Below are 461,373 nucleotides of genomic sequence, written 5' to 3'. Positions count from 1 at the left end.
ACCGATCCCGCTGCACGTGGTGGCCACCGACGTCATCTCCGGCACCGACGAATTGCTGTCCTCCGGCGACGCCGTCGATGCGATCGCAGCCAGCGCAGCCATTCCCGGGATATTCCCCCCGGTCAGCATCAACGGGCGCGGGCTCATCGATGGCGGTGTGGTGAACAACACCCCGGTGTCGCACGCGGTCGCGCTGGGGGCCGACAAGATCTGGGTATTGCCGACCGGCTATTCGTGCGATCTGCAGACCTTGCCGGCCTCGGCGGTCACGATGGTCCTGCACGCGATGACGCTGGCAGTCAACCATCGCCTCGCCGTCGATATCGAGCGCTTCGAGCAGACCGTCGATCTGCGCGTCATTCGGCCGCTTTGTCCGGTATCCATATCCGGAGCCGACTTCTCGCAATCGGCAACCCTTATCCCGCGCTCGCACCAGGCCACCCGCGAGTGGCTGGCGACGAATCCGGCGCGCATCGGACAGGCCGCATTACTCAAGCCGCACCTGCACTAGCCAAGCGGTGTTAACCCGACTGGGGTATGAAAGCAGTAATGCCCGACGATCTGGATCAACCCGATGACCCGCAACCCGTGGGACCCAGCCGCCGCAAGTTGCTGACGACGGGCCTCGCGTCGGCCGCCGTCGGAGCGGGCATCGGCCTGGGCGGGGCGGCACTGCTACGGCCCGGGCACGGTCCCAGTGTCTGGTATCAGCCCGATCGCACCAGCGCGCAACCGGTTGGCGGTCTGCATCTGCAATATGGCAAGAACGCCGCCACCGAGGTCGTCGTGTCGTGGCACAGCGTTGACGCGGTCCAGAATCCGCGAGTCATGCTGGGAACCCCCGCGTCCGGGTTCGGCCGCGTCGTCAGCGCCGAGACCCGAACCTATCGGGATGCGAAGTCCAATACCGAGGTTCGCGTCAACCACGCCCGGCTGACCAACCTGACACCAGATAGCGACTACGTATACGCCGCGGTCCACGACGGCGCGGATCCACAACTGGGCACCGTGCGAACCGCCCCATTGGGGCGAAAACCGCTGCACTTCACCAGCTTCGGGGATCAGGGCACGCCAACACTGGGCAGATTCTCCGACGGTCGATACGTGAGCGACAACGGCGGAACGCCTGCCGCGGGCGACATCACCATCGCGATCGAGCGCATGGCCCCGTTATTCAACCTGGTCAACGGCGACCTGTGCTACGCGAACATGGCACACGACCGCATTCGCACCTGGTCGGACTGGCTGGAAACCAACAGCCGTTCAGCGCGTTACCGGCCATGGATGCCCGCGGCCGGCAATCACGAGAATGAATTGGGCAATGCGCCAATCGGTTACGGCGCCTACCAAACCTATTTCTCGGTGCCCGACTCTGGGGCCAGCCAGGAGTTGCGCGGGCTGTGGTACTCCTTCACCGCCGGCTCGGTGCGGGTGATCAGCCTGAGCAACGATGATGTGTGTTTTCAGGACGCCGGCAGCTCCTACGTACACGGCTATTCGGGTGGCGAGCAAAGACGTTGGCTGCAAACCGAACTCGCCGCGGCGCGCCGCGACCCGGCGGTCGACTGGGTGATCGTGTGCATGCACCAGACGGCCATCTCGACCGCCGATCATTTCAACGGCGCCGACCTGGGCATCCGGCAGGAGTGGCTGCCGTTGTTCGACCAATACGAGGTCGATCTCGTGTTGTGCGGCCATGAGCACCACTACGAGCGGTCACATCCGCTGCGCGGCGCGATGGACACCCAGACCCGAACGCCGATCCCCGTGGACACCCTCGGCGACGTGATCGACGCGACCCGGGGAACGGTGCGCCTGGTCATCGGTTGCGGGGGGCGGTCGCTGACCAGCAACCAGTTGTTCTTCCCCGAACCCCGCTGCCGGGTCGTGACCGCGGTCGGCCCATACGATCCCGGCGAGCGGTCCCGGCCATCGATCTACGTGCTCGAGGACGCACCATGGTCGGCGTTCCGTGACCACGACAACCCCTACGGCTTTGCGGCCTTCGATGTCGATCCCGGCCAACCCGGCGGCCACACATCGATCAAGGCGACGCACTACGCGGTGACCGGGTTGTTCGGGGCGACCACGCTTGTCGACGAATTCACGCTGACCAAGCCGCGCGGTGATTAACGCCGCGTCAAAATAGGGTCGCCTGCTCGGGAACGGGCATCACCTCCGCTTCGGCGACCGGCGAGGACGGGCGCGCGGTACCGCCCAGCCGATGCTTGGCGACCAGTGGCGCCACGCGTTGCCTGAGCATGTCGCGGTAGTACGGCGGCAAGTAGGCACCGCGCCGGTACAGCTCCCGATACGTGCCGACGAGGTCCGGGTGCGCCCGGGCCAGCCAGGACATGAACCAACCGCGCGTCGCTCCGCGCAGATGCAGCCCGAAAGCCGTGACACCGGTAGCACCGGCCGCCGCGATCTGGCCGAGCAAGAGATCGAGGTGCGCAGCGGAGTCGGTGAGGTGCGGTAGCACCGGGGCGACCATCACATGACAATCCAGACCGGCGTCGCGGATTGCGGCGATCAGACCCAGCCGGGCCTGCGGGGCCGGCGTGCCGGGCTCGACCTCCTTGTGCAGGTCCGGGTCGGCGATGGCCAGCGACACGGCCACCGACACCGGCACCTGCCCGGATGCCTCCGCCAGCAGTGGCAGATCCCGGCGCAGCAGTGTGCCCTTGGTCAGGATGGACAGCGGGGTTCCCCATCCGGCGAGCGCGCCAATGATTCCCGGCATCAGCGCGTAACGGCCCTCCGCGCGCTGGTAGGGATCGGTGTTGGTGCCGAGCGCGACGGTCTCGCGCCGCCACGATGGCCGGCGTAACTCACGGCGCAGCACTTCGGCGACATTGGTCTTGACCACGATCTGGGTATCGAAATCCGCACCCGAGTCGAAGTCGAGGTACTCATGGGTGGGACGGGCGAAACAGTAACGACAGGCATGCGTGCAGCCGCGGTAGCCGTTGACGGTGTAGCGGAAAGGCAACGCGGCGGCGTTGGGCACCTTGTTCAGCGCGGACTTGCAGAGCACTTCATGGAACGTCATGCCCTCGAAGTGCGGCGAGCGGACGCTTCGAACCAACCCGATGCGCTGCAGCCCGGGTAACGCTCCGTCATCGACGGGTTCCCCGTTGACCGCCAGGGCCTGGGCACACCAGCGCATACCACATATTCGAACACTAGTTCGATTTCTAGTCAAGCGCCTGACTAGCTGGCAGGGCCGCGGTTCCTCGACAGAGGCGCAGGTGCGGGTCTGCAAGTTGTCCGTGGCCATGAAAAAGTAGCCACTGGTGGCCAAGTCGAGGTATCCAGTTTTGGCCAGATAAAAGTATCCACCCCGTGTTCGTCGTGTCGATCAGGAACTGTGGGCCCCGATGGTGACGGTGAAGGCGCCAACCAATGGCCATCACCACCGGGGAGTTCCATTGAAGTCTGTGAAGGACCGCATGGACATCATTTCTGCCGATCAACAGCTCGGGTCGTACCGGGCCGCCGCCGACGCGTGCGGCACCACGCATCGCACCGTCAAGAAGATCATCGACAAATTCGAGGCCGACCAGGCCGGCATACCGCCGGCACGGCGGGCCGAACGAGGGCACAACTACGATTCGGTGGCCGAGCTGGTCGCCGAACGTGTCGAGAAATCTGGAGGCCGGATCTCGGCCAAGCGGCTGCTGCCGATCGCCCGCACCGCAGGCTACCAAGGCTCGGATCGCAACTTCCGGCGTCTTGTTGCCGAGGCGAAGACGTTGTGGCGCAGCGCCAATCACTGCGGGCGCCGTCCAGCGGTATGGTCACCAGGGCAGTACCTGGTGATCGACTGGGCCCAAGCGGCACCGGGATTGTTCCTGTTCTGCGCGGTGCTGGCATTCTCCCGGTGGCGATTCGTGCGTTTCGCCGCCGACCAGAAGGCCTCGACCACGCTGGCGTTGATCGCCGAAACCCTGTCGGCGATCGGCGGGGTCCCGGCGTGGGTGCTGGCTGATCGGATGGCCTGCCTCAAAGGCGGGGTAGTCGCCAATGTGGTCGTCCCGACCCCGGATTACATCCGACTGGCCACCCATTACGGGTTCGCCCCGGACTTCTGTCACGCCAACGACCCACAATCCAAGGGCATCGTGGAGAACCTGTGCGGCTATGCCCAACGCGACCTGGCGGTGCCGCTGCTGACCCAGTCCGCTGTCGACGGCGTGCCGATCGACATCCGGGCCGCCAACGCCGCTGCGGCGGCGTGGTGCGACGAGGTCAATGCCCTGGCGCACTCGGAGATTCAGGCGATTCCCGACGAACGGTTGGTCTCCGAACGCCAAGTACTGCAACCACTTCCATCGTTGCGCTTACAGATCGGGGCGCCCACGGTGCTGCGCAAGGTCGACCGACTCTCCTGTGTGCGCTACGGCTCGGCCCGCTACTCGGTACCCACCCGGCTGATCGGCACCACCGTGGCGGTGGTGGTCGATCACGGCGCGGTCTGCCTGGTCGAACCGGCTACCGGGATGATCGTGGCCGAACACGAACTGGTCGCCCCAGGCTCAGCGTCGATCCTCGATGAGCACTACGACGGGCCAAGGCTGGCACCGAGTCGGGGCCCGCGGCCCAAGACCAGCGTGGAGAAGCAGTTCTGCGCCCTCGGCGCGGACGCCGAGGCATTCCTCGTCGGCGCCGCGGCGATCGGCAACACCCGACTAGGTCCTGTCTGCTAATTGCGGACGCGGTGGTAGGTGATGATGGCGGCCAGGGTGACACCGCCGAGGTAGGTCAGGGCGTATTTGTCGTAGCAGGTGGCGACCGCGCGCCAGTGTTTGAGCCGGTTGAAGCTTCGCTCGACGGTGTTGCGGTGCTTGTAGATTCGGCCTGAGAACCCCGGAGGCCGTCCTCTGTTGCGGCCTTTGGCTTTGCGGCGGGTGATCTGGTCGCTGCGCTCGGGGATGGTGTGGGCGATCTTGAGCCGGCGCAGCTGTGCCCGCGTCGAGTCATGGGAGTACGCCTTGTCCGCCAGCAGGTGAAACGGGGCGTCTGAGTTGCTGCACCGGGCGGCCAGCAGTGGCCAAAGCATCGGATTATCACCGGCTTGACCGGCCGACAGTGCCAGGGTGACCGGACTGCACAGCTGGTCGGTCAAGGCGTGGATCTTGGTAGTCAGCCCGCCGCGGGAACGCCCAATGGCGTGGTCATCGGGCTCATCGAGATATTTCTTGTAATTCGACAGATCCCCCTGTGCGGCGCCCGGGGCGCTCCGGCTGCGTGTTGGTGGGCGCGCACACTGGTCGAATCGACCGACAACAGTGCGCCCAGGTCGGCGTCCTCGGCGTCGAGGTCAGAGGCGATCGCCGCGAAGATCCGCGCGTAGATGCCATCGACCGACCAGCGTAGATGCCTCTCGGCCACCGATTGCCAGGGACCGAAGTGCTCGGGCAGGTCACACCACGGAGATCCCGTACGGTAACGCCAGATAATGCCCTCCAGAGTACGTCGATGATCGTTCCACGGCCGGCCACGCCGCCGCCCCGCAGGCAACACCGCCACGATCAGCGACCACAAATCATCAGAAATCGCATGCGTCCGCATCACCCAAACAGCATCAGCCAAAACACCATTCACATTAAGCAGACAGGACCTAGCCGCAGAGCTGGAGATCCTGCTCGCCCTGGGGGCCGCCCACGGCACCGACGCGCTGATCGCGGCGCTGCACCGGGCGGTGGCGTTTCGCCGGTTCCGGGCCGCCGACGTGCGCTCCATCCTGGCCGCGGGCACCGGAACCCCACAACCCCGCCCTGCCGGGGATGCGCTGATTCTGGACCTACCGGTCGCCCCGATGCGTTCCCTGGACGCCTACAAGATCGGACCCGTCGGAGCCGATGACGAGGTGATCTCATGACCACGACATCACCAACGACTGCCGTCGAACCCGTGGCGCCGCCGTCGGTGCCGCCGCTGGCCGCTGATCTGGATGCCGGGCTGCGGCGGTTGAAGTTGGCCGCGGTGCGGCGCAGCGCACCCGAGGTCTTGCTGACCGCCAAGACCCAACGCTGGACTCCTGAGGAAGTGCTGCGCACGCTCGTCGAGACCGAACTGGCCGCCCGGGATGCCTCCAACATCGTCAACCGGCTCAAGGCCGCCGCGTTCCCCGTCTCGAAAACGTTGGAGTCCTTCGACGTGGCCGCCTCGTCGATCCCGCCGAAGGTTTTCGACTACCTGTCAAGTCTGGAATGGATACGGGCCCAACAGAACCTGGCGATCATCGGCCCGGCCGGCACCGGCAAATCCCACACCCTGATCGGGTTGGGGACCGCGGCGATCCACGCCGGGCTCAGGGTCCGCTACTTCACCGCCGCTGATCTCGTCGAGACCCTCTACCGCGGCCTGGCCGACAACACCGTCGGCAAGATCATCGAATCGCTGCTGCGGGTCGACCTGATCATCTTGGACGAACTCGGCTTCGCCCCACTCGATGACACCGGTACCCAACTGCTGTTCCGCTTGGTCGCCGGCGCCTACGAACGCCGCAGCCTGGCCATCGGGTCACACTGGCCCTTCGAACAATGGGGCCGGTTCCTGCCCGAGCAGACCACCGCAGTCAGCATCCTCAACCGCCTGCTACACCACGCCACCCTCGTCATCACCGACGGCGACTCCTACCGCATGAAGGACGCCCAGCACCGGAAGGAGCAACCCACACCAACCTAGGAACTACCGCCCGGGGTGGATACTTCTATCTGGCCACCAGCGGATACTTCAACTTGGCCATTGACATGGGTTCGCCTTGACGCCGTCCGGGCCAAGAATCATGTACTAGAGCGCGCCAGGCGGTGGGCCTGACGTCGAGAACGAGTGGGTGCAATCCGCTCACCGCGGGTGCCCACCCCAAGACAGTCGAGTTCTTCAACACCGCTACGCACTTAGGTCCTGTCTGCTAATTGCGGACGCGGTGGTAGGTGATGATGGCGGCCAGGGTGACACCGCCGAGGTAGGTCAGGGCGTATTTGTCGTAGCGGGTGGCGACCGCGCGCCAGTGTTTGAGCCGGTTGAAGCTTCGCTCGACGGTGTTGCGGTGCTTGTAGATTCGGCCTGAGAACCCCGGAGGCCGTCCTCTGTTGCGGCCTTTGGCTTTGCGGCGGGTGATCTGGTCGCTGCGCTCGGGGATGGTATGGGCGATCTTGAGCCGGCGCAGCTGTGCCCGCGTCGAGTCATGGGAGTACGCCTTGTCCGCCAGCAGGTGATACGGGGCGTATGAGTTGCTGCACCGGGCGGCCAGCAGTGGCCAAAGCATCGGATTATCACCGGCTTGACCGGCCGACAGTGCCAGGGTGACCGGACTGCACAGCTGGTCGGTCAAGGCGTGGATCTTGGTAGTCAGCCCGCCGCGGGAACGCCCAATGGCGTGGTCATCGGGCTCATCGAGATATTTCTTGTAATTCGACAGATCCCCCTGTGCGGCGCCCGGGGCGCTCCGGCTGCGTGTTGGTGGGCGCGCACACTGGTCGAATCGACCGACAACAGTGCGCCCAGGTCGGCGTCCTCGGCGTCGAGGTCAGAGGCGATCGCCGCGAAGATCCGCGCGTAGATGCCATCGACCGACCAGCGTAGATGCCTCTCGGCCACCGATTGCCAGGGACCGAAGTGCTCGGGCAGGTCACACCACGGAGATCCCGCACGGTAACGCCAGATAATGCCCTCCAGAGTACGTCGATGATCGTTCCACGGCCGGCCACGCCGCCGCCCCGCAGGCAACACCGCCACGATCAGCGACCACAAATCATCAGAAATCGCATGCGTCCGCATCACCCAAACAGCATCAGCCAAAACACCATTCACATTAAGCAGACACGCCCTAGAAGATCCCAAGGTCCTATTCGCTGGAATTTCTCTAAACCAGAAGCCGAATTGCTCGCTGTCGCCGTTGGCGAGCTGCCGCCCAGAACGGGCCTGAGTAACTACTTCATGCGATCGGTGATCGCATCAACTACAGCATTCGCTGTCTGCTCAGACTGCGGAAGACCCAACACCGCCACATCAATCAGTACCGAAGATTGCAGGCGATACATCACATTCCATCGATCCGACTTAAGGGCCACGGTCGAGGGATTCGGCTGAGCGATTGTGAAATCGTAGTGTTTAGCCTGCATATCGGAACATGCTGTCAGCGCCGGAACAAGTCGATCGAACGCGTCGCGCGCCGCACCATCATCCGGATAGATGCCGATCCCTGTGTGACAACCGCAGCCATATGAGGTTGCCCCGGCCCGGTGTTGATTGTTCCGTTGTATGTCACCGACCGAAACTGTGCCCAGCCGCTGCCGAACACAACGTTCTGGTCGAAGACCGCACGGCATGGCCCCGGAGCGTCCGAGTCCGTGTGGCGCGGTGAGCGCACGTCTGATCCCTGCTCTGACGTGAGGCCATCGAAGCTAGCGATACGGCGCACGTCATCGATGCCGACGATCAAGGAGTCGGTAGTCACGCCCGGTGCGGCTTCGGCACTTGTGTTGACACATGCGGATATCGCGGCGACACAACAGCCGATGACCGCCGAGTTGCCCACCGCAGCCACCACCGAGCGAATCGCGGACAGAGACCCACCCGCCGATCGCCGTCGCCAAAGGAATTGCGAATTCATCGGATTGAAGATCGCAGAACTCCTATCCCAGGTCAATCTGCTCTTCACAGCCCGAAGCGACTAGCGGCTCGCGCGCCGGAACGCTGGCGAGTCCATTGAGTCGTATGGCACGACACGCGCGCAGTTCTCCGCTGGCGCGCAGAACGACGATTGCCCCGGATTGGCGGCATCGGTAGCCATCGTCTCACCGGTTGCACACTTGGCGGCACCCGGTATCCCCGGGAGGATAGGTCGCGGCTTCTGGTAGCTACTCCGGCGGTGCCTCGTTGAGGGTGTCGCTGTCGGCGGTGACGCCCGCGGTGACATCGAGCCGCATGGCTTCCAGTTCCGAGTCCGGTACCAGATCTTCAATGCAGGCTTGCGAGGCGCCGAGGTAGGTGCTGTCAAAGTCGATTTCGGTGGCTAGGCACCAGGTGTGGTCGTCTGGCCAGCACAGGTTGGCGGAGAGGTGCCACGAGTGGCCGCTGTCGGTGCTCAATGACTGGGTGAGTGCGGCGAGGGGGCCGTGAGCAAGATGGTAGTCGCGGTTGGGGAGCGCGAAGGTCGGTCTGTCATGAAAGGCCTGGTAGAGTTCGCCGCGGCCGGCCCACACCGCAAACCAGCAGTGGTCAGCGATCGTGGTGTGGTGCGACAGAACGCGGGCGAGCGAGGCAGCGGTGCCGGGAGGCAGCGTTCCTACCGTTGGTGCTTCGTCGAAGAGACCGGGTTGACTATCGGAGTACCCCGAGACATATCGAGACCGGTAGCCGATCAATCGGGTGAACTGCATCTGCGGATGGACGATTTTTCGGTTAGCTCGGGCGATCTGAGCCCAGCTCACGGCGTCACCGTGGTTGTCGGCGGGTGGAACACTCGAGCGTAGGCGGCAAAGGTGTCCGGGACTACCGACCCGACGTTCTCAGCAAAGCTGCGCATGCTTTCGGTCAACCACCGCGCCGAGCCGAGATCATCGACAACCTCCAAACCACCCACCGCAACCACGTCATCTACCGTAAAGCGCCCGGTACAAAGTCGCACGTGCTTCGTTTCAGGAAACTCGAGAGTGATCCGATCCCTCTCGCAGAATGTTGTAGACGTGTCTCTTCAGGTTGTGGTCGTCAGGCTCTCGCCAGTGTCAGTGCAACTGGGTACACCGGGAAAGCCCGACGTGCAATGGGCCTTTCTTGATCGGCACCTCATAGACCAGGGCTCCACCTTGACTTCTTACCGGACGAGAATGCGAAATCGGGTTCCTGACTGCGTTCGGGTCGATCAGCCACGTTGTCCAGTGCTGATCGCGCGCCCCCGGTGAATCAGTGGGACCGACTATCGGGGACCTCCCACGCCCAGGCGAGATTGGCTGCGGTGCAGCGCAATCCGTCAGGTGCGGATCGGCAGCAGCCGAGACGGTCAGCCGTTCCCGTCCGGTTCGCCGATCACCCGGCCGAGATCACTGATCTTCGTCAGGCCGTAGTGCGCCGCGGTCGAGGCGGTCACGACGATGCCGTTCTTGTTCTGCGCTGGCGCCGGCTGCAGAGCGACTAGGGCGTGTCTGCTTAATGTGAATGGTGTTTTGGCTGATGCTGTTTGGGTGATGCGGACGCATGCGATTTCTGATGATTTGTGGTCGCTGATCGTGGCGGTGTTGCCTGCGGGGCGGCGGCGTGGCCGGCCGTGGAACGATCATCGACGTACTCTGGAGGGCATTATCTGGCGTTACCGTACGGGATCTCCGTGGTGTGACCTGCCCGAGCACTTCGGTCCCTGGCAATCGGTGGCCGAGAGGCATCTACGCTGGTCGGTCGATGGCATCTACGCGCGGATCTTCGCGGCGATCGCCTCTGACCTCGACGCCGAGGACGCCGACCTGGGCGCACTGTTGTCGGTCGATTCGACCAGTGTGCGCGCCCACCAACACGCAGCCGGAGCGCCCCGGGCGCCGCACAGGGGGATCTGTCGAATTACAAGAAATATCTCGATGAGCCCGATGACCACGCCATTGGGCATTCCCGCGGCGGGCTGACTACCAAGATCCACGCCTTGACCGACCAGCTGTGCAGTCCGGTCACCCTGGCACTGTCGGCCGGTCAAGCCGGTGATAATCCGATGCTTTGGCCATTGCTGGCCGCCCGGTGCAGCAACTCATACGCCCCGTTTCGCCTGCTGGCGGACAAGGCGTACTCCCATGACTCGACGCGGGCACAGCTGCGCCGGCTCAAGATCGCCCACACCATCCCCGAGCGCAGCGACCAGATCACCCGCCGCAAAGCCAAAGGCCGCAACAGAGGACGGCCTCCGGGGTTCTCAGGCCGAATCTACAAGCACCGCAACACCGTCGAGCGAAGCTTCAACCGGCTCAAACACTGGCGCGCGGTCGCCACCCGCTACGACAAATACGCCCTGACCTACCTCGGCGGTGTCACCCTGGCCGCCATCATCACCTACCACCGCGTCCGCAATTAGCAGACAGGACCTAGTCGCAGCGCCCACTCTGGACGAATTCCGTCGTCTCCCGGGGCGCTGCCATGAGCTCGACGGGAACCGCCGCGGGCAGCTCGCGCTCGATGTGGAGGGCGGAAGGCGCCTCATCTTTTCGCCGAACGGATCCAACATCCGCCGCGCCGATGGCGGATTGGACTGGGCTCTAGTGGAATCGGTGTGCGTACTGGAGGTCGTGGACTATCACGATTGACATGCGTGGAAACGGACGCCAATGCCGAACCATATGAATCCTACGCGGGCATTTCAACCCGACTATGCCAGCGCTCCAGGTGCGACAGTCGCCGACATGCTTGATCAGGTGGGTATGACGCAGATGGAGCTCGCACAGCGCTTGGGCGTATCACCGAAGCACATCAACCAGGTCGTGAAGGGCGTAGCGTCGATCTCAGCTGAACTGGCGCTTGGGCTCGAGAAGGTGTTCGGAGTCTCAACAGCCTTCTGGCTAAACAGACAATCGCTCTATCGAGCGGACATCGCACGGCAGAAAGAGAGTCGCGAACTCGCGTCCGCGCTGGACTGGGCGAAGAGCTTTCCTGTGGCCGAGCTCCGAAAGCGTCGCCTCATCTCGAGCAGCACCGGACCGGATCTTGTCAACGAGCTGCTGCATTTCTTCGCCATAGCGAGTCCAAAGCTGTGGTCCGATCCTGTCGCCGCGTATAGGAAGTCACAGCGATTCGAAAGCGATGAGAAGGCCCTTGCGACGTGGCTGCGCCTGGGCGAGATCGAGGCGGCGGCGATCGAATGCGCGCCCTTTGACAACGAGCGCTTTCATGAAGCAGTCCGCGAAGCCCGGGGGCTGACAAGACTGAATCCCGCCGAATGGGAACCGGCGCTCATTCGTATTTGCGCCCACGCAGGCGTCGCCGTAGTCATTGTTGATACGTTCCGCGGCACCCGGGCGAATGGCGCAACAAGATGGCTCTCCCCCACGAAAGCGCTGATCCAGATGAGCCTTCGTCACCGCTGGGAGGACATCTTCTGGTTCAGCTTCTTCCATGAAGCTGCGCATGTACTCCTCCATGGCAAGAAACGCATCTTCATTGAGGGAACCGGCCTTCCGCGTGACCACAGCTTGCAGCAATGGGAAGAGGAGGCCGACCGTTTCGCCTCCCGCACGCTGGTTCCTCCCGAACACGATCATGAACTTCGGCGACTAACGCTCACTGACATCCCGACGTTCGCTGAGCAAATCGGGGTCGATCCCGGAATCGTAGTTGGCCGCCTGCAACACGAGCGCCTAATCCCCAACCAGCGCGGAAACGAGCTCCGTCACCGTCTAGCCTTCGCCGAGCAAGAACCGCAGTAACACGTCAAATTCCGTGGGAAATCGGCCTCGACTCGCATTGGCCTGACCCCGATCGGTTGATCCACGGCTTGTGAGAGTCTTGTGGCCCACGTTGTGGGCAGGAAGGCTCGACAAGATCATGGCGACGAGGAAACGGCACAGTCCGGAGCAGATTGTGCGCAAGCTGATGACCGCGGACGGGCTGTTGGCCGAGTGCAAGGACACCGCGGCGGTCTGCCGCGAGCTGGGGGTCTCTGAGGCTACCTACCACCGGTGGCGCAACCAGTTCGGCGGCCTGAAGGCCGAGGACGCTAAACGGCTCAAGGACCTCGAACGCGAGAACGCCGCACTCAAAAGGTTGTTGGCCGATGCCGAGTTGGAGAAGGACGCGCTGTGGGAGATCGCCCGGGGAAACTTTTAGGCCCGGAGCGCCGGCGGGCGGCCGTTCGTCATCTCCAGCGCGTGCTGGGGGTCAGCGAGCGGTTTGCCTGCCGCGTCACCGGACAGCACCGCGCCACCCAACGCCACGAACCGGTTGCGGGCACGCCGGCCGATCCGGACGCCGCTCTGAGGGAGTGGCTACGCGACTACGCCAACAAGCATCCTCGTCGCGGGTTCCGACCGGCCTACCACGATGCCCGCGGCGAAGGCTGGGAAGTGAACCATAAGAAGGTGCAACGGCTTTGGCGTGAGGAAGGACTGCGGGTCCCGCAGCGTCGCAAGTGCAAACGGCACGGCACCTCCACCGCCCCGCCAGAGGTAGTCGCCGATGCACCCGATCGGGTGTGGGCGGTGGACTTCCAGTTCGACGTGACCACCGATGGGCGGCCGATCAAGATCGTGTCGATCATCGACGAGCACACCCGCCAATGCCTCGGCGGTATGGTCGAGCGCAGCATCACCGGTGATCACCTCACCGAGGAGTTGGGCCGCATAGCCGCCGGGCGCGGGGCCTTACCCGCGGTGCTGCGGTGTGACAACGGACCCGAATGGCTTGCAGCGCAATGGCAGACTGGGCCGAGGGCCAGGTCGGACTCCACTTCATCCCGCCCGGCGAGCCATGGCGCAACGGCTATGTTGAGTCGTTCAACTCCCGCATCCGCGACGAGTGCCTCAACATCAATAGCTTCTGGTCACTGGCCCAGGCCCGTGTCGTCATCGGCGACTGGAAGCACGAGTACAACCATCATCGGCGGCATTCATCGCTGGGCTACCTACCGCCTGCCCGCTATGCTGCCGCCTGTACCCACCGATGAATGACTCTCGTTCGCCGCGGACCAGTTCACGGGGTCAGGCCAGCATCGGACGACTCGGTGCGCGCCGATGTCCTCTGCCTAGCACGCTAGCGGCAAGAAGCCCTGCTGGTCCCAACTACGCGGCTCATTGTCGTCGAACTTCTCTGAGGCCGTCTCCGCTCCCAGCACGGAGAATTTCCCTGCAGCGAATTCATAGGCCTGCCTGGTAGCCGACGTACTGACCTCGGCTGCGGTCGATGTGCTGATCAAGTGTGTACCCGTCGGTGATGTTCATTCCTGCAACGGCGTTACGCCATTGCTGGTAAGTGGTGCATCTTTGCCGGATCGCGTCGGAGCGCCGGCGAAGAAGGCTACGAACGCGTTCAGGTAGCGCCGAAGCGTCAGCGTCTTGTGCGATCTGGTGAGCGGTGCGGGCTTGTTCGTCGTGGTTGGCGACGAGTGTGCGGGCCAGCTGTGCGGCTTCTTTGGCGGTGCCGCGCCGCGGGATATGGGCACCGTCAGATTGGCTGTGCTCGTTTTCACCGGCCATCCGCTCGTGCAGGTAGGCGGTGTTGGTGTCGCGGCCGCGGGTCATGGCGACATAGAACAGTGCGCGGGTGGTGTTTTCGCCAAGAACGGCGTGGGTGGTGTCGGCTGTAACTCCCTGTGCGGAGTGCACGGTGATGGCGTAGCCGTAGGTGATGTGCTCGCGCAGGTATTGCCCGGTGAACGCGGCGCGAGCGCCATCGAGGAGGCGGCGGGCGGCGATGCGATTGTTGTCGGGGTCGACGGCGTAGACGCGCCAGCGGTTTCCGTTGCGCACCGGGTCGGCGTGCTTGTTGATGTCGGTGGCGTCGAAGACGGGCAGGGTGGGGTCGTTGCGGCGGCTGATGATCAGGTCACCGACCGCGATGCGGTGCCCGCGTGCGGCAATGATGGTGGGTCGGTCAGCGGCAATGGTGTCGTGGTGGATGCGGCGATTGAGGGCATCAGTCATCTCGGTGGTATCGCAGATCAGCAAGGCGTTTCTGCCAGCGGCGGTGTCGTGTTTGTAGGCCGTCAGGGCGTCGGCGGCCATGGCGATGGCATCACCCGTGTGCAGCCGGTCGTGGGTGCGGTACCACTCGACGGCGCGGCGCACCGGGGCGGGTCCGCCGTCGCGCAGGGCCAGCGAGGCGGTGCGCTCTTCGGGGTCGCGCATGCGCCAGACTTCGGAGAGTTCCTGGGTCCAGGGCAGATCGGCGCACAGTTGGGCGAACATGCCGCCGCGGGCCTTGACCGGGGCCAGTTGGTGGGCATCTCCGACGAGCACCGTCTTGGTTCTGGCTGTTGTTGTGGCGGTGAGCAGTCGACGTAGATCGTCGGTGCCGACCATGGCGGCTTCGTCGACCACGACCAGGTCGAGGTGGCCCAGCGTGAGGGTGCCGTTATCCAATTCGCGGAGAGCTTTGGCGATGGTGTAGCCGACATCGCCGGCGCCTTCGCGGATGGCGACGTCGACGGCGTTGCCGGTCGGGGCCAGCACGAAGACGCGGCCGCTGTGGCGGCGGCGCACCATCGCCGCCAGCGCTCATAGGGAGGTCGTCTTCCCGGCGCCCGCCGGGGCACTGAGCGGCTGCACCAACCAAGGCGAGATGGCGATGTTTTCCACGGCGCGCTTTTGATCCGGTGACAGCCCGTCGGTGTCGCGTTCCTTCACCCACAATTCCGACCGGGCGTCCCGTGCGTCGACAAGCTCCAGCAGAACGGCTTCTTCGGCCAAGATGCGGCCGAGGGTGAAGCGTTCTTGGCCCTCGCGCTGATGGGGTTGCCGCGCCGCGGTGAGCCGGATCCCTATCTCATCGACGGCGGCCTCGACGAGCCGGCGTGGGCTGTGCTCGGTGTCGACGGGCAGTTGTGCGGCGACGATCTCCACCAGGTCGGCGCGGGTGAACGCGGCCTTGTCGATCTGCTCGGCGGCCGCGGCCAGGCGGCGCCGATCCAACGGCTGCCGTGACGCCTAGCGGCGGGCTTGGCGGGCCGCCCGCCGGGCCGCATCGTCGAGGCGCAGTCCCCGTTCATCGGTGCGCCAGGTGGCCCGCAGCTCGGCGAAAGAAAGTTGTTCGGGTTTGGTCGGGCGGGTGGCTCTTTGGGCGGCGCCCAGCTGTGCGGGCGAAAGGTTTTCGCCGTCAGCCAGCGCCAGATTTCCGGCCGCCCACTCGCGCAACTGGGTGGAGCGTTGGGACCAGCCGGTGATGCTTTCGGGGGCGATGCCGGCGACTTCGGCCATGCCGGTGGCGGGTTCCACCGGCAGCCACTCAAAGCCCAGAGACTGGTGGAGTTCGCGGCGCAACGTGGCCTGGTAGATGACCCCGGCGGCTTTGGCTTCGTGATACAGCGACGTGCCATCAATCGACACCAGCTGGCCATCGGCACGGGCCTGCCGGTTTGGGACGATGACGTGCGTGTGCAGGTGCGGATCGCCCGCACGGGAGGTCTCGTGCTGGTAGGCGATCGCCGCCAAACCGGGCAACCGCACAAGGTCTTTCTCACCCGTCTCCGGGTTGTGTACTCGGGTGTATCCGGCATGGACCGCGAGGTATTCCAGGGCCTCCGAGACCGCGGTCGCGTGCGCGTCAGCGATGGCTTTGTCGGCCACATCGCCGGCCCGAAGCGCGCGGATCAACGACACGCTTTTCGGGGCGCAGAAGGTCAGGTCGAAGCCATGCACGCCCCGCTTGCCGAACGCCCGCCCGCACTGGCCATTGGGTGCCGTGCCGTCGTCGAGCCAGCGCTGAACCGTCTCGGGATCGGCCGGGCCTCCCGCGCGCTGCACGTCGGTCAGGCCGACGAGTTTGGCCGCGGCGTGAGTGTCGCCTGCGCACAGCCAGACCGGAGTGCGGGTGTCGTGCTCGGCGTAGTACTCCCCCAGCCCGCCACCGGCGCGCTGGGCATCTAAGGCGGCCGCGCCAGCGGCACGGGCGGCGTCGTTGTAGTAGTTGATCGACCACCGCGACAGCTTGGCAATCGTCAACACGTCGTACGCCCAGGACCCGAAACCGCCTGGCAAACAACCGCGGCGGTAGCACACGATGTGTGTGCTACCGCTAATCTCGCACACCGGTGTGCAAATGTGCCATAGCAATTGGCGGGTTTCTGGATCTGTTTGCGGTGCAGCAAAAGGCGATCGGGATGAGCGAGAGTCGACGAGAACTATCGGGAAAGACGTTGGACAACAGTATGTCTGAAGCAGGATCGATGGACAACAGAGCAAGGATGCAGACGGGTAGCCGCGTGCGCTCTAAAAAGCGGGTGCACCGCCGCCTCGGCGACCGCGCGCCGCGGCCCCAGGGGCACGCTCGTTCGCTTTGACCGTGGCATAAGCCCGAGGCAGAGCGGATGATGTCCATGTGGGCCAGCCTTCCGGGCAGCCAACGGAGGAAAGAGTCGCCATGGAGGAGATCACCGACGACAGATGGATAACCCGGCAGGAGCTGGCCGACCGCTACGGCGTGCCCGTGAAGACACCTGCCGAGTGGGCATCGAAAGGCACGGGCCCGCCCTATGCCAAGTTCGGCCGCTACGTCCGGTATCGAATGAGCGATGTCATCGCCTGGGAGACAACGCAAATGAACCAACGCCGGCGAAGCTCCGCATAGCGGTTCCCGTGTCGGTGCTGCGCGATACAGTGAATGCAAACGGGCGATTCGCAACGCTGGAACCACGCGCGGGCTGCTAAGTCATGGCTCGCGGCGTCCAGCCTCGCGGGAGTAGGAACCATGGCAGGACGGCCACAACTCCGCATCGGTGCACACGGGCAGATCAAACGGATCTACACCGGTGGTGGCGTGTGGCTGGCGCGTTGCCGTTACCGTGACACCGATGGCGTAACCCGCATCGTCCAAAGTCTGGGCCCCGTTGACGAATACGACCAGCACGGCAAGCTGGCCGAGGATGCCTTGATCGCCGCGCTCGCAGAACGCAGACCCTCGGCCAACCACGGCGAGATCGGCCCGGACACCAAAGTGGCCGACCTCGTCGAGCAGCATCTGTCTCGGCTCACCGAAGACGGCCGCTCACCGGTCACCCTGTCGACGTACCGTTTCGCCACCAAAAACCTCAAGAAATTCATCGGCGGGTTACGGGTGAGCGAGGCAACACCTGCCCGCATGGATGCGACCCTGCGCTCCATGCGCAGCGCGCACGGCGCGACGATGGCCCGCCAATCGAAGTCGATCCTGCGCGGCGCGCTGCAGCTCGCGGTGATGGCCAGCGTCCTGGGCGCCAACCCCGTGCGCGACGTGCAACCGCTGCGGTCCAAGAGCCAGCCCAAAGGCGCGGTCGCGCTCACCGCCGACCAGCTGCGCGAACTTCTCGCCAAGCTGCAGAGCTCCGACTTCTGCAAAAAGCACGACCTCGTCGATCCGATCACCTTGCTCATCGCCACCGGCCTTCGGCGCTCGGAGCTCCTCGGCCTGCGCTGGGTCGACTTCGACGAGAAGGCGAGCGTGCTTGCCATCACCGGCAAGGTCATCCGCGTGCCCGGTGAGGGCCTGCTGCGCGTCGACGAGACCAAGTCGGCCGCCGGCCGGCGAACCATCCCGCTCCCCAAGTTCGCCGTCGGCGTGCTCGACAAGCGCCGGCACCTGCCCTACCTCGGCGAGCAAGTGGTCATTTTCCCCTCGACGGCCGGGACGCTTCGCGACCCGAACAACTTCGGCAAGGAGTGGCGCTCGGCGCGAGAAGAACTCGGGGTGGCCGAGGTGACCACCCACAGCTTCCGCAAGACGGTGGCGACCCTCATCGACGACGAGGGGCTCTCGGCCCGGATCGGCGCCGATCATCTCGGCCACAGCCACGTCAGCATGACGCAGGACCGCTACATGACCCGAGGTCGTATCCACACGCAGGTAGCGGACCTGCTGGACAGCGCCGTCCGCATAAGCGATGAATAAACGATGACTTGGCGAGACTGATCTTGAAAAATAGCCTCTGGCGTGGGGCGGGCGGGGCTCGAACCCGCGACCAACGGATTATGAGTCCGCGGCTCTAACCAACTGAGCTACCGCCCCTGGCGCTATCTAGCTACGGACATGATCTCCGATCTCGTGGTTTCGGCTTCCGGATACCCCGGCGCTTCCGATCGCTTGCCTACGACACCCGCTGCGCGGCCAGGCGGTGGCTGTGAAGGTGCCTGAGGCGATCAAGCGTCTTGACCACTCTCGGGTGCCCTAGAAGCCTCTGCACAATTTTGACATTAGTGCTCACGCCGGTCGCCATCGGCACCCTGGGCAGTCGCGGCCCGTGCGGCGCCGCCCCGCAACCCCAGCGCTTCACCGAAGGAGCGTTGGCGCGCCCCGGCATAGATCGAAATGCCCTCCGTGACGCACCCAGCCAAACCGACGGCGCAAAACACAACAGCCAGGAAACCCAAAACAACAAGCACCTAGCCCCACCAAATCCACCCGAGTGGCACATATTATTTGAAACCAAAGCACCCCTGTCAAGAACTTTCGTAAATTGAGAAACTCTCCACCTCCGCTCTCCCGAAAATGCTTCTCACGCCAACGCCGCGACCTGCACGAATACCCGCGCGGAGATAAATACATTTCTCACCAACAAGGCGAATGAAACACCGCGCAGTACAATGAGCCAGCACTAGCAGAATCGATCATCAACGCGCTAACTCGGAGAACGATTCGGCCACCTCATAAGTCCCATTTCTGACACTTGACCCGCCGCCGGTAAGATCGCATAATCTTGCGAAACTCAACGACTACACAGAAGCCAAGCTGAGGAGAACTCCGGCATGGATCGATCAATTCTCCGACGCGACGAATTCAAATATCTTCATTTCACCGAGGCCCAGCAGTCCGGCCTTGTTCACCTTGCGCGTCGCATTCATGCACAGAGCTACGTCGCATCCCAATTTGTCACGGTGGACTCGCTGGTGGACGGAGCCTTGCCTGCAGAGCTCGATCATGCACGCGGCCAGCACGTCACCTACTCCATTGCCTACGTGGCAGACTCGCAGATCGAGGAAGAGTCACTCGGGTCCTCGGACCCTACCGGTCACGCGATGGCGACATGGCGGATTCGAGATATTGCCCCCGATGACGACTTCACCTCCCTTCCGGCGTACACCTCGACGGCCGGCGCCCTATCATCAGACGGACTCGATTTCCTGCGCTCAGTAGATGGCGATCCGAAATCGATACTGCGAGAAATCGGCGCCCTTGCAAAACACCGATGTGCCCGCCCGGTGGGGTACTCGAAATCATTCGGGACGCGCTCCATCGTGCGCTTGTCCGTGACGTCGACGAGGTCTGGTTATTTAGCATCGTCCAATCGACGTATGAGACATTCGTAAAGCATCTTGGATGCCCGACAATCCGGCCGATCGGCAATGCGGTTCGCTTACGGAAATCCGGGGTGCGGTCTCATGTGCGGCTTGTACCGGTGATTGTCGAGCCGCGCCGATTCATTGAGCGCCTCTACCGGTGCGCAACCACGCCGGCGAACCCCCGCGCAAGAACGCAGCTGACAAGCTTTGAGTTCTTTGCAGAAGGGCTGCCCGAAGACTACGTCAGCAAACAGATAGTCGCCGCCTCGGTAAACCAGGAAGAAGCAGTGTCCTCGAGCGCAAGATGTCTCGCATGAATCGTGTCGGTTCGTTGGGCTGAATGCATCGACCATCGAGGGCCACCAAGGCCGACCAAGTCAGCATGACGGACCACAAACGCAGCGCAGCGCACCCGACTGGGCTCGGGAATCTGCGGTCCGGGGACAACATCCAGCACGCGATCGGCGGCAGCCCGCCGACCGGGGCGCACCGTTGGACAGGTCGGCACCACCATCGCGTTGGGCCTGCTGTTCGACACCTTGATTGTGCGCTCGTTCATGACGCCAGCGATCGCGGCGCTGCTTGGTCGCTGGTTCTGGTGGCCCCAGACTCCACCGCGGAAGCGGCTTGCGCTGAAACCATGAACACCCCAGTCGGCCAGGCCGCACACCCCGTCATTTCCCCTCAGGGTGAGACTGATTTCCGCAGTGGAGAAGAATTTGCCCAGGTCAAACGGCCCCGCTGAGACAGCCAGAGCTATGGCGCGGCCGGCTCGCTGCTCAAGTCAGTCCATTTGCTTGACAGTGCGCACCGCCATTTCAAAGATGATGGTGGACAGCATGATTCGATATGCCTTGTTGCCGGTGCAGTCGCGTCGGCCAGTGGCTTGTCGCATCGGGTCGACTTCGCCCGGCACGCCGGCCAACCGCTCTAACGCTTCGTCGAATCCACAACTTCCATAACGACTGCCGGGGGCGACTCGTATGAACAACGACACCGTCACTGCCGCGGACGTCATGCGAGCGCTATCGCTGGCTCGCGAGGTGCTAAACAGGCAACCCGAGCTGGCCAAGGGCCAACCTTTCACATGGACTGCGGGGCGCCCGTGCCTGTCCATCCACGCGGCCATTGTCTTCGCCAGTCCCAACCCACGGGTCCGCGATGCCGTGAGCGAAGCGACCCTGCAAGCACTGCAGGGCCAGTTCCGGGGTCGCCGTATCGAGGATTTCAACGACCACCAGCACACCACCGTCAGCGACGCACAAAGGCTGCTACAGCGGGCGAAAGCCAATGCTCTGGCGGTGGCTGCCGTTGATGCCGAAACGATTTGGATTCCCGCCCGGTCATCGGCGACCCCGCTGCACCGCACCCCTTGGCACCGCCCCACCCACCTGTCTGATGTGCCGTGGAATTCGCCGGGCTGCGAGTGGAAGGATCGCCGCTCCGGATGAGGCGACCTCGCCACGACAGACGCAAGACCCCCGGCTCAACGGTCCGCGGGAAACCGTGCCCCACGGCCGATGAGCCCCGTCGACGGGACAGCGCAGCAAGATCAGCGTGGCGTTCGCCCCGGCAGGCTGCGCATGGCTTCGCGCGCAACGGAACGCTTCCACTCCGGATGGTCCGCCGAAACAGCGCGCAGGGCGCGATAGGACTTCCAGAAATCACGCGGGGACGGAACCGACGGCAGCCGCGCCAACTCCCAGTGGATGCCGTTGATCGGATCGTCGAAGAACACCGCGTAGTAGCCGGGTGTGTAGATGGGATATTCCCTGGGCGGGTCGGTGACGGGGATTGCCCGCGGGAGCAGAAAGTCTCGATGGAAGCGATCGATTTCCGCCCGGCTTCTGGCCCACAGCGCGATGTGGTTGATGCCGACCTTCTGGTCCCGATGCCGTAGCTGCCCGCCACCGTCGGCGGGCTGAATGCCAATGTAGCTGTGCGGCAACGGGAACCGAGCCATGTAGTACGTCGACCGATATTCGATATCGAGCGTCCAGAAGCTCATGTAGCCTAGCCAGCCAAACATCGCGTCATAGAAGGCGATCGACTTGTCGTAGTCCACAACATTGAATTCCACGTGGTGAACACCGCGCCAGCGCATCGCGCCTCCCTACCTCACCGGGCCAGACCGCGTGAGCACCACCGGGCCCCAGACCCGTGCACCCGACAACTATCACCGTAGGCGTCGGGTAAGGCCACCGCTTCGGTGGACTTCTCCGCTGCCCAACGACCGCGCCGGATATAGCATTTCGGCTGGTGACAGTGGTGGGTCCGAGCACGGGGCACCGCGCGCCCTCGGCGCCGAGCCCGGCACCGGTTGAGAGGAGGGCCGATGGCCGACGTCCTGCCACCCGGGCTGAGCACGGCGCAAGCCTCCGAACGGCTCGCCCACGATGGCGCCAACCGACTTCCGGCCGCCAAACGGCCCTCGGTGGGCCGGCGCCTGATCGGGGAGCTGACTCATTTCTTCGCCCTGCTGCTGTGGGCCGCCGCGGTGCTGGCATTATTAGCCGATCTTCCCGAATTGAGCATCGCGATCGTTGCCGTGATCGTGCTCAATGGCGTCTTCGCCCTGATTCAGCAGGCCCGCGCCGACCGGGCCGCCGACCGGCTTCAACAGATGCTGCCGACGCGGATCACGGTCTGGCGTGATGGCCGCCGGCAGGTGATCGAAGCCGAAGATGTGGTGGTCGACGACATCGCGCTGCTGGAAAGCGGCGACCGCGTGCCGGCCGACGCCGTGGTGCTCACCGAAAACCGGCTGCTCGTCGACTCCTCGATGCTCACCGGTGAAAGCGAGGCCGGCGGCGTGGCCAGCGGTGAACCGCTGTTCGCGGGCACGTTCGTGGTCGAGGGAGACACGTGCGCACGAGTCACCGCGATCGGCCAGCACACCCGCCTGGCCGGGATTGCCCGGCTGACGACCTCGACCACCAAACCCGACACCCCGCTGACCCGCGGCCTGCGCGGCGTGGTGCGCCTGACCGCGACGATCGCGGTCAGCGTCGGCGCGATCTTCCTGCTCGTCTCGGTGCTGGTGGGCAACCCGACCCAACAGGCCTTCGTGTTCGCGATCGGTGTCACGGTGGACCTGGTCCCCGAGGCGCTGCTGCCCACCGTCACCCTGTCGCTGGCCTGGGGATCCGAACAGATGGCCAAACGTCAGATCCTGGTCCGCAACCTCGAGGCCGTCGAGACGCTGGGCTCGACGACGTTCATCTGCACCGACAAGACCGGCACCCTGACCCGCAACCAGATGACCGTCGTGCAGGCCTGGACCCCTGCGGGCTCGCTGAGCGTCGAGGGCGCCGGCTATGGTCCAACGGCGCAGCTGGCGTGGTCGTCTTCCGGGGCAGTGGATCCGGTGCGCGAACTGGCCCTGGCGGCCCAGCGCTGTTCCACCGGGTACGCCGAAGAGGTCGACGGACGGTGGCGCGCCCACGGGGATCCCATGGAAGCGGCGTTGGACACCCTGGCCCGCCGGGTGGGCATCCACACCGCCGACGACCGTCGCACCAGCTCCGTGGCGCTGCGCTTGCCCTTCGATCCCCGACTGCGCCGCATGGCCGTGGTCGCGGCGGACCAGATTCTGGTCAAGGGAGCACCCGACAGCGTGCTCCCGCACTGCGGGGACAACCCGGCAGCCCGGCAAGAGGTGGAGACGTTCACCGGCCGGGGGCTGCGGGTGCTCGCCGTCGCGGCGGCCCCACGCGACGGCCGCACCCCCCGCAACCTCGAAGAGTGCGACCAGGGGCTGCGGCTGCTGAGCTTGGTGGCGTTGGAAGATCCCCCGCGCGAGGGCATCGGCGACTCGCTCCGGGCCTGTCGGGGGGCCGGCGTGAAGGTGGCGATGGTCACCGGCGATCATCCGGCCACGGCCACGGCCATCGCCAACGAGGTGGGTCTGCGTTCCCCCGACGCGCCGGTGCTGTCGGGGACGGACTTGCCCACCGACGAACAACACCTGGCGGTGCTGCTCGACCACGACGGCATCGTCATCGCCCGGGTCTCCCCGGAGGACAAACTGCGCATCGCCCGAGCCCTTCGTTCCAGGGGCCACGTGGTGGCGATGACCGGGGACGGGGTCAACGACGCCCCCGCGCTGCACGAAGCCGACATCGGCGTGGCCATGGGCGAATCCGGCACCGACGTCGCCCGCGAGGCCGCCGACCTGGTGTTGCTCGACGACTCCTTCGCCGGCATCGTGGCCGGGATCGAGCAGGGCCGCGCCACCTTCGTCAATATCCGGCGATTTCTGACCTACCACCTGACCGACAATGTCGCCGAACTCGCGCCGTTTCTGGTCTGGGCGCTGTCCGGCGGCCTGTTTCCGCTGGCTCTGGGCGTGCTGCAGATTCTGGCGCTCGACCTGGGCACCGACACCTTGTCCGCGGTTGCGCTGGGGGCCGAGCCGCCGGCCAAGCACCTGCTCGAGGGACCGCCGGTGCATGGCCGGCTGATGAATCGCACCGTGTTGCGCCGGGCCTTCGGGCTGCTGGGGCCCCTCGAAGCCGTCCTCACCCTTACGGCTTTCCTGGTGTCGCTGATGGCGCTGGGCTGGCGCGTTGGTGATCCGTTTCCCACCGGCGCGCACCTGGCCGCGGCATCGGGCGCGACGTTTATGACGGTGGTCCTGGCTCAGACGGCGAACGTCTTCGCCTGCCGGTCCTCCTCGCGCTGGCCTGGATCGCTCGGTTGGTTCACCAACCGGCTCTTGGTGCCGGCGGTGCTCATCGAGCTGGCCTTCTCGCTCATCGTGATGTGGGTGCCGCCCGTGGCGAGGCTGCTCGGCCAGTGGAACCCGCCGCTGTGGGGCTGGGCCGTCGCGCTGGCCTCCATGCCGATCCTGCTCGCCGTCGACGCATTGGATAAGCGGGTACGGTCACGGCGGCGGCGGGCCGGAATACCACCAAACGGTCTATCCCGCTGAAGGTTTGGGCTGACCGCATCGGGGCCGTCCGCGGCATCGGCTGCTGCGATCAATGCCCGCGCCAACCCGCGAGTCCGGTGTGCCGTGAGGGGCTGGTCAGGTAGCAGCCCGCCGACCGCTACTCGGGACACGACACGCCCGTCCGCGTACTGCATGCCGCGGATGCACACGGTGATGTCGTGAGTTTCGTGCGGGCTTTCGACCGTCCATCTGCGGCCGTCGAAGAGACGAATCCCGCCTTCCCCGGTGGCGACCTCCTTCGGGCTCGCGGGACGCTCAACATCAGGATGACCGGCCATGGTCACTTTGCTCCCTTGCGATGTCCTGCATAGCGCCCCAAACCTACGTCGACTCGGCGCCATGACACAAGCGAACATTGCAGTGCTACAACATAATTCACACACATACGGCAGGCGAATGTCAGCTGGCGAGAAGGTGAACGGCACCGCCCGCGGGCCGCACCGCGATGGCGCTAGTAGAGGTAGACGACCGCGCCGTCACCGCCGCTGCACGTCACCAGCGGCCCGTTGGCGGTGCAGGTCATCGAGTAGGACTGACCGGTCACCGGGCTGACCACCTCCACCTGTCGAGGTGCGGCACCGGCGGGGGCGCCGGCTCCGTAGGCGAGCCGAACCTGCTCGGCGAAGGGACAGGAGGTCGCCGGCGTTCCCGCGGCCGACTGGGCGAATCCGCCCGCGGGCCCGGACACGTTCGGGCAGGCTTGGGCGCCTTCCGGCAACGTCACGGGCGTGGTCGACGTCGTGGTGGCTGTCGTGGTCGTGGTCGTGGTGGCGCTCGAATCCAGGGTCCAGGGTGGACAGTGTTGGGTCTTGAAGGCCGCATCGCTCGGCCTGATCTGGACCACTTGGGGGCCGGTACCGGCGCCGTTGGCGATGACCTCGTCGAGGGTTCCGCCGACCCCCCTCAGCCGTTCCCAATAGCAGGAGTCGCCACCCGCGGAGCGATAGGTGCCGGCCTTGATGTCCACTCCCACCCGAAAGGTGCCGTCCCCCGGAATGCCGCTGGCCGGACCCGCGGAGGTGGTCGTCGGCGGAATCGACACCGTCGTGCCCGGATAGATCGGGGGTAACCGTGATTCTTCGTTGCCCCCGGTGGGCAACCTCGGTGCCGCTGACCTTCCGCCGGATCCAAAACAGCCCGTCAGCCCGCACGCCGACGCCACCCCCACGACGATGGCGACAACCGCCTTCGCCGCGATGACCCGTCGCCCGCGGCCGCTAGCCACACCCGTCAAATGAACACCGTCTGACCATCCGCACCGATGCGATAACGCTCGGTGCCCCGTTCGACCCTGGGCGCATCGGCACCCAGCGACACAGCGATCTTGTTGCTGGCATTACGCATGATGTCAAGAGTCAGCTCGATGGCCTCTGCCTCGGAGAACCGGGAGCGCACCTCGGCGGCATCGTCGACGGCGAGGTGCGCAGGGGTCCAAATTAACGTATCGGTATACCTCAGCGCTGCTTTTGCGCGGTCATCGAGCACAACAGAATGCTCGAAACCCTCGATCTCGCCGTAGAGCGGCTCGGAGCCACCCGCGTCCAGCGCGGTGCTCTCCCGCAGTGGTTTGCACAGCAGACAGTTGTGCTGGGCCGCACCGCGCAGCCGCACCAGCTCGGAGATCACCGGGTCCAGGGCGCGCATTCGGGCCACTGCGGGCAGAAATTCGTTGAACACCACCTGGGACGGATCGGTGCCGTGATCCCACTCGATGGGCGCCCCCACCCAGCCCAGATAGTCCCGCCCCACCCCCAGTGCTTGCAGCCCGGCCCGCACCCGCGGCACGAAGTCGGCGATGAAGATCGATACGACGGCACCCAATGTGGAGTCGCCCAGCTGCTTGAACAATCGAGACCGTTGTTCGGCGCTGATCGAAGAAACGTCCGCGCTGAATTGTTAGGCGAACTCCGCGACAACGGCCTCGGCTGCTGACTGCGGTTCGGCAACGACGACCTCCGCGGGCAACGCGGGCAACCCGAGCGTGCGCGCACAGACCTGCCGAACCAGCCCCGCGATGCGACCGTCGCCCGGGGACACCACAACCAGTCGGGCCAGCGCATCACCGACTGGAGCCGCAGCCGCCATCGATCACACGCTAGAGCGCGCCATCACCCACAGCAATCACTTACTGCGCCTGACTGACCGACGACATGTGAAAGTCCGGAATCCGCAGCGACGGCATCGCCGTGCGGGTAGCCCAGTCGGACCATTCCCGCGGCAGCGTCACCTCGCTGACCCCGGCTTCGGTGGCCCGTCGAAGCAGGTCAAGCGGGCTTTCGTTGAAACGGAAGTTGTTGACCGCCGCGGTCACCTCGCCGTCTTCGACCAGGTACACGCCGTCGCGGGTCAGCCCGGTGAGTAGCAGCGTGGTGGGGTCGACCTCACGGATGTACCACAGCGTGGTCAGCAACAGGCCGCGTTCGGTGCCCGCGATCATGTCGGCCAGATCGTTGGAGCCACCCGTCATCAGCAGGTTGTCGGCCGCAACGGCCACCGGAGCGTCGAACTTGGCGGCCGTGGCTCGTGGATAGGCCAGCGCGTTGATCGCCCCGTTGCGGATCCAGTCCACCTGATCGATGGCCATACCGTTGTCGAACACCGAGACCGTCTCGGTGGAGTTGCTCACCGCGACGAACGGGGCACACGCCAACCCCGGCGCCATCGGATCGGAGAACAGGGTCAGCGGCAGGTCGGTGAGCCGCTCCCCTACTCGCGTGCCGCCGCCCGGCGCGGACAGCGCGGTGCGGCCCTCCTGTGCGCCGCGGCCGGCCATGGACCACGCCAGATAGAGCATCATGTCGGCCACCGTGGACGGCGGCATGATCGTCTCGTAGCGTCCCGCGGGTAGCTCGACCCGGCGCTGGGCCCAGCCCAGTCTGATCGACAGCTGCTCGAGCAGCAGGTCGGTGGGCACGTTGACGAAGTTGGGTGTCCCGACGCCCGCCCATGCGCTGGCATCGCCGTGTTTGAGGTTGATTTCCACCGCTCCGGCCGGCTGGGTATAGCGCCGCCGCAGGCCCGTCGATGACGCCAGGAATGTCGTCGAGACGCTGTGGTGGGCGTAGCCGTACAGCCGGTCGGCGCCCCGGAACTCCCGGCTGAGCGAGGCGGCGACGTCGGCGAACACTTCGGGACCGGTGCCGGCCACCGGCGCATCCCAGTCCACCGGCACCCCGGCATCGGCCAGCAACGGTGCGACATCGCCGGCCTCGGGGGCCGAACACGCCGCGTCCTGCGATGCCGCCACCAGCCCGGGCAGCGCCGATGGGTCTACCTCGCCGGATACCACCGCGCCGACGAAGGCGCTATCGCCCTGGCGCACAATCGAAATCACCGTGATGTGCCGCTGGGTCGACAGGCCGTTGGTGGTCATCGAATTGTTCGCCCAGCGCAGCGTGGCCTCGGTTTTGTCGACGACGAGCACCATGGTCTCGTCGGCGCGGCCACGCTGTGCCGCCTCGTCCAACACGATGTTGACGACGTGCTGCGCAGTGATCATCGTCCGCCCTCGGTACGGGTGTTGAGTATGTTGACGCCACGGAACAGGGCCGACGGACAGCCGTGACTGACCGGGGCAACCTGACCGGGCTGGGCCTTGCCGCAGTTGATCGCACCGCCCAGCCGCCAGGTCGACGGGCCTCCCACCGCCTCCATGGAATTCCAGAATTCGGTGGTAGTGGCCTGATAGGCGATATCGCGTAGCTGACCGTCCAGACGGCCATCCCGGATGCGGAAGAACCGCTGGCCGGTGAACTGGAAGTTGTAGCGCTGCATGTCAATCGACCAGGACTTGTCTCCGACGATGTAAATCCCGTCTTCGACGCGGCCGATCAGATCGGCCGTGCTCAGGTCCTCGGCTCCGGGTTGCAGTGACACATTGGCCATCCGCTGGATCGGGACGTGATGTGGCGAGTCGGCGTAGGAGCAGCCGTTGGAGCGCGGCTGGCCCAGCCGCGGGGCGAACACCCGATCCAGTTGGTATCCGACGAACACCCCGTCGCGCACCAGATCCCAACTCTGTGACGCCACCCCTTCGTCGTCGTAACCGATGCTGGCCAAGCCGAATTCGACGGTGCGATCGGCGGTCACGTTCATGACCGGTGAACCGTAGCGCATGCTCCCGAGCTTGTCCGGGGTGGCGAACGAGGTGCCGGCATAGGCGGCTTCATAACCGATGGCCCGATCGTATTCGGTGGCGTGGCCAATGGATTCGTGGATCGTCAACCACAGATTGGTTGGGTCGATCACCAGATCCGTGGGTCCCGCAGTCACGCTGGGTGCCTTGGTCTTCTCGGCCAACAGCGACGGCAGCTGGGCCAGCTCGTCGGTCCAGTTCCAGATCTCGTCGCCGGCGACCACTTCCCAACCGCGCGCCGTCGGTGCCGCCAGGGTGCGCATGGAATCGAAAATGCCCGCCCCGGAGTCGACGGTCACCGCCTCGAGCGACGGGTGCAACCGCACCCGCTGCTGTGTGATCGACGACCCGTAGGTGTCGGCATAAAAGGTCTGTTCCTTGACCGCGTTGAGGCTCGCCGATGCGTGATCGACGCCGTCAGCGCTCAACAATCGCCCCGAGTAGTCCTCCAGCACCGCGATCTTCTCGCTGGCCGGCAAGCTGAACGGGTCGATCTGATAGTTGGAGACCCATACGGCGTCGGTGTACACCGGTTCGGGTGCGAGTTCGACCCGCTCGGTGTTCAGCGCCGCCAGCGTGCTGGCCACTCGCACCGCCCGCCGTGCCGTGCCGGCCGCGGCCGACGCCGACAATTCGGCGTGCGAGGCGAATCCCCAGGTGCCGTTGACGATCACCCGGACCGCGAAGCCAAGCTCACGACTGAGGATCGCGGTCTCTAGCTCCCCGTCGCGCAGGTGGATGATTTCGGTGCCGATGCGCTGAATACGCAGGTCGGCGTGGCTGGCCCCAGCCGCGGTGGCCGCCGACAGCGCAGCGTCGGCCAGTGCAAGGCGCGGCAGGTCCAGGAATTCGGCATCGATTCCCCGGTTCGGTGTCACGACTCCACCGTAACGATCACGCTTTAATACACCCATGCGCGCCACGCCACGCCGAACCACCGCGTTGGCCTATGCCCTGCTGGCACCCAGCCTGTTCGGGGTTCTCGCCTTCCTGTTGCTGCCCATCCTGGTGGTGATCTGGCTGAGTCTGTACCGCTGGGACCTGCTGGGACCGCTGCGCTACGTCGGGCTGGCCAACTGGTGTTCGGTGCTGCGCGACGGCGACTTCGGTAACTCGTTGGTGGTCACCGCCATCTTCGTGGCAATCGTGGTGCCAGCCCAGACGGTGTTGGGCTTGCTCGCGGCGATGATGCTGACCCGCCGGCTGCCGGGCACCAACTTTTTCCGCACCCTCTATGTGTTGCCCTGGATCTGTGCGCCGCTGGCGATCGCGGTGATGTGGCGCTGGATTCTGGCGCCCACCGACGGCGCCATCAGCTCCTTGCTCGGACGCCGCATCGAATGGCTCACCGATCCCGACCTCGCCCTACCGGTGGTTGCCGCGGTGGTCATCTGGACCAACGTCGGCTACGTCTCGCTGTCCTTCCTCGCAGGCCTGCTGGCCATCCCGGACGATATCCACGCGGCGGCACGCACCGACGGCGCCAATGCCTGGCAGCGGTTCTGGCGCATCACGCTGCCGATGCTGCGCCCGACCACGTTCTTCGTCTTGGTCACCGGAATCGTGAGCGCCGCAAATATTTTCGATATCGTCTACGCGCTCACCGGCGGAGGCCCGGAGGGCAGCACCGAGCTGGTGGCGCACCAAATCTATGCCGAGGCATTTGGTTCGGCGGCCATCGGACGGGCGTCGGTGATGGCCGTGGTGCTGTTCGTCATTCTCATCGGCGTCACCTTTGTTCAGCACATGTATTTTCGGCGGCGGATCAGCTATGATCTCACTTAGCCGCCGCCTGTCCCGCCGAGTGCCCACCACGGTGATCTACGCCGGGCTGGTGCTCGGCGCGCTGATCACGCTGCTGCCCTTTGCGCTGGGCCTGCTCACCTCGTTCACCTCCGCACATCAATTCGCCACGGGTACGCCGCTACAGTTGCCCCACCCACCGACGTTGGCCAATTACGCCGACTTGGGCGGTGCCGGGTTCGGCCGGGCGGCGCTGGTGACCGCCCTGATGACGACGGTGATCCTGCTGGGCCAGATGACCTTTTCGGTGTTGGCCGCCTACGCCTTCGCCCGGTTGGAGTTTCCCGGACGCGACGGGTTGTTCTGGGTCTACATCGCGACCCTGATGGTGCCGGCGACGGTCACCGTGGTGCCGCTGTATTTGATGATGGCCCAGCTGGGTTTGCGCAACACCTTCTGGGCCTTGGTGCTGCCCTTCCTGTTCGGGTCGCCGTACGCGATCTTCTTGCTGCGTGAGCATTTCCGCATCATCCCCAACGACATGATCAACGCCGCACGCCTGGACGGAGCCAACACCCTGGATGTCCTGGTACACGTGGTGATTCCGTCCAGCCGCCCGCTCCTGGCCGCCATGACGCTGATCACGGTGGTCTCGCAATGGAACAACTTCATGTGGCCGTTGGTGATCACCAGCGGCCACAAGTGGCGGGTGCTCACGGTGGCCACGGCTGATCTGCAGTCACGGTTCAACGCCCAGTGGACGCTGGTGATGGCGGCGACGACGGTTGCGATCGTTCCGCTGATCGTGCTGTTCGTCGCCGCGCAGCGCCACATCGTCTCGTCAATCGTGGTGTCGGGGCTCAAGTGAGTCGGCCCCGCTTTTCCACCCTGGTCGCTGTGGCGGTCACGCTCATCGCGGCATTGTTGGGCGTCACCGCGGTGGCGCTGGACCGCATCGACGCACCCCCCGGCGGCAAGATCGTGGTCACGGTCCGGCTGTGGGCGGCGCCGATCGCCGCGGCATATCAACAGTCCTTTGCGGCGTTCAGCCGCACCCATCCCAATATCGAAGTGCACACGAATCTGGTCTCCTTTTCGACCTATTTCGATACGCTGCGCACCGATGTGGCCGGCGGCAGCGCTGACGACATCTTCTGGCTGTCCAACGCTTACCTGGCCGCCTACGCCGATAGCGGCCGGTTGATGAAGATCGACACGGCCGTCGATCCCGGCGAGTGGGAGCCGGCGGTGGTCGACCAGTTCACCCGCAATGGTGTGTTGTGGGGAGTGCCGCAGCTGACCGACGCCGGGATTGCGGTGTTCTACAACGCGGATCTACTGGCCGCGGCGGGCGTGGATCCGGCCGAGCTGGACGGCCTGCGGTGGAGTCCCGGTCCCGACGACACGCTGCGTGCACTGCTGGCCAGGCTCACCGTCGACGCCGACGGGCATGTTGGCGGCACACCGGGTTTCGACCCCGGGCGAGTCCGCCGGTGGGGATACAACGCCGCTAACGACCCGCAGGCCATCTACCTCAACTACATCGGCTCGGCCGGCGGCGTGTTCATGCGCGACAACGAGTTTGCCTTCGACAATCCACCCGCCATCGATGCGTTCCGCTATCTCGTCGGCCTGATCAACAACGATCACGTCGCGCCGCCCGCCTCAGACACCAACGACAACGGTGACTTTTCCCGCAACCAATTCCTGGCCGGCCGGATGGCGCTGTTCCAGTCCGGCACCTACAGTCTGGCTCCGGTGGCCCGCGATGCCTCCTTCCGCTGGGGGGTGGCGATGCTGCCGATCGGCCCCGCGGGCCGGGTCAGCGTCACCAACGGTATTGCCGCTGCCGGAAATTCCGCGTCCCAGCATCCAGACGCCGTGCGTCAGGTGCTGGCCTGGATGGGGAGCAGCGCCGGCAACGAGTATCTGGGCCGCGACGGTGTTGCCATTCCCGCGGTGCGGTCCGCCCAGCCCTCCTACTTCGCCTTCTGGGAAGCCAAGGGCGTCAACGTTGAACCGTTTTTCGCGGTGCTGTCCGGGTCACGCATTCCCGCACCGGGGGGCGCGGGGTTCGCCGCCGGCAACGATGCGCTCAAGCCCTATTTCGATGAGATGTTCCTCGGCCGTGGCCAAGTCGCGACAATTCTGCGCGAGGCGCAGGCGGCGGCCAACGCCGCCGCACGGCGGTAGTTGGAACAAACCGACGCGGCCGGTCTGAGACTAGCCGGGTAACACCAGCACCGGCACCGGACTGTGCCGAATGATCTTGCCGCTGTTGGAACCCAGGAAAACTCTGGCGATGTCACCGCGCGGTGAGGTGCCTACCGCCAGGATCTCGCCGTCTTCCCAGTCCGCCGCATCCAGCGCATGCTGCCAACCGTTGCCCGTGATCACCTCGAGCCCAGCGTCTTCCTCGACGACACCGTCCTTCTGCAGCATTTCCAGCATTCCGCGCGCTTGCTCGGCCCAAGCCTCCAATACCAGTGCCTCCGCATGCAGCCCCACCTCGGGTGGATACATGGTTCGGCCGCGGACCGCAAAGGTGATGACCCGCAGCGGAACCCCGTACTGCCTGGCCAGCTCGGCGCAGCGACGCACCACCTCGACCGAGTCGGTGGTCGCGGCGTAACCGCAGGTGATCCTGGTCAGCCGGTCGGTGCGGGAGTGGTACTGCCGGGGACTGATGGCCACCGGCACCGGCGAGGAATGCAACACCCAGTCGGCGGTCGAGCCGATCAGCACCCGGGCCCTTCGCCCGTTCGGAAAGGAACCCAGGATCAGCATCTCGGCATCGAGTTCCTCGACCACCTCGATCAATCCACCCGACACCGACCGGTGCTCACGATGGCAGTAACTGACCTCGACCCCGGTTGCCACGGTGCGCAGATACCGGTGCGCCTCCTTCTCCGAGTCTTCGGCGACCTGCCCGGCCCACTCCGAATAGTCGCCCTTGGCCAGCGGAGGCGTCAGCCACGGCTTGGTCAGGATGGTCGCCACCGTCAGCGAGGTGTCCAATGTCCGCGCGGCCCGAACGGCTAGATGCAACGCCGAGGGACCCAACCGGCCGGCCAGATAGCCGACGACGACGGTCACCGTTCCTCCCCGGTCGGATTGTCATGCAACGCGGGAGTATTGAGCCTACTGTGGTGCCGCCCCCAGAACAGGTAGAAAATTAGCGCGATCCCGACCCAACCGCCAAACGCGATCCAGGTGTACCAATGCAGGCTGTACAGTAGGTAGCCGCAGGCCAGTATCGAAAGGATCGGGGTCACGGGATAACCCGGGACCCAAAAGCCGCGCGGCAGGGCCGGCTCGCGCACCCGCAGGATGATCACACCGACCGACACCACGATGAACGCTGTCAGCGTGCCGATGGACACCATGTCGGCGAGCCGGTTCAGCGGCACCAGCGCCGCCAGCACTGCCGCCGCGATGGCCACGACCACCGTGTTGCTCACCGGAGTCTGGAAGCGCGGATGCACGGCCGCAAACCGGGCCGGAAGCAGACCATCGCGGCCCATCGCGAACAGAATCCGCGTCTGGCCGTACATCGTGACCAATGTGACGGTGAAAATCGAGATCACCGCACCCATCGCCAAAACGGTGCTGGCCCACACACTGTGCGTGACGTTGTCGAGAATCGTCGCCAGCCCGGCCTCCTCCTGGCCGGCGAACATCTGCCACGGCTGGGTTCCCAACGCGGCGAACGCAACCAGCACGTAGACCCCGGTGACCACGAACAGCGCGGCGATCAGCGCGCGTGGCACGCTCTGCTGCGGATTCCGCACCTCCTCACCGGCGGTAGACACCGCGTCGAGGCCGATGAACGAGAAGAAGATGGTGCCCGCGGCAGCGCCGACACCGGCAACACCGAAGGGAGCGAAGTCCTTCAAGTGGTTGGTGTCGTAGGCGGTGAGCGCAAGGATCACGAACATGCCCAGCACGCCGAGTTTGATCAACACCATGATCGCGTTGACCTTGGCCGATTCGCTGACTCCCCGAATCAACAGCAATGCGCAGAGTCCGATCAGGATGATCGCCGGCAGGTTTAGATAGCCGGCCGCTTCACCAGGCTGCTCATCCCAGGGCGCCTCGGACAACGCTTGGGGTAATTGGAATCCGAACACGTTGTGTAACAGCTTGTTTACATAGCCGCTCCAGCCCACCGCGACGGCGGCGGTGGCCACGCCGTATTCCAGCAGCAGGCATGACGCCACCCCCATGGCGACCGCCTCCCCCAGGGTGGCATACGCATACGAGTACGACGAACCGGAAACGGGCACCGCCGATGCCAGTTCGGCATAGCAGATGGCGGCAAGACCGGCCGCGACACCAGCGATGATGAACGAGACGATGACGGCGGGCCCCGCTTCGGGCACCGCCTCCGCCAGCACGAAGAAGATTCCGGTACCCACCGTCGAGCCGACCCCGAACATGGTTAGCTCGAAGGCGCCGAAACTCCGTTTTAGGCTGCCTGCCGCACCTTCTGCGACAGGGGCGCCGCCCACCGGGCGGCGCCGCAGCATCTGTTCTCTTAGCCTGATCGAAGTGGCCGGCAATTGCGCCTCCTGTTGCGGGGTCAGGCTGATTATGAGCCTGCTTCCCGCAATACCGCAGCGAACTGCCGAACGGCCCAGTCGATTTCCTGGGCAGTGATCACCAGCGGCGGCGCAAACCGCAGCGTGGAGCCGTGGGTGTCCTTGACCAACACGCAGCGGTCGGCGAGGCGCAAACTGATCTCCTTGCCGGTGGCCAACGCCGGGTCGACGTCGACACCGGCCCACAAGCCAAGGCCCCGCACCTCGAGCACACCCTCACCGATCAGCGCACCCAGCCGCGCGTGCAACCGGGCCCCCAACTCGGCCGAACGGGATTGGAAGTCACCGCGCTCCAGCATCGAGACCACCGTGGTACCGATCGCCGCGGCCAACGGGTTGCCGCCGAATGTCGAGCCGTGTTCGCCAGGATTGAGCACCCCGAGGACATCACGGTCGGCGACCACCGCCGACAGCGGAACCACCCCACCGCCAAGCGCCTTGCCCAGCAAGAACACATCGGGTACCACATCCCAATAGTCACAAGCGAAGGTGTAACCCGTGCGGCCCAGTCCGGACTGGATCTCGTCGGCGATCATCAGCACGTTGTGCTCCGAGCACAGCGCACGAACGTCGGGCAGATAGTCATCCGGAGGAACGACGATGCCCGCCTCCCCTTGGATCGGCTCGAGCAGCACCGCTACGGTGTTCTCATCGATCGCCCGCGCCAGTGCGGTGGAATCGCCGAACGGCACCGAACGAAAACCCGGCGTGAACGGCCCGAATCCACCACGGGCAACGGGATCGGACGAGAAACTCACAATGCTGATGGTGCGCCCATGAAAATTGTTGTCAGCCACGACGATGTTGGCCTGGCCCTCGGGAACGCCTTTGACGTCGGCTCCCCATTTGCGAGCAACCTTCAGGCCGCTCTCCACGGCCTCGGCACCCGAGTTCATCGGCAACACCATGTCTTTACCGCACAGCTCGGACAGCGCCGCGCAGAACGGCCCGAGGCGGTCGGAATGAAAAGCACGACTCACCAGCGTCACGGTGTCGAGTTGGGCATGCGCCGTTGCGATGATCTCGGGATTGCAGTGCCCGAAATTGACCGCGGAGTACGCAGACAGACAATCCAGGTAACGTCGGCCCTCGACATCGGTGATCCAGGCACCCTCGGCACTGGCCGCCACCACCGGCAGCGGCGAGTAATTGTGCGCGGCATGCTTTTCGACCAACGCAATCGCGTCGCCGGTTTCATCGACCTCCACCGAAACCGGAGCGTCGAGAATCGTCATGGATGTACCTCCAATGTGCAGCACTTCACGGAACCGCCGCCCTTGAGCAGCTCGGACAAATCGACGCCGATTGGCTCGAAACCGGCCTCACTAAGCTGCAGCGCAAAGCCTGTCGCCGCAGCGGGTATTACGACGTTGCACCCATCCGACACTGCATTGAGGCCGAAGGCGTAGGCGTCTGCACTGCTAACCAGGATCGCGTCGGGGAACAGCGCCTGCAGCTGGTCGCGTGCCGCCGCACTGAAGGCCGGCGGGTAATACGCGATGGTGTGGTCGTCCAGCACAGCCAGCACCGTATCCAGGTGATAGAAACGGGGATCGACGAGCTCGAGCGAGATCACCGGCATGCGCAGTGCGGCTGCGATTTCGGCGTGCGAGCGCGGATCGGTGCGAAAGCCATATCCCGCCAACACCATTTCGCCGACCCGCAGCAGGTCCCCTTGACCTTCGTTGACGTGCCGAGTCGACACCGGCCGATATCCCATGGCGGACATCCAGCGGGCGTAGGCCTTGGACTCACCGGCCCGCTCGGCGAACCGCAACTTGGCGACGATGGCGATGTCGTTGCCGATGAACCCGCCGTTGGCGGCGTACACCATGTCCGGCAGCCCGGGCTCGGGCTCGACCAACTCCACCTGGTGGCCCAGCCGCAGATAGGTCTGGCGCAGTTGCTCCCACTGTGCGAGCGCGACCCCCGCGTCAACCGGTGTCGTGGTGTCCATCCACGGGTTGATCGCATATTCGACCGCGAAAAACGATGGGGGGGTCATGGCATAGCGCCGCGGGCTGGCCGCCCGGGTGCGCTTACTGGACTCTTGCCGTGCCGGCGCGCCCGCCGGTGTGCCCGCCGCAGCGACATAGTAATCCGTCATGAAACAAAGATATTTGCCCTTTCTTGCACAATCAAACGATGATCATTGCGCGTCGACCATCAATATGTTGCGCTAGATTCCGATGTATAGCGATCTGCTGCGCGCCGAGACGAGAGGGGTGACATGGATCACCTGGACGACACCGACGACCGCATTCTGGTCGAGCTGACCGACCATGCCCGGGCCACTTTCGCCGAGATCGGACAGAAGGTGAATCTGTCCGCACCGGCGGTGAAACGCCGGGTCGACCGGATGATCGACAACGGCGTGATCAAGGGCTTCACCACCATCGTCGATCGCAACGCGCTCGGCTGGCATACCGAGGCTTATGTCCAGGTGTTCTGCCACGGCAGGATTGCGCCCGATCAGCTGCAGGCGGCGTGGATAGATATCCACGAGGTGGTCAGCGCGGCCACCGTGACCGGCACGTCGGATGCCATCCTGCACGTACTGGCCCGCGACATGGGCCACCTCGAGACCGCCCTCGAACGCATCAGATCGAGTGCCGACATCGAACGCAGCGAAAGCGTCGTCGTGCTGTCGAACCTGATCGACCGGATGAGGCCCCAACCCTAAGCGGCGTGCAGCATCGTCTCGATGACCACTGCCGCGCCGCTGGTGGCGGCCGTGATCGCCAGCGTCACCCAGTCCCCCAGTTTCGGCCGCGTGGGGTTCGCCGACAGCTGACCGGTGCCACCGCGCGCGGTGATCGCGTCGCCCATCTCGTCCGCGCGGCGCAACGTCACGGTGATCGCCGCCGCCAGCAGGTCGATCACTTCCATCCCGCGCCGCTGCCGGCGCGCCTTGCGCGTCACCGGCATCGGTCTGGGCCTCAGCCGGCGGGCAGCGTAGAGCACCTGAAATTCGTCGATGAGCATCGGAAAAGCGCGCAGCGCCAGCGCCAGAACTACCGCCCATTCGTCAACCGGGATCCGCAGCAGCCGCAGGGGCCGGCCCAGAGTCGCTACGGCGGGCCCGATTTCGGCGACATTGGTGGTCCAGGAAACCATCGCCCCCAACGCGAGCAGCACGATCGACAGCGCGGTGATCCGCAAGAAATTCAACGCTCCGCCCAGGCCGAGCTCGACGCCGCCGACCGAGACCATCGGATCACCGCCGGCCAACGCAGCCGTCAGCCCACCAAACGCGAGGACGACAAAAAGCCAGCGCGGCATCGATGGCACCGCACCGCGAGGAATGTGCGCGATCCAGGCCGCCACCAGCACCAGCGCCGCCATCAACCCGATGGTGACCCATCCCGGATAAAACGTCAGCAGCACCGAGATTGCGAATACCACCAGCAGCTTGGTGCCGGCCCACAGGTCGTGGATGGCAGACCCGCGCGGCACCGGCACCAGCAATACCACCGGCCGCGCGGCGCGCCGGGAGCCAGGTTCTGGGGTGGCCGAGGCGCTCGGCGACGGAACAGTCATGGCTTGCCCCCTGCCCCTGTTCGGCCCCCGAGTCCTCCGGCGGCGGTCGTCGAGACCGGTTCCATGACACCGTTGTTCAGATGCAACGTCCGCGGGCAAAGCTCATCCATGCCGGCGAAATCGTGCGAAATAACCACCACCGTCAGACCCTGTTCCCGGCGCAGGTCTTCCAGCAGGCGCAGCAACCCGCGCTGGCTGGTGGCGTCCAACCCGGCCAGCGGCTCATCAAGGATCAACGCCCGCGGCGAGCACGCCAGAAGTCCGGCCAGCACCACGCGGCGCATCTGCCCGCCACTGAGCTGATCAATGCTGCGTTTGGCCAGTGTGGTATCGAGCCCAACCACGCTCAGCGCCGCGGCCACCCGGTCCTCGTCGCGGGCCGAGAAGCCGGCCGCCGAAGCGACTTCCAGATCGACCCGGCTACGCATCAGCTGCAGGCGCGCCGCCTGGAACGACAACGCGACCGCACCCACCTGCTCGTGGGTGGGCCGACCATCCAGCAGGCAGGCGCCGTTGGCGGGGACGGTCAGCCCGGCCATCACCCAGGCCAGCGTCGACTTGCCAGAGCCGTTACCGCCATGGATCAGCACACCGTCGCCCTGCTCCACCACGAAGTTGAGATCGCGCAGCGCGGTCTTGGCCCACGGGGTGCCGATATTGTACTCGTGGCCGACGCCGATGAGTTCGAGCGCCGGCCGCTGCACTCCGACGCTCACCGCGACAGCCGGCGCGGGCACCGGCGCGGTCTCGACCATCTCGGCGTTATCCGGTGATTCGCTCAAGTCGACCGTGCGGTCGGCGGAATCGGCCTCGTTGTTGTAGTGCGTGATATGCACCAGGGCGGTGCGGTGCCGTTTCGTCAGACCGGACAGCACCCGCAGCAGCGCTTCGCGGCCTTGCTGGTCGACCATGGTGGTGACCTCATCGGCGATCAGTATCGCCGGCTCCCTGGCCAGCGCCGCCGCCAAGGCCAGTCGCTGCAGTTCACCGCCGGACAAACTGCCGGTCTCGCGTTCCGCGAGCCCCTCTAGGCCCACCTCCGCAAGTTGCTGGTCGACATCGATCTTGGTGCCCGGCGGCAGACCCCACACCACGTCGTCGGCCACCCGGGTACCCAGCACCTGACTTTCCGGATGCTGCAGGACCACCGCCGTGCCGCCGAGCTTGCCCAGACCCACCGCGCCCGGCCGCTCCACAGTGCCCAACGTCGGCTCTCGCCCCGCCAGGATCAGCATCAGCGTGGTCTTCCCGGAACCATTGGCCCCGGTGATCGCGATGTGTTCGCCGACGCGAACGTCGAGGCTGACCTCACGCAGCGCGTCTTGTCCGGCACCGGGATAGCGAAAGCGCACCTTGTCCAACCGCACCGGGACCGGCTCGATCGAGGTCGCTTCGCCGGCCACAGGCGCGTCCAACTTGTGCACATCGGGGATGCCGCGCATCCGCTCCAGCAAGCGCGACAGCGCCCACCACCCGATGAGCGAGACCACCATGATCGCGACGGTGAAGTAACCCAGCAGCACCCACGGCCAGTAATGCAGCCCCTCGGCGAAGTAGCGCTTCAGATCCTCGGCGGCGCCCTCCATGCCCATCCGCGCCATGAACGAGGAGAGCCCCTCCACGTTGGCGGTCATCACCTTGAAAATCAGGTGCCGCAACCGCGTCAGCGCCGCCAACATGCCAACCATGGCCGAGCCGAACACCAATCCGGCGATCAGGGACGAGACGATCACCGTCGGTGTGCCGCGCCCCTTGCGTTTCACGATTCCGGTCAGGCCACCGATGTAGGCGCTGTGCACCACCCCCATGAATCCGCCCAGTCCGGCGATCAGAAAAGCGATCACCCCCGCAGCGACCGTGGCCGCAACCAGCACCCGCAAGCGGTAACGGTAGGCCAGCAATCCGGTGGGGACGGTGCCCAGCAACGCCAGTCCGGCGGCAAACGGAACGACGACAGAAATGATCGCGGTCACCGCGCACAGCGCGGCCATCACCGAGGCCTGCGCCAATTCGCCCGGTCGGAGCGGCCCTCCTCGGTGGGGCGGCGCAAGCGGGGCTGACGCGGTCATTTCATCGATTCTGCCAGCCTCGGGCCGGCGGGGCGCCGCAGCACACCGCCATACGCTGGTTTGATGTGATGGCACCCACGATTGGCGGCACTTAGCAAAGCTATGAAACGATAGGAACATGACCTCATCAGCCACAGCCAACCAAGCCCAGGTTGCGCACGGCCTTGGAGCGGATCTGCTGGCCGTCGTCGCGCGGCTGAATCGGCTGGCAACGCAGCGCATCCAGATGCCGCTGCCCTCCGCTCAGGCACGGCTGCTCGCGACCATCGAGGCCCAGGGCGAAGCCCGCATCGGCGACCTGGCCGCCGTCGACCACTGCTCTCAGCCCACGATGACCACTCAGGTGCGTCGGCTCGAAGACGCCGGAATGGTGACCCGAACCGTCGACCCGGGCGACGCCCGCGCCGTCCGGATTCGTATTACGCCAGAGGGAATGCGCACATTGAGCGCGGTGCGAACCGACCGGGCCGCCGCTATCGAACCGCAGCTGGCCCGGCTCGAGCCGTCGGACCGCCAGGTGCTCGCGGATGCGGTCGAGGTGCTGCGCCGCCTGCTGGACAATGCGGCCGCCACGCCAGGCCGCAACACCCTCTGACCGACGCGGTGCATCCTGGATGGATAGACCCGTCCAGCGGGTACACACTTAGTTCCAGACCGGTTGGCCGGGAAGCTGGACGCGATCGGTGACGGAAGGTGGCGGGCATGCGGACCGAGGCATCTTGATACCGAACGGTTTCCCTCTGACCGTGTGGCTCGGATCGATGCGCTACGTCTTTACTCCGGGCCGCGACGCATTGGTGGGTTACGGCGACAAGTTCGATATCCGCCTGGATGGCCCGGCCCCCTTTGACACCTTTGACCGGCCAACCCCGGAACTGGCACTGCGATTCGCGGGCAATCGTTGGGTGGCCATCGATCAAAGCCGCAACGGCATGTTCGTTGACGGAGCGCGGTTGGCGACCGTCGACATCCGTGACGGCCTCACGATCACCGTCGGCGATCCCCACCATGGAACGCCGCTGCGCTTCCAGGTCACCGCTGCCGCCGGAGCGCGATCGGTACCTGCCGATCCGCCACGAGGCCCGGGGCATCCGCCGCCGCGTCCCGCCCGGGCCGAGCCCGCCCCGCCGCAGCCCGTCCCCCCGAGTAAACCGACGGAGTCGGTCACCCAGCAACTTCCCACCGCATCGGCGACCCAACGAATCGCCACGCCACCGCCGGCACCGTCGACGTTCGAGGGGGCGACCCGGCCAATCCGGTTGGCACCGCCGGGCGCACCCGCGGCCCCTCCCCCGATGCCACCGCACCCACCAGCACCGCCATCACCACCGCGTCCGCCATCACAGTCCTCTCCGACGCCGCCGACCCCCGAGTTACCCGCGGCGTCGGCACCAGCTGCGTCCGAGGGCGCGGAACAGCCCAAGAGCCGGGGCCTGGTGGAGCGGATGATCGACGCCACCCGCAAGCTGCTGCCCGGCCGTGCCGAAACCGACTCCGCCTCCGACTCCGACTCCGGTTCCAGCACCGGCACCGGCACCGGCACCGGCGAGTTGCCGTCGACCAACCGATTGCCGCTCAAGCCCGGCGCACGCACGATCGGCGTGGCGGCATATCAATTGGGGCTCACCGTCGACGGGCACGAGCTGATCTCGGACGTCTCATTCACGACGCGCCCAGGCTCTTTGATCGCCGTGGTCGGCCCGTCGCGAGCCCGTAACTCCAGCCTGGCCGGGCTACTGGCCCGCACCCGACCGCTCAGCGACGGTGTCCTGACCGTCGATGGTCACGACGTCGCGGCCGAACCGGAATCGATGCGGTCGCGCATTGGGGTGGTAACGCGGGACAACCGGGTACACCCGCGGCTGACCGTCGAACAGGCGCTGAGTTATGCCGCCAGGATGCGGCTGCCACCAGACACCTCGGCCGACAATCGCCGGCGCGTGGTGAACCAGGTTCTCGACGAAGTCGAGTTGACCGCGCAACGCGCCACCCGGGTGGCCAAACTGACACCCGACGAGCGACGGTGCGCGGCGATGGCAATCGAGCTCATCACCCGACCGTCGTTGCTGGTGGTCGACGAACCGAGCGCCGGGCTGAACCCGGCGCAGGAGATGCATGTGCTGGCCATGCTGCGCCGCCAGGCCGATCTCGGGTGCGTCGTCGTGGTCACATCCATGCCGCTGGCCCACCTGAACATGTGTGACCAGGTGCTGCTGCTTACCCCGGCCGGGACCTTGGCGTTCGCCGGGCCTCCCGTCCAGATCGAATCGACGATGGGCACCGCCAGCTGGCCGGATATCTTCGCGCGCGTCAGTGCCGATCCGCAGGCCGCGCATCAATCGTTTCAGAACCGGCTACGCGCGTCGGTGTCACCGACACCACCGTCGGTGCTCGAACCCGAACGGCGCCCCGCCGAACTCACCTTCGGCGCGCAAGTCCGCCTGATACTTCGCCGCCAGGTGCGGGTTTTCCTCGCCAGCCGGCTGTACTTGGTTTTCCTGGCGCTGCTGCCATTTGCGTTGGGTGCCCTGACGTTACTGATTCCCGGCAATTCCGGCTTGGATAGACCGCCCCCGGGCAGCGGCAACCCCCACGAAGCCGTCGAGATCCTGGCGGCCCTCAACTTCGCCGCGGTGCTCATGGGCACCGCCCTGACCGTTCGCGATCTGGTCAGCGAGCGCCAGATTTTCCGCCGTGAACAGGCCGTTGGGCTATCAGCTTCGGCCTACCTGATCGGGAAGATCATCATGTTCGGCCTGGTCGCGGCCGTTCAGGCCGCGATCCTCACCGCCATCGTTCTGCTCATCAAAGGCCAGCCGGTGCACGGCGCGGCGCTGCTCCCCAACCCCGGTGTCGAGATCTATGCCAGCGTGGCGGCCACGACCATCGTGTCCGCCATCATCGGGCTGACGCTCTCGACGTTGGGCAGTTCGCTGCGCGAGGTCTTGCCGCTGTTGGTACCGGTGATCCTGGCGTCCTTACTATTTGCCGGCGGCCTGGTGCCGCTGGTGGGAACCTGGGGATTCGACCAGATCGCGTGGTTTATCGCCGCCCACTGGGGATTTGCGGCGACCGCATCCACGGTTGATCTGCACCGCGTCGACGTGCTTGCCACCCACAATGAAGTGTGCGCGCACTATGCGGGCTGGTGGGCCTTCGACATCGGCATGCTGGTCACCTTCGGTGTCGTGGGAGCCGGACTTGCCCGCTACCGGCTACGGGCTCCCGGCGTCCCGGCAGATCACGGCATCGCCCACAGCAGGAGTTGAGTGACCTTGGCGGGTGAGAAGTCGTTGTCACTCACCAGCACCACCGATTGACGGCCGTCCGCCAATTTCGGTCCCAGCGTGATTCCTTCGATGTTGTTCAGCGGTGACAATGCCGCGGCCGCCGCCGTGCCGGCTAGGGCGTGTCTGCTTAATGTGAATGGTGTTTTGGCTGATGCTGTTTGGGTGATGCGGACGCATGCGATTTCTGATGATTTGTGGTCGCTGATCGTGGCGGTGTTGCCTGCGGGGCGGCGGCGTGGCCGGCCGTGGAACGATCATCGACGTACTCTGGAGGGCATTATCTGGCGTTACCGTACGTGATCTCCGTGGTGTGACCTGCCCGAGCACTTCGGTCCCTGGCAATCGGTGGCCGAGAGGCATCTACGCTGGTCGGTCGATGGCATCTACGCGCGGATCTTCGCGGCGATCGCCTCTGACCTCGACGCCGAGGACGCCGACCTGGGCGCACTGTTGTCGGTCGATTCGACCAGTGTGCGCGCCCACCAACACGCAGCCGGAGCGCCCCGGGCGCCGCACAGGGGGATCTGTCGAATTACAAGAAATATCTCGATGAGCCCGATGACCACGCCATTGGGCGTTCCCGCGGCGGGCTGACTACCAAGATCCACGCCTTGACCGACCAGCTGTGCAGTCCGGTCACCCTGGCACTGTCGGCCGGTCAAGCCGGTGATAATCCGATGCTTTGGCCACTGCTGGCCGCCCGGCGCAGCAACTCATACGCCCCGTATCGCCTGCTGGCGGACAAGGCGTACTCCCATGACTCGACGCGGGCACAGCTGCGCCGGCTCAAGATCGCCCATACCATCCCCGAGCGCAGCGACCAGATCACCCGCCGCAAAGCCAAAGGCCGCAACAGAGGACGGCCTCCGGGGTTCTCAGGCCGAATCTACAAGCACCGCAACACCGTCGAGCGAAGCTTCAACCGGCTCAAACACTGGCGCGCGGTCGCCACCCGCTACGACAAATACGCCCTGACCTACCTCGGCGGTGTCACCCTGGCCGCCATCATCACCTACCACCGCGTCCGCAATTAGCAGACAGGACCTAGGGCGGGCAGGTCGGCGGCCAGCGTCTTGCGCATCGGGGTCAACGGCGTCCCGTGAATCGTTGGCATGGACAGCACGTCCGTCGCGGCACCGATCTCGGCGCGGAAGATGCGGATGACCGGAGGCACCGTCGCCGTTCGTTCCACCACCAAGAACGTCGTATCCGACAGGGCGACCAGATCTGAGACGCCGTTGCGGACCGCGGGCGATGCAGCCGGCTCCATGGGGTAGGCGTACTGGGCGGTGGGCGCGGCCGTCTCCACGTCGAATTTGGTGAAACGCGTCAGCACTTGGCGGCCGGTGTTGGCCGGCGGCTCGTCCTGCAAACCCGGTTCTTCCATCGCGGCGTACAGCGACCGACCGTCGGGTGTCAGCGCCAGACCCTCGAGCGCCTGATTGTTGCGCGGCCCGCTGCGTTGGGCGGACACCGCCAGATTCGGCGGCAAGGTGAACTGTCCCAGATATCGGCCGTCCAGATCCGCTATCCGGATCCACGGGTCCAACAGCCCCGATTGCCGATCGGTGAGTCGCTCACCTTCGGAGCTCCAATACAGTCGCCGCCGGGCGGTGTCCACGGCGATGCCTTCCGGGTCAGGGGAAATCACCGGTGGCGTGCTGCTGCGATTCAGCGGCCCGAACGGCTTACCGTCGCGATCCAGCAAGGAATACGCGCCGGTGACGGTGATGTCGCTGATGCCGATGTCCGACAGCGCCAGCCGCATTGTGAAGAACCGGCCGGGTCCCCGGTCGGAACGATCATCGCTGATCACGTAGTAGACCTGACGGTCGGCGTCGTAACTGATGCCCGAGAGTCCGCCGATCACGGCGCCATCGACGCTGGCTCCGAACGGGATCTGCGCCTGGCCGAGATAGCTCAGCAACGCAGCTGGGGTGTGCACCCCGCCCCGCTGATGTGTCGGGGCGCAACCGAAGACCGCGGGGCACAACACGCACCCCACTAGCAAGCAGGCCAGCAGCCGGCCGAGAAACGGTTTCACATCACCGAAGCGATAAGCAGCCCAACCAGATAGGTCGCGGCGACCGCGACCGAGCCGAATAGCAATTGCCGAAAAGCGCTCCACCAAATCGCTTTACGGGTGAACCTCGCGGTCACACCACCGGCGATAAACAGGCCGGCTCCACCGAAAATCAACCCAGCCGACAACGAGCCGAATCCCAGCAAGTAGGGAATCAACGGCATGACCGCACCGATGGCGAACATTGCGAAAGACGATATCGCGGCCGCCGATGCGGATGGCTTCTCGGCCGGGTGCACACCGATTTCTCCGACCATATGGAAGTTGACCGCCCGGTTCTCGTCGCGATGGATCTCGTCGGTGGCGGTCTGGGCGGTCTTTTCGGTCATCCCCATGTCCACCAACATCGCGACCAGCTCGGCCCGTTCTGCTTGCGGACGGGCACGCAACGCGCGACGTTCCACATGCACCTCGGAGTCGATCTGTTCGTTGGCCGTGGTCACCGAGGTGAATTCCCCCAGTGCCATGGAGAACGCGCCCGCCAGCAATCCGGCGATGCCACTGACGATGGTGGCGTGAACGCTCTCGGCCGCCGCGACACCGGCGATCAGGCTGGTATTGCTGACCAGACCATCCATCGCGCCGAAAGCTGCGGCTCGCAACCAGCCTCCGCTCACATCGGAGTGCGCGTGCACAACGTCGAGAGCCGATTCGGGGTTGTGATTGGAATCGGTTGGTTCTGCGGTCGACATCGCAATATCTAAACCCACCGCGGCCTCCGCTGATCGGTCAGGATGGGCCCCCGACGGCCTCCGATGGACCAAACCCGAGACGCTGGTGTCTCCCACACCCCGGTTTAGCGAGCTACGGTTCGGGTATGGCGCCGGACATGACCAACACAGCCAAACATCTGCGCGACGCCCTCGACGGCCGGTTCCGCGACGTGAAAATCGAGATGCGGCAGCAACTGACCCTGGAGATATTCCGGCCGCACTACACACCGAACACCGTCATCGCGCGCGCCAAAGTTGCCGAACAGATGAAATTCATGGCCGGGGCGGGAGCGGCCGAGGACAGCTTCCGCAAAGAACATGGCGGCACCGGCAATGTGGGTGCGGCCATCACCATGATCGAGATGCTGGCGATGTCAGACCTGTCGCTGATGGTCAAGGCGGGCGTCCAATGGGGACTGTTCGGCGGCGCGGTCGAAAATCTGGGCACCGAGCGCCACCACGAACAGTACGTCCCAAAGATCATTGACCTGCAGCTGCGCGGCTGCTTCGCGATGACCGAGACCGGACACGGCAGCGATGTCCAGTCACTGGAAACCATGGCGACCTACGACGCCGATACCGAGGAGTTCATCATCGACTCCCCGACCCCTACCGCCCGCAAGGACTACATCGGCGGCGCGGCCGAAACCGCAACCATAGCAGCGGTTTTCGCGCAGCTGATCACTCAGATCGACGGCGAACAAGCCAATCACGGGGTGCACTGTTTCTTGGTTCCGATCCGCGACGAGGACGGCAACGATCTGCCAGGTGTGACGACCTCGGACTGCCACTACAAGGGTGGGCTGCCGGGCGTCGACAACGGCCGCATCACCTTTGATCACGTTCGGATTCCCCGGGTGAACCTGCTGAACAGGTACGGCGACGTGGCCACCGACGGCACCTACAGCTCGCCGATCGACAATCCCAACCGCAGGTTCTTCACCATGATCGGCACGCTGATCCGTGGCCGGGTCACCGTTGGCGGCAGCGCGGCTGCGGCCGCTCGGGTTGCACTGGACATTGCCACCCGATATGCGTTGCAGCGCAGGCAGTTCAGTGCACCCGATGACGACGACAGCGAAGTGCTGATCATGGACTACCTGATGCACCAGCGCAGGCTGTTCCCGCTGATCGCGCGATCGTATGCGCTGCAGTTCGCACAGAACGAACTGGTGTCGAAATGTCATGACCTGCAGACAACGGACTCCCCCGACGCCGAAGAGCAGCGCGAACTGGAGGCTCGCGCCGCCGGCCTGAAGGCCGCCAACACCTGGCACGCCAGCCGTGCCATTCAGGAAGCGCGCGAAGCGTGCGGCGGCGCCGGCTACATGGCCGAGAATCGGCTGATCGCGTTGCGGGCCGACACCGACGTGTTCACCACATTCGAAGGCGACAACCACGTGCTGACCCAACTGGTCGCCAAGGAGCTGCTCACCGCGTACGCCGACGACATCCGCAGTATGAGCCCGGTCGAGTGGGTGCGTTTCGCGGCCAACGCGGTCGGCGACCGGGTGATGAAGCGCACCGCGGCCGAAGCGATCATGCAGCGGATCGTCGACGCCCGCCAGGACAACGAAGAAGAAGGCAGCCTGTTCAACCGCGGCACCCAAGTCAAGATGTTCGAAGATCGCGAAGACTATCTGTTGTCCTCGGTGGCTCGGCGGCTGCAGAACAAATCCAACGAAATGTCGGCGTTTGATGCCTTCAACGCGGTCCAGGACCACGTGCTCCATGCCGCACAGGCCCATATCGACCGGGTGGTTCTCGAGGCTTTCGTCGCCGGCATCGAGTAATGCACCGACGAGCAGGCCCGCGAGCTATTGGGGGTCGTCTGCGACTTGTACGCGTTGTCGGTAATCGAGGAAGACAAGGCGTGGTACATCGAGCACCGGTACCTCTCGACCGAACGCGCCAAGGCAGTCACCCGAGGCATCAACGATCGATGCCGGGTGCTGCGCCCGCACGCCAGGACGCTGGTGGACGGTTTCGGCATCCCGAAGCCCCTGCGTTACGCCGAGATGCTGCATCCCGAGAATCTTCCCGACTGAGATCGGCCCGCTCAGCGTCCGCCTCGGTCCCCCGACCCGGGTAAGGGGGCCGAGGCCGAACGCCTCGCACCGACCAGCCATTTGGTCGTTGGCCAGCGGGCTGCTCAGGCGACGAACGTGACTTCTGGCTCCATCGGATCGTTGGGCTCCATGTCCTTGCCGTGGAGCTTGAGCAGATATTCGTAGTTGGAGGGCAACGTTTCAACCAGATGCCGCTGCTTTTGCTTCACATCCAGGAACAGCGCATCCGCTTCGTGGATAGCCTCCGACTGGTAGTTGATCGCCGGCAGTGTGTGATCAGGCAGCACCCCCAAGCCGGCGAAAATGCAGTAGTAGCTGCCGTTGGTCCAGAAGTTCTCGAACTCCGCGTCGAAGTTCGAGTAGTACGACGACTCCGTGGCAATTGGCGGGTTGACCGGCACGCCTGCCTTGTACATCGCAACCTTCTCCTTGATGGAATCGGTCAACGTGAGTTCCTTGTTGGCGCGCCAGAATTCGGTATCGGTGCGAGGAGAGAAGTAGAAGTGGGCCTGCAGGAAATCGCGGGTCTCGTCGAATAGGGTATCGATCTTTCGGTTGAACCGATCGATGAGCACCGGGTCAAAGCGGCAGTCCGGGAAGTGCTTGGCCAACTGGTATAGGGCCGCGTAGATCAAAAAGATTCCGGTCGACTCCAACGGCTCCAGGAAGCACGAGGAGAGGCCGACGCTCACCACGTTCTTCACCCATGACCGGCGGTTGCGTCCCACCCGGAACCGAATCTTGTTCAGCGGCGTGTCTTCCGGGTCGAGTTGCCACAAGGTGCAGAAGTCGCGAATGGCCTCGTCTTGTGATGCGAATTGACTGGAGTACACGTATCCCGACCCGAAGCGACCGAGCAACGGCGTGCGCCACGTCCAACCGGACTTCATTGCGATCGCCGAGGTGTAGGGCTCAATACCGTTGGCCGCATCGTCATGGCGGATCGGTGTGGCGACCGCACTGTCACACAGCAGGTGGTCGTTCATGTCGATGAACGGCTCGTTCATCGCTTCATTGATCAGCAATCCGCGAAAGCCTGAGCAGTCGACAAACAGGTCTCCATCGAGTCGGTGACCTTCCTCGGTTCGCAGCGCGGTGATGTACCCGTTGCTGTCCTTTTCAGCCGAGGTCATCTTTTCCTGCACGTGCACGACACCAAGGTTCTTGGTGGCGAAGCGTCGCAAGAAGTCCGCTACCAGTGCCGCGTCGAAGTGCCAGGCGTAGTAGGTGGCCTGAGTCCCGTCCAGGTACCGAGGCGCCTTCATGGCGTCCATGATCGCGGGCTCACGGAAGCACGCATAGTCGAAAGGCTCGTAGGTTCCCCCCTTTAGCTGATTGCGGGCCCAATAGTGCGATAGTGGAATGTGCTGCGGGGACGGCAGCAGTCCGAACGGGTGGTAGAAGTGGTCCGGCCGCCCCTGCCATTGACGGGCGACAGGTGATCCCTCACCCGGGGTGCGCCAGTTGATGAACTTGACCGCCGTCTTGAAGCTGGCGTTGCACTCGCGCATCCACTCGTCCTCGGGGATGCGGAGGAAGTCAAACACCACCCGCTGCAGATTCGGGACGGTGGCCTCGCCGACCCCGATACGCGGAACGGAGGGCGCCTCCAGGACGGTGATTTCTACATTGCCCTGCAGCGCTTTCCCAAGATATGCAGCCGTCATCAGATATGCAGCCGTCATCCATCCAGCGGTGCCACCGCCGAGAACTACGACCTTCTTGATCAGGTTGTCATCCACAGACTTCAATTCCTTTCCGATTGGTCGGCCGATCGCATAGGTGCGGTCTGGTCCAGGTGCTCTGACGTTGCTGGCGTGTCGCTCCAGCCGGTGCGGGCGACGGCGCCGTCCCGAGTCCGATCACGGAGCGGCAGCAATACAGCTGCCGCGGGAAGGACCGACTTCCACACTTTCGCGGCGCTGCTGGACGCCGCGAAAAATCCACTGAGCTTGACTAATTCGTCTCCCGGCCAGACATCCAAGCCGGCTAGCTGGCCGCCCGGACTCGAGACAGCGCGCGGCAAGGCACACCCGGGGGGAAGCAAGGGCCGTGCCGCGGGCCGAGTCCAGGACGTGGGTGGCACTACGGTCGAGCCGTGCGACCGCCGATTCGGCCACCCGACCCAGCATATATAGCTTGTCTGCGTTATTAACCATTGACCGCGCTTCAGGGATAGAGGCCGACCAGATGGCAAATCGATAACAACCCGCTCTTGGCATGGCGAACTTTCGCTGTGGGCTCAGTAGACGCCGCCCAACAGTAGGACCGCATCTCCGGTAAAGTCAACCAATTAAATAGTAGTTTTGTTGACTAGTTACTACCATGTCTATTCATGTTTAACACAGTCGCCAACCGGCCGGCGCCAACCGAATCGAGAGAACGCGGATGACGGCTACTGTCCAGGACGAGACAGCGGACGACGGCGCCAGCCAGCCTGAAGGCAAACATCAAGCGGGCGCGGATTCACCCACCCCGCCAAGTGCAGATTGCACCTTGGGCAGAGGCCGCGCTGACGCTCGACAGTTCGGCAATGCGCGCACCACAGCCGACGGCGACCGGGTCGACCTGCCGAGCCTAGTCGCGGACGCCGAACAGATGGGCGGCACAACACCAGTTCAAGCGGATCTTCTGGTCGTGCACCACGCGGCTCTGCAAGCTGTACTCCGATACGGAAGCCAACATCTACAGTCACGTCACATCGAACATATGCGCTCCGGAAATATGGTAGGCGCGCTCGCCATCACTGAGCCCGATGTGTCGGGGTCCAATCTGCACTGCCTCACCAGCAAATCAGTCAGAGATGGCGACGATTGGGTGATGTCCGGGGCGAAGTCCGCCATCACCGGAGCACCGTTGGCCGCATTCTTCGTCACTCTGATCCCGTTCATCGTTGACGGCGGCGTGGCGTTGACGACCGTGTTGGTGCCATCCGACAGTCCGGGAGTCACCATCCAGCCTCCCGAGGACATGTATGGATTGTGGTCCGTGCCGGTCTCCGGCGTTCGCTACGAGAACGTGTGCATACAGAGCTGGCAAATTCTTGGGGAGGTCGGCTGCGGAGTGGACGTCATCAGTGAGAGTTTGCTAGTTGGACGAATCTGCGCGGGTGCGATCAGCCTTGGCGTGCTCAAACGCTGCGCTCAATTGATGTACCGCTTCGCGTCACGTCGGCAGGTGAGCACCGGCCGCCTTGCCGACGACCCGGTGTTCCAGCGCCGGATCTCTCGTATCACGGCCGAAATTGCCGCTGTGGAGGCCCTACTCTCCACCATCACAATGGAATTCGAGGTACCCCAAGAGATAGCTCTGGCATTGAAGGTGGCCTCCTCGGAGTTCGCCCACCGCGCCACCGACGATGCGATGCAAACGCTCGGCTGGAGAGGCTACATGGAGGCCAGCGGCGTGGCCGAACTGATGCGCGATGTCCGCTTCCTGCGGATCGGCGAGGGGCCCTCTGAGGCCCTCTTGACCGAGTTGGGTAGCCGGTTGGCCGCGCACGACGACACCATCTACGACTGGATCGCCGACCGTGACCCCTCGTCGGATGCAACTGGTCGGCTCCGCGAGACGGTCAGCGAGCTCACCGCAGAAAGCTCGACTGGCCTCTTCTGCGACCTTGGCTGGTTTGGCGTGTGGGCGATCCTGGATGCGGTGGTACCGCGGGGATCCGCGGCCAGCGCCCTCATTGAGAATGCTTGGCATCTGGCCCGTGCCAACGCGACGGCGCGACCGGCAACGGGCAGCGATTTTCTGCAGTCAATACCAAACTTTGCCGATTCGGTCGGCGCGCTTGACGAGTTTCTGTCCTGCCACGCAACGGAAATCGACCCGACACTGCACCCCACACGGGGCAAAGGCAGACAAGGCGAGCCACTCGTCGGACCCGAAACTCCAGGTTGGCAAGAGACCGTGCACAACCTGGTCTACGCCCAAATCGCACGAACCCCTGATGCAATCGCCCTACAGGATGCCAGCGGGCACCGGATCACGTACGCCGAGCTCGGAGAGCACGCGGACGCGCTCGCCAATCGCCTTCGCACGCAGGGAGTGCGAAACGGCGATGTGATCGGGGTCTTCCTCAGCCGCGACGCTCGGATGGCCATCGCCGCAATCGCCGTTTTGCGGGTCGGCGCGGTATTGCTCATGCTCAATCCTGCCCACCCAACTCGCCGGGTGGGCGACATGGTCGCTGACGCGGACGTCGGCTGCATCGTCGCGGACGAGCAGACCCGCGCGCTGCTTCCAGCGAATGCGCCAGAGTTGATCATCGCCGATGGCAGCGGTGAGCCCGGCCCGGCAATTTCGCGATTGGACCCCCGTGCTCCCGCGTACATCTATTTCACATCCGGCTCGACCGGGCGCCCCAAGCCGGTGCTCATCTCGCACCGTTCGCTGGCCAATCAACTGCTTTGTCGACGTGACGAACTCGGCCTAGGTGTCGGTGATGCGGTGCTGCAGACAACCGAACCAACCTTCGACATCTTTCTGTGGGAGATCTTTGGCCCACTTTCTGTCGGTGGCCGACTGGTGTTCCCCGCGCTGGGCCCCGGCGAGTGGAATGCCCATCAGATAGTCGAACACATCCGGCGACTAGGCATCACGGCGATGCAGTTCGTGCCGTCCCAACTGGACGTAGTACTCGAGGAGCCAAGGCTGCGCGAGTGCCGCAGCTTGCGGTATGTGTTCTGTGGCGGCGAGCCACTACCAATAGCGCTGTGCCGCAGGGTAGCCGAAGCGCTCCCCCATGCGGAGATGGTCAATTACTACGGGGCTACCGAGACCACCTTCGATGCCTCCTTCTGGCGAGTCGACGTCACTGACACGGCCACCTGGGCACCCATCGGTCGCCCAATCGCCAACGTTCGCCTATACGTTGTGGACAAGGAAGGTGCTCTCGTTCCCGAGGAGCAGGCGGGCGAGCTGTGGATCGGCGGAGCCTGCGTGGGGATGGGCTATCGCGGCCTACCGGCTTTGACCGCGGAGCGCTTTCGTCCGGATGTACGCTCCGCGGAACCGGATGCGAAGGTGTATCGCACCGGCGATCGGGTGCGCCAGCGAGCGGACGGGACGCTGGAATTCCTGGGGCGGATGGACCGCCAACTCAAGTTGCGCGGTGTGCGAATCGAGCCGACCGAGGTGGAGCGGGCCCTGTGCGGGCACCCCGGCGTCCAGCAAGCGGTAGTCGATATCAAGGAACGCGGCTCCGGCGAAAGAGTCCTCGCAGCATACATCGTTGCCCGTGCCCCGGAAGCCGTCGTCGACCCCGATGCTGTGCTCGAGACCGCGCGCAGAAGGCTTCCCAGCACCATGGTGCCCGGCGCAGTGATTGTGCTCGATGCTCTACCCCGCACGCCGGCGGGCAAAGTCGACACCTCGGCACTGCCACCGGTCCCAGCCATAGCCGGCACCGCCGGCTCTGGTGGGTTACCCGAACGACTCGTCCCGCTGGCCAACATCTGGGAGGAGATACTCGGTACCCCGGTGACCAATCAGGAAGCGGACTTCTTCCGGATCGGCGGGCACTCCCTGGCGGCATCACGGGTGATCATCCGGGTTCGCGAGCGGATGGGCGTGACGCTTCAGTTGCGCGACTTTGTGCACGCCGGAACCCTCACCGCCCTCGGTGATCTCATCGAACAGCGATCCGGGCAGGTATCACCCGCCGATGAAGCCGCGATGAGCGGACCCACTCCGGCCGACAGATCCACGCCTCTGCCGTTGGCGCCCATGCAGGCAAATCTGTGGTACTTGCAACAGCTGGTGCCGACGATGACGGCTTACAACATTCCCGCCGCCGTCCGAATCCGAGGCCCCGTGGACGTCGCCCGCATCGAAGGCGCGTTCGCGTCGGTAGCGGCCCGGCATGAAGCGCTACGGACGATCTTCCCGGAGCACAACGGGCAGCCGACTCAGATCATCCTCCCACCAGGCCCAATCCCACTGCAGCAAGCCGACCTTCGTGATCTTCCCGAGGACGACCGCGAAGCGGCCGCCATCGGGCGGATCCAGGAGATGCTGGCCGTCCCGTTCGACTTGTCGGAAGCACCGCCGGTGCGGGTGCTGCTCATTGCCGTCGCCGAGGATGACCACTACCTGGCCTGGAGCATGCACCACATCGTCGCCGACGGCTGGTCGGCCGCGGGATTGTTGAACAGCGAGTTGAGCAAGGCCTACGGGAATTCGCGCGATGACCAGGCCCTGCCGCGCTTGCCCATTCAGCCGATTGACTACGAGCAGTGGATGGTGCGCTGGCTGACGGCGCAGCGGCGCGCAGCGCTGGAAGGGTATTGGCGCGATCATCTATGTGACGCCCCGCCCGAAATCGACCTCCCGCGAGATTTCGTCCGCCCCTCCGTCGGGAAGTTCCGAGGCGCACGCGTTCCGATCTCGATCGGCGATGGTGACCGGGCTGCGTTGCGGGACATGGCGCGCCGGCATGGCGCCACGCCATACAGTGTGCTGGTCGCGGCATTCACGACTTGGGTCGCCGGCCGGGGCCAGCAGCGCGACATCGTCGTCGGCGGAGTCACCGCAGGCCGCAACCACTCCAGCATCGAACACGTGATTGGCAATTTCGCCAGCATCCTCCCGTTGCGCTGCCGATTGGGTGACAACCCGACATTCGCGGAGCTGGTGGTGCGCACCCGCGACGAGATCCGGGCGATGGTCGACCACAGTGCGCTGTCGTTTCCCGACATCGTCAATGTCGTCCGGCCAGAACGACTCGGTACTCGCAACCCGATCTTCCAAGCTGCCGTGTCGCTATTCGACGGTGACATCTCGCCGCTGCGCATCGACGGCGCGCAGGTCAACGCCATCAGTGTCGATCCCGGATCGGCCAAGTTCGACTTGCTGGCCTCGTTCACCGACGACGGTGCGGCGCTGTGGGGTTTCCTGGAATACGACGTCGAGCTGTTCTCACAGTCGACAGCTGGGCGGCTGGCCGCCGAATTCGTCGAGGCGCTGGGCTTGCTTGCCCGGACGCCCGGATGCCGCATCGAAGACTACGTGGACCGCCTCCGATCTGCCCCAGACGTTGGGCCCGCACCCCTGACCCTTGCCCAACAGCGGATTTGGCTGCTCGACCGGTTGAACCTTGGCGGCCCCGAGTTGTGCTCCCAGCGATACTTCGACCTGAGCGGCGAGATTGACGTGACGGCACTATGCCAAGCACTCGACCTTCTCGTACAGCGCCACCCAGCCCTACGAACAGCGTTTCCCTCGGATGAGCGCGGTGCGCACCAGATCATCGGGAAGCCCGCCGATGTCGCAGTGCACGACCTGCGCGACCACAATCCTGCGGAGCGCGAAGCATTGCTGACAACGCTGATCGAATCCGATGCCGCCACGCCGATAGACATCACAACGACCCCTCCACTGCGGGCGACGGTATTCGTGGTCGACGACGGCCATGTCGTCCTCGGCTTGAACTGTCACCACATTGGCGCGGATGTGTGGGCGGAGGCGACGATGTTCGCCGAGCTATCCAACATCTATGCCGAATTGGACGAGGACGGCGAGAATTCCAAGACCGCCATGAGCCCGGGAACACCGTTGGCGGAGGTCGCTGCGACAAGGACCATGGGGGAACTGGCGCACGCCGAGATCGCCAATGCGTCCCGCCCGCCGAACGCCGCGAGCGTGGAGTTCTGGACAGCCGCCTTGACCGATGTTCCAGGGCGGATCGAGCTTCCCACCGACCTTCCGCAACCGCCCGCCCTGTCGTTTCGGGGTGCCCGAGTCGAGGTCCGGTTGCCCGGCGACATTCTTCGGCGCCTTGACGACTTCGCCATGGCGTCAGGCGTGGATCGCTCGACCGTCGTGCTCGGGATGTGGCAGCACCTCCTGCACCGCTACAGCGGTCAAGAGACGGTGCTGGTGGGCGTGCCAGTGCCGAACCGGCCATCCGAGGTGCCCCCGGCAACGATCGGCTATTTCTCGAACCTGCTGCCGGTGCGCTCAGACCTGGTACCCGAGTTGACACTACGGACCCAACCAACCCGTACGGCCGCCCAGCTCGCCGAGGTGACCGCCCACGGCGAAATTCCATTCGCCTACTTGCTGGAACGCTTTGGCTCACGGCTGCAAAAGTCAGCGTCGCTGACTGAGGTGTCCTTCGTACCCGAAATTGCCCTCGCCCGCGGTCCACGGTTCGACCGGGTGCAAACCACTCCGGTGGCACATGATCCCAAGCGCGCCCAATTCAAGCTCGGACTGGTCCTGCAGTCCGACGACAAGGATCTGTATATGACCTTCGATTTCAGCACCGCGCTGTGGGCCCCCCGGACCATCGAGCGGATGGCCCAACACCTGGTCACCCTGCTCACCCGTGGGTTGGCTGAGCCGGACGTCCCGTTGAGAAGCCTCGCCATGCTGAGCGCTCATGAAATCGAAGAGTTGCGTTCTGTCGACGGGCGTCGTGATATCCCCCATCGGCACCGAACGTTGCACCTGGGCTTCGAAGCCCAGGTGGACGCGGCTCCGAAGGCGGAGGCCGTACGGTTCGACGGGAGCGGCCTGACCTACACGGAGCTCGACGCGGCAGCCAATCGGTTGGCCAGGTTGTTGATGTCCAACGGGGTAGTCCGCGGGGACAAGGTGGCGCTCTTGCTCGAGCGCACCCATCTCATTCCGATCGCTGTGCTGGCCATCGTCAAGACCGGCGCGGCCTATGTCCCAATCGACGCCAGCTGGCCGGCAAGCCGGGCGGAGCTGGTACTTGCGGACTCCGCTCCCTCGGCCATTCTGACCGAATCCTCGTTGCGGCACGTGGTGTCCGGATACGACACCACGATCCTCGAGTTGGACTCGATGGAGATCTCCGATCAACCCGCGCAACGGGTCCAGGTCGAGGTCGACTCCGAAGACGTCGCCTATGTCATCTATACGTCGGGGTCCACTGGCCGCCCCAAGGGTGTCGAGGTGACCCATCACAACGTGATGCGTCTGTTCAGTGCGACCGAGGAACTATTCACCTTCACCAACAAAGACCGTTGGTCGATGTTTCACTCCATCGCGTTCGACTTCTCGGTCTGGGAGCTCTGGGGGGCATTGCTTCACGGCGGGTGCGTGGTGGTGGTGCCTTATCTGGTGACCCGAAACCCGGTCGCCTTCCGCGAGTTGCTCACCGCCGAGCGGATCACCGTCCTCAATCAAACCCCCTCGGCATTTCGGATTTTGCGCGACGCGGACGCCAACGCCAACGCCAACGCCAACGACGGACTCTTCTTGCGCTACGTGATCTTCGGCGGGGAGAGCCTGAATTTTGCTGATCTGCTCCCCTGGATCGATGCGCACGGCGACGCACGCCCCGAACTGATCAACATGTACGGCATCACCGAGACAACGGTGCATGTGACGTTCCGCCGGGTGCGTCGCGAAGATGTCCTCGGCGCCAACGGTTCCAACATCGGCCGCCCGCTGCCGGACCTGGAGTGCCTGCTAACCGACCCGGCGGGCAATCTGGTCCCCTACGGAGTGCGGGGAGAGATCTGCGTTGGCGGTCACGGGTTGGCCAATGGGTACCTGGGCCAGCCGGAGTTGACTAGCCAGCGTTTCATTCCACACCCGTTTCGCGGCGGGGAGCGCCTCTACCGATCCGGTGATGCCGGGCGACGCTTGCCCAGTGGCGAAATCGAGTACCTGGGCCGTCTCGACAACCAGGTTCAGCTCCGGGGCTTTCGCATCGAACTCGGCGAGGTGGAAACCGCACTCCTCGCGCTCGACGGAGTAACGGCCTGCCATGCGATGGTACGCGCCGATGGAGGCGAATCCCGTTTGGTGGCATACGTTGTCACTCGCTCCGGCGAACAGCCGAAAATCGGCCCGACCCGCCGGAGCCTGGCAGCGCGCCTACCTGACTACATGTTGCCGGCAGCCATCGTCGCCGTGGAGTCCCTGCCGCTCACCGTGAACGGCAAGATCGACCAGCAGGCGTTGCCGGAGCCGACGGGGGCTTCCACATCGACGGACGTTGACCCGCCCGGGGCCAGCGACGGTGCTGCGCAAACCAACGCCACTGTATTACGCACCTCGGCGAAACATCGTGGCGGCGCCGTGCTCGATCAGATCCGGCACATCTTCGCTCAGGCCCTGGACCTGGACTCCATTGCTTCATCGGACAACTTCTTCGAGATTGGTGGCGACTCGATGCGCGCGGTGCGGGTCTCGGTCAAGGCCAAAGAACTCGGCCTCGCGGTATCGGTGCAAGATTTGTTCCAGTATCAAACGCCGGAAGAGCTCGCCGCAGGGCTGACGTCTGCCGAGTCAGCCGAGAGCGACACTTCAGGCGTTGAATCCTGCTCAGCAGCAATGTTGTTGGAGTCCGGGGCGGAGAGCGACCTCCCCACAACCGCGACAGACGCCTATCCATTGGCAGCCTTGCAGGCGGGGATGCTCTTTCACAGTCGGGTCGACGGGCCCAGTGTCTATCACGACGTGTTCAACTACCTGGTTCGGGCGCAGTGGGACGAGACCGCCTTCCGCGCCGCCCTGGACGAGATCACGGCCAGAAACCCGATTCTGCGCACGACCTTCGAGCTCGCCGCATACTCGCAGCCACTGCAGATAGTGCACGAATCGGTGGCAACACCGCTCACAATTGTTGATCTGTCTGGTCTTTCGGAATCCGATCAAGAGGCTGCACTATCGAGGTGGATGGACAACGAGGCCCACTCCCCCATCGAATGACAGAGCTGCACCCCATTTGCGGTGGTAATCCATCTGCGTGATGGCAACCGGTTCGAACTTGGGCTAACTTTCCACCACGCACTGCTGGACGGCTGGAGCGTGGTTGAACTGCAACGAGACCTCCTGATCAGCTACGACACCTTTAGGAGACGTGGAGCGGCGCCGTTCCGCGCGCCGCTGCAGACCAGCTTTCGCGACTTTGTCGCACTCGAGCGTCAAGCGGAGCGCAGTTCCTCGAAAGTCTTCTGGCGCAAACAGCTTCAAGGGATCGAAACCGCGAATTTTGCCGGCGAACGATCCGGCCCTAGCCGCCTCGAGACCAGATGGTGGGAGTTTCCGCGTGATATCGAAGCGCGCCTGTCCGAGGTGGCCCGCAATCGCCGTGTACCGCTGAAGAGCACGCTGCTCGCCGCACACATGGTGGCCAACGCCCGACTCGCCGCTACCGACGATGTGGTCAGCGGCTTGGTCGTCAACGGCCGGCCGGAAACCGACGACTCCGCCCACGTACTCGGCATGTTCCTCAACACGGTCCCGCTGCGGATGCGATTGACCTCGACCGACTACACCGGGCTCATTGATGAGGTCTTCGCCGCAGAACGCGCTGTGCTGCCGCATCGTCGAGTCCCGTTGCGGACAATTCAGCGCGACATCGGAATCGGCGAACTCTTCCAGACAGCGTTCAATTTCGTCAGCCTGGACCACACCCAGGACACTGCGGATCTCCCCGCGGAGCGGTCCACGATCGTACGGCGAAAACTGATAGAACACACCAACCTTCCCCTGGTAACCGTGTTCGTGAAAGAGAACGACACGCTTGGCATCGGAATCGAATTCGATCCGCGCATCCTCCAAACCGAACAAGTCAGCGCGATCGTCGATGCCTACCGTGATGCGGTTGCTGCCATCGCGAACGGGGGGTCGGCACTGGCCTGACCCCGTGAACTGGTCCGCGGCGAACGAGAGTCATTCATCGGTGGGTACAGGCGGCAGCATAGCGGGCAGGCGGTAGGTAGCCCAGCGATGAATGCCGCCGATGATGGTTGTACTCGTGCTTCCAGTCGCCGATGACGACACGGGCCTGGGCCAGTGACCAGAAGCTATTGATGTTGAGGCACTCGTCGCGGATGCGGGAGTTGAACGACTCAACATAGCCGTTGCGCCACGGCTCGCCGGGCGGGATGAAGTGGAGTCCGACCTGGCCCTCGGCCCAGTCTGCCATTGCGCTGCAAGCCAATTCGGGTCCGTTGTCACACCGCAGCACCGCGGGTAAGGCCCCGCGCCCGGCGGCTATGCGGCCCAACTCCTCGGTGAGGTGATCACCGGTGATGCTGCGCTCGACCATACCGCCGAGGCATTGGCGGGTGTGCTCGTCGATGATCGACACGATCTTGATCGGCCGCCCATCGGTGGTCACGTCGAACTGGAAGTCCACCGCCCACACCCGATCGGGTGCATCGGCGACTACCCTGGCGGGGCGGTGGAGGTGCCGTGCCGTTTGCACTTGCGACGCTGCGGGACCCGCAGTCCTTCCTCACGCCAAAGCCGTTGCACCTTCTTATGGTTCACTTCCCAGCCTTCGCCGCGGGCATCGTGGTAGGCCGGTCGGAACCCGCGACGAGGATGCTTGTTGGCGTAGTCGCGTAGCCACTCCCTCAGAGCGGCGTCCGGATCGGCCGGCGTGCCCGCAACCGGTTCGTGGCGTTGGGTGGCGCGGTGCTGCCCGGTGACGCGGCAGGCAAACCGCTCGCTGACCCCCAGCACGCGCTGGAGATGACGAACGGCCGCCCGCCGGCGCTCCGGGCCTAAAAGTTTCCCCGGGCGATCTCCCACAGCGCGTCCTTCTCCAACTCGGCATCGGCCAACAACCTTTTGAGTGCGACGTTCTCGCGTTCGAGGTCCTTGAGCCGTTTAGCGTCCTCGGCCTTCAGGCCGCCGAACTGGTTGCGCCACCGGTGGTAGGTAGCCTCAGAGACCCCCAGCTCGCGGCAGACCGCCGCGGTGTCCTTGCACTCGGCCAACAGCCCGTCCGCGGTCATCAGCTTGCGCACAATCTGCTCCGGACTGTGCCGTTTCCTCGTCGCCATGATCTTGTCGAGCCTTCCTGCCCACAACGTGGGCCACAAGACTCTCACAAGCCGTGGATCAACCGATCGGGGTCAGGCCAGCACCGTTGCCCAGGTTCGGGGCGGAAGCTGCGCTGAATCTTCTCCATCCCACTCGCCGTATCGCTGCACACATATCCGACGATGCGCGCTCCCGGGTTCGCGAGGACCTAAGGCGCATTTGGGAAGACGTTTTGGACCGGTCCGTGGACACCACTGACAGCGTGGGAGATAGCGGTGGCGACTCCATTCACGCCCTGGTACTCAGCGAGCGGATCGCAAAGGCATTCGCCTGTGATTCCCCCTCGTGCAACTCCTTCAGGGCGCCACGGTGGAGCAACTTGTCGCACTACTGACCAACTAACCAGGAAGACGAGTCCACGATGTCTGTTGACGCCACAAACACCGCGGCCGAACAGGGCCCGGAGATCCTTACACCGGACGTGTTTCGCGAGTTCATGAGCAGCTATCCCAGCGGCGTAACCATAGTCACCGCCTACGACCACGATGGCGCTCCCCGCGGATTCACCTGCTCCTCGATGTGCAGCGTGACCATGGAGCCTCCGACCTTGCTGCTGTGCGTGAACACCCGCAGTGCCACCCTGGATGCGGTTCAAGACTGCACGCGCTTCGCCGTGAATCTGTTGCACAGCGGCGGCGAGTCCGCCGCCCGCGTCTTTTCCTCCGTTCAAGAGGACCGCTTCAGCAAGGTTCGCTGGCGAGCGAGCACCGCAGGCGGACTGCCCATTTTGTACGAAGACGCCCACGCCATCGCTGAATGTCGCCTCACGGCCACCCGCAACGTGGGAACCCACACAGTTCTGTTCGGCGAGATCGACGCCATCATTCTGGATCACCAACCGCTTCACTACCGCGCAGATATGAAACCGCTGCTGTATTGCCGGCGACAGTTCACCGCGTTCACGACCCAGCAGCCGTAGGCCCGATCCCACCAGCCAGCTCTTCGCATCAGAAAGCGAAGGCGTCGCCCAGCACGAGAAAAGGGAGAAGCACGTGCGCGCCGACGAACTCTTGGATTTCTTTCTACAGTTCGGACTGCTGTTACTCGCCGCCACGATTCTTGGCAGAGTGGCCATTCGGCTGGGAATGCCCGCAATCGCTGGTGAGTTGTTCGCCGGGGTGTCAATGGCCAAGTTGAAGTATCCGCTGGTGGCCAGATAGAAGTATCCACCCCGGGCGGTAGTTCCTAGGTTGGTGTGGGTTGCTCCTTCCGGTGCTGGGCGTCCTTCATGCGGTAGGAGTCGCCGTCGGTGATGACGAGGGTGGCGTGGTGTAGCAGGCGGTTGAGGATGCTGACTGCGGTGGTCTGCTCGGGCAGGAACCGGCCCCATTGTTCGAAGGGCCAGTGTGACCCGATGGCCAGGCTGCGGCGTTCGTAGGCGCCGGCGACCAAGCGGAACAGCAGTTGGGTACCGGTGTCATCGAGTGGGGCGAAGCCGAGTTCGTCCAAGATGATCAGGTCGACCCGCAGCAGCGATTCGATGATCTTGCCGACGGTGTTGTCGGCCAGGCCGCGGTAGAGGGTCTCGACGAGATCAGCGGCGGTGAAGTAGCGGACCCTGAGCCCGGCGTGGATCGCCGCGGTCCCCAACCCGATCAGGGTGTGGGATTTGCCGGTGCCGGCCGGGCCGATGATCGCCAGGTTCTGTTGGGCCCGTATCCATTCCAGACTTGACAGGTAGTCGAAAACCTTCGGCGGGATCGACGAGGCGGCCACGTCGAAGGACTCCAACGTTTTCGAGACGGGGAACGCGGCGGCCTTGAGCCGGTTGACGATGTTGGAGGCATCCCGGGCGGCCAGTTCGGTCTCGACGAGCGTGCGCAGCACTTCCTCAGGAGTCCAGCGTTGGGTCTTGGCGGTCAGCAAGACCTCGGTGCGCTGCGCCGCACCGCGGCCAACTTCAACCGCCGCAGCCCGGCATCCAGATCAGCGGCCAGCGGCGGCACCGACGGCGGCGCCACGGGTTCGACGGCAGTCGTTGGTGATGTCGTGGTCATGAGATCACCTCGTCATCGGCTCCGACGGGTCCGATCTTGTAGGCGTCCAGGGAACGCATCGGGGCGACCGGTAGGTCCAGAATCAGCGCATCCCCGGCAGGGCGGGGTTGTGGGGTTCCGGTGCCCGCGGCCAGGATGGAGCGCACGTCGGCGGCCCGGAACCGGCGAAACGCTACCGCCCGGTGCAGCGCCGCGATCAGCGCGTCGGTGCCGTGGGCGGCCCCCAGGGCGAGCAGGATCTCCAGCTCTGCGGCTAGGTCCTGTCTGCTAATTGCGGACGCGGTGGTAGGTTATGATGGCGGCCAGGGTGACACCGCCGAGGTAGGTCAGGGCGTATTTGTCGTAGCAGGTGGCGACCGCGCGCCAGTGTTTGAGCCGGTTGAAGCTTCGCTCGACGGTGTTACGGTGCTTGTAGATTCGGCCTGAGAACCCCGGAGGCCGTCCTCCGTTGCGGCCTTTGGCTTTGCGGCGGGTGATCTGGTCGCTGCGCTCGGGGATGGTATGGGCGATCTTGAGCCGGCGCAGCTGTGCCCGCGTCGAGTCATGGGAGTACGCCTTGTCCGCCAGCAGGCGAAACGGGGCGTATGAGTTGCTGCACCGGGCGGCCAGCAATGGCCAAAGCATCGGATTATCACCGGCTTGACCGGCCGACAGTGCCAGGGTGACCGGACTGCACAGCTGGTCGGTCAAGGCGTGGATCTTGGTAGTCAGCCCGCCGCGGGAACGCCCAATGGCGTGGTCATCGGGCTCATCGAGATATTTCTTGTAATTCGACAGATCCCCTGTGCGGCGCCCGGGCGCGCTCCGGCTGCGTGTTGGTGGGCGCGCACACTGGTCGAATCGACCGACAACAGTGCGCCCAGGTCGGCGTCCTCGGCGTCGAGGTCAGAGGCGATCGCCGCGAAGATCCGCGCGTAGATGCCATCGACCGACCAGCGTAGATGCCTCTCGGCCACCGATTGCCAGGGACCGAAGTGCTCGGGCAGGTCACACCACGGAGATCACGTACGGTAACGCCAGATAATGCCCTCCAGAGTATGTCGATGATCGTTCCACGGCCGGCCACGCCGCCGCCCCGCAGGCAACACCGCCACGATCAGCGACCACAAATCATCAGAAATCGCATGCGTCCGCATCACCCAAACAGCATCAGCCAAAACACCATTCACATTAAGCAGACACGCCCTAGGCGGGTGTTGCCGATCGCCGCGGCGCCGACGAGGAATGCCTCGGCGTCCGCGCCGAGGGCGCAGAACTGCTTCTCCACGCTGGTCTTGGGCCGCGGGCCCCGACTCGGTGCCAGCCTTGGCCCGTCGTAGTGCTCATCGAGGATCGACGCTGAGCCTGGGGCGACCAGTTCGTGTTCGGCCACGATCATCCCGGTAGCCGGTTCGACCAGGCAGACCGCGCCGTGATCGACCACCACTGCCACGGTGGTGCCGATCAGCCGGGTGGGTACCGAGTAGCGGGCCGAGCCGTAGCGCACACAGGAGAGTCGGTCGACCTTGCGCAGCACCGTGGGCGCCCCGATCTGTAAGCGCAACGATGGAAGTGGTTGCAGTACTTGGCGTTCGGAGACCAACCGTTCGTCGGGAATCGCCTGAATCTCCGAGTGCGCCAGGGCATTGACCTCGTCGCACCACGCCGCCGCAGCGGCGTTGGCGGCCCGGATGTCGATCGGCACGCCGTCGACAGCGGACTGGGTCAGCAGCGGCACCGCCAGGTCGCGTTGGGCATAGCCGCACAGGTTCTCCACGATGCCCTTGGATTGTGGGTCGTTGGCGTGACAGAAGTCCGGGGCGAACCCGTAATGGGTGGCCAGTCGGATGTAATCCGGGGTCGGGACGACCACATTGGCGACTACCCCGCCTTTGAGGCAGGCCATCCGATCAGCCAGCACCCACGCCGGGACCCCGCCGATCGCCGACAGGGTTTCGGCGATCAACGCCAGCGTGGTCGAGGCCTTCTGGTCGGCGGCGAAACGCACGAATCGCCACCGGGAGAATGCCAGCACCGCGCAGAACAGGAACAATCCCGGTGCCGCTTGGGCCCAGTCGATCACCAGGTACTGCCCTGGTGACCATACCGCTGGACGGCGCCCGCAGTGATTGGCGCTGCGCCACAACGTCTTCGCCTCGGCAACAAGACGCCGGAAGTTGCGATCCGAGCCTTGGTAGCCTGCGGTGCGGGCGATCGGCAGCAGCCGCTTGGCCGAGATCCGGCCTCCAGATTTCTCGACACGTTCGGCGACCAGCTCGGCCACCGAATCGTAGTTGTGCCCTCGTTCGGCCCGCCGTGCCGGCGGTATGCCGGCCTGGTCGGCCTCGAATTTGTCGATGATCTTCTTGACGGTGCGATGCGTGGTGCCGCACGCGTCGGCGGCGGCCCGGTACGACCCGAGCTGTTGATCGGCAGAAATGATGTCCATGCGGTCCTTCACAGACTTCAATGGAACTCCCCGGTGGTGATGGCCATTGGTTGGCGCCTTCACCGTCACCATCGGGGCCCACAGTTCCTGATCGACACGACGAACACGGGGTGGATACTTTTATCTGGCCAAAACTGGATACCTCGACTTGGCCACCAGTGGCTACTTTTTCATGGCCACGGACACGGGGTGCTGCTCGGACCATCGGTACTCGGTCAGATTGCACCCGGATTATCCAGTTGGCTGCTGCCCGAGCAAGTCAGCGAGCGGTTGGGCCTTGACGCGGTCGGCACCTTCGGGGTGCTACTGCTGATGGGCCTTAGCGGGATGCAGGTTGACTTGAATCTGCTGAAATCCAACCGGCTTGCCATCACCAAAATCAGCGCGGCTTGTCTACTCGTCCCGGTCGTGTTTGGCCTCGGTATCGGGTTACTGATGCCGAGCGTGCTGACAGGTGGCTCCAACCGCCTCGTCTTCGCGCTGTTCCTCGCCGTTGCGCTCTCGGTCAGCGCGATCGCGGTGATTGTCAAGACGCTCTCCGACCTTGGCTTGATGCACCGCGATATCGCTCAACTCATTTTGGCTACGGCGGTCATCGACAACGTAATAGCTTGGGTATTGCTGTCCGTCGTCTGCGCCATGGCAATCGCTCATCTATCCGTAGGCACCGTGCTGTTGACCGTCTTCTTGATCATTTCGGTTGTGGCGGCAACGATTATCGGCCGCAAAATAGTCGAAGTCTTCGTCAACAGTCGCCAGCAACCAGCAGCGGCCGAACATTCCGCTGGCCCACGGCCCATCCTGGCCTACGCAGTCGGGCTGGTAATGCTGGCGGCCGCCGCAACTCACGCCCTAAAACTGGAACCGGTCCTAGGTGCGTTTGCCGCAGGAATCGTGTTGGCAGCGTTGCCACCGGACCGCCGCAGCGGCCTTGATTCGCTACATCCGGTTGTCAACAATGTTCTCGCTCCGCTGTATTTCGCCACCGCCGGGCTGCAGGCGGACCTCACGGGGCTAGCGGACAGGACCACGCTTGCCGCGGCGCTCGTGGTACTTGCAGCCGCCGTGGCTAGCAAGTTTCTCGGAGCCTACATCGGCACCAAGAGCAGCGGGCGTAGTAGCGCCGAGGCCGTCGCGCTCGGTGCAGGACTAAACGCGCGAGGCGTTATTCAGATCATCATCGCCGATACCGCATACGACCTGGGAATATTCAACGACAGTTTCTATACGATTGTTTTACTCACCGCCATCGCAACATCCGTAATGGCCGCGCCGATCCTTCGATTTGCCACAGCACGCATTGCGGCCGATCCGGACGATGAAATTCGCCGACAGGATGCCCTCCCAGAAGGCCATTAGTCGACCTCTCAACAGTTCCGCTAGCGGAATCTAGCGGGCTATCAGCACCGCCAGCAAAGTAAGGAGCAACTGACCATGCACACCGATCGCCAGGAATTGACTCGCCAAAAATACAACAAAATTGCGGCACAATATGTCGCCGGCATGATAAACATGGCGCTCTACCATGATTTGTGCCAGAAGCCGGTCATCATGGACGCCCTCACCGAAGCTGCCGGCAAGAGCCTGCTCGACCTGGCCTGTGGGGACGGGTTCTACACGAGGCAGTTTCGCACTCTTGTCAAAGCGGGACCCGTCAGCGGCTCCGACCTGTCAGCTGAGCTCATCAGCCTCGCAGTGAGTCAGGAGAACCAGAAGCCACTGGGGATCAACTACCGGGTCGACGATATCTTGAATCTGCAGGAATCGCGGACCTTCAATACTGTGACAGCAATTCATCTTCTTCACTACATGCCGGATCCGGTGAGGCTGGAAACCGCAATGCGTAACGTTTATCGGTTGCTCGAGCCAGGCGGCCGCTTCGTCTCCTTCAGCTTCAACCCCGATTTCCGAATCGAACTCCATGACAGGAATGACTCGGAGGAGAAGTTCGGCTACTAAGTCTCCAAGGCCGAGGAAAAGAACGGCGGATTGGTTCATTTTCATCCAGCCCGAGTCGAGGGCTTGGTGTTCGAAGTGTATCGGTGGCATAAATCCTGCATCGAGGATATTGCATCGGTGGTCGGCTTCACCAATATTGAGTGGCGGTCTCCATTCGTAGCGAAAGTCGGGCTAGATGAATTTGGCGCCGACTTCTTCGAGAACCACATCAATAATCCACAAGGAAAGTTGCTGATCCTCACCCGCTAGATCGGACCCGGCCAGGTTGGCGACCGGCACCAGTGGGCGGGCCCTTGTTTGGGTGTCTGAGTTCCTTGGGCCCGCCGGGTTCCGACGCCAGCTGGCCGGGGCGATCACCGCTTTCGCACTAGAAACCCCATAGCACGCAGGCCGATCGAGCCGCACTGGGCGTTGCGCGTTGCGCAGCGCGACCTGGCCAGCGAACGTGCCGAGGCGGTCAACCGGGCATCCACCATCGATGCCCCGTGCCGCCCGCCAGCACTCCGGTTGATGGTCAGCCGCAGCCGCGCGTCGGGTGCGAGCCCTAGGATCCAAGCAGCTCCGCCGCCGCGGGTGCCGGCTGCGGTGCGATAGCCGGCGGCAGGGCCTGAATGCCAACCACCGGGCGGCGCACGTAGACCTTCCACGTCAACGCGGCCGCGCCGGCATAGAACACCATGAAGAGCCAGAACGCGTCGGTCGTCGTGCCCGTGGCGACGAAGGACTCGCGCAATGCAAGGTTGATCCCGACCCCGCCGAGGGCACCCAGCGCCGAGACGAACCCGATCACCACCCCGGATATGACGCGCGGCCGGTCGCGGTGATCGAGTCCTCCGACACTCGGGCCATGATCCAAGGAGCGCCCGCATGCCGCGAAAATCGTCGGAATCATCTTGTAGACAGACCCGTTGCCCAAGCCGGCCAAGACGAACAAAGCGATGAAGCAGCCGACGTAGCCGGTCATGGTGGCTCCGCGCATCGGGCCACTGTGCCGACCTTCCAGGCTGCTTGCGCTGATCAACAGCCCGGCAACGACTGTCATCGCAACGAATACCACGAGGGTGATCCGGCTCCCGCCCAGCCGGTCGGCCAGTCTGCCACCGTAGATGCGGGCCACCGCGGCAAGCAGCGGACCGAGGAAGGCCAGTTCGGCCGCGTGCAAGGTGGCCTGGGCAGCGTGTTCGCCAATCGCCATGAAGTTGGTCTGCAAGACCTGCCCGAAGGCGAACGAGAACCCGATGAACGAACCGAAGGTGCCCAGGTAGAGCAGCGACAGCAGGTAGGTGTCGCGGTTGGCCAGGACCGTGGTGACGATCGGGCGCATATGGCGGGCCTTAACCCGGTGCTGCACAACGTTGTTCATGGACAGCGCCACTCCGATTGCGGCGATCGCAAGGAACACCGAATACAGCGCGCAGATCAGGTACGGCTTGCCTTCGCCGGCAACGGCGATAATCAGCAGACCCATCAACTGGATTGCCGGAACGCCGAGATTTCCTATGCCGCCGGCAATTCCGAGCGCTGATCCTTTGAGTCGGTGGGGGTAGAAAGCGTTGGCGTTGTTCATCGAGGCCGCGAAGTTGCCACCGCCCAGCCCGCTTAGCGCCGCGCACACCAGATACGGCCAGAGCGGCAGGCCCGGGTGCAGCAAGAGCACCATGGTGCCAACGACGGGAAGCAACAGCACGGCCGCGGAGAAGGTGGCCCAGTTTCGGCCGCCGAAAACCGTGGTGGCAACCGAATAGGGGATCCGCAGGCCAGCCCCAACCAGTGTCGCGACCATGTCGAGCAGAAACTTGTCGCCGGCGGAAAAGCCATAGACATTCTCGGGCATGAACAACACCAGCACCGGCCACAGCGTCCACACCGAGTAGCCCAGGTGCACGGTCACCACCGACCAGAGCAGGTTGCGCCGTGCGATGCGCTTGTTGCCGGCCTCCCAGGCCACCAGATCCTCAGCGTCCCAATGGGAGATGTGACGGGAGCCACCCCAGCGCCTGGTTACAGCTTTCGAGCGGCCGGGACTGCTCTGCGACTCTTCGCGGTGCAGCAGCATCTGCTGTTCCATCACCCTCCTTAGACCCGCCTCCTGAGAAGCGACAACGATTTCCCAGCGTGCCAAAACTCGGGCTGCCAGGCACCTCGTAGGCAGCCTGAAACTGCTGGGGAACTGCTGTAAAACTGCTGTAGAGAGGGCAAATCCAGTGATGTCGAGCACACCACTGCCGGGTTGGGGGGTGCTTCACAGCGAGTAGTTGCTGAGGCGAGACGGAAACGACCGCTTAGCGCGGCTATTGGTGTGGTATCGGACCGAGCGCCTTGAGCTTGCCGTCCGGCCCGACCTGGAATCGCACGGTGCCGCTACCGGTCGGACAGCACTGCGGATCGCTACCCACCCGCCACTGGTACTGGACCGTCACGGTGTCCTGGCTGGAGGGAAGCACCCTTATATTGGGCTTCGGGTTGCGGGTTGGTGAGCCCAACGGGGTGTTGTGGTCGAAGAACAGCAGCTGTTGCGGAGTCGATTCGGAGGCGATGGTGGGGATTATCTGCACCCAGTACAAGCGGCAGTTCTTGGTGTGTCCCCGCGCGATTTCGACCCAAGTCGAGTTCGGCACCCCGACGGGAACCGCGGCAATGGCTTGACGCACCGTCTGGGAGGTCGGCCCATCGGAGTTCTTGCAGGTATCCGGCGCGGTAGTCGGCCGTGGCGCAGACTTGTGGCCGCAACCGGGGGCACCCAATCCCAGGACCAGCCCCAGGATCATCAGAATCACACGCAGGTGACGGTGCACTTCGCGAGCTTAGCGAAGTCTGTGAACCCCTTGGACAACGTCTGTAGACCCCGAAATACCAAGGTCAGGATCACGGCGCGGGAAGGCGCGTCTCGCGAGCTTGACGCAAACTGTGAATGTCCCCCGGATTTCGTTAAACCGCAGCTCAGGCGACTGATGATGGTGTCTTGGGCGGTAGCCTGGCGACAGATAGCCGGGTCGACGAAGACCTTGGGGATGACCGGAATCGGCTCAACTGCATAACCAAGGTTTTGGTGCCGTTTCCAACAACGCACCGGCAGGCCCGGCCCGCTGCGAGGAAACCGTAAAACGGCCGAAACCTTCGACATCCCGCGCTGAAACATCCTTATCGCAAGATTTCAGCGCATAACCCCTTGTGCAGCAGGGGAGAAAGGATGCAGGCGTGGCCAGGGAACTCATGGCGCCCAACAAGGACGCCGTGAAAACCGTGTGTGCGTACTGTGGCGTCGGCTGCGGAATAGTGCTGCAAACTACGACCGACCCGCAGACGGGAAAGCGCCGCGTCGCCAAGTCGACTGGGGACAAGTCGCATCCGGCCAACCTCGGCCGATTGTGCACCAAGGGAACGACCACCGCGGACCTGCTTGCCGCGCCCGGCCGGATGGAATCGGCGTACCTGCAGGCCCACCGAGCGGGGCACCTGGAATCCATCCCGATCGACGATGCCATCACCCAGTGCGCCATGCGGTTACGCGCCATCATCGATGAGCACGGGCCGGACGCCGTCGGCGTCTATGTGTCGGGACAAATGTCGATCGAGGCCCAGTACCTGGCCAACAAGCTGACTAAAGGGTTCATCGGCACCAACCAGATCGAATCCAACTCTCGGCTCTGCATGGCGGGTGCGAGCTCGGGCTACAAGCTGTCGTTGGGGGCGGATGGTCCGCCGGGCTCCTATCAGGACTTCGACCACGCCGACGTGTTTCTGGTAGTCGGCGCCAATATGGCCGACTGCCACCCGATTTTGTTCCTGCGGATGATGGAACGCGTCAAGTCCGGCGCCAAGCTGATCGTCGTCGACCCACGGCGCACGGCGACCGCCGACAAAGCCGATCTGTTCCTACAGATCGCGCCGGGCACCGACCTCGCACTACTCAACGGTCTGCTGCACCTCATCGTTGAGAACGAACAAACCGATCCGCAGTTCATCTCCGAGTTCACCGAGGGATGGGAGGTGATGCCGAGTTTCCTCGAGCAGTTCACCCCCGACCGGGTAAGCGAGATCACCGGCATTCCCAGCGAGGACATCCGCACCGCGGCACGCTGGATCGGTACGGCGGCGAACTGGATGAGCTGCTGGACAATGGGACTCAATCAGAGCACCCATGGCACTTGGAACACCAACGCGCTGTGCAACTTACATCTGGCTACGGGGGCGATCTGCAAGCTGGGTAGCGGCCCCTTCTCCCTCACCGGCCAGCCCAATGCAATGGGCGGACGCGAAATGGGCTACATGGGGCCGGGTCTGCCCGGACAACGCTCGGTGTTGTCGGCGCCGGACCGGGAGTTCGTCGAGGAGCAGTGGGGTCTACCCGGTGGGGCGCTGCGCACCGATGTCAGCGGCGGCGTCATCGACATGTTCTCCCGCATGGCCGACGGCGAGATCAAGGCGTGCTGGATCATCTGCAGCAATCCCGTTGCCACGGTGGCCAATCGCAAGACCGTCCTGGCCGGCTTGGAGAAAGCCGAATTGGTGATCAGCCAGGACGCGTTCTTTGAAACCGAGACCAACGAGTACGCGAACGTCTTGCTGCCGGCCGCATTATGGACCGAATCCGACGGCGTGATGGTCAACTGCGAACGCAACATGTCCTTGTTCCCGAAGGCCGTTGATCCGGTCGGTGACGCGCTACCGGACTGGCAGATCATCGCCCGGATCGCTTGCGAGATGGGTTTTTCGGAGTCGTTCAGCTATAGCTCCGCCGCGGAGGAATTCGAGGAGATCAAGCGCTTCTCCAATCCGGCGACCGGATACGACCTGCGCGGTATCAGCCACGACAGATTGCGCGAAACCCCGCTGCAGTGGCCGTGTCCGCCGGACGGCGCGAGCAGCCAAAGCCCGATCCGCTACCTCAACGACGGTGTCAGCCAGCTTCAGTTCGTTCGCGACGATGGCACAGTGCCGCGGCTGGCGTTCCCCACCGCAACGGGGCGTGCGGTGTTCTTCGCCCGCCCGCACCTGGTGCCCGATGAGATGCCCGACGGCGACTACCCATTCCTGCTCAATACCGGGCGCCTAGGGCGTGTCTGCTTAATGTGAATGGTGTTTTGGCTGATGCTGTTTGGGTGATGCGGACGCATGCGATTTCTGATGATTTGTGGTCGCTGATCGTGGCGGTGTTGCCTGCGGGGCGGCGGCGTGGCCGGCCGTGGAACGATCATCGACGTACTCTGGAGGGCATTATCTGGCGTTACCGTACGGGATCTCCGTGGTGTGACCTGCCCGAGCACTTCGGTCCCTGGCAATCGGTGGCCGAGAGGCATCTACGCTGGTCGGTCGATGGCATCTACGCGCGGATCTTCGCGGCGATCGCCTCTGACCTCGACGCCGAGGACGCCGACCTGGGCGCACTGTTGTCGGTCGATTCGACCAGTGTGCGCGCCCACCAACACGCAGCCGGAGCGCGCCCCCGGGCGCCGCACAGGGGGGATCTGTCGAATTACAAGAAATATCTCGATGAGCCCGATGACCACGCCATTGGGCGTTCCCGCGGCGGGCTGACTACCAAGATCCACGCCTTGACCGACCAGCTGTGCAGTCCGGTCACCCTGGCACTGTCGGCCGGTCAAGCCGGTGATAATCCGATGCTTTGGCCACTGCTGGCCGCCCGGCGCAGCAACTCATACGCCCCGTTTCACCTGCTGGCAGACAAGGCGTACTCCCATGACTCGACGCGGGCACAGCTGCGCCGGCTCAAGATCGCCCATACCATCCCCGAGCGCAGCGACCAGATCACCCGCCGCAAAGCCAAAGGCCGCAACAGAGGACGGCCTCCGGGGTTCTCAGGCCGAATCTACAAGCACCGCAACACCGTCGAGCGAAGCTTCAACCGGCTCAAACACTGGCGCGCGGTCGCCACCTGCTACGACAAATACGCCCTGACCTACCTCAGCGGTGCCACCCTGGCCGCCATCATCACCTACCACCGCGTCCGCAATTAGCAGACAGGACCTAGCCCTGGTTCCCGTGGTCTCGTGGACGATCGGTTCGGCACTGTTCGCCGTCCTTTACGGACGCGTCAGTTACGAGTACGTCCCCAAGATCATTCTGGGCACCAGCCTAAGTGGTATCGCACTGTCGGCTACGTGTTACTTCTTCGCCGAGCTGATGCTGCGGCCAGCGGCCACCATCGCGCTTGGCGGCGGGCAGCCCACACGGCGTCTTGCCCCCAGCGTCATGAGACGCGCCACGACGTCGTGGGTGTTGGGCTCGGGTGTTCCACTGGTGGGGATCATCCTCGCTGTCGCGTTCGCGATGTCGCAACAACACCTGACCAGGAACGATCTGGAGCTCGTGCTGCTGTTGCTGGCGCCGTCCGCGCTCGTCTCGGGCGTGCTGTGCAACATGATCGCGGCCTGGCTGACTGCGACGTCAGTGCGCGATCTACATTCAGCCCTCAAGCGTGTGGAATCTGGTGACCTTGATTGCCAGCTCGAGGTCTTCGACGGCACAGAGCTCGGCGAACTGCAGCGCGGCTTCAACGCAATGGTTGAGGGGCTGTGCCAGCGTGAACGGATCCGGGACCTGTTCGGCCGTCATGTCGGGCGTGACGTCGCCGCTGCCGCCGAGGACCAGAGTTTCGAACTTGGCGGCGAAGAGCGCTGCGTCGCGGTTCTTTTCGTGGACATCATCGGATCTACCCGTTTGGTGACCGCCCGCCCTCCCGCCGAGGTTGTGCGGCTATTCAATCAAATGTTTGCCGTCATCATCGACGAGGTGAGCCGACGCAACGGACTGATCAACAAGTTCCAGGGCGACGGAACTCTGGCGATCTTCGGCGCCCCGATACGGGCGCTTTCACCAGAAACCGACGCGCTGGGCGCCGCCCGCGCGATCGCTCATCGACTCGCCAACGAGGTACCCGAGTGCCAGGCCGCGATTGGAGTGGCCGCGGGAGCTGTCCTGGCGGGCAATGTAGGAGCATTCGAGCGGTTCGAATACACCGTCATCGGTGAACCGGTCAACATCGCGGCGCGATTGTGCGAATTGGCGAAATCGGATCCACACCGCGTCCTGAGTTCGGCTGAGACAGTGCAGGCGAGCGACCCCGACGAGAGCCAGCACTGGACATTGGGCGGGCATACGGTGCTGCGGGGCCTCGACCGGCTTACGCAACTGGCCAGCCCCAACGACTGTCCCACCGGCCCCTGTGACACACATGTGGTCGAGTCGTTGCCGGCGCAGATCCGCACATCCGGATTTCCGTCCAACATGGTTCGGTCATCGGACAGGGAGCAGCCGCGGTCCGCCACTGAGATCATGCGCGCGCTATTTGTGCCGCATGGACGGGTCCAGCAGGGTCATGTCGGCCAACCAAACCCGTGAGTTGCGGTTGGCATCAAGTGCGGTAGCTCCAAGATCCGCGAGCCACGTGCCCTGCGGGCAACGGAGATGGCGATGCGCCAGACCTCGCCCCGCGCCCTATCGCCCGCATCAACCGGTCCACCGTGCGGCGGATCACCAAAGCTGACTTCTATTTCATTGTCCCGCTTAGCGATCCGGCGCTACCTCAAGGAACCCAACTCAGCCTCCGCGGCGAACTAATATCGCTGTGGCTAAACATGTTTCGACAGTTCTCAGGCTTACCGATACAAGTCCGCCAAGGCTGGCGCATCAGCGGCCGGCGAAGATCGGTCACATTTTGTTGCGCCACAGCAGAGGGTGAGCAGTCACCACATTTACAAATGCCCCACCCATACCTCACGTAAATGTACTGTCCACCTTCTTTACATTCTCGCCCGCCAGTCGCTGAAATGCCCTTGATGTCAATCAATTTCACTGGACGGTCGATTTCGAAAGACCCGGCAACTATTTGCTACGCTCGGCCGCAAATGCGGATTTGCCTTCCCCGCGGCCAGCAGCCCTAGCCGCGGCTGTTCGCGACCAGGGGCAGCCTCAAGGCCGCATAGCTGTCAGGTATTGACGATCGGAGGAGCAGTGGTTCCTAAGGGTGCACGCCCGGTGGGCGCGGCGTCATTGAGTGCTCCGTTGTTGATCAGGCCCGGCGAGATGGTCTCGCCGGCTGCTTGGGCGGATCCGTTGTCGTCAGCTTTGGTAGAACCGCGCTCCGAGAGCACGGCACCCGCCCCGGACCGAGGGGGTATGACTTAAGGAGCGCCCTCATGACGGCGTCTGTATGGATGGCATCTCCGCCGGAGGTGCATTCGGCACTACTGAGCGCGGGCCCAGGCCCCGGCCCACTGCAAGAGGCCGCCGCAGCATGGACGGCACTTGCCGCCGAACACGCTTCCGTCCCGGAGGAACTCACCGCCACACTGAGCGGGGTGGCGGCTGCCGCGTGGCAGGGGTCGAGCGCGCAGAGCTATGTCGATGCGCACGTGCCCTATCTGGCCTGGTTGAATACCACCAGCGCCGACTACGCGGCGACTCCGGCCGAGCACGAGGTGGCGGCCGGGGCCTACACCAGCGCGCTGGCAACGATGCCGACACTGGCGGAGCTGGCCGCCACCCACACCACCCACACGGCGCTGTTGGCGACCAATTTCTTTGGGCTCAACACCATCCCAATCACACTCAACGAAGCCGACTACGCGCGGATGTGGATCCAAGCGGCCACCACCATGAGCGCCTATCAAGTCATCTCGGGCACGACACTGGCCTCGATGCCCCACACCACACCAGCCCCGCCGGTGCTCAAAGCCGAAATCGGTACCCTCGCGGGCGTGCTCTCGGACGCCCTCGCCCCTGCACCACTATTCCTATGGGAAACCATCGTGGCGATTTTCACGTTCATCGTGAGACTCATCGGCTTTATCTACCTCTTCCTGAGGGATCTGATCGCTCTGCTGATAGCGGGAGAGCTGCTAGCGGCTCTCATGTTCGTGATTTGGACGGTGGCGTTTGTCGTTTGGGCCCTGGCGACAGTCGTCATCGAAAACATCATCCCGATCATGATCGCGCTGCTCGTGGCAGCGATCGCTCCAGTGCCGCTGGCTTTGGCCGTGGCGGCTAGTACACCGTTCGCAGTTGCAACGGTATGCGCGTTGACCGGTACCGAGCGGGGTCTATCGGCTGCCTTCGATATCGGTATTGCCCAGAATCTTCCGTTTCTGCTCAGCCTCTACACACAGCCTGCGAGCGTGAGCGTGCCGCCCGCCGACGCCGGACTAGCGACTGCGAGCGCCAAGCCTGTCGCCGCACACACCGGAGCAAAGCCGCTGTGGGACGGTTCTTCTGCGGTAGCGTCGGCCGGCGATGTGCCGCCAAGTGTAGCGCCGGAAGCCAGGCTGGTGGCGTCCAGCACGCTCGCTCATCCAAATACAACGGGTTCGACGGTAGCTTGCCAGCAAGATTCAAGAGCACCGGGCTTTGCCGGAACCTTGTCCGGGAAGTCACACGCTTCCCCCGCGGGGGTGACGGTGCTCGAGAGCAACGCTTTCAGCGACAGCCCGCGATTGCCAATGTTGCCGACCAGTTGGGACACCGACTGGACCAACGCGACAAGCAGTGAGCCGGTACCCGCCTGATCGATACCTGCCACTCAGACACCCTCGCGGGGCAGATGAGGAGCACATCATCTGAGAAGTACTACGGCTCAAAGGAACTCGATTTTTTGGGGTCCTTGTTTTGCAGGGCGTTGGGACACAGCACGTCTGGTGTGCGGCAGGTAGCAGCGGAGTCCAGCGACGTGGTCAACCACGCCGGATTGGCGAAACGTGGCTACATCGTGCAGGTTTGGCCAGCTTTTGGCGCCGGAACGTCCCGCAGCTGGCGGGGCGTACTGCCCAGAGGTACCCCCGAGGGGCGTCGGGCCGGCCGACGTCTCGACTTTCCCTCGACGATTCAAAGACCGACGGCGTCCGCCTCGCGCTCGGCATCGCCGAGCATGCCTGCCCCGCCTCGGGGGAACCACCGCCAGCCCGCCAGAAACACGAAGCCTAGTGATGCCGTGGCGATGAAGAACGCCACGCGTATGCCTTCGATGAAGTCTTCCTCCGCGATCGCAACGGGATCGCGGTGCACGATTTCTCGCCGCGGCACGATCCCACCGACGTGGGCGCGCGGGTTGGCACTGTCGATGATGACTTCGGCAATGGTGTGTCGCTGGACCGGATCGGGCACCGCGGGTTCCAGGTGAGGTTCGAGCGTGGCCGACAGCCAGGCGGCCAATAACGATCCCAACACGGCGAAGCCGATCGTCGAGCCGATCGCCCGCTGTGCACTCATGATGCCCGAAGCCATGCCAGCCCGTTCCGGGGGAACCGCGGTCATGGCGACGGTGGTGATCGGTGTCAGACACAGCGCCACGCCGGTGCCACAAAATCCAAGGCCGACCAGTACCAAGGCCCAGCTCCGGTGCTCGCTGGCGATCAGCGTAAGCAGCCCCAGCATCAACAGACCGAGCCCGATGAGGATGAGCACGCGCGCGCCGACCCGCGCAACCAGGCTTCCCACCAGTGGCGAAACGACGGCGACGCCGGCGCTGAACGGGAGGATCATCAGGCCGGTCGCCCCCGGGGTGTAGCCCCGAACGTTCTGCAGGAACTGCGTGGTGAGCAGCAGCATCCCATAGACCGCGAAGAACACCGTGCAAATAGTCCCGATGGAAAGCGCATAAGAGCTGTCACGAAACAACGTCAGATCCATCATTGGATCCGCTGACCTTCCCTCGATCCAAAGGAAAAGGGCGCAGCCAACTACGGCGGTCATGAGCAGAGTAAGGATCAGCGGCGATGTCCAGCCGATCTGGGGGCCCTCAATTACGGCATAAACAAAGGCTCCCACGGTGACGATGAACAGCGCCTGGCCAGACAGATCCAACCGGCCGGCCCGGGCGTTGCGCGACTCCGCCACAAATCCGACGGTGAGCAGAATGACGAACACCCCCATGGGCACGTTCACGTAGAAGATGCTCCGCCACCCCCACGTATCCACCAGCAGACCGCCCAGCGTCGGGCCAGTAGCGGTGCCCACGCTGGCGACCGCGGTCCAGATCCCGATCGCTCGCGCTTTCTCCTTCGGGTTGGGAAATGCGGCGCTCACCAGTGCCAGTGAAGTGACGCTGACCGTTGCCGCGCCGAAACCCTGAACCCCCCGCGCAGCAGTGAGCATCGCGATCGAGGGCGCCAAACCGCAGGCGATCGATCCCAGCGTGAACAAGGCGATACCCATCAGGTACCAGCGACGGCGGCCGTAGCGGTCGGCAAGTGTGGCGGCCGACATGATGAAGACCGCCATGCCGAGGCTGTATGCCGCCACCACCCATTGCAGGCCGTCCTCCCCCACTCCAAACGTATTTTGGATGTCCGGTAGCGCCACATTCAAGATGAACGCGTCAAGGAAGATCATGAATAGGCCAAGCCCGGTGGCAAAGATGGTGAGGAGCTGAGTGCGGTTCATACCGGCCCAGTTCATCAGGCATTGGGAGCGCGTCCCGATTGCGTGAATTTCGGCAACGATCTGCGGTGAACTGTAAGCTTCGATAACCGTCGGTGTCCGCGAATTTGTAACTTGGCGTGAATAAATATGTGCCGGCAGCTTCCTTATGCCCGATTGCGGCGAGAAATCATTCACCATGGTCCCAGCCCGGCCCCAAACCCACCCGTAGCGTGCGCCCATGGCGCGGCTTGGCCAGCGCGGCGTCCGGGCCGACAACGCCGAAAACGCCTCAGCGACAGCGGTATGCGATACCGGAAGCCCGACCTGTCCGCCGGGAAATAGCCGGGAGGCGCAGGCGCCGATCATCCGTGATGCATCAAGTCAAGATGCCTGCGAAACCTGGTTCATGCATCACGTAAGGAATGCCCGCGAAATCGGGGTCAGCTGGTGGTCTTGCTTTTGATGCGGATGCCGGCTTTGAGGGCGGGTAGAGCGGCGGGTATGGCGGCGAGGTAGAGCTGTTCGGTCTTGTCTTTGGCGAGTCTGAGCAGGGCGGCTTGCAGGTCGGCGATCTGGTGGGCGATCGCGGCGGGGTTGAGGCTGTTGCGGTAGGTGAGCAGCTCTGTTTGTTGGGCCGCTGAGAGGACTCCGGCGGCCAGCAGCCGGTCCAGGGGTCTGGGGCTTGTCGTAGAGCCGGCGGCGGTGACCGTCGCGGCTGCAGCCGTAGCTGATGGGTTTGATGGTGGGGTCAGGTAGTTGAGCCGGTCGTTGACCAGGTGCCACAGCCGGTTGAGCACGGCGCGTTCTTCGTCGGTGTCGTAGCGGTAGTAGAACCCGTAGCGACGCACGAGGTGGTTGTTTTTGGACTCGATGGTGGCCTGGTCGTTCTTCTTGTAGGGTCGTGAGCGGGTGAAGAAGATCTCCATGTCCGCGGCCCACTTGATGACCGCCTTATTGAGGAATTCGGTGCCGTTGTCGAAGTCCAAACCCGTTACCTTATAGGGATTTTAGTAATTCCGGTTTTGAGGGCGCCCAGGATGTGGGGGTGGGCGTTGTTGCGCACCGTGCGGGTGAACACCCAGCCGATGTGCATGTCGGTGAGGTTGACCGTGCGGGCGAACTCACCTTTCAGTGTCGGGCCGCAGTGCGCCACGGTGTCGCCTTCGAAGAACCCCGGAGATTCTTCGGCCTCATCGCCTGCTTTGCAGATGGTGATCGAGGACCGCAGCAGCGGGGAGGGTTTCGTCGTCGACACACCCGAGATCTGGTCGCGGGCCTTGGCGCCGCGCAGGTAGCGGTCGATCGTGGCGCTGCTCATCGCCAACAGCTCGGCACGCACCGCCGGGCCGTAACGGTCACGGCCGTCCACCAGTTCGCCGTGGCGTTCTAGAGCATCCAACTGAAGTGCCATGGAAGCGGCCAGGTACCGGCCGCACTGCCCGCCTGAGGCCGCCCACACCTTCTGCAACACCTTGAGCGCATCCTAGGAGTACTTCGGATTGCGTTGCCGGCAAATCCGTTTGGCGACCTGCCGACCCGCTCCCGGCGGCGCGGCCGCCGCCCTCAACCGCCGCCGGGCGTTGTCACGCGACCAGCCGGTGACCGCCACCACCTGATCCAGAATCTGCCCCTTGCCCGCCTTCGGCGCCCCCACATACCCCCTGGCGAACTTCGCGGTGATCTCGGCCCGAGACGACATCGACAGCCCACTTCCCATGCCTGCCAAGGATCGACCGTTCCGCGGGCATTTTTACGTGATCCACCGAGGACGCTTCACGGGCATTTCTCGTGATGCTTGCCGTCATCTTCCCGGGGCCGCCGCGGGGCGTTACCGTGGCTTAACTCGTCAAGTCACGGATGGAGGCTATCGATGAGCGATGCCCGGGTGCCTCGGTTTCCGGATGCGTTGTCCACACCAAGTCTCAATCGCGGCGTCGGCTTTACCCACGAGCAGCGTCGAGCACTGGGCCTGACCGGACGACTGCCCGCCGCCGTGCTCACCCTGGACCAACAGTCCGAACGCGTATGGCATCAGCTGCAAAGCCTGGCCACTGACCTGGGCCGCAATCTGCTCCTGGAGCAGCTGCACTATCGCCACGAACTGCTGTACTACAAAGTGCTGACCGAGCACCTGGTCGAGCTCATGCCGGTGGTGTACACGCCCACCGTCGGAGAGGCCATCCAACGCTTCTCGGATGAATACCGTGGTCAACGGGGATTGTTTCTGAGCATCGATGAGCCCGATGAGATCGCTGCTGCCTTCGAAACGTTCGGTCTGGGTCCCGACGACGTCGACCTGATCGTCTGCACCGACGCCGAAACCATCCTTGGCATCGGAGACTGGGGCGTCGGGGGCATCCAGATCGCGGTGGGCAAGTTGGCCCTGTACACCGCGGGCGGCGGCATCGACCCTCGCCGCAGTCTGGCGGTGTCACTCGATGTCGGTACCGACAACGAACAGCTGTTGCAGGACCCGTTCTATCTGGGTAATCGCCATGCCCGGCGCCGCGGCGAGGAATACGACCAGTTCATCAAGCGCTACATCGAGATCGCCCACCGGCTGTTCCCCCGCGCGATGCTGCACTTCGAGGACTTCGGGCCGACCAACGCGCGGATGATCCTGCGGACATACGGTGCGGACTACTGCGTGTTCAACGATGACGTACAGGGCACCGGCGCGGTGGTGGTGGCGGCCATTGACGGCGGATCCCATGTCACCGGAGTCCCGGTGCGCGACAACACGGTGATTGTCTTCGGCGCCGGTACCGCCGGGGTTGGAGTCGCCGACCAGATCCGTGACGCGATGGTCGCCGATGGTGCCACCGTCGAGCAGGCAACGTCGCAGATCTGGGCCGTCGATAAACAAGGGCTGTTGTTCGACGACATGGCTGACCTGCGCGAGTTCCAGGTGCCCTACGCCAAGAACCGGGCCCGGCTAGGCGTCGGCGCCTCGGATCGGGTGGGCCTGGTCGACGCGATCAAGCTCGCCGCACCGACCGTCCTGCTCGGATCCTCGACCGTCTCCGGCGCATTCAACCAAGAGGTGGTCGAGACGATGATGCAATCGTGCGATCGCCCGATGATCTTTCCGCTGTCCAATCCGACCTCGCGGATGGAGGCCATGCCCGCCGACGTGCTGGCGTGGTCGGGAGGAAAGGCGTTGGTTACCACCGGCACCCCGGTCGCACCCGTCGAATACCACGACAACGCCTACACGATCGGCCAAGCCAACAACGTGCTGGTGTTCCCCGGCATCGGGCTGGGCGTGATCGTGGCCGGGGCCCGGTTGTTGACCCAGGGCATGCTGCGAGCGGCAGCGAAAGCCCTTGCGCACCAGGCGAGTCCGACAACGACCGGGGATTCCCTGCTGCCGGATGTCCAGGACCTGCGGGGGATTTCGAGAACGGTCGCGGCGGCCGTGTACCAAGCAGCCGTCGCAGACAACGTGGCCACCAGAATCCATGCTGACGTAGGTCAGGCCATTCGCGAAACCATGTGGCTGCCCGAATACGATTAGTGTCGGCGATCGCGCTACCGCTCCAGACCCGCCCCGCAGCCGTGAACCGGCACGAGCCAGCAGCCAAGCCCACTCGACGAGCATGCCGGGCCCTGCCGTCCGAACAGGCGGAATACCCGCATGCCTTATAGTAGAGCCATGCAACAGGCCTCACAGCTGAGCTTTGTCCTCACGCGCTGCCCCGCCGTGGACTGTTGTTGTTGCTGTTGATTCCTGACGCGTTCTGACCGTCCAGTAATCGTCGCCTCTGTCGCCTCATGGATTGTGACGCAGGCTGACCAAAGTCTTCAGGAAGACCAACCCCGCTATGACTGTGTTATCCGTACCCAACCGCAAAGCCCGGGCGGACCGGACACCGCGCTACCACCATCTGATGAGCCCGGCCGCCGCGCGAGTGGCGGTAAAACCGGGCAACGGCGTTGTCCGGCAGGATATCTCAGCGTTTACCGCCGTTAACCCGCGCACTTGTACCGGCCCGGACGTCGGCGAACTCGACCAGCCCACCACCGCTTCCGGCTCCGCTTTCTCGGACCAACCACGGGCGCCAATCCCCCTGAGCCTCAGCGGCACTGGCCGCGTCGGGCGCCCCGGTACCGAGGCGGCCGCCGGCGCCACGCACCGACTCCCAGTTTGGCCAACGACTCCTGCTCCCAACACAACCGAGTTCGACCGCACCCGGGTGGCCACCGCGGGCGACGCCGACACCGATGGAGACGGCCAATGACCATCGCCGAAAACATCACCCAGCTGATTGGGGGTACGCCGCTGGTCCGGTTGCGGCGGGTCACCGACGGCGCAGCGGCCGATGTCGTCGCCAAACTGGAATCGTTCAATCCAGCGGGAAGCATCAAAGACCGCATCGGGGTCGCGATGATCGATGCGGCCGAGAAAGCCGGTCTGATCAAACCCGACACCATCATCCTCGAACCGACCAGCGGCAACACCGGCATCGCGCTGGCCATGGTGTCCGCCGCACGCGGCTACAAGTGCGTGCTGACGATGCCGGACACGATGAGCATCGAGCGGCGCATGCTGTTGCGCGCCTACGGCGCCGAGCTCGTCCTCGCCCCCGGCGCGGAGGGCATGGCGGGCGCCATCGCCAAAGCCGAGGAGCTGGCCAAGACCGACGACCGATACTTCATCCCCCAGCAATTCGAAAATCCGGCGAATCCGGCGGTCCACGCCGTCACGACCGCAGAAGAAGTGTGGCGCGACACCGACGGCAAGGTCGACATCTTCGTATCCGGAGTCGGGACGGGCGGCACAATCACCGGAGTTGCCCAGGTCATCAAGCAGCGCAGGCCTTCGGCCCAGTTTGTTGCCGTGGAACCGGCGGCGTCCCCGGTGCTGTCCGGTGGACAGAAGGGACCGCACCCGATCCAGGGCATCGGTGCGGGATTCGTGCCCCCGGTGCTCGACCTCGCCCTGGTCGACGAGGTGATAACCGTCGGCAACGACGATGCGCTCGAGCTGGCCCGACGGATGGCAACCGAAGAAGGACTGCTGGTCGGCATCTCGTCGGGCGCGGCCGTGTGGGCGGCGCGCGAGCTAGCCCACCGGCCGGAGAACGCCGGGAAACTCATCGTCGTCGTCCTACCCGACTTTGGCGAGCGATATCTGAGCACGGTGTTGTTCGCGGATCTGAGCGAGTGACCATGCTGACCCAGATACGGCGCGACATCCAGGCCGCCAGACAGCGTGATCCGGCCCGGCCCACCACGCTGGAGGTCATCTTCTGCTACCCGGGCGTGCACGCGGTGTGGGGACACCGGATCAGCCACTGGTTGTGGCGTCGTAACGCCCGTCTGGTGGCGCGCGCGCTGGGCGAGATCAATCGCATCCTGACCGGTGTCGATATCCACCCCGGGGCCGTACTCGGTGGCGGGCTGTTCATCGATCACGCGACCGGGGTTGTCATCGGTGAGACCGCAGAGGTGGGCGACGACGTCACGCTGTACCACGGTGTCACCCTCGGCGGCACCGGCACCGACGTCGGCAAACGCCATCCCACTCTCGGCGACCGAGTGATCATCGGCGCGGGCGCCAAGATCCTGGGCCCGATCAAGATCGGCGACGACAGCCGCATCGGCGCCAACTCCGTCGTCGTCAAAGAAGTCCCGTCGAGTGCGGTGGTGGTGGGGGTGCCCGGACAGGTCATCAGCCGCCAGGGGCCGTCTGGAGACGACGACTCGCTACTACCCGATCTGGTGGGGGGCAGCCTGCAGTCGCTGCTGACCAGGGTGGCCAGGTTGGAGGCGCAGGTCGACGACCGCCCGCCCAACGCGCGGGTGATTCGGCCGCCGGAGGCCGGGGTGTGGCACGGCGAAGACTTCTCGATCTGAGGATTGGCCGATGAGCACCACTTTGATAGCCGCCTCCGCGATCGTCGCGGCCCTGACCGGGGCATCGGCGATCGGGCTGACGGTCAATCGCCGCGCGGGAGTGTTGCGCGAAACCGGCCCCTCGACCGACCGCGCGCACCAGGACACCTCGGATCTTGGCCTATCTGAAACCGGGCCCACCATCATGCACTTCAGCGCCAACTGGTGTGGGCCCTGCGCCGCGGTGCGCCGCGTGGTCGATCAGGTATGCGAGGAGCTACCCGATGTCGCACACGTGGAGGTCGACATCGACGCGAATCCGGTCGCGGCGAAACGGCTGTCTGTGCTCTCGTTACCCACTACCTTCATCTTCGACACCGACGGACAGCAGCGATACCGCACCGCGGGTGTCCCGAAGGTAGCTGACCTGCGGGCAACGCTGATCCCCTTGCTCAGCTAACCGCCACCGTCGGACAGGAGCGGCCAGATGCCCAGCCATCCAAGTTAAGTGGATGTACGAGGCCCGCGATTTGCCGCGTGGATCACCACGATGGTCCTGATCCTCACCCTGGTCGTCTCCATCGCCAGCCCCCGGGCCGCAGCGGTGATCCTGGGCGTCCAGACCATGATCTTCGCCGTCACCGCGCTGCGGGGTCCACGGCGCAGCCCCTATGGATTCCTGTTCGCCAAACTTGCCGCTGCGCGACTTGGACCGGCGCGGGAACTCGAACCGGTGCCGCCACTGCGGTTCGCCCAATTGGTCGGACTGGTTTTCGCCGCCGCCGGCGTCGTCGGTTTTGCCCTCGGGGTACCGCTGTGGGGCGTCGTCGCGACCTCGTTGGCGTTGTTCGCGGCCTTCCTCAACGCGGCATTCGGTATCTGCCTGGGCTACCAGCTCTACCCACTGGTCGCCCGCCTTCGCCGGGCACCCATTACCTGAACGGTGATTCTCGCAGCGGGTTAACGGGTAGCGGCGATGTCCGCGGAATGCCGGTCAATCGATCAAGCGACCCGTCTAACTATCTTGGCTCCCCCGGGAGGACTCGAACCTCCAACCCTTCGGTTAACAGCCGAATGCTCTGCCAATTGAGCTACAGGGGACTAACCGGTCCATGCGAACGGTGGTGCAGATCGCGGGACGACTATAGCGTACTGGTAGACCTGCGCCCAACTATCAGAGGGACCAGATACCCACCCGATCGTCGTTTTTTCGGTGCCGCGCACCCGACTGGAGGGATCGGGCGAGCGCACCGCCTTGCCCGTGAGGCAGGATAGAAGCAACCGCACCGTTAGTCGGAGGGACCGCATTGATCGGGTATGTCGCCCTGCTGGGACTGGGTTACGTGTTGGGCGCGAAGGCCGGGCGCCGCCGTTACGAGCAGATCGCCGGCACCTATCGCGCGCTTACCGGCAGCCCCGCCGCCAAAACGGTGATCGACGCCGGACGCCGCAAGATCGCCAACCGCGTCTCCCCCGATTCCGGGTTCGTCACGTTGACCGAGATCGACGCGCAGACGGTCGTCGTTGAACGCCAACCCAAGGCCGCACCCTGACCTGACGCCCCGTCTCACGCGGTGAGGTCATCGCCGCTGGCCTGTTCCAACAGGCTGCGTCGATAGGCCTCCATGGCGACCAGGTCGCCAAACAGCGCGTGATACTCGTCGCCTTGTTCAATCGGTGACATCCGCTGGAGCTTGGATTTCACCTCGGCGATCTGCCGGCCCATCCAGACCTCCTGCAGCCGGGCCAGGACACCACCGATGTAGCGGGGCAGTTTCTCCTCATCAACCTGGATCGTCTCTACCGTCAATTCACTGATCAGCCCTGAGGTCAACGGTGAAGTGGTCTGTTGGCACACCATGTCCATCCACTGCGCCCCGGTAACCCCGGTCGCCGTGCCGCCCGCCGCGTCAATGGCTGCTCGCACCGCGGCGTACCCGGGGTGGGTGAAACTCTCGACGGTCAGGGTGTCGAAGACCGGCCCGGCCAGCGCCGGGTACTGCAGCGCCGATTTGAGTGCCTCACGCTGCGGCCACAGCGTCGGATCACGCGGGTCGGGGCGAGCGGCGGCCGGCTCGGCAGAGCCCGTGTCAGTGGACTCGTGAGCGGCGCGACGAGGTGTCTTGGTCGCGGCACCACCCCGGTTCGGTCTGGTGGCGTTCTTCGCTTCGCCACGCACCCGGTCGATGACTTGAGCCACATCGTCCCAACCGACCCAACCGGCCAACTGCCGGGCGTACTCGTCGCGCAGCGTGGGGTCTTTGATCTGACCCACCATCGGTACGCAGCGGCGTAACGCGCCCACCCGGCCCTCGGCGCTCTCCAGGTCCGACTCGGCGAGGGCGGTGCGGATCGCGAACTCGAACAACGGGGTCCGTCGGGCCACTAAGTCACGCAGGGCGGTGTCGCCCGAGGCCAACCGCAGGTCACAAGGGTCCATCCCGTCCGGGGCGACCGCGACAAAGGACTGACCGGCCAAATTCTGTTCACCGTCGAAGGCCTTGAGCGCGGCGGCACGGCCCGCTTCGTCACCGTCGAAGACATAGATCAGCTCGCCCCGAAAGAAGCTGTCGTCCATCATCAGCCGGCGCAGCATCGCCAAGTGCTCGTCGCCGAACGCGGTGCCGCAGGATGCCACAGCCGTGGTGACACCGGCCAGATGCATGGCCATCACGTCGGTGTAGCCCTCGACCACCACGGCCTGATGCCCCCTGGCGATATCGCGCTTGGCCAGGTCGATGCCGAACAGCACCGAGGACTTCTTGTACAACAGCGTCTCGGGGGTGTTGACGTACTTGGCGTCCATCGGGTCGTCATCGAACAACCTCCGCGCCCCGAACCCGATCACCTCACTGGCCGAGGAGCGGATGGGCCACAACAGGCGCCGGTGAAACCGGTCGATCGGGCCACGTCGCCCCTGCCGGGACAACCCGGCCGCCTCCAGTTCCTTGAACTCAAAGCCCTTGCGCTGCAAATGCTTTGTCAAAGAGTCCCACCCCGACGGCGCAAAGCCGCAGCCGAAGTGGCGGGCGGCCGCAGCGTCAAAACTGCGCTCGGTCAGGTACTTGCGGGCCAGTGCCGCCTCGGGGGACTCGAGGGCCTCGGCGTAAAACGCCGCGGCCGCCGCATTGGCGGCAATCAGCCTGCTGCGGCTGCCGCGATCACGCTGCACACTGGTGGCCGCGCCGGTGTAGCTGATCGTGTGACCGATCCGGTCGGCGAGCAGTTCCACCGCCTCGACGAAGCTGACGTGTTCGATCTTCTGCACGAAGGCGTACACGTCGCCGCCCTCGCCGCAGCCGAAGCAATGGAAGTGACCGTGATTGGGTCGCACATGAAACGACGGCGACTTTTCGTTGTGAAACGGGCACAGGCCCTTAAGTGAGTCGGCGCCGGCGCGTCGGAGCTGGACGTAGTCGCCGACGACATCCTCGATGCGGGCGCCTTCGCGGATGGCGGCGATGTCACGATCAGAAATCCGGGACCGGCCTCCCGAACCGGGACGACCCGCATCTCTAGTACCCGCCGGACCCGACATCGGCTCAGTCTAAAGCGTGCACAGCTACGCCATCAGGCCGCTTACCCGACCCTCCCATCGCCCAGCTGCGCGGCGTCGATACGTTCCAAGCGGCCCTCGGTATAGGAGGCGATCTGATCGACGACGACCCGCATCCGAGCGCCGTCGTCCCCGGCGGCATTGAATGCCGCGGCAAAGATCGGATCGAGCGTGCGCGGCGCCCCCGCATACAGCAGCTGCGCCACCCGGTGGATTCGTTCGCGTTGCCGGGCCTGAGTCTCGAGATGCCGCGGATCGGACATGATGAACTGCAGCGCCAGTATTTTCAGCACCGCGACCTCGGCTCGCACCAACTCGGGCACGTGCAGATCCGCCTGGTAGCGCACCAGCGGCCCCGGACCGGCCGCGGCACGGGTAGTCGCGATCGCGGCGGACGCGAACCGGCCCACCAGCTCGCTGGTCAACTGCTTCAGCGCGACCGAGGCCGCTAACGTCGCGTCGTACTTGCCTACCGCCGCGACGACGGGAAGCCCCGACAGCCGACCGGCAGCCTCCATCAATTCGTCGGCACTGACCCGCGAGAATTCGCTCTCCCCCAGCTTGGCCAGGGCCGCCGCCTCGTCATGGTCGGCGAGCACCCGCAGATCGATGCGTTCGGAGACGACACCGTCCTCGACGTCATGCACCGAATAGGCGACATCATCGGCCCAGTCCATCACCTGGGCTTCCAGGCACGGCCGGCGCTGCGGTGCCCCCTGCCGAACCCAAAGCGCTGGTTGCAGATCTTGGTCGTAGAAACCGAACTTGCGCCGCGCGCCGCCACGAGGCCAGGGATATTTGGTGACCGCGTCCAGTGCTGCGCGGGTCAGGTTCAGACCCACGCTAAGGCCGCGTTCATCAAGGACTTTCGGCTCGAGGCTGGTCAGAATGCGGAAGTTTTGCGCGTTTCCCTCAAAGCCACCGCATCCGGTAGCGACTTCGTCCAGTGCCCGTTCACCGTTGTGCCCGTAGGGCGGGTGCCCGATGTCGTGGGCCAGACCCGCCAATTCGACCAGGTCCAAGTCGCAGCCCAGGCCGATCGCCATGCCCCGCCCGATCTGGGCCACTTCCAGTGAGTGAGTCAACCGGGTGCGGGGCGTATCGCCTTCGCGCGGTCCGACGACCTGGGTCTTGTCGGCAAGCCTGCGCAGCGCAGCACAGTGCAACACTCGAGCGCGGTCGCGGGCGAAGTCGGTGCGATGTTGACCTTCGGTGCCCGGCAGACCCGCGGTCTTGGGCGCTTCGACCACGCGCCTTTGGCGGTCGAAGTCGCCATACGGCTCCTGCTGCTTTGTGCTCACCGCCCCACAGTCTGCCAGGCAGATCGCCGCCGGGACCCACGGCCGGCGCTCGCGCCGACACTGTTTGCCTCCGGCGGCGAATCGCCCGGACATGCAAAGCCTTGCTCCGATGAGACTGTGTGCTTGCCAGGCTAAATTAGGCTATGCGCATCCCCCGCCTACTTGGCGTGATCTTGATGATCTTCACCACCGGGCTGCTGTTGGCGCCGCCTTCCGGCGCGCAACCGCCATTCCGGCTGGCGAGCTATGTCACCGACAACGCTGACGCGCTCACCAGTTCGGGTCGCGCGAAGGTGACAACCGCCGTCAACCAGCTCTACACCGAGCGACATGTGCGGCTCTGGGTGGTCTACGTCGACGATTTCTCCGGGCAGAGCGCCACGAACTGGGCACAGCGCACCATGCAAACCAGCGAGTTGGGTGACTACGACGCGATACTGGCCGTGGCCACCGTCGCCCGCTCCTATGCGTTCCTGGTGCCGTCCACCGTGGACGGGATCACCTCCAGCCAGGTCGAAAGTCTGCGCCGCAACAAGATCGAGCCCAAACTGCGCGACGGCGACTGGGCCGGCGCCGCCGTCGCCGCGGCGGACGGACTCAACAAATCGCCACGCCCGTCCGGCAGAATACCGCTGCTCGTCGTCCTGAGCGTCCTCGCCGTAGCCGTCGCGATCTTCTGGATTGTGATGCGCTACCGCGCAAGCCGGCGGCGCACCAACGCACTGGATGCGGCACGGCGGGTCGACCCCACCGATGCCCGAGCTCTCGCCGCGGTGCCGTTGGACGTCCTCGACGAACTGTCCCGGTCAATGGTGGTCGATGTCGACAACGCCGTGCGCACCAGTTCCAACGAGCTCGCCGTGGCGATCGACGAGTTCGGCGAACAACGGACCGCGCCGTTTTCCCAGGCGGTAAGCAACGCCAAAGCTGCGCTATCCCATGCGTTTAGCGTGCGTCAGCAGCTTGACGACAGCACACCCGAGACACCCGCGCAGCGGCGTGACCTACTAACCCGGGTGATCGTTTCGGCCGCCAACGCCGACCGCGAACTGGAGTCCCAGACCGAGGCCTTCGAAAAGCTGCGTGACTTGGTGATCAACGCGCCGGCCCGGCTGGACCTGCTCACCCAGCGATACATCGAACTCACCACCCGCATTGCCCCGACCGAACAGCGACTGGTCGAGCTGCACGACGAGTTCGGGGCCACCGCGCTGAGTTCGATCTCCGCCAATGTCACCTCCGCCCACGAACTGCTGGCTTTCGCCGATAGCAACATCAGCTCGGCACGTGAGTTGTCCGCAAAGGCAGTCAGCGGCCAACAGACGGGTCTGGTGGATGCGGTACGTGCCGCCGAGTCCGCGCTCGGACAGGCTCGTTCGCTGCTCGACGCAGTGGACAGCGCGGCCGGCGACATCGGACATGCGGTTGCCACCATGCCGTCGGTGCAGGCTGACATTCAGGCGGGCATCCAGCACGCCAACGAGCAATTGCAGAAGTCACCGGCCAACAAATCGGCCTACGCCGCAGAGCTGATCGCGGCCCGCGATGCCGCCGCTCGGGCCGTCGATAACGCTCGCGTCACCGGCGCCGCGGATCCGCTGAGTGCATTTGCCCAGCTCACCACGGCAGACGCCGATCTCGACCGACTCCTGGCCGCCATCGCCCAGGAGCAGGCAAACGCCGAACACCTCAGACGTTCACTCGAACAGGCACTGTTCACGGCCGAGTCGCGGATACGTGCGGTCTCGGACTACATCGATACCCGTCGCGGCAGTATCGGGCCGGAAGCCAGGACCCGGCTGGCCGAGGCCGGACGTAGACTCGACGCCGCACAGAGCTACCGATCGACCAATCCGACCGAAGCGATCGCCCAGGCCAACGCGGCCTCGACGCTGGCCGCGAACGCGCAGTCGCTGGCCAATTCCGACGTGCAGGCCGCCCAGCGCGCCTACACGCGCCAGGGCGGCAGCAACACCGGCGCAGTCCTTGGCGGCATCATCATCGGCGACCTCCTCAGCGGAGGCATGCGCGGTGGTTTCGGCGGGTGGAGCCCCACCTCGTTCGGCGGCTCCTCGGGCTCGTCCGGCGACTCATCCGGCGGCGGCTTCCTGGGCGGCGGCGGGCGGTTCTAGAGCCCACGCCCCCAGCCAACGCAACCGTCTCGACCGTCTCGGCTGGTTGCGGACAACGGGAACCATTAGGCACAGGGAACATCAGGCACAAAAATGTGCACGTCCACGTGCGGGCACTGGGTACCCGTACATGGACGTGCACATTTTCGGTAGGGCGAGCGCACCGGTCAGCGGTGCGCCGCCGCGAACCGAAACTTCTCCAGACCTATCAGGCCCAGCTGGAACCGACGGCGCTGTCCGTTTGCGCCATGTTGTTGCCGGCAGCCTGAACCTTCTGGCCGTGCGAGTTGGCCTGCTCGTAGATCACCTGGAAGTTGCGACCCAACTGGGTGATGAACTCCTGGCAAGCCACCGAACCGGCGCCACCCCAGAAGTCACCGGCAGCCAGCACATCGCGAACGACGGCCTGGTGCTCGGCCTCCAACGAAGCGGCCTGTGCGCGGATGAGGGCGCCGTGGGCGTCGACATCGCCGAACTGGTAGTTAATTGTCATTGAACCTGTTCTCCTTAGCTTGTAAAAGTGTATGGCTGCAACAGCTTTCGCTGCGGTGGACGTTAGCCGCGGAGGACCTGCTGGGAGGCCTGCTCTTGCTGCTCGTAGTTGTTCACGTCGCGAACGAGACCGTCACGCACGCCGTGCAGCATGTTGACGATGTTGCGGAAAGCGGTGTTCATCTGACCCATGGTGTCCAGCGAGGTTGCCGAAGCCATACCGCTCCAGCCCGCGCCGGCGATGTTCTGCGAGGACGCCCACATCTTGCGGGCCTCGTCCTCGACGGTCTGGGCGTGCATTTCGAAACGGCCCGCCATGTCCCGCATAGCGTGCGGGTCGGTCATAAAGCGTGTTGCCATCTTGCCTTTCTCCTAATTCTCTCGACTCAGTTACCTGGGACTACTCATGCAGATTGATTGTTGGTATTGCCGACTGCGGGATCCCCAAGCCGCCAATCAATCGTGAAGGAATGACTGTCTTCCCCCTCTCTCTCAACCGGCCGCCGGCGAATTCGGTATCACGCTGCTGGTACGGGGCATCTCGAAATGAGGTTCGGCATTTGCTGCCTCCCACTCCCTCCATTCCGCCCACTCGTCCCACTCGTCGGTACCGGCAGCTGCCGCATCCACGTTTTCTTCGACCACGGCCTCGGCGCCTTCTTCAGGCTCCGGTGCCCAATGGTCGTAGTCATCCGGCGGAACGGCCGTACCCCAGCTGAGCGGAACCGACAAGCCGCAGAGCAGCCCCGACTCACCCCGTTTAGCCGCCACAGCATCAGGTGGCAAGGGCGGACCAAGAGGCAATAGCACGCTGTCCCCTTCCAGTGCCGATCTCAAGACCCCAACTCTCAATGGCGAAATACAAACCACCAAGCACCCGCATCGTAAGCCAATATCGCGGGCCATATGCCCCGATTGATCGAATTTTCTGGGGGCCCAGACGGACACCGCTCGATGTGCGACTTGCACAGCGAACGGCTCACGACGGTCCGGCCGGCGCCGGCTCGACCTGCCCCTCGACCAGCGCCGCGTGGGCCCCATGCCGCCCGGCTGCGATGGCGGTGGGCTCCCTTTGGCATAGGCAGCTATTCAGCGACTAACAGATGCCGCTGGGGACGCCACGCACCGGTCCGGACTCCTGTGTGGGCGTCGTCTGGGGATAAGGCACCCGATACGGAAGCCCTTCGTTGAGAAATCCCAACACCGCATTCGGTACGCAGTTGATCAGCTTCGGCAGTTGTTTGGCCGGATGGTCGAGGTTGGGCGGCGAGGGGTTGGGCGGGACAGCGAAATTGAATGCAGAAGTCATGTCCCCGGTCACGCTGGCCCGCCATGGGGTCAGGTTGGGAACCGGCACCCCGAATCGCTTGCCGATCAGCTGCAGCTGCGAAGTGTGGTTGAACCGCTCGTGAGCCAGCAGTCCGCCGCGGCTGTAGGGAGAAATGACAAAGCAAGGCACTCGATAGCCCAGGCCAATCGGCCCGCGGATACCGCCGGACCCGTCGACCCTGTTGATGTCGACCGTTGGGGGGATCCATTCACCAGGCGTACCCTCCGGCGGCGTCGGCGGCGTCACGTGGTCGAAGAAGCCGCCGTGTTCGTCGTAGGCGATGATCAGCGCGGTCTTCTCCCACACGGCCGGGTTTCGCAGCAAGGCCCGGATCAAGTTGACGATGGTGACCGCACCGACCGCGACCGGGAACGAGGGATGCTCGGACTCGACGGTCAGGGGGACGACCCACTACACCTGCGGCAACCGGTTGTTCATGATGTCGAGCACAAAGTCGGCGGGATAACGCGGCGCAATGCCGTAGCGGGCCAGATCCGACCGCGGATCTCCCGCCTGCTTGAAGCTGCCCACATATCCGTTGCGGCTCAGCGATGTGTCGTTGAGCCCGCCGAGCAACTTGCTGTTGTAGACCTTCCAGCTGACACCGGCATCGCTGAGATTCTCTGGCATCAGACGCCAGCTGAATGTCAACTTCGGCTGAATAGTCGGCTCGACGATTTGAGGGCCGCCTTTGTCACCGTCAGGATTGACGGTTCCACTGATCCAGTACAGCCGATTGGGCATTGTCCCGCCCAACAGCGACGAGTGGTACTGGTCGCATATCGTGAAGGTGTCGGCCAGCAGGTAATGGATGGGTATGTCCGGGCGTGCGTAATAACCCATTACCACCGGCGTATTGGCTTGCGACCGCGTCCTGGCCTGCGCGGCCAACCAGCCGTCGTTGCCGCCCCCATTCCAAGACAGGTGGGCGGCGATCCACTGGTGATCGGGATCGTTGACGCACTCGCCAACTCCGTTGGGACCCCGGGTCGTATCGATGCGATAGGGCACCGTGGTACCGGCCGGATCGACCGATTGTGTCCGCGGGTCCCAACCCTTCTGCTGAAACAACGACGTTGGGGTGTCGAACCCGTCCACACTCGAGAGCGAGCCGAAACAGTGGTCAAAAGACCGGTTTTCCTGAAGACACAACACGATGTGCTCAATATCGGTCAGATGTCCGGAACACGGACCGGCCGCATAAGCCTTTTCAATCACCGGAGCGGCCCAGTCTGTGAGAAAAGCGCCGGCGCCAACCCCGGTGGCCTTAGCCATAAATTCTCGACGTGACATTCCGGCGAACGCGTCTCGGCTCACCATGCGCACTCCTTCGCGTGTCGTGGGTCACCTTATGTTGAGGACGCACACAGGCGACAAATGCCGACCGGCGTGTCATCCGGGGATTGTTGCCATGTCCAATAGCGCGCGTATGCGTGAACCGGGCCCAACCGTTGCATGGCGCCGCAATCTTGCGCGCGTGTTATCCCCGCCGCCGCGGTGGAAATGACGGGTTCTCGCGCATCGGCCCTGCCGCACAAGCATTTTCAGACATCGGAGCGACCGATGATGCGACTGCGCCGGTAGCGGCCAATTCCATTGCCCGCCAATCGAATCCACAGAACTTCGCCGGATCACGCCGGCCAGGGCGAACCCGCGGCGCACCATCAGGACGCGCCGGGTGTCGTCGGTACCGCGATCGCCTCAGTGCGCTCTGGTCACACACACAATCCGCTGGGAATCCCACGCACCGGGGTGCTTTCCTGGCCGGGCATCGACTGGGGATAGGGCACTCGATATGGGATGGCAGGGAAAGTTCCATCCGAGGTTCCCAGCACCACGTTCGGGATACATTGCGGGAGTTTTGGCACCGCCGCCAGAAGCGGATGACTCAAATTGGGCCGCGACGGATTTGGCGGGGTTGCGAAGTTGAACGTTGAGGTCATGTCGCCGACCACGCCATCTCGCCACGCGGTCAGGTTGGGCACTGGCACGTCGAATCGCTTGCTGATCAACTTCAGCTGCGAGGTGTGATCGAAGATGTCATGGACCATCAAGCCCCCGCGGCTGAACGGCGACACAACAATGCAGGGCACTCGGAAGCCCAGCCCCAGCGGTCCGCGGATTCCGCCCGACCCCGGGACTGAATTGATGTCCGGCACCGTTACCCATTCCCCGGGCGTCCCGGGGGGCGCCGGCGGCGGGGTCACGTGATCGAAAAAGCCACCATTCTCGTCATAACTGATGATCAAGGCCGTCTTCTCCCACACCGCGGGATTGGACAGCAGGATCCGCAGCGCCGTCACCATGGCCACAGCGCCCAACGCGACCGGAAGCGCGGGATGTTCGGACTGCAGGAAGTTCGGCACCAACCAAGAAACCTTCGGCAGTCTGTTGGCCTTGACGTCGGCGGCGAAGTCCACCGGGTAGCCCGGCACGATGCCGTACCTGGCCAGGTTCGACCGCGGATCACCGGACTGCTTGAAGGCCTGGACCAGGCCATTGTTGCTGATCGGGGTATTGATGAAGCGCCCCGCGTCTTTGTTCTGGTAGACCTTCCAACTCACGCCGGCGTCCTCGAGGTTCTCCGGCATGATGCGCCAGCTGTATTGATGCAGCGGCAGAAAGCCGGGTTCGACGAGTTGGGGCCCTCCGTTGGTGCCAGCCGGGTCATTCCAGGCGCTCATCCAGTACAACCTGTTGGGCAAAGTGCCGGTCAACAGCGAGCAGTGGTAGCCGTCGCAGATTGTGAACGTATCGGCCAGAAAATGGTGGATCGGTATGTCTTGGCGCGTGTAGTAGCCCATTGTCATCGGGACGTAGGGCCCCGTGCGGGTATTCGCCTGAGCGGGCAACCAGTTGTCGTTGGCGCCGCCGTTCCACGAGAGATGCATTGCGGTCCATTGGTGCTCCGGGTCGTTGACACACTCGCCGTCCAAGAAAGGGCCGCGGGTGGTGTCGAGCCGGAACGGAATGGTGGTCCCTGCTGGGTCCAGCGCCTGCGTCCTGGGGTTCCAATCTTTTTGCTGAAACGCCGGCGATGGGTCGCTGAAACCCCGAATGCTGGAGAGGGTGCCGAAGTAATGGTCAAATGACTGGTTCTCCTGCATCAACAGCACGATGTGCTCGATGTCAGTGAGCTGACCTGAGCACGGCCCGGCACCATATGCCTTTTCGATGACGGGCCCCGCATAGTCCATCAGCAATGCCGCGGCACCAGCGCCCGTCATCTTGGCGATGAACTCCCGGCGCGACATTCCTCGGAACGGGTTGCCGCTCATCTAATCGCCTCCCTGAAAACACTTCAGATCACGGTAGTGTTACGGAGGCGGTCAACAGCGGCAGGCCGACCGGCGTGTCGTTCTGGGTTTTGGTTACCGGCAACTATGTTCGCCGTTCGCTTCGGCAGCACAATGCGGCGTTTTTTGACAGATTTCGGGCAACTCACAGGTCGCCTGAATTGCATTCAAATGCCGTCAAAACCACCGCCGGGGTCGCGCCGTCGATCATCGGCAACCAGCTACCAACAACCGCAAGGCCCGGCGATCCTTCGAAGGATCACGGGGTTGATCCCCCGAGCGCAGGCCGGCGGGCCACGGTGGCATCGGCGCCCGCGGGCCGCTCGACGCAGCGATAGCCACTAACTGCGGAACGACATTTTTTAAAAGGCATCACGACAAAAATTTATCTAGTCTCACATTCCTAATCGATCCCTCATAGAGCCATTTCTCGCCCCGCCTCCGGCCCCAACAACACAGAGTTTCCCCTATTCAGAGGCTACCCATCCACACAAGTATCGACAAACTTGAGCAACTAGGATCTTATTCTGAAGCCAGAAAAGATTCGCGGCTCGAGTAATCCGGTCGTGATCGGAAAATCGATCATCGATATGGGTTTCGTAACCCACGCGGTCGTTGTAGCGTCCGTTCCCATGTGGTGCACGGTGCTGGTGTTAGCTCTTGTGGCGACAGCCGACCCGGTGCGGCTCGGGATCAGCGTCCTGCTGTCATCGCGCCCTCGCCCCCTGGGCCAGCTGATCGCGTTCTGGCTGGGCGGCATCACCACTTGCGTCACGCTGGCGCTAGATGTCCTGTTTGGACTGCGCGAGTTCACGCTGGAAACCATGCAGCGAGTTCAACATGCCACAGCCAGCTCGGCGGCCGGGCATATTCAGATCGCAATGGGCGTGCTGGCACTGCTGATCGCGGGACTTGCGGTCGGTATTTCACCGCGCCAACGCGCGCAATTCGGCGTGCCAGGCAGCAATTCATCCCACTGGCAGGTCCTGACATCGACCACGTTCGCACGCTTGTCGATGCGCGCCCAGTTTGCGCTGGAGGCGCGCCGGCTGCGGATGGCGTTCCTTCTCGGGGCGGCAATGCTGATCGATTTCAGATTCTTGGCGGCGCTCACCGCGATTCTGCCGTCCGGTGCTGCCGCAGGTACCCAAGTCAGTGCGGCCGGAATCTACACCCTTATCGCGCTGGCCTTCATCGAGCTTCCGCTGGCCAGCCAATTGGCCGCGCCAGCGAGCACCGGCCGAATCATGTCCTCGCTCCATAGCTACGTCAAAGCCCGACGGCAGCAGCTTGTTGGCGTCGTCATCGCCGTGCTCGGCGTATTCCTCATGACCAGCGGGATGGGCCACATCTGACTAGGGTTTGGCCCCGTGAAGGGCCCCCGACCATCAATTCACCGGGCCGGCGCGCACCGATACGTCAAGCTCGGAGGAACTTGAACCTATTGCAGTACAACGAATTTGGTGCGGGGTGCTGGTCTTGATAGGGCAGCGGCGCGGGTGCCGCAGCTCGCCTGCGTGTCACCCGCGCCCCTGATCGCCGACTGGTTGGCCGGCTATGCCCAGCTCGAACCCACCGCGGAGTCGGTGCTGGCCATGTTGTTACCGGCAGCCTGCACCTTCTGACCGTGAGCATTGGCCTGCTGGTAGATCACCTGGAAATTACGGCCCAACTGCGAGATGAACTCCTGGCACGCCACCGACCCGGCACCACCCCAGAAATCCCCAGCGGCCAACACATCACGCACAATCGCCTGATGCTCAGCCTCCAACGCCGCCGCCTGAGCCCGAATCAGCGCCCCATGGGCATCCACATCACCGAACTGGTAATTGATCGTCATCGCCCCAACCCCTCCTAGCTACCCAAAACCTGCTGCGAAGCCTGCTCTTGCTGCTCGTAGTTGTTCGCGTCGCGAACCAACCCGTCACGCACCCCATGCAGCATGTTCACAATGTTGCGGAAGGCCGTGTTCATCTGACCCATGGTGTCCAGCCAAGTCGCCGACGCCATACCGCTCCAGCCCGCGCCGGCGATGTTCTGCGACGACGCCCACATCTTGCGGGCCTCATCCTCAACCGTCTGCGCATGCATCTCAAAACGACCCGCCATGTCCCGCATCGTATGCGGGTCAGTCATAAACCGAGTAGTCACTGCCTATTCCCCTTTCCCAAAAGACATTCAGACCCGACCAAGTACCGCAAACCCGAAACCCCGACCAATCACCCCCCGCTTATCCGACACCGATCCGCGGCACCACACTCGGCCGCGACTGCACCACGTGCGGACTCGCGCCCCCACGACCCAACATCCCGCCAGGCATACCCGCCCCGGCACCACCCATACCCATCGGCATCGGCATCATCCCCATCGGAGCCCCGCCTGCCCCAGCCACCTCGGGCATCGCGCCCATCCCGGCCATCGCAGTCGTCGACAACCCCTTCGGAATCGACCCCTCCCAGGTCGGCGGCACCGACATCGCACCCACCAACCGAGCCTTACCCAAATCCGCGGCCATCCCCGCACCCAGACCCGCACCACCGAGGCCCTTCATCGGGCTGACGGCATCCACCATCTTGGGCATGTCAGCAGCGGCGAATCCCGCCGCCTGGGTACCGGCCAACCCCGCCGTATTCGCCGAACTGCCCAGCTGCATCATCGGCGACATCATCATGCTGGCCGGGTACATGCCAATCTGGGCAACTTGCATGACCGACTGCAACGGCACCGCCGCGGCCGCCGACTGCACTCCCGCCACCACACCGGGCAGCCCAGCGATCGCACCCTGCGCCGCCGGGGAAATCGCCGCCGTCATCGCCGTAGCCGCCCCAGCAACCTGCGCATTGATCCCCGCCGCCAGGCCCGCCAAATCCAACGGCGGAATGCTAAACGGCGTCAACGCCGCGGCCACCGAAGTCGCCCCCGCGTCATAACCAACCATCGCGCCCACATCCTGAGCCCACATCTCCACATAGTCGAACTCAGTAGCCGCAATCGCCGGCGTGTTCTGACCCAAGAAATTCGTCGTGATCAACGACACCAACGACGTCCGATTGGCAGTCACCGCCGCCGGATGCACCGTGGCCGACAACGCCATCTCAAACGCCGTCGCCGCCACCCGAGCCTGACTCGCAGCAGCCGCCGCCTGCCCGGCCGCCGCATCCAACCACCCCACATACGGCGCCGCCGCAGCCGCCATCGACACCGACGCCGGACCCGACCACGGCCCCGACGCCAACGACGAAATAACCGATTTAAACGACGCCGCCGACGCCGCCAAATCCGCAGCCAGCCCCTCCCACGCCGCCGCAGCCATATGCAACGGCCCAGAACCCGCACCCGAGAAAATCCGCGCCGAATTGATCTCCGGCGGCAACCACGCAAAGTCCAAAATCATCACAACCCCCAACCAATCAGCCGCACTAACGGCTCCGACAACCAACCAACCACAGCGACCCCCAATACGCACAGGAACCTACTGGCGGATCGTAATGTAAATCACAGCAAAAATCTCGCCGTTGCGCAAAGCGCCGCTGATGAATTACGGATATACGCAAGTGAACGGGTATGGCTGCATCACGGGACCATCTCATCGCAGCCGCCCACTCAGCCGACAACTGCCCGGACTAGCTGTGAATTCACTGTGCTATGAGTTTGATTCGCCGCCTGGGCGACGGCCATATCGGAGATGAATTCGTCCGCTCATCAAGTGCGGCAACATGCGCGCTGCTCTGTCGCCGCTGCGTCAGCCGAACAATTCACCGAACCCCAGCCGGGATTGCGGTTCCGCATGGACTACCCCTTAAGAGCCCTCAAGAACTCTCGAGAGCCGGGCGGCCTGTCCCGGAGGCGCCGACCAACCAGCGCCCCCGCCCCACCCATGCCCGAGCTCGTGAAGTGCGACAGCACAAGGCAACTGCGGCTCGCGTCGGCGCCGCCGACTAGGTCCTGTCTGCTAATTGCGGACGCGGTGGTAGGTGATGATGGCGGCCAGGGTGACACCGCCGAGGTAGGTCAGGGCGTATTCGTCGTAGCAGGTGGCGACCGCGCGCCAGTGTTTAAGCCGGTTGAAGCTTCGCTCGACGGTGTTGCGGTGCTTGTAGATTCGGCCTGAGAACCCCGGAGGCCGTCCTCTGTTGCGGCCTTTGGCTTTGCGGCGGGTGATCTGGTCGCTGCGCTCGGGGATGGTATGGGCGATCTTGAGCCGGCGCAGCTGTGCCCGCGTCGAGTCATGGGAGTACGCCTTGTCCGCCAGCAGGCGAAACGGGGCGTATGAGTTGCTGCACCGGGCGGCCAGCAATGGCCAAAGCATCGGATTATCACCGGCTTGACCGGCCGACAGTGCCAGGGTGACCAGACTGCACAGCTGGTCGGTCAAGGCGTGGATCTTGGTAGTCAGCCCGCCGCGGGAACGCCCAATGGCGTGGTCATCGGGCTCATCGAGATATTTCTTGTAATTCGACAGATCCCCCTGTGCGGCGCCCGGGGCGCTCCGGCTGCGTGTTGGTGGGCGCGCACACTGGTCGAATCGACCGACAACAGTGCGCCCAGGTCGGCGTCCTCGGCGTCGAGGTCAGAGGCGATCGCCGCGAAGATCCGCGCGTAGATGCCATCGACCGACCAGCGTAGATGCCTCTCGGCCACCGATTGCCAGGGACCGAAGTGCTCGGGCAGGTCACACCACGGAGATCCCGTACGGTAACGCCAGATAATGCCCTCCAGAGTACGTCGATGATCGTTCCACGGCCGGCCACGCCGCCGCCCCGCAGGCAACACCGCCACGATCAGCGACCACAAATCATCAGAAATCGCATGCGTCCGCATCACCCAAACAGCATCAGCCAAAACACCATTCACATTAAGCAGACACGCCCTAGGCCAAGGGCGCGCCGCTAAAGAACGTTTTTGAAGAAGCCCGACAGCCCGTCGCCAAAGACCACCAGACCTGAGCTAACTGTTCCGGAGCTGAGAATGCCCGAGGTGTTGACACCCGCGATGACAAAGCCCGCATTCTGAACAGCCGCATTGTAGAAGCCAGCATTTCCGTAACCCGTATCCAGCGCCCCGGAGTTACCACCGAAGGTGCTCGTGGTGCTGGTGTTCACGTACCCCGAATTACCGAAGCCTGAATTCTGTAGGCCCGAGTTCCCGGAGCCAGATGGGTCGTTGTGGCCAAAGCCCGAGTTTCCCGTACCGACATTGAAATAGCCAGAGTTGGGGCCAGCGTGGGTCGTCGCGCTAAAGAATCCGGTATTAAGGACGCCCCCGTTGAATCCGCCCGTATTGATGTCACCGGCATTTGCCCAGCCGGTGTTGACGTTGCCCGCATTACCGAAGCCAGAGTTGATGTTTCCCGCGTTGAGGAAGCCCGTGTTCACGTCGCCGGAGTTACCAAAGCTCGTGTTTGAGGTTCCAGCGTTGAAGCTGCCGGCGTTGTAGTTACCGGAATCGAAGAATCCGAAGTTGGTCGCACCGGCATGCCCGACGCCGGTATTGATGCTGCCACCGTTCCAGAAGCCGGTGTTCACGTCGCCCGCATTACCGAAACCGGTGTTCGAGTTCCCCGCATTCCCAAAGCCGAGGTTGCCCGAGCCCGAGTTGAAGAAGCCGATGTTGCCGCTACCGGAGTTCAATCCGCCGATCCCGAACTGACCATCACCCGTCAGCCCGAATCCGATGTTGTTGTTACCGGTGTTTCCGAAACCGAAATTACTGCTGCCGAAGTTGCCGAAGCCGATATTATTGCTACCGGAATTGCCGCTTCCGAAGTTGAGGCTGCCTTTGTTTCCGCTGCCGAAGTTCGTGTCGCCGATATTGCCGCTACCGATGTTGGTTTTGCCAATATTTCCGACACCGAAGTTGATGCTACCGATATTGCCGCTACCGAGGTTTTGGCTACCGAAGTTACCGCTACCGAGGTTCAAGTTGCCGATATTGCCGCTGCCCAGGTTGAAGTCACCCTGGTTGCCACCACCCAGGTTGGTGCCGCCGATATTTCCGCTACCGAAGTTGATGTTGCCGATATTGCCGCTGCCCAGGTTCCCGTCGCCGATGTTTCCGCTGCCCAAATTGAGAGAACCGATGTTGCCGAAACCGAGGTTGATGCCCTGAAGCGGCGCGGGCACCACGCTGGCCGCTTGGGACGCAACCGCTTGTGCGGCGCCGGCTAGCGGTGTGGTGACCGCCGCGGCCGCGGGCGCCGCGCCGCCGACCAACCCCGACACACCCGGCACACCCGACAAAACACCCGAGACCATCCCCTGCCACGAACTCAACTGCGCAGCAGCCGCCGAAGCCCCACCGTGATACCCCGCCATCGCCGCCACATCAGCGGCCCACATCTGTTCGTACACACCCTCCGCCGCCGCAATCGCCGGCGCATTCTCACCAAACAAATTCGACATCACCAACTGCACAAACCCATTGCGATTAGCCGCCACCGCCAACGGATGCACCATCGCCGCACGCGCCGCCTCAAACGCCGAGGCCACCACCTTCGCCGACGCCAACGCCCCCGCGGCCCGCGCCGCCGCCGCCCCCAGCCAACTCGCATACTGCCCCGCCGCAGCCACCATCGCCGAAGCCGCCGCACCCTGCCACGCCTAACCCGCACCCGCAAGACCCGAGGTCACCGACGCAAACGACTCCGCCGCCGCCAACTCCGCCGACAACCTATCCCAGGCCGCCGCCGCCGCCAACATCGGCTCAGACCCCGCACCAGAGAACATCCGCACCGAATTAATCTCCGGCGGCAACACCGCGAAATTCATCAGAATCGCCCCTCCTTCAACGGGATATTCTCAACCGCACACCCGAGCGTTACCGCGACCGACACGCACCGGCACCCACCGGCCACCAACCGGGCCGCGGGTCAGGTCACGATCCCGGGGCGACAGCCGGCCCGACATGCCATCGAGGGGCGATGGCAGATAGAACACCCAACCGGGTGCCGAGACTCCCGCCGCGGGTGCGCCGGCAAGCACACCAAACCGGCGACAGCGCCGACCGACCCGGCGTCTAGCAGCCCTTCAGACGCGGCGCCAGGTAGTCGGCGACCTTGGCGATCCCGATCCGCTCCTGGGTCATGCCATCACGCTCACGCACGGTGACGGCGTCGTCCTCGAGGGAGTCGAAGTCCACCGTCACACAGAACGGGGTGCCGATCTCGTCTTGGCGCCGGTAGCGCCGCCCAATGGCACCGGCATCGTCGAAATCGATGTTCCAGTACTTGCGCAGTTCGGCGGCCAAATCGCGCGCCTTGGGGCTCAGGTCGGCGTGCCGTGACAACGGCAGCACCGCTGCCTTGACCGGCGCCAGCCTCGGGTCCAGCCGCAGCACGGTTCTCTTGTCGACCCCGCCCTTGGCGTTCGGAGCTTCGTCCTCGGTGTAGGCGTCGATCAGGAATGCCATGAACGAACGGGTCAGCCCCGCTGCCGGCTCGATGACGTAGGGCGTGTAGCGAACGTCTTCGACCTGGTCGTAGAACGACAGTTCGGTACCGGAATGCTTGGAGTGGGTGGACAAGTCGAAGTCGGTCCGGTTGGCGACACCCTCCAGCTCTCCCCATGGATTGCCGACGAAGCCGAACTTGTATTCGATGTCGACAGTGCGGTCGGAGTAGTGCGACAACTTCTCCTTGGGGTGTTCGAATAGCCGCAGGTTCTCGGCATCGATACCGAGGTCGACGTACCACTGCAATCTGGTGTCGATCCAGTACTGGTGCCATTCCTTGGCCGTGGACGGCTCGACGAAGAACTCGATCTCCATCTGTTCGAACTCGCGTGTGCGGAAGATGAAGTTGCCCGGGGTGATCTCATTGCGGAAGCTCTTGCCGATCTGACCGATGCCAAACGGCGGCTTCTTACGCGACGTGGTCAGCACGTTGGCGAAGTTGACGAAGATACCCTGCGCCGTTTCCGGACGCAAGTAATGCAACCCCTCCTCGGTTTCGATGGGGCCGAGGTAGGTCTTGAGCATCATGTTGAATTCGCGTGGTTCGGTCCACTGGCCGGGCTCGCCGGTTTCGGGATCGCGAATGTCAGCGAGCCCGTTCGGCGGCGGCTGACCGTGTTTTGCCTCGTAGGCCTCGATGAGATGGTCGGCCCGGTATCGCTTGTGGGTGATCAGCGACTCCACCAGTGGATCGTGGAAGACCTCAACGTGGCCCGATGCCACCCAGACCTCGCGCGGCAGGATGATCGACGAGTCCAGTCCGACCACGTCGTCGCGGCCGGTAACCACCGACCGCCACCATTGCCGTTTGATGTTGTCCTTGAGTTCGACCCCCAGCGGACCGTAGTCCCACGCAGACTTCGTACCGCCGTAGATCTCACCGGACGGATAGACCAAGCCTCGCCGTTTTGCCAGGTTCACCACGGTGTCAATGACAGACGCCACGGGGCAACCCACTCCCTTCCCGATTGGGCAAACTCGTGCGCCGGTAAGCCACCGCGCACAAAAACCTCAGCCATGGTAGCGATCGGCACGGCGGTCTTTGACATGCATCATCATGCATGTGACAGTGGAAGTCAGCCGCACGCCGCTTCGGCAGCAGTCCGGCCCGGTCCGATTATGTGCTCTCATCGAGGCGGTGACTCAATACATGGCGACGTCGCCCTCACCTTCGACGGCCGCCCACGACGACTTCGTTTCCCGTCACGAACACGATGTTGGCGACTTCGCCGAGCATCCCGCGTTTCCCGCGCCGCCGCCGCGAGAAATCCTCGAGGGCGCCGGCGAGCTACTGCGCGCTCTGGCCGCACCCGTGCGAATCGCCATCGTGCTGCAGCTGCGTGAAGCCCAGCGCTGCGTTCACGAACTGGTTGATGCATTGGGCGTACCACAGCCACTGGTCAGCCAACATCTGAAGATCCTCAAGGCCGCCGGCGTGGTGACCGGCGAACGGTCCGGCCGCGAGGTGCTCTATCGGCTTGTCGATCAGCACCTGGCGCACATCGTCGTGGATGCGGTCGCCCACGCCGGTGAGGATTCGGCATGACCGGCACAAGCGTGCGTTCAACCCGGCAGCGAGCGGCGATTTCGACATTGCTCGAAACAGTCGATGACTTCCGTTCCGCCCAAGAACTGCACGACGAACTACGCCGTCGCGGCGAGAACATTGGCCTGACCACCGTCTATCGGACCCTGCAATCGATGGCATCCGCTGGAACGGTCGACACGCTGCGCACCGACACCGGTGAATCGGTCTACCGGCAGTGCTCGCAGCACCATCACCACCATCTGGTGTGCCGCGGCTGTGGGTCCACCATCGAGGTGGCCGACCATGAAGTCGAGACCTGGGCTGCCAACGTGGCCGACCGGCACGGCTTCTCCGACGTCAGCCACACCATCGAGATGTTCGGCACCTGCTCAGATTGCCGCCGGCACGGAGCCGCGGCGCTGCGCTAGGAAGTCAGCTTGCCGCGGATCTGGCCCCCACTGTCTAGGACCAGCAGAATCAGGGTTCGCAACGCGTTGTCGGTCAGGCCGGCGCCGGGGAAGTTGTAGCGCAGCATCACGTCCACGGTCTTCGGGAGCGTCTTCGCCGAACCCTTCCCGGCGTTGCGCTGCACAGCCTTGTCGGCGACCTTCTCAACCGTGGTGACGGCGCCGAAGTTGGTGTCACGCGCCTGGTTGGCCAGTAGATCGCCGATCTTCTTGGTCAGCGGCAGATCCCAGGCCAGTATCTGAGTCAGCGATACCAAATCAAGATCCTCGGCGATGTTGACCACTCGCAGCGAGGCGAACGTACCGTCGTGGCGCACCGTCAGCGCGCCGTCGGGTTCCTCCTCGACGGGGAGAACGTCGCGAAGTATCGATGCCAGTCGATCCTGCAGGGAGGGCACTAGGCGCTCCCGAACCGTCGATTGCGGGAGGCATATTCCTCGCAGGCCGCCCACAGGTCGCGCCGGTCGTAGTCGGGCCACAACTTGTCTTGGAAGATGTACTCGGCGTATGCCGATTCCCAGAGCATGAAATTGCTGGAGCGCTGCTCCCCCGAGGTCCGCAGAAAGAGGTCGACGTCGGGGATGTCGGGTCGCTGCATGTGACGGGCGATGGTGGACTCGGTGATCCGCTCCGGGTTCAATCTGCCCGCAGCGACTTCGCGGGCGATGTCTCGGGTAGCTTCGGCGATTTCGGTGCGGCCACCGTAGTTGACGCAATAGTTGATGGTGATGACGTCGTTGTTGTTGGTCATTGCTTCGGCTACCGCCAGTTCGTTGATGACGCTGCGCCACAGCCGCGGCCGCGAACCCACCCAGCGGATCCGAACACCCATTTGATTGAGGACGTCGCGGCGTCGCCGTACGACGTCGCGATTGAAGCCCATCAGGAAGCGGACTTCCTCGGCGGAGCGCTTCCAGTTCTCGGTGGAAAAGGCGTAGAGGCTTAGCCACTTGATCCCAAGTTCGACCGCACCGCAGGCGATGTCGATCACCACCGCCTCACCCATCTTGTGCCCCTCGGTGCGGCGCAGCCCACGTTCGGTGGCCCACCGCCCATTGCCGTCCATCACGATGGCGACGTGGTTGGGTAACCGGTCGGCCGGAATCCGTGGCGCGGCCGCTTTGGAGACGTGCTGCGGCGGCCGGCGCGGACCGCCATCGGGCGACAGCGGCAGCTCCGGGAAAACGACCGGCCAACTCGACGCATCGGGAAAGGTCGGATAGTCGTCCGGCGCCTGAGGCAGCTGTGGGAAGTCGGCGGACTTCAGTCGCCGGGCGCTCTTAGCCACATTCACTATCCTGCCCGATCAACGCAGCGCGACGTTCGGCAACCGATCGGTCAGCCTGGTAGAACCGCTCCACCAGCGGCAACGTCTTGAGCTGGCGTTCCAGATGCCATTGCAGGTGCGCGGCCACCAACCCGCTGACGTAGCTGCGGTGCGATTGCGGCGCCCCCTGGGCGGCCTCCCAGTCGCCGTCATGCAGCGCGGACATCAGGTCCAGCACACCCAGCGGCGGTGTCGTCGAGCCAGCCGGACGGCAATGCGGGCAGACGCTGCCCCCGGCCGCGATGTGAAAGGCCCGATGTGGACCGGGCGTGGCGCAGCGGGCGCATTCGGTCAGCGCCGGCGCCCAGCCTGCGATGCCCATGGCACGCAGCAGGTAGGCATCCAACAGCAGATCGCGAGGCCGGCTGCCGTCAGCCACCGCCCGCAACGCACCCACCGTCAGGCGGTGCAGGGCCGGGGCGGGCGCACGCTCCTCCCCGGCGAGGCGTTCGGCGGTTTCCAGCATCGCGCAGCCGCAGGTGTACCTGCCGTAGTCGTTGACGATGTCGGCGGCAAAGGCGTCGATGGAGACGACCTGGGTGACGATGTCGAGGTTGCGACCGGGGTGCAATTGCGCATCGATGTGCGCGAACGGTTCGAGTCTGGAACCGAATTTGCTGCGGGTACGCCGCACACCTTTGGCCACCGCTCGCACCAGCCCGTGGTCGCGGGTCAACAGGGTGACGATCCGGTCGGCTTCACCGAGCTTGTGCTGGCGCAGCACAACAGCCCGGTCTCGATACAGCCGCATCACAATAGTTTCGCACCCCACCGCGACATCGCCGGTATCCGCGCCGATAGTCTCGTACCCCGTGGTTGGCGCTTCTGGGTTCGCTTCCGGGGCCGTTTCCGGGTCCGGCGGCCCGCGCCTGCCTACCCTCACCGACCTGCTCTACCAGCTGGCCTCCGGTTCGGTGACCTCCGTTGAGCTGACGCGCAGGTCCCTGCGCGAGATCGAGGTGAGCCAGTCCACCCTGAACGCGTTTCGGGTGGTGCTTACCGAGTCCGCGCTGGCCGATGCCGCGGCGGCGGATCGGCGGCGAGCCGCCGGGGATGCCGCGCCGCTGCTGGGCATCCCGATCGCGGTCAAGGACGACGTCGACGTTGCCGGTGTGCCGACCGCGTTCGGCACCCAGGGATACGTCCGGCCAGCCGCCCACGACAGTGAGGTTGTTCGCCGTCTGAAGGCGGCCGGCGCGGTGATCATCGGCAAGACCAATACCTGCGAATTAGGCCAGTGGCCATTCACCAGTGGTCCCGGATTCGGGCACACCCGCAACCCGTGGGCACGACGGCACACACCGGGCGGCTCATCGGGTGGTAGTGCGGCGGCGGTGGCCGCGGGCCTGGTCACTGCTGCGATCGGCTCTGACGGCGCCGGAAGCATCCGCGTTCCCGCAGCCTGGACCCACTTGGTGGGCATCAAGCCGCAACGCGGTCGCATCTCGACCTGGCCGTGGCCCGAGACGTTCAACGGCATCACGGTCAACGGCGTGCTGGCCAGAACGGTTGCCGACGCCGCCCTGGTACTGGACGCGGCGTCGGGCAACGTCGAGGGAGATCTGCACAAGCCGGCACCTTTGACGGCATCCGACTACGTCGGTATTGCACCCGGGCCATTGAAGATCGCAATGTCAACCCGGTTCCCTTACACGGGTTTTCGAGCCAAGCTGCATCCGGAGATCCTGGCTGCGACGCGGCGAGTGGGCGAACAGCTCCAACTGCTCGGCCACACCGTGGAGCGGGGCAACCCCGACTACGGCCTGCGGCTGTCGTGGGACTTTCTCGCCCGCTCCACCGCAGGTCTGTGGGAATGGGCGGAGTGCCTGGGCGACGGTGTCACGCTGGACCCCCGCACGGTGACCAATATGCGCGCGGGGCACGCGCTTTCGCAGGCCATTCTGCGCAACGCGCGCCACCACGAAGCGGCCGCCCAACGGCGGGTGGGATCGATCTTCGACATCGTCGATGTGGTTTTGGCGCCGACGACCGCACAGCCACCGCCGCTGGCCCGCGCGTTCGACGATATGGGCGGGTTGGCCACCGATCGCGCCATCATTGCCGCATGCCCGTTGACCTGGCCGTGGAATCTGCTGGGCTGGCCCTCGATCAACGTGCCCGCGGGGTTCACCGTCGACGGTCTGCCGATCGGGGTTCAGTTGATGGGACCGGCCGAGAGCGAAGGCCTGCTCATCTCGCTGGCCGCCGAGTTGGAAGCGGTCAGCGGCTGGGCGACCAAGCAACCGAAGGTGTGGTGGAACACCGGGACCAGCACTCCCCCAATCCACAGTGTCCGGCCGCCGCGGCGCTAGAAACCAAGTCGGCCTAGCTGTTTGGGATCGCGCTGCCAGTTCTTGGCGACCTTGACGCGCAAGTCGAGGTAGATCTTTGTGCCTAGCAACTTCTCGATCTGACTTCGCGCCGCGGTGCCCACTTCACGCAACCGGGCACCGCCTTTGCCGATGATGATCCCCTTTTGGCTGTCCCGCTCGACGTACAGCACGGCATGGACGTCGATCAGGTCTTCCCGCCCTTCCCGCGGACTGACCTCGTCGATCACCACCGCCAGCGAATGGGGCAATTCGTCGTGCACGCCCTCGAGAGCCGCCTCACGAATCAGCTCGGCCATCAGAACCTCTTCGGGCTCATCGGTCAGCTCGCCGTCGGGGTAGTAGGCCGGCCCCTGCGGCAATGTGCGGGCCAGCACGTCGATCAACACCTCGACCTGGGCGCCGGTCACCGCCGATACCGGAACGATCTCCGCGGAGTTTGTCACCAATTCGCTGACCGCGACCAGCTGCGCGGCCACTTGGTCCTTGGGCACTTTGTCGATCTTGGTGACGATGACAACCAACTTCACCCTGGGCGCGGTGGCAGCGATCTGCTCGATGATCCAGCGGTCGCCCGGGCCGATCGATTCGTCAGCCGGGATGCACAGCCCAATCACGTCGACCTCGGAGTACGTGTCGCGCACCAAGTCGTTGAGCCGCTTGCCCAGCAGAGTCCGCGGCCGGTGCAGCCCCGGGGTGTCGACCAGGATGATCTGAAAGCTGTCCCGATGGACAATCCCGCGAATCGTATGCCGAGTGGTCTGCGGCCGCATCGAGGTAATCGCCACTTTGGTGCCAACCAGGGCATTGGTCAGCGTCGACTTGCCGGTGTTCGGTCGGCCGACCAAACACACGAAGCCGGAATGGAATTCAGACGTCATAACAGGGTTCCCCAGAACTATCGGTCATCATCAAGGCAATCGGCGACAACTCGGGTGGCGCCGTGAGTGTCGACAGGCCCACGGGCACAGCCACATAGGTGCGGCCGTCGACATCGCGCAGGGCGGCACCGCTGTCGGCCTCGGCGCGCGCCAGCGTCACCAGCGTGACGACTTGCGCATCCAGCGGCTCAGCCATCGGCACCGGTTTCCGCGGCGCCATCGCCCGCGCCGTCGGTCTCTTCGGTTTCCATCGGACTTACCAACACGGTGCCGATCCTTACCCGGCCCCGGTGGTCGGGGCCGCCCTCGGCACGCAGGCGCAGGCCGTGGAATATCACCTCAGCGCCTGGCAGGGGCACCCGGCCCAGCTCCAGAGCCAGCAGGCCACCTACGGTGTCGACATCGAGATCGCCGTCGAACTCGATCCCGTATAACTCCCCCACATCCTCGATCGGCAGTCGCGCCGATACGCGAAATCGTTTGTCGCCCAGAGCCTCTACGGGCGCCGTCTCCGCTTCGTCGTACTCGTCGGCGATCTCACCAACGATCTCCTCGAGCACGTCTTCGATGCTCACCAATCCCGCTATGGCCCCGTATTCGTCGACCAGCAGCGCCATGTGATTGCGGTCATGCTGCATTTCGCGCAACAAGGCATCCAGCGGTTTGGAGTCCGGCACGAACACCGCGGGACGCATGAGGTCTGATACGTCAATCTTGCGTCCCTGGTCGGGCGCGCAGAATGTCTGCTGCACAAGGTCTTTGAGATACACCACACCAAGAATGTCATCAACGTTCTCGCCGACCACCGGAATGCGGGAGTGTCCGCTTCGTACCGCCAGGGTCATCGCCTGGCTGGGCGACTTGTCACCTTCGATCCACACCATCTCGGTGCGCGGCACCATCACCTCCCGCGCCGGGGTGTCACCAAGCTCGAAGACCGATTCGATCATCCGGCGCTCGTCTGCGGCAACCACACCGCGCTGCTGCGCCAGGTCGACGACTTCACGCAACTCAACCTCGGATGCAAACGGCCCATTACGGAAACCCCGGCCCGGGGTCAGCGCGTTGCCCAAGAGCACCAGAAGCCGGCTGATCGGCATCAGCAGCCACGAAATCACCTGCAACGGAACAGCGGTACCCAGCGAGATGGAATACGCATTCTGGCGACCCAACGTGCGCGGACCCACCCCGATGACGACGAAGCTGGTCACCACCATGATGGCCGCCGCGAGGAACAATCCCCCGTTCATGCTGAGGTTGTGCCGGAAGAACACCACCAGAAGCGCGGTCGCGGTGATCTCACACACGATGCGCAGCAACACGACCAGATTGATGTAGCGCGGTCGATCTTCCATCACCTTGGACAGGGCCACCGCACCGGGGCGTGCCTCCCGCACCAGTTCCTGCACCCGGGCCAGTGACACCGTGCTGATAGCGGCATCAATGGCGGCGAACAATCCGCCCAGACCGACCAATGCGATCGCACCGAGCAGCTGAGGCAGACCTTTCACGGCTCGTCGAAATATCTTGACTTGTCCAGCAGGCGGCGATCCCGTTCGTCCTGACGGTCCTGCTGGTAGGCCTGCACCTGCTCGGCCACCCACTCTTCGAGCAACCGGTCCTGCAGGGCGAACATCTCCTTCTCCTCGTCTGGCTCACCGTGGTCGTAGCCGAGTAGATGCAGCACGCCGTGGATCGTCAGCAGCGCCAGCTCATGGCCCAGGCTGTGACCGGCCGCGGCCGCCTGCTCCGCGGCAAACTCCGGGCACAGCACGATATCGCCGAGCATCGCCGGGCCGGGCTCGGGGGCATCGGGGCGGCCGCCGGGCTCCAGCTCGTCCATGGGAAAGCTCATCACGTCTGTCGGCCCGGGAAGATCCATCCAGCGCATATGCAAGTCGGCCATCGCGGCGGTATCCAGCAGCACCATCGACAGCTCGGCGCCCGGATTTACGTCCATCTTGCCGATCACGAATCGTGCCACGCTGACGAGTTCTGTCTCGGAGACGTCAATGCCCGACTCGTTGGATACCTCGATGCTCATAAGAAGCTCACCGCACCATCATCGACGATTGCGGGTGCCCGACGCCCGCCGAGCCGCCCGGTTCATCCCCGAGCCCGGCTCCTCGTATCGCGCATACGCGTCGACGATCTCCGAGACCAGGCGATGGCGCACCACATCCGCGCTGGTCAGTTCGGCGATGTGAATGTCGTCGATATCGTCGAGGATGTCGACCGCCGCGCGCAGCCCAGACCTGGCGCCGCCCGGAAGGTCAACCTGGGTGACATCCCCGGTGACAACGACTTTGGATCCGAAACCCAGGCGGGTCAGGAACATCTTCATCTGCTCGGCAGTGGTGTTCTGCGCCTCGTCGAGGACGATGAAGGCGTCGTTCAAGGTCCTACCGCGCATATACGCCAGCGGCGCCACCTCGATGACGCCCGCCGACATCAGCTTCGCGATCAGCTCGGGATCCATCATGTCGTACAAAGCGTCATACAGCGGCCGCAGGTACGGGTCGATCTTTTCGCTCAGCGTGCCCGGCAGGAAGCCAAGGCGCTCACCGGCTTCCACGGCAGGACGGGTCAGGATGATGCGGTTGACCTGCTTGGTCTGCAGCGCATGGACCGCCTTGGCCATGGCCAGGTAGGTCTTTCCGGTGCCGGCCGGGCCGATCCCGAAGACGATGGTGTTGGCGTCGATGGCATCGACATACCGCTTATGGTTGAGCGTCTTGGGCCGGATCGTCTTTCCCCGGCGGGACAGAATGTCCAGAGTCAGCACCTCGGCCGGCGACTCGTTGCCGGCACCGACCAGCATCGCCACGCTGTGGCGCACCACCTCGGGAGTCAACGGCTGCCCATTGGCGACGATCGCCACCAGCTCGGAGACGGCCCGCTCGGCGACGGCGACGTCGGCGGGCTCGCCCGCCAGGGTGACCGTGTTGCCGCGCACGTGCAGGCTGGCGGTCAGGGTGCGTTCGAGTGCCCTCAAATTCTCGTCGGCCGAGCCGAGCAAGCCCACAACCAGGTCGGGCGGAACGTCGATGCTGCTGCGTACCTGAGGGTCGGCCGGTCGGGCTCCAACTGCGTCAGCAGCGCGGGTCTCGCGGGGCGTCACGTGGCTTCCGATGCCTGCTTTCTGGCCTATCGAAGTGGAGGGTGGGCGGGTGTGCTGAATTCACAGTCTAGCGCCGGTCGCGACGGCGTTCGAATGATTCGATGCCCGCCAGCAGGATGTCCAGTGCCCGTTCGAAGTCAGCCGCCGGCGTGGACCGTTGGCTGGCTTGCGCCAACGCGGCGATGTGCGGATGCTCGGTACCGGCCAGACCGCCGATCCGCGCCGCGACGGCCACCTGCTCCTTTTCCCGTCCGGTTCCGGCCAGCGGGCCGGCCAACTCCGCCTGCGCACTGCCCATGACGAATCCGAGCACCCCCCGAAAACTCGCCAACAGATCTGCATCGCCCACCCCGCTGCGCCGGAGCGCGGCGATCAACCGGTCCGCGACCACATAGCTGGACGCCGATACGGTACGGCGGGTCAGCACCAGCGGGATGGCGTTGGGATGCTGGCGCATCGTCTCCCAAATCGCTGTTGCGATCGCGTGTACGTCGGCGCGCCAATCATCGGTGGGTGCGGGGACTTTGACGTCTGCGACTACCGCGTCTGCCACCAGCGCTTCGAGTTCGCGCCGATCCCTGACGTAGTTGTACAGCGTCATCGGACCAGTGCCCAGAGCCGCGGCCAGCGAGCGCATGCTCAGCCCGCTGAGCCCGTCTTGGTCGACGATGGCCAGTGCCGCACTGGCGATGTCGGAAACCGTGAAGCGTGCTCGCACGTCGCCCTCCCAAACCGTTGACAGGTACATCGTACGTAAGGTAAACACGTACAACGTACGTATGGAGGTCACGCCATGGTTTCAACGTTGGGCACCGCCTTTGAATCGAGAGGCACCCGCTGCGCGGCTTGGTTCACCCGCCCCGCGGGGCCGGGCCCGTATCAGCTGGTGGTGCTCGCCCACGGGTTGGGCGCCAACCACACCATGGCCCTGGCCCGATATGAGCGGCACTTCGCCGCCGCCGGCATCGCCACTCTCGCGTTTGACTACCGGAATCTCGGCGCATCCGATGGCACGCCGCGACAACGACTCAGCCTGCGTCGGCACCGCCAAGACATCGCCGCGGCGCTTGAGTTCGCCCGCTCGCTGCCCGACGTCGACGCGAGTCGCGTAGCGCTGTGGGGCACCAGCCTCGGCGCGATGCATGTGCTGCTGATCGCGGCCCGCCGCCGGGACCTTTGCGCGGTCGTCGTGCAATGCCCCATCGTGGACGGCCCGGCAACGCTGCGCCGGCTAGGGCTGGCGGCGACGCTGCGGGCCGGGCCGGCAATTGTCGAAGATGCCCTGCGCTGTGCCGCCGGCCTGCGGCGGCGATACATCCCCATAGTCGGACCGCCGGGCAGTCTGGCGGCGGTGACGGCGGCCGGCGCCCTGCAGGGCTGGCGCTCCACCGTCGACCCGGGAGGGTCCTTCGATAACCGCATCGCCGCGTCAAATCTCCTCGGCATCGGCGTCACCAGCACCAAACGGGCGGCCCGCCAGATCAGCGCGCCGCTACTGGTGTGCGTTTCCCGCCGGGAGACACTGATGGATCCGCGTCATGCCGAGGTCGTGGCCGGGCGGGCGCCGCGCGGCATCGCGCGCCACTACGACGGTGACCATTTCGAGATTTATCATCGGCCCCTTATCGACAGCTTGCTTGCCGACCAGACCGCCTTCTTGCGGGAGCATCTCCATGTCGAAGACACGTAACATTCTGCACAACAACGATATTCGGTTCGTCGAATTCGCCTCCGGCCTGTCGGCGGCCGAGTGGGGCACCCCAAGCCTATGCGGCGAATGGAGCAACCACGACGTACTTGCCCACCTGGTGATCGGATATCGGGCCTCATTGCGCATGTTGGCGGCCGGCCTGTTCAGCCAGCGCGGTTCATTCGACCGCGCCAACGCCGCGCTCGCTATCGACTTGGCACGGCGACACAATCCGAATGAGTTGATCGCCGAATTCGCCGAGCTCGCGGTCCACCCACGCGGGATCGGACGGGTATTCCCTCGGCGACTCTTGCTGGGCGATCACGTGATTCACGAACTTGACATCGCGTTTGCGTTGGACCGAACCCCCACCGTCGGCATCGACGCCCTGGTAGCCGTGCTGAATACCCAAGTGCGGGTTCCGAACCCGTTCGTACCGGCGGCGCAACGGGCACGCGGACTGAGTCTGCGCGCTCACGATGTCGATTGGACCAGCGGCGAAGGCGATTGGGCGGTGACAGGCGGCGCCGCCCAGCTGGCCTCGGCACTGGCCGGTCGCCCATGGGCACTCGATCAGCTCAGCGGCAAGGGCGTCGACACGCTGCGAACACGAATGCTACTGCACTAGCGCAGTATTGGCCGCCAGAGGATCACAGGCTCGCAGCACTATCCCAGCGCTCGGTGAGCACGCCGAGCGCCCCCAGCGCCACCGCCGCTGCGGTCGACGTCCGCAGCACCGTCGGGCCCAGCCGAACCGAAACCGCTCCGGCGCCTGCTAATGCGTCCATCTCCTCGGGCGCAATTCCGCCTTCGGGACCGACCACGAGAACCAACGATTTGGCTTGTGCCACAGCAGTATCGACGAGCCGATCGGTTGCCGATTCATGCAATGCCAATACCATCGCACCCGCTTGCGCCTCAGCGGTGATTCGCCGTATCAGCGCCGCCGTGGATAGCACCCCCTCGACAGGTGGGATGTGCGCGCGGCGGGACTGCCGGCCCGCGGAGCGCGCGGCCGAGCGCCAGCGGCGCAGCCCCTTGTCGGCCCGGGCTCCTTCCCAGTTGGCCACGCAACGTGCGGCTTGCCAGGCCAGGAATGCGTCCGCACCGGCCTCGGTCGCCAATTCGACCGCCAATTCCGAACGTTCGGATTTGGGCAATGCCTGCACCACGGTGACCGCCGGACGCACCGGAGCCACGCTCCAGCGCTGCAGCACCCGTGCCGTCAACCCGTCCCGCGCTGCGTGCTCGACCACGCAGCGGGCCAGTTCGCCGGCGCCGTCCCCGAGGACGAGCTGCTCACCGGGACGGATACGGCGCACCGTGGCCGCGTGAAAGCCTTCGTCGCCGTCCAGTGCGGCCAGCTCTCCCGCCTCCGGCACTGTGTCGACATAGAACAGCGTTGCCACCATCTGCGGGCCCCGGCGACCTGAATCCGCGTCAGCGCCCGGAGAAGGTTTCGCGAAGCTTGCTGAACAAGCCGCCGCCGGCGGCATGCGACGAGCGAACCTCGGCGACGTCACGGCCACGGCGGTTCTTCAGCTCACGCAACAGTTCGGTGTCGCGGTGGTCCAGCCTGACCGGAACCATTACGTCGACGTGCACATGCAAATCGCCGCGCGCACTGGACCGCAGGTGCGGCATTCCGTGGCCGCGCAGCGTGATCACCGCGGCCGGTTGGGTGCCGGGCGGGATCACAATCTCGCTGGGCCCGTCCAGGATCGCGTCCAACGTCACGGTGACCCCAAGCGCCGCATCGACCATCGGCACCGAAACCGTGCAGTGCAAATCGTCACCTTCGCGCACGAAGATGTCGTGGGCCTGCTCATGAACCTCGACGTACAGGTCGCCCGACGGGCCTCCCCCGGGCCCAACCTCACCCTGGGCGGCGAGCCGGACGCGCATGCCGTCGCCGACACCGGCAGGAATCTTGACGCTGATCTCGCGGCGGGCCCGCACCCGGCCGTCACCCATGCACTGGTGGCACGGGTCGGGAATGACCACCCCGACGCCGCGACAAGTCGGACACGGCCGCGACGTCAGCATTTGGCCGAGCAACGAGCGCTGGACGGTCTGCACTTCCCCGCGGCCACCGCAGGTGTCACACGGAATCGGCGCGGAGTCGCCGTTGGTGCCCTTGCCCTGGCAGCGATCACAGAGCACCGCGGTATCGACGGTCACCTGCTTGGTGACACCGGTCGCGCACTCCTCGAGATGCAGCCGCATCCGCAGCAGCGAATCCGAGCCCGGACGAACCCGACCAATCGGACCTCGCGATGCCGAGCCACCACCGAAGAACGCCTCGAAAACATCGCCCAGCCCGCCGAAGCCGGAAAAGCCGTTGGCCGCCGCGCCGGCACCTTCCAGCGGGTCACCGCCCAGATCGACGATCCGGCGTTTCTCCGGATCGCTGAGCACCTCGTAGGCGACGCTGATCTCCTTGAACTTGGCCTGCGCCGCCTCATCGGGATTGACATCGGGATGCAGTTCGCGCGCCAACTTGCGATAGGCGCGTTTGATTTCTGCATCACTAGCGCCCTTGCTCACGCCAAGCAGGCCGTAGTAGTCGCGTGCCACGGTTGACTCTTTCCTATGCGAGGTCTTATGCCGCTGCTACGCGGCTGTCCACAAATTCTGTAGCGAGTGCGCGGTCATCGAGCACCCAGCACTTCGCCGATATACAGGGCAACCGCGGCAACACTGGCGATAGTTCCCGGATAGTCCATGCGGGTGGGCCCCAGCACACCCATCCCGCCGTAGACCGTGTGATTGCTGCCATAGGCGGTGGACACCATAGAGGTGCCGACGATCTGCTCGGCCTCGGTTTCATGGCCGATTCGCACCATCACCTTGCCGGCTTCCTGCTGTGCCGCCAGTAGCCGCAGCACCACAACCTGCTCTTCGAGGGCCTCGAGGATGGAGCGCAGCGACCCCCCGAAGTCCGCGGCGTTGCGGGTCAGGTTCGCGGTGCCGCCCATCAGCAACCGCTCCTCGGTGTGTTCCACCAGCGACTCCAGCAAGACCGTCGCCGATCGGCCCACCGCGTCGCCCAAGCCGCCGGCGCCGCTGAGTTGCCCGGCGAGGTCGGCGACCGCAACCGATGCCGCCGCCAGTTTCTTGCCCTCCAACGCCTGCCCCAGCAGCTCGCGCAGTTGCGATAGTTGGTGGTCATCGATGACGTCGCCGAGCTCGACGATGCGCTGATCCACCCGCCCGGAGTCGGTGATGACCACCATCAGCAGCCGGGCCGGGGTCAGCGCGATCACTTCCAGATGGCGAACCTTTGAGGTCGACAGGGTCGGGTACTGCACGACGGCAACCTGGCGGGTCAGCTGCGCCAGCAGCCGTACCGCACGGCGCAGCACATCATCGAGGTCGACCCCGGATTCCAGAAAGCCCTGGATGGCCCGCCGTTCGACCATCGACAGGGGCTTGACATCGTCGAGGCGGTCTACGAACTCGCGGTAGCCCTTCTCGGTGGGCACCCGGCCCGAGCTGGTGTGTGGCTGGGCGATGTAGCCCTCCGCCTCCAGCACTGCCATGTCGTTGCGTATGGTGGCGCTCGAGACACCGAGGTTGTGCCGCTCGACCAGCGATTTCGAACCGATCGGCTCGTGGTTGGCAACGAAGTCGGCGACGATGGCCCGCAGCACCTCGAAGCGGCGCTCGTCAGCAGTTCCCATCGACTTCTCACCTCCTTGCAGCTGGCCGGCCGCGTTCATTTTACGGTCTCACCAGTGGCTGACCGCCGACCCGCACAATCGCCGGGCGGCCGACGGCCTACCGCGCCGTGCAGTGCAGATCTGTGCGTCGTTGCGAACCTCCGGTGCGGCGCAGGCCAGATCGGAGTTTCGCAACCAGTCCATGGAGACTTCAATTCCATCGGACTTGTTGCGACTAGCCTATTGCGCATGATCCTGTCCGGCATAAACAACGCGTCAGGGACGATCCGCCCATGATTTTCAAGGGCGTGCGGGAAGGCAAGCCATATCCCGAACATGGACTGTCGTATCGGGATTGGTCCCAGATTCCGCCACAGCAGATACGGCTCGACGAATTGGTCACATCCACCACCGTGCTCGCGTTGGATCGCTTGCTGTCCGAGGACTCGACGTTCTATGGCGACTTATTCCCTCATGCGGTGCGGTGGCGGGGCGTCATCTACCTCGAGGACGGCTTACACCGAGCGGTACGCGCGGCGCTGCGTAACCGCACCGTGCTCCACGCGCGGATGTTCGACATGGACATACCGCCGGGCGGTCTGAGGTAGCCACGCCGGCAGCGGGGCTCAGGTCGGTTTAGTCACATTTTCGTGCCCCCCGGGGGTCATACCCAATAACGACCACCGACCCGTTAGGAGCCGCCATGTCCCGCCTTGTGGGGGTCAGCGACCACGACGCCGGCATAGCCGCCAAGATCGCGTTCTTCTTCACCAAGCGCAAGCTGGCAAGAATGGCCGGGCTCGCGACGGCCGACATGCTCGAACCGCTGCGGATGTATGCCCACATCCCCAGATTGCTCAACGCCTACGGCAGGCTGGAACAAGCCGAATCGAAACTGGATGTGCTCACTGCGCGGCACCGGGCCTTGGCCGAATTGAAAGCCGCGACCACGGTCGGCTGCCAATATTGCATCGACCTGGGTTCACAGATTGCCCGGGAGTTGGGAATCAGCGACCAGGAGCTCCTGGCGTTGGCCAACTACCGCGATGCTTCGTGCTTCTCCGAGGTCGACCGGTTGATCCTGGACTACGCCGCCGCGATAAGTCGCACGCCCGTCGCCGTGAGCGACGAGCTGTTCGCGGCTCTGCGCGCCCACTTCGACGCGGCTGCGCTGGTCGGGCTTACCCACATCATCACGCTGGGCAACCTGCGCGCCCGGTTCAACATCGCCCTCGGCATCGGGTCCTCGGGCTTCTCGTCCGACCGGGTCTGCGCGCTGCCCGAGGGGGCCTGGCCACCATGACCGATCCGGCATTGCTCGCCCGCTTCCAAGCGGCCAGGCCGCGGCTGGGTGCGCTGGCCTACCGGATGCTGGGCTCACTTGCCGACGCCGAGGACGTCGTTCAAGAGGCCTGGCTGCGGCTCAACGCCACCACCGACCGCGCCCAGGAGCTAGGGCGTGTCTGCTTAATGTGAATGGTGTTTTGGCTGATGCTGTTTGGGTGATGCGGACGCATGCGATTTCTGATGATTTGTGGTCGCTGATCGTGGCGGTGTTGCCTGCGGGGCGGCGGCGTGGCCGGCCGTGGAACGATCATCGACGTACTCTGGAGGGCATTATCTGGCGTTACCGTACGGGATCTCCGTGGCGTGACCTGCCCGAGCACTTCGGTCCCTGGCAATCGGTGGCCGAGAGGCATCTACGCTGGTCGGTCGATGGCATCTACGCGCGGATCTTCGCGGCGATCGCCTCTGACCTCGACGCCGAGGACGCCGACCTGGGCGCACTGTTGTCGGTCGATTCGACCAGTGTGCACGCCCACCAACACGCAGCCGGGAGCGCCCCGGGCGCCGCACAGGGGGATCTGTCGAATTACAAGAAATATCTCGATGAGCCCGATGACCACGCCATTGGGCATTCCCGCGGCGGGCTGACTACCAAGATCCACGCCTTGACCGACCAGCTGTGCAGTCCGGTCACCCTGGCACTGTCGGCCGGTCAAGCCGGTGATAATCCGATGCTTTGGCCATTGCTGGCCGCCCGGCGCAGCAACTCATACGCCCCGTTTCACCTGCTGGCGGACAAGGCGTACTCCCATGACTCGACGCGGGCACAGCTGCGCCGGCTCAAGATCGCCCATACCATCCCCGAGCGCAGCGACCAGATCACCCGCCGCAAAGCCAAAGGCCGCAACAGAGGACGGCCTCCGGGGTTCTCAGGCCGAATCTACAAGCACCGCAACACCGTCGAGCGAAGCTTCAACCGGCTCAAACACTGGCGCGCGGTCGCCACCCGCTACGACAAATACGCCCTGACCTACCTCGGCGGTGTCACCCTGGCCGCCATCATCACCTACCACCGCGTCCGCAATTAGCAGACAGGACCTAGTCGATCTCGATGTATGGCTGACCACCGTGGTGGCGCGACTATGCCTGAACCTAGTGCGGGATCGTCGCGGCCGGGGCCGAGAAGAGCTGGTCGGTCAGCTGCCGGATCCGATCGTGGATGGCGTCGCAGCGTTCGACCCCGAACACCACGCGATGCTGGCCGATGCGGTGGGCCTGGCGCTTTTTGTCGTGCTGGACACGCTGGCCCCGGCCGAGCGGTTGGCTTTCGTGCTTCATGACGTCTTCGCGGTCCCGTTTGACCAGATCGCACCCATCCTCGAGCGCACACCCGAGGCGACGCGCAAACTGGCCAGCCGGGCACCGCGCCGGATCGAGCGCGCGGAACCGTTTCCCGACCGCGACCTCTGCGCACAGCGTGAAGTCGTCGACGCGTTCTTTGCGGCCGGGCGCAGCGGCAACTTCGAGCGCCTGGTTTCGGTGCTACATCCGGACGTGGTGTTGCGCGGCGACTTCGGACCCAACACCCCGCGATTTCGAGCCCAGGGCGCAGCCACCGTGGCCAAGCTGGCCCGCAGCTACGCGGGCCCGGAGCGCACGGTGCTCAACGCCCTGGTCAACGGGGCCGCCGGCGCCGTCATCTCGATCTCCGAGCAGGCATCGGCGGTGATGGGATTTCTGGTGCGCAACGGACGCATCGCAGCGATCGACGTGCTGGCCGATCCGCAGCGGATCGCCACACTCGATATCAGCGGTCTGAGCGGGCCGGGCGGATAGCCGGTGCTGCGCCTGCGCTATCCGCCCGTGCGGCAGATCAGTGGCCCGCGGCCTGCAGCAGCTGCATCGCCGAGCTGCGGGACAGCACCCAGCTGCCTTGGTTGACGAACGTCACATTCTGGGTGATCGGCGCGGTGAACTTGGGTCCACTGACGGACACGTCGGCGGTCGCGGCGCCGGCGGCAGCCGGTGCAATGTTGGCCACGGTGAACGACAACGGCAGGTCCCCGTTCTTCGCCGCCTTCTTCAACTCGTGGTCGGCAAGGCGCGCCTCGGTCCCGCCAATGCCGCCCTCGACCAGACCGCTCTTGCTGGTGAACGAAACGTTGGGGTCAACGAGGCTGTTGAGCAAGCCGGTCAGCTCGGCGGCCGTCGGGACGTCGGTGGCCGGCGCCGGTGCCGGGTCCTGCGGCAGTGGCGCACCGAAGACGACTGGCTGCACCTGGTAGGAGGCCCCGGCGGCAGAGGTGACGACGGTCACCCCCGTGACCGCGGCTCCGATCGCGCCCGCCGCTGCCATACCCATGGTGATCGATTTCAGGGTCATGCTCTCCCCCTTGACTCATCTGTTCTGCGCATGTCGCGACTGTGGTCTCGTCTGTATTTCCCCGGGTCCGCCGCTTCCAAGCTAACCGCGAATACCAGGGCTAGGGTGTGGCACACCTGTGTGCTTGGCCTGACCCCGATCGGTTGATCCACGGCTTGTGAGAGTCTTGTGGCCCACGTTGTGGGCAGGAAGGCTCGACAAGATCATGGCGACGAGGAAACGGCACAGTCCGGAGCAGATTGTGCGCAAGCTGATGACCGCGGACGGGCTGTTGGCCGAGTGCAAGGACACCGCGGCGGTCTGCCGCGAGCTGGGGGTCTCTGAGGCTACCTACCACCGGTGGCGCAACCAGTTCGGCGGCCTGAAGGCCGAGGACGCTAAACGGCTCAAGGACCTCGAACGCGAGAACGCCGCACTCAAAAGGTTGTTGGCCGATGCCGAGTTGGAGAAGGACGCGCTGTGGGAGATCGCCCGGGAAACTTTTAGGCCCGGAGCGCCGGCGGGCGGCCGTTCGTCATCTCCAGCGCGTGCTGGGGGTCAGCGAGCGGTTTGCCTGCCGCGTCACCGGACAGCACCGCGCCACCCAACGCCACGAACCGGTTGCGGGCACGCCGGCCGATCCGGACGCCGCTCTGAGGGAGTGGCTACGCGACTACGCCAACAAGCATCCTCGTCGCGGGTTCCGACCGGCCTACCACGATGCCCGCGGCGAAGGCTGGGAAGTGAACCATAAGAAGGTGCAACGGCTTTGGCGTGAGGAAGGACTGCGGGTCCCGCAGCGTCGCAAGTGCAAACGGCACGGCACCTCCACCGCCCCGCCAGAGGTAGTCGCCGATGCACCCGATCGGGTGTGGGCGGTGGACTTCCAGTTCGACGTGACCACCGATGGGCGGCCGATCAAGATCGTGTCGATCATCGACGAGCACACCCGCCAATGCCTCGGCGGTATGGTCGAGCGCAGCATCACCGGTGATCACCTCACCGAGGAGTTGGGCCGCATAGCCGCCGGGCGCGGGGCCTTACCCGCGGTGCTGCGGTGTGACAACGGACCCGAATGGCTTGCAGCGCAATGGCAGACTGGGCCGAGGGCCAGGTCGGACTCCACTTCATCCCGCCCGGCGAGCCATGGCGCAACGGCTATGTCGAGTCGTTCAACTCCCGCATCCGCGACGAGTGCCTCAACATCAATAGCTTCTGGTCACTGGCCCAGGCCCGTGTCGTCATCGGCGACTGGAAGCACGAGTACAACCATCATCGGCGGCATTCATCGCTGGGCTACCTACCGCCTGCCCGCTATGCTGCCGCCTGTACCCACCGATGAATGACTCTCGTTCGCCGCGGACCAGTTCACGGGGTCAGGCCATGCCGGCTATGAGAGTCGCCCACCCGGACGAGAGGTCGGGTCGCCAGGATATCGGTATGACCGCCGAAATCGTTAATGCCGACCATCGCCGGTCCATGTTGAGGCGTCTTCATGGTGAATCGCAAAAGGTTTCATCGACACGCGGCCTGTGTCGATGAAGTACTAGCCTTCGGCGAGCACCTCTTCATCGGTCAAAGCCGCGACGTCAAGATAGTGGCGGGCAATCACCGATAGCCGTTCCGGCGTAGCGCGTGCCGCCTCCCGGTCTTGTAGGCGCTGCGCTAGGGCACCCACCGTTCTGGCCGCGAATAGGTCCGCGACCACGACGTGATCGATGTCCAGCCAGTCGCGGATCCGCGCGATCACGGCGGTGGCAAGCACCGAATCACCGCCTTGAGCAAAGAAATCGTCGCGCACGCCAATCGAGGCCTGATCGAGCACCTCGGCCACGATCTCGGCAAGCGCGGCCTCCACGTCGTTGCGTGGAGCCCGGTCTTCGGTTGTGCAGGCTTCGGGTTCCAGCAATGCGGTCACCGCTCGGCGGTCCAGCTTGCCGTTCGCGGTCAGCGGGAATCTTTCGAAAAATACCGTGCGGGTGGGCACCATGTAGCTCGGCAACAGATCCGCCAATACGGCGGTGATATCGTCGACCGTATTGGGATCCGCCGCGACGGCGGCAACCAACTTGGGTGCGCTCGCACCGACTACGGCCGCAACGGCGTGACGCACTCCGGAAACGGCACGTAGCGCGTTCTCCACCTCGCCGAGCTCGACCCGGTATCCACGAATCTGCACCTGATGGTCGGCACGCCCCAGGAACTCGATGGTGCCATCGGGCCAATACCTGGCCATGTCACCGGTCTTGTACCAGCGGATCCCCTGGTGCTCCACGAAACGCTCCGCGGTGCGCTGCGGATCATTGCGGTATCGCGCAGCGACATTCGCGCCGCCGACCCACAATTCGCCGGCTACCCAGTCCAGGCAATCGCGGCCCGACGGCGACACAATGCGACAACGTACGTTGCGCAGCGGACGCCCGAACGGCACGGTCGCCCAGTGCGCTGGTGGTTCGCCCACCACCTCACAGATGGTGTTGTGGATGGCGGTCTCTGTCGCACCGCCCAGACCGGAGAACCGGCATCCCGGAACCTGCCTGGCTAGCCTGCGGGCCAAGTCAGCGCCCACCCAGTCGCCACCGAGCGTGACGGCCCGCAAGGAGTTGCCCAGCCGATCACCACCGAGATCCAAGATCATGTCGAGCATGCTCGGCACACAGTTGAGGATTGACACGCGCCGGTGCACCAGCAATTCCACCCAGGTGGTCGGCGCCGACTTTTGCTCTGCGTCAACTGCGACCAGGGAGCCGCCGACCGCGAACATGCCGAAGATGTCATACACCGACGCATCGAACTCGAGCGCGGACAGCGCCAACACGCGATCGGCGCTGCCAACGCCGAACCACTCGTTGACAGCGTCAATCGTGTTCATCGCCGCGCTGTGCGGTACGTCGACTCCCTTGGGCAGGCCCGTGGAGCCGGAAGTGAAAATCACGTAGGCGATCTCGCCGATATCGGGAAACACCGGCTCCGGCAATGGCTTCGGATGATCGCGTGCCGTATCGATGGATACGCACGGGATTGCGTCGCCCATCCTCGCGCCCTCGACGGTCAGCGCCGCGACAACGTCGGCGGTCTGAAGAATCTTGGCGCGCCGCGCCTCCGGCTGGTCGAAGCCGATCGGAACATATGTACCCCCGGCGGCAAGAACTCCGAGCACAGCCGGGATCTGAGCACGCCCCTTGGGCAGTTGGACGGCGACCGCGTCGCCGGGTCGCACCCCGCACTCGTGCAGCGCTGCGGCGACGGCAAGCGACTGCCTGCGCAATTCTCGGTAGCTCCAGACACCCCCGTCATCGCCCACATCCCATACCACCGCCGGCGCGTCCGGATTGACCGCGGCGTGCTCGAAAAATCCTTGATGCAAGCATTTTTCGCTGGCTGGTCCATCGGTTGCATTGGTCGCTGCACGGGTCGCGGCCTGCGCGGCGGGCAACTGCACCGGGGCGGAGGCGTCCCAGCCAGCGTCGCCGTCGGCCAACCGCTTGACCGCATCGGTAAACCGGTTGAACATCGTGTCGATCAGTCCCGGCGGGAATGCTGACTCGCGGGCATCCCAGTTGACCAGCAACCCGCCACGTAACTCGGTGACCTGAGCATCCAGCAGGACTTGGGGCCCCTGCGAAATGATCCAGACCGGGTCTCCGAAGGTCTCGATCACTTCATCGGCAAACAACTCACCGAGATCGAGAGCGCTGGTAAACACCACCGGCGCCAGCACCGGTTCGCCGCGGTACCTCCCTAGATCGCGCAGCACTTCCAGACCGGAATAGGCAGCGTGCGAACCGCTTTCGTACATCCTGCGTTGAATGTCTCGAGCTCGTTGGGCAACCGAAACGTCTTCGGTGACGTCGACCTCGAGCATGATCGACGAGGTGAAGTCGCCAACCACTCGATCGATGTCCGGGTGCACCGATTCGCGTTGAAACAAAGGCACATTCAGCAGGAACTTACCTTGCTCCGACCAACCGCCGATGGTGTCGGCGAAGACCGCGGCCAACGCCATGGCCGGCGTGACCCCGCGCGCATGCGCCCCGGCCATCAGCTGCTGCTTGGCTTCCGGCGCCAGCCAGTGCTCGTAGCGCTCGGTCCGATGCGGCGCCCCGGGTTCTCGCACGGCCACGGTCGGCAGTTGCGGCGCGCCGGCCATCTCCGGCAACCGCCGCTTCCACCATTGCCTGTCCCGCTCGCGCGCCGCCCTGTCCGGTTCGTATTCGGTGCGATAACGCCGGTAGCTGAAGCCGGGAGACTGCAGCGTCGCGCCCCGGTACAGCTGCGCCAGGTCCGACACCAACACCCGATAGCTCATCGCGTCACCGGCCAGCATGTCGACGTCCAGATGAAGGCGACTGCGGTCGCCATCCCACAGCGTGAGCGTGAAGTCGATGACCTGACCGTCTTCAATTGCCAGGCGCTGGTGCCCGTTACGCTCACGCATCTGCAGTAGTGCGGACTCAACCTCGTCCGCACTCTGCCCCCGAAGGTCGACCAGGGCGAACACCGGCCTACCCGGGCTGGGCATCGTCTGCTGCGTCCCGTCGGCGAGAAATCGGGTACGCAGCATCGGATGCACCGCAACCAGGTCGGACACGGCACGTTCCAGCCGCTCGGGATCGATTCCGGTTCCGTCGAATTCAACGTAGAGATGGGCGGCAACGCCGCCGAGCTCTTGTTCGTCAGAGCGACCGATCCAGTAGGCGTGCTGCATCGTTGCCAACGGGAACGGGGCTTGTGGCGCCTCCGGTTCCAACAACAACTCGGGGCGGTCGGCCGGTGCAGTTACCGCACATCCGAGCTGGTCGGCGTTGAGCAGTTCGTGCCAGGACTGCACCGTCGCGGTGGCGGCGAGTTGCGCAAAGGTGATGTCGGCTCCGCGCTTGCGCCAGCGTCCGGCCATCGACATCATTCGGATCGAGTTCAGGCCTAGCTGAATGAGATCGTCGTCGTCGGCGACATCTGCCGCGGGGCAATCCAGTTGGGCCGCGATCGCGGCCCTGATCTCGTCCCGGCTAATCCACTCCGTGCTGAGCGGCTCCATCCCAGTCCTTTCCGACCAGTCTATTGACTCGGCGCCTAGTCCAACCCGGCCGCGAGCGCGGCAATGCCGCGCTGCCACAGGCCGGTTAGGTGGTCGATGTCGGAGCGTTCGAACACCGCGTCACTCCAGCGCCAGTTGCCGATCAGTTGGGTGCCCTCGGCGGTCACGCCGACAAACACACTTAGATTCAACGCAAAACGCAGGGGCAGATCCGGCTCCGGATCAATCGGAAGCGCGTCGAGGTAGGGCCCGGTCAGCAGCGACCACGGTTGATCGGCGACGCCGCCGAGGTCCAGGCGCCCCAGATAGCTGAACTGGATCTGCGGATCGACCGCGTCCACCAGTTCGGCAACGCCGTCCACGTACCGAAGCAAGCCATAGTCCAAACCGTCGTTCGGGATCGCTTCGAGGTGGCTGACGACGGAATGGACCAGGTCCTGGGCGGCCACCGGATCCCGCTCGGACTGCTCGATATCCACCGCCGCCGCGCCCGCGCCGAGGCGCACCGGGAATGCGTTGGTGAACCAGCCGACGGTGTTGGTGGTGTCGGTATCGAGTACGGCATCAGCGCGCCCGTGGCCCTCCAACGCGACCAGGACCCCCGCCGCCGGGTCCTGAGCACGGACCCGACGCCAGCTTGCCACCGCCATCGCAGTTGCGGCCAGCAATAGTTCGCGCACGCCTTGGTCGCGTCTGACCGCGCCCAGCACCCTCTCCGTGACATCGACCGGAATGGCTGCCCGCGTGAGTTGCAGCGTGGACCAGGTATCGCGAGTCGGGTCCGGGTAGCGCAGGCCCAACGCCGGATCGGGTTCGCGCACCAGGGCCGCCCAGTAGTCGCGCTGATCCTGTACTTGCGGCGCCGAAGCCCGGTGCCACATCAGCTCGCACCACCGGCGGTAGGAGGTGAACTCCGGCAATATCTTCGGTGGCGTGCCCGCCTGCAGCGAGCGCCACGCCGCGGCGAGGTCGCCCAGCATGATGTGCCAGGACACCACATCCACGGCCAGGTGATGAGCGGTGAGCAGCAACATATTCGCAGGGTCAGCCCGATGTTCGGTGCCGCGGAACCAGATGGCGCGCACCATCGCACCGGCGGATGGGTCGATCTGGTCGGTCACGACCCGCGCGGCGTGCGCGACGGCCGAGGCCAGTTCGTCATCGGAGCCTTCGGGCAACGTGATACGGGTCAGTACGTCTTCGGCACGCACCGCCGCGGGCTCGCGAGTGACCAGCCGCGGCCCCTCTGGGGTTTCGGTCAAAATTGACCGCAAGGTGTCGTGTCCATCGAGCAGCAGCTGCAGCATCAGTTCGATGGACGAGCGGTCGATGCCCGAGGGTAGCCGCAGCAACACGGTGTGGGTGAATCGGCGGTAGTTGCCGTATTCGTAGAGCCAGGACACCATCGGCAGCGGCCGCACCGCACCGCAGTCGGCGTCGGCCGGGGCGTCCTGCGAGTCCACCGCGGCATCGATTGCGGCACCGAGTTGGCGAATCGTCTTAGCGGTCAACACCATCCGCGGGTCCACTCGGAGTCCCTGCCGTCTCGCCTTGTGGACCAACGAGATTGCCACGATGCTGTCCATACCGAACAGGAACAGATCGTCATCGATGTGCGGAATAGCGTTGAGCTGCTCTTCGAACAGTTCGCACAACACGCGTTCGGTGTCAGTCGACGCCGATACCGCTGTGCCCCCGGAGACACTCGTCAATGCGTCTTCGGCCAGTCGATCCAATGCGTGACCATCCAGCTTGCCGTTGGCATTCACCGGTAGCCGCGGAAGCGTCACGATACGCGCTGGAACCATGTAGGACGGTAGGCGCTCGGTGAGACCGGCGCGCAGCTTGATCAGGTCATCGTGCGTATTGTCTTGCCAAACAACGAAACCGACCAGGCTGGTGCGGTCCTGCTGACGCAGCACCGAAACCGCCGCGTCATGCACGCCGGGCTGGCCGCGCAGTGCCGCCTCGATCTCGCCGACCTCGACGCGATAGCCGCGGATCTTGACCTGGGCGTCGGCGCGGCCCACATAGGCGTAGCCACCATGGGACAACCGGCGCACCAAGTCCCCGGTCCGATACATGCGCTGACCCGGACGCAGCGGGTCGGCCACGAAGCGAGCAGCCGTCATCCCAGGTCTGCCAACATAGCCCCGGGCCAGCTGCGCCCCCGACAGGTAGAGCTCCCCCACCACGCCGTCGGGCACCATCCGCAGCGCCGAATCGAAGACGTAACCGAAAGTCCCCGCGTTGGCAGTACCGATCGTCGGTTTCCGATAGTCCTTGACCGCGGCGACCACCGCCTCAACCGTCATCTCGGTCGGCCCGTAGCAGTTGTAGACCGCCATCTGCGATAGCCCACGAAGCTGATTCCACAGCCCGGTGTTGATCGCCTCGCCGCCCAGGGCAAGAACCGAGAGGTTGTGATCCAACAACCCGGCAGCACTTAGTTGGAAGAACATTGACGGGGTGGTGTCGATCATGTCGATCTGACCGATCGCGATGCCTTCCACCAGGCGATCCGCGTCGCGCATCTCTTCGGCGTCGAACAGATGGATCTCATGCCCGTCGAGCAGGCCGACCATGGGCTGCCACGAGGCGTCAAAACTCAGCGACCAGGCGTGGGCGATGCGCAACGGCCGGCCCAGGCGGGCGCGGGCTGCCCGGTATACGCGCTCGGCGTGGTCAGCGAAATAGCTCAACACCGCGGCGTTGGTACCGACGACACCCTTGGGTTCACCGGTTGATCCGGAGGTGAAGATGACATAGGCGGACTGTTCCGGTCGACGGTCGACGGTGGGCGCGGCAGCGCTGCGCCGCGAAATACTGTCCACCGCGGCGGGATCATCGAGCGCCAAGGTCGGCACGGCGGTGCCGACCAGCTGCGAATAGTCGGCTTCGGTGATGGCTAACGCTGGGCTAGCCTGACGCACAATAGATTCGACGCGCGCACTGGGAAGGGTGACGTCTACGGGTAGGTAGGCCCCACCGGCGGCCAGCACCCCCAGAATGGCGACGATGGATCGCTCCGAGCGCGGCAACACCAGCGCCACAACTGTTTCCGGGCCGACTCCGTGCTCGGCTAGCTCCCCCGCCAGCCGGCAGGCCCGCGCGTGTAGTTCGGCGTAGGTATGGCGCACACCGCCCGCGGCAGTCAGGGCGGCGGCATCCGGTGTGGCTTGCACCTGACGCTCGAACATTTCCCACACCGTCGTATCGAAGGTGGGCGCCGACCTCGCGGCAAGGAGGCCGTGTGCCTTCAACTCGGCCGCGGTCCGAATGTCCAGGTCGTCGGGAGTGCCGTCGCCGATATCGGGAAGTTGACGCAGCACGGTCAGCATTCGCTCGCCAATTTCGGCAGCCGGAAGATACGGCAGCGCCTCGGCTATGGCCTCGATCAGCACCAGCAACTCGTCCTCGCGCAGGTGCGAGACCACGGTCAGCGGGTAGTGCGTCAGGCTTTCCATCTCCACGGGAAGGAACTGGGCGCCGTCGGGTGTGGTGGCCGGGCGGATGGCGTCGTCGATCGGCGCATTCTCGAACACGAACAGGGAGTCGAAGAGGGGGCCGCGGCCATGTTCGCGTTGGATTTCCGACAAGCTCAGGTAACTGACGTCGCGCATCGCCGATGACTGGCGCTGCACCTGAGTGCATTGCGATACCACAGCTTCCGTACCGCTCACGTAGTGGACGACCGGTACGGCGTTGATGAACAGCCCGACCATGGTCTCCACCCCGGGCAGCTGGTCAGGACGGCCGGAGACGACGGTGCCGAACACGACATCACGACGGTCGGTCAGCCTGCTCAGCACGACTGCCCAGGCGAAAAGCACCGCGGTGTTCAGCGTGAGGCCATGGCGCCCCGCCCACTGTCGCAGGCGCGCAGTGTCGGCCGCCGGCAACAACAGTTCCGTTTTCCCCGGCTTGCTCTGCCCCGCCGTGGCCTCGTAGGCCACCATGAGCGGTTCGGACACCCCGCGCAGATAGTCCATCCAGCCGGCGAGCGCGGCCGCCCTGTCCTGTTTGGCGAGCCAGACGATGTAGTCGCGGTAGGGGCGCGCGGCCGGAAGCGCGTCGGCCGCTCCCCCCGCCCGGTACACCGCGAGTAGTTCGGTGAAGAACACCGCAAGTGACCAACCGTCCACCAGGATGTGGTGAGCGGTGAAGATCACCCGGCGCTTGGTCTCGCCAGGAACGCTGAGCACCACCACCCGCAGTGCCGGTCCACGGCTGAGATCAAACGGACGGCGTCGCTCCGAGCGTGCGATGGAGTCGAATTCCGCCGGTGTCGCCACCCGCTCGGACCACGGCAGCGTGGCATGGACGGGCACAATCTGCACCGGCTTGGGCACATCACGATCCCAGAAGGCGGCGCGCAGATTGGGATGGCGGTCCAGCATGGCTTGCGCGCTGCGACGGAGCAATTCGAGGTCAACCGGTCCGTCGATATCGACCACGAACTGCATGCTGTAGAGGTCGACGCCGTCCTCGGCCAGCTGGTGTAACGCGAACAGCCCCTCCTGCAGCGGGCTGAGGGCAAGGACGTCCTCGATCTGTGGGGCAGCCGCGGTCACGATGCGCTTCCCTGCTGCAGCCAGGATGCGCTCAGCTTGGCCAATGCATCGGGAGCCAAGCCGGATGCGCTCATCGGCGTATATTCCTGCGCCGGTGGCGGATCCGCCTCGACCACGGGCTCGCCGTTGGCCGCGTCGACGGCGGCGGCCAGCTCAGCGATGGTCATGTGCTCAAACACCATGGCCGGGGGAAACGGCAGCCCCAGCGCACCCGCTTGAGCCGACCATTTGATGGCGATGATGCTGTCGCCGCCCAACGCGAAGTAGTTCTCGTCGCGATCGATGCCGGTGATCTCGAGCAACTCCTCCAGCATGGCGGTCAGCCGCCGCTCGGTTTCCGCGGATCCAGCGGCGACCGGCTGCGACGCCGCGGGACCGGCCGGCAGCGGTGGGGCCAGCAGCTTTGCCAAGTCAGCGCCGGGCAGCAGCTGCACCGCCGACAGTGGGAGGTCCGGTGTCGTCGCGAACGCAGCGAGTGCGGCGTCCAATGCATCGGCGATCAGCGCAACCGTCGCGGGTTCGTAGAGGTCGGCGTTGGCGACGACCTGCACGTCGAGTTCTCCACTCGGTGTCACGCTCATCCCAATGGCCAGAAAGAGCAGGGCGACTTCGAAGTTCACCGGAAGTGGCACAACCGTGGTTTCGCCCCTTCCGGTGAGATCGCGCGGGACCAGCGCCCAGTCCTCGCCCCGGAAGTTGAGCATGTTCTGGAACAACGGATTGCGCGACAGCGCGCGTGGTGGGTTGAGAGCCTCCACCAACCGCTCGATGGGAAGCTCCTGGTGTGCCAACGCATCGAGCACCGTGTCGCGACTGCCGACGAGTACGGAGCGCAGCGTCGGATCACCGGATAGGTCGGTGCGCAGCACCACGACGTTGGCGAACAGACCGACCAGCTGCGCGGTGGCCGGTTCCACCCGGGCGGCCACCGGGCTGCCCAGCGCGATGTCGGTGCCGCCGCCGAGCTTGTGCAGGACGACGGCCAGAGCGGCCTGATAGAGCATGAACTCGGTCGCGCCGTTGCGCTCGGCGAGTTGGGTAAGTGCAGAACGACGGGCCGCCGGGACACTGAACTGCACTACCTCGCCGCGCTTGCCGAGCACACGTGGACGCGCGCGGTCAGTCGCCACCGAAATCTCGTCCGGCAGTCCGGCCAACGCATCGCGCCAGTAGTCGAGTTCGGTCTGTCCCCAGTTGGACTCGAACGTGTTTCGTTGCCACACCGCGTAGTCCGCAAACTGGATGGGCAGGATTTCCCACTGCGGCGCGTTGTGTTGCAGTCGGGCCCGGTAGGCAACGATCAGGTCGTCGAGAACAATCTCGAGCGACGCGTGATCGCTGACGATGTGGTGCACGATCAACAACAGCACGTGCGTATCCGGCCCCAGCACCAACAGGTTGGCTTGCAGCAACGGCCCGGACTCCGGGCTGAACACATGCCGACGTAGCTGAGTCGATACGTCGTCGAACTCGTCCTGGTCGATCGCTCGGACCGCTAGCTGCACCGTCCGGCTCGGGTGCACGATCTGATACGGAACGCCTTCGTGCTCATCGAAGTTGGTGCGCAGCGCCTCATGGCGGGCCACCACATCGTTGAGTGCCGCGGCGAGTGCGACCGGGTCCAGTGGACCTTCGAAGCGAAGCGCGAGAGGCATGTTGAACTCTTCGCGGGCGCCCTCGATCCGGTACTGAAACCAGGCGGCGAGCTGGGAGTGGGACAGTGGAAGCCGCTGTGGCCTGGCCGATTTGACGAATCCGGGGCGGGCCCGTTTCGGATCCAACGGCATGTCGTCGGCGGCCAAGTTATCAAGGTCGAGTTCGAAATCGTTGCGGAACCGTTCCACCAGGCGGGCCGCCAGCCCGGCCGGGGTCGGGGCGTCGAAGATGGTGCGCACAGTCAGGTCCACGCCGAACTCGGCCCGGATCTGGGCAACGAGTCGAGCCGCCAGCAGCGAATGGCCGCCCAGCCCGAAGAAGGAGTCTTCGGCGCCGACCCGCTGCCTGCCGAACAGCTGGGCGAAGATCGAGCATATCCACCGCTCGGTGGCCGTCTCTGGCTCGCGGTAGCGTCGGGTCGCGATCGGAGTTGGCGCGGGCAATGCCCGCCTGTCGAGTTTGCCGCTCACCGTCATCGGGATCTCTGGGATCACCGCGAACGCGCCGGGCACCATGTACTCCGGCACTGCCGCTGCGGTGTGTGCCCGGATCTCCTCGAGGTCGACCTGGGCCGCCGCCGGCACCAGGTACGCGGCAAGCATGGGTCCGGCCTCGGTTTCTTCCGCGACGACGAGGCAGTGCCGTACCGCTGGATGCGTGTTGATCACGGATTCGACCTCGCCAAGTTCGATGCGGAAGCCGCGGATCTTGACTTGCTCGTCGGCGCGGCCGACGAATTCCAGCTCACCGCAATGGTTGCGGCGAACCAGATCGCCCGTTCGGTACAGGCGCATGCCGGGATTGAACGGGTCGGCGATGAAGCGTTGCGCGGTCAGAGTTGGCCGTCCCAGATATCCACGCGCCAACTGACTGCCGCCCAGATACAGCTCACCGATCACCTGGTCCGGTACCGGATGGAGTTGCTCGTCAAGCACGTATGCGTAGACGTTGCGGTTTGGCACACCAATCGGCACCGCTCGGGCACCATGCGAGCCCGTGACCACCATGTGTGTGGAACAGACCACCGCCTCGGTCGGCCCGTAGTGATTGCGCAACTCCGCGGCGAAGTAGCCGGCGAATCTGTCCGCCACCTCACCGGGAAGCGCTTCTCCGCCGACGGGAACGTGGCGCAACTGCCGCCACTGCTGGACCTGGGGCAGCAGTAGCAGGGTGCTAAGCATGGAAGGCACCAGGTGTAACACCGTGACGCCGCGGCGGCTGATCAGATCCGCGACATAGCTGATGTCGCCGAAGGCATCCGGCTTGGGCACGATCAGCTGTGCTCCAAGGAATAACGTGACGAAGATATCCGCCAGCGAAGCATCGAAGCTGACCGACGAGAACTGCAGCCACCGGTCTTCGGCCGTCATGGTCCACTCGGCGACGAAACCCTGCACATGTTCGGCGATCGCGTGATGCGACACCGCCACCCCTTTGGGCCGGCCGGTGGAGCCGGATGTGTAGATCACATAGGCCAAATGCTCAGGGCGCAAGGGCCTTAGCCGGTCGCCATCAGAGAGTGGCAGATCCGAGTTATCGGCCGCGGCCCGCTCGGCAACGTCGAGTTCGGGCCGCCCGATGACCGTCTGCGGACGAGCGTCGGTGATGAGGTAGTCGATGCGTTCGTCGGGGTAGGCGGGATCGATCGGCAAGTAGGCCGCACCGGCCTTGAGCACCGCCAGCATTGCGACGATGAACTCGATCGAGTTAGCCATCCGCAGCCCGATGATGTCCTCAGGCCCGAAGCCTTGGCCGATAAACCAGCGCGCCAAACGATTCGCGCGCCGGTGTAGTTCGCTGTAGGTCAGTTCGGCCTCGTCGGAAACCAATGCCAGCGCTGTGGCCGTCCCGGCTGCCGACGCGGTCGCTTCCAGCAGCTTGACCATCGTGGTGGCAGGCATTTCAACAAGCTCGCCGTGCGACTGGGCCAGCACGCTATCGCGTTCGCCAGCGCCGAGGATGTCCAGGCTGGACAGCGGCCGCTCGGGCTCGGCCAGCGCTTTGTCCACCAGCTGTAGGTAATGGGCCAGCATCTGGTCGACCAGCACAGAGCTCAGCTGTTGCTGATACTCGAACTCGACCGAGAGATCATCGGGGTCGAGCGCGATCGTCAACGAGAGCGGAAGATGCGCGGCTACCGCACCGAGGCCGAGTTGGCGCACCACGACGCCGTCCAACGCAAGGCCACCGGCGCTCTTGCGCATGTTGAAACCGAGTCGGACCAGCAGGTCCATCCCGTCGCGTCCCATTCGCTCCGGGTTTGCTTCGCGTACCACCCGGTCGATGCCCACCGATTGATGGGCGAAGCCGGCCAGACAGGTTTCCCGTACCTCGTTGACGAATGAGGTGAAGGTGTCCTGCGACCGTGTCGTGATCCGCAGCAGCAACGTGTTGCCGAAGTATCCGAGGGCACCCGCGGCGGCACCACTGCGTTCGGTGACCGGGACCGAGACCAGAAAATCCGATGCTCCGGTGTAGCGGCGCACCAGCACGCCGTATGCCGCGAGCAACACCATGAACGGTGACGCGGAGCACTTCCTGGCGAAGTCCTCGACCCTGCTGAACAGGCCGGCGGGCAGCGGCCGAACTCGACGCTGCGCCCGCCTGCAGGGATTCGCACCGGACACACCGGGAAGCTCCGGCGGTTCCGGCAGCGGACGCAATGTCTCCGCCCAGTAGCCGACGTCGGCCACGCTAGGAGCCGCAGAGTGTTGCAGCACTTCAACGCTGAGGAACTGTGCTGCCGGGTCGTTGATCGGCAGATCGTTGTAGGCGGCGCTGAGCTCGCCGAAGAAGACCTCCCAGGAATCGTCATCCCAACAGATGTGATGCACGACCAGAAGCAACACCAATTCGTCCGCGCGGGTACCTATCACGGTGATCCGCAGCGGCAACTCGTTGGTCAAGTCGAAGGGACGGCCGAACTCGTCGGCCGCCAGACTCTCGATCTGCTGCTCATGTCCGGCCTCGGGCAGCCGGGTCAGATCCTCACGTCGCCACCCGACCTCAACGTCGTCGGAAAATACCTGGTATGGCTCCCCTTCGGTGTCCACCCCGTAGGTGGTGCGCAAAATGGCATGGCGCGCAACCACATCGTTGACGGCGGTATGCAAGCGATCCTCGTCCACCAGGCCAGTCAGCCGGTACGCGACGCAGATGTTCAACGTGACGTCATCGGGGTCCATCGTCTGCAGGAACCACATGCGGCGCTGGCCGTCCGACAGACGATAACGTTCTCCCGGGCAGATACCTGGCTGGTCGCTCGACTGCTCCGCCGCCAATCCGCTCTCGGCGATCCGCCGGCGCAACAGTTCCCGGCGGCGATCCTGCAAAGTCCTGACATCATCTGCCATGGTTAGCCTCACTCCTCACCGTCGCTGCGCCGGACCAATCAGAACCTGCGGGCCCCGGCTTCCCAGGTCTGAAATCAAGCGACACGACGCGCATCAAACCAACCCCTCCAACTCGCTAACGCCCGCGCGCTGTCCGGGGGCAAGCCCCTGCACGCCGAACAGCCTTCGCCAAACCAGGCTTATGTTAGCCTTCGCTAAGTTGAATGGCTGTTGCGGCCCGTCGCGGCTATCACGGCAAGACAGAGACCGGATCGATCCTGCGCCCCAGGCGGTGATGGCGGGCCATCCGGGCCAGATGGTCGGGAGGTACCTAGTGAACACGCTTGACCTGCAACAATGTCGCGCCGCGCTGGATCATGAGGCCTTCTCGGGCGAGTTCTCGCTGCGGCGGCTGGACCCCGAGGGCGACCTCGATTTGATGCATTCCTGGATGAACGATCCCGAAGTGGCGCGCTTCTGGCGCAAGCCGTGGCCACGGCCCCAGATCGCCTCGTATCTGTTCGACCAACACTGTAGCGCGCATTCCGTCCCTTATCTCGGCCTGCTAGACGGCGCCCCGATCAGCTATTGGGAGCTCTACCGTGCCGATCTGGATCCGCTCGCCCGCCACTACGCCGCGCGCGAGCACGATGCCGGCCTGCACAGTTTGCTAGGTCCCGCCGAATGCCGGGGACGGCGCCTCGCCGCGGATCTGCTGCGCATCGTCTCGACGTGGCAGCTGGATGCGGATCCGAGCGCAGACCGTGTCATCGCCGAGCCCGACGTCAACAACACCCGAATGATCCGGGCGCTCGAACGTGCCGGGTTCGAGCGCACCGCCGACCTTGATCTACCGGACAAGCGGGCCGCGCTGATGATCCGTGACCGGCAACGACGATGAGCCCAACCGCGGCGGCACCGAAACCGGCGGTCGGCGAGCTGGCACCGGTGCGCACAACAACGAGAACTTGTCGCAACGAGCGAAGTGGTCGAGTGAGAGGTAGTGCTGCATGGCGCGCAAACTAGGGTGGGTCAGGCAATTCCACGAACCGGATGCCCCCGAAAGCCTTCCGCTGCTCGTCTTTCCGCATGCCGGGGCGGGCGCGTCGGCATATCGCGAGTTCTCGAAGGTCCTCAGCGAGACGTTCAACGTCATTGTCTTTCAGTACCCGGGGCGCCAAGATCGGGCCGCTGAACCCTCGTGCGCCGCCATTTCCGAGATTGCTGCCGGCGCGTTCAGCGAGTTCGCGGCATCGGAGCACAATCGCGGACTCCCGATCATCACATTCGGTCACAGCATGGGGGCGCTGGTCGCGTTCGAGTTCGTCCGCCTGGCCGAAGCCAACGGTATCGATGTGCGGCACCTCAACGTCTCCGCCGCGGTGGCCCCCTGCAACGCGGCGGCCAAGCCGGCACATCCCAGCGACGACGAAGAAATCCTCAACCATCTGGGCGCGCTGGAGGGCACCGATACGGACGTGTTCAGCAACCGCGAACTCATGAGGCTGGCACTTCCCGTGATCAAGGCCGACTACCACGCTTTTGACACATACTCGTGCGCCGAGGACATCAAGGTGGCGACGCCGATTCACGCCATGGGCGGCGACCAGGACCCTTACATCACACTGGGCGATCTCTACGAGTGGGGCAAGCACACCGATACCGCCAAGGTCACCATGTTCGACGGGGGACACTTCTACTTGCGGTCACACATCGACGCCGTCGCGGCGTTGCTGGCCTCGAGCGCACAGTGCGGGCAGCAAGCATGAGCACCAACGGATCCGCCGGAGCAGCCGACCCGATCGTCATCTCCGGAATGGCCGTCGAGGCACCCGGCGGAATCGACAGCCCGGCTTCTTTGTGGGCAGCGCTTGCCGAATCCAGGGAACTACTGAGTCCCTTTCCCCGCGACCGCGGCTGGCCCGTCGATGATCTGTTGTCGGTATCCGACCTGGAAGGTTGGGGGCAGGTTTGCGATTCCGGCGGATTCCTGGATGGAGCAACCACATTCGACCCTGGCTTCTTCGGTATCAGCGCCCGCGAGGCCATCGTGTTGCATCCCCAGCAACGGGTTGCGATGCGAGTCGCGTGGAAGGCACTGGAGAATTCCGGAATCAACCCCGGCTCGACTGCCGGGGCAGAGGGCGGCTGTTTCGTCGGCATGTCGCCAATGGAGTACGGACCACGGGCATCGGTAGCCGATGCCTACAGCGGTCATCGGATCGCCTCGCTGGGCCAACTGGGGGGCGCCGCCCGAATTTCGCACAGTCTTGGCCTGATCGGTCCTTCGATCAGTGTCGACACGGCGTGCGCCTCGTCATTGTCCGCACTGCACCTGGCCGCCACGGCGGTGCGGGAGGACGAGTGCGAATGGGCGCTTGCCGGCGCCGTGTGCGTGATGGGTTCGCCCGGAGCGTTTTACGAATTCGCGAGGCTCAATGCCCTTTCCGAGGACGGGCATTGCCGCGCCTATTCCGATAACGCCACCGGCACCGTGTGGGGGGAAGGCGCGGGAATGGTTCTCGTCGAGCGGGAATCACGAGCACGGCGAGAGGGCCGGCGAATCTACGGACGTATCGCGGCCATCCGCACCAACCACAACGGTAAAGGCAAGCCAATCTTGGTTCCCCGGGTACGAGCGCAAGAGCAGGTTATTCGCAAGACGCTGGAGGTGGCGGGAATTGATCCCGTCGAGGTCGGAATGATCGAAGGACACGGCACTGCAACGCCTGCCGGCGACCCAGTCGAATTGATCGCGCTGTTCAAGACCTACGGCGCTGCGGGGTCGGAAGCCCTGCTCGGGTCGATCAAGTCCAACGCCGGACACTCGCAGGCGGCATCCGGAATCCTGGCGTTGATCAAGCTGCTGCTGGCCGGCCAACACGGTCAGATTCCGCCAACCCTTTTTGCGGACAACCCAACCAAAACGGTGGACTGGGATCTGACCGGCCTGCGGCTGGCGACGAAACTACATGAGTGGGAGCCCAAACACGGTGTTCGCTACGGTGCCGTGTCTTCGTTCGGTGCGGGCGGCGCCAATGCCCATGCCATCATTTCGATGCCGGCTGCCGGAGTCGGACAGTGAGCGCGGCCGCCTACCGCCTGCCGGACGGCACCATTCCCGTCCTGCTCTCGGCGGACACGCCCGAGCTACTGGACAGCGAGGCCACAGCGCTGCGTGACCATGTCGCAGCTCATCCCGACCTCACCCCCGGCCCGATCTCCGCCATGCTGTTTCGGACGCGGGCCGCTCGCCGGCACCGGGCCCTGGCCATGGTCAGGACGCGTGCGGAGTTGATCGACGCCCTGCAAGCGATGATCGACCGATACGAGAATCCCACCCTGATTCGTACCGACCCGGCGGCCATCCGCCGTCGCATCGGCTATGTCTTTCCCGGGCAGGGAGGCCAGCGCCCCGGGATGGGACAGCTCTTTTACGAATCGGTGCCCGCGTTTCGCGCCGAGGTAGATCGCTGCGCCCAGGCGTTCGAAGCACAATCCTGCGGGTCACCGCGAAACTATCTGCTCGACAAGAATTTTCAGGATGATGGTAGCGCCGGCATCGTCCAGCCGGCGCTGTTCACCCAGATGGCCGCACTGGCGGCGATGTGGCGATCATTCGGCATTGCGCCCAACGTCACCATCGGGCACAGCCAAGGGGAAGTCGCCGCGGCTTACGTTTCCGGCACGATTACCCTCGAGGACGCCGTGCGCGTCATCGGTATCCGCGCCCACGCCGCCGACGAGTTCGCTGCTGCTGACTACGCCATGGCCATCGTCGCCGCCGACCGGGAAACGTGCGAGGACCTACTCGCCCGATGCTCCGGCTGGGCGCAGCTCTCCGTGGTCAATTCCCCACGCATGGTCGGTATTTCGGGTGAACGGGAAACGGTTCAGGGCATCGTGGACACCTTGACCGAGGGCGGCACCTTCGCCCGGGTTATCCGGGTCCGCTATCCCGCACACACCAGCTTGATCCACGACGGTGCCGACAAACTTCGTGCAGCCATCCAAGACCAACTGCAGCACCCAAGTTTTGTCGACACCGACATCGACTGCCTCGGTGCCACTCTCGGCGCGCCCATCACGTCGGAGCTCCCGGTCGGCGACTATTGGTTTTGGAACCTACGCAACATCGTTCGGTTCGACAAGGCAATCGCCGCCGCCGTGCAACGTGACGTCGAAACGTTCGTCGAACTGGCCGAGCATCCGACGCTGCAGTTGGCGATTCACGAGAATCTGGCCGCCCTGCGCGACGAAGCCGATAACCGCCCCGCCATGGTGGTAGGAACCTCCGAACGCACCGCCACCGATCTGGGCGAATTCACCCGCAATCTGGCCCAGCTGGCCGTGCATGACCTGAACTACCCATGGGACTGTCTGCGCGCCGACCCGGACGGCGCCCAGGCCTTACCGTTGCTCGACTTTCCCAACACCCGGATGAACGAGATCCGGTTGTGGCTGCCCTATGACGAGGTGCTGCCCCGTCGTCAGCCGCCGGCCGTATCAGTTGCTCCCGCATCACCGTCGGTCCCCGACGCGACCGCGGACACCACACCGGCGCGTCTGCTGGTCGAAGAATGGGTGCGGCTCTCGCAGCGCTCACTTACGCCGCCACAGGTCGTCGGGATTGTTGACCCCACCGGAGCGTGCGCGCAGTTCGCCACCGCGATGACTGCCGCGGCCCACCAGGCCGGGGCCACGGCTCATGTGGTCAACGGCGAAAATGACGGCACCGGAGCGGATGTCAACACACTGGTCATTCTGCTTCCGGAAACACCGAAACTGGATGGCCGCGCCGCCGCCGCCGAGGTCGGAGGATTCTTTTCGAACCGGGCGTGGTGGCCCGGAGTCGACACCGGGATCACCGACTGCTGGCTGGTGACGGTGGGCGGTGAGGCGGCGACCGCCGCGGATGGGCCGCCAGATCCGGTGCACGCGGCGGCAAGCGCGGGCTTTCGCAGCATCGGCGCCGAACACCCGGGCGTGGGATTCCGCCACCTGGATCTGCCGGCCGGAGCGACGGCACAGGACTGGGCGCATCCCATTGTGGCGGCGCTGCACACAGCCAACGAACCGGAGCTGGCATATCGCGACGGCGCTTTCTATGCCAAACGGATCGTGGCGGGCGAGGGCGCGGTGGTGCACGGTGCGGGCGCGTGTCCAGAACACGTGCTCATCATCGGCGGGACCGGCAACCTCGGGCTCGAATTCTGCGACCACTTCGCCCACCGCGGCGCACGGAGAATCACTCTGGTGAGCAGATCAGGCGAGTCTGCTGCGGTGGCGGAGCGCCTGGCGCAGATCCGCTCGGCGACAGCCGCCCAGATCGCTGTCACCCGATGCGACGTGGGTAACCCCGCTGCGGTATCGCGGTTGGCAGCGCAGCACCGGTCCACACCGGCGGATCTGATCATCCATGCCGCCGTGGCTTATGCGTCGGTGGAGTTCTCCGACATCACCACCGATGACGCCGACAATGCGCTCTACGCCAAGGTTGTCGGCATTGGGCAGGTCCTGGACGCTTTCCCCAGGACTGATGGCTGTCGCATCGTTTTGTGCTCTTCGGCACGGGCCACCATCGGTGGTCGCGGACAGGTCATGTACGCCGCGGCCAACCGAATGCTGGACGCGATGGCCCACCGGCTGCGGGCCGAGGGGCTGGACTGCGTCTCCGTGCAGTGGGGCCAGTGGACCGTGCATTTCGATCTCGATGCCTCGAGCATGGCGCAGTTGGCCGCCATCGGTGTGATCCCGATGCCGCCCGCCGAGGCGATCGCGTTGGGAATGCAGCGGCTCGGCCGCAATGCCATCGTCGCGGCATTCGACTTCGATCGCGCCCGCCCGGTACTGGAAACCTTTGGCTACGGCCCGCTGGTATCAGAGCTGCTCTCGCCCGTCAGCGAGACCGCTGCGCCGGCCGAGCCGGCGGACCTACCGGGACGACTCAGCAACCTGCTGGCCGCAGCGATTGGCGCGGAGCGCGCCGAGCGGATCGACACGTCGGTGCCCATGGTCGCGCTCGGACTGGATTCGTTGCAGGCGCTGGAGCTACGTCGGCGCGTCAAGGACGAGTTTGATCACGAGCTAGAGGTCTCGGATCTGCTCGGCGGGGCGTCGATCGCCGACGTGCTTGCCCAGCTCGGTGCGCGGTGAACGGTTAGTTGCCAGCCATCGCGTCGCGCAGGCTCTTGGGCCGGATGTCGGCCCAGTGCTGCTCGACGTAGGACAGGCAGTCGGCGCGCGTTTCCGCGCCGAACGCTACCCGCCAGCCGGCGGGCACATCGGCGAATGTCGGCCACAGGCTGTGCTGTTCCTCGTCATTGATCAGCACATAAAACATGGCGTCTTCGTCATCAAACGGATTGGTACTCATCGCTTCTCCCCTTTGACCGATTGGTCCCAACCGGTGCGGGCGCTAGGCCGAGTTCGGCACTAAGGATGCGGTCGGACAGCAGACCCAGACAACTCAGATTCGGAAATCCCGGACCTTCGTTGAGGCCGGCCAGATTCGGCAGGAACAATTTCGGGGCAACGCCGGACACAGCCAGATCGGCACCGATGGATTCCTCGAGCCGCTGACAGGTCAGCGGCGCCTGCGGCCCCAGCTCCAGCAAGTCCACCGCATCCTGACTCAGCAACGATAGAAACCACAACGGGTCGGCGCCGGAACCGTCGATGACGAGGTCGAAGTCATGCAAGGTCTCGCGGGGTTCACCGCAGCAGTCGGTGGACAGCGTGAGCCAGATTCGGTTGTCGCGGTTGACCGCACGAGCAACCCGCCCGCGCATATGCCGGATTCGCTCGTCGGTGAGCAGGGATTCCTGTACGCGCGCCGAGAACACCCCACGGTCGGTGCGAGCGATGCAGTCGCGCCGTTCCGACAGGGCCAGATTGCGCCACCCGGCGGGATCGGAAAACAGAGAGTTTTCGAAGAAGCCCTCACCGCGGGTGAACAGGGTCGCCTGCGGCGAGAAGGCCGTGATCGCCGAAACCCGATGATGAAAAAGCTCATTGAGGATTGATGCGGCGGTCTCGCCACCGCCGATGACCGCGACGCGTTCGGCAACAATCCGCTCATGTTGTGCCGCGCGGTGCCAGAACTGGGCAATCGACAGCACCCGCGGATCGTGGGCAAGGATCGATCTTTCCGGCTGGCCAGGCCCGGTGAACATCACCATGTCTGCGGTCAGACTCGAGTCGGCCGTATGCACCACCCAGCGAGATTCGTCGACCGACAGCTGAACTACCTCGCCACCAACGACTTCCAGACCAGCCCGGTCGGCAACCCAGCGCAAGTACTGCGCCCACGTGTCGTGGGCCGGCGACGGCCTGCCCCGGTCCACCCAGCCGACAAATTGGTCGGTGTCGACCAGAAAAGACTGCCAGCTAAACCGAATCATCCGCTCGTCGATTTCGGCGTTGCGGCCCGGCCACAGCGCCGACCGATAGGGGAAACCGACGTCCTTTTCGGGGCTGGTACCCAGCCGCTGCCGGCCGTCGGTCCAGCCGCCGCCGGCTCGCCAGTTCGCGGCTACCCCGGTGGACTCGATGGCAACCAGGTCAGGAACCTCGACGCCCATCTCGCGTAGCACCGCCGCCTTCGCGGCCACCGCCGCCGCCTTCGCGCCGGCCCCGACAATCGCGAGCGTGGCGCTCATGCGGTGCCCAGCAATCGCACATGGCCGCGGGAGCACGTTGGGTAATAGCGCTGCCATTTCCGGTTCGCCAGCATCCCGGCGAGGGTGGCGCCGCCCACCAGCCACCTCCCATCCTTAGCCCAGGCTGTCCTAACTTCGAGTACGCTACCCTATGGTCCGAGGGGTGGGAAACGCACGCCCCAAGGGGAGTCGCCGAGTGCCTGTCACATCCGCTCAGCCGCCTCGACCGGGGCCGGTGGCCGGGTTCATTCCGTACCCACCCGAGCGAATGGCCAGCTACCGCTCCGCCGGTTATTGGACCGGTCGCAGCATCGGCTCGCTGTTGCGGCAAGCGGCCGCACGCTGGCCTGACCGAGTGGGCGTGGTCGACGCCGGCGCCAGCCATACGTTCTGCGAACTGGACAAACTGGCCGATCGAGCCGCCGCGGGCTTCGTTTCGCTGGGCATCGCACCGGGCGACCGGGTGCTGCTGCAGTTACCCAATTCGTGCCGGTTCGCGGTCGCCTTGTTCGGCCTGTTGCGCGCCGGAGCCATCCCGGTGATGTGCCTGCCCGGACACCGACTGGCAGAACTGCACCACTTCGCCGAGGTCAGCGGTGCGGTGGGTTTGATCGTCGCGCAGCACGCCGGCGGCTTCGACTACCGGTCGATGGCCGAGCGGTTGGTCGCCGCTCACCCCCAGTTGCGCCACGTCATCATCGACGGCGAGTCCGGGCCCTTTCTGCCGTGGTCGTCGCTGTCCGAAGGCGCCACACCCGACATCGATGTCGACACCACATCGCCCGCCTTGTTACTCGTCTCGGGTGGCACCACCGGCACTCCGAAACTGATCCCCCGAACACACGACGACTACGTCTACAACGCCACCGCGAGTGCGCAGTTGTGCCGGCTGACCGCTGACGACGTGTACCTCGTGTCGCTGCCGGCGGCGCACAACTTCCCGTTGGCATGTCCGGGCATACTCGGCTCGATGGCCGTCGGCGCCACCATCGTTTTCAGCACCGACCCCAGCCCGGAGGCCGCCTTCACCTTGATCGAGCGCCACGGCGTCACCGTCACGGCGCTGGTACCCGCGCTGGCCAAACTGTGGACCCAGGCCTGTGACTGGGAGCCGGTAACCCCGAAGTCTTTGCGGCTATTGCAGGTTGGTGGCTCCAGATTGGAGCCCGAGGATGCTCGCCAGGCACGAGAGGCATTGACCCCGGGGCTGCAACAGGTCTTCGGGATGGCCGAAGGACTGCTGAACTTCACCCGCCTCGAAGATCCGCCGGACCTCCTCGAGCACACCCAGGGCCGGCCCCTGTGCTCCGCTGACGAATTGCGCATTGTCGACGGCGCGGGCGCGCCGGTGGCTCCCGGCGCAGAGGGCGAGCTACTCGTGCGCGGTCCCTACACCATCAACGGCTACTTCTGCGCCGACCGAGACAACGAGCGCTGCTTCGATCCAGCCGGCTTCTATCGCAGCGGCGACTTGGTCCGACTCCGCGACGACGGCTACCTGCAGGTCACCGGGCGCGTCAAAGACGTCATCTGCCGCTGCGGTGAGACCATCTCGGCCCAGGACCTCGAAGAACAGTTGCTCAACCACCCGGCGATCTGCTCGGCCGCGGCGGTGCCACTGCCGGACCCGGATATGGGCGAGCTAATCTGCGCTGCAATTGTTTTCGCGGGGCCACCGCAGACGCCGCAGACCTTGTCGGGACTCAATGACTATCTCCAGCAGCGTGGCGTTGCCGCGCATATCCGCATCGATCGGCTGGTCGCGATGCCGTCGCTGCCGACGACACCGGTGGGAAAGATCGACAAGAAGGCGATCGCGAGCCAGATCCTGACAACCACGGCGACCTGAGCAGGGCAATCACGTCCGCCACCCCGCCATGCGGGTCCGCCGAGCCGACATAGCCGACCGACAAAAAGTGACATTGACTAATGTCACCATTTGGTATTGACTGCATTTTATGACGGACATCGTTCCGGTCCGCGGGTCATTGCGGTCCCGCACCGCGGTAGCGGTGAGCTCGATAATGATGCCGCCCATCACCGCGGCAATACCGCCGGAGCGCGCCTGGGGAATCTGGATGACGCGCCAGCTCATCGCGCGGCTGATGGGCACGCTCGGCCCATCACTGTCGGGCACCCACGTGAAACCGGTGAACTCTGTTCTGCCAGACGGGCGCCGGGTCGGCGGCGAATGGGTCCACGGGCCGCACCTGCCGACCGGGCCCGCACCGAATCGCAGCGGCGCAATCTATTTCGTGCACGGCAGCGGCTACACCATGTGTTCGCCCCGGACGCACCGGCGCCTAACGGCTTGGCTGTCCTCACTCACCGGACTGCCGGTGTTCAGCGTCGACTACCGATTGGCGCCACGACACCGCTTCCCCACCGCCGCCGACGACGTGCGGGCCGGGTGGGACTGGCTGCCGGGCGCATGCGGCTTGTCCCCGGAACGCATGGTCGTGATGGCCGATTCGGCGGGCGGTCACCTATCGGTTGATTTGCTTTTGCAGCCCGACGTCGCCGCCCGGCCGCCGGCCTCACTGGTGCTGTTCTCACCGCTGATCGACCTGACCTTCGGGCTCTCGGCCGCTCGGGAACGGACGAAGCCCGATCCCGCCGTCCGCGCGGCCACCGCCGCGCGCGTGGTCGGCCTCTACCACGCCGGGATCGATCCCACCCATCACCGCCTCAGCCTCGACGTCGCGGGCGGATCGCCACTTCCCAGCACGCTGATCCAGGCCGGCGCAGCCGAGATGCTGGAGGCGGATGCGCGTCAGCTGGCCGCCGACATTCGCACTGCCGCTGGCCGCTGCGAACTGCAGGTCTGGCCCGACCAGATGCACGTATTCCAGGCACTGCCGCGGATGACTCCGGAGGCCGCCAAAGCCATGGCCTACGCCTCCGCGTTCATCGCAGGCTCATTGCAGGACAACGCTACTGCCGAGGCGGTCTGACATGTTGGGTCCCTTGGACAAGCTGCTGGGCAAGTCCCGAAAGACCAGCCACGATGCCCTGGCGGTGGTCACCGGCGCAGGCAGCGGAATCGGCGCCGCATTCGCGCTCGAACTCGGTCGCCGCGGTAGCGCGGTAGTTTGCAGCGACATCGACGAAGTGGCCGCCCAGAACACGGTCGCAGCGCTGACCGAGGCGGGCGCCAGAGCCATCTCGATCGGCTGCGACGTCTCACGCATCGAAGACGTGGCGGCGCTGGCCGAACGCTCACAAGCCTGGTTCGATGGACCGCCGACATTGGTGATCAACAACGCCGGCGTCGGTGCTGGCGGCGCGGGTATCGGCGAAATCCCCCTTGATGATTGGTTATGGACCCTGGGCATCAATCACTGGGGCCCGATCCATGGCTGCCATGTTTTCACCCCCATCCTGCGGGAGGCCGGACGGGCGGTCGGCCCGCGGGGCATCATCAACGTCGCCTCGGCCGCCGCATTCGGCGCGGCTCCGGGCATGGCCGCCTATAACGTCAGCAAGGCTGGGGTGCTCTCACTATCGGAAACCCTGGCCGCCGAACTATCCGGCACCGGCATCAATGTCACCGTGCTGTGCCCGACCTTCGTCAAGACCAACATCGTCGAGTCCGGTCGGATCAGCGAGCAGTCCAGCGAGGTCGTCACCAAACTCATTCGCTGGACCGGATTTTCGCCCGACAAGGTGGCACGCATCTGTCTGGACGCCAACGACCGCGGCGATCTGTACTGCATGCCCCAGCTGGACGCCAAGATCGGGTGGAACATCAAGCGGATGGCGCCCGGCACATACACCAGGGCGGCCGGTCTGATTCTGCGGGCGACGATGCGCTAAGAGCCCGTTTCACCAACGGAAGGAGCTTCTGGTGACGATCGACATGGAAGCTATGCTCGCCAAGATCAAGGATCGTCAGTGGGCGCTCGCCGACATCGACTGAGAAGCACCGGGCGCCGATACCATTCGGCCCGAATTCCGGTCCAAGCTCAAGGCATTCATGGCGGACCTGTGCTGGATCGAGAACATCGGGGCGCGCGGCTTCGCCGCGCTGGCCAAGAAAGCCCCCGACCCGACAATCGCGGAAATCTACCGGTATTTTCACGCCGAAGAACAGCGCCACGCCAACGCCGAGCTAGCCCTGATGAAGCGCTGGGGCATGCTCGACGAGGGCGAACTTCCCAAACCCAACGTCAACATCCGGTTGGCTATCGATTGGCTGGACACCTACTCGGATGGCATGCCGCTGTCCGTGCTGGGCACCGTGATTCCGATGCTCGAAGTGGCGCTCGACGGGGCGCTGTTGAAGTTCCTCCTCGATACCGTCGAAGATCCGGTGTGCCACCAGGTGTTCGAGAAGATCAACAACGACGAATCCCGGCACATCGCCGTGGATTTCGAGGTGCTCGACATGATCGGGCACGCCACGGCGCGCCGGCTGGCGATCGAGTTCGTCGACAATATCGCCTCGCCGGGACTGATCATCGGCGCACTCATGTACATACCGCTGCTCAACCGGGTGCGCAATGAGATGGCCGGCATGGGCATGGAACCGGAGCGGTTGTACAACGCGGTCAAGCGCTTCAGGCAACTCGGCGAGCGCAGCGCGAAAACACCACGGGTTCCGGCGTACCGCGTCCTCAAGCGCCATGCCGCCATGGTGGTCAACCCGAGCCACCCCTATCACCTACTGGCCAACTCCATGGTGTGGCTGTCGGACTACTACCCCAAGCCCTTGTTGAAGCCGATACCCAGCTGGTTCAAAGAACTCACCTATCGGCCAGCGGCGTGACCATGGCGCCCGATCACGCCTACGCGACGCTGATTGTGGGAGCGGGCCTCACCGGACTGGGTGCGGCAATCCGACTCGCCGAGGCCGGTTTGAGCAACCCCGATGAGGTGGTGATTCTGGAGCGCGGCGACCGGGTCGGCGGAACCTGGCGCGACACCACCTATCCGGGCGCCAGCTGCGACATACCCTCACTGCTGTACTCGTTCTCGTTCGTCCGCAACCCCAAGTGGTCACGCACCTACTCCCCCGCCGCGGAGATCTACCGGCACATCGAGGCCATGGTGAACCGGTTCGGTATCGGTGATCGCATCCGGTTCGGCCAACGAGTCACTGGCCTCACATTCAACCAAGACACCGGCATCTGGACCGCGACAACGCAGGCGGGCGAAAGGTTTCGGGCCCGAACCGTCATCCTGGCTTCCCGTCCGCTCTCCGATGTCAGCTTTCCCGACATCCGGGGCCTGGATCGCTATGAAGGTCACAAGATCCACAGCGCGCGCTGGGACCACGACTACGACTTCAGCGGCAAGCGAGTCGCCGTTGTCGGCACCGGAGCCAGCGCCGTGCAAATCGTCCCGGAACTGGTGAATCAGGCCAGCTTCGTCAAGGTCTTCCAGCGCACCCCCTGTTGGGTCTTGCCACGGCTCGACGTCGCCACGCCACCCGCCGTGCAGGCCTTGTTCACCAAAGTCCCCGCTGCTCAACAACTCGCGCGACAAGCCCTGTTCTGGGGCCACGAGGCCACCGCGGGCGCGTTGGTGTGGAACACTCCGCTGACGTCGCTGGTGGCGTTACTGGGCCAGGCCCATCTTCGCGGTCAGGTCAAAGACCGGTGGTTACGCCGCCAACTGACGCCGGACTTCCGCCCGGGCTGCAAGCGCATACTGGTTTCCAGCGACTACTATCCCGCGCTGCAACGCCCGAACTGCAAACTCATCGACTGGCCGATCGCGACGCTGAGCCCGGTTGGCATCCGGACCAGCGATGGTCTAGAGCATCACCTGGACTGCATCGTGTTCGCGACCGGCTACGACGTCCATCTGACGGGACCTCCCTTCCCGATCACCGGCATCGGCGGCCGGTCGCTGGCCGATGAATGGGCCCACGGCGCACAGGCTTACAAGAGCATCAACGCACACGGATATCCCAATCTGTTCTTCATGACCGGACCGAACTCCGGGCCCGGGCACAATTCGTTGCTGGTCTACATCGAAAGCCAACTCGACTACGCGGTGCGCGCCATCACCACGATCCTCGACGAACGCCTGCGCTATCTCGATGTGCGTGCAGACGTCCAGCGCCGCTACAACGAGCGAATCCAGCGTCGGCTTGCCAAGACGACGTGGATGTCGGGTTGCCGTAGTTGGTACCTCACCAAAGAGGGGTTCAACGGGTCGATGTTTCCCGGGTTTCCCACCGAGTACCTTTGCCAAATGCGGGATTTCCGCCATGGCCACTACCATGCGGTCGCCCAAGACGCCGGCAGCATGGTGACCTCGACGGCATGATCCGCAACGGTGACATGACCAACGACCGATCGGCGCGACCCGACCCCGGCACCATAGCCAGCGTGCTGCACAACGTGCGGCGCGCGCCGAAACGTGTCCGGCGCCAATCGCGGGAGCTTGGCGAGTTCATCGAAGCCGCTGTGTCACAACTTTTCGATGCGGCCGTCCGGCACCCCAATGGTGGCGCGACCTCAGGTGAATACCGGATCGACGAACTGGCCAGACTGGCCGGCACCACCACCCGCAACATCCGGGTGTACCGAGACCGTGGCCTGCTGCCCCCGCCGCTGCGGGTCGGCCGAATCGCGTTGTTCAACGACACCCATTTGACCCGGCTTCGGCTGATCACGTCCATGCTCGACCGGGGGTACAACATCGCACATGTTCGCGAGATGCTCAGCGCCTGGGAGGAAGGCAGAAACCTCGGCGACGTCCTGGGCCTGGAGACGGCCATCGTCGGCAGCTGGACCACCGAGAAACCGCAAACCATGCCACTTGCCCAGGCTCAGCGGCGCGTCGACGATCCACTGGCATTCGAACGGCTGGTGGCGCTGCGACTGATCCGCATCGACGGCACCCAAGCGATCATTACCCGCCCCAAACTCATTGACGCGTTCAACGAGGTACGGGGCTATGGCATCAGCATGGACAAACTCATCGACCTACACGAGCAGATCCTTCCCAAGGTCGACGAGATCAGCGACCTGCTGGTGCGAGCCGGCGCTGAGCATGTTGTGGATCGGATCAAGCCGGGCGAGCCGCTGCCCGGTGACGCCGAGATCGCCGAGCTGATCACCATGCTGATCCGGTTCCGAACCCAGGCCGTCGCATCGATCACCGCGACGCTGGCTTCCTCGATCGAATCAACCATCGAATCACTGGTCAGCCGCCTCCTCTCGGACTACATCGAGCAATCCTCGGAGGCCCAACCCGCCCTGCGGCGCCAGCAGGCACCGTGAGCCACCGATGCCGGGCCAACCAGCTCGGTGATCACATTCTGCTGAGGGTAAGCGTCCCTTCGGTTTTGAGCACCCGGCTGGCGGTGATCTTCTCTGCCCTGCGCTCCTCGCGCTCGAGGTAGCGCTGCTTGGACTCGTCGAACTTGTCGCCGGCTTGTTCGAGTTCCTTGATCAGCACACCGAGATCGTCGCGCATCCACGCGGCTTCCCCGGTGAAGTCCTCCCGCTCGAAAATCCGCCACTTCTTCAGCACCGGCATCACCACCTCGTTGAGGTGGATCCGCGGGTCGTAGATGCCGCCGACGGCGATGATCACGGCCTTGCGACGGAACTCCGGGACGGTGAACCCGGGCATCTTGAAGTTGCGCAATATCCGGTGCACAGACTTCATCGCCTGGTTCGGTGCGATGTCCAGCCCGGCCGCGCTGACGTCACGATAGAAGATCATGTGCAAGTTCTCGTCGTGCGACACCCTAGCCATCAACTGCTCGGCGATCGGGTCGTTGCTGGCTTTACCGGTGTTGCGGTGCGAGACGCGGGTGGCCAACTCCTGAAACGACACGTACATGACCGAGTCGAACACACTTTCCGCAAACAGATCACCCTGTTGGTTCTGGCCCGGGCTGAAGCCTCTTGTCATTTGCTCCAGGCGCAGCTTCTCCAGCTCTACGGAGTCGACAGCACGTGTCACCACCAGATAGTCACGCAGCGCGGTGCTGTGTCGGTTCTCCTCGGCGGTCCACCGGTTGACCCACTGCCCCCATGGACCGTCCATGCTGAAGTTCATCGCGATCTCGCGGTGATACGACGGTAAGTTGTCCTCGGTCAACAGATTCTGCACCATCGCCACTTGAGCGACGTCGGTGAGCTGGCTCTGCCCAGGCTCCCAATCCTGGCCGTCGAGGGCGTAGTAGTTCTTGCCATCGGACCAGGGAACGTAGTCGTGCGGATTCCATTCTTTGAACATCGAGATGTGCCGGTTGAGCAGATTCTCCACCACGGGCTGAAGCTCGTGGAGTAGCTGCAGGTTGGTCATTTCCTTGGACACGTTGGTCTCCCAGCTATATGTTCCGTCCAGTTACAGGCAATATATCTGTAAACCGCGGTTACATTCAAGTCAGGCGCGCCGGGCGGGGCCGACCAATCCGAGATCGCCGTCGTAGCGGGGATAGAGCAACTGGCCGCGGCCAGTAGCCGAATCGGTGAAAAACAGCAGCTGAAGCACGTGTTCGCGGGCGCGGCGCAGCGCCTCCTCCTCGGTGAGGGCCAGCGTCGGGCGAGAATTCACGATCAGGGGTACCGGCGGCGCCGAATTGCTCGGCGACCAAGCCCATCCCGGCGGATACACGTGCCGCTGCCGAGCCAGCCGCAGCCCCGACGGGCCGGCCCGGTAGACCACCGCGTCCTCGCCCGTTTCTGCGTCGGTGAACACGTGCGCGTCGTAGTCCATCGCATCCATCACGGCCACCGCCGCCAGGGGCGTCGAGCACTGCAGCGAGACCGGCTTGCGACGCGCGATGGCCGCATCAGGCCGCACGAACAGCCGACGACGGGTCAGATCGGGCCAGGGCCGGGGACGCCACTGGTCATACATCCGCACGACATGACGGTCCAGCCTGAGCAATGCCGGCGCCAGATCATCGATGCCGCGCGTAACGGCAAGCACCCGAGCCGGAAGTTCCCCCACCCGCAGGTTCACCTGCACCACCATCGGGCCACGGCCACAAGCTCCCGTCTTGAGACGCACCCGGGCCCCTCCGACGATCTCGCGGTGCACCAGAATCTGGCCCACCGCGCGCGCCACCTGCTCACCATGAGCAGCCGACACCGACGCACTGGAAAGCACGGTCACATCAGGGAACTCCCGCACCGACCACGGCCTGAGTGCATACACGGCGCACCGACCCCGCTTTCTCGACATGTGTTGCTGCCGCTGAAAGGGAAGCCTGGCTGGCCAAATGCCTACTCTGCTAGGGCCGAAAGTCCTTGCGCACGGTGTGCGATTGATCACCGTTTGGTCAACGGCGTCCACTCACCCGGCGTACGGCGGGCGTCCTCGTGCCCTACCGCCATGTGAGCGCGCGGCGGCACTTACCGCCGGCGTTGCGAAAGCCTCGAGGGCTACTGACGCTCAACCAGATACGGCGCCAACGTGGAGAGCTTCTCGCAGGTCTCTTCGAATTCGCGCTCGGGCTGGGATGCCTCGATGATGCCGGCACCCGCCCGCAACCAGGTGCGCCCGTCACGCTCGTAGGCGGCGCGCAGTGTCAGGGCGGCATCGAGCCCACCATCGGCCGACAACATGACGACCGCCCCCGAATACAGTCCGCGCGGACCTTCGTCGAGACGCAAGATCGCGTCGACACCGTCGGCCTTGGGGATGCCCGATGCCGTCACGGCGGGAAAAAGCGCCTCCAACGCACTCATCCGATCGCTGGCCGCATCCAGGCGGGCGCTGATCGTCGAACCGAGGTGCTGCACGCTACCGCGCTCGCGCACCGACATGAAATCGATCACCGCTGCGGTTCCGGGCTCGGCCACCTCGGTGATCTCGTGCAACGACGTGCGCACCGAAATAGCATGCTCGACAATCTCTTTGGCATTGCTCTCCAGGTCGCCACGGGCCAGCCGATCATGGGCGGCACCCCGGCCCAGCGCGCGCGTGCCGGCCAACGGCTCGGTGACCACCACACCGCTGGGCGAAACCGCGGTGACGAGTTCCGGGCTAAAGCCGAGGGCGCGAATTCCACCAAGCCGCAGCAGGAATGACCGTACGGGTGTGTTGCGCTCACGGCCCCGCCGATACGTCGACGGAAAATCGAGCCGGAACGGCACCTCTACGCAGCGGGACAGGATCACCTTGTGGTACGCGCCGGACGCGATCTCACGAACCGCTACCGCCACGCGGTCGCGATAGCCCGACGGATCGGCGCTCAGATCGATGGTGCGAGATCGGGGCACCGTGGACAGCCCGTCGCGCAGCAGCCGCAGCACCGCCTCGCGCTCGTGCGGCTCCGCGCCGAACAGGCTTACGTCATCGCGGGTCACCACGATGCGGGTGCGCGGCCAGAAGACCCGAGCCAGCGGGGTGCCCGGGGCCAGGCGCGCCTGCAGACCGTAGCGGTACAGCCCGAATTCGAAAGCCACCCAGCCGAAGACCTGATCGGTCTCCAACAACAATCTGTCGATGGCCTCGCCCAGCACTTCCCCAGGTCGCCCCGACCACTGCTGACGCTGAGTCACACCGTCGCGGATGACCCGGACCTCGTCGCTGTCCAACTCCACCATCGCCTGCACACCCGACGCCAGGACCCACTGGCCGTCACGCTCGTAGAGCAGGTATTGGGTACCTTCGGGTCTCACCGCCTCGCACAGCACGGCGGCCAACTCGGCCGCAAGGTCGGCCGGATCGATATCGGCCGGCATCGGGATCGACGGTTCAGCGGTACTGACAGCACTCGCTTCGACACTGACCTCTACCACAGTAGGTAAATGTAGCCTAACCTACGTGAATTCGCGCTACCCGCTCCCGCAAGACGCGGCTACCGGCCAAGACTCAGCGGGAATCAATGGCGGGACACATGCGCGCCGGACTCCCCGGCCGGTGGCGCCAACGCATCCCACCTCAACCCGGAGCCACGCCAGCCCACCCGCCGCCACCGGCCCATCGCGCTCGCCTCGCCGACCTCCGGCTTGCGCAACAACCACAGATCGCCAACCATTTACCTGATCGACACACCGTGAGATGCTGCTGAGCGGGCAGTTCTCTTGCCATCACTGTCTAGCCAGCTAGCCAGTCGCAGAGATGCCCCGCCGGCGCTCATCCACCCCCGCCCAAGACCGCCTGCCGCAAGCATCAAGGAGGACCAGCACATGTTCGTAATCCGGCTTGCCGACGGAGAAGAAGTCACCGGCGAATGCGATGAGCTCACCATCAACCACGACACCGGCGTTTTGAAGGTCTGCAAAGTCGACGGCTTCGAGGAAACGACGACCCACTACTCGCCATACGCCTGGCGGTCGGTGACGTACCGAAAGCGCGACATCGGCGTCAGGCCGTCGCTGGTTTCTTCGGCGCGTTGAACGCCGCAACGCCCATCTCACAGTGGATTGCCAGATAACTCACACTAAACTGGCGGCCAGCTGACTTTTACGGCACGTTGCCAGCGCAATTGCCATCGCCGACTGTTACATAGCTGTTTCGGCCGCTGCCGTGTCGGCCAAAACGGCCCAAATCCAGCTACTTTAATAGGCGTACCAAGTGGCGATTTGGCAGCCGCCTCGCTAAATTCTCAGCGTTGTCTGGGGTGTGTTCCCGGTTGCTCCGCTGGCGGTGGATGCTTCCTGGATCGCGGCACGATGGGAGGCGTCAATGCTGCACGAGTTCTGGGAGAACTTCACCCATAACCTGTTCAAACCGCTCTTGTTGTTTTTCTATTTCGGGTTTTTGATTCCAATCCTGAAGGTGCGGTTCGAGTTCCCGTATGTGATCTATCAGGGCCTCACCATGTACCTGCTGCTGGCGATCGGCTGGCACGGCGGTGAGGAACTCGCCAAGATCAAACCGTCCAGCATCGGCAGCATCGTCGGCTTCATGGGTGTGGGCTTCGTCCTGAATTTCCTGATCGGCGGTCTGGCCTACCTGCTGCTGAGCCGCATGAGCCGAATGCGGCGAGTCGACCGAGCTACCGTCGCCGGCTATTACGGGTCGGACTCGGCGGGGACCTTTGCCACCTGCGTGGCCGTCCTCACCAGCGTGGGCATCGCCTTCAACGCCTACATGCCGGTCATGTTGGCCGTCATGGAGATCCCCGGCTGCCTGGTGGCCCTGTACCTGGTGGCGCGGCTGCGGCACCGCGGGATGGACGAGGCCGGATACATGCCCGACGAACCGGGCTACACGCCCCCGGCCAAGGTCTCGGTCGGACCGGGTACCGCCGCACGGCCCGCGCGCGGCGAGAGCCTGGAAAGCACACATGACCGCGAAATCGAGCAGGAGCTGGAGTTTTCGCTGGAAAAGCGGGAGCACACGGACCAGGACGAACCCGCCAAGGGCAGCGGCCGGCCGTCGCTGTTCTCCCGGGAGCTCTTCCAGGAGGTCTTCCTCAACCCCGGGCTGGCTCTGCTGCTCGGCGGCATCATCATCGGCCTGATCAGTGGGCTGCAAGGCGAGAAGGTCGTCCACGACGACGACACCTTCTTCGTTACCGCGTTCCAGGGTGTGCTGGCCCTGTTCCTGCTCGAGATGGGCATGACAGCGTCGCGCAAGTTGAAGGACCTCAAGACGGCCGGGCGCGGGTTCATCTTCTTCGGCCTACTGGCCCCAAACCTTTTTGCCACCATCGGCATCATCGTGGCGCACAGCTACGCCTACCTCACCAACAGCGACTTCAAGCCGGGCACCTACGTGTTGTTCGCGGTGTTGTGCGCTGCGGCGTCCTACATCGCGGTGCCGGCCGTGCAGCGACTGGCGATACCCGAAGCAAGCCCGACGCTGCCGCTGGCCGCATCGCTGGGTTTGACCTTCTCCTACAACGTGACGATCGGGATCCCGCTCTACATCGAGATCGCCCGCATGGTCGGGATCTGGTTTCACACCACGGGCTGAGCCGCCCGAAGCTACCCGAGCAGCGTGCGCACCACGGCGTCGGCCAGCAGCCGTCCCCGATCGGTGAGCACCACGCTGTCGCCCTCGGTGATCAGCAGCCCGTCGGCCACCGCGGCCTGAGCGCGCTCACGCTCGCCGGCATCGAGATGCGCCAGCGGCAACCCTTGCCGCAGCCGTAGCCGTAGCATCACCTCTTCGGTGTGCAAGGCGTCCTCTTCGAGCTGCTCGAGGCCGGCCACCGGCAGCGAAGAACCCGCCAGTATCTCCGCATAAGTGTTGGGGTGCTTGACATTCCACCAGCGGGTCGCGCCGACGTACCCGTGTGCGCCGGGGCCCGCACCCCACCATTGACCCCCATTCCAGTAGCCGAGGTTGTGCCGGCATTCACCGCCCGGCCGGGCCCAGTTGGACACCTCGTACCACGCCAACCCGGCCGCGGTCAGCCGCGCGTCGGCCAGTTCGTAACGATGTGCCAGCACGTCGTTATCGACGGGGGGCAACTCGCCTTGCCGCACTCGCCGCGCCATCGCGGTTCCGTCCTCAACGACCAGGGCGTAGGCCGAAACGTGGTCGACACCGGCTTCGATAGCGGCGTCTACCGAGCGCAGCAGGTCGTCGTCGGTCTCCCCGGGGGTTCCGTAGATCAAATCGAGGTTGACGTGTTCGAAACCCGCGGCAAAGGCCTCGCGCGCCGCCGCCGAGGCCCGGCCGGGCGAATGCACCCGGTCCAAGGTGGCGAGCACGCCGGGCGCTACCGACTGCATGCCCAGCGATACCCGGGTGTAGCCGGCCGAGCGGATGGCGTCGAAGAATTCCGGCCAGGTGGACTCGGGATTGGCCTCGGTGGTGATCTCGACGTCGGGCGCGAGCACAAAATGGTCGCGCACCATGTCCAGCAGCGTCGTCAGGCGCTGACCGCCCAGTAGCGAGGGTGTCCCACCGCCGACAAACACCGTGTTCACTGTCGGCGCGTTCAGCCGTGCCGCGGCCAGCTCCAGTTCGGTGCGTAGCGCCAGCAGCCACGCGTCGGGGTTGACGCCGCCCAGCTCAGCCGGTGTATAGGTGTTGAAGTCGCAATACCCGCAGCGGGTCACGCAGAACGGGACATGCAGGTACAGCCCAAACGGCCGTCCGGGGCTGGGCAACAGGGCGGGCAGGTCGACCGGTACCTCGCGAACAGTCATGCCAAATCTTCGCACGCCGGCCGAGACCCGGACTCCAGTGTGCACGCCGGCGGTCAGCGAGGGGCCCCCACCCCGGGAAGCGGGCCCGTCTGCAGCGGAGCCTGGATGTTCTCAGCCGCTTCGCGGCTTCGTCTATCCAAGCCCCCAGTCTCGCTCGGTAGTTTTGGTCACTGTGAGACAAAATCAGCCCTGTTCGCGCGACGACCGCGGTCCGTGGCAGAATGTCACGGTGCCCGCCAATTCGAACCCGCACATCGCGCTGGTTATGCGTCGGCACATCGACCTCAAGCGGGTCTGCAGCTGTTGCTGTCTTCCTTGATGTCGTAGGCCCGGCCCCCTTATACCTGTAGCTGGCCATCGGATCTGCGCACCCCGTCAGACTCGATGGTTTTGTGCGCCCCCAGCTTGGCATTTCTCGCGAAGGAGAACAGACCCAATGACCACGGCACGTCCCGCCAAGCCCCGCAATGAGGGCCAGTGGGCGCTGGGAAATCGCGAGCCGCTCAACGCCAACGAGGAACTCAAGAAGGCGGGCGACCCACTCGATGTGCGCGAGCGCATCGAGAACATCTACGCCAAGGCCGGATTCGACAGCATCGACAAGAGTGATCTGCGGGGGCTCTTCCGCTGGTGGGGACTTTACACCCAGCGCGAACAGGGCTACGACGGTTCCTGGACGGGCGACGAGAACATCGACAAACTCGAAGCCAAATACTTCATGCTGCGGGTGCGCTGCGACGGCGGTGCCCTTTCGACGGCCGCATTGCGTACTTTGGGCGCCATTTCTACCGAATTCGCCAGAGACACCGCCGACATCTCCGACCGGGAGTACCTGCAGTACCACTGGATCGAGGTCGAGAAAGTACCCGAGATCTGGCGGCGACTCGACGAAGTCGGGCTGCACACCACCGAGGCGTGCGGGGACTGCCCCCGCGTCGTGCTGGGCTCGCCACTGGCCGGCGAGTCACTCGACGAGGTGCTGGACCCGACTTGGGCGATCGACGAAATCGTGCGCCGCTACATCGGAAAGCCTGACTTCGCCGACCTGCCACGTAAGTACAAGACCGCCATTTCGGGCCTGCAGGACGTTGTGCACGAGGTCAACGATGTCGCGTTCATCGGCGTCAACCACCCCGAGCACGGGCCGGGACTGGATCTGTGGGTAGGCGGCGGTCTTTCCACCAACCCGATGCTGGCCAAACGGGTCGGGGCCTGGGTGCCGCTGGAAGAAGTGCCCGAAGTGTGGGCAGCGGTCACCTCGGTATTCCGCGACTACGGCTACCGGCGCCTACGGTCCAAGGCGCGGCTGAAGTTCCTGATCAAGGACTGGGGCATCGAGAAATTCCGGGAAGTTCTCGAAACCGAGTACCTCAAGCGGCCGTTGATCGACGGTCCCGCCCCCGAACCCGCCAAGCATCCGATCGACCACGTCGGCGTGCAACGGCTCAAGAACGGGCACAACGCGGTGGGGGTTTCCCCTATCGCCGGTCGGGTATCGGGCACCGTCTTGACGGCGGTGGCTGAGCTGGCCGAGCGGGCCGGGTCGGACCGGATCCGGTTCACGCCCTACCAGAAGTTGGTCATCCTCGACATTCCCGACGACAAGCTCGATGAGACCACCGCCGGCCTGCAGGCGCTGGGGCTGCGCGCGCAGCCATCGCATTGGCGCCGGAATCTCATGGCCTGCAGTGGCATTGAGTTCTGCAAGCTATCGTTCGCCGAAACCCGGGTCCGGGCTCAGTCTTTGGTGCCCGAACTCGAAGAGCGGCTGGACGACCTCAACTCCACGCTTGATGTCCCGGTCACCGTCAACATCAACGGATGCCCGAACTCCTGTGCGCGAATTCAAGTCGCTGACATCGGGTTCAAGGGCCAGATGGTCGACGATGGCGCCGGCGGCCAGGTCGAGGGTTTCCAGGTACATCTGGGCGGCAGCCTGGGCCTGGACAGTGGCTTCGGCCGCAAACTGCGTCAACACAAGGTCACCAGCGACGAGCTGGGTGACTACATCGATCGGGTGGTGCGCAACTTCGTCAAGAACCGCGCCGCCGGTGAACGCTTTGCCCAGTGGGCAATTCGGGCCGAGGAGGACGACCTGCGATGATCGAAACAAGCAACCTGACAGAAGCCGAGCTGCGCGAGCTGGCGGCACGCGGTGCGGCCGAACTCGAAGGGGCCAGTGCCACCGAACTGCTGCAGTGGACCGATGAGACCTTCGGCGGTGCCAATCGTGCCGCCGGTGTCGCTGGTGTCCAGACGGCTAACTACGTGGTGGCCTCCAACATGCAGGACGCCGTGTTGATCGACCTGGCGTCCAAGGTCCGCCCGGGCGTACCGGTGCTGTTTCTGGACACCGGATACCACTTCGCGGAAACCATCGGTTCCCGCGATGCGGTCGAATCCGTCTACGACGTCCAGGTGCTCACCATCACTCCCGAGCACACCGTTGCCGAGCAGGACAAGCTGCTGGGCAAAGACCTGTTCGCCCGCAATCCCGGCGAGTGCTGCCGGCTGCGCAAGGTGGTCCCGTTGCGTCAGGCCCTGAGCAACTTCTCCGCCTGGGTGACCGGACTGCGCCGGGTCGAGGCACCAACGCGGGCCAATGCACCCGTGATCAGCTTCGATGAGGCCTTCAAGCTGGTGAAGATCAACCCGCTGGCGGCCTGGTCTGATGACGAAGTCCAGGACTACATCGTGGCCAACAATGTTCTGGTCAATCCGCTTGTCGACGAGGGCTATCCGTCGATCGGCTGTGCCCCGTGCACGGTCAAGCCGGCCGCCGGCGCCGACCCGCGCAGCGGGCGCTGGCAGGGGCTGGCCAAGACCGAATGCGGGTTGCACGCTTCGTGACGGCGCTGGTACTCACGGCGCACGGCAGCAGGGATCCCCGGTCTTCGGCCAACGCACGAGCGGTGGCGGCCCGAGTCGCGCGCATGCGGCCCGATCTCGATGTGCAGTTGGCGTTTTGCGAGCTGAACTCGCCAGGCCTGGTCGAGGTGCTCAACGGATGTTCCGGTGATGCTGTGGTCACACCCCTACTGCTGGCCAACGGGTACCACGCCGGCATCGACATTCCCGCGCAGATCGCAAGCTGCCGGGAGAGTTTGCGGGTGCGCCAGGCCAACGTGCTCGGAACCGACGACCGGCTGGTGTCGGTGCTGCGGCAACGCGTGACGGCGTTGGGAGTTTCCCGATTCGACGACAGCCTCGGCGTACTCGTCGTGGCGATCGGCTCGTCAAACGCCGCGGTCAACTCCCATACCGCCCAGGTCGGGCCGAAACTGGCCGAGGGAACCCGCTGGGCCGCGGTAGCGACCGCGTTCGCCACCCACCCGCCGGCCGCCCTGGCCGAAGCCGTCAGCCGGCTGCGTCGGCGCGGTGCCCAACGGGTGGTCGTTGCACCGTGGTTCTTGGCCCATGGCAGACTGCCGGACCGGGTGCAGCGCTTTGCGGCCGATACTGGGCTCGCCATGGCCGCACCCCTGGGTGCGCACCGTTTGGTGGCCGAGACAGTACTAGATCGCTTCGCGCAGGCAACCGCTGGTCGCGTCGCGGCGTAACGGAGTTTCGTTCAATGACTTTTGTCAAGCGTTGTGGTGCAGTGCTAGCCGTAGCGGCCCTTGCGCTGGCCGCATGTGGCACTACCCACGTGGGGGCGCCGAACTCGGCGGGCCCGTGCGAGATCGTGCCCAACGGCACCCCGGCGCCGAAAACCTCGGTCGCCGCCGCGGCCCCGTCATCGAGAAACGTGGCGACAAACCCGGAGATCGCCACCGGCTATCGCACGGACATGACCCCGGTGCATACCGCGCACTATTCGGTGTCGGCCGCCAATCCACTGGCCACTCAGGCCGCCTGCCGAGTGCTGCGCGACGGTGGCACCGCCGCCGACGCTGTGGTGGCGGCCCAGGCGGTGCTGGGCCTGGTCGAACCCCAGTCCTCGGGCATCGGCGGCGGTGGGGTGCTGCTGTACTACGACGCCAGAACGCGGTCGGTGCAGGCCTATGACGGCCGCGAGGTCGCCCCGGCGGCGGCCACCGAGAACTACATGCGCTGGATCAGCGATGCCGACCACAGCGCACCCAAGCCCAATCCGCGTGCCTCAGGACGATCGATCGGAGTGCCGGGCATCCTGCGAATGCTCGAGATGGTGCACACCGAGCACGGCACCACACCGTGGCGTGACCTCTTCGGTCCCGCGGTGGCATTGGCCGACAACGGTTTCGACATCAGCCCGCGGATGGCCGCGGCCATCTCCGACTCGGCGCCGCAATTGGGCGCCGACCCACAAGCGCGCGGGTATTTCCTCACCCCCGACGGCACCCCCAAGGCCGTTGGCACCCGGCTGACCAATCCCGCCTACGCAAAGGCGTTGTCCGAGATCGCATCGGCCGGCGCGAGCGTCTTCTATACCGGCGATATTGCTCACGACATCGTGGCCGCCGCCGGCGACACCTCCGGTGGCCGCACGCCCAGCCTGATCACCCTTGAAGATCTGTCCGCCTATCCCGCCAAGAAGCGCGAACCGCTGTGCACGACTTACCGTGGCCGGCAGATCTGTGGGATGCCGACGCCGTCATCGGGTGGCGTCGCGGTGGCCGCCACTTTGGGAATCCTCGAGCACTTCCCCATGAGTGAGTACCGGCCCGACAACCTCGACCCCAACGGTGGTCGCCCGAGTGTTATGGGCGTGCACCTGGTCGCCGAGGCCGAGCAGCTGGCGTACGCCGACCGCGATAAATACGTGGCCGACGCGGATTTCGTCCCACCGCCCGGTGGGTCGCTGAGCACCCTGGTCGACCCCACGTATCTGGCCGGGCGCGCAGCGCTGATCTCGCCCCAGCACAGCATGGGGACCGCCAAGCCCGGCGACTTCGGCTTGCCGACCACCATCGCCGCGCCGGTTCCCGAACACGGCACCAGCCACGTCAGCGTCGTTGACTCATACGGAAACGCGGCCGCTTTGACCACAACAGTGGAATCGGCGTTCGGTTCCTTTCACATGGTCGACGGTTTCCTGCTCAACAACCAGCTCAGCGATTTCAACGCGCAGCCATACGACTCCGATGGTGCACCGGTGGCCAACCGCATCCAGCCCGGGAAGCGGCCGCGAAGTTCGATGGCACCCACCTTCGTCTTCGATGGCGCACCAGCAGAACACAGCTCGCTGTATGCGGTGGTGGGCTCCCCCGGCGGGTCAACGATCGTCCAGTTCGTTGTGAAAACACTTGTGGCGATGCTCGATTGGGGGCTGGATCCGCAGCAGGCGGTGTCAGCGGTCGATTTCGGCGCGGCAAACACGCCACGAACCAATGTCGGCGGCGAGCACCCCGACATCAACACCGCCGACAACGGCGCCCACGACCCGCTGGTGGAAGGCCTGCGCGCGCTGGGCCATCAGGTCAACCTGGCTGACCAGTCCAGCGGGCTGTCGGCGATCACCCGCAGCAAGTCGGGGTGGACCGGTGGCGCCGACCCGCGCCGCGAAGGTGTGGTGATGGGCGACACCAGCTAGCCCGGCGCGCGCGGCACCTGCCGTAGTCGGCCCGCCGGGGCCAGGTGGGCATTGCTGCGGATGGCGGCACTAGCGGATATGGTCTAGCCCCATGTCTGGTGCACTGGGCAGTACACGCGAGATCACCACCCGTGGGATCATCCTGGGTGGGCTGATCACGCTGGTGTTCACCGCGGCGAATGTCTATCTCGGCCTCAAGGTCGGGCTGACGTTTGCCACTTCCATACCGGCCGCGGTGATCTCGATGGGAGTCCTGAGGTTTTTCGCGAACCACTCGATCGTGGAAAACAACATCGTGCAAACCATCGCGTCGGCCGCAGGCACCCTGTCGGCGATCATCTTCGTGCTACCGGCACTGATCATGATCGGCTGGTGGAGCGGGTTCCCGTACTGGACGACGGTGGCCGTATGCGGATTCGGTGGCCTGCTCGGTGTCATGTACTCGATCCCACTGCGCCGCGCGCTGGTTACCGGTTCCGATCTGCCCTACCCCGAAGGCGTCGCGGGGGCAGAGGTTTTGAAGATCGGCGCATCGGCACGGGTGGCGGAGGAAAACCGGAGGGGACTTTCGGTCATCGCGCTGGGCGCGGTGACCGCGGCCGGATACTAGCTGTTGGACGCGCTCAAGGTGATCAGCAACTCGCTGGCGGTGACCTTCCGGTTGGGTTCGGGCGCGACGATGGCGGGTGCGAGCCTGTCGCTGGCGCTGGTCGGCGTGGGCCATCTCGTCGGGCTGGGCGTCGGTATCGCGATGATTGTGGGTGTGCTCATCAGCTACGGTGTGCTGCTGCCGATGCGCACCGCCGGTCAGCTGCCCCAGGATGGGGCGTTGGCCGATTTCGTCTCCAGGACCTTCTCGTCGGACGTGCGTTTCATCGGGGTGGGAGCCATTGCGGTGGCGGCGGTTTGGACGTTCCTGAAAATCGCCGGCCCCATCATGGCCGGTATCGCCGAGGCCGCGGTCTCCGCGCGCACCCGTCGCCGGGGCGAGGCCGTCGACCTGCACGAGCGCGACATCCCGATCCAGGTGGTCGGGCTGGTGGTGCTGGTCTCGCTGATCCCGATTGGGTTTCTGCTCGGCGACTTCACCGACCACACGCCGATCGCTGGGCGGGCCGGCAGCATCATCGCCGTCAGCTTGCTGCTGATCGTGACCATCGGTCTGGTGGTCGCATCGGTGTGTGGGTATATGGCCGGCCTGATCGGCTCGTCGAACAGTCCGATCTCCGGGGTCGGCATCCTGGTGGTGCTGCTGGCCGCGCTGCTGATCAAGTGGACCTATGGTCCGGCCAGCGATGCCCAGACCCCAGCTTTGGTGGCGTACGCCGTCTTTACCGCCGCGGTGATTTTTGGTGTGGCGACCATTTCCAACGACAATCTGCAAGACCTCAAGACCGGTCAACTGGTGGGAGCGACCCCCTGGAAGCAGCAGGTGGCCCTGGCGATCGGGATAACGATCGGCGCGGCGGTGATGGCTCCTGTTTTGCAGTTGATGCAAAGCGCGTTCGGCTTTCAAGGAGCCCCCGGCGCTACCGGAAATGCGCTGGCCGCTCCGCAGGCGGCACTGATCTCGGCACTGGCGAGGGGGGTCTTCGGCGGCTCGCTGAACTGGTCGCTGGTGGGATTGGGCGCGCTGATCGGCATCGTGGTGGTCGTGGTCGATGAAGTACTGACCAGGACCACCGCGACACTTCGGCTCCCCCCGCTCGCGGTGGGTATGGGCATGTACCTGCCGATCTCGCTGACGCTGGTTATCCCGGTCGGCGCGGTGCTCGGCCGGATCTATGACTCGTGGGCGCAGCGATCCGGTGATGAGGATGAAAGCAAGAGACGCATGGGCATCATGCTCGCCACCGGCCTGATCGTGGGCGAAAGTCTTTTCGGCGTGGCCTTCGCCGGCATCGTCGTGGCGACTGGCACGGAGGACCCCCTGGCCATCCTGGGCGACGGATTCACGCATTGGGCCGAGCTGTTGGGTCTGTTTGTCTTTGCAGCCATGATCGCGCTGCTCTACCGGTACGTCCGGGCGGCGGCGTCGTATCGCCCCACAACGCTTGGCCAGGAGCCTGAACCGCTATCCGGCCGGGCCGGATAGGACGCCCGCAACGGCTACGGGGTGACCGTTACTGTCCCCCCACACCGATCTGCGCTGCGCTGGGAGTGCTGCCGGCGCTGTCGTCCCCAACGGCCGGGGCAGCTCCGGCGATCGGGGGCACCCGGGTGGCGCGCACATAGACGGTGTCGCCTTCCTGCAGAGCCAGCGCCTCGGCGTCACCCCGGGTGATCTGGGCGGTGAAGGCTCCGCCGGTGGCCGCGCTGGTCAGCTCCACCCGCACCTCGAAGCCCAGCACCACGATCCGGTCCACGACGGCGCGCGTGACACCGGTGGATTCCCCCGTGCCGTCGGCCGCCGCGACGGCCATTTCGGGGGTGCGGCCGACCCGAATGTCGTGCGGGCGCACCAGCGCACCGTTGAGCGCGGACACCGCACCCAGGAAGGACATCACGAACGCATTCGCGGGGGCGTCGTACACCTCGGTGGGGGAACCAACCTGTTCGATCCGGCCCGAGTTGAGCACGGCGATCCGATCCGCCACATCCAGCGCTTCGGCCTGATCATGGGTGACCAGGACGGTGGTCACGTGCACCTCATCATGGAGTCGGCGCAGCCAGGCCCGCAGATCCTCCCGGACCTTGGCGTCCAACGCACCGAAAGGCTCGTCGAGGAGCAGCACTTCCGGGTCGACGGCCAGCGCGCGGGCCAGCGCCATCCGCTGCCGCTGACCACCGGAGAGCTGATTGGGGTAGCGGCCGTGAAATCCGCTCAATCCCACCACTTCTAGCAGATTGTCAACTTTGTCTCTGATCTCGGCTTTGGGCCGCTTGCGGATCTTCAAGCCGTAGGCCACATTGTCGCGAACGGTGAGGTGCTTGAAGGCGGCGTAGTGCTGGAACACGAAGCCGATGCCGCGTCGCTGGGGCGGCACCCGGGTCACATCGCGTCCATTGATCGTGATGGTGCCGCTGTCGGGCTGATCGAGCCCGGCGATGGTACGCAGCAGCGTCGACTTGCCCGAACCGCTGGGCCCCAGCAAGGCGGTCAGCGAACCGGCCGGCACCACGAAGTCCACGTGGTCCAGCGCGACGAAGTCCCCGTATTGCTTGAAGGCGTCCCGCACGACAATGGCGTGACCGCCGGTTCCCGGTCCAGTCAATGAAGTCTCCTTCTTCATGCCCGGCTGGTCGTTCGAGACCGGCGCACGTCAAGTGCCACCTGGACGATCAGGACCACCACCGCGACCGCCATCAGCAGCGTCGACAGCGCGTAGGCCCCGTACTCGGCCCCGCGGTGGTAGCGGTCCGAGACCAGCAACGTCAGCGTTTGCGATGTCCCTGGGAGATTGGACGACACCATCAGGACCGCACCGTATTCGCCCAGGGTACGGGCGACGGTCAGCACAATTCCGTAGGTCAGGCCCCACCGGATCGATGGCAGGGTGATGCGCCAGAACGTCTGCCACCAGCCAGAACCCAAGGTTGCGGCGGCCTGCTCTTGGTCGGTGCCCAATTCGTGCAACACGGGTTCGACCTCGCGTACGACGAACGGCAGGGTGACGAAGATGCTGGCCAGGACCATCCCGGGCAGGCCGAAGATGATTCGGATCCCGAGGTCTCGTTCGACGAAGCCCAGGGCACCCGCCGATCCCCACAACAAGATCAACGCGGTGCCCACGATGACGGGCGAGACCGCGAAGGGCAGGTCGATGATCGCCTGCAACACGCCCTTGCCCCGGAACCGGTTGCGGGCCAGCAGCAATGCGGTCGGAATGCCGAAAATCACGTTCAGCGGCACCACGATGGCCACCAACAACAGCGACAGATTCAGCGCCGAAATCGCCGCCGGGGTGCTGATCCAGTCATAGAACTGGCCCAAGCCGGGTTCGAAGGTGCGCCACAAGATCACCCCCACCGGAACCACCAGCAGCGCAAAAACATACGTGAGCGCGATGGCCCGGAGCAGGTAGCGAACCAGCGGGGACGAAGTCATGGTGCCAACTCCTCCCGCTTGGCCGTGCGCGCACCGAGGACCCGCAGCACCAGCAGTACCGCGAATGAGATCAACAGCAGGACAATGGAGATCGCTGCAGCCCCGGTGCGGTCATCGTTTTCGATCAAGGTGCGAATCCACTGCGAGGACACCTCGGTTTCACCCGGTACTGCGCCGCCGATCAACACCACCGACCCGAACTCGCCGATGGCACGGGAGAACGCCAGGCCCGCACCGGACAACAACGCCGGCAATAGCGACGGAAAGACGACGGAGGTAAAGACCTTCCAACCGGTGGCACCCAGCGATGCCGCCGCTTCCTCGGTCTCGCGATCGAGTTCCAGCAACACCGGTTGAACGGCACGCACCACAAACGGCAGGGTGACAAATGCCAGCGCCACCCCCACGCCCCACGCGGTGTGCTGCAGGTGCAGCCCCAGCGGGCTGTTATGCCCGTAGAGCGCCAGCATGACCAGGCTGGCGACAATGGTGGGCAAGGCAAACGGCAGATCGATGACGGCATCGACGAGTCGCTTACCCACGAACTCGTCCCGGATCAGCACCCAGGCGATCAACAGGCCGAACACCGTGTTGAGCAACGTGACGCCGGCGGAGACGGTCAACGTCACCCGCAACGACTCCAGCGCCGCGTGCGAGGAGACCGATAGCCAGAATGCGCGCCAGCCGCCGTCGGCGGCCTGCCAGGCGATGGCCGCCAACGGCAGCAGCACGATGACCGAAAGCCACACCATCGACACACCAACCTGCAGCGCCGTGGCACCCCTAAGGCCCGAGCGGCCGAGTCCGGATATCCATTGCGGACCGCCGTCGGCGCGCTGACCGGGATCCGGCGCCACCGCCGGCGGATCGGACTGCCCGGAATGTGCTGTCACCGTCATCCGGTGGCCTGCATGTAGATATTGGTGATGCTGCCGGTGCCCTTGTCGAATAGCTGCGGATCCACCGTGTCCCAACCGCCCAGGTCAGCGATCGTCCACAGCTTCTCCGGCAGGGGAAACTGATCGCGAAACTCGGCGACCACGGCGGGGTCGACCGGCCGGAATCCGGCCTGCGCCCAGAGCCGCTGCGCCTCGACGGTGTACTGGAAGTTCTTGAATGCCGTCGCCGTGGCCAGATGTGCGGTGGTGGTCACCACCGCCAGGGGGTTTTCGATCTGGAAGGACTGCGGCGGGGTGACGTGTTGAACGCGTTTGCCTTGCCGCTCGGTGGCGATCGCCTCGTTCTCGTAGCTGATCAAGACGTCGCCGCTGCCCTGGACGAAGACATCGGTGGCTTCGCGGCCCGAGCCGGGGCGCAGTTTGACGTGCTCGCGCACCAACCTGCTGACGAAGTCGATCCCGGCCTGGCTGTTTCTGCCGCCCTCGCTCTTGACCGCGTAGGGGGCGAGCAGGTTCCATTTGGCCGACCCCGAGCTCAACGGGCTGGGGGTGATGACCTCCACGCCGGGCCGCAACAGATCGTCCCAGTCCCTAATGTTCTTGGGATTGCCCTCCCGCACGACCAGCGTGACCACCGACTCGAACGGAATGCCCCTGGTGGCGTCGGCGTCCCAGTCCTTGGCGACCTTGCCGGCCCTGACCAGTCGAGCGATGTCCGGTTCGACCGAGAAATTCACCAGATCGGCCGGTTTGCCGTCGGCGACACCGCGAGATTGGTCGGCAGAGGCACCGTAGGAGGTGATCACCTGCACGTCCTTGCCTTCCTCGGAGGCGTTGAAGGCCGGGATCACCGTGCTCCAGCCGGGCTCCGGGGCCGAGTAGGCCACCAGCGTGATGCTGGTGCGCGCGTCGGTGGGTCCACCACCGCCCGCGATGTCGCTAGGACCTCCCTGACACGCCGAGGCCAGGACGGCGATCAGCGCGAAGATGACCCCGAACGTGCCGGGCCGCCGCGAGCGCGCCGCGCCCATGAACGTCTGCGGCATTGGTGGCCTTCCAGTGCGGGATTTGTGGACAACGTTTCCCGTGACTGCGGAAGGAGCGATCGGCTAGCAACTGAGGCATTGACGAACTCCGCACCAGACCGCGCACGGGATTGGCGTCAGCGACAACAGCGCACGTCAGCAGTGGCACAGATCACCACGGCTTCACTCACGCAGGCCACTGCAAACCCCAAGCACCCCAAAGCACTGGCCACTGCGTGCATGCCGCGAAGCCTAACAGAATCTGCCGGGGACAGACCGCGTCCACATTTCAGTGCGTGAGCAACCACATGGCGACCACCAACACCAGCAGGGCGACGAGAACCAACGTGACGTGCGACCGTGGCATCGCTTACCCCGACGCTTCGTCGCTATGGCGGACGCGTTGCATCAGCTCGATGCCCTTGCCCAGCAGGGCATCCAATATTGCCGCCGAGATAAGGGCCACACCCAGCACCACCGGCATCACCGTGAGCGCCTGCAGTGCGAACGGAAGCCCGGAGAGCCACAGCTCAACACCGTCCCACCAATTCAGGATGCCGCTCACCGGACTCACCCTATGCGGCGCGGCAGCCGAAACCAATGCGCCTGATCGGCCGGATGATCTGCCTAAGATCGCCCAGTGCCTCAGCCATCGGAAACGACAAGCGTTCTGGTAGCCGGCGGCGGACCGGCAGGCATGATGCTGGGCTTGTTGCTGGCCCGGGCCGGCGTTGACGTCACGGTGATGGAAAAGCACGCGGACTTCCTGCGCGACTTCCGCGGTGACACGGTGCACGCCAGCACCCTGCGTCTGCTTGACGAACTCGGTCTTGGATCCCAATTCGCTCAGATCCCGCATCGCCTGATCGACACCATCAGCATGAAGATGCAGGGCCAACCGGTCGACCTCGACCTCAAACACCTGCCCGGCGCCCACCAGCACATCGCCTTGGTGCCCCAGTGGGATTTCCTCGAGTTGCTGGCCGCCGCGGCTGCGGCTGAACCCACCTTCCGATTGCTGCGCAGCACCGAGGTGACCGGGGTGCTGTGGGGTGACGGACCCGACCGGGGCCGCGTCGTCGGTGTCACCTACCGCGCGCAATCCGGTGAAACAAAACACATGCACGCCGATCTGACCGTGGCCTGCGATGGCCGGGGCTCCACGGTGCGCTCGGCCTTGGGCATGGCGACCCGCAGCTTCGGCGCACCGATGGACGTCTGGTGGTTCCGACTACCACGTCGGCCCGATGATCCGACCGGTCTGGCCGGCATCTTCAACTCAGGTCACGGCGGAATTGCCATCGACCGCGGCGACTATTACCAGATCGCCTACATCATTCCCAAGGGCAGCGATGCCCAATTGCGCGCGCAGGTTATTGAGGCACTGCACCGGGCGCTAGCGGACATGATGCCCTGGCGCGCCGACCGCGTCGACGCACTGAAGACTTTCGACGACGTGAAATTGCTTGATGTGCAACTCAATCGGCTGCGGCGCTGGTTCTGCGACGGCGCGTTGTGCATCGGCGATGCGGCGCACGCGATGTCCCCGGTCGGTGGCGTCGGGATCAACCTGGCCCTGGCCGACGCGGTGGCCACCGCCCGGATGCTGGCGCCGTCGTTGCGCGTCGGGCGGGTGTCCACCGGCCAGCTGGCGCGGGTGCAGGCACGCCGTTGGGCCCCGACCGCCTTTCTGCAGGGCATCCAGCGGGCCATCCACGCCGCCATCGTCGCGGTGGCGGTAACTGGCGGGCCCCCGCAACCGCCGCCCGTGGTGCGCCTGGTGAGCCGTTCGGTGCCAGTGCGGCGGATCATGGGCTATCTGGTGGCGATCGGCCCACTGCCCGAACACGCCCCAAAGTACGCGAGGCGGGCACGGTAGACCCGACACCTTGGCGCCGCGCGGAGCGCAGTGGTGGACGCAGGGCAGGTCGACAGTCGATGATGGCGGCATGGTTTTGCACGCCGAACACGCAGACGAGGACGTCGAGCTCACCGTCGAGCCGACCGAGGCCCCGCACGCCGCGCCGGCTACCCAGATTCCCGCGTTGGACGGGGCCCCCGCAGCGTCGGTCGAACTCGGCCAGCACGGAATCTCCCCGTCCAGTGCATCGCTGCGCAATCCCTTTCCGCCGATTGCCGACTACGCGTTCCTGTCCGATTGGGAAACGACGTGCTTGATCTCTCCGGCCGGCTCGGTGGAGTGGATGTGTGTGCCCCGGCCGGACTCCCCCAGCGTGTTCGGCGCGATTTTGGATGTCAGCGCCGGTCATTTCCGGCTGGGCCCCTACGGGGTTTCGGTGCCGTCGGCGCGGCGCTACCTTCCCGGCAGCCTGATCATGGAGACCACGTGGCAGACCCACACCGGGTGGCTGATCGTGCGCGACGCGTTGGTGATGGGGCCCTGGCACGACATCGAACGGCGCTCGCGGACTCATCGGCGTACGCCGATGGATTGGGACGCCGAACACATCTTGCTGCGCACCGTGCGCTGCGTCAGCGGAACCGTCGAGCTGATGATGAGCTGCGAACCGGCGTTCGACTACCACCGTCTCGGGGCCACCTGGGAGTACTCGGCCAACGCCTACGGTGAGGCCATCGCCCGGGCCAGCAAGCAACCCGATGCTCACCCGACGCTGCGGCTGACCACCAACCTGCGGATCGGGTTGGAGGGCCGGGAGGCGCGGGCGCGCACCCGGATGAAAGAGGGCGACGACGTGTTCGTCGCGTTGAGCTGGACCAAGCACCCGGCGCCACAGACCTACCAAGAGGCCCCCCAGAAGATGTGGCAAACCACCGAATGCTGGCGGCAGTGGATCAACATCGGCAACTTCCCCGACCACCCGTGGCGGGCATACCTGCAGCGCAGCGCGCTCACACTCAAGGGGTTGACCTACTCGCCCACCGGCGCACTGCTGGCGGCCAGCACCACGTCGCTTCCAGAAACACCGCGCGGCGAACGTAACTGGGACTACCGATACGCCTGGGTTCGCGACTCCACCTTCGCGCTGTGGGGGCTCTACACCCTCGGGCTGGACCGCGGGCCGACGACTTCTTCGCCTTCATCGCTGATGTGTCCGGCGCCAACCACAACGAGCGCCACCCGTTGCAGGTGATGTACGGCGTGGGCGGCGAGCGCAGCCTGGTTGAAGAAGAGCTCAACCATCTGTCCGGCTACGACCATGCGCGACCGGTCCGGATCGGCAACGGCGCCTACAACCAGGACCAGCACGATATCTGGGGCTCGATTCTGGATTCGTTCTATCTGCACGCCAAGTCGCGCGAACAAGTCCCGGAAACATTGTGGCCGGTGCTGAAGCGACAAGTGGAAGAGGCGATCACGCACTGGCGTGAACCCGACCGCGGGATCTGGGAAGTGCGTGGGGAGCCGCAGCACTTCACATCGTCAAAGGTGATGTGCTGGGTGGCGCTGGACCGCGGGGCCAAACTCGCCGAGCGCCAGGGCGAGAAAAGCTATGCCCAGCAGTGGCACCAGATCCCCGACGAGATCAAGGCGGACATTCTCGAGCACGGGGTGGACTCGCGCGGGGTGTTCACCCAGCGCTACGGCGACGACGCGCTGGACGCCTCGCTGCTGCTGGTGGTGCTGACCCGCTTCTTGCCCCCGGATGACCCGCGCGTGCGCAATACCGTCTTGGCGATCGCCAACGAGCTCACCGAGGAGGGCCTGGTGCTGCGGTACCGGGTCGAGGAGACCGACGACGGACTCTCCGGCGAGGAGGGTACCTTCACCATCTGCTCGTTCTGGCTGGTCTCGGCCCTGGTTGAGATCGGCGAAGTGGCCCAGGCCAAACGGCTCTGCGAGCGGCTGCTGTCCTACGCCAGCCCGTTGCATCTGTACGCCGAAGAGATCGAGCCACGCACCGGGCGGCATCTGGGCAACTTCCCGCAGGCGTTCACCCACCTGGCGCTGATCAACGCGGTGGTCCACGTGATCCGCGCCGAGGAAGAGGCCGACAGTTCCGGGATGTTCCAGCCGGCCAACGCGCCGATGTAGCCCCGTCGATTCGGGGTCAGCTCATATCGCTGACTCTTTCCATCATGGCGTGGGCGATCTCGATAGCGCTGGTGTTGATGTCGGCGGACCCTTTGTCTGCGGGTCCTCGCACGCCGAAAAACGCGATCTCGACTTCGACCAGGCAATTACCCCGCAGGCCAATGGCCCGCGCCTCCGGTCTGGCCGCATTGAGCTGTTTACCGGATATTCGGGTGCCAATCGAAACGGTCGCCGCCAGCACGGAGTTGGTGATGCGCACGTCGGTGATCTTGTCCGCGAAGGCGACCTTGCCGCTATCGATGGTCACCATCGCGCCGTCACAGCTGTCCCATTGCTGGGTGAAGCTCTCGAACAGTTCGGCGGCCTCGTCGGGCCCCGACATGGCGACCACGCCCTCCGCCACGCTGATCACCTTCGCCGGTCCCGCGGAGTTCCACCAGGTCTCCCGCGCCACGTTCTCCACGCTGCCGGATCGACGCGCCGACTGATAGGCGCTCTTGGCCAGCATGGTCGTGATGCCCAGGCAGTCGACCCGCGACACCCGGCCGAAGGCTTCCTGCAACTTCTCCGGACCGCCGAAGCGCGGTGGCAATTCAGACTTGGCCGTGAAGTCCTGGCCGAGAATCTTTGCCAGCGCGGCGTTGTCCAACAGCACGTCCTTGATCGCTTCTCCGGTGACCAGCTGGGGGGCAAGCCCCGCCGCCGGGAGCGCGGTACCCGCAACAACAGACGTGCAGCCCGAAGCCAGACTGATGACCAACAGGCAGGCCAAGACCAATCGAGTTCTCATCAGTTCATGCTCGATACCTTGCGAAGCATCACCTTGACGAGTTCGATCGCTCTGGTCCCGGGTTGCGAGTGCGGCCTAAGCGCCACCTTGGCATCGGCGAGGACGTCGCCCTGGACGCCAACGGCCCGTTCGACCGGGGACTGCGGAGTGTGGTGGTTGTCCCAGCTGATGACGGTCGCCGAAAGTATCGGCCCGTCGGTTCGGACTTCGGTCACTTTCGAATACAACTCTGTATCGCTCCTGTCATGGGTGTACATCGTGACGGTGCGGCCCTCGCATTGTCGCCATTGCTGTGTGAAGGACGCGAATAGTCGTTGCGCGTCGTCTGAGGACGCCAGCTTGATCGCGGCCACCGTTGCGCTGGACGCCACCACACCGGAGTCGTAATTCCAATAATCCTGCAGTGCCGCCGCGCGGACCGGCGCCACCTCGTAGCTGATCCGCATCGCCGGCGCTATCGCCCCAAGACATTCGATGGGCGCGGCGGCAGAATTGTCGCGAATCCCGTTGGGCAACACGCCGATATCACCTACCATCGGCGGGCTGTGGGGCGGCAAATCGTTGCCGACCGCGGCCTTGACCTCCTCGCCGTCCGGCAATACGTGTTCGGGGGTAAGCGCATTCGCACCGGGCTGGCCGGCGTGGGTGGACACTCCCGCAACGGTGTTGGTGCACCCGGTGCCCAGCAGGCCGATGCCCAGCAGGGCAACGGCTCCCGCCCAGCCGGCTCGCCCCACGGTCACGGCTACTTCTTGCCCTTATCCCCCGCGGCATCGGTGGACAGTGCCGCGACAAACGCCTCCTGCGGCACCTCGACCCGGCCGATGGTCTTCATCCGCTTCTTGCCCTCTTTCTGCTTTTCCAGCAGCTTGCGTTTGCGGGTGATGTCACCGCCGTAGCACTTCGACAACACATCCTTGCGGATCGCGCGGATGTTCTCGCGCGCGATGATCTTGGAACCGATGGCCGCCTGCACCGGCACCTCGAACTGCTGACGCGGAATCAGCTCCTTGAGCTTGGTGGTCATCTTGTTGCCGTAGGCGAACGCCGAATCCTTGTGGACGATAGCGCTGAACGCATCGACGGCCTCGCCTTGTAGCAGGATGTCGACCTTGACCAGTTGGGCTTCCTGCTCGCCGGACTCCTCGTAATCGAGACTGGCGTAGCCACGGGTCCGCGACTTGAGCGAGTCGAAGAAGTCAAAGATGATCTCCCCCAGCGGCATTGTGTATCGCAGTTCCACCCGTTCGGGCGACAAATAGTCCATGCCCCCCAGCTCGCCGCGCCGTGACTGGCACAGCTCCATGATGGTGCCGATGAATTCGCTGGGCGCGATGATGGTGGTCTTCACCACCGGCTCGTAGACGGTGCGGATCTTGCCCTCGGGCCAGTCCGACGGGTTGGTCACCTGCATTTCGGTGCCGTCGTCCTTGATGACGCGGTACACGACGTTGGGCGAGGTCGAGATCAGGTCGAGGTCGAACTCGCGCTCCAGACGTTCCCGACTGATCTCCATGTGCAGCAGGCCCAGGAAGCCGAACCGGAATCCGAAACCCAGCGCCACCGACGTTTCGGGCTCATAGGTCAGGGCCGCGTCGTTGAGTTGCAGCTTGTCCAGGGCGTCCCGCAGGTTCGGATAGTCCGATCCGTCAACGGGATACAGTCCCGAATACACCATCGGCTTGGGTTCGCGGTAGCCGGTCAGTGCCTCGGTGGCACCTTTTCGGGCGGTCGTGACGGTGTCGCCGACCTTGGACTGCCGCACGTCCTTGACCCCGGTGATCAGATAACCCACCTCGCCGACGCCAAGGCCGTCGCTGGCCTTGGGTTCGGGTGAGACGATGCCGACCTCGAGCAGTTCGTGGGTGGCGCCGGTGGACATCATGGCGATGCGCTCGCGGGGGGTGATCTTGCCGTCGACGACGCGGACGTAGGTGACCACGCCGCGGTAGATGTCATAGACGGAGTCGAAGATCATTGCGCGAGTGGGTGCGTCGGCATCTCCCTGCGGTGGCGGCACCTCGCGCACCACGTGGTCGAGCAGGTCTGCGACGCCTTCCCCGGTTTTGCCGGAAACCCGCAGCACGTCGCCGGGCTCGCAGCCGATGATGTGAGCAATCTCGCCCACGTAGCGGTCCGGGTCGGCGGCCGGCAGGTCGATCTTGTTCAGCACCGGAATGATGTGCAGGTCGCGGTCCAGTGCCAGGTAGAGGTTGGCCAGCGTCTGGGCCTCGATACCCTGGGCGGCGTCAACCAGCAGCACCGCGCCCTCGCAGGCCTCCAGCGCACGTGACACCTCGTAGGTGAAGTCGACGTGTCCTGGCGTGTCGATGAGATGCAAGACGTACTCGGTTCCGTCGAGCTGCCAGGGCAGCCGCACATTCTGCGCCTTGATGGTGATCCCACGTTCGCGTTCGATATCCATCCGGTCCAGGTACTGGGCCCGCATCGAGCGCTCGTCAACGACCCCGGTTAACTGCAGCATTCGGTCCGCCAGCGTCGACTTTCCGTGGTCGATATGAGCGATAATGCAGAAGTTCCGAATCTGCGCCGGCGGGGTGAAGGTTTTGTCGGCGAAACTGCTGATGGGACTCTCCTGAAGCGGGGGTTTGCGGGTTTCCAGCCTATCTGTGCAGCGCCGCCCGGACCTACTCGAGGCCAATCGCGCTCGGCGGATCGCGTCTATGCTGGGAATATGACGTCTGCCGGGAAGTCCCAGCGGAAGACGTTCCAGCGCTTCGCGGAGAACCTCGTGTTCAACGAGGCGCCCAAGGTTGTCCATCGTCTGCAGAACACCCAGGAAACGCTGCGGACCATTCAGCAAGCCGTCAAGATCACCGCCAACATCGTGGCGATGGGGCTGCCGCCGCCGGCCGAGATCACCGCGGGCCGGCCGGTGACCGACACCAGCTCCCCGACCGCTGCGCGGGCGCGCAAGCTCACCTACTCTCCCGACCTCGATGGCCGTGCCGACCCGGGCGAAATCGTGTGGACCTGGGTGGTTTACGAAGACGATCCCACCCGGGGCCAAGACCGGCCGGTGCTTGTCGTGGGCCGTGAGCGCAACGTGTTGCTGGCATTGATGTTGTCCAGCCAGGAGCAGTACTCGGCCGATCCGGACTGGGTCGCAATCGGCACCGGCGACTGGGACTTCGAGGGCCAGCAAGGCTGGGTGCGGCTGGACCGGGTGCTCGATGTACCCGAGGAGAGCATCCGCCGCCAGGGTGCGATCCTGCAGCGCGACGTGTTCGACGTGGTGGCGGCGCGGCTGCGTGCCGAGTACAGCTGGCGCTAGCGACGAATGCGGCTATTGGCCGCCGCGGCACCGGGCAGTGATCACCCCTGGGTGATGTAGGACTGCAGCTGCTCCTGCTCGGCCTCGAGTTCTCCCATCCGCGACTTCACCACGTCGCCGATGCTGACGATGCCGATCAGCTTCTGGCCGTCAAGCACCGGCACGTGCCGCACCCGGTTCTGCGTCATCAGCACACTGATGCTGTCGACCGTGTCGGACTTTGTGCAGGTGGCGACGGCACTGGTCATGATTTTGGAGACCGGGCGAGTCAGCACGCTGGCGCCGTGCGTGTGTAGCTGGCGCACGACATCGCGCTCCGACACGATGCCGACCACACCTTCCACTCCGACCACCACCGTCGCGCCGATGTTCTGCTCAGCCAAACCGGCAAGCAATTCCCGGACCGTCGCATCGGGGTTGATGGTCGTCACCGCTGCCCCCTTGTTCCGCAAGACGTCCGCGATCCGCATTGAGGCCTCCCACAGCTTGTGACCCGACTCACACCCAGGCTACGACTAACTCGTGCGGCGGGAAAGCCAACACCCCAACCGGGCACAAACAGCCAAGTATCGATCCGGTCACCTGCACCTGGGCGCTTCCCGAGCCCCCTGACCGATAGAACCAATCCTGATACCCGCCAGCCGGATCGACCGGTTGAGCGATGACGCACCGACCCGGCTTGCAAGGATGGGCTCATGATTGAGATCACGTTGCTCGGAACGGGAAGTCCCATCCCCGACCCGGATCGTGCGGGGCCATCGACCCTGGTGCGAGCCGGCGGACAGGTCTTCCTGGTCGATTGTGGCCGCGGGGTGCTGCAGCGCGCGGCGGCCGTCGGGGTGGGTGCGGCCGGCTTGTCGGCAGTGCTGCTCACCCACCTGCACAGCGACCACATTGCCGAACTCGGCGACGTGCTCATCACCAGCTGGGTCACCAACTTCGCGGCCGATCCCGCGCCCCTCCAGGTCATCGGGCCGCCCGGCACCGCGGAAACTGTCGACGCGATGCTCAAAGCGTTCGGCCGCGACATCGGTTACCGGATCGCCCATCACGCCGACCTGAACGCTCCGCCGCCCATCGAGGTTCACGAATACACCGACAGTACGGTCTGGGACCGCGATGGTGTAGCGATCGGAGTGGCACCCACCGATCACCGCCCGGTGGCGCCGACGATCGGGTTCCGCGTCGAGTTCGACGGCGCGTCGGCGGTGCTGGCCGGGGACACCGTGCCCTGTCCCAGCCTGGACGAATTGGCCGCCGGCGCCGGTGCGTTGGTGCACACCGTGATCCGCAAGGACATCGTCACGAACTTCCCCCAACAGCGAGTCAAGGACATCTGCGACTACCACTCCTCGGTACAGGAGGCGGCCGCGACCGCCGCCCGCGCGGGGGTGGGCACGCTGGTCATGACGCACTACGTGCCAGCCATCATCGCGGGTCAGGAAGACCAGTGGCGGGCGTTGGCCGCGACCGAGTTCGGCGGGTGCATCGAACTGGGCAACGACCTGCATCGCGTCGAGGTGCACGCCCGCTAGCGGTCCTCCGGGCACGCCCCACTGACTGTTCACCGCCGACACGAATTGCCCTTTTGTCGGTGCGGTGCGGGTTTCGTGGAAACGCAAATCCGCCTGCTCACGCTGCGTAACATCCATATCGCCTGGTAATTGGTCAATGGTCGTGAAGTGGTGGTGGTCGTGATGTCGTTTGCGGTCGTAGCGCCAGAGCTAATGCGGGTGGCCGCTTCGGATCTGGCCAATATCGGCTCCACACTCAGCGCCGCCAACGCGGTCGCGGCGGCCCAAACGACCGCGGTGCAGGCGGCCGCGGCCGACGAAGTGTCTACCGCGATCGCGGCCCTGTTCGGCTGGCACGCGCAGACGTATCAGTCACTGAGCGCGCAGGCGACGTCATTTCATGACCAGTTTGTTCAGACCCTAGCGTCGAGCGGGACCTCGTATTGGTCCGCGGAAGCCACCAATGTCGAGCAGACGCTGCTCAACGCGATCAACGCACCCACCGAGGCCCTGTTCGGACGCCCGCTGATCGGCGACGGCGCCGACGGGCAAACCGTCAACGGGGTGGGACAGGCCGGCGGCGACGGGGGCTTCCTGTGGGGCAACGGCGGCAACGGCGGCGACAGTACCAGTGCCGGTGTGGCCGGCGGCGCCGGCGGTAGTGCCGGGCTCTTCGGCAATGGCGGCGCTGGCGGCACCGGCGCGGATGCTGATGTGAGCGCGACCAACGGTGGCGCCGGCGGGGCGGGCGGCAACGCCGGGCTGATATTCGGCTTCGGCGGAGCCGGCGGCACCGGCGGCAGCGGCATCAATTCCTTCGCCTCGTTCGGCGGCGACGGCGGAGCGGGTGGTAACAGCTACCTGTTAGGGGCCGCCGGCGCCGGCGGCAACGGCGAGGTGGGCCTGGGCACGTCCGGATTCGGCGGCACCGGCGGCGACGGCGGCCAGGGCGGGCTGTTCGGAAACGGCGCCGCGGGCGGGCCGGGCGGTCAGAGCACCGACGGTGACGGCGGCAGTGGTGGCAGCGGCGGTCGAGCCGGAATCCTCTATGGCGACGGCGACAACGGCGGCGATGGCGGCGCCGGCCGGTTCAGTTCAGGGTCCGGCGGCTCCGCCGGCACCGCCATCCTTGCCGGCAACGGCGGTAGCGGCGGCAACGGCGCTAGCAGCACAGCTACCAGCGGCGACGGGTTCGGCGGTTTCGGTGGGATCGGCGGCACCGGCGGCCTGTTCTTCGGCAACGGCGGCGACCGCGGCAACGGCGGCGACGGCGGCATCGGCGGCGCCGGCGATTCCGGTAACCCCGCCGGCGGTCAAGGTGGCAACGGCGGCGGCGCCTACCTGATTGGCAATGGCGGCTGGGGAGGCGTCGGCGGTGCCGGCGACGGCACCGGCGACGGCGGCGACGGCGGCAGCGGTGGCGACTGCGGGTGGCTGCTCGGCAACGGCGGTAACGGCGCCGAGGGCGGCACCAGCTCAGCAACCGGTGGGGCCGGCGGCAATGGCGGTGACGCTCGGTTCATCGGCAACGGCGGCGACGGCGCTCACGGAGGTGACGGTACCCCCGACGGTGCCAGCGGTACCGGCGGCAGCGGCGGCATCCTGTTCGGACAGAACGGCAGCGATGGCGGATAGCCCACCGCGTCGGGCGGACGCGGGCGAAATGTGCCCGGACTGCTGATCGCATCGCGATACGATCCGCACCTGGCCCAGTGGTCCTGACCCTCAGAGGTGCGCCATGGCATATGTGATCGCCGACCCGGAGGCAATGGCCGCGGCGGCCGCCGATTTGGCCGGGGTGAATTCGGCAATCGCGGCAGCCAACGGGATTGCCGCGGTCCGGACGACCGCCGTGCAGGCCTCCGCCGGCGATCAGGTGTCAGCGGCGGTCGCGGCGTTGTTCGCCACGCATGCCCAGGGCTATCAGAGCATCAGCGCACAGATGTCGGCAATGCATGACCAGCTCGTGCAGACCCTGTCCGCCAGCAGCGCGTCCTACGCCGGGGCCGAGGCCTCCAACGCCGCGCAAGCATTGCTAGATCTGATCAACGCTCCTACCCAAGCGCTGCTAGGGCGCCCGCTGATCGGTAACGGCGCCGACGGCGCGACCGTCGGCGGACTCGGGACGCCCGGCGGGGCGGGCGGGCTGCTGTACGGCAACGGCGGCCGGGGCGGTGACAGCACCCTTGCCGGTGTCTCGGGAGGCGGCGGTGGCGACGCCGGGCTGATCGGCAACGGCGGCGCCGGTGGCACCGGCGGCAACGGCGGCAGTGGCGGGCTCGGCGGCAATGCCTGGCTGCTCGGCAGCGGCGGTACCGGCGGCACCGGGGGTGCCGGTGTCTCATCCGGATTCGGGGGTACCGGCGGAAACGGCGGCCTCGGCGGGCTGCTCTACGGCAGCGGCGGTGCGGGTGGCACGGGTGGTGCCGGTGCCGCGGGCGCCGTGTTGGGCGGCATGGGCGGGCTGGGCGGCGACGCGCGGCTGTTCGGCACCGGCGGCGCCGGCGGGACTGGCGGCGACAACAGCCTGGGCCTGACCGGTCAGGGCGGCCAGGGCGGCGACGGCGGCTACGGAATCGGCAACGGCGGTGCCGGCGGTGCGGCCGGCTACGGTGGTGGTGCGGGCAGCCTCGGCACCGGCGGGAACGGCGGATCGGGCGGACGCGCCGCGTTGCTCTACGGCGTCGGTGGTGACGGCGGGGCCGGCGGCGCCGGTGGCGACGTCGTCGGCAGCGCTGGCGGCAGCGGCGGGCTCGGGGGCGCCGCCGGGTTGGTCGGCGTCGGCGGCGACGGCGGAGCCGGTGGGGCGGGCGGCGGCGCCGGGGGTGACGGCGGCGCCGGTGCTTATCTGATCGGCGACGGGGGTGATGGCGGGGCCGGCGGGGACGGCAACGCGGGCAGCCTCGCGGGCGGCACCGGCGGCAATGGCGGTGACGCCAAGCTCATCGGTAACGGCGGCACCGGCGGTGACGGTGGGATCGGCTTCGGCGGCGGTGCCAACGGCACCGGTGGTACCGGCGGCGCCGCGGGGCTGCTTGGCAGCCCCCGCAGCGACGGCACCACCGTTTAAGGCCCTAGGCCAGCCGGGTGATCTCCACGTCCACGTCGAGGTCGGTGACGCCAAGCCCGGAGTAGATGCCTTTCAGCGGAGGTACGTCGCTGTAATCGCGGCCGGCGCCGACGCTGATATACTGCTCGCTGATCTCGGTGTCGTTGGTCGGGTCGTAGTGCCACCAACCGCCGGTCCACGCCTGGATCCAGGCGTGACTGCGTCCGGCCACCGACTTCCCCACCACCGCGTTGCGCTTGGGATGCAGATAACCGGACACATAGCGCGCAGGAATTCCCATGCCCCGCAACACAATCAGCGACAAGTGCGCAAAGTCCTGGCAGACGCCTTTGCCCTGTTCCAGGGCATCGAGCCCGGAGGAGTGCACACCGGTGGTGCCGGGCAGGTAGTCCAATTCGCTGCGCGCCCAACGGGCCGCCGCGACGACCGCCTCCGCCGGGTCGTGATACTTCCTGATCCGGCGTCCCACGGCGGCGACACGTTTGCTTGTCGGGGTGTACGAGGTGGGGCGCAGCACCTCGTCGAAACGATCGATGACGGCCATCGACTCGAGTTCTTCCCAGGTGACCTTCGCCTCCGGCGGCTCCGGACGCTCGGTCTCGACGACCGAGGAGGACGTGACCGTCAGCTCGGTGTGCGGGGCGTGCAGGTCGAACGCCGTCACCGCGGTACCCCAATAGTCGACGTAGCGGTAGGACCGGGTAGCCGGAATGGTTTCGACCCGGTTGAGGATCACGTTCTGCCGGGAGTTGGACCGCGGCGTCAGTCGCGCCTCGTTAAACGACGCCGTGACCGGCGCCTCGTATGCGTACCCGGTGCTGTGCACCACCCGCATCCGCCACATCAGGATTCTCCCTTCCTGGCGACCATCTGGCCGCGGGGGCCGGCATCGGTCCAGGCTACCCATGGGGTTACGTGGAAATACTGCAGTGTCAAGGCTTCTCCGACGTCACGACAGGTTCGTTGCAGACCTGACAAGCGGCTGTCCAGGGACTCCAGCAAGACCCCGGGCTGGACGAACTCGAGTTTGCTGCGCGCCTGCCCAAGCAGCCGCTGCGCTTCGGTGGTCGCCCCGATGCGGCTCTGCGGATTATGCAGCAGCTCATCGAGGTTGTGCTCGGCCATGCGCAGCGAGTAGTAGACCGAGCGCGGGAACAGCCGGTCCAGCATCATGAACTCGACCACCCGGGCCGCGTCCAACACCCCGCGATAGGTGCGCAGATAGGTGTCATGGGCACCCACCGAACGCAGCAACGTGACCCAGGCCGGCGATGACGCGCTGTCCCCTACCCGGGACAGCAACAGGCGCACCGTCATGTCGACCCGTTCAATGGCGCGGCCCAGCAACATGAACCGGTATCCGTCGTCGCGCGACAGAGTGGAGTCGGCCAGCCCGGCGAACATGGCCGCACGCCCTTCGACGAATGACAGAAATTCATGCGGCCCAAGTCGTTTGGCTGCTCGCTCACGTTCCGGGAGAGCGTGGTAGGTGGTGTTCAGGCACTCCCAGGTCTCGATGGACGTCACTTCGCGAGCCGACTTGGCGTTTTCCCGCGCCGCTGAGATCGCCTCGACGATCGAACAGCCGCCTGAAGCGTTGGTGCTGAAGGCCACCAGGTCGGTCAACGACCAGACATCCAGCTCGTGATCGGGAGGGTCGATGCCGAGCACCCGCAACAGCAGCCGCGAGGCATGGTCGGGGTCGATGCTGGAATCCTCGAGCAGCTGGTGTATCGCGACATCGAGAATTCGGGCGGTGTCGTCGGCGCGCTCTACGTAGCGACCGATCCAGTACAGCGCTTCGGCGTTGCGGGCAAGCATCAGGTCTTCGCTTTCTGCTGCTGGTGCTGACCTTCTTGCGGCTGATTTTGCTGCGGCTGCTGCTGGTTGGGCCGCGTATCGTCGGGACTCTGCTCGGGCACGGTCCGCGGCAACGACCGCAGCACTTGGGCGCCACCCAGCTCACGGCCGGTAGCCAAGGAGCGCGGCGCCAGCACCCAGGTGTCCTTCGACCCGCCGCCCTGACTGGAATTGACCACCCGTGACCCCTCGACCTGGGCCACCCGGGTCAACCCACCCGGCAGCACCCACACGTCGTTGCCGTCATTGACCGCAAACGGCCTCAGGTCGACGTAGCGCGGCGCCAGCGAGTCCTCGATTCGTGTCGGCACGGTCGACAGTTCCATCATCGGCTGCGCGATCCAGCTACGCGGATCGTCACGAATCTTCTTGCCGACCGCGGCCAGCTCCTTGTCCGACGCGTCCGGGCCGAACACGATGCCGTAGCCCCCGGATCCCTCGACCGGCTTGAGCACCAGTTCCTTGAGCCGGTCCAGCACTTCTTCGCGTTCCTCGTCCAGCCAGCACCGATAGGTGTCCACATTGGCCAGCAACGGCTTTTCGCGCAGGTAGTACTCGATCATGGTGGGCACGTAGGTGTAGACGAGCTTGTCGTCACCGACACCGTTTCCGATCGAGCTCGAGATGACCACATTGCCCGCGCGGGCGGCATTGACCAGACCGGCCACTCCCAGCACCGAGTCGGCGCGGAACTGCAGCGGGTCCAGGAAGGCGTCGTCGATGCGCCGGTAGATGACGTCGACCTGGCACTCCCCCTCGGTGGTGCGCATGTACACCTGATTGTCGCGACAGAACAGGTCGCGGCCTTCGACCAACTCGACGCCCATCTGCCGGGCCAGCAGCGAATGTTCGAAATAGGCCGAGTTGTAGACACCTGGGGTCAGCACCACCACGGTGGGGTCGGCCTCGTTGGTGGCCGCCGAGTTGCGCAGCGCCCGCAGCAGGTGCGAAGGGTAGTCGTCGACCGCACGGACCCGATGGGTGGCGAACAGGTTCGGGAAGACCCGCGCCATGGTGCGCCGGTTCTCGATGACGTAGGACACCCCCGACGGCGAGCGCAGGTTGTCCTCGAGGACCCGGAAGTCGCCGCGCTCGTCGCGGATCAGGTCGATGCCGGCGACGTGGATGCGCACACCGTTGGGCGGAATGATCCCCACGGCCTCCCGGTGGAAGTGCTCGCAGGAGGTGATCAGTCGCCGCGGAATGACGCCGTCACGCAGGATCTCCTGGTCGCCATAGATGTCGTCCAGGTACATCTCGAGGGCCTTGACGCGTTGGATGATGCCGCGTTCCAACCGGGACCATTCGGCCGCCGAGATAACCCGGGGCACCAGGTCAAGCGGGAACGGCCGCTCCTGGCCCGACAGCGAAAACGTGATGCCCTGGTCTAGGAATGCGCGGTCCAACGCATCGGCGCGGGCCTTGAGCTCCGACGCATCCGACGGCGCAAGCTCGGCATAGATGCCCTTGTAGGGGCCGCGAACGTTGCCCTGGGCGTCGAACATTTCGTCAAAGGCTTGGGAATACACATCCGACGAGTTGTAGCCGCCGAATATGCGTTCCGGAAGCGCTTGTGACCGCCGCCTACTTGCTTGCATCGGTTCAGTAAGACTCACCTGGTTCATGGTGCCTCAATTCGACAATCCGCCGAGCTAACGGCTCCTCTTTTGGGTGAAAACGTAACCGACTGATAACCTGAGCACTCGCTGTCGGGTGTCAAGGTCACCCGAGCAACCACCGAGCAGACTTTAAGGAACTAACGCGTGGCCAACATCAAGTCGCAGCAAAAGCGCAACCGCACCAACGAGCGCGCCCGACTGCGCAACAAGTCGGTGAAGTCGTCGCTGCGTACGGCGGTCCGGTCGTTCCGCGACGCTGCTCACTCGGGCGACAAGGAAAAGGCCGCCGAGCTGCTGGTTTCGACCAACCGCAAGTTGGACAAGGCGGCCAGCAAGGGCGTCATTCACAAGAACCAGGCCGCCAACAAGAAGTCGGCTCTGGCGCGCGCCCTCAACAAGCTGGGCTGACCCCGTCAAACCTGAGACCCGGGCCTGGTCCAGGCCCGGTTCAAACGTTTCTCAGGCCTGGTTCACATCTGTTCAGGCCCGGTCGGCGACCAACTCGGCCACCGTTCTGACCGCGGATTCCAGCGCGTAGTCAGCGTCGGCCGCGGCTCCCTTGACGTCGGCGTTGAGTTGCGCGACCAACTGCATCGCCGTTGCGACCTTGTCGCGCGACCAGCGCCGCGCTTGTTTCTGGGCCTTTTGCACCCGCCACGGCGGCATGCCCAGCTGGCTTGCCATGCGGTACGGGTCTCCCGACAACGGCCCCACCCGACCGATCGTGTGTATGGCTTCGGCCAGGGCATCGGCCAGTACCACCAGCGGTTCTCCGCGCATCATCGCCCAGCGCAGCGCCTCGGTGGCGCCGGCCACGTCGCCGGCCACCGCCTTGTCGGCGATATCAAAACCTTTCACCTCGGCCTTGCCGCTGTGATAGCGACGGACCGCGACGGCATCAACATCTCCGCCGGTGTCGGCAACCAGCTGTGAGCAGGCCGAGGCCAGTTCGCGGATATCGGATCCGACGGCATCGAGCAGGGCCGTCACAGTGTCCTCGCCGACCTTGACCCGCAGCGCGCGGAACTCGCCACGGACAAAGTCGACACGCTCGCTGGCCTTGCTGATCCGCGCACACGGGTGCACCTGTGCACCCAGCGACTTCAGCTCACCGGCGAGCGCCTTGGCCCGCCCACCGCCGGAATGCACCACCACCAGCACCGTGCCCGGTGGAATGTCGGCGGCGGTCGAGGCGATCAACGCGACCGCGTCTTTGCCGGCCTCGGCAGCGGCCTCCAAAACGACTATCCGCTCCTCGGCGAACAGCGAGGGGCTCAGCAGTTCGGCCAGCTCGTAGGTGCTGACGTCGCCCGCGCGCATTCGGTTGACCGGCACGTCGTCGGTGCCCGCAGCCTGGCGTGCCCGCTCACGCGCTGCCCGCACGATGTCGCCCACCGCCCGCTCGACCAACAGTTCCTCATCACCCAGGACCAAGTGCAACGGCGAAATCTCGCTCACCCCCTGATGGTGTCACGAGGGGCCGACCAGGCCCGGCACCGACCACGCCAGCCCACAACCGAGGGTGGCCAGCAGAGCTGAAATCATCGCGAGCCGAAACCACCGAAATCGCCACAGCGCCACCACCAACACGGTGACTCCCCCCACAATCAGCACCCCGGCAAGCCCTTCCGGGACGGCCACGGTCGCCCCTGGCACATCGGCGGCCCACCGCGCCACATGCAACACCCACCACACCTGCGGCCCGGTGAAGCGGATCAGCAGCTGCGCGCCGGCCGGCCACGGGATGACCAGCACGGCCGCCGCACTGCCCAGCACGGTGATCGGCGCGATCACGGCGGCTACCGCGAGGTTGGCAACCACGGCGACCACACTGAACCGGCCGGAGATCGCGGCGACCAGCGGTGCCGTCACCACCTGTGCCGCGGTCGCGACGGCAAGCCCGTCCGCCAGCACTTTGGGCCAGCCCCGCGCCACCAGGCCGTCCGACCACCCCGGAGCGACGACGACCAGGGCGGCGGTAGCCACCACGGACAACGCGAAACCCACGTCAACGGCCAGGTGCGGCGCCGCGACCAGCAACACGAGCACGGTGGTCGACAGCGCCGGAATCGCCTGCCGTCGACGCGACGACAACATCGCGGCCAGCGCGATGGATGCCACCAGCGCCGCCCGCAACACACTCGCCGTCGGCTGCACCACGACCACAAACGCCACCAGCGCGATCCCGGCCAGTGCCACCGCGGCCCGCGGTCCGACCCAACGCGCCGAGAACAGCACCGCACCGCACCGCAGACGATGGTGACGTTGGCTCCCGACACCGCCGTCAGATGGGTCATCCCCGCTGACCGGAACGCGCGGCCGGTCTCGGTGCCGACCGTCGAGGTGTCACCGAGGACCAAGGCGGGCAGCATCGCGGCCTGGTCGGCGGGCAGAACGCGCCGTGCCGCCGCGGCAAACCGGCCGCGCACCTGGTGAGCGGCCCGCTGCAACGCACCGGCACGACCAGCCTTGACCGCACCCGCCGAGTTGAGCACCGCGACCGTGAGATCGTGGCGGGCGGGACCGCTGATGCGGGCCGTGAAGCGCACCGGCCGCCCGACCGTCAGCTCTCCCGTCTCCTCGAACTCGGAGGCACGCGCGAACACCACGACACGACCGGAGATCTCGTCATCACGCAGCCGCTGGATCGTCGCCCGAAACATCAATCGGTCAGACCCCAGCGACAAGGCACTTTCACTGGGTGTGACGGTCACCGCGGCTGAGGTTCCGAACGCGGCGCTGATCGGATGGCGCGCCAGGGCCTCGGTCCGCAGCGCGATCGCCATTCCAAAGCCCGCGCCCACCACCCCGACCGTGACCAGGCCGGCGCTGGCTGCGCACGGCCACCGCTTCGACCGCGGCCGGCGATCGGTGATCCACCACAACACCCCGGCCCCGAGCGCGAGCAGCAGGCACCCGGATGCGCACGCGCGACCGACGGGCCAGACGATTCCCGCCGCGGTCACGATCCAGCTGGTCAGCGCACCCGGAACCAGGCGCACGTCCAGTCGCTCCGCCACGTCGCGGCCGGCGCCGGCCATCCCGCTATGCACCGGCGTCAGACGCGAACCAGGGACCGCAGCTTCTGCAGTCGCGCCGGGCCGATGCCGTCAACTTCAGCAAGCTGGTCCACGCTGGTGAACTTGCCGTTTGCCGCTCGCCACGACACGATCGCAGCGGCGGTGACCGGCCCCACCCCGGGCAGCGAATCCAGTTGTTCCACCGTCGCGGTGTTGAGGTCGAGGACCTCGGCCGGATTGGGGCCCGGGGCCCTCGTGCCCGACGTCGCCGCCGGCGCTGGGCTTGGTGTGGCGGCGCCGATCGAGCTGCCGAATCTTTTGGGCTGCCCCGCGACGGGTGCGAGCCCCACCACAATCTGTTCGCCATCGGCCAGCTGACGGGCCATGTTGAGGCCGATGGTGTCCGCAGCGGCCAGCGCGCCGCCGGCGGCCTGCAACGCATCGGCTACCCGGGCGCCCGGTGCCAGCGTGAACAGTCCCGGCGTGTGGACCAGGCCAACGACACTGACCACCACCGGCCGATCCGGGCCGGCAGCCGCGGCGGGACTTGCCGAGGATCCAGGGCTGGCTCCCGAGCTCTCCGAAACATGTTCCACCGCGGGTAATTTCGCCGACATCACCGGCGCAGGGCGATCGTGCAGCAACGTGAAAGCGGTGACCAGCACCGCAAGCGCGGCGACGACGGCCAACGCGATGGCACCGGCACGCCCGGGGTCGGCGCGCACCCTGCTCAGCAAGCCGCTGCCATCCCCTGCCTCCGGCAGCCAGCGCGGGAGCAGCGAGTTCGGGTCGTCATCGCGATCGTCGTGCGGATCCGCACCGGATTCGGCGGCACCGGAATCGGCGTGCAATCGGAGGTCGGGGGCGGTGCTGAGCCGTCGCTGCAGTCGCTCGGCGGGAAGCTCTGTTCGCATGGGCCGACGGTAAATGCGCCGACCGCCACACCAACTCGAAGCGACGGCGCCAAGCCGGGTGCTTGTGGATGAACCCGACACTGTGCACCAGGCAGGTGCAGCAGGACCGGCCCAACACCGGTGTCGAGGCACCCGATTAACAGGTGGGCCCGCGATGCGCCTAACGTGCAAGGCAGGACTGCCGGTTTCCGGCACGCGCAGTCCCTGCGCGGGAAGCAAACCCAACGGTGGTCACCTGAAACAGGAGGCTGCCGATGAAGCTGGCTCTCACCCCCGACGAAGCCGCCTTCCGCGACGAGCTTCGCACCTTCTACACCACCCAGATACCCGAAGACCTGCGCGAGCTGGTGCGCCAGGGCCAGTCGCCGAGCCGCGACGAGATCGTCACGTGCCACAAGATCCTCCACGATCGCGGGCTGGCGGTGCCGAACTGGCCGGTGGAATGGGGCGGTAAGGACTGGACACCGACTCAGCACCAGATCTGGGCCAACGAGATGCAGCTGGCCAGCGTCCCGGAGCCGTTGAACTTCAACACCAAGATGGTCGGTCCGGTGATCGCCGAATTCGGATCCCAGGAGATCAAGCAGCGCTTCCTGCCTCCGACGGCCAGCCTCGACATCTGGTGGTGTCAAGGCTTCTCCGAACCTGAGGCCGGTTCGGATCTCGCATCACTGCGCACCACAGCCGTGCGCGATGGCGACAGCTACGTCGTCAATGGCCAGAAGACATGGACGACGCTGGGCCAGTATGCCGACTGGATTTTCTGCCTGGTGCGCACCGACCCCCAGGCGCCCAAGCGGCAAGCCGGCATTTCGTTTCTGCTCATCGACATGGCCACCCCCGGCATCACGCTGCGGCCGATCAAGACCATCGATGGTGGTCACGAAGTCAACGAGGTATTTTTCTCCGACGTTCGAGTACCGGCCGATCAACTCGTCGGCCAGGAGAACCAGGGCTGGACCTACGCGAAGTTCCTGCTGGGCAACGAGCGCACCGGGATCGCCGGGGTGGGCCGCACCAAGGTGCGCCTGGCCGAGGTGAAAAAGCACGCCGCTGACAACGGCCTGCTCAACGATCCACTGTTCGCGGCGCGCCTTGCTGAAGCCGAAAACGAGCTGCTGGCATTGGAACTCACCCAGGCTCGGGTGGTTACCGACTCGGCAGACGGTAAGCCCAACCCGGCTTCGTCGGTACTCAAGTTGCGCGGCAGCCAATTGCAGCAGGTCGCCACCGAATTGCTCGTCAAGGTAGCCGGGCCCGACGCGCTACCGGTGGGCGGTGCCCAGGCGGCAGGGATCGCGTCACCGCAGTGGGCCCAGAGCAGCGCCCCGCGCTACCTGAACTACCGCAAGACATCGATTTACGGCGGCAGCAACGAAGTGCAGCGCAACATCATCGCGTCCACCATCTTGGGATTGTGAGGCAGTCATGGACTTTCAGTACAGCGACGAGCAAACGCTGCTCCGCGACACCACCCGTGATCTGTTGTCTCGCAGCTATGACGCGGAGAGCCGCAACAAGATCATCGACACCGATCTCGGCTGGAGCCGCGACGTTTGGAGTCACCTGGCCGACACCGGGATCTTGGGGCTCGGATTCGAGCCGGCCGAGGCCGGCCAGATCGAGATCATGCTGGTGATGACCGAAGTCGGTCGCCGGCTGGCCCCGGAACCCATCGTGCACGCCGCGCTGGCACCCGGCGCGATCATCGCCGAGTTGGGCAACGACGCACAGCTGCAGCTACTCGACGAAGTCGCCGCCGGATAGCGACTGCTGGCGTTCGCACACCTGGAACCGGGCCAGCGCAGCCCGGCGGCCACCGTGTCGACTCGTGCTGCGCGGCAAGGTGATTCATGGCACCTGAGCGGAACGAAGAATCCGGTCCTGGCTGGTGACTGCGCCGACACACTGGTGGTCAGCGCCGCCCTGCCCGATGGTGGGGTCGGGTTGTTCCTGGTGGATGCCGGCCCCGAGGGCGGTGGGGTCGACAAGCACCCGTACCCGACGTTCGACAGTCAGCGCGGTGCGCAGATCGACCTGGACCAGGCGCCCGCGGCACCGCTGGGCGACGCCGTCGACGCGTCAGCCGCCATTCGCAACGCCATCATCCGGATCCAGTCGGCGATGTGCGCCGAAGCGGTCGGTACGATGGAAGAAGCCCTTCGCCTGACCACCGATTACCTCAAGACGCGCAAGCAGTTCGGCGTCACACTGAACAAGTTCCAGGCGCTCACCCAGCGTGCGGCCGACATGTACGTGTCGCTGGAGCTGGCCCGCAGCATGAGCTTCTACGCCGCGATGTCCATTGCCGACGGCAACCTCGACCCGCTGATCGCCTCCCGGTCCAAGCTTCAGATTGGCAGGTCGGGCCGCCACATCGCGCAAGAGTCGATCCAGCTGCACGGCGGCATCGGGGTGACCGCGGAGTATCCGGTGGGCCACTACGCGGCCCGGCTCACCGCGATCGACCACACCCTGGGTTCCACCCAGGATCAGCTTCGGGTTCTCATCGATCACATCGCCGACTACGACCTGGTCAGGCTCTAACTCCGAGCCGCCGATCGCCTGCCCGCGGCGCCCAGCCCGGCGGCGATCCGCCGAACCGTTTGACCGGCACCCGATCGGGACGCCCGGCGCGCAAACACCCGCCCGTGGTCACAACCATTGGTTGTAACCACTCAAAGAAGTGCCCTCTGCCCAGGCGCGGCTGCCGCCGAAATACTAGAAATGTCGGCGCGTCAACGTGCGCCGGCAAGACGACACAAACCGACAAACGTATGCGAACAAGCCTCAAGAGGAGACATGACTCACTACACGTGGACCGTCATCGGAGCCGGACCCGCAGGGATCGCCAGTGTTGGCAGACTGCTCGACCACAGCGTGCGGCCCAATGAAATCGCTTGGATAGATACGCAGTTCGCGGCAGGAGACCTGGGCGAAAAGTGGGGTGCCGTCCCGAGCAACACCCAAGTATCACTGTTCCTGGACTACTTCAACGCCTCACCCGCGTTCGACTTCGCCGCGGCACCGCATTTCGACCTGCACGACATCGACCCCCAGCACACCTGCCAACTAGGCGTAGTCGCCGGGCCGTTGCGTTGGGTCACCGAGCACCTGCGGGCCAAGGTGGCAGCATTTCAAAGCACTGCAACCGAACTCTCACTGCGCAACCAGCATTGGCAGATCACCACACTCGACGGTGAAATCTCTTCCAAGAACGTCATTCTGGCGGTTGGCTCGACACCCAAGAAGCTGACCTACCCCGAGCTGAAAGAGATACCGGTCGAAGTTGCCCTCAACCCTGAGAAGCTGGCGCAGCAACAACTGGACGGGGCAACCGTTGCCGTATTCGGCTCGTCCCACTCGACGATGATCGCATTGCCGAACCTGCTCGAACATCCCGTGCACAAGGTGATCAACTTCTACCGCAGCCCGCACAGATACGCTGTCCCCTTCCAGGATTGGACCCTCTTCGACGACACCGGCCTCAAAGGCGACGCGGCTCGGTGGGCGCGGGAGAACATCAACGGGCGCCATCCCGAACGGCTGCACAGGTGTTTGGTCGACGGCCCGGAATTCGCCAGACTGCTTCGCGAATGCGACCAGGCCGTCTACACCGTCGGGTTCGAACGCAGGCACCTTCCCCTGACCCCGCAGTGGGGACCGCTGGAGCACGACGGCGCCAACGGGATTCTCGCGCCCGGGTTGTTCGGGATCGGCATTGCGTTCCCCGAGTACCGGACCGATCCGCTGGGATTCGGCGAGTACCGGGTGGGAATGGCCAAGTTCATGCAACGCCTCAAAAGTGTCCTGCCGCTGTGGCTGCAGTACGGCGGATCGCCGACCCAGTCGGCGGCTCTTTGCCCGGACGGCGTCGGGCTGCTCGCGGGCGCACCCGCCTAGGGTGTGTCTGCTTAATGTGAATGGTGTTTTGGCTGATGCTGTTTGGGTGATGCGGACGCATGCGATTTCTGATGATTTGTGGTCGCTGATCGTGGCGGTGTTGCCTGCGGGGCGGCGGCGTGGCCGGCCGTGGAACGATCATCGACGTACTCTGGAGGGCATTATCTGGCGTTACCGTACGGGATCTCCGTGGCGTGACCTGCCCGAGCACTTCGGTCCCTGGCAATCGGTGGCCGAGAGGCATCTACGCTGGTCGGTCGATGGCATCTACGCGCGGATCTTCGCGGCGATCGCCTCTGACCTCGACGCCGAGGACGCCGACCTGGGCGCACTGTTGTCGGTCGATTCGACCAGTGTGCGCGCCCACCAACACGCAGCCGGAGCGCCCCGGGCGCCGCACAGGGGGATCTGTCGAATTACAAGAAATATCTCGATGAGCCCGATGACCACGCCATTGGGCGTTCCCGCGGCGGGCTGACTACCAAGATCCACGCCTTGACCGACCAGCTGTGCAGTCCGGTCACCCTGGCACTGTCGGCCGGTCAAGCCGGTGATAATCCGATGCTTTGGCCACTGCTGGCCGCCCGGTGCAGCAACTCATACGCCCCGTTTCGCCTGCTGGCGGACAAGGCGTACTCCCATGACTCGACGCGGGCACAGCTGCGCCGGCTCAAGATCGCCCATACCATCCCCGAGCGCAGCGACCAGATCACCCGCCGCAAAGCCAAAGGCCGCAACGGAGGACGGCCTCCGGGGTTCTCAGGCCGAATCTACAAGCACCGCAACACCGTCGAGCGAAGCTTCAACCGGCTCAAACACTGGCGCGCGGTCGCCACCCGCTACGACAAATACGCCCTGACCTACCTCGGCGGTGCCACCCTGGCCGCCATCATCACCTACCACCGCGTCCGCAATTAGCAGACAGGACCTAGGGAGCCAGCGCACACGGCTACCTCGAGCTGGGGTCAGCCCGCGGCGAGGCCGTCTCCCGCCCCGCGCCCGGATGCCGCTATGGCGACCGGGTGCGGGGCGGGCCGGCAGCACCGAAGGACCCCAGACGTTGCCGCTGGCGGGGCCCGTGCACAACCCCAACGGTCCGCGTCCGGCGGGTGGCAGCGGCGGTGCCGCGCGGCCACCGGGCAGCGCGGCGGAACCTAGAACTCGAAAGCCGTCTCGGCGGGGACCTCGCTGGAAAACGCCGCATCGAGCCGGGCAATCACGCCAGCATCCTTGGCCTGCAACCGGTTGGCCGCGGCCAGTGTGGACGCGCGGTGGACACCCAGGTAGAGACTGCCCAGCACGTCGCGATCCATCTCGACATCCGCCGGTGCGTCGGTCGGGGTGCAGGCCGCGCGTCCGTCACGGATCTGCAGCGCGAACCGGCCACCGCCGGTGATGGCGATCACCGTGGTGAGGTCGCCGAAATAGGCGCGGGCCTCGAGGGCGGGCGCAACGTCCATGATGCGCAGCCACAGGCCGTCTTGCCGCCAGGTCGTGCGGGCCAGTCGGGTGTTGGTGAGCAGGAACGGCATCGGCTCAGCCGGATGGCTGACGATGCTGATCCGCTCCATCGAGTCCAGCCCGAGCAGTGTTCGCCACAGGGCTGCCCGCGCTTCCGGGGTCACAGCGCGCAGCTCGTCGACGCGGGTCAGCTTGGGGTCGGACCTGTCCGCCCCGTAGAGCGCGTAGCCGTCGGCATGCAGCAGCGCAAACGATTCGCGCTCGCCCCCGGGCGAGGCTTTGCATTCGGCCATCAGCTGGTCCCAGAACACCGGCGGGCGCACCAGGCCGCCTGGCAAGCGTTGGCGCCAGCGCTCGTAGATCGCTTCGAACTCAGCGCGATGGCGCGCGGGGCTGACCAACCTGACCGTCCCTCCGTCGGGCACCGCGGCGTGCAGTCGGGCGAAGCGTCTGTCGACGGTCAGCTCCTGCAGAATCGTCGCCGGGCCGTAGCCGAATCGGCCGTAGATGCCGCCCTCGCTGGCATGGAGCGCGGCCATGGCATACCCGGAATCGGCCATCCGCCGGCGCAGTTCGCCGCACATCGCGCGCAGCAGCCCGCGCCGGCGGTGCGTTGGCGCGACGGCGACAAAGCTCATGCCGGCGGTGGAAAGCATGTTGCCGCCGGGCACCGTCAGCTGCAGATCAATGAACAGCGGCATCCCGACGACATCACGGCCGTGACGGGCCACCACCGCCCCATCGGCAGGTATCAGCCCCCGCCAGGCGTCGGCCGACTCCGCACCGATGAAATCGGTGAAACTTGCCGCGGCCAAAAGGTACATCCCGGCCCAGTCGTCCTCGGCCGGAGTAGTCAATGTCACCGATGCGGGCAGTACTGCAGTCACGGGCTCCGACTCTGGCACACGGCGGCGCCGGCCCGCATCCCATTTACCGGCTCCGCCCGGGAGGCAGTCCGAGCCCACCAAAGCTCGGTGCACATAATGGGTCCAATCGCAACGGCAAAGGAGCCTTCGATGAGCACAGAACGCCCGCTTCGGGTTATCCAGTGGACCACCGGAAATATCGGGCGGCGGTCGCTGCACGCCATCATCGGGCGACCCGACCTGGAACTGGTGGGGGTGTACGCACACGGCCCGGACAAGGTTGGTGTCGACGCCGCCGAGCTGGCGGGCTGGCCGGACCCCACCGGGGTGCGGGCGACCAGCGACATCGACGCGCTGCTCGCGCTGGGCGCCGACGCGTGTTGCTATAACCCATTGTGGCCCAACATCGATGAGCTGGTGGGATTGCTCGAGTCGGGCGTGAATGTGTGCACCAGCGCCGCCTGGATCACCGGGGGCAAGCAGACACCGCGGGACCGCGAACGCATCCTGGCCGCCTGCGAACGCGGCGGCGCGACGATCTTCGGCAGCGGCGCACATCCGGGGATGACCAACATGGTCGGCATGGTGCTCAGCGGCTCCTGCGAGCGAGTCGACGAAATCCGGATCACCGAATCCGTCGACTGCTCGACCTACGAATCGGCGGCCACCCAGACGGCGATGGGGTTCTCCCAGCATCCCGACACCCCCGGCCTGGCCGAGAGCGTGCGGGTCGAAAGCGAGGTCTTCGCCGAATCGGCGGCGATGATGGCCGACGCGATCGGCGCAACGTTGGACAAGATGACCTTCGACGTCGCCTTCACCGCGGCCACCGCGGACACCGATTTGGGGTTCATGAAGATCCCTGCCGGCACCGTCGGCAGCGTATACGGCTACCACCGCGGCTGGGTCGGTGATCGCAACGTCGTCAGCGTCGGATTCAACTGGACGATGGGCAATCATGTGGTTCCGCCCAAGCCACTCGAGCACGGCCATGTCATCCAGGTGTTCGGGTTGCCCAACATGCGCACGGTGCTGCACTGTCTGCCGCCGAAGGACTGGACGGAGCCCGGCTTCATGGGCCTGGGCATGATCTACACCGCGATGCCGGTAACCAATGCAGTTCCGGCGGTGGTGGCCGCCAAACCGGGGATCGTGACGCTTGCCGATCTGCCGCCGATCACCGGGCGGGCGGCCCTCTGACGATGGCTGCCTACGCCAGGGCCCTGCTCAGTGTCATTGCCATCAGCATCACTTTGGAGGTCTTGTGGACCGGCGGCATCTCCCGCCCACCCACGGTCCTCTACCACCTGTGGCATATCGGACTGATGCTCTTCGTCCTGGCGGTGCGGCTCGCATATCAGCGACAGCTTTCTCCAAAAGTGGCGAAGTATTCCCTGGTCTTGATCGTGAGGATGGCATTCGCCACGGTCGGAGATGTGGTCAACAGCGCGATCTCCGGCATCGAGCAAATCAGCCGCAAACTGTCGGCCGCGGTGATTCTTTTCGGCATCGCCTACGGCCTATATGCCATTGTGCTGTACAAGTTTGCCGCGCCCAGGCTGCGCGCGTACGGCGGCTTCGCATATCGGGCTCGCTGGCTTATCGTCGCCGTGGTTGCGGCGGCCAACACGGCGACTTGGGTCCTGCACATCCGGAACTCGGTGCAGGGCCATCACTTCCTCGAGGTGGGCAGCTTCCTCTTCAACCTGATCATCTACACGGCGCTGATCAGTTTCAGCATCTGGTGTTTCTGGGCCGACCGATTCAGCTTGCTGGCGCTAGCGGTACTGATTGGCGGATTGCTCATCCCCGTCTCAGACCTGTACCTATTTTTCACCTGGCTGCCCTCGGGCCAGGACTCGAATGTCCCTGGGTTCGATCTGTATGCGCTGAACTGGATTCTTTACTTTGGCGGGCAGGTGCTGTTTGCGTTCCTGCCGGTGGCGCAAGACAGCGATTCGCTCCCGCAGCGCACGTGACTCGAACGGCTGAACAACACTGCCGAGAGCGGTCCCCCGGCGAAAGCCAGATCAATAACGGCCGATAAGGCGGCGCCTCGATGCGTCGATTAAGCGAGTTTGAGAGCGCTCATTGTGGCGGTCGGCCATGCCGATCCGATGCGATCACCCACCGCCCCGCGCGCCGGCGCCTGCCACGACCCACCCCGATCCCCCCGGAGGAACGAAGTCGTGCACTAAGAGTTAGACTGCTTAGCCAAGCAAATATTTTCTTGCCTACGCCGGAAAGTTGCTTACCCAGCAGGCCATGGCGAGCTGCATCGGCGAGCGGAGGGGCGGTCGGGTGCCTACGATTCCTGTTACCAGCGTGCTCAAACGAGCCTGGATCCCCTTGCTGATGGTGGTGGTACTGGCCATCTCGGGCTTGGTGGTGTCACGCCTGCACAAGATATTCGGTTCTGAGGACCTCAACGCCAACGCCGGTGCCGGGATCGACATCGTGCAGTTCAACCCCAAGGTCGTCATCTATGAAATCTCCGGCCCCACCGGATCCACCGCCAACATCAACTTCTGGGACGCCGACGCCAACACACACCAGGTAAACGCGGCTCCCCTGCCGTGGTCGTTCACGATCTCGACGACGCTGCCCTCGGTGAGCGCGAACATTATGGCTCAAGGCGACGGTAGTCAGATCGGCTGCCGTATCACCGTGGATGGTGTGGTCCGGGAAGAGAAGTCGGCCGCCGGGGTCAATCCGCAGACCTTTTGCTTAGTGAAATCGGCATGAGCGAGTCCAACAGCGGCGCCAGTATCAGCACCGAGGACACCGGCCCGATCGAAATCCGCGCGGCCACCGGCGACGCACCCAACCGCGAGCGCGGCCACCGCCCGGTCATTCCGCACACCATCCGGATCCTTGCCGTGCCGATCATCCTGGGCTGGGTGCTGCTGACGGTCCTGGTCAACGTGGTCGTCCCGTCGCTCGAGGTGGTCAGCGAACAACATTCCGCGCCGATGACCCCGATGGACGCGCCGTCGATGAAGGCGATGATGCGGCTGGGACACAACTTCCGGGAATTCGATTCCAACAGCACGGTCATGATCGTCCTGGAGGGCCAGCACAAGCTCGGCGATGACGCGCACCAGTACTACGACAGCCTGATTCGCCAGCTGCGCCAGGACCCCGAGCACATACAGCACATCCAGGATTTCTGGGGCGACCGGCTGACCGCCGCGGGGGCCCAAAGCGCCGATGGCAAAAGCGCCTACGTGATGGTGAACCTGGCCGGAAACCAGGGCACGACCCTAGCCAATGAATCGGTCGAAGCCGTGCGTGACGTCATCAACCGAACGGACGAACCCGCCGGGGTCAAGGCATATGTCACCGAGCCCGCCGCGCTCAGCGACGACATGCACCTGATCGGCAACGCCAGCTTGGCCAAGATCACCATGTTCACCCTGGGCGCCATCGCGGTGATGTTGCTGCTGGTCTACCGCTCCATCGTCACCACCGTGATCCAGCTGTTCATGACCGGAATCGCATTGGCCTCCTCGCGGGGAGTGGTGGCGGTATTGGGCTACCACAACGTATTCGGGCTCACAACGTTTGCCGCGAACATTCTGACGATGCTGGCGATCGCCGCCGGGACCGACTACGGGATCTTTCTGGTCGGCCGCTACCAAGAGGCGCGCCAAGCGGGCGAGGACCGAGAAGACGCCTACTACAAAACCTTTCGTGGGGTGGCCCCGGTGGTCTTGGGATCCGGCCTGACCATCGCCGGTGCCACCTACTGTCTGAGTTTCGCGCGGCTGCCCTGGTTCAACACGATGGGCGCACCCGTGGCAATCGGGATGTTGGTCGTCGTGTTGGCCGGGCTGACACTGGGTCCCGCAGTGGTATTCGTGGGCAGCCGATTCCACCTATTCGAATCCAAGCGGGCCGCCAATAGAGGCCGGCTGTGGCGGCGGGTCGGCACCGCGGTGGTGCGTTGGCCCGCACCGATTCTGGCGCTGAGCGGCGCGATCGTTCTGGTCGGCATGGTCGCCCTGCCCGGTTTCAAGACCAGCTACAACGACCGCTACTACCTACCGGCCTCGGCGCCGTCCAATCTCGGCGAGGCGGCTGCCGACCGGCACTTTTCGCACGCCCGGATGAACCCCGACATGTTGATGATCGAGGCCGAACACGACATGCGAAACCCGGCGGACATGCTTGTCCTGGACAAAGTGGCCAAAAACGTCATCCGCACCGTGGGCATCGCCATGATCCAGGACATCACCAGGCCGCTGGGCATCCCGATCCAGCACAGCTCCATACCGTTTCAGAACAGCATGCAAAGCCAGACCATGATGCAGAACATGGCGTTCCTGAAAGAGCGGATGGCCGACATGACCAAGATGGCCGACGAGATGCAGGTCCTGATCGACACCACAGAACGCATGTACGCCGTCATGCGCGAGCTCGACACCACCACGACCGACATGGCGCGCGTCACCGCCGAAACCTCGACCATCACCGACGAGCTGCGAGACCACCTCGCCGAGTTCGATGACTTCTGGCGACCGATGCGGTCCTACTTCTACTGGGAAAAAAACTGTTTCTACGTTCCGATCTGCTGGTCGTTCAGATCGCTGTTCGACTCTCTGGACGGGATCGACAAGCTTTCCGAGAAGTTCTCCGAACTCACCGAAGACATACAGCACACGGCCGGTCTCACGTCACAGATGCTGACTTTGATTCCCCCGATGATCGCCACCATGAAGACGACCAAAGCGCTGACGCTGACCATGCAGTCCACGTTCTCGGCGATGCTCGACCAGATGGACGAACTCAGCAACACCGCTATCGTCATGGGCCAGAGTTTCGACGCTTCCAAGAACGATGACTTGTTCTACCTGCCTCCGGAAGCCTTCGACAACCCGGACTTCCAGACGGGGCTTCGGATGTTCTTGTCTCCGGACGGAAAATCGGCCCGGTTTTTCATTACCCACCAGGGCGATCCGATGACCCCGGAGGGAATTTCGCGGGTCGACGCGGAACGCACAGCGGCGCAGGAGGGCCTGAAGCAATCGTCGCTCTCGGATGCGAAGGTCTATCTGGGCGGAACCGCCGCCACCTTCAAAGACATGGCCGACGGCGAAAAGTACGACCTGATGATCGCGGTGGTATCTGCGCTGACACTGATCTTCTTGATCATGTTGCTGCTCACCCGAAGCGTCGTCGCCGCCCTGGTGATCGTCGGCACCGCAGCCAGCTCGATCGCCGCGTCATTCGGTCTGTCCGTGCTCATTTGGCAGGATTTGTTCGGCATCAAGATCCACTGGATCGTGGCCGCGCTGTCGGTCATCATCCTGCTGGCCGTCGGGTCGGACTACAACCTGTTGCTGGTCTCGCGGTTCCGCGAAGAAATCCACGCCGGACTCAAGACCGGGATCATCCGGTCCATGACCGGAACCGGTGGGGTGGTGACCGCCGCAGGTCTGGTGTTCGCCTTCACCATGGCGTCCATGCTGGGCAGCGATCTGCGGGTGCTCGGACAGTTCGGGTCCACGGTGTGCATCGGCCTACTGCTGGACACGCTGATCGTACGCACCCTGCTGATGCCATCGATCGCGACGTTGCTGGGCCGCTCGTTCTGGTGGCCGCAGGTTGTGCACCCGCGCGGTGACAATGCCCGGCCCAGGGTCGCGGCGCCAACTCACTGAAAACCGCGCCCTGTCCGAACAACTCGGTGTTTGGGCTACCCTCGCGGCGAAGCAGCGCCGACTTGCACGCAAACCGCGACCGCTTCGGCGCCGACGTGCAACGCCAGCACCGGCCCCAGTGGGGTCACCAGCGCCGGCTCACATGCCGGAAGGCGGCGGCCCAGTTCCGCCGCGACGCTGTTGGCGCCCTCCACATTGGTGACATGATGCACGGCCAAGAGCACAGGTTCGCGCCCGACCACTTCACATACTCGGTCGACCAGCGCCGCCATTGCATGCTTGACGGTGCGAACCCGTTGGGCTAGCACGAGTTTTCCGTCCTCAACCCGCAACAGCGGCTTGAGGGCCAATGCGGTGCCCAGCCATGCCTTGGCACCGCCGATTCGTCCGCTGCGGCGCAAGTTGTCCAGCCGGTGGACGACGACGAACTCGTGCGTCCGGCTCGCGGCGGCATCGGCAGCGCGCCCAACGGATTCGAGATCTTCTCCGGCCGCAGCGGCCCGCGCCGCCGCGAGCGCGACGAACCCGGTTCCCATCGCGGCCGACTTCGAGTCGATGACGCGCACGTCGGGCCCCAGATCCGCCGCGGCCAGTTTGGCGGCGCGGTAGGTTCCCGACAGTCCCGCCGAAATATGCACCGCCACTACCCCATCACCGGCACTATCGGCCAGCGCTGCGCGATAGGCGGCACGCAGCTCGGCCGGGGTGGCCGCGGCAGTGGTGGCATGACACTTGTGAATATCGTCGGGGACCTCATCCACACCGTCACGCAGGTCGACGCCGTCGAGCAGGATATGCAGCGGGACCTCGCGTATCGCCCACCGTTCTCGGATATCGGCGGGCAGGCGCGCCGATGTATCCGTGACCACCACAACGGCCATGGATTAGCTGCGCGGCTTCTCGCTGGGCACCCCGGCTTCGGCCAGCGCCTTGAGCATCAGCTCCGCGACCCCCTGGTGAGCCTCGAAATTCCAGTGGATGCCGTCCGGGTTGCCGCGCCCGCTCATGATCTCTTCGGCAACTGCGGCTTTGAGATCTACCAGCGGGACATCGTGGCGCTGTGCCCATCGTGTTATCGCGGACACGGTGCCGGGGCGGCCGTGATGCGCCTTGCCGTAGGTCTCGGCTATGTGCACTGACGGTAGGGACGCCACAACGGGAATGCCCGGGCGGTTGAAATCGATTGCGCTACGAGTCTGTTCGAGGTATTCAGCGCTCAGATCCGCCGGCAGGGCCGAGGGAGCCACCGGTGACAGCCGTGGCTGCACCCAGGCGTACCCGTCGCGCACCCACCGTCGCAACCACGGTGGACGCACATAGCGAATGAGCTCGCGCAACGCCGTCGGCAACACCGAGGGCAGTGAGTCCATCCCGCTGGTGGCAAAGATCACCGCGCCGGCTCGGGGTAGCGCCGCCCACGACCGCGGATCCTGGGTGGCCGCCCACCAGACGTCGCGGCATGTCCAGCCGATCCGCCCGATCAGTTCCAGATCCCACCCTAGTTGTGCTGCAACGATATTCGGCCATATGCGGGGATCGTCGGCGGGCAGTCCGCCGGTCGGACCGTAGTAGGACAGCGAGTCGGCGAAAACCAGCAGCAGGGGCCGTTGGCTGGGGCTTGCCCCGCGCTCAGAGGACATCGTTGGCGACCTGCGCCGAAGCGTTCCACACGTCCAGACGCCACCGGATCGCGTCGAAATCGCTGCCGGCAGCGTCGGAATGGCCGGACAGCTGCACCCAGCTGGCGTTGCCCATGCCCCCCAACGCGGGCCAGTTGGAAACCGGCAGCCTCAGCAGCGCGGCCGACAACGCAGCGATCAGACCGCCATGTGCGACGAGCACCACCGGGCGGTCCGCCTGGATGGGGCCACCCCATTCCGGCTCGGCGGAGACCAGCTCGGTGACCAACGGCACACTGCGCGCGGCCACATCGATTCTGCTTTCTCCGCCGTGCGGAGCCCACTCGGCATTTTCGCGCCATGCCAGCCGGGCGCCTGGCGCCTCGGCGTCAATCTGGGTGTGGGTCAGTCCCTGCCAATCACCGAGGTGGGTCTCACGCAGCCGGGGGTCCACCCGCACCTGCTGGCCGGTGCGCTCCCCCAGCCTGGTCGCGGTGTCGTACGCGCGCCGCAGATCCGACGAGACGATCAGCAGCGGCTGCAGTTTGCCCAGCACCTCTGCGGCGGCCACGGCCTGGGCGCGGCCCAGGTCGCTTAGATCGGTGTCCAGTTGCCCCTGCATCCGGCTACCCAGGTTGTAGTCGGTCTGCCCATGCCGCAACATCACCAGCCGGCGCACGGTCATGGCGCCTCCGCCGGGTCATCGGAGCGCTCCGCCAAGTCCACCGCCACTACCGGGCAGTCGGCCCACAACCGGTCGAGTGCGTAAAAGCTGCGGTCATCCTGATGCTGGACGTGGACCACGATGTCGCGATAGTCCAACAACGTCCAGCGGCCCTCGCGGGCCCCCTCGCGGCGCGCCAACTTATAGCCGGCTCGGCGCATCTTCTCCTCGACCTCGTCGACGATGGCGTTGACCTGGCGCTCGTTGGACGCCGAAGCAATCACGAAGCAGTCGGTGATGACCAGCTGTCCGGACACGTCGATGACCAGCACGTCGTCGGCCAGTTTGGCCGACGCAGCGCCGGCAGCCACCGTCGCCATGTCGATGGCTTCCTGAGTAGCGCTCATGTGTTGTTCCCCGCGGGCAGAATGGTCGTGGTGTCCAGGGTCTCGCCGCCCCCCGAGTCCGGTGGCGTGCGGTAGAGCCTGCGTTTTGAGACATACTGCACGACGCCGTCGGGCATCAGGTACCACAGGGGTCGACCATGCGCGGCGCGCCGACGGCAATCCGTCGATGAGATCGCCAGCGCCGGGATCTCCACCAGGGACAAGGCGTCCTCGGCGAGCCCGTCCAGCGCGGCGGTGACATGGTCGTGGCGCAGTTCGTAGCCCGGCCGACTCACTCCGACGAACCGGGCCGACTCAAACATCTGCTCCCAGCCCTGCCAGGACATGATCGAGGCCAGGGCGTCGGCACCGGTGATGAAGTACAGCTCCGCAGCCGGGTTGAGGGCATGCAGATCCCGCAGCGTGTCCTTGGTGTAGGTAGGACCGCCCCGGTCGATGTCGACCCGGCTGACCGAAAAGCGAGGGTTGGAAGCGGTCGCGATGACCGTCATCAGATAGCGGTCTTCGGCAGGCGAAACACGCCGTCCCTTCTGCCACGGCTGTCCGCTGGGCACGAACACGACCTCGTCGAGTTCGTAGCGGTCGGCTACCTCACTGGCGGCGACCAGGTGACCGTAATGGATGGGATCGAAAGTCCCACCCATGACACCTAGCCTGCGACGGTGCTTTTGCACGGTTTGCCAGCTTACTTGAGCGCACGGCGCCGCTCAGATCGTGCGGGAAACGGCCCGGACGGGGCAAACGACAGGCACTGGGCCGCTGGTCCGCCTGGCCCAGCCCGGACCTGCGGGAGCCGCTTCGCGTTTTGCGAATCATGAGCCTTTGAGCAATGGCGCCGCATCGAGCCGCCCGGTCAGGTAAAAGGGGTCTGTGGAAAACATGCCGCTGGGCTCCGTGGACTCCCAGCAGTCGCTGAAAAATTCGATGACCCGGCGGTTTTATAGCCGATCGGAGGTCACCGGCAAGATCACGCTGCCGGCGGTGCCGGCCATGATCGACGAGTACGTGAAGATGTGCGATGGCATGTTCGCCGATGTGGGACGAAAGTTCTCCGAGGAGGAGCTTGCCCATCTGCGTTCGGTGCTCGAAGGCCAGTTGGCTCAGGCCTACTCGGCCTCGCCCCGTTCCAGCATCATCATCTCGTTCAACGCGCCCGTCGGCCCAACGCTGAACTACGAGGTCAATGCGCGCTGGTGGACCGTGGAGGCCGCCTACGAAAACTGGATCGACACCCGCAAGCCCCCGCTGTTCGGTACCGAACCCGACGCTCGGGTGTGGGCGCTGGCTAACGAGACGGCCGATCCCAGCACGCATCGGGTGCTCGAGATCGGTGCGGGGACCAGGCGCAATGCCCTTGCCCTGGCGCGACGGGGGCATCCGGTCGACGTCGTGGAACTGACGCCGAAATTCGCCGAGATGATCCGGGCCGACGCCGAGAAGGAGGGCCTCGACGTACGCGTCATCGTGCGCGACGTCTTCACGACCATTGCGGACCTGCGGCGCGATTATCAGCTGATCGTGCTCTCGGAGGTGGTGTCGGACTTTCGAACCACCCAGCAGTTGCGCGAGCTCTTCGAACTAGCCGCACAATGCCTTGCTCCCGGTGCGCGCTCGGTCTTCAACGCCTTCCTGGCCTGCGGCGGCTACACGCCGGACCAGGCGGCACGCGAGTTCGGCCAACAGGCCTACACGACCATTTTCACCCGGCACGAGCTATCGGTTGCGGCGGCCGGACTACCCGTCGAACTCATCGCCGACGACTCCGTGTACGAATACGAGAAGGCGCATCTGCCGGCCGACGCCTGGCCTCCCACCAGCTGGTACGCCGACTGGGTCAGCGGCCTCGACGTGTTTCCGATAGCCCGCGAGATGAGCCCGATCGAGCTGCGCTGGCTGGTCTTTCGCAAGACGCACTGAAGTGCCCCGGTCACACCGGCAGTAGTTCGTCGATCACGGTGGCCAGCTGCTTTGCCGATCGGCATTCGTGCATCGCGATGACCTCCTGATAGCGCGGCACCGCCGAGTCTCCGCTGCCCCACAGGTGTTGGGGCTCGGGGTTGAGCCAGTGCGCGTGCCTACTCGCGGTCACCATGTCGGCCAGCACGTCGGTGGCCGGATTCCGGTAGTTGGTGCGACCGTCACCGAGCACCAGAAGCGAGCTGCGCGGGGACAGCACGTTGGGGAAACCCTGCATGAAAGAGACAAACGCGTTGCCGTAGTCGGAATGGCCGTCTCGGCTGTAAACCCCGGCCTCCCTGGTGATCCGCTGGATCGCCACAGCCAAGTCAGCATCCGGCCCGAACATGTGCGTCACTTCGTCGGTGGTGTCGATAAACGCAAAGACCCGCACCCGCGAAAACTGTTGGCGTAGCGCATGTACCAACAGCAACGTGAAGTGACTGAACCCCGCCACCGAACCGGAGACGTCGCACAGCACAACCAGTTCCGGGCGCGCCGGGCGCGGCTTGCGCAACACCACGTCGATCGGCACCCCACCGGTGGACATCGATTTGCGCAGCGTCTTGCGCAGATCGATGGAACCCGCCCGAGCGCGGCGCCGCCGAGCCGCCAACCGGGTCGCCAGCGTGCGCGCCAGTGGGGCAACCACCCGGCGCATCTGACACAGTTGCTCACCGGAGGCTCGCAGGAACTCGACATTTTCGGAAAGCCGCGGAATGCCGTACATCTGGACGTGGTCACGCCCAAGCTGCTCGGCGGTGCGCCGCTTGGTCTCCGCGTCGACCATCTTGCGGAGCTGAGAAACCCTCTGCGCTGCAATCGCTTTAGCGATCTGCTCTTGGGTGGGGGTGGGCTCGTCACCATAGGGGGCAAGCAGGCCGGCCAACAGCTTGCCCTCGAGTTCGTCCAGCGCCATCGCCTTGAGCGCCTGATACGACGAGAACGACGGCCCCCGGCTGGAGTTGTACTTGCCGTAGGTCTCCACGATCCGCGCAATCATCCCCACCAGCCGCTGGTCCATGTCGGCCAGATCCGGGTTGTCGGTGAGCAAATCCAGCAGCATCTGCCGCATCGCCTCGACGTCGTCGGGCGGCAAGCCCTCGGACTGCCCGGCTTGCTCCTCGGTGATGACCGCCCGCGCGCCCAGGGCGGCCGGGAACCACAGGTCGAACATGGCGTCGTAGGTGTCGCGGTGGTCGGGCCGGCGCAGCACCGCGCAAGCGATGCCCTCGCGCAGCACCTCACGATCCTCGAACCCAAGGGCCGCCATCACTCGGCCGGCGTCCACCGTCTCCGAGGGGCCCACCGAAATTCCGCTGCCGCGAAGCGCTTCCACGAAACCAACCAGATGGCCGGGCAACCCGTGCGGGGCGAGCGGGTAGCTAGGTCGGATACGGCGAGTGGCCATCAGCGCAATCCCCTCAGTTCAACCGGAGTTCCCCGGTTGCGCGTTGCTGATCGGACTGATGTTTGAGCACCACACCGAGGGTGGCAGCAACGACCGCATCGTCGATGGTGTCCAGCCCCAGCGCCAGCACGGTGCGGCCCCAGTCGATGGTCTCGGCAATCGACGGCAGCTTCTTGAGCTGCATCCCGCGCAGGACCCCGATGATGCGCACCAGCTCCTCGGCGATGTGCTCGGGCAGCTCGGGAACCCGCGACAACAGAATGCGGCGTTCCATTTCGGGAGTCGGGAAGTCGATGTGCAGGAATAGGCAGCGCCGCTTGAGCGCCTCGGACAGCTCTCGGGTGGCGTTAGAGGTCAGCAGCACGAACGGCGCCCGGGTTGCGGTCAGCGTGCCCAGCTCGGGGACGGTGACCGCAAAGTCGGACAGCACCTCCAGCAGCAGGCCTTCAATCTCGATGTCGGCCTTGTCGGTTTCATCGATCAGCAGCACCGTCGGTTCCGTGCGTCGAATAGCGGTCAGCAGCGGGCGCTGCAGCAAGAATTCCTCGCTGAAGACGTCATCCTTTGTCGCCTCCCAGTCACCCGAGCCGGACTGGATGCGCAGGATCTGTTTGGCGTGGTTCCACTCGTACAACGCGCGGGCCTCGTCCACGCCCTCGTAGCACTGCAGCCGGACCAGCCCGGAGCCGGTGGCTTGCGCGACGGCGCGGGCCAGTTCGGTCTTGCCCACCCCGGCGGGGCCTTCTACCAGCAGCGGCTTGCCGAGCCGGTCGGCGAGAAAGACCGCGGTCGCGGTGGCGGTGTCCGGCAGATAGCCGGTCTGCGCCAACCTGCGTGAGACATCGGCGATGTCGGCGAACAGCGGTACGGACCGTGCTGGCACGCTCACAATGGTTCTCCTTACAGGTCCTAACGGGGGCCGTCAGGCCGGACGCGTGTGACCCTCACCCCACACGATCCACTTGGTCGAGGTCAGTTCCGGCAAGCCCATCGGACCGCGGGCGTGCAGCTTCTGAGTCGAGATACCGATCTCGGCGCCGAAGCCGAACTGCTCACCGTCGGTGAAGGCCGTCGATGCGTTGACCATCACCGCAGCGGCATCAATCCGCTCGGTAAACCGTTGGACCGCAGCAAGATTAGTGGTCACGATGGCCTCGGTGTGACCGGTGCCGTACTCGTTGATGTGGGCAATGGCGCCGTCCACACCGTCCACCACCGCCACCGCGATCTCCATCGCCAGGTATTCACGACGCAGGTCCTGCTCATCCGCATCGAGATGCACGGTGACACCGGCGTCCTGCAGAGCGCCAATCAGCCGGGGCATGGCATGCTCGGCGATCGCCGCGTCGACCAACAGCGTCTCGGCCGCGTTGCAGACGCTGGGTCGGCGGGTCTTGGAGTTGAGCAGGATTCGTTCGGCGACGTCGAGGTCGGCGGCTTCATGCACGTAGACATGGCAGTTGCCGACGCCGGTCTCGATGGTTGGAACCTGCGCATCACGCACCACCGCGTCGATCAGGCCCGCACCGCCACGCGGAATTGCCACGTCGACCAGGCCGCGGGCCTGGATGAGATGGGTGACCGTGGACCGGTCGGCGCTGGAGAGCAGCTGGACCGCGTCGGCGGGCAGCTGCTCGCTGTCGAGGGCCGACCGCAACACGTTGACCAGGGCTTCGTTGGACCGTGCCGCCGACGAACTGCCGCGCAGCAATGCCGCGTTACCCGACTTGAGGGTGAGTCCGAAAGCATCCACGGTGACGTTCGGACGCCCCTCGTAGATCATGCCGACCACCCCGAGCGGGACACGCTGCTGGCGCAGCTGCAGACCGTTGGGCAAGGTGTAGCCGCGCAACACTTCGCCAACCGGGTCGGGCAGGCCCGCGACCTGACGCAGGCCCGCGGCGATCCCATCGACCCGTTGCGGGTTGAGGGCCAGCCGGTCGAGCATCGCGGCGGGGGTATCGGCGGCCCGTGCCGCGTCGAGGTCTTCGGCGTTGGCCGACAGAATCTGGTCGACGTGGGCCAATATCGCATCGGCGGCCGCATGCAGCGCGCGGTCTTTGACCCCGGTCGGCACCACGGCCAACAGTCGAGCGGCGACCCGCGCCCGGCGCGCGGCGTCATGCACCTCTTGGCGCAAGTCCGGCTCGCGCTGCTGGGCCGCTGCACTCCTGGGTGCTGCTTGCACAGTCATTACCCCAGGGTAACGGGCGTTAGCCGGACGAGTAAGACGGCCCGTTCGGGTGGCAGCCCGGCCGCGCGGGGCCGGGCTGCCAGGGGGGCTAATTGAGGCCACCCACCCGTCGCACCTTGCTTTGCCGCTCCTCGAGGATGTGACCAAAATCCTGCAGCAGCAGTGGTTCACGCATCACCAGATGTTCGAGGTGCTCGCGGTCGACCTCGAGCGCGGTGACCTCGTCGAGCGCATGTGCGCCGGCCAGGTTGGGTTGGCGGGTCAGCGCCGTGAGCCCCAGGAATCCGCCTTCATGCAACGTGGTGACCGGCACGACCGACCCGTCTTCGGCCGTCGCGGTCAGCCGCACGCGTCCGGTGATCAAGAACGTCATCCCGGCCGGCACCTGTCCGGCGTACTCCATGGTTTCACCGGCCGCGAACCGAATGATCCTGGCGCTGGACAACAACGCCTGCTGGTCGGTATCGCTGAGCCTCATCACCGGTGCCACCACCGTCTTGAGCGCGTGCTGGACGCGTTCGGTGGTCGAGAAATCGTCATCGGCCCCGTTGAGGTGCAGCCCCTCCCGCCGCGCGGCGTACCAGATCCAGCGCAGAAATGTTGCGCGCGCGGCACTCTCCTCGGCCGGCGACCGCAGCCCGATGGTGGTGCAGTATTCGGTGCCGCCGACCGGCTCGGTGGTGACTAGGAACCCGCTGTCGAGCTGCGGCAGCGCGGCGGCAACCCGGGACAGCAGCGCGCACACCCGATCGGGGGCGTCCGCATCGGAAAACTTGGTCGGTATCGCCAACTGGTAGGCGCCGGCCAGGCGGCTCAGGTTGGTGAACGGTGTGCTGGCCAGTACCGAGTTCGGGGTGATTCGCAGTCCGCTGCCGGTCTCGATGTGGACTGCACGCCAGTTCACCTCGACAATTCGTCCCCGCGTGGTGGTCGTATCGAGCCAGTCGTCGATCTGGAACGGTTGCTCGAACAGCATGAACAGGCCGGAAACGATCTGGCTGACGGAGTTCTGCAACATCAGACCGATGACGACCGATGTCACCCCCAGCGCGGTGAACAGGCCGCCGATTCGAACGCCCCAAACGAACGAGAGGATCACCGCCGGTCCGGCGCCGATCAGTACGAACCGTGCGACGTCGACGAAGATGACCGGTAGCCGTCGGCGCCACGAACCCTGCGGGGCCCCGGAGAAGACCGCGGCATTGAGCCCGGACAACAGCAGGACCAAGACCAGGAAGCCGAATACGGTGGCCAGCAGCCGCACCGCGGTGTCGTGGGCCGGCACTCCCGTCGCATTGACCATCAGCAGCAACAGCGCGCCCAGCGGCAGCACATAGTTGCGCAGCAGGCCGACTTGGCGGGCCAGCGCGCTTTGCCTGCGGCGCAACAGCCGCTGGACTTCGGTGAGAATTACGACCAGCACGGGCAGAGCCGCCGCGATTCCGACGGCCCAGTAGAACCAGGCCGAGCCGAACACGCTCATCGCCGCTCCGACACTTGCCAGATCTGCTGCTGTGATCCCCGGACCGAGATGGCGCCGGCCGGTGTGAACGTCCATATTTCGCGCATCGCGTCGTGTACCCGGGCGCTGACGTAGATGCCCGGATCCGACAGGTGGCCGTGCATTCGGTAGGCCATCTGCACCGCGCCACCCCACATGTCGTAGGCCAGGTTCGATCGGCCCACCAGACCACTGACGACTCTGCCGGTGGTGACCCCGACCCGCACCCGCAGCGGATGCTGTGACTGGTTGGCGAACCTGTTCACGATGAGCTCGATCTCGAGGGCAAACTCGATGCCCCGGTGCACGTTGTCCAGTCGCGGCGTGGTGGCGCCGCAGGCGGCGAGGTAGCCATTGTGAAATGTGCGGATCGGTTCCACGCCCAGGAATTGGGCCGCCGAATCGAACTGTCGGAACAGCTCGTCGACGATCCCGACCAATTCGTCACCAGAGAGCCCGTCGGAGATCTCTTCGAGCCCGATGAGCTCGGCGAAGATGACCGTGACATCCTGATGCTCTTCGGCGATGACCTCGCCGCCCGCTCGGTAGCGCTGCACCACCGGTTCTGGCATCAGTGCGAGCAGCAGCTGCTCGTTTTGGCTGCGTTGCTCGGTGAGCAGCTGATCTTTGACTTTCAAATTGCTGCTCATCTCGTTGAAAGCCGCAGTGAGATCACCAAGTTCGTCGCGCGACTTGACCGGCACGGTGACCTCGTAGTCGCCGGAGCGGATCTTCTCGGTGCCCGCCTCCAGCCGACGGATCGGGCGCACCAGCAGCTTGGCCAGCACCATGGACACCACGCAGATGAATAGGGTGATGCCCGCGACCGCCAACACCACCGTCCGGCCAAACGACGACAATCGCTCGTAGGCATCCCAGTCGTCTCGAGTCGCCAGAATCGCCCACCGCAGATCGGAATTGGGCACGTCCAGTGGGGCGTAGGCCTCCAACTCTCGATTGCCCAGATAGTCGGTGTCCTTGGTGATGCCGGACTGTCCACGCAGGGCAGCGCGCAAGCCCGCGCTGGGCACCGGTTGGACCAGCACCGTGGTCCCCAACCGGATCGCCTTGTTCACGACGTCTTCTCGGGTACCGCCAGCCAGCGCCTCGCGGCGGTATTCGTCCGGGCTTTCCAGGAAAAGCCGTGAGTCCGAACGCATCAGGTTGTCCGAGCCCGCCTGATACGTTTCGGTCGATCGACCCATGCCAACGGCTTCCCACTTCTCGTTGGCGTTCATGATCTGGTTCAAGTTGGTGGGCGGCAACGCCAGGGCCATCACTCCCTGCAGCTTGCCGTCCACCCCGACCGGCGACACCAGCCACGCGGTGGGGGCGTCAACTTCGGGCTGATAGCGCTGGAAGTCTGTGATCCACACGAAGTCGATCTCATTGGACGCCAGCGCCTTTTGATACGCGGTACGCAGGTTGGTCTCGCGATACGGGCCGGTAAAGAGGTTGGTCCCCAGATCGGGTCCCTTGTTGACCGAGTAGACGACGTTGCCTTGCAGGTCGAGCAGCAACGCGTCGCGGTACTGGAATCGGGTGACGATGCCGCGGAAAAAGTCGTTGAAACGGGCGTTGGCCGCCGACCATGCGCTGCCATCACCGGCGTTGTTGAAGCGCATCGACTCACTCGACGAACTGAACGGTGCGGTGTAGTACGTCTGTGCGGGCGATGCAGGCAGCACCGCCTCGAGATCGAGTTCGTGTCCGGTCGCCTGGTCGATCGGCTTGATCAGCTCGTTAACGTAGTAGTCGACGATCGCCTGCTGCTGGACCGGGTCGACGGTCGCGTTGGCCAGTCGCGCGAAGCCGTCGGTGAACGCCGCGGTGGCTTCGTTGGCGCTCATCCCGTTGCTGTACACCATCACAGACTTGGTCAACTCGAAGAAGAGTGCCTCGACCTGCCGCTTCTGGGCCTCCCGCAGCTGGAGTAGCCGCTCAACGGCAACGCGCTGCAACGCGTTGCGACCGCTGACGTAGCCGATGACCCCGACCACCGCGACCGAAAGGATGCTGCAGACCAGCAGCGTCACCAACAACTTGGCCTGGATGCCGACCCGGAGAAATCGCAGCAACCGACGACCTCGACTGTCGGTTCTGCCGGTCTGACCGGACGCGGCTGCTGTGACGGGTGCCGTTGGCTGCCCCGATGTCACCCGGCTTCCTTTCGCCTATGGCCGCGGGACCGGCAGATCCCGCAGCAGACTAACGCGGAAACGCAGACAAAACGGCGTTTGCGCGAAACACGCGATCGCACATGAGCCAGCAGTTGATCTCAAATCTCACCGGCCGATGGGCCCACGTCGCGACCGCGGTTGCTGTCAAGCGACCCGTTCGCGCTGGGTTACTTGCCGCACCTTCAGCTGCCGCTCGTCGATCAGTCGCCCCAGCTCCTGCAACAGCGCCGGCTTGCTCATCACGATGCGCTCGAGATACTCGCGATCGATGTCGAGCACGGTCACCTCTTCCAGCGCCACCGCACCGCCCGGGTTGGGTTGCCGAGTCAACGCGGTCACCCCCAGGAAGGCACCCTTACCGAGGGTGCCGACCGCGACGGCGGGACCGTCCGCCGGCGTCACCATCAGACGGACGCTGCCGGCGATGATGAAGGACATGCCTTTGGGCACAACGCCGGCTTGCTGGACGGTTTCATCGGTGCCGTAGCGCACCACCTTGGCGTATGGGGCCAGCGACTGCTGATCGAGCAGACTGAGCTTGAGTTCCGGGCTCACCGCGCGCAACGCGTCCTGGACTCGTTGGGGGGTCGAGTAGCTGTCACCGGCCCCGTCCAGCGCAAGCCCCTCGCGACGGGCGGCGTACCAGACCCACCGCAAAAACGTATCGTGGGCAGCACCGTCTTCGGCGGGAGACTTGATGCGGACAGTGGTGCGGTACTCGGCGCCGCCCAGGGCAACCGTGGCCGGCATCACCCCGCTCTTGAGATTGGGCAATGCGCTGGCGACCCTGGTCAGCATCGCGCATACCTTGTCCGGCGCATCGTCCGCCGCGAATTTGGTTGTGCCGTGATGCATCAAGTCAAGATGCCTGCGAAACCTGGTTCATGCATCAGGTAAGGAATGCCCGCGAAATCGGGGTCAGGTGGTGGTCTTGCTTTTGATGCGGATGCCGGCTTTGAGGGCGGGTAGAGCGGCGGGTATGGCGGCGAGGTAGAGCTGTTCGGTCTTGTCTTTGGCGAGTCTGAGCAGGGCGGCTTGCAGGTCGGCGATCTGGTGGGCGATCGCGGCGGGGTTGAGGCTGTTGCGGTAGGTGAGCAGCTCTGTTTGTTGGGCCGCTGAGAGGACTCCGGCGGCCAGCAGCCGGTCCAGGGGGGTCTGGGGCTTGTCGTAGAGCCGGCGGCGGTGACCGTCGCGGCTGCAGCCGTAGCTGATGGGTTTGATGGTGGGGGTCAGGTAGTTGAGCCGGTCGTTGACCAGGTGCCACAGCCGGTTGAGCACGGCGCGTTCTTCGTCGGTGTCGTAGCGGTAGTAGAACCCGTAGCGACGCACGAGGTGGTTGTTTTTGGACTCGATGGTGGCCTGGTCGTTCTTCTTGTAGGGTCGTGAGCGGGTGAAGAAGATCTCCATGTCCGCGGCCCACTTGATGACCGCCTTATTGAGGAATTCGGTGCCGTTGTCGAAGTCCAAACCCGTTACCTTATAGGGATTTTAGTAATTCCGGTTTTGAGGGCGCCCAGGATGTGGGGGTGGGCGTTGTTGCGCACCGTGCGGGTGAACACCCAGCCGATGTGCATGTCGGTGAGGTTGACCGTGCGGGCGAACTCACCTTTCAGTGTCGGGCCGCAGTGCGCCACGGTGTCGCCTTCGAAGAACCCCGGAGATTCTTCGGCCTCATCGCCTGCTTTGCAGATGGTGATCGAGGACCGCAGCAGCGGGGAGGGTTTCGTCGTCGACACACCCGAGATCTGGTCGCGGGCCTTGGCGCCGCGCAGGTAGCGGTCGATCGTGGCGCTGCTCATCGCCAACAGCTCGGCACGCACCGCCGGGCCGTAACGGTCACGGCCGTCCACCAGTTCGCCGTGGCGTTCTAGAGCATCCAACTGAAGTGCCATGGAAGCGGCCAGATACCGGCCGCACTGCCCGCCTGAGGCCGCCCACACCTTCTGCAACACCTTGAGCGCATCCTAGAGTACTTCGGATTGCGTTGCCGGCGAGTCCGTTTGGCGACCTGCCGACCCGCTCCCGGCGGCGCGGCCGCCGCCCTCAACCGCCGCCGGGCGTTGTCACGCGACCAGCCGGTGACCGCCACCACCTGATCCAGAATCTGCCCCTTGTCCGCCTTCGGCGCCCCCACATACGCCCTGGCGAACTTCGCGGTGATCTCGGCCCGAGACGACATCGACAGCCCACTTCCCATGCCTGCTGAGGATCGACCGTTTCGCGGGCATTTTTACGTGATGCACCGAGGACGCTTCACGGGCATTTCTCGTGATGCTTGCCGTGCACTTGTGCGAACCACCCGGGCGACTAAGGTTGGTGAAAGCCGTCGTCGCCAGCACTGAGTTTGGGGTGATTCGCAGCCCGGTTCCGGTTTCGATGTGTACGGCACGCCAGTTGACCTCCACCACTCGCCCTCGCGCAGTGGGCGTGTCCAACCAGTCGTCGATCCGGAATGGCTGCTCGAACAGCATGAACAAGCCCGACACGATCTGGCCGACGGAGTTCTGCAGCATCAGGCCGATCACGACCGACGTCACGCCCAAGGCGGTGAAGATGCCTCCGACCCGAACCCCCCAGACGTAGGACAGGATCATCGCCAGCCCGATACCGATCAGCGCAAACCGGGCCACATCGAGAAAGATGGTGGGCAACCGCTTGAGCCAACTGTCCTGCGGCGCGCTGGCAAATACCGTAGCGTTGAGCGCAGAGAGCAGCAACACCAGCACCAGGAAGCCGAACACCGTGGTCAGGATTCGTACCGTGCCTTCTCCTGCCGGCACTTGTGAGGCTTTGACCAGGAACAGCAGCAACGCACCGAGCGGGAGCAGGAAGTTGCGCAGCAGGGTGACCTGACGGGCCAGGTGGCTGTTCCTGCGGGCCAGCGAATTGTGCAGCTCGGTGAGCAGGATCAGGCCAACCGGCACTCCGATCGCGATGCCGATGGCCCAGTGGAACCACGAGGCGCCCAGGACGTTCATGACTGCTCCGACATCCGGTAGATCTGCTCTTCCGCACCGCCGACCGAGATGGTCCCTGCCGGTGCGAACTGCCGCTCGTCTCGCATCGCTTCATACACCTGCGAGGTGACGTAGATACCGGGTTGCGGTGAGCCACTATGCATTTGGTAGGCGGTGCTGACCGCCGCACCCCACATGTCGTAGACAACGCTGGTTCGACCGACCAGCCCGCTGATGACGTTGCCGGTGTTGATTCCGGCCCGCAGCCGTAGTTGGTGGCCGCTTTGGTGGTTGAACCGCTCGATGATGCGCTGCATCTCCAGCGCGAATGCGACCGTGCGGGCGACGTTGTCCAAACGTGGCGTGGTGACCCCGCAGCTGGCCAGATAGCCGTTGTGTAGCGTGCGGATCCGTTCCACCCCAAGGGATTCAGCCGCCGAGGCGAACTGGCGGAACAGGTCATCGACGATGGCGACCAACTCGTTGCCCGACAGCGATCGGGAGACCTCGTCCAAGCCCAGGATGTCAGCGAAGATCACGGTCACGTCCTGGTGTTCCTGGGCAATGGTCTGCTCGCCCTCGCGATACCGCTGCACCACCGGCTCGGGCATCATCGACAGCAGCAGCCGATCGTTTTCCCGGCGCTGCTCGTTGAGTAGATCCTCCTTGATATTCAGGCTTCGGCTCATCTCATTGAAAGCGGCGGTCAGATCGCCGATCTCGTCACGCGACTTCACCGGAATCGCGACGTCGTAGTCACCGCCGCTGATCTTCTCGGTGCCCGCCTCCAGGCGTCTGATCGGCCGCACCATCAGTTGGGCGATCAACATCGAGAAGACACAGATGATCACGATCATCGCCACGGTCACCAATACCAGCGCCTTGCTGAACGCGGCCGCGGCGGCGAATGCCGCAGAATCGTCGTTGGTCGCCAGGATCGACCAATGCAGATCCGAGTTGGGAATATTCAGCGGCGCAAAAGCTTCCAGCTCGCGGTTACCCGTATAGTCGACCGCGCTGACCGTTCCGGTCTGGCCCCGCTGCGCCTCACGGAGACCCGCGGTCGCCACCGGTTGCAGCAACACCGTGCTCCCGAGTTGGATCGCCCGGTTCACCACCTCCGGTGAGGTCCCGGCCGCCACCGCCTGGCGGCGATACTCTTCGGGATCCTGCAGGAACAACCTCGAATCCGATCGCATGAGGTTGTCCGGCCTGGCAAGATAGGTCTCGGTCCCGGTACCCATCCCGGCCGCTTGCCAGTTCTTGTCGGCGGTCATCATCTTGTTGATCTTGGCGATGGGCAGCGGTAACGCCAGCACACCTTCGGTTCTGCCGCCCTGCAGTACCGGGGACACCAGCCAAGCCGTCGGCGCGTCCAGCTGTGGTTGATACGGCTCGAAATCGGTGATCCAGGTGAAGTCGACGGCGTTGGCGCCCAGCACCCTGAGATAAGCATCACGCAGGTTGGATTCGCGATACGGCCCGGTCAGTATGTTGGTGCCGAAATCGGGGTCCTTACTCAAGCTGTAGACGATGTTGCCACGGGTATCGAGTAGAACCGCGTCGTCGTAATCGAATCGGGTGACGATCTCGCGAAAGTAGCCGTTGAATTCCGCGTTGGGGGCCGACCACGCGCTGCCATCGCCGGCGTCGTCCAGCCGCATCGAATCCTGATCGGACGTGAACGGCGCGGTGTAGTACGCCTGCAGGTATTTCTGCGCCGGCGATGTCGGCAGCAGCGCTTCGAGGTCGAGTTTGGTTCCAGTCAGGTGTTCGACCGGTTTGATGAGCTGGTCGTTGTAGTAGTTGACGAGCGACTCTTGCTGCGCCGGACTTATCGTCGCGTCCGCCAGTTGGTCGAATCCGGCGGTGAACTGCGCGACCGCGTCTATCACGGTCAGCCCGCGGGCGTAGATGACCAGCGAATTGGTCAGGTCGGAGAACAGCGTTTCCACCGCGCGCAGCTGCGATTCGCGTAGCTGGGTCAGACGTCCGTACGCGGCAGCGCTGAGCGAACTACGGCCGGTGTGAAAACCGACCGCCACGATCGCGGCCACCGAAACGATGCTCGACGGCAGCAACAGCACCATGAGCTTGGACTGGATGCTCACCCGGAAGCGCGGCCGGCGGCGGCGCTTGCCCTTCGCACCATCGTGAGCCGGGGCACCCTCCACCACCGGCTCCGGATCTTTCGCCTCGGCCGCCGTCAAAAGACTTCCTTTCTGTAATTTGCCGCCCAACCGCTCTACGATGCACCGATTGCGCGCCAGACGAGCGCCGACACGCAGCGCGGGCGCGGTTTGCTGTGTTTGTTGTGCGACCGACTGGTGACCACCGCGTCACCTTCGCCGTCGTTGCCGCGGCCGCTACCCGCCTGCCGGGGTGCACCAATTCACCGACGAGACAATTATGGGCGGAACGAAAATTCGTTCAATAGTGAATTATCAATTCGCTCGATAATGAATTAATAGAATTTTTAAATGGCCTCAATTAGACCGGCCATTAACGTAACGTGCCTTCCGCCCGGACCAATTCCCCACGGCACCTAAGGCGGATAGCAAGCGATGGCCGACTCCTGTGGTTCCAACGATCAAGGTCGCGATGTCGCCAAGCCGGGACACCGGTTGACCAGTGCACCGCCAGTCACCGCACGACGTTGCCGAAATCTTCATCCAGGTAACCCTTTTGACCGGAAACCGGCCCTGGGTTCGCGAGCCGTCGAACAACGCCGACGGGGCCGTGATCACGGTTGCCCGCCATCGGCCCATCCCGCCTCAATTGCTCGGCCCGCTGGGGCTGGCGTGAAAGGCCCGACAGTCGATGCAGCCCTTACCGCACACGCAATAGCCGGTGGCGCTGCCCGGATCGGTTGGCCTCGGCGCGAAACCCCTCCGTCATTGTTCGAGGCTAGCTAAAGGAGCAATTTGATGTCCTACGTTTTGGTTACGCCCGAGATGGTAGCCACTGCGGCCGCGGATGCGGCTGCGATCGGCTCGACGGTCAGCGCGGCCAATGCCGCCGCGGCGATCCCGACCACCGCGATAGCCACTGCCGCCGCCGATGACGTGTCTGCGGCCATCGCGGCGCTGTTCAACGCCCACGCCGAGCAGTACCAGGCCCTCAGTGTTCGCGTGGCCGAGTTTCATGAGTCCTTCACCCGCGCCCTGACCGCCCGCAGCACCGCCTACGCGACCGCCGAAGCCGCCAACGCCGGGCCCCTGCAGCCGCTGCTCGACCTGATCAATGCGCCGACCCAGGCACTGCTGGCACGCCCGCTGATCGGCGACGGTACCAACGGGGCACCGGGCACCGGGCACCGGGCACCGGGCAAGCCGGCGGCAACGGAGGCCTGCTTGTCGGCAACGGCGGCGCCGGCGGGTCCGGAGCGCCCGGTCAACGCGGCGGGGCCGGCGGGCTTCTGCTCGGCAACGGCGGGGCCGGTGGAGCCGGTGGGGTCGGCGCGCTCGGCCAGGCCGGCGGCACCGGCGGCAATGGCGGGGCCGGCGGGCTGTTGTTCGGCCAGGGCGGGGCCGGTGGTGCCGGTGGGGTCGGCGGGCTTGGCCAGGCCGGCGGCACCGGCGGCAATGGCGGGGCCGGCGGTCTGTTGTTCGGCAATGGCGGTGCCGGTGGGGTCGGTGGGGCCGGGGGTGTCGGTGGAGTCGGCTCGGCGGGCGGCACCGGCGGGACCGGCGGGACCGGCGGCTCCAATGGGCTGTTCGGGGCGGCCGGTTCCGGTGGCAGCGGCGGGGCCGGCGGCGATGGCGCTCCCGGTGACACCGGTCCCGCCGGTGTCACCGGCGGGGTCGGCGGGGCCAATCAGTTCTTCGGCCACGCCGGGGACGGTGGCCATGGCGGTACCGGCGGTACCGGCGGCACGGGCGGGGCCGGTGGCTCGGGTGTCGGATCAGGCCTGGCCGGCGGTACCGGCGGGGACGGTGGCGTGGGCGGCGCCGCGGGCCGCGGTGGCGCGGCGGGTGCCGGTGGTCCACTGGTTACCCCAGGGCATGCGGGCAACACCGGCACCGGCGGCACCGGCGGTACCGGCGGCACCGGCGGAGACGGCGATCTCCACACCGACGGCGGCAACGGCGGCACCGGCGGAAGCGGCGGCGCTGGCATCGCCGGTGTCGGCGGCGGCACCGGCGGCGACGGCGGCAAGGGCGGCACCGGCGCCAACGGCGCCCCGTTGGGTGCCAGCGGCGGCACCGGAGGCGACGGCGGCAAGGGCGGCGGCGGCGGCAACGCTACCGACGGCGGCCACGGCGGTAACGGAGGTACCGGCGGCACCGCCGGTGACGGCGGCAACGGCCAATCCGGTGACCTGAATGCGAACGGGGGCGGCGGCGGCCGTGGCGGCACTGGCGGTGCCGGGGGTATCGGCGGGACTACCACCGGCGGCGGTGATGCCGGGGCCGGTGGCGGCGGGGGTGCCGGTGGGACCGGAGGCTCTGGCGGAGAAGGCGGTGCCGGCGGCTTTGGTGGTGATGGCGGGGCCGGCGGCACCGGCGGCAAGGCTGGCGCCGGTGGGGACGGCGGCAACGCAACCGACGGCGGAAACGCCGGTGCCGGTGGGGACGGCGGAAACGCCGGTGCCGGTGGGGACGGCGGAACCGGCGGCGCCGGCGGCACCGGGGGCGGCATCGTGACCGGGATCAATGGCGGTGCCGGCGGGGCAGGTGGTGACGGCGGCGATAGCGGCAACGGCGGCAACGCAACCGGCGGCGGCAACGGCGGCAACGGCGGGACGGCCGGCACAGGCGGCGCCGGTGGTTTGGGTGGCGGTGGCTTCCGGGTCGGACATGGTGGTGGCGGCGGCAACGGCGGCAATGGCGGCGTCGGCGGCACCGCAACCGCGGGCGGCGACGCCGGTAGCGGCGGCACCGGCGGCGTCGGTGGCGACGGCAGCGTCGGAGGCGACGCCTCCGATGCCGTCGCCGGTGGCGACGGTGGCACCGGCGGTCGGGGCGGCAGCGGCGGTGCTGGCGGTATCGCAACGGGCGGCGGCAGCGCCGGCCACGGCGGCGTTGGCGGCGGGGGCGGCAACGGCGGCCACAGCACCGACGGCACCGCCGGTGTGGCCGGTCATGGTGGTGGTGCCGGTGGCGCCGGCAGCGACGCCGGCGACGGCGGCAAAGGTGGTGACGCTCTCGACGGCGGCACCGCCGGTGCCGGTGGTGCCGGCGGCAAGGCCGGCAACGGGGGCGGCGCCGGTTCCGGCGGCAAAGGTACCTTCGACGGCGGCGCGGGCGGCGCTGGAGGCGACGGCGGCAAGGCCGGCAACGGAGGCGCTGGCGGCATCGACAGCAACGGTCAGGTCGCCGACGGCGGCGACGGCGGTGACGGCGGCAACGGCGGTGACGGCGGCAACGGCGGTGACGGCGGCAACGGCGGTGACGGCGGCAACGGCGGCAACGGCGGCAACGGCGGTGACGGCGGCAACGGCGGTGACGGTTCACCCGTCGGTGCCGACGGGACGGGCGGTATCGGCACCGCCGGTGGTGTCGGGGGCGGAGGCGGCGCGGTGTCCGGCCGCCCCGGCCAGAACGGCAGCGAGGGCCAGCCTGGGTGAACCCCGCGCGTCGAGGCGGCCGTTCTTCCGGTCGCGGAAAATTTTAGGGGCCCAACGGTGTTCGCGGACCTATGGAACTAGCAGACGTGGCCGCTACGGCCGGTCCGTCTGGCTAGTCGCGCGGCACGGTGGTTTCGATCTCGTCGAGCCAGACTCGCGCCGACATGTCCGACGGAGCCCGCCAATCGCCGCGCGGAGACAGCGCACCTCCGTGGGACACCTTGGGGCCATTGGGCAGTGCCGACCGCTTGAACTGGCTGAACGAATAGAAGCGCTGGGCGAAGACCATCAGCCAGTGCCGGATCTCGGATAGCGAGTACGACGGCCTCTTGTCGTCGGGGAAACCGGGTGGCCAGTTGCCACGTTGTGAGTCGCTCCACGCGTGCCAGGCCAGAAAGGCAATCTTCGAGGGGCGAAATCCGTACCGCAGCACATGAAACAGCGAGAAGTCTTGCAACGCGAAGGGGCCCACCTTGGACTCGCTGCTCTGCAATTCTTCTTCCTCGCGGGTGGGCACCAGTTCGGGAGTGATCTCGGTGTCCAGCACCGACTGCAATACCTCGTCCACATGCTCGTCGAACTGACCCGATGAGATAACCCAGCGCATCAGGTGCTGAATCAATGTCTTGGGGACCCCGGCGTTGACGTTGTAGTGCGACATCTGGTCGCCGACACCATATGTCGACCAGCCCAGCCCGAGTTCGGACAGGTCACCGGTGCCAAGCACGATTCCGCCGCGATGGTTTGCGATGCGGAATAGATAGTCGGTGCGCAGCCCGGCCTGAACGTTCTCGAAAGTGACGTCGTAGACCTTCTCCCCGCTGGAGAACGGGTGCCCGATGGTGTCGAGCATCAACCGGGCCGTCTCGGTGATGTCGATTTCCTCGAAGCTGACCCCCAGCGCCTTGGCCAGCTTGATCGCGTTGTTCTTGGTGCGATCACCGGTGGCGAATCCGGGCAGGGTGAACGCCAGAATGTCGCTGCGCGGACGGCCTTCGCGGTCCATCGCGCGAGCGGCGACGATCAGCGCGTGGGTGGAGTCGAGCCCGCCGGAGACCCCGATGACCACCTTCGGATAGTTGAGCGCCCGCAGCCGCTGTTCGAGGCCGGACACCTGGATGTTGTAGGCCTCGTAGCAATCCTGTTGCAGCCGTTGCGGATCAGCTGGGACGAAGGGGAAGCGTTCGAGCTCGCGCCGCAACCCGATGTCTCCGGCCGGTGGATCCAGCCGGAACACGACGGGCCGGAATGAGTCCGCCAATGACCGGTGATGGCGGCGGTTGTCGTCAAAGGTGCCCATCCGCAGCCGCTCCGATCGGAGCAACTCGGTGTCCACGTCGGCCACGCAGCGGCGTTCTCCGCGGGGAAACCGCTCGGATTCGGCCAGTAGCGCCCCGTTTTCCCAAATCATGGTCTGGCCGTCCCAGGCCAGGTCCGTCGTCGACTCGCCCTCCCCCGCCGCGGCATAGACATAGGCGGCCAGACACCGTGCCGACGCCGAGCGGGCCAGCAGCGCACGGTCCTCGGCGCGCCCGATGGTGATCGGGCTCCCGGACAGGTTGGCAAGTATCGTCGCGCCCGCCAACGCTGCCTCAGCACTGGGCGGTATGGGGACGAACATGTCCTCACAGATCTCGACGTGCAGCACGAAGCCGGGCAGGTCGGAGGCGGCGAAGAGCAGGTCGGGGCCGAACGGCACGTCCGCGCCGCAGACCCGAATGGTGCCCCGCTCGTCGTCTCCGGCCGCGACCTGACGGCGTTCGTAGAACTCGCGATAGGTGGGCAGATAGGACTTCGGCACCACCCCCAGAACGGCTCCGCGATGAATGACGACGGCGGTGTTGTAGATGCGATGCTGATACCGCAGTGGCGCGCCGATCACCAAAACGGGCAACAGATTGGCCGACGCCGTCACCACATCGAGCAGCGCGTCCTGCACGGCGTCGAGAAGAGCGTCCTGCAACAGGATGTCCTCGATCGAGTAGCCCGACAGCGTCAGCTCAGGGAACACCACCAGCGCGACACCGTCGTCGTGGCACTGGCGGGCCAACCCCAGTACCGACGCGGCATTGGCCGCCGGGTCACCAAGCGTGGTGTGGTGGGTGCACGCGGCAACGCGCACAAAGCCCTGGCCGTATGCGTTGTAGAAGTCCATCGTCGTTCCATTATCGGCTTCCCACCGCCGAAGACCGAAACGACGGGCGGAAACCGATCAACGAGCCTTGTCTAGGGGTCCGGGTGGGCGCCTAGATCGCAGGCAAGATGTCCCGCTCGGTGCGTTGTCGCGGCGCCCATGCCCCACCCGCCCCTGGGCCTGAACGGCTTCGGTCTGCTCACCGAATTCGGCAACACTGCCGCCCATCGCGTCGGCGCCGGGCAGCACGACAGCAGTCCGAGCCGGCGCCGCTACCGGGTCGGATAACCGCGTCACGAAACCGCTCGATTGTCCGACGGCCGATTGGCAGGCAAGCTGATTCGTGCCTACTCTCAAGGCTGTGGAGTCCCCGGAACTCGTCGCGGCGCTGACCGGTCACCGGATAGCCGTGCTCACCGGCGCCGGGATTTCCACCGATTCCGGCATACCGGACTATCGCGGACCCGATTCGCCGCCGAGCAATCCAATGACAATCCGCCAGTTCACGTCGGACCCGGTTTTCCGGCAGCGGTACTGGGCGCGCAATCATGTTGGCTGGCGGCACATGGATGACACCGCGCCCAATGCCGGCCATCGCGCGCTGGCCGCGCTCGAACGTGCCGGCGTGGTGACCGGAGTGATCACCCAGAACGTCGATCTGCTGCACACCAAGGCGGGCAGCAAGAATGTGGTCAACCTGCATGGCACCTATGCCCAGGTGACGTGCCTGGGCTGTGGTCACACGATCAGCCGCTCGACGCTGGCCGCCGAACTCGAGTCGCTCAACCCGGGATTCATCGAGCGCGCCGAGGCCGTCGGCGGCCTGGCCGTGGCTCCTGACGCGGACGCTGTTATCGCCGATACCGAGTCGTTTCGCTACATCGACTGCCGTTGCTGCGGGGGGATGCTCAAGCCCGATATCGTCTACTTCGGCGAGAGCGTCCCCAAAGAACGTGTGGATCAAGCATTTTCACTGGTCGATCAGTCCGACGCGCTGCTTGTGGCCGGTTCGTCACTGACCGTGTTCTCGGGCTATCGGTTTCTACGTCACGCCGCGGCACGGGGCATTCCGGTCGCGATCATCAACCGGGGCCACACCCGCGGAGACGATCTGGCCGACGTCAAAGTCGACGGCGGTTGTTCTGAACTGCTGGTCTTGCTGGCTTCCGAACTAGGTCCTGTCTGCTAATTGCGGACGCGGTGGTAGGTGATGATGGCGGCCAGGGTGACACCGCCGAGGTAGGTCAGGGCGTATTTGTCGTAGCAGGTGGCGACCGCGCGCCAGTGTTTGAGCCCGTTGAAGCTTCGCTCGACGGTGTTGCGGTGCTTGTAGATTCGGCCTGAGAACCCCGGAGGCCGTCCTCTGTTGCGGCCTTTGGCTTTGCGGCGGGTGATCTGGTCGCTGCGCTCGGGGATGGTATGGGCGATCTTGAGCCGGCGCAGCTGTGCCCGCGTCGAGTCATGGGAGTACGCCTTGTCCGCCAGCAGGCGAAACGGGGCGTATGAGTTGCTGCACCGGGCGGCCAGCAATGGCCAAAGCATCGGATTATCACCGGCTTGACCGGCCGACAGTGCCAGGGTGACCGGACTGCACAGCTGGTCGGTCAAGGCGTGGATCTTGGTAGTCAGCCCGCCGCGGGAACGCCCAATGGCGTGGTCATCGGGCTCATCGAGATATTTCTTGTAATTCGACAGATCCCCCTGTGCGGCGCCCGGCGCGCTCCGGCTGCGTGTTGGTGGGCGCGCACACTGGTCGAATCGACCGACAACAGTGCGCCCAGGTCGGCGTCCTCGGCGTCGAGGTCAGAGGCGATCGCCGCGAAGATCCGCGCGTAGATGCCATCGACCGACCAGCGTAGATGCCTCTCGGCCACCGATTGCCAGGGACCGAAGTGCTCGGGCAGGTCACACCACGGAGATCCCGTACGGTAACGCCAGATAATGCCCTCCAGAGTACGTCGATGATCGTTCCACGGCCGGCCACGCCGCCGCCCCGCAGGCAACACCGCCACGATCAGCGACCACAAATCATCAGAAATCGCATGCGTCCGCATCACCCAAACAGCATCAGCCAAAACACCATTCACATTAAGCAGACACGCCCTAGCCGCCGCGGTTTACGTGGAACCGATAACCGTTTGCTAGCAGTGCCTTTGATCGCCAGCTTGACCAGCGGATGCCCCTGCGCAAAGGCCGATGGCCCAGTTTGGCCGATGCCATGTCCCCCACCGTCAGAAGGTGCAGGGCATGCTGCGGATGGCGTGTACGAAGTTGCCGGGCACGTAGACCGGATCACCGGCCTGGATATCGGGAAGTTGCACAAGTAGCTCGCCGAAGATGGCACGCAGTTGCGCGCGGGCCAGATGCGCGCCGAGACAGAAGTGCACTCCACCGCCTCCGAAGCCCACGTGGGGATTTGGACTGCGGCTCAGATCCAGGCGTTCGGGATGACAGAACGCATCCTCATCCCAGTTTCCGGAGGCATAGAACATCACCACCTTCTCCCCCACGCGAATCAGTTGTCCGCCCAGCTCGAAATCCGCGGCCGCAGTGCGGCGAAATGTCATCACCGGCGTCGCCCACCGAACGAGTTCCTCGACCGCTGTACCAATCCGAGTGCCGAAATCGGCTAGCAACCAAGCCTTCTCGCCGGGAAAGTCGGTAAGCGCCTTCAGGCCATGACTGATGGTCTGGCGGGTGGTGTCATTACCGGCCACCGCAAGCAGCACAAAAAACGCCGCCACATCCGCATCGGCGAGCCTGTCGCCGTCCACCTCGGCGTTGACCAGAGCGCTGAACAGGTCATCGCCGGGCCGGTCCCGCCGCTCGGCGGCCAAAGAGGCGGCGACCTGATGCAGATACATCTGATTTTCGAAGAGCACGGCCAGCGGTTCTCGACCATTCAGGTAGCGGGGGTCCGCCCAGGAGACCAGCGCATCGGCGGCATGTGCCACCCGCTCACGGTCGGCTTCGGGAATTCCCACCATGTCCGACAGGGTGCGGATGGGCAGTTCCTTGGCGCAGTGCTCGACGAAATCGACACCACCGCCGGCCATCCGGAGCTCTTAGACAATGCCCTTGGCGTTGATCTTGATCGAGTCCTCGATGCGACGGACTTGCCTGGGCGTGAATGCCGCGCTGACCAACTTGCGCAGCTTGGTGTGTCGCGGTGGGTCCATCGCCAGAAATGACTGTGACGCTTCCAGCAGTTCGGCGGGAACATTCTCGAACAGCACGCCATTGCCGGACAAGAACACCTCGTTAGTGCGGCTGACCGCAACGATGTCAGCGCGCCGGGTGACCGCCCAGAACCCCGGGTCGTTGGGATCCTGGATGAGCGCGTCTTCGACCGGAGGGTGCCAGCTCACCGGGCGTTCGGCCCGCAACACCGAAAATGAGCTTTCCCGCTGCGACGCACTCGATGCCCAGAACGCACGCGATGACAGATCGATCGTGTCGTAGGGCCGCACGCTCGCCGAAATTGCCGTCATCGCCGCTCTCCTTCATCAACTAGGACCCCGGTCACAGACTGACGATGCTATGTCTAGACACTATGTCTAGTCAATATGTCTCGCGGTTGGCTATGCTCATCCGAAGACCAGGAGGTGCCCGGGCAAACATGGCGTCCATCACCCGAAATGCGCAGGCCAACCGCCGGCAGCGGCGCGAGCAGATGGAATGCCGCCTGCTAGAGGCCACCGAGCGACTCATGAACAATGGCGCCAGCTTCACCGAGCTCAGCGTCGATCGGCTGGCGACCGAGGCCGGCATTTCACGCGCCAGCTTCTACATCTACTTCGATGACAAGGGCTACCTGCTGCGCCTTCTGGCCGGTCAGGTGTTCGACGACCTGGCCACCGGCGCGCAGCATTGGTGGGACGTGGCCTGGCGCCACGATCCGGACGACGTCAGAGCCGCGATGCGCGCCATCATCGCCCGCTATCGCCGTCATCAACCGATCCTCATCGCCCTCAACGAGATGGCCGGCTATGACCCCCACACGGCACAAACGTATCGGGACATCCTGACTGCCATCTCCGCGCGATTGGCCCAGGTCATCGAGGACGGCCAGGCCGATGGCTCAATCCGCCCCGAACTATCCGCGACCACCACGGCCAACGCGCTCACATGGATGGTCGAGCGAACCTGCCATCAGAACCTACCGAGCAGACCGCCCGAATTCGACGCCGAACTGGCCGATACGCTTTCTGAAATCGTATGGGGTGCCCTGTATCTCACGTCAACGTCGCTGCGATGACGCACGGGGATTGGCCTACCACGACCTCGGCAGGCAGGTCGCTGATCTGAGCGCAGGCATTCCGGTGCGATTAGTGTGCGCCGGTTCCGCCGGATCCGCCGGCGCCGCCCACGCCGCCGTCGACCAGTGCCGGCCCGGTCGGCCCGCCGCCGGTCGCGCCACCATGGCCTACTCCGCCAATCCCAACAAGTTCGGTATCGACGAACCGGTCGCCGCCAGCGCCGCCGGTGCCGCCGGTGCCGCCGGTGCTGCCGCCGAACGGAGGGACGGGTGGGGATCCGTCACCGCCGTTGCCGCCTCGGCCGCCCTTGCCGCCCTGGCCGCCCTGGCCGCCCTGGCCGCCGGGAGCGTCCCAGCCGTCACCACCGTCACCGCCGTTGCCGACTGTCCCGCCGTTGCCGGCACCACCAATACCCTGGGCATCAACTCCGCTACCACCCTGGCCGCCAGTGCCGCCGCCGCCACCTATGCCCCCGAAGCCCATACCGCCGTCACCGCCAGCCCCGCCGGTGCCACCGGTACCCACGCTGGAGTAGCCACCTTCGCCACCGGTTCCCCCCCAGCCGCCAAAAGCCCCGTTGCCGCCGTCGCCGCCGGCGCCGCCGGTACCGGGTGCGTTGAAACCAGTGGCATTTCCGCCGATGCCACCCATTCCGCCGGAGCCGCCGTTGCCGAAAGTGCCGAGCTCGCCGGCTGCGCCCGTACTTGATCCGTCCCCACTCAGGCCGCCTTGACCGCCAAGCCCGCCCGGGCCCCCACCGCCGCCGTCACCGCCCTTGGCGCCATTCTGTGGCGGACCAGAGATGCTCCCGTCAGCTCCGTCACCACCATCGCCTCCCCTGGCACCAAGGCCGCCGGTACCCCCCTGTCCGCCGTCGCCACCGGCCCCGGTGGCACCGTCAGTGAACCCCGCGGCGTGAGCCTGACCACCGACGCCGCCAGTACCACCGGCACCTCCGACACCACCAAAACCGCCGTAGCCGCCATAGCCGCCGTTAGCGCCGCTGCCAGAAGCCATGTCTGCTCCATGCACACCATCGCCACCGGTACCGCCCATGCCACCGGTACCGCCGGACCCGCCGAGGCCACCGTTGCCGCCTTTGGCACCGCCGTCGCCACCGGCCCCGCCGACACCACCGGTCGCGCCCGCCCCGCCCCTTTCACCGTCCGCGGACAATGTGGCACCGCTGTCCCCGACGGTGCCCTTCCCGCCGGTTCCACCGTCACCGCCGTTTCCGCCATTGCCGTAGAGTCCGCCGTCGCCACCGGCCCCGCCGGCACCACCTTTGACGCCGATAGCACCACTGCCCCCGTTTCCGCCGTCACCGCCGTTACCACCGGTGGTGACGCCGGATCCGGCTTTGCCGTTTCCGCCAGATGTGGGACCGGCGCCGGCCTGGCCACCGGCCCCGGCGTTACCGGGGTCACCCCCATGTCCGCCGTCACCACCACGCTCACCGGAGCCCGCTACCGCGTTGGCGCCGTCACCGCCGTCCCCGCCGATTCCGGCGGTCCCACCGTCCCCGCCAGCACCACCAACGCCCTGCGTTCCATCGGAGTAACCCGCGGCTTGGGCCTGACCGCCCTGTCCACCGCGACGCCAGCTCCACCGGTCCCACCATTTCCGCCCTTACCGCCGGACCCGCCATCGATATCGGCCCCGGTGATCCCGTTCGCACCATTTCTGCCGGTACCGCCGGTACCCCCGGTACCCCCGTCTCCACCGCTACCGCCATCACCGCCGTGACCGGCCAACGCGCCCCCGCTGCCACCGGCACCGCCCTGACCGCCAGTTCCTCCGGTTCCGCCCGCGCTACCTGCCACAGGGCCGGTGGAGCCGACCTGGCCCTTGCCGCCGTTCCCGCCGTCACCACCGTCGCCGCCATTGCCGTAGAGCCCGCCGTCACCACCGGACCCGCCGGCACCGCCGTTCACGCCGGTAGCGCCGCTGGCGCCGTTGCCGCCGTCGCCGCCGTTACCGCCAGAGGTGGGAGCGACCCCGGCCGCACCCTCGACCCCTGCGATGTAACCGGCCCCGCCTTGCCCGCCGATGCCGCCGACGCCGGGGTCACCGCCGTCGCCGCCGTTGCCGCCGGCCTTCCCGGAGCCGACGTCCGCGTTTGCGCCGCGGCCGCCGTTGCCGGCGTTCCCGCCGGTCCCGCCCACGCCGCCCGCGCCGCCGACGCCCTGGGTGCCGTCCGCGAATCCCGCGGCCTGAGCCTGGCCGCCTAGGGCGTGTCTGCTTAATGTGAATGGTGTTTTGGCTGATGCTGTTTGGGTGATGCGGACGCATGCGATTTCTGATGATTTGTGGTCGCTGATCGTGGCGGTGTTGCCTGCGGGGCGGCGGCGTGGCCGGCCGTGGAACGATCATCGACGTACTCTGGAGGGCATTATCTGGCGTTACCGTACGGGATCTCCGTGGTGTGACCTGCCCGAGCACTTCGGTCCCTGGCAATCGGTGGCCGAGAGGCATCTACGCTGGTCGGTCGATGGCATCTACGCGCGGATCTTCGCGGCGATCGCCTCTGACCTCGACGCCGAGGACGCCGACCTGGGCGCACTGTTGTCGGTCGATTCGACCAGTGTGCGCGCCCACCAACACGCAGCCGGAGCGCCCCGGGCGCCGCACAGGGGGATCTGTCGAATTACAAGAAATATCTCCATGAGCCCGATGACCACGCCATTGGGCGTTCCCGCGGCGGGCTGACTACCAAGATCCACGCCTTGACCGACCAGCTGTGCAGTCCGGTCACCCTGGCACTGTCGGCCGGTCAAGCCGGTGATAATCCGATGCTTTGGCCACTGCTGGCCGCCCGGTGCAGCAACTCATACGCCCCGTTTCACCTGCTGGCGGACAAGGCGTACTCCCATGACTCGACGCGGGCACAGCTGCGCCGGCTCAAGATCGCCCACACCATCCCCGAGCGCAGCGACCAGATCACCCGCCGCAAAGCCAAAGGCCGCAACAGAGGACGGCCTCCGGGGTTCTCAGGCCGAATCTACAAGCACCGCAACACCGTCGAGCGAAGCTTCAACCGGCTCAAACACTGGCGCGCGGTCGCCACCTGCTACGACAAATACGCCCTGACCTACCTCGGCGGTGCCACCCTGGCCGCCATCATCACCTACCACCGCGTCCGCAATTAGCAGACAGGACCTAGGCCGCCGACACCACCGGTCCCGCCGGTACCACCGTCACCGCCGTTGCCACCGTCACCACCGTTTGCGGAGGAGAAAATGCCAGAGGTACCGGTACCACCGGTACCACCGTCACCGCCGTGGCCGGCCAAGGCACCACCCTTGCCCCCGGCGCCACCGTCACCACCGGTCAACCCGGTGTGGCCATTACCACCGTTGCCGCCTCCGATGGTGGTGCTGCCGTTGAAGCCGATGCCCCCGGTGCCCCCGGTGCCTCCGGTGCCGCCATTGCCATACAACCCGCCGTCACCGCCGACCCCGCCAGCACCACCTTTCACACCTTGAGAACCGCTGCCGCCGCTACCGCCGTCACCGCCGTTGCCGCCGGTGATGGGGCTGAACCCATCCGCCCCGTGGGCACCGACGGTGGGGCCGGCTCCGCCGGTGCCACCGGCGCCACCGGCACCGTTGTCGCCACCATGCCCACCGTTGCCTCCGGCCGCACCCGAGAACGCCGCCGCGTCGGCACCCTTGCCACCGTCATCGGCGACACCGCCAGCCCCGCCCTCACCACCGGCCCCGCCGACACCCTCGGTGCCGTCGGCGAATCCCGCGGCCTGAGCCTTACCGCCGGCGCCACCGTCACCACCGGCCCCGCCGATACCACCCTTGCCCCCACTGCCACCGTCGCCGCCATGAAGGTTGCCCCCGGTCACACCCTCAGCGCCGGTAGCACCAAGCCCGCCGGACCCGCCGGTCGCGCCGACACCACCGGCCCCGCCGGCGCCACCGTGACCGCCAAGGGCACCACCCATGCCACCGGCCCCGCCCATGCCGCCGGCCCCGCCATCGCCGCCGTTCTCCCCGGATACGCCAGCCGCGGTGGCATCCGCCCCCTGGCCACCGGCTACGCCATTACCGCCGTCCCCACCGGCGCCGCCATTGCCATACAACCCGCCATCACCGCCGGCACCACCGGCACCACCGGCAACCCCGGCAGAAGCGGCTGGACCGGAGGCGCCGTTTCCACCGTCACCGCCGTTACCGCCGGTGATGGGGCTGAACCCATCCGCCCCGTGGGCACCGACGGTGGAGCCGGCTCCGCCGGTCCCACCGGCGCCACCGGCACCGTTATCGCCACCATGCCCACCGTTGCCCCCGGCCGCACCCGAGAACGCCGCCGCGTCGGCACCCTTGCCACCGTCACCGGCGACACCGCCAGCCCCACCGGCCCCGCCGGCACCACCGTCACCCTGCCCGCCCAGGAACCGCAGGAAACCGCCGTGACCGCCAGAACCGCCCACCCCGCCGGCACTACCAACGCCGCCATTGCCGCCGTTGCCGCCATTGCTCCCGGGCGCGATCCCGGCAGCCCCGGCCCCGCCCGCACCACCGGCGCCACCAACACCGCCGAGGCCGCCGGCCCCGCCGGAGCCGATCAGCCAACCACCGAGCCCGCCGGCACCACCGTTGCCGGCACTGCCGCCCTCACCACCCGCCTCACCAACACCGCCTGCCAGACCGACAGCACCGTCGCCACCCGCTCCACCGTGACCGCCCAACCCCCACAGCCCCACGGCAGCGCCACCGGCGCCCCCGTCACCGCCGCTACCGGCGACCGCGCCGGTTCCGCCGGCCCCGCCCGGCGCCACCGCTACCGAACAGCCGTCCGCCATCACCGCCACCGCCACCAGCCCCACCATCGCCAGAGTCCGAATTGACTCCGCCGATACCGCCAGCCCCGCCTCGACCCCACAACCCGCCATGACCGCCATCGCCACCGGCCCAGGCACTACCGGAGCCCGCGCTGTCACCACCGGCACCGCCGGTGCCGCCGATGCCGAACAATCCGCCGTTTCCGCCGGCCCCTCCGGCACCCCCGCTTAGACCAAGCCCCTGCCCCCCCGGCACCGCCGGACCCGCCGGCGCCCAGCAACCAGGCCCGCCCGCCGGCACCTCCAACACCCCCGTTGACCGGCCCTCACCGCCAACTCCCCCGGTCCCACCGTTGCCGTACAGCCATCCGCCGGCGCCGCCGGCCCCACCGACACCGCCGGTACCGGAAGCCCCGGCCTGGCCTCCGGCGCCGCCGGCACCGCCATGGCCGAGCAACCCCGCCGACCCGCCCGCGCCACCGGATTGACCGAACGCGCCGGAGCCGCCGGCGCCGCCGTTACCCCACAGAATTCCGCCAGCCCCACCGGCTTGCCCGGTCCCCGCCACCCCATCGGCGCCATTGCCGATCAGCGGCCGCCCAAACCAGTTCTGGCTGGGTGCATTCACCAAACCCAGCACGTCTTGCTCCACGGCCTGCAACCACGAGACGCTGGCCGACTCGCTGGCCGCGTAGCTGTTGCTCCCCGCGGTCAACAGCGCGACAAAGCGCTCATTGAGGGCCGAGATTCGGGTGCTGATGGCCTGATATTCCTGGGCATGGGTGCCGAACAAGGCCGCGATCGCGACCGACACCTCATCGGCACCGGCGGCCAGCACCGTCGTCGTGGCGCCCGCCGCCGCTGCGTTGACCGCATGGATCGACAAACCAATGCGCGCCAAATCCGAAGCCGCCGTCGCCACTGCTTCCGGCGCCACACTCACGAATGACATCTGCTATCCCTCCCCGAGAAATCTCACGATAACTTGGGCGAACCGCGCACTGCCTGGACAGCGAAATCACCATAGAAAGTTGAAATCCCTACGGCCCCAACATCAACCGCAAAAATCTCAGCGCAAGACTTCTACCTGTGGACATAGACCGAGTACCCGGCGATGGTTATCTCACTGCTAAGAAAAGTGACCACGGCAATTCCACTTCAAAATCTTTGGCGCCGAACCACCGTCGACAGCAGCGACGACGCGGTCGGCCAATCAATGCCGACCGACACCACATCGGCCCGTCAAGGAAACGCTGGAACGGCCGTCCAGCCGCCTGGCAGGGGAAGGCCGAGGACACTCACTTATACCGCGACCAGGTCGTCGGCGCGGACCGCGGGCCGGCGCAGCTCACCGGGTAACTCTGAGGTGGACCGGCCCATCATGGTGGCCAACTCCGTCGCGTCATAGGCAACCACACCGCGGGCCACCATCGTCGCGTCGGGCCCACACAGATCAACGACATCGCCGCCAAAGAACTTGCCCGCCACTGCCATGATGCCCGCCGGCAGCAACGAGCGCCGATGCCCGACGACGGCCCGCACAGCACCTTCGTCGAGGGTCAGCGATCCGGCGGACTCGGCCGCATAGCGTACCCAGAATCGGCGGGCCGACATGCGTTCGGACCGCGCGGCGAAGACGGTGCCCACCGACGCGTCGGTGAGTGCGGCCGCCGCATCCGCCGCAGGAGCGAGCAACACCGGAACTCCGGCATCCGCGGCCAGCAGCGCCGACGACATTTTCGACGCCATGCCGCCGGTGCCCAGGTGGCTGCCTTGCCCGGCGACTACTCCATCGAGGTCGGCCGGACCGGACACCTCGGGAATGAATCTGGCGTTCTGGAATTTTCGTGGATCGGCATCGTAGAGGCCGTCGATGTCGGAGAGCAGCACCAAGGCGTCCGCACCTACTAGGTGCGCTACCAGCGCCGAAAGCCGATCGTTGTCGCCGAAGCGGATCTCGTTGGTAGCAACCGTATCGTTCTCGTTGACGATTCCCACCGCATGCAGCGCCCGCAGCCGGTCCAGTGTGCGCTGGGCATTGGTGTGTTGCACCCGCATCGCAATGTCGTGTGCCGTCAACAACACCTGCCCTACCGTGCGGCCGTAGCGGGCGAAGGCGGCACTCCACGAGTTCACCAACGCCACCTGACCGACGCTGGCCGCCGCCTGCTTTGTCGCCAGGTCCTTTGGCCGACGTGATAGTCCGAGCGGTTCGATGCCGGCAGCGATCGACCCCGAAGACACGATGACGACGTCGGTACCGGCCTTCATCCGCGACTCGATCGCGTCGGCCAGTTCAGCCAGCCTGCCGGCGTCGAACACCCCCGATGGCGTGGTCAGTGCCGTCGTCCCAACCTTGACCACGACACTGCGGGCGGTGCGAATGGCTTCGCGGTGCGGGCTGCCCATCAATCGTCATCGCGTTCGCGACGTTGGCGGCGGGCAGCCTTGCGCTCGGCCGCACCGACGCGGTCGCTGCGTTCCAGCCGCACATCGGTACCCCGACCGGACATTGCGACGTGACCACCCGCGGGCGTTTGCGGCTCCCAGTCGAAAGTCATCTCACCGATGGTGACCGCGCACCCCGGCTTTGCCCCCAACCGCAGCAGCTCCTCCTCGACCCCCAGCCGCGCCAGGCGGTCGGCCAGGTAGCCGACGGCCTCGTCGTTGTCGAAGTTGGTCTGGCCGATCCAACGCTCGGGTCGAGCGCCGGTCACCACGAAGCCCCCGTGTCCGTCCGCCTGCACGTCGAAGCCGCTGTCATCGACCGGAACCGGGCGGATCACCGGCCGTCGCGGCGCGGCTTGCGGCCGAGCCGCGTTGTACTCCGAGACCATCTGCCACAGCCCGAAGATCAACGGCTGCAAGTTTTCCCGGGTGACCGTGGATACGAGAAATACCGGCCAGCCGCGTTGCGCGAGCTCGTCCTCAACGAACTCGGCAAGCTCGCGGGCCTCGGGCACATCGATCTTGTTGAGCACCACCGCACGCGGCCGTTCGGCCAGGTCGTCGAGCACCGCATCGCCCTGCAGCGTGGGTTGGTAGGCCGCCAATTCGGCCTCCAGCGCGTCGATGTCGGAAATAGGGTCCCGGCCCGGTTCAGCGGTGGCGCAGTCCACGACATGCACCAGCACCGCGCAGCGCTCGATGTGCCGCAGAAAGTCCAGCCCCAGCCCCCGGCCCTGTGAGGCGCCCGGAATCAGACCGGGAACGTCGGCGACGGTGAATGAGTGACCACCGGCAGCGACCACGCCGAGGTTGGGAACCAGGGTGGTGAAGGGATAGTCGGCGATCTTGGGCTTGGCCGCCGAGATGACCGACACCAACGAGGATTTTCCGGCGGAGGGGAATCCAACCAGCCCCACATCGGCGACGGTCTTGAGTTCTAGGGTGAGGTCACGGGCCTGTCCCGGCTCACCAAGCAGGGCAAAGCCTGGCGCCTTGCGCGCCCGCGACGCCAGCGCTGCGTTGCCCAGCCCGCCGCGACCACCCGCGGCGGCTTCAAAGCGGGTGCCGGCTCCCACCAGGTCGGCAAGCAGCCGGCCGTTGTCGTCGAGCACGACGGTGCCGTCGGGAACTTTGACTTCCAAGTCGGCACCGGCGGCGCCGTCCCGGTTGCTGCCCATGCCCTGTTTGCCTGACGCCGCGGTGACGTGCGGGCGGAAATGGAAGTCGAGCAGGGTATGCACTTGTGGATCTACCACAAAGACGACGCTGCCGCCGCGCCCGCCGTTACCGCCGTCGGGACCACCTAGCGGCTTGAATTTCTCACGATGAACCGAGGCACAGCCATTACCACCGGAACCCGCTCGGGTGTGAATGACGACCCGATCGACGAACCGAGGCATCGGGCTTCCTTACATATCCTTTCCCGGACGAAATCCCGGACGAAATCTACGTTTTGCAGACTTTGTGCGAGAACTCAGCTGCAAAACGTCGATCTCGACCTGGAGGCGGACGCGACTAGGCGTCCTGTGTGGCCAGCTCCACGATGTTGATTGTCTTGCGTCCACGCTTGATGCCGAACTCGACCGCACCGGCCGCCTTGGCGAACAACGTGTCATCACCGCCGCGTCCGACATTCACACCGGGGTGGAACTTGGTACCGCGCTGGCGAACCAGGATTTCGCCGGCCTTGACGACCTGGCCGCCGAACCGCTTGACCCCCAGGCGCTGTGCGGCGGAATCACGACCGTTGCGCGAGCTGGACGCGCCCTTTTTGTGTGCCATGTGTCTGGTCTCCGCTACTACTTGATGCCAGTGACTTTAAGGACCGTCAACTGCTGACGGTGACCCTGCCGCTTGTGGTAGCCGGTCTTGTTCTTGAACTTGTGGATCCGGATCTTGGGGCCCTTGACGTGCTCCAGCACCTCGCCGGTCACCGCGACCTTGGCCAGGGCGTCGGCATCGGAGGTGACGGCGGCACCGTCAACGACCAGGGCGACCGGCAGCGATACCTTCGCACCGGGCTCAGATTCGAGCTTCTCGACCTTGACCACGTCTCCCACGGCAACCTTGTACTGTTTGCCGCCGGTCTTGACGATTGCGTAGGTCGCCATCGTGGGTGCACCTCTACTCGTTACTCGTTGTTGTGCTTGCTTCTCGTGGGCACGCGCAAAGACTGCTTACGCGTGCTGGTCTGGTTTGGGGACTTCATCTGTCCCGCTGTCACCGGCCGAGACGTCAACGCTCGGCAAACGCCTGATGACAACTGCCCCAGGGTACGTGACCAGCGGCTACAGGGTCAAACTGGCTCCTGGCGTCCAGCGGGTTGGTGCGTTGAACCTGTCATCAGCCCTCCCATAGCCCTGTCACCAGGTCTTTCACTCGCCCTGCCATCAGCCCAGATGGATGGGTGGACCGGCCGGCCGGCCGGCCGCACGCCGCCGGCGCGGGCGCTCGGCAATCGTGGTGAACTCGAGGGCTGCGGGACGGCCAGCAGCCGGCTCTGTGAGTTCGCTCTCACCATCCTCGTCGTCGCTATCCGAATCGTCGTCATCCAGCTCGTCCTCGTCTTCGTCGAGGTCGTCGTCGTCGAGATCGTCCTCGTCGAGGTCGTCGTCGAGTTCGTCGTCGTCTTCGGTGTCTTCGTCCTCGTCGGAGTCGTCGTCGGTGTCTTCGTCCTCATCGGCGTCAACGTCGGTGTCGTTGGTCTCGTCGGTGTCGTCGTCCTCGTCGGAGTCGTCCGAGTCATCATCAAAGTCGTCGGTCTCGTCGGTCTCGTCGGTCTCGTCGGTCTCGCCGAGATCAAGGGCCACCTGAACCGCGGCTTGGTCGTCGACCCCGGCGGTCAACTCCTCGCCGGACTCCTCGACTTCCCCGTCGCCGTGCTCGGCCTCCGATGACGAACTCGCGGCCATGGCTTTGAACATCGGGTGTTCGCCCGGGGCATGGGTGGGAGCCTTGGCCACGGCCTCCTTCTCGCTGGGCTCTTCGGCGCGGTTCTTCTTCGATCGGCGGTTCCGCCGACCACCCGAGTCAGCTTTGCGTCCAGTTGTCGGCGCCGAATCCACCGGGTCGGCATGCAGCAGAATCCCACGGCCGCTGCAGTGCGGACAGGAGGTTGAGAAGGCTTCGACCAGCCCGGTCCCCAACCGCTTGCGAGTCAGTTGGACCAGACCCAGCGAAGTCACTTCCGACACCTGGTGACGAGTCCGGTCGCGGGCCAACGCCTCGGTCAGCCGGCGCAGCACCAGGTCACGGTTGGACTCCAGCACCATATCGATGAAGTCGATCACCACGATGCCACCGATGTCGCGCAGCCTCAGCTGGCGCACGATCTCCTCGGCGGCCTCCAGGTTGTTCTTGGTCACCGTCTGCTCGAGGTTTCCGCCGGAACCGGTGAACTTGCCGGTATTGACGTCGACCACCGTCATCGCTTCGGTCCGGTCGATCACCAGGGTGCCGCCCGAGGGCAGCCACACCTTGCGATCCATTGCCTTGGCCAGCTGCTCGTCGATGCGATGCACCGCAAAGACATCCGGCCCGACCTGCCCCTCCGACCCGACGGCCGGTTCGTACTTGCTCAGCTTGGAAACCAAATCCGGGGCAACAGAACTCACGTGCTCGTTGATGGTGTCCCACGCGTCGTCCCCGGATACGACCAGCCCGGCGAAGTCTTCGTTGAACAGATCCCGGATGACCTTGACCAACACGTCGGGCTCTTCGTAGAGCGCTACCGCGGCGCCGGCGGCCTTCTGTTTGATCTCGACGGCCTTGGCCTCGATCTGGTTCCAGCGCTCCTGCAGCCGGGTGACGTCCGCACGGATGTCGTCCTCTTTGACACCCTCGGACGCGGTCCGAATGATCACGCCGGCGTCGGAGGGCACCACCTCACGCAGGATTTCCTTGAGCCGCTGGCGTTCGGTGTCGGGCAGCTTGCGGCTGATCCCGGTCGATGACGCACCCGGCACGTACACCAGGTAGCGGCCGGCCAGCGACACCTGTGTCGTCAGTCGGGCACCCTTGTGGCCGACCGGGTCCTTGCTGACCTGCACAACGATGTAGTCGCCGGGCTTGAGAGCCTGTTCGATCTTGCGGTCGGCCCCGCCGAGGCCCGCCGCGTCCCAGTTGACTTCACCGGCGTAAAGCACGCCGTTGCGGCCACGACCGATATCCACGAATGCCGCCTCCATCGAAGGCAGCACGTTCTGCACGATCCCCAGGTAGATGTTGCCCACCAAGGAGACAGAAGCAGCCGAGGTCACAAAGTGCTCAACGACGATGCCGTCTTCAAGCACCGCGATCTGGGTGTAACGCGCGCCCGGGTGGGGTGGCTCGGTGCGAACCCGGTCGCGCACCACCATCACCCGCTCGACCGCCTCGCGACGAGCCAAGAATTCGGCCTCACTCAACACCGGTGGGCGGCGCCGGCCGGCGTCACGCCCGTCACGGCGGCGCTGCCGCTTGGCTTCCAGCCGTGTCGAGCCGTCTATGCCCTTGATCTCGTTGCCACCGGAATCGTCACCGCTATCCGAGTTGCCCGACTTGCCGCCGGAGCGGGGGGCACGCTCGTGTACGACCGTGTTGGGCGGGTCATCCGGGGCCGGACCCTCGTCGCCGTCATCACCAGCACCCGACTTGCGGCGTCGGCGCCGGCGCCGACGCCGGTTCGCGCCGTCGGCCGAACCGTTGTCGTCGTCGCCGTTGTCCGACTCTTCGGAGTCCGCGCCGTCTTGCGCCTCGGTGTCGTCCGATGACGTGGAGTTACCCCCCGTCTTCTGCGGGGCCTCGTCACCATCGTCGCCGGTTTGGTCCTGACCGTCGTTTGCGCCCTGCTCGCCGCGCCCGCGGCCGCGCCCGCGCCGACCCCGGCGGCGGCGCCGGTTGGCCGGCCGGTCGGCCTGCTCTTCGTCATCGTCACCTTCGTCGCCCGACTCGTCATCGGCATCGTCGCCAGCGACGGGCTCCGAAATCGGCTGGGGTGCGACAAACAGCGGCATGTAGTGCGGCCGCTCCACCCAGGTCTCGACGACCTGCACCGTCTCCTGGGTTTCCAGCATCAGGCGCGATTCGGGTTCGTCGGGCTCGACAGCTTCACCGGGAGCATCGGGCACCTCAGCGGCCACGGCGTCGGGGGCTTGCTGGCCCTCCTCGGCCTGACCCTCCTCGGCAGGTTGCTCCGCCAGCAGGTCGCGCACCCGGACCGCATCGACGCGGTCCACACTGGAATGGGCGCTACGAATCCGCCCATCGAGCGCGCTCAACGCATCCAGCACCCTCCGGCTACTGGTTCCCAGCGTTCGCGCCAGTGAGTGAACTCTCAGGCGGTCCGGCAGGTCCTCACGCTGTGTCGGCTCGTTTTCCGGGTCTGAAGATGGGGCACCGTCTACCACGTATTCTCCTCAAGCCCCCGGGCGCGTCTAATCGACGCGGCCACGCGAGGGCTTCACTATGTGCCTGGGTCACTTCTCCCGGGCTTGTGATGGTCTCGCTCCGAGCAGCTCCGAAGGAACCCACTCGGCCCCGTACTGGATGACGGCTTGACACGCCGCGCCGCATCACGGGAACGCGATCGTCGCGCTTGTCGAAGTCTTCATCCGGGTGTCCGACGCTGGTACAGCGACGTTCACCCGAAGTCAGTATCCCATACCACCGGAGCGAGTCACCCTCGCCTGAGCAACCCGGTCCAAAACCAGCCCGCAAGCCCCGCGTCGCGGAGCTAGGCGCTGGGAAACCAGAGTGCGATCTCGCGCTGCGCTGATTCGGCCGAATCCGAGCCGTGCACCAAGTTGAACTGGGTTTCCAGGCCGAAGTCACCCCGGATGGTGCCCGGCGTGGCCTTCTCGACCGGATCGGTACCACCGGCGAGTTGGCGAAACGCCGCGATGGCTCGCGGTCCCTCCACGATCGCCGCTACCACCGGCGCCGAGGTGATGAACTCCAGCAACGAGCCGAAGAACGGCTTGCCCTCATGTTCGGCGTAGTGCTGGCTTGCCAGCTCCTCGGTCACGTTCCTGAGCTCTAGCGCCGCGATAGCGAGGCCTTTGCGCTCGATGCGGCTAATGATCTCGCCCACCAGTTGGCGTTGCACACCGTCTGGCTTGATCAGTACGAGGGTCCGTTCGGTCACGGGGGCTAACAGTAGATGGCCCGATTCTGCGGCCTAAACCTGGATGCCCCTAGGGCGTGTCTGCTTAATGTGAATGGTGTTTTGGCTGATGCTGTTTGGGTGATGCGGACGCATGCGATTTCTGATGATTTGTGGTCGCTGATCGTGGCGGTGTTGCCTGCGGGGCGGCGGCGTGGCCGGCCGTGGAACGATCATCGACATACTCTGGAGGGCATTATCTGGCGTTACCGTACGGGATCTCCGTGGCGTGACCTGCCCGAGCACTTCGGTCCCTGGCAATCAGTGGCCGAGAGGCATCTACGCTGGTCGGTCGATGGCATCTACGCGCGGATCTTCGCGGCGATCGCCTCTGACCTCGACGCCGAGGACGCCGACCTGGGCGCACTGTTGTCGGTCGATTCGACCAGTGTGCGCGCCCACCAACACGCAGCCGGAGCGCGCCCCGGGCGCCGCACAGGGGGATCTGTCGAATTACAAGAAATATCTCCATGAGCCCGATGACCACGCCATTGGGCGTTCCCGCGGCGGGCTGACTACCAAGATCCACGCCTTGACCGACCAGCTGTGCAGTCCGGTCACCCTGGCACTGTCGGCCGGTCAAGCCGGTGATAATCCGATGCTTTGGCCACTGCTGGCCGCCCGGCGCAGCAACTCATACGCCCCGTTTCACCTGCTGGCGGACAAGGCGAACTCCCATGACTCGACGCGGGCACAGCTGCGCCGGCTCAAGATCGCCCACACCATCCCCGAGCGCAGCGACCAGATCACCCGCCGCAAAGCCAAAGGCCGCAACAGAGGACGGCCTCCGGGGTTCTCAGGCCGAATCTACAAGCACCGCAACACCGTCGAGCGAAGCTTCAACCGGCTCAAACACTGGCGCGCGGTCGCCACCCGCTACGACAAATACGCCCTGACCTACCTCAGCGGTGCCACCCTGGCCGCCATCATCACCTACCACCGCGTCCGCAATTAGCAGACAGGACCTAGGCCGGTCAGATCAGCGCGACGGCGGAGGCCCCTGGCGCTCTCGACGCCTGACCTCGGCACGGAAGTACGCCATCATGGCCCATACCGCACCGAACACCACACCCAAAAACCCGACGGCCGGGTACACGAAAACGCCGGTAATAGGCACCAGCTGAATGCCGAGGTTCGCCCAGATCGCCCACGGTCTGCGCTGCACGCCGGCAAGCAACACCAGCGTCACGGCAAGCCCAATGAGGTAACCCAGCGACGCCGAAGTCAGCCCGCCACCGACCGCACCCACCACCGGGATAGCCAACAGCACCACGATCGCCTCGAGGATCAGTGTCGCTGCCATCACCGAGCCGAAGCTCTTCCATGGGTCTGACTGTGGTGCCGGATCCCCGTGGTTTGCCGGCTCTTGCGGCTGCCCGGTCATTGCGGATCACGACCGAACAAGGTGCGGGCGGCCCCGGCAGTGACCACCGAACCGGTAATGACGATCCCGGTTCCCGACAGCGAGCCCCCCTGCGCTTCCCAGTCGATGGCGGATTCATCGACCAGCGCGGTTGCCAAGTCGACGGCATCACGCAGGTTCTCTGCGGTGATCACCCGGTCGGGGCCGAAGTATTGCTCCGCCGCCAGGGCCAGTGACGCGACATCCAACGCCCGTGGCGAACCATTGTGAGTCACCACGATGGAGTCGAATGCGGGCTCGAGTGCGGCCAGAATGCCATTCACGTCCTTGTCGGCCATCACGGCGACCACCCCAACCAGGCTGCGGAAGTCGAACTCTGCGACCAGCGACTGCGCCAGCGCCGCCGACCCGGCCGGATTGTGGGCGGCATCGATAAAGACCGTCGGTGAGCTGCGCAGGCGCTCCAACCTGCCGGGGCTGGTGACCGCGGCGAAACCAGCACGCACCGCGTCGACATCGAGCTGACGCTGGGCGCCGGCACCGAAGAACGCCTCCACCGCCGCCAGCGCCACCACCGCGTTGTGCGCTTGATGTTCACCGTGCAGCGGCAGGTAGATGTCGGAGTAGACCCCACCGAGGCCCTGCAACTGCAGCAGCTGCCCGCCTACCGCCACCTGACGGCCCAGCACGGCGAACTCGGAGTCCTCCCGCGCGACGGCGGCGTCGGCCCGTACCGCCTGGGCCAACAGCACCTCCATGGCCTCAGGTACCTGACGCCCGATTACAGCGACCGTGTCAGGGGAACCGTCGGCGGCTTTGTGGATGATGCCTGCCTTTTCACCGGCGATAGACGCGATGTCATCACCGAGGTAGTCGACGTGATCAATGCTGATCGGGGTGATCACCGCCACCGGCGCGTTGATCACGTTGGTGGCATCCCACCGTCCCCCGAGGCCGACCTCGACCACCGCGACATCGACCGGCGCGTCCGCGAACACGGCGAACGCCATCGCGGTGAGCACCTCGAACTTGCTCATTGCCGGGCCGCCTGCGGCCTGTGACTGTTGGTCGATCATTTGCGCGAACGGCTCGATCTCGCGGTAGGTCTGGACGTATTGAGCCGGGGTGATCGGCTTTCCATCGATCGATATCCGTTCCACCGCCGACTGCAGATGTGGGCTGGTGGTCCTGCCGGTGCGTTGATGCACCGCGGTGATTAGCGCGTCAACCATGCGCGCCACCGACGTCTTGCCGTTGGTGCCCCCGATGTGGATCGACGGGTAGCTCAGCTGTGGTGAACCAAGCAGGTCCATCAGCGCACTGATCCGCGTCAGGCTCGGCTCGATGCGGGTTTCCGGCCAGCGCTGGTCCAGCAGGTGCTCGACCTGCAGCAGAGACGCGAGTTCGTCCGGGGTGGGTTCGGCGTCGCTCCCTTGAGCTAGCCCGGTCCAGTCAGGTGGATCGAAACTCATTGCAGCGCTGCCAACCTGGTCGTGATCCGGTCACTTTCCTCCTGCGCCAAACGTTGGCGATCGCGGATCTTGCCGACGACGGCCTCGGGCGCCTTGGCCAGGAAATCGGCGTTTGCCAATTTGGCCGCGGTCGATACCAATTCCTTTTCGGCTGCGGCCAAGTCCTTTTCGAGACGCCGCCGCTCGGCAGCCACGTCGATGGTGCCCGAGGTATCGAGCTCGACAACAACCGTGTGGTTCATGCTCGGGCCGAGCCGAACCTCCAGCGAGACCGACGGCGCAAAGCCTTCACCTGGCGCGGTAAGCCACGCCAGTGAGGTGACGGCCGCAACCTGAGCACCCAGATCGGATTCCTCGACACCGATCAGCCGAGCGGGCACCTTTTGCCGGTCGGCCAGCCCTTGGTCACTGCGGAAACGCCGGATCTCGGTGACCAGATTCTGCATATCACTGATCCGCTGCGCGGCAACCGGATCCAGGGTGATTCCGGAGGGCTGCGGCCAGTCGGCGATCACCAGCGATTCCTGCCCGGTCAGCGCCTGCCACAACGCCTCGGTGATGAACGGGATGACGGGGTGCAACAACCGCAACAGTGTGTCCAGCCCCGCCGCCAGCACCGCGGTGGTGGCCGAAAGGCCTTCGGCGAGCTGGGTTTTGGCTAGCTCGACGTACCAGTCGCAGAATTCGTCCCACGCGAAGTGGTAGAGCGCCTCGCAGGCCCGGCTGAATTCGTAACTGTCGAAGGCCGAATCAACTTCGGCCCGAACCTCTTCGAGCCGCCCCAGGATCCAGCGGTCGGCATCGGTCAGCTCCCCCAGCGGGGGCAGCGGGGCCAGCGCGGCACCGTTGAGCAGCGCGTAACGGGTCGCGTTGAACAACTTGGTACCGAAGTTTCGTGACGCCCGGACCGCGTCCTCGCCCACTGCCAGGTCACTGCCGGGGCTCGCCCCACGGGCCAGGGTGAAGCGCAATGCGTCGGCACCGAACGTGTCGATCCAATCCAGTGGGTCGATGACGTTGCCTTTGGACTTGCTCATCTTCCGGCCGAACTCGTCGCGGGTCAGGCCATGCAGAAAAACGTCGGTGAACGGCACCTGGGCGCCACGGCGGCCGTCCAGGGTGATCACCTCGTCTCCGCCGACGAAGGTGCCGAACATCATCATCCTGGCCACCCAGAAGAACAAGATGTCATATCCGGTGACCAAAACACTTGTGGGATAGAACTTTTCTAGCTCTGGAGTCAGTTCGGGCCAGCCCAGTGTGGAAAACGGCCAAAGCGCCGAGGAGAACCAGGTGTCCAGGACATCGGAGTCCTGTTCCCACCCCTGCGGCGGCGTCTCGTCCGGACCGACGCACACCTTCTCCCCGTTGGGGCCGTACCAAATCGGAATGCGGTGACCCCACCACAGTTGTCTCGAGATGCACCAGTCGTGCATGTCGTCGACCCAGGCGAACCAGCGTGGCTCCAGGCTTGCGGGGTGGACCACGGTGTCCCCATTGCGCACCGCATCACCCGCGGCCTTGGCCAGCGACTCCACCCGCACCCACCACTGCAACGAAAGCCGTGGCTCGATTGGCTCTCCACTGCGATCGGAATGCCCGACGCTGTGCAAGTAGGGACGTTTCTCCTCGACGACGCGCCCCTGGGCCGCGAGCGCCTCACGCACCGCGACCCGGGCTTCGAATCGGTCCATGCCGTCGAATTGCGTTCCGGTGTCCACGATCCGGCCCTTGGTATCCAGAATCGAAGGCATGGGCAATTGGTGGCGCATCCCGATCTCGAAGTCGTTCGGGTCGTGTGCCGGGGTGACTTTGACCGCACCCGTGCCGAATTCGGGATCCACGTGCCCATCGGCGACGATGATCAGCTGCCGGTCCACGAATGGGTGCGCCAAGGTGGTGCCGACCAGGTAGCGGTAGCGCTCATCGTCCGGGTGGACGGCGATCGCGGTATCGCCCAACATTGTTTCGACCCGGGTCGTGGCCACCACGATGTGGGGTTGGGAGTCCTCTAGTGAGCCGTACCGGAACGACACCAGCTCACCCTCCACCTCGAGGTAGTTCACCTCGAGGTCGGATATCGCCGTCTGCAGCAACGGCGACCAGTTGACCAACCGCTCGGCCTGATAGATCAGCCCGGCATCGTAGAGCCGCTTGAAGATCGTTCGCACCGCCCGCGACAGGCCCTCGTCCATGGTGAACCGGTCACGGCTCCAGTCCACCCCGTCACCGAGCCGGCGCATCTGGCCGCCGATCGCGCCGCCCGACTCGCGCTTCCAGTCCCAGACCTTGTCGACGAACAGCTCGCGACCGAAGTCTTCCTTGGTCTTAGCGTCGGCCGCGAGCTGCTTTTCCACCACGGTCTGGGTCGCGATGCCGGCATGGTCCATTCCCGGCTGCCACAGCACCTCATAGCCCTGCATCCGCTTGCGGCGGGTCAGGGCATCCATCATGGTGTGTTCCAGCGCATGGCCCATGTGCAGGCTGCCGGTCACATTGGGCGGCGGCAACACAATCGAGTACGGCGGTTTCGAGCTGGTCGGATCGGCGACGAAGTAGCCGGCATCCGCCCACTTCTGATAGATGTCGCCTTCCATCGCAGCTGGATCCCACGACTTGGGCAGCTGGTCGGCGGCAGAATCGGCGCTGGCGGTCACCGGTCAATTCTAGGAACCGCGCTCGGGCGGCCTGTAGGCACCCAAAACCTCAGTTGAACGCCGTTTAGCCGCGATCAGGGAATCGTGAGCACCTCGCCGGGGTGGATCAAGTCGGGATTAGCCACACCGCTGGCCTCGGCAATCACCTGATACTTGCTGCCGTCGCCGTAGAAGCGCTCCGCGATGGCCCACAGGGTGTCACCGGAGACCACGGTGTAGGTCCGCGGCGCGGGCTCGGCAGCAGGCTCCGGTGGCGCCGGTTCGGCGACCGCTGCCGCGACGGGCTCCGGGGTGGTGTCGACGCGCTGAGCCGTATCCGAGGCAGTGGCTTCGGCCGCGGCGGTGGGCTCGGGCGGCGGCGGGGCGTCGGTCTCGGTATGCGTCGACCAGGCCGGTCCGTCAGCGGCATAGAGCACCAGATTGCGATCGTCTTGCAGCACCAGCCAGACGTTCTTCTTGCCTTTGGTGTCGGTGTGCCAGAGCGGTTTGTCCGCCGTGTACACCACAAAGTTGCCGTCGCGCTGCACCTCGGCGCGCACCACCTGCTGGCCGTTGGTGGCGCTCGCCCACAGCGGGGTGCCGCGGGAGGCCAACACGAGATTGCCGTCGTCTTGCAAGGTCAGGGTGTAAGCCCCGTTCTTGGAAACCAGTGACTCCCCGGGCACCAGCTGCTGTCCTTCGGTCAGTGTGTCCGACATTGGCAATACCCCTCTCGTTACTTATCTTGAATCGGCTCGCGGTGGTCGAGCGAAACGGCAGCTACGCCGGCCGCCGACTGGCGCTACTTCTTACCACCCAGTAGGCCGCCCAGAATGTCACCCAGGGCGCCACCTTTGCCTCCCAGCACACTGCCGAGAATGCTCCCCAGGGACTTGTCAACGGATCCGCCCCCGAGGATGCTGCCCAGCACCTCGCCTAGCCCTCCGCGGGAGGCTGACTCGGAGTTCTGCTGCGATCCTTCCCCCGAGCCTAGCTGATTTCCGATGTAGGCCAACACAATCGGGAGCACGATCGGCAACAGCTGCTTGAGCAGATCGCGGTTGCCGGCGCCGCCCTTGGCCAACGCCGATGCGACTTGCTCGGCGTCGTTGCCACCGAAAAGTGTCGCAATCGTCTGATGTCCGTCGCCCCGGTCCGCCGCATCAAGGTTGTGGTCCAGACCCCCGCCGGCGTCGAGCAGGCCCCGGGCCGCCTGACGGTTGGCGGCGGATTCGATCCTGCTGGCATGGTCGTGATCTTGCGAAGTCTGGTGCAGACCGCTGACCAGCACCGGCACCAGCGTGTGAACCGCGCTGTCAACCTCGCCCTGGTCGACGCCTAGCCGACTCGCGATTTCCGAGGTAGGTATCCGAGCGTAAAGATCGTCGAGACCGGCCATCGATGCCACCTCTTTTGCGGCTCATTGGGTGCGCTGTGAACTTCTGTGGACCACTTTCGACACTAGACCGCCGCGCTCTTCACCGAAAGCCGTTGCGGCAGAACAGTTCAAGTTAACCGTTCGGTAGCCAGCGCGACACCCGCGGCCGGCAAGCGCGCTAGCAACGCGTCACCCATCGCGGCCGCCGGGGTGAGCACGCCATGCAGGCCCGAAAGCTGGTCACGATCGAAGGCCAGTGCCAGACCGCACTCCCCCAGCAACACCGACGTCGCTTTGTACCCGGGATCACCGTCCTGCTCCATCCGTGCCACGTACCTGTCACCCGAGGTCGTCGTGGTGTAGGTCTCGATGCGGTAGTAGCCGCGCTCCCGAGTTGCGGCGCTGGGGCCGGTGCCGGGTTTGGGAGCGATGCGCTCCACCAACCGTTGTGGCAGCAACCGGAAGTAGCGGCTGCCCAAGCCCGTCATCGCGTTGCCAACACCGCTGATCATGGCCGAGGCCACTCGCGCCACCGCCGACGAGCCCAGGCTCATGTGTTCGGTGTACTGGAAACGCTTGCCGTACGCCCAATCCAGCAGCGCGTTGCTGCGCCGCACGATGCGGGTGTTGGTGGGCGCCATCATGAATCCTGCCGTCCACAGCCCGGTCAGTTCTGGAGCGATTCGTCCACCACGACGCCAGGGCAGATCGGGCTGCGGTCCAAGTTCCGGCTCGGCGGCGCGGTCGGTGCTCAGCGTGTAGGGGTCGGTGAACTGGCGACGCAGATCGGGGTCGGCGGAGACGGCACGCAAAATTTCCAGCATCGACGCGACCGTGCCGCCCGATACCCCGCCGGCGAACGAACGGACGACGAAGTCGGTGCGACCCAGCTCACCGGCACCGTCGTCGCGGACAGCACGGTAGAGGGCGTACACGGTGAGGTCCGATGGAATCGAATCGAAGCCACAGGCGTGCACGATCCGGGCCCCGGTGTCGGCGGCCTGTTTGTGATATAGGTCGATGCTTTCGCGCACGAACGGCGGCTCGCCGGTCAGATCGGCATAGTCGGTGCCGGCAGCCGCGCACGCGGCCACCAGGGGCAGGCCATAGCGCATGTACGGCCCAACCGTGGTGACGACCACCCGGGTGCGGGCGGCCATCTCCTTGAGTGTCGCCGGTGCGCCGGCGTCGGCGCTGACCACGGGCCAGGACTGTGCGGCCTCCCCCAGCGTCTGACGGACCACCAACAATCGGTCGGTCGACCGGCCGGCCAGCGCGATTCGCGCGTCGCCGCCGGCCCGGGCCAGGTATTGCGCGGTCAGCTTGCCGACGAAGCCGGTCGCCCCGTAGCGGATGATGTCGAATTCACGCGGCGTTTCGCTCACCGACCCGACGCTACCGCGCGGTCAGGGGTTCGTGAGCAGACGAGGGCCAATGGCGCCCGGATTCACACCTGATAGGGCCGGGCTGGACCCGGCAAGACCCCAAACAAGATGAGAGCGCCGGGCCCGAAGGCCCGACACTCTCATCAAAAATCCAGCGTGGCGTCGGCTAGCCGCGTCGGCCGCAGACCGGCCACGCGCCGATGCCCTGGCTGCGCAGCACATTCTCGGCCACTCGGATCTGCTCTTCACGGCTCGCACCGGCGGCCGATCCCGAGCCACCGTTGGCCCGCCAAGTGCTCGCGGTGAACTGCAGGCCGCCGGAGTAGCCGTTGCCGGTGCTGATGCCCCAGTTACCGCCGGATTCGCACTGTGCGATGGCGTCCCAGTTCACGGTGTAGACCTTGGGAGCGGGCGGCGGCGCAACGTCCGGCGCCGGCGGCTCGAAACCGACTGGTTCCGGAGCTGGCTGAACATCCTCAGGGGCCGGCGGTGCGAAGGCGTCCGGGGCCGGCGGTGCATCCTCCGGAGCGGGACCGTCCGGCATGTCGACCGGCGCGATCATGGCCTCGGGGGCCGGCGGTGCGTCCTGCGGGGCCGGCGGTGCCTCCTCCGGAGCGGGGGCCTCCGGCATGTCGACGGGCGCGATCATGGCGTCCGGCGCCGGCGGCGGCAGGTCCGGGTCGGCATCGGCTAGCTCGGGGGCCGGCGGTGCGTCCTGCGGGGCGGGCGGCTCAAAGGCATCCGGGGCCGCAGGCAGGTTGGGGTCAAAGCCCGTCGTGTCGGCACCGACCGCATTCGGGTCCAGGCCGTCGTCGGCGTTGGCGGTGGCGGCGGTGGGCACAGTCACGAGCGTCCCTGTGATCGCCGCGACGATGAGCGTCTTGCGGACGTTCTTCAAGATTGTTCCTTTCGCGGTGCGCGCGCCAAAGCCAGCCAGCCCACGAGACGTGGGTTGGTTGCGATGTCCAGTTAGGAATTGCTGCTTTGAGACGTGCCGTCTCGTTTCGGCACGACAGCGGAGGGCCTGATCTGCCCGGCGGGCCTTGCCCGACCGCAGCGGCGGCTATGCGAAATTCGTGCCGCCCGCAGCTCCGCTCACACGCGGGTCCGTGGATTCAATTTTGTTCATTACTGTTGCCCGGTCTTTTGGGCTACGGGACCGTACGATAACGATTTGGATTCGTCATCTCCGCCACGCCGATATCTCAGTTCTATAACGCGCGAATCACGGCCGGATACCAGAAAAGTTCCTGCTGGTCAGACGCAAATTTGCGGCAATACACGAGCATTGACAGTTTGGGCGCCTTCGTGAGCCGAATCACGCACATTTTGTCAGCTGAGACACGAGTTTGCCCATGGACAACTCGGCCGGCGTACCGCACACCCACGCCAAAACCGCCGTGACCCAGGTCATAACCCTCGGGCAAAGGCGGTTGGAACGCACTCAGCTGCAGTTCACAAAAGGCTGCTGTCAATCAACTGAACACCAAGTGTCACAGCGCTGTTCATTGCATGGGCAGTTGGCAACGGTTAGCGACTGCAGTGTCGACGGCATACTAATTATCTTTCGCGGCCTTCGTATACGACCGGCCGCCAACCGACGAAGCAACCCCCAGTGCGCAGTGAGATCGTGGGCCTCTGATCACGACGCGGTTTACACGTGCCGATCAACGAGTCATGTTGCTCGCTAGTAGCTTTCGCCCTCTCCAACGCTACAGCGGTGTGGTTGGCGGCGATGACGGTGCGTAGATCCTCCATGGAGAAAACCGCAGACTTAGTGGCGGGATGCTTGCCACTACTACGGCTTCAAGGATCACCACAGCGTGCACAGACACAGGAAAACCGCGGTTTTGGAGAATTCGCCACGACACCAGCAGGCCCCGGCCCCTGCCGCAGTCCGCGGGTTGCACCCGAGATAGTGGTCAAACGACGCCGCACGTACCCGCGGCACCTTAGCCCGGCGATCAACGTGGGTGCTACCCACATTTGGGTCTGCTGCACAGATAGGTGACAGCGGTTAGGCCGCCTGTTCGGCGGTCTGGGTCATGATGGTCTCGAATTCGATGGGCGTCAATCGGCCGAGTGCTGTCTGACGGCGACGACGATGGTAGGTGCGTTCGATCCAGGTGATGATCGCGATCCTCAGCTGTTCGCGGGTGTCCCAGGTTCGGCGGTTCAGGACGTTTTCTGCAGCAGCGAGAAGAAGGACTCCATGGCGGCGTTGTCGCCGGCCGAGCCCACTTGGCCCATCGAGCCAAGCATGCGGTGACGAAACAGGCTCTGCTGCAACTTCCTTGACCGAAATTGACTACCGCTGTCGCTGTGTAGCACACAGCCGGCCACCTTCGCGGCGCGGCGAGCAACCGCGGAATCGATTGCGGCAACAGCGATGGAGGATTCCATCCGCTCAGCCATCGAATAGCCGACGATGCGGTTGGACCACACGTCCTTGATCGCGCACAGGTAGAGCTTGCCTTCCCGGGTCGGGTGCTCGGTGATGTCGGACAGCCACAGCTGGTTGGGGCCCGCGGCGGTGAAGTCCCGGCGCACGAGATCGTCATGCGCCGGAGCCCCCACTTTGGCCTTCTTCCCGCGTTTCTTCTTGCCGAAGACGCTGAACCAGCCGTTGGCGCTGCAGATCCGCCACACCGTGCGCTCCGCTACACAGAACCCGGCGGCCTTGGCTTCATCGGCCAGAAACCGGTAGCCGAATTCCGGGTCGTCGCGGTGGGCGTCGAACAGGGCGTTGGCCAGATGCGCCCGGTTCCACTCGGTGTCGGTCACGGGTTGGTCGAGCCAGCGGTAGTAGGGCGCGCGAGCGATGTTGAGGACCCGGCACGTCACCGTGACGGGGATACCGTCGGCGGCCAACTCACGGACGAACGGGTAGATCATTTTCCCGGAAGATGCGCCTGCGAGAGATAGGCCGCCGCCCGACGCAGCACTTCATTTTCATGCTCTAGCAAACGAATTCGCTTACGCGCTTCCCTCAGTTCGGCTGATTCGCTGGTGGTCGTCCCGGCCCGCTTACCGTCGTCGACATCGGCCTTCTTCAGCCACCCGTACAGCGTCGTGTAGTGGATCCCGAAATCCGAGGCAATCTGCTCCAACGGAACCTCGGGATCACGGTTGCGGGCGACCCGGACAACGTCGTCGCGGAACTCCTGAGGGTACGGCTTAGACACAGTGACATCCTTCCAGCCCAGCCCCGCAGGACTAGACACATCAGATGTCACCTATTCATGCAGCAGACCCTTTCAGCCCAAGTCCCCCAGCCAATTCGGCGAGCGCCGGAACTACATTCACTATTGGGATCAGCGCTTCACGGCGATATGGTTGGCGAGGGTTCAACGGGATATGTCGGTACGTGCGGTCAGCACGCAGGGGACGTCTTTTTCCGGTCTCCCATGTATGCGCTCGACCGGCGACGATGGTCGACTCGAACCGAATCTCGACTCACGATGGCGACCTGGATCGGGCCGATCTGCTACCGACGCCGCCGTCAACCTGCCCTCGACAAGGCTTACCCCAATAGCTTTCGAACTACTCCAGCTCAGGCGCAACCACGACCTAAGGTTCCCACCCGCAGAGTCAACTGAACTTCGGGCAGTCCAGTCCGATGATGGTTGCCAGCGGCCTTCATCCAGCAAGTTGCGCCATCGCCGACCACATCGAGTACGTCCTAGCGCAGAACGATTTCGGCGCAATAAGCCCGCATAGAGTTTAGGAGGGCTCGGGCATCCACCTATCCAATCCCACTGGCACTATCACCGATCAAAACCGTGGGCAAGGATCATGTGGATGAACCGATCCGGGCCAGACTAGACGGAGGTGGCCCGTTGCTGGCGGGGATGGCCAGGCGGGTCGGCCGGTCGCGGCCGCGAAGTGTCACCGTCTCCGCCAAATTCCAATGGGCACGTTCGGTTTCGGTCGCACCGGCTACCGTTTCCGAGGATGCCACTAGGGCGTGTCTGCTTAATGTGAATGGTGTTTTGGCTGATGCTGTTTGGGTGATGCGGACGCATGCGATTTCTGATGATTTGTGGTCGCTGATCGTGGCGGTGTTGCCTGCGGGGCGGCGGCGTGGCCGGCCGTGGAACGATCATCGACGTACTCTGGAGGGCATTATCTGGCGTTACCGTACGGGATCTCCGTGGTGTGACCTGCCCGAGCACTTCGGTCCCTGGCAATCGGTGGCCGAGAGGCATCTACGCTGGTCGGTCGATGGCATCTACGCGCGGATCTTCGCGGCGATCGCCTCTGACCTCGACGCCGAGGACGCCGACCTGGGCGCACTGTTGTCGGTCGATTCGACCAGTGTGCGCGCCCACCAACACGCAGCCGGAGCGCGCCCGGGCGCCGCACAGGGGGATCTGTCGAATTACAAGAAATATCTCGATGAGCCCGATGACCACGCCATTGGGCGTTCCCGCGGCGGGCTGACTACCAAGATCCACGCCTTGACCGACCAGCTGTGCAGTCCGGTCACCCTGGCACTGTCGGCCGGTCAAGCCGGTGATAATCCGATGCTTTGGCCATTGCTGGCCGCCCGGTGCAGCAACTCATACGCCCCGTTTCACCTGCTGGCGGACAAGGCGTACTCCCATGACTCGACGCGGGCACAGCTGCGCCGGCTCAAGATCGCCCATACCATCCCCGAGCGCAGCGACCAGATCACCCGCCGCAAAGCCAAAGGCCGCAACGGAGGACGGCCTCCGGGGTTCTCAGGCCGAATCTACAAGCACCGCAACACCGTCGAGCGAAGCTTCAACCGGCTCAAACACTGGCGCGCGGTCGCCACCCGCTACGACAAATACGCCCTGACCTACCTCGGCGGTGTCACCCTGGCCGCCATCATCACCTACCACCGCGTCCGCAATTAGCAGACAGGACCTAGGCGCCGACCGATGGTTGTCGAGCGGCTCCTGTCGATTCTCTTGGGTTCCACCGCCGGTGCCAGAACGATGGCCAACTCACGAATAGGTGAGTTTGCAGTTGTCAGTCCCGCCCCGTTCTCGGTGGTCTTATTGCGGCCGCCAGGACCTACGCGCAACCCGTTCCTGCAGGGTCGCGTAGATTCTTTGACGAGCAATCCGAGCACCTAACGCAGCATCCAACGAAGGCCATCATGTCCGACGATCAGAACACAGGCGTTCCACCGAATCACCTCTCCATCGATCCGCGCAGCGCCTTCTATAGCGAAGAGGTCCTCCGCCGCGACGTGGGTATTCGGTTTAATGGCGTCGAGAAAACCAATGTTCACGAATACAACGTGGCTGAGGGGTGGGTGCGTGTTGAAGTCCCTACCGCGAAGGATCGCCGCGGAAATCCAATGGTCGTCAAGCTCAGCGGCACGGTTGAACCCTATTTTCGCTGAGAGAAATAGCAGCCGCCGCGAATTCTCTGCCGGGGCCGTCGAACGGCCCCGGCGGTCAGCCCGTGGCTCGATCACGGAGCGAATCTGAGCTACGGCCCGACCCTGCCCGGACAGGCCCCAAGGGGGGGATGACCGATTCGGCAACCAGGCTGGTCGCGGCTGCCGCCGCGGCGGCCGACGACGAGTTGATCGCTGCCCGATGCGAACTGATCCGCGCAAAAATTGGATTTGCGGCCAGCCGCGGCTCCGACGCCCGGCCACTTCTGCTTGCCGCGGCCAAACGAATGCAACGCCTCGACCCGTTGTAGTCGCGGAAGGCTTACCTCGGAGGGGTGCTGGCGTCTATCCTGGTCGGCTGGATGTCGACCGACCAGCACAATTCGTCGCCCTCGGCCGCGAAGGCGGCCAGCAATGCGCCGGCCGCTCCGCACCCTGCGCGCGCGCTCGACGTATTACTGGACGGCCTGGTCATCAGATTGACCGAGGGCTACGTTGCGGCGGTCCCCATCTCCGCAGCGCGATCCGAGAGTACCTGCGCGAGCGGGACATCGGCGTGGCCGAACCGGGTTGGCACGATCTCACCGCCCGCGTCTGCTTGGACCTGTTCGACCAGGACGCCTACAACTTCCTGGCGGCCCGCCAGGTCGAAGATCTTCGGGCAGCCGGCGCGTTGACGATGCTTCCCGTCGCGCTTGTGACGTTAGCGGGAGTCTGTGTCTCGGCAGGCAATTTCGGGCAGGCCGATGCCTTGCTCGATGAGTCTGCCGCCATCATCGCCGCGACCGGCGCGCCCCCGCGTCCGGCGATAAAGACCTACCTCGCCGCATACCGCGGACAGGAACAGCTATGCCGCGATGGAGTGCAGCAAACGGTCGACAGTGCAGCGAGTCGTGGCGAGGGATATGACGTTTCGATCGCCATGTACGCGGCCGCGATCTTGCACAACGGGCTCGGTCAGTACCAGGAGGCGTTCCACGCCGCAGCATCGGGCGCACGCTACGACGACCTCGGAATGTGCGGCTACCTGCTGGGCGAACTGGTCGAAGCGGCTGTGCGATGCAAGGAGCACAATGCAGCAACAGAGGCGCTGGGACGACTCCTCAAACGGACCAAGGCCAGTGGCACTCCCACAGCCCTCGGCATAGGCGCCAGCGCCACTGCGCTCGTGTCCGACGGCTCAATCGCCGATGCCGCGTATCGCGAAGCCATCACACACTTGCAGAGCAGTCCGGTCGTGCGAGGTGGGCATCTTCGCGAACAGCAACCGTGGAGTGACCACCAACGTCGAACAAAATTCCACTAATGGCAGAGGACCGATCCCTCCGCGCTATCGGTTTGCCGGCCGGTGGCGGTGAGGCGGACGGTTCCTGACCTGACCGCCCGGCGGTGTCAGCCTCTGCGGGCGACGTCTTTGCTCAGGATCTGGGGCCAGGTCTCGACGTCGGCCGGGGTGTGCGCCACGATGAGCGTCGACTGCGGCAGCAATGCGGCAAGTGATTCCGCGGTCGACAGCGGATGCGCCGGGTCGTTGATCCAGGCCAGGATCGTGGTCGGCACATCGATTCGTGCTAGGGCTTCACTGGTGGGAAGGTCGCTGAGAGCCGCACCGCGAAACAGTGATGGCAGCAACGCATCGGCGACATCGGGAACTGTTTCGGGCGCGCCGACCGTGGCTGGTGGCGGAGTCGCCGCACGCCCCCAGGCGATGAATGCCCCGACTCCCTCGGTCTCGATGATTTCGGCCGCCACCCGGTAATTGGCGGCCTGCGCGGGCCGGGTGTGCCACGCGGTGGCCGGCACCATCAGCGTGAGACCGGCGAAGCGGTCCGGCTCGCGGGCGGCAGCGTGCAGCAGTGTGCCGGTACCCATGGATGGGCCGACCCCATGCACCTGTTCGCCGGGAAACCATTTGTCGAGCAGCCGTAGAAGATCCTCGGCAAGGCGTTCCCACCGGTAATCTTGGGGAACCTTGCGCCCGGTCGACTTGCCGTGGCCGCGTGCGTCGTAGCGCAGCAAGCGGGTCCCGCTGAGCCCCCTGCCGAGGTCAAGATTGAGCACCCGGTCACGCGCCCGGCTGGAGGTAAGTCCGTGCAGTTGAACTACCGGGTGACCACCTTCGTCGCTCAGCTCTACCGCAAGCTCTGCTCCCGGTACCACGAAAGTGGACATCGCGCGACTCTTTTCACGATCGGCCGACTCGTCCCGGAGCCGACCGCGCTGACTGAGCATTCAGGCTATCTGGGGCGTTAGGGTACCGCCATGCGGCTGACCAACGTGGCGCACTTGCGGCTACCGTTCGGACGACTCTGGGGTTATGACGTGTCGGTTTCTGACCTCGGTCGGCAGCTTCCGGTGTCTTTTGACCAGCGCATACACGTAGCCGCAGGTGCGCGACCCGGCTCCTGGATGGCTCTGTCCATTCGATTGCCGGCTGGGGTCAGCCGGCAATCGCTGGCCGATGCGTGGCTGGGCGTGATCGCCCGCCACGGCACTCTGCGAACGGCATTCACACTCGGGGCGGAAGGCGATCCGCAGCTGCATGAGATCGATGTTCAACCCGGCAAGTGGGTCGAGCATGAGATCGCCGCGGGCCAGGAGGTCAACGACGCACTGCGAATAGTTCTCAACGCGACGTGTTCGCCCTATCAGCGGCCCTCACATCGGCTCTGCGTGTTGGAGACTGCCGCCGGATTGACGGTGGTCATCGCTGCCGACCACGCACATGTGGACATGTGGTCGATGCTCGTGATTGCCCGGGACCTGTTGTCGATGCTCGCCGACGCGAGGACCGGACGTACGTCGTCTCTGCAGCCGCGGCCCGCGTTTGTGGTGCACACCCAAGCGCTACTGGACCGTCCCCCGGCGCCGGATCGCGTGCGTGCGCGGTGGGCCCAAATCATCAGCGACAGTGGTGGGGTCATGCCGCGGTTTCCGCTGCCGTTGGGTGAGTCTGGGCCGCATCCGGAACGCGTCGAAGTGCGTGATGTGTTCGATGTCGATGACGGCGCCGCGTTCGCCGCGCAGGCACGCAATGACGGCGTCTCGACGTTGGCACTCGCGGTGGTCGCCATGACTGCGGTAACCCGCGAGTTGGCGGGAGCGCCGCTGCGCGCAGTCTTCCCCGTGCACAGCCGATTTGAAGAAAAGTGGCACGACTCGGTCGGCTGGTTCATCACCAATTCGGTGCTGGAGTCCGCGGTCGTCGAGCCGAACGCCGCGGCCGCCGCCGTCAAAGAAGCGGTGCAGCTTGGTTCCTGGCCACTCGCCGACGTACTGGCTCCGTGGGGCGGAATGCCAATGGCGCCTGGCATGTTCGCCATCTCCTGGCTGGACCAACTTAGACTTCCGGTGCGCATCGACTCCGTCGGACTCGACGCCCAGTATGTGAGCGCGAGGATCCACACCGATGGCGTCATGCTCTGGTTCATTCAGGACGAATCCGGCCTGCATCTGCGATGCCGCTACCCAGATACCGCGGAGGCGCGAACCAACGTGGGGTCCTGGCTGGACCTGCTGGTGGCGCGCCTGCAGGCACTGGCGCAGTCCTCGGTGCGAGGACTGTTGCGGGTAGCAGGGCGCACCTTCCGGGTGCAGCGCGCGACGCGCGAACACGTGGGAGTGATCGCCGAGCTGCTCTCCGACGACGAATTCGGTCAGGATCGCGAAGGCGCCGGACTCGAACGCTACGAGGCGGCCTACGACATCCTCGTTCGCAACCGATCCAACTATCTCGGAGTCGTCCTGAACGGTTCCGACATGGTCGTCGCGACCATGCAATTGACCATCATTCCCGGCCTGTCCCGCGGCGGCGCCACTCGGCTGCAGATCGAGGGATTACGGGTCGCCAAAGCCGAACGCGCACAGGGCCTCGGTACCGCCCTCGTCGAGTGGGCACACAACTACGGCCGAGCTCACGGGGCGCAGTTGGCGCAGGTGACCACGGACGAGGCACGCGAAAGGGCTCGGGCGTTCTATCGCCGGCTCGGGTACCACGCCGCCCACGTCGGGCTGAAACGCACCATCTGAGTCCGGTTTATGCGCAGTGAACGTTTCAGCGGTGCCCAGGTCGTGCTCGGTGGGGTTCTTAGAGACACCGGTGCCGACCAGCGATTCTTCGTCGACAAGCGGCAGGACCTGTAGCGAGCCCGTGTCGCCGTGTCCGGGCGGGGTCTGCGCCGGGCGTCGAGGCGCAGCGAGACGACAAGGGCCGATTGATGTTCCCGGGATTTCTTCTCCTCGCGCACAAGGGCTGAGGATGACTGAGCCACCCGAGAACGCATTCACCTCGGACGCCCACGGGCCGCCATCTCAGGGAACTCCGGGTCTATGGGCTCACGCAATGGGGCCGACGTGATGGCGGCCCTCATGGGCAGAAACACCGCAGGGAGAAAAGTCACTAGCATGACCACGCTGGCGTATACGAACACCACGGTGTACGCCTGAGACAGGTCGTGCAACAGGTTGGCCCCAAAATCGGGATTGAGGGTTCGCGGCGGTATCTGCGAAGGGTCCAGGGGGATCCCCCGTCTGGTCGCGCTTTCGTTAAGGGCTTCGAGGCGGTTCGCCGCGGCAATGTTGGCGCTGCGATTGAACTGGCTGGTCAGTATGACCGACATCAGTGCGGTGCTTGCCGAGGCGGACAGCTGTTGATTGACGCTAACCAGGGTCGAACCCCGCGCGATTTGGTGCGGGGCCAGGGTCTGCACCGCCACCGTGGTGAGTTGCAGCATGATGGAGCCCATGCCCATACCCACGATCGTCAGCCCGATAAGCAGGGTGGGTACGTAAGCGGCGTGCTCGGCGGCGCCGAACGCGAGAGTGCCCATGCCAACGCTGATCAGCGTTACGCCGCCCAACACCACCTTGCCGGCGCCGTGTCTGTCCATCAAGACGCTGGAGGTCGGTATGGTCACCGCGGCACCGAGCCCAAGCGGAATCATGTGTATGCCGACCTGCAACGGTGTTTCACGCAACAGCTGCTGAAAGTAACTTGGCACCAGCAGCACGGCGCCGGAAAACCCGGCGGCGACAAAGACTATCGTCGCATTGGCGACGGTCACCACCCGGTTCCTGAACAGCCGCAGATCTATCAGCGGACGGTCGGCGCGATAGAGAGCGTGAAAGACGAAGGCCCCCATCAGAACCAGCCCGGCGGTCGCCGGTATCAAGACATGGCGATCAGCTACGGTCCCGCGGGCTGGAACAGTCGACAATCCGTAGAGAAATGTTGCCAGCCCGGGTGACAGTAGCAGCATGCCGACTAGGGCGTGTCTGCTTAATGTGAATGGTGTTTTGGCTGATGCTGTTTGGGTGATGCGGACGCATGCGATTTCTGATGATTTGTGGTCGCTGATCGTGGCGGTGTTGCCTGCGGGGCGGCGGCGTGGCCGGCCGTGGAACGATCATCGACGTACTCTGGAGGGCATTATCTGGCGTTACCGTACGGGATCTCCGTGGCGTGACCTGCCCGAGCACTTCGGTCCCTGGCAATCGGTGGCCGAGAGGCATCTACGCTGGTCGGTCGATGGCATCTACGCGCGGATCTTCGCGGCGATCGCCTCTGACCTCGACGCCGAGGACGCCGACCTGGGCGCACTGTTGTCGGTCGATTCGACCAGTGTGCGCGCCCACCAACACGCAGCCGGAGCGCGCCCCGGGCGCCGCACAGGGGGATCTGTCGAATTACAAGAAATATCTCGATGAGCCCGATGACCACGCCATTGGGCGTTCCCGCGGCGGGCTGACTACCAAGATCCACGCCTTGACCGACCAGCTGTGCAGTCCGGTCACCCTGGCACTGTCGGCCGGTCAAGCCGGTGATAATCCGATGCTTTGGCCACTGCTGGCCGCCCGGTGCAGCAACTCATACGCCCCGTTTCACCTGCTGGCGGACAAGGCGTACTCCCATGACTCGACGCGGGCACAGCTGCGCCGGCTCAAGATCGCCCATACCATCCCCGAGCGCAGCGACCAGATCACCCGCCGCAAAGCCAAAGGCCGCAACAGAGGACGGCCTCCGGGGTTCTCAGGCCGAATCTACAAGCACCGCAACACCGTCGAGCGAAGCTTCAACCGGCTCAAACACTGGCGCGCGGTCGCCACCCGCTACGACAAATACGCCCTGACCTACCTCGGCGGTGTCACCCTGGCCGCCATCATCACCTACCACCGCGTCCGCAATTAGCAGACAGGACCTAGGGCGTGTCTGCTTAATGTGAATGGTGTTTTGGCTGATGCTGTTTGGGTGATGCGGACGCATGCGATTTCTGATGATTTGTGGTCGCTGATCGTGGCGGTGTTGCCTGCGGGGCGGCGGCGTGGCCGGCCGTGGAACGATCATCGACGTACTCTGGAGGGCATTATCTGGCGTTACCGTACGGGATCTCCGTGGCGTGACCTGCCCGAGCACTTCGGTCCCTGGCAATCGGTGGCCGAGAGGCATCTACGCTGGTCGGTCGATGGCATCTACGCGCGGATCTTCGCGGCGATCGCCTCTGACCTCGACGCCGAGGACGCCGACCTGGGCGCACTGTTGTCGGTCGATTCGACCAGTGTGCGCGCCCACCAACACGCAGCCGGAGCGCGCCCCGGGCGCCGCACAGGGGGATCTGTCGAATTACAAGAAATATCTCGATGAGCCCGATGACCACGCCATTGGGCGTTCCCGCGGCGGGCTGACTACCAAGATCCACGCCTTGACCGACCAGCTGTGCAGTCCGGTCACCCTGGCACTGTCGGCCGGTCAAGCCGGTGATAATCCGATGCTTTGGCCATTGCTGGCCGCCCGGCGCAGCGACCAGATCACCCGCCGCAAAGCCAAAGGCCGCAACGGAGGACGGCCTCCGGGGTTCTCAGGCCGAATCTACAAGCACCGCAACACCGTCGAGCGAAGCTTCAACCGGCTCAAACACTGGCGCGCGGTCGCCACCCGCTACGACAAATACGCCCTGACCTACCTCGGCGGTGTCACCCTGGCCGCCATCATCACCTACCACCGCGTCCGCAATTAGCAGACAGGACCTAGGCCAGGCCGGTAAAACAGTGTTCGTTTTCCCCGGCCAGGGCAGCCAATACGCCGGCATGGGCGCACAGCTTTATCGTCAACACCCCGTTTTCACTACCGCTATCGATGCGTGCGACGCCGAGTTACGCCCCTATACGGGATGGTCTGTGCGCGATGTGATCTGCCTGGACCCCGACGCGCCCTCGCTTGAACTGGTAGAAGTGATCCAGCCAGTCTTGTTCGCGGTGATGATCGCGCTAGCCGAAACATTACGCGGCTACGGGATTGTGCCTGATGCAGTGATCGGGCATTCCCAAGGGGAAATCGCCGCCGCGTACATCGCTGGGGCGTTGTCCCTCGCCGAGGCCGCCAAAGTGGTGGCCCTACGCAGTGCGGCACTTGCGCAGCTGGCCGGCACCGGAACGATGGCTTCGGTCCTGCTCAGCCCCGAAGACCTACGCCCACTGCTGCAGCCATGGAACACCCAGATCAGCATCGCGGCGATCAACGGCCCGGCGCACACCATCATCAGCGGCGATACCGCCGCGGTCGACCAATTTATCGGTACCTGCGAGGACGGCGGCGTCCAGATACGACCCATAGCGGTGGACTACGCCTCGCACTCCGCTCACGTAGAGCGCCTGCGTGAACACCTGCTCCACGAATTAGGTCCTGTCTGCTAATTGCGGACGCGGTGGTAGGTGATGATGGCGGCCAGGGTGACACCGCCGAGGTAGGTCAGGGCGTATTTGTCGTAGCGGGTGGCGACCGCGCGCCAGTGTTTGAGCCGGTTGAAGCTTCGCTCGACGGTGTTGCGGTGCTTGTAGATTCGGCCTGAGAACCCCGGAGGCCGTCCTCTGTTGCGGCCTTTGGCTTTGCGGCGGGTGATCTGGTCGCTGCGCTCGGGGATGGTATGGGCGATCTTGAGCCGGCGCAGCTGTGCCCGCGTCGAGTCATGGGAGTACGCCTTGTCCGCCAGCAGGTGAAACGGGGCGTATGAGTTGCTGCACCGGGCGGCCAGCAGTGGCCAAAGCATCGGATTATCACCGGCTTGACCGGCCGACAGTGCCAGGGTGACCGGACTGCACAGCTGGTCGGTCAAGGCGTGGATCTTGGTAGTCAGCCCGCCGCGGGAACGCCCAATGGCGTGGTCATCGGGCTCATCGAGATATTTCTTGTAATTCGACAGATCCCCCTGTGCGGCGCCCGGGGCGCTCCGGCTGCGTGTTGGTGGGCGCGCACACTGGTCGAATCGACCGACAACAGTGCGCCCAGGTCGGCGTCCTCGGCGTCGAGGTCAGAGGCGATCGCCGCGAAGATCCGCGCGTAGATGCCATCGACCGACCAGCGTAGATGCCTCTCGGCCACCGATTGCCAGGGACCGAAGTGCTCGGGCAGGTCACACCACGGAGATCCCGTACGGTAACGCCAGATAATGCCCTCCAGAGTACGTCGATGATCGTTCCACGGCCGGCCACGCCGCCGCCCCGCAGGCAACACCGCCACGATCAGCGACCACAAATCATCAGAAATCGCATGCGTCCGCATCACCCAAACAGCATCAGCCAAAACACCATTCACATTAAGCAGACACGCCCTAGCTGACCTCAACCCCCAACCAGCACGCATCCCGCTGTACTCCACCGTCGCCAGCGAGCTATCCGAACACCCGCTAGACACCACCGCCATGGACGCCGACTACTGGTATCGCAACCTACGCGAACCAGTCGAGTTCTATAGCTGTGTAGCGCAACTGCTGGCCCACAGCGAGCGCGTGTTTGTGGAACTGTCCCCGCACCCGGTACTGGCATCAGCACTCACCGACGCATTAGCCGACACTGGCCAGCTCACTCAATCAGCGGTAGTGACAACGTTGCGTCGGGACCGTCCCGACATGGATATGGTGGCCAACGCAATCGCGAACTTGCACGTCCACGGCCACAGCCCGTCATGGCAAAAGATCTACCCCGGCGCTACCACGGTGGAATTACCCACCTACCCATTCCAGCGCCGCCGCTACTGGCTAGACCCCGCCCCCCGCGCAGATGTTGGCGCCGCCGGACTCGATCAACCTGAGCATCCCCTGCTGGGAGCGGTCACCGAACTAGCAGATCAAGACCAAATTGTGCTCAGCGGACGACTGTCCACCAGCGCGCACCGCTGGCTAACGGGCCACCAACTCGGCGATACGGGGGTACTGCCCGTGACCGCACTCATTGACATGGCCCTCTACGCCGGCGAACACACCGGCTGCCCCACCATCGACGAACTCGTCCTACAAACCCCACTCACCCTCACCCCCGACGCCGCCACCGATCTACAAATCAGCGTGACCGCCCCCGACGAACAAAACCGGCGAACATTTAGCGTCTGGCCTGACCCCGATCGGTTGATCCACGGCTTGTGAGAGTCTTGTGGCCCACGTTGTGGGCAGGAAGGCTCGACAAGATCATGGCGACGAGGAAACGGCACAGTCCGGAGCAGATTGTGCGCAAGCTGATGACCGCGGACGGGCTGTTGGCCGAGTGCAAGGACACCGCGGCGGTCTGCCGCGAGCTGGGGGTCTCTGAGGCTACCTACCACCGGTGGCGCAACCAGTTCGGCGGCCTGAAGGCCGAGGACGCTAAACGGCTCAAGGACCTCGAACGCGAGAACGCCGCACTCAAAAGGTTGTTGGCCGATGCCGAGTTGGAGAAGGACGCGCTGTGGGAGATCGCCCGGGGAAACTTTTAGGCCCGGAGCGCCGGCGGGCGGCCGTTCGTCATCTCCAGCGCGTGCTGGGGTCAGCGAGCGGTTTGCCTGCCGCGTCACCGGGCAGCACCGCGCCACCCAACGCCACGAACCGGTTGCGGGCACGCCGGCCGATCCTGACGCCGCTCTGAGGGAGTGGCTACGCGACTACGCCAACAAGCATCCTCGTCGCGGGTTCCGACCGGCCTACCACGATGCCCGCGGCGAAGGCTGGGAAGTGAACCATAAGAAGGTGCAACGGCTTTGGCGTGAGGAAGGACTGCGGGTCCCGCAGCGTCGCAAGTGCAAACGGCACGGCACCTCCACCGCCCCGCCAGAGGTAGTCGCCGATGCACCCGATCGGGTGTGGGCGGTGGACTTCCAGTTCGACGTGACCACCGATGGGCGGCCGATCAAGATCGTGTCGATCATCGACGAGCACACCCGCCAATGCCTCGGCGGTATGGTCGAGCGCAGCATCACCGGTGATCACCTCACCGAGGAGTTGGGCCGCATAGCCGCCGGGCGCGGGGCCTTACCCGCGGTGCTGCGGTGTGACAACGGACCCCGGTGGCTTGCAGCGCAATGGCAGACTGGGCCGAGGGCCAGGTCGGACTCCACTTCATCCCGCCCGGCGAGCCATGGCGCAACGGCTATGTTGAGTCGTTCAACTCCCGCATCCGCGACGAGTGCCTCAACATCAATAGCTTCTGGTCGCTGGCCCAGGCCCGTGTCGTCATCGGCGACTGGAAGCACGAGTACAACCATCATCGGCGGCATTCATCGCTGGGCTACCTACCGCCTGCCCGCTATGCTGCCGCCTGTACCCACCGATGAATGACTCTCGTTCGCCGCGGACCAGTTCACGGGGTCAGGCCACGTCCACGCCCGCACCAGTGAACACCCACACCAGCACAGCGCCTGGGTCTTGCACGCCAGCGGAACACTGAGCAACCACCGGTCCCGCATGCTTTCCCCGACAACACCCTTCACCGCGAGGCCAACCCTCAATGCTGTTGATCAAGAAGGCTTCTACGAGGAGCTCGCTCAACACGGCGTGTGCTACAACGGCGCGTTTCGCGCACTGCACAGTCTCGAAAAAGACCCCACCGATACCAACACCACTTGCGCGGAAGTCGCCCTACCCGCCGACACCGATGTCGACGGCTACGGCATCCACCCCGCCCTACTCGATGCCGCCTTGCAGCCTCTCGCTGCCGCCTTGACCGACACCGATGCCTCTCCCGCGCCAACCCCACGGATGCCCTTCGCGATTACCGGAGTGAACCTCCATGCGACCGGGGCTCGCCGGCTACTCGTCCAACTCACCGCGACTGGCGCCGACACCTTCAGCCTGCATGCCACTGACCCGGCCGGAGCGACGGTGATCACCATCAACGCGCTCACCCTACGTGCGCTACCCGATACTGGCAGCCTGCAACCCACCGGGATCTCACGCCGAGGGTTGCTCCAGCTGACCTGGCCTGTACTACCCCCCGACACACTCTCGACCGCGCCAGTATTGCCACCGTTAGCGCTCGTCAGCTCTTACCCCGACGACCTTGCCTCCACGTTGGGCCAATCGACTCAATGCGCCGTCTACACCGATCTAGCAGCAGTACAGCCCTGCCCACCAGTGGTGCTCTGGGACCTCACCACCTCCCAACCAACCCAGGGCGACCTCCTGCACCGGGTGCATACCCTGACCCAACACACCCTGGCCGGGCTACAAAACTGGCTGAACCGGCCCGACACCACCGACACCCATCTCGTCGTCCTGACCCGCCACGCCATCACCACCAGCCCCGATGACCTGGCCCCCGACCCCGCCCAAGCCGCAACCGCCGCCCTAATCCACACTACCCAAAACGAACACCCTAACCGCATCACCCTCATCGACATCGACAACACCCCCACCACCGCCCAGACGCTAACCAACGTCTTGGCCACCCTGACCAACCCCACCTCAGCCCCCACCGAACCCCAACTCGCCCTACGCCACGGCACCCCCCTCACCCCCCGACTCACCCCCACCACAGCCGAGACCACCACCACCTCACCCCCCGTGGAATTCGACCCCGCGGGCACGGTGCTCATTACCGGCGGCACCGGCATGTTGGGCGCCGTATTTGCCGAACACATGATTGCCCGATACGGGGCACGGCATCTGCTGCTGGTCTCTCGCAGCGGCCCAGACGCACCAGGAGCCGACAACCTTTACCAACGACTCACCCAACTCGGCGCCCAAATCACCATTACCGCGTGTGACACCAGCGACCCCACCCAACTCGCCACACTGTTGGCCAATATCCCCAGCGAACAACCGCTACGGGCGGTCATCCACACCGCCGCCGTCCTGCATGACGCTGTACTCACCGAACTAAGCCCCAACCAACTCGACACGGTATTAACCGCCAAAGCCGACACCGCCTGGCATCTCCATCAGCTCACCGCCCACATCGATCTCGACGCATTCGTCATGTTCTCCGCGGCCGCAGCGGTACTCGGCGCACCGGGGCTAGCGAATTACGCGGCGGCGAACGCCTTCCTCGACGCACTAGCCCACCACCGTCACCACCATGGCTTGCCCGCCACCAGCCTGGCCTGGGGCTACTGGCAAACACCCGGGATAGCAGCACACCTCGACACGGTGAATCAGGCCCGCTTCACCCGCAACCTGATCCCCATCACCACCGAACACGGCCTCGCCCTATTCGACGCTGCTCTCGTCTCCCGACAACCTCACTTGGTCCCAGCCCCCCTCAACACCCGAACCCTGGCCCGCCACGCCCGCCAAGGTGTCCTACCCGCAATTCTGTCGGCACTTACCAACATGCGCCGACACGCCACAATCGGCAGCGCGGAGACGTTGACCGCGCAACTCGCCACTCAAACCCCGGAACAACAGTTGGCCACACTGACCAGGTTGGTCACTACCGCAACCGCCGCGGTGTTGGCTCACCCCGACCCGGCCACACTCGAGCCCGACCTCCCCTTCAAAGATCTCGGAATTGACTCACTAACTGCCCTAGAACTAAGCAACACCTTGACCCGAGACACCGGCGCATCCCTACCCGCCACCTTGGTTTTCGATCACCCCACCCCTAGCGCTATCGCCCAATACCTGAACATTCAACTATCGGGAAACAGCACCATTAGCCGGGCCCAGGATCCAGAAGAGATCGAAATGCAGAACCTCATCGCAAAAATCCCAACACAACAACTCATAAGATCCGGGATTCTCAACGCTCTCCGTGAAATTGCGGATAGTGAGCATTCCTCACACACCAACGAAAGACACGACAACGTGGCGACGATGAACCTTGATCAACTACTCACCGCTCTAGGCGACCAAAAGGGAATACAAATATGACCACTGAACTTAACAGGGTGAGGTGAGCCCGTTGTAGTGGACCAGTCGTTGTGGGGCTTTGTTGCCCGGGTTTTCGGGCAGGAAGAATCAACGATGACCGGACCACAACAACAGGCTCACCACCATGTTGATTGGCGGTGGAGCAGGATGGCGATTCACTTGTTTGCTGATCCAAATCGTATGATCGGGATCTTCGCAGTTCAGAGTGCATCGACGGGTGAATGCAGAGCGCTGCTGCGCGTAGCGGCGCACACCGATGGTCGGACTTGGCTCGAATTAGCTTCTCCAGGGCGCGTCGCTCGCCACCGTGCTGATCGAAGACTCCGCGGGCCGGTTGAGGTTGGGAGTGCGCGAATGCCGGCTAAACTACATTGTGCGGCAGAATAGTACGGTGCTGCGAGGCACCGAAGGCCGCTCCTACCCCCGCTGCAGCGAGGAAGAAGAAATAGCGGAATGGGTTGCTACAGTTAGCGTCGCCTCGGTTGATTCCATTTTCTTCGAATCAAAACGGTTCCCCGGGCATTTTAGTTTTCGAAAAGCAGTCATAACCACCGGTGCACGCAGGCCACCCAACGACCGATACGGCAAGGGTCAGTGTCCGGGCCGCACCGGTCTGGGCAGGTCCGCGGCAGTGTTGACATTGGCCAGCGGCGCAGAATCCGACATCACGATCCGTTGCGTATCCGAACTGTCGGCCAGAGCGCTCATCTTGCGCTCACCCGCGGCGACGAGCGCGTCGACCCGCTCGGCGAGATCGGTCCGGTATATCGCCGCCAGATAGTGGCTGCGGCCGTCCCACGGCAGCACCACCTCGGCGTCGGTCTCAATAGCGCTGCGCACCAGATCATCGATCAGATCCACCGTCAGCTTGGGCATGTCGACGGCACACACGAAGGCAAACCGAACGCCGGCCTCTGCGGCCGCACGCAGGCCACGTCCGGTCGCCGGCAGCGGTCCCAACCCGCGCAATTCGTCGCGCAGCACGGGAACCTGCAGCGGCGGTAGCGGCTGCCCCTGGGCTGCCATCACAAAGACGGGCTCGCAGCGTTGCCCGACAATGCCGAGCACGTGCTCCACCATTGTCGTGCTGCCACCGGGCAGCACCAGTGTGGCTTTGTCACGTCCCATTCGCCGGGATTCTCCCCCGGCTAGGACGACCCCTGCCAACGACACGGCGTCCGACTCGCGTCCGGCCATCTCAGGAAACGGTCCAGGTGTCGCGGCCACGCAGCAGCGACTGCAGCGCGGCCGAATCCGAAGGCGTCGACTCCTGAGCGGCACTGATCTGGGAGCGAGCCGCGTCGTCGTAGGCCGGTCTGCTGATGCTTCGGAAGATCCCCAACACCGTGTGTTCGAGGTTTTGATCGGACAGCCGCGACAGTGCGAAGGCGTAGGCCGCGTCATCGGCGTGGGCATCATGCACCACGATCTCGTCGACGGCGACGTCGGCGGTCTTGGCCACGTCGAGGCCGAAACCGGATCGCACCACGCAGTATTCCCCGTTGGCGCCGAACACAATTGGTTCGCCGTGGTGGACGTTGATGACCCGCTCTTCGGAACCCTCCTTGCGCAGCGCGTCGAAGGAGCCGTCGTTGAAAATCGGGCAATCCTGCAGGATCTCGACCAACGCAGCGCCACGATGCTCGGTGGCGGCGCGCAGCACTTCAGAAAGCCCCGCACGATCGGAGTCCAGCGCGCGGCCGACGAACGTGGCCTCGGCCCCCAACGCCAATGACACCGGGTTGAACGGGGTGTCCAGCGAACCCATCGGCGTCGACTTGGTCACCTTGCCGACCTCCGACGTCGGCGAGTACTGGCCCTTGGTCAGCCCGTAGATCCGATTGTTGAACAGCAGGATCGTGATGTTGACGTTGCGCCGCAGCGCGTGAATCAGGTGGTTGCCCCCGATCGAAAGGGCATCGCCGTCACCGGTGACCACCCAAACCGAGAGGTCTTCGCGGGCCAGCGCGAGACCGGTCGCGATTGCCGGAGCGCGCCCGTGGATCGAGTGGAAGCCATAGGTCTCGAGGTAGTACGGGAAGCGGCTAGAGCAGCCGATCCCGCTGATGAACACGATGTTCTCGCGACGCAACCCCAGCTCCGGCAGGAAATTGCGGATGGTGTTGAGAATGACGTAGTCGCCACAGCCGGGGCACCAGCGGACCTCTTGGTCGCTGGTGAAGTCTTTGCCCTTTTGTGGCTGGTCGGTGGTGGGCACTCCGGTGTTCTTGGACAAAACAGGCGTTACACCCAGGTTTGTGCCAGCCAGATTGCCGATCACGCTAGTCATGAGCGCCGCTCCTCCTCATCGCCTCGCTCTGCGTCGTCGCGGCACGGGTCATGCGCCTACTCCCGCTTCAACCGTCGCCGCCGACAACTTGGCGACCATCATCTTGTCTTGCTCGAGTTCGGCCAGTCTGCCGGCCAGTGCGGCCCGGATGAAGCGCCCCACCTCGTCGGCCAGGAACGAGACACCCTTGACCTTGGTGACTGACTGCACGTCGACCAAATACTTCCCACGCAGCACCAACGCCAGCTGACCCAGGTTCATTTCCGGAGCCACCACCTGCGGGTAACGTCGCAACACCTCGCCCAGATTCGCCGGGAAGGGGTTGAGGTAGCGCAGATGAGCATGCGCCACTTTGGTCCCGCGCCGCCGCGCCCGCCGGCACGCTTCTCCGATGGGCCCGTAGGAACTGCCCCACCCGATGATCAGCAACTCGGCATCACCGGTCGGATCGTCGACTTCGAGATCGGGAACACTGATCCCCTCGATCTTGGCCTGCCGCAACCGCACCATCAGGTCATGATTGGTCGACTCATACGAGATGGCGCCCGTTCCATTGGCGGCCTCTAGTCCGCCGATGCGGTGTTCCAGCCCGGGAGTGCCGGGCACGGCAAACTGGCGGGCCAAGGTTTCCGGGTCGCGGGCGTAGGGCTGGAAGGGCTCGTCGGGCGTGGCGAAGGTGTGCTTGATCGGCGCCAGATCGGCGACGTTCGGGATGCGCCAGGGTTCCGATCCGTTGGCGATCGCACCGTCGGACAACAGGATCACCGGCGTGTGATACGACACCGCAATCCGCACCGCCTCGAGAGCGGTCTCAAAGCAGTCGGCAGGCGACCGCGGCGCCAGCACCGCCAATGGCGACTCACCGTTGCGGCCGTATAGGGCCTGCAGCAGGTCAGCCTGTTCGGTCTTGGTGGGCAGACCGGTCGACGGCCCTCCCCGCTGCACATCGATGACGATCAGCGGCAGCTCGGTCATCACGCCGAGCCCGAGCGCCTCCGACTTGAGTGAAATGCCGGGTCCCGATGTGCTGGTGACGCTCAACGCGCCCCCATAGGCGGCGCCGAGTGCGGCACAGATGCCACCGATCTCATCTTCGGCCTGGAAGGTGGTCACGTTGAAGTTCTTGTGCTTGGACAACTCGTGCAGGATGTCCGACGCCGGCGTGATGGGATAGCTGCCCAGCACCACGGGGAGGTCGGCCAGCTGCCCGGCCGCGACGATGCCGTAGGCCAGCGCGGTGTTCCCGGAGATCTGCCGGTAGTCGCCGGGCGGAAGCTTCGCCGGGGGTACTTCGTAGGTGGTGCCGAAAGCCTCGGTGGTTTCGCCGAAATTCCAGCCCGCCTTCAGGGCCAACACATTGGCTTCAGCGATCTCGGGCTTGCGGGCGAACTTCTCCCTGATGAACGTCTCGCTGGTCTGTATCGGCCGCCCGTACATCCAGGACACCAGGCCCAACGCGAACATGTTCTTGGCCCGCTGCCCGTCCTTCTTCGACGCGCCGATCGCTTCGACGGCTCCCAGCGTCAGCGTGGTCATCGGGACGGAGTGGACGACGTATTCCTCGAGCTCGTCAGACTCCAGCGGGTTCGTTACGTACCCCACCTTGGTCAGATTGCGCTTGGTGAACTCGTCCGAGTTGGCGATCACCATCCCGCCCAGCGGCAGGTCGCCGATATTGGCCTTCAGCGCGGCCGGATTCATCGCCACCAGCACGTCGGGCCGGTCACCGGCGGTCAGGATGTCGTAGTCGGCAATCTGAATCTGAAAAGACGAAACCCCGGGAAGCGTGCCTGCGGGGGCCCGGATCTCGGCGGGGTAGTTCGGCTGGGTCGCCAAGTCATTGCCGAAAAGCGCGGCCTCCGACGTGAATCGGTCGCCGGTCAGCTGCATGCCGTCGCCGGAGTCCCCGGCGAAACGGATAACCACATTCTCCAGGCGCTGCCGGTCAGGCCCGCCATGGGTCGCCGCGGTATGAGACTCTGGTCCGGCTTCGCTGCCGTTCGGATCCACGTCTCCGCCCTTCCGTCTACCTGGGGACAGGCACTCCGCGCCAAATCTCTAGATTACGCGTCGTCGGAGTGGCTCCCCGCCCTCACGATTTTGTGTCACTGGCAGTACCGATTATGGCACTTACATAAGGAGTGTATGGCAACCTCATGTCACCTCCTTAAGGGGACAATGACGCCGAAATGTCCCGTGTACATGGGACATACATCGCAAACCCGACGTCAGAGGGGGCGATAACGGCGGCCGAAGAAAAGTGTGGTATTGGTCACTTCTTCCGCCCCGGCCGCGCCGAGCGTGGCGCGCGACGCCAGCCCGCCGCGCACAGCCACCGCGGAGATCCACCGCAACTCAACGCCCGGCAAGTCTTGCGAAGCCGTCTCCGGCATCGCAAGCAAGTACAAGATGAAGCCCGCGCCAGCGATCGCACCCAGGGACATGAAGGCCACGTTGTAGCCCGCAGTGACGACCACCCAGCCGGAAGCAAAGTTGGACAACGCCGCGCCGACCCCCACCGCCGTGGTGATGGCGCCAAGGCTGATGTTGAAGTGACCCGTTCCGTGGGTGAGGTCCTGGACGATAAGCGGAAACAACGCTCCGAAGATGCCGGCGCCAATGCCGTCGAGCAACTGGACCCCAACCAGCCAGTACGAGTTGTCCGACAGCGTGTAGAGGAAGCCACGAGCGGTCAAGACGGCGAACGCCACCAGAAAGATCGGCTTTCGTCCCCAGGCATCGGCCCTGCTCCCGGTCACGTACGCCACGGACACCATCACCACCTGGGCCGCCACGATGCACCACGACATCAACGCCGTGCCCTCGTCCCTGTTGTGCAGGGCCAGCACCTGGCCAACCAGCGGCAGCATGGCCGCGTTGGCGAAGTGGAAAGCGACAATGGCCGCCGCGAAGATCATCAATGTGCGGTTGTGCAGCAGCACCCCAAAGCCCGATCGCTGAGCATGCGGTTCCCCGGGCGCGTGATCCATACCGCGGGCCAGGTCATGATCGATCGCATCATGCGGAATGCGCAGGGTTGCCACGACGCTCATCACCGCCATGCTGGCAAGCACCCAGAACACCACCACCGGCCCGAAGAAGAAGGCCAACCCACCGGTGATGGCGGCGGCCGTGGCGTTGCCAGCGTGATTGAAGGACTCGTTGCGCCCGATCCGCCTGGCGAACAGCTGCGGGCCTACGATGCCCAGCGTGATTGCGGCCAGCGCCGGAGCAAAGACCGAGCTGGCGATCCCGGTGAGCACCTGCAGCAACGAGATGGAGCGGAGTTCGGGAAACAGAGGCATCGCCAGCGCACTCGCGGTGACCGCCAAGGCGCCGGTGATGACCAACGCCCGCTTGGCCTTCGTCCGGTCCACGAACGCGCCCATCGGTGTCTGCGCCACGATGGCCGCGATGCCGCCGACGGCCATCACAAACCCGATCGAGGCTTGGTCCCAGTTGTTGGTCACCAACAGGTACACCGACAGGTAGGGACCCAAGCCATCGCGGACGTCAGCGAGCGAGAAGTTCACCAGGTCCAGGGCATGGACCACTCTGCGCGGCAGCGCATCGTAGGCCGCCATCGCATCAGATGAGGCTGCGTCACTCGACTCGGTCGAGGACGCCGGCTTGCGACCGGAAGCGCCCGGCATCAGCGCCGGTTAGGCACTCTTGTCGCGGCGCTCACTACGTGACGGCTTGCGCGGCACGATCGTCGGCAACACGTTGTCTTGCACGGTCTCCTTGGTGACCACCACTTTGGCGACGTCGTCACGGCTCGGGATGTCATACATCACCGGCAGTAAGACTTCTTCCATGATGGCCCGCAGCCCGCGAGCACCGGTGCCGCGGTGAATCGCCTGGTCGGCGATCGCTTCCAGCGCGTCATCGGTGAACTCCAGCTCCACACCGTCCATTTCGAAGAGCCGGGTGTACTGCTTGACCAACGCGTTCTTGGGTTCGGACAAGATCTTGACCAAGGACTCTTTGTCCAGGTTGGTGACGGAGGCAACGACCGGGAGCCGACCGATGAATTCGGGGATCAAACCGAACTTGATCAGATCCTCGGGCATCACATCGGCAAAGTGGTCGGTGGTGTCGATCTCGGCCTTGGAGCGCACTTCGGCGCCGAAGCCCAGACCGCGCTTGCCGACCCGCTCGTAAATGATCTTCTCCAGCCCGGCGAATGCACCCGCGACAATGAAAAGCACGTTCGTGGTGTCGATCTGGATGAATTCCTGGTGCGGATGCTTGCGGCCACCCTGCGGGGGCACCGAAGCTTGGGTGCCCTCGAGAATCTTCAACAGGGCCTGCTGAACACCCTCACCGGAGACGTCGCGCGTGATGGAGGGGTTCTCGCTCTTGCGAGCGATCTTGTCCACCTCGTCGATGTAGATGATGCCGGTCTCGGCACGCTTCACGTCATAGTCGGCGGCCTGAATGAGTTTGAGCAAGATGTTCTCGACGTCTTCACCCACATAACCCGCCTCGGTCAGCGCGGTGGCGTCGGCGATCGCGAACGGCACGTTCAGCATTTTGGCCAGGGTCTGGGCCAGGTAGGTCTTACCGCATCCGGTAGGCCCGAGCATCAAGATGTTGGACTTGGTCAGCTCCACGGGCTCGCACCTGGAATCGCGAGACTTCTCGCCGGCCTGGATCCGCTTGTAGTGGTTGTAGACCGCGACGGCGAGCGTGCGCTTCGCGGTGTCTTGGCCGATGACGTAGCCCTCGAGGAATTCCCGGATCTCGACCGGTTTGGGCAGTTCGTCGAGTTTCACATCGTCGGCGTCAGCGAGTTCCTCTTCGATGATCTCGTTGCACAGATCGATGCACTCATCACAGATGTACACACCGGGGCCAGCTATGAGCTTCTTGACCTGTTTCTGACTCTTTCCGCAGAACGAGCACTTCAGCAGGTCGCCGCCGTCTCCTATGCGCGCCATTTTGGGTGAGGGCCTACTTCCTGTTCGCCGTTCGTCTTGCCGTGCCGCGTGTATCCCCCGACGCTACCCGCTTGCTCCAGCCCACCGCGACCGTTAACACCGAATAGCGTCCTTGGTATTCGCTGGGTTATTCGTGCCTTTCGTCTGAATGCAACATATAGCCCAACAGCTCCCACCACTCGCCGAGACGCGCTGTACGTTTCTCTGGCGTGTCGTGGTCGTTACGCCACCGAGGCCCGTCAGCTGGCGAAACTCATGGCTACCAAGCCCCCAAGGCGACCACCCTACAGCGACGTTGCGCGGTTGGCTGATGTTTTCCGCACTGATCGAGGTCGGCGGCGCGCTGTCGGCCTCGCCCAGTCTCGCAGCGTCCACAGGTGACCCCTTCCCCCCTCCTCGCCGGGCCGGCGTTGGAAAAGCTGCGTAAAACGCCGTTGCCACTACGTCAGTTTCCCTAGTGTTGACCATTGTGAGAGCGATGCTCGGCAACGCATGGTTTAGCGGCGCCGGCCGCCGACCGGCCTCGTGGTCCGCCCTGGGGTCCTGGCCTGCTCCCCGATCCGCGGGCTGATCAAAGCCGTCAAACCCAGCCGACGAACTTCTAGCCGCATTCCCTGTCCACGCGAAAGGTCAAGGCGAGCTATGAGCAACCCAGGCGAAATCGGCGAACCCCCAACCACGTCAGGCAGCGCTGAGGTACCCGCCACTGCCCCCGCCGCGGACAACGTCGCCATGACCCGACGCCAGCGGCTGACCGTGGCGGCAACGGGGCTGGGGATCTTCATGGTGTTCGTGGACGTCAATATCGTCAACGTCGCATTGCCCAGTATCCAAAGGGTGTTTCACATCGGCGAGCAAGGTCTTCAGTGGGCAGTCGCCGGCTACAGCCTGGGGATGGCGGCCATGCTGATGAGCTGCGCCTTGCTGGGCGACCGCTACGGCCGCAGGCGGGGATTCTTTGTCGGACTGGCCCTGTTCGTCGCAAGCTCGGTGGTGTGCGTGCTCCCGATCAATCTCGGTATGTTCACCGCGGCCCGAGTGATCCAGGGCCTGGACGCATCGTTCATATCGGTGTTGTCACTTGCCCTGCTCAGCCACGCCTTTCCCGATCAGCGCATGAAGGCCCGGGCCATCGCGGACTGGATGGCCATTGGGATGGTCGGCGCCGCGTCGGCACCGGCGCTGGGCGGACTGATGGTGGAGACCCTTGGCTGGCGCAGCGTGTTCGCGGTCAACGTGCCGCTCGGCGCGATCGTGTTGGTGCTGACGCTGATCGGTGTCGACGAGTCCAGGGATCCCGACCCGACCGAGCTGGATTGGGTGGGACAGCTGACCTTCGTGCCCGGGATCGCGGTGTTGGCGTACACGATCATCGAGGCACCTCGGTTTCAGCAGCGGTCGGCCATCGTGCTGACCTCACTGCTTCTGATCATCGTCGCGTTGTTGTGGACTTTCATCCGGCATGAACGGCGCGCCCCGTTTCCGTTGATCGATCTCCAGCTGTTCACCGAGTCGGTCTATCGGTCCGTGCTGATCGTCTATTTCGTGGTGATGTCCTGCTTCTTTGGGACGCTGATGGTGATCACGCAGTTCTTCCAGAATGTGCGCGACCTGTCACCGCTGCACGCCGGCCTGATGATGTTGCCGGTGCCCGCGGGATTTGGGATGGCGAGCCTGCTGGCGGGCGCGGCGGTCAACAAATGGGGCCCGCGGCTGCCGGTGGTCACGTGTCTGGCTGCCATGGTCACCGGGCTGGTGCTGTTCGTCACCGCGATGGGCCATGTACCCGCGCTCGCCCTGATGGGACTGACCGTCTTCGGCGCGGGGGCCGGCGGCAGCGTCACACCGCTGCTACACCTTGGTATGACCAAGGTTGATGATCACCGCGCCGGCATGGCCGCCGGCCTGCTCAACCTACAAAGGTCCATGGGCGAAATTTTTGGCGTCGCCTTCTTGGGCTCGATTCTGGCCGCATGGTTGGGCGCCACACTGCCGGAAAGCATGGAAGATGACCTGCCCGATCCCGTCGTGCGCTCGATCGTTGTCGACACCATCGTGAACAGCGCCAATCCGCATGCGCACGCCGCCTTCATCGGGCCGCGACACCGCATCACGTCGGCGCAGGAAACCAATATCGTCAGCGCCGCCGATTCGGACTTCATGCAGGGCGTCCGAATCGCGCTGGGATGCGCCTCGGTGCTACTGGCGGCCGCGTTCGTCCTGGGCTTGCGGCGCTTTCCCCGCCCCGACTCTGACGAGAGCCCCGACCCCGACGAGAGCCAACTCGCCGGGTCAGACCTCGACTAAGACAACCGAGCGCGGCCGTATCGACCGTCGCCCGTCAACGAAATTCCGGCCGCCGCCTCAGGCGTTCTGGGCCGAGAGTTTCCGGTACTCCAGAACCGTGTCGATGATCCCGTAGTCCTTTGCCTCTTCGGCGGTCAAGATCTTGTCCCGGTCGGTGTCCTTGCGAATCACCGAGGGATCCTTGCCGGTGTGGCGGGCCAGCGTGGACTCCATCAGGGTGCGCATCCGTTCGATCTCGGCGGCCTGGATCTCCAGGTCGGAGAACTGTCCCTGGATGACACCCGACAACGACGGCTGGTGGATCAGCACTCGCGCATTGGGCAGCGCCATACGCTTGCCCGGGGTTCCCGCGGCCAGCAACACCGCCGCGGCCGAAGCGGCCTGTCCCAGACATACCGTCTGGATGTCCGCCCGCACGTACTGCATGGTGTCGTAGATCGCCATCAACGAGGTGAACCCGCCACCCGGCGAGTTGATGTACATGGTGATGTCACGATCGGGGTCCAGCGACTCCAGCACCAGCAGCTGCGCCATGATGTCGTTCGCCGACGCGTCGTCGACCTGGACGCCGAGGAAGATGATGCGTTCCTCGAACAGCTTGTTGTACGGGTTGGATTCCTTGACCCCGAAGGTGGAGTGCTCGATGAACGACGGCAGGATGTACCGCGCCTGGGGCTGGACCTGAGGATTCACTGTGCTTCTCCGTTGACGTGGGCGGCGCGGGTGATGATGTGATCGACGAAACCGTATTCCAGAGCTTCGGGGGCGGTGAACCAGCGGTCGCGATCCGAATCCGCCTCGATACGTTCGATCGACTGGCCGGTAAATTCGGCGTTGAGCCGGAACATCTCCTTCTTGATGACGGCGAACTGCTCGGCCTGAATCGCGATGTCGGCCGCACTACCGGTCACCCCACCCAGCGGCTGGTGCATCAGGATGCGGGCGTGTGGCAACGCGTAACGCTTGCCCTTGGTACCCGCTGCCAGCAGGAACTCGCCCATCGAGGCGGCCATGCCCATCGCATACGTCGCGATGTCGCAGGGGGCCAGCACCATGGTGTCGTAGATCGCCATGCCGGCGCTGATCGATCCACCCGGCGAGTTGATGTAGAGGTTGATGTCCTTGCTGGCGTCTTCGGCGGCGAGCAACAGAATCTGCGCGCACAGCCGGTTGGCGACTTCATCGTTCACCTCCGACCCCAGGAAGATGATGCGCTCGGAGAGCAAGCGCTCATAGACCGAGTCCGTGAGATTGAGACCCTGCGAGTTCGAACGCATGTCAGTCACGACTGGGTTACCTGCTTTCTCGAGTTCTTCTGTGTCCGACCCTAACCAACCGCACCCACTGTGTGGCGCCCACGCACCCCCTGAAGTCGGCGCGTTCGCTCACAGCGTCATGCCATGTGGCCTTAGCCGGCCCCCTGGGCCGCGTCGGCGCTGTCCGCGTCGACGGGCTCTGCTGAGTTTTCTGCATCCCCATCGGCGTCCACGCCGGCGTCTTCGTCAGCGTCGTCGTCCAACAAGTCCGTTACGTCGTTCTCCGGCGGCTTGCCGAAGAACTCACTGGTGTCGATCGTGTTGCCGTCGGTGTCGGTCACCGTCGCGGCCTGGGCCACGGCCTTGACCGCCAACTCGCGCCGAACGTCGGCGAACATCGACGGAAGCTGGTTGTTTTCCTGCAGGTAGGCAAACAGCTGTTGCGGTTCGATGCCGTACTGGCGCGACGTGAGGACCAGGCGTTCGGTCAGGTCGTCCTGACCGACCTGGACCTTGAGGTCATCGGCCAGGGCGTCCAGCAGCAACTGCCGCTTGACGTCCTTCTCCGAGGCGGTCCTGGCCTCAGCGTCGAACGCTTCACGCGAAGATCCTTGCTCAACGAGCAGTTCGTTGAACCTGGCCTCGTCGTTGTTGATGCCGCTGAGCGCGCTGTGCAGCACACCCTCGTACTGCGCCTGCACATACGACTCCGGCGTCGGCACGTCGACCCGCTCGAGCAGGGCGTCGATGGTGGCGTTGCGAATCTGCTCCGCCTGGCCGACCCGCTTGGCTTGCAGCACCTGCTCGCGAAGGCTTGCGCGCAGCTCGTCGATGGTGTCGAACTCACTGGCCAACTGCGCAAACTCGTCGTCGGGTTCGGGCAGCTCGCGCTCCTTGACCGACTTGACCGTGACAGTGACCTCGGCATCGCGCCCGGCGTGATCTCCGGCCGCCAGCTTGGCGGTGAATACCCGCGACTCGTCCACCGACAATCCGACCACCGCATCGTCGAGACCCGCGATAAGCCGGCCGGAGCCGACCTCGTGGGACAACCCTTCGGCGGCGGCGTTAGGCACGTCCTCGCCGTCGACAGCCGCCGACAAGTCGATCGAGATGAAATCCCCCGTGGCCACCGGGCGCTCCACTCCGGTCAGCGTGCCGAACCGGGCGCGCAACGACTCCAACTCGGCGTTGACCTCGTCGTCGGTGGCCTCGATCGCATCCACCGAAACCGACAGCCCGGTCAGGTCCGGCAGCGCAATTTCCGGTCGAACGTCCACCTCAGCGGTAAAGGCCAGGTCCTGGCCATACTCCTTTTGAGTCACCTCGATGTCCGGTCGGCCCAGCGGCTGGATCTCGGACTCTGCCAACGCCTGGCCGTACCGGCTGGGCACGGCATCGTTGACGATCTGGTCCAACATCGCTTCCCGGCCAAAGCGAGCCTCGAGAAGCTTGACCGGCGCCCTCCCCGGCCGGAAGCCGGGCAACCGCACCTGTTTGGCCAGCTCTTTGTAGGCCCGCTGGAAATCAGGCTCGAGTTCGGCGAAGGGCACCTCCACCTTGATGCGAACCCGGGTGGGGCTCAACTGCTCGACACTGCTCTTCACGGATCTGCTCCTTGGTGGTTGTTCGTCGCGGTGAGTTGGTCGGGGTGACAGGATTTGAACCTGCGGCCTTCCGCTCCCAAAGCGGATGCGCTACCAAGCTGCGCTACACCCCGGACTGAACTCGCGATCCTACGGCCCGGCGGCGGCGGGCCTGCAAGGACCTCCAGGGTCCGGCAGGGCCCTCGAGGAAGTCGCGCCGCGTCCCAAGCGGTCACATGACTGCGTCGATTAGATTTGATCTCAGCCACCACGTAGAGTTTCGATCGACTTACTACATGCGGGCGTAGCTCAATGGTAGAGCCCTAGTCTTCCAAACTAGCTACGCGGGTTCGATTCCCGTCGCCCGCTCCAAGCACGGCCTATGCACCACAGAAAGGCGCCATGAGCGACGTCGATATTTACGGCTCATGTGCGCGGAAGTTCCAAAGAGTGCGTGCTGCCTTTGAACGGAACTTCGCCCAGTGCATGGAGGTCGGAGCAGCCGTCGCGGTGTGGGTGGACGGTGATCTGGTCGTCAATCTCTGGGGCGGTTCGGCGGACGCCGCCGGTGCCCGGCCGTGGCGGCAGGACACCCTGACCACCGTGTTGTCCGGCAGCAAGGCACTCACGGCCACCTGCGTCCACCAGCTCGCCGACCGCGGTGAGCTGGACTTACACGCTCCGGTCGCCCGCTATTGGCCCGAATTCGGGCAGGCGGGCAAGGAAGCCATCACCGTGGCCATGGTGCTCAGCCACCGCTCCGGTGTGATCGGCCCCAACGCGCGAATGAGCTGGCAACAGGTCACCGACTGGGATTTCGTGTGCGAGCAATTGGCCTTGGCCGAGCCGCGGTGGGAGCCGGGTAGCGCCCAGGGCTACCACATGACCACGTTCGGTTTCATCCTCGGCGAGGTATTCCGCCGGATCACCGGGCGCACGGTCGGGCAGTATCTGCGCACCGAGATCGCCGAACCGATCGGCGCCGACGTCCACATCGGCCTGTCCCCCTTCGACCAGAGCCGCTGCGCCGAGCGGGTCAACAAGCCGCACGCCCGAGACCTGCTGGCCGATGTGCAAGCCCCCAGCGACCCCACCAGCCTCGACGACCACCCCAAGGCGGGGCTGTCGATTGCGATGGGGTTTGCCCCCGATGACGAACTTGGCTCCAACGACCTGCACCTGTGGCGCCAGCTGGAGTTCCCCGGCACCAACGCGCAGGTCTCCGCGCTGGGATTGGCAACGTTCTACAACGCACTGGCGCAGGAGAAACTGCTGAGCCGCGAGCACATGGATCTGGTCCGGGTCTCGCAGGGCGGCTTCGACACCGACCTGGTGCTGGGGCCGCGGGTCGCCGATCACGGCTGGGGCTTCGGGTACATGCTCAACCAGCGCGCCGTAAACGGTCCCAACCAGAAAATCTTCGGCCATGGCGGCCTGGGCGGGTCGTTCGGTTTCGTCGACCTCGAACACCGGATCGGCTACGCGTACGTAATGAACCGCTTCGACGCCAGCAAGGCCAACGCCGACCCGCGCAGCGTCGCGTTGAGCAACGAGGTCTACGCGGCACTTGACGTTGCCGCGGACTAGCTCGCCGCGGCCAACCCGAACGAACGCACCCTGCCGAACCGATGTCGGCAGGGTGCGGCCATTCGGCTGTGCGTCGTCAGGGATCAGTGCGGACCCCCCGGCGCTCCCGGCCCAACGCCCGGTCCCCCAGGCCCGCCGGGCCCGCCGGGCCGCCCGCCCGGCCCCCGGGACCACCCGGTCCCTGCTGCCCAGGTGCGGGCTCTCCCGGCCCTCCAGGACCTGCGTGACCAGGCTGCGGGTTGGGTCCTGGCCCACGCCAGTTGTCGTGACAGTGACCCATGTCCCAGTTTTCACCCCAGCCGGGATCCCAGAAGTCGCCCGGGCACCACTGCGTGGGGGCGCCGGGCTGCGCCGCAGCCTCGGACGCGACGCCTACTCCGGCTAGCCCCAGACCAAGGGCCATTGCCATACCTGTTGCAGCTAAACGCGGGTAAGTTTTCATAGGCACCAGGCTTACCCGGCCAACCTGTAGCCAATCTGAAGAATCGTGCCCAACCCGCGGCGGACAACCGAAGTGCCAGAACGCAAGTCAGGTGACGCCACGTTGCGCACCTAGACAGTGATCAAGATCACGCCTGACAGGAGGGGCACCAAAAGACGTTGCGGCCCTCGAGTACGGCCGTACCGACCGTGGCCCCACACACCCGGCATGGATCTCCCGCACGCCGATACACGTAGGTGCGAGGCCGTCCCGCCGCGTACGACGGTGCCCCGTGGTCATGTTCGGGACGCACCACAACGATCTTGCCGCCGCGCAAACCGACTTTCATCAGTGCCACCAGATCGGTCCAGGCCGCGCTGAACTCCGCTTCGGTGATCCGCTGACCGCTGCGGTACGGGTCGATGCGGTGCCGAAACAACAACTCGCTGCGATAGACGTTGCCGACCCCCGCCATCACCTTCTGGTCCATCAGAAGTGCACCGATCGGCCTGCGCGACTTGGCGATCCGAGCCCACGCCCACGACGGGTCGGCATCCTTACGCAAGGGGTCAGGTCCCAGCCGGGCGAGCACATCGGCGACCTGGGCGTCGTCGATCACCTCGCATACGGTGGGACCGCGCAGGTCGGTGCCGTATTCGGCACCAACCATCCGCATCCGCACCTGCCCGACCGGGTCGGGAAGAAGCTCACCGGCAGAACGTGCCCATTCGGTGAAAGCCCCGTAGAGACCGAGGTGCACGTGCACCACCGGACCGCCGGCATAGTGATGGAACAGATGCTTGCCCCATGCGCTGGCGGCGCGCAACACTCGGCCATCTACCGCGCCGGCCGAGTCCGCGAATTTGCCCTGCGGACTCGATACCACCACCGGCGCACCGGCGAACCGGCGCTGATGCAACCGCGCCAACCGGTGCAACGTATGCCCTTCGGGCATAGGAGCTATCAGTCCTGAGCGCCGGGCACCGGCGGCGCTTGGTGGGTCCGCTCGTACTCGGACAAGATGTCGATTCGACGTTGATGCCGCTCGGCTTTCGACCACGGTTTGGACAGGAAGGCGTCGACGATAGCCAGCGCCTCGGAAACGGTGTGCATCCGACCGCCGATGCCGATGAGCTGCGCGTTGTTGTGCTCGCGCGCCAACGATGCGGTCTGCTCGCTCCAGGCCAGGGCGCAGCGGGCACCGGGGACCTTGTTGGCGGCTATCTGCTCACCATTGCCCGATCCGCCCAGCACGATGCCCAGGCTGCCCGGGTCTGCCACGGTGCGTTGCGCCGCGGCGATGCAAAACGCCGGGTAGTCGTCCTCGGCGTCATAGGTGAATGCACCGCAGTCGATCGGCTCGTGCCCAGTTGCTTTCAGGTGCTCGATGATCTGCTGTTTGAGCTCCAGGCCGGCGTGGTCGGCCCCCAGGTAGACGCGCACGCCCGACATCCTTCCCTGGCGGAAGTCAGCTATGCAAAGCGCGGCGTGTCGCGCCACGTTGGGCGAACCGGCGGGCTCGGCCCGCTCAAGACTCGGCAACACCTCTCGGCGGCGCGTCGTCCCGATCGATCATGGTCCACTCGTCAAACGGATCGCGGCCGTGCAGTACCGCGTCGACCTTTGACCGGTCAATCGTCTTGGTCCACCAACCCACCAGGATCGTCGCGACCGCGTTGCCGGAAAAGTTCGTCAGCGAACGGGCCTCCTTCATGAAGGTGTCTGTTCCCGCGACCAGCGCGACACCACCGAGGAGCTCGGGACGATAGGCCTGCAAGCCGCTGGCCAACGCGGCCAGACCCGCACCACTCACCCCGGCGGCGCCCTTGGAGGCAAAGATCATGAACACCAGTAGCGAGATCTGCTCGCCCCACGCCAACGGCCGTCCGAGTGCGTCGGCGATGAACAGCGACGCCATGGTCAGATACAGCGCGGTGCCATCGAGGTTGAACGAATACCCGACGGGCACCACCACCCCGACGGTCGCGGGTTCGACGCCCAGGTGCTTCATCTTGGCGACAAGTCGCGGCAACACTGCCTCTGACGACGACGTGGCAAAGATCAGCAGATACTCCCGGGCCAGGTAGCGCACCAGCCGGAAGATCGACACCCCGGAAACCAGGTAGAGCAACACGCCCAGCACACCGAACACGAACACCGCACACGTGAGGTAGAAGTCGACCAACAGGATCAGCAGGTTGGCCACGGCACCCCAACCGGTGGCCCCGATGATGCTGGCGATCCAGCCGAATGCGCCGATGGGCGCCAGCCACAGCAGCATGCCAAGCACCTTGAAAACCAGCTTCTGCAGGTACTCGACGCTGCGCAGGATGGGCTCACCCGCAGCGCCCATGCCCTGGACCGCGAAGCCGACCAACAGCGCGACAAACAGTGCCTGCAGCACGTTGCCATTCGTCAGGCCCGACAACAACGAGGTGGGGATGACCTGATCGAGCAGGCCGTGCATCCAGCCCGACGGCGGCGCCGCGTCGGCCACCTCGACGCCGCTGCCCATTGACTCGACGGACAGATGCAGACCGCGAACCGTCCCAATCAGGTTGCCGACGAAAAGGCCGATCCCCAGCGCCGCCGTTGACATCACCAAGAAATAGAGGAACGCCAGTCCCCCGACCTTCCGAGCAGCGCGGCCCGGTTCAGCGAACCGATGCCCAACACAATGGTGCAGAAGATGACCGGCGCAACCATCATGGTGATCAGGTTGACGAATGTCGTCCCCAGTACCGCGACGTGTGGGCCGATCGACGGCACAGCCAGCCCGGCGATCACCCCGAGGATCACCGCGCCGATGACCGCGAAATACAGCCAGCGGGTGCGGTCGGGACGCTTCTTGCTCGCCCGTGGATCGGTAGCTGGGGGCTGATCCAGCGGGGTAGTCATCGACGACTACCTAGCGGGCCGCACAGTCATAATTCCGCACATCCGATCGGCCGGGAATCGACACTGGCCGGATTATAGATGCGCCTGACCGCCGTTGTTCAGCGCTTGGCCAAGCGGCGTCAGACCGTTACGCACCCGCGCTCAGTCGAATTCGGGTGGCTCGGTGCGGGTGCGCTTGAGCTCGAAAAAATGCGGGTAGGCGGCGAAGGTCACCGAGGCGTCCCACAGCTTGCCGGCTTGTTCGCCCCGCGGAATCCGCGACAGCACCGGCCCAAAAAAGGCCACACCGTTTACGTGGATGGTCGGGGTGCCGACGTCATCGCCCACCGCGTCCATCCCGGCATGGTGGCTCTTGCGCAGCGCATCGTCATAGGCGTCGCTGGTGGCGGCCGCAGCCAGATCGGCGGGCAGACCAGCGTCGGCCAGCGACAGCTTGATCACCTCATCGAGGTCCTTATTGCCCTCGTTGTGAATCCGGGTGCCCATCGCGGTGTAGAGCGAGGCCAGCGCACCGGCACCGTGCGCCTGCTCCGCCGCAATCGCTACCCGCACCGGTCCCCACGCCTTGGCCATGGCTTCGCGATATTGCTCGGGCAGACCTTCGCGATTCTCGTTCAGGATGGCAAGGCTCATCACCCGGAAGTTCACTTCGATGTCGCGGACCTTCTCCACCTCGAGGATCCAGCGCGAGGTGATCCAGCACCACGGGCACAGCGGGTCGAACCAGAAGTCGGCAATAGATTTTTCGGCGGCCTGATCGGGCATGGCGTGCGGTCCTCTCGTCAGTGGTCAATTCAGCGCAACCGGGGCCACCCGCTGATTGTTCCCGGATCGCCCCACCGAGGGAGATGCATTTTCTCCCCGGTCAGCCGGCCTGGCCGGAGTGGCCCGAGTTGCCGGTCGCACCGGTCGCACCGTTGGCACCGGCCGCAGCACCCCCACCCTCACCGAACCCACCGGCGCCGCCCAAGCCACCGGCCCCGCCGCTTCCGCCACCGCCCGCTGCACCGCCGAGCCCCGAACCACCGGAGTGACCGATCAGCCCGCCCGCACCACCGGCGCCGCCATTTCCGCCGTTGCCGCCATCACCGCCGGCACCGCCATCACCGCCATCGCCGCCATCGCCGCCGACACCACCCTGCCCCATATGGAACGGGCCACCGCCGAACGCGCCGTCGCCAGCGGCTCCGCCGGCACCACCCCCGCCACCGACAGCGCCGGTTCCACCGATACCGCCGCCACCACCGGCACCGCCGATGCCGCCATCTCCGAACAGCAGTCCACCCCGACCGCCGACACCACCCTTGCCGCCATCGCCGGCAAGGCCGGCAGCAACGCCATCACCGCCGCGTCCGCCCATACCCCCGTTGCCGCCGGTCGCGGATTGCCCGGGAAAGACATTCGCGTTCACATCCGCGCTGCCCCCCCGCGCCACCGATGCCACCCGCCCCGCCCGCCCGCCGGCCCCGCCGGCCCCGCCGTGGGCACTGCCGGTGCCGAGCACGGTACCGGCGGAACCGCCCGCTCCGCCGGCCCCGCCGATGGCTCCGGCGCCGCCGGCGCCGCCGCCGCCACCAGCACCACCAGTGGCAACCGCCCCGGTCCCTGCGGTGGCGTCGCCGCCCGCACCGCCACCGCCGCCCATCGCGCCGGAGCCCCCGTCACCGCCGCCGCCACCTGCACCACCGGTAACATTGGGGGTACCCGTTGGTGATTGGGCCCAGGCGGCGCCGCCGCGGCCACCCACGCCGCCGATCTCCCCGGCGGTAGTGCCGTCGGCGCCGGCGTGACCGCCAGCAGCGGTGCCATCGATGACGTCGTGACCCTGCTGGCCACTATCGGCGTAGCTGAATGGGGCGTCAGCCGGGACGGGATTGACGCCATCGGCCCCGGCCCCGCCTGCCCCGCCGATTCCGCCGTTGCCGCCGTGACCCCACAGCCCCGCACTGCCGCCGGCACCGCCGTTGCCACCTAGGCCCGCGGTGACACCAACGCCCCCCGCGCCGCCGTTGCCGCCATTGCCGAACAGCATCCCGCCCGCGCCACCGGTACCCCCTGCCGCACCAAACCCACCCGTGCCGCCGTTACCGCCATCACCGATGAGCCCGGCGCTACCGCCACTGCCGCCGGCCTGGCCGGCCACGCCGCTACCGATGAGCCACCCACCATTTCTGCCGTTGGCGCCCGAGGTCGTCGCATCGGCGCCATTGCCGAACAATGGCCGCCCGGTAAGTGTCTGAACTGGAGAGGTCACCAGATTCGCGGCCTGCTGCAGCGAAGTGTTGGCCGCCTCAACTGCGGAATAGCCGCCCGCACCCGCAGTCAACGCCCCCACGATCTGGTCGTGAAGTGCCGCCGTGTGGGCACCGAAGGCCTGATAGGCCTCAGCCTGCGCCTCGAAGCACGCGGCTACGGCCGCCGAGATCTCATCGCCCCCCGCGGCAAGCACCGCCCTCGTCGTAGCCGCCGCGGCACCATTGGCCGCACCGATCGTCGAACCGACATTGGCCAAATCCGCTGCCGTCGCCGCCACCAGCTCCGGGTCCACCACCACAAAGGACATTGCTCAGTCTCCTATCAGCCACGGCGCCGCTAGCACTTACCGACCATCAAAATTCGAGAGCATTGGCACCACACCCTAGCCGAGTCGGCACCCCATTTTCTCGTAAATGCGTTGTAGGGGAAGGTAATTCACCAGTGGATGATTATCGCGGGCAGACGAATCGAGTTAGGCCCGCTTGCCCAGGGCACCACTGACCACAGCGCCGGCCAGCCCTACCACGATCTTGCAGCGGGGCTGTCGTGTGCAGTGCCATCGCAGCCGATATCTTGGACGCCGTGGCTGTTCCAAACCTCACCCGGGATCAAGCTGTCGAACGCGCCGCCCTGATCACGGTCGACAGTTACCAGGTCAACCTCGATGTGACCGGCGAGCGCACGTTCCGCTCGACCACCACCGTGATGTTCGACGCGCTACCCGGCGCCGATACGGTGATCGACATCGCCGCCGAGGGCGTCCGCAGCGCCAGTCTCAACGGCCAAGAGCTCGATGTCTCTGGTTACGACGAATCCACCGGAATCCCCCTGCGCGGGCTGTCTCATCGCAATGTCGTCATCGTCGATGCCGACTGCAGGTACTCCAATACCGGCGAAGGCCTGCATCGTTTCGTCGACCCGGTTGACGGCGAGGCCTACCTGTACTCGCAGTTCGAGACCGCCGATGCCAAGCGCATGTTCGCCTGCTTCGATCAGCCCGATCTGAAGGCCACTTTCGAGATCCGGGTGACCGCGCCTCAACACTGGAAGGTGGTATCCAACGCCGCCGCGGTCGAGGTCTCACAGAGCCAGTCGGCCGCCGTGCACAGCTTCGGGGTCACCCCCCGGATGAGCACCTATCTGGTGGCGCTGGTCGCTGGACCGTACGCAGTCTGGAACGACACCTACAGCGACGAACACGGCGGCATTCCCCTGGGCATCTACTGCCGCGCGTCGCTGGCGCAGTACATGGACGCCGAGCGGTTGTTCACCCAAACCAAGCAGGGATTTGGCTTCTACCACAAGCACTTTGGCATTCCCTACGCGTTCGGCAAGTACGACCAGTTGTTCGTCCCGGAGTTCAATGCCGGTGCCATGGAGAACGCCGGCGCGGTGACTTTCCTCGAGGACTACGTGTTCCGCAGCAAGGTCACCCGGGCCTCCTACGAGCGGCGCGCCGAGACGGTGCTGCATGAGATGGCGCACATGTGGTTCGGCGACCTGGTCACCATGACCTGGTGGGACGACTTGTGGCTCAACGAATCCTTCGCGACTTTCGCTTCGGTGCTGTGCCAAAGCGAGGCCACGGAATTCACCGAGGCCTGGACAACCTTCGCCACGGTCGAGAAATCCTGGGCTTACCGGCAAGACCAGCTGCCCTCGACCCATCCGATCGCCGCGGACATTCCCGACCTGGCGGCGGTGGAGGTGAACTTCGATGGGATCACCTACGCCAAAGGCGCTTCGGTGCTCAAGCAGCTCGTCGCCTATGTCGGACTCGAGCACTTCCTGGCCGGGCTGCGCGACTACTTCCGTGCCCACGCATTCGGCAATGCGACATTCAGCGATCTGATCACCGCACTGGAAAAGGCATCCGGGCGCGACTTGTCCAATTGGGGTCAGCAGTGGCTCAAGACCACCGGTCTCAACACGCTGCGCCCAGACTTCGACGTCGATGCCGACGGCAGGTTTACCCGGTTTGTGGTGCAGCAAAGTGGCGCGGCGCCCGGTGCGGGCGAGACCCGGGTGCATCGGCTGGCGGTGGGCATCTACGACGACGATGTCGCCGGCGGGTCTGGAAAGTTGGTGCGAGTTCATCGAGAAGAACTCGACGTCGCCGGGACGGAGTCGGAAGTCCCTGCCCTGGTTGGTGTGCCTCGCGGGAAACTCATCCTGGTCAACGATGACGACCTGACCTATTGCTCGCTGCGGCTCGACGGTGACTCGCTGCAAACGGCGTTGGGGCGCATCGGCGACATCGCCGAACCGTTGCCGCGCAGCCTGGTTTGGTCTGCGGCCTGGGAGATGACACGCGAGGCCGAGCTGCGTGCGCGTGACTTCGTGTCGCTGGTGTCAGGTGGCATTCACGCCGAGACGGAAGTCGGCGTGGCACAGCGACTGCTGCTGCATGCCCAGACGGCGCTGGGTTCCTACGCCGAACCGGGTTGGGCCAGCGAAACGGGTTGGCCGCAGTTCGCCGATCTGCTGGTGGAATTGGCCCGCGCGGCCGATGCCGGGTCCGATCATCAGCTGGCCTTCATCAACGCGCTGTGCACGTCGGTGCTCTCGCCCCGCCATGTGGAGACGCTGGCGGCGCTGCTGGACAATGACCCGGCCGAGTTGGGATTGGCCGGCCTAGAAGTCGATATGGACCTGCGCTGGCGCATCGTCACCGCGCTGGCGACCGCCGGCGTCATCGACAGCGATGGACCGGCGTCACCCCGCATCGACGCCGAGGAAAAGCGCGACCCGACCGCCACCGGCAAGCGCAGCAGTGCGCACGCCCGTGCGGCGCGGCCGCAGTTCCCGGTCAAAGACCGCGCGTTCACCACGGTGGTCGAGGATGACACGCTGGCCAACGCCACCGGCCGAGCCATCATCGCGGGAATCGGCGCCCGCGGACAAGGTGAGCTGCTCAAACCCTTCACCGCCCGCTATTTCGAGGTGATTCTCGGGGTATGGGAGCGCCGATCGAGCGAGGTCGCCCAATCGGTGGTGATCGGCTTGTACCCCTATTGGGACATCACCGAGGAAGGCGTTGCCGCCGCCGACCGATTCCTGTCCGACCCCGAGCTAGCACCCGCGCTGCGGCGGCTGGTGTCCGAGGGCCAGGCCGCGGTCAAGCGGTCGTTGCGAGCCCGACGGTCCGACGCCGCGCTCTAGCGCGGCCGTGTGCCCTCGCGAGGGTGCGCAACCGTACGCCGACACGCCGTGTTGGGCGTACAGCTGCGCACCCTCGCGGGCAGACGCGTGGCGACTAGGCCGGGGTGATTCCCGAGCTGAGCACGCGGATCGCGCTGACCAGCCCATCGATCAGGTTGCCCTGCTCGAACGCCGACGTGGCGGCGGCAACTCCCAACGGAGCCGCCGACTCGGCGCCGCGCCCCCGCAGGTTCGCGCCATAGACAACCTCGACGGCGCATTGGTCGGGTGAGACCGCAACCAGCACCGCGTCGTTGGGTATCGGCACCTTGGCCAAGATCGCGCGCGCACGAGCGGCGGTGTCACTACCCAGATCGCCGAGGTACACCGCGAAGCGCGCGTTGGACGCACGCGAGGCGTACTTCAGGGCGTCATCGACGGCCACGAGGTCGTCGATCGGGAACGGGTAGTGCACGGACAATTCCCCGGGTTCGGTCACCCTGGATATCCGTCCGCTGCTGGTGAATACCGAACCCCGCGGCAGGTCGGTGGGCTCGATCGTCGCTACGTCACCATGTGCCACTGGCGCCACCTCCAACTGAGAATTCCGAGGAACCATGCCCGCCGTGTCCGTGGGCGTCTCCGACAGCCTCATCGGTGGCGGCCCACAGGATCGGGGAATGCGTCCATTTCTCCGACAGTTCGTAGGTGGCCGGGTGCGGTCCCTTGCGGGTCAAGAAGATCGCTCCCAGGACAACCACCAAGAACAACGGTATTCCGACGAAAAAGAGATGAATCTCCATAACGCTCACGCCCCAAACCGTATCCCACCGAGGGTTCACCCGGCGCAGTTAGGACACGAATATGATCGCCGCGACGGTGTCGGCCAGTCGCGATGACAACGCTAGGCAGCGCCCTCGCCGAGGTACCGGGCCCAGGATGGGTCCAATTCCTTGATCGTCGAGAGCAGCCGCCAGTGCTGACCGGTCGGCGGCAGCGGCGTTCGGCGCAGTGACCAGCCAAGTTCGGTGAGCAGCTTGTCACCCTTGCGGTGATTGCACGCTGAGCAGCAGGCGACGCAGTTCTCCCACGAATGCTCACCCCCGCGACTGCGCGGCACGACGTGGTCGACGGTGTCGGCTTTCGCCCCGCAGTAGGCACAGCAGAAACGGTCACGGTGCATCAGCGCGGCACAGGTCATCGGAACCCGGGCGCGGTAGGGCACCCGAACGTAGGTCCGCAGTTGGATTACCGAAGGAACCACGATGGTGCGGGTCGCCGAGTGGATGACCGGCCCCGCCGGGTCGTCGTGCACCACGTCAGCCTTGCCACAGATCACCATGACGATCGCCCGGCGCATCGGCAAGGCGGTGAGCGGTTCGTAGGTGGAGTTCAGCAGCAGCACCCGCCGGCGACTCCAGATCGACGCGGTCTCGTGGCGGTTGGGCGGATGCGTATCGACACTGTGCAGACATGACGCGGTCCCAGTCATGCTGGCCGCGGCACCGTGGTTGCGGTGGCCGCGGCGCTTCTTGCCCTGCGCCATAGATCCTCCGGGCAACAGTCCACCACGATTCGCCGCCGACCGCACGCCTTTTGCCACGTCGACGCCGTGTCACTTGGGTGAACAACAGGGTCTAACGGGTCGCCCGCAACAGCCAGCCAAGACAAATGGCCCACAATGGAAGGGATGGATCAGATGACCGAGCCCTTCTACGACGCCGTCGGGGGGGCCAAAACCTTCGAAACAATCGTGTCCCGCTTCTACGAGCTGGTCGCCGAGGACGAGATATTGCGCCCGCTGTATCCCGAAGAGGACCTATCGGGCGCGGAAGAACGCCTGCGGATGTTCCTCGAGCAGTATTGGGGCGGCCCGCGCACCTATTCTGAGCAGCGCGGACACCCCAGGCTGAGGATGCGGCACATGCCTTTCCGGATCACGCCGATCGAGCGCGACGCCTGGCTGCGGTGCATGCACACGGCCGTCGCTGCCGTCGATTCGCAGACCCTGGACGACGATCATCGTCGCGAGTTGCTCGACTACCTGGAAATGGCCGCCCACTCACTGGTCAACTCACCATTTTGATGGCGGCCGACGGCGACGAAGCGAAGCCGTGGTGGTCCACCGCGGTTTTCTACCAGGTCTATCCCCGATCGTTCGCGGACAGCAGCGGCGACGGTGTTGGTGACTTGGGCGGGGTCGCGGCCCGGCTCGATCACCTGGCCCACCTCGGTGTCGACGGGATCTGGCTGAACCCCGTCACGGTGTCGCCGATGGCCGACCATGGCTATGACGTCTCCGATCCCCGCGACGTCGACACACTGTTCGGCGGCATGGCCGCACTCGAGCGGCTCATCGCGGCAGCGCACCGGCGCGGCATCAAGATCATCATGGACGTGGTGCCCAACCACACCAGTTCGGCGCATCCCTGGTTTCAGGCCGCGCTTGCCGCAGGACCAGGCAGCATCGACCGAGATCGGTACTTCTTCCGCGACGGGCGCGGCCCCGGCGGCGTGCGGCCGCCCAACAACTGGGAGTCAGTCTTCGGCGGACCGGCGTGGACCCGGGTGACCGATCCGAACGGCACGCCCGGCCAGTGGTATCTGCATCTGTTTGATACCGAGCAACCAGATCTGAACTGGGACAACCCCGACGTCTTCGACGACTTCGAGAAAACGCTGCGCTTCTGGCTGGAACGCGGGGTGGACGGCTTCCGAATCGACGTTGCGCACGGCATGGCCAAACCACCCGGGCTTCCGGATACATCGGACGTCGCAGAGGTATTGCGCCACACCGACGACGATCCGCGCTTCAACCACCCGAATGTGCACGCGATTCACCGCGATATCCGGACGGTCATCGATGAGTACCCGGCCGCGGTGACCGTCGGCGAGGTGTGGGTACACGACAACGCTCGCTGGGCGCAGTATCTGCGACCCGATGAGCTGCATCTGGGTTTCAATTTCCGGCTGGCGCGAACCGACTTCGATGCGGCCGAGATTCACACGGCGGTGCAGAACTCGCTTCAGGCCGCCGCGATGGCGAACGCCGCTCCCACCTGGACACTGGCCAATCACGATGTGGGCCGGGAGGTCACCCGCTACGGCGGCGGGACCACGGGGCTGCACCGGGCCCGTGCCATGGCGATGCTCATGCTCGCCCTGCCGGGCGCCGTGTTCCTCTACAACGGGGAGGAACTCGGGCTGCCGGATGTGGACCTGCCCGACGAGGTGTTGCAGGACCCGACCTGGGAACGTTCCGGACGTACCGAACGCGGCCGTGACCGGTGCCGGGTCCCGATGCCGTGGTCGGGTACGACTCCCCCGTTCGGGTTCTCCAGCTGCGCTGACACCTGGTTGCCGATGCCGCCCGAATGGGCGGAGCTGACCGTCGAAAAGCAGCTCGAGGATGCCGGTTCGACGTTGGCGTTTTCCGGCGTGCGATCGAATTACGCAGGGAGCGTAGGGAATTCAACGGAAACGAAATCCGGTGGCTGAGCGCCCCACGCGGCGCGCTGATATTTCGCCGCCCGGCTGGGTTGGTGTGCGCGCTCAACGCCGGCGACCGCCCGCTGACGCTCCCGGACGGCGAGCTGCTGCTGGCCAGCGCGCCACTGGTCGACGGCGCGTTGGCGCCCGATGCGGCGGCCTGGCTGGTGTAACGACGCGGCGGCCAAGCCCCGTTGGCTTCGAACAGCCAGGCGCCGTTGCCGCCGCTACGCCAGCATCATGAAACGCTCCCGGTCCCGCCGGTGCCGAACCGCATCGGCCGACAGCGAATCCGAGCTTGCCTCCAACACGCCGGTCGACTTGGCACAGCAAAGCATCGCCGGCGTATACCGTTCCTCCCACAAACGCACAGGGAAGGTAGGCGGTGAGCAAGAGCCCCGTCGATGCGATGTCGCGTCGCGAGTTTTTGGCCAAGGACGCCGCCGCCAGCGGGGCCGGTGCCTTCATGTCCTTGGCCGGCCCGGTCATCGAAAAGGCCTACGCAGCAGGGCCATGTTCGGGTCACCTGAGCGACATCGAGCACATCGTGTTGTTCATGCAGGAGAACCGGTCGTTCGACCACTACTTCGGCAAGCTTTCGGGCACCAACGGATTCGACAGCGGCTCACCGCTATTCGCCCAAAAAGGCTGGAACCCCCAAACACAGTCCAACGATCCGGCCGGAACCACGATCCCCTACCGCTTCGACACCACGCGGGGCCCGCTCGTTTCCGGTGAGTGTGTCAACGACCCAGGACACGACTGGATCGCCATGCACAACGCCTGGAACAACGGCGGCAACGACAACTGGCTGCCGGCCCAAGCCGCGGTCAGTGCGCTGCAGGGCAACACCCCGGTGACGATGGGCTATTACCAGCGCGAAGACATCCCGATCCACTACCTGCTGGCCGATACGTTCACGATTTGCGACGGCTACTTTTGCTCGCTCATCGAAGGGACGTCGCCGAACCGGCTCTATTGGATGAGCGGCACTATCGATCCCGATGGCGCCAACGGGGGGCCGCTGCTGGTAGACCCCAACATCCAACCCCAGGGGCGGTTCAGTTGGCGCACCATGCCCGACAATCTCGAGGATGCCGGGGTCAGCTGGAAGATCTACCAGAACAAGCTGCTGGTGGCGCTGAACAATACGGTCATCGGCTATGACGGGATGCTAAATGATTTCAAGCAGGCCCAAAATCCGCGGACGAATCTAGCCCGTTACGGCATCGCGCCGACCTACCCCAGAGACTTCGTTTCCGATGTCCGCAACAACCGGCTGCCCAAGGTCTCCTGGGTGCTGCCGGGGTTCCTGTTGTCCGAGCACCCGGCGTTCCCGGTGAATGTGGGCGCCGTGGCGATTGTGGACGTGCTGCGGATCCTGCTTTCCAATCCGGCGGTGTGGGAAAAGACGGCGCTCATCGTCAGCTACGACGAGAACGGCGGATTCTTCGACCATGTCACGCCGACCACGGCTCCCCCGGGAACTCCCGGCGAGTGGATCACCGTGCCCAACATCGACGCGGTCACCGGCTCCGGTGGCATACGTGGACCGATCGGTTTGGGTTATCGCGTGCCATGCTTTGTCATCTCGCCCTACAGCCGGGGCCCGCTGATGGTCCACGACACGTTCGACCACACCTCTCAACTGAAGTTGATCGAGACGCGGTTTGGCGTTCCGGTCCCCAACATCAGCGCCTGGCGCAACGGCCTGGTCGGTGACATGACCTCGACGTTCAACTTCGCGGTCCCGCCAAACTCATCGCGCCCCAACCTCAGCCACCCCGCGATCAACGCCGTCCAGAAGCTGCCCCAGTGCGTGCCCAACTATGTCCTGGGCACCGTGACGAAGACAGCGGTCCCCTACCGGGTGCCGTTCCCGCAGGTGATGCCCACCCAGGAGACCCAGCCGGCGCGCGGGATTCCCAGCGGCCTCTGCTAGGCCCGCGCAGCCACCCAGACGGACGGCTCAGACGCGGTCGTCGAGTTCGGTAACGGGGTCATAGCCGGGCAGGCCAAGTTCGCGACGCATCAGTTCGGCGGTGCGTTCGGCGAACATCGAGATGGTCAGAAACGGGTTCACCCCGATGGCTCGCGGGATGACCGACGCGTCACACACGTAGAGCCCGTCGTAGGTGCCGCCATCGGGGTGATACACGCGCCCGGCGTGGTCGACTACGCCGGCGTCGACGTTGTCGGCGGTGGCACACCCACCCATCGGATGGGCGGTGATCAGGTGCTTGCCGAGGAAACGCTTGTCCCATCGCGGATTCTTGATGTACGTCCCGCCAATCGCCTCGACAGCGGGTTTCATGATCGCGTCGACGTCGCGGTAGACCGCTTCGGTCGGGGCCCCCGGCCAGTCGACCTTGACGGTGCCGTTCTTGCGTAGCACCAGTTCGCCGTCGGAGTTGTCGTGCACCATGATCAAGAATCCGAGCGAGTGGTTCATCGCGCCGTCGGTGTTGAAGGTGACGTCACGACGCCAGCGGTCAAGTTTGGTCGGCCGCAGGTCGCGATAGCTGGCCGCGGCCAGCCCCATCAGCCCCAAGCGGAAGCTGTCGACGAGCGCGCGGGGCAGCGACAAGTCCTCCACGGTGAACCGCTTACGCACGTCGGATTGGTTGGCGCCGAAACGCATCACCGCGGTGATGCTCGGCCCGCAAGCCAGCTCGGATCGCGGCGGCCCATCGGTGGTCGCCCAGGTTTGGGTATCGGTGCGCATGTCCGTGTTGTAGGCGATCGCGAAGTTATCGCCGTTGCCGCTGAAGTTCTTACCCAGCCGCCCAGACAGTTTCAGTCCGGCATCTCTCGAGCGCATCAGGATTCCGTTGCTGCCCAGCGTGCCGGCACAGACCACGACATGACGGGCGGTGATGACGACATCGCCGTCTTGGCCCTTGCGCGAGCCTTGACCTTTGCGCCCGGTGCACCCAGCGATCACCCGCCAGCGGCCGTCGTCGGCGGCTTCGATGCGCTCCGCTTCGATGCCGCAAAACATCTGGGCGCCACGGTGTGCGGCCATCGGCAGATAGTCGGTCATCAGGGTGTTCTTCGAACCGGTGTTGTCACCGGTGCCATCGCCACCGTGGTTGGGGCAGCATCGCCGCTGTACGCCGTATCTGGTCACGCGGTCTTCGGCGCTGACCGTGATGTCCAGGATCTGCAGCTGGGCACCCGCGTTCTTGGCGATCTGGGTGAACGCTTCGACGCGACGCAGCGGCACGTTCTCCGCATAGGGCACGGCGCCGAGCATGCGGCGGGCTCGGCCGAAGTATTCGTCCAGGCCGCCAACACCCTCACGCTGCTGTTCGACCAACGCGCGGAACTCCCGCGGCCACGACGCCAGGAACACTTCCCGATCGGGGACGATCGCCACGTTGAAGTTGATCAACGAGGTGCCGCCAAGTCCACTGGCATGGATCACGTCGATGGTCTTGAAGCGTTCGATCTCGATAAGGCCCAAGGGATTCGAGCGCGAGCGAAGTTCGCCAAGCGCGGCCTTCTCGGTTTCGGGGAAGGTTCCGGTGGGGTGCTCGGCGCCCCGTTCCAGCACCGCGATGTCGAGTTTGCCGCCCGCTGCCGCGTTGGCGGTTGCCAGCCGCGCCGCGGTGATCGCGCCTCCATAGCCGGAGCCGAGGATCACAACGTCGTACTCGCTACGCAACGCATCGGTGTTGCAAGCCAGAACTGCAGCGGTGTCGGCCATGATAAAAACCTAGCGTCAATTTCTCCCCATCAAAACGGGTCCTCCGCTGCGGCCGCCGACCGGATCGGGAACCGGTGGTCCGCTCAACCCGGTTGGTCCGCTGCTTCGTGGCCAGTATCGGTCGATCCCGAGAAGCCCAGCATGAACAACCCGGCGGCCACGCCGCACAATGCCACGCACGCGGGCAGCAGTATCGACTGCGACATCGCGACCGAGAAGGGCTCACGCAGCACCCCGGGAAGTTGCACCGCTGTGCCGTCGCTGCCGCGCAGCGACGGCGAGTTCCCTGGCGACGGCGGCATCTCGGCGGCGATCCGCGCTGTCATGAACGCCGCCATGCCTGAGGCGCCAAGCACGGCCCCCAGCTGCCGAGCCGCTGTGTACACGCCGGCGCCCGTACCCGCCAACTGTGCCGGCAAGTCTCGCGAGCCAATGGCGGCCAGCGGCGCCCACACAAAGGGAATGGCCACGCCGAGCGCCGTGATGGGCAGCACCAGCCGCCAGATCGGCGTGCTCAAAGACATCTCGCTCAAAGACATCTCGATCGATAGCCAGGTGAGCGCGACCGCCAGCATCGTGAACGCCGAACTAACCACCAGCTTCGGGTGATATCTCTCGACGATCTTGCCAACCATGGGCGACACCACCCCACTCATGACCACCATCGGGGCAATCAATGCCGCCGAGCGGATCGGCGACAACCCCACGGCCGACTGCACGAAGAACATCGCCGGCACCATCATCGCTGTCGTCGCAAACGCGACGGCCGCCACCCCGATGCTGGACAGGCTGAAGTTGCGGTCGCTGAAGATCGTCAACGGGACCAGCGGGTCACCGCGATTGACCGACTGCCAATAGACGAACACCGCGATGACCCCGACGCCGCCGATCAGCATCATCGAGGTCCACGGCGCCCACCCCGCGTGCTGACCCTCTTGCAGCGCGAACACCACGAGAAAAACACCCAGCGCCGACAGTGCGGCCCCAAGCAGATCGAGCTGCGAGCGGTGCACCGGTAAGACCGGGAGCAGCAGGGCTGCCAGCACCAGCCCGGCGAGGCCGATAGGGACATTGAGGAAAAAGATCCACTGCCAGCCCAGCGCCTGGACCAACACACCACCGGCCAACGGTCCCACCAGAGTTGCGACGCCTCCGGTGGCTGTCCAGATGGCCAACACCACACCACGGCGCCGCGGCTCGAATATCCGGGTGATGATCGACAACGTCTGCGGAAATAGCAGCGAGGCGCCCAGGCCCTGCACCGCACGGGCAGTGATCAGCATCCCGATGTTGCCAGACAACCCACACCACAACGATGCCGCCGTGAACACCGCGAGGCCGATGACATAGATGTTCTTGGGACCGAATCGATCACCAAGGCGCCCGGCCACCAGCAACGGCGCCGCGTAGGTCAGTAGGTAGGCACTCGTCACCCAAATCACCAGGTAGTAACTGGTGTGCTGGTCGGCCATGATGCTCGGGTTGGCGAGCATCACCACCGTGGAGTCCAGGACAATCATGAAGTAGCCGACCAACATCGCCCACAGCGCGGGCCACGGGTTCAATGATCGCGCCCGACGGGTGCCCCGAGCTGTCCGCCTTCGCGCGTCCGGCGACGAGGCTGGCCCCGATCATGCGTCCGCGCCGCTCCGAACCCCCTTGCGCCACTCTGCTAACGGCCGGCGGCGGCTGCGAACTGACGGGCTCGGTGCGGTGCAGAACCGCAACAAGATGGCCGGCGACTCACCCGTGGCGGCGTCGGCCAGTTCGGCGAACTCCAGCTGCAGTCGCTGTAGCTGGGCACCGTAGCTCGAAGACAGGCCATGCAGCTCTTGATCGTTGTGAGCGTAGAGAAACAGCGGCGTTGTCGGTCCTACCGCCAGCCCCTCCTGCTGTGCGCGGATCCACACGGCTTGAGAGGCCGATCCGCCACGTGCGTAGTCGGCCAACGACCGGCCTTGCACGTACACCAGGGCCAGCGCCGAACTCGCAGAGAGCCGGGCGAAGCCGTCGAACCCCAAGGCCACTCCCCCATCCCACCGCGCGAGTTGGGCCGTGACCTCAGGGCGGCAAATCTGCTCGAGCATCATCAACCTGAACGCATCCAGCTCCAGACTGCGAACGTCGATGCCGCTGTTCGCGGCCGGGTCAGTTGGCCAGTGCAGCTCAGCGACCAGTTCGGCATGCAGCTCCGGAGTGAGATACCGGATGCGGTCACTGGCTCCGATAATCCTTGCCGCCCTGTCGATGTCGTCACGACTGCGCAAGACCTGCAGCCGCGCACCCTCGCCGCGAGCCACAAGTTCCAGCATCTCCACCGTCTCATCGGAGATCGGAGTGGGCGTCCCATAGTGCCGATTCGTCTGGCGCGCCAGCATCGGTTCGTAAAGTCGCGCCAGATCCGGGTCATCGCCGCTGCCCAGTCTTACCGTCGCGGTCAACGGAGACCGTTCGCTGATCGCACCGATCTCGACCCGCCCGAGAACGCCATGGGCAGCGGCCGCAACCCGCGCGTTGTACACCGCCGCGCCGATTCCTACCGCGCTGCAGCGCAAACCGATGTCCACCAAAGACGTGTGCTCGGGCGCGAGCTCGATGACGACACAATCCCGATCGGCTCGGATGTGCCACGGTTGGGAGTTGCCGACCGACGGTGCACGATTGGCGGCCGCGGCGACCACGTCAACGACGTCGCCCAGCTGCGCGGCTTCGGCCAGTGGGTCAGCGTCGGCATCAGACTGTGCGGTGCAAGCCTGCCCGGCCGTCTGCCGGTCGGTGGCGTGCGCGGCGGGATCGTCGATACGGTTGAGCATCTCTTCGACGTCCATACGGATGCGGCCCGATGAAAGCGGCTGTTGTAAGCCAATTTTACGAACGGCCTCAGCAACGCTGGCCGCCCCGAGTTGGACCTCGCTGGCCAGCTGCGGCCAGCCGGACAGCGTCGAACCAACTTCGATGAACGCCGCGGCCTCTCGCACCGTCACCTTCTCGGGAGAGGTAATGCGATAAAGGTGTGGAATCTTGTCCCAGTACGACAAGCCGCTCAGGGCTGCGGCGTCGATGTCGCCGAGCAGGCCGTGCAGGATCGGCCGCGTCGGTTCCAGGTCATATCGCTCGACATCCAACAGACCGCGGTAATCAGTGGCCATGATGACCGGTATCCGCCGTGCGCGCGCGGCCTCACGGACCATGACTTTCGTGTCCAGCGAGTCGCATTCCTCGACCACGATGTGCAGCCCGTCAAGAAAAGCGTCGATGTTATCTGCGGTGATGCCGGCCGTGACGACGGACACCTTCAGGTAGGGATCCAACTCAGCTATCCGGCGCGCGGCAGCGGTCGCTTTATTCACGCCGAGGTCGAGCACCGACAAAGGGACCCGATTGAGATTGGACAGCTCCAGGTGATCAAAGTCGGCGAGCCGCAGCTCACCGCAGAGCCCTTCGGCCGCGAGGGTGTACGCGAGGGTGTGTCCGACGCTCAACCCGACTACCCCGATACGTAGCTCGGCGAGCTGATCTTGTTCCTCCTCGGTGATCAGATGCCGGTTTCGGTCTAGCCGGACAGCGCGAAACGCGTGTGGCCCCAACACACCGACGACCGTTCGTCGCCACGGGTAGTGAACCCACCGGTGCCGTTCGGCAATGAGGTCGGCGTTACGGCCGGGGCGGATTCCACGAACAATTTCCGCCTGCCCGTCAGTGCGGTCCAAGAAATTAATCGATGGATCTGCGCGCAGGAATTCCAACCGATGAGAATCCTCGGAATCGTCCGGATTAAGAATCTGCGCCCCAGCATCGTCCCCATCGCCGCTCGCCCACATGCCAGCGATACTTTCACCCACCGAAGCGCTTCGCAAGGATTTCGAGGACGCAATAGCCGTCTTCGATCCCGGCCAACAGGATCCTATTTAATTGCCACTACAGGACCGCCGAAAAACAAAATTAGGCTCGCCGAATTTGCGCGGCTCAGCGCTGCCCCCAGCCGATCGGCCAGCCGGTCCAACCATCCGTACCAGAATTAAAGCACTTGTCCATCAACGGTATCCGCAATATCAAGACCCAGCTCGACTTCGCCACTATCCAGCCGATTGCGCACCGTTCAACACAGCGGAACGACCATTGCGACCGTCAAATACTCACGCTAGCCGACGCTGGCCACACGCGGACCGCAAGAATCGTAGAGTTACCACTCGAAACCCCACAACTGGGCTATCAGGAATTAAGACAATCGTTATGGGTCGGTAATAAAAAGACAAATGGCATTATCCACCCGGTGGGGAAATCCACTTTGCCGGTCACCGACCGCTTCCGGGCAAGCCGCGAGCCCGACTATCACCTCAACATCAAAGGCGGATGCCCGCGGCGCCGGTACACCGATCCGAATCGCGCATCCAGCCGCAACCACGTCGGCATTGCCCGCACCCGAACCATCTCATCGGCATCAATCGCTTCTGCCGACTGCGGCAGGAAACCCATTGCCGTCAAGGCGAATACGCAGCGCATCGGCAGGCTGACGGCGGCATCATCCGAGCTGACCCGGATGACCTCTTGGTCCATCAGTGAGACCGGTGGACCGTGAGAGCTGCTGTGTTCCTTGACAAGTCGTGCACCACTCTGCACCAGGTCCAGCACAACGCGCGCCGGCAGGTCTTCGAGGTGGACGAATCCGGACTCCGGCGGCAGCGCGCCCCGCCACGCCGAGTCCATCGGGTAGCCCGGATCCAGGTGGCCGGAACTGTCCGTCGCAGCAAGTCCGCGGGCCAGCGCGTCGGCGCCCACCGTTAAGTCATTGGGGCGCACTTCACCGACCACCACCCGGCTGGCCAGCACATCGAAACTGGTTGCCACCCAAGCCGTCAGCAATCCGGCGGATCGTGCCCGCAGTCGGATGATCGCGGCCGGGTCAAGCCGGATCGCACGCTCGACGAATGTGGACAGATCCGAACGATGAGCTGGGTCCGTCAACCACAGCCCGCGCTCGTCTGTCCCCATCATTCCCGCAGCCACCGCTGCAGGTACTCCCGATGCTGTGCCGACAACCGCACCAGCCGCTGCTCTTCGATGTGCACCGCAGCGAGCTGCGATTCCGCGATGACGGCCGGCTTGGACTCCGGGGCCGCGCCGATCGAGCGGACTTGGTAGCCCAGCGTGAAGTCGACCGCCCGAAGCCGCTTCGTCCACATCGTCACCTGCAAAGGCGAATCCGCAAGCCGCAGCTGATCCTTGTAGGTGACCCGGACATCGGCGATCAGCAGGCCGATGGTGGTGATATCGGCGCCGAACGGCTCCAGGAGGAATGGGACCCGAGCCTCTTCGAGGAGGGTGACCATGGTGGCGTGGTTGACGTGCTGGTACATGTCAATGTCCGACCAACGCACCGGCACCGCAGCGACGTACCCGACGGTCATCCCGAGATCCCTCGTCCGCTGGTGCGGGTCATTCGGCGGACCTGGCGGGCGGCCACCGACAACGTCGCGAGATCCTTTTGTCCGCTATCCCGAATCTCGTTGAGTGTCCGGCGTGCCCGGTCCACCCGGGAGGCGCTGAGCTGCTCCCACTCCAGGATCTTCTGCTCACTGCTCTCATCGGGCTCGCCCACGGCGATCACGTCGAAGCACAACGACCGCAGCGCACCGTAGATGTCGTCGCGAATCGCCAAGCGGGCCAATGAATGCCAGCGGTCCTTTCGCGGCAGCTCGGAGACGGCGGTGAGCAAACCGTCCGCACCCAGCCGATCCACCAGGGCAAAGTAGGTGTCGGCGACTTCGGCTGCGTCGACATCGGCGATGTCGGCGATATCGATGATGTCGAGCAGGCTGTAGCGATACAGGCCGACCACAACGCGGTACGCCAGGTCCTCAGGTGCGCCCTGGGCGATGTATTCCTCGGAGGTTTTGTCGACGATGGCCTTATCGTCGCCGCGCAACCACTCCGACATCCGCGGGGTCAACGCTTTGACCTGCGCGGCGAACCGGTTGATCTCGGCGCCAACGGCGAGCGGCTGAGGGCGGTAGTTGAGCAGCCAGCGACTGGCACGGTCGATGAGCCGGCGGGTATCCAGCGTCAACCGGTCGGACAGCGCCACCGGTAGCTCCGCCGCACGGATACGGCGCCAGATGTGACTCACGCCGAAGATGGCATCGGTGGCCATGTAGGTACGCACCGCGTCGATCGGTGAGACACCGACGTCTTCGGTGATCCGAAAGGCGTAGGTGATGCCGGCGGTGTCCACCAGGTCGTTGATCACCATGGTGGTGACGATCTCGCGACGTAGCTGGTGCGAGCGGATCTCGGGAGCGAACCTCTCGCGCAGGGGTTTCGGGAAATAGGAGGGCAACCTCGAGGCGAACACGTCCTGATCGGGCAGCTCGGTTGTCAGCATCTTCTCTTTGAGCGCCAGCTTGACGTGCGCCATCAGGGTTGCCAACTCGGGCGAGGTGAGCCCGATGCCCGTCTCCGAACGTCGCGCGATCTCCTTTTCGGAGGGCAGCGCCTCCAATTCCCGGCTGATTCCGCGCTCGGCCACCAAGTACCTGATCTGGTCGGCGTGCACCGGCAGCAGGCTGACCGGGTTGGCGCGGCTGGTACCCATCAAGTCGTTCTGATCAGAATTATCGGTGAGCACCAGCTGTGCCACCTCGTCGGTCATCGACTCGAGCAGTTGTTTGCGTTCGTCTGCTCTTAACTTGCCCGCGCTGACCAGCGAGTCGATCAGAATCTTGATGTTTACTTCGTGGTCGGAGCAATCCACACCGGCGGAGTTGTCCAGCGCGTCGGTGTTGATCCGCCCGCCGGACAGATCGAATTCGACGCGACCCAATGCCGTGACCCCAAGGTTGCCGCCTTCGCCAATGACCTTGGCGCGCACCTGGTTCGCGCTGACCCGCACGGGATTGTTGGCGCGGTCACCGACATCGGCATCCGACTCCGACTCGGCCTTGATATAGGTCCCGATGCCGCCGTTGAACAGCAGATCCACCGGGGCCTGCAAAATCGCCCGGATCAAGTTGGGCGGGGTCATCTCGGTGACGTCACCACCAATGCCAAGGGCATTGCGAACCTGGTCACTGACCGGGATGGACTTCTGCTCGCGGCTGTATACCCCCCCGCCTTCGCTGATCAATGACTTGTTGTAGTCATCCCAGCTGGATCGGGGCAGATCGAACATTCGCTGCCGTTCCTGCCACGAGGCAGCGGCATCCGGATTCGGGTCGAGGAAGACGTGGCGGTGATCGAAGGCAGCGATCAGCCTGATGTGCTTGCTCAACAGCATCCCATTGCCAAAGACGTCGCCGCTCATGTCGCCGACGCCCACGACGGTGAAGTCCTCGGTCTGGGTGTCGATCCCCATCTCTCGGAAATGCCGCTTGACGGCTTCCCAGGCGCCCTTGGCGGTGATCCCCATGGCCTTGTGGTCATAGCCCACCGACCCACCGGAGGCGAACGCGTCACCCAACCAGAATCCGTAGGAGTTGGCGACCTCGTTGGCGATGTCGGAGAACGTGGCGGTGCCCTTGTCCGCGGCCACCACCAGATAGGCGTCGTCACCGTCGCGCCGCAGCACCTCCGGCGGCGGGCTGACCACTCCGGTCGTGTGGTCGACGTTGTCCGTGACGTCAAGCAGCCCGGAGATGAACAGCTGATAGCAGGCAACACCTTCGGCGCGAGTGGCCTCGCGGTCGGCGGCCGCGTCGCCGGTGCTCAGCGGCGGCCGTTTGACGACGAATCCGCCTTTGGCTCCGACCGGCACGATGACGGCGTTCTTCACCGCCTGCGCCTTGACCAGACCGAGGATCTCGGTGCGGAAATCGTCGCGGCGGTCCGACCAACGCAGCCCGCCTCGCGCTACCGGGCCGAACCTCAAATGCACGCCTTCGACCCGGGGTGAATAAACGAAGATCTCGTACTTGGGCCGCGGCAGCGGGAGCTCGTCGATCAGCTGGGCATCCAGCTTGACTGACAAGACATCGCGGCTGCGGGCCGAACCTTCGCGTGAGACAAAGTAATTGGTCCGTAAGGTGGCCTGAACCAGCGACGCGAACGCCCGCAGAATCCGGTCGGTATCCAGACTCACCAGTGCGTCGATGTCAGCGGCAACGGCAGCGGCAGCGGCTTGCGCGTCAGAACTTACCGGTGAACCCGCCGGCCGCGGGTCGAACAGGGCCTCGAACAATAGGACCAGTGACCGCGCGGTGGAGGGGTGCTCGTTGAGAACTGATTCGATGTAGGACTGGCTGTAGGGAAAGCCCGCTTGCCGCAGGTACCTCGAATAGGCGCGCAGCAGGACCACCTGCTGCCATGTCAGCCCCGCCCGCATGACCAACTCGTTGAACCGGTCGATCTCGATCCTGCCCTGCCAGATCGCGGTGACCGCATCGGCGAATCGCTGTGCCGCCGCGGCCCGCTCGGCCGGAACCGTCGCCTTCGAGATGGTGGGATGCGGTGAGATCTTGAACTGATAGATCCAGACCGGCAACCCGTCCGGGCGGGTGACCGTGAACGGCCGCTCCTCGAGCACCACCACACCCATGCTCTGCAACATCGGCAATAGCCGACTTAGCGAGGCAGTGCATCCCCCCAGGAACCAGGTGAGCTGGGCGACACCGTCCTCGGTGCGATCGGAGAAGACCAATTTGACCGAGTCATCAGCTAGCTCGGTGATGATCGCGATGTGGTCGATGGCGTCGGCCGGGGCGACCGCCTGCTTGTAGGCCTCCGGAAAGGCGGCCGCGTAATGCTCGGCGTCGGCGTGCCGCACCGAAGCATCGGAGGCAGCGCCGATCAGGCGGTCAGCCCAGGTGCGCGCGGCCTCGCTCAACAGCGCCTGAATCCGGCTTCGGTTGGCCTCTGAAACATCGATCGAACCCGTCGCCACGTCTTCGGGCAACCGAACCATGAAATGCATGAGCGCCCAGGGGGATTCACTGACTCGGGCGGTGAACTCCAGCCGGGTGCCGCCGAACTCGCGGACCAGGATGTCCTCGATCTGCAGCCGCACGGCCGTCGTGTAGCGATCGCGCGGCAAGTAGACCAAACACGAGACAAAGAACTGCAGCCGATCGACCCGTAGGAACAGCAGCGCTCGCCGCTGGGAGCCCAGATCCACCACCGCTTTGGCCATCGCCAGCAACTGTTCGGACCTCAGGGTAAACAGCTCGGGACGAGGGACGGTCTGGATGACGTCCAGCAGAAGCTGGCCCGGGTGGCTCGGGTCGTTGCCGGCTAACTCCAGCGCGTCACGGACCCGATGCGAGATTGCCGGGATCTCCAAAACGTCGGCGTTCATGGCCGCCACTGTGAACAGACCGACGAAGCGATGCTCGACGATATTGCCGTCGCCGAGGCTCTCGCGTATCGCGATCGCGTACGGGTACGCGCCGTAACGCAGGTAACTGCCGACCCGCGCCTGCGCCAGGACCAGCAACTTGGTTTCGTCGGTAAGCCGGGGCCGCGTGCCGGTCCGCGCACGCAGCACGCCTAGGCCACTCGAGCCGTCGCCCAGGACCATCCCGTCGTCCACCTCGCAGGGCTGATAGCCGAGCAAGAGGAAGTTTCCATTCCCCAGCCACCGCAGCAACGCCGCCACCTCTTGGTGGTCCGGGGCCGCATAGTGGCCTTCGCGATCGCTGTCGACTGCGACCGCCAATTCGCTGAGGGTGGCAATCATTGCCGGCGCATCCTTGGCGACACGCTGAACATCAGCCAAGACCTTGCGCAGCAACTGTTCGACTTCGGCGAGGGCTTTGGCCTCGACCGTCGGCGAGAGTTGGACGTGTATCCAAGCCTCACCAACGTAGGGCGAGGCGTCCAGGGACTTCGGCTCGACGCGCTGCAGCTCACCGGTGGGGCCGCGGTGCACCTCGAACACCGGGGTCATGATGGTGGTGTAGCCAACGCCAAGCCGGTGCAGGAGCACCGTCACGGAATCCATCAGCATGCTGCCGTGCTCGGTGACCACTTGCAGCGCCGGCCCGAACCCGACCGGGTCGTCCGCCGGATACACGGCGACGCGACTCTCACCGATGGGGCGGTGCTGCCCGAGCCGATAGTGCGCACTCAGCATCGCCGGCGTCACCACGGAGGCAGCGGCTTCGGCGGCTCGTTGTGAAGCCTGCGAATCCTCCTCCCCCCGACGCTGGTAGCTGTCCAGGTAGGCCTGCGAGATCCAGTCAGGAATGTCGGCGGGTTGGGTGAACTCCGTCCACGCCCCGACATCCTGCTTGGCCCCGGGATCGATCGTCATGCCGACTGCTCCAAACTCACGACTGAAACCAGCGCGCTACTTGATCGGCCCCACTCCTGACCGGCCATAGGGGCCGCATCGTCGCGGGGCCTTCGCAGAGCTGACACTAGGTCCTGTCTGCTAATTGCGGACGCGGTGGTAGGTGATGATGGCGGCCAGGGTGACACCGCCGAGGTAGGTCAGGGCGTATTTGTCGTAGCAGGTGGCGACCGCGCGCCAGTGTTTGAGCCCGTTGAAGCTTCGCTCGACGGTGTTGCGGTGCTTGTAGATTCGGCCTGAGAACCCCGGAGGCCGTCCTCTGTTGCGGCCTTTAGCTTTGCGGCGGGTGATCTGGTCGCTGCGCTCGGGGATGGTATGGGCGATCTTGAGCCGGCGCAGCTGTGCCCGCGTCGAGTCATAGGAGTACGCCTTGTCCGCCAGCAGGTGAAACGGGGCGTATGAGTTGCTGCACCGGGCGGCCAGCAATGGCCAAAGCATCGGATTATCACCGGCTTGACCGGCCGACAGTGCCAGGGTGACCGGACTGCACAGCTGGTCGGTCAAGGCGTGGATCTTGGTAGTCAGCCCGCCGCGGGAACGCCCAATGGCGTGGTCATCGGGCTCATCGAGATATTTCTTGTAATTCGACAGATCCCCCTGTGCGGCGCCCGGAGCGCGCTCCGGCTGCGTGTTGGTGGGCGCGCACACTGGTCGAATCGACCGACAACAGTGCGCCCAGGTCGGCGTCCTCGGCGTCGAGGTCAGAGGCGATCGCCGCGAAGATCCGCGCGTAGATGCCATCGACCGACCAGCGTAGATGCCTCTCGGCCACCGATTGCCAGGGACCGAAGTGCTCGGGCAGGTCACACCACGGAGATCACGTACGGTAACGCCAGATAATGCCCTCCAGAGTACGTCGATGATCGTTCCACGGCCGGCCACGCCGCCGCCCCGCAGGCAACACCGCCACGATCAGCGACCACAAATCATCAGAAATCGCATGCGTCCGCATCACCCAAACAGCATCAGCCAAAACACCATTCACATTAAGCAGACACGCCCTAGTCGCGCGTCAACCTTCTATGAGTAACCCGGTGCGGCCGCGCAGCCTCGACGCCAAGCCGCTCCACCTTATTTTCTTCGTAGGCTCCGAAGTTCCCCTCGAACCAGAACCACTTGGCCTCGCTGTCGGCGTCGCCTTCCCACGCCAGGATGTGCGTGCACGTGCGGTCGAGGAACCAGCGGTCGTGCGAGATCACCACGGCACAGCCCGGGAAGTTGACCAGCGTATTCTCCAGCGAACTCAGTGTCTCGACATCCAGGTCGTTGGTCGGTTCGTCCAGCAGGATCAAGTTGCCGCCCTGCTTGAGCGTCAGCGCAAGGTTGAGCCTGTTGCGCTCGCCGCCCGACAACACACCCGCGGGCTTCTGCTGGTCTGGTCCCTTGAACCCAAAGGCCGACACGTAGGCGCGCGAGGGCACCTCAGATTGGCCCACTTCGATGTAGTCGAGCCCGTCCGAGACGACTTCCCACACGGTCTTCTTCGGATCAATGCCGGCGCGAGTCTGATCGACGTAGCTCAACTTGACCGTTTCGCCGACCTTGACCGTGCCGCTGTCCGGCTCCTCAAGCCCCACAATGGTTTTGAACAGGGTGGTCTTGCCCACTCCGTTGGGTCCAATAACGCCGACGATGCCGTTGCGGGGCAAGGTGAAGGACAGATCCTTGATCAGGGTGCGCCCGCCGAAGCCCTTGTCGAGGTGTTCGACCTCGACCACCACGGAGCCCAACCGGGGTCCGACCGGTATCTGGATCTCCTCGAAGTCAAGCTTGCGAGTCTTCTCCGCCTCGGCGACCATCTCCTCGTAGCGCTGCAAACGCGCCTTGCTCTTGGCTTGGCGCGCCTTTGCCCCCGACCGAACCCAGGCCAGCTCTTCCTGCAGCCGCTTTTGCAGCTTCGCGTCCTTTCGGCCCTGCACCGCCAGCCGATCGGCCTTCTTCTCGAGATAGGTCGAGTAGTTACCTTCGTACGGGTAGGCCCGGCCGCGATCCAATTCCAGGATCCATTCGGCGACATTGTCGAGGAAGTAGCGGTCGTGGGTGACCGCCAGTACCGCACCGGCATAGCTGGCAAGGTGCTGTTCGAGCCACTGCACGCTTACCGCGTCGAGGTGGTTGGTCGGCTCGTCGAGCAGCAGCAGGTCCGGTTTCGACAGCAGCAGCTTGCACAGCGCAACCCGCCGGCGTTCACCACCGGACAGGTTGGTCACCGGCTCCTCGGGCGGCGGGCAGCGCAGCGCGTCCATGGCCTGCTCCAGCTGCGAGTCGATGTCCCACGCGTCGGCGTGGTCCAAATCCTCCTGCAGCCGGCCCATTTCTTCCATCAGCTCGTCGCTGTAGTCGGTAGCCATCAACTCGGCGACTTCGTTGAATCGGTCGAGCTTGACCTTGATGTCGCCCAGACCCTCTTCGACGTTGCCCCGAACCGTCTTTTCCTCGTTCAACGGCGGCTCCTGCAAGAGGATGCCGACCGTGGCCCCGGTAGCCAAGAACGCGTCGCCGTTGTTCGGCTTGTCCAATCCGGCCATGATCCGCAAGACGCTCGATTTCCCGGCCCCGTTAGGGCCGACCACACCGATCTTGGCGCCCGGGTAGAAGCTCAACGTGACGTCGTCGAGGATCACCTTGTCGCCGTGCGCCTTGCGGACCTTCTTCATCGTGTAGATGAACTCAGCCATGCCGCGGTATTGCCTTTCTAGTCTTTGGAGTTACCCCGCCGACCATCCTAGGCACCACCGCGCAGCGCTAAGCCGACAGTGGTAGTGCACTGCGATCGGCGGCGTCCGCACCCGCCGCAACGTCCTCAGTGTCAGCAACGTCGCGGGCGCTGTGGTCGTCGTTGTCGGCGACGTCCTCGCACCGCGTTGTGGCTGCGGCCGCCGCTGCCTTTTCCGGGCTCGGACCCGTGTACCCGGGCTTCTCGATACGCACAATGACGCGCGAGAGATCTGGACCGACGGAGGTTACCCGCAGCTCGAGCGAGGAGCGGCGGTTGCCATCGCGGTCCTCGTACTCGCTGGTGTAGACGTGGCCCACGACAATCACCGGTGCACCTTTGCCCAACGCCGCCCCCACCGCGGTAACCAGCCTGCCCCAGCAGTTCACGGTGATGAACAGCGAGTTGCCCGGCTCCCAGCCGCCGTCTGCGGTCCGCCGGCGCGAATTGCTGGCGACCCGGAACTTGATGAACTCCTGATCGCCGACCTTCCGGCGCTGCGGGTCATTGACGATGTGACCGACCACGGTAAGAGGCGTTTCAAACATCTGCGCTATTCCCTTCGCTGGGTTGCTGTCGTTGGCTGTTTCGTGCCGCCCGCGGGTGGATCCGCGCGGTGCTGGCTGTTATTCACCTGCACCGCACCGACAGCCGCCCGAGGCGGGCGCGGTCCGTCCAACCCGCCTGTGGGCAAAGACGTGACTGTGGATCGAAGTCCCGAGCGTGGGGCCACGGCCGCAGACCTGAAACCAACTGTCACCAGAATCTGAAAACCACCCGTCTCAGCAGGTCAACGGCGATAGCATCCAAAGGTCGTCGCATTTGCCAGCCACGGCGACCGGACAGCAAATGGAGGATGCCACGGTGAACGCAAAGTTGAAGGGCCAGAAGATGGGCGTACGGGTGGCCTGGGTGGTCGGCACGCTGGTGGCGGCCGCTTATGCGCTGCTGGCGGTGGGCTGCTCATCGGATCTGAAAGGAACACCGGCCCCGGGCGACGACGGCATGACCGAAGGATGCTCAGGTCAGCTGGTACACGTCCCGGCCCCGACGTTTGTGGCACCCACACACATCGGTCTCTGAATCGGCTTCTGACCGCTCAGGGACCACGGCCTTGCTCAACAACGCGGCCGGGTGGGGTCTCACGATGCTAGGTGAGCAATGGAACGCGCCGTCCCGATATTTCTGACCGGGTTCATGGTGCTGGTGGGGCTGGACTTCCTCAGCTACCGGCTAGGCAAACAGCGCAACCGGTCACGCCCCAGCGTGTCCGCTCGCGATACCGCAGCCAATCTGTCGGTCTACGCCTTGGCCCGACTGACTCGATCGGTAGGCAGCGTCACCGCAGTGCCGCTAATCCTGATCGCCAGTGCCCTGACGCCGATCCACCTGCCGACCTCCCAGTGGTGGACCTGGGCGTGCGCACTGGTGCTGACCGACCTGGCCTACTACGGCAGGCACCGCATGACCCATCGGATTCGAGTGTTCTGGGCCGCGCATCATGTGCATCACTCGAGTCAGTACCTCAACCTGTCCACGGGGATGCGCACCCCCTGGCTAGTCCCCGGTTGGTTGTTCATATCAGCCGTCGTCTACGTGCCGCTGGCACTGATCGGCTTCCCCGTCTGGATGATCTTCGCCTGCCACGCAATCGTGATCTTCTATCAGTTCCCGATCCACACCGAGCGCATCAACCGACTGCCCAGACCGATCGAGTATCTGTTCAACACGCCTTCTCACCATCGTGTGCACCACGGCGCAAACAACCCCTACCTCAACAAGAACTACGGCGGCATTCTGATCGTGTGGGACCGACTGTTCGGTAGCTACGCCGAGGAAGACGAGCCGGTTCGGTACGGGTTGCAGCAGAACATCGCTACCCATAACCCGATCAAACTCAACTACTACGAATTCGTCGCAATGCTCAGCGACGTTGGGCGGGCAAAGACGTGGCGTGGCCGGGTCGGCTACCTGCTGCGCCCGCCCGGCTGGAGCGAAGTAGCCGAGACGCCAGCGCCCCGCTCACATGACAGCGATGATCACGCGGTTGCCGTCGATGGCCAGCACTGGGCGGCGGCAGGCAACGGCTAGCTGTTGAGGCGCCGGGCGGCGCCACTGGCACCGTCGATCGCCACACCATCGCGGCGACTACTGAGCCTGTTGCTCGAGTCGCTCCTGACGGGCCTTCAGCTCACGAGCCACGAACCGGTTTCGTGCGATCTTCCCCACGTAGTCGAAATCACGCAGGATATTGCGCAATTCGGCCAGGAACGCGCTCCGACGCTCGGTCAGGTCTGGCGCGGGCTCGATCAGGTGCTGGTCGTCGACCACCTGACGTGCGGTTGCGAAGAGCAGTGTTGACACCGGCTCGCTGCTGCGGACCCGCGCCTGGGCCACGTATTGGCGCCCGAGGCCCAGCGCCAAGTCCGTCAGGTCCTTCTGCTTGATGTTCGCCGGAGCATCGCGCAGCACGTCGGCAACGATTGCGTAGGCCTCGAAGAACACCCGCAGCATGGCGTCCGAAATCAACGGTCGCTTTGCATAAAGGATTGCGTCGATCTGATCGCCCCCGGCGGCCACCTGGCTTTCCCAGTCCTGGTACCACGCCATCTCTTCGGCGATGTTGGCGCGAAATGCCGCCGAGTCGGCGAAGTAGAAGTCGAATTTCAGCAGATCCCGCAACCGCATCACCTGGTCCCAGAAGGCGGCCATGCGATCGCCTTCGGCGTGGCGGGCATGGGCCAGCGCAAGCTCCACGATCGAGGTTTCCAGGAAGGCGTGGATCACCGAATTTCGGTAGAAGGCCGCGGCGAGTTCGTCCTCGGGAGCGATGTACCAGACCGGTTCGCGACCGCTGTCCACCCGGGTGACCGGGTGCGCGTTGGACAGTGCGTCCACGGCCGCCCGGACCCCCTCGCGCGAACGCAGCCGCAGCGCACTGGTCGACATCGGTGTCTGCTTGCGTTCGAGATAGTCAAGCGAGTCCTGCAACGTGTGGTGCAACTGGCCAAGGGTTAGTGCGGTACCGCGTGCGGTGAGCAGCAATGCACACACCAGACCGGTCGCGGTCATCGGCGTCGCTCGCAGAATCCGCCACGCGACCTCGAAGGACATCTTCTGCAGCGCAAGCCTTTTGGCCGCCAAATCATGGGTTATCGGACCATGCGGAACACCGAGGTACTGCCGCATGGAGACCGCTTCCGGGAAGCGCACATAGATCTTTCCGTAGTTGCGCTCGCCCTGTGCCTTGATGAAGTTGTAGAGCCAGCTGAAGCCCTCGGGTGTCTTTTCGGCGCCGCGCGCGTAGGCGGCGTATTCAGCGATCTCGTGCAGCTGGTCGAAACAGATCGAAACCCCTTGCAGCAGGATGTCGTCACTGCGCCCGTCGAGGTAGGCATCGGCGACATAGCTCATCAGGCCGAGCTTGGGTGGCAACATCTTTCCGGTGCGCGAGCGGGTGCCTTCGATGGACCAACTCAGGTTGAACCGCTTCTCGACGACATAGCCGACGTATTCCTTGAGCACGTACTTGTACAGCGGGTCGCCGGCGATGTTGCGCCGGATGAAGATCATCCCCGCGCGCCGCATGAGCGGCCCCATCACGCCGAACGACAGGTTGACGCCGCCGAACATGTGCACCGGCGGCAGCCGGTTGTCCTGCATCGCCACCGGTACCACCGCCCCGTCGATGTAGGACCGGTGGGAGAACAGCAAGACCGCTGGATGGGCTTCCAGCGCGGTGCGCATGGCCGCGACCTGATATTCGTCGTAGTCGAATTCGGGATCGAATCCGCGGCTGATCAGCCTGCCCAGGACGGAAAAAACATCGACCGATGCCTGACTCCAGCCGGTGGCGAGTTCGTCGAGCATCTTGCCGGCTTCCTCGACAGTGGCGCCGGGGATCCTTTCCAGGCCGGCACGAAATCGTGCGGACGCCAACATCTCTGGCTTCACCAGCCGCGGCGATTTGTATTGCGGCCCAAGGATCCGGTACTCGGCGCGGGCCAGCGCCAGGATCGCCCGGCGGGCAACGAAATGGGCGAAGTCGTGTTGGTCCTCGCCAACGGTGTTGTCACGCCACTGCTTGCGCAGCTCCGACACCGTGGCCGACTCCCCTGCCATCACCCTGGCACGCTGCGGGTCCGAACGCAGGATGCGGCGCTGCTGGCGGGGGTTGGGATGGTATGGATCGCGGCCCGGAAGAAGGCCGGCAACCTTTGCCAACCGGCTGCGATCCGCCGGCGGCTGCCAGAACACCTGGACCGGCACGATAGACCGATCTGCGCCGGCTTCGGAACCGGACTCGAGTTGCTCAACCAGCGCGGTCAGCGCGGCCGTCGGGGCATTTGGCGGCGGCAGCTTCAGGAAGTCGAACTTTGCCCCTGGCGTGCGGGCCCGCTGCTCGCCCAGCCAATCCATGATCAGCTGCATTTCGACCGGCGAACCCATCGAGGCCAGCACCAGCGTGTCTTCAGAGGTAAGGACTGCGCTGGTATCAGCGACCGGTTTGGTCACGGCCGTCCTTTGGGCCTAGAGCTCGATGACTCGGCCGCGTCGCTTCGGCCTGCACCGAGTTGTTGCGCGTCGCCATCATGGGCAACGGGTTCGAGTGCGATCTCGGTCGGGTTCGACGCCTCGCCCACCGGCTTGGGTGCGGGCAGCTCGGTGTCGGTGGCGGGCGTCGCAGCCTTTGCAGCCGCGCTCTTGGGCACCTTCTTCGCAGGCGCCTTCTTGGCGGGTGCCTTCTTGGCCGGTGTCTCCTTCTTGGCGGCAGCCTTCTTCGCGGGTGCCTTCTTGGCCGGTGTCTCCTTCGCGGACGCCTTGGCAAGCTGCGCCTTGGCTTTCTTGGCCGCCTTTTCCTCGGCGTAGAGATTGACCTCGGGCAGTTCGTCGACCGGCCAGTCCTTGAGTGTGTCCAGATAGAGCTGACGCACCTCGGCGATGCGGTCCGGAAGGGTGTCCAGCGTCCAGTCATCGACCGGGATCGGCGGAAACACTGCTATGTCGACGGTTCCCGGATTGATCGTGGTGGAGTTGCGGGAGGCGACGATCTCCGCATTGCGGATCACAATCGGCACGATCGGGATACCGGCCGCCATAGCGATGCGGAACGGCCCTTTCTTGAAGGGACCAACCTCGGTGGTGTCCAACCGGGTGCCTTCGGGGGCGATCACGATGGATAGCCCGTTCTTCGCGCGTTCCTCCACGGTATGCAGCGTCTCGACCGCTGAGGCCGGGTCATCGCGGTCAATGAACACACCGTCGAGGACCTTGCCCAACGTGCCCATAATCGGGTCGTTCTGCAGCTCCTTTTTGCCCACTCCAACCCAGTTGTCCCGTACCAGGGCACCAGCAATCACCGGGTCGACCTGGTTGCGGTGATTGAAGATGAAGACGGCTGGACGCTGCGCGGTCAGATTCTCCTTGCCGACGACATTGAGGTGCACACCGCTGGTCGCAAGCAACAGCTGGGAGAAGTTCGAGGTAAAGAAATTCACGCCACGTCGGCGATTACCCGTCAGCAGGCCGATTCCCACTGCCCCGGCCGCAACCGGGAACATGGTGCTGAAACCGGCAAGCGTTCGTATCTGCCGGCGCAGGCCCACCCCCCCGCGGCTGTTGAACTTCAGGATGGGCCAACCACGGCGATTGGCCACGGCGGACATCTTGCCTTCCGGGTTGGTCGGCCGCGGATTACCGACCAGGTACATCAGTGCGACGTCTTCGTCGCCGTCGGCGTAGAAGTAGCTGTCTTTGAGGTCAATGTCGTGCTCAGCCGCAAAACGCTGCACGGCGGCGGCTTTGCCGGGACCCCACAGGATCGGCTTCACCACGCCACCGGTGAGCAGCCCGTCCTCATTGGTCTCGAACTTGTTGGTGAGCATGTTCACGATGCCCAGGAAGCGGGCCACCGGATTGACCTGAATGGTCAGGGCCGACGAGCTGAGCACGACGGTATGACCGCGCGCCACGTGCGCCCGGACCAGCTCGCGCATCTCCGGATAGATCCGCGACTCGATGCGCTGGGCAAACAGCCGCTCGCCGATCTCCTCCAAGTCAACGAGCTGGCGTCCGCGCAACGCCGAGGAGGCCGTGTTGATGAGCTGTTCGAACTCGATTCGTCCCAACGTGTGGTTCAGGCCCGCCTGAACCATGCTGAGCAGCTCCCCCACCCCTATGTCGCGGCGCCGCAGCCGCTCCTGGGTGAGGATGACGGCCGTGAAACCGGCCACCAGCGTGCCGTCGAGGTCGAAAAACGCACCAACCTTTGGCCCCGCGGGGCTGGCCATGATCTCGGCGACCGAGCCGGGTAACCGCAGGTCCCCCGCCGCCTTGTCCTGCTCGCGCCCTCGTTCTTCGGCGGCGCTCATGAATTGGACACCGATCGAGACTCCGATCCGGAAACAGTGGTGAAAGAGGCAGGAATCGAGCGCGGTGCGGGATCGCCGGCGAGCGCCAGGATCTCGTCGAAGCCCTCGACCAGGCAGCGGGCGAACAACTCGTCATGTCGGACCGAGGCCCGGTCGTAGCGCACGGTGATGGTGGCCCATCCGCCCCGGGAAATCAGCACCACCATCATCGCCACTCCCGGCAAGGGGCCAATCCCGTACTGCCGCAATATCTTTGCTCCAGCGACGAAGGTGTCCCCGGGGTAGACCGGCACGTTGCTGGCCTGCACATCCGAGCCGATCACCGAACCGCTGATCCCCTCTAATACCGCCGTGGGCAGGACACTGAGCACCGGCGCCATGGACCCGACGACGTTCATCGCGGGCTCGTCGCGGCGCTGCGTCATCTGGGCTCGGATCTTTTTCATCCGCGCCACCGGATCGGCGGTGCCCACTGGCGCTGCCAGGTTGACGCCGGTGAACCGGTTGCCGCCGGCGCCATCCGCATCGGCCCGCAGATTGACTGGGACCGCCATGGGCAGCGTGCTGATCGGCATCCCGAGGGCCTCGTGGTAGCGCCGCAGCGCGCCACACAGGCCCGCAAGATATGCGTCGTTGATCGAGCCGCCACCAACCTTTGCGGCCTTGTGCAGCTCGGAGAGCCGAATGTCGATCGCCTCGGTGCGCGTGGTCAGGCTACGCCGGCGCAACAGCGGTGAGGGCTCAGCCGCGCGGTTCATCACCCGCACGCTCGACAACTCATAGCCGACAATCCCCGAGACGGTGGCGGCCGGATCCAGCACCGCGCGTCCGGCCACCGAGACCGCCCCGGCTATCGCTCCCGCCACGCCGCCAACGAGGGCGATGGGCAGGTGGCCGATGCCCTCGCGCATCAAGTCATTGGGTGACAAGTCCTGGGGAATCGGTAGCGGCGGTGTGGGTCTGGGCGCCGGATCCCGTTCCAGGTCATAGATCTGGGCGAACATCTCCACGCCACCGACGCCGTCGGTGACCGCATGGCTGACATGCAGCAGAGTCGCGGCCTTGCCGTCGGCCAAACCCTCGACCAGGGTGGCCGTCCATAGCGGGCGCGAGATATCCAGTGGCGATTGCAGGATCACCTCGGCCAAATCGAAGACGTCGCGTAGCGTGCCGGGCTCAGACACACGCACCCGGCGCACATGGAAGTCCAGGTTGAAGTCCGGATCCACCACCCAGCGCGGCGCCGCGGTCGGCAGCGTGGGAACAACCACCTTCTGCCGTAGCCGCAACACGCGTCGCGAGGCATTCTCAAACAGGGTCCGGAACCGCTCCCAGTCCGGCGTGGTATCGAGAAGCTCCAGGGCCGTGATCCCCGAACGCGTCCGCGGATTCGCCTCGCCCCGATGCATCAAATAATCGACGGGCCCCAGCTCATCGGACAACCCAACCGCCTCAGCCATGATCACGACCCACTCGGCCAACTCGACGCGCCATCCTCGTCACCGCCAATCAAGCCTCCTGCTCAGTCCCCGCCAACCAAAGTGCCAACACAACGCTAGTCCGGTTGACGCGGCGGTGAAAGTGAGGATCCGCTCAGCACGGCACGCGCCGCGGACAAGCCCGCAAGACGACGTGGCTGGCAATCGAGTCGGTAACTCGGCGGTTCTCGCGTTCTGGCCGGCGCCTGCCGATTCAGCTGGCCGAATTCGCTGAGAACGCCAACGAACCCAGTATCGAGCTGGTCCAGCGCCCGTAGACGACCCCCAGGAAGTCGGAGACCGCACTGGCGGCCAGCCGGGAGCGGACCGTTGGGGTGATGTCGAACGCGTGATGTGCGTTGGCGAGCTCGGCATAGGCCACGGTGTCGGCTCCGGCGCCCCGCAACGCTGCGCAGAACGCCCGCGCCTGCCCGCTTGGGACAAGCTCATCGCGCTCTCCGTGCAGCACGAAGAAGGGCGGCGCCTCCCGGTGCACGTAAGAAATCGGGGAAGCAGCGGTGAACGGCTCCGGGTCGTCGGCGTAGCGGCTCTTCATCACGAAGTGCTCCAGGAACGGCAGCATCAATTCATGCATGTTGTCGAAGTCGGTGAAGTCGTAGACGCCGTAATAGGGCGCGACCGCCTGAACCGTCGTGTCGGCGTGTTCGAAGCCAGGCTGAAAAGCCGGGTCGCACGGAGTCAGCGCCGCCAGGGAGGCCAGGTGCGCACCGGCTGAGCCGCCGGTCAGGGCGATGAAATCGGGGTTGCCGCCGTAGGCGGCGATGTTCTCCCGGACCCAAGCGATCGCCCTCTTGACGTCCACCACGTGTGCGGGGAACTTGCAGCGCGGACTCTTGCTGTAGTTGATGGAGACGCAAATCCAGCCCAGCTCCACCATTCGGCTCATCAGCGTGTAGGCCTGCGGACGCTTCCCGTTGACGCTCCACGCTCCCCCAGGCACCTGGATCAGCACCGGGGCCCGGCCTCCCGGCGCCAAGTCGGGGCGGCGCCAGACATCGAGCAGATGTTCACGACCACCCGGCCCGTAGGAGATGTCGGAGGTCTGCGCCGCGTAGCGGCGGCGGGGTCCCGACGGCAGCAGGCCGCCGCGCGTCGCACACGCCGAGCCATCACCGGAGGGGTGTGACACCAGGTCACGGAATTCCGATCCGAAGGACTCCTCGAGTGCCGCGGTGAGGGTCAGATCGGCCCGCTGGGCCGCCCACGCGGTGCCGTACCGGCCGATGGCTGGCGGAGAGACACGGGACAACGCGTGCCCGGTCAGCACGTGCGGCGGAAATTCCGCGGACACCCAACCGGCTACCCAGCCGAGGGCAAACGGAGAACCCCGAAGCAACAGAGCTCCGGAACGAACAGCGTCGCGCGCGTCGGCCGCAAGCTGCGCTCCTTCGCGCAACGCTTCGGCACCAGCCCGCGAGCACCGCGAAGTCACACTGGCCATGCACATAACAGAGCCCACCCCTCGACGTCAGGCACACGCGTCGTTGCGGTAAACGGCCGATTACTAGCCGGTGTTGTACGTGTGTCGAGGCTCACACAATAACCGATTTCTGGCCCAGGCGAAGAATTTTGGGGCGCGTCGCGTCACCCAATCTGATCTTGAATCCGGCTTGGATAGACTGACCTGCGCATTGCCTCCGTAGCTCAGGTGGATAGAGCAAGGGCCTTCTAATCCCTAGGTCGCACGTTCGAGTCGTGCCGGGGGCACCAACCAAGGTGTGTGACGTCGGCTGATGCTCGACGTTTTACCTTCGGTCGATGCCTGACGGTGGCTTCGGGCCAGTGCCCTCGCGGCCGGCGATTGGGCGGGGCAACGGACTCCCGGCCGCCAGCTGCGCCTCCTGGCGTCTCCGTGCAACACCGGACGCGTGAGCGCGATCGGTGGCCAGACCTGGTTTCCGCAGCGTTTCGCGGATGAGCGTCGCACAATTTGGGTGCTCCGTTTCGGCCGCGATGTGCCAGCATCAAAACGTGAACTCACGCCAATTCACTCGTTTGCTGGGTGTCGGGCTCGCGACAATCTGCGCGGCCCTGCTGAGTGCCCCCCTGATCATCGCCTCCGCGTCGGCCGCCGCCTGCCCCGATGCCGAAGTGACGTTCGCCCGCGGGACCGCCGAGCCACCCGGCGTCGGTGGGGTCGGACAGGCATTCATCGATTCCCTCCGCTCCCAGCTTGGCGGCCGGTCCCTGGGGGTGTATGCCGTGAACTACCCCGCCACCGAAGATTGGCCCCCGTCCGCATCCGCGGGCGCCACCGATGCCAGCACTCACGTTGAGTCCATGGCGGCCAGCTGCCCCAATACCAAGCTGGTGCTCGGCGGATATTCCCAAGGCGCGATGGTGATAGACCTGATCACCATCGCCCGAGCCCCCGTTGCCGGCTTCATCCCCCAAACGCTATCGGCGAGGTGGCTGATCACGTCGCCGCGGTCGCCGTCTTCGGGAATCCGACCGACAGATATCTTGGCGGGCCAATAAGCGAGATCAGCCCCTGGTATGGCCATAAAGCGATTGACTTGTGTGCGCCCAACGATCCGATTTGCACCCCCGGCGCCCTTGCGCTGCCTTCTCACGATGAGATGTTCTCCGCGGCACACCTGTCGTATGCGCAGTCCGGGATGCCCAGTCGGGCAGCGACTTTCGTGGTGAGCCAGCTCTAGCGCGCGAGTCGGGGGATCACTTGCCGGTGGGATCGGCACACCCGGCTAGATCATGGTGGCCACAGCGAACTCGGCGCCGACGGCGGCCAGGCGTGGCCGTGGAGCACACCGGAAAGCCAACGAGCACTCGGCTAACAATGCCGATTAAAGCAGCCGATCTCCGGCCCTCGAGGCAAAGTTAACTCCTCGGCGCAACCCGTCACCAAAAGCGCGTACAAACTGATGAATACCGCTCCGAGCAGCCATTTAAGCAGCATTCGCAGGTTGCCTGCCGTCATCTTGACCTCATTGTTCAGCAATCCATTATCAGTGATTTGTTCCGTACTTTCGCACCTACAGCAAATGACAGGTGCTACCGCCACCGCCCGGCACTTGGACCCGCTCAGCGTATATCAAGGGGAATGAAATAGCGCGGAATCCGACTTTTCTAATAACGGCGGCAACCAATGCATATCGGCGTGCCCGGATCGGCCCGAATTTAATGACGCGATCTAGAATTCAGCTCCAAAATAAAAACGCGATTGCCAATTGCCGGCGAAGCCAACGCCGGCGCCCACGAGCGCGGGGTGAGCGCGTCCGGCCCGGTCGGGTCGATGACTACCGCACGTTCGAGTTGTGTCGAGGGCCGTCGACCGCTCGGTGCGATCACGGCGCGCCGGGCGGGAGGAAGGGCAAGGCCGGCGCGCAACCGTGCCGAGCCAGGGCGAGCAGTGCATCGACGTCAAGGTGACGTTCGACCAGATCGCCGAGCAGGTCCAGGCGGCGCTCGCGTGCCGCCGAGAACGAAGTGCCCGACCCAGTGAGCCCGAGCGTCTCGCGCAGGAAGGCCTCGCGCAGGGCATCCCCTTCGAGCGAACCGTGCCACATCGTCCCGAATACTTGTCCGTCACGCGCGCCGCCGGGGAACTGCTGAGCGGCGTCACCGGCGGTAATCCTGCCGTGATGTATCTCATAGCCCGAAGCGGGCACTCCGAGTCCCTGCCCGCGCGGCAAGCGCAGCACCTTCTCGGCGCCGAACGTGGTCTCCACGTCGAGCAAGCCCAAACCGTCGGCCTCGGCTACCGGCCCTTCGACACCGTCTGGGTCGCGAATCACCCGCCCCAGCATCTGGAACCCGCCGCAGATGCCGAGCAGCGGCTTGCCCGCCGCCACATGCGCCATCAGCGCACGGTCCAAACCCCTCGCTCGTAGCCACGCCAGATCGGCGATCGTTGCACGGGTACCCGGGACCACGATCAGGTCGGCATCGCCCAGCCCTCGGGGGTCGGAAGCAAACACGACATCCAGGTCGGGTTCCAGACCCAGTGCGTCGACATCGGTGAAGTTGCTGATCCGTGGGAGTCGCACGACGGCCACCCGATGGGCCCCCGTGCTCGCCGCGCGCCGGCCGGTCAGGTCGAGGGCGTCCTCTGAGTCCAGCCAGAGGTCAGCGTGCCACGGCAGCGTGCCGAACACCTGTCTGCCCGTGACCCGCTCGAGGTCACGCAGACCTGGTGCCAGCAAGTCGAGATCGCCACGGAACTTGTTGACGACAAACCCCGCGACCAGCGCCTGGTCCTCGGCAGACAGCAGCGCGATGGTTCCGAATAATGCCGCGAACACCCCTCCGCGGTCGATGTCGCCGACGACGATGGTCGGCAGTTCCGCGTGACGGGCAAGCCCCATGTTGACGTAGTCGCCCGCACGGAGGTTGATTTCGGCTGGGCTGCCGGCACCTTCGGCGACGACGACGTCGTAGCGGGCCGCCAGGTCGTCGAAGGCTCGGTGCGCCGTCTCGGCGAGAACCTGCCGGCCCTCGAACCAGTTGGACGACGCCAGTTCGCCCCAGGATCTGCCCATCAACATCACGTGGCTGCGGTGGTCACTCCCCGGCTTGAGCAAGACCGGATTCACGGCCGCCTCAGGTGTCGCGTTGGCCGCGAGCGCCTGCACCCATTGCGCGCGACCGATCTCCACACCCGCGCCACCCGGGCCTTGGCAGACCATCGAGTTGTTGGACATGTTCTGCGCCTTGAAGGGCGCCACTCTGAGGCCGCGTCGGGCGAACGCACGACAAAGACCGGCGGTTAGGGTGCTCTTACCAGCGTCGCTGGTCGTACCGGCCACCAGCAAACCCGGCATCAGCCGTGCCTCGGTAGGTAGAGATCTATTGCCCAGCCCGCCTTCGCCTCGTGTTCGGGAAATCGTGGATCATCGACATTCGAAATCTGTTGCGATGCTGCTCCTTTAGGCGCTGACCGACACGGTGTCCGTATCCACACTAGAGCCTCGGCGGCGCCGCCATCAGGCGCCGGAGGGGATCTGGAGCCGGACCGGCTGGGCGTCCGCCTTCCCGGGTCGGCGCCGGGAGCGCGGTGATGCCGGCAGCAATCGCCATGACGATAGCCGGGTTGATCGAAATAGATTGCGCTCGTTGATCTTTGGTCGGCAGCCCGGCCACCGGTAACCATCCGGGGCGGCTCGTGGAGGTGCAGCGCCGGAGGTCGGCAACCCAGCCAGTGCCGAGTAAGACCGGCGCGGCATATGGACTCGAGGGCTACCTCACCCAGCATCGACGCGAGACCAGCCACCGGAAGGCAGGGGCCATCCGAAGTGAATCCGTCAACGATCAGCCGACTTTGAAGTCACGCGTCAGCACCAATTGGATGCCGCAGATCACCCGGCCAACCCAAGCCGACTTCGCCGATCGGCCGCGTCGGCAAGTGGCAATTATAGACATTCCCGAAGCCGGCGTTTCGGTGCTAGTTTTTGACCGGAACCTATCGGACAAGATTTTCGTTGGAAAGGTCGTGCACTTATGTATGCTGGGTCGCCGCGGCCCATCCGCAAGCTTTCACCAATGCTCGGAATCGGGCTGCATTCTTTCAACATTCCTAACGGAGTCAAAATGATGCTCAAGCTCAGTCGCCTTGGCGCTGCGATATTGGGTGGTGTCGCGGCGTTGATGTTTTCTACCGCGGTCGCCACCGCTGATCCGCCCGACCCACACCAGCCGGACATGACCAAGGGCTACTGCCCTGGCGCGGTCGATGGGGTTGGGGCGAATTGGCCGTGTGCGACGGCGAGAAATACCCCGACGGGTCGTTCTGGCACCAGTGGATGAGGACCTACATGACCGGCCCGCAGTTCTACTACGACTGCGTCGGCGGCGACGAACCACTCCCCGGCCCGCCGCCACCCGGTGGCTGCGACGGAGCTATTCCACCCGCGGATGCTCCCCCACCCGCAAACTGACCGCGACGACCAGCCAGTTCACCTTGCTTTCTGCAAGGTGAACTGGCTGACGTCGATGTAGCCCTCCCGAAACGGCTTGGAGCAGCCGGTGAGGCACCTCACAAAGCGCTCTTGGCCCCCATCGGACTGAATCTGGATGGCATCGCCTTGCCTCGTCCATTCGAAGTCCTTTTGAGGTCTATTTGGGCTTCCCAAGCCTGCCCCCCAGGTCGAGGTTCACCGCAAGTTCTGTTCATTGCTTGCAATCGGCTGTATTCATTAACTATTTCCAATGGAGTCAAAATGATGCTCAAGCTCAGTCGCCTTGGCGCTGCGATATTGGGTGGTATCGCAGCGTTCATGTTTTCCACCGCGGTCGCCACCGCCGGTCCGCCCGACCCACACCAGCCGGACATGACCAAGGGCTACTGCCCTGGCGCGGTCGATGGGGTTGGGGCGAATTGGCCGTGTGCGACGGCGAGAAATACCCCGACGGGTCGTTCTGGCACCAGTGGATGGAGACCTACATGACCGGCCCGCAGTTCTACTACGACTGCGTCGGCGGCGACGAACCACTCCCCGGCCCGCCGCCACCCGGTGGCTGCGACGGAGCTATCCCGCCCGCGGATGCTCCCCCGCCCGCAGACTGATCACGACGACCAGCCAGTTCACCTTGCTTTCTGCAAGGTGAACTGGTTGACGTCGATGTAACCCTCCTGGAACAGCTTGGAGCAGCCGGTGAGGTACCTCATATAGCGCTCATAGACCTCGTCGGACTGAATCTTGATGGCCTCGTCCTTACGGGCTTCCAAGGCCTGCGCCCACAGGTCCAGGGTTTTCGCATAATGCAGCTGCAACGGGTGGCGCCGAGTCAGGGTGAAACCGGGCTTGACCGACTGCTCCTCCACCATCTCGATGGTGGGCGGATGGCCGCCGGGGAAGATCTCGGTTTGAATGAACTTGAGGAAGCGCGCCAGCCACAGGGTGAGTGGCAGACCGTTCTCGACCATCTGCGACATCGTCAGCCCCGTGATCGTGTGCAGCAGCATCACCCCGTCGCTGGGCAGGATGTTGTGGGCCAGGGTAAAGAAGTCGTCGTAGCGGTCGTGACCGAAGTGTTCGAACGCGCCGATCGAGACGATGCGGTCGACGGGCTCATCGAACTGCTCCCAGCCCTCCAGCAGCACCCGCCGGGTGCGTGCGGTGTCCAGCTGGTCGAACGATTTCTGCACGTGGGCGGCCTGGTTCTTGGACAGGGTCAGGCCGACGACGTTGACGTCGTATTTCTCGATCGCGCGGCGCATGGTGGCGCCCCAGCCGCAGCCGACGTCCAGCAGTGTCATGCCGGGCTCCAAACCCAGCTTGCCCAGCGCCAGGTCGATCTTGGCGATCTGCGCCTCTTCCAGCGTCATGTCGTCGCGCTCGAAGTAGGCGCAGCTGTAGGTCTGGGTGGGGTCCAGAAAAAGCCGGAAGAAATCGTCGGATAGGTCGTAATGCGCCTGTACGTCATCGAAACGCGGCGCTAGATGTTTGGCCATGAAACTGGAGCCCTTTCTGCCCGAAGACTGCCATTGTGTGCTGATGCGAAGCGCGACAATGCGCTTCTCAAGCCATGCTGGACACGAGCAATCCGCGACGGCGCGATACCACTACATGGCTTTGTCAGGAACCCACGTTACGGGCTCGTGAATCGGCAAGCCAAAAGCCCAGGCCATGGGGCTGGGCGGGTGTCGCAACGATGTTGGCGTGCGGTTTCGCGCCGGTATTAGGCTCCGGCCGCCGCCAGTGCGATCAACAGGGCACCAGAGGACAGAAGTGAGAAGAAAATCACCGGCCGCCGCGGGGTGGACTGGCCCTACAGGTCCAACAGCGCGGTCTCCGGCGCCTCGATCAGACCGCGCAATTCACAGATGAACCGGGCGACTTGGGCGCCATCGGCGACGCGGTGGTCGAACACGCAGGTCAATGACATCGTCGGCCGCACAACAACCTCGTCACCGCGGACCACCGGCCGCGGCTTGATTGACCCCATCCCCAGGATGGCGGCTTCGGGATGGTTGATCACCGGCACTCCGTCATCGACGCCCAGCGCCCCGTAGTTCGACACGGTGAACGTCGAACCGCGTAGCTGCCCGGGTGCAAGGGTGCCTTCGCGCGCACCGGTGATCAGCTCTGCCGCGCGGCAAACCAATTCACGCGTGGTCATGCGATGAGCATCGGCGATCACCGGCACCAACAGTCCGCGCTCGGTAGCTACACCGAAACCCAAATGCACTCCCGGGTGCAGATGAACCTGCGGCCCTCCGGGCGAATCGACCCATGTCAAGTTGAGAATCTCGTTGTTCGTCAGAGCGATAACCAACATTCGCAGCGCCAGCGCGAACGGCGTCGCCGGCGGCACCGCCGTCCGGAACTGTTCGCTGAGCCTGAGCAGTTCGGTGCAGTCAACCTCGACGCCAGCTTTCGCAGCCGGAATTTCTTGGTGGGACAGGCTCATTTTCTCCGCCATGTGTGCCTGCACACCACGGACTTCCCGAACCCGCGCTGACGCTTCGGCGCCCTGGGCAGCGGCCAGTACGTCGGCCCGGGTGATCACCGTGCTACCCCGCTGCAGCGAAGCGAGATCAACCATGAGTTCCTTGGCCAGCTTGCGCACCGGCGGGGCCGCGCGCGGCCGGCCTGAGCGCCTGCTGGTGTCGATGGCCGCGTCGGCGCCGTAGCCCGCCAGCGTCGGGACCGCGATCTCACCGTTGGTCGGGGCCGGCAACTCCGGTGCCGTGTCGATGCGCACAAGTGCTGCAGCCACTTTGATGACATCGCCTTCGGCGCCACCGAGTTCAACGATGCGACCGGCGTAGGGGCTCGGGATCTCGACTTCGGCCTTCGCGGTCTCCACCGAACACAACACCTGATTGAGCTCGACATCATCACCAACCGCGACCACCCAACTCGTCACGGTGACTTCCTCGAGGCCCTCACCAAGGTCGGGCACCTGGAAGCACTTCAGCCGGTCGCCGGTGCTCATGGCTGCCCCAGCACCCGTTCGACACAATCCAGCAGCCGGTCGGGCCCGGGCAGCCACAGCCGCTCCAATCGTGCCGGCGGATACGGAGTGTCAAATCCGCAGGCGCGCAATACCGGAGCCTCCAGTTCGTAAAACAACTCCTCCTGTATCCGGGCGGCCAGCCCGGCGCCATAGCCCAGGCTGCGCGGCCCCTCGTGCAGCACCACACACCGTCCGGTCCGGCGGATCGAGGCGGCGATGGTTTCGAAGTCCAAGGGGATCAGCGACCTGAGGTCGATGACTTCTAGACTCCAACCCTGTTGGTGTGCAGCGTCTTCAGCGGCCGGCAATGCGGTCGAGATCAGGTTTCCGTAGGTGATGACGGTCACGTCGGCCCCGGCCCGGCGAATCACCGCCTGACCGATCGCAGGTTCCGGCCGGTTGGTGTCGACGGGTCCGCGAACCTGGTACCGGCGCTTGGGCTCCAGATACATGACGGGATCTGGGCAGGCGATGGCGTGGCGCAACAGCCAATAGGCATCGCCGGGGGTTGAGGGAACCACCACCTTCAAGCCCGCCGTGTGCGCCCAGTAGGACTCGGTGGAGTCCGAATGATGTTCCGCGGCGCCGATGCCGCCGAACGACGGGATCCGAACGGTTACCGCCATATTGACCTCGCCGCGGGTACGGGTCCGGTACTTGGCCAGGTGACTGACCACTTGATCGAAGGCCGGGTAAGAAAAGCCGTCAAACTGGATCTCGGGCACCGGCACGAAGCCGCGCAGCGCCAGCCCCACCGCGATGCCGCTCAAGGCCGACTCGGCTAGCGGGGTGTCAAAGCATCTGTGCTCACCAAAGGTTTCGGCCAACCCCTCAGTCACCCGGAACACACCGCCCGCAATCCCGACATCCTCGCCGAAGACCAGCACGCGATCATCAGCCGCCATCGCGTCATGCAAGGCCTGGTTGAGCGCTTGCACCATGGTCAATGACTGCATGGTGCCCACCACCGGCGCCGCCGGAGCCGGGCCGGGACGAGCTGGCGGATCAGCGATCTGTGTCATGAACGGCTCCTCAGTCGATCCGGTCCAGTTCGACCCGCAGCTGTTGGCGTTGCGTTTGCAGCCCGGGGGTGATCTCGGCGAATACGGTGGTGAACACGTCGTCGACGTCGAAGTCGGGCTCGCCGAATACCGCTTCACGCAGTTCCGCCCGCAGCCGACCAGACCGTGCCGCAACCCGTTCTTCCAGACGCTGCGACCACAGCCCCTGGGCCTGCAAGTAAGAGCGGTAACGCGAGATCGGATCCAGCGCCAGCCAGTGATCCACCTCCTCCTGGCTTCGATATCGGCCCGGATCATCGGCCGTCGTGTGAGCGCCGACTCGGTAGGTCACCGCCTCGATCAGGGTTGGCCCGTCGCCGCGTCTGGCCCGGGCAGCGGCCTCGGCCATCACGGCATAGCAGGCCAGCACGTCATTGCCGTCCACTCGAATGCCTGGCATCCCATATCCAATTGCCTTGTGCGCAATCGAGGGTGCGGCCGTCTGCTTGGACACCGGAACTGAGATCGCCCATTGGTTGTTCTGCACGTAGAACACGCACCCGGCGTCGAACACGGCCGCGAAATTCAGCGCCTCGTGCACGTCTCCCTCACTGGTGGCGCCGTCGCCCAAAAACGCGACCGTCACCGAGTCCTCGCCCAAGCGCTGTGCGGCCATTGCCGCGCCGACGGCGTGCAGGGCCTGGGTACCTATCGGAACCGAGATCGGGGCACAGCATTTCTTGGTGAACTCCAGCCCACCATGCCAGGTTACGCGCCACGCCGCTCCGACGTGCCCCGGCGGCATGCCGCGCACCAGATACGCGCCCAATTCACGATACTGCGGGAACAACCAGTCCGTCTTGCGCAGACACGCTGTCGCGCCGACCTGCGCGGCCTCTTGACCGCGGCAGGACGCAAACAGCGCCAATTCCCCCTGCCGCTTCAGATTGATGAACTCGGCGTCGAGCTCCCGGGTGACCACCATCATCTCGTAGAGCCAGCACAACGTCTCTTCGGGAAGATCGCGGCTGTAGCGGTGTTCGTCGGTGGGCTCGCCATCGGCGTTGACCAGCTGAACCGGCTCCAGGCCGACAGTCATCGGGATCCGAGGTCGATCTGCCATGCCGCCTCCTCAGCTCGAAGCCAAGGTCACTCCGTCAGACGATGCTGTCCTGCCGATCGCCGAACACCGACCAACGGCGTTGCATCCTTCGCCAGCGCCAGCGGCGCGGCACCCACAGCAAAACCCGAGCGGGAACCGCCGCGAGCCCAGAGCACATCGCCAGAGCCCCGATAGGCTCTGCTCGCCGCGACACCGACGCGCCATCCACTATGCCCTCAAACACGAAGACGCCGCGGCGATTGCGAAATCGCGCAGCCGTGTCGCCCTAGCGGCGATCGCCGAGTATCACTGGGCGGACCGCCGCACCGTCGAGCACGACTGGGGTGAAATCAGCAACCGTCACGCGGGGACGGATTCCCCGGCCCGCCGCAGCAGCATTTCCGCGTGCCTGAGCACCGGGGAGTCGACCATCTGCCCTTCGAACGCGAACACACCCCGCTCGGTGCGTGCTGCGACGAGCACACGCCGCGCCCAGGCCAGCTTCTCTTCGTCGGGGCGATACGCCTTGCGCACCACCTCGACCTGGCTGGGGTGGATGCACACCGTCACGTCGAAACCCACCGTTGCCGCATCGATCGCCTCGGCTTGCAGACCGTCGATATCGCCGATGTCCAGATGCACCGCGTCCAGCGCCAGCCGACCAAATGCTGACGCCGCGAGCAGAGTCGTCGAGCGCACGTGGCGAGCCACATCGCGGTAGGAGCCATCGCCGCGTCGGCTGGAGCTGCCACCCAGGGTTGCGATCAGATCCTCGGCGCCCCACATCATGCCGACGGTGTTGTCGGCGGCGGCGATTTCCGCGGCGAAAAGCGCACCGCGCGCGGTCTCCACCAGCGCAATGACGTCGCGAGGTGCAAGTAGCGCCAACTGTGCGGCCGACTCCGCCTTGGGCAGCATCACCGTCGTATAGGCGGTACCCGCCAAGGCTTCCAAATCGTGGGCTTGTTCATCGGTGTCGCCCGCGTTGATGCGCACGATGGTTCGATCCGGATCCAGCGGGGTGTCCAGCAGCGCCTGGCGCGCGGCAGGCTTCTGTGCTTCGGCCACACCGTCCTCGAGATCGAGGATCACCACGTCGGCGGCGGCCGCTGCCTTTGCGAAGCGTTCCGGGCGGTCTGCCGGGCAGAACAACCAAGCCGGACCAGCGGCACGCAGCGTCATTTCGCCTCCTCACTGGGCCGTTTCTGCACGAGTGTGGTCAGCACCGCGCGAGCGACGACATCGCCGTGCTGGTTGCGGCCAGTGTGTTCGAGGGTGACGATGCCTTCTCCGGGCCGGCTTTTCGATTCACGCTTGCCGGCGCAGACCGTCTCGGCGTACAGGGTGTCGCCGTGAAAGACCGGGTTGGGGAAAGACACCTCGGAGAAGCCGAGATTGGCCACAATGGTGCCCAGCGTCAGCTGGGCGACCGACAACCCCACCAGCGTTGACAGAGTGAACATCGAGTTCACCAGCCGCTCACCCCGGAAACCCGGCTGCTCGGCGGCCCAGGCCGCGTCCAGATGCAGCGACTGGGTGTTCATCGTCAGCGTGGTGAACAAGACGTTGTCCGCCTCGGTGACCGTACGGCCGGGCCGGTGCAGATATGTCGTACCGATCTCGAACTCTTCAAACCACAAGCCGCGCTGCACAACCGACTTGCCGGCGAGCGCCTGCTCGCTCACGACAGGCCAAGTGAACGGGCGATGAGCATCAGCTGCACCTCGGTGGTGCCCTCGCCAATCTCGAGGATCTTGCTGTCGCGATAGTGACGGGCCACCGGGTACTCGTTCATGAAGCCGTAGCCGCCGTGGACCTGCGTCGCATCGCGGGCGTTGTCCATCGCCGCCTCCGAGGAGATCATCTTGGCGATCGCCGCCTCCTTCTTGAAGGGCTTGCCCGCCAACATCTTTGCGGCAGCCTCGTAGTACGCGGTGCGGGCCACGTGCGCCCGAGCTTCCATGCGCGCGATCTTGAAGCTGATCGCCTGATAGGAACCGATCGGCTGGCCGAAGGACTGACGTTCCTTGGCATACTTGACGCTTTCGTCGACACAGCCCTGAGCGACACCTGTCGCCAAGGCAGCGATCGCGATTCGGCCCTCGTCGAGGATGGATAGGAAATTCGCGTAGCCCTTGCCGCGGATTCCGAGCAGATTCTCTTCCGGCACGCGCGCGTCATCGAAGCTCAGCGGGTGGGTGTCCGACGCGTTCCAGCCGACCTTGTTGTAGACCGGTTCCACGATGAATCCCGGCGTGCCGCTGGGCACGATGATCGTCGATATCTCCTTCTTGCCGTCGGCGATGTTCCCCGTGACGGCGGTGATGGTGACCAATGAGGTGATTTCGGTGCCCGAGTTGGTGATGAACTGCTTGCTGCCGTTGACGATCCATTCGCCGCCGTCGAGGCGTGCGGTGGTGCGGGTGCTGCCGGCGTCCGAGCCCGCGCCAGGCTCGGTGAGCCCGAAACCGGCCAGCGCACGGCCGGCCAGCAGATCCGGCAACCACTTGCTCTTCTGTTCCTCGTTGCCGAATCGGTAGATCGGGATGGCGCCCAGACCCACACCCGCTTCCAGGGTGATCGCCACCGATTGGTCAACCTTGCCGAGCTCCTCGAGCGCCAGGGCTAGCGCGAAGTAGTCCCCGCCCATTCCCCCGTATTCTTCGGGGAACGGCAGGCCGAACAACCCCATCTCACCCATCTTGGCCACGACTTCGTAGGGAAAGCTATGTTCCTCATCGTGTTTGGCCGATACCGGCGCAACCACCGACCGCGCGAAGTCGGCCACCGTGTCGCGCAGATCCTGATATTCCTTGGGTAATGTTCCTGCGGAGATCGCTGTCGTCATGATCTTTCAATCCTTGCTCTCGGCTGAATCCTTGCTGTGGGCTTGTTCGGTGTCGGGGATCAACCGCGCCAACACCTGCTCGACCTTGACCTGATCGCCGACGGCCACAAGCACCTCGACTCGGCCTGAAATCGGCGCGACCAGTGGGTGTTCCATCTTCATCGCCTCGATGATCACCACCACGTCGCCCTCGGACACCGCGGTGCCGGACTCGGCCTGCACCGCGATCACATTGCCGGGCATCGGGCTGACGACTTCGGCCGGGCGCTCCCCCGCCGCACGGTGCATCTTGTGCTCCTCGGCCTCGCGAATGTGCCAGGTCCCGCGATCGTCGGCGATCCACAGGTGCCGCTCCGCCTCCGCCCATCGATAGTCGCGACGCAGGCCATCCACCGTCACGCTCATCACGCCGGTCGCGAGCTGCACACTCGCTGAAAGTATCTCGCCATCGCCGACCTGGACCTGGGCCCCCTCCGGCAGACCGAACACCGATACCGTCTCGGTCCGCAACGGGGTCTGCATCGCGGTGCGCACCGGTGCCGTTACCCCACCGACACGCCACCCACTGGGCGCGCCCCAGAGACTGCCGGCGGCGCGGCGCGATAGCGCATGTTGGACATACAGGCCGGCAGCGGCGAACACATCATCGGGTGCCGCCAACGGCACGAAATCGGCCAGGCGTTCGTCCAGCAACGCGGTGTCGAGGTCTCCCGCCCGCACGCGCTCGTCAGCCAGCAGAAAACGCAGGAACTCAACATTGTTCTGCACACCCAGGATCGCGGTGTGGGCCAGCGCCCGGTCGAGCCGCTCCAACGCCTGCTCACGGTTGGCTCCGTGCGCGATCACCTTGGAGAGCATCGGGTCGTAGTCGCTGCCCACCACGGTGTCGGCCAGCAGCGACGAGTCCACCCGGATACCTGTGCCGCTCGGTTCGGCCACCTGCAGCACCCGGCCACCGGTGGGCAGGAATCCCCGTGCGGGGTCCTCCGCGTACACCCGTGCCTCGATCGCGTGCCCATTTAGCTCGATGTCGTCTTGGGCAAACCCGAGCTTTTCACCGGCGGCCACCCGCAGCTGCCACTCGACCAGGTCTAGCCTGGTCACCGCCTCGGTGACCGGATGTTCCACCTGCAGTCGGGTGTTCATCTCCATGAAGAAGAACTCATCCGGGCGATCTCCCGACACGATGAATTCCACGGTGCCGGCTCCGACGTAGTCGACGCTGCGGGCGGTGTTACACGCCGCGGCTCCGATCCGCGCCCGAGTTGGGGCGTCCAGCAGTGGCGACGGCGCCTCCTCGATGACTTTCTGGTGGCGCCGTTGCAGGCTGCACTCGCGCTCGCCGAGGTGCACCACGTTGCCGTGCGTGTCGGCAAGCACCTGCACCTCGATGTGCCTGGGACGCAACACGAACCGCTCCAGAAACAGGGTGTCGTCACCGAACGCGGATGCCGCTTCCCGCCGCGCGCTGACCAGCGCCTCACGCAGCCGCGCCGGCTCCTCCACCATGCGCATGCCCTTGCCACCGCCGCCGGCCGAGGGCTTGACCAGCACCGGGTATCCGACCTCGTCGGCTGCGGCGATCAGGTCATCGTCGGTCAGTCCGGGTCGCGCGATGCCCGGCACCACCGGAACGTCGAAGGCGCTGACCGCGTTCTTGGCGGCGATCTTGTCGCCCATCACCTCGATCGCGCCCGCGGGTGGCCCCAGGAAGACCACCCCGGCGCGATCACATGCCGCGGCGAATTCGGCGTTCTCGGACAGAAACCCGTAGCCCGGGTGGATCGCCTGGGCCCCGGTGCGTACCGCCGCATCGATCACCTTGCCGATGTCGAGGTAACTCTCCCGCGCCGCGGCGGGACCCAGCCGCACCGCGGTGTCGGCCTCGATCACGTGCCGGGCCCGGGCGTCGGCGTCGCTGTACACGGCAACCGAGCGGATCCCCAGCCGCCGCAGGGTGCGGATCACTCGCACCGCGATCTCGCCGCGGTTGGCCACTAAGACGGTGTCAAACATGAGTCACATCCGGAAGACGCCGTAGGAGACCGATTCCAGGGGTGCGTGAGCACAAACCGACAGAGCAAGTCCGACAATGGTTCTCGTGTCGGCCGGGTCGATGATGCCGTCATCCCATAGGCGTGCGGTCGAATAATAAGGATTGCCCTGGTTCTCGTACTGCTCGCGGATGGGCGCCTTGAACTGCTCTTCCTCGTCGGACGACCAAGGCTTGCCGGACGCGGAAAGTTGCTCGCCACGCACGGTGGCCAGCACCGAGGCAGCCTGCTCGCCGCCCATCACCGAAATCCGCGCGTTCGGCCACATCCACATGAAGCGCGGCGAGTACGCCCGCCCACACATCGAATAGTTACCCGCCCCATGGGATCCGCCGATCACCACGGTCAGCTTCGGCAGCCGGGCGCAGGCCACGGCGGTGACCATCTTTGCGCCGTGTTTGGCGATGCCCCCCGCTTCATAGTCGCGGCCGACCATGAAGCCCGCGATATTCTGCAGGAACAGCAGGGGGGTCTTGCGTTTGTCGCACAGCTCGATGAAGTGCGCTCCCTTGACCGCAGATTCGCCGAACAGGACGCCATTGTTGGCAATGATGCCGACCGGATGTCCGTGGATGCGCGCGAACCCCGTCACCAGCGACTTGCCGTAATTGGCTTTGAACTCGCTGAATTCGCCGCCGTCGATCAGCCGCACGATGACGTCGTGCACGTCGTAGGGCACCCGCGGATCCGGGGGCACGACGTCATAGAGCTCGGTCTGAGCGTGCTTGGGTTCAACGGATGGGCCGATCTCCCATTGCGCGGGTTCCCGTGGGCCGAAGGTGGCCGCGATCGCACGCACGATCCGCAGCGCGTCTTCGTCATCGTCGGCCAGATGATCGGTGACGCCGGATACCCGCGAGTGCAGGTCGCCGCCGCCGAGTTCCTCGGCCGTGACGATCTCGCCGGTGGCCGCCTTGACCAAAGGTGGGCCGCCCAGAAAGATCGTGCCCTGCTCGCGGACAATGACGGCTTCGTCGCTCATCGCCGGCACGTAGGCGCCGCCGGCCGTGCACGAACCAAGTACCGCGGCCACTTGCGGAATCCCCTTGGCGCTCATGGTCGCCTGGTTGTAGAAGATCCGTCCGAAGTGTTCGCGGTCCGGGAAAACCTCATCCTGGTGGGGCAGGAATGCCCCGCCGGAGTCGACCAGGTAGATGCACGGCAGCAGGTTCTGCAGTGCGACTTCCTGAGCACGCAGGTGCTTTTTCACCGTCATCGGGTAGTAGGTGCCGCCCTTGACCGTCGCGTCGTTGGCGACGATGACACACTCCCGCCCGGAGACCCGGCCGATCCCGGTAATGATCCCCGCGCCCGGAGATTCGTCGCCGTACATGCCGTTCGCCGCCAGCGCGGCCAACTCCAGAAAAGGGCTGCCCGGGTCCAGCAAGCGATACACCCGCTCGCGCGGCAACAGCTTGCCGCGACCGAAATGGCGTTCGCGGGCACGTTCATTGCCCCCCAGGGCCGCAGCCGCAAGCTTGGTGTTCAATTCGGCGACCAGCCGGCGATGCTCGTCGGCAAATGATGGCGCGGCGATGGTTGTCACCGGGCGACCAGATCATCGAGCACAAGGGGCGGTTGGGTTTTCGCGACGACTTCCTCCACCGAGACATCCGGTGCGGTCTCGATCAGGTGCAGGCCGTCGTGGCAAACGTCGATGACCGCGAGTTCGGTCACGATCCGGTTGACGCAACCCACCCCGGTCAGCGGCAACGTACATCTCTCCAAGATCTTCGGGCTGCCGTCCTTGGCGGTGTGCTCCATCATCACGATCACCTTGCGCGCGCCGTGCACCAAGTCCATCGCGCCGCCCATTCCTTTGACCATCTTGCCCGGGATCATCCAGTTGGCCAGATCGCCACTGACCGAAACCTGCATGGCCCCAAGCACCGCGACGTCCAAGTGGCCGCCCCGGATGATTCCGAACGAGGTGGACGAGCCGAAGAACGCCGCACCGGGCAGCGTGGTCACCGTCTCTTTGCCCGCATTGATCAGATCGGCGTCGAGTTCCTCGCGAATGGGATAGGGTCCGACACCCAGGATTCCGTTCTCCGAGTGCAGGACAACGGTGACGCCCTCGGGAATGTGGTTGGGGATTAGCGTGGGCATTCCGATACCGAGATTGATGTACTGCCCGTCCTCGAATTCGGTGGCCACCCGTGCGGCCATGCCGTCTCTGCTCCAGCTCATCTGGCGCCGCTCCTCCTCATCGCTTCGCTCTGCATCGTCGCCAGCGGGTTCACGGCCGCACCGTCTCTTTCTCGATCCGCTTGATGGGATTGGGCACATGCACCACCCGCTGCACGAACACGCCCGGGGTGTGGACTGTTGCCGGGTCGATCTCGCCGGGCTCGACAAGATGCTCGACCTCAGCAATCGTGATCCGGCCCGCCGGAGCGCACTCGGGGTTGAAGTTCGCCGCAGAGTAGCGATACAGAAGATTGCCGTGCCGGTCCCCCTTCCACGCATGAACCAGCGCGAAATCGGTGCGGATCCCGCGCTCGAGAACGTAAGTAACGCCATCGAATTCGCGAGTCTCCTTGGGAGGAGACACCACCGCGACCGCGCCCGAGGCGTCGTAGCGCCAGGGCAGGCCGCCGTCGGCTATTTGGGTACCAACACCGGCCGGTGTGTAGAAACCTGGGATGCCCATACCACCGGCGCGCAACCGCTCCGCCAACGTGCCCTGCGGGTTCAGTTCCACCTCGAGTTCGCCGGAAAGGAACTGACGCGCGAACTCCTTGTTCTCCCCCACATAGGAGGAAACTGTTCGGCGAATTCTCTTGTGCTGCAATAACACGCCCAGCCCGACGCCGTCGACACCGCAATTGTTCGACACCGTCTCGAGGTCAGTGACACCACTATCCACCAGCGCCGCGATCAACGCTTCCGGAATGCCGCACAGGCCGAATCCCCCGACCGCCAGCGACGCCCCATCGGTTATGTCTGCCACCGCCTCCGCGACGGTGGCCACTACCTTGTCCATTGCCGCAGAGTCTCCTCGCTATCGGCTCGGGCTGAGATTTTTTCAGTTAATCTTGATTAACCGAAGCTTGACAATACCACTGCCCCGCCCAGCACGTAAAGAGAGCGCGTACCCGCACGCTCAGTGCTGCCCACGGAGGTACTCGATCGCCTGTTGGCGCATTTCAACTTTGCGAACCTTGCCGGTCACAGTCATCGGGAACTCGTCGACGAGCCGCAAATATCGCGGGATCTTGAATTTGGCGATTTGGCCGGCGCAGTATTCGCGCAACAGGTCGGTGGTCAACTCTGGCGCCCCGGCACGCAGCTTGACCACCGCCATCAGCTCCTCGCCCATCCGCTCGTCGGGCACCCCGACAACGTGGGCGTCGACGATATCGGGATGGGAGTGGAGGAATTCCTCGATCTCACGCGGCGAAATGTTCTCCCCGCCTCGCACCACGATGTCCTTGATCCGGCCCGTGATCTGCACGTATCCGCATTCGTCCATCAGCGCCAGATCGCCGGTGTGCATCCAGCCCTCGGGGTCGATCACCTCCGCGGTCCGCTCCGGAGCCTTCCAGTACCCAGACATCACCGAGTAGCCCCGAGTACAGAACTCACCGGCGGTGCCGCGGGGCACGATCCGACCGGTCGCCGGGTCGACCACCTTGATCTCCAGGTGCGGGCCCACCCGCCCCACCGTCGCGACGCGTCGCTCAAGGGAATCGTTGCTGCGAGTCTGGGTCGCCACCGGCGATGTCTCGGTCATGCCGTAACAGATGGAGATCCCGGCCATGTGCATCTGGTCGATAACTTTGCGCATCACCTCGACCGGGCAGGTCGAGCCCGACATGATGCCGGTACGCAGGCTGCTCAGGTCATAAGTCGCGAAGTCCGCCAGTCCGAGCTCGGCGATGAACATCGTCGGGACGCCGTACAGGCTGGTGCACCGTTCGGCCTGCACGGCCCGCAAAGTCGCAGCCGGGTCGAACCCAGGTGCCGGAATCACCATGCAGGCGCCGTGGCTGGTAGCCGCCAGATTGCCCATCACCATGCCAAAGCAGTGATAGAACGGCACCGGGATACAGATGCGATCCTCGGCGGTGTATTCGAGCAGTTCACCCACCAAATAGCCGTTGTTGAGGATATTTTGATGGCTCAGCGTGACACCTTTGGGAAAGCCCGTTGTGCCAGAGGTGTACTGGATGTTGATGGGATCGTCGGCGCTGAGTGTGGTGGCAATCTCCTGCAGCGCAACCAAATCGGCACCGGATCCGGCCAGCTTCGCCCAGCCATCGCCGTCTAAGAACACGACATCGTGCAGTTCGGGACACCCCGGCGCTACCTCCGCGAGGATCGCCGCGTAGTCCGACCCCTTGAAACCCGAAGCGGCGATCACCATCGCGACGCCGGATTGGCGCAATGCATACTCCAACTCGCGCGCCTGGTAGGCAGGATTGATCGTGACCAGGATTGCTCCAATTTCCGCGGTCGCGTATTGGACCAGCACCCACTCCCAGCGGTTTGGCGCCCAGATCCCGACCCGATCGCCACGGCCGATCCCCGCCCTCACCAAGCCCGTCGCCAATTGGCGCACGTCGGTTAGAAGCTGGGCGTAGCTCCACCGACGGCCCGAACGGACATCGACGAGGGCGTCGCGGCTTTCACACTGGGACGCGGTAGCGGCGAGATTTGCGCCGATGGTCATCTCGAGTAGGGCGGGCACGATGGGACCACGGTCATAGGAGAGCTGATTTTGGTCTGCGGCAGCGGTGGTTGCCACGGCCCCTCCGTCTATTTGCATCACGCGGAGTTAATATCGACTAACTCGTGTTACGTTAGTGACGATTAACCGAAGTGTCCAGGACGAGTTGGACGGAGGCCGTCATGGCAGCGTCCGCCCCGGACGAGCAGACCGCGACCCCGAATCGTCGCAGCCAGCAAAAGTCCGATCGGCGTTTGCAGCTGTTATCGGCGGCCGAGCGACTGTTCGCCGAGCGCGGCTTTCTGGCCGTACGACTCGAAGACATCGGCGCCGCGGCCGGTATCAGCGGTCCTGCGATCTACCGGCACTTCCCCAACAAAGAGTCACTACTGGTCGAGTTGCTAGTCGGAATCAGCTCCCGGCTGCTCGCCGGTGCCCGTCAGCTGACCACCAACAGCAATGACGCTGCCGCCGCTCTGGACGGTTTGATCGATTTCCATCTCGACTTCGCCTTGGGCGAACCGGACCTCATCCGGATCCAGGACCGCGACCTCGGGCACCTGCCCGCGGCGGCCGAACGCCAGGTGCGCAAAGCCCAGCGGCAGTACGTGGAGATCTGGGTGGGCGTGCTGCGCCAACTGGATCCCGGCCTGGCCGAAGCCGACGCCCGGCTGATGGCGCACGCCGCGTTCGGCTTGCTCAATTCCACGCCACACAGCATGAAGTCAGCCGATACCAAGTCGGCGTGTGCACCCCATTCCCGCGCCGTGATGCGGGCGATGACCGTCGCCGCGCTAACGGTCGACGTGGGAGCCTAACGCCGGCCGCGCCGCGCAGCCACAATCGCCTTCACATCACGGGCCGCGCTGAGCGCGCGCTCGGCATCGGCACCTAAGCTCTTGGCGGAGTCGTGGTGAGCTAGGGAGGCAATGCCGCAGCGCTCGCTCGCGGACATGGCGAGCGGGGCGGCCCGGGGCAACCGGGTACAAAACCGGTCTGGCATCACGGCCACGTAAATCTTGGGTACCCTTCAATCCATGAGGTGGGGATGAACGATCCGCGTCGACCCCTGCGGTATGGTCCCCCGCAACCGGGGCCCGGGCCAGGCTGGCCGCAGGGTCCGGTAAACACGCCGCCCGCCGATCCGGCCTACGCCGACCAAGCGCCCTATGCGCCGACATACGGCGGTCACGTTCCGCAGTGGGCTCCGGGTCCTTACGACGAGGCCAACCCCACTCAGCAATTGCCGCCACAGTATTGGCAACAGAACCCGGGTCAGCCGGGCGAGGTGCTGCGCGACGGACCGCCACCGCCGGAAGGCCCGAAGACACCGCGCTGGCTGTGGATCGCGGCCGGCGCGGCGGTGGTCCTGGTGATCGGTTTGGTCATCGCGCTGGTGATCGCGAACATCTCAGTCAAGAACCAGACCGCCCTCGAGCCGCTGCCACCGATCGCTGGGCCAAGCTCGACAATCGCGCCTCCCACGACGCGAACCTCACCCACGCCCAGCAGCAGCCCGGCGCCCACAACGACCAGCGGTTCGGCGACACCGACCACGACGCCTACCGCCGGTGCGATGCAGACCGTCGTGTACACCGTCACCGGCGAAGGCCGCGCGATCAGCGTCACCTACATGGACACCGGGGACGTCATACAGACCGAATTCAATGTCGCGCTGCCCTGGAGCAAAGAGGTGAGCCTGTCGCGGTCGGCGAACCATCCGGCGAGCGTCACCATCGTCAACATCGGCCACAACGTGACCTGCTCGGTGACGGTGAGCGGTGTTCAGGTCCGCCAGCGCACCGGGGTCGGCTTGACCATCTGCGACGCCTCGGGCTAGGTCGTCTCGGTCACGACGACACCGCCGTGCCGCGGAACACGCACCACCAGCATTCCCACCAGTCCCACCGCCAGCACCAGACAGATGCCGCCCAGTCCGGCTCGGACCGCGCTGAAGATGTCGACAAAGATTGAAAACAGCCACGGCCCGAGGAACGCCACGGCGCGGCCTGTCATCGTGTACAAGCCGAAGGCCACCCCCTCCTTGCCGTGCGGTGCCATGCGCAGCAACAGAGCGCGCGCCGACGACTGCGACGGTCCGATGAACAGACACAGCAGCAGCCCGCACACCCAAAAAGCCGTCGCTCCCGACAGCACCATCAGAACGATCGCACTGATCAAGATCGAGGCCAGGGATGCGACGATGACCGGCTTGGATCCGACCCGATGGTCAACAAACCCACCGACCACCGCCCCGACCGCGGCCACCACGCTTGCGGCCACACCAAACAGCAGTACATCGGCTTGAGTCAGCCCGTAGACGTTGACGCCCAGTACCGCCCCGAAGGCGAACATCGCCGCCAGGCCGTCCCGGAAGATCGCGCTGGCGATCAGAAAGTAGACCAGATTGCGGTCGCGTCGCCATTCCGAACTGATGTCGGCCCACAGCTTTCGGTAGGCACTGAGCATTCTCGTCGCCGGCTGCGGCACCGTGCCGACATCGGGGAGTCGGTCGGCTACCAGCAACAGCGGCGAGGCCAGCACGGCTAACCAAGCCGCCGCGAGCAGCATCGCGACCCGGATGTTGAAGCCGTCATGCGCCGGCAACTGCAGCAAGCCGCGGTGGGCGCCGCTGCCCGCCACGAAGCCCAGATAGATCAATATCAGCAACACAACGCTGCCGACGTATCCCGATGCCCAGCCGAAACCCGAGATCCGGCTGGCGGTCGTCGGCGTGGAGAGCTGACGCAGCATCGAGTTGTACGGAACGCTCGCCAGGTCACTGCATGCCGCGGTCGCGGCCAGCAATGCCAACCCGGCCCACAGGTATCCGGGACTGTCATGGATCAAAAACATCGCGCAGGTCAGCGCCACCGTGACGCTGGTCAGTACGCCCAGGGCCACCCGGCGGCGGTGCGGGGATTCCACCCATACGCCGACCAGCGGAGCCAGCAACGCGATGGTCAGGGCAGCGGCGGCCGCGGCTCGACCCAGCCAACTGGCCGGGTCACTGCCTCCGGGCATCCCCTCTCCCACCATGCTGGTCAGGTAGACGGAAAACACAAAGGTCGTCACGATCGCGTTCAAACCGGTCGACCCGCAGTCCCACAGCGCCCATGCCACCACCCGGGATCGCACAAACGTTCCGGTGGCCGGGTTGGTCATGCCCGGCACTCTATCTCGCGATTGGCCGCGACCTGCTGCGTCGGCTCCGCTGCGCTTGTGGTCGTTGTGAAAAGGCCACTGTCTACGATTGGCTCATGCCGATACCTGCGCCCAGTCCCGACGCACGTGCCGTTGTTACCGGAGCTTCGCAAAACATCGGCGAAGCGCTGGCCACTGAGTTGGCCGCGCGGGGGCACAACCTGATCGTCACCGCGCGCCGCGAATCGCTGCTGAACGAGCTCGCCGCCCGGCTGACCGACAAGTACCGCGTCACCGTCGAAGTCCGGCCGGCAGATCTCGCCGACCCACAGGAACGCACCAAGCTGACCGACGAACTCGCCGCGCGACCCATCTCGATCCTGTGCGCCAACGCCGGCACCGCGACGTTCGGTCCGGTCGCATCGCTGGACCCGGCGGGCGAAAAGGCGCAGGTGCAGCTCAATGCCGTCGCCGTGCACGACCTCACCTTGGCGGTGCTGCCGGGCATGATCGAGCGCAGGGCCGGCGGGATCTTGATTTCCGGTTCGGCGGCCGGCAACTCGCCGATCCCCTACAACGCGACCTATGCCGCCACCAAAGCCTTCGCAAACACCTTCAGCGAATCGCTGCGCGGTGAGCTGCGCGGCTCCGGAGTGCACGTCACCTTGCTGGCCCCGGGGCCGGTACGCACCGACCTGCCCGACGCCAGTGAAGCCTCGCTGGTCGAACGGCTGGTACCCGATTTCTTGTGGATCTCCACCGAACACACCGCCCAGGTTTCAATGGACGCCTTGGCCCGCAACAAGATGCGCGTCGTTCCCGGCCTGACCTCGAAAGCCATGTCGGTGGCCAGTCAGTACGCTCCCCGGGCCATCGTGGCACCCATCGTGGGCGGCTTCTACAAGAAGCTCGGGGACGGCTAGGTGTTGTGACCTGACACGTTGTTGTCAGACAGCGAGTCGGCTGATTGGTGGTCGTCCGCCGAGGGCGGAGTGGCCTCGTCGAGTGTTGTAGCGGCGAAGGAATTGGTCAAGGCCGCGGCTACGTAGGGTGTTGTTGGTCCAGGGGCGGGCGTAGGCCCATTCGTTGATCAAGGTCCGGTTGAAACGTTCTGCTTTGCCGTTGGTCCAGGGACAGCCGGGCTTACTGAATCGGCGTTTAAGCTGCCAGGCCGAACAAACCCAGCCCCAGTCGGTGCCGTGTCGGTAGACCAACGCGTTGTCGGTCAGTAGCCGACGCACACGCACACTGTGGGCGGCGAACCAGGCCAGTGCCCGGTGAAGAAACCCAGCGCACGTCGGGTCCTTCTCGTCGGGGAGCACTTCGCTGTAGGCCAGCCGAGTGTAGTCATCGATGGCGGTGTGCACGTAGTCGTAGCCGATCTTGGTCTTCTTGTGCCGGTGGGCAACTGAGACTGCGGCGTCGCGGCCGTGCAGGCGCCATCCACCGCCTGGGGGAATGGCGCCAAGCTTCTTGACGTCGACATGAACCCCGGCTCCCGGGGTGGGGTATTCGTAGCGGTTGGGGCTGCGCCGCGATGAGCGCACCACCTCGCCGGTGATCGGGTCGATTGCACTCAGATGTGGCACCTGGTGGCGTGCCAGGATCCGTCCGACTGTCGAGGGATTCAGTTCGAGTTCGGCGGCGAGCACAACAGCGCCGCGCTTACGGCGTTGGCGGGCGGCGAGTACCTTCTGTTCGACCCGATGGCTCGTACGGTTGGGCATCCGGATCGGCCGCGACGAGCGGTCGGCCAGCGCGGCATCACCGCCCTCGGCATACCGGCGCAGCCACTTGTACACCGTTGCCCGCGAAATCCCCAGTTGCTCAGCCACATGCGCGGCCGGCCACCCGGCGGCGACGCGCTCAACGATCAACTGACGAGCGAACACATTGGTACGGGCGTTAGCGTGAGACACAAGGACCTCCTACGGGTGAATGCCAGACACATCCACTCCGTCAGGAGGTCCTCCCACTTTCAAGCAGGCACGCCGTTAACAACCTCCCAGGTCACGACAGCTAGCCGCGCGGCTAGCCGATCAGCACCGCGAACCGCGGCTTGATCACCTCGTCGATGATCTCCAGGCGCTCGTCAAAAGCAATGAACGCCGACTTCATGGCATTGATCGTGAAGCGTTGGATATCGCTCCACCCGTAGCCGAACGTCTCCACCAGGCGGTACATCTCCTGGCTCATCGACGTGTCGCTCATCAACCGGTTATCGGTGTTGACGGTGACCCGGAATCGGCTGCGAGCCAACAGATCAAAGGGGTGCTCGGCGATGCTGGCCACCGCTCCGGTCTGGACGTTGGAGCTGGGGCACAGCTCCAACGGAATCCGCTTGTCCCGCAGGATTGCGGCCAGCCGGCCCAACTTCACATCGCCGTCGGGACCCACCTCGATGTCGTCGACGATCCGCACCCCATGACCCAACCGGTCCGCTCCGCAAAACGCGATCGCCTCGTGGATGGACGGCAGACCGAACGCCTCACCAGCATGAATCGTGAAGCGCGCGTTGTTGTCCCTCATGTACTCGAATGCGTCCAAGTGCCTCGACGGCGGGTAGCCGGCTTCCGCGCCGGCGATGTCGAAGCCCACTACCCCTTTGTCGCGGAACCGGATCGCCAGCTCGGCAATCTCGCGCGACATGGCCGCGTGTCGCATCGCGGTGACCAGCAGGCGCACCTTGATGGGACACCCGGCACCGGCGCAGGCCCGTTCGCCGGCGGCAAAGCCCGCCAACACCGCGTCGACGATCTCGTCGAAGGTCAATCCCTGATTGATGTGTAGTTCTGGCGCAAAACGAATCTCGGCATAGACCACCGCGTCGGCGGCCAGATCTTCCACACACTCGTAGGCGACCCGATACAGCGCTTCGGGCGTCTGCATCACCGCGACGGTGTGCGAGAACGGCTCCAGGTAGCGCTCCAGCGAGCCGCTGTGCGACTGGGTGCGAAACCAACTCGCCAGCTCCCCGGCATCGGTGGAGGGCAAGCCGACGTACCCGACCTGGCCGGCTATGTCGAGCACGGTTTCCGGACGTAACCCGCCGTCGAGGTGGTCATGCAGCAGGGCCTTGGGCGCCTGCCGGATTGCGTCCAGCGTCGGCATGTCTGTCATCGGCTGATCCGATCAATGATGAGAGGCCGAGTGGCCGGCTCGCTGTCAGCGACGCTGAAGCCGGCGGCCAGCTCGGCTACCGCGGCGCCGAACCGCTCGGGGGTGTCGGTATAGAGCGTGAACAAGGGCTCACCGGCCGCCACCGGCTCCCCCGGTCGCCGATGGATCCGAATGCCAGCGCCGTGCTGGACCCGTGCGCCGGGGCGGGACCTGCCCGCGCCGAGCCGCCATGCCGCCAACCCCACCGCCATCGCATGGATGTCGCCCATTGTGCCGCCGCGGCCGGCCCGGACGGTTTCCGAATGCGCACCAATCGGCAACGGTTTGGCCAACTCTCCCCCCTGGGCCGCGATCAGCCGGCGAAACCGGTCCATCGCGGAGCCGTCGCGCAGCGTCTCGGCCGGGTCGCGGCCATCGATCCCGACCAGGTCGAGCATCTCGGCTGCCAACCGCACCGTCAGTTCCACCACGTCGGGCGGCCCACCGCCGTCGAGCACCTCCAGCGCCTCGGCCACCTCGAGCGCATTGCCGACGGTCGAGCCCAACGGACAGTTCATGTCGGTCAGCAGCGCTCGGGTGGGCACGCCGTGTGCCGCGCCCAGCTCGACCATGGTGTGTGCCAACTCACGTGATTGGGTTTCGGATTTCAGAAACGCTCCCGAGCCGACCTTCACGTCCAGCACCAGCGCGCCCGCCCCCTCGGCCAGCTTCTTGCTCATGATCGAGCTGGCAATCAACGGCAGCGATTCCACGGTGCCGGTGATGTCGCGCAGCGCGTACAGCTTGGCATCGGCGGGCGCCAGCTCGCCAGCGGCGAAGATCGCGGCGCCGACATCGCAAAGCTGTTCACGCACGCGCTGGTTGGACAGCGTCGCGGTGAATCCACTGATGGATTCCAGCTTGTCCAGGGTGCCGCCGGTGTGGCCAAGCCCACGACCCGTCGCCTGCGGGACAGTGCCCCCACAGGCGACGACGACAGGCACCAGCGGCAGCGTGATCTTGTCCCCCACCCCGCCGGTGGAGTGCTTGTCCACGGTCACCAACGGCGCACCGCCCGCGCGCAGATGGGAGAAGTCCAACCGCGGGCCCGACGCCAGCATCGCCGATGTCCACCGGGCGGTCTCACCTCGGTCCATGCCCTGCAAGACAATCGCCATCAGCAGCGCCGACATCTGTTCGGGCGCGACCCGGCCCTCGGTGTAGGCGTCGATCACCCAGTCGATAGCGGCATCGGACAGCCGACCGCCGTCACGTTTGATGCGGATCACCGTCGGTGCATCGAACTCGAAGTCGGTCAAGTTGGTTCCCCGGTAAGGTCGGCGTGGAAAGGTTCGGGCAGCAGATCGCCGAGCCGGCGAGGCCCGGCGAGATGGTCGACGAGCAGCTCCGGGCCGCCGTGCTCGAACAACAGCTGGCGACACCGGCCGCACGGCATCAGCGGTGCGCCGCGGCCGTCGACACACGCCAGCGCGACCAGCCGACCCCCACCCGTGGCATGCAGGGCGCACACCACACCGCATTCCGCGCACAGGGCAAGCCCGTATGAGACATTTTCCACATTGCACCCGGTAACGACCCTGCCGTCGTCGACCAGCGCGGCGGCACCGACCGGGAACCGCGAATAGGGTGCATAAGCCCCGGCCGCAACCTGGGTTGCTTTGTCGCGCAATTGTTTCCAATCAATATCGGGCATTCCCAACCCCGCTCGACGATGGCCTGTTTCAGGTAAGTCACCCTAACTCCCGATAGCCGAAACATGATCTGGATCGCCGAGTGCGGTATCGCGCGCATCGCGGTCAAGATAAGCTCGATTGCCCGACAAGAGCTGTTCGACCGTGGTTTTGAGGGGCTTTTAGGGGTGCTTGAAGGGCTTGGAAGGGGTCAGCAAAAGGTGAGCACAACGGCGACAAGCGTGGATCCGGCCGCCGCGAAAAAGGCGCCGGGATCTTCCCGTAAAAGGCGACCGCCACGCACCCTGTACCGGGGCGATCCCGCCATGTGGTCGTGGGTGCTGCACCGCATCACCGGCGCCGCCATTTTCTTTTTCTTGTTTGTCCACGTTCTGGACACCGCCCTGGTGCGGGTGAGCCCACAGGCTTACAACTCGGTAATCGACACTTACAAGACACCGATCGTCGGCCTGATGGAATTCGGGCTGGTGGTCGCGGTCTCCTACCACGCACTGAACGGGATCCGGATCATCTTGATCGACTTCTGGTCAGAGGGGCCGCGCCATCAGCGGCTGATGTTGGCGGTCGTCGGCGTGGCCTGGCTGCTGATCCTGGTGCCATCGGCGGTGGTGCTGGGCATTCACATGGCGGAGCACTTCCTATGAGCGCCCCAGACCACCAGCTCGGCCGGGGCGAGCACGCTCCGGTGTTGCAGCGCAGCCACGACCGGCCCGCCAGCCTGGACAATCCACGTTCGCCGCGCCGCCGCGCCGGCATGCCCAACTTCGAGAAATACGCCTGGCTGTTCATGCGATTCTCCGGCGTGGTGCTGGTGTTCCTGGCGCTGGGGCACTTGTTCATCGGGCTGATGTGGGAAAACGGGGTCTACCGAATCGACTTCAACTACGTGGCGCAGCGCTGGTCGTCCCCGTTCTGGCAGACCTGGGACCTGCTGCTGCTGTGGCTGGCTCAGTTGCACGGCGGCAACGGGCTACGAGTCATCATCGACGACTACAGCCGCAAGGATTCCACCCGATTCTGGCTGAATTCGCTGCTGGTGGTGTCGATCGTGTTCACGCTGGCCCTAGGCAGCTACGTGCTGTTGACGTTCGACGCGAACATCTCCTGAAAGTCCAGAAAGTCCGGAAAGGCAAGCCTTGATCCAGCAACACCGATACGACGTGGTGATCGTCGGCGCGGGCGGTGCCGGCATGCGTGCGGCGGTAGAAGCGGGTCCGCGGGTCCGCACCGCGGTGCTGACCAAGCTGTATCCGACCCGCAGTCACACCGGCGCGGCCCAGGGCGGCATGTGCGCCGCGCTGGCCAACGTCGAAGACGACAACTGGGAATGGCACACGTTCGACACCGTCAAGGGCGGCGACTACCTCGCCGACCAGGACGCCGTCGAGATCATGTGCAAAGAGGCCATCGACGCGGTGCTCGACCTGGAAAAGATGGGGATGCCGTTCAACCGCACTCCCGAGGGCCGCATCGACCAGCGCCGCTTCGGCGGGCACACGCGCGACCACGGTAAGGCTCCGGTGCGCCGGGCCTGCTACGCCGCCGACCGCACCGGGCACATGATCCTGCAGACGCTGTACCAAAACTGCGTCAAGCACGACGTGGAGTTCTTCAACGAGTTCTATGCGCTCGATCTCGCGCTCACCGAGACCCCGAGCGGTCCGGTCGCCACCGGAGTCATCGCCTACGAGCTGGCGACCGGCGACATTCACATCTTCCACGCCAAGGCCATCGTCCTGGCGACCGGCGGTTCGGGCCGGATGTACAAGACCACCTCCAACGCGCACACGCTGACCGGTGATGGCATCGGCATCGTCTTCCGCAAGGGACTCCCGTTGGAGGACATGGAGTTCCATCAGTTCCACCCGACCGGCCTGGCCGGCCTGGGCATCCTGATCTCCGAGGCGGTACGAGGCGAGGGCGGCCGGCTGCTCAACGGCGAAGGCGAGCGCTTCATGGAGCGCTACGCCCCCACCATCGTCGACCTGGCGCCCCGCGACATCGTCGCCCGCTCGATGGTGCTGGAAGTGCTGGAGGGCCGCGGCGCCGGTCCGCACAAGGACTACGTCTACATCGACGTCCGCCACCTGGGCGAGGACGTGCTGGAGGCCAAGCTGCCCGACATCACCGAGTTCGCCCGCACCTATCTGGGGGTGGACCCGGTGCACGAGCTGGTCCCGGTCTATCCGACCTGCCACTACGTGATGGGCGGCATCCCCACCACCGTCACCGGACAGGTACTGCGGGACAACACTCACGTCGTTCCCGGCCTGTTCGCCGCGGGTGAGTGCGCCTGCGTCTCGGTGCACGGCGCCAACCGGCTGGGCACCAACTCGCTGCTGGACATCAATGTGTTCGGCCGCCGGGCCGGTATCGCCGCGGCTGGCTACGCGCGCGGGCACGACTTTGTGGACATGCCGGCCGAGCCGGCCTCGATGGTGGTCGGCTGGGTAGCCGACATCCTGTCCGAGCACGGCAACGAGCGCGTCGCCGACATCCGCGGTGCCCTGCAGCAGACCATGGACAACAATGCCGCGGTGTTCCGCACCGAGGAAACCCTCAAACAGGCACTAACCGACATCCACGCGCTCAAGGAGCGGTATTCCCGCATCACCGTGCACGACAAGGGGAAGCGGTTCAACAGCGATCTACTGGAAGCCATCGAACTGGGCTTTTTGCTGGAGCTGGCCGAAGTCACCGTGGTCGGCGCATTGAACCGCAAGGAGTCCCGCGGCGGGCACGCCCGCGAGGACTACCCCAACCGCGATGACGTCAACTACATGCGCCACACCATGGCCTACAAAGAAGGCACCGACCTGCTCAGCGACATCCGGCTGGACTTCAAACCCGTCGTGCAGACCCGCTACGAACCCAAGGAACGGAAGTACTGATGTCTTTGGACACTGAGAGGGCCTCCTCCGACGACGTCACCGACTCGCTGGCCCCACCGTTGCCGCCGGTTCCGGACGGTGCGGTGATGGTGACGGTGAAGATCGCGCGGTTCAACCCGGATGACCCCGAGGCCTTCGCATCGACCGGCGGCTGGCAGAGCTTCCGGGTGCCGTGCCTGCCCAGTGACCGGCTGTTGAACCTGCTCATCTATATCAAGGGCTACCTGGACGGGACGCTGACCTTCCGACGTTCCTGCGCGCACGGAGTGTGTGGCTCCGACGCCATGCGGATCAACGGCGTGAACCGGCTGGCCTGCAAGGTGTTGATGCGTGACCTGCTGCCCAAGAAACCGGGCAAACAGCTCACCCTCACCGTCGAACCGATCCGTGGGCTGCCGGTGGAAAAAGACCTGGTGGTGGACATGGAGCCGTTCTTCGACGCCTATCGCGCGGTGAAGCCCTATCTGATCACCAGCGGCAACCCGCCCACCCGGGAGCGCATTCAGAGCCCCACCGACCGCGCCCGCTACGACGACACCACCAAGTGCATCTTGTGCGCGTGCTGCACCACCAGCTGCCCGGTGTTCTGGAACGAGGGCAGCTACTTCGGCCCGGCGGCGATCGTCAACGCGCACCGCTTCATCTTCGACAGCCGTGACGAAGCGGCCCCCGAGCGACTCGACATCCTCAACGAGGTCGACGGCGTCTGGCGCTGCCGTACCACGTTCAACTGTACCGAGGCCTGCCCACGCGGCATCGAGGTGACCAAGGCGATCCAGGAAGTCAAGCGGGCGCTGCTGTTCTCCCGCTGAGGCGGTCCGTCTCAGGATAGCGAGATGCCGAAGCCACCGGCACCGCCGGCGCCGCCATTGACGCCATTGGCAGCGCCGCCGTAGTCGCCTTGCGCACCCGGAAAGACCCCCAGAGCACCAGCGTCACCACCGTTACCGGGCAGGAAGTCTCCACTCCCGAATGGGGGCGGGGGTCCCGGTAAGCCGGTACCGCCGTCACCGCCCCTGCCGCCATCGCCCGAGTGGACGTTGCTGGCCCCGCCCTTCCCGCCGTTTCCACCGTTTCCGGCGTCGTGGCCAAGATAAGCGTTGCCGCCCCGGCCGCCGTTGCCGCCGTCGCCCGCTGTCCCGTACAAGCTGTCACCGCCACCACCGACTCCACCGGCCGCACCTGCGCCGCCGGCACCGCCGAGGCCACCGACGCCACCGGCACCGCCCACGCCGAGCAGCCATCCGCCGTTACCCCCGCTACCCCCATTGCCCCCGCTGCCCCCGGCAGCGCCGACACCGCCGTCACCCCCGCTGAGACCACTCCGGCCACCACCCACCGCCCCACCCCGCCCCGCTACCCCGGCCCCGCCAGCACCCCCGTCCCCCCCCACCACCGCACCCCACCACCGCCGTCACCGCCCACCCACCGCACCACCGAGGCCAAGCATCAACCCGCCGTTGCCCCCGCCGCCACCGTGTCCGTCAACACCACCAACACCGCCGGCACCGCCCTGGCCGATCAACCAACCACCGTTGCCACCGCGCCCCCCAGCGACTCCAGCGACATCGGAATCCCCACCCTGGCCGCCACTGCCGTACAGTCCTGCCGCGTTGCCCCCGTCGCCCCCGTTGGCGCCGCCGGCACCACCATTGCCGATCAGCCAGCCACCGTTACCGCCAGCACCACCTGCACCGGCCGCTCCGCTGAGCCAGTTCCCGCCGTTTCCGCCCAATCCGCCGTTGCCGAACAGTCCGGCGTTTCCACCGGCCCCGGCGTTTCCGCCAATACCGGTGGCGCTGTTCCCGCCCCACCCGCCGGACCCTCCGGAGCCGTAGAGCCACCCGCCGGAGCCGCCGGCACCGCCCGCGCCGCCCGGGCCGGCCGCACTCGCGCCACCGGCGCCGCCGGCACCGCCGTTGCCGATCAGTCCCGCGCCACCACCCATACCACCGGCTAGCCCACCCTCGGTTTGGCTGTAGCCGTTGCCACCGTTGCCATAGAGCAGCCCGCCGGCCTGGCCGTTCGGGCTGGCCGCTGTCCCGTCGGCACCATTGCCGATCAATGGGCGCCCGATCATGGCCTCGGTTTGCGCGTTGACCGCTCCCAGCAGGGTCTGCAGTGGCGACGCGTTGGCGACCTCGGTGGCCGAATACCACTCGGCGGCCGCGTTCACGGCCTGAACAAACTCGGCGTGAAACCCAGCCGCCTGTGCGCTGATGGGCTGATAGTCGCGGGCGTAGGTACCAAACAGCTCCGCAATGGCTTCCGATACCTCGTCGGCGGCCGCCGACAGCACCGAAACGGTCGGGGTTGTCGCGGCCGCGTTGGCCGCCTGAAGCGTCGACCCGATGTTTGCCAGATCAGACGCGGCGACGGACAAAATTTCCGGCGCGGCAACCACATACCCCATTCGGTACCTCCAGGAAGTGTTAGCTACTCACCGGAGCTATCCAGTCACTTTGTTGATTAATCAGTAGAGTAGACGCCAGCAGCCCCGCCCGCAGTACATTTTAGAATTCTATTCTAGAATGCTATGGATGGCGAGGCCAACGGGCGAATGACGCAACTGGCCCCGGGATTTCGGAGCCTTTCCGGCAAGCACCAACGCACGGCGCTGGTTACCTCATGCGTTCGACGTTTCAGACCTTAGGACGTCCCCGTCACACTCGCGCACCAACTCGTCGACCACCGACTGCCACCCCGGGCCGTCGATGCACAGTTGGCTGGCGGTGAGCACCAACCGCTCGGGTGCCCCGGGAAGTAGCGACGCGGCGAACAACCGGCCGGTGCACATGTCGAAGCTGGACCGATGCCGGGCGACCACCTCTGCCACCGCCGCGCCGGGGCGTTCCACCGCCCAACCCCAGCCGCCGCCGGGCCGAGACGTCCAGGTATCCACCCGGGGTTCGAACATGGCGCCTAGGGCGGGATGAGCGTCGAAGACCGTGTCGACCGCGGCTCGTATGCGCGACTGATCCACCCGCGAGTGTGCGACCAACACGTTGGTGTGTGCGCTGGGCTCGATGTCCTCGAGCCGGGGAAGCTCCGCGAAATACGAGTACGACATGACCCGAGGCTCCGGGACAGTCCTCGATGAATTCTTGGCAGATTCCTGGAGCGCCGCCGCGCCGGCCTGTCACATTCGGGCGGCCCGTCTCGTATGAGGGGCATGACACAGAAAACCCGTATCGAACCCTTGCCCCCAAAGCTAGCCGGCCTGCTGGTCGGCGTCCTTTATCGGATAGCCAAACGGCGCCTCGGCGAAGTTCCCGAGCCATTCAGCGTGGTGGCGCAGCACCGGCGTCTGCTGGTTGCCAATGCCGTGCACGAAACCATGGTCGAGCGAGCGTCGCGGACGCTGCCGGCCGGCGTGCGAGAACTGGCCGTGTTCTGGACCGCGCGCCAAATCGGCTGCTCATGGTGTGTTGACTTCGGATCGATGCTGCAGCGCCTCGACGGCCTGGACGTGCACCGGCTCGAGGACATCGACGAGTACGCGACGTCACCGCTGTTCAGCGACGATGAGCGCGCCGCTATCGCCTATGCCGAGGCGATAACCACCGACCCGCACACCGTCACCGACGAGCAGGTGGCCGAGCTGCGGAGCCGCTTCGGTGACGCCGGAGTGGTCGAGCTGACCTATCAGATCGGCTTGGAGAACATGCGGGCGCGGATGAACGCCGCGCTGGGCATCACCGAGCAGGGCTTCAATTCCGGTGGCGCCTGCCGTGTGCCATGGGCCACCGTCGAGCCGCAGCTCGGGAGTTAAGCGCAGTCAGACGCCGGCGGCACCCGGTGCGCCGGGGCTGCCGCCGCCGCGACTAGGGCGTGTCTGCTTAATGTGAATGGTGTTTTGGCTGATGCTGTTTGGGTGATGCGGACGCATGCGATTTCTGATGATTTGTGGTCGCTGATCGTGGCGGTGTTGCCTGCGGGGCGGCGGCGTGGCCGGCCGTGGAACGATCATCGACGTACTCTGGAGGGCATTATCTGGCGTTACCGTACGGGATCTCCGTGGTGTGACCTGCCCGAGCACTTCGGTCCCTGGCAATCGGTGGCCGAGAGGCATCTACGCTGGTCGGTCGATGGCATCTACGCGCGGATCTTCGCGGCGATCGCCTCTGACCTCGACGCCGAGGACGCCGACCTGGGCGCACTGTTGTCGGTCGATTCGACCAGTGTGCGCGCCCACCAACACGCAGCCGGAGCGCGCCCGGGCGCCGCACAGGGGATCTGTCGAATTACAAGAAATATCTCGATGAGCCCGATGACCACGCCATTGGGCGTTCCCGCGGCGGGCTGACTACCAAGATCCACGCCTTGACCGACCAGCTGTGCAGTCCGGTCACCCTGGCACTGTCGGCCGGTCAAGCCGGTGATAATCCGATGCTTTGGCCATTGCTGGCCGCCCGGTGCAGCAACTCATACGCCCCGTTTCGCCTGCTGGCGGACAAGGCGTACTCCCATGACTCGACGCGGGCACAGCTGCGCCGGCTCAAGATCGCCCATACCATCCCCGAGCGCAGCGACCAGATCACCCGCCGCAAAGCCAAAGGCCGCAACAGAGGACGGCCTCCGGGGTTCTCAGGCCGAATCTACAAGCACCGCAACACCGTCGAGCGAAGCTTCAACGGGCTCAAACACTGGCGCGCGGTCGCCACCTGCTACGACAAATACGCCCTGACCTACCTCGGCGGTGTCACCCTGGCCGCCATCATCACCTACCACCGCGTCCGCAATTAGCAGACAGGACCTAGCCGACGAGGTCGCGCAGGGGTGAACCGCTGAACTTGTCCGGGTTGGCGATATCCCAAAGGGCGCATACCTTTCCGTCGCGCACCGTCATCGCGGTGATGCGCGGCAAGATCGCCCAATGTCCACCGTCGCCGGCCGTGCCCAGTGTGTAGGAGCCCAATTCGCCGTTGACCAAGGCCAACTGATACACCGTGTAGAACGCTGGGCCGTAGCGCCGAGCCAGGCCGAGCATGAACCGGGCCACCTTGTCCGCGCCGCAGATCACCCGAGCCGCGGTGGGGGCGCGGCCATTTGCGTCACCGGTGAAGGTCACGTCCGGATGCAGCAGCGACACCACCGAATGCAGGTCACCGGAAGCCATGGCCGCCATGAGCCGACCAACCACCTCGTTGTGGGTGGGGTCGGGCCGAGGCGGGGGCGCCGCTGCCACGGCCTTGCGCGCCCGCGATGCCAGTTGGCGCGCGGCGGCCTCACTGGCCCCGATCACCCCGGCCACCTCGGCGAACGGCATGGCGAACCCGTCGTGCAACACGAACGCGACCCGCTGATCCGGGCTGAGCCGCTCCAACACCACCATGACCGCAAAGCGGGCATCCTCGGCGGCGACCACCGCCGACAGCGGATCAGCGCCCCCGCGTCCCCGAGCCCGGTGACCACCGGTTCGGGCAGCCAATGCCCGGTGTAGGTCTCGCGCCGGCGGGCCGCCGAACGCAACTTGTCCAGGCCAAGCCGGCTGACCACGGTGGTCAGCCAAGCACGCAGGTCGGCCACGTCGTCGCGGCCCGGTGCCGCGTCCCAGCGCAACCAGGCTTCCTGCACGATGTCCTCGGCGTCGGCGACGGTTCCAGTCAGCCGATAGGCGACCGACATGAGATGCGGTCGCAGCGACTCGAATGTCGACGCCGCCTGCGCCCCAAGCACAGCCATCACCCGAGCGTAACGCTCCCAGAACCCCGGCACTGGGCACCGCAACCGCCGGGCGACTCGGCGCGGGTTTCAACGCCGAGTCGAGGCCAGCACTGAGCTTCGTCCTGTTTGCCAGCCGCGCAATAGCCGGAACCTGCTGCCCCGCGGAGGGACATTGCGGTAGGCGCGAGCCGCCTCGCCGAGGACGAAGTCTGCACCGTGGTCCAGATGAAAAAAGGATCAAGACAATGACTTTGGCGATAGGCACGATCGGCGGCCCGGTCCGCTCTAGGGTGCTAATTAACGAAGATGTCACCGGTGACCGGCCGTTTGCTCGGTGGCGCTGACCCTGTCGGAGGTTTCGGGAATGTCGTTTGTGATCGCAGTACCTGAAGTGGTGGGCTCGGCCGCCAGCGAGGTGGCCGGGATCGGCTCGGCGCTGGGTGAGGCCACCGCGGCCGCGGCCGCCCCGACCGTGCAGGTCCTGGCCGCGGCCCAAGATGAGGTATCCCAAGCGATCGCGGCGGTGTTTTCCACCCACGCGCAGGCCTACCAGGCCGCCAGCGCGCAGGCTCAGTCGCTTGGGCAGCGATTCGCCCAGGCCCTGGCCGCCGGGGCGGGCTCTTATTCCAGCGCCGAGGCCGCCGCGGCGGCGGTGTTGGCCAATCCAGCCCAGGTGGTGTCTGGGGATCTGCTCGCGGCGATCAACGCACCCGTGTTGTCGTTGACCGGACGCCCATTGATCGGCAACGGCGCCAACGGCGCCCCGGGCACCGGGGCTAATGGCGCCGCGGGCGGCTGGCTGCTCGGTGGCGGCGGAGCCGGCGGCTCGGGAGCACCCGGCATGGCCGGAGGCAACGGCGGGGCGGCCGGGCTATGGGGTACCGGCGGCGCTGGCGGAGCCGGCGCCGAACCGTCAACGGGGACGGCGGAAACGGGGGTGCCGGTGGAGCCGGAGGCTGGCTGATGGGCACCGGCGGAGCCGGCGGCTCGGGAGCACCCGGCATGGCCGGAGGCAACGGCGGGGCGGCCGGGCTATGGGGTACCGGCGGCGCTGGCGGAGCCGGCGCCGAACCGTCAACGGGGACGGCGGAAACGGGGGTGCCGGTGGGACCGGAGGCTGGCTGATGGGCACCGGCGGAGCCGGCGGCTCGGGAGCACCCGGCATGGCCGGAGGCAACGGCGGGGCGGCCGGGCTATGGGGTACCGGCGGCGCTGGCGGAGCCGGCGCCGAACCGTCAACGGGGACGGCGGAAACGGGGGTGCCGGTGGGACCGGAGGCTGGCTGATGGGCACCGGCGGAGCCGGCGGCTCGGGAGCACCGGCATGGCCGGAGGCAACGGCGGGGCGGCCGGGCTATGGGGTACCGGCGGCGCTGGCGGAGCCGGCGCCGAACCGTCAACGGGGACGGCGGAAACGGGGGTGCCGGTGGGGCCGGAGGCTGGCTGATGGGCACCGGCGGAGCCGGCGGGTTCTCGGGCGCCGGGGATGGCGGGTCCGGCGGAGCCGGTGGCGCCGGCGGACTGTTGGGCGGTGGCGGAGCCGGCGGCGCTGGCGGATTTTCCAACGGCGGGACTGGCGGGGTGGGAGGAACCGGCGGGGCCGGCGGGGTGCTGTCCGGTGTCGTCGGTGCCGGTGGCGGCCATGGCGGTACCGGTGGGTACGGAGCGTTTGATGGTGGCGCTGGTGGAGTCGGCGGCCATGCCGGGTTGCTCGGCGGGCCGGGGGGCGCCGGCGGCGACGGTGGGGACACCTTCGGCGGTGGCGCCGGGGGCGCGGGAGGCGCCGGTGGTGATGGCGGGTGGGCATTCGGCAGCGGCGGCACCGGCGGCACCGGCGGGTACGGCGGTGCCGGTGGTGCGGGTGGGTCCGGTGGGGATGCGGGACTGTTGTTCTCCAACGGAGGCGCCGGCGGTACCGGCGGCTTCGGCGACACCGGGGGCGAGGGTGGTGCGGGGGGTGGTGCGGGCTGGCTGGGCAACGGCGGCGCCGGGGGTACCGGGGGAGCCGCCAACATCGGGAGTGGCGGTGACGGTGGTGGCGGCGACACCGGCGGGACACTGCTCGGCAATGACGGTGCCGGCGGCGCGGGCGGGTACGGCCCCACTGACGGAGGTGCCGGTGGCACCTGTGGCAATGCCGTGGTGGTCGGCAATGGCGGCAACGGCGGCATCGGAGGAACCGGCCCCACCACCGGCACTAACGGCGCCGGAGGCATCGGCGGGCTGCTATTGGGGCTGGACGGATACAACGCCACCACCAGCACCTCACCCATCCATGTCGCCCAGCAGCAGGCGCTGGTGGCGATCAACTCCCCCATCCAGGACCTGACCGGACGGCCACTAATCGGCAACGGCACCCCCGCACCCGCCGGCAGCGGCGCCGACGGCACCCCCGGCGGCTGGCTGCTCGGCGACGGCGGAGCGGGCGGCGCCGCCGTGGCAGGCTCGGACGGGGCCGGCGGCTCGGGCGGCGCCGCCGGACTATGGGGCACCGGCGGCACCGGCGGGGCCGCTGCGCGATCCCCACCGGTAATGGCGGAGCCGGCGGCTGGCTATTCGGAGACGGCGGCACCGGCGGCACCAACACCTTCAACGGAGCTACGGGCGGCAACGGCGGGGACGCGGGCAACGGCGGGCTGTTCGGGGCCGGCGGGAACCGCGGCGCCGGCGGGGCAGGCTTGGGCAATCCCGGGTTCGGGGGGCCGGCGGGAACGGCGGGGCAGGCGGGCTGTTGTCCGGGCTGGTCGGCGCCGGTGGAGGCCACGGTGGCGCCGGCGGACTCGGCGTAAGTCCTTCCACACCTGCCGTTGTCGCTGGCGGGGGGATTGGCGGCGCCGGCGGGGACGCCGGATTGCTCGGTGGGGCCGGCGGAGCCGGTGGCACCGGTGGATCTGGTGCTTTCGACGTCACATCCACCGGCGGGACGGGCGGGGCCGGCGGGAATGCCGGATTCTTGTTCGGTAGCGGCGGGATCGGCGGGCCCGGCGGGTTCGCCGTCGCCGCGAGCGGGGACGGGGGCCAGGGGGGTCACGCCGGGCTGCTGTGGTCCAGCGGCGGGGCCGGCGGCGCTGGCGCGTTTAGCGTCAGCGGCCCCGCCGGTGCCGGTGGACATGGTGGTGACGCCGGCTGGCTAGGCAACGGCGGTGCCGGGGGCACCGGCGGAATCTCCCGCAACGGCAGCGGGGGGATGGCGGGGCCGGCGGCAGCGGTGGAGAACTGTTGGGCGTCGGCGGAGCCGGCGGCCAGGGCGGCCAAGCCAATGCCGGCGGCGGCACAGGCACCGGTGGTGAGGGCGGCGACGGCGGCGACGCAGGCCTGATCGGTGACGGAGGCAACGGCGGTAACGCCGGCACCGACACCGACGGCACACCCACCGGCGACCCCGGCACCGGCGGCACCGGCGGCACCCTGCTGGGCGCCAATGGAAACGCCGGGCTGGGCTAGCAACCCCGCCACTGCCGCATCTACTCCCAGAACCGCAGCTTGCTCACCAGCCGGCCCCGATGCTTGGGATGGCGCGCATCGACAACCTGCGTGACCGCCTCGAGGGCGGTCTTCACCTGCTCGGCGTTTTCCTTCGTGGCGGTGCACAGGTAGCGGTTGAGGGCATCACAGAGCACCGTGAGCGCCGAAGCCAACACCGGATCGGTTGCCCGGTCGCGATGGACGGTCAACGCCGACCAAACGTCGTCGAGTTCCGGGTCGAGTTCGGCGCCGTCGCTACCGATGCCCATCTCCACCCGCCGCAGCAGATCCCGCAGCGAGGGCACCGGAGCAGACTCCGCGGTGGGCATCGGGGCGGCGGCCGGCAAGACCATCGGCGGTCCGGCGGCACCGCCGCGGGCAACGGCGGCGGCCGCCCCGACGAAGCCGCCAGTGACCGGCGCCCACCCAGACGGCAGCTCGACGGGCTGCATGACCTCGGCGATCGGCCCGGCCTCGGTCCGTTCGGGGTCGATGGCCACGAACGCGGTGAACCGCGACAACACCCCGAACCGGATGGAGTGCGCGACCAGCCGCTGTTCCAGCTCGTCGGTGCCGCGACCGCAGGCGTAGGCGTCCTCCAGATCACGGACCACCGAGCGAGCCCAGATCGTCTGTACCGCACGGGCATCCGTCACCGGCCTGGCGGTCACCGTCGCGGTGTAGTGACCGGTGGCCCCGTCGGCTTCCACGTGCAGCGCGGCGTCGGCGGCGGGCCCGCGATAGCGCCCGGAGATCACGCACGGCACGCCGGCGAAGGCGTCGGGAACCCGGTCTGGGGTGACGGTGTCCTCGATGGCCTCGAATCCTTCGGCGCGCACCCTGATCGAGGTCAGCGCCGGGCGCCCGATGGTGCGAGCCAGTCGGGCCATCACCTCGTCCAGGCGGTCTTCGGACTCGACCAGCTCGGCTCGACCGCTGCCCAATCCCGCCAGCCGCTCCAGGAAGCCGGCGTTGACGGCACGGTCGACACACACGCAGTAGATCCGGGTTCGCCCCACCACGGGCGCCAGCGACCGCAACAGGTGGTCTTCCCCGCTGATCTGGCCATCGGTCACCAAGACCACGCTGGCCTTCCGGTCTTCGCCGGAGTCGGCGAGCATCTCGACGACTTTGGTAAGGGGGTGCGCCATGACGGTGCCGCCGCGGCTGCGCAACGAACCCAGCCACGAGGACGCGGCGAACCGGTTGCGGTCACTGGCTGGCACCAGCCCATCCGGCATCGCCGGCGGCGTTTCGATCCGGTCGCCGAAGGCCAGCACACAAAACCGGTCACCGGCATCGAGCATGTCGACGATGCGCCCGGCCGCGCGCCGGGCGGCGACCATCTTCCAGCCGCCCATCGATCCGGAGCGATCCAGCACCACCACCACATCGCGCGGCGCGCTGGACGGTTCGGCCGGCGGCACCAGGGTCAGCGACCAGGTGCCTTCTTCGGCATTGGCAGCATCGGCACCGGCCGCGTCCGCAACCAGCAGCGCCGACGACGACAGCTGGCCCTGGTCCAGGCGGAAACGCAGCACGAAATCGCGGTCGGCCCGCGCGCCCGACTCGACGCGCAGCCGGGCCAGGCCGTCGGCCGCGGGCGCCAGCACGGCGGTCGGCAGCGAGGCCCGCAGGTCCGAGACGGGCAGGCCGGCACCGTCCACCGATAGGGAGATCTGCAGATCGGGACGCTCGTCGGCGTCGGTGAGCAGCGGCGGCGTCACCCGTGATGCGTCCGGTACGGCATCGGTATCGCGGGCCACCCCGGAACCGGTCTGGTCCCCGCCCACCGGGTGGCCGGTGGTGTAGCGCGGCGCGGCCACAAGCGGGAATCGGTAGGTGGCCTCGCCGTCCTCGAAGGCCAGCGGGCCGGTCAGGCACATCTCGATGGTGGCCTGCTCGCCCGGCCCGAGATTGCCGACCCGCACCGAAAAGACATCCGGGCGGTCCTCTTCCACGATCGCCGCGCGCTGCCCGGCGGCCAGCGCCTGCTCGTAGTCTTCGCGCGCCTGACCGCGTTCCTCGAGGACGCCGACCACGCGCCGTCCCGCCAGGTCGGCGACAAAGTCGGTGGCACCCGCGCGCGCCGGCAGCGGGAACACATAGGTGGCCTCGATCGCGGTGTCGCCGGTGTTCACGAAGCGCTGGCGCACGGTTGACGTCGCGGTCATACCGACCACGGCGGTCTGCACACTCACCGCCTGTAGTGGCAGCCGGCGGCCATCGGCCGCGCTGAGCTCACCGCAGGTGGGTGCACCCGTAGCTGCGGGCGCTGCGGGTTCGGAGGTGATCAGTGGCAGTAACTCAACGCTCATGGCGAATCCTTTCCTGGGCGTCGTTGGTGGCACCGTCGGCGCCGTTGGTGGTGGCGGTGAGCAGATCCAGCAGCGGAGCGGCCGCGCGACGCAGACTGTCCAACTCGGGCAACGAGTACGCATGGCCGTCGATCAGCAATGTGACGGTGTCGGAGAGCCGGATGGCCCGCAGATCGGTGACGCTCGGATGCTCGGCCGACCCGTCGGCGACGGCTTGGGTGGCGATGGGTTCGGGGACCTCTCGCCAGAATCGGCCGGCGGCGCGGCTGGACTCGGTGGTTGTCTTCAGGTCGCACAGGCCGGGCGGCATCGCGCTGGGCGGGATCGCCGCCAGCGATTCCAGCTCCGCCGGTGACAGCGCCTCCAGCCGCTCGGCGATCTCCCCGAGCGACAGGCCCTGGCCCTGCAGCCGTTTGATGGCCACCAGCCGCAACAGATGAGTCCGGCCATAGGTGAGCGCGCGTCCACGGGTTCCGGGACGGGGCAGCAACCCGCGTGCGGTGTAGTAGCGGATCATCCGTTCCGCCGGTATCGGCTTGGCCTGGCGATTGTCGGGCACGGCGCCAGATGCCTGCACGGCCAAGCCAGCCGCCGCGGCGAATTCGGAGAGAGTCAGTAGCGATTCCATAGTTATTTGACAGTGTCATACCATTTTCTGACACTGTCAAATAACTATTTATAACTTCCGTCACACCTGTAACAGCGCGGCTCCCCCGGATCGAGGCGGCGATCGCCTAACCTGCACAACGATGTACCTATTACGCGCCGCATCGTGCCTGGCCGCAGCCGTTTTCATGGCGGCCGGGCCGGCTGTGGTCGGCATGCCCGCCGCCCTGCCGTCGGCGTCGGCCGAGCCCAATGCCGAAGCGAACAGCGGAGCCCAGGAGTGCCCGTATCGGGTCACCACCCCGCCCGCGGTGGACTCGTCGGAGGTCCCCCAGGCCGGCGAACCTCCCCTGCCGCTAGCGGTGCCCTCGGCGCCGGTCGGCGGCAACGCGCTGGGAGGCTGCGGGATCATTGCGGCGCCGGACACCCCGCCGGTACCCGGCGATGTCTCCGCCGAAGCCTGGCTGGTGGGAGATTTGGATAGCGGCGCCATCATCGCCGCCCGCGATCCGCACGCCCGGCACCGCCCGGCCAGCATCATCAAGGTCCTGGTCGCGATGGTCTCCATCAAGGAGCTGAACCAGAACAAGGCCGTGCCCGGAACCAACGACGACTCGGCGGCCGAAGGCACCAAGGTCGGCGTCAACGCCGGCGGCATGTACACCGTCAACCAGTTGCTGCACGGTCTGCTGATGCATTCGGGCAACGACGCCGCACACGCACTGGCCATCCAACTCGGCGGCATGCAGACGGCGCTGGAAAAGATCAACATGCTGGCCGCCAAGCTGGGTGGCCGCGACACCCGCGTCGCCACCCCATCAGGCCTGGACGGGCCCGGCATGAGCACCTCGGCCTATGACATCGGCCTGTTCTACCGCTACGCCTGGCAGAACCCGATCTTCGCCGACATCGTCGCGACCCGCACCTTTGACTTCCCCGGCCATGGCGAACATCCCGGCTACGAGCTGGAGAACGACAACCACCTGCTGTACAACTACCCGGGCGCGCTGGGCGGCAAGACCGGCTACACCGATGACGCCGGCCAGACCTTCGTCGGTGCGGCAAACCACAACGGCCGGCGCCTGTTCGCGGTGCTGCTACACGGAACTCGCCAGCCGATCGCCCCCTGGGAACAGGCCGCGCACCTGCTGGACTACGGGTTCAGCACCGCCCAGGGCACCCAGATCGGTTCGCTGATCGAACCCGATCCCAGCCTGGTGGCCCCCAAGGAAACTCCCGAAGCGCGCCGCCTCGCCGACGCTAAGGCCGCCGGGCTGGTGTCATCGGCCGACGCCCTGCCGGTGCGAGTCGGTGTCGCGGTGATCGGTGCCATCATCGTGTTCGGTTTGATGCTGGTCGCGCGCTCGCTGAACAACCGGCCGCAGCACTGAAATTCACGGCCGACGGGTTGTTGATTAGCCGCGGCTGCTGTGTCACGGTATCGGGATGACTGCCCTTTGCGAGGATGCCGGCTCAAGCCGGGATGGCGAAGCAATCCGCACCGGCCGCCGCCAATTCGGCTTTGCTTTCACCGATCCGGGCAGCGTTGCTGAGCCGCCCACGGTCCAGGCCACAGCCGGCTGAGCACGGACGTGCAACGGAGCATCCTGGTCGCGCTGACCGCGGCCAGCGTCGGGCTCATCTACGGATACGACCTATCCATCATCGCCGGCGCGCAGCTGTTCATCACCGAAGAATTCGGCCTGAGCACCCACCAGCAGGAGCTGCTGACCACGATGGTGGTGATCGGTCAGATCGTGGGAGCGCTGGGCGCCGGCGTACTGGCCAATGCGATCGGGCGCAAAAAGTCTGTGGTGATGCTGCTCGTCGCCTACACGATGTTCGCGGTGCTGGGCTCGCTGTCGGTGTCGCTACCGATGCTGTTGGCGGCGCGCTTCTTGCTGGGTCTGGCCGTCGGCGTCTCGATTGTCGTGGTGCCGGTCTATGTCGCGGAATCCGCTCCGGCCGCGGTGCGCGGATCGCTGCTCACGGTCTACCAACTCACCACCGTCAGCGGACTCATCGTCGGCTATCTCACCGGGTACCTGCTGGCCGGTACGCACAGCTGGCGCTGGATGCTGGGACTGGCCACCGTCCCCGCAATGCTGTTGCTGCCCTTGTTGATCCGCATGCCCGATACGCCCCGGTGGTATGTGATGAAGGGCCGCATCCAGGAGGCCCGCGCGGCGCTGCTGCGGGTGGACCCCGCCGCCGATGTGGAGGAAGAACTGGCCGAGATCGGCACCGCGTTGAGTGAAGGTAGCGGCGGCGTGTCCGAAATGCTGCGACCGCCCTTTCTGCGGGCCACCATCTTTGTGATCACGCTGGGCTTCTTGATCCAGATCACCGGGATCAACGCCATCATCTACTACAGTCCGCGGATCTTCGAAGCCATGGGCTTCACTGGCGATTTCGCCCTCCTGGGATTGCCGGCGCTGGTTCAGATCGCCGGTGTGGCGGCCGTGATCACCTCCCTGCTGCTGGTGGACCGCGTGGGCCGTCGGCCAATCCTGTTGTCGGGCATCGCCATCATGATCGTTGCCGACGTCGCGCTGATGGCCGTGTTCGCCCGCGGACTGGGCGGAGCGGTGCTGGGGTTCGCCGCCATAGTGCTGTTCATCATCGGCTACACGATGGGCTTTGGCTCCCTGGGCTGGGTATACGCCAGCGAAAGCTTCCCCACCCGGCTACGTTCCATCGGGTCGAGCACCATGCTGACCGCCAACCTCATCGCGAATGCGATCGTTGCCGCCGTCTTCCTCACCATGTTGCATTCGCTCGGCGGTTCGGGAGCGTTCGCCGTATTCGGGGTGCTCGCGCTGGTGGCCTTCGGCGTCGTCTACCGCTACGCCCCGGAAACCAAGGGCCGCCAGCTCGAGGAGATTCGGCACTTCTGGGAGAACGGCGGACGCTGGCCGGAGAAGCTGACGGAAGCTCCGTGACCCTCATCTGTGCCGGGTCTGTGGTCATCGACGGAGAACTTTGCCAACCCGGCTGGATACAGACGGCGGGCCACAAAATCGCGGATTGCGGCACCGGCACAGTGCCTTTGGCCGACTTCGATTTCCCGGATTCGATCGTGGTGCCGGGGTTCGTCGACATCCACGTGCACGGCGGAGCGGGCGCGTCGTTCGCCGACGTCGACGCCGTTGGCCGGGCCTTTTTTCAAGCCAGCGAGTTTCACCTGCGCCACGGCACCACGACCATGCTGGCCAGTCTGGTCACCGCCGCACCCGCGCAACTGCTTTCGGCGGTAGCCAGGCTGGCCGAAGCCATCAGCTCAGGCCGCTCGGGCACCATCGCAGGCATTCATCTGGAGGGCCCTTGGCTGAGCCCCGCACGGTGCGGCGCACACGACCACACCCAAGTGCGTGCACCGGACCCCGCCGAAATCGATGCGCTGCTGGCGGCCGCCAACGGCACCATCCGCATGGTGACGCTGGCCCCGGAATTGCCCGGATCCGCCGACACGATAAGGCGCTTCTTGGCCGCCGATGTGGTGGTGGCCCTCGGGCACACCGATGCGACCTACGAGCAGACCTGCCAGGCCATCGGCCACGGTGCCACCGTCGCCACTCACCTGTTCAACGCGATAGCGCCCCTGGGCCACCGCGAGCCCGGGCCCGCCCTGGCATTGCTGAAGGACCCGGCGGTGACGCTCGAATTGATCGCCGACGGGGTACACGTCCATCCCGCCGTGGTGGCGGCCGTGATCGAGGCCGTCGGCCCCGACCGGGTCGCATTGGTCACCGACGCGATAGCCGCGGCCGGATGTGGCGATGGCACATATCGTCTGGGATCGGTGCCGATTGAGGTCGAGTCGAACGTGGCGCGGGTGCGTGGCACATCGACGATCGCGGGCAGCACGGCCACCATGGACCGGCTCTTTCGCGCCGCATTTCGGGCTGGGGCGGGGGCCGCACTCGATGCCGGGGCGCTGGCCGCCGCGGTGCAGATGACCTCGGCGACCCCGGCGCGTGCCGTCGGGCTGGCGCGACGGGGCAGCCTGCGGGCCGGCTTTGACGCCAATCTCGTTGTGCTCGATCGCGATCTGCGCGTGGCCGCGGTGATGGCCAACGGCGAGTGGCAGGCCGTCGACGACTAGCGGCGCCGGCGGAACAGCCGCGATATCGTCAGCGCTCCAACGGCGCCCGCGATCAGCGCGGCCACCGTCTGCCGCACCCCCAGGCCTTCCTCGACCTGTATGCGCGGGCTGATGATCGCGGGGCCGGGTGGCTCAATATGTTCGGAATGTGGATCTTTGGTGGCCGCCCACGCGGTGGCAAAGAGCACCAGATAGGCGGTGACATTGGCAAACACCATCAACCCCAACACCGGCCCGAATGCGGCGCCGGCCGGGCTGCGCAGCACCGTTCGCAGGTAGATCGACGCCACCTGTTTGAACAGTTCGAATCCGATGGCGGCCATCAGACCGGCCTGCATCGAGGTACCCAGACGGCCCGGCTGCCGCGGCAGCCGGGCGATCATCCAGGTGAACATCAACCAAGCCACCAGCACCGATATCAGTATCGAAATCAGTCGGAAGACCAGGTTGAAGATCGGGAGCTCAGGTATCCCAAACAAGCTCAGCACAGTGGCCATCGGCCTGAGGTGGCCCAGTGCGGTGAGCGCGATGGTCAGCATGGTCACCAGGAATGTGCCGATCATCGCGGTCAGATCGGAGAGCTTGGTGCGCACGTAGCCCACCCGATGGACCGGATGAGCCCACATCTCACTGAGTGCCACCCGCAGGTGCGACATCCAGGTCAAGCCCGCCCATGACGCGGTGGCCAGGCCGATCAGGCCGACGGATGCCCGCGCATCGATCGCCGAATTCATCAGCCCGACCAGCTGTTGGCTCAAGGCCCCTGAGACCGACTCCCGGATCTTGCCGTCAATCGTCTTGAGCAGGTCGGGATGGCTGGCCAGCACGAAGCCGAATACGGCGAAACCGACCATCAGCAAAGGAAACAACGCGAAAATCGTGTAGTAGGTCAGACCTCCGGCGAAGAAGCCGCCGCGCTGCTCATTGAATCGCTTGGCGGCGCGCATCGCGTGGTCGAACCACCCATACCGGGCTCGCAGCCTATCCAAAGTTCCTGGTTTGGCCGGCTCAGTCGTCGTGGTCAAACACTTACCCCCGTTGCGGAAGAAAACCCAACCGATCGTAGACACGCTGCACGGTCTTGCTCGCGATGTCGTGGGCCCGTTCGGCTCCTGCTGCGAGCACCGTCTCGAGTTCGCTGAGATCGGCAGTGAGTTCGTCGACGCGGGCTTTGATCGGGCTGACGTAGGCGACGACGGCCTCGGCGGTGTCCTTTTTCAGATCGCCGTAGCCCCGTCCCGCGTAGCCGTCCACCAGGGTGTCGATACTGACGCCGCTGACCGCGGACTGAATGCTCAGCAGGTTCGAAACGCCGGGTTTGGCCTCGGGGTCGTAGCGGATTTCGCGTTCGCTGTCGGTCATCGCCGAGCGAATCTTCTTGGCCGACACCGCCGGCGCGTCGAGCAGGCTGATCAACCCGGCGTCGGTGCTGGCCGACTTGCTCATCTTCGACGCCGGATCCTGCAGGTCGTAGATCTTGGCGGTGATCTTGGGGATGAGGACGTCGGGTACCACGAAGGTGTCCGGGAAGCGCCCGTTGAACCGCTGCGCGATGTCGCGCGCCAGTTCCAGGTGCTGACGTTGGTCCTCCCCCACCGGCACCAGCTCCGCGTCGTAGGCCAGCACATCAGCGGCCTGCAGCACCGGGTAGGTGAACAGGCCGACCGTCGCGGAATCGGCGCCCTGGCGCGTCGACTTGTCTTTGAACTGCGTCATCCGAGACGCCTGTCCGAAACCGGTGAAGCAGCCCAGCACCCAGGCCAGCTGGCTGTGGGCCGGTACGTGGCTTTGCACAAAGATGGTGGCGCGAGCGGGATCGATACCCAGCGCCAGGTATTGCGCGGCGGTGACCAGCGTGCGGCGCCGCAGCGCCTCGGGATCCTGCGGGAGGGTGATCGCATGCAGGTCGACGACGCAGAAGAACGCGTCGTGGTCGTCCTGCAGCGCAACCCACTGGGTGACGGCGCCCAGCGCATTACCGAGATGAAGTGAGTCAGAAGTTGGCTGCACGCCGGAGAAAATCCGGCGGGATCCGGTCGGGGTGCTCATGGTGTCCCCGATCCTTTCATGCGCAAATTTCGGCGATTCGCAGACACTTGCGATACCGCCGGTACCACCTTGTACTGTCGGTGATATGAGACGTCTGCTTGGCCTTTCACCCTCGGCGCCGACCCGTGCGCCGATCCACTTGGGCTCAGGAGAACCGGTGCTGCTGCTGCACCCCTTCCTGCTGTCCCAGGCGGTGTGGGAGCAAGTGGCCCAGAGATTGGCCGACACCGGCCGCTACGAGGTGTTTGCCCCGACCATGGCCAGCCACAACGGCGGGCCGCGGGCCGGCACCTGGTTCCTGTCGTCGGCGGTGCTGGCCGATCACGTCGAGCGTCAGATGGACGAATTGGGCTGGGACAGCGCCCACATCGTCGGCAATTCACTGGGCGGCTGGGTCGCATTCGAACTCGAGCGCCGGGGACGTGCGCGCAGTGTCACCGGCATCGCACCCGCCGGTGGCTGGACGCGGTGGAGCCCGGCCAAGTTCGAGGTGATCATCAAGTTCGTCATGGGCATCCCGCTGTTGGCGCTGGCTTGGCTGCTCGGGCCGCGGGTGATGCGCCTGCCGTTTAGCCGCCGGTTGGCGACCTACGCGATCAGCGCGTCGCCCGACGGCGTCAGCGACGCCGAACTGCTCGGCTGCATCGATGACGTCGCGCACTGCCCCGCCTACCTTCAGCTGCTGGTCAAGGCGCTACTGCTGCACGGTCTGCGCGAGCTCGCCGAAAATGCCGTCCCGGCGCATCTGGTGATCTGCGGGAAGGACCGCATCATTCCCGCTCCCCGGTACAGCCGCCATTTCACCACCCATCTACCCGACGACCACCGGGTCACCTTGCTCGACAATGTGGGACACGTCCCGATGTTCGAGGCGCCGGCCCGCGTCACCGCGCTGATCAGCGGCTTCATCGAAGAGTGCTGCCCGCACCTGCGCTCCGCCGAACCGCCGGCCAGCTAGCCGTTGCGGGTCAGCCCAGCTTCTTCGCCAAATTCTCGGCGATCGCTTCGAGGAACTCCTCGCTGTTGAGCCAGGCCTGCTGGGGACCGATCAGGATCGCCAGATCCTTGGTCATCTTTCCGCTCTCCACGGTCTTGATGACGACGTCTTCCAGCGTCTGCGCGAATTGAACGACCTCGGGGGTGTTGTCCAGTTTGCCGCGGTGCGCCAGGCCACGCGTCCAGGCGAAGATCGAGGCGATCGGATTGGTGGAGGTCGGCTGGCCGGCCTGGTACTGGCGGTAGTGGCGCGTGACGGTGCCGTGGGCGGCCTCGGCCTACACCGTCTTGCCGTCGGCCGTCATCAGCACCGACGTCATCAGTCCCAGCCATCCGTAGCCCTGCGCCACCGTGTCTGACTGGACGTCGCCGTCGTAGTTCTTACAGGCCCAGACGTAGCCGCCCTCCCATTTGAGGCAGGCAGCGACCATGTCGTCGATCAAGCGATGCTCGTAGGTCAGGCCTTCGGCATCGAACCGCTCCTTGAACTCATCTTCGTAGATTCGCTGGAATTCGTCTTTGAACATGCCGTCATAGGCCTTCAGGATGGTGTTCTTGGTGGACAAGTACACCGGCCATTTGGCGTTTAGGCCATAGGAAAAAGACGCCCGAGCGAAGTCCTGAATGGATTTTCTGAAGTTGTACATGCCCATCACCACCCCGCCGTCCTCTGGGATGGACACCATTTCGTGCACGATCGGCTCGCTGCCGTCAGCGGGTGTGAACGTCAGCGTCACGGTGCCCGGCCGGTCGACTTTGAAGTTCGTCGCGCGGTATTGGTCGCCGAACGCGTGGCGGCCGATGACGATTGGCTTGGTCCAGCCCGGAACCAGCCGCGGAACGTTGGAAATCACGATGGGCTCACGGAAAATCTTGCCCCCCAATATGTTTCGGATCGTCCCGTTCGGCGACAGCCACATCTTCTTGAGGTTGAATTCCCGGACCCTGGCCTCGTCGGGGGTGATGGTCGCGCACTTGACGCCCACACCGTGCTTCTTGATCGCATACGCCGCGTCGATGGTCACCTGGTCGTCGGTGCGGTCCCGGTGCTCGATACCCAAGTCGTAGTAGAGCAGCTTCACGTCCAGATGCGGGAGAATCAGCCGGTCTTTGATGAGCTTCCAGATAACGCGAGTCATCTCGTCGCCGTCGAGTTCCACGACCGGGCCGCTGACCGTGATCTTGGGTTCACCAGACATCTGAGCCCAAATCCTCCCCCGCTGTGAGTTTGGGCGAGCGGTTGCTCATCAGCCCAGATTACAAGGGCGGTTCGCAGGCTCGGGGCATGCGACGGCGATGCCGCCCGCCCAGAGAGTTGGCACGAGCAAGCCGCGATACGGTAGGCTTCAGATCGGTCATGAGCGCCAGCGTCAAGCCCCGGCTTGCTGGCCGGCAACCCTCCAACCGCGGTGGGGTGCCCCGGGTGATGACCAGGTTGAGTAGCCACAGTCGGCTACACGGCAAGCGCGGGTCCGCCATGACGGGCCCCTGAGCAGACAGGGAAAGTAGCCTCATGAGCGCCGAAAACACCAGCACTGACGCAGATCCGACCGCGCATTGGTCATTTGAAACCAAGCAGATCCACGCCGGCCAGCAGCCCGATTCCGCCACCAACGCGCGGGCGCTGCCGATCTACCAAACCACCTCGTACACCTTCGAAAACACGGCGCAAGCTGCCGCTTTGTTCGGCCTGGAGGTTCCCGGCAACATCTACACGCGGCTGGGCAACCCCACTACCGATGTGGTCGAGCAGCGCATCGCCGCGCTCGAAGGTGGGGTCGCCGCGCTGTTCCTGTCCTCCGGTCAGGCGGCGGAAACCTTCGCCATCCTCAACCTGGCCGGCGCGGGCGATCACATCGTGTCCAGCCCCCGCCTCTACGGCGGCACCTACAACCTGTTCCATTACTCGCTAGCAAAGCTGGGGATCGAGGTCAGCTTCGTCGACGACCCCGACAACCTGGACTCGTGGCAGGCGGCGGTGCGGCCCAACACCAAGGCGTTTTTTGGTGAGACCATCTCCAACCCGCAGATCGACCTGCTGGACACCCCCGGGGTTGCTGAAGTCGCCCACCGCAACGGGATACCGCTGATCGTCGACAACACCATCGCCACGCCGTACCTGATTCGGCCGTTCACGCAGGGCGCCGACATCGTCGTGCACTCGGCCACCAAGTACCTGGGCGGGCACGGCGCCGCGATCGCGGGTGTGATCGTCGATGGCGGCACATTCGACTGGACGCAGGGCCGTTTTCCCGAATTCACCACACCGGACCCCAGCTACCACGGCGTGGTGTTTGCCGAGTTGGGCGCGCCGGCCTATGCCCTCAAGGCTCGCGTCCAGCTGCTGCGCGACTTGGGGTCGGCGGCCTCGCCGTTCAACGCCTTCCTGGTGGCCCAGGGCCTGGAAACCCTGAGCCTGCGGATCGAACGGCACGTTTCCAACGCGCAGCGCGTCGCAGAGTTCCTGGCCGACCGCGAGGATGTTGTCACGGTCAACTACGCCGGACTACCCGGTTCGCCGTGGCATGAGCGGGCAAAGAAGCTGTCCCCCAAGGGAACCGGGGCAGTGCTGTCGTTCGAGTTGGCCGGCGGCGTCGAGGCCGGTAAAGCATTCGTGAATGCGCTCAAACTGCACAGCCACGTCGCCAACATCGGCGATGTGCGCTCGCTGGTGATCCATCCGGCATCGACCACCCACGCCCAGCTGAGCCCGGCCGAGCAGCTGTCCACCGGCGTCAGTCCGGGACTGGTGCGTTTAGCAGTGGGCATCGAGGGTATAGAAGACATCCTGGCCGACCTGGAGCTCGGGTTCGCCGCGGCACGCAAGTTCAGCGGCGATTCACAGGCAGTAGCAGCCATCTGAGGAGCACCGACGTGACGATCTCCGACGTGCCCACCCAAACACTGCCCGCCGAAGGCGAAGTGCGCCTGGTCGATATCGGGTCACTGCGCCTGGAGAGCGGTGCGGTCATCGACAACGTCTGCATCGCGTTGCAGCGCTGGGGCGAGTTGTCCCCCACCCGCGACAACGTGGTGATGGTGTTGCACGCGCTCACCGGTGATTCGCACGTCACCGGCCCCGCCGGCCCCGGGCATTCCACCCCGGGCTGGTGGGACGGGATGGTCGGCCCGGGCGCGCCGATCGACACCAACCGTTGGTGCGCGGTAGCCACCAACGTGCTGGGTGGTTGCCGCGGCTCCACCGGCCCCAGCTCACTAGCCCGGGACGGAAAACCCTGGGGCTCGAGATTTCCCTTGATCTCGGTGCGCGACCAGGTGGAAGCCGACATGGCCGCCCTGGCGGCGCTGGGCATCACCCAGGTTGCCGCCGTGGTCGGCGGATCCATGGGCGGCGCCCGCGCGCTGGAGTGGATTGTCGGCCATCCCGATCGGGTGCGCTCGGCGCTGCTGCTGGCGGTGGGTGCGCGCGCCACCGCTGACCAGATCGGCACTCAGACAACGCAAATCGCAGCCATCAAGGCTGACCCGAATTGGCGAAACGGCGACTATCACGAGACCGGCTGCAAGCCCGAAGCCGGGCTGAAGGTCGCCCGCCGTTTCGCACACCTGACCTACCGTGGCGAGATCGAACTCGACAGCCGCTTCGCCAACGACGGTCAGGGCGGCGAGGATCCCGCGGACGGCGGGCGCTACGCGATCCAGAGCTACCTGGAACATCAGGGCGACAAGCTGCTGGCCCGCTTCGATGCCGGTAGCTATGTGATCCTGACCGAGGCTCTCAACAGACACGATGTCGGCCGCGGCAGGGACGGGATACATGCTGCGCTGCGGGGGTGCCCGGTCCCGGTGGTCGTCGGTGGCATCACCTCCGATCGCCTCTACCCACTTCGGTTGCAGCAGGAGCTGGCCGATCTGTTGCCCGGATGCGCCGGGCTGGAGGTCGTCGATTCCATCCGTGGCCACGACGGGTTTCTGGTGGAGTCCGAGGCCGTCGGTGAATTGATCCACAAGACACTGCGATTGTCCGAAGACCGAAGCTCGCGTCCATGGTGAGCGGGTCCGCCCAGGACCCATCGCTGTCGTTCGGTTCGGCGGCGGCCGCATACGAGCGGGGCCGCCCGTCTTATCCACCCGAAGCGATCGACTGGCTGCTGCCGGCAGGGGCGCGCGATGTTCTCGATCTTGGTGCGGGGACCGGCAAGTTGACGACCCGCCTGGTCGAACGCGGTCTCGATGTGGTCGCCGTAGACCCCATTCCCGAGATGCTCGAGGTGCTGCGCGCGTCGCTGCCGAGAACGCTGGCGCTGCTGGGTACCGCCGAAGAGATACCGTTGGAAGACAACAGCGTTGATGCCGTTCTGGTCGCCCAGGCCTGGCATTGGGTGGATCCGGCGCGGGCGATCCCCGAGGTGGCCCGGGTGCTGCGGCCCGGCGGCCGGCTGGGACTGGTGTGGAACACCCGCGACGAGCGGCTCGGTTGGGTACGCGAGTTGGGCCGGATCATCGGGCGCGACAGCGACCCGGTGCGCGACAAGGTCACGCTGCCCGAACCGTTCACGGGTGTGGCGCGCCATCACGTGGAGTGGACCAGTTACCTGACCCCGCAAGCGTTGATCGACTTGGTCGCATCGCGCAGCTACTGCATCACCTCACCGGCCGAGGTCCGCACCAAGACCCTCGATCAGGTGCGTGAGCTGTTGGCCACGCATCCGGCGCTGGCCAACTCGGCCGGTCTGGCATTGCCGTACGTCACGGTGTGCGTGAGCGCGACCCTGGCCGCCTAGGTCCTGTCTGCTAATTGCGGACGCGGTGGTAGGTGATGATGGCGGCCAGGGTGACACCGCCGAGGTAGGTCAGGGCGTATTTGTCGTAGCAGGTGGCGACCGCGCGCCAGTGTTTGAGCCGGTTGAAGCTTCGCTCGACGGTGTTGCGGTGCTTGTAGATTCGGCCTGAGAACCCCGGAGGCCGTCCTCCGTTGCGGCCTTTGGCTTTGCGGCGGGTGATCTGGTCGCTGCGCTCGGGGATGGTATGGGCGATCTTGAGCCGGCGCAGCTGTGCCCGCGTCGAGTCATGGGAGTACGCCTTGTCCGCCAGCAGGCGAAACGGGGCGTATGAGTTGCTGCACCGGGCGGCCAGCAATGGCCAAAGCATCGGATTATCACCGGCTTGACCGGCCGACAGTGCCAGGGTGACCGGACTGCACAGCTGGTCGGTCAAGGCGTGGATCTTGGTAGTCAGCCCGCCGCGGGAACGCCCAATGGCGTGGTCATCGGGCTCATCGAGATATTTCTTGTAATTCGACAGATCCCCCTGTGCGGCGCCCGGGGCGCTCCGGCTGCGTGTTGGTGGGCGCGCACACTGGTCGAATCGACCGACAACAGTGCGCCCAGGTCGGCGTCCTCGGCGTCGAGGTCAGAGGCGATCGCCGCGAAGATCCGCGCGTAGATGCCATCGACCGACCAGCGTAGATGCCTCTCGGCCACCGATTGCCAGGGACCGAAGTGCTCGGGCAGGTCACACCACGGAGATCCCGTACGGTAACGCCAGATAATGCCCTCCAGAGTACGTCGATGATCGTTCCACGGCCGGCCACGCCGCCGCCCCGCAGGCAACACCGCCACGATCAGCGACCACAAATCATCAGAAATCGCATGCGTCCGCATCACCCAAACAGCATCAGCCAAAACACCATTCACATTAAGCAGACACGCCCTAGCCAGGCAGCACCGACACGAAGATCCCGGCCGCCTCCTCCGGCCGGCCTCGCGACCAGCATGGGACTTTCGGCCCTCGTCAGGCAGCTGGTCTGCGCGATGAACTTGGTCGCAGTGGTCGACAAACCCGAGGAGGCAGCCATGTCGCTCGCAGCCCCTACCGGATACCGCACGATCGCGGTTGGGATCGCAACCGGGGCGCTGGGCGCCGCAATGCTGCTGGGCAGCGCGGCGATCGCCGTCGCCGATCCCCCACCCAACTGCACGACCGCCGACCTGGCCGGCATCTCCGCCGGCGTTGCCGCCGCGAACTCGACCTATCTGTTCACCCATCCCGATGTCAACGAATTCTTCACCGGGCTCAGGGGGCAGGAACGCGATGCAATGCGTGAGAACGTGCAGAATTACCTCAATGCCAACCCGAACGTGAAAGCCGACCTGGACGGCATCCGTCAGCCCGTGGTCGACTTCAAGGACCGGTGCCAGTAAGCCGAGTCGCCCGTCGTCGCGAGCCGGCGCCCCAGCCCGGCCCCGTCGGAAGGAAACCGCCATGCAACTCGGGCGCATCCATCTCTGCACCATCCTCGCGGCCGCCGCCGCTGGCGTGGCGGTGACCCTGGCCGCCTTTCCCACCAGCTCACCGCACATCCAACCGAGCTCGGCCCCGATCCATGAACTGCCCCTCGATGACCTCGGCATCCCGGGCGTGTCGGTGGACGTCGACGCCAAGGTGCCAAACCTCAACTCGGTCGAACAAGTCGTGCCCAACGTCAGCGTGCCGAACATCAACCTGCCCAACGTCAAGGTGAACCCGGGGCATGTCGGTCTGCCGGGGCGTGGGCGCTAGCGTCAGCGGAGTTCCCAAGCCGCGCAATGGTCCCGCCCGCTAGCAGTCGATCTGCGCATTCAGACCGAATTCGGCGAAGGTACGTGAAACGACCTCGCGCAGTTCATCTTTAGTGTTGGAGTGACCGACAAGATACGCAGAGATTCCGATGCACATCTTGCCGCGGCCCCGCCCCGAAGCCAGCAGCATTCGTCCACCGGTGCCCTCCAGCACGCTTTTGGCGATATCGGGCTCGACCAGTCTGATGTAGGCGAAGTCGGCATCGGTGCCGTCGGGCCGGTTGGCGGCCGGAGGCACGTCACCGACATTGGAGCAAGTGACGGGGAGAGTGGGGCCACCCGCTGCCATCCCAACCAGCCTCCTGGCCACCCACCTCGGGGTTATCGCCGCCAGTGGCAGCGGCGCCAAGAACTCATTGTCGAGATCCTCCATCCCTTCCAGGATTGCCCGGGTGATCTTGGCGTGCATCTCCCTGAGGTCTGTCGCCGCGTGTGCCGGGTCGACCGCGACGTCAACGGCCGTCAGTGCGTTGCCACGGGTGTCGTCTTGGGTGCGAAGCGACACCACAATGCGCAGGGTGACCGTTCCGTCGCCCTGAACCCGCCCAACCCTCGCCGCAAGTCTGCAGGCAACCCCTCCCACAAGCGAGTTGCTCTTCGCACCAAGCCTTTTGGCGCACGCATCCCAGTCCGCCAGATCGATGTAGGCGGTCACGGCAGGCACCTCGACGGAATGGTCGCCGCCGGCCATCCGCGGCGGCGGCGGGGCCGCTTTGATCGAGGATTGCAGTTCCTGGCGATCGCGGCGAAGCCGACGAACCACACCGCCGAACGCGTGCGCGATCTTGGGCAGCTCATTGACGGTTTGCCGGAGATCCTCGCGCAGCGCCCGCCTGAGGATGCGCGAGCCCGCAGCCGGATAACCCAGATCCTGGGTCCTGCCCTCGGCCGCATTGACCACCGCCTGGCCGAAAGCGATCGCGTCGGCGATCGTGTGCGAAGCCACCAGGCTCACCGCGGTGCCGCCGTCATCGAGCCCAACGACGCCAAGATGCCAGCCCGGCCCCCACTCCGGATCGATGGGCAGGCGCGCCCGCTCATCGGCCCATGCGCCCACGTCAGCGCGCCGTCGTGGCGTTGTGGCGAAGTCGATCTGCTGCGACACCGGAGCCGAGACCCAGCGACCACGCGCGAACGGCAACGGAGACCGCTCGATCCGGCGTCCCAACAACCCGCATCCGAGATTGCGGTGGAAACGCCGCAACCCCTCGACATCGACGGCCCGGTCGTAGATCCAAATCATCTGGATCAGCGAGCCGTAGCCCGCCCGCAGCCCGAGGAATGCCGCTTGATCCAGGTAGGCGAGCCTATCGTCGGCCGACTCGGCGGCACGCTTGCCGACCTGAGCCGCCGCGGCCGCGGGCACCGCGGCGACGCTGAGCAGGTCGGCCAGGTGGACGGCAACGCTGGCCGGGCTGGGGTGGTCGAAGATGAGAGTGGCCGGCAGGTCCACGCCGGATTGGGCCGACAGGGCTCCGCGCAGTTCCAGCGCGCTGAGCGAGTCGATACCGAGGTCTTTGAACGGCTGGTCCGGGTCCATGGCGGCCGGGTCCGGGTGTGCCAGCAGCGCCGCGGTGGCGGTGAGGACCAGTTTGGTCAGCATGGCGTGTTGTTGCTCAGGGGTCAGTCCCGCCAGCCGGGCGCCGAGCGCTCGTGAGTCGGCCATGGCGGCTTGGCGCCGGGTGCTGATCAGCGCCGAGAAGACCGGGGGCAGGCTGCTCTCGCGGGCCAGGGCCGCCAGCGCTGGGGTGCTCAGCGGGGCCGGGATCAGATTGGGGTGCTGCACGCCAAGGGCAGCGTCGAAGAGAGCCAGACTCGCGCTGGTGGTGATCGGGACCATGCCGCTGCGGGTCAGGCGGGCTTGATCGCGGGCATCGAGGTGGCCGGTCATCCCCGAGGAGGGCTGCCAATACCCCCAGGCCAGACTGGTGGATCCCGGCCCGCGCTCGCGGGCCAGGGCGTCCAGGACGGCGTTGGCCGCGGCGTAGTTGGCCTGTCCCGGGGCCCCCAGGGCCCCGGCGGCAGAGGAGAACAACACGAACGCGGCCAGCTCGGTGTTGGCGGTTAGCTGGTGTGGGTGCCAGGCGCTATCGGCTTTGGCGGCCAGCACGGTGTCGAGCTGCTGTGCGGTGAGTTGGCTCGTCACCGCGTCGTCGAGCACTCCGGCAGCATGGATGACCGCGGTCAGCGGGTGCGCGGTGGGAATCGAGTCGATCAGGGCCGCCAACTGGGCGGGGTCGGCACAGTCGCAGGCGCTGATGGTGACCTGGGCACCCAACCCATTCAGGCGCTCAGCAAGCTCGGCCGCCCCGACGCCGCTGGGGCCGCGTCGGGACGTCAACAGCAGCCGGCGCACACCGTAGTGAGTGAGCAGGTGTTCGGCGAACAGGCCGCCGAGCATGCCGGTGCCCCCGGTGATCAACACGGTGCCCGCCGGGTCGAGTGCCGCAGGGGCGATGAGCACGATTTTCCCGGTAGGCCGGGCCTCGCTGATATCCCGAAACGCTTGGCGAGCGCGCAGCAGCCCGTAGGCCGTCACGGGCGGGGGCTCGATGACCTCGGCATTGATCAGCTCGCCCACCGCGGCCCAGGTGCGTTGCAGCTGTTCGGGCGTGGCCGTGCTGATGTCGTAGACGACGTATCTCAGGCCGGGATGGGTTTGTGCGACGTCGGTGGCTCCCCGGATGTCGCGTCTGGCGATCTCGACAAAGCACCCGGGCGCGGCCAGTAGCCGCAGCGACGCATCGACAAGATCGCCGCGCAGATCGTTGAGGACCACGTCCATCCCGCGCCCGCCGGTGGCAGCGGCCAAGGTGTCGCCGAAGTCCCGGGTACAGGAGGAAGCGATGTGATCCTCGGGAATGCCCAACCCGCGCAGGATGTGCTGCTCGGCGGGATCGGCGGTCGCGAACACCTCGGCACCCAGGTGCTGCGCAATGCGGATCGCGGCCCGGCCAACCGCACCGGCGCCGGAGTGGATGAGCACCCGCTGTCCGGCGCGGAGCGCCGCGATATCGATCAGAGCGCTGTATGCGGTCACAAACGCGACCGGGACCGAGGCCGCTTGGGGGCAGGACCAGCCCGGCGGGATCGCCACCACAGCGCGGTGATCGGTGGCCGCGGTGGGGGCGAATGCGTTATTGGGGAAGATCCCCATCACCGCATCCCCCGGCGCGAAGTCGTCGACATCGCCGGCGGTGTCGATGACGATCCCGGCGGCTTCCACGCCAAGCCCTTGGTGGTCTTGTCGGCCCTCACCACCAGCGTCGCGGTGGCTGGTCGCGGCTGACGCGACCGCCACATCATCGGAGTTCAAGCCCGCAGCGCGGATCTGCACTCGGATCTGGCCGGGCCCCAGTTCTGCTGGTGCGGGGGTGGGGGCCAGGGTCAGGTCGGCCAAATCCCCGCTACCGGTGGTGATTAGCCGCCAGTGCGGGGTGGGGGGTGGGGTCAACGCCCAGGCCGGGGCCAGCCGGGGCATGTGAGCGACACCGGCGCGCAGAGCCAGCTGGGGTTCACCGCCCGTACCCGTGCAGCTGCCCAGCAGTTGTAGCAGCGTGTCGGTACTGCTGGCGGCGTGGTCGGTGTCGACCAACCGGATCCGGCCCGGGTGCTCGCTTTGGGCGCTGTGCAGCAGCGCCCACACCGCTGCCTGAGCCGGATTCGGCGCCCGCTCGTAGGCGTTGATCGCCACCGCGCGACAGGTCAGAACCACCAGCACCGTCTCGGCCGTGTCGGGGCGGGCCAACCAGGCCGTAACCGCGGCCAACGCGTGTCGGGTCAGCGAATGCATGCTCGACACGACGGCATCGTCATCGCCGCGAAGATCCGGCGGGGACAAGGACCAAATCACCACCGGGGGGCATGGCCGCACGGCATCCAAATCAGGGCGCCTGACGCCGTTGCGCAGACCAGCCGGGACGGCATCGGGATCTTCGGCAACCACCACCCACGCCGGCGGCTCGGCCACGGCGGCGGCACCGGGCGCGCCGGCCGAGGACAGCGGTGGCTAGGCCAGCTCCCACAAGCCCCGCCCGGATGACGTCGCCGTCGTGGGTGGGGTGAGAGTCGCCAGGTCGGGTAGGGCCCGCACAACAATCGTGTCGATGCTGATCACCGGCGCGCCGGCGGGATCGCTGGCGTACAGGGTGAAGGTGTCGACACTGCTGCGGGTCAGCCACACCTGCAGCCGGGTGGCCGCGGTCGCATGCAGGGTGACCCCGCTCAAGACGAACGGAAGCCGGACCGCCGCCGACTCCGAGTCCGCCCCGGCGCCCAGGGCGGCGGCCATCGGGTGCAGCGCGGCGTCCAGCAGAGCCGGGTGGATTCCGTAGCCGGTGATGTCGGTTCCGGCGGGCAGGGCCACCTCGGCGTAGATGTGGTCGGGGTCGGCCGGCTCGTGGCCGATCCCGAGTACCGAGCAGAACGGAGGGCCATAGTGCAGACCGCGGTCGGCCAGCCGCTCGTAGAAGTCCGCGACATCGAATTCCGTCACCGGCAAGGCCGCCATGGGAGGTTGGCCGGCAGCGGCTGGTTCGGCGGCGAGGATTCCGCTGGCATGTAACACCCACACCGTCTCGCCGCGGTGGCCGGTACCGGTGCGGGCATGGACGTTGAACGCGCGTCGTGCACCCCCATCGGCGCCGGCCACGCCGATCTGGATATCGGTCGGCGTGTCTTCGGCAAGCACCAGGGGGGCGTGCAACACCAGTTCGGCAACGGCCGGGCACCCCACGTAATCCCCGAACGCCAACGCCATGTCGACGAAGAAGGTGCCCGGCAGCACCACCACATCGCCCACCCGGTGAGCGCCAAGCCAGCCCTGCACACCAAGAGCCAACCGGCAGTGGCGATCACCTCGTCTCGGTCCGCCAACGCGGTGATCGCCCCCAACAATGGATGCCCGACGCGATCAAGACCAAGACCAGCGGCGTCATTGCCCGGTCCCGTTGTGAGCCAATACCGATGGTGCTGGAACGGATACGTCGGCAGCGGCACCGGGCGGGCGTGCGGATACACCACCGGCCAGGCCGGGCTACGACCATGAACCTGCAACCGCGCCAGCGTCGTAGTCAGGGCGTCCAGGTCGGGTCGCTCGCGATGCAGGGCGGGAATCACCACCGAGCCGTGGCGTCGTCTGTTGCTGGCGGCCAAGGTGTCGGTGATGGCCGGGGCCAGCACCGGGTGCGGGGATATTTCCACAAACACCTGCTCGGCAGCGGCCAGCAGAACTTTGATGCTGTCGTAGAACCGGACCGGTTGTCGCAGGTTGGCGTACCAGTAGTCGGCGGTCATCGTGGTGGTGTCCAACGGCTGGTCCGACGTCACGCCATGCACGGTGGAATACAAGGCAATCCGTCCCGGCGCCGGGGTCAACCCGGCCAACTCGCCGAGTAGCCGCTCGCGCGCCGGCTCGACCTGTCCGCAGTGTGAGGCGTAATCGACGGTGATGGAACGGATCTGGATGCCATCGACCTCACCGGCGGCGACGAACGCCTCAATCGCGGGGGGGATCACCGCTGATGATGGTGTGGGTGGGGCCGTTGACCGCAGCGACTGTCAGCGCGTCACCGTAGGGCTGCAGCCGCGCAGCCACTTCGTCAGCGCCGAGCAACACCGACGCCATCCCCCGGTCCCGGACAGATCCGCGAGGGCGGCACCGCGCAGTGCCACGATTTTGGCGGCCTGCTCGAGGGTGAACACCCCGGCGACATAGGCCGCGGCAATCTCGCCCTGGGAATGTCCGATCACCGCGTCCGGTTCGATCCCGTAGCTGATCAGGGTGCGGGCCAAAGACACCATGACCGCGAACAACACCGGTTGGACCACATCGACCCGCTCCAGCGCCATGGCGCTGGGCTCACCGCGCACCACGGCACCTACCGACCAGCCCGTCCAGCCCGTCCAGCCGAACAAGGCCTGGTCACACTCGTCAAGCGCACGGGAGAACACCTGGTGACGGCTGTATAGCTCGGCGGCCATGCCCGGGTATTGGCCGCCCTGGCCGGGGAAGACGAATACGGTCTTTCCCGCCGATGCCGACCGTAGGTGGTGCTGGACGAGTTGAGGGTGCGGGTCGCCGGCGGCCAACGCCTGCAGTGCCGCCAACAGCTCGGCCCGGGGATCGGGGCTCGCGGCCGGCACCGTCACGACAGCCCGGTGCGGGTGGTGGGTGCGGGTGCAGCCCAGGCTGTAGCCCACGTCGGCGAGATCGAGGTCCCGATGGCAGAGCAGGTGTTGGTGCAGCCGTTCGGCTTGGGCAGCCAACCCTGCCGGGGTTCGCGCCGAAACGGGCCACATGGGCAGCCCGAGTTCGGCACCGTGCTGGGGCCGACCGGCCGGCTCAGGCGATCCGCTCGACGGGGTGGGGGCCTGTTGCAGGATCAGATGTGCGTTGGTGCCGCTGATTCCAAACGAGGACACCGCCGCGGTACGGGGATGATCGGTGACCGGCCAGGGCACCGGCTCGGTGAGGACGCGGACGGTACCGGCCGACCAGTCGACGTGCGGGCTGGGGCGATCAACGTTGAGGGTCGGCGGCAGACTGTCGTGGTTGAGGGCCGCGATCATTTTGATCAGTCCGGCGACACCAGCTGCGGCTTGGGTGTGGCCGATGTTCGATTTGATCGATCCCAGCCACAGTGGATGGTCTGGGTGATGTGCGGCGCCCTAAGTGGCGATCAAGGCTCCGGCCTCGATCGGGTCGCCCAGCGTGGTGCCGGTGCCGTGGGCCTCCACGGCATCAACCTCATCGAGCCCGACACCCGCGTTGGCGACGGCCTGGGTGATGACCCGTTGTTGAGCGGGCCCGCTGGGGGCGGTCAAACCGTTTGAGGCGCCATCTTGGTTGATCGCCGATCCGGCGATGACCGCCAACACCGGGTGGCCGTTGCGATTTGCATCGCTGAGCCGTTCCAGCACCAGCACCGCGGCCCCTTCGCCCCAGCCGGTGCCATCGGCGGCGGCGGAAAACGCTTTGCAGCGCCCATCTGCGGCCAGCCCGCGCTGCCTGGCGAACTCGGTAAACACCGCCGGCGTGGTCATCACGGTGACGCCCCCGGCGAGGGCAAGAGCCGACTCTCCGGTGTGCAAGGACTGACACGCCAAATGCGCGGCCACCAGCGACGAAGAGCACGCCGTGTCGATGGTGATGGCGGGCCCCTGCAAACCCAGCGCATAGGCGACACGACCGGACGCCACGCTGGTGGACAGACCGGTCAAGCCGTATCCCTCCGCGCCTTCGGACCCGCCGCCGTATTGCTGTGACCACGCTCCGACGAAGACCCCCGTCTTCGAGCGCAGCAACGCGGCCGGATCAATCTGGGCGGTTTCCAACGCTTCCCAACACACTTCCAGCAGCAACCGCTGCTGGGGATCCATGGTTTGGGCTTCCCGCGCCGAGATACCGAAGAACTCGGCGTCAAATCCGGCGACGTCGGCCACAAACGATCCAGCGCGGGCGTAGGTCTTGCCCACCGCATCCGGATCGGGATCAAACAACTCCGCCAGGTTCCAGCCCCGGTCCGCCGGAAACTCCCCCACCGCCTCGGTGCCGCCGGCAACCAGATCCCATAGCGCCGCAGCCGAATCCACGCCGCCCGGGAACCGACACGCCATTCCCACCACGGCCACCGGCTCATCGGTGCTCACCCGAGGCTGCACCGGCGCGGCCACCGCAACCGATCCGCTCAACAGCTGGCCCAGGTGGGTGGCCAAGGCGGCCGGCGTGGGGTAGTCGAAAGCCAGGGTTGGCGGCAATGTCAGGTCGGTGACCGTTTGCAAACGGTCAAGCAATTCGGTGGCCTTCACCGAATCGAATCCCAGGTCCTGGAACGCCCACTCGGGGTCGATGTCATTGGGGCTGGGATAGTCCAACACCGTCGCCGCCTGCGCGCGCACCACCCCCACCAGCAGGTCATGTTGCTGGTGGCGCAGCAGCCGCAGCCGTTGCACCAACCCTGAGTCGGCCCCGGCGTCCGCATCCGCAGCCGCGGCATCGGCCACCCGCGGCCCGGGCTCGCGGAGCTGCCCGTCCAAGCGGGTGAACTCGTCGTGCAGATACCGCTGCAGGCACTCCCGTCTTCTGACCTTGCCGCTTGTGGTCAGGGGAATCGAACCGGGCGGCACCAGAACGAGATCCGCCACATTGAGACCGTGTGTCTTCGATATCGCGGCGATGACGTCACGGCGGACGACGCCCATTCGGTGCATCGTGGCCTCGTGCGACGTCTCCCGCGTCTTGAATTCGACAATGACAACCAGCTTCTAGACGCCGCCGTCATCGGGAACCGCTATCGCCACGCAGCGGCCCCGAGTGACCTCCTGGATCGTCGCCTCGATGTCGTCGGGTGAGTGGTTGCGCCCGTAGATGATCAGCAGATCCTTGATGCGGCCGATGATGAACAGCTCTCCTTCGGAGAAGGCGCCCAAATCTCCGGTTCTCAGCCAGGGTCCCGGTGGTGTGCCCGGCGATGGGCCGACAAGCGTTGCGCCGAAGGTGCGTTCGGTCTCTTGGGGCCGGTGCCAGTAGCCGGCCGCGACGTTGTCGCCGTGCACCCAGATCTCTCCGGCCACGCCGGCCGGACACTCGGTGGCGGTCTGCGGGTCGACGATGCGTACCGTCGGCGATTGCGCTGCGCCGTAACTGATCAGCGCCGTACCGGTCCCGGTTGTGCACCGCTTCGCGTGGCCGGCGGTCAGTTCGTCGGAGTCGAAGTAAACGGTCACCGGCGGTTGGCCCCATTCGCGGGTTGCCACGAACACGGTGGCTTCCGCGAGCCCGTATGACGGCCGTAGTGCCCTGGGATGAAGGTGGAAGGGGGCGAACCGCTGCGCGAAGCGCGCCAGCGTCGCGGGTTGTAACCGCTCGGCACCACTGAGAATGTTGCGCACGCCGCCGAGGTCAAGCCCGGCCAGGTCGTCGTCTGATGTCTTTCGTGCCGCCAATTCGAAAGCGATGTTCGGTGCTGCCGAAAACACCTGACAGTTGCTGGCCAGCAACTGCATCCACCGGGCCGGGCGCTGCAAGAACGATATCGGGCTGGTGAGCACGCTGTGGAATCCCTCCAGCAGCGGCATGATGATTCCGAACATCAAGCCCATGTCGTGAAAAAAACGGCAGCCACGACACCACGGTCGTGTCGGGCGGGGCAGCGCGCCCGTGGTCGCCGAAATAGGCGGACATGCCCTGTTCGACATTGGCCAGAAGGTTTCTGTGCGAGACCACGACGCCCGCCGGCGTCCGGGTCGACCCAGAGGTGTACTGCAGATACGCAATGTCTGACCCGCTGTCGGACTCGGCGGCGGGTCCTTGCCCGGAGTCGGGGTCCAGCAGGTCAACCTCGATGACTGAGGGCGCGCGCTCCCCCGGCGTCAACGTGATGCACTCGGCGACGTCGCCGGCGATCGGGGACGTCGTGAGAATGGCCGAGGGCAACGCGTCGCGCAGCACCGAACCAACGCGCTCGTCGCTGGCGCCGCCCAGCGGAGCCGACAGCGGAACCGCGATCTGACCGGCCTGCAGTGCGCCGAGAAACTCAACAATGTAGTCAAGTCCCTGCGGCGCCAGCACCACGGCGCGGTCCCCGGTCGCCCCGCAGGCTTTGAGCTCCCGCGCGACGTTGCACGTCCGCCGATGCAGTTGTGACCACGTCAGAGTTTCCGCAATCCCCGCCCAGTCCCGTTCGTAATCGATGAAGGTGAATGCGGTCTCGCTGGGCCGCAGACTGGCACGTTCCCGCAACACTGCGGAAATCGAGTGGTCGAGCACAGCTAAGACGTTAGGGGATGATCCGACGGGTGGATAGACCGTTCGGAGAACCAAATCGGCCCAGCGAAAGCCGCCCGCGCACCGGGCGCGGCGCGCACCGCAGACCGGGCGTACGGCCACGACCGGCAAACCGCACCCAGCCAACCTCTACGGCTTCGCCGGTGAAACCCGTCCCCCCACCGGCGGCTACTGGGTCACCAACCCCGTCTGCTCCCCCCCGAGCGGCCCGATCCCGAGGGGGGTAGCCGTCAGAAGTTGAGTCCGGAGTACATCAACCGGCTGGGGTCGTATCGCTGGCGGATTTGGGTCAAACGAGACAGATTCGACCCGAAGTATCGCGAGGGCGCGGTGTTGGCTTCCAGATAGTTGACGTAGCCGCCGACCGAGAACTGTTGCACCGCTTGGTGTGCGGAGTTGATCCATTTGGTTGCAGCGGCCGTTTGCCCACTGCTGGGCGTCTCGACATACCACTGCACGACCGCCGACTGACGCCGCCATGGGAAGGCGGTAGCGGTCGGGTCGATGTCACCCACCGCTCCGGTAAGCGTGTCGACCAGCGCCGACGCCCGCCCCGACGCCGGCGGCCATTTCCCCACCGCCGCGACAATTGCTTGTGCTGCAGCGGAATTCACGGTGCCGATGAAATCGGATCCGGCCACGAAGCCACGCGGTGAACTCGCGGAGCTGCCGCCGGCCAGGTACTTCACCAATTCCATGTGGTTGAACGTCTTGGTCTCGATGCCGGTGGGCTGCGCACCGACAGCGGACTTGATCGCGTCGGCCACTCCCCGCCCCGCACCCGCCGGACATGTCGCCAGCACATGGCAATTGGCCTGTGCGGCACTTACCGACATGTCGACCAGGCCCCAGGTGTCGCGGTCGGCCGCTGCCAGCCAGGTCTGCCAGCCGGCCAGCACCTGCGCCGCCGACGATGGAGTGAAGTCGACGCGCACCACATCGGAGTCGGCGATCGGGAACGTCTCGAACGTCATCGCCGTGGTAACCCCGAAGTTCCCTCCCCCACCACCGCGCAACGCCCAGAACAAATCGGGATGATCCTCCGCGGAGGCGGTCACCGTTTCTCCGCTGGGCAACACGACGGTGGCCGATCGTAGCGCATCGCAGGTAAGGCCGGCGTGGCGGGAGTCGGCGCCCATTCCGCCGCCGAGCGCCAAGCCGCCCACACCCACGGTCGGGCAGCTGCCGGTCGGAATTGCCCGGCCGGCGCCGGCCAGCACCTGGTGCACGTCGGTCAGATTCACCCCGGCGGGCACCGTGACGGTTCCGCTGCCGGCATTGAAATTCACTCCGCCCGGCAGCCCACGCAGGTCGATCACCATCGCACCGACGGCGGTCGACGCGCCAATGTAGGAGTGTCCGCCGCCGCGCGGGGCGATCTTGAGCTTGTTGGCGGCCGCGAACGCGACCGCCTTCTCCACGTCGGCCTGCGACGTGACTGTCACCACCGCCGCCGGGTTCGAGTTGTTGTAGAGCGAGTTGAAAACCTGCTTGCCGGAAGTAAATGAGGCGCCGTTGCTCGGCAGCAGCACCCGGCCCCCGATGGAGGACGCCAGAGCGCTCCAACCACTGACCGGTTCGGCCACAGCACGTGCGGATCCGAATAGGGCCGAACCCAACCCGGCCGCCGTCGCTGCGGCGGCGCCGCGAAGAAACGTCTGGCGAGAAATCATGGGCCGCATTGTTATACACCGCGCGGCCAACCGCACTGCCGTATCACGTGTTGCGTCACGCCGTGACGGGATCGTGTCGTTTCAACACCATCACCTACCGGAAGGCTGGGATACCGGCCGAGATCCAATACACATAGAGCGCAAACTTTTACGGCATCGTGTTCGAAATGTGACAACGAGCGAGCAAGGTTCCTGAGGTTGCTTGAGTGTGCCCGGATGGCCCTGGTGCGCTCCAAATCCGATGGGAGCAAGCATGAGGGCATCGCGCTACCAACCATTGACCGTTCGGCTGCTGGCGGGGGCCGCGGGCTTGCTGACCGCTTCTGCCGCGCTCGCGGCGCCGGCTGAGGCCGACTCCGTCGACGACGCGTTCATCAACGCGTTGAACGCGGCCGGGGTCAACTACGGCGACGCGGGAGGTGCGTAGGCATTGGGCCGAAGTCTGTGCCCGGTCCTGTCCGAGCCGGGTGGATCCTTCAATTCGGCGGCGTCGAAGGTCGTCGCCGGCGGTAGCGGCATGTCTCCGGAGATGGCGGCTACCTTCACCAGTATCGCGATTTCCATGTACTGCCCGTCGGTGATGGCCAATGTGACCAGCGGCAATCTCCCCCTGCAGGGCATTCCGGGGGTGCCGGCCATACCCGGCGTACCGGGCGTACCCGGGTTCTAGGGCTCAGCCGGTACCAAGCGGATCGATCGTGGACGCGATGTAGACCATCGCGGCGCCGACCGAGGTCATGGTGATGAAGTCGGTCGCTTTGCTGCGCACCGTCAGCAGGCCGGCCCGGTCGTCGGACAACACCAACCGCAGCGCGGCGGCCACACCCACACCGATTCCGATCAACAACGAACCTCGGCGCCAGAAGTTTGCCCCGGCCAGCGCGAACGCCACCGCGAAGATCAGCCCGACCAGCAGGATTGGCCATTGAGCGCGCAGCGCGCGCCCGGCGAAATCCCGCACGGTCATCGCTGTTCGGCCAGCTCTACGACGTTGGTCAACAGAAACGCCCGGGTCAACGGTCCGACGCCGCCGGGATTGGGCGAGACGTGGCCGGCGACCTCCCATACGTCGGGATGCACATCACCGGTCAGTTTGCCGTCGACTCGGCTCACGCCCACGTCGACGACCGCGGCACCGGGGCGCACCATGTCGGCGGTCAACATGTGGGGCACCCCGACCGCGGCGACGATGATGTCGGCCTGCCTGGTCAGTGTGGGCAAATCGCGGGTTCCGGTATGGCACAGGGTGACCGTGGCGTTCTCCGAGCGGCGGGTGAGCAGCAGCCCCAAGGGGCGCCCGACCGTCACGCCCCGGCCGATCACCACCACATGTGCCCCCGCAATCGGGACGTCGTAGCGGCGCAGCAGGTGCACGATGCCGCGCGGGGTGCAGGGCAGCGGGGCCGGTGTGTTGAGCACCAGCCGGCCCAGGTTGGTGGGGTGCAGGCCGTCCGCGTCCTTGCCCGGGTCGATGCGCTCCAGTGCGGCGTTCTCGTCCAGATGCTTCGGCAGCGGCAACTGCACGATGTAGCCCGTGCAGTCCGGGTTGGCGTTGAGTTCGTCGATCGTCTCGTTGAGCGTGGCGGTCGAGATGTCGGCCGGCAGGTCGCGGCGGATCGATGTGATGCCCACCTTGGCGCAGTCGGAGTGTTTGCCGCGCACATAGGCCTGTGACCCCGGGTCCTCACCGACCAAGATGGTGGCCAGCCCGGGTGTGCGGCCCGATGCGTTCAGTTCCGAGACCCGCTGTTTGAGGTCGACGAAGATCTCGTCGCGGGTGGCCTTGCCATCCAGCGTTATTGCGCCCACGCCAGACAGTCTGGCATGAGCGCATCGGGGCCCGGTCAGGCTGACCCCGCGCCACCCGGCCGGCAAACCCGGGTGCGGCGCTTGCGATCGCCGTTACGCTCGCCCTTATGTCCCCCACGCCGGACGTGCTCAGCCCCGCCCAGCTCGGCCCGCTGACGCTGCGCAATCGCGTCATCAAAGCAGCGACCTTCGAGGCCCGGACACCCAATGCGCTGGTGACCGACGATCTGATCGAATATCACCGCCAACCCGCCGCGGGCGGGATCGCCATGACCACCGTCGCCTATTGCGCGGTCTCCCCCGGCGGGCGCACCAGCGGGGAACAGATCTGGATGCGCCGGGAAGCGGTGCCGGGGCTGCGCCGACTCACCGAGGCGATCCACGCCGAGGGCGCGGCGGTGAGCGCCCAGATCGGGCACGCCGGCCCGGTGGCCGACGCCCGTTCCAACAAGGCGACCGCCCTGGCCCCGGTGCGATTCTTCAATCCGATCGCGATGCGGTTTGCCAAGAGGGCGACCCGCGATGACATCGACGACGTGCTGGCCGCGCACGCCAACGCCGCCCGGTTGGCGGTCGAGGCGGGTTTCGACGCCGTGGAAATCCATTTGGGCCATAACTACCTGGCCAGTTCCTTTCTTTCTCCGCTGATCAACCGACGTGCGGACGAGTTCGGTGGTTCGCTGGAGAACCGGGCCAAGGTCGCGCGTGGATTGGTGCGGGCCGTCCGCGGCGCCCTGGACAAGGACGGGATCAGCCATGTCGCGGTGACCGCCAAGCTCAACATGGCCGACGGGGTTCGCGGCGGTATCAGCACCGAGGAGTCGCTGAGAACCGCCAAATGGCTCGAAGAAGACGGTGGGCTGGACGCGATCGAGCTGACCGCGGGCAGTTCGCTGGTCAACCCCATGTACCTGTTCCGCGGCGATGCGCCGGTCAAGGAGTTCGCCGCCGCTTTCAAACCCCCGATGCGCTGGGGGGTGCGCATGATGGGCAAGAAGTTCCTGCGGGAGTACCCCTATCGGGACGCCTATCTGCTGCGGGATGCGCGGCTGTTTCGCTCTGAGTTGTCGATGCCGTTGATCTTGCTGGGCGGCATCACCAACCGCGAGACCATGGATCTGGCCATGGCGGAGGGATTCGAGTTCGTCGCGATGGCACGTGCCCTGCTGGCCGAGCCGGATCTGATCAACCGGATCGCCGCCGAAGGCAACCGGGTGCATTCGGCTTGCACGCACTGCAACCAGTGCATGCCGACCATCTACAGCCGCACCCGCTGTGTGGTCACCGGGGCGCCGGACTGAGCCGATGACCCGATCCGTGTCGGGTGCCGGCAAGGAAATCGGTGCTGCTCGCCCTGCCCGCCGATCAACAGCCCACCGGCACCGACAATGCCCGCATTCCCATCTTCCCCGGGGCTTCCCGGCGGATTGCCGGCACTGGCGCCGCCGGTGCCGCCGATGAGACTGCCCGGCATGGGTGTGCCACCGCCGCTGCCGAACAACAAGCCGCCCTGTCCACCGCTGCCCGTCGAGGGTTGCGGTGAGCAAAGCGGCCAGGCGCCGGAAGGCTCGGTCGGCCGGCGACAACCCAGATCAGGCCCGTTGCGGCGCGGATGCTGGTGTTGCCGGTGAGCGCGACGGAGCAGGGTAACAAGGGAGCTTGGCTAAAGTTGATGCGATGCCTCAGCCTGCGCCGCCGGCACTGACCGTTCGCTGCGACGGATCAGAACGCACATTCGCAGCGGGCCACGACGTGGTGGTCGGACGAGACCTGCGCGCCGATATGCGGATCACCCATCCGCTGATCTCGCGTGCTCATCTCCTCCTGCGTTTCGATCAGGGCCGATGGCTGGCGATCGACAACAATTCGTTGAACGGGACGTTCGTCAGCGGCCGTCGCGTACCCATGGTCGAGATCTATGACGGCCAGAGCCTGAACATCGGAAACCCCGACGGTCCGCTCCTGAGCTTCGAGGTGGGGCGGCACGTGGGGATGGCGGGACGCCCACCCCAGACCGAGTCGATGCGGGTCACCCCTTCGATGGTCCGCCCCTCCGGTCAGCACCCCGTTGCGCTTGGGCCGACATCGACCGGAAGCCATACCAGCCACGAGGCGCCGCCGACCGCGCGGTTTCACCCCGGGGCTGCACCGCCCGGTCCGGCCAGAACGGGCCAGCCCATGTACCCGAGCAGTTCGGCCCCGTGGCGCCCCACCGGGTATCCCGCCAGCCCGGCACCCCCACCACCGTCGAACTCCCCGCCACCACCGCGTCCCGGACCGCAACCGCCGCAGCAGGCCACCAAGCCTCCCGAGGTGGCCAACCTCGCGACCAAGATGTTCCATGCGCTGCTGCCCAGGTCCGGAGGCGCCGAGCGGCCGGCCGGCTCGGTCACCATTGGCCGCGCCACCGATAACGACATCGTCATCCCGGACGTTCTGGCGTCGCGACATCACGCATTCCTGACCCTGACACCGTTGGGCACCGAGATCCGTGACGCGCACAGCGTCAACGGCACCTTCGTCAACGGGGTCCGGGTGGGTTCGGCGGTCTTGAGCGACGGCGACGTCGTCACCATCGGCAACGTCGACCTGGTGTTCACCGGCGGCACCCTGATCCGCCGCACCGAGGCGGCCACCCGCAGCGGCGGCCTGGAGGTCAAATCGGTCTGTTTCACCGTCGACGGCGGAAAACAGCTGCTCGACCACATCTCGCTGACCGCGCGCCCCGGCACGCTGACCGCCATCATCGGTGGGTCCGGGGGCGGCAAGACCACGCTGTCGCGGCTGATCGCCGGGTATACCAGTCCCAGCTCGGGCACGGTGACTTTCGAAGGCCACAACATCCATGCCGAATACGCGTCCATGCGCAGCCGGATCGGAATGGTTCCGCAAGACGATGTGGTGCATCGCCAGCTGACCGTCAGCCAGGCACTCGGCTACGCGGCCGAACTACGGCTTCCCCCCGACACCAGCAAAGAGGACCGCGCCCAGGTGGTCGCCCAGGTTCTCGAAGAGCTCGAACTGACCAGCACGCCGAAACCCGCGTCGACAAACTCTCCGGCGGCCAGCGCAAGCGTGCGTCGGTGGCACTGGAACTGCTCACTGGACCGTCACTGCTGATTCTCGACGAGCCGACCACCGGCTTGGACCCCGCACTGGACCGGCAGGTGATGTTGATGCTGCGCCAGTTGGCCGATGCCGGTCGGGTGGTACTCATCGTGACGCACTCGGTTGCCTACCTCGACGTGTGCGACCAGCTTCTGCTGGTGGCACCGGGGGGCAGGACGGCCTTTCTGGGCCCGCCCAGCGAAATCAGCCAGGCCATGGGCACCGCCAACTGGGCCGACATCTTCACCAACGTGGGCGCCGACCCCGACGAAGCCAACCGCCGTTTCCTGGAACAGAAGCAGGAGCAGCCGGCCTTTCCGTCCGAGGCCAGCCCGGCGGTCGACTTGGGCGAACCGGTGCACACCGACGTGCTGCACCAGTTCTCCACGGTGGCCCGTCGCCAGATTCGGCTGGTGATCTCCTACCGGGGTTACACGGTGTTCTTGGCGCTGTTGCCCTTCCTGATCGGCACACTGACCCTCACCGTGCGCGGCAAGACCGGGTACGGCATGTCGGACCCGATGGGCAACAATCCCGCCCAGCCCGACCAGATTCTGGTGATGCTCAATGTCGGCGCGGTGTTCATGGGTACCGCGCTGACCATCCGTGACCTCATCGGAGAGCGTCCCATCTTCCGACGAGAGCAGGCTGTCGGCTTGTCGACGGCGGCCTACATGGGCGCCAAGATCGTGGTCTTCTGCGCCTTTGCGGTCACTCAGGCGGCGATCGCCACCACGATTTCGGTGGTCGGCTGGGGCAAACCACTGTCGGACGCGGTGCTGCTGGGTGATGTCAGATGCGAGCTGTTCGTCACCGTCGCCGCCACCTGCGTCGCTTCGGCGCTGCTCGGTATGGCCCTGTCGTCGCTGGCTCAATCCCAGGACCAGATCATGCCGATGCTGGTGGTGTCGATCATGTCTCAGCTGGTGTTCTCCGGCGGCATGACCTGGGTGACCAACCGCTTCCTGCTCGACCAGTTGTCCTGGCTCACGCCGGCCCGGTGGGGTTTTGCGGCGTCGGCGTCGACGATCGACACCCACCGGCTGGTGCCGGGCCCGACCGACCCCAAGGACCAGCACTGGGACCACAAGGCCAGCGCATGGCTGTTCGACATGGCCATGCTCGCGGTGTTGTCGATCGCCTACACCGCCATCGTGTGGTGGAAGATTCGGCTCAAGCGGCGCTGACCCCCGCACAACTAGGGTGAAGTGATGACGCGAGCCCAGCGGCCGGTGCTGACGGTCCGGTCGGGCCCGTCGCAGCGCAGCTTTGCTGCCGGCCCCGACGTGATCGTCGGAAGTGATCTGCGCGCCGACCTGCGCGTCGCGCATCCGCTCATCGACCGCGCGCACCTGCTGCTGCGCTTCGAGCAGGGCAGCTGGGTCGCAATCGACAACAACTCGCAAAGCGGAATATATGTGGACGGGCGTCGAGTCCCGCTGATCGACATCCGCGACGGGCTGGCCATGAACCTGGGCCGACCCGACGGGCCGCGCATCACGTTCGAGGTGGGACATCACCAGGGGGTGATCGGGCTACTGCCGCCGCCGGAGACCATGCCCGGAGTCGACCCGGCCGACCGGCCGCCGTCGGGCGGCCCACCCCCCTGGGGGCCTGGGTACCGGCCGGGGCCGCCCAGCTATCCCAGCCGTCCCAGCTGGCCGTCCCCGCCGCCCGACCGTCCACCCGACCCGGTCGCCAGCGCCCAGCTCACCAGCGCCATACCGCTGCTCCCGCCGCCCGCCCACCCAGGTGCGCACACCACCGCCTCGCACTACCCGGACCGAACGGTCGACGTCCTGGGCGCCGACTCGGGCCTTGCGCCCGCGCTTGCCGACACCATCTCGATCGGCCGCGCTGCCAGCAACGACATCGTCGTCTCCGACGTGCTGGCGTCGCGCCATCACGCGTTTTTGACACCGACCCGGATCGGCACCGAGATCCGCGACGCGCACAGCATCAACGGCACCTTCGTGAACGGAATCCGCGTCGGGTCAGCGATCCTCAGCGACGGCGACATCGTCACCATCGGCAACATCGACCTCGCGTTCACCGGGGGCACCCTGGCGCGCCACACCCAGGTGGCCACCCGCGCCGGCGGACTCGAAGTCAACGCGGTCAACTTCAGCATCAACGGCAACGGGCTGCTCGAAAACATCTCGTTGACCGCCCGACCCGGTACCTTGACCGCCGTGATCGGCGGCTCCGGGGCCGGCAAGACCACCCTGTCGCGGCTCATCGCCGGGTATACCAGCCCCAGCTCGGGCACGGTCACCTTCGAGGGCCACAACATCCACGCCGACTACGCGTCCTTGCGCAGCCGGATCGGGATGGTCCCCCAGGACGACGTCGTGCACCGAAAGCTCACGGTCAACCAGGCCCTCGGTTATGCCGCCGAGCTTCGGTTGCCACCCGACACCAGCAAACAGGACCGCGCCCAGGTCGTCGCCGGTGTGCTCGACGAATTGGGGCTGACCCAGCACGCCGACACCCGAGTCGACAAGCTGTCCGGCGGACAGCGCAAGCGCGCGTCGGTGGCGCTCGAGCTGCTCACCGGACCATCGCTACTGATCCTCGACGAGCCGACCTCCGGCCTGGACCCGGCACTGGACCTGCAAGTCATGATGATGCTGCGGCAACTGGCCGACGCCGGGCGGGTGGTGCTGGTGGTAACCCACTCGCTGACCTATCTCGATATCTGCGATCAGGTGCTGTTGATGGCGCCCGGGGGCAAGACGGCGTTTCTCGGTCCTCCCGATCAGATCGGCCCAGCCATGGGCACCACCAACTGGGCCCACATCTTCGCCAAGGTGGGCGCCGATCCGGACGAGGCCAATCGCCGCTTCCTGGCCCAGCAGCGCGCCGCAGCACCCGCGCAGCCGCAGACGCCCACCGACCTCGGCGCGCCCGCCCACACCAGCGTGCCGCGCCAGTTCTCCACCATCACCCGCCGACAGGTTCGGCTGGTGATCGCCGACCGCGCCTACTTCGCCTTCCTGGCGATCCTGCCGTTCATTCTGGGTGCGCTGTCGCTGACGGTTCCGGGTGACACCGGGTTCGGCATTGCTGACGCGACCAGTCAGACACCCGACGAAGCCGCCCAAATTCTGAATCTGCTCAGCATTGCCGCGGTCTTCATGGGTACCGCGCTGACCATTCGCGACCTGATCGGTGAGCGCGCCATCTTCCGTCGCGAGCAGGCCGTGGGTTTGTCGACGTGGGCCTACCTCAGCGCCAAGGTGTCGGTGTTCTGTGCGTTTGCCGTCGCCCAGGCGGCGATCGCGACCGGCATCGTGTTGCTGGGCAAGGGCGCGCCGACGCAACCGGCGGTACTGCTCGGCAATCCGAGTTTCGAGTTGTTCACCGCCGTCGCGGCGACCTGCATGGCATCTGCGATTCTCGGACTGCTGCTGTCCTCGATCGCGCACTCGAATGAGCAGATCATGCCGCTGCTGGTGGTGTCGCTGATGCTCCAGTTGGTCCTCGCCGGCGGTGTCGTGCCGGTGACCGATCGGATCTTTCTTGACCAGCTGTCGTGGCTGACACCCGCCCGCTGGGGCTACGCCGCGTCGGCGGCCACGGTGAATCTGCGGGAACTGGTGCCCGGCTCGATGAGCCCCGAGGACAGCCACTGGACGCACTCGACGACGGCCTGGCTGTTCGATATGGCGATGCTTGCCGCGCTGTCGGTGGTCTACTCGGCGGTGGTGTGGTGGCGCATCCGGCTCAAGCGGTGAGCAGCACAGTCGCCTAGTGCATCAGCCCATCCGATGCAGATCCTCATCGGCGCAACTGCTTGATGGCCAGATCCGCCGCCATCTTTCCGGACAGGCACGCCGCGCCGGCGTGTTCGCCGGCGGGACCGACTGAGGTACCGATGAAATAGGTGTCGCGCGCCGCGTCGTAGCTGGGCAGGCCGGCAAAGCCGGTGGGCGGGACAAAGGGGCTCGGCGCGCTGCGCAGGCCGAGCCGGCTCGCGTACTCGCCTGGGCTCAGGAACCGCTGATAGATCAGCGCGTCCTTGAATCCGGGCAGATCTTTGTCGATCGTTGCCACCGCATGGGCGGACAAGTCCTTGCGTCGCCGCGCGGATGGATCACCCTCACCCCGTGGTAGTGGAATGAAGGCGTTGATCGTGTAGTGGTCGCGCGGTTGCGGCAGATCGGATCGAAAGATGTGAAAGCTTGGCCGCGAACTAGGTTGCCCGGCATCGAGTTTGCGGAGTTCTTCGCCGATGTCCTGCTGCAGCCAGGCGATGGTGTGATAACCCCGGGGATAGGTAAAGCCTTTGCGAACCGCAAAAAGCAGCAGCGCGAACTCCATCCCGGCCTTGGTGGTTTTCGGGAACTCGCTACACCGCCCGGCACTGGATAGGACGACTCGCGCAGAGACCAAGGCGTCCGAGGTATGAACGCGCTTTTGCGCCCCGACGCGCTCGACTTGCGTGCTGTGGCAACCAAGCCACAGCTCGCCTCCGAGCGCCTCGAAGCGTTGGACCATGGCCGCGATCATCGCGGCCGGTCCGCCGACCGGGGTATAGCTCTTCTGGTAGCGGTAGCCGAGTTCTTTGGAGTAGGCCTGGCCTACCTGCTCGACCGTCAGGTCGTCGGGGGAACGCAGCAGCGCATACGCGGGGATAGCAGCGGCCGCCATCAGAAGCCGGTCTTGAACTGCGCCGTCGATCAGTTCGCCAAGCGTTTGGCCCGGGTCCTTGCGTACGGTTCGGAATGCCGAGAAAAGCGCGGGCAGGCGCCGGGCCACCGTTGCCAGGGTTGGCAGGGTTGGCGGCATTTCAATGCGCTGCTCGCCGAGATGGAATCGCGCCGCGGGCGTGCGAAACTCCGTGCCGACGCCCAGCTCCTCGAGGTGACGGACCAATCCGCCACCGAAGTCGTTGCAACCGGTGACGAACTCATATCCGTCCAGGGTGAACGTCCCGCACAGCCCGCCGGGAACTTCCCGACGCTCGACGACGAGAGTGCGAATGCCATTGCGCTGCAAGTTGATGGCTGCGGTCAGACCAGAAATGCCACTACCAATCACCACGGCGTCGAATTGAGGGGGGCATCCGGATCTTGGCACGATATTACTGAGTAACCGCGGCCATCGCCGCCATTACATCCATGGCAAACGTGTCCCGGGTTTGATGGTAGGCCACCTTTTCCGTCTGATCCGCCCCGACCTTCTTTTTCTCTTCCTCGGACGACAGTCCCAAGCTGACGTGCTCGTATCCGAGCAATCTGGCGCGCCGCACCGCCTGGTACATGGCCTGGCGGTAAACGCCGAATTTGCGATTGTATTCGTAGTCGATTCCCACAATTACCCAGTGATAGCCCAGCTTGCCGCGGTAATTCCACGAAACAGCTACTGGAAGACGTTCCGCCCGGTCATCGTAGTCCGCCTTCAAACGTAGCACTACGAATTCCCAATTTTCTTGCGCCGCCAGCGATTTCAAGATGTCCGACGGATATTGGAATATCTTGATGCTCAAGTTGCGCTTCGCCACGTTCAGATACAGGCGGTATGCCCACTCCTGCTTCTCGGGCGACAACTCGGATTTCGTCTCCACTTCGTACATGTGCTCGTACGGAATGAACTCCTGCCGCATGTGCCGTCTTCTGCGCGTGCTCGGCAGCGCCTGCAGAAACTCGTCGCGGGTCTCCCATCGCATGTTTTCGATGGCGTTACTCAGGGGCATATCAATCTTCACGAAGCCTTCGTCGGTAAGCACTCGACGGATATCGTCGTCGGCAGCGTCGAAGTCGCGTAGCAGTAGTGCCGTAGCGTTGCGTTCCCGCTGCCGCACGAGCACGTGACCGAGCAGAAATCGGATTACCTCCGGCCAATCCTCGCGACTGCGATCCACGTAGAGATGCTGCCCCTCGGAGAGCAAGCACCCCATGCCCATTGTCCGGCTGGTGAGATACATCGGATCCTGTTTCCGCTTCTCCTCGATCTGGGCCGAGATCGAAGGCTGGGCGAAAATATCATCCTTATACACCGAGGTGGTAAAGAACGTCGCCAATAACGGCCGCCCCGAACCGTCCCGCACAATAAAGTAGTCAAAGTCCCAGCGTTCTTCTGGCCGTGTTCGGCCACCAAACGCCTGCTCCAATGCCAGGCAACCGGCGGCGTCAAAAATGCCCGCACTGCCGAGCAGGCTATTCCATTCGTCAGCATCAATTTCTCGGATGCTCGTGGCATGGTCCAGTCGATGCGTAGTTTGGCGCGTCGAATGGGGGTGGGATGCCCCATTGATCTTGTGCGTCGGCGGCTCCAGACCGAATTGTCTCCGAACGTCCGCTTCGCTCACGCACTCGTCCTTCAAAACGGCCCGAAAATTCCGTGCGACCGCCGCAACAAACTGCTCAATGTCATCGGGCTCCAGCTGCCGCTGGATGTTGAATCTCAGTCCGGTGTTCTTGACCGGAACCACGGGAAATGTGCTGAGGTTGCAGTAGTAGCCATCATCGAGCATCCGCTTGACCACATTAATGCCCAGCTTCGGGGTACCGAGACAGACAAAATTAATCGGCGTATGTGTATCGGAGAGAATCGGAAGGTCGTATTCTTGGAGCAGCGCACTGCAGCGGCTGATATTGTCCGCCAACGCCCGCTGCATATCGTAGATTTCGTCGCTGAGATGAATGCGGGCACAGGCGATCGCGGCCCCTGTCACCGGTGGTGACAACGGGTGTGAGTAGCTGAACGGCCCCCCGAACATCCGTACCTTACGTTGCGCCTCGGCATTGGGGAAGACCGCAAATCCCCCGGTACAGCCGAAACCGTTGGCCAGAGTGGAGACAAGGATGGTGCGCGGGTGCATGCCGAAGTCACCATAAACACGTCCGGACCCATGGGTGCCATACCAACTCATCCCGTGCGCATCATCGATGTAGAGATGCAGCTGTTCGTACTCTTGCATCAATTCATGAAGTTTCAGCATGGGCGCGACATCACCGTACATGGAATAGACGCCGTCGATCAGGTACCAGATTTGGCGGCGCTTGTTGCCAAATTCCTTGAGCTTGTCCTCGAGCATGTCGAGATTGCTATGCCGAATCATCTCGACCGGAACGCCTTTAGCGCACGCAATATTCGCCGCGTGCTGCACACTGAAGTGGACGCTTTGATCGAGGATTATCGCGTCGTTGGCGGTAAGAAGCGTCGGCAGAATGGAGATATGGCAGGCGGAGGTGGAAGAATAGACCAGGACGGGTTTGTCGTCATAGATTTTGCTCAGCTCGTGCTCTAGAACCTCATTGATACCCGCGGACAAATAGCCGCGTGATACCGAGAACTGCAGGCCATAGCGATCCAAGAAGGCGAACCCCGCCTCCTTTAGCCTCGGATCCTGCCCCAGGCTCATATAGCTGCAGGTGCCAAAGTTCAGGAATTTGCGTCCACCAATTTCGAGATGCCTCTCGATGGGAACGTCGGTGTCGGTGACAAAGTACATGACACCGCGATTTTTCGCATCCGTGAGTATTTCATCGACAACATCGTAGGGATCTTGGTGGCGGATCTGCGCCATCGATTCCTCCTGGAGAAGATGTGTGATTTCTAATTGATTAGTTGGCGAGCGTATCCACGAGATCTCTGATGGTCAGGAGCGGCAATATTTCCATCGGGACTTCAATGTCCCAGTCGGCCTTGATTTTCTTAGCCAAAGCTGCGCCATCGATGGAATCAAAACCGTCGGCGGCTAGATTGTTGCCGCTCTCCAGTTCTTCGGGGCTCAGATTCAACAGCTCGAGGAGGTACTGCTCCATCGCGCGATACTTTGGCGATCGCGCGCCACCATCAGGTTGCTGCGGCGTCGACGATATCGTCGCGGTACTGACACGGTCACCGAGAATCGGCAGCTGATCGGTCAACAGCAGCTGTTTGCACAGTTGCCGCTGGATTTTGCCACTGGAGGTCTTGGGAATGGCGCCGCGGGCCAAGAGAACCAGCCGGTAGGGCACCACCTCGTGGTGGCCGGTAATGGCCTGAAGAATCGAGTCCATCGCACTTTCCAGGGTGTCTTGCGCTGGATCGTCTGCCGCGATTTCCGCGGCGACGCCCAGTCGCTCTTCACCATCGACCTCCAGCGTGAAGGCGGCGCAGTATCCGGACCGGATGGCGGGGTGGGATTGCTCGACCGAGAATTCGATGTCTTGCGGGTAGTGGTTGACTCCGCGCACGATCACCAGGTCCTTCAGCCGACCCGTCACGTACAGGTCGCCATCTTGCACAAAACCCAGGTCGCCCGTACGCAAGTACTGTCCATGGCCCGCGACGTTGCCGAAGCAGTCTTGGCTTGCGCCGGCACCGTTGAAGTAGCCCCGGCTGATATTGGGTCCACGCACCCAGATCTCGCCCACTTCGTCGGCAGCGCATGGCTGTTGTGTCTGCGTCGAGACAATGGCCAGCTCTACTTCTGGACCTGCCGGACCGCAGCAGACAACCTCCACCAAAGGCGTTGCGGAAATGTCACATTCCACGACCCGGCCCTCGTTGAGCTGGCGCTAGTCCAGCGTCAATGTCTTGACTGTGGGCCCGCGCCAGCCGGTCACGAACAACGTGGCTTCGGCCAGACCGTAACCGGGCCGAAGGGCGTCCGGCCACAGCCCGAACGGGGCAAACGCGGCCAGGAAACGGCGCATCGTTTCCGCCCGCACCGGCTCAGCGCCGCAGTTCAATGCCTTGACGCTACGCAGGTCCAGCCCCTCGCGCTGAGCTGGCGTGCTTTGCTCCACGCAGAGATCGAAGGCGAAGTTGGGCGCGCCGCTGTTGGTACCGCGGTACTGGGTGAGGCAGCGAAGCCAACGCAGCGGATCCTGCACAAAGGCGGACGGGGGCATCGAAACCACCGTGGCCCCCAGATAGAGCGCTTGTAGCGCCATGAAGATCAACCCAAAGTCGTGATACTGAGGGAGCCAGGAGACAAGCAACTCATTTTGGTCTTGTTCCCAACGCCGCTCGATCTGATGGGCATTGGACAGCAAGTTGGCCTGGGTGAGCATCACCCCTTTGGGCTGTCCGGTCGAGCCAGAGGTGTACTGCAGCAGCGCCGCGCTCTCGGGCGCATACCGCGGGGGGTTGCCAGTCGGCCCGGTCGGCGCTGGCGTCGTCGGTGTTCAGCCAGGTCAGCCCCGAAAGCCCGTCGGGCAGGGTGCGCACGTTTGATTGAGAGTCCACCGACGGCAGGTCGGTCAAGAAGACGCGCGCCTGCGCATCTCGCGCAATGGCCTGCAGTCGCAGCAATGCCGGCCCCAACTTGTTCATATTCGTAACCGGCACCGGCACCGCTACCGCGCCGCTGTACAGGCAGGCGACCAGCCCCACTGTCATCTCGATGTTGTCGCGACTGGCCAGGATCACCCGCTCGCCTTGCGCCCCCCGCGCCTGCAGCACCGCCGCCAGATGGGCGGCGCGCGCGTGCAGCCCTTCGTAGCTGATAACCGTGCCGGGCCCCTCACCTCGGGGCAAAAAGCGCACCGCGTCGGTGGCCAGGTTGGCCTGTATGGCGCACATGACGGCCTCGGCGGCCGTCCGATCTTTGGCTGTCGGCCTCGACATATCTGCTCATTTCTCTGCGGTTAGAGTTTGGCGCCGCCAGCACTACCTTCGAGCGGCTCTACGATCGAGATCACGCGATTTCCGCACCACCGTGACGGAGCCCATCGCGCCTGGGCGACAACCGATTTCGGCGATATATCTGGCGGCGTTCCAGGCTAGGCCGGGCGGGCGGCCAGTACCCTTAGGGCGGGCAACACATCAGCACGCCCCGTTGAGTCGAATTGCGGGTGCCGCGATTCGGATCAGTGGTGCGCGGGGCCGCGTATCCACACCGGGGCGAAACCGCCATCGTGAATCGCCCACGCCAACGCCCGGCGGTAGAGCTCAAAGAAACTACGGGAGAATGCATTCCAGCAGCTCCCGAACAAACCTGCAGCAACCCCGATCCCCATGCGTATGGAGTTAACCGCACCAGGATTGACATCGTCAAGCGATGTGAAAGAACTTGAGGATCCCGCACGTCGCGCCGCGGTCTCCGGGTCCTCGTAACGGTCAGACTTTCGTTGCGGACAAACATGTTTCACATCCGGGCGGCCGGAGCACGTCTCAAAATTGAGATGAACCGGTGTCCGGCAGTGGCGACTCGCACCCATTGGCGTTTCGTGCGCTCGGCCCAAGGACGGCCCCGGGCCGTCCGGTGAGGTCACGAGTCCAGGCGAAGGCCGTGCGCCAAGGCGAAGGACAACGCTTGCGGCACGTCGATACGCGCACCCGCCAACGAGGCGCTTCGCCACAACGACGGGTCTAGGTTCGCACCGCGCAGATCCGCGTCGTCGAGCTTGGTGCCGTTGGTGCGTGCCCCACGTAGGTCGGCGCCGCGCAGCACACTCTTGCGCAAGTCGGTCTCGACCAGGCTGGCCTCGCGCAACCGGCAGCCACTCAAATCGACGCCCCGCAGGTCGTTACCGCCGAGCACCGCCAGGGTGAAGTCGACCTCGTCGAGAACCAGCGGCCGCATCCGGCAGCTGACGAACACCGAGCCCAGCATGCTGCATTGGGCAAATGTGCTGTGCCACAGCGTGGTGCGCTCAAAGCTGCAGTTGCGAAACGCCGACCCTCGGTGTTCGGATTCGGTCAGATTGACTCCGCCGAAGTTGCATTCGCTGAACACAACTCGTTCGGTGCGCAGCCGGCTCAGATCCTCGTCGCGAAAGTCCCGGCCGGTGAATTCGCAGTCGACCCAATGCTCCACTTGCGGTTTCAAGGACGCTGGCCGCCTGCTGCTGTCAGGCTGGCCAATGCGTATTCGCTCAGCGCGATCAGCGCGTCGGTGGCTGACCTGCGGTCGCGGGCGTCGACGGTGATCACCGGTACCTCGGCCCGCAACATCAGCGCTTTGCGCACCTCGGCAATGGGATACTTTTGCGCACCGTCGAATTCGTTGATCGCAATCAGGAATGGCAGGTTGCGGTGCTCGAAGAAGTCCACTGCGGCGAAGCTGTCCTGCAGCCGCCGACAGTCGACCAGGACAATCGCGCCGATAGCGCCGCGTACCAGGTCGTCCCACATGAACCAGAACCGGCGCTGGCCCGGGGTCCCGAACAGGTAGAGCACCAGGTCCTCGCCCAGGGTGATGCGGCCGAAGTCCATGGCGACTGTCGTGGTCCGTTTGTCCGGGGTGGCCTCGAGCATGTCGACACCGACCGACGCATCGGTAACCATCGCCTCGGTGCGCAGCGGCATGATCTCCGAAACCGCGCCGACGAACGTGGTCTTGCCGGACCCGAATCCGCCCGCAACGACGATCTTCGTCGATGCGGTGCCGCGCGCCGCAGAGTGCGCCTCAGAGTGCTTTAAGGCCACGCAGGGTCCTTCCTATGAGTTCGTGGCGCTCATCGCGGGTCGAACGCTCGGTCAAGGTCGCATGCACCCCAAGGTAATCGGAGGTGACCAAATCACCCACCAAGACTCGCGCGACACCCACTGGCAGATCCAGACGGGCGGAGATTTCCGCCACCGAAGGACTGGTGAGGCACAACTGGACAATCCTGCCCCGCACGTCGCTGGGTTGCCACCGGCGCGCCAGACCCGCGCGCGATGTCTGCACCGGCGCTTCCAACGGAAGGTCGATGTCGGTTCCGGTACGGCCGGCCGTCAGCGCGTACGGGCGGACCAGGCTGGCCTCCCGCGCGGCTTCCGGCGCGGCTAGCGGCGGGTCGCGTCTGTCCATTGCGGCGCGGGCCTCGCGCGGCGGGAGGACTGCACGACGCTGCCGACCCGCTCGGCCAGCAGCGCCATTTCGTATCCGATCTGGCCGATGTCGCATCCGGTCACCGCCAGCGCCGCCAGATGCGAGCCGTCACCGACGCGCATCAGCAACAGAAAGCCGTTCTGCATCTCGACCACCGATTGCAGCACCTGTCCGCCCTCGAACAGCTGGGCGGCGCCGCTGGCCAGGCTGGACAGCCCGGAGGCCACCGCGGCCAGCTGGTCGGCGCGCTCGCGCGGCAAGTACTCGCTGGCGGCGACCGGAAGACCGTCGACCGACACCAACAAGGCGTGGGCCACCCCGGGAACCTCACGGGCGAACTTGGACACCAGCCAGTCCAGCGGGCTGTCCGACAAACGGGTGTTCATTGTTGATCCGGTTCCTGACTGGCTCTATGGGCATGTGCCCGTCCGGTGTGCACACCGCCGAAATGACTGCTCATGGATGCCCGAACCGCATTGGGGTCACGCATGGCGGCCGTGTGCTGGGCGGGCTGATCGGGTGGTAGTCCGCGGTCGGACGCCGGCGGCCGATCCGCCTCGTCCTGATTGGGCTCGTCGGAGTCGGCGGCACCCGGCACCAGCCGAGCACCCGGGGTACGCACCGGCAGGCCGTGATCCGTCCGGGAATGCACCGGTGTTTCCTGGGCCTCGGCGGCCGCCGACCAGCCGCGGTCCCATACCGACCGCCAATCCAGGTCGGCGCTATTGGCCAGCTCATGCGGATCACTGGTCATCTCGGACAACATTTTTTGGTAGATCGAGTCGTCGCGGACGGGGTCGGCCGGTGCCGACGGCGGCCCGGGATTGACCGAAGGTGCCGGTTCATCGGGCCCCGCGCCGGCGGCCGGCGATCGCCTGGCAAAAAATGCGGCGGTGTCGGATTGTTGCGGCGCCGCTTGTTCCGGTCGCCCCACGGGTTGCGCGGTTTCCCACCAGGGTGTCTTCAGCTCACGGCGGCGCCGTGACGGCTGCTGTTGTTCGGGCTGCTGGCCGGGGACGTCGGCAATGCCACTAGATCCGGGATTGCGCCGCGGCAGCAAACTGACCGGGGGAAGCGGTGGGACGGCGGTGCTGTCGCCGGTGGGCGCGGACCCGGCGGCATCCGGCGCGGGGGCAGGCTCCGAACTCGGAGGTCTGACCACAAACGCGCTCCGCTGCGGCGGCTGACCGGCCGCGGGTCCCGGCCGCTGGCCGTCCACCAAGACGGTCCGCGGCAGGTAGACCTCGGCAGTGGTGCCGCCGCCGGCCTCCCCGGTTGACGGGCCGCGCAACCCCACCCGAATCCCGTGCCGCGCGGCCAACCGGCCCACCACAAAAAGGCCCATGTGTCGAGCGTTGGCGGGAGTCACCTCGCCACCGGAGTGCAGTCGCATGTTGGCCATGCGCCGATCCGACTCGGTCATGCCCAGCCCGGAGTCCGCGATCCGCAGCAGGACCCCTCCCTCACTGCCACGCACCGCCGATACTCGAACCGGCGCGGTCGGCGGCGAATAGTTCAGCGCGTTGTCGATCAACTCGGCGAGAAGATGAATCACGGCACCCGCCGCGGCACCGATCACCGTGCAGTCGGCCACCCCCCCGGTTTCGACGCGCCGGTAGTCCTCGACCTCGGAGACGGCGGCGCTGATCACTGTCAACAGCGGCACCGGCTCACGGTGGTCACGCGAAATCTGCGCACCCGCCAGCACCAGCAGGTTCGCACTGTTGCGATGCAGCCGAGCGGCCAGGTGATCCAGCCGGAACAGGGTGTCGAGGCGGTCGGGATCCTCCTCGTTGCGCTCCAGCCCGTCGATGAGCGCCAACTGCTGATCCACCAGGGACCTGCTGCGCCGCGACATGGTCTCGAACATGTCGTTGACCAGCGATCGCAGTCGCGCCTCGTCCCCCGCCAGCACCAGGACCTGGGCGTGCAGCTCATCGACCGCGTGCGCGACCTGACCGATCTCCTCGGTGGTGTAGACCGGCAGTGGCTCCGGAATCGGCTCGGCGCCCTCCCGCACCTTCGCGATCTCACCCTCGAGATCGGTGTGAGCGACCTTCAACGCACCGTCGCGCAGCTGGCGCAGCGGCCGGACCAACGCACGCGCCACCAGGAGCACCACGACCACCGCGACCAGGATGGCGCCCAACACCAACACGGTGTCGCGAATCGCGGCGTCACGCCGAGCGCTGGCCCTGGCCTGCACCGCCTTGGTGACCGACTCGGTGGCGTCGTTGATGACCTGCTCGGCGATCCCGCGGGTGATCTGGATCGACTGCAGCAGCTGGGGGTTACCCGCCAGCACGCTGTCCGGATCCGAGATGATCGCCATCCGGGTCACCATCTGCTGGTACAGGGTCTTGGCGTCCGGTGAACCGACGCCGAGCACCTCGGTCATTCCGAACAGCGTCGAAGGTTCGGTGCCGGCGAGGGTGATCATCGAGTTGCGCAACTGCGCCTCGGGAGCTTCAGCGCCGCGAGTCACCAGGATTTCTTGCAGGGTCATCTGCCCGCGGGCGCCGACGGCCCTGCTCAAACCCTGAACTTCGGCCCGGATCTGCTCGTTGTCGACGCGTACCGAGGCGTTGATGGCGTCCTCTGCCGTCAGCAGCAGCGGCACATAGGCCGTGACGCGATCGCGCAAACTGATGGTGTTGGCCAGCGTCTGGTCCAGCAGCGCCTGCCCGCCGTTCAGCACGGAGTTGACCCCCGAGCGAACGTCGCTGAGCACGTTGGTGTTCGCCAACCTGGTCTGTAGCTCGTTTTTCCGGGCCGCAAAGTTCTTCTTGGGTCCCTCGACATCGCGTCCGGTGGAACTGGCCAGCAACGCGACATCGAGTGCCGACATGTACTTGGTGATGGCCGGTATGACGTCGGCACGAGCATCCGCCAGCCGCAGACCGCTGGAGTTGGCCATCCCGCCATGGATCCGCAATCCACCCAACACCATCGCCAGCAGCAGCGGCACCACCGCGATGGCGACGACCTTCCACCCCACCGGCCAGTTGCCCAACGACCAGGCGGGCGGGCGTTTGGGTGGAGCAGATTCGGCGCCGCTGGCAACGGGTGCGCCGGGGGCCGCCTCGACCGGTGTGGTCGGGCGGGCAAACATTGTCATGGGATTACGGCCGTGCTACCGGCCGCAGCCCCGATGTGTCCTGCTCGAACAAACCAGAGAACCATGCAAACTTCCCGCTAAATTTCGCCCGCCCGAACAGCTGGGCGCCAAGCAACGCCTGGCAATTCGACGAATATGACAGCCCAGAGCCGTGGTCTCCATAATTGTTACCGAGCAGATAACCTCGGCCGCAACAGGCCCGCGGGCCGCCGGAGCCTAGGCCGGGCGAAGCAGCGCGACCAGGAAGTCGCAGTCATCGGTGAACGGTCGCAGATCCCAGGTGGATAGCAGCAGATCGGGCACAAACCCGGCGGCTTGCGCGTCGTCGAGGAAGTCGGCGAACGCGTAGTCGCGGCCCGCGCCGAAGCCGATCACCGCTCGGCCGTCGCTGCGCAGGTGCGCACGTAGCCGGCCGAGCACTCGAGCCCGGGTGCTCGGGGCCAGGAATGTCATCACGTTGCCGGCGGAGACGATTACGTCGAACGGCTCGACAATGCCGCGCGCGGGCAAGTCAAGCTCGGCGAGGTCGCCCACGAACCACTGCGGGCCGGGATAATCCTGCTCGGCCGCTTCGATGAGCGCCGGATCGACGTCCACGTCGACCACCCGGTGACCGGCCGCGGCCAGATGACGACCCAACCGGCCGGGGCCGCAGCCCGCATCGAGGATGTGGGCACCGCGCGGCGCAATCGAGTCTACCAGGCGTGCCTCGCCGACCAGGTCTTCGCCCGCGCGGGCCATGGCCCGGAACCGCTCGATATACCAGCGCGAATGTCCGGGATCGGCAGCAACCTTCTGCATCCAGATGCTCTGCTCGACCATGCGAGCATTATCGCCCGGGTGCGAGCGCCGGGCGTGGGCGGCCGGCTTAGCGGAAGGATGGCGTGTTGTGTTCAAGCTGCTGTTCTACTCGCCTCGCATCGCCCCCAACACGGGCAACGCCATCCGGACCGCGGCCGCGACCGGCTGTGAGCTGCATTTGGTAGAACCGCTGGGCTTCGATCTGTCCGAGCCCAAACTCCGGCGAGCCGGGCTCGACTATCACGACTTGGCCTCAGTCACCGTCCACGGCTCCCTCACGCAGGCGTGGGACGCACTGCTACCGGCGCGGGTGTTCGCCTTCACCGCCGGGGCCAGCGTCACGTTCTCCGACGTCGACTTCCGGCCCGGCGATGTGCTGATGTTCGGGCCCGAGCCCACCGGCCTGGACGCGGCGACGCTGGCCGACGCGCATATCACCCAACAGGTGCGTATCCCCATGCTGGCGGGCCGGCGCTCGCTGAATTTGGCCAACGCCGCGGCCGTCGCGGTGTATGAGGCGTGGCGGCAGCACGGCTACCCGGGGGCGCTCTAGCGGCACGTCACGAGGCAGACCGGGCTGCAACCGGCCGGACTTCGACGCTCCGCCATCCGCCGACCTGTGAGTTTTCTGCCAATCAGCTGCAGAAATCCCGCAAGGGGAATCGGGTGCCCCCAACCGCCTTACCGTGCTGGAAATTTCCGGCTCCGGATGTGACGTCCCGAAAGGACAGCAATGTCGTCAATGGCGGTATTCCCCGAGGCGGTATCGGCTGCGGCGGGTGACGTAGCAAACATCTGCCAGGCGCTGAGCGCGGCAAATGCGGCCGCAACGGTTCCCACCACCAACCTGCTGGCCGCCGGCACCGACAAGATATCGACGGCGGTGGCATCCCTGTTCTCCGGCCACGGCCAGGCCTATCAACGGCTCGCCAACCAGCTGATGGCCTTTCACGAACAATTCGCCCAAGCGCTCACCGCCGGCGCGAGCGCCTACACCGGCGCCGAGGCAACCAACGCCTCACCCCTGCAGACCGTGGAACAAAACGCCCTGGGCCTGATCAACGCGCCCACCCAAACCTTGCTCGGCCGCCCCCTGATCGGTGACGGCGCCGCCGGCACCGCCACCAACCCCAACGGCGGCGCCGGCGGCCTGCTCTACGGCAACGGCGGTGCCGGCTTCAACAACGGCGCCACCGCCGGAGCCGCCGGCGGCAACGGCGGCAACGCCGGACTGATCGGCAACGGCGGGGCCGGCGGCAACGGCGGCTGGCTCTACGGAAGCGGCGGTGCCGGCGGCGCCGGAGGCAACGCCCTGTTCGCCGGCGGCACCGGAGGCAACGGCGGCGCCGGCGGCCTAGCCGGCAACAGCGGCGTCAACCCCACCCCCACCCATGACACGGCCCTCAACGGCGCCGACGGCGACAGCAACATCTACGACGCCGCCACCAACACCGTCTCCGCGACCCCGGGCACCGACGGCACTCCCGGCGGAGCCGGTGTCACCGGTGGAAATGGCAGGGCCGGCGGCTCCGCCTCCGAACCCGTCACCAGCCTTACCGCGACCGCCAGTGACGGCGGCAACGGCGCGCAAGGCGGCCAGGGCGGTGCCGACGGTGGCACCGGTGGTGTCTCCGGCGTCGCCGCCTCCTACAACGGTGTCGCCATCGGGGGCAACGGAGGCAACGGCGGCACCGGCGGCACCGGTACGGACGGCCTGGCCGGCAGCGGGGGCGGTTCTGGTGGCGCGGGAGGACGCGGCGGCTGGCTGATCGGCAACGGTGGTGCCGGTGGCGCCGGCGGTAACGGTGCCATCGGTGGCGACGGCGGAGCCGCCGGCTTTACCGGCTCCAACAACGACAGCGCGGCCTCCACCTTGTACGGGGCCCACGGCGGCACCGGCGGTGATGGCGGTGCCGGCGGCACCGGTGGGCATGGCGGAGCCAGCGGTGCCGGTGGCGCCGGCGGCGTCGGCGGATGGCTGATCGGCGACGGCGGTGCTGGCGGACAGGGCGGTGGCGGCGGCATGGGCGGCACCGGTGGCGCGGGGGGTTCCGGCGTCGCCGGCGCCCATGGCGGCAACGCCACGAGCGCGATAGCAGCATTCGGTGGCGACGGCGGGGCGGGCGGCGATGCCGGTCATGGCGGCATGGGTGGCGACGGCGGCAACGGCGGCCAGGGAGCCAGCGGTGGCCGCGGCGGGCTACTGAGCGGCGCACAGGGCGTCACCGGAACCGCCGGTGGCGGCGGTACCGGCGGTGACGGCGGTCTGCGTGGCGCCTTCGGCGCGGGCGGCGATCCGGGCACCGGTGGTGGTCAAGGGTCTGATGGCAAGCTCGGCGCCAACGGACTCGGTGGCGCCGCCTTCGACGGCGCCCGCGGCACCGACGGCAACCCGGGCTGACGCGGCGCCGACTACCAGCTGTTCCAGTGCGTCAGGCGGTCGGCGGGCAGCCGCTTGGCCGGGCGGAAGTCGGTGCCTTTGGTGTAGGCGATCGGGAACAGCCCGCCCTGGCTGTAGTCGTCGTAGGGGATGCCAAGGACGTCGGCTACCTGCCGCTCACCGTCGGCCAGCAGATGCAGTGTTGTCCAGCATGAGCCCAATCCGCGGGACCGTAGCGCCAGACAAAAGCTCCAGACCGCCGGAAACAGCGAGGCCCAGAAGGACACTCCGCCCAACGGCGATTTGTCTTCCCGGCCCTGGATGCACGGGATCATCAGGACCGGCGCCTCATGCATGTGCTCGGCGAGGTAGGTCGCGGAATCCCTGACCTTGCCCATCCGCTCACCCCGAGTGTCACCCTCGGCGTACTCGGGTGCCGGCATGCTCAGGTAGCTGCGGGCCCGGGCCAGGTAGACGTCGGCGATCGCCTTCTTCTTGTCCGCATCTTCGACAAACACCCACTGCCAACCCTGCGAGTTGGAACCGGTGGGCGCCTGCAGCGCCAGATCGAGGCATTCCATCAACACTTCGCGCGCCACCGGCTTGTCGAAATCGAGTCGCTTGCGGACCGAACGGGTCGTGGTCAGGACTTCGTCGACGGACAGGTTGAGGGTCATGTCGCGGAGATTACCCCCCTATATTCAGCTTCATGGGTATCGAACTGACTCAAGAGGTTTCTGACAGGCTGGCCTCCGACCACTACGGGTGGCTGACCACAGTCGCCAAATCTGGACAGCCAGTGCCGCGACTGATCTGGTTCTACTTCGACGGAGCCGACCTCACGGTGTACTCGATGCCCAAGGCGGCCAAGGTCGCCCATATCCTGCAGCGCCCCCACGTCAGCCTGAATCTCGATTCCGACGGCAACGGCGGGGGCATCATCGTGGTCGGCGGGACGGCTGACTTGGCAGCCACCGATGTCGACTGCCGCGAAGACGAGCCGTACTGGGCCAAGTACCGCGACGATGCCGCGAAGTTCGGTCTGACCGAAGCGATGGCTTCCTACAGCACCCGACTCAAGATCACCCCGACCCGAGTGTGGACGACGCCGACGGGCTGAGGTTCGACTCGCCAAGGTGCGGGTCTGCACAACGACACGCCGCTTTGGCGGGCATTCTGCGCACGTTCGGGCGCACTAGCGGAAGTCACGGGAACGCGAGCCGACCGCCAGGCTGATGCGCCCCATCCGCTCCGCCACGACGGTGACTGCGCCACTGGCGTTTTGCACCTGACCACGGATGAGCAGTGCGGGCGCCGTATTCGCCAGTTTGCGATGTCGCACCCACACCCCCGGCGTACAGAGCACATTGACCATCCCGGTCTCGTCTTCCAGGTTGATGAACGTCACCCCCTGGGCCGTCGCGGGTCGCTGTCGATGGGTCACCGCGCCGGCGATCAGCACCCGCTCCCCGTCGGGCACCGAGAGCAGCGCAGCTGCGGCCAACACCCCCAAGGCGTCCAGGTCTGCTCGCAGAAACTGGGTCGGGTAGCTGTCCGGGGAGATGCCGGTGGCCCACACGTCGGAGGCGGCCAGCTCCAGCTCACTCATTCCCGGCAGCGTCGGGATGTGCGATGACGAGCCCACCCCGGGCAACCGGTCCGGCCGTTGGGTGGCCGCGGCCCCGGCCGCCCACAGCGCCTCCCGCCGCGACATCCCGAAACAGCCCAGCGCTCCAGCCGTCGCCAGCACTTCGGTCTGCGGCACGCTGAGCTGCACTCGCGATGTCAGATTCAGCAGGGAAGCGAACGGCCCGTTGTCGTTTCGTTCCGCGACCAGACTTTCGGCGAGGTCATCTCCGATATGGCGGACGGCTCCCAGACCGAGGCGGACCTGCATTCCGGCATTCTCCAGAGTGGCGTGCGCCAGGCTCGCATTGACATCGGGCCCGTGCACCAATACACCGTGCCGGCGGGCGTCGGCCACCAGCGACTGTGGTGAATAGAAGCCCATCGGCTGAGCCCGCAGTAACGCGGCGCAGAACGCCGCGGGGTGGTGCAACTTGAACCACGACGAATAGAACACCAGCGACGCGAAGGACAGTGCATGGCTTTCGGGGAAACCGAAATTCGCGAACGCCTCTAGCTTTTCGTAGATCCGATCGATCACCTCGTCCGGGGCGCCATGCAGCGCGCGCATACCGTCGTAGAACCGGCCGCGCAGTCGGCGCATGCGCTCGGTCGAGCGCTTGGATCCGATGGCGCGCCGCAGCTGGTCGGCCTCGGCGGCGGAGAAGCCCGCGCAATCGACGGCCAACTGCATCAGCTGTTCTTGGAAAAGCGGCACTCCCAGCGTCTTACGCAACGCCGATTCCATGGACGGGTGCTCGTAGACGACCGGGTCGATACCGTTGCGCCGCCGGATGTAGGGGTGTACCGACCCGCCCTGAATGGGCCCGGGCCGGATCAGCGCGACCTCTACCACCAGGTCATAGAACACTCGGGGCTTGAGTCTGGGCAACGTGGCCATCTGAGCCCGTGACTCCACCTGGAACACACCGACGGAGTCGGCGCGGGCCAGCATCTCGTACACCGCCGGTTCGGAAAGGTCCAGCCGGGCCAGATCCACTTCGATGCCTTTGTGCTCGGCCACCAGGTCTCTCGCGTAATGCAGAGCCGAGAGCATGCCCAGCCCGAGCAGGTCGAACTTCACCAACCCGATTGCCGCGCAGTCGTCTTTATCCCACTGCAAAACACTGCGATCGGCCATGCGCGCCCATTCCACCGGGCACACGTCGGCGATCGGGCGGTCGCAGATCACCATGCCACCGGAATGAATACCCATATGCCGTGGCAGATTCCGAATCTGGGCTGCCAGATCGATCACCTGCTCGGGAATGCCCTCGACATCGTCGGGCGTCGCGTTCCAGTGGCCGATCTGTTTACTCCAGGCATCCTGCTGGCCCTGCGAGAAGCCCAGCGCGCGAGCCATATCGCGCACCGCGCTGCGCCCCCGGTAGGTGATGACGTTGGCGACTTGAGCGGCATAGTCCCGGCCATATTTATTGTAGACGTACTGAATGACCTTTTCCCGCTGATCCGACTCGATGTCGATATCGATGTCGGGCGGTCCGTCGCGCTCGGGTGACAAGAAGCGTTCGAACAGGAGCTCGTTGGCTATCGGATCCACAGCGGTGACACCGAGGGCATAACAGACCGCGGAGTTGGCCGCCGATCCCCTGCCCTGGCACAGAATGTCGTTACGTCGGCAAAACTGGGTGATGTCGTGTACTACCAGGAAATAACCCGGGAAGCTCAGTTGTGCAATGACTTTCAGCTCATGCTCGATCTGGGCGTAAGCTTTCCTGGCCCGCGGCGACCGCTCGGTCGAACCGTAGCGCTCGCGGGCACCCGACATGACCAACGACCGCAACCAACTGTCCTCGGTGTGCCCGCCGGGCACATCGAACGGCGGCAGCCGCGGCGCGATGAGCGCCAGCCCGAACGCGCACTGCTCGCCGAGTTCGGCGGCGGCGGTCACCACGTCGGGCCGCTGCGCGAACAGCCGGGCCATTTCCGCGCCGGAGCGCAGATGCGACCCACCCAGCGGCGCCAGCCACCCGGCCGCGGAGTCCAGGGACTGGCGGGCCCGGATGGCCCCCATCGCCATGGCCAGCCGGCTGCGCGCCGGATGGGCGAAATGCGCCCCGGTCGTGGCAACGACGCCAACACCAAAGCGGGGCGCCAGCCCGGCCAGCATCGCGTTGTTCTCGTCGTCGAGCGGGTGACCGTGGTGGGTTAGCTCGACGCTGACCCGGCCGGCCGTGAACCGGTCCACCAGATCGGCCAGCGCCCGCTCCGCCGCATCCGGCCCACCTTGACGAAGCGCTTGGCGCACATGACCTTTCCGGCATCCGGTCAGGATGTGCCAGTGCCCGCCCGCGGCCTCGGTCAGCGAGTCGAAGTCGTAGCGTGGCTTGCCCTTCTCACCGCCGGCCAGATGCGCCGCGGCCAGTTGCCGTGACAGCCGCCGATAGCCTTCCGGACCTCGGGCCAGCACCAGTAGATGCGGTCCGGGCGGATCCGGCTGCTCGGTGCGGGCCTCCGGCCCCAGCGACAGCTCGGCACCGAACACGGTGCGCACGCCGAGCCCGCTGGCTGCTTCGGCGAACCGCACCGCCCCGTACAGGCCGTTGTGATCGGTCAGCGCCAGGGCGCGCAGATCCAGGCGGGCGGCTTCCTCGACCAACTCTTCCGGCGTGCTGGCGCCATCGAGAAAGCTGTACGCCGAATGCGCATGCAACTCGGCGTATGCGATGGACGAGTCGACCCGGTTGGCGTCCGGCTTGGGCGCATACGTCTCGCGCTTGCGCGACAACGGACCGTCCCACCCGGCCTCGGCCGTGGGGCCGGCCGCATCCGGCACGCCGGCATGACGCGGCTTGCCATCCAGCACCCGCTCCATTTCCGCCCAACTCGGCGGGCCATTGCCCCAGCCCACACCCACAGCTTATCGAAAGTATGTTCGAATACCGAGGGGTCGGAGCGAGCGGTCGCTCAGCACAAAAGTGAGGCATATCACCGCTGTTAAACACATCTTTAACTGAAAAACACGTTCTTAACCTGGCAGGCCTATCGCGCCCAACGCATCGGGACAAATACTGGTACTGATTCACAAACTGACGGGTGGGGACTTGTGATAGCACAATTGACGACACTGGACGCTGGCCTGCGCAGGGCCCAAGAACCGGACTGGGACGCAAGCCTGGCAATCGGCGCAGTCGCCGTGATCAACGGCGCCGTTCCCGACTTCGAACTTCTCAAAACGACTCTGGCACAGCGGCTTAGGTCAATCCCCCGGCACGCGCAGGTGCTGCGGACGCAGTGGATCGACCAACCCGAATTCGATTTTGACGCGCACATCCAACGGGCGGCGCTGCCCGGGCCGGGCGACGAAGCGGAACTGTTTCGGGCCATCGCACACGCCCTGGAACGCCCCCTCGACTTGGACCGTCCGCTCTGGGAATGCTGGGTAATCGAGGGCATCGAGCACAATCGGTGGGCGATCCTGCTCAAGCTCCACCACAGCATGGCCGACGGTATTTCGGCGGTCCAGATCCTGACCAGACTCTGCGACGACGCCGACCACACCGGCGCAAATCATGTTGCCGTTAAACCGGTTCCGGATTCAGATGCGGGCGCGCGCAGCTGGCCGGACTCCCTTGCCACAAACATCGTCAAGGCGGCCGCGCGTGCCGTCAGCTGGCCCACGATGTGGTTGTCGTCGGCCGATTCGCCGATCACCATGCGCCACTACACCGCGGTTCGCTTTCCGCTCGCCGACGTGGACCGGGTGTGCCGCAAGTTCGGGGTAACCGCCAACGATGTTGCGCTGGCAGCCATCAGCGAGGGCTTTCGGACGATGCTGCTGCACCGCGGTGAACAGCCCCGCGCCGACTCACTGCGCACGCTGGAGAAACCCGCCAACCAGATCTCGGCCCTGCTGCCTTACCTGCCGGTCGACCAGAATGACCCGATCACCCGACTGCGCACCGTGCACAGCCAGCTGAACCCGGCCCCGGCCGCGGTCCGCACGAAATCCGCCAGTCTTGCCGATTACACGCCTCTTGCATTGTGCACCAAAGCTATTCAGACCTTGGTACGTCTCCCCCAGCGAAGTGTCGTGACGCTGGCAACCGATGCGCCAGCGCCGCGCCACCGGCTCCAGCTGATGGGACAACCGATGGAGCAAGTGCTGCCGATCCCGCCGACTGCTCCGCAGCTGAGCACCGGAGTTGCCGTGCTCTGCTACGACGACGAGCTGGTATTCGGCATCACCGCCGACTACCAGGCCGCGACCGACCTGCGACAGCTTGCCGCCGGTATCGAACGAGGGATGGCGCAGCTGGTGGCGCTCAGCCAGGACTCCGTTCTGCTGTTCGGCAAAGACCGCCGCAAGCGCAGGCACCGCAGCCGGCCCGGCGGGGTGGCGAGGCGGACGTTGGTGTCGCCGGCCCGGGTGCGACGCTGACCCGAAGCGACCCGTAAGAGACGGCATTGCCCACCATGAGAAGGTGGGATCATGTCGGTCACCATCGACCCGCGCCGCCATGATGCCGTCCTGTTCGACACCGCATTGGACTCAACACAAGCACTGGTCCGGCAACTTCAGCAAGCCCGCGTCGGCACCGCCACCTTTGCCTCCGGCGGTGGCGGGCACGACGCCGCGATCCAGGCCCTGACCGAATCGGCCGACCGCGTCGGCGCGCGGCCCGGCCGCTGCGTGGTCATCACCACAGACGCGGCGAACGTAGCCGCCGCCCGCGACAGCGGATTCGCGCTGGTGATCGGGGTGGACCAGGCCGGGCACCGCGACGCGCTACCTGACCACGGCGCCGACACCGTCCTCGCCGATCTGGACGAGGTGCGGGTGCGCGCCGGCGACCGGCACATGTCCGAGCTTCCCGACGCATTGCAGGCACTCGGACGACCCGACGGCCTGACCGTGCCGCGGCCCGTGGTCTTCTTCGATTTCGATGGCACGTTGTCCGAGATCGTCGACGATCCGGATGCGGCCACGCCGACGGCCGGCGCCGTGGCGGCACTGCAACAGTTGGCCGCGCAGTGTCCGGTAGCGATACTCAGTGGCCGCGACCTCGCCGACGTATCCCAACGCGTGGGACTGCCCGGAATCTGGTATGCGGGCAGTCATGGGTTCGAGCTGACCGCGCCGGACGGAACGCATCACCAGAACGAGGCCGCCGCGGCGGCGATACCGGTGCTCGAACAGGCGGCCGCCCAGCTTCGCGACCGGCTCGGTTCCATCCCCGGGGTGATGGTGGAGCACAAGCGGTTCGGCGTGGCCACCCACTACCGCAATGCCGCCCGCGACCGGGTGGGCGAGATCGCCGCGGTGGTGCGTGCCGCGGGCCAGCGCGACGGGCTGCGGGTGACGACCGGCCGCGAGGTGATCGAACTGCGCCCGGACATCGACTGGGACAAGGGCAAGACGCTGCGCTGGGTAATCGATCACCTGCCTGATCAGCGGGCCGCTCCCCTGGTGCCGATCTATCTCGGTGACGATATCACCGACGAGGACGCGTTCGACGCGGTAGGCCCCAACGGTGTTGCGATCATGGTGCGGCACAACGAAGATGGCGATCGCACCACCGCCGCACTGTTCGCGCTCGAGAGTCCGGCTCGAGTTGCCGAATTCACCGGACGGCTGGCGAGCCAGCTGTCGACGCTTGGGTGAAACGGCTGACGACTCAGCCCTGCACGTATTCCACCGCACCGTCATCGAGCACCACCCGGGCGTCGGACCCATCGGTGCCGGCCACCACGGTGCGATACACCGCCTTGCCCGGCTCGGTGCGCCAGATCAGCGTGGTCAGCGTCTCGCCGGGAAACACCGGCTTGGTGAACCGCGCGTCGATCGAGGTGATGTTGGCGGCCACCCCGCCGCCCAGCTCGGCCACCAGCGCCCGCCCCGCCACGCCGTAGGTGCACAGCCCGTGCAGAATCGGCTTGGGGAACCCAGCCAATTCCTTGGCGAACCAGGGGTCACTGTGCAGCGGATTGCGATCGCCGGAGAGCCGGTAGATCAGTGCCTGGTCCTCCCGGGTCGGCAGGACAACCCGGGCATCAGGCTCGCGATCGGGAATTTCCGGTGCGGCCGGACGCTCACCCGGCACTCCCCCGAACCCGCCCGCCTGGCGAATGACCAGCGTGGTGAACGTCTCGGCGATCAGGGTTCCGGTTTCTGGATCGGTGCCACGGCCGCGCAGCATGATGACCGCGTTCTTGCCCTCGCCCTTGTCCTGGACGTCGGCAACCTCGGAGACCACCGACAGCTTTCCCGCGGTGGGCAGGGGCGCATGTAGGCGGATGCCCTGGGAGCCGTGCAAGAGCATGGCGTGGTTGAACGTGCCGATCTTGCCCGCCGCCCCGAATGCCGGGCAACAGATCACCGCGTAGGTTGGCAGCACCTGCTGCGCGATGTCGTGGCTGTTCTCAGTGGTGAACGACAAGTCGTCGATACCCGCGCCGACGCCCAGTGCGTAGAGCAGCGTCTCCCGGTCTTTCCACTCGAACGACATCGGCTCGGTCGTTGCGCCAACGGCACCCGGATCGATCGCCATGCGGGTCTCCTCTCGATTGGGAAATTCGAGCCTTTCTGCAGTCAACCATCGCAAACCCTTCCCACCAGTGCGGTCGGCAGGGCAGGCTATCGCCATGGCCAAGCGCAGCATGATCTGGAATACCTCCAAAGTCCTAGCTCTACTCGCCACGGCAATGCTGCTCGGCGCCTGCGGCGGCGGAAGCCCCCAGGCCCGCAGCATCACGCTGACCTTCATTCGCAATGCACAATCGCAGGCCGACGCCGAGGGGATCATCGCTACCGAGTTGCCTGGAACCGGACTGAGCTCCGACGGTAAAGATCAAGCGCAGCAGCTGACCCATCAGTTTGGGCGCAGCGAATTCGACAGCATCTACACATCGCCGATGGAAGCCGCCCAGCAGACCGCCGCTCCTCTGGCCAGGGAGTTGAGCAAGCAAGCCGAGATCGTTCCGGGCCTGCAGTCCATCGATGCCGGCTGGTACAACGGCAAACCCGATTCGATGGCCGACCGCACCTACATGGTGGCGCCGGTCAGCTGGATCGACGGCAACGTCGAAGCCAGCATCCCCGGGTCAACCTCGGGCAGCGATTTCAACAGCCGATTCACCGGCGCCATCCGCAAGATCTACGACGGCGGCCACAACAAGCCGGTCGTGTTCTCCCAAGGCACGGCGATCATGGTGTGGACGCTGATGAACGTGAAAAACCCCAAGACCAACCTGCTCAACACCCATCCCCTACCGAACATCGGCCGCGTGGTGATCAGCGGCAATCCGGCGACCGGCTGGAAGCTGGTGGACTGGGACGGCATCCGTAACTTCGGCTGACCAGTTGACGGGTGCGGCCGCGGCCGCCACCATGACTGCATGCGGTATGTCGTTACCGGCGGTACCGGGTTTATTGGGCGCCGCGTCGTGTCCCGTCTGCTACAGAGCGACGCCGATGCACGGGTGTGGGTCCTGGTACGGCGCCAATCGCTGAGTTGTTTCGAACGCCTCGCCACTGACTGGGGCGATCGGGTCAAACCCTTGGTCGGCGAGTTACCTGAGCTGCCGGTGACCGAGCAGATCAGCGCCGAACTGGGGCAGATCGACCATGTCGTGCACTGCGCGGCGGTCTATGACATCACCGCCGGGGAGAATCAACAGCGGGCCGCCAACGTCGATGGAACCCGCGCCGTGATCGAGCTGACCCGGCGACTGGACGCGACATTGCACCACGTGTCGTCGATCGCCGTGGCCGGCGACTTCGCCGGCGAGTACACCGAGGCCGACTTCGACGTCGGCCAGCAGCTGCCCAGTCCGTACCACCGGACCAAGTTCGAGGCCGAATTGCTGGTGCGCTCCAGCACCGGGCTGCGGTACCGCATCTACCGCCCGGCGGTCGTGGTCGGCGACTCACGCACCGGCGAGATGGACAAGATCGACGGCCCGTACTACTTCTTCGGCGTACTGGCCCGGCTGGCCGCGCTGCCGTCACTGACCCCGATCCTGTTGCCCGACACCGGACGCACCAACATCGTCCCGGTCGACTACGTGGTGGATGCGCTCGTCGCCCTGATCCGCGAGGACAACATGGCATTCCCGAACGGGCGGACCTTCCATCTGACCGCACCACAATCGGTGGGATTGCGCGGCATCTACCAAGCCGTGGCCAAGGAGGCCGGACTGCCCCCGGCGCGGGGGGCACTCCCCGGCTCGGTGGTCACCCCGGTGCTCAAGGCACGGGGCCGCGCGAAGGTGCTGCGCAACATGGCGGCCACCCAGCTGGGGATTCCCTCCGAAATCTTCGACGTCTTGGACCTCAAGCCCACCTTCATCAGCGACGAAACGCAGAAAGCGTTGCGCGGCAGCGGTGTGCGACTGCCCGACTTCGCCGGCTACGCCCCCAAGTTGTGGCGCTATTGGGCCCAACACCTTGACCCCGACCGTGCCCTCCGCGACGATCCGAGGGGCCCGCTGGTGGGCCGGCACGTCATCATCACCGGGGCATCCAGCGGCATCGGGCGAGCTTCGGCGCTCGCGGTCGCGCAACGGGGCGGATGCGTATTCGCGTTGGCCCGCAACGCCGACGCGCTCGACCAACTGGTCGCCGAGATCCGCGCGGGCGGCGGCCAGGCCTACGCTTTCACCTGCGACATCACCGACTCCACCTCCGTCGAACACACCGTCAAAGACATCCTGGGCCGCTTCGGACATGTCGACTACCTGGTCAACAACGCCGGCCGGTCGATTCGCCGCTCGGTGGTCAACTCCACCGACCGCTTGCACGACTACGAACGGGTGATGGCCGTCAACTATTTCGGCGCGGTCCGGATGGTGCTGGCGCTGTTGCCACACTGGCGCGAACGACGTTTCGGGCATGTCGTCAACGTTTCCAGCGCCGGGGTGCAGGCTCGCAACCCCAAGTACAGCTCGTATCTGCCCAGCAAGGCGGCGCTGGACGCGTTCGCCGACGTGGTCGCCTCCGAGACGCTGTCCGACCACGTCACCTTCACCAACATCCACATGCCGCTGGTAGCCACCCCGATGATCGTGCCGTCGCGACGGCTCAACCCGACGCCCGCGATCAGCGCCGAGCACGCGGCCGCCATGGTGGTGCGCGGACTCGTCGAGAAGCCGGCGCGAATCGATACCCCGCTGGGCACGCTCGCCGAAGTCGGCAACTACGTCGCACCGAAGCTGTCCCGGCGGATTCTGCATCAGCTCTATCTGGGTTACCCAGATTCTGCTGCGGCACAAGGCTTCTCGCCGCTCGATGACGCCCAGGAGCACCGGCCGGTGCGCCGCCCCAAGCGGCCGGCCCTAGCCGTGACGGGCATCCGGATCCCCAGACCCGTCAAACGGCTCGTTCGGTTGGCACCCGGCGTACACTGGTAAGCGGACTCCCGATTCCGGCCCGGCCGCGGCGTATCGTTGCCGCGGTGAACCCCGTGTTCGTCGACGCCGACACCGGCATCGACGACGCGCTGGCGTTGATATATCTGTTGGCCAGCACCGACGCCGATCTGGTGGGCATCGCATCGACGGGCGGAAACACCTCGGTCGATCAAGTGTGCACGAACAACCTCGGTGTGCTCGAACTGTGCCGGGCCGGTGACATACCGGTGGCAAGAGGCGCCGACCAACCACTAACCGGGCAGTGTCCGCATCGGGCAAACACGCACGGCCCCAAAGGTTTAGGGTATGCCGAGCTACCCCCGACCAACCGGGAGCTGGCCAACTATGACGCCGCGGCGGCTTGGGTGCGAATGGCACACACCTATCGCGGAAAACTGACCGGACTGGTCACCGGACCGCTGACCAACCTGGCGCGAGCGCTGCGCGCCGAACCCGCATTGCCGGCGATGCTGAGCCGGCTGGTGATCATGGGCGGGATGTTCGACGCGGACGGCAACGATGTCGGGGCCGACTGGAACATCAGGGTGGACCCAGAGGCCGCCAGCGAGGTTTTCGCGGCCTGGACAGGGCAACAACAACTTCCAATCGTGTGCAGCTTGAACCTGACCCGCAAGGTTGCGATGACACCGGACATCCTCGCCAGGCTGACCTGCGCCGCCGGCCCGTCCGCGTTGACCCGGGTGTTCCAGGACGCGGTGCGGTTCTACTTCGAGTCCCACCGGGACCGCGGATTTGGGTATCTGGCGTATCTGCACGATCCGCTGGCGGCCGCGATTGCACTCGACCCGCAGCTGGTGACGACCCAGGTGGCGACGGTGGACGTGGTGTTGGCGGATATTCCGACGCGCGGCATGACGGTTGCCGACCGGTCGGGGAAGCACCCTCCCAACGCGCGGATCGGGGTCAGCGTCGACCCGGCCGTGTTCTTCGAGAGGTTCATCCAACGAGTCGCAGCGTTCGCACGCCGAGCGTGAACTGACTGCGCGACGCCGGTGTGTGGTCTGCGGTGTCACTCGTAACTCCCTTCTAGGTACCACCGCCGTTGCCGATAGCACAGCAGTAGCGCGCGCTCGTCCCCCAGCAGCACCTGGGCGCGGGCGGTGCGGCCTTTACCGAGATCGGGGTCCCACCACCGTTCGTCGACTGGCCAAGGTCCGGCCCACCAGTGCAGCCGGTCATCACGGCCGCCTACGACCAGTCTCGCGGGGGTGGTGGAGAACATCCCCCGGCTGGTTACCCGTACCGGATTTCCTTGGACATCAAGCAATTCCACCGGGTCGTCGAGCAATACCGCCGGCGAGGGCGCGGGTAACTGCCCTGACCAGGGCTGCCCCGGATCGGCCTGCGGCACCGGCTCATCGCCCAGCGCGGTCAACGTGATGCGCTCGGTCGGCCCGCGACCGCCGGACAGCACCGGCACCTGAACCGCCTCCGGACCGAGCAGGCCTTGCACCCGTACCAGCGCGCGACGGGCCCGAAGCCTGTCCTCTTCGCCCAAACCACCCCACAACGGCAACTGCAGCGCTTCAGCGGACACCACTTCGAGCGCCTGCAGACGCAACTGTGTCACTGGCGCGGTGGGCCGGTCCCTGGCGTTGCGACTGCTCAGCCATCCGTCCAGCTGCCAGCGCACCCGGTCCGCGGTGGCCTCCTCGGTCAACGGCTCGGCACACCGCCACACCCGGGTGCGCTCTTCACCGCTGTCGGTGACGGCGTGAATGGCCAGCCGGGTGCACCCCACTCCGGCGGCCAGCAACGCCTGGTGCAGCTCACTGGCCAGCGCCCGGCCGGCGAATGCCGCGGCGTCGACCCGATCGATCGGCGGATCGCAGCGCAGCACCGCCCCGAGTTCCGGCGGTGGTTCGCACCCGGAGGGAAGGCGTTCGGGCTCGCCGCGGGCGAACCGGTGTGCGGCCACCGCGTCAGCGCCGAACCGGGAAGCGACGTCGGTGCGGGAGAGCGCGGCAAATTGTCCGACGGTACGAATCCCCATCCGCCACAACAAATCCGTCAGTTCGTCACGCCCGGGTCCGGACAGGCTCGGCTCGGCGGCGAGCTGACGGACCGAAAGGGCCGACAGAAACCGTGCATCGTGTCCCGGTTCCACCACACGCCCGGCCCGCGCGGCGAAGACCGCGGTGGACAACCGATCGGCAATCCCGACCTGGCACTCGGCGCCGGCGGCGGCCACCGCGTCGATCAACCGCTCGGCCGCCTGCTGCTCAGAACCGAAGAATCGCGCCGCTCCTCGCACCGGCAGTACCAGGAGCCCGGGACGCAGCACCTCGGCGCGGGGCACCAGATCGTCTACCGCCGCGACCACCCCTTCGAAGAAGCGAGCATCACGGTCGGCGTCGGCGGTCGCGATGTGCAGTTGCGGGCAACGGGCCGCCGCCTCCCGGCGCCGCAGCCCGCGCCGCACTCCGACCGCACGTGCTGTCGACGAGCAGGCAATCACCCGGTTTGCCAAAGTAACCGCGACCGGCGCCGTCACAGGCTGATCCGCGGCCGCCGCGGCCGCGACGGCGGGCCAGTCCATGCACCAGATCGCCAACGCTCGGGAAGGGGGCCCTGAATTCACCCGAACTCACCCCGTTCGCACCCGGCCGATCGATCGTCCCGCACATATCCCGCTGACCTGTAACCGCACGGCGCTGATGCGCCCGAATCCCGGTGTCGGCGCGCCCCGGTTACCCACCGTGATCTCATAGCCGCAAACCCGGGCCTCCAACCGCGTCGGCGCCCCCTCCCAGTCACCGTCGGTGACTAGCAGGGTGCAACCTCTATGACGGGCCCGGGCCACCACCGCCCGCGCCCGTGTCCGTGACACCCGCTGGCCATCAAGGCCGAGCACCACCAGGTCCATGCCATCGATGAGCACCGCCGCCACCTCCACCGGATCCGTTCCGGGATCCGGGATGACCGCGAGCCGGCTCAGATCCGCCCCCATCTCCACGGCGGCGAGCAGTCCGATATCCGGCTGGCCGACAATGGCGGCGTTGCCACCGGCCGCCGTCACCGCGGCCACCATGTTCAGCAGCAGTGACCGGGCCCCGGACAGCACCGCTACCGTGCCCCGGGGCAGGGCCACCCCAGCCACCCCAGCCGGAATCGCCAGCGGGTCAGCGGAAGGCTCGACGGCTTTCCCAGCCGGCTTCCCGGACAACACGGCGATCTGCCGACGCAGCGATTCCAGCTGTTCAGCACGGTTTTCGTGCCGCCGATCGGAGGCCAAAGCCGTGGTCATGACAGGCCTCCTACCGACTTTCCAACCGAGCATTTTCGAAAATATGTTCGATAGGGTCGAGTAAACACCGCGGCCACGAACCCCGTCAAGACAGCCCTCAAACGCCCATGAGACGCTGCATTGTGCGGTCCCGAAAAACCCTCTCAGCGCTGGCGGCGCTCCTGGTGGCGTGCGGCGGCTCGTCTTCCTGGGTGGCGCCGGCCCCCGCCAGAGGCGAGGAACCAGCATGCCGGCCGGCGGAGATATTCGCCACCAACAACACCGCCGTCAGCACCGATCCCGACTCCAGCCAATCGCACGACCAGTTGCAGCTGTTCGAGATGCAAGCTGCCGCCACGATCGCGCAAAACGGTGCGGCGATGACGGGATCGAGAATGGTCAATGGGGTGCTGTGGTCAGACGAGCTGCACCAGAACACCTACGAGCGCTCGCGCGAATTCCACGTGTGCGTTGTCGATGCACCCACGTTGCACAACGTCGCCGAGGCGCTGCGCAACCAATTCGACCAGGGATCTGTGCTGACCTTCGAATACCTACCGCAAGGTGCGCCCGCGGCGAACGCCTTCACCATTGACGTGCCGGACATCGATGCCCCGCGCTTGGGCCAGGCGCTGATGGCCGATGCGGTTGCCCGGGACCGACTGCTGGGCGGATCGATCACCACTGACGACCACACCCTGATCCTGGTCGCCGGCAACGATGATGTGGATATCGCGCGTCGGCTCGTCAACGAGGCCGGGGGCTGCTGGCGCGCCGCGACCATCACCTACGGCAGGCGCGAACTCGTCGAGACTTAAACCACCGCGACTCGCGCCGGCGCGTCTTCGCAACCGGTTAAGTGTCGCGGCTCTCTTATTCCCACTCTTATTCCCACTCGATGGTGCCCGGCGGCTTGCTGGTGACATCCAGTACCACGCGGTTGACCTCGGGCACCTCGTTGGTGATGCGGGTCGAGATGCGCTCGAGCACCTCGAAGGGCACCCGGGTCCAGTCAGCGGTCATGGCGTCCTCGCTGGACACCGGCCTCAGCACGATCGGATGCCCGTAGGTGCGGTTGTCGCCCTGCACTCCGACCGAGCGGACATCGGCCAGCAGCACCACCGGACACTGCCAGATCTGGTTGTCCAGGCCCGCCGCGGTCAACTCCTCGCGTGCGATCGAGTCGGCGCGACGCAGCGTGTCCAGCCGCTGCCCGGTGACCTCCCCGACGATCCGGATGCCCAGGCCCGGCCCCGGAAAAGGTTGGCGCGCAACGATCTCCTCCGGCAGACCCAACTCCCGCCCGACCGCGCGCACCTCGTCCTTGAACAGCAGCCGCAACGGCTCGACCAGGGTGAACTTCAGATCGTCGGGCAGACCGCCGACATTGTGGTGGCTCTTGATGTTGGCGGTGCCGCTGCCTCCGCCGGATTCCACCACGTCCGGATACAGCGTGCCCTGCACCAGAAACTCGATGTCGCGGCCATCCAGCACATCGCGCACCGCGCCCTCGAACGCCCGGATGAACTGGCGACCGATGATCTTGCGCTTGCCCTCGGGGTCGGTCACACCCGACAGGGCCGCCAGGAAGGTGTCGGCCACGTCGACGGTGACCAGATTGGCCTTGGTCGCGGCCACGAAGTCGCGCTCCACCTGCGCACGCTCGCCGGCACGCAACAACCCGTGATCGACGAAGACACAGGTCAACCGGTCACCGATGGCGCGTTGCACCAGCGCCGCGGCCACCGCGGAATCCACCCCACCGGACAGTCCGCAGATGGCGTGGCCATCGCCGATCTGCGTGCGTACCTGCTCGATCAGCGCATTGGCGATATTGGCGGGGGTCCACCGGGCGCCGATCCCGGCGAAGTCATGCAGAAACCGGCCGAGGATCTGTTGCCCGTGCGGGGTGTGCATCACCTCCGGGTGATATTGCACCCCGGCCAGGCGTCGCTCCCGGTTCTCGAAGGCGGCCACCGCGGCACCGGCGCTGCTGGCCACGACCTCGAATCCGTCCGGGGCCGCGGTGACCGCGTCACCGTGGCTCATCCAGACCGGCTGGATGTCGGGCAAGTCTGAATGCAAGTCGCCGCCAAGGACTTTCAGCTCCGTCCGGCCGTACTCGCTGGTCCCGGTATGAGCGACCGTTCCGCCGAGCGCCTGTGCCATCACCTGGAAGCCATAGCAGATCCCGAACACCGGCAGACCCAGGTCGAACAGCGCCGGATCAAGCTGCGGAGCGCCCGGCGCATACACGCTGGCCGGCCCCCCGGAAAGCACCAGCGCCAGCGGGTCACGGGCCTTGATCTCCTCGATCGAGGTGGTGTGCGGGATCACCTCCGAGAACACCCGCGCTTCCCGGACCCGGCGGGCGATCAATTGCGCATACTGCGCACCGAAATCCACCACCAACACCGGCCGGCCCACCGGTCCAGCCACATCGAGGTCAACGGGTTCTGCCACGGGCAATCAGTCTAGAGGCTGAGCACCAGTGGGTTCGCCGACCGGTGCTGCCTCACCCGCCGGCACCGATTCCCGACACTAGGACCGGCTGGCGGCGCCCCTGGCTCGCGGCGAATTCCCCGACAACGAAAACGCGGTACACAGCGCGTCGATGGCGCCGGAGTCGCCATCGAAGTCGATCCGCCCCAGGGCCGCTTTTCGGGTGCCTTCGTCTGCCCCCAAACGGGCCGTGACAAGGTCTAGCGCAGCGGCGGTGATCGTCACCGTCGGGGCCCCGCGGGCGGGCCCGAGGCGGCCGCGCTCCACCGCGAACTCGAAACGGCGCCCGTCGATCTCGGCACGGTAGGTCGCAGCCAACCCCGGGGCGCGGGCCGGGTCGAAGCCCAGCAGGATTCCGGAGAGGAAGCCGTTCAACGGCGAAACCACGCTCGAGTCGTCGATCGGATCAATGAGGTCCAGGCCGAACCACGCGAGGGTCTGCAAGACCGGCAACACCCGCCGCCAGCCGCCGTCGCTGAGGGTGTAGACGGTCCGCCCGATCGGCGGGGGCAATTCGGTTCGGTCGACGAGCCCGCGCTCTTGGAGCTCGGCGAGTCGCTGCGCCAGCAAGTTGGTTGCAATGCCGGCCAACTCGGCGCGCAGGTCGCCGTAGCGGCGGGGCCCGCCGACCAACTCGCGCAGGATCAGCAAGGTCCACCGCTCCCCGAGGATGTCGAGCCCGCGGGCGATGGGGCAGTTCTGGTTGTAGTTGCGGGCAGACACTGTGTCACCCTACCACCAGAGACACTTTACTCAAGTTTATACTTGATTTATTTGTCTATCAGCTTTATCGTCTTGTCCATGCGTATTCAGCCCGTCTTCCGGGATCACCCGATCCCCGCGCTTGCCGTTATCTGCCTATCCGTCTTCGTGATCAGCGTGGACGCCACAATCGTCAACGTCGCCCTGCCCACGCTGTCGCGCGAACTGGAGGCAGATACCGCACAACTGCAGTGGATCGTCGACGCGTACACCCTGGTCATGTCGGGACTGCTGCTGTCGGCCGGCAGCCTTAGCGACCGCTACGGCAGGCGAGGCTGGCTCAGCGCCGGCCTCATCTTGTTCGCGCTCACTTCCGCCATTGCCGCACAGGTGAATTCGGCGGATACGTTGATTGCGGCGCGCGCCGCCATGGGCGTCGGAGCCGCGGTCATCTTTCCGACCACGCTGGGATTGATCACCAACATCTTCACCGACCCGGTTCCGCGCGCCAAGGCGATCGGGCTGTGGACGGCCATGGTGGGCGTCGGGGTCGCCGTCGGACCGATCACCGGCGGCTGGCTGCTCGAACACTTCTCCTGGGGCTCGATTTTTTTGGTGAACGTTCCGATCGCGGTCGCAGCCATGGCCGGCGCCATCCTGTTCGTACCGACCTCCCGCGACCCGGCGGCACCCCGCGTCGACGTTCCCGGCCTGATGCTGTCCGCGGTCGGCATCACAGCGCTGGTCTACACCATCATCGAAGCGCCCAACTGGGGATGGACCAGCACCCGCGCCAGCGGCGGCTTCATCGCGGCGGCAATCGTTCTCGTGGGATTCGCGCTGTGGGAGTGGCGCAGCAGCCATCCGATGTTGGACGTATCAGTGTTCGCCAACCGCCGGTTCTCCGGTGGCAGCCTGGCAGTGACCGCGGGCTTTTTGACGCTGTTCGGGTTCATCTTCGTCATCACTCAGTACTTCCAATTCATCAAGGACTACACGGCATTGCAGACCGGGGTGCGGTTGCTACCGGTCGCCCTCTCGATTGCACTGGCCGCCATCCTGGGACCCCGCCTGGTGGAACGGGTGGGCACCACCGCCGTGGTCGCCGCCGGCTTGGCGGTGTTCGCCGCCGGGCTGGCGTGGGCGTCCACAGCCGACGCGACAACCCCGTATACCCAGATCGCACTGCAGATGCTGCTGCTGGGCGGCGGCCTGGGCCTCACCACCGCGGCGGCCACCGAGGCGATCATGGGATCGTTGCCGGCCGACAGGGCCGGAGTCGGCTCGGCGGTCAACGACACCACCCGCGAACTCGGCGGCACCCTCGGCGTCGCCATCGCGGGCAGCGTCTTCGCATCCGTCTACTCCGGCCAGCTCGGCTCGGCGTCGGCCTTGGCCACCCTCCCGTCCGACGTGCGTTCGGCCATGAAAGGTTCGATGGCGGTGGCGCACAAGGTGATCGACCAGTTGCCGGCCGGACCGGCCGCCGGGGTACGCGACGCCGTCAATCATGCGTTCCTGGACGGCCTGCAGGTCGCAACCCTGGTCTGCGCCGGCATCGCACTGGCAGCGGCGATCGTTGTCGGCTGGCTACTGCCGGCCCGGGCCGGGCAACCGACACCAGCACAGACCGAGCCGGCACTCGCGCAGGCCTAACCGGCCGGGCCGGCCCGCAGGCACAACCACGCCGCGTCGGCAAGGATCGCCGCGTCAGCGGTATTCGGGGGGTCGGCGAGGTTGCCGAGCAACCAGGCCCGCACCAACTCCTGGGCCGGTTCCAGCCAGAGCGCCTGGCTGTGCGCCGGGCTCAGGGGGTGTAGCGCCCCGTAGTGAGCGTGCGGGCGCCACCACGTCTGCACGGCGGTCGCGAAGCGCTCGTTGTGCAACCTCAGCTCGCCGGCGGCCGCGCGGTGCACGGCGGGCTCAGTCATCGTGATGAGAAATCGCGCCATCTCCGGGTGCTCGGTGCACCAGCTCAGGTGCATGCCGACAATCCCGCGCACCGCCGACTCCGCATCCGGGTAGCGCGCCAGATCCTTGAGCAACGCCTGCTGGTAACGCGTTACGCAGTCGACGTAGACGGCCGCCGCCAGCACTTCCTTGCTCGGGAAATGGTGGAAAAAACTGCCATTGCTGACACCGGCATCGCGCTGGATCTGCCGCAGTGCGGTGGCGTCGATGCCTTGGCTGAGAAACCGATTCAGCGCGGCCTCGGTGATCGCCGCGCGCCGATCACCGCCGGCACGGGCGGTTGTCCGGGTGCCGGCCATGCTGCCAGAGTAACACTCTGGAAAACTAGAGAATTACTCTAGGAGTGCCCATGCACCGAGAACAGGCCATCGAGCTGGCCGAGCGGCTCTTGCAAGCCTGGAACACCCAGGAAGTGGACCGCGTCGTCGGCTGCTACACCGCCGACGTTCGCTATCGCGACCCGAACACCCGCGGCTTCGTGGAGGGGTCTGCGGCCCTGCGCCACTACTTGACGAAGCTTTTCGACCGCTGGCAGATGCACTGGACCTTGCGAGAGGCCTATCCCCTGCGCCACGAGGACGGCGCCGCGGTGCTCTGGCGGGCCAGCTTCCGGTTCATCGGCCGCGATACCGAGGTCGAGATCGACGGCATGGATCTGGCTTTGACGCACGGCGATCGGCTGAGCCGAAATGACGTCTACTTCGATCGCACGCCATTGCAGCGCCTGGCCATCCTCGCCGCCTGACCCCACCAGACAACGTATCTCCGGGCTTTTCCGGATCGGTGCACCAATAACCTGCACGAGCGTCCGAAGCCGACGCGACGCACCTGCACGTAGCGGCCGCGTTTGGTACACCGGTGGGCAGTAACCCTGCGCGGTACCCGAGCGGGCATGGTGAACTGGTAGCGCCCGAACAACCCGGAAGCGAGGTCCCCCGTGCTGGGTCTCCCAGAGAAGGTCCGTTCCTGTCTGTTTGACCTGGATGGTGTGCTCACCGACACCGCCAGCGTCCATACCAAGGCCTGGAAAGCCATGTTCGACGCATACCTCTCCGAGCGTGCCGAGCGCACGGGCGAGCAGTTCGTCCCCTTCGACCCGGCCGCCGACTACCGGCAGTATGTGGACGGCAAGAAGCGAGAAGACGGGGTGCGCTCCTTTCTGAGCAGTCGGGGAATCCAGCTTCCCGACGGCAGTCCCGATGATCCCGGCGACCTCGAAACGGTGTACGGCCTGGGCAACCGCAAAAACGACATGTTCCAAAAGGTGCTGAAGAAAGACGGCGTGGATGTGTTCGAGGGTTCCCGGCGCTATCTCGAGGCAGTCTCGGCCGCGGGCCTGAGCATCGCCGTGGTGTCGTCGAGCGCCAATACCCGCGACGTGCTCGAAATCACCGGCCTGGACCGGTTCATCCAACAGCGGGTGGACGGCGTGAGGTTGCGCGAGGAACACATCGCGGGCAAGCCGGCTCCCGACTCCTACCTGCGGGGAGCGCAGCTGCTCGACACCGCCCCGGATGCGGCCGCAGTGTTTGAGGACGCAATTTCGGGCGTGCAGGCCGGTCGGGCCGGTAACTTCGGCTACGTGGTGGGTGTTGACCGAGTGGGCCAGGCGCAAGATTTGCGGCGCAACGGCGCCGACGTCGTAATAACCGATCTCGCCGAACTGCTGCAGTCATGATCAGCGAAGAAGCCTTTCCCGTCGAACCGTGGCAGGTTCGCGAGACGCGGCTGGACTTGAATCTGCTGGCCCAGTCCGAGTCGATCTTCGCCCTGTCCAACGGGCATATCGGCTTGCGCGGCAACCTCGACGAGGGTGAGCCCTACGGCCTGCCGGGCACCTACCTCAACTCGTTTTTCGAGATCCGCCCGCTGCCCTATGCCGAAGCCGGGTACGGCTACCCGGAGGCCGGCCAGACCGTCGTCGACGTCACCAACGGCAAGATCCTGCGACTGCTGGTCGACGACGAACCCTTCGACGTGCGCTATGGCGAATTGCTCTCCCATGAGCGCATTCTCGATCTGCGCGCCGGAACACTGACCCGCCGCACCCACTGGCGCTCGCCGGCGGACAAGCAGGTCAAGGTCGTATCGACCCGGCTGGTATCGCTGTCGCATCGCAGCGTCGCGGCCATCGAGTACATCGTGGAGGCCGTCGACGACTTCGCCCGGATAACCGTGCAGTCCGAACTGGTCACCAACGAGGACCAGCCGGAAACCTCGGATGACCCGCGCGTGTCGGCAATCCTGGAGCACCCGCTGCAGGCCGTCGACCACGAGAACACCGAGTGCGGAGCGCTTCTGATGCACCGCACCCACAGCAGCGCCCTGATGATGGCCGCCGCGATGGACCACGAGGTCGAGGTGCCCGGGCGGGTCGAGATCACCACCGACGCACGTCCCGACCTGGCCCGCACCACGGTGATCTGCGGGCTGCGGCCCGGACAGAAACTGCACATCGTCAAGTACCTGGCATATGGCTGGTCAAGTTTGCGTTCGCGCCCCGCGCTGCGCGACCAGGTCGCCGGGGCACTGCACGGTGCCCGCTACAGCGGTTGGCAGGGACTGATCGACACGCAGCGCTCCTACCTCGACGAGTTCTGGGACAGCGCGGACGTCGAGGTGGAGGGCGACCCGGAGTGCCAGCAAGCGGTACGGTTCGGGCTTTTCCACCTGTTACAGGCCAGCGCCCGCGCCGAGCGCCGGGCGATCCCGAGCAAGGGGCTGACCGGAACCGGCTATGACGGCCACGCTTTCTGGGACTCGGAAGGCTTCGTGCTGCCCGTGTTGACCTATACGGCACCACACGCGGTGGCCGACGCATTGCGGTGGCGGGCCTCGACATTGGACCTCGCCAAGGAGCGCGCGGCCGAACTCGGTCTGGACGGAGCGAGCTTTCCCTGGCGCACCATCCGCGGGGAGGAATGCTCGGCCTACTGGCCGGCCGGAACGGCCGCCTGGCACATCAACGCCGACATCGCCATGGCATTCGAGCGGTACCGCACCGTCACCGGCGATCATTCGCTGGAAAAGGATTGTGGCCTAGCGGTTTTGATCGAGACCGCCCGGCTGTGGATCTCGCTCGGCCACCACGACCGCCACGGTATCTGGCACCTGGACGGGGTCACCGGACCCGACGAGTACACAGCGATCGTTCGGGACAACGTCTTCACGAATCTGATGGCGGCCCACAACCTGATCACCGCGGCCGACGCCTGTCTGCGCCACCCCGAGGCCGCCCAGGACATGGGTGTCACTACCGAAGAGACGGCGGCCTGGCGGGATGCGGCCGACGCGGTGAACATCCCCTACGACGAAGAACTGGGCGTACACCAGCAGTGCGAGGGGTTCACCACCCTGGCCGAGTGGGACTTCGAAACCAATACGACCTACCCGCTGCTACTGCACGAGGCCTATGTGCGCCTCTACCCCACCCAGGTGATCAAGCAAGCCGATCTGGTGCTGGCGATGCAGTGGCAGAGCCACGCGTTTACGGCGGAGCAGAAGGCCCGCAATGTCGACTACTACGAGCGTCGCATGGTGCGCGACTCGTCGCTGTCGGCGTGCACCCAGGCGGTGATGTGCGCAGAAGTCGGGCATCTGGAGTTGGCCCACGACTACGCCTACGAGGCGGCGCTGATCGACCTGCGCGATCTGCATCGCAACACCCGCGACGGCCTGCACATGGCGTCGCTGGCCGGGGCCTGGACCGCGCTGGTCGGCGGTTTCGGCCGGCTGCGCGACGACGAGGGCATCCTGTCCATCGATCCGCAGCTGCCCGACGGCATTTCGCGATTGCGGTTCCGGCTGCGTTGGCGCGGATACCGGCTGACCGTCGACGCCACCCACGCCAACGTCACCTTCACCCTGCGGGACGGCCCGGGCGCGGAACTGACCATCCGCCATGCCGACAAGGATCTCGGGCTCAGCTCGGCCAAGCCGACCACCATTGCGGTGCACAAGCACAAACCGCTATTGCCACCACCATCCCAGCCACCAGGTCGCGAGCCGGTACACCGGCGCAACATGGCCGCCAAGTTGTGGGCTTCAACCGCGACCTGACGGTTCGATGATGCGCGCGACCTCATCGGTCACCGCCTGCCGCAGATCGGCGTCGGCCAGTTCGTCCAGACCGGTCGCCGAGCGCAGCATGGGTTCGAACAGGCGCCAGCCCAGGCGCAGCGCGATGGCATTGGCGACCGCCAGCCACGCGGTGGTGTCGTCGCCGTGATGGACACGCACCTGGTCGAGTAGCTCGGCGACATTGGGAAAGCGCGTCTGCAGCTGCTCGGCCGGATATCCGTCGAGCAGGGTGCGCGCCCACACTCGCATCTGCCGATCCAGCGCCCGCTCGAGGCCATCGGCGGGTGTCCCCGCACGCAACAGCTCCGTCAGGTGGGTGCCCAGGTAGTCAAGCACGGCCCCGACCAGTTGTTCTTTTGCGCCGAAGTGGCGAAACACCAACCCGTGGTTGACCTTCGATCGGGCCGCGATATCGCGGATGGACGTCGCCGCCGGGCCCCGCTCGGCGAACAGGTCCGCGGCGGCTTCCAGCACCGCCGCGGCCACCTCTTCCCGTCCAGTGGGGGTCTTTCGAGAACGGATTGCCGAACCTGTAGTCACACGACTACACTAGCCGATGTAGTCAATTGACTACACCCTACGTTTGCTTAAGGAACAGCAATGACAGACCCGGTAACAGTCAAGAAGCTCGGCAGCCGGATAGGCGCCCAAGTCGATGGGGTCAGCCTCGGAGCCGATCTCGACGCGGCCGCCGTCGACCAGATCCGCGCGGCACTGCTCGAGCACAAGGTGATCTTCTTCCGCAACCAACACCACCTAGATGACCAGCAACAACTCCAGTTCGCCGGGTTGTTGGGCACTCCGATCGGCCACCCGGCCGCGGCAGCCGCGCTGCCCGATGCGCCGATCATCACGCCGATCAACTCCGAGTGAGGCAAGGCCAACCGCTGGCACACCGACGTCACCTTCGCCGCGAACTATCCGGCGGCCTCGATCCTGCGCGCGGTCACTCTGCCCAACTACGGCGGGTCGACCCTGTGGGCGAACACCGCGACGGCCTACGCCGAACTACCCGAACCGCTCAAGTGCCTCGTGGAGAACCTGTGGGCACTGCACACCAACCGCTACGACTACGTGGCCAACGAGGCGGTCCAGGCATTGACCGACACCCAACAGGCGTTCCGGCAGGCATTCCAGAAACCCGATTTCCGCACCGAACATCCGGTGGTGCGGGTGCACCCCGAAACGGGCGAACGCACGCTGTTGGCCGGCGACTTCGTCCGCGGTTTCGTCGGTCTGGACAGCCAGGAATCGAGCGCGCTGTTCGAACTGCTGCAACGGCGAATCACCTCGCCAGAGAACACCATCCGCTGGAATTGGGAATCAGGTGACGTGGCCATCTGGGATAACCGGGCAACCCAGCATCGGGCCATCGACGACTACGACGACCAGCATCGGCTGTTGCACCGGGTGACGCTGATGGGCGACGTTCCGGTCGACGTGCACGGGCAGCGCAGCCAAGTGATCAGCGGAGCACCGCTGGCGCTGGCCGGCTAGCCGCCTGCGCGCCGCCCGGCGTCAGCCCGCGCTGCTGACCCGGCTGACCGGATCGATGGGCAGCCAGCGCAGCGCGCCGGGCGCGTCGGCGGGCACCACCGGGTGTTCCGGCTGAACCGGGGACAGCCGACTGTAGCCGTCGCCCTGCAGCGGCCGCTCATCGTTTTGGCCCTTGTTGGGCCAGAGCGAGGCGGCACGCTCGGCTTGTGCGGTGATGGACAGCGAGGGGTTGACACCAAGGTTCGCCGAGATCGCGGCACCGTCGACCACGAACATCGTCGGGTAGCCGTAGACGCGGTGATACGGGTCGATGACCCCGCTGTCGGGGTTGTCGCCGATCACCGCACCACCCAGGAAGTGCGCGGTCAGCGGGATGTTGAACAACTCACCCCAGGTACCGCCGGCCACCCCGTCGATCTTCTCGGCAATGCGGCGGGTCACCTGGTTGCCGACCGGGATCCAGGTCGGGTTCGGTTCGCCGTGCCCCTGCTTGCTGGAATACCAGCGGATGCCCAACTTGCCGCGCTTGGTGAACGTCGTGATCGAGTTGTCCAGGTGCTGCATGACCAGCGCGATTACCGTGCGCTCGCTCCACTGCCGGGGGTTGATCAGCCGGAACATCCTGCGCGGACTCTCCCCGGCCTGGTCGAGCAGCTGGCGCCAACGCGCCACGTCGGTGCCGCTGGGACCGGAACCGTCGGTCATCAGCGTCTGCAACAACCCCATCGCGTTGGAGCCCTTGCCGTAGCGGACCGGCTCGACGTGGGTATCCGGCGTCGGGTGAATCGACGACGTGATCGCCACCCCGTGGGTCAGGTCCAGGTCCGGATTCACCTTCAACGTCGCGGCGCCGACGATGGATTCGGAGTTGGTTCGGGTCAGTACGCCCAGCCGCTTGGAAAGCCTGGGCAACTTGCCCTTGTCCCGCATCTTGAACAGCAGATGCTGGGTCCCCCAGGTGCCGGCGGCCAAGATCAGGTACGAGGCGGTGAAGGTACGCCGGTCCCGTCGTGCCCAACTGCCGGTGCGAACCGTCCGAACCTCCCACAGCCCGTCCGGCCGCTGCTCGAAGCCCTTCACCGTGGTCATCGGAATCACCTCGGCACCAGCCGATTCCGCCAGACCAAGGTAGTTCTTCACCAGGGTGTTCTTGGCGCCATGGCGACAGCCGGTCATGCACTCGCCGCATTCGGTGCAGCCGGTTCGCGCGGGGCCGGCACCGCCGAAGTAGGGGTCGGGCACCGTCTTGCCCGGCGTCTTGGTGCCGTCGGGACCGAAGAACACCCCGACCGGGGTGGGCACCCAAGTGTCACCGAATCCCATCTCGTCGGCGACTTCCTTGACGATGCGGTCCGCGTCGGTGAACGTCGGGTTTTTCACCACGCCCAGCATCCGCTGCGCCTGCTGGTAGTGCGGCATCAGCTCGTCGCGCCAGTCGGTGATGTGTTTCCACTGCTGGTCGTTGAAGAATGGGTCCGGCGGAACGTAGAGCGTGTTGGCATAGTTCAGCGATCCGCCGCCCACCCCCGCGCCGGCCAGGATCATCACGTTTTTCAGCGGGTGGATGCGCTGGATGCCGTAGCAACCCAGCTTGGGCGCCCACAGGAATTTGCGCAGATCCCAGGATGCCTTGGCGAATTCGGCATCACTGAAGCGCCGGCCGGCCTCCAGCACGCCGACCCGGTAGCCTTTCTCCGTCAGGCGCAGCGCACTCACACTGCCCCCGAAACCCGAACCGATAATCAAGACGTCGTAATCCGGCTTCATGGCTGCAGTATGACCTTCTTTACATTCGATCCGCTACGGGGCACCCGATACTTCACTACACGCTATTCGCACGCCGGTGCGGCCGCGCCTAGTTGAAGAAACCCGACTGGTCATCGCCGGTGTTGAAACCGCCCGAGCTGTTGGTGCCCGAGTTCGAGATGCCCGAACTCAACGCACCCGAGTTGGCGATGCCGAAGGTGGTGTTGCCCGAGTTGGCGATTCCCGCGTTGCCAAAGCCCGTGTTGAACAGGCCCACCTGGTAGTCGCCCACGTTGTTGATTCCCGAGGTAAAGCCGAAGGTTGTGGCGACGTTCATAAAGCCCGAGGTGGCGTCCCCCGAGTCATTGAAGCCCGAGACGCCCGCGCCGGTGTTACCGAAACCCGAGATCGAACCCGGTTGGGTATCGGGACTGCCGATGCCCGTGTTCACGCTGCCCGCGTTGAACAGACCCGTATTGGTGGAGCCGGAGTTGAAAAAGCCGGTGTTCACGTAGCCGGAATTGAAGCTGCCGGTGTTTCCGCCGTTGGGGCCATTGTCGCCGCCGGAGTTGAAGCTGCCGGTGTTCTCGGTGCCCGAGTTGCCGAAGCCCAGGTTGCCGCCACCGCCGTTGCCGACGCCGACGTTGGCGGCACCCCCATTACCAAACCCGAGGTTGAAGTTGCCCCCGTTACCGAAGCCGGTGTTGACCCGGCCGGCATTCCAAAAGCCCGTGTTGGTGTCACCCGCGTTCGCGAAACCGAAGTTCCCATCCCCGGAGTTGAAGAAACCCACGTTGTTGCTGCCCGAGTTGAAGAACCCCACGTTGTTGTCACCGGAGTTGCCCAAACCGATGTTTCCGATGCCGCCGTTGAGTCCGGCGAGGTTGATGCCCACCTGGTTGTTTCCGGTCAGGCCGAAGCCGATGTTGTTGTCGCCGTTGTTCCCGAAGCCCAGATTGTTGCTGCCGAGGTTGCCAAAGCCCACGTTGGAAAAGCCGTTGTTCCCGCTACCCAGGTTGGTGTCACCAAGATTTCCGTTGCCGAAGTTGGCGTTGCCAAGGTTGCCGCTGCCCAGGTTGGCATCGCCGACGCGGTTTCCGAAGCCGAAGTTTCCCTGGCCGAGAAAGTTTCCGAAGCCCACGTTTGCGTTGCCTAGATTTCCGCTGCCCCAGTTCAGATTCCCGCGGTTACCGTTGCCGAAATTGGTGTTGCCGGTGTTACCGCTACCCAGGTTGAAGAAGCCGTTGTTCCCGCTACCCAGGTTGGCATTTCCGGTGTTTCCGCCGCCCAGATTGAGGTTGCCGGTGTTTCCACCGCCCAGGTTGAAGTCGCCGATGTTGCCGATGCTCAGGTTTCCCACACCGGTATTGCCAATGCTCAAGCCCGGGATGACCGACGCGGCCGGGCCGGCCAGCCCCTGCAGCGCCTGCTGCCACGACGCCAATCCCGACGCCGCGGCGGATGCCCCGCCGTGATAGCCCAGCATCGCGGCGACGTAGGCGGCCCACATCTGCTCATAGCTGCCCTCGGCCGCCGCGATCGCCGGGGCGTTCTGCCCGAACAAGTTCGTCAGCACCAGCTGCACCAGCGCATTTCGATTCGCCGCAACCGCCGACGGGTGGATCATGGCCGCCCGCGCGGCCTCAAACGCGCCGACCACCTCTTTGGCCTGAAGCGCTGCCGCGCCAGCCCGCACCGCCGCAGCATTGAGCCAGCTCACATAGGGCGCGGCGGCGGCCGACATCGCCGCTGCCGCCGACCCTTGCCACGACGAACCCACCAACCCCGACGTCACCGAGCCAAACGATTCGGCGGCCGATCCCAACTCGACCGCCAGCCCATCCCAGGCCATGGCCGCGCTCAACATCGGCCCCGACCCGGCACCAGCAAACATCCGCGCCGAATTGATCTCGGGGGGCAACATCGGAAAGTTCATTTCAGCAGTCCCTTCCCGGAACCGAGCCGTCGAGCCCGACCCGTTCGCTGGGCACCACCGGTACCCGGCGCACGGGCTTGTTTGCTAGCCGCAGCCCATTGCGCTAACTGCGGACCATACTCGGATACCAACCCAATGTTGGCGGTTTGCGCGGACCGTCGGCGACGAGACCGATCGGCGAGTGCGTCCGGGCTCTCCAGCCGGTGTGGGTGGCGTCAGCCGCCGACTGCCAAACCGACCTTCTGGAACTCTTTGAGATCGCAGTAACCGGCCTTGGCCATCGATCGGCGCAACCCGCCGACCAGGTTGAGGGTGCCGAACGGGTCGTCGGACGGCCCATTGAGGACCCGCTCCAGCGACGGCCGCTCGCCCATTGCGATCTGCAGCAATGCCCCGCGCGGCAATGACGGGTGCGCGGCGGCGGCCGGCCAGAACCAGCCCTCGCCGAGCGCCTCGGCGGACTCCGCCAGCGGCGTACCCAGCACCACCGCATCGGCGCCACAGGCGATTGCCTTGGCCAGCTCGCCGGAGGTGTGGATGTCGCCATCGGCGAGCACGTGCACGTAGCGGCCGCCGGTCTCATCGAGGTATTCGCGCCGTGCGGCGGCGGCGTCGGCGATCGCGGTGGCCATCGGCACACTGATACCGAGCACCTCGTCGCTGCTGGTCATCCCCTCGGTGGACCCATACCCGACGATGACCCCGGCGGCCCCGGTGCGCATAAGGTGCAGGGCCGTGCGGTGGTCCAGGACGCCACCGGCGACCACCGGGATGTCGAGCTCGGAAATGAAGGTCTTCAGGTTCAGCGGTTCGCCATCGCTGGAAACATGCTCGGCCGAGACTATGGTGCCCTGGATGACCAGCAGGTCGATACCGGCCTGCACCAGCACCGGCGTGAGCGCCTGAGCGTTCTGCGGGCTGACCCGCACCGCGGTGGTCACACCGGCTTCGCGAATCCGTGCCACCGCCGCACCCAGCAGTCCGGGGTCCAGCGGTGCCGCGTGCAGCTCCTGCAGCAGCCGGATCGCCGCCGTCGGCTCGGGTTCCTTGCTGGCGGCCTCGACGAGCTGGGTGATCTTGGCCGCGACGTCGGCATGCCGACCGATCAGACCTTCCCCGTTGAGCACCGCCAGCCCGCCCAGGCGGCCGAGCTCGATGGCGAACTCCGGGGACACCAGGGCGTCGGTCGGGTGGGCCACCACCGGAATTTCGAACCGGTATGCGTCGAGCTGCCAGGCCGTGGAGACGTCCTTGGACGAGCGCGTCCGGCGCGACGGGACGATGCTGATCTCGCTGAGTTCATAGGTGCGACGGGCAGTGCGGCCCATGCCGATTTCAACCATCATCTGCCGTCAGCGTGCGTAGTAGTTGGGCGCTTCGACGGTCATGGCGACGTCGTGCGGATGGCTCTCTTTGAGGCCAGCGGGCGTGATGCGGACAAACTGCGCCTGTTGCAGCACCTCGATGGTGGGCGAGCCCGTGTAGCCCATCGCGGCGCGCAAACCGCCGGTCAACTGGTGGATCACCGAGGCCAGCGGGCCGCGGAACGGCACCCGGCCCTCGATTCCCTCGGGTACCAACTTGTCCTCGCTCAAGGCATCGTCGGCGAAGTAGCGGTCCTTGGAGTAGGACTTCGCCCCGCCCCGGCCCTGCATGGCACCGAGGGAACCCATGCCGCGATAGCTCTTGTATTGCTTGCCGTTGACGAAAATCAGTTCACCGGGCGCCTCGGCGGTACCGGCCAGCAGTGACCCCAGCATGGCCGTCGATGCACCGGCGGCCAGCGCCTTGGCGATGTCACCGGAGTACTGAAGCCCACCGTCGGCGATCACCGGGATGCCCGCCCGCCGGCACACCGCGACCGCTTCCAGGATCGCGGTGATTTGCGGGGCGCCGACACCGGCCACCACCCGGGTGGTGCAGATCGACCCCGGGCCCACGCCAACCTTGACCGCGTCGGCGCCGGCGTCGACCAGGGCCGCGGCCGCCGACCTGGTGGCCACATTGCCGCCGACCACTTCGACCCGCTCACCGACTTCGAGTTTGAGTTTGCTGACCATGTCGAGCACCAGCCTGTTGTGGGCGTGCGCGGTGTCAACGATCAGCACGTCGACCCCGGCGTCCACCAGCATCATGGCGCGGACCCAGGCGTCGCCCCCGACACCGACGGCCGCGCCCACCAGCAGCCGGCCGTCGCTGTCCTTGGTGGCCAGCGGATGTTGCTCGGTCTTGACGAAGTCTTTGACCGTGATCAGCCCGGTCAACCGGCCGCTTCCGTCGACGACCGGCAGTTTCTCGATTTTATGCCGGCGCAACAGGCCCAGGGCCGCCGACGCACTGACCCCCTCCTGCGCGGTGATCAGCGGGGCCTTGGTCATCACCTCGGCGACTTGCTTGGACTGGTCGACCTCGAAGCGCATGTCCCGGTTGGTGATGATGCCCACCAGCGCATCCGCGTCGTCGACCACCGGCAGGCCAGAAATGCGGAACCGGGCACACAACGCGTCTACCTGGGCCAGGGTGTTGTCCGGCCGGCAGGTCACCGGATCGGTGACCATCCCCGCCTCCGAGCGCTTGACCGTCTCGACCTGGCTGGCCTGCTCGGCCACCGGCAGGTTGCGGTGTAGCACCCCCATGCCGCCGGCCCGGGCCAACGCGATCGCCATCCGGGACTCGGTGACGGTGTCCATCGCCGAGCTGACCAGCGGCACCTTGAGCCGGATCTTCTTGGTGAGCTGACTGGACGTGTCAGCGGTGCTGGGCACCACGTCCGAGGCGGCCGGCAGTAGCAAGACGTCGTCGAAAGTCAGCCCGAGCATCGCCACCTTGTGCGGATCGTCGCCGCCGGTGGACACCGAGTCGCCGGACAGGTCCCCAACACGGGCATCGCGCATGTAGGGGCTGTCGAACAGGTCGGAGCTGTCTTCCAAGTGGGACATGCCACGGGACATCGGTGGGGCCTCCATACGCATGGTGGAGTGAAAGACCCATCCTATCGGCTCCCAGACTGTGACCGAGCCGCAGCTTGGGGTGTGGCGCGAGTCCGAAACAGACCGCAAGGCGCGCCCACGCAATTTCTGGCGCGATGGCTGCCTGCCTGCGTAGGCTAGGGAGGTGCGCGACCACCTCCCGCCGGGTTTGCCGCCCGATCCCTTTGCCGACGACCCCTGCGATCCGTCGGCAGCCCTGGAAGCCGTAGAACCCGGCCAGCCGCTGGATCAGCAAGAGCGGATGGCGGTGGAGGCCGATTTGGCCGATCTCGCGGTTTACGAGGCGTTGTTGGCCCACAAGGGAATCCGCGGACTCATGGTGTGCTGCGACGAGTGTCAACAGGATCACTATCACGACTGGGACATGCTGCGCGCGAACCTGCTGCAGTTGTTGATCGACGGCACCGTCCGCCCACACGAGCCGGCCTACGACCCCGAGCCGGATGCTTACGTCACCTGGGATTACTGCCGCGGTTACGCCGATGCCTCGCTCAACGAAGCGACATCCGACGCGGACGGGTTCCACCACCGCTACTGAGCGAGTGTTGCAACGGCTGGAAGCGAGCCGTATCCGCTACTGAGCGCCCCCGCCAGCCCGTCAGGAAACTGGGCCTGCTGGTGCGGGTTCCGCCGGTTCTGGCTGTCCGGACGTTTGAACCACCGGACTTCCCGGGTTGGTCGCGTCGCCGGGTGCTGCCGACTTAGCCGGCCCAGGTGCCGCAGCGCCGGCGGTTGCCGGCGAGCCTGGCGCCACCACAGACGTGTCGGCGGGCGTCTCGCCTGGGACAACCGCCGAAACGGGCGGCGTTGGGACCGACGTGGGTGCTGGACTGGTCGCGGTCGCGCCCGCGGGCGGTACCGATGCCGACGGCTTGGCCCCCGTCGTGGTTGGCGACGCACTGGGCGCCGGTGCCGATTCCGGCGCGCCCGATTCGTTCGGCGGCACGGGCGACACCGTTTCCGGAGCCAGGGGTATCAGCGAGTTGCCCGGAGGAACCTGCGGTGCGAGCACCCCGGTGGGCCCGGACTGTGGCGGCCCGCCAGCTGGCAGAGTCGCATTCGGATCGCGCTTTTCGACCTTGGTGTTGAGCTGATTCAGCTCGTTTAGCAGGTACTGTCGGCGGCTGCCGTCGTTGACGGTCTGCAGGGTGCTGCTGACCTCGGCCAGCTGGCTCTCGGCTTGGTCCCATTGCCCCTGCGCGATCATCTGCTCGGCCTTGGCGAGATCGGCCTTGGCGGACAACATGATCTGTTCTTCAGTGACCCGCGGCTCGTTGAACAGCATCGCGTGCAGGCCGTAGAGCAGGTCGCCGGGACGGGCGTCGGCCACCACGGCGCCAAGCCCGCTCAATGCCAGCAATGTCGCCGCAACCGAGCCGATCGCTGCCCAGGCGCGGCGCGACCGGCGGCGTTCGGAAAGCCCCAGGATCAGCGCATCAACGGCCTCATTCTGCGACACCAGCGCGCTGGCCGGCGGCCAGCGCAGGTCGTCGCGCCATTCGCCCATCAGGGCGGCCAGCGCGTCATCGTCGGGATCGTTGAGGCTGAACCGTTCGCGGCCGGCGAGCGCATCGAGAAGCAGATCGGTGCGAGCCACCTGGTCCAACCCCGGCTGGTCGCCGAGAGCAAATCCAGATTCAGGCATAATAACCCGCCGCGACGATTTCGTCCTTGAGTCGTTGAAGTGCGCGGTGCTGGGCCACCCGGACCGCCCCGGTGGTGCTACCCAAAGCGGCCGCGGTTTCCTCGGCGGACAGACCGACAACCACGCGCAAAATCAGAATTTCACGCTGTTTGGCCGGCAGTATCTCGAGCAATTCGTTCATCCGGGTGACCGAATCGGCCTCGATGGCGAGTTGCTCGGGACCGGCATCGGCGGATCGGCGCTCTGGAACCGATTCGGCCGGGTAGGCAAGATCGCGCCCGGCGGCGCGATGCGCGTCGGCGACCTTGTGTGCCGCGATGCCGTACAGAAAGGCCAAGAAGGGGCGCCCTCGGTCCCGATAGCGCGGCAACGCCGTAATGGTGGCCAAACAGACCTCCTGTGCCACATCATCTGCTGAGAGGCCACTGCGCTCGACCGTGCCGACGCGAGCTCGGCAATACCGCACAACGATCGGACGAATGGTCTCCAGCACCTCCCGAAGCGCGTTCCGGTCTCCTGCCACGGCCTCCGCAACCACAGCGTCGAGACGTTCCCCTTCAATTGTCATCGACGGCGATATCTCCAACGTTACGAACCGGACACATCCCGGGCTAACTAACGGGGCTAGCTAACGGATTGACAATAACGGTCAAACAGCAATTCAAGCGGGACGCCAGGTTCCACCGGCGCGCCACACCTGATCTGCGCAGATATCGCGAATCTCGCGCAACTGACTTACCGGAAGCGTGACGCTTTCGGTATCGATCAGCAAGCAAGCCAGCGCCCAGCGCAGCGGGATCAGCCCCAGCCGTCCGGCATCGTCGAGGGCCGCCTCGCCGATCACGCGCGCTTTGTCGATGACGCCGGCGCTGCATAACGCCGCCGCCAGCACCACATCACTTTTGACCCGGTGCCTGGCCGACGCACCGCCGCTGGCGCGGGCCAGCTCAACCCCCCGCTCGGCAAGGCCCACCGCGGTACGGCCGTCGCCGGAGAACATGGCCAGCTCCGCCCCGACCCAGCAGCGGCGCACCGCCAGCCGGTGGGCCACCTGGGGCGGCAATTGCGCGGCGGCGACGACGGTGTCGGCACGACTCAGTAGCGCCGCCGATGCGGCGAAGCGGCCGACACCCAGCGCGTCGGCAGCAAGGCCCACCAGCGCATCGGTTGCGGCCTCGGGATCGGCACGGGCCAGCGCTAGGGCACGACCGTCCCAACGGCGCGCCCGCGTGTGCCACCCCAGCTGGCGCAGAAATGACGCGTGCGTGCTGTGCGCCAGCGAGGACCAGCGATCGGCCGGCACCCGGCGCCGCAGCAGCGCCAGATCGCTATACGCACTGCCGTAGCGGCCCTGGCCGCCGGCGGCGACGGCACGCAGCCACAGCTGACGCGGCGTGATCGCCGCAGGCAGCGGCCAGCGGTCTGGCCTACTTCCGAACGCGGCATCGTCGAGCGTTGACTCGATCGCCGACGCAACAACCGCGAAGTTTCGGTCGTCGCTCTCGGTGATGCCGGGCCCCACACATGCGCCCATTGATCCCTGAAGTTATCGGAGGTGTTGGCGCCCCGACAATGCCGGCACCCGGGGCGACCGGCGGCGTCCGTGACCTGCGCAACACGACTCACCTGGATGACAAGCGCTCGAGCGAATATGGTAACGGCACGCGGTACGCCTCGAGTGCCGAACAAGACTGTGATATTCGACCATCCACTCGACGCCAATGGTAAAAAGTTTGTGCTTTCCATGTTACGGCAGTATTACTCACAGCTATCTTCAGAATAATTACAGGTAGCTCACAGTAGGCCAGCGACCTGGGGAAATCAGGATATCTAGGTCGTCTTCCTAGCACGCTTTGTCTTCCACAAATGCGAGGCAGATGAACGCGGAGTTAATTCTCATCCAACGCCCAGGTATTTCACGGTCAACGGTGGCTATTGACGGAAATTCGGCAACGCCCCTAGCGTTTACCTTTGTTCGGGTAGTCATCGTTGACGCCTCTGAAAAGTCAGTGCACAACTCGCGAGTCGCGAACATAAAACCTCGGGTGTGCCGTGCAGAGAGGGAATCAGCAATGCCACAGCCAGAGCAGCTACCTGGGCCCAACGCCGACATCTGGAACTGGCAGTTGCAGGGCCTATGCCGCGGTGTCGACTCATCGATGTTCTTCCACCCCGACGGCGAGCGCGGCCGGGCCCGCATGCAACGCGAACAGCGCGCCAAAGAGATGTGCCGGCGCTGCCCGGTGATCGAAGAGTGCCGCTCCCACGCACTCGATGTGGCTGAGCCCTACGGCGTTTGGGGCGGTTTGTCCGAGTCCGAGCGTGACCTGCTGCTCAAGGGCGGCATCGGACGCACTCGGGGGATCCGCCGCACTGCCTGATCGTCCCGGTTCTCCCCCCGGGTTGGCCCGCTATCGCGGCCTGGGCCTACGACGACTGCGTCACGGGCTCGCGATAGATCGTGCGCCCCTCTTTGATGGTCTCGAGGACCGCGATGTCCTTTAACTTCATCGGATCCACGGACAGTGGATTGTTGTCCACGATCACCAGACCGGCGAGCTTGCCCACCGTGATCGAACCCTTGGACTGCTCCTCGGAGTACTGATATGCGGCGTTGATGGTGATCGCCTTCAGCGCCTCGAGCGCTGTTACGCGCTGATCCGCCCCAATGACTTCCCCACCGCGCGAGACGCGATTGACCGCCGTCCACAACACGAACATCTGGTCCAGGGGCGTGACGTTGAAGTCGGTGTGGTTGGTCAGACGTAGCCCCATGTCGATGGCGGCCCGCATCGGGCTGAGGAAATGGGCCTGCTCCTTGCCGCGCAGCCGCACGTGGGTGTCGCCGAAGTAGAACGCGTGCTCGGTGAACAGTGAGGGAATCAGGTTGTACTCGACATACTTCGCGAGCTGATCCCGCCGCACGAACTGGGAATGAATCACCGTGGTGTGGCGGTCTTTGGTGGGGTCATCGGCGGCCGCGTACTCATGCGCGGCCAGCAGGACGTCAATCGCCCCATCTCCGTTGGCGTGGATGTTCAGCGGCAAACCGAGGTCGTAAACCCGTTTGAACCACCCGTTGACGGTCTCCTGTGAGAAGGGCAGCTCGCCGGACCAGTTCTTTTCGCCGCCGGGCCCATCGGCCAGGTAGGGGGTGGTGAAGAACGCGGTTCGGCCCTGCGGCGAGCCGTCGAGAGTGATTTTCACGCCGCCGAGCTTGAGCCGGTTGTGGTACGTCCCGAATGTGTCGGCCGGATTTTCCGGCAGTACCTCGTCGAGTTCGAGGATGAACGGGTACGCGATGACGTCAATGAGGTCGGCCCCACCGGCGGCCGCCCGCCGCAGCAAGGCAACGTCGGCCGCGTGGGTCAATCCCTCGTGCGCGGTGGTGATACCGACCGCCGCGTACAGCAGTTGACCGGCAATGCTCCATTGCACCTCTTGCTCCGGCGTGGGCTTGGGCAGCGAAGCGAAAATCGGCAGGAACGCGGTTTCCATGATCAGGCCGTCGGGTTCGGTGGAACCTTCCTTGCGCACGATCACCCCGCCCGGCGGCGTTTCGGTGTCCGCCGAGATGCCAAACTTTTGCATCGCCGCGGAATTGAGCACGGCCCCGTGCAGGGATACGTGCCCGACCAGCACCGGGTTGTTCGGGAAGACCGCGTCGAGGTCTTCGCGATGCAGCGTGCGCCCATCGGGCATGACCGTCTCGTCATATCCGTAGGCCATGATGATCTCGCCGTCGGCAATGTCGCGCGCGTCCCGGAACTTCTTGAGCTCCGCGACAATCGCCTCGACATCTGCCGCCGGGCCGGCTGGCGGTGCGAACACGTTGACCTGGTTGGCCACCGTCAGTGCATTCATGTAGTGGCTGTGCGGGTCGATGAATCCCGGTAGCAAGGTATTTCCGGCAAGATCGACGCGCCGTGTGTGCGGCCCCAGATGTTCGCGGACCACATCGTCGTGGGCCCCGACCGCAACGATGCGCCCATCCTTGACCGCGACCGCTTCGACTGTTGGCTGCTCATCGTCAACTGTGACGATGTCACCGTTGGTGTAGATGGCATCGGCGTCACCGGTCACGTAGACCCCCTCTTGATTGCCGTCATCCTACTGCGGCCTTGAACAACACGCGCAACATCGGTTACTTCATCTGTCCAGCGGTCAAGGCCGACCATGTTGTGGCACAAGGCATTACCTGGCAGACAACCTCGCCCCGAGACGCCACCGACACTCGGGGAAACCGTCCACCCACAACTCTCATTAGAGCTGACCGCCAACCTGGGTCCGGCCTGGCGCAAAGACGAAAATCCGAGCTGACATCGCGGTGGCGGTCCTAGCATTCCTGGCGGATTGCGATTCCACGGCGGCCTGGTCGCCGCCGGAGCAGCAAACGATACGGGCAGGGGCCGACCATGACGAGCTTTGCGATGTTGCCACCCGAGGTCAATTCCTTGCGGATGTTCACCGGTGCGGGTTCGGCACCGATGCTCAACGCCGCGACCGCCTGGGACAGCATGGCCTCGGAGCTGGGTGTGGCGGCATCGTCATTTTCGTCGGTGACCTCCGGATTGGCCGGAGATGCCTGGCAAGGCGCAGCCAGCGCGGCGATGACGGCCGCGGCCAGCTCCTATGCGAAATTGTTGGGCGCGGCCTCGACCCGAGCCGCCGCGGCGGCCACCCAGGCCAAGGCGGTGGCCGGTGTGTTCGAGGACGCGCGCGCGGCGATGGTCCATCCGTTGGCCGTGGCGGCCAACCGCAGCGCGTTCCTCAAGTTGGTTCAGTCAAATTGGCTGGGGCTCAACGCACCGGCCATCATGGCCACCGAGGGCCACTACGAGCAGATGTGGGCCCAGGACGTGGCCACGATGGCCGGCTACCACGCCGGGGTGTCGTCAGCGGCAGCCGCGTTGCCCGGCGGTCTACAGCAGCTGCTGAAAACCCTGCCCAACCTGGGTATCGGAAACATCGGCAACGCAAACATCGGCAACGGAAACAGCGGTGTGGGAAACACCCCGATCACACCTGGAATCGCGGGCAACTACAACATCGGCGGCGGAAACAACGGCAACTTCAACTTCGGCTTCGGCAACAAGGGCGACGGGAACATCGGCTTCGGCAACGGCGGCCCGGCCAACCTGTCGAGACTAAACCCGTTCGCCCTGCAACCGGCGCCGGGCAACAACAACGTCGGCATGGGCAACACCGGCAACAACAACTTCGGCCTGGGCAACCTCGGCGACGGCAACTACAGCAATAACAACATCGGGCTCGGCCTGCTGGGCAGCAATTTGGTCGGCGTCGGCGGTGCCTACTACGACACGGCCGCCGGCCAGTTCCATTTCGACGGCCTGAACACGGGCAGCGGCAACATCGGCATCGGGAATTCGGGCAACAACAACATCGGCTTCTTCAACTCCGGCGACGGCAACATCGGCGCCTTCAGCTCGGGCACCAACAGCGTTCTGCCGGGTCACCTCAACAGCTTTGGCGTCGGGAACTCCGGCATCGGCAACTTCGGCGTCGGGAACGCGGGCGCGGGAAACTTCGGCGCCGGAAACTCCGGCCTGCTGAACACCGGGGTCGGGAACGCCGGCTCGATTGATACCGGCGCGTTTAATGGGAACAACCTCAACACGGGCTTTTTGAACTCGGGCAAGACAAACACCGGCTTTGGGAACTCCGGCCACGAGAACACCGGCTTTTGGAATTCGGGCGACGTGAACACCGGCGTCGGGGCCACCACCGATAGCGGCCTGGCTACCTCAGGGTTCGGCAACACCGGCAAGGTCGGAATCTCGGGCTTCGGAAACACGGCCACCGGCGGTTTCCGCAGCGGCGACATGTCGGGCTTCTTCAACACTGCCGCGGGGGGCTCCAGCTATACCGGAGTCAGCTCGGGCTTTTTCAATACCGGTCTCACCGACCCCATAGGCCCCTTTGCCAGCGGTGTGCTCAGCGGCTTCAACTCGGGCATTTTCAACACCGGCATCGCCGTGTCGGGTTTATTCAGCCTCAGTCAGCTGGCGCGATGATCGGATTGACCCGGGCGCCGGACTGCGACCCCACGCATTGCACCGCGAGCAGATCTTCGAACTTGGCGGTGTCTAGCCGGCGGGACCCATACGGAGGCGCATCTCCGGCGCCGACTTGGACGACAACCCTGGCCGGTATCGGGACGAACTTCGTCTCCCACCCTGCACAACCCGCCGGCGCGGCCGCGCAAACTCACCTTGTTGCGCACCCTTGCCCGGCGACCGGATGGAGCAGCCTCTCTCGACGAGTCATGTTGTGGCGCGAGGGGTTACCCGGAAATCCGCGGAAGCGCTCGAAGGCCGGGCCGACCCGGCCGGCGCCCCGCGAAGCCTCAGGTGGGCGTCGCATCAAGGGGTGCCATTTGCTCGCCCGTGGGCGCGCGCTCAACATAATTGACGTGCCAGATCGACCGATCAACCTTGATCGGAATTCTGGCCAAAAGGCCAATATCGAAGAAGACAACGTCGTAGCATTCGTGGCGAATTGCTCGATTGCACGGCGACACAGTCGCTTCCAGAGCAGCAAACGCTACAGGTAGGGGTCTACCATGACGAACTTTGCAATGTTGCCGCCGGAGATCAATTCATCCTTGATGTTCTCCGGTGCCGGATCGGCCCCGATGCTTGATGCGGCCGCGGCCTGGGAGGGCCTGGCCTCCGAGCTCGGCACGGCGGCATCATCGTTCTCATCGGTGACCTCGGGCTTAGTCAGCGACGCGTGGCAGGGCGCGGCCTCGGCGGCGATGAACGCCGTGGCCACCCCGTACGCGCAGTTCTTGAGCGCGGCGTCAACCCAAGCCGCGGGGGCAGCCTCCCAGGCCAAGGCCGTGGCCGGAGCGTTTGAGGTCGCGCGCGCCGCGATGATTAATCCGCTGGAGGTGCTGGCCAACCGCAACGTGTTCGTCCAGCTGATTCGAACCAACTTGTTCGGGCTCAATGCGCCCGCAATCATGGCCGCCGAGGGCCAGTACGAGCAGATGTGGGCCCAGGATGTCGCCGCGATGGTCGGCTACCACGGCGGGGCGTCATCCGCGGCGGCAAGCCTGCCGAGCGGGTTGCAGCAGATACTGCAGAGCCTGCCGAACCTGGGGCTGGGCAACAAGGGCAATGCGAACCTCGGTAGCGGCAACACCGGGATCGGCAACATCGGCGTCGGCAACAGCGGCGAGGGAAACAGCGCACTGGTGCCCCCGCAGTCGGGGAACTACAACATCGGCGGCGGAAACAACGGCAACAACAACCTCGGCGCCGGAAACATCGGCAACTTCAACTTTGGCTTCGGCAATAACGGGACCGGTAACTTCGGCTTCGGCAACGCCGGCCCCGCAGACCTCTCCAATCCCAACCTGTTCACCTTCCACGTGACGCCGGGCGAGAACAACATCGGTATCGGTAATACCGGCAACGGCAACTTCGGCCTCGGCAACACCGGAGACGGCAATATCGGCGGCGGCAATACCGGTATTGGCAACATCGGGTTCGGACTCAATGGCAACAATTTGGTCGGTGTCGGGGGCGCGTATTACGACACGGCGGCCGGCCAGTTCCACTTCGACGGCCTGAACACGGGTAGCGGCAACATCGGAATTGGTAACTCGGGCAGTAACAACATCGGCTTCTTCAACTCCGGCGACGGCAACATCGGCGCCTTCAGCTCGGGCACCAATTCGGTGTTCCCGGGCCAGCTCAACAGCTTTGGCGTCGGCAACTCCGGCACCGGCAACCTCGGTTCGGGAACGCGGGCAGCGGAAACGCCGGCTTCGGCAACAGCGGCTTGCTCAACACCGGCTTCGGCAACGCGGGCTCAATCAATACCGGCGGATTCAACGGGAACAACCTCAACACGGGCTTCTTGAACTCGGGCGAGGTCAACACGGGCATCGGCAACTCGGGCCACATCAACACCGGATTCCTGAACGCGGGCAATGTCAACACCGGCATCGGTAACGCCACCGACGCCGGCGAGGTCGGCCTCACCGCAACGGATAGCTCGGGATTCTTCAACACCGGTTACGGCGTCTCAGGATTCGGAAACGCGGCAGACGAGAGCAGCTATGGTCACGGCGTCTCGGGCTTTGGAAACACCGCGGTCGGAACGGCATTCGAGGTTGGCGTCAGTTCGGGCTTCTTCAACACCGGCTACTCGGAGGCCATCGGCCCCTTCGCGCTGGGTCAGGTCAGTGGCTTCAACTCTGGCTTCTTCAACTGGGGCACCGCCAACTCGGGCCTGTTCAGCCTCAGCAAGCTGGCCATCAAGTCCTGATCCCGGTTCCGGGTAGCTAAGAGCCCGCACCCGCCTCGGTTCGACGAGATCGCGGCAGGCGGCCGTCAACGCACGCGCATAACCCGGCGGCAGCCGCCGACATCACCGTGCACCGCCGCGCACACTTCTGCACCACCCATACCCGCAATTTGGTCGCTTTTGCACCTTGGTAGGCGGCGCTGGGCCGTTGATCATGGAGAGCATCAAGCACTTCACCGGGCGACGGAACCCGGTCGGACCAGATAGCGACAGAAAGAGAACCCCGATGAGGAACTTTCAACGACGCGGCGCCGCGATCGCCGCATGCGCGTTCGCATTCGCTGCGGCGCCGGTGATCGGACTCGGCACACCGGCGATCAGCCGGGCCGATGACCACAACTGCATGTCGGGGTGGACCTGGGACAACGTGGCGCAACAATGCGTGATCAGCCCGGTGCCCGCAACCACGGCGCCTGCCCAAAATGGGCCGCCGCCGCCAGGCACCCCGGGCGGCGTGTACGGACCCGGTGGATGGGGTGGCCCCGGAGGACCTGGTGGACCTCCCGCCCCCGGCGAACCGTATGGACCGTATGGGCCCCAAGTTGGCGCGCCCGGAACCCCGGGGTGGCCCGGCGGAATCGCAGGACCCACCGCCGCCGGCGGGCACGCCGGGATGGGCGGGATCGGCGGAATGGACGGAATGGGTGGGATGGGACGACGCTAGTCGTCCCAGCTCCCCCTCCCCCGAAACCAGAATCGCCTAGGGCGTGTCTGCTTAATGTGAATGGTGTTTTGGCTGATGCTGTTTGGGTGATGCGGACGCATGCGATTTCTGATGATTTGTGGTCGCTGATCGTGGCGGTGTTGCCTGCGGGGCGGCGGCGTGGCCGGCCGTGGAACGATCATCGACGTACTCTGGAGGGCATTATCTGGCGTTACCGTACGGGATCTCCGTGGTGTGACCTGCCCGAGCACTTCGGTCCCTGGCAATCGGTGGCCGAGAGGCATCTACGCTGGTCGGTCGATGGCATCTACGCGCGGATCTTCGCGGCGATCGCCTCTGACCTCGACGCCGAGGACGCCGACCTGGGCGCACTGTTGTCGGTCGATTCGACCAGTGTGCGCGCCCACCAACACGCAGCCGGAGCGCGCCCCGGGCGCCGCACAGGGGGATCTGTCGAATTACAAGAAATATCTCGATGAGCCCGATGACCACGCCATTGGGCGTTCCCGCGGCGGGCTGACTACCAAGATCCACGCCTTGACCGACCAGCTGTGCAGTCCGGTCACCCTGGCACTGTCGGCCGGTCAAGCCGGTGATAATCCGATGCTTTGGCCACTGCTGGCCGCCCGGTGCAGCAACTCATACGCCCCGTTTCACCTGCTGGCGGACAAGGCGTACTCCCATGACTCGACGCGGGCACAGCTGCGCCGGCTCAAGATCGCCCATACCATCCCCGAGCGCAGCGACCAGATCACCCGCCGCAAAGCCAAAGGCCGCAACGGAGGACGGCCTCCGGGGTTCTCAGGCCGAATCTACAAGCACCGTAACACCGTCGAGCGAAGCTTCAACCGGCTCAAACACTGGCGCGCGGTCGCCACCTGCTACGACAAATACGCCCTGACCTACCTCGGCGGTGTCACCCTGGCCGCCATCATCACCTACCACCGCGTCCGCAATTAGCAGACAGGACCTAGGCGGGCGGATTGCCGCGCCACTGCAGCGCTTCGAGGGCGACGGCAACATGCACGCTGCTGTGGTCCAAAGGCCGAGGCAACAGTTGCTGAGCGCGGTCGAGTCGGCGCAGCAGGGTGTTGCGATGCGTGTAGAGCACCTTGGTGGTGCGCCCGATGCTGCACTGCTCATTGACGAAGGTCAGCACCGTCTTGTGCAGCTCAGCACCGGCCGACTCGAAATCCCCGAGCGTGTTCTTGATGAAATCATTTGTGGCTTCGGGGTTTTGTGCAATCAAAGCGATCAACTGGATATCGGCAAACAACGCGACTCGCTGGCGAGAATTCAGCCCGGCCACCATCCGCTGGGTGGTTAGCGCCTCCAGATGGCTGCGCCGGAAGCCCTCGATTCCCGTCGCGGCGGCGCCGATGGCGATTCGCGCTCCGGGAACGTCTCGGACCGCCTGCTCAACCTGCTCGACGTCAAGGGTGGTGTTGGCCGCATTGGCCACCCACACCCAACGGGTTGCCGCGCCGGCGATCACGGTCAGCGGCCGCGCGAACCCGGCGGCACGGCCGAAGGCGTCGACGACCCGGTCGAGCCGATTCAGGTCGCCATCGGGCTCGTCACTCCAGATGACGGCGGCGGTATGTGTGCGGTTGAGCGCGTATCCCCAATCGAACCTCGGCGCGCTGGCGGCTGATCGGCGCACCGTCGAGGATCAAAGCGGTGACTTCGCGTCGTTCGGCGTGTGTGCCGCGAGCCAGTTCGTCGCGTTCGCGCTGCATCTGGGCGGCGATGCCGGCAGAGGTGGCCTCGACGAACTCGCTGATCGACCGGTAGGTCACCTCGAACAGCTCGCGCAGTTCGTCGGGATCGCTGGTTAACCCAAAAGCGACGCCCATCCACAACCGCCAGCCCACCGTTTGCGCGATCCGAAACGTGAACGGGTCCAGGCCGCGGCGCACCATGTCACGGGCAATGCTTAGCGGCTCGGGGCCGAGATTGGGCGCGACCGGAGCACCGGGGTTGCTCACGTTGGCCGCGGCCCAGTGAATCAGGCTGGAGCGGATGCTGCGGCGGGTCGCCTCGGCCAGGACGGGATCATCGGCAATGGCGGGGTTGGCCGCCATGGTCACCCGGTCGTACTCGTCCAACCATTGCTGAGAACCGTCCAGTACGGCTTTCGCCACCTGCCGGATCAGCTCACCCACCCGCGGGGACGGACCTTGCCACAGCACTCACTCACGGTAGCCCGCGGGCGCACACTTCTGCACCATCGAGCACCTAGATTTGACTGTTTTGTGCATGGCCGGTTAGCCGCGGTTCAGCCAGCCCGCGACACTTAAACCTCCGCGACAACACGCCGTAGATGCTCGCAAGGGATTAAGTCTCGCGTGCCCGAGGCAATCTCACGTGAGCGCCCCTTCAGCCTCAGACACGAAAACACCCCCGGCCGCGAAGGACCGGGGGTGTTTCGGATGCCTGCGGCTAGTGCGCGTGGCCGTGATGGCCGTGGCCATCGTCTTCTGGCTCGGCCGGCTTGTCGACAATCGCCGTCTCGGTGGTCAGCACCATACGTGCCACCGATGACGCGTTGAGCACTGCCGAGCGAGTCACCTTGACCGGGTCGACGATGCCGTCGGCAGCCAAGTCGCCGTAGGTCAGGGTGGCCGCGTTCAGACCGTGTCCGGCCGGAAGCTCGCTGACCTTGTTGACCACGACCGAACAGTCCAGACCGGCGTTGGTGGCAATCCAGTACAGCGGCGCGGCCAGTGCCTCGGAGAACACGTCCACGCCGACCGCCTCATCGCCCGACAACGACGCACGCAAGTCCTTGAGCGCGTTGCGAGCCTGGATCAGGGCGGACCCGCCCCCGGCCACGATGCCCTCCTCGACGGCAGCCTTGGCCGCCGCGACCGCGTCCTCGACGCTTTCCTTGCGCTTCTTGAGCTCGGTCTCGGTGGCGGCACCAACCTTGATGACGGCCACGCCGCCGGCCAGCTTGGCCAGCCGCTCGCCCAGCTTCTCGCGGTCCCACTCGGAGTCACTTCTGTCGATCTCGGAGCGCAGCAGATTCACCCGCGCCTCGACCGCTTCCGGGGCACCGCCGCCGTCGACGATGATGGTGTCGTCCTTGCTGACCAGGACGCGCCGCGCCGAGCCCATCACCTCCAGCCCCACCTCCCGCAGCACCAGGCCGGCGTCGGGGTTGACCACCTCAGCGCCGGTCACCGCGGCCAGGTCCTGCAGGAAGGCCTTGCGCCGGTCGCCGAAGTAGGGCGACTTGACCGCGATCGCCTTCAGCGTCTTGCGAATGGAGTTCACAACCAGGGTCGCCAACGCCTCGCCCTCGATGTCCTCGGCGATGATCATCAACGGCTTGCCCGATTCGGCGACCTTCTCCAGCAACGGCAGCAGGTCGGGCAGCGAGCTGATCTTGTCCTGGTGCAGCAGGATCAGCGGGTCTTCGAGAACGGCCTGCTGAGCGTCGAAGTCGGTGACGAAGTAGGCCGAGAGGTATCCCTTGTCGAAACCGACACCCTCGGTGAACTCCAGCTCGGTGCCCAGCGTCGAGGATTCTTCGACACTGACCACACCGTCGTGGCCGACCTTGCTCATCGCCTCGCCAACCAGATCACCGATCAGCTGGTCGCGCGAGGAGACCGTGGCGACCTGCGCGATGGCGTCCTTGCCCGACACCGGCGTGGCCGAGGCAAGCAGGGCCTCCGACACCGCGTCGGCGGCCTTGCCGATTCCCGAACCCAGCGCGATCGGGTTGATTCCGGCGGCGACCAACCGCAGGCCGGTCTTGACCAGCGCCTGGGCCAGCACCGTCGCGGTGGTGGTGCCGTCGCCGGCGACATCGTTGGTCTTGGTGGCCACCGACTTCACCAGCTGGGCGCCCAGGTTCTCGAACGGGTCTTCCAGGTCGATGTCACGGGCCACGGTGACGCCGTCGTTGGTGACGGTGGGGCCACCGAACGACTTGGCCAGCACCACATGCCGACCACGCGGGCCCAACGTCACCCGCACCGTGTCGGCGAGCTTGTCCACGCCCGCCTCCATGGCGCGGCGCGCAGTTTCGTCGTACTCAATCAGCTTGCTCATCAGGCTCCTTATGCCCAGCTAGTCCGCTAACGCATGCCGCCCCGGAAATCACCCGCGCTTGAACACGGGGATCGCCGGGGCGGTACACGGGGTTACTTGGAAACGACAGCCAGCACGTCGCGCGCCGACAGGATCAGGTACTCCTCGCCGCCGTACTTGATCTCGGTGCCGCCGTACTTGCTGTAGATGACGGTGTCACCCTCTGCCACGTCCAGCGGGATCCGCTTCTCGCCGTCCTCGTCCCAGCGGCCGGGGCCGACTGCGACGACGGTGCCCTCCTGGGGCTTCTCCTTGGCGGTGTCAGGAATGACCAGACCGGACGCGGTCGTGGTCTCGGCCTCGTTGGCCTGCACGAGAATCTTGTCCTCGAGTGGCTTGATGTTCACCTTCGCCACGATTGGAGCCCTCCACTAATTCGATCGGATCCGGTGCTGTCGCCCCGGATTATCTTGATTCGGATCCGGGACTATTCGCCCGGACCGGAGTTTTCGGCCGGTCCGGGGCGCGCCCCGAACCGTCCGAATTATCAGGTGATTCGGCATCCGTCCGTGCCCTCGCGTCGTCGTCGCGGGTGCCGGCGCAGGGGTCGTCCGACTGCCACCTAGCACTCTATACATGAGAGTGCTAGCACTCAAGGGCGCCCCGGTGCTTCTCGCGTGTCGGTTCGCCCACGGCGTATCCCGCACCGCCGCCGCGGCCGCACCGGGATCAGCCGACCTGGCCCTTGACCACCGGCAAGCCGGGGTCGCTGGGCACATCCAGCGGCGAGGGAGCCGCCTTCGCGGCCACCAAATGCGCGGCGAACGCGGCGATCATGGCGCCGTTGTCGGTGCACAGCCGCGGCCTGGGGATACGCAGCGTCAGGCCGGCCTCGCTACAACGTTGGGTTGCCAACTCGCGCAATCGCGAGTTGGCCGCCACACCCCCGGCGATCAGCAGGGTCGATACCCCCAGGCCGGTGGCCGCGCGCACCGCCTTACAAGTCAGCACGTCGGCCACGGCTTCCTGGAAACCGGCCGCGACATCGGCCGGCCGAAAATCTGGATGGGCCTCCACGTAGCGCGCCACGGCGGTCTTGAGACCGGAGAAGCTGAACGCGCATGGATCGTCGGACGGCCCGGTCATGCCCCGCGGAAACACGATGGCGTCGGGGTCGCCGGAGCGCGCCAGGTCGTCGAGCACCTTGCCGCCCGGATAGCCCAGCCCCAGCAGCCGCGCCACCTTGTCGTAGGCCTCGCCCGCGGCGTCGTCGACGGTGGCGCCCAGCTCGACTATCGGTTCGCCCAACGAACGCACGTGCAGCAAGTGGGTGTGCCCGCCGGAGACCAACAACGCCACACACTCGGGCAGCGGTCCGTGTTCGTACACGTCGGCGGCCAGGTGTCCGCCCAGATGGTTGACGGCGTAGAACGGCACTCCCCAGGCGGCCGCATACGCCTTGGCCGCGGCCGCCCCCACCAGCAGCGCACCCGCCAGCCCCGGCCCGATGGTGGTGGCGACGACGTCGGGCCGCGCGATGCCTGCCGTCGTGAGCGCACGGCGCATCGCCGGGCCCAGGGCTTCCAGATGCGCCCGCGAGGCGATCTCGGGGACCACGCCGCCGAACCGCACATGCTCATCGACGCTGGAGGCCACCTCGTCGGCCAACAAGGTCAAGGTGCCGTCGGCCTCCAGCCGCGTGATACCGACGCCGGTCTCATCGCAGGAGGTCTCGATGGCCAAGATGACTTTCCCGGGCATCTACCGCGCACCCCCTGGATCCCTGCGCATCGTGTATGCGTCGGCACCGCTGACCCGGTAGTAGCGCCGGCGCAGTCCGACCTGCTCGAAACCAACGCTGCGATACAGCGCTATCGCCGGCTCATTGTCGGTGCGGACCTCGAGGAAAACCACGCCGCCGTCGGCGAAGGCCAACAGTTCGTCAAGCAGCCGACGGCCGATGCCCCGCCCCTGATAGGCCGGGTCGACGCCGATGGTGTGTATCTCGTATTCGAAGGGCGCAACACGGCCCAGCCGCGAGACACCGGCATAGCCGACCAGGTTGTCCGCGCACCGGGCGCCCACGTAGTGATTGCGCCCGCTGGCCAGCTCGCGCTC

At 65.5% G+C, this 461,373-nt stretch carries 317 protein-coding genes, 5 tRNA genes, 69 pseudogenes and 1 riboswitch (2 of these 392 cut by a window edge); of the genes and pseudogenes, 164 read left to right on the top strand and 227 right to left on the bottom strand.

The window, feature by feature from the left end; all coding sequences use genetic code 11:
• Together G6N41_RS15210 and G6N41_RS15205 are read left to right on the top strand one after the other, a co-directional pair.
• On the top strand, positions 1–511 hold the 3' portion of the coding sequence (locus G6N41_RS15210; RefSeq protein ID WP_198913247.1) for a patatin-like phospholipase family protein. 335 nt of this gene lie to the left of the window's left edge; the window shows 511 of its 846 coding nt (coding positions 336–846); its start codon lies off the left edge, out of view; it ends in the stop codon at positions 509–511.
• Positions 512–549: 38 nt separating this feature from the next.
• A complete protein-coding gene (locus tag G6N41_RS15205) occupies positions 550–2,133 on the top strand; it encodes a purple acid phosphatase family protein (RefSeq protein WP_198913246.1) in 1,584 nt (527 codons plus the stop codon).
• A gap of 7 nt (positions 2,134–2,140) precedes the next feature.
• Here the strand turns inward: G6N41_RS15205 and G6N41_RS15200 are convergent, their stop codons facing one another.
• On the bottom strand, positions 2,141–3,169 hold the full coding sequence (locus G6N41_RS15200) for an Rv2578c family radical SAM protein (RefSeq protein ID WP_198913245.1): 1,029 nt from the start codon (positions 3,167–3,169) through the stop codon (positions 2,141–2,143).
• Positions 3,170–3,431: 262 nt separating this feature from the next.
• Here G6N41_RS15200 and istA (G6N41_RS15195) point away from each other — a divergent pair.
• Positions 3,432–4,694 (top strand): annotated as a pseudogene (gene istA, locus G6N41_RS15195) (IS21 family transposase); the annotation flags it as partial.
• An 11-nt stretch (positions 4,695–4,705) separates the two neighbouring features.
• On the opposite strand, the pseudogene G6N41_RS15190 reads toward istA (G6N41_RS15195), so the two are convergent.
• Positions 4,706–5,577, bottom strand: a pseudogene (locus G6N41_RS15190) (IS5 family transposase).
• A 46-nt stretch (positions 5,578–5,623) separates the two neighbouring features.
• Here G6N41_RS15190 and G6N41_RS15185 point away from each other — a divergent pair.
• Both G6N41_RS15185 and istB (G6N41_RS15180) read left to right on the top strand, forming a co-directional pair.
• Positions 5,624–5,884, top strand: a pseudogene (locus G6N41_RS15185) (IS21 family transposase); the annotation flags it as partial.
• Positions 5,881–6,693 (top strand): IS21-like element helper ATPase IstB, encoded by an 813-nt coding sequence (gene istB, locus G6N41_RS15180; protein ID WP_198913244.1) that lies wholly within the window; start codon positions 5,881–5,883, stop codon positions 6,691–6,693. The pseudogene G6N41_RS15185 and the gene istB (G6N41_RS15180), both read left to right, overlap by 4 nt.
• 226 nt (positions 6,694–6,919) lie before the next feature.
• Here the strand turns inward: istB (G6N41_RS15180) and G6N41_RS15175 are convergent.
• Positions 6,920–7,791, bottom strand: a pseudogene (locus tag G6N41_RS15175) (IS5 family transposase).
• A gap of 149 nt (positions 7,792–7,940) precedes the next feature.
• The gene (locus G6N41_RS15170) at positions 7,941–8,339 is read right to left on the bottom strand and encodes a sensor domain-containing protein (protein ID WP_231608512.1); all 399 of its coding nucleotides are present in this window, start codon (positions 8,337–8,339) and stop codon (positions 7,941–7,943) included.
• Positions 8,340–8,438: 99 nt separating this feature from the next.
• Between G6N41_RS15170 and G6N41_RS15165 the strand changes: the two genes are divergently transcribed.
• The gene (locus tag G6N41_RS15165; protein ID WP_198968059.1) at positions 8,439–8,687 is read left to right on the top strand and encodes a hypothetical protein; all 249 of its coding nucleotides are present in this window, start codon (positions 8,439–8,441) and stop codon (positions 8,685–8,687) included.
• A gap of 183 nt (positions 8,688–8,870) precedes the next feature.
• Here G6N41_RS15165 and G6N41_RS15160 read toward each other — a convergent pair whose 3' ends face one another.
• The 3 genes from G6N41_RS15160 to G6N41_RS29605 all read right to left on the bottom strand — a co-directional run bounded on the left by G6N41_RS15160 (position 8,871) and on the right by G6N41_RS29605 (position 10,198).
• Positions 8,871–9,443, bottom strand: a complete 573-nt coding sequence (locus G6N41_RS15160) for a hypothetical protein (protein ID WP_231608511.1) — start codon at positions 9,441–9,443, stop codon at positions 8,871–8,873.
• On the bottom strand, positions 9,440–9,595 hold the full coding sequence (locus G6N41_RS28645; RefSeq protein WP_231608505.1) for a hypothetical protein: 156 nt from the start codon (positions 9,593–9,595) through the stop codon (positions 9,440–9,442). Before G6N41_RS28645 ends, G6N41_RS15160 begins: the two co-directional genes overlap by 4 nt.
• A 417-nt stretch (positions 9,596–10,012) precedes the next feature.
• A complete protein-coding gene (locus G6N41_RS29605) occupies positions 10,013–10,198 on the bottom strand; it encodes a glycine betaine ABC transporter substrate-binding protein (RefSeq protein WP_259594286.1) in 186 nt (61 codons plus the stop codon).
• Here G6N41_RS29605 and G6N41_RS15150 point away from each other — a divergent pair.
• The 4 genes and pseudogenes from G6N41_RS15150 to G6N41_RS15135 all read left to right on the top strand — a co-directional run bounded on the left by G6N41_RS15150 (position 10,194) and on the right by G6N41_RS15135 (position 13,645).
• Positions 10,194–11,065 (top strand): annotated as a pseudogene (locus tag G6N41_RS15150) (IS5 family transposase). The gene G6N41_RS29605 and the pseudogene G6N41_RS15150 sit on opposite strands and share 5 nt — an antisense overlap.
• Entirely contained in the window at positions 11,019–11,294 is a 276-nt protein-coding gene (locus G6N41_RS15145) for a hypothetical protein (protein WP_198913243.1), read from the top strand. Before G6N41_RS15150 ends, G6N41_RS15145 begins: the two are co-directional and overlap by 47 nt.
• Positions 11,295–11,315: 21 nt before the next feature.
• Positions 11,316–12,410: a HigA family addiction module antitoxin gene (locus G6N41_RS15140; protein WP_321573790.1), complete on the top strand. Its 1,095-nt coding sequence runs from the start codon at positions 11,316–11,318 to the stop codon at positions 12,408–12,410.
• Positions 12,411–12,528: 118 nt separating this feature from the next.
• A pseudogene (locus tag G6N41_RS15135) lies at positions 12,529–13,645 on the top strand (IS3-like element ISMyma1 family transposase).
• 190 nt (positions 13,646–13,835) lie between these two features.
• Here the strand turns inward: G6N41_RS15135 and mobF are convergent.
• A pseudogene (gene mobF / locus G6N41_RS15130) lies at positions 13,836–16,640 on the bottom strand (MobF family relaxase).
• A 415-nt stretch (positions 16,641–17,055) separates the two neighbouring features.
• Between mobF and G6N41_RS15125 the strand changes: the two are divergent.
• Together G6N41_RS15125 and G6N41_RS15120 are read left to right on the top strand one after the other, a co-directional pair.
• On the top strand, positions 17,056–17,262 hold the full coding sequence (locus tag G6N41_RS15125) for a helix-turn-helix transcriptional regulator (protein WP_198913241.1): 207 nt from the start codon (positions 17,056–17,058) through the stop codon (positions 17,260–17,262).
• Between the two features lie 120 nt (positions 17,263–17,382).
• Positions 17,383–18,558 (top strand): site-specific integrase, encoded by a 1,176-nt coding sequence (locus tag G6N41_RS15120; protein WP_198913240.1) that lies wholly within the window; start codon positions 17,383–17,385, stop codon positions 18,556–18,558.
• Positions 18,559–18,601: 43 nt separating this feature from the next.
• Here the strand turns inward: G6N41_RS15120 and G6N41_RS15115 are convergent.
• Positions 18,602–18,675: transfer RNA gene (locus tag G6N41_RS15115), tRNA-Ile, on the bottom strand.
• A gap of 185 nt (positions 18,676–18,860) precedes the next feature.
• Positions 18,861–19,049 carry a hypothetical protein gene (locus tag G6N41_RS15110; RefSeq protein ID WP_198913239.1) on the bottom strand — a complete coding sequence of 63 codons (189 nt, stop codon included), beginning with the start codon at positions 19,047–19,049 and terminating at the stop codon, positions 18,861–18,863.
• A 363-nt stretch (positions 19,050–19,412) separates the two neighbouring features.
• On the opposite strand from G6N41_RS15110, the gene G6N41_RS15105 reads away from it, so the two are divergent.
• Positions 19,413–19,973: a hypothetical protein gene (locus G6N41_RS15105; protein ID WP_231608499.1), complete on the top strand. Its 561-nt coding sequence runs from the start codon at positions 19,413–19,415 to the stop codon at positions 19,971–19,973.
• Positions 19,974–20,431: 458 nt separating this feature from the next.
• Positions 20,432–20,590: pseudogene (locus G6N41_RS15100) on the top strand (MMPL family transporter); the annotation flags it as partial.
• A gap of 140 nt (positions 20,591–20,730) precedes the next feature.
• On the opposite strand, the gene G6N41_RS15095 reads toward G6N41_RS15100, so the two are convergent.
• Complete coding sequence (locus G6N41_RS15095; RefSeq protein ID WP_198968058.1) at positions 20,731–20,964, bottom strand: hypothetical protein; 234 nt, start codon at positions 20,962–20,964, stop codon at positions 20,731–20,733.
• Between G6N41_RS15095 and G6N41_RS30340 the strand changes: the two genes are divergently transcribed.
• Entirely contained in the window at positions 20,930–21,397 is a 468-nt protein-coding gene (locus G6N41_RS30340; protein ID WP_198913238.1) for a DUF6197 family protein, read from the top strand. The two genes, G6N41_RS15095 and G6N41_RS30340, sit on opposite strands and share 35 nt — an antisense overlap.
• 101 nt (positions 21,398–21,498) lie before the next feature.
• On the opposite strand, the gene G6N41_RS15085 is transcribed toward G6N41_RS30340, so the two are convergent.
• Positions 21,499–22,050 (bottom strand): VOC family protein, encoded by a 552-nt coding sequence (locus G6N41_RS15085; RefSeq protein WP_036456289.1) that lies wholly within the window; start codon positions 22,048–22,050, stop codon positions 21,499–21,501.
• A 231-nt stretch (positions 22,051–22,281) separates the two neighbouring features.
• On the opposite strand from G6N41_RS15085, the gene G6N41_RS15080 reads away from it, so the two are divergent.
• On the top strand, positions 22,282–24,879 hold the full coding sequence (locus G6N41_RS15080) for a cation-translocating P-type ATPase (RefSeq protein WP_198913237.1): 2,598 nt from the start codon (positions 22,282–22,284) through the stop codon (positions 24,877–24,879).
• 472 nt (positions 24,880–25,351) lie between these two features.
• Here G6N41_RS15080 and G6N41_RS15075 read toward each other — a convergent pair whose 3' ends face one another.
• The 4 genes and pseudogenes from G6N41_RS15075 to G6N41_RS15060 form a co-directional block, all read right to left on the bottom strand.
• On the bottom strand, positions 25,352–26,125 hold the full coding sequence (locus tag G6N41_RS15075; RefSeq protein WP_172607293.1) for a hypothetical protein: 774 nt from the start codon (positions 26,123–26,125) through the stop codon (positions 25,352–25,354).
• Positions 26,126–26,130: 5 nt separating this feature from the next.
• Positions 26,131–26,985 (bottom strand): annotated as a pseudogene (locus G6N41_RS15070) (carboxymuconolactone decarboxylase family protein).
• A gap of 40 nt (positions 26,986–27,025) precedes the next feature.
• Entirely contained in the window at positions 27,026–28,399 is a 1,374-nt protein-coding gene (locus tag G6N41_RS15065; protein WP_020730377.1) for a metallopeptidase TldD-related protein, read from the bottom strand.
• On the bottom strand, positions 28,396–29,913 hold the full coding sequence (locus tag G6N41_RS15060; RefSeq protein WP_198913236.1) for a TldD/PmbA family protein: 1,518 nt from the start codon (positions 29,911–29,913) through the stop codon (positions 28,396–28,398). The genes G6N41_RS15065 and G6N41_RS15060 overlap by 4 nt, the downstream gene beginning before the upstream one ends.
• A 34-nt stretch (positions 29,914–29,947) precedes the next feature.
• Between G6N41_RS15060 and G6N41_RS15055 the strand changes: the two genes are divergently transcribed.
• From G6N41_RS15055 to G6N41_RS15045, 3 genes are read left to right on the top strand one after another with little or no spacing between them, the layout of a single operon-like run.
• Entirely contained in the window at positions 29,948–30,820 is an 873-nt protein-coding gene (locus G6N41_RS15055) for a carbohydrate ABC transporter permease (RefSeq protein ID WP_198913235.1), read from the top strand.
• Positions 30,807–31,646: a carbohydrate ABC transporter permease gene (locus G6N41_RS15050; protein WP_198913234.1), complete on the top strand. Its 840-nt coding sequence runs from the start codon at positions 30,807–30,809 to the stop codon at positions 31,644–31,646. Before G6N41_RS15055 ends, G6N41_RS15050 begins: the two co-directional genes overlap by 14 nt.
• Complete coding sequence (locus G6N41_RS15045) at positions 31,643–32,971, top strand: ABC transporter substrate-binding protein (RefSeq protein WP_020730373.1); 1,329 nt, start codon at positions 31,643–31,645, stop codon at positions 32,969–32,971. Before G6N41_RS15050 ends, G6N41_RS15045 begins: the two co-directional genes overlap by 4 nt.
• A gap of 30 nt (positions 32,972–33,001) precedes the next feature.
• On the opposite strand, the gene G6N41_RS15040 is transcribed toward G6N41_RS15045, so the two are convergent.
• Genes G6N41_RS15040 through ddaH form a run of 4 tightly spaced genes read right to left on the bottom strand, consistent with a single transcriptional unit; the run spans position 33,002 to position 37,486 of the window.
• The gene (locus tag G6N41_RS15040) at positions 33,002–33,874 is read right to left on the bottom strand and encodes a universal stress protein (RefSeq protein WP_198913233.1); all 873 of its coding nucleotides are present in this window, start codon (positions 33,872–33,874) and stop codon (positions 33,002–33,004) included.
• Positions 33,871–35,340 carry an amino acid permease gene (locus tag G6N41_RS15035; protein WP_036456284.1) on the bottom strand — a complete coding sequence of 490 codons (1,470 nt, stop codon included), beginning with the start codon at positions 35,338–35,340 and terminating at the stop codon, positions 33,871–33,873. The genes G6N41_RS15040 and G6N41_RS15035 overlap by 4 nt, the downstream gene beginning before the upstream one ends.
• A gap of 29 nt (positions 35,341–35,369) precedes the next feature.
• Entirely contained in the window at positions 35,370–36,614 is a 1,245-nt protein-coding gene (gene rocD / locus G6N41_RS15030; protein ID WP_198913232.1) for an ornithine--oxo-acid transaminase, read from the bottom strand.
• Complete coding sequence (gene ddaH / locus G6N41_RS15025; RefSeq protein ID WP_198913231.1) at positions 36,611–37,486, bottom strand: dimethylargininase; 876 nt, start codon at positions 37,484–37,486, stop codon at positions 36,611–36,613. The genes rocD and ddaH overlap by 4 nt, the downstream gene beginning before the upstream one ends.
• A 123-nt stretch (positions 37,487–37,609) precedes the next feature.
• Here ddaH and G6N41_RS15020 point away from each other — a divergent pair, with 123 nt between their 5' ends.
• Positions 37,610–38,062 carry an Lrp/AsnC family transcriptional regulator gene (locus G6N41_RS15020; protein ID WP_012395248.1) on the top strand — a complete coding sequence of 151 codons (453 nt, stop codon included), beginning with the start codon at positions 37,610–37,612 and terminating at the stop codon, positions 38,060–38,062.
• Here G6N41_RS15020 and G6N41_RS15015 read toward each other — a convergent pair.
• Positions 38,059–38,919 carry an energy-coupling factor transporter transmembrane component T family protein gene (locus G6N41_RS15015; protein WP_036456282.1) on the bottom strand — a complete coding sequence of 287 codons (861 nt, stop codon included), beginning with the start codon at positions 38,917–38,919 and terminating at the stop codon, positions 38,059–38,061. The two genes, G6N41_RS15020 and G6N41_RS15015, sit on opposite strands and share 4 nt — an antisense overlap.
• Complete coding sequence (locus G6N41_RS15010; protein ID WP_198913230.1) at positions 38,916–40,988, bottom strand: DUF2232 domain-containing protein; 2,073 nt, start codon at positions 40,986–40,988, stop codon at positions 38,916–38,918. Before G6N41_RS15010 ends, G6N41_RS15015 begins: the two co-directional genes overlap by 4 nt.
• Positions 40,989–41,106: 118 nt before the next feature.
• On the opposite strand from G6N41_RS15010, the gene G6N41_RS15005 reads away from it, so the two are divergent.
• Positions 41,107–41,583, top strand: a complete 477-nt coding sequence (locus G6N41_RS15005) for a MarR family winged helix-turn-helix transcriptional regulator (RefSeq protein ID WP_012395250.1) — start codon at positions 41,107–41,109, stop codon at positions 41,581–41,583.
• Positions 41,584–41,734: 151 nt separating this feature from the next.
• The gene (locus G6N41_RS15000; protein WP_198913229.1) at positions 41,735–44,257 is read left to right on the top strand and encodes an ATP-binding cassette domain-containing protein; all 2,523 of its coding nucleotides are present in this window, start codon (positions 41,735–41,737) and stop codon (positions 44,255–44,257) included.
• Here G6N41_RS15000 and G6N41_RS14995 read toward each other — a convergent pair.
• Positions 44,230–44,397: pseudogene (locus G6N41_RS14995) on the bottom strand (esterase-like activity of phytase family protein); the annotation flags it as partial. The gene G6N41_RS15000 and the pseudogene G6N41_RS14995 overlap by 28 nt on opposite strands.
• Before the next feature lie 43 nt (positions 44,398–44,440).
• Here G6N41_RS14995 and G6N41_RS14990 point away from each other — a divergent pair.
• A pseudogene (locus G6N41_RS14990) lies at positions 44,441–45,312 on the top strand (IS5 family transposase).
• On the opposite strand, the gene G6N41_RS14985 reads toward G6N41_RS14990, so the two are convergent.
• Positions 45,309–46,223 carry an esterase-like activity of phytase family protein gene (locus G6N41_RS14985; RefSeq protein ID WP_231608496.1) on the bottom strand — a complete coding sequence of 305 codons (915 nt, stop codon included), beginning with the start codon at positions 46,221–46,223 and terminating at the stop codon, positions 45,309–45,311. The pseudogene G6N41_RS14990 and the gene G6N41_RS14985 overlap by 4 nt on opposite strands.
• A gap of 95 nt (positions 46,224–46,318) precedes the next feature.
• The gene (locus G6N41_RS14980; protein WP_198913228.1) at positions 46,319–47,053 is read right to left on the bottom strand and encodes a VIT1/CCC1 transporter family protein; all 735 of its coding nucleotides are present in this window, start codon (positions 47,051–47,053) and stop codon (positions 46,319–46,321) included.
• A gap of 125 nt (positions 47,054–47,178) precedes the next feature.
• On the opposite strand from G6N41_RS14980, the pseudogene G6N41_RS14975 reads away from it, so the two are divergent.
• Positions 47,179–49,122: pseudogene (locus G6N41_RS14975) on the top strand (acyl-CoA dehydrogenase family protein).
• Between the two features lie 104 nt (positions 49,123–49,226).
• On the opposite strand, the gene G6N41_RS14970 reads toward G6N41_RS14975, so the two are convergent.
• Complete coding sequence (locus G6N41_RS14970; RefSeq protein WP_198913227.1) at positions 49,227–50,885, bottom strand: tryptophan halogenase family protein; 1,659 nt, start codon at positions 50,883–50,885, stop codon at positions 49,227–49,229.
• A gap of 646 nt (positions 50,886–51,531) precedes the next feature.
• Here G6N41_RS14970 and G6N41_RS14965 point away from each other — a divergent pair.
• Positions 51,532–60,762, top strand: a pseudogene (locus tag G6N41_RS14965) (amino acid adenylation domain-containing protein); the annotation flags it as partial.
• Positions 60,763–60,805: 43 nt separating this feature from the next.
• Here the strand turns inward: G6N41_RS14965 and G6N41_RS14960 are convergent.
• Positions 60,806–61,922: pseudogene (locus G6N41_RS14960) on the bottom strand (IS3 family transposase).
• Positions 61,923–61,975: 53 nt separating this feature from the next.
• Here G6N41_RS14960 and G6N41_RS30050 point away from each other — a divergent pair.
• The 3 genes from G6N41_RS30050 to G6N41_RS14945 all read left to right on the top strand — a co-directional run bounded on the left by G6N41_RS30050 (position 61,976) and on the right by G6N41_RS14945 (position 63,122).
• Positions 61,976–62,296 carry a phosphopantetheine-binding protein gene (locus G6N41_RS30050; RefSeq protein WP_407663628.1) on the top strand — a complete coding sequence of 107 codons (321 nt, stop codon included), beginning with the start codon at positions 61,976–61,978 and terminating at the stop codon, positions 62,294–62,296.
• Between the two features lie 27 nt (positions 62,297–62,323).
• Positions 62,324–62,881, top strand: coding sequence for a flavin reductase family protein (locus G6N41_RS14950; protein WP_198913225.1), 558 nt, complete (start codon positions 62,324–62,326; stop codon positions 62,879–62,881).
• 73 nt (positions 62,882–62,954) lie between these two features.
• Positions 62,955–63,122 carry a hypothetical protein gene (locus tag G6N41_RS14945; RefSeq protein WP_198913224.1) on the top strand — a complete coding sequence of 56 codons (168 nt, stop codon included), beginning with the start codon at positions 62,955–62,957 and terminating at the stop codon, positions 63,120–63,122.
• 25 nt (positions 63,123–63,147) lie between these two features.
• Here G6N41_RS14945 and istB (G6N41_RS14940) read toward each other — a convergent pair.
• The 4 pseudogenes from istB (G6N41_RS14940) to istA (G6N41_RS14925) form a co-directional block, all read right to left on the bottom strand.
• Positions 63,148–63,959 (bottom strand): annotated as a pseudogene (gene istB, locus G6N41_RS14940) (IS21-like element helper ATPase IstB).
• Positions 63,956–64,216, bottom strand: a pseudogene (locus G6N41_RS14935) (IS21 family transposase); the annotation flags it as partial. The pseudogenes G6N41_RS14935 and istB (G6N41_RS14940), both read right to left, overlap by 4 nt.
• Before the next feature lie 10 nt (positions 64,217–64,226).
• Positions 64,227–65,098 (bottom strand): annotated as a pseudogene (locus G6N41_RS14930) (IS5 family transposase).
• Between the two features lie 47 nt (positions 65,099–65,145).
• Positions 65,146–66,408 (bottom strand): annotated as a pseudogene (istA, locus tag G6N41_RS14925) (IS21 family transposase); the annotation flags it as partial.
• Between the two features lie 168 nt (positions 66,409–66,576).
• Between istA (G6N41_RS14925) and G6N41_RS14920 the strand changes: the two are divergent.
• The 3 genes from G6N41_RS14920 (at position 66,577) to G6N41_RS28630 (ending at position 68,595) form a co-directional block, all read left to right on the top strand.
• A complete protein-coding gene (locus G6N41_RS14920; RefSeq protein WP_231608495.1) occupies positions 66,577–67,746 on the top strand; it encodes a cation:proton antiporter in 1,170 nt (389 codons plus the stop codon).
• Positions 67,747–67,821: 75 nt separating this feature from the next.
• Positions 67,822–68,346, top strand: a complete 525-nt coding sequence (locus G6N41_RS14915; protein ID WP_231608493.1) for a class I SAM-dependent methyltransferase — start codon at positions 67,822–67,824, stop codon at positions 68,344–68,346.
• Between the two features lie 63 nt (positions 68,347–68,409).
• The gene (locus G6N41_RS28630) at positions 68,410–68,595 is read left to right on the top strand and encodes a hypothetical protein (RefSeq protein ID WP_231608487.1); all 186 of its coding nucleotides are present in this window, start codon (positions 68,410–68,412) and stop codon (positions 68,593–68,595) included.
• A 295-nt stretch (positions 68,596–68,890) separates the two neighbouring features.
• Here the strand turns inward: G6N41_RS28630 and G6N41_RS14910 are convergent, their stop codons facing one another.
• Positions 68,891–70,414, bottom strand: coding sequence for a nitrate/nitrite transporter (locus tag G6N41_RS14910; RefSeq protein WP_198967876.1), 1,524 nt, complete (start codon positions 70,412–70,414; stop codon positions 68,891–68,893).
• A 223-nt stretch (positions 70,415–70,637) separates the two neighbouring features.
• Positions 70,638–71,114, bottom strand: coding sequence for an LppP/LprE family lipoprotein (locus G6N41_RS14905; RefSeq protein WP_198913223.1), 477 nt, complete (start codon positions 71,112–71,114; stop codon positions 70,638–70,640).
• 445 nt (positions 71,115–71,559) lie between these two features.
• Between G6N41_RS14905 and G6N41_RS14900 the strand changes: the two are divergent.
• From G6N41_RS14900 to G6N41_RS14885, 4 genes and pseudogenes are all read left to right on the top strand, one after another.
• Positions 71,560–73,401, top strand: a pseudogene (locus tag G6N41_RS14900) (molybdopterin-dependent oxidoreductase); the annotation flags it as partial.
• A gap of 47 nt (positions 73,402–73,448) precedes the next feature.
• Positions 73,449–74,324 carry an IS5 family transposase gene (locus G6N41_RS14895; protein WP_407663823.1) on the top strand — a complete coding sequence of 292 codons (876 nt, stop codon included), beginning with the start codon at positions 73,449–73,451 and terminating at the stop codon, positions 74,322–74,324.
• Positions 74,278–75,708 (top strand): adenylate/guanylate cyclase domain-containing protein, encoded by a 1,431-nt coding sequence (locus G6N41_RS14890; protein WP_231608485.1) that lies wholly within the window; start codon positions 74,278–74,280, stop codon positions 75,706–75,708. Before G6N41_RS14895 ends, G6N41_RS14890 begins: the two co-directional genes overlap by 47 nt.
• Positions 75,709–76,505: 797 nt before the next feature.
• The gene (locus tag G6N41_RS14885; protein WP_198913222.1) at positions 76,506–77,870 is read left to right on the top strand and encodes a PPE family protein; all 1,365 of its coding nucleotides are present in this window, start codon (positions 76,506–76,508) and stop codon (positions 77,868–77,870) included.
• A 316-nt stretch (positions 77,871–78,186) separates the two neighbouring features.
• Here the strand turns inward: G6N41_RS14885 and G6N41_RS14880 are convergent, their stop codons facing one another.
• The 4 genes from G6N41_RS14880 to G6N41_RS14865 all read right to left on the bottom strand — a co-directional run bounded on the left by G6N41_RS14880 (position 78,187) and on the right by G6N41_RS14865 (position 81,421).
• A complete protein-coding gene (locus tag G6N41_RS14880) occupies positions 78,187–79,743 on the bottom strand; it encodes a DHA2 family efflux MFS transporter permease subunit (RefSeq protein ID WP_198967874.1) in 1,557 nt (518 codons plus the stop codon).
• Between the two features lie 419 nt (positions 79,744–80,162).
• Positions 80,163–80,708 (bottom strand): hypothetical protein, encoded by a 546-nt coding sequence (locus G6N41_RS14875; protein WP_231608483.1) that lies wholly within the window; start codon positions 80,706–80,708, stop codon positions 80,163–80,165.
• A 5-nt stretch (positions 80,709–80,713) separates the two neighbouring features.
• On the bottom strand, positions 80,714–81,133 hold the full coding sequence (locus G6N41_RS14870) for a hypothetical protein (protein ID WP_198913147.1): 420 nt from the start codon (positions 81,131–81,133) through the stop codon (positions 80,714–80,716).
• Between the two features lie 72 nt (positions 81,134–81,205).
• Positions 81,206–81,421, bottom strand: coding sequence for a hypothetical protein (locus tag G6N41_RS14865; protein ID WP_198968057.1), 216 nt, complete (start codon positions 81,419–81,421; stop codon positions 81,206–81,208).
• A gap of 171 nt (positions 81,422–81,592) precedes the next feature.
• On the opposite strand from G6N41_RS14865, the gene G6N41_RS14860 reads away from it, so the two are divergent.
• From G6N41_RS14860 to G6N41_RS14835, 6 genes are all read left to right on the top strand, one after another.
• Positions 81,593–83,239 (top strand): NAD-dependent malic enzyme, encoded by a 1,647-nt coding sequence (locus G6N41_RS14860; RefSeq protein ID WP_198913221.1) that lies wholly within the window; start codon positions 81,593–81,595, stop codon positions 83,237–83,239.
• A 307-nt stretch (positions 83,240–83,546) separates the two neighbouring features.
• Positions 83,547–83,963 (top strand): hypothetical protein, encoded by a 417-nt coding sequence (locus G6N41_RS14855; protein ID WP_198913220.1) that lies wholly within the window; start codon positions 83,547–83,549, stop codon positions 83,961–83,963.
• A complete protein-coding gene (cysK, locus tag G6N41_RS14850; RefSeq protein ID WP_198913219.1) occupies positions 83,960–84,892 on the top strand; it encodes a cysteine synthase A in 933 nt (310 codons plus the stop codon). Before G6N41_RS14855 ends, cysK begins: the two co-directional genes overlap by 4 nt.
• Positions 84,893–84,894: 2 nt before the next feature.
• On the top strand, positions 84,895–85,581 hold the full coding sequence (cysE, locus tag G6N41_RS14845; RefSeq protein ID WP_198913218.1) for a serine O-acetyltransferase: 687 nt from the start codon (positions 84,895–84,897) through the stop codon (positions 85,579–85,581).
• A 10-nt stretch (positions 85,582–85,591) separates the two neighbouring features.
• Positions 85,592–86,020: a thioredoxin family protein gene (locus tag G6N41_RS14840; protein ID WP_198913217.1), complete on the top strand. Its 429-nt coding sequence runs from the start codon at positions 85,592–85,594 to the stop codon at positions 86,018–86,020.
• 48 nt (positions 86,021–86,068) lie between these two features.
• The gene (locus G6N41_RS14835; RefSeq protein WP_198913216.1) at positions 86,069–86,500 is read left to right on the top strand and encodes a DUF4395 domain-containing protein; all 432 of its coding nucleotides are present in this window, start codon (positions 86,069–86,071) and stop codon (positions 86,498–86,500) included.
• Positions 86,501–86,585: 85 nt separating this feature from the next.
• On the opposite strand, the gene G6N41_RS14830 is transcribed toward G6N41_RS14835, so the two are convergent.
• Positions 86,586–86,661: transfer RNA gene (locus tag G6N41_RS14830), tRNA-Asn, on the bottom strand.
• A gap of 206 nt (positions 86,662–86,867) precedes the next feature.
• On the opposite strand from G6N41_RS14830, the gene G6N41_RS14825 reads away from it, so the two are divergent.
• The gene (locus G6N41_RS14825; RefSeq protein ID WP_020730346.1) at positions 86,868–87,113 is read left to right on the top strand and encodes a hypothetical protein; all 246 of its coding nucleotides are present in this window, start codon (positions 86,868–86,870) and stop codon (positions 87,111–87,113) included.
• A 14-nt stretch (positions 87,114–87,127) separates the two neighbouring features.
• Here the strand turns inward: G6N41_RS14825 and dnaG are convergent, their stop codons facing one another.
• Together dnaG and G6N41_RS14815 are read right to left on the bottom strand one after the other, a co-directional pair.
• Positions 87,128–89,098, bottom strand: coding sequence for a DNA primase (gene dnaG, locus G6N41_RS14820; protein WP_198913215.1), 1,971 nt, complete (start codon positions 89,096–89,098; stop codon positions 87,128–87,130).
• 41 nt (positions 89,099–89,139) lie between these two features.
• Positions 89,140–90,417, bottom strand: coding sequence for a deoxyguanosinetriphosphate triphosphohydrolase (locus G6N41_RS14815; protein ID WP_198913214.1), 1,278 nt, complete (start codon positions 90,415–90,417; stop codon positions 89,140–89,142).
• Between the two features lie 143 nt (positions 90,418–90,560).
• Between G6N41_RS14815 and G6N41_RS14810 the strand changes: the two genes are divergently transcribed.
• Positions 90,561–92,549: a TPM domain-containing protein gene (locus tag G6N41_RS14810; protein WP_198913213.1), complete on the top strand. Its 1,989-nt coding sequence runs from the start codon at positions 90,561–90,563 to the stop codon at positions 92,547–92,549.
• A 208-nt stretch (positions 92,550–92,757) separates the two neighbouring features.
• Here the strand turns inward: G6N41_RS14810 and G6N41_RS14805 are convergent, their stop codons facing one another.
• The 5 genes and pseudogenes from G6N41_RS14805 to G6N41_RS14785 all read right to left on the bottom strand — a co-directional run bounded on the left by G6N41_RS14805 (position 92,758) and on the right by G6N41_RS14785 (position 97,649).
• On the bottom strand, positions 92,758–93,042 hold the full coding sequence (locus tag G6N41_RS14805) for a WXG100 family type VII secretion target (protein ID WP_198913212.1): 285 nt from the start codon (positions 93,040–93,042) through the stop codon (positions 92,758–92,760).
• A 62-nt stretch (positions 93,043–93,104) separates the two neighbouring features.
• On the bottom strand, positions 93,105–93,401 hold the full coding sequence (esxM, locus tag G6N41_RS14800) for a type VII secretion system effector EsxM (protein WP_198913211.1): 297 nt from the start codon (positions 93,399–93,401) through the stop codon (positions 93,105–93,107).
• Between the two features lie 132 nt (positions 93,402–93,533).
• Positions 93,534–93,851, bottom strand: a complete 318-nt coding sequence (locus G6N41_RS14795; protein ID WP_012395276.1) for a hypothetical protein — start codon at positions 93,849–93,851, stop codon at positions 93,534–93,536.
• Between the two features lie 286 nt (positions 93,852–94,137).
• Positions 94,138–95,664 (bottom strand): annotated as a pseudogene (locus G6N41_RS14790) (phospholipase C).
• A 422-nt stretch (positions 95,665–96,086) separates the two neighbouring features.
• Positions 96,087–97,649, bottom strand: coding sequence for a phospholipase C (locus tag G6N41_RS14785; protein WP_198913210.1), 1,563 nt, complete (start codon positions 97,647–97,649; stop codon positions 96,087–96,089).
• A 584-nt stretch (positions 97,650–98,233) separates the two neighbouring features.
• Here G6N41_RS14785 and G6N41_RS14780 point away from each other — a divergent pair.
• A complete protein-coding gene (locus tag G6N41_RS14780) occupies positions 98,234–99,022 on the top strand; it encodes a GAP family protein (protein WP_198913209.1) in 789 nt (262 codons plus the stop codon).
• A 200-nt stretch (positions 99,023–99,222) separates the two neighbouring features.
• On the opposite strand, the gene G6N41_RS14775 is transcribed toward G6N41_RS14780, so the two are convergent.
• From G6N41_RS14775 to G6N41_RS14750, 6 genes and pseudogenes are all read right to left on the bottom strand, one after another.
• Complete coding sequence (locus tag G6N41_RS14775) at positions 99,223–99,507, bottom strand: WXG100 family type VII secretion target (RefSeq protein ID WP_012395280.1); 285 nt, start codon at positions 99,505–99,507, stop codon at positions 99,223–99,225.
• A 14-nt stretch (positions 99,508–99,521) separates the two neighbouring features.
• Positions 99,522–99,818 (bottom strand): type VII secretion system effector EsxM, encoded by a 297-nt coding sequence (gene esxM, locus G6N41_RS14770; protein ID WP_198913208.1) that lies wholly within the window; start codon positions 99,816–99,818, stop codon positions 99,522–99,524.
• 79 nt (positions 99,819–99,897) lie between these two features.
• Positions 99,898–101,061, bottom strand: coding sequence for a PPE family protein (locus G6N41_RS14765; RefSeq protein ID WP_198913207.1), 1,164 nt, complete (start codon positions 101,059–101,061; stop codon positions 99,898–99,900).
• 558 nt (positions 101,062–101,619) lie between these two features.
• A pseudogene (locus tag G6N41_RS14760) lies at positions 101,620–102,491 on the bottom strand (IS5 family transposase).
• Between the two features lie 65 nt (positions 102,492–102,556).
• A pseudogene (locus G6N41_RS14755) lies at positions 102,557–104,434 on the bottom strand (PPE domain-containing protein).
• A 247-nt stretch (positions 104,435–104,681) separates the two neighbouring features.
• Positions 104,682–106,073, bottom strand: coding sequence for a glycine--tRNA ligase (locus G6N41_RS14750; RefSeq protein ID WP_198913206.1), 1,392 nt, complete (start codon positions 106,071–106,073; stop codon positions 104,682–104,684).
• Between the two features lie 193 nt (positions 106,074–106,266).
• Between G6N41_RS14750 and G6N41_RS14745 the strand changes: the two genes are divergently transcribed.
• Together G6N41_RS14745 and G6N41_RS14740 are read left to right on the top strand one after the other, a co-directional pair.
• Complete coding sequence (locus tag G6N41_RS14745) at positions 106,267–106,662, top strand: ArsR/SmtB family transcription factor (protein ID WP_011741352.1); 396 nt, start codon at positions 106,267–106,269, stop codon at positions 106,660–106,662.
• Positions 106,659–107,072, top strand: a complete 414-nt coding sequence (locus G6N41_RS14740; RefSeq protein WP_198913205.1) for a Fur family transcriptional regulator — start codon at positions 106,659–106,661, stop codon at positions 107,070–107,072. Before G6N41_RS14745 ends, G6N41_RS14740 begins: the two co-directional genes overlap by 4 nt.
• On the opposite strand, the gene G6N41_RS14735 is transcribed toward G6N41_RS14740, so the two are convergent.
• Genes G6N41_RS14735 through recO form a run of 3 tightly spaced genes read right to left on the bottom strand, consistent with a single transcriptional unit; the run spans position 107,069 to position 109,189 of the window.
• Complete coding sequence (locus tag G6N41_RS14735; RefSeq protein ID WP_012395288.1) at positions 107,069–107,509, bottom strand: hypothetical protein; 441 nt, start codon at positions 107,507–107,509, stop codon at positions 107,069–107,071. The genes G6N41_RS14740 and G6N41_RS14735 overlap by 4 nt on opposite strands.
• Positions 107,509–108,399 carry a decaprenyl diphosphate synthase gene (locus tag G6N41_RS14730; protein WP_198913204.1) on the bottom strand — a complete coding sequence of 297 codons (891 nt, stop codon included), beginning with the start codon at positions 108,397–108,399 and terminating at the stop codon, positions 107,509–107,511. Before G6N41_RS14730 ends, G6N41_RS14735 begins: the two co-directional genes overlap by 1 nt.
• On the bottom strand, positions 108,392–109,189 hold the full coding sequence (gene recO, locus G6N41_RS14725) for a DNA repair protein RecO (RefSeq protein WP_012395289.1): 798 nt from the start codon (positions 109,187–109,189) through the stop codon (positions 108,392–108,394). Before recO ends, G6N41_RS14730 begins: the two co-directional genes overlap by 8 nt.
• 61 nt (positions 109,190–109,250) lie before the next feature.
• On the opposite strand from recO, the gene G6N41_RS14720 reads away from it, so the two are divergent.
• A complete protein-coding gene (locus tag G6N41_RS14720; protein WP_012395290.1) occupies positions 109,251–110,750 on the top strand; it encodes an amidase in 1,500 nt (499 codons plus the stop codon).
• Here the strand turns inward: G6N41_RS14720 and era are convergent.
• From era to G6N41_RS14690, 6 genes are all read right to left on the bottom strand, one after another.
• Complete coding sequence (gene era / locus G6N41_RS14715) at positions 110,747–111,649, bottom strand: GTPase Era (protein WP_020730334.1); 903 nt, start codon at positions 111,647–111,649, stop codon at positions 110,747–110,749. The two genes, G6N41_RS14720 and era, sit on opposite strands and share 4 nt — an antisense overlap.
• Positions 111,639–111,845 carry a hypothetical protein gene (locus G6N41_RS14710; RefSeq protein WP_020730333.1) on the bottom strand — a complete coding sequence of 69 codons (207 nt, stop codon included), beginning with the start codon at positions 111,843–111,845 and terminating at the stop codon, positions 111,639–111,641. The genes era and G6N41_RS14710 overlap by 11 nt, the downstream gene beginning before the upstream one ends.
• Complete coding sequence (locus G6N41_RS14705) at positions 111,838–113,160, bottom strand: hemolysin family protein (protein WP_198913203.1); 1,323 nt, start codon at positions 113,158–113,160, stop codon at positions 111,838–111,840. Before G6N41_RS14705 ends, G6N41_RS14710 begins: the two co-directional genes overlap by 8 nt.
• Entirely contained in the window at positions 113,157–113,693 is a 537-nt protein-coding gene (gene ybeY / locus G6N41_RS14700) for an rRNA maturation RNase YbeY (RefSeq protein WP_011741360.1), read from the bottom strand. The genes G6N41_RS14705 and ybeY overlap by 4 nt, the downstream gene beginning before the upstream one ends.
• A gap of 18 nt (positions 113,694–113,711) precedes the next feature.
• Entirely contained in the window at positions 113,712–114,770 is a 1,059-nt protein-coding gene (locus tag G6N41_RS14695) for a PhoH family protein (protein WP_198913202.1), read from the bottom strand.
• Positions 114,771–114,837: 67 nt separating this feature from the next.
• Positions 114,838–115,488 (bottom strand): TetR/AcrR family transcriptional regulator C-terminal domain-containing protein, encoded by a 651-nt coding sequence (locus tag G6N41_RS14690; protein WP_198967873.1) that lies wholly within the window; start codon positions 115,486–115,488, stop codon positions 114,838–114,840.
• Positions 115,489–115,563: 75 nt separating this feature from the next.
• On the opposite strand from G6N41_RS14690, the gene G6N41_RS14685 reads away from it, so the two are divergent.
• Together G6N41_RS14685 and G6N41_RS14680 are read left to right on the top strand one after the other, a co-directional pair.
• On the top strand, positions 115,564–116,460 hold the full coding sequence (locus tag G6N41_RS14685) for an alpha/beta hydrolase (RefSeq protein WP_198913201.1): 897 nt from the start codon (positions 115,564–115,566) through the stop codon (positions 116,458–116,460).
• On the top strand, positions 116,444–117,088 hold the full coding sequence (locus tag G6N41_RS14680) for a maleylpyruvate isomerase family mycothiol-dependent enzyme (RefSeq protein WP_198913200.1): 645 nt from the start codon (positions 116,444–116,446) through the stop codon (positions 117,086–117,088). Before G6N41_RS14685 ends, G6N41_RS14680 begins: the two co-directional genes overlap by 17 nt.
• Before the next feature lie 22 nt (positions 117,089–117,110).
• On the opposite strand, the gene G6N41_RS14675 is transcribed toward G6N41_RS14680, so the two are convergent.
• The 3 genes from G6N41_RS14675 to hrcA form a co-directional block, all read right to left on the bottom strand.
• Positions 117,111–117,872 carry a 16S rRNA (uracil(1498)-N(3))-methyltransferase gene (locus G6N41_RS14675; RefSeq protein WP_198913199.1) on the bottom strand — a complete coding sequence of 254 codons (762 nt, stop codon included), beginning with the start codon at positions 117,870–117,872 and terminating at the stop codon, positions 117,111–117,113.
• A gap of 28 nt (positions 117,873–117,900) precedes the next feature.
• A complete protein-coding gene (gene dnaJ / locus G6N41_RS14670) occupies positions 117,901–119,037 on the bottom strand; it encodes a molecular chaperone DnaJ (protein WP_198913198.1) in 1,137 nt (378 codons plus the stop codon).
• Between the two features lie 74 nt (positions 119,038–119,111).
• Complete coding sequence (hrcA, locus tag G6N41_RS14665; RefSeq protein ID WP_198913197.1) at positions 119,112–120,143, bottom strand: heat-inducible transcriptional repressor HrcA; 1,032 nt, start codon at positions 120,141–120,143, stop codon at positions 119,112–119,114.
• A 272-nt stretch (positions 120,144–120,415) separates the two neighbouring features.
• On the opposite strand from hrcA, the gene G6N41_RS14660 reads away from it, so the two are divergent.
• The 5 genes and pseudogenes from G6N41_RS14660 to G6N41_RS14640 form a co-directional block, all read left to right on the top strand.
• Positions 120,416–120,730 carry a type II toxin-antitoxin system VapB family antitoxin gene (locus G6N41_RS14660; protein WP_198913196.1) on the top strand — a complete coding sequence of 105 codons (315 nt, stop codon included), beginning with the start codon at positions 120,416–120,418 and terminating at the stop codon, positions 120,728–120,730.
• 95 nt (positions 120,731–120,825) lie between these two features.
• The gene (locus G6N41_RS14655; RefSeq protein WP_198913195.1) at positions 120,826–121,425 is read left to right on the top strand and encodes a carboxymuconolactone decarboxylase family protein; all 600 of its coding nucleotides are present in this window, start codon (positions 120,826–120,828) and stop codon (positions 121,423–121,425) included.
• Positions 121,422–121,577, top strand: a pseudogene (locus G6N41_RS14650) (sigma factor); the annotation flags it as partial. The gene G6N41_RS14655 and the pseudogene G6N41_RS14650, both read left to right, overlap by 4 nt.
• Before the next feature lie 47 nt (positions 121,578–121,624).
• Complete coding sequence (locus tag G6N41_RS14645) at positions 121,625–122,497, top strand: IS5 family transposase (RefSeq protein ID WP_407663822.1); 873 nt, start codon at positions 121,625–121,627, stop codon at positions 122,495–122,497.
• A 4-nt stretch (positions 122,498–122,501) separates the two neighbouring features.
• Positions 122,502–123,245 (top strand): annotated as a pseudogene (locus tag G6N41_RS14640) (RNA polymerase subunit sigma-70); the annotation flags it as partial.
• 37 nt (positions 123,246–123,282) lie between these two features.
• Here G6N41_RS14640 and G6N41_RS14635 read toward each other — a convergent pair.
• Positions 123,283–123,792, bottom strand: a complete 510-nt coding sequence (locus tag G6N41_RS14635; protein WP_198913194.1) for a hypothetical protein — start codon at positions 123,790–123,792, stop codon at positions 123,283–123,285.
• Between the two features lie 205 nt (positions 123,793–123,997).
• On the opposite strand from G6N41_RS14635, the pseudogene G6N41_RS14630 reads away from it, so the two are divergent.
• Positions 123,998–125,113, top strand: a pseudogene (locus G6N41_RS14630) (IS3-like element ISMyma1 family transposase).
• A gap of 204 nt (positions 125,114–125,317) precedes the next feature.
• Here the strand turns inward: G6N41_RS14630 and G6N41_RS14625 are convergent.
• Genes G6N41_RS14625 through G6N41_RS14615 form a run of 3 tightly spaced genes read right to left on the bottom strand, consistent with a single transcriptional unit; the run spans position 125,318 to position 138,392 of the window.
• Positions 125,318–128,809, bottom strand: a complete 3,492-nt coding sequence (locus G6N41_RS14625) for a non-ribosomal peptide synthetase (RefSeq protein ID WP_198913193.1) — start codon at positions 128,807–128,809, stop codon at positions 125,318–125,320.
• A 35-nt stretch (positions 128,810–128,844) separates the two neighbouring features.
• Complete coding sequence (locus G6N41_RS14620) at positions 128,845–133,383, bottom strand: non-ribosomal peptide synthetase (RefSeq protein ID WP_198913192.1); 4,539 nt, start codon at positions 133,381–133,383, stop codon at positions 128,845–128,847.
• Entirely contained in the window at positions 133,380–138,392 is a 5,013-nt protein-coding gene (locus tag G6N41_RS14615) for a non-ribosomal peptide synthetase (RefSeq protein WP_198913191.1), read from the bottom strand. Before G6N41_RS14615 ends, G6N41_RS14620 begins: the two co-directional genes overlap by 4 nt.
• Before the next feature lie 313 nt (positions 138,393–138,705).
• On the opposite strand from G6N41_RS14615, the gene G6N41_RS14610 reads away from it, so the two are divergent.
• The 4 genes from G6N41_RS14610 (at position 138,706) to nbtC (ending at position 144,527) form a co-directional block, all read left to right on the top strand.
• On the top strand, positions 138,706–139,272 hold the full coding sequence (locus G6N41_RS14610) for a GNAT family N-acetyltransferase (RefSeq protein ID WP_231608480.1): 567 nt from the start codon (positions 138,706–138,708) through the stop codon (positions 139,270–139,272).
• 109 nt (positions 139,273–139,381) lie between these two features.
• The gene (locus tag G6N41_RS14605) at positions 139,382–140,140 is read left to right on the top strand and encodes a thioesterase II family protein (RefSeq protein ID WP_198913189.1); all 759 of its coding nucleotides are present in this window, start codon (positions 139,382–139,384) and stop codon (positions 140,138–140,140) included.
• Positions 140,137–141,456: a beta-ketoacyl [acyl carrier protein] synthase domain-containing protein gene (locus G6N41_RS14600; RefSeq protein WP_020730320.1), complete on the top strand. Its 1,320-nt coding sequence runs from the start codon at positions 140,137–140,139 to the stop codon at positions 141,454–141,456. The genes G6N41_RS14605 and G6N41_RS14600 overlap by 4 nt, the downstream gene beginning before the upstream one ends.
• Positions 141,453–144,527 (top strand): nocobactin polyketide synthase NbtC, encoded by a 3,075-nt coding sequence (gene nbtC / locus G6N41_RS14595; protein ID WP_198913188.1) that lies wholly within the window; start codon positions 141,453–141,455, stop codon positions 144,525–144,527. Before G6N41_RS14600 ends, nbtC begins: the two co-directional genes overlap by 4 nt.
• 4 nt (positions 144,528–144,531) lie before the next feature.
• On the opposite strand, the gene G6N41_RS14590 is transcribed toward nbtC, so the two are convergent.
• Both G6N41_RS14590 and mbtG read right to left on the bottom strand, forming a co-directional pair.
• Positions 144,532–144,747, bottom strand: a complete 216-nt coding sequence (locus G6N41_RS14590) for an MbtH family protein (protein WP_198913187.1) — start codon at positions 144,745–144,747, stop codon at positions 144,532–144,534.
• A complete protein-coding gene (gene mbtG, locus G6N41_RS14585; RefSeq protein ID WP_198913186.1) occupies positions 144,728–146,032 on the bottom strand; it encodes an NADPH-dependent L-lysine N(6)-monooxygenase MbtG in 1,305 nt (434 codons plus the stop codon). The genes G6N41_RS14590 and mbtG overlap by 20 nt, the downstream gene beginning before the upstream one ends.
• A 268-nt stretch (positions 146,033–146,300) precedes the next feature.
• On the opposite strand from mbtG, the gene G6N41_RS14580 reads away from it, so the two are divergent.
• The 6 genes and pseudogenes from G6N41_RS14580 (at position 146,301) to G6N41_RS14555 (ending at position 153,267) form a co-directional block, all read left to right on the top strand.
• A complete protein-coding gene (locus G6N41_RS14580) occupies positions 146,301–147,881 on the top strand; it encodes a (2,3-dihydroxybenzoyl)adenylate synthase (protein WP_231609014.1) in 1,581 nt (526 codons plus the stop codon).
• A gap of 109 nt (positions 147,882–147,990) precedes the next feature.
• A complete protein-coding gene (locus G6N41_RS14575) occupies positions 147,991–148,986 on the top strand; it encodes an alpha/beta hydrolase (RefSeq protein WP_198913185.1) in 996 nt (331 codons plus the stop codon).
• Between the two features lies 1 nt (position 148,987).
• The gene (locus tag G6N41_RS14570) at positions 148,988–149,848 is read left to right on the top strand and encodes an SDR family NAD(P)-dependent oxidoreductase (RefSeq protein WP_198913184.1); all 861 of its coding nucleotides are present in this window, start codon (positions 148,988–148,990) and stop codon (positions 149,846–149,848) included.
• A 31-nt stretch (positions 149,849–149,879) separates the two neighbouring features.
• A pseudogene (locus G6N41_RS14565) lies at positions 149,880–150,800 on the top strand (ferritin-like domain-containing protein).
• The gene (locus G6N41_RS14560) at positions 150,797–152,308 is read left to right on the top strand and encodes a flavin-containing monooxygenase (protein WP_198913183.1); all 1,512 of its coding nucleotides are present in this window, start codon (positions 150,797–150,799) and stop codon (positions 152,306–152,308) included. Before G6N41_RS14565 ends, G6N41_RS14560 begins: the two are co-directional and overlap by 4 nt.
• Positions 152,305–153,267 (top strand): MerR family transcriptional regulator, encoded by a 963-nt coding sequence (locus G6N41_RS14555; protein ID WP_117432915.1) that lies wholly within the window; start codon positions 152,305–152,307, stop codon positions 153,265–153,267. Before G6N41_RS14560 ends, G6N41_RS14555 begins: the two co-directional genes overlap by 4 nt.
• Before the next feature lie 31 nt (positions 153,268–153,298).
• Here the strand turns inward: G6N41_RS14555 and G6N41_RS14550 are convergent, their stop codons facing one another.
• From G6N41_RS14550 to G6N41_RS14535, 4 genes are all read right to left on the bottom strand, one after another.
• Positions 153,299–154,303, bottom strand: coding sequence for an acyl-ACP desaturase (locus G6N41_RS14550; RefSeq protein WP_407663821.1), 1,005 nt, complete (start codon positions 154,301–154,303; stop codon positions 153,299–153,301).
• Between the two features lie 81 nt (positions 154,304–154,384).
• Positions 154,385–155,188 (bottom strand): sigma 54 modulation/S30EA ribosomal C-terminal domain-containing protein, encoded by an 804-nt coding sequence (locus G6N41_RS14545; RefSeq protein WP_198913180.1) that lies wholly within the window; start codon positions 155,186–155,188, stop codon positions 154,385–154,387.
• Positions 155,189–155,388: 200 nt separating this feature from the next.
• Entirely contained in the window at positions 155,389–156,750 is a 1,362-nt protein-coding gene (locus G6N41_RS14540; protein ID WP_198913179.1) for a salicylate synthase, read from the bottom strand.
• A gap of 83 nt (positions 156,751–156,833) precedes the next feature.
• Entirely contained in the window at positions 156,834–156,989 is a 156-nt protein-coding gene (locus tag G6N41_RS14535) for a hypothetical protein (protein WP_020730309.1), read from the bottom strand.
• A 151-nt stretch (positions 156,990–157,140) separates the two neighbouring features.
• Between G6N41_RS14535 and G6N41_RS14530 the strand changes: the two genes are divergently transcribed.
• Both G6N41_RS14530 and G6N41_RS14525 read left to right on the top strand, forming a co-directional pair.
• The gene (locus G6N41_RS14530) at positions 157,141–157,350 is read left to right on the top strand and encodes a hypothetical protein (protein ID WP_198913178.1); all 210 of its coding nucleotides are present in this window, start codon (positions 157,141–157,143) and stop codon (positions 157,348–157,350) included.
• A gap of 289 nt (positions 157,351–157,639) precedes the next feature.
• Entirely contained in the window at positions 157,640–158,875 is a 1,236-nt protein-coding gene (locus G6N41_RS14525; protein ID WP_012395321.1) for a sodium-dependent bicarbonate transport family permease, read from the top strand.
• Between the two features lie 11 nt (positions 158,876–158,886).
• Here the strand turns inward: G6N41_RS14525 and hemW are convergent, their stop codons facing one another.
• Positions 158,887–160,059: a radical SAM family heme chaperone HemW gene (gene hemW / locus G6N41_RS14520; protein ID WP_198913177.1), complete on the bottom strand. Its 1,173-nt coding sequence runs from the start codon at positions 160,057–160,059 to the stop codon at positions 158,887–158,889.
• Here hemW and G6N41_RS30045 point away from each other — a divergent pair.
• The 6 genes and pseudogenes from G6N41_RS30045 to G6N41_RS14495 all read left to right on the top strand — a co-directional run bounded on the left by G6N41_RS30045 (position 160,058) and on the right by G6N41_RS14495 (position 167,669).
• A complete protein-coding gene (locus G6N41_RS30045) occupies positions 160,058–160,378 on the top strand; it encodes an Ms4527A family Cys-rich leader peptide (RefSeq protein WP_407663626.1) in 321 nt (106 codons plus the stop codon). The genes hemW and G6N41_RS30045 overlap by 2 nt on opposite strands.
• Before the next feature lie 117 nt (positions 160,379–160,495).
• The gene (locus G6N41_RS14515) at positions 160,496–162,163 is read left to right on the top strand and encodes a nitrite/sulfite reductase (RefSeq protein ID WP_198913176.1); all 1,668 of its coding nucleotides are present in this window, start codon (positions 160,496–160,498) and stop codon (positions 162,161–162,163) included.
• Positions 162,160–162,909 carry a phosphoadenylyl-sulfate reductase gene (locus G6N41_RS14510; protein ID WP_020730304.1) on the top strand — a complete coding sequence of 250 codons (750 nt, stop codon included), beginning with the start codon at positions 162,160–162,162 and terminating at the stop codon, positions 162,907–162,909. The genes G6N41_RS14515 and G6N41_RS14510 overlap by 4 nt, the downstream gene beginning before the upstream one ends.
• Positions 162,906–163,619, top strand: coding sequence for a sirohydrochlorin chelatase (locus G6N41_RS14505; protein WP_198913175.1), 714 nt, complete (start codon positions 162,906–162,908; stop codon positions 163,617–163,619). Before G6N41_RS14510 ends, G6N41_RS14505 begins: the two co-directional genes overlap by 4 nt.
• A 14-nt stretch (positions 163,620–163,633) precedes the next feature.
• Entirely contained in the window at positions 163,634–165,574 is a 1,941-nt protein-coding gene (gene ggt, locus G6N41_RS14500; RefSeq protein ID WP_198913174.1) for a gamma-glutamyltransferase, read from the top strand.
• Between the two features lie 91 nt (positions 165,575–165,665).
• Positions 165,666–167,669: pseudogene (locus tag G6N41_RS14495) on the top strand (OPT family oligopeptide transporter).
• 28 nt (positions 167,670–167,697) lie between these two features.
• Here G6N41_RS14495 and G6N41_RS14490 read toward each other — a convergent pair.
• The 5 genes from G6N41_RS14490 to G6N41_RS14470 all read right to left on the bottom strand — a co-directional run bounded on the left by G6N41_RS14490 (position 167,698) and on the right by G6N41_RS14470 (position 172,120).
• Positions 167,698–168,807, bottom strand: coding sequence for a sulfate/molybdate ABC transporter ATP-binding protein (locus G6N41_RS14490; RefSeq protein WP_198913173.1), 1,110 nt, complete (start codon positions 168,805–168,807; stop codon positions 167,698–167,700).
• Positions 168,804–169,622 carry a sulfate ABC transporter permease subunit CysW gene (gene cysW, locus G6N41_RS14485; RefSeq protein WP_198913172.1) on the bottom strand — a complete coding sequence of 273 codons (819 nt, stop codon included), beginning with the start codon at positions 169,620–169,622 and terminating at the stop codon, positions 168,804–168,806. Before cysW ends, G6N41_RS14490 begins: the two co-directional genes overlap by 4 nt.
• The gene (gene cysT / locus G6N41_RS14480; RefSeq protein ID WP_407663625.1) at positions 169,619–170,521 is read right to left on the bottom strand and encodes a sulfate ABC transporter permease subunit CysT; all 903 of its coding nucleotides are present in this window, start codon (positions 170,519–170,521) and stop codon (positions 169,619–169,621) included. The genes cysW and cysT overlap by 4 nt, the downstream gene beginning before the upstream one ends.
• Positions 170,518–171,567 (bottom strand): sulfate ABC transporter substrate-binding protein, encoded by a 1,050-nt coding sequence (locus G6N41_RS14475; protein WP_020730297.1) that lies wholly within the window; start codon positions 171,565–171,567, stop codon positions 170,518–170,520. The genes cysT and G6N41_RS14475 overlap by 4 nt, the downstream gene beginning before the upstream one ends.
• Before the next feature lie 349 nt (positions 171,568–171,916).
• Complete coding sequence (locus G6N41_RS14470; RefSeq protein WP_231389754.1) at positions 171,917–172,120, bottom strand: hypothetical protein; 204 nt, start codon at positions 172,118–172,120, stop codon at positions 171,917–171,919.
• A 66-nt stretch (positions 172,121–172,186) separates the two neighbouring features.
• Here G6N41_RS14470 and G6N41_RS14465 point away from each other — a divergent pair, with 66 nt between their 5' ends.
• Positions 172,187–173,425 carry an FAD-dependent oxidoreductase gene (locus G6N41_RS14465; protein WP_198913171.1) on the top strand — a complete coding sequence of 413 codons (1,239 nt, stop codon included), beginning with the start codon at positions 172,187–172,189 and terminating at the stop codon, positions 173,423–173,425.
• A 70-nt stretch (positions 173,426–173,495) separates the two neighbouring features.
• Positions 173,496–175,561: pseudogene (locus G6N41_RS14460) on the top strand (glycoside hydrolase family 15 protein).
• A 16-nt stretch (positions 175,562–175,577) separates the two neighbouring features.
• Here G6N41_RS14460 and G6N41_RS14455 read toward each other — a convergent pair.
• From G6N41_RS14455 to lepA, 3 genes and pseudogenes are all read right to left on the bottom strand, one after another.
• On the bottom strand, positions 175,578–176,351 hold the full coding sequence (locus G6N41_RS14455; RefSeq protein WP_036456254.1) for a sensor domain-containing protein: 774 nt from the start codon (positions 176,349–176,351) through the stop codon (positions 175,578–175,580).
• Positions 176,351–177,094 (bottom strand): sensor domain-containing protein, encoded by a 744-nt coding sequence (locus G6N41_RS14450; RefSeq protein ID WP_198913170.1) that lies wholly within the window; start codon positions 177,092–177,094, stop codon positions 176,351–176,353. The genes G6N41_RS14455 and G6N41_RS14450 overlap by 1 nt, the downstream gene beginning before the upstream one ends.
• A gap of 2 nt (positions 177,095–177,096) precedes the next feature.
• A pseudogene (lepA, locus tag G6N41_RS14445) lies at positions 177,097–179,014 on the bottom strand (translation elongation factor 4).
• 32 nt (positions 179,015–179,046) lie between these two features.
• On the opposite strand from lepA, the gene G6N41_RS14440 reads away from it, so the two are divergent.
• Positions 179,047–179,646 carry a type II toxin-antitoxin system PemK/MazF family toxin gene (locus tag G6N41_RS14440; RefSeq protein WP_198913168.1) on the top strand — a complete coding sequence of 200 codons (600 nt, stop codon included), beginning with the start codon at positions 179,047–179,049 and terminating at the stop codon, positions 179,644–179,646.
• 41 nt (positions 179,647–179,687) lie between these two features.
• Here the strand turns inward: G6N41_RS14440 and G6N41_RS14435 are convergent, their stop codons facing one another.
• Positions 179,688–180,116 (bottom strand): CBS domain-containing protein, encoded by a 429-nt coding sequence (locus G6N41_RS14435; protein WP_198913167.1) that lies wholly within the window; start codon positions 180,114–180,116, stop codon positions 179,688–179,690.
• 225 nt (positions 180,117–180,341) lie between these two features.
• Between G6N41_RS14435 and G6N41_RS14430 the strand changes: the two genes are divergently transcribed.
• The 3 genes from G6N41_RS14430 to G6N41_RS14420 all read left to right on the top strand — a co-directional run bounded on the left by G6N41_RS14430 (position 180,342) and on the right by G6N41_RS14420 (position 184,230).
• Positions 180,342–181,181 (top strand): Rv2407 family type 3 sulfatase, encoded by an 840-nt coding sequence (locus G6N41_RS14430; protein WP_198913166.1) that lies wholly within the window; start codon positions 180,342–180,344, stop codon positions 181,179–181,181.
• 162 nt (positions 181,182–181,343) lie between these two features.
• Positions 181,344–182,795, top strand: a complete 1,452-nt coding sequence (locus G6N41_RS14425; RefSeq protein WP_198913165.1) for a PE family protein — start codon at positions 181,344–181,346, stop codon at positions 182,793–182,795.
• 103 nt (positions 182,796–182,898) lie between these two features.
• Positions 182,899–184,230 carry a PE family protein gene (locus tag G6N41_RS14420; RefSeq protein ID WP_198913164.1) on the top strand — a complete coding sequence of 444 codons (1,332 nt, stop codon included), beginning with the start codon at positions 182,899–182,901 and terminating at the stop codon, positions 184,228–184,230.
• Between the two features lie 4 nt (positions 184,231–184,234).
• Here the strand turns inward: G6N41_RS14420 and G6N41_RS14415 are convergent, their stop codons facing one another.
• Genes G6N41_RS14415 through G6N41_RS14405 form a run of 3 tightly spaced genes read right to left on the bottom strand, consistent with a single transcriptional unit; the run spans position 184,235 to position 187,715 of the window.
• Entirely contained in the window at positions 184,235–185,074 is an 840-nt protein-coding gene (locus G6N41_RS14415; protein ID WP_011741407.1) for a transglutaminase family protein, read from the bottom strand.
• Positions 185,074–186,051, bottom strand: a complete 978-nt coding sequence (locus G6N41_RS14410; RefSeq protein ID WP_012395342.1) for an alpha-E domain-containing protein — start codon at positions 186,049–186,051, stop codon at positions 185,074–185,076. The genes G6N41_RS14415 and G6N41_RS14410 overlap by 1 nt, the downstream gene beginning before the upstream one ends.
• Positions 186,051–187,715, bottom strand: coding sequence for a circularly permuted type 2 ATP-grasp protein (locus G6N41_RS14405; RefSeq protein ID WP_198913163.1), 1,665 nt, complete (start codon positions 187,713–187,715; stop codon positions 186,051–186,053). Before G6N41_RS14405 ends, G6N41_RS14410 begins: the two co-directional genes overlap by 1 nt.
• 138 nt (positions 187,716–187,853) lie before the next feature.
• Here G6N41_RS14405 and rpsT point away from each other — a divergent pair, with 138 nt between their 5' ends.
• Positions 187,854–188,117, top strand: coding sequence for a 30S ribosomal protein S20 (gene rpsT, locus G6N41_RS14400; RefSeq protein ID WP_011741410.1), 264 nt, complete (start codon positions 187,854–187,856; stop codon positions 188,115–188,117).
• Between the two features lie 72 nt (positions 188,118–188,189).
• Here the strand turns inward: rpsT and holA are convergent, their stop codons facing one another.
• From holA to G6N41_RS14385, 3 genes and pseudogenes are all read right to left on the bottom strand, one after another.
• The gene (holA, locus tag G6N41_RS14395) at positions 188,190–189,149 is read right to left on the bottom strand and encodes a DNA polymerase III subunit delta (RefSeq protein WP_085979917.1); all 960 of its coding nucleotides are present in this window, start codon (positions 189,147–189,149) and stop codon (positions 188,190–188,192) included.
• A gap of 30 nt (positions 189,150–189,179) precedes the next feature.
• Positions 189,180–190,750: pseudogene (locus tag G6N41_RS14390) on the bottom strand (ComEC/Rec2 family competence protein).
• Between the two features lie 17 nt (positions 190,751–190,767).
• Complete coding sequence (locus G6N41_RS14385) at positions 190,768–191,643, bottom strand: ComEA family DNA-binding protein (RefSeq protein ID WP_198913162.1); 876 nt, start codon at positions 191,641–191,643, stop codon at positions 190,768–190,770.
• A gap of 254 nt (positions 191,644–191,897) precedes the next feature.
• Here G6N41_RS14385 and G6N41_RS14380 point away from each other — a divergent pair, with 254 nt between their 5' ends.
• From G6N41_RS14380 to G6N41_RS14365, 4 genes and pseudogenes are all read left to right on the top strand, one after another.
• On the top strand, positions 191,898–193,064 hold the full coding sequence (locus G6N41_RS14380; RefSeq protein WP_198913161.1) for an acyl-CoA dehydrogenase family protein: 1,167 nt from the start codon (positions 191,898–191,900) through the stop codon (positions 193,062–193,064).
• Between the two features lie 7 nt (positions 193,065–193,071).
• Positions 193,072–194,190 (top strand): annotated as a pseudogene (locus G6N41_RS14375) (acyl-CoA dehydrogenase family protein).
• 255 nt (positions 194,191–194,445) lie between these two features.
• Positions 194,446–195,546, top strand: coding sequence for an NAD(P)/FAD-dependent oxidoreductase (locus G6N41_RS14370; protein WP_198913160.1), 1,101 nt, complete (start codon positions 194,446–194,448; stop codon positions 195,544–195,546).
• Between the two features lie 46 nt (positions 195,547–195,592).
• Positions 195,593–196,464 (top strand): annotated as a pseudogene (locus tag G6N41_RS14365) (IS5 family transposase).
• Between the two features lie 236 nt (positions 196,465–196,700).
• Here the strand turns inward: G6N41_RS14365 and G6N41_RS14360 are convergent.
• Positions 196,701–197,912 (bottom strand): enhanced intracellular survival protein Eis, encoded by a 1,212-nt coding sequence (locus tag G6N41_RS14360; RefSeq protein WP_231608478.1) that lies wholly within the window; start codon positions 197,910–197,912, stop codon positions 196,701–196,703.
• Positions 197,913–198,023: 111 nt separating this feature from the next.
• On the opposite strand from G6N41_RS14360, the gene G6N41_RS14355 reads away from it, so the two are divergent.
• From G6N41_RS14355 to G6N41_RS14340, 4 genes are all read left to right on the top strand, one after another.
• Positions 198,024–199,073, top strand: coding sequence for an NAD(P)H-dependent amine dehydrogenase family protein (locus G6N41_RS14355; protein WP_198913158.1), 1,050 nt, complete (start codon positions 198,024–198,026; stop codon positions 199,071–199,073).
• Between the two features lie 2 nt (positions 199,074–199,075).
• Positions 199,076–199,852 carry a hypothetical protein gene (locus G6N41_RS14350; protein ID WP_198913157.1) on the top strand — a complete coding sequence of 259 codons (777 nt, stop codon included), beginning with the start codon at positions 199,076–199,078 and terminating at the stop codon, positions 199,850–199,852.
• A gap of 376 nt (positions 199,853–200,228) precedes the next feature.
• Positions 200,229–200,618 carry an MmpS family transport accessory protein gene (locus tag G6N41_RS14345; RefSeq protein WP_020730278.1) on the top strand — a complete coding sequence of 130 codons (390 nt, stop codon included), beginning with the start codon at positions 200,229–200,231 and terminating at the stop codon, positions 200,616–200,618.
• Positions 200,615–203,536 carry an MMPL/RND family transporter gene (locus G6N41_RS14340; RefSeq protein WP_198913156.1) on the top strand — a complete coding sequence of 974 codons (2,922 nt, stop codon included), beginning with the start codon at positions 200,615–200,617 and terminating at the stop codon, positions 203,534–203,536. The genes G6N41_RS14345 and G6N41_RS14340 overlap by 4 nt, the downstream gene beginning before the upstream one ends.
• A 35-nt stretch (positions 203,537–203,571) precedes the next feature.
• On the opposite strand, the gene G6N41_RS14335 is transcribed toward G6N41_RS14340, so the two are convergent.
• Genes G6N41_RS14335 through nadD form a run of 5 tightly spaced genes read right to left on the bottom strand, consistent with a single transcriptional unit; the run spans position 203,572 to position 206,900 of the window.
• Positions 203,572–204,417 (bottom strand): DegV family protein, encoded by an 846-nt coding sequence (locus G6N41_RS14335; protein ID WP_198913155.1) that lies wholly within the window; start codon positions 204,415–204,417, stop codon positions 203,572–203,574.
• A gap of 3 nt (positions 204,418–204,420) precedes the next feature.
• On the bottom strand, positions 204,421–205,176 hold the full coding sequence (octT, locus tag G6N41_RS14330; protein WP_198913154.1) for a diglucosylglycerate octanoyltransferase: 756 nt from the start codon (positions 205,174–205,176) through the stop codon (positions 204,421–204,423).
• A complete protein-coding gene (gpgP, locus tag G6N41_RS14325) occupies positions 205,166–205,840 on the bottom strand; it encodes a glucosyl-3-phosphoglycerate phosphatase (RefSeq protein ID WP_198913153.1) in 675 nt (224 codons plus the stop codon). Before gpgP ends, octT begins: the two co-directional genes overlap by 11 nt.
• The gene (rsfS, locus tag G6N41_RS14320) at positions 205,837–206,226 is read right to left on the bottom strand and encodes a ribosome silencing factor (protein WP_020730275.1); all 390 of its coding nucleotides are present in this window, start codon (positions 206,224–206,226) and stop codon (positions 205,837–205,839) included. Before rsfS ends, gpgP begins: the two co-directional genes overlap by 4 nt.
• Positions 206,223–206,900, bottom strand: coding sequence for a nicotinate-nucleotide adenylyltransferase (gene nadD, locus G6N41_RS14315; RefSeq protein WP_081435735.1), 678 nt, complete (start codon positions 206,898–206,900; stop codon positions 206,223–206,225). The genes rsfS and nadD overlap by 4 nt, the downstream gene beginning before the upstream one ends.
• A 205-nt stretch (positions 206,901–207,105) precedes the next feature.
• On the opposite strand from nadD, the gene G6N41_RS14310 reads away from it, so the two are divergent.
• Positions 207,106–208,143: a class I SAM-dependent methyltransferase gene (locus G6N41_RS14310; RefSeq protein WP_407663820.1), complete on the top strand. Its 1,038-nt coding sequence runs from the start codon at positions 207,106–207,108 to the stop codon at positions 208,141–208,143.
• 10 nt (positions 208,144–208,153) lie between these two features.
• On the opposite strand, the gene G6N41_RS14305 is transcribed toward G6N41_RS14310, so the two are convergent.
• The 11 genes and pseudogenes from G6N41_RS14305 to G6N41_RS14255 form a co-directional block, all read right to left on the bottom strand.
• The gene (locus G6N41_RS14305; protein WP_198913151.1) at positions 208,154–209,593 is read right to left on the bottom strand and encodes a vWA domain-containing protein; all 1,440 of its coding nucleotides are present in this window, start codon (positions 209,591–209,593) and stop codon (positions 208,154–208,156) included.
• A gap of 13 nt (positions 209,594–209,606) precedes the next feature.
• On the bottom strand, positions 209,607–210,482 hold the full coding sequence (locus G6N41_RS14300) for an AAA family ATPase (protein WP_011741427.1): 876 nt from the start codon (positions 210,480–210,482) through the stop codon (positions 209,607–209,609).
• 33 nt (positions 210,483–210,515) lie between these two features.
• Complete coding sequence (locus G6N41_RS14295; RefSeq protein WP_198913150.1) at positions 210,516–211,787, bottom strand: glutamate-5-semialdehyde dehydrogenase; 1,272 nt, start codon at positions 211,785–211,787, stop codon at positions 210,516–210,518.
• Between the two features lie 88 nt (positions 211,788–211,875).
• On the bottom strand, positions 211,876–213,270 hold the full coding sequence (locus tag G6N41_RS14290; protein ID WP_198913149.1) for a mechanosensitive ion channel family protein: 1,395 nt from the start codon (positions 213,268–213,270) through the stop codon (positions 211,876–211,878).
• Positions 213,267–215,447, bottom strand: a complete 2,181-nt coding sequence (locus G6N41_RS14285; protein ID WP_198913148.1) for an adenylate/guanylate cyclase domain-containing protein — start codon at positions 215,445–215,447, stop codon at positions 213,267–213,269. The genes G6N41_RS14290 and G6N41_RS14285 overlap by 4 nt, the downstream gene beginning before the upstream one ends.
• Positions 215,448–215,612: 165 nt before the next feature.
• Positions 215,613–216,311, bottom strand: a pseudogene (locus tag G6N41_RS14280) (Crp/Fnr family transcriptional regulator); the annotation flags it as partial.
• Between the two features lie 75 nt (positions 216,312–216,386).
• On the bottom strand, positions 216,387–216,935 hold the full coding sequence (locus G6N41_RS14275; RefSeq protein ID WP_231608476.1) for a hypothetical protein: 549 nt from the start codon (positions 216,933–216,935) through the stop codon (positions 216,387–216,389).
• A 5-nt stretch (positions 216,936–216,940) separates the two neighbouring features.
• Complete coding sequence (locus G6N41_RS14270) at positions 216,941–217,360, bottom strand: hypothetical protein (RefSeq protein WP_198913147.1); 420 nt, start codon at positions 217,358–217,360, stop codon at positions 216,941–216,943.
• Positions 217,336–217,647: a hypothetical protein gene (locus tag G6N41_RS14265; RefSeq protein ID WP_198968056.1), complete on the bottom strand. Its 312-nt coding sequence runs from the start codon at positions 217,645–217,647 to the stop codon at positions 217,336–217,338. The genes G6N41_RS14270 and G6N41_RS14265 overlap by 25 nt, the downstream gene beginning before the upstream one ends.
• Before the next feature lie 49 nt (positions 217,648–217,696).
• A pseudogene (locus tag G6N41_RS14260) lies at positions 217,697–218,446 on the bottom strand (mechanosensitive ion channel domain-containing protein); the annotation flags it as partial.
• Entirely contained in the window at positions 218,443–220,635 is a 2,193-nt protein-coding gene (locus tag G6N41_RS14255) for an adenylate/guanylate cyclase domain-containing protein (protein WP_198913146.1), read from the bottom strand. The gene G6N41_RS14255 and the pseudogene G6N41_RS14260, both read right to left, overlap by 4 nt.
• Before the next feature lie 421 nt (positions 220,636–221,056).
• Here G6N41_RS14255 and G6N41_RS14250 point away from each other — a divergent pair, with 421 nt between their 5' ends.
• The 3 genes and pseudogenes from G6N41_RS14250 (at position 221,057) to G6N41_RS14245 (ending at position 223,994) form a co-directional block, all read left to right on the top strand.
• A complete protein-coding gene (locus G6N41_RS14250; protein ID WP_198913145.1) occupies positions 221,057–221,230 on the top strand; it encodes a hypothetical protein in 174 nt (57 codons plus the stop codon).
• 122 nt (positions 221,231–221,352) lie between these two features.
• Positions 221,353–221,574, top strand: a pseudogene (locus tag G6N41_RS30335) (PE family protein); the annotation flags it as partial.
• A gap of 362 nt (positions 221,575–221,936) precedes the next feature.
• The gene (locus tag G6N41_RS14245) at positions 221,937–223,994 is read left to right on the top strand and encodes a PE family protein (protein WP_231609010.1); all 2,058 of its coding nucleotides are present in this window, start codon (positions 221,937–221,939) and stop codon (positions 223,992–223,994) included.
• Positions 223,995–224,106: 112 nt separating this feature from the next.
• Here the strand turns inward: G6N41_RS14245 and G6N41_RS14240 are convergent, their stop codons facing one another.
• The gene (locus G6N41_RS14240; RefSeq protein ID WP_198913144.1) at positions 224,107–226,149 is read right to left on the bottom strand and encodes an NAD(+) synthase; all 2,043 of its coding nucleotides are present in this window, start codon (positions 226,147–226,149) and stop codon (positions 224,107–224,109) included.
• A 138-nt stretch (positions 226,150–226,287) separates the two neighbouring features.
• On the opposite strand from G6N41_RS14240, the gene G6N41_RS29600 reads away from it, so the two are divergent.
• On the top strand, positions 226,288–226,416 hold the full coding sequence (locus G6N41_RS29600; protein WP_258037502.1) for a hypothetical protein: 129 nt from the start codon (positions 226,288–226,290) through the stop codon (positions 226,414–226,416).
• Between the two features lie 55 nt (positions 226,417–226,471).
• Complete coding sequence (locus G6N41_RS14235) at positions 226,472–227,317, top strand: NAD-dependent protein deacetylase (RefSeq protein ID WP_198913143.1); 846 nt, start codon at positions 226,472–226,474, stop codon at positions 227,315–227,317.
• Here G6N41_RS14235 and G6N41_RS14230 read toward each other — a convergent pair.
• Together G6N41_RS14230 and G6N41_RS14225 are read right to left on the bottom strand one after the other, a co-directional pair.
• Positions 227,314–228,185: pseudogene (locus G6N41_RS14230) on the bottom strand (IS5 family transposase). The gene G6N41_RS14235 and the pseudogene G6N41_RS14230 overlap by 4 nt on opposite strands.
• A 174-nt stretch (positions 228,186–228,359) precedes the next feature.
• Positions 228,360–229,619 (bottom strand): annotated as a pseudogene (locus G6N41_RS14225) (cytochrome P450).
• Between the two features lie 128 nt (positions 229,620–229,747).
• Here G6N41_RS14225 and G6N41_RS14220 point away from each other — a divergent pair.
• Complete coding sequence (locus G6N41_RS14220; protein WP_198913142.1) at positions 229,748–230,386, top strand: TetR/AcrR family transcriptional regulator; 639 nt, start codon at positions 229,748–229,750, stop codon at positions 230,384–230,386.
• A 70-nt stretch (positions 230,387–230,456) separates the two neighbouring features.
• On the opposite strand, the pseudogene G6N41_RS29595 reads toward G6N41_RS14220, so the two are convergent.
• Positions 230,457–232,321 (bottom strand): annotated as a pseudogene (locus tag G6N41_RS29595) (hypothetical protein).
• Between the two features lie 343 nt (positions 232,322–232,664).
• Here G6N41_RS29595 and G6N41_RS14205 point away from each other — a divergent pair.
• Positions 232,665–233,536 (top strand): annotated as a pseudogene (locus G6N41_RS14205) (IS5 family transposase).
• Here G6N41_RS14205 and G6N41_RS14200 read toward each other — a convergent pair.
• The 7 genes and pseudogenes from G6N41_RS14200 to ndk all read right to left on the bottom strand — a co-directional run bounded on the left by G6N41_RS14200 (position 233,533) and on the right by ndk (position 243,754).
• Positions 233,533–236,134 (bottom strand): annotated as a pseudogene (locus tag G6N41_RS14200) (PE family protein). The pseudogenes G6N41_RS14205 and G6N41_RS14200 overlap by 4 nt on opposite strands.
• 350 nt (positions 236,135–236,484) lie before the next feature.
• Entirely contained in the window at positions 236,485–237,591 is a 1,107-nt protein-coding gene (gene proB / locus G6N41_RS14190) for a glutamate 5-kinase (RefSeq protein ID WP_198913139.1), read from the bottom strand.
• On the bottom strand, positions 237,591–239,030 hold the full coding sequence (gene obgE / locus G6N41_RS14185; protein ID WP_020725983.1) for a GTPase ObgE: 1,440 nt from the start codon (positions 239,028–239,030) through the stop codon (positions 237,591–237,593). The genes proB and obgE overlap by 1 nt, the downstream gene beginning before the upstream one ends.
• 115 nt (positions 239,031–239,145) lie before the next feature.
• Positions 239,146–239,412 (bottom strand): 50S ribosomal protein L27, encoded by a 267-nt coding sequence (gene rpmA, locus G6N41_RS14180; protein WP_198913138.1) that lies wholly within the window; start codon positions 239,410–239,412, stop codon positions 239,146–239,148.
• A 17-nt stretch (positions 239,413–239,429) separates the two neighbouring features.
• Positions 239,430–239,741 (bottom strand): 50S ribosomal protein L21, encoded by a 312-nt coding sequence (gene rplU / locus G6N41_RS14175; protein ID WP_011741441.1) that lies wholly within the window; start codon positions 239,739–239,741, stop codon positions 239,430–239,432.
• Positions 239,742–240,020: 279 nt separating this feature from the next.
• Complete coding sequence (locus G6N41_RS14170; protein WP_198913137.1) at positions 240,021–243,017, bottom strand: Rne/Rng family ribonuclease; 2,997 nt, start codon at positions 243,015–243,017, stop codon at positions 240,021–240,023.
• Between the two features lie 326 nt (positions 243,018–243,343).
• Positions 243,344–243,754: a nucleoside-diphosphate kinase gene (gene ndk / locus G6N41_RS14165; RefSeq protein WP_012395377.1), complete on the bottom strand. Its 411-nt coding sequence runs from the start codon at positions 243,752–243,754 to the stop codon at positions 243,344–243,346.
• A gap of 99 nt (positions 243,755–243,853) precedes the next feature.
• Between ndk and G6N41_RS14160 the strand changes: the two are divergent.
• Positions 243,854–244,727 (top strand): annotated as a pseudogene (locus G6N41_RS14160) (IS5 family transposase).
• Between the two features lie 24 nt (positions 244,728–244,751).
• On the opposite strand, the gene G6N41_RS14155 reads toward G6N41_RS14160, so the two are convergent.
• From G6N41_RS14155 to G6N41_RS29780, 9 genes and pseudogenes are all read right to left on the bottom strand, one after another.
• Positions 244,752–245,156, bottom strand: coding sequence for a DUF4233 domain-containing protein (locus tag G6N41_RS14155; protein ID WP_198913136.1), 405 nt, complete (start codon positions 245,154–245,156; stop codon positions 244,752–244,754).
• Entirely contained in the window at positions 245,153–246,607 is a 1,455-nt protein-coding gene (gene folC / locus G6N41_RS14150) for a bifunctional tetrahydrofolate synthase/dihydrofolate synthase (RefSeq protein ID WP_198913135.1), read from the bottom strand. The genes G6N41_RS14155 and folC overlap by 4 nt, the downstream gene beginning before the upstream one ends.
• Positions 246,604–249,264 carry a valine--tRNA ligase gene (locus G6N41_RS14145; RefSeq protein WP_198913134.1) on the bottom strand — a complete coding sequence of 887 codons (2,661 nt, stop codon included), beginning with the start codon at positions 249,262–249,264 and terminating at the stop codon, positions 246,604–246,606. Before G6N41_RS14145 ends, folC begins: the two co-directional genes overlap by 4 nt.
• A 74-nt stretch (positions 249,265–249,338) precedes the next feature.
• Entirely contained in the window at positions 249,339–249,962 is a 624-nt protein-coding gene (locus G6N41_RS14140; protein WP_198913133.1) for a LysM peptidoglycan-binding domain-containing protein, read from the bottom strand.
• An 83-nt stretch (positions 249,963–250,045) separates the two neighbouring features.
• Positions 250,046–250,642 (bottom strand): DUF937 domain-containing protein, encoded by a 597-nt coding sequence (locus G6N41_RS14135; protein ID WP_198913132.1) that lies wholly within the window; start codon positions 250,640–250,642, stop codon positions 250,046–250,048.
• Positions 250,643–250,749: 107 nt separating this feature from the next.
• On the bottom strand, positions 250,750–252,006 hold the full coding sequence (locus tag G6N41_RS14130; RefSeq protein WP_198913131.1) for a saccharopine dehydrogenase family protein: 1,257 nt from the start codon (positions 252,004–252,006) through the stop codon (positions 250,750–250,752).
• A 166-nt stretch (positions 252,007–252,172) separates the two neighbouring features.
• Positions 252,173–252,655 carry a transglycosylase family protein gene (locus tag G6N41_RS14125; RefSeq protein WP_407663819.1) on the bottom strand — a complete coding sequence of 161 codons (483 nt, stop codon included), beginning with the start codon at positions 252,653–252,655 and terminating at the stop codon, positions 252,173–252,175.
• Positions 252,656–254,023: 1,368 nt separating this feature from the next.
• Positions 254,024–255,191 (bottom strand): annotated as a pseudogene (locus G6N41_RS14120) (IS3 family transposase).
• Between the two features lie 608 nt (positions 255,192–255,799).
• Positions 255,800–255,970 (bottom strand): annotated as a pseudogene (locus tag G6N41_RS29780) (adenylate cyclase); the annotation flags it as partial.
• 46 nt (positions 255,971–256,016) lie between these two features.
• Here G6N41_RS29780 and G6N41_RS14115 point away from each other — a divergent pair.
• The 4 genes from G6N41_RS14115 to G6N41_RS14100 all read left to right on the top strand — a co-directional run bounded on the left by G6N41_RS14115 (position 256,017) and on the right by G6N41_RS14100 (position 258,686).
• Positions 256,017–256,889 (top strand): IS5 family transposase, encoded by an 873-nt coding sequence (locus G6N41_RS14115; RefSeq protein ID WP_407663818.1) that lies wholly within the window; start codon positions 256,017–256,019, stop codon positions 256,887–256,889.
• A gap of 245 nt (positions 256,890–257,134) precedes the next feature.
• On the top strand, positions 257,135–257,383 hold the full coding sequence (locus tag G6N41_RS14110) for a DUF3297 family protein (protein WP_036456850.1): 249 nt from the start codon (positions 257,135–257,137) through the stop codon (positions 257,381–257,383).
• A 128-nt stretch (positions 257,384–257,511) separates the two neighbouring features.
• Complete coding sequence (locus G6N41_RS14105; protein WP_198913129.1) at positions 257,512–257,691, top strand: hypothetical protein; 180 nt, start codon at positions 257,512–257,514, stop codon at positions 257,689–257,691.
• Between the two features lie 245 nt (positions 257,692–257,936).
• A complete protein-coding gene (locus G6N41_RS14100) occupies positions 257,937–258,686 on the top strand; it encodes a hypothetical protein (RefSeq protein WP_198913128.1) in 750 nt (249 codons plus the stop codon).
• Positions 258,687–258,772: 86 nt separating this feature from the next.
• Here the strand turns inward: G6N41_RS14100 and G6N41_RS14095 are convergent, their stop codons facing one another.
• Complete coding sequence (locus tag G6N41_RS14095; protein ID WP_036456851.1) at positions 258,773–259,552, bottom strand: alpha/beta fold hydrolase; 780 nt, start codon at positions 259,550–259,552, stop codon at positions 258,773–258,775.
• A 90-nt stretch (positions 259,553–259,642) separates the two neighbouring features.
• Here G6N41_RS14095 and G6N41_RS14090 point away from each other — a divergent pair, with 90 nt between their 5' ends.
• The gene (locus tag G6N41_RS14090; RefSeq protein WP_198913127.1) at positions 259,643–261,409 is read left to right on the top strand and encodes a GNAT family N-acetyltransferase; all 1,767 of its coding nucleotides are present in this window, start codon (positions 259,643–259,645) and stop codon (positions 261,407–261,409) included.
• A 254-nt stretch (positions 261,410–261,663) separates the two neighbouring features.
• Here G6N41_RS14090 and G6N41_RS14085 read toward each other — a convergent pair whose 3' ends face one another.
• Positions 261,664–262,638 (bottom strand): MFS transporter, encoded by a 975-nt coding sequence (locus G6N41_RS14085; RefSeq protein ID WP_231608466.1) that lies wholly within the window; start codon positions 262,636–262,638, stop codon positions 261,664–261,666.
• A 55-nt stretch (positions 262,639–262,693) separates the two neighbouring features.
• Between G6N41_RS14085 and G6N41_RS14080 the strand changes: the two are divergent.
• The 3 genes and pseudogenes from G6N41_RS14080 (at position 262,694) to G6N41_RS14070 (ending at position 265,069) form a co-directional block, all read left to right on the top strand.
• Positions 262,694–263,567, top strand: a pseudogene (locus tag G6N41_RS14080) (IS5 family transposase).
• Between the two features lie 60 nt (positions 263,568–263,627).
• A pseudogene (locus tag G6N41_RS14075) lies at positions 263,628–264,393 on the top strand (IS5 family transposase).
• Complete coding sequence (locus tag G6N41_RS14070) at positions 264,347–265,069, top strand: acyltransferase domain-containing protein (protein WP_198913126.1); 723 nt, start codon at positions 264,347–264,349, stop codon at positions 265,067–265,069. Before G6N41_RS14075 ends, G6N41_RS14070 begins: the two are co-directional and overlap by 47 nt.
• Here the strand turns inward: G6N41_RS14070 and G6N41_RS14065 are convergent.
• Positions 265,066–265,937 (bottom strand): annotated as a pseudogene (locus tag G6N41_RS14065) (IS5 family transposase). The gene G6N41_RS14070 and the pseudogene G6N41_RS14065 overlap by 4 nt on opposite strands.
• On the opposite strand from G6N41_RS14065, the gene G6N41_RS14060 reads away from it, so the two are divergent.
• The 3 genes and pseudogenes from G6N41_RS14060 (at position 265,894) to G6N41_RS14050 (ending at position 270,489) form a co-directional block, all read left to right on the top strand.
• Positions 265,894–266,793: an acyltransferase domain-containing protein gene (locus G6N41_RS14060; RefSeq protein WP_321573811.1), complete on the top strand. Its 900-nt coding sequence runs from the start codon at positions 265,894–265,896 to the stop codon at positions 266,791–266,793. The pseudogene G6N41_RS14065 and the gene G6N41_RS14060 overlap by 44 nt on opposite strands.
• Before the next feature lie 44 nt (positions 266,794–266,837).
• Positions 266,838–267,953 (top strand): annotated as a pseudogene (locus tag G6N41_RS14055) (IS3 family transposase).
• A gap of 130 nt (positions 267,954–268,083) precedes the next feature.
• A complete protein-coding gene (locus tag G6N41_RS14050; RefSeq protein WP_336282407.1) occupies positions 268,084–270,489 on the top strand; it encodes a type I polyketide synthase in 2,406 nt (801 codons plus the stop codon).
• Positions 270,490–271,080: 591 nt separating this feature from the next.
• Here G6N41_RS14050 and mobA read toward each other — a convergent pair.
• From mobA to clpX, 5 genes are all read right to left on the bottom strand, one after another.
• Positions 271,081–271,686, bottom strand: coding sequence for a molybdenum cofactor guanylyltransferase (gene mobA / locus G6N41_RS14045; RefSeq protein ID WP_198913123.1), 606 nt, complete (start codon positions 271,684–271,686; stop codon positions 271,081–271,083).
• A 1-nt stretch (position 271,687) separates the two neighbouring features.
• Positions 271,688–272,779 carry a 2-oxoacid:ferredoxin oxidoreductase subunit beta gene (locus G6N41_RS14040; RefSeq protein WP_020730238.1) on the bottom strand — a complete coding sequence of 364 codons (1,092 nt, stop codon included), beginning with the start codon at positions 272,777–272,779 and terminating at the stop codon, positions 271,688–271,690.
• Between the two features lie 48 nt (positions 272,780–272,827).
• Entirely contained in the window at positions 272,828–274,789 is a 1,962-nt protein-coding gene (locus tag G6N41_RS14035) for a 2-oxoacid:acceptor oxidoreductase subunit alpha (RefSeq protein WP_198913122.1), read from the bottom strand.
• A 218-nt stretch (positions 274,790–275,007) separates the two neighbouring features.
• Complete coding sequence (locus G6N41_RS14030; RefSeq protein WP_231608464.1) at positions 275,008–276,363, bottom strand: MFS transporter; 1,356 nt, start codon at positions 276,361–276,363, stop codon at positions 275,008–275,010.
• A 78-nt stretch (positions 276,364–276,441) separates the two neighbouring features.
• On the bottom strand, positions 276,442–277,722 hold the full coding sequence (gene clpX, locus G6N41_RS14025; RefSeq protein ID WP_036456241.1) for an ATP-dependent Clp protease ATP-binding subunit ClpX: 1,281 nt from the start codon (positions 277,720–277,722) through the stop codon (positions 276,442–276,444).
• A gap of 732 nt (positions 277,723–278,454) precedes the next feature.
• Here clpX and G6N41_RS14020 point away from each other — a divergent pair.
• Positions 278,455–280,029 carry an MFS transporter gene (locus G6N41_RS14020; protein WP_198967867.1) on the top strand — a complete coding sequence of 525 codons (1,575 nt, stop codon included), beginning with the start codon at positions 278,455–278,457 and terminating at the stop codon, positions 280,027–280,029.
• 57 nt (positions 280,030–280,086) lie between these two features.
• On the opposite strand, the gene clpP2 is transcribed toward G6N41_RS14020, so the two are convergent.
• The 4 genes from clpP2 to G6N41_RS14000 form a co-directional block, all read right to left on the bottom strand.
• Positions 280,087–280,722, bottom strand: coding sequence for an ATP-dependent CLP protease proteolytic subunit ClpP2 (gene clpP2, locus G6N41_RS14015; protein WP_198913121.1), 636 nt, complete (start codon positions 280,720–280,722; stop codon positions 280,087–280,089).
• On the bottom strand, positions 280,719–281,306 hold the full coding sequence (gene clpP1, locus G6N41_RS14010; protein ID WP_036426435.1) for an ATP-dependent CLP protease proteolytic subunit ClpP1: 588 nt from the start codon (positions 281,304–281,306) through the stop codon (positions 280,719–280,721). The genes clpP2 and clpP1 overlap by 4 nt, the downstream gene beginning before the upstream one ends.
• Before the next feature lie 131 nt (positions 281,307–281,437).
• Positions 281,438–282,892 (bottom strand): trigger factor, encoded by a 1,455-nt coding sequence (gene tig / locus G6N41_RS14005; RefSeq protein WP_198913120.1) that lies wholly within the window; start codon positions 282,890–282,892, stop codon positions 281,438–281,440.
• A 36-nt stretch (positions 282,893–282,928) separates the two neighbouring features.
• Positions 282,929–283,005 (bottom strand) — tRNA-Pro (locus G6N41_RS14000).
• 164 nt (positions 283,006–283,169) lie between these two features.
• Here G6N41_RS14000 and G6N41_RS13995 point away from each other — a divergent pair.
• Both G6N41_RS13995 and G6N41_RS13990 read left to right on the top strand, forming a co-directional pair.
• Positions 283,170–283,243: transfer RNA gene (locus G6N41_RS13995), tRNA-Gly, on the top strand.
• 30 nt (positions 283,244–283,273) lie between these two features.
• Positions 283,274–284,458, top strand: coding sequence for a serine hydrolase domain-containing protein (locus G6N41_RS13990; RefSeq protein WP_198913119.1), 1,185 nt, complete (start codon positions 283,274–283,276; stop codon positions 284,456–284,458).
• 569 nt (positions 284,459–285,027) lie between these two features.
• Here G6N41_RS13990 and G6N41_RS13985 read toward each other — a convergent pair.
• The 5 genes and pseudogenes from G6N41_RS13985 to G6N41_RS13965 form a co-directional block, all read right to left on the bottom strand.
• Positions 285,028–285,834 carry an Fpg/Nei family DNA glycosylase gene (locus G6N41_RS13985; RefSeq protein WP_012395412.1) on the bottom strand — a complete coding sequence of 269 codons (807 nt, stop codon included), beginning with the start codon at positions 285,832–285,834 and terminating at the stop codon, positions 285,028–285,030.
• 8 nt (positions 285,835–285,842) lie between these two features.
• Positions 285,843–286,322 (bottom strand): ribose-5-phosphate isomerase, encoded by a 480-nt coding sequence (locus tag G6N41_RS13980; RefSeq protein ID WP_198913118.1) that lies wholly within the window; start codon positions 286,320–286,322, stop codon positions 285,843–285,845.
• An 85-nt stretch (positions 286,323–286,407) separates the two neighbouring features.
• Positions 286,408–287,777, bottom strand: a pseudogene (locus G6N41_RS13975) (cation:dicarboxylate symporter family transporter).
• 141 nt (positions 287,778–287,918) lie between these two features.
• On the bottom strand, positions 287,919–288,542 hold the full coding sequence (locus G6N41_RS13970) for an Rv2466c family mycothiol-dependent reductase (protein WP_012395415.1): 624 nt from the start codon (positions 288,540–288,542) through the stop codon (positions 287,919–287,921).
• A 100-nt stretch (positions 288,543–288,642) separates the two neighbouring features.
• The gene (locus G6N41_RS13965) at positions 288,643–290,340 is read right to left on the bottom strand and encodes a PE family protein (protein ID WP_198913117.1); all 1,698 of its coding nucleotides are present in this window, start codon (positions 290,338–290,340) and stop codon (positions 288,643–288,645) included.
• Between the two features lie 275 nt (positions 290,341–290,615).
• On the opposite strand from G6N41_RS13965, the gene pepN reads away from it, so the two are divergent.
• Complete coding sequence (gene pepN / locus G6N41_RS13960; protein WP_198913116.1) at positions 290,616–293,195, top strand: aminopeptidase N; 2,580 nt, start codon at positions 290,616–290,618, stop codon at positions 293,193–293,195.
• 94 nt (positions 293,196–293,289) lie between these two features.
• On the opposite strand, the gene G6N41_RS13955 is transcribed toward pepN, so the two are convergent.
• The 3 genes from G6N41_RS13955 to G6N41_RS13945 all read right to left on the bottom strand — a co-directional run bounded on the left by G6N41_RS13955 (position 293,290) and on the right by G6N41_RS13945 (position 294,720).
• Positions 293,290–293,757 (bottom strand): DUF5130 domain-containing protein, encoded by a 468-nt coding sequence (locus tag G6N41_RS13955; RefSeq protein WP_198913115.1) that lies wholly within the window; start codon positions 293,755–293,757, stop codon positions 293,290–293,292.
• Positions 293,744–293,977 (bottom strand): aa3-type cytochrome oxidase subunit CtaJ, encoded by a 234-nt coding sequence (gene ctaJ, locus G6N41_RS13950; RefSeq protein ID WP_038580242.1) that lies wholly within the window; start codon positions 293,975–293,977, stop codon positions 293,744–293,746. The genes G6N41_RS13955 and ctaJ overlap by 14 nt, the downstream gene beginning before the upstream one ends.
• A 101-nt stretch (positions 293,978–294,078) precedes the next feature.
• On the bottom strand, positions 294,079–294,720 hold the full coding sequence (locus G6N41_RS13945) for an HNH endonuclease (protein WP_198967866.1): 642 nt from the start codon (positions 294,718–294,720) through the stop codon (positions 294,079–294,081).
• A gap of 153 nt (positions 294,721–294,873) precedes the next feature.
• Here G6N41_RS13945 and G6N41_RS13940 point away from each other — a divergent pair, with 153 nt between their 5' ends.
• From G6N41_RS13940 to G6N41_RS13930, 3 genes and pseudogenes are all read left to right on the top strand, one after another.
• The gene (locus G6N41_RS13940) at positions 294,874–295,260 is read left to right on the top strand and encodes a globin (protein ID WP_012395421.1); all 387 of its coding nucleotides are present in this window, start codon (positions 294,874–294,876) and stop codon (positions 295,258–295,260) included.
• Positions 295,260–296,836: pseudogene (locus tag G6N41_RS13935) on the top strand (glycoside hydrolase family 13 protein). The gene G6N41_RS13940 and the pseudogene G6N41_RS13935 overlap by 1 nt, the downstream one beginning before the upstream one ends.
• A gap of 212 nt (positions 296,837–297,048) precedes the next feature.
• On the top strand, positions 297,049–298,605 hold the full coding sequence (locus tag G6N41_RS13930) for a phospholipase C (RefSeq protein ID WP_198913114.1): 1,557 nt from the start codon (positions 297,049–297,051) through the stop codon (positions 298,603–298,605).
• 27 nt (positions 298,606–298,632) lie between these two features.
• Here the strand turns inward: G6N41_RS13930 and G6N41_RS13925 are convergent, their stop codons facing one another.
• From G6N41_RS13925 to G6N41_RS13885, 9 genes and pseudogenes are all read right to left on the bottom strand, one after another.
• A complete protein-coding gene (locus G6N41_RS13925; protein WP_198967657.1) occupies positions 298,633–300,372 on the bottom strand; it encodes a GMC oxidoreductase in 1,740 nt (579 codons plus the stop codon).
• Positions 300,373–300,455: 83 nt separating this feature from the next.
• Positions 300,456–302,007: pseudogene (locus tag G6N41_RS13920) on the bottom strand (MFS transporter).
• Positions 302,004–304,193 carry an Rv1355c family protein gene (locus G6N41_RS13915; RefSeq protein WP_198967865.1) on the bottom strand — a complete coding sequence of 730 codons (2,190 nt, stop codon included), beginning with the start codon at positions 304,191–304,193 and terminating at the stop codon, positions 302,004–302,006. Before G6N41_RS13915 ends, G6N41_RS13920 begins: the two are co-directional and overlap by 4 nt.
• 511 nt (positions 304,194–304,704) lie before the next feature.
• Complete coding sequence (locus tag G6N41_RS13910; RefSeq protein ID WP_198967864.1) at positions 304,705–305,367, bottom strand: hypothetical protein; 663 nt, start codon at positions 305,365–305,367, stop codon at positions 304,705–304,707.
• Entirely contained in the window at positions 305,364–305,780 is a 417-nt protein-coding gene (locus tag G6N41_RS13905) for an acyl-CoA thioesterase (protein WP_198967656.1), read from the bottom strand. Before G6N41_RS13905 ends, G6N41_RS13910 begins: the two co-directional genes overlap by 4 nt.
• Complete coding sequence (locus G6N41_RS13900) at positions 305,777–310,615, bottom strand: NAD-glutamate dehydrogenase (RefSeq protein ID WP_198967655.1); 4,839 nt, start codon at positions 310,613–310,615, stop codon at positions 305,777–305,779. The genes G6N41_RS13905 and G6N41_RS13900 overlap by 4 nt, the downstream gene beginning before the upstream one ends.
• A gap of 120 nt (positions 310,616–310,735) precedes the next feature.
• Positions 310,736–311,609 (bottom strand): annotated as a pseudogene (locus tag G6N41_RS13895) (IS5 family transposase).
• Positions 311,610–311,655: 46 nt separating this feature from the next.
• Positions 311,656–313,332, bottom strand: coding sequence for an energy-dependent translational throttle protein EttA (gene ettA, locus G6N41_RS13890; protein ID WP_198967654.1), 1,677 nt, complete (start codon positions 313,330–313,332; stop codon positions 311,656–311,658).
• Positions 313,333–313,399: 67 nt separating this feature from the next.
• On the bottom strand, positions 313,400–313,918 hold the full coding sequence (locus G6N41_RS13885; protein ID WP_198967653.1) for a single-stranded DNA-binding protein: 519 nt from the start codon (positions 313,916–313,918) through the stop codon (positions 313,400–313,402).
• 316 nt (positions 313,919–314,234) lie between these two features.
• Here G6N41_RS13885 and G6N41_RS13880 point away from each other — a divergent pair, with 316 nt between their 5' ends.
• Together G6N41_RS13880 and G6N41_RS13875 are read left to right on the top strand one after the other, a co-directional pair.
• The gene (locus G6N41_RS13880) at positions 314,235–314,453 is read left to right on the top strand and encodes a hypothetical protein (protein WP_231389748.1); all 219 of its coding nucleotides are present in this window, start codon (positions 314,235–314,237) and stop codon (positions 314,451–314,453) included.
• A 78-nt stretch (positions 314,454–314,531) separates the two neighbouring features.
• Positions 314,532–315,461 carry a sterol desaturase family protein gene (locus G6N41_RS13875; protein WP_020730210.1) on the top strand — a complete coding sequence of 310 codons (930 nt, stop codon included), beginning with the start codon at positions 314,532–314,534 and terminating at the stop codon, positions 315,459–315,461.
• Positions 315,462–315,518: 57 nt separating this feature from the next.
• Here the strand turns inward: G6N41_RS13875 and G6N41_RS13870 are convergent, their stop codons facing one another.
• From G6N41_RS13870 to lipQ, 4 genes are all read right to left on the bottom strand, one after another.
• Positions 315,519–317,885 carry a glycerol-3-phosphate 1-O-acyltransferase gene (locus G6N41_RS13870; RefSeq protein WP_198967652.1) on the bottom strand — a complete coding sequence of 789 codons (2,367 nt, stop codon included), beginning with the start codon at positions 317,883–317,885 and terminating at the stop codon, positions 315,519–315,521.
• Entirely contained in the window at positions 317,882–319,741 is a 1,860-nt protein-coding gene (locus tag G6N41_RS13865; protein WP_198967651.1) for an HAD-IB family hydrolase/lysophospholipid acyltransferase family protein, read from the bottom strand. The genes G6N41_RS13870 and G6N41_RS13865 overlap by 4 nt, the downstream gene beginning before the upstream one ends.
• On the bottom strand, positions 319,738–321,201 hold the full coding sequence (locus G6N41_RS13860) for a WS/DGAT/MGAT family O-acyltransferase (RefSeq protein ID WP_198967650.1): 1,464 nt from the start codon (positions 321,199–321,201) through the stop codon (positions 319,738–319,740). The genes G6N41_RS13865 and G6N41_RS13860 overlap by 4 nt, the downstream gene beginning before the upstream one ends.
• Before the next feature lie 232 nt (positions 321,202–321,433).
• Positions 321,434–322,687 carry an esterase LipQ gene (gene lipQ, locus G6N41_RS13855; RefSeq protein ID WP_198967863.1) on the bottom strand — a complete coding sequence of 418 codons (1,254 nt, stop codon included), beginning with the start codon at positions 322,685–322,687 and terminating at the stop codon, positions 321,434–321,436.
• A 186-nt stretch (positions 322,688–322,873) separates the two neighbouring features.
• Here lipQ and G6N41_RS13850 point away from each other — a divergent pair.
• A tRNA-Arg gene (locus G6N41_RS13850) sits at positions 322,874–322,950 on the top strand.
• Between the two features lie 243 nt (positions 322,951–323,193).
• Positions 323,194–323,900 (top strand): annotated as a pseudogene (locus G6N41_RS13845) (cutinase family protein).
• A gap of 645 nt (positions 323,901–324,545) precedes the next feature.
• On the opposite strand, the gene G6N41_RS13840 reads toward G6N41_RS13845, so the two are convergent.
• A complete protein-coding gene (locus tag G6N41_RS13840; RefSeq protein ID WP_198967649.1) occupies positions 324,546–326,021 on the bottom strand; it encodes a cobyric acid synthase in 1,476 nt (491 codons plus the stop codon).
• A 766-nt stretch (positions 326,022–326,787) separates the two neighbouring features.
• Between G6N41_RS13840 and G6N41_RS13835 the strand changes: the two are divergent.
• Positions 326,788–327,134, top strand: a pseudogene (locus tag G6N41_RS13835) (hypothetical protein).
• 446 nt (positions 327,135–327,580) lie between these two features.
• A complete protein-coding gene (locus tag G6N41_RS30040) occupies positions 327,581–327,763 on the top strand; it encodes a hypothetical protein (RefSeq protein WP_407663763.1) in 183 nt (60 codons plus the stop codon).
• Between the two features lie 18 nt (positions 327,764–327,781).
• Here the strand turns inward: G6N41_RS30040 and mmaA2 are convergent, their stop codons facing one another.
• The 12 genes from mmaA2 to G6N41_RS13770 all read right to left on the bottom strand — a co-directional run bounded on the left by mmaA2 (position 327,782) and on the right by G6N41_RS13770 (position 341,935).
• A complete protein-coding gene (gene mmaA2, locus G6N41_RS13825; protein ID WP_198967648.1) occupies positions 327,782–328,651 on the bottom strand; it encodes a cyclopropane mycolic acid synthase MmaA2 in 870 nt (289 codons plus the stop codon).
• 317 nt (positions 328,652–328,968) lie between these two features.
• A complete protein-coding gene (locus G6N41_RS13820; protein ID WP_198967647.1) occupies positions 328,969–330,138 on the bottom strand; it encodes a dihydrolipoamide acetyltransferase family protein in 1,170 nt (389 codons plus the stop codon).
• On the bottom strand, positions 330,135–331,181 hold the full coding sequence (gene bkdB, locus G6N41_RS13815; protein WP_198967646.1) for a 3-methyl-2-oxobutanoate dehydrogenase subunit beta: 1,047 nt from the start codon (positions 331,179–331,181) through the stop codon (positions 330,135–330,137). Before bkdB ends, G6N41_RS13820 begins: the two co-directional genes overlap by 4 nt.
• Positions 331,182–331,191: 10 nt before the next feature.
• Positions 331,192–332,283 (bottom strand): pyruvate dehydrogenase (acetyl-transferring) E1 component subunit alpha, encoded by a 1,092-nt coding sequence (gene pdhA / locus G6N41_RS13810; RefSeq protein WP_198967645.1) that lies wholly within the window; start codon positions 332,281–332,283, stop codon positions 331,192–331,194.
• A 339-nt stretch (positions 332,284–332,622) separates the two neighbouring features.
• Complete coding sequence (locus G6N41_RS13805; protein ID WP_198967644.1) at positions 332,623–333,444, bottom strand: HpcH/HpaI aldolase/citrate lyase family protein; 822 nt, start codon at positions 333,442–333,444, stop codon at positions 332,623–332,625.
• The gene (locus tag G6N41_RS13800; protein WP_198967643.1) at positions 333,441–333,947 is read right to left on the bottom strand and encodes a MaoC family dehydratase; all 507 of its coding nucleotides are present in this window, start codon (positions 333,945–333,947) and stop codon (positions 333,441–333,443) included. The genes G6N41_RS13805 and G6N41_RS13800 overlap by 4 nt, the downstream gene beginning before the upstream one ends.
• Positions 333,944–335,110, bottom strand: a complete 1,167-nt coding sequence (locus G6N41_RS13795; RefSeq protein ID WP_198967642.1) for an acyl-CoA dehydrogenase family protein — start codon at positions 335,108–335,110, stop codon at positions 333,944–333,946. Before G6N41_RS13795 ends, G6N41_RS13800 begins: the two co-directional genes overlap by 4 nt.
• A gap of 6 nt (positions 335,111–335,116) precedes the next feature.
• A complete protein-coding gene (locus tag G6N41_RS13790; protein ID WP_198967641.1) occupies positions 335,117–337,126 on the bottom strand; it encodes an acetyl/propionyl/methylcrotonyl-CoA carboxylase subunit alpha in 2,010 nt (669 codons plus the stop codon).
• Between the two features lie 3 nt (positions 337,127–337,129).
• Positions 337,130–338,710 carry a carboxyl transferase domain-containing protein gene (locus G6N41_RS13785; protein ID WP_198967640.1) on the bottom strand — a complete coding sequence of 527 codons (1,581 nt, stop codon included), beginning with the start codon at positions 338,708–338,710 and terminating at the stop codon, positions 337,130–337,132.
• Positions 338,707–339,354 (bottom strand): CoA transferase subunit B, encoded by a 648-nt coding sequence (locus G6N41_RS13780; RefSeq protein WP_198967639.1) that lies wholly within the window; start codon positions 339,352–339,354, stop codon positions 338,707–338,709. The genes G6N41_RS13785 and G6N41_RS13780 overlap by 4 nt, the downstream gene beginning before the upstream one ends.
• Before the next feature lie 49 nt (positions 339,355–339,403).
• Positions 339,404–340,150 carry a CoA transferase subunit A gene (locus tag G6N41_RS13775; protein WP_198967638.1) on the bottom strand — a complete coding sequence of 249 codons (747 nt, stop codon included), beginning with the start codon at positions 340,148–340,150 and terminating at the stop codon, positions 339,404–339,406.
• 120 nt (positions 340,151–340,270) lie between these two features.
• On the bottom strand, positions 340,271–341,935 hold the full coding sequence (locus G6N41_RS13770) for an AMP-binding protein (RefSeq protein ID WP_198967862.1): 1,665 nt from the start codon (positions 341,933–341,935) through the stop codon (positions 340,271–340,273).
• Positions 341,936–342,018: 83 nt separating this feature from the next.
• Between G6N41_RS13770 and G6N41_RS13765 the strand changes: the two genes are divergently transcribed.
• Both G6N41_RS13765 and G6N41_RS13760 read left to right on the top strand, forming a co-directional pair.
• Positions 342,019–342,654, top strand: coding sequence for an SACE_7040 family transcriptional regulator (locus G6N41_RS13765; RefSeq protein WP_198967637.1), 636 nt, complete (start codon positions 342,019–342,021; stop codon positions 342,652–342,654).
• A gap of 230 nt (positions 342,655–342,884) precedes the next feature.
• Positions 342,885–343,676: an MmpS family transport accessory protein gene (locus G6N41_RS13760; protein ID WP_036456227.1), complete on the top strand. Its 792-nt coding sequence runs from the start codon at positions 342,885–342,887 to the stop codon at positions 343,674–343,676.
• On the opposite strand, the gene G6N41_RS13755 is transcribed toward G6N41_RS13760, so the two are convergent.
• Positions 343,673–345,001 (bottom strand): MFS transporter, encoded by a 1,329-nt coding sequence (locus G6N41_RS13755; RefSeq protein WP_198967636.1) that lies wholly within the window; start codon positions 344,999–345,001, stop codon positions 343,673–343,675. The genes G6N41_RS13760 and G6N41_RS13755 overlap by 4 nt on opposite strands.
• Positions 345,002–345,096: 95 nt before the next feature.
• On the opposite strand from G6N41_RS13755, the gene cmrA reads away from it, so the two are divergent.
• On the top strand, positions 345,097–345,903 hold the full coding sequence (gene cmrA / locus G6N41_RS13750) for a mycolate reductase (protein WP_198967635.1): 807 nt from the start codon (positions 345,097–345,099) through the stop codon (positions 345,901–345,903).
• A gap of 24 nt (positions 345,904–345,927) precedes the next feature.
• On the opposite strand, the gene G6N41_RS13745 is transcribed toward cmrA, so the two are convergent.
• The 4 genes from G6N41_RS13745 to G6N41_RS13730 all read right to left on the bottom strand — a co-directional run bounded on the left by G6N41_RS13745 (position 345,928) and on the right by G6N41_RS13730 (position 349,793).
• Positions 345,928–346,899 carry an IS481 family transposase gene (locus G6N41_RS13745; protein WP_198966221.1) on the bottom strand — a complete coding sequence of 324 codons (972 nt, stop codon included), beginning with the start codon at positions 346,897–346,899 and terminating at the stop codon, positions 345,928–345,930.
• A 112-nt stretch (positions 346,900–347,011) separates the two neighbouring features.
• Positions 347,012–348,100 carry an adenosine deaminase gene (locus G6N41_RS13740; RefSeq protein ID WP_198967634.1) on the bottom strand — a complete coding sequence of 363 codons (1,089 nt, stop codon included), beginning with the start codon at positions 348,098–348,100 and terminating at the stop codon, positions 347,012–347,014.
• A complete protein-coding gene (locus G6N41_RS13735) occupies positions 348,097–349,398 on the bottom strand; it encodes a thymidine phosphorylase (RefSeq protein WP_198967633.1) in 1,302 nt (433 codons plus the stop codon). The genes G6N41_RS13740 and G6N41_RS13735 overlap by 4 nt, the downstream gene beginning before the upstream one ends.
• Positions 349,395–349,793: a cytidine deaminase gene (locus G6N41_RS13730; protein WP_012393084.1), complete on the bottom strand. Its 399-nt coding sequence runs from the start codon at positions 349,791–349,793 to the stop codon at positions 349,395–349,397. The genes G6N41_RS13735 and G6N41_RS13730 overlap by 4 nt, the downstream gene beginning before the upstream one ends.
• A gap of 219 nt (positions 349,794–350,012) precedes the next feature.
• On the opposite strand from G6N41_RS13730, the gene sdhC reads away from it, so the two are divergent.
• The 4 genes from sdhC to G6N41_RS13710 are packed head-to-tail and all read left to right on the top strand — an operon-like array spanning position 350,013 to position 353,494.
• Positions 350,013–350,435: a succinate dehydrogenase, cytochrome b556 subunit gene (sdhC, locus tag G6N41_RS13725; protein WP_117406558.1), complete on the top strand. Its 423-nt coding sequence runs from the start codon at positions 350,013–350,015 to the stop codon at positions 350,433–350,435.
• Positions 350,432–350,899, top strand: a complete 468-nt coding sequence (locus G6N41_RS13720) for a succinate dehydrogenase hydrophobic membrane anchor subunit (protein ID WP_012393082.1) — start codon at positions 350,432–350,434, stop codon at positions 350,897–350,899. The genes sdhC and G6N41_RS13720 overlap by 4 nt, the downstream gene beginning before the upstream one ends.
• 28 nt (positions 350,900–350,927) lie before the next feature.
• Positions 350,928–352,682, top strand: a complete 1,755-nt coding sequence (gene sdhA, locus G6N41_RS13715) for a succinate dehydrogenase flavoprotein subunit (protein WP_198967632.1) — start codon at positions 350,928–350,930, stop codon at positions 352,680–352,682.
• Positions 352,682–353,494 (top strand): succinate dehydrogenase iron-sulfur subunit, encoded by an 813-nt coding sequence (locus G6N41_RS13710; protein WP_198967631.1) that lies wholly within the window; start codon positions 352,682–352,684, stop codon positions 353,492–353,494. The genes sdhA and G6N41_RS13710 overlap by 1 nt, the downstream gene beginning before the upstream one ends.
• Before the next feature lie 11 nt (positions 353,495–353,505).
• Here the strand turns inward: G6N41_RS13710 and G6N41_RS30035 are convergent.
• Positions 353,506–355,095, bottom strand: a pseudogene (locus G6N41_RS30035) (PE family protein).
• Between the two features lie 213 nt (positions 355,096–355,308).
• A complete protein-coding gene (locus G6N41_RS13695; protein WP_198967628.1) occupies positions 355,309–355,752 on the bottom strand; it encodes a condensation domain-containing protein in 444 nt (147 codons plus the stop codon).
• 69 nt (positions 355,753–355,821) lie between these two features.
• Here G6N41_RS13695 and G6N41_RS13690 point away from each other — a divergent pair.
• A pseudogene (locus G6N41_RS13690) lies at positions 355,822–356,454 on the top strand (carboxymuconolactone decarboxylase family protein); the annotation flags it as partial.
• 102 nt (positions 356,455–356,556) lie between these two features.
• A pseudogene (locus G6N41_RS13685) lies at positions 356,557–357,428 on the top strand (IS5 family transposase).
• Between the two features lie 10 nt (positions 357,429–357,438).
• On the opposite strand, the pseudogene G6N41_RS13680 reads toward G6N41_RS13685, so the two are convergent.
• Positions 357,439–358,367: pseudogene (locus G6N41_RS13680) on the bottom strand (sigma-70 family RNA polymerase sigma factor).
• A 346-nt stretch (positions 358,368–358,713) separates the two neighbouring features.
• Between G6N41_RS13680 and G6N41_RS28600 the strand changes: the two are divergent.
• A pseudogene (locus tag G6N41_RS28600) lies at positions 358,714–361,792 on the top strand (PE family protein).
• Between the two features lie 20 nt (positions 361,793–361,812).
• Here the strand turns inward: G6N41_RS28600 and G6N41_RS13650 are convergent.
• On the bottom strand, positions 361,813–364,131 hold the full coding sequence (locus G6N41_RS13650; RefSeq protein WP_198967626.1) for a VIT domain-containing protein: 2,319 nt from the start codon (positions 364,129–364,131) through the stop codon (positions 361,813–361,815).
• Entirely contained in the window at positions 364,121–364,690 is a 570-nt protein-coding gene (locus tag G6N41_RS13645; RefSeq protein ID WP_231608960.1) for a helix-turn-helix domain-containing protein, read from the bottom strand. The genes G6N41_RS13650 and G6N41_RS13645 overlap by 11 nt, the downstream gene beginning before the upstream one ends.
• A 190-nt stretch (positions 364,691–364,880) precedes the next feature.
• Here G6N41_RS13645 and G6N41_RS13640 point away from each other — a divergent pair, with 190 nt between their 5' ends.
• The 3 genes from G6N41_RS13640 (at position 364,881) to nagA (ending at position 368,842) form a co-directional block, all read left to right on the top strand.
• Positions 364,881–366,128 (top strand): D-alanyl-D-alanine carboxypeptidase family protein, encoded by a 1,248-nt coding sequence (locus G6N41_RS13640; RefSeq protein ID WP_198967624.1) that lies wholly within the window; start codon positions 364,881–364,883, stop codon positions 366,126–366,128.
• 201 nt (positions 366,129–366,329) lie between these two features.
• Complete coding sequence (locus G6N41_RS13635) at positions 366,330–367,679, top strand: sugar porter family MFS transporter (protein ID WP_407663761.1); 1,350 nt, start codon at positions 366,330–366,332, stop codon at positions 367,677–367,679.
• Complete coding sequence (gene nagA, locus G6N41_RS13630; RefSeq protein WP_198967623.1) at positions 367,676–368,842, top strand: N-acetylglucosamine-6-phosphate deacetylase; 1,167 nt, start codon at positions 367,676–367,678, stop codon at positions 368,840–368,842. The genes G6N41_RS13635 and nagA overlap by 4 nt, the downstream gene beginning before the upstream one ends.
• On the opposite strand, the gene yhjD is transcribed toward nagA, so the two are convergent.
• Positions 368,839–369,867 carry an inner membrane protein YhjD gene (gene yhjD, locus G6N41_RS13625; RefSeq protein WP_269469320.1) on the bottom strand — a complete coding sequence of 343 codons (1,029 nt, stop codon included), beginning with the start codon at positions 369,865–369,867 and terminating at the stop codon, positions 368,839–368,841. The two genes, nagA and yhjD, sit on opposite strands and share 4 nt — an antisense overlap.
• A gap of 4 nt (positions 369,868–369,871) precedes the next feature.
• Positions 369,872–370,891 (bottom strand): tryptophan--tRNA ligase, encoded by a 1,020-nt coding sequence (gene trpS / locus G6N41_RS13620; RefSeq protein ID WP_198967621.1) that lies wholly within the window; start codon positions 370,889–370,891, stop codon positions 369,872–369,874.
• A 160-nt stretch (positions 370,892–371,051) separates the two neighbouring features.
• On the opposite strand from trpS, the gene G6N41_RS13615 reads away from it, so the two are divergent.
• A complete protein-coding gene (locus G6N41_RS13615; protein ID WP_198967860.1) occupies positions 371,052–371,849 on the top strand; it encodes an alpha/beta fold hydrolase in 798 nt (265 codons plus the stop codon).
• Between the two features lie 10 nt (positions 371,850–371,859).
• On the opposite strand, the pseudogene G6N41_RS13610 reads toward G6N41_RS13615, so the two are convergent.
• Positions 371,860–373,086: pseudogene (locus G6N41_RS13610) on the bottom strand (NADP-dependent isocitrate dehydrogenase).
• A 154-nt stretch (positions 373,087–373,240) separates the two neighbouring features.
• Positions 373,241–373,360: riboswitch (SAM riboswitch) on the top strand.
• Positions 373,361–373,400: 40 nt separating this feature from the next.
• Here G6N41_RS13610 and G6N41_RS13605 point away from each other — a divergent pair.
• The 3 genes from G6N41_RS13605 to G6N41_RS13595 are packed head-to-tail and all read left to right on the top strand — an operon-like array spanning position 373,401 to position 376,632.
• Complete coding sequence (locus G6N41_RS13605; protein WP_198967620.1) at positions 373,401–374,750, top strand: bifunctional o-acetylhomoserine/o-acetylserine sulfhydrylase; 1,350 nt, start codon at positions 373,401–373,403, stop codon at positions 374,748–374,750.
• Positions 374,751–374,761: 11 nt separating this feature from the next.
• Positions 374,762–375,901, top strand: coding sequence for a homoserine O-acetyltransferase MetX (gene metX, locus G6N41_RS13600; RefSeq protein WP_198967619.1), 1,140 nt, complete (start codon positions 374,762–374,764; stop codon positions 375,899–375,901).
• Positions 375,895–376,632 (top strand): class I SAM-dependent methyltransferase, encoded by a 738-nt coding sequence (locus G6N41_RS13595; RefSeq protein ID WP_407663759.1) that lies wholly within the window; start codon positions 375,895–375,897, stop codon positions 376,630–376,632. The genes metX and G6N41_RS13595 overlap by 7 nt, the downstream gene beginning before the upstream one ends.
• A gap of 10 nt (positions 376,633–376,642) precedes the next feature.
• Here the strand turns inward: G6N41_RS13595 and G6N41_RS13590 are convergent.
• Positions 376,643–377,514: pseudogene (locus G6N41_RS13590) on the bottom strand (IS5 family transposase).
• A 189-nt stretch (positions 377,515–377,703) separates the two neighbouring features.
• On the opposite strand from G6N41_RS13590, the gene G6N41_RS13585 reads away from it, so the two are divergent.
• On the top strand, positions 377,704–378,051 hold the full coding sequence (locus tag G6N41_RS13585) for a heme-binding protein (protein WP_198967617.1): 348 nt from the start codon (positions 377,704–377,706) through the stop codon (positions 378,049–378,051).
• A 61-nt stretch (positions 378,052–378,112) separates the two neighbouring features.
• Positions 378,113–378,409 carry a hypothetical protein gene (locus tag G6N41_RS13580; protein WP_020732051.1) on the top strand — a complete coding sequence of 99 codons (297 nt, stop codon included), beginning with the start codon at positions 378,113–378,115 and terminating at the stop codon, positions 378,407–378,409.
• A 39-nt stretch (positions 378,410–378,448) separates the two neighbouring features.
• Here G6N41_RS13580 and G6N41_RS28595 read toward each other — a convergent pair whose 3' ends face one another.
• The 5 genes and pseudogenes from G6N41_RS28595 to G6N41_RS13570 form a co-directional block, all read right to left on the bottom strand.
• A complete protein-coding gene (locus tag G6N41_RS28595) occupies positions 378,449–382,261 on the bottom strand; it encodes an SDR family NAD(P)-dependent oxidoreductase (protein ID WP_231609008.1) in 3,813 nt (1,270 codons plus the stop codon).
• Positions 382,262–382,477: 216 nt separating this feature from the next.
• Positions 382,478–383,296 carry a polyketide synthase dehydratase domain-containing protein gene (locus G6N41_RS28590; RefSeq protein WP_231608959.1) on the bottom strand — a complete coding sequence of 273 codons (819 nt, stop codon included), beginning with the start codon at positions 383,294–383,296 and terminating at the stop codon, positions 382,478–382,480.
• Positions 383,297–383,568: 272 nt separating this feature from the next.
• Positions 383,569–386,346: pseudogene (locus tag G6N41_RS30330) on the bottom strand (type I polyketide synthase); the annotation flags it as partial.
• Positions 386,347–386,499: 153 nt separating this feature from the next.
• Positions 386,500–388,237, bottom strand: a pseudogene (locus G6N41_RS28580) (AMP-binding protein); the annotation flags it as partial.
• Between the two features lie 248 nt (positions 388,238–388,485).
• Positions 388,486–389,937 carry an FAD-dependent oxidoreductase gene (locus tag G6N41_RS13570; protein WP_231608958.1) on the bottom strand — a complete coding sequence of 484 codons (1,452 nt, stop codon included), beginning with the start codon at positions 389,935–389,937 and terminating at the stop codon, positions 388,486–388,488.
• A gap of 244 nt (positions 389,938–390,181) precedes the next feature.
• Between G6N41_RS13570 and G6N41_RS13565 the strand changes: the two are divergent.
• Positions 390,182–390,598: pseudogene (locus G6N41_RS13565) on the top strand (DUF732 domain-containing protein).
• Positions 390,599–390,601: 3 nt separating this feature from the next.
• On the opposite strand, the gene G6N41_RS13560 reads toward G6N41_RS13565, so the two are convergent.
• Together G6N41_RS13560 and G6N41_RS13555 are read right to left on the bottom strand one after the other, a co-directional pair.
• Positions 390,602–390,895 carry a DUF3017 domain-containing protein gene (locus G6N41_RS13560; protein WP_011739583.1) on the bottom strand — a complete coding sequence of 98 codons (294 nt, stop codon included), beginning with the start codon at positions 390,893–390,895 and terminating at the stop codon, positions 390,602–390,604.
• Positions 390,892–391,737, bottom strand: a complete 846-nt coding sequence (locus G6N41_RS13555; protein WP_012393057.1) for a bifunctional methylenetetrahydrofolate dehydrogenase/methenyltetrahydrofolate cyclohydrolase — start codon at positions 391,735–391,737, stop codon at positions 390,892–390,894. The genes G6N41_RS13560 and G6N41_RS13555 overlap by 4 nt, the downstream gene beginning before the upstream one ends.
• Positions 391,738–391,844: 107 nt before the next feature.
• Here G6N41_RS13555 and G6N41_RS13550 point away from each other — a divergent pair, with 107 nt between their 5' ends.
• From G6N41_RS13550 to G6N41_RS13535, 4 genes and pseudogenes are all read left to right on the top strand, one after another.
• On the top strand, positions 391,845–393,038 hold the full coding sequence (locus G6N41_RS13550) for an NADH:flavin oxidoreductase (RefSeq protein ID WP_012393056.1): 1,194 nt from the start codon (positions 391,845–391,847) through the stop codon (positions 393,036–393,038).
• 41 nt (positions 393,039–393,079) lie between these two features.
• Entirely contained in the window at positions 393,080–393,280 is a 201-nt protein-coding gene (locus G6N41_RS13545; protein ID WP_015354770.1) for a hypothetical protein, read from the top strand.
• A 134-nt stretch (positions 393,281–393,414) separates the two neighbouring features.
• A pseudogene (locus tag G6N41_RS13540) lies at positions 393,415–396,032 on the top strand (FHA domain-containing protein).
• Between the two features lie 24 nt (positions 396,033–396,056).
• Positions 396,057–398,582 (top strand): ATP-binding cassette domain-containing protein, encoded by a 2,526-nt coding sequence (locus G6N41_RS13535; RefSeq protein ID WP_198967615.1) that lies wholly within the window; start codon positions 396,057–396,059, stop codon positions 398,580–398,582.
• 43 nt (positions 398,583–398,625) lie between these two features.
• Here G6N41_RS13535 and G6N41_RS13530 read toward each other — a convergent pair whose 3' ends face one another.
• The 11 genes and pseudogenes from G6N41_RS13530 to G6N41_RS13490 all read right to left on the bottom strand — a co-directional run bounded on the left by G6N41_RS13530 (position 398,626) and on the right by G6N41_RS13490 (position 410,540).
• Entirely contained in the window at positions 398,626–399,888 is a 1,263-nt protein-coding gene (locus G6N41_RS13530) for a phytoene desaturase family protein (protein WP_259594186.1), read from the bottom strand.
• Positions 399,889–399,931: 43 nt separating this feature from the next.
• Positions 399,932–402,379 carry a bifunctional aminotransferase class I/II-fold pyridoxal phosphate-dependent enzyme/GNAT family N-acetyltransferase gene (locus tag G6N41_RS13525; RefSeq protein WP_198967613.1) on the bottom strand — a complete coding sequence of 816 codons (2,448 nt, stop codon included), beginning with the start codon at positions 402,377–402,379 and terminating at the stop codon, positions 399,932–399,934.
• Between the two features lie 37 nt (positions 402,380–402,416).
• Positions 402,417–403,211 carry a non-ribosomal peptide synthetase gene (locus tag G6N41_RS30020; protein ID WP_336282415.1) on the bottom strand — a complete coding sequence of 265 codons (795 nt, stop codon included), beginning with the start codon at positions 403,209–403,211 and terminating at the stop codon, positions 402,417–402,419.
• Positions 403,212–403,223: 12 nt separating this feature from the next.
• Positions 403,224–403,895 (bottom strand): annotated as a pseudogene (locus G6N41_RS29580) (AMP-binding protein); the annotation flags it as partial.
• Positions 403,783–404,409 carry an AMP-binding protein gene (locus G6N41_RS29575; protein ID WP_265338849.1) on the bottom strand — a complete coding sequence of 209 codons (627 nt, stop codon included), beginning with the start codon at positions 404,407–404,409 and terminating at the stop codon, positions 403,783–403,785. The gene G6N41_RS29575 and the pseudogene G6N41_RS29580, both read right to left, overlap by 113 nt.
• A gap of 643 nt (positions 404,410–405,052) precedes the next feature.
• On the bottom strand, positions 405,053–405,601 hold the full coding sequence (locus tag G6N41_RS13515) for a pentapeptide repeat-containing protein (protein WP_020727342.1): 549 nt from the start codon (positions 405,599–405,601) through the stop codon (positions 405,053–405,055).
• A gap of 8 nt (positions 405,602–405,609) precedes the next feature.
• Positions 405,610–406,212, bottom strand: coding sequence for a GTP-binding protein (locus tag G6N41_RS13510; RefSeq protein WP_020732040.1), 603 nt, complete (start codon positions 406,210–406,212; stop codon positions 405,610–405,612).
• Entirely contained in the window at positions 406,193–406,579 is a 387-nt protein-coding gene (locus tag G6N41_RS13505; protein ID WP_198967612.1) for a DUF742 domain-containing protein, read from the bottom strand. The genes G6N41_RS13510 and G6N41_RS13505 overlap by 20 nt, the downstream gene beginning before the upstream one ends.
• Positions 406,555–406,986: a serine protease inhibitor gene (locus G6N41_RS13500; protein ID WP_011740748.1), complete on the bottom strand. Its 432-nt coding sequence runs from the start codon at positions 406,984–406,986 to the stop codon at positions 406,555–406,557. The genes G6N41_RS13505 and G6N41_RS13500 overlap by 25 nt, the downstream gene beginning before the upstream one ends.
• Positions 406,983–409,718: an ATP-binding protein gene (locus tag G6N41_RS13495; protein ID WP_198967611.1), complete on the bottom strand. Its 2,736-nt coding sequence runs from the start codon at positions 409,716–409,718 to the stop codon at positions 406,983–406,985. Before G6N41_RS13495 ends, G6N41_RS13500 begins: the two co-directional genes overlap by 4 nt.
• Positions 409,719–409,934: 216 nt before the next feature.
• Positions 409,935–410,540: a class I SAM-dependent methyltransferase gene (locus G6N41_RS13490; RefSeq protein ID WP_198967610.1), complete on the bottom strand. Its 606-nt coding sequence runs from the start codon at positions 410,538–410,540 to the stop codon at positions 409,935–409,937.
• Between the two features lie 67 nt (positions 410,541–410,607).
• On the opposite strand from G6N41_RS13490, the gene G6N41_RS13485 reads away from it, so the two are divergent.
• Positions 410,608–411,072 (top strand): tRNA (cytidine(34)-2'-O)-methyltransferase, encoded by a 465-nt coding sequence (locus tag G6N41_RS13485; protein ID WP_012393046.1) that lies wholly within the window; start codon positions 410,608–410,610, stop codon positions 411,070–411,072.
• 180 nt (positions 411,073–411,252) lie between these two features.
• Positions 411,253–412,920: a PE family protein gene (locus G6N41_RS13480; protein ID WP_198967609.1), complete on the top strand. Its 1,668-nt coding sequence runs from the start codon at positions 411,253–411,255 to the stop codon at positions 412,918–412,920.
• Between the two features lie 11 nt (positions 412,921–412,931).
• On the opposite strand, the gene G6N41_RS13475 is transcribed toward G6N41_RS13480, so the two are convergent.
• Entirely contained in the window at positions 412,932–413,576 is a 645-nt protein-coding gene (locus tag G6N41_RS13475; protein ID WP_020732035.1) for a nitroreductase family protein, read from the bottom strand.
• A 32-nt stretch (positions 413,577–413,608) separates the two neighbouring features.
• On the opposite strand from G6N41_RS13475, the gene G6N41_RS13470 reads away from it, so the two are divergent.
• Complete coding sequence (locus G6N41_RS13470) at positions 413,609–414,019, top strand: TIGR03667 family PPOX class F420-dependent oxidoreductase (protein WP_020732034.1); 411 nt, start codon at positions 413,609–413,611, stop codon at positions 414,017–414,019.
• 75 nt (positions 414,020–414,094) lie between these two features.
• Here G6N41_RS13470 and G6N41_RS13465 read toward each other — a convergent pair whose 3' ends face one another.
• Positions 414,095–417,397, bottom strand: a complete 3,303-nt coding sequence (locus tag G6N41_RS13465) for an error-prone DNA polymerase (protein ID WP_198967608.1) — start codon at positions 417,395–417,397, stop codon at positions 414,095–414,097.
• A 198-nt stretch (positions 417,398–417,595) separates the two neighbouring features.
• On the opposite strand from G6N41_RS13465, the gene G6N41_RS13460 reads away from it, so the two are divergent.
• Together G6N41_RS13460 and otsB are read left to right on the top strand one after the other, a co-directional pair.
• The gene (locus G6N41_RS13460; RefSeq protein WP_172607262.1) at positions 417,596–418,927 is read left to right on the top strand and encodes a wax ester/triacylglycerol synthase domain-containing protein; all 1,332 of its coding nucleotides are present in this window, start codon (positions 417,596–417,598) and stop codon (positions 418,925–418,927) included.
• A 51-nt stretch (positions 418,928–418,978) separates the two neighbouring features.
• Positions 418,979–420,151 (top strand): trehalose-phosphatase, encoded by a 1,173-nt coding sequence (otsB, locus tag G6N41_RS13455; protein ID WP_198967607.1) that lies wholly within the window; start codon positions 418,979–418,981, stop codon positions 420,149–420,151.
• Positions 420,152–420,164: 13 nt separating this feature from the next.
• Here otsB and G6N41_RS13450 read toward each other — a convergent pair whose 3' ends face one another.
• The gene (locus G6N41_RS13450) at positions 420,165–421,037 is read right to left on the bottom strand and encodes a MaoC/PaaZ C-terminal domain-containing protein (protein WP_036457478.1); all 873 of its coding nucleotides are present in this window, start codon (positions 421,035–421,037) and stop codon (positions 420,165–420,167) included.
• Between the two features lie 94 nt (positions 421,038–421,131).
• Here G6N41_RS13450 and G6N41_RS13445 point away from each other — a divergent pair, with 94 nt between their 5' ends.
• Genes G6N41_RS13445 through G6N41_RS13435 form a run of 3 tightly spaced genes read left to right on the top strand, consistent with a single transcriptional unit; the run spans position 421,132 to position 424,892 of the window.
• Entirely contained in the window at positions 421,132–421,845 is a 714-nt protein-coding gene (locus G6N41_RS13445) for a histidine phosphatase family protein (protein ID WP_015354756.1), read from the top strand.
• Positions 421,846–421,884: 39 nt separating this feature from the next.
• Complete coding sequence (locus G6N41_RS13440) at positions 421,885–423,897, top strand: SDR family oxidoreductase (RefSeq protein WP_198967606.1); 2,013 nt, start codon at positions 421,885–421,887, stop codon at positions 423,895–423,897.
• Between the two features lie 44 nt (positions 423,898–423,941).
• Entirely contained in the window at positions 423,942–424,892 is a 951-nt protein-coding gene (locus G6N41_RS13435) for a nucleoside hydrolase (RefSeq protein ID WP_198967605.1), read from the top strand.
• Between the two features lie 35 nt (positions 424,893–424,927).
• On the opposite strand, the gene G6N41_RS13430 is transcribed toward G6N41_RS13435, so the two are convergent.
• Together G6N41_RS13430 and G6N41_RS13425 are read right to left on the bottom strand one after the other, a co-directional pair.
• Entirely contained in the window at positions 424,928–426,457 is a 1,530-nt protein-coding gene (locus G6N41_RS13430; protein ID WP_038581380.1) for a DNA polymerase Y family protein, read from the bottom strand.
• A 48-nt stretch (positions 426,458–426,505) separates the two neighbouring features.
• On the bottom strand, positions 426,506–427,165 hold the full coding sequence (locus G6N41_RS13425; protein ID WP_020732025.1) for a hypothetical protein: 660 nt from the start codon (positions 427,163–427,165) through the stop codon (positions 426,506–426,508).
• A gap of 107 nt (positions 427,166–427,272) precedes the next feature.
• Between G6N41_RS13425 and G6N41_RS13420 the strand changes: the two genes are divergently transcribed.
• Positions 427,273–427,962: a hypothetical protein gene (locus tag G6N41_RS13420; protein ID WP_198967604.1), complete on the top strand. Its 690-nt coding sequence runs from the start codon at positions 427,273–427,275 to the stop codon at positions 427,960–427,962.
• 67 nt (positions 427,963–428,029) lie between these two features.
• Here the strand turns inward: G6N41_RS13420 and guaA are convergent, their stop codons facing one another.
• Entirely contained in the window at positions 428,030–429,607 is a 1,578-nt protein-coding gene (gene guaA / locus G6N41_RS13415; protein WP_020727355.1) for a glutamine-hydrolyzing GMP synthase, read from the bottom strand.
• A 78-nt stretch (positions 429,608–429,685) separates the two neighbouring features.
• A complete protein-coding gene (locus G6N41_RS13410; RefSeq protein ID WP_198967603.1) occupies positions 429,686–430,369 on the bottom strand; it encodes a winged helix-turn-helix transcriptional regulator in 684 nt (227 codons plus the stop codon).
• Positions 430,370–430,447: 78 nt separating this feature from the next.
• Between G6N41_RS13410 and G6N41_RS13405 the strand changes: the two genes are divergently transcribed.
• A complete protein-coding gene (locus tag G6N41_RS13405) occupies positions 430,448–432,004 on the top strand; it encodes a DHA2 family efflux MFS transporter permease subunit (protein ID WP_198967602.1) in 1,557 nt (518 codons plus the stop codon).
• Here the strand turns inward: G6N41_RS13405 and G6N41_RS13400 are convergent.
• Complete coding sequence (locus tag G6N41_RS13400) at positions 432,001–432,618, bottom strand: TetR/AcrR family transcriptional regulator (protein WP_198967601.1); 618 nt, start codon at positions 432,616–432,618, stop codon at positions 432,001–432,003. The genes G6N41_RS13405 and G6N41_RS13400 overlap by 4 nt on opposite strands.
• A 50-nt stretch (positions 432,619–432,668) precedes the next feature.
• On the opposite strand from G6N41_RS13400, the gene G6N41_RS13395 reads away from it, so the two are divergent.
• The 3 genes from G6N41_RS13395 to G6N41_RS13385 all read left to right on the top strand — a co-directional run bounded on the left by G6N41_RS13395 (position 432,669) and on the right by G6N41_RS13385 (position 436,378).
• Positions 432,669–433,064 carry a nuclear transport factor 2 family protein gene (locus G6N41_RS13395; RefSeq protein WP_020732020.1) on the top strand — a complete coding sequence of 132 codons (396 nt, stop codon included), beginning with the start codon at positions 432,669–432,671 and terminating at the stop codon, positions 433,062–433,064.
• Positions 433,065–433,256: 192 nt separating this feature from the next.
• Complete coding sequence (locus G6N41_RS13390; RefSeq protein ID WP_198967600.1) at positions 433,257–433,997, top strand: beta-phosphoglucomutase family hydrolase; 741 nt, start codon at positions 433,257–433,259, stop codon at positions 433,995–433,997.
• On the top strand, positions 433,994–436,378 hold the full coding sequence (locus G6N41_RS13385) for a glycoside hydrolase family 65 protein (RefSeq protein ID WP_198967599.1): 2,385 nt from the start codon (positions 433,994–433,996) through the stop codon (positions 436,376–436,378). The genes G6N41_RS13390 and G6N41_RS13385 overlap by 4 nt, the downstream gene beginning before the upstream one ends.
• On the opposite strand, the gene G6N41_RS13380 is transcribed toward G6N41_RS13385, so the two are convergent.
• On the bottom strand, positions 436,364–436,939 hold the full coding sequence (locus tag G6N41_RS13380; protein WP_198967598.1) for a TetR/AcrR family transcriptional regulator: 576 nt from the start codon (positions 436,937–436,939) through the stop codon (positions 436,364–436,366). The two genes, G6N41_RS13385 and G6N41_RS13380, sit on opposite strands and share 15 nt — an antisense overlap.
• Positions 436,940–436,999: 60 nt before the next feature.
• Here G6N41_RS13380 and G6N41_RS13375 point away from each other — a divergent pair.
• Positions 437,000–437,896 (top strand): annotated as a pseudogene (locus G6N41_RS13375) (TauD/TfdA dioxygenase family protein).
• A gap of 21 nt (positions 437,897–437,917) precedes the next feature.
• On the opposite strand, the gene G6N41_RS13370 reads toward G6N41_RS13375, so the two are convergent.
• The 4 genes from G6N41_RS13370 to guaB form a co-directional block, all read right to left on the bottom strand.
• Positions 437,918–439,663 carry a GMC oxidoreductase gene (locus G6N41_RS13370; protein WP_198967597.1) on the bottom strand — a complete coding sequence of 582 codons (1,746 nt, stop codon included), beginning with the start codon at positions 439,661–439,663 and terminating at the stop codon, positions 437,918–437,920.
• A gap of 88 nt (positions 439,664–439,751) precedes the next feature.
• Positions 439,752–441,578, bottom strand: coding sequence for a PPE family protein (locus G6N41_RS13365; RefSeq protein WP_198967596.1), 1,827 nt, complete (start codon positions 441,576–441,578; stop codon positions 439,752–439,754).
• Positions 441,579–441,793: 215 nt separating this feature from the next.
• On the bottom strand, positions 441,794–442,921 hold the full coding sequence (locus tag G6N41_RS13360; RefSeq protein ID WP_012393022.1) for a GuaB3 family IMP dehydrogenase-related protein: 1,128 nt from the start codon (positions 442,919–442,921) through the stop codon (positions 441,794–441,796).
• Positions 442,922–442,930: 9 nt separating this feature from the next.
• Positions 442,931–444,529, bottom strand: coding sequence for an IMP dehydrogenase (guaB, locus tag G6N41_RS13355; RefSeq protein WP_198967595.1), 1,599 nt, complete (start codon positions 444,527–444,529; stop codon positions 442,931–442,933).
• Between the two features lie 163 nt (positions 444,530–444,692).
• Between guaB and G6N41_RS13350 the strand changes: the two genes are divergently transcribed.
• On the top strand, positions 444,693–445,106 hold the full coding sequence (locus tag G6N41_RS13350; protein ID WP_198967594.1) for a DUF5319 domain-containing protein: 414 nt from the start codon (positions 444,693–444,695) through the stop codon (positions 445,104–445,106).
• Positions 445,107–445,166: 60 nt separating this feature from the next.
• Here the strand turns inward: G6N41_RS13350 and G6N41_RS13345 are convergent, their stop codons facing one another.
• The 3 genes from G6N41_RS13345 to G6N41_RS13335 form a co-directional block, all read right to left on the bottom strand.
• Positions 445,167–446,213, bottom strand: a complete 1,047-nt coding sequence (locus G6N41_RS13345; protein WP_198967593.1) for an anti-sigma-D factor RsdA — start codon at positions 446,211–446,213, stop codon at positions 445,167–445,169.
• Complete coding sequence (sigD, locus tag G6N41_RS13340; RefSeq protein ID WP_198967592.1) at positions 446,206–446,781, bottom strand: ECF RNA polymerase sigma factor SigD; 576 nt, start codon at positions 446,779–446,781, stop codon at positions 446,206–446,208. The genes G6N41_RS13345 and sigD overlap by 8 nt, the downstream gene beginning before the upstream one ends.
• A gap of 93 nt (positions 446,782–446,874) precedes the next feature.
• Positions 446,875–447,735: a hypothetical protein gene (locus G6N41_RS13335; protein WP_020732012.1), complete on the bottom strand. Its 861-nt coding sequence runs from the start codon at positions 447,733–447,735 to the stop codon at positions 446,875–446,877.
• Positions 447,736–448,285: 550 nt separating this feature from the next.
• Here G6N41_RS13335 and G6N41_RS13330 point away from each other — a divergent pair.
• Positions 448,286–448,594 (top strand): WhiB family transcriptional regulator, encoded by a 309-nt coding sequence (locus tag G6N41_RS13330; RefSeq protein WP_198967591.1) that lies wholly within the window; start codon positions 448,286–448,288, stop codon positions 448,592–448,594.
• Between the two features lie 46 nt (positions 448,595–448,640).
• On the opposite strand, the gene G6N41_RS13325 is transcribed toward G6N41_RS13330, so the two are convergent.
• Positions 448,641–450,296 carry an amidohydrolase gene (locus G6N41_RS13325; protein ID WP_198967590.1) on the bottom strand — a complete coding sequence of 552 codons (1,656 nt, stop codon included), beginning with the start codon at positions 450,294–450,296 and terminating at the stop codon, positions 448,641–448,643.
• Between the two features lie 332 nt (positions 450,297–450,628).
• Between G6N41_RS13325 and G6N41_RS13320 the strand changes: the two genes are divergently transcribed.
• Together G6N41_RS13320 and G6N41_RS13315 are read left to right on the top strand one after the other, a co-directional pair.
• The gene (locus G6N41_RS13320; RefSeq protein WP_198967589.1) at positions 450,629–452,248 is read left to right on the top strand and encodes a PPE family protein; all 1,620 of its coding nucleotides are present in this window, start codon (positions 450,629–450,631) and stop codon (positions 452,246–452,248) included.
• A gap of 548 nt (positions 452,249–452,796) precedes the next feature.
• Positions 452,797–454,511 (top strand): annotated as a pseudogene (locus G6N41_RS13315) (PPE domain-containing protein).
• 276 nt (positions 454,512–454,787) lie between these two features.
• On the opposite strand, the gene G6N41_RS13310 reads toward G6N41_RS13315, so the two are convergent.
• Positions 454,788–454,958: a hypothetical protein gene (locus G6N41_RS13310; protein ID WP_198967588.1), complete on the bottom strand. Its 171-nt coding sequence runs from the start codon at positions 454,956–454,958 to the stop codon at positions 454,788–454,790.
• 342 nt (positions 454,959–455,300) lie between these two features.
• On the opposite strand from G6N41_RS13310, the pseudogene G6N41_RS13305 reads away from it, so the two are divergent.
• A pseudogene (locus G6N41_RS13305) lies at positions 455,301–456,174 on the top strand (IS5 family transposase).
• Between the two features lie 10 nt (positions 456,175–456,184).
• On the opposite strand, the pseudogene G6N41_RS13300 reads toward G6N41_RS13305, so the two are convergent.
• The 5 genes and pseudogenes from G6N41_RS13300 to rimI form a co-directional block, all read right to left on the bottom strand.
• Positions 456,185–457,406: pseudogene (locus tag G6N41_RS13300) on the bottom strand (Rv1453 family transcriptional regulator).
• A gap of 250 nt (positions 457,407–457,656) precedes the next feature.
• On the bottom strand, positions 457,657–459,276 hold the full coding sequence (groL, locus tag G6N41_RS13295) for a chaperonin GroEL (protein ID WP_198967587.1): 1,620 nt from the start codon (positions 459,274–459,276) through the stop codon (positions 457,657–457,659).
• 92 nt (positions 459,277–459,368) lie between these two features.
• Entirely contained in the window at positions 459,369–459,671 is a 303-nt protein-coding gene (groES, locus tag G6N41_RS13290; protein WP_011739140.1) for a co-chaperone GroES, read from the bottom strand.
• A gap of 313 nt (positions 459,672–459,984) precedes the next feature.
• A complete protein-coding gene (gene tsaD / locus G6N41_RS13285) occupies positions 459,985–461,016 on the bottom strand; it encodes a tRNA (adenosine(37)-N6)-threonylcarbamoyltransferase complex transferase subunit TsaD (RefSeq protein WP_198967586.1) in 1,032 nt (343 codons plus the stop codon).
• A protein-coding gene (gene rimI / locus G6N41_RS13280; RefSeq protein ID WP_011739138.1) for a ribosomal protein S18-alanine N-acetyltransferase crosses the window boundary here: on the bottom strand, positions 461,017–461,373 show its 3' portion. Its footprint extends 120 nt past the window's final position; only the last 357 of its 477 coding nucleotides appear in the window; its start codon lies off the right edge, out of view; it ends in the stop codon at positions 461,017–461,019.

The organism is Mycobacterium shottsii (assembly GCF_010728525.1).
Classification (GTDB): domain Bacteria; phylum Actinomycetota; class Actinomycetes; order Mycobacteriales; family Mycobacteriaceae; genus Mycobacterium; species Mycobacterium marinum.
Note: the sequence above shows the minus strand (reverse complement) of the source record. Positions and strands in the feature narration are given on the sequence as shown.

Excerpts from the sequence above, each read along its gene's own strand:
- dnaG (WP_198913215.1), bottom strand. The coding sequence starts at position 89,098 with ATGTCGGGTCCGGCGGGTACTAGAGATGCGGGTCGTCCCGGTTCGGGA.
- rsfS (WP_020730275.1), bottom strand. The coding sequence starts at position 206,226 with ATGAGCGCTACTCAGGAAGCCATCGACATGGCGACGGTGGCTGCCGGC.
- G6N41_RS14740 (WP_198913205.1), top strand. The coding sequence starts at position 106,659 with ATGACCGGCACAAGCGTGCGTTCAACCCGGCAGCGAGCGGCGATTTCG.
- G6N41_RS14440 (WP_198913168.1), top strand. The coding sequence starts at position 179,047 with ATGACGTCTGCCGGGAAGTCCCAGCGGAAGACGTTCCAGCGCTTCGCG.
- pdhA (WP_198967645.1), bottom strand. The coding sequence starts at position 332,283 with ATGGCAGATCGACCTCGGATCCCGATGACTGTCGGCCTGGAGCCGGTT.
- G6N41_RS13420 (WP_198967604.1), top strand. The coding sequence starts at position 427,273 with ATGAGACGCTGCATTGTGCGGTCCCGAAAAACCCTCTCAGCGCTGGCG.
- G6N41_RS14685 (WP_198913201.1), top strand. The coding sequence starts at position 115,564 with ATGGTTTCAACGTTGGGCACCGCCTTTGAATCGAGAGGCACCCGCTGC.
- G6N41_RS14510 (WP_020730304.1), top strand. The coding sequence starts at position 162,160 with ATGATCGAAACAAGCAACCTGACAGAAGCCGAGCTGCGCGAGCTGGCG.
- G6N41_RS13500 (WP_011740748.1), bottom strand. The coding sequence starts at position 406,986 with ATGAACACCCGTTTGTCGGACAGCCCGCTGGACTGGCTGGTGTCCAAG.
- G6N41_RS13790 (WP_198967641.1), bottom strand. The coding sequence starts at position 337,126 with ATGTTTGACACCGTCTTAGTGGCCAACCGCGGCGAGATCGCGGTGCGA.
- G6N41_RS13900 (WP_198967655.1), bottom strand. The coding sequence starts at position 310,615 with ATGACGATCGATCCCGGGGCCAAGCAGGATGTCGGGGCGTGGACGGAG.
- octT (WP_198913154.1), bottom strand. The coding sequence starts at position 205,176 with ATGTCCTCTGAGCGCGGGGCAAGCCCCAGCCAACGGCCCCTGCTGCTG.
- G6N41_RS13965 (WP_198913117.1), bottom strand. The coding sequence starts at position 290,340 with ATGTCCTTTGTGGTGGTGGACCCGGAGCTGGTGGCGGCGACGGCAGCG.
- G6N41_RS14655 (WP_198913195.1), top strand. The coding sequence starts at position 120,826 with ATGTCCCGCCTTGTGGGGGTCAGCGACCACGACGCCGGCATAGCCGCC.
- G6N41_RS13765 (WP_198967637.1), top strand. The coding sequence starts at position 342,019 with ATGGCAGCGTCCGCCCCGGACGAGCAGACCGCGACCCCGAATCGTCGC.
- G6N41_RS13720 (WP_012393082.1), top strand. The coding sequence starts at position 350,432 with ATGAGCGCCCCAGACCACCAGCTCGGCCGGGGCGAGCACGCTCCGGTG.
- G6N41_RS14355 (WP_198913158.1), top strand. The coding sequence starts at position 198,024 with ATGAGCACAGAACGCCCGCTTCGGGTTATCCAGTGGACCACCGGAAAT.
- G6N41_RS13345 (WP_198967593.1), bottom strand. The coding sequence starts at position 446,213 with ATGCCTGAATCTGGATTTGCTCTCGGCGACCAGCCGGGGTTGGACCAG.
- G6N41_RS13770 (WP_198967862.1), bottom strand. The coding sequence starts at position 341,935 with ATGCAAATAGACGGAGGGGCCGTGGCAACCACCGCTGCCGCAGACCAA.
- G6N41_RS14870 (WP_198913147.1), bottom strand. The coding sequence starts at position 81,133 with ATGGCACTTCAGTTGGATGCTCTAGAACGCCACGGCGAACTGGTGGAC.
- G6N41_RS14420 (WP_198913164.1), top strand. The coding sequence starts at position 182,899 with ATGGCATATGTGATCGCCGACCCGGAGGCAATGGCCGCGGCGGCCGCC.
- G6N41_RS15205 (WP_198913246.1), top strand. The coding sequence starts at position 550 with ATGCCCGACGATCTGGATCAACCCGATGACCCGCAACCCGTGGGACCC.
- ctaJ (WP_038580242.1), bottom strand. The coding sequence starts at position 293,977 with ATGGAGATTCATCTCTTTTTCGTCGGAATACCGTTGTTCTTGGTGGTT.
- mbtG (WP_198913186.1), bottom strand. The coding sequence starts at position 146,032 with ATGAGCGCCACGCTCGCGATTGTCGGGGCCGGCGCGAAGGCGGCGGCG.
- G6N41_RS14405 (WP_198913163.1), bottom strand. The coding sequence starts at position 187,715 with ATGAACCAGGTGAGTCTTACTGAACCGATGCAAGCAAGTAGGCGGCGG.
- G6N41_RS14555 (WP_117432915.1), top strand. The coding sequence starts at position 152,305 with ATGATCCGCAACGGTGACATGACCAACGACCGATCGGCGCGACCCGAC.
- G6N41_RS14240 (WP_198913144.1), bottom strand. The coding sequence starts at position 226,149 with ATGGACTTCTACAACGCATACGGCCAGGGCTTTGTGCGCGTTGCCGCG.
- G6N41_RS15055 (WP_198913235.1), top strand. The coding sequence starts at position 29,948 with ATGCGCGCCACGCCACGCCGAACCACCGCGTTGGCCTATGCCCTGCTG.
- G6N41_RS13915 (WP_198967865.1), bottom strand. The coding sequence starts at position 304,193 with ATGTGGGCGAGCGGCGATGGGGACGATGCTGGGGCGCAGATTCTTAAT.
- G6N41_RS14310 (WP_407663820.1), top strand. The coding sequence starts at position 207,106 with ATGCCGCTGGGCTCCGTGGACTCCCAGCAGTCGCTGAAAAATTCGATG.
- proB (WP_198913139.1), bottom strand. The coding sequence starts at position 237,591 with ATGGGCAGCCCGCACCGCGAAGCCATTCGCACCGCCCGCAGTGTCGTG.
- G6N41_RS13905 (WP_198967656.1), bottom strand. The coding sequence starts at position 305,780 with ATGACCGTCGGGTACGTCGCTGCGGTGCCGGTGCGTTGGTCGGACATT.
- G6N41_RS14765 (WP_198913207.1), bottom strand. The coding sequence starts at position 101,061 with ATGATTTTGGACTTTGCGTGGTTGCCGCCGGAGATCAATTCGGCGCGG.
- G6N41_RS14305 (WP_198913151.1), bottom strand. The coding sequence starts at position 209,593 with ATGGCCACTCGCCGTATCCGACCTAGCTACCCGCTCGCCCCGCACGGG.
- ggt (WP_198913174.1), top strand. The coding sequence starts at position 163,634 with ATGACTTTTGTCAAGCGTTGTGGTGCAGTGCTAGCCGTAGCGGCCCTT.
- G6N41_RS15080 (WP_198913237.1), top strand. The coding sequence starts at position 22,282 with ATGGCCGACGTCCTGCCACCCGGGCTGAGCACGGCGCAAGCCTCCGAA.
- G6N41_RS14775 (WP_012395280.1), bottom strand. The coding sequence starts at position 99,507 with ATGACGATCAATTACCAGTTCGGTGATGTGGATGCCCATGGGGCGCTG.
- G6N41_RS14710 (WP_020730333.1), bottom strand. The coding sequence starts at position 111,845 with ATGGCTGAGCCGCTGGATGCGCAAGTCGTCACGCTGGTGACGCTGGCG.
- lipQ (WP_198967863.1), bottom strand. The coding sequence starts at position 322,687 with ATGTGCATGGCCAGTGTGACTTCGCGGTGCTCGCGGGCTGGTGCCGAA.
- G6N41_RS14785 (WP_198913210.1), bottom strand. The coding sequence starts at position 97,649 with ATGAGCGGCAACCCGTTCCGAGGAATGTCGCGCCGGGAGTTCATCGCC.
- guaB (WP_198967595.1), bottom strand. The coding sequence starts at position 444,529 with ATGTCCCGTGGCATGTCCCACTTGGAAGACAGCTCCGACCTGTTCGAC.
- G6N41_RS13440 (WP_198967606.1), top strand. The coding sequence starts at position 421,885 with ATGCGGTATGTCGTTACCGGCGGTACCGGGTTTATTGGGCGCCGCGTC.
- G6N41_RS15065 (WP_020730377.1), bottom strand. The coding sequence starts at position 28,399 with ATGATCACTGCGCAGCACGTCGTCAACATCGTGTTGGACGAGGCGGCA.
- G6N41_RS13425 (WP_020732025.1), bottom strand. The coding sequence starts at position 427,165 with ATGACCACGGCTTTGGCCTCCGATCGGCGGCACGAAAACCGTGCTGAA.
- G6N41_RS15010 (WP_198913230.1), bottom strand. The coding sequence starts at position 40,988 with ATGACCGCGTCAGCCCCGCTTGCGCCGCCCCACCGAGGAGGGCCGCTC.
- G6N41_RS14570 (WP_198913184.1), top strand. The coding sequence starts at position 148,988 with ATGTTGGGTCCCTTGGACAAGCTGCTGGGCAAGTCCCGAAAGACCAGC.
- G6N41_RS14095 (WP_036456851.1), bottom strand. The coding sequence starts at position 259,552 with ATGTCCACTTTCGTGGTACCGGGAGCAGAGCTTGCGGTAGAGCTGAGC.
- G6N41_RS14860 (WP_198913221.1), top strand. The coding sequence starts at position 81,593 with ATGAGCGATGCCCGGGTGCCTCGGTTTCCGGATGCGTTGTCCACACCA.
- bkdB (WP_198967646.1), bottom strand. The coding sequence starts at position 331,181 with ATGACACAGATCGCTGATCCGCCAGCTCGTCCCGGCCCGGCTCCGGCG.
- G6N41_RS14335 (WP_198913155.1), bottom strand. The coding sequence starts at position 204,417 with ATGGCCGTTGTGGTGGTCACGGATACATCGGCGCGCCTGCCCGCCGAT.
- cmrA (WP_198967635.1), top strand. The coding sequence starts at position 345,097 with ATGCCGATACCTGCGCCCAGTCCCGACGCACGTGCCGTTGTTACCGGA.
- G6N41_RS14385 (WP_198913162.1), bottom strand. The coding sequence starts at position 191,643 with ATGCGAACAGAGCTTCCCGCCGAGCGACTGCAGCGACGGCTCAGCACC.
- G6N41_RS13865 (WP_198967651.1), bottom strand. The coding sequence starts at position 319,741 with ATGAGCGCCGCCGAAGAACGAGGGCGCGAGCAGGACAAGGCGGCGGGG.
- folC (WP_198913135.1), bottom strand. The coding sequence starts at position 246,607 with ATGAGTTTCGATCCACCTGACTGGACCGGGCTAGCTCAAGGGAGCGAC.
- G6N41_RS13970 (WP_012395415.1), bottom strand. The coding sequence starts at position 288,542 with ATGCCCGATCAGGCCGCCGAAAAATCTATTGCCGACTTCTGGTTCGAC.
- G6N41_RS13430 (WP_038581380.1), bottom strand. The coding sequence starts at position 426,457 with ATGGACTGGCCCGCCGTCGCGGCCGCGGCGGCCGCGGATCAGCCTGTG.
- G6N41_RS14090 (WP_198913127.1), top strand. The coding sequence starts at position 259,643 with ATGCGGCTGACCAACGTGGCGCACTTGCGGCTACCGTTCGGACGACTC.
- G6N41_RS14865 (WP_198968057.1), bottom strand. The coding sequence starts at position 81,421 with ATGTCGTCTCGGGCCGAGATCACCGCGAAGTTCGCCAGGGGGTATGTG.
- G6N41_RS13820 (WP_198967647.1), bottom strand. The coding sequence starts at position 330,138 with ATGAGCACCGGCGACCGGCTGAAGTGCTTCCAGGTGCCCGACCTTGGT.
- obgE (WP_020725983.1), bottom strand. The coding sequence starts at position 239,030 with ATGCCTCGGTTCGTCGATCGGGTCGTCATTCACACCCGAGCGGGTTCC.
- G6N41_RS14220 (WP_198913142.1), top strand. The coding sequence starts at position 229,748 with ATGGCGTCCATCACCCGAAATGCGCAGGCCAACCGCCGGCAGCGGCGC.
- G6N41_RS14155 (WP_198913136.1), bottom strand. The coding sequence starts at position 245,156 with ATGACCGGGCAGCCGCAAGAGCCGGCAAACCACGGGGATCCGGCACCA.
- G6N41_RS14910 (WP_198967876.1), bottom strand. The coding sequence starts at position 70,414 with ATGGAACAGCAGATGCTGCTGCACCGCGAAGAGTCGCAGAGCAGTCCC.
- G6N41_RS13505 (WP_198967612.1), bottom strand. The coding sequence starts at position 406,579 with ATGGACAGACGCGACCCGCCGCTAGCCGCGCCGGAAGCCGCGCGGGAG.
- G6N41_RS14110 (WP_036456850.1), top strand. The coding sequence starts at position 257,135 with ATGTCCGACGATCAGAACACAGGCGTTCCACCGAATCACCTCTCCATC.
- G6N41_RS14525 (WP_012395321.1), top strand. The coding sequence starts at position 157,640 with ATGCTGCACGAGTTCTGGGAGAACTTCACCCATAACCTGTTCAAACCG.
- ybeY (WP_011741360.1), bottom strand. The coding sequence starts at position 113,693 with ATGAGCATCGAGGTATCCAACGAGTCGGGCATTGACGTCTCCGAGACA.
- G6N41_RS13560 (WP_011739583.1), bottom strand. The coding sequence starts at position 390,895 with ATGACCGTGCGGGATTTCGCCGGGCGCGCGCTGCGCGCTCAATGGCCA.
- G6N41_RS13875 (WP_020730210.1), top strand. The coding sequence starts at position 314,532 with ATGGAACGCGCCGTCCCGATATTTCTGACCGGGTTCATGGTGCTGGTG.
- ddaH (WP_198913231.1), bottom strand. The coding sequence starts at position 37,486 with ATGACGGATTACTATGTCGCTGCGGCGGGCACACCGGCGGGCGCGCCG.
- G6N41_RS13650 (WP_198967626.1), bottom strand. The coding sequence starts at position 364,131 with ATGAGCGTTGAGTTACTGCCACTGATCACCTCCGAACCCGCAGCGCCC.
- G6N41_RS14980 (WP_198913228.1), bottom strand. The coding sequence starts at position 47,053 with ATGTCGACCGCAGAACCAACCGATTCCAATCACAACCCCGAATCGGCT.
- G6N41_RS13640 (WP_198967624.1), top strand. The coding sequence starts at position 364,881 with ATGTACCTATTACGCGCCGCATCGTGCCTGGCCGCAGCCGTTTTCATG.
- G6N41_RS14380 (WP_198913161.1), top strand. The coding sequence starts at position 191,898 with ATGAAGCTGGCTCTCACCCCCGACGAAGCCGCCTTCCGCGACGAGCTT.
- G6N41_RS13570 (WP_231608958.1), bottom strand. The coding sequence starts at position 389,937 with ATGCGGCCCATGATTTCTCGCCAGACGTTTCTTCGCGGCGCCGCCGCA.
- recO (WP_012395289.1), bottom strand. The coding sequence starts at position 109,189 with ATGCGGCTGTATCGAGACCGGGCTGTTGTGCTGCGCCAGCACAAGCTC.
- G6N41_RS13885 (WP_198967653.1), bottom strand. The coding sequence starts at position 313,918 with ATGTTTGAAACGCCTCTTACCGTGGTCGGTCACATCGTCAATGACCCG.
- G6N41_RS14660 (WP_198913196.1), top strand. The coding sequence starts at position 120,416 with ATGATTTTCAAGGGCGTGCGGGAAGGCAAGCCATATCCCGAACATGGA.
- G6N41_RS14680 (WP_198913200.1), top strand. The coding sequence starts at position 116,444 with ATGTCGAAGACACGTAACATTCTGCACAACAACGATATTCGGTTCGTC.
- G6N41_RS14350 (WP_198913157.1), top strand. The coding sequence starts at position 199,076 with ATGGCTGCCTACGCCAGGGCCCTGCTCAGTGTCATTGCCATCAGCATC.
- sigD (WP_198967592.1), bottom strand. The coding sequence starts at position 446,781 with ATGACAATTGAAGGGGAACGTCTCGACGCTGTGGTTGCGGAGGCCGTG.
- G6N41_RS14455 (WP_036456254.1), bottom strand. The coding sequence starts at position 176,351 with ATGAGAACTCGATTGGTCTTGGCCTGCCTGTTGGTCATCAGTCTGGCT.
- tsaD (WP_198967586.1), bottom strand. The coding sequence starts at position 461,016 with ATGCCCGGGAAAGTCATCTTGGCCATCGAGACCTCCTGCGATGAGACC.
- G6N41_RS13330 (WP_198967591.1), top strand. The coding sequence starts at position 448,286 with ATGCCACAGCCAGAGCAGCTACCTGGGCCCAACGCCGACATCTGGAAC.
- G6N41_RS14545 (WP_198913180.1), bottom strand. The coding sequence starts at position 155,188 with ATGTCGAGAAAGCGGGGTCGGTGCGCCGTGTATGCACTCAGGCCGTGG.
- G6N41_RS14745 (WP_011741352.1), top strand. The coding sequence starts at position 106,267 with ATGGCGACGTCGCCCTCACCTTCGACGGCCGCCCACGACGACTTCGTT.
- G6N41_RS14050 (WP_336282407.1), top strand. The coding sequence starts at position 268,084 with ATGCTTTCCCCGACAACACCCTTCACCGCGAGGCCAACCCTCAATGCT.
- G6N41_RS13940 (WP_012395421.1), top strand. The coding sequence starts at position 294,874 with ATGACCGAGCCCTTCTACGACGCCGTCGGGGGGGCCAAAACCTTCGAA.
- G6N41_RS13365 (WP_198967596.1), bottom strand. The coding sequence starts at position 441,578 with ATGAACTTTCCGATGTTGCCCCCCGAGATCAATTCGGCGCGGATGTTT.
- mmaA2 (WP_198967648.1), bottom strand. The coding sequence starts at position 328,651 with ATGGCCAAACATCTAGCGCCGCGTTTCGATGACGTACAGGCGCATTAC.
- G6N41_RS13775 (WP_198967638.1), bottom strand. The coding sequence starts at position 340,150 with ATGGACAAGGTAGTGGCCACCGTCGCGGAGGCGGTGGCAGACATAACC.
- G6N41_RS14840 (WP_198913217.1), top strand. The coding sequence starts at position 85,592 with ATGAGCACCACTTTGATAGCCGCCTCCGCGATCGTCGCGGCCCTGACC.
- cysT (WP_407663625.1), bottom strand. The coding sequence starts at position 170,521 with ATGACGGTGACAGCACATTCCGGGCAGTCCGATCCGCCGGCGGTGGCG.
- G6N41_RS15095 (WP_198968058.1), bottom strand. The coding sequence starts at position 20,964 with ATGACGTCCGCGGCAGTGACGGTGTCGTTGTTCATACGAGTCGCCCCC.
- G6N41_RS15140 (WP_321573790.1), top strand. The coding sequence starts at position 11,316 with ATGCCGAACCATATGAATCCTACGCGGGCATTTCAACCCGACTATGCC.
- G6N41_RS14425 (WP_198913165.1), top strand. The coding sequence starts at position 181,344 with ATGTCGTTTGCGGTCGTAGCGCCAGAGCTAATGCGGGTGGCCGCTTCG.
- G6N41_RS13470 (WP_020732034.1), top strand. The coding sequence starts at position 413,609 with ATGGGTATCGAACTGACTCAAGAGGTTTCTGACAGGCTGGCCTCCGAC.
- G6N41_RS14810 (WP_198913213.1), top strand. The coding sequence starts at position 90,561 with ATGCGCATCCCCCGCCTACTTGGCGTGATCTTGATGATCTTCACCACC.
- G6N41_RS13395 (WP_020732020.1), top strand. The coding sequence starts at position 432,669 with ATGCACCGAGAACAGGCCATCGAGCTGGCCGAGCGGCTCTTGCAAGCC.
- G6N41_RS14415 (WP_011741407.1), bottom strand. The coding sequence starts at position 185,074 with ATGTGGCGGATGCGGGTGGTGCACAGCACCGGGTACGCATACGAGGCG.
- G6N41_RS13450 (WP_036457478.1), bottom strand. The coding sequence starts at position 421,037 with ATGGCGATCGATCCGGGTGCCGTTGGCGCAACGACCGAGCCGATGTCG.
- G6N41_RS13605 (WP_198967620.1), top strand. The coding sequence starts at position 373,401 with ATGAGCGCCGAAAACACCAGCACTGACGCAGATCCGACCGCGCATTGG.
- hrcA (WP_198913197.1), bottom strand. The coding sequence starts at position 120,143 with ATGGGAACTGCTGACGAGCGCCGCTTCGAGGTGCTGCGGGCCATCGTC.
- G6N41_RS13400 (WP_198967601.1), bottom strand. The coding sequence starts at position 432,618 with ATGGCCGGCACCCGGACAACCGCCCGTGCCGGCGGTGATCGGCGCGCG.
- otsB (WP_198967607.1), top strand. The coding sequence starts at position 418,979 with ATGTCGGTCACCATCGACCCGCGCCGCCATGATGCCGTCCTGTTCGAC.
- ettA (WP_198967654.1), bottom strand. The coding sequence starts at position 313,332 with ATGGCTGAGTTCATCTACACGATGAAGAAGGTCCGCAAGGCGCACGGC.
- G6N41_RS14085 (WP_231608466.1), bottom strand. The coding sequence starts at position 262,638 with ATGCTGCTACTGTCACCCGGGCTGGCAACATTTCTCTACGGATTGTCG.
- rocD (WP_198913232.1), bottom strand. The coding sequence starts at position 36,614 with ATGACGATTCTCGACGCTCCGGTTTCGGTGGAGGTCGATGAAACCGGC.
- G6N41_RS14345 (WP_020730278.1), top strand. The coding sequence starts at position 200,229 with ATGGTGGTGGTACTGGCCATCTCGGGCTTGGTGGTGTCACGCCTGCAC.
- G6N41_RS13550 (WP_012393056.1), top strand. The coding sequence starts at position 391,845 with ATGTCCCCCACGCCGGACGTGCTCAGCCCCGCCCAGCTCGGCCCGCTG.
- G6N41_RS14950 (WP_198913225.1), top strand. The coding sequence starts at position 62,324 with ATGTCTGTTGACGCCACAAACACCGCGGCCGAACAGGGCCCGGAGATC.
- G6N41_RS13760 (WP_036456227.1), top strand. The coding sequence starts at position 342,885 with ATGAACGATCCGCGTCGACCCCTGCGGTATGGTCCCCCGCAACCGGGG.
- G6N41_RS28595 (WP_231609008.1), bottom strand. The coding sequence starts at position 382,261 with ATGCATTCGCTGACCCGACACGCGTTGGCCGCGGTTACGGCCTGGTTG.
- G6N41_RS15105 (WP_231608499.1), top strand. The coding sequence starts at position 19,413 with ATGGATCGATCAATTCTCCGACGCGACGAATTCAAATATCTTCATTTC.
- G6N41_RS29575 (WP_265338849.1), bottom strand. The coding sequence starts at position 404,409 with ATGTCGAGGCCGACAGCCAAAGATCGGACGGCCGCCGAGGCCGTCATG.
- G6N41_RS14140 (WP_198913133.1), bottom strand. The coding sequence starts at position 249,962 with ATGTCGGACACACTGACCGAAGGACAGCAGCTGGTGCCCGGGGAGTCA.
- trpS (WP_198967621.1), bottom strand. The coding sequence starts at position 370,891 with ATGAGCACCCCGACCGGATCCCGCCGGATTTTCTCCGGCGTGCAGCCA.
- G6N41_RS15120 (WP_198913240.1), top strand. The coding sequence starts at position 17,383 with ATGGCAGGACGGCCACAACTCCGCATCGGTGCACACGGGCAGATCAAA.
- cysK (WP_198913219.1), top strand. The coding sequence starts at position 83,960 with ATGACCATCGCCGAAAACATCACCCAGCTGATTGGGGGTACGCCGCTG.
- G6N41_RS14475 (WP_020730297.1), bottom strand. The coding sequence starts at position 171,567 with ATGCCGCAGACGTTCATGGGCGCGGCGCGCTCGCGGCGGCCCGGCACG.
- G6N41_RS13320 (WP_198967589.1), top strand. The coding sequence starts at position 450,629 with ATGACGAGCTTTGCGATGTTGCCACCCGAGGTCAATTCCTTGCGGATG.
- G6N41_RS13535 (WP_198967615.1), top strand. The coding sequence starts at position 396,057 with ATGACGCGAGCCCAGCGGCCGGTGCTGACGGTCCGGTCGGGCCCGTCG.
- G6N41_RS13985 (WP_012395412.1), bottom strand. The coding sequence starts at position 285,834 with ATGCCCGAAGGGCATACGTTGCACCGGTTGGCGCGGTTGCATCAGCGC.
- G6N41_RS14020 (WP_198967867.1), top strand. The coding sequence starts at position 278,455 with ATGACCCGACGCCAGCGGCTGACCGTGGCGGCAACGGGGCTGGGGATC.
- G6N41_RS14135 (WP_198913132.1), bottom strand. The coding sequence starts at position 250,642 with ATGGCCGGTCTCGACGATCTTTACGCTCGGATACCTACCTCGGAAATC.
- G6N41_RS15085 (WP_036456289.1), bottom strand. The coding sequence starts at position 22,050 with ATGCGCTGGCGCGGTGTTCACCACGTGGAATTCAATGTTGTGGACTAC.
- G6N41_RS14615 (WP_198913191.1), bottom strand. The coding sequence starts at position 138,392 with ATGGCAGATGATGTCAGGACTTTGCAGGATCGCCGCCGGGAACTGTTG.
- G6N41_RS13695 (WP_198967628.1), bottom strand. The coding sequence starts at position 355,752 with ATGTCGTACTCGTATTTCGCGGAGCTTCCCCGGCTCGAGGACATCGAG.
- G6N41_RS14905 (WP_198913223.1), bottom strand. The coding sequence starts at position 71,114 with ATGATCCTGGGGCTGGTCCTGGGATTGGGTGCCCCCGGTTGCGGCCAC.
- G6N41_RS14340 (WP_198913156.1), top strand. The coding sequence starts at position 200,615 with ATGAGCGAGTCCAACAGCGGCGCCAGTATCAGCACCGAGGACACCGGC.
- G6N41_RS15165 (WP_198968059.1), top strand. The coding sequence starts at position 8,439 with ATGCCGACGATCAAGGAGTCGGTAGTCACGCCCGGTGCGGCTTCGGCA.
- G6N41_RS13795 (WP_198967642.1), bottom strand. The coding sequence starts at position 335,110 with ATGACGACAGCGATCTCCGCAGGAACATTACCCAAGGAATATCAGGAT.
- G6N41_RS13595 (WP_407663759.1), top strand. The coding sequence starts at position 375,895 with ATGGTGAGCGGGTCCGCCCAGGACCCATCGCTGTCGTTCGGTTCGGCG.
- cysE (WP_198913218.1), top strand. The coding sequence starts at position 84,895 with ATGCTGACCCAGATACGGCGCGACATCCAGGCCGCCAGACAGCGTGAT.
- G6N41_RS30045 (WP_407663626.1), top strand. The coding sequence starts at position 160,058 with ATGCCAAATCTTCGCACGCCGGCCGAGACCCGGACTCCAGTGTGCACG.
- G6N41_RS13445 (WP_015354756.1), top strand. The coding sequence starts at position 421,132 with ATGGCCAAGCGCAGCATGATCTGGAATACCTCCAAAGTCCTAGCTCTA.
- G6N41_RS14490 (WP_198913173.1), bottom strand. The coding sequence starts at position 168,807 with ATGAAGAAGGAGACTTCATTGACTGGACCGGGAACCGGCGGTCACGCC.
- G6N41_RS14675 (WP_198913199.1), bottom strand. The coding sequence starts at position 117,872 with ATGGTGGCAACGCTGTTCTATGTCGACACAGTGCCGGAGGCGGGAGAG.
- G6N41_RS13480 (WP_198967609.1), top strand. The coding sequence starts at position 411,253 with ATGTCGTCAATGGCGGTATTCCCCGAGGCGGTATCGGCTGCGGCGGGT.
- G6N41_RS14105 (WP_198913129.1), top strand. The coding sequence starts at position 257,512 with ATGACCGATTCGGCAACCAGGCTGGTCGCGGCTGCCGCCGCGGCGGCC.
- G6N41_RS13990 (WP_198913119.1), top strand. The coding sequence starts at position 283,274 with ATGAGCGACGTCGATATTTACGGCTCATGTGCGCGGAAGTTCCAAAGA.
- G6N41_RS14430 (WP_198913166.1), top strand. The coding sequence starts at position 180,342 with ATGATTGAGATCACGTTGCTCGGAACGGGAAGTCCCATCCCCGACCCG.
- G6N41_RS13475 (WP_020732035.1), bottom strand. The coding sequence starts at position 413,576 with ATGACCCTCAACCTGTCCGTCGACGAAGTCCTGACCACGACCCGTTCG.
- G6N41_RS13525 (WP_198967613.1), bottom strand. The coding sequence starts at position 402,379 with ATGGCGCAGATCCGCCACCAAGATCCCTACGATGTTGTCGATGAAATA.
- G6N41_RS13780 (WP_198967639.1), bottom strand. The coding sequence starts at position 339,354 with ATGAGCTGGAGCAGAGACGGCATGGCCGCACGGGTGGCCACCGAATTC.
- G6N41_RS15200 (WP_198913245.1), bottom strand. The coding sequence starts at position 3,169 with ATGCGCTGGTGTGCCCAGGCCCTGGCGGTCAACGGGGAACCCGTCGAT.
- G6N41_RS15020 (WP_012395248.1), top strand. The coding sequence starts at position 37,610 with ATGGATCACCTGGACGACACCGACGACCGCATTCTGGTCGAGCTGACC.
- G6N41_RS13360 (WP_012393022.1), bottom strand. The coding sequence starts at position 442,921 with ATGGTTGAAATCGGCATGGGCCGCACTGCCCGTCGCACCTATGAACTC.
- G6N41_RS14855 (WP_198913220.1), top strand. The coding sequence starts at position 83,547 with ATGACTGTGTTATCCGTACCCAACCGCAAAGCCCGGGCGGACCGGACA.
- G6N41_RS14575 (WP_198913185.1), top strand. The coding sequence starts at position 147,991 with ATGACGGACATCGTTCCGGTCCGCGGGTCATTGCGGTCCCGCACCGCG.
- G6N41_RS13370 (WP_198967597.1), bottom strand. The coding sequence starts at position 439,663 with ATGAAGCCGGATTACGACGTCTTGATTATCGGTTCGGGTTTCGGGGGC.
- G6N41_RS14580 (WP_231609014.1), top strand. The coding sequence starts at position 146,301 with ATGGCCAGCTACCGCTCCGCCGGTTATTGGACCGGTCGCAGCATCGGC.
- G6N41_RS13925 (WP_198967657.1), bottom strand. The coding sequence starts at position 300,372 with ATGGCCGACACCGCTGCAGTTCTGGCTTGCAACACCGATGCGTTGCGT.
- G6N41_RS15170 (WP_231608512.1), bottom strand. The coding sequence starts at position 8,339 with ATGCCGTGCGGTCTTCGACCAGAACGTTGTGTTCGGCAGCGGCTGGGC.
- G6N41_RS14805 (WP_198913212.1), bottom strand. The coding sequence starts at position 93,042 with ATGACAATTAACTACCAGTTCGGCGATGTCGACGCCCACGGCGCCCTC.
- G6N41_RS13490 (WP_198967610.1), bottom strand. The coding sequence starts at position 410,540 with ATGGTCGAGCAGAGCATCTGGATGCAGAAGGTTGCTGCCGATCCCGGA.
- G6N41_RS30340 (WP_198913238.1), top strand. The coding sequence starts at position 20,930 with ATGAACAACGACACCGTCACTGCCGCGGACGTCATGCGAGCGCTATCG.
- G6N41_RS13740 (WP_198967634.1), bottom strand. The coding sequence starts at position 348,100 with ATGACAGACATGCCGACGCTGGACGCAATCCGGCAGGCGCCCAAGGCC.
- G6N41_RS13860 (WP_198967650.1), bottom strand. The coding sequence starts at position 321,201 with ATGGCTGAGGCGGTTGGGTTGTCCGATGAGCTGGGGCCCGTCGATTAT.
- G6N41_RS15050 (WP_198913234.1), top strand. The coding sequence starts at position 30,807 with ATGATCTCACTTAGCCGCCGCCTGTCCCGCCGAGTGCCCACCACGGTG.
- G6N41_RS14915 (WP_231608493.1), top strand. The coding sequence starts at position 67,822 with ATGCACACCGATCGCCAGGAATTGACTCGCCAAAAATACAACAAAATT.
- gpgP (WP_198913153.1), bottom strand. The coding sequence starts at position 205,840 with ATGACCGTGCGCCGGCTGGTGATGTTGCGGCATGGGCAGACCGACTAC.
- G6N41_RS14600 (WP_020730320.1), top strand. The coding sequence starts at position 140,137 with ATGAGCACCAACGGATCCGCCGGAGCAGCCGACCCGATCGTCATCTCC.
- cysW (WP_198913172.1), bottom strand. The coding sequence starts at position 169,622 with ATGACTTCGTCCCCGCTGGTTCGCTACCTGCTCCGGGCCATCGCGCTC.
- G6N41_RS13840 (WP_198967649.1), bottom strand. The coding sequence starts at position 326,021 with ATGCCGGGTTTGCTGGTGGCCGGTACGACCAGCGACGCTGGTAAGAGC.
- G6N41_RS14125 (WP_407663819.1), bottom strand. The coding sequence starts at position 252,655 with ATGATCGCGCCCGTCGACATGCCGGAGGCCCCCGCTCCGGAGGAGGCA.
- G6N41_RS14515 (WP_198913176.1), top strand. The coding sequence starts at position 160,496 with ATGACCACGGCACGTCCCGCCAAGCCCCGCAATGAGGGCCAGTGGGCG.
- G6N41_RS14550 (WP_407663821.1), bottom strand. The coding sequence starts at position 154,303 with ATGACCAACCTGCAGCTACTCCACGAGCTTCAGCCCGTGGTGGAGAAT.
- G6N41_RS14535 (WP_020730309.1), bottom strand. The coding sequence starts at position 156,989 with ATGGTTGGCGATCTGTGGTTGTTGCGCAAGCCGGAGGTCGGCGAGGCG.
- G6N41_RS14410 (WP_012395342.1), bottom strand. The coding sequence starts at position 186,051 with ATGCTTGCCCGCAACGCCGAAGCGCTGTACTGGATCGGTCGCTACGTA.
- G6N41_RS13495 (WP_198967611.1), bottom strand. The coding sequence starts at position 409,718 with ATGACAATGTTTGCCCGCCCGACCACACCGGTCGAGGCGGCCCCCGGC.
- G6N41_RS14635 (WP_198913194.1), bottom strand. The coding sequence starts at position 123,792 with ATGACCCTGAAATCGATCACCATGGGTATGGCAGCGGCGGGCGCGATC.
- G6N41_RS14270 (WP_198913147.1), bottom strand. The coding sequence starts at position 217,360 with ATGGCACTTCAGTTGGATGCTCTAGAACGCCACGGCGAACTGGTGGAC.
- G6N41_RS14435 (WP_198913167.1), bottom strand. The coding sequence starts at position 180,116 with ATGCGGATCGCGGACGTCTTGCGGAACAAGGGGGCAGCGGTGACGACC.
- G6N41_RS13585 (WP_198967617.1), top strand. The coding sequence starts at position 377,704 with ATGTCGCTCGCAGCCCCTACCGGATACCGCACGATCGCGGTTGGGATC.
- clpP1 (WP_036426435.1), bottom strand. The coding sequence starts at position 281,306 with ATGCGTTCGAACTCGCAGGGTCTCAATCTCACGGACTCGGTCTATGAG.
- groL (WP_198967587.1), bottom strand. The coding sequence starts at position 459,276 with ATGAGCAAGCTGATTGAGTACGACGAAACTGCGCGCCGCGCCATGGAG.
- G6N41_RS13945 (WP_198967866.1), bottom strand. The coding sequence starts at position 294,720 with ATGGCGCAGGGCAAGAAGCGCCGCGGCCACCGCAACCACGGTGCCGCG.
- mobA (WP_198913123.1), bottom strand. The coding sequence starts at position 271,686 with ATGGCCGGACGCGAGTCGGACGCCGTGTCGTTGGCAGGGGTCGTCCTA.
- esxM (WP_198913211.1), bottom strand. The coding sequence starts at position 93,401 with ATGGCAACACGCTTTATGACCGACCCGCACGCTATGCGGGACATGGCG.
- G6N41_RS14625 (WP_198913193.1), bottom strand. The coding sequence starts at position 128,809 with ATGGAGCCGCTCAGCACGGAGTGGATTAGCCGGGACGAGATCAGGGCC.
- G6N41_RS14295 (WP_198913150.1), bottom strand. The coding sequence starts at position 211,787 with ATGACTGTGCAAGCAGCACCCAGGAGTGCAGCGGCCCAGCAGCGCGAG.
- hemW (WP_198913177.1), bottom strand. The coding sequence starts at position 160,059 with ATGACTGTTCGCGAGGTACCGGTCGACCTGCCCGCCCTGTTGCCCAGC.
- G6N41_RS29600 (WP_258037502.1), top strand. The coding sequence starts at position 226,288 with ATGCCCCACCCGCCCCTGGGCCTGAACGGCTTCGGTCTGCTCACCGAA.
- G6N41_RS14530 (WP_198913178.1), top strand. The coding sequence starts at position 157,141 with ATGTTCGTAATCCGGCTTGCCGACGGAGAAGAAGTCACCGGCGAATGC.
- G6N41_RS14370 (WP_198913160.1), top strand. The coding sequence starts at position 194,446 with ATGACTCACTACACGTGGACCGTCATCGGAGCCGGACCCGCAGGGATC.
- G6N41_RS14265 (WP_198968056.1), bottom strand. The coding sequence starts at position 217,647 with ATGTCGTCTCGGGCCGAGATCACCGCGAAGTTCGCCAGGGCGTATGTG.
- rpmA (WP_198913138.1), bottom strand. The coding sequence starts at position 239,412 with ATGGCACACAAAAAGGGCGCGTCCAGCTCGCGCAACGGTCGTGATTCC.
- G6N41_RS14605 (WP_198913189.1), top strand. The coding sequence starts at position 139,382 with ATGGCGCGCAAACTAGGGTGGGTCAGGCAATTCCACGAACCGGATGCC.
- G6N41_RS13805 (WP_198967644.1), bottom strand. The coding sequence starts at position 333,444 with ATGACGCTGCGTGCCGCTGGTCCGGCTTGGTTGTTCTGCCCGGCAGAC.
- G6N41_RS13580 (WP_020732051.1), top strand. The coding sequence starts at position 378,113 with ATGCAACTCGGGCGCATCCATCTCTGCACCATCCTCGCGGCCGCCGCC.
- G6N41_RS14030 (WP_231608464.1), bottom strand. The coding sequence starts at position 276,363 with ATGGCGGCCTACGATGCGCTGCCGCGCAGAGTGGTCCATGCCCTGGAC.
- G6N41_RS13710 (WP_198967631.1), top strand. The coding sequence starts at position 352,682 with ATGTCTTTGGACACTGAGAGGGCCTCCTCCGACGACGTCACCGACTCG.
- G6N41_RS15015 (WP_036456282.1), bottom strand. The coding sequence starts at position 38,919 with ATGACTGTTCCGTCGCCGAGCGCCTCGGCCACCCCAGAACCTGGCTCC.
- G6N41_RS13755 (WP_198967636.1), bottom strand. The coding sequence starts at position 345,001 with ATGACCAACCCGGCCACCGGAACGTTTGTGCGATCCCGGGTGGTGGCA.
- G6N41_RS13730 (WP_012393084.1), bottom strand. The coding sequence starts at position 349,793 with ATGCCCGATATTGATTGGAAACAATTGCGCGACAAAGCAACCCAGGTT.
- G6N41_RS15125 (WP_198913241.1), top strand. The coding sequence starts at position 17,056 with ATGGAGGAGATCACCGACGACAGATGGATAACCCGGCAGGAGCTGGCC.
- G6N41_RS14040 (WP_020730238.1), bottom strand. The coding sequence starts at position 272,779 with ATGACTAGCGTGATCGGCAATCTGGCTGGCACAAACCTGGGTGTAACG.
- rplU (WP_011741441.1), bottom strand. The coding sequence starts at position 239,741 with ATGGCGACCTACGCAATCGTCAAGACCGGCGGCAAACAGTACAAGGTT.
- G6N41_RS14885 (WP_198913222.1), top strand. The coding sequence starts at position 76,506 with ATGACGGCGTCTGTATGGATGGCATCTCCGCCGGAGGTGCATTCGGCA.
- era (WP_020730334.1), bottom strand. The coding sequence starts at position 111,649 with ATGACGTCTGAATTCCATTCCGGCTTCGTGTGTTTGGTCGGCCGACCG.
- G6N41_RS14880 (WP_198967874.1), bottom strand. The coding sequence starts at position 79,743 with ATGAACCGCACTCAGCTCCTCACCATCTTTGCCACCGGGCTTGGCCTA.
- G6N41_RS14290 (WP_198913149.1), bottom strand. The coding sequence starts at position 213,270 with ATGAGCGTGTTCGGCTCGGCCTGGTTCTACTGGGCCGTCGGAATCGCG.
- istB (WP_198913244.1), top strand. The coding sequence starts at position 5,881 with ATGACCACGACATCACCAACGACTGCCGTCGAACCCGTGGCGCCGCCG.
- G6N41_RS14590 (WP_198913187.1), bottom strand. The coding sequence starts at position 144,747 with ATGAGTACCAATCCGTTTGATGACGAAGACGCCATGTTTTATGTGCTG.
- G6N41_RS13405 (WP_198967602.1), top strand. The coding sequence starts at position 430,448 with ATGCGTATTCAGCCCGTCTTCCGGGATCACCCGATCCCCGCGCTTGCC.
- G6N41_RS13910 (WP_198967864.1), bottom strand. The coding sequence starts at position 305,367 with ATGATGGGGACAGACGAGCGCGGGCTGTGGTTGACGGACCCAGCTCAT.
- G6N41_RS13385 (WP_198967599.1), top strand. The coding sequence starts at position 433,994 with ATGATCAGCGAAGAAGCCTTTCCCGTCGAACCGTGGCAGGTTCGCGAG.
- G6N41_RS15005 (WP_012395250.1), top strand. The coding sequence starts at position 41,107 with ATGACCTCATCAGCCACAGCCAACCAAGCCCAGGTTGCGCACGGCCTT.
- clpX (WP_036456241.1), bottom strand. The coding sequence starts at position 277,722 with ATGGCGCGCATAGGAGACGGCGGCGACCTGCTGAAGTGCTCGTTCTGC.